The organism is Ruegeria sp. CF2 (assembly GCF_056537385.1).
Genome location: NZ_JBQFRL010000003.1, coordinates 1 through 379,166, shown reverse-complemented (window position 1 = coordinate 379,166; position 379,166 = coordinate 1). Strand labels below are relative to the sequence as shown.

General features: G+C 61.7%; 399 protein-coding genes, 3 tRNA genes and 1 riboswitch. Of the genes, 225 read left to right on the top strand and 177 right to left on the bottom strand.

Annotated features, from left to right (window positions below; genetic code table 11):
* Nucleotides 1–328: 328 nt before the first annotated feature.
* From ACR0IR_RS15650 to ACR0IR_RS15630, 5 genes are all read left to right on the top strand, one after another.
* Nucleotides 329–1,039, top strand: a complete 711-nt coding sequence (locus ACR0IR_RS15650) for a class I SAM-dependent methyltransferase (protein ID WP_170365711.1) — start codon at nt 329–331, stop codon at nt 1,037–1,039.
* 559 nt (nt 1,040–1,598) lie between these two features.
* Complete coding sequence (locus ACR0IR_RS15645; protein WP_170365709.1) at nt 1,599–2,468, top strand: glycosyltransferase family 8 protein; 870 nt, start codon at nt 1,599–1,601, stop codon at nt 2,466–2,468.
* Nucleotides 2,469–2,929: 461 nt separating this feature from the next.
* Complete coding sequence (locus ACR0IR_RS15640) at nt 2,930–3,322, top strand: MAPEG family protein (RefSeq protein WP_170365707.1); 393 nt, start codon at nt 2,930–2,932, stop codon at nt 3,320–3,322.
* 28 nt (nt 3,323–3,350) lie between these two features.
* Nucleotides 3,351–3,710: a YciI family protein gene (locus ACR0IR_RS15635; protein WP_170365705.1), complete on the top strand. Its 360-nt coding sequence runs from the start codon at nt 3,351–3,353 to the stop codon at nt 3,708–3,710.
* A gap of 3 nt (nt 3,711–3,713) precedes the next feature.
* The gene (locus ACR0IR_RS15630) at nt 3,714–4,943 is read left to right on the top strand and encodes an RNA polymerase sigma factor (protein ID WP_170365703.1); all 1,230 of its coding nucleotides are present in this window, start codon (nt 3,714–3,716) and stop codon (nt 4,941–4,943) included.
* A 48-nt stretch (nt 4,944–4,991) separates the two neighbouring features.
* Here ACR0IR_RS15630 and ACR0IR_RS15625 read toward each other — a convergent pair whose 3' ends face one another.
* On the bottom strand, nt 4,992–5,279 hold the full coding sequence (locus tag ACR0IR_RS15625; RefSeq protein ID WP_217357142.1) for a hypothetical protein: 288 nt from the start codon (nt 5,277–5,279) through the stop codon (nt 4,992–4,994).
* Nucleotides 5,280–5,361: 82 nt separating this feature from the next.
* Here ACR0IR_RS15625 and mgtE point away from each other — a divergent pair, with 82 nt between their 5' ends.
* The 4 genes from mgtE to ACR0IR_RS15605 are packed head-to-tail and all read left to right on the top strand — an operon-like array spanning nt 5,362 to nt 9,173.
* The gene (mgtE, locus tag ACR0IR_RS15620) at nt 5,362–6,735 is read left to right on the top strand and encodes a magnesium transporter (RefSeq protein ID WP_170365700.1); all 1,374 of its coding nucleotides are present in this window, start codon (nt 5,362–5,364) and stop codon (nt 6,733–6,735) included.
* A gap of 2 nt (nt 6,736–6,737) precedes the next feature.
* Nucleotides 6,738–7,223 (top strand): ATP-dependent zinc protease family protein, encoded by a 486-nt coding sequence (locus ACR0IR_RS15615; protein WP_170342576.1) that lies wholly within the window; start codon nt 6,738–6,740, stop codon nt 7,221–7,223.
* On the top strand, nt 7,220–8,125 hold the full coding sequence (gene rimK / locus ACR0IR_RS15610) for a 30S ribosomal protein S6--L-glutamate ligase (protein ID WP_170365698.1): 906 nt from the start codon (nt 7,220–7,222) through the stop codon (nt 8,123–8,125). The genes ACR0IR_RS15615 and rimK overlap by 4 nt, the downstream gene beginning before the upstream one ends.
* A 4-nt stretch (nt 8,126–8,129) precedes the next feature.
* Nucleotides 8,130–9,173: a succinylglutamate desuccinylase/aspartoacylase family protein gene (locus ACR0IR_RS15605; protein ID WP_170365696.1), complete on the top strand. Its 1,044-nt coding sequence runs from the start codon at nt 8,130–8,132 to the stop codon at nt 9,171–9,173.
* Between the two features lie 64 nt (nt 9,174–9,237).
* On the opposite strand, the gene ACR0IR_RS15600 is transcribed toward ACR0IR_RS15605, so the two are convergent.
* Genes ACR0IR_RS15600 through ACR0IR_RS15590 form a run of 3 tightly spaced genes read right to left on the bottom strand, consistent with a single transcriptional unit; the run spans nt 9,238 to nt 12,265 of the window.
* Nucleotides 9,238–10,383 (bottom strand): ABC transporter permease, encoded by a 1,146-nt coding sequence (locus ACR0IR_RS15600; protein ID WP_170365695.1) that lies wholly within the window; start codon nt 10,381–10,383, stop codon nt 9,238–9,240.
* On the bottom strand, nt 10,380–11,306 hold the full coding sequence (locus ACR0IR_RS15595) for an ABC transporter ATP-binding protein (RefSeq protein WP_170365693.1): 927 nt from the start codon (nt 11,304–11,306) through the stop codon (nt 10,380–10,382). Before ACR0IR_RS15595 ends, ACR0IR_RS15600 begins: the two co-directional genes overlap by 4 nt.
* Nucleotides 11,303–12,265, bottom strand: coding sequence for an HlyD family secretion protein (locus tag ACR0IR_RS15590; RefSeq protein ID WP_170365691.1), 963 nt, complete (start codon nt 12,263–12,265; stop codon nt 11,303–11,305). The genes ACR0IR_RS15595 and ACR0IR_RS15590 overlap by 4 nt, the downstream gene beginning before the upstream one ends.
* A 300-nt stretch (nt 12,266–12,565) precedes the next feature.
* Between ACR0IR_RS15590 and iolG the strand changes: the two genes are divergently transcribed.
* From iolG to ACR0IR_RS15540, 10 genes are all read left to right on the top strand, one after another.
* The gene (gene iolG, locus ACR0IR_RS15585; protein WP_170365689.1) at nt 12,566–13,579 is read left to right on the top strand and encodes an inositol 2-dehydrogenase; all 1,014 of its coding nucleotides are present in this window, start codon (nt 12,566–12,568) and stop codon (nt 13,577–13,579) included.
* Between the two features lie 122 nt (nt 13,580–13,701).
* Nucleotides 13,702–14,622: a sugar ABC transporter substrate-binding protein gene (locus tag ACR0IR_RS15580; protein WP_093963710.1), complete on the top strand. Its 921-nt coding sequence runs from the start codon at nt 13,702–13,704 to the stop codon at nt 14,620–14,622.
* A 62-nt stretch (nt 14,623–14,684) separates the two neighbouring features.
* Nucleotides 14,685–15,791, top strand: a complete 1,107-nt coding sequence (locus ACR0IR_RS15575) for an ABC transporter permease (RefSeq protein ID WP_170365688.1) — start codon at nt 14,685–14,687, stop codon at nt 15,789–15,791.
* Nucleotide 15,792: 1 nt separating this feature from the next.
* Nucleotides 15,793–16,614, top strand: a complete 822-nt coding sequence (locus ACR0IR_RS15570) for an ATP-binding cassette domain-containing protein (protein ID WP_093963708.1) — start codon at nt 15,793–15,795, stop codon at nt 16,612–16,614.
* A gap of 158 nt (nt 16,615–16,772) precedes the next feature.
* Nucleotides 16,773–18,605, top strand: a complete 1,833-nt coding sequence (gene iolD / locus ACR0IR_RS15565) for a 3D-(3,5/4)-trihydroxycyclohexane-1,2-dione acylhydrolase (decyclizing) (RefSeq protein ID WP_170365686.1) — start codon at nt 16,773–16,775, stop codon at nt 18,603–18,605.
* The gene (gene iolE, locus ACR0IR_RS15560) at nt 18,602–19,501 is read left to right on the top strand and encodes a myo-inosose-2 dehydratase (protein ID WP_170365684.1); all 900 of its coding nucleotides are present in this window, start codon (nt 18,602–18,604) and stop codon (nt 19,499–19,501) included. The genes iolD and iolE overlap by 4 nt, the downstream gene beginning before the upstream one ends.
* Before the next feature lie 42 nt (nt 19,502–19,543).
* Nucleotides 19,544–20,725, top strand: a complete 1,182-nt coding sequence (locus ACR0IR_RS15555; protein WP_170365682.1) for a phytanoyl-CoA dioxygenase family protein — start codon at nt 19,544–19,546, stop codon at nt 20,723–20,725.
* A gap of 43 nt (nt 20,726–20,768) precedes the next feature.
* Nucleotides 20,769–21,575 (top strand): 5-deoxy-glucuronate isomerase, encoded by an 807-nt coding sequence (iolB, locus tag ACR0IR_RS15550; protein WP_170365680.1) that lies wholly within the window; start codon nt 20,769–20,771, stop codon nt 21,573–21,575.
* Complete coding sequence (locus ACR0IR_RS15545; protein ID WP_170365678.1) at nt 21,572–22,330, top strand: SDR family NAD(P)-dependent oxidoreductase; 759 nt, start codon at nt 21,572–21,574, stop codon at nt 22,328–22,330. Before iolB ends, ACR0IR_RS15545 begins: the two co-directional genes overlap by 4 nt.
* Nucleotides 22,331–22,420: 90 nt before the next feature.
* Entirely contained in the window at nt 22,421–22,837 is a 417-nt protein-coding gene (locus ACR0IR_RS15540) for a VOC family protein (protein WP_170365676.1), read from the top strand.
* 42 nt (nt 22,838–22,879) lie between these two features.
* Here ACR0IR_RS15540 and ACR0IR_RS15535 read toward each other — a convergent pair whose 3' ends face one another.
* Genes ACR0IR_RS15535 through ACR0IR_RS15525 form a run of 3 tightly spaced genes read right to left on the bottom strand, consistent with a single transcriptional unit; the run spans nt 22,880 to nt 25,566 of the window.
* Nucleotides 22,880–23,719 carry a class II fructose-bisphosphate aldolase gene (locus ACR0IR_RS15535; RefSeq protein WP_170365674.1) on the bottom strand — a complete coding sequence of 280 codons (840 nt, stop codon included), beginning with the start codon at nt 23,717–23,719 and terminating at the stop codon, nt 22,880–22,882.
* Nucleotides 23,716–24,552 (bottom strand): 5-deoxy-glucuronate isomerase, encoded by an 837-nt coding sequence (locus tag ACR0IR_RS15530; protein ID WP_170365672.1) that lies wholly within the window; start codon nt 24,550–24,552, stop codon nt 23,716–23,718. The genes ACR0IR_RS15535 and ACR0IR_RS15530 overlap by 4 nt, the downstream gene beginning before the upstream one ends.
* Before the next feature lie 9 nt (nt 24,553–24,561).
* The gene (locus tag ACR0IR_RS15525) at nt 24,562–25,566 is read right to left on the bottom strand and encodes a PfkB family carbohydrate kinase (RefSeq protein ID WP_170365671.1); all 1,005 of its coding nucleotides are present in this window, start codon (nt 25,564–25,566) and stop codon (nt 24,562–24,564) included.
* Nucleotides 25,567–25,662: 96 nt separating this feature from the next.
* Between ACR0IR_RS15525 and ACR0IR_RS15520 the strand changes: the two genes are divergently transcribed.
* Both ACR0IR_RS15520 and ACR0IR_RS15515 read left to right on the top strand, forming a co-directional pair.
* Nucleotides 25,663–26,766 (top strand): Gfo/Idh/MocA family protein, encoded by a 1,104-nt coding sequence (locus ACR0IR_RS15520; protein WP_170365669.1) that lies wholly within the window; start codon nt 25,663–25,665, stop codon nt 26,764–26,766.
* A gap of 43 nt (nt 26,767–26,809) precedes the next feature.
* Nucleotides 26,810–27,943 (top strand): Gfo/Idh/MocA family protein, encoded by a 1,134-nt coding sequence (locus tag ACR0IR_RS15515; RefSeq protein WP_170365668.1) that lies wholly within the window; start codon nt 26,810–26,812, stop codon nt 27,941–27,943.
* On the opposite strand, the gene ACR0IR_RS15510 is transcribed toward ACR0IR_RS15515, so the two are convergent.
* Complete coding sequence (locus ACR0IR_RS15510; RefSeq protein ID WP_170365666.1) at nt 27,944–28,942, bottom strand: LacI family DNA-binding transcriptional regulator; 999 nt, start codon at nt 28,940–28,942, stop codon at nt 27,944–27,946.
* A 245-nt stretch (nt 28,943–29,187) separates the two neighbouring features.
* Here ACR0IR_RS15510 and ACR0IR_RS15505 point away from each other — a divergent pair, with 245 nt between their 5' ends.
* Both ACR0IR_RS15505 and amaB read left to right on the top strand, forming a co-directional pair.
* Nucleotides 29,188–30,294 carry a saccharopine dehydrogenase family protein gene (locus tag ACR0IR_RS15505; protein WP_170365665.1) on the top strand — a complete coding sequence of 369 codons (1,107 nt, stop codon included), beginning with the start codon at nt 29,188–29,190 and terminating at the stop codon, nt 30,292–30,294.
* Between the two features lie 17 nt (nt 30,295–30,311).
* Nucleotides 30,312–31,811, top strand: a complete 1,500-nt coding sequence (amaB, locus tag ACR0IR_RS15500) for an L-piperidine-6-carboxylate dehydrogenase (RefSeq protein ID WP_437342616.1) — start codon at nt 30,312–30,314, stop codon at nt 31,809–31,811.
* Between the two features lie 44 nt (nt 31,812–31,855).
* Here amaB and ACR0IR_RS15495 read toward each other — a convergent pair whose 3' ends face one another.
* A complete protein-coding gene (locus ACR0IR_RS15495) occupies nt 31,856–33,433 on the bottom strand; it encodes a DUF5928 domain-containing protein (RefSeq protein ID WP_170365662.1) in 1,578 nt (525 codons plus the stop codon).
* Nucleotides 33,434–33,576: 143 nt separating this feature from the next.
* Between ACR0IR_RS15495 and ACR0IR_RS15490 the strand changes: the two genes are divergently transcribed.
* Complete coding sequence (locus ACR0IR_RS15490) at nt 33,577–34,395, top strand: sulfotransferase family protein (protein WP_170359822.1); 819 nt, start codon at nt 33,577–33,579, stop codon at nt 34,393–34,395.
* A 199-nt stretch (nt 34,396–34,594) separates the two neighbouring features.
* On the opposite strand, the gene ilvD is transcribed toward ACR0IR_RS15490, so the two are convergent.
* Entirely contained in the window at nt 34,595–36,427 is a 1,833-nt protein-coding gene (gene ilvD, locus ACR0IR_RS15485; protein ID WP_170365661.1) for a dihydroxy-acid dehydratase, read from the bottom strand.
* A 105-nt stretch (nt 36,428–36,532) separates the two neighbouring features.
* On the opposite strand from ilvD, the gene ACR0IR_RS15480 reads away from it, so the two are divergent.
* The 4 genes from ACR0IR_RS15480 (at nt 36,533) to ACR0IR_RS15465 (ending at nt 39,507) form a co-directional block, all read left to right on the top strand.
* Nucleotides 36,533–37,096 (top strand): helix-turn-helix domain-containing protein, encoded by a 564-nt coding sequence (locus ACR0IR_RS15480; protein WP_093963693.1) that lies wholly within the window; start codon nt 36,533–36,535, stop codon nt 37,094–37,096.
* Nucleotides 37,097–37,118: 22 nt separating this feature from the next.
* Nucleotides 37,119–37,388 (top strand): CBU_0592 family membrane protein, encoded by a 270-nt coding sequence (locus tag ACR0IR_RS15475; protein WP_170365659.1) that lies wholly within the window; start codon nt 37,119–37,121, stop codon nt 37,386–37,388.
* 80 nt (nt 37,389–37,468) lie between these two features.
* Entirely contained in the window at nt 37,469–38,323 is an 855-nt protein-coding gene (sseA, locus tag ACR0IR_RS15470; protein WP_170365657.1) for a 3-mercaptopyruvate sulfurtransferase, read from the top strand.
* Nucleotides 38,323–39,507, top strand: a complete 1,185-nt coding sequence (locus ACR0IR_RS15465; RefSeq protein ID WP_170365655.1) for an amino acid aminotransferase — start codon at nt 38,323–38,325, stop codon at nt 39,505–39,507. The genes sseA and ACR0IR_RS15465 overlap by 1 nt, the downstream gene beginning before the upstream one ends.
* Before the next feature lie 68 nt (nt 39,508–39,575).
* On the opposite strand, the gene ACR0IR_RS15460 is transcribed toward ACR0IR_RS15465, so the two are convergent.
* Together ACR0IR_RS15460 and ACR0IR_RS15455 are read right to left on the bottom strand one after the other, a co-directional pair.
* Nucleotides 39,576–40,904: an ammonium transporter gene (locus ACR0IR_RS15460; protein WP_170365653.1), complete on the bottom strand. Its 1,329-nt coding sequence runs from the start codon at nt 40,902–40,904 to the stop codon at nt 39,576–39,578.
* A gap of 34 nt (nt 40,905–40,938) precedes the next feature.
* Nucleotides 40,939–41,277, bottom strand: coding sequence for a P-II family nitrogen regulator (locus ACR0IR_RS15455; RefSeq protein ID WP_093963790.1), 339 nt, complete (start codon nt 41,275–41,277; stop codon nt 40,939–40,941).
* A gap of 255 nt (nt 41,278–41,532) precedes the next feature.
* Here ACR0IR_RS15455 and ACR0IR_RS15450 point away from each other — a divergent pair, with 255 nt between their 5' ends.
* On the top strand, nt 41,533–43,719 hold the full coding sequence (locus ACR0IR_RS15450; protein WP_480779139.1) for a transglycosylase domain-containing protein: 2,187 nt from the start codon (nt 41,533–41,535) through the stop codon (nt 43,717–43,719).
* Nucleotides 43,720–43,767: 48 nt separating this feature from the next.
* Here the strand turns inward: ACR0IR_RS15450 and leuB are convergent, their stop codons facing one another.
* Both leuB and ACR0IR_RS15440 read right to left on the bottom strand, forming a co-directional pair.
* Nucleotides 43,768–44,871 (bottom strand): 3-isopropylmalate dehydrogenase, encoded by a 1,104-nt coding sequence (leuB, locus tag ACR0IR_RS15445; protein WP_480779138.1) that lies wholly within the window; start codon nt 44,869–44,871, stop codon nt 43,768–43,770.
* A 143-nt stretch (nt 44,872–45,014) separates the two neighbouring features.
* A complete protein-coding gene (locus ACR0IR_RS15440; RefSeq protein ID WP_480779137.1) occupies nt 45,015–45,908 on the bottom strand; it encodes a LysR family transcriptional regulator in 894 nt (297 codons plus the stop codon).
* A 96-nt stretch (nt 45,909–46,004) separates the two neighbouring features.
* On the opposite strand from ACR0IR_RS15440, the gene ACR0IR_RS15435 reads away from it, so the two are divergent.
* Nucleotides 46,005–46,916, top strand: a complete 912-nt coding sequence (locus tag ACR0IR_RS15435) for a Rossmann-fold NAD(P)-binding domain-containing protein (protein ID WP_170365649.1) — start codon at nt 46,005–46,007, stop codon at nt 46,914–46,916.
* Here ACR0IR_RS15435 and ACR0IR_RS15430 read toward each other — a convergent pair.
* The 5 genes from ACR0IR_RS15430 to leuC form a co-directional block, all read right to left on the bottom strand.
* Nucleotides 46,911–47,957, bottom strand: coding sequence for an endonuclease/exonuclease/phosphatase family protein (locus ACR0IR_RS15430; protein ID WP_170365647.1), 1,047 nt, complete (start codon nt 47,955–47,957; stop codon nt 46,911–46,913). The genes ACR0IR_RS15435 and ACR0IR_RS15430 overlap by 6 nt on opposite strands.
* Nucleotides 47,954–48,784, bottom strand: coding sequence for a hypothetical protein (locus ACR0IR_RS15425; protein WP_093963685.1), 831 nt, complete (start codon nt 48,782–48,784; stop codon nt 47,954–47,956). The genes ACR0IR_RS15430 and ACR0IR_RS15425 overlap by 4 nt, the downstream gene beginning before the upstream one ends.
* Nucleotides 48,785–49,116: 332 nt before the next feature.
* Nucleotides 49,117–49,722: a 3-isopropylmalate dehydratase small subunit gene (gene leuD, locus ACR0IR_RS15420; RefSeq protein WP_170343177.1), complete on the bottom strand. Its 606-nt coding sequence runs from the start codon at nt 49,720–49,722 to the stop codon at nt 49,117–49,119.
* A 43-nt stretch (nt 49,723–49,765) separates the two neighbouring features.
* Entirely contained in the window at nt 49,766–50,320 is a 555-nt protein-coding gene (locus tag ACR0IR_RS15415) for an HdeD family acid-resistance protein (RefSeq protein ID WP_093963682.1), read from the bottom strand.
* Nucleotides 50,321–50,358: 38 nt separating this feature from the next.
* Nucleotides 50,359–51,762 (bottom strand): 3-isopropylmalate dehydratase large subunit, encoded by a 1,404-nt coding sequence (leuC, locus tag ACR0IR_RS15410; protein ID WP_170365645.1) that lies wholly within the window; start codon nt 51,760–51,762, stop codon nt 50,359–50,361.
* Nucleotides 51,763–52,028: 266 nt separating this feature from the next.
* On the opposite strand from leuC, the gene ACR0IR_RS15405 reads away from it, so the two are divergent.
* The 4 genes from ACR0IR_RS15405 (at nt 52,029) to ACR0IR_RS15390 (ending at nt 54,920) form a co-directional block, all read left to right on the top strand.
* The gene (locus tag ACR0IR_RS15405; protein WP_170343174.1) at nt 52,029–53,390 is read left to right on the top strand and encodes a mechanosensitive ion channel family protein; all 1,362 of its coding nucleotides are present in this window, start codon (nt 52,029–52,031) and stop codon (nt 53,388–53,390) included.
* A gap of 164 nt (nt 53,391–53,554) precedes the next feature.
* Nucleotides 53,555–53,914 carry a ribosome silencing factor gene (gene rsfS / locus ACR0IR_RS15400; RefSeq protein WP_093963679.1) on the top strand — a complete coding sequence of 120 codons (360 nt, stop codon included), beginning with the start codon at nt 53,555–53,557 and terminating at the stop codon, nt 53,912–53,914.
* A gap of 44 nt (nt 53,915–53,958) precedes the next feature.
* Complete coding sequence (gene rlmH, locus ACR0IR_RS15395; RefSeq protein WP_170365643.1) at nt 53,959–54,429, top strand: 23S rRNA (pseudouridine(1915)-N(3))-methyltransferase RlmH; 471 nt, start codon at nt 53,959–53,961, stop codon at nt 54,427–54,429.
* Between the two features lie 5 nt (nt 54,430–54,434).
* The gene (locus tag ACR0IR_RS15390; protein WP_170365641.1) at nt 54,435–54,920 is read left to right on the top strand and encodes a flavodoxin family protein; all 486 of its coding nucleotides are present in this window, start codon (nt 54,435–54,437) and stop codon (nt 54,918–54,920) included.
* Between the two features lie 3 nt (nt 54,921–54,923).
* Here ACR0IR_RS15390 and ACR0IR_RS15385 read toward each other — a convergent pair whose 3' ends face one another.
* Both ACR0IR_RS15385 and ACR0IR_RS15380 read right to left on the bottom strand, forming a co-directional pair.
* Nucleotides 54,924–55,271, bottom strand: coding sequence for a hypothetical protein (locus tag ACR0IR_RS15385; protein ID WP_170365640.1), 348 nt, complete (start codon nt 55,269–55,271; stop codon nt 54,924–54,926).
* A 35-nt stretch (nt 55,272–55,306) separates the two neighbouring features.
* Nucleotides 55,307–56,017: a DUF599 domain-containing protein gene (locus tag ACR0IR_RS15380; RefSeq protein WP_170365638.1), complete on the bottom strand. Its 711-nt coding sequence runs from the start codon at nt 56,015–56,017 to the stop codon at nt 55,307–55,309.
* 81 nt (nt 56,018–56,098) lie between these two features.
* Between ACR0IR_RS15380 and ACR0IR_RS15375 the strand changes: the two genes are divergently transcribed.
* The 6 genes from ACR0IR_RS15375 (at nt 56,099) to ACR0IR_RS15350 (ending at nt 62,318) form a co-directional block, all read left to right on the top strand.
* Nucleotides 56,099–57,547, top strand: a complete 1,449-nt coding sequence (locus ACR0IR_RS15375) for an FAD-linked oxidase C-terminal domain-containing protein (protein ID WP_170365636.1) — start codon at nt 56,099–56,101, stop codon at nt 57,545–57,547.
* 25 nt (nt 57,548–57,572) lie between these two features.
* Nucleotides 57,573–58,673: an FAD-binding protein gene (locus tag ACR0IR_RS15370; RefSeq protein WP_170365634.1), complete on the top strand. Its 1,101-nt coding sequence runs from the start codon at nt 57,573–57,575 to the stop codon at nt 58,671–58,673.
* A 4-nt stretch (nt 58,674–58,677) separates the two neighbouring features.
* Nucleotides 58,678–60,000 carry a glycolate oxidase subunit GlcF gene (gene glcF, locus ACR0IR_RS15365; protein WP_170365632.1) on the top strand — a complete coding sequence of 441 codons (1,323 nt, stop codon included), beginning with the start codon at nt 58,678–58,680 and terminating at the stop codon, nt 59,998–60,000.
* 119 nt (nt 60,001–60,119) lie between these two features.
* A complete protein-coding gene (locus ACR0IR_RS15360; protein WP_342355391.1) occupies nt 60,120–60,911 on the top strand; it encodes a trypsin-like serine peptidase in 792 nt (263 codons plus the stop codon).
* The gene (locus tag ACR0IR_RS15355) at nt 60,908–61,726 is read left to right on the top strand and encodes a trypsin-like serine peptidase (RefSeq protein WP_170365630.1); all 819 of its coding nucleotides are present in this window, start codon (nt 60,908–60,910) and stop codon (nt 61,724–61,726) included. The genes ACR0IR_RS15360 and ACR0IR_RS15355 overlap by 4 nt, the downstream gene beginning before the upstream one ends.
* A gap of 124 nt (nt 61,727–61,850) precedes the next feature.
* Nucleotides 61,851–62,318 (top strand): Hsp20 family protein, encoded by a 468-nt coding sequence (locus ACR0IR_RS15350; RefSeq protein ID WP_170342492.1) that lies wholly within the window; start codon nt 61,851–61,853, stop codon nt 62,316–62,318.
* Between the two features lie 142 nt (nt 62,319–62,460).
* Here ACR0IR_RS15350 and ACR0IR_RS15345 read toward each other — a convergent pair whose 3' ends face one another.
* A complete protein-coding gene (locus ACR0IR_RS15345; protein ID WP_170342490.1) occupies nt 62,461–63,936 on the bottom strand; it encodes an NAD-dependent succinate-semialdehyde dehydrogenase in 1,476 nt (491 codons plus the stop codon).
* A 289-nt stretch (nt 63,937–64,225) separates the two neighbouring features.
* On the opposite strand from ACR0IR_RS15345, the gene ACR0IR_RS15340 reads away from it, so the two are divergent.
* The 7 genes from ACR0IR_RS15340 (at nt 64,226) to ACR0IR_RS15310 (ending at nt 71,668) form a co-directional block, all read left to right on the top strand.
* A complete protein-coding gene (locus ACR0IR_RS15340) occupies nt 64,226–65,305 on the top strand; it encodes a coiled-coil domain-containing protein (protein ID WP_170365628.1) in 1,080 nt (359 codons plus the stop codon).
* Between the two features lie 251 nt (nt 65,306–65,556).
* The gene (locus tag ACR0IR_RS15335) at nt 65,557–66,675 is read left to right on the top strand and encodes a hypothetical protein (protein ID WP_170365627.1); all 1,119 of its coding nucleotides are present in this window, start codon (nt 65,557–65,559) and stop codon (nt 66,673–66,675) included.
* 21 nt (nt 66,676–66,696) lie between these two features.
* Nucleotides 66,697–68,628, top strand: a complete 1,932-nt coding sequence (locus ACR0IR_RS15330) for an AAA family ATPase (RefSeq protein ID WP_170365625.1) — start codon at nt 66,697–66,699, stop codon at nt 68,626–68,628.
* Nucleotides 68,629–68,637: 9 nt separating this feature from the next.
* Complete coding sequence (locus tag ACR0IR_RS15325) at nt 68,638–69,411, top strand: hypothetical protein (RefSeq protein WP_170365623.1); 774 nt, start codon at nt 68,638–68,640, stop codon at nt 69,409–69,411.
* Nucleotides 69,408–70,745, top strand: coding sequence for a DUF6638 family protein (locus ACR0IR_RS15320; protein ID WP_170365622.1), 1,338 nt, complete (start codon nt 69,408–69,410; stop codon nt 70,743–70,745). The genes ACR0IR_RS15325 and ACR0IR_RS15320 overlap by 4 nt, the downstream gene beginning before the upstream one ends.
* A 1-nt stretch (nt 70,746) precedes the next feature.
* Nucleotides 70,747–71,013: a hypothetical protein gene (locus tag ACR0IR_RS15315; protein WP_093963662.1), complete on the top strand. Its 267-nt coding sequence runs from the start codon at nt 70,747–70,749 to the stop codon at nt 71,011–71,013.
* Nucleotides 71,014–71,023: 10 nt separating this feature from the next.
* Complete coding sequence (locus ACR0IR_RS15310; protein ID WP_093963661.1) at nt 71,024–71,668, top strand: DUF1523 family protein; 645 nt, start codon at nt 71,024–71,026, stop codon at nt 71,666–71,668.
* Nucleotides 71,669–71,718: 50 nt separating this feature from the next.
* Here ACR0IR_RS15310 and ACR0IR_RS15305 read toward each other — a convergent pair whose 3' ends face one another.
* From ACR0IR_RS15305 to ACR0IR_RS15280, 6 genes are all read right to left on the bottom strand, one after another.
* Complete coding sequence (locus tag ACR0IR_RS15305) at nt 71,719–72,813, bottom strand: flagellar basal body P-ring protein FlgI (protein ID WP_170365620.1); 1,095 nt, start codon at nt 72,811–72,813, stop codon at nt 71,719–71,721.
* The gene (locus ACR0IR_RS15300; RefSeq protein ID WP_170365618.1) at nt 72,810–73,817 is read right to left on the bottom strand and encodes a flagellin; all 1,008 of its coding nucleotides are present in this window, start codon (nt 73,815–73,817) and stop codon (nt 72,810–72,812) included. Before ACR0IR_RS15300 ends, ACR0IR_RS15305 begins: the two co-directional genes overlap by 4 nt.
* A 2-nt stretch (nt 73,818–73,819) precedes the next feature.
* Nucleotides 73,820–75,259: a flagellar hook-associated protein FlgK gene (gene flgK, locus ACR0IR_RS15295; protein ID WP_254441593.1), complete on the bottom strand. Its 1,440-nt coding sequence runs from the start codon at nt 75,257–75,259 to the stop codon at nt 73,820–73,822.
* A 38-nt stretch (nt 75,260–75,297) separates the two neighbouring features.
* Entirely contained in the window at nt 75,298–76,593 is a 1,296-nt protein-coding gene (locus ACR0IR_RS15290; protein ID WP_170343156.1) for a flagellar hook protein FlgE, read from the bottom strand.
* A 97-nt stretch (nt 76,594–76,690) separates the two neighbouring features.
* Nucleotides 76,691–77,530 carry a flagellar motor protein MotB gene (locus ACR0IR_RS15285; protein WP_170365614.1) on the bottom strand — a complete coding sequence of 280 codons (840 nt, stop codon included), beginning with the start codon at nt 77,528–77,530 and terminating at the stop codon, nt 76,691–76,693.
* 93 nt (nt 77,531–77,623) lie between these two features.
* Nucleotides 77,624–78,961, bottom strand: a complete 1,338-nt coding sequence (locus ACR0IR_RS15280; protein WP_170365612.1) for a FliI/YscN family ATPase — start codon at nt 78,959–78,961, stop codon at nt 77,624–77,626.
* 87 nt (nt 78,962–79,048) lie between these two features.
* Here ACR0IR_RS15280 and ACR0IR_RS15275 point away from each other — a divergent pair, with 87 nt between their 5' ends.
* The 9 genes from ACR0IR_RS15275 to ACR0IR_RS15235 are packed head-to-tail and all read left to right on the top strand — an operon-like array spanning nt 79,049 to nt 83,612.
* Complete coding sequence (locus ACR0IR_RS15275; protein ID WP_170365611.1) at nt 79,049–79,438, top strand: FlgB family protein; 390 nt, start codon at nt 79,049–79,051, stop codon at nt 79,436–79,438.
* 10 nt (nt 79,439–79,448) lie between these two features.
* Complete coding sequence (gene flgC, locus ACR0IR_RS15270) at nt 79,449–79,835, top strand: flagellar basal body rod protein FlgC (RefSeq protein WP_170365610.1); 387 nt, start codon at nt 79,449–79,451, stop codon at nt 79,833–79,835.
* Nucleotides 79,836–79,847: 12 nt separating this feature from the next.
* The gene (gene fliE / locus ACR0IR_RS15265; RefSeq protein ID WP_170365607.1) at nt 79,848–80,138 is read left to right on the top strand and encodes a flagellar hook-basal body complex protein FliE; all 291 of its coding nucleotides are present in this window, start codon (nt 79,848–79,850) and stop codon (nt 80,136–80,138) included.
* A 3-nt stretch (nt 80,139–80,141) separates the two neighbouring features.
* On the top strand, nt 80,142–80,414 hold the full coding sequence (locus ACR0IR_RS15260; RefSeq protein ID WP_170365606.1) for a flagellar biosynthetic protein FliQ: 273 nt from the start codon (nt 80,142–80,144) through the stop codon (nt 80,412–80,414).
* Nucleotides 80,414–81,124: a flagellar hook-basal body complex protein gene (locus ACR0IR_RS15255; RefSeq protein WP_170365604.1), complete on the top strand. Its 711-nt coding sequence runs from the start codon at nt 80,414–80,416 to the stop codon at nt 81,122–81,124. The genes ACR0IR_RS15260 and ACR0IR_RS15255 overlap by 1 nt, the downstream gene beginning before the upstream one ends.
* 24 nt (nt 81,125–81,148) lie before the next feature.
* The gene (gene flgG / locus ACR0IR_RS15250) at nt 81,149–81,934 is read left to right on the top strand and encodes a flagellar basal-body rod protein FlgG (RefSeq protein WP_170365602.1); all 786 of its coding nucleotides are present in this window, start codon (nt 81,149–81,151) and stop codon (nt 81,932–81,934) included.
* Nucleotides 81,934–82,350 (top strand): flagellar basal body P-ring formation chaperone FlgA, encoded by a 417-nt coding sequence (gene flgA, locus ACR0IR_RS15245; protein WP_170365600.1) that lies wholly within the window; start codon nt 81,934–81,936, stop codon nt 82,348–82,350. The genes flgG and flgA overlap by 1 nt, the downstream gene beginning before the upstream one ends.
* 2 nt (nt 82,351–82,352) lie before the next feature.
* Entirely contained in the window at nt 82,353–83,081 is a 729-nt protein-coding gene (gene flgH / locus ACR0IR_RS15240) for a flagellar basal body L-ring protein FlgH (protein ID WP_480779136.1), read from the top strand.
* A 12-nt stretch (nt 83,082–83,093) separates the two neighbouring features.
* Complete coding sequence (locus ACR0IR_RS15235) at nt 83,094–83,612, top strand: flagellar basal body-associated FliL family protein (RefSeq protein WP_170360344.1); 519 nt, start codon at nt 83,094–83,096, stop codon at nt 83,610–83,612.
* Between the two features lie 29 nt (nt 83,613–83,641).
* On the opposite strand, the gene ACR0IR_RS15230 is transcribed toward ACR0IR_RS15235, so the two are convergent.
* From ACR0IR_RS15230 to ACR0IR_RS15195, 8 genes are all read right to left on the bottom strand, one after another.
* Nucleotides 83,642–84,028, bottom strand: a complete 387-nt coding sequence (locus ACR0IR_RS15230; RefSeq protein ID WP_174821774.1) for a hypothetical protein — start codon at nt 84,026–84,028, stop codon at nt 83,642–83,644.
* Complete coding sequence (gene flhB / locus ACR0IR_RS15225) at nt 84,025–85,113, bottom strand: flagellar type III secretion system protein FlhB (RefSeq protein WP_480779135.1); 1,089 nt, start codon at nt 85,111–85,113, stop codon at nt 84,025–84,027. The genes ACR0IR_RS15230 and flhB overlap by 4 nt, the downstream gene beginning before the upstream one ends.
* Nucleotides 85,110–85,883 carry a flagellar biosynthetic protein FliR gene (locus ACR0IR_RS15220; RefSeq protein WP_170343148.1) on the bottom strand — a complete coding sequence of 258 codons (774 nt, stop codon included), beginning with the start codon at nt 85,881–85,883 and terminating at the stop codon, nt 85,110–85,112. Before ACR0IR_RS15220 ends, flhB begins: the two co-directional genes overlap by 4 nt.
* Nucleotides 85,880–87,907, bottom strand: a complete 2,028-nt coding sequence (gene flhA / locus ACR0IR_RS15215) for a flagellar biosynthesis protein FlhA (protein WP_174825028.1) — start codon at nt 87,905–87,907, stop codon at nt 85,880–85,882. Before flhA ends, ACR0IR_RS15220 begins: the two co-directional genes overlap by 4 nt.
* Before the next feature lie 63 nt (nt 87,908–87,970).
* Entirely contained in the window at nt 87,971–88,675 is a 705-nt protein-coding gene (locus ACR0IR_RS15210) for a transglycosylase SLT domain-containing protein (protein ID WP_170365589.1), read from the bottom strand.
* Between the two features lie 72 nt (nt 88,676–88,747).
* Nucleotides 88,748–89,176, bottom strand: a complete 429-nt coding sequence (locus ACR0IR_RS15205) for an Lrp/AsnC family transcriptional regulator (RefSeq protein ID WP_093963783.1) — start codon at nt 89,174–89,176, stop codon at nt 88,748–88,750.
* 56 nt (nt 89,177–89,232) lie between these two features.
* Nucleotides 89,233–90,552 carry an MFS transporter gene (locus ACR0IR_RS15200; protein ID WP_170365588.1) on the bottom strand — a complete coding sequence of 440 codons (1,320 nt, stop codon included), beginning with the start codon at nt 90,550–90,552 and terminating at the stop codon, nt 89,233–89,235.
* The gene (locus ACR0IR_RS15195; protein ID WP_170365587.1) at nt 90,552–90,806 is read right to left on the bottom strand and encodes a metal-sensing transcriptional repressor; all 255 of its coding nucleotides are present in this window, start codon (nt 90,804–90,806) and stop codon (nt 90,552–90,554) included. The genes ACR0IR_RS15200 and ACR0IR_RS15195 overlap by 1 nt, the downstream gene beginning before the upstream one ends.
* 131 nt (nt 90,807–90,937) lie before the next feature.
* Here ACR0IR_RS15195 and ACR0IR_RS15190 point away from each other — a divergent pair, with 131 nt between their 5' ends.
* From ACR0IR_RS15190 to ptsN, 7 genes are all read left to right on the top strand, one after another.
* Nucleotides 90,938–91,552, top strand: a complete 615-nt coding sequence (locus ACR0IR_RS15190) for a ribonuclease D (RefSeq protein ID WP_093963642.1) — start codon at nt 90,938–90,940, stop codon at nt 91,550–91,552.
* On the top strand, nt 91,549–92,517 hold the full coding sequence (locus tag ACR0IR_RS15185) for a KpsF/GutQ family sugar-phosphate isomerase (protein ID WP_170365585.1): 969 nt from the start codon (nt 91,549–91,551) through the stop codon (nt 92,515–92,517). Before ACR0IR_RS15190 ends, ACR0IR_RS15185 begins: the two co-directional genes overlap by 4 nt.
* 12 nt (nt 92,518–92,529) lie before the next feature.
* Entirely contained in the window at nt 92,530–93,129 is a 600-nt protein-coding gene (gene lptC / locus ACR0IR_RS15180; RefSeq protein WP_170365584.1) for an LPS export ABC transporter periplasmic protein LptC, read from the top strand.
* 3 nt (nt 93,130–93,132) lie between these two features.
* Entirely contained in the window at nt 93,133–93,624 is a 492-nt protein-coding gene (locus ACR0IR_RS15175) for an LptA/OstA family protein (RefSeq protein WP_170343140.1), read from the top strand.
* Nucleotides 93,624–94,382: an LPS export ABC transporter ATP-binding protein gene (gene lptB / locus ACR0IR_RS15170; protein WP_093963638.1), complete on the top strand. Its 759-nt coding sequence runs from the start codon at nt 93,624–93,626 to the stop codon at nt 94,380–94,382. Before ACR0IR_RS15175 ends, lptB begins: the two co-directional genes overlap by 1 nt.
* A 252-nt stretch (nt 94,383–94,634) precedes the next feature.
* Nucleotides 94,635–95,198, top strand: coding sequence for a ribosome hibernation-promoting factor, HPF/YfiA family (gene hpf, locus ACR0IR_RS15165; RefSeq protein ID WP_170342438.1), 564 nt, complete (start codon nt 94,635–94,637; stop codon nt 95,196–95,198).
* 56 nt (nt 95,199–95,254) lie between these two features.
* On the top strand, nt 95,255–95,719 hold the full coding sequence (gene ptsN, locus ACR0IR_RS15160; RefSeq protein ID WP_170343139.1) for a PTS IIA-like nitrogen regulatory protein PtsN: 465 nt from the start codon (nt 95,255–95,257) through the stop codon (nt 95,717–95,719).
* Nucleotides 95,720–95,779: 60 nt separating this feature from the next.
* On the opposite strand, the gene dalA is transcribed toward ptsN, so the two are convergent.
* Nucleotides 95,780–96,298 carry a divisome-associated lipoprotein DalA gene (gene dalA, locus ACR0IR_RS15155; protein ID WP_093963636.1) on the bottom strand — a complete coding sequence of 173 codons (519 nt, stop codon included), beginning with the start codon at nt 96,296–96,298 and terminating at the stop codon, nt 95,780–95,782.
* Nucleotides 96,299–96,467: 169 nt separating this feature from the next.
* Between dalA and ACR0IR_RS15150 the strand changes: the two genes are divergently transcribed.
* Nucleotides 96,468–97,067, top strand: coding sequence for a L,D-transpeptidase (locus tag ACR0IR_RS15150; RefSeq protein WP_170365582.1), 600 nt, complete (start codon nt 96,468–96,470; stop codon nt 97,065–97,067).
* A 138-nt stretch (nt 97,068–97,205) separates the two neighbouring features.
* Complete coding sequence (locus tag ACR0IR_RS15145; protein ID WP_005979327.1) at nt 97,206–97,388, top strand: hypothetical protein; 183 nt, start codon at nt 97,206–97,208, stop codon at nt 97,386–97,388.
* Between the two features lie 74 nt (nt 97,389–97,462).
* Here the strand turns inward: ACR0IR_RS15145 and hemH are convergent, their stop codons facing one another.
* The gene (gene hemH, locus ACR0IR_RS15140) at nt 97,463–98,512 is read right to left on the bottom strand and encodes a ferrochelatase (RefSeq protein WP_170343137.1); all 1,050 of its coding nucleotides are present in this window, start codon (nt 98,510–98,512) and stop codon (nt 97,463–97,465) included.
* 55 nt (nt 98,513–98,567) lie between these two features.
* Nucleotides 98,568–99,398 (bottom strand): methyltransferase domain-containing protein, encoded by an 831-nt coding sequence (locus ACR0IR_RS15135; protein ID WP_170365581.1) that lies wholly within the window; start codon nt 99,396–99,398, stop codon nt 98,568–98,570.
* 40 nt (nt 99,399–99,438) lie between these two features.
* Between ACR0IR_RS15135 and ACR0IR_RS15130 the strand changes: the two genes are divergently transcribed.
* From ACR0IR_RS15130 to ACR0IR_RS15115, 4 genes are read left to right on the top strand one after another with little or no spacing between them, the layout of a single operon-like run.
* Nucleotides 99,439–100,143 carry a double zinc ribbon domain-containing protein gene (locus tag ACR0IR_RS15130; RefSeq protein ID WP_367647703.1) on the top strand — a complete coding sequence of 235 codons (705 nt, stop codon included), beginning with the start codon at nt 99,439–99,441 and terminating at the stop codon, nt 100,141–100,143.
* A gap of 37 nt (nt 100,144–100,180) precedes the next feature.
* Nucleotides 100,181–100,438, top strand: coding sequence for a glutaredoxin 3 (gene grxC, locus ACR0IR_RS15125; protein ID WP_170365577.1), 258 nt, complete (start codon nt 100,181–100,183; stop codon nt 100,436–100,438).
* Entirely contained in the window at nt 100,438–101,268 is an 831-nt protein-coding gene (locus tag ACR0IR_RS15120) for a carbon-nitrogen hydrolase family protein (RefSeq protein ID WP_170365575.1), read from the top strand. The genes grxC and ACR0IR_RS15120 overlap by 1 nt, the downstream gene beginning before the upstream one ends.
* Before the next feature lie 14 nt (nt 101,269–101,282).
* Nucleotides 101,283–101,723, top strand: a complete 441-nt coding sequence (locus tag ACR0IR_RS15115) for a MarR family winged helix-turn-helix transcriptional regulator (RefSeq protein ID WP_170343133.1) — start codon at nt 101,283–101,285, stop codon at nt 101,721–101,723.
* 3 nt (nt 101,724–101,726) lie between these two features.
* Here ACR0IR_RS15115 and ubiG read toward each other — a convergent pair whose 3' ends face one another.
* The gene (ubiG, locus tag ACR0IR_RS15110; protein WP_170365573.1) at nt 101,727–102,473 is read right to left on the bottom strand and encodes a bifunctional 2-polyprenyl-6-hydroxyphenol methylase/3-demethylubiquinol 3-O-methyltransferase UbiG; all 747 of its coding nucleotides are present in this window, start codon (nt 102,471–102,473) and stop codon (nt 101,727–101,729) included.
* A gap of 48 nt (nt 102,474–102,521) precedes the next feature.
* On the opposite strand from ubiG, the gene pip reads away from it, so the two are divergent.
* The 6 genes from pip (at nt 102,522) to infB (ending at nt 109,844) form a co-directional block, all read left to right on the top strand.
* Nucleotides 102,522–103,499: a prolyl aminopeptidase gene (pip, locus tag ACR0IR_RS15105; protein ID WP_480779134.1), complete on the top strand. Its 978-nt coding sequence runs from the start codon at nt 102,522–102,524 to the stop codon at nt 103,497–103,499.
* The gene (locus ACR0IR_RS15100) at nt 103,496–104,317 is read left to right on the top strand and encodes an ABC transporter substrate-binding protein (protein ID WP_170365569.1); all 822 of its coding nucleotides are present in this window, start codon (nt 103,496–103,498) and stop codon (nt 104,315–104,317) included. The genes pip and ACR0IR_RS15100 overlap by 4 nt, the downstream gene beginning before the upstream one ends.
* A 182-nt stretch (nt 104,318–104,499) precedes the next feature.
* Complete coding sequence (gene rimP, locus ACR0IR_RS15095) at nt 104,500–105,090, top strand: ribosome maturation factor RimP (RefSeq protein WP_170342422.1); 591 nt, start codon at nt 104,500–104,502, stop codon at nt 105,088–105,090.
* Nucleotides 105,090–106,709 (top strand): transcription termination factor NusA, encoded by a 1,620-nt coding sequence (gene nusA, locus ACR0IR_RS15090; RefSeq protein WP_093963624.1) that lies wholly within the window; start codon nt 105,090–105,092, stop codon nt 106,707–106,709. The genes rimP and nusA overlap by 1 nt, the downstream gene beginning before the upstream one ends.
* A 22-nt stretch (nt 106,710–106,731) precedes the next feature.
* The gene (locus ACR0IR_RS15085; RefSeq protein WP_170343128.1) at nt 106,732–107,355 is read left to right on the top strand and encodes an RNA-binding protein; all 624 of its coding nucleotides are present in this window, start codon (nt 106,732–106,734) and stop codon (nt 107,353–107,355) included.
* A gap of 8 nt (nt 107,356–107,363) precedes the next feature.
* Nucleotides 107,364–109,844, top strand: a complete 2,481-nt coding sequence (infB, locus tag ACR0IR_RS15080; protein ID WP_170359920.1) for a translation initiation factor IF-2 — start codon at nt 107,364–107,366, stop codon at nt 109,842–109,844.
* 51 nt (nt 109,845–109,895) lie between these two features.
* Here the strand turns inward: infB and ACR0IR_RS15075 are convergent, their stop codons facing one another.
* The 6 genes from ACR0IR_RS15075 to ACR0IR_RS15050 all read right to left on the bottom strand — a co-directional run bounded on the left by ACR0IR_RS15075 (nt 109,896) and on the right by ACR0IR_RS15050 (nt 115,546).
* On the bottom strand, nt 109,896–110,723 hold the full coding sequence (locus ACR0IR_RS15075; RefSeq protein ID WP_170365567.1) for an alpha/beta hydrolase: 828 nt from the start codon (nt 110,721–110,723) through the stop codon (nt 109,896–109,898).
* 3 nt (nt 110,724–110,726) lie between these two features.
* Complete coding sequence (locus tag ACR0IR_RS15070; protein WP_170365565.1) at nt 110,727–111,614, bottom strand: tryptophan 2,3-dioxygenase; 888 nt, start codon at nt 111,612–111,614, stop codon at nt 110,727–110,729.
* A 64-nt stretch (nt 111,615–111,678) separates the two neighbouring features.
* Nucleotides 111,679–112,707: an L-threonine 3-dehydrogenase gene (gene tdh / locus ACR0IR_RS15065; RefSeq protein WP_170343222.1), complete on the bottom strand. Its 1,029-nt coding sequence runs from the start codon at nt 112,705–112,707 to the stop codon at nt 111,679–111,681.
* A gap of 20 nt (nt 112,708–112,727) precedes the next feature.
* Nucleotides 112,728–113,678 carry a PLP-dependent cysteine synthase family protein gene (locus ACR0IR_RS15060; protein ID WP_170365564.1) on the bottom strand — a complete coding sequence of 317 codons (951 nt, stop codon included), beginning with the start codon at nt 113,676–113,678 and terminating at the stop codon, nt 112,728–112,730.
* On the bottom strand, nt 113,678–114,862 hold the full coding sequence (locus ACR0IR_RS15055; protein WP_170365562.1) for a glycine C-acetyltransferase: 1,185 nt from the start codon (nt 114,860–114,862) through the stop codon (nt 113,678–113,680). The genes ACR0IR_RS15060 and ACR0IR_RS15055 overlap by 1 nt, the downstream gene beginning before the upstream one ends.
* Before the next feature lie 117 nt (nt 114,863–114,979).
* Complete coding sequence (locus ACR0IR_RS15050) at nt 114,980–115,546, bottom strand: helix-turn-helix domain-containing protein (protein WP_005979289.1); 567 nt, start codon at nt 115,544–115,546, stop codon at nt 114,980–114,982.
* Nucleotides 115,547–115,663: 117 nt separating this feature from the next.
* Between ACR0IR_RS15050 and ACR0IR_RS15045 the strand changes: the two genes are divergently transcribed.
* On the top strand, nt 115,664–116,839 hold the full coding sequence (locus ACR0IR_RS15045) for an acetyl-CoA C-acyltransferase family protein (RefSeq protein WP_170365560.1): 1,176 nt from the start codon (nt 115,664–115,666) through the stop codon (nt 116,837–116,839).
* A 94-nt stretch (nt 116,840–116,933) separates the two neighbouring features.
* On the opposite strand, the gene ubiB is transcribed toward ACR0IR_RS15045, so the two are convergent.
* Nucleotides 116,934–118,463 (bottom strand): 2-polyprenylphenol 6-hydroxylase, encoded by a 1,530-nt coding sequence (gene ubiB / locus ACR0IR_RS15040; RefSeq protein WP_170365558.1) that lies wholly within the window; start codon nt 118,461–118,463, stop codon nt 116,934–116,936.
* Between the two features lie 3 nt (nt 118,464–118,466).
* Entirely contained in the window at nt 118,467–119,219 is a 753-nt protein-coding gene (ubiE, locus tag ACR0IR_RS15035) for a bifunctional demethylmenaquinone methyltransferase/2-methoxy-6-polyprenyl-1,4-benzoquinol methylase UbiE (RefSeq protein ID WP_170365556.1), read from the bottom strand.
* Between the two features lie 86 nt (nt 119,220–119,305).
* Between ubiE and mutM the strand changes: the two genes are divergently transcribed.
* The 6 genes from mutM (at nt 119,306) to recF (ending at nt 125,930) form a co-directional block, all read left to right on the top strand.
* Nucleotides 119,306–120,157: a bifunctional DNA-formamidopyrimidine glycosylase/DNA-(apurinic or apyrimidinic site) lyase gene (gene mutM / locus ACR0IR_RS15030; protein ID WP_170365554.1), complete on the top strand. Its 852-nt coding sequence runs from the start codon at nt 119,306–119,308 to the stop codon at nt 120,155–120,157.
* A gap of 66 nt (nt 120,158–120,223) precedes the next feature.
* Nucleotides 120,224–121,000 (top strand): enoyl-CoA hydratase, encoded by a 777-nt coding sequence (locus ACR0IR_RS15025; protein ID WP_073279647.1) that lies wholly within the window; start codon nt 120,224–120,226, stop codon nt 120,998–121,000.
* Between the two features lie 229 nt (nt 121,001–121,229).
* Nucleotides 121,230–121,493, top strand: coding sequence for a 30S ribosomal protein S20 (rpsT, locus tag ACR0IR_RS15020; protein ID WP_005979273.1), 264 nt, complete (start codon nt 121,230–121,232; stop codon nt 121,491–121,493).
* 542 nt (nt 121,494–122,035) lie between these two features.
* Nucleotides 122,036–123,427 (top strand): chromosomal replication initiator protein DnaA, encoded by a 1,392-nt coding sequence (dnaA, locus tag ACR0IR_RS15015; RefSeq protein WP_170365553.1) that lies wholly within the window; start codon nt 122,036–122,038, stop codon nt 123,425–123,427.
* A gap of 221 nt (nt 123,428–123,648) precedes the next feature.
* A complete protein-coding gene (gene dnaN, locus ACR0IR_RS15010; protein ID WP_170365551.1) occupies nt 123,649–124,770 on the top strand; it encodes a DNA polymerase III subunit beta in 1,122 nt (373 codons plus the stop codon).
* Between the two features lie 59 nt (nt 124,771–124,829).
* The gene (gene recF, locus ACR0IR_RS15005; RefSeq protein WP_170365549.1) at nt 124,830–125,930 is read left to right on the top strand and encodes a DNA replication/repair protein RecF; all 1,101 of its coding nucleotides are present in this window, start codon (nt 124,830–124,832) and stop codon (nt 125,928–125,930) included.
* 5 nt (nt 125,931–125,935) lie between these two features.
* Here recF and ACR0IR_RS15000 read toward each other — a convergent pair whose 3' ends face one another.
* Entirely contained in the window at nt 125,936–126,502 is a 567-nt protein-coding gene (locus ACR0IR_RS15000; RefSeq protein WP_170365547.1) for a carboxymuconolactone decarboxylase family protein, read from the bottom strand.
* 97 nt (nt 126,503–126,599) lie between these two features.
* Here ACR0IR_RS15000 and ACR0IR_RS14995 point away from each other — a divergent pair, with 97 nt between their 5' ends.
* Together ACR0IR_RS14995 and gyrB are read left to right on the top strand one after the other, a co-directional pair.
* Entirely contained in the window at nt 126,600–127,172 is a 573-nt protein-coding gene (locus ACR0IR_RS14995; protein WP_170365545.1) for a TetR/AcrR family transcriptional regulator, read from the top strand.
* 125 nt (nt 127,173–127,297) lie between these two features.
* A complete protein-coding gene (gyrB, locus tag ACR0IR_RS14990) occupies nt 127,298–129,715 on the top strand; it encodes a DNA topoisomerase (ATP-hydrolyzing) subunit B (RefSeq protein WP_093963605.1) in 2,418 nt (805 codons plus the stop codon).
* Nucleotides 129,716–129,891: 176 nt separating this feature from the next.
* On the opposite strand, the gene ACR0IR_RS14985 is transcribed toward gyrB, so the two are convergent.
* Nucleotides 129,892–130,806 (bottom strand): SdiA-regulated domain-containing protein, encoded by a 915-nt coding sequence (locus tag ACR0IR_RS14985; protein WP_170365544.1) that lies wholly within the window; start codon nt 130,804–130,806, stop codon nt 129,892–129,894.
* A gap of 231 nt (nt 130,807–131,037) precedes the next feature.
* On the opposite strand from ACR0IR_RS14985, the gene ACR0IR_RS14980 reads away from it, so the two are divergent.
* The gene (locus ACR0IR_RS14980; protein ID WP_170365542.1) at nt 131,038–131,760 is read left to right on the top strand and encodes a DUF4956 domain-containing protein; all 723 of its coding nucleotides are present in this window, start codon (nt 131,038–131,040) and stop codon (nt 131,758–131,760) included.
* Here the strand turns inward: ACR0IR_RS14980 and ACR0IR_RS14975 are convergent, their stop codons facing one another.
* From ACR0IR_RS14975 to ACR0IR_RS14945, 7 genes are all read right to left on the bottom strand, one after another.
* Nucleotides 131,761–132,702: a metallophosphoesterase family protein gene (locus ACR0IR_RS14975; protein WP_170365541.1), complete on the bottom strand. Its 942-nt coding sequence runs from the start codon at nt 132,700–132,702 to the stop codon at nt 131,761–131,763.
* Nucleotides 132,692–134,125: a hypothetical protein gene (locus ACR0IR_RS14970; protein ID WP_170365539.1), complete on the bottom strand. Its 1,434-nt coding sequence runs from the start codon at nt 134,123–134,125 to the stop codon at nt 132,692–132,694. Before ACR0IR_RS14970 ends, ACR0IR_RS14975 begins: the two co-directional genes overlap by 11 nt.
* 782 nt (nt 134,126–134,907) lie before the next feature.
* The gene (locus tag ACR0IR_RS14965; RefSeq protein WP_170343104.1) at nt 134,908–135,081 is read right to left on the bottom strand and encodes a hypothetical protein; all 174 of its coding nucleotides are present in this window, start codon (nt 135,079–135,081) and stop codon (nt 134,908–134,910) included.
* Between the two features lie 42 nt (nt 135,082–135,123).
* Entirely contained in the window at nt 135,124–135,429 is a 306-nt protein-coding gene (locus ACR0IR_RS14960; protein WP_170365536.1) for a hypothetical protein, read from the bottom strand.
* A 52-nt stretch (nt 135,430–135,481) separates the two neighbouring features.
* Entirely contained in the window at nt 135,482–136,096 is a 615-nt protein-coding gene (locus ACR0IR_RS14955; RefSeq protein WP_170365535.1) for a hypothetical protein, read from the bottom strand.
* 55 nt (nt 136,097–136,151) lie between these two features.
* On the bottom strand, nt 136,152–136,451 hold the full coding sequence (locus ACR0IR_RS14950) for a hypothetical protein (RefSeq protein WP_217357139.1): 300 nt from the start codon (nt 136,449–136,451) through the stop codon (nt 136,152–136,154).
* Between the two features lie 363 nt (nt 136,452–136,814).
* Nucleotides 136,815–137,114 carry a hypothetical protein gene (locus ACR0IR_RS14945; RefSeq protein ID WP_170365531.1) on the bottom strand — a complete coding sequence of 100 codons (300 nt, stop codon included), beginning with the start codon at nt 137,112–137,114 and terminating at the stop codon, nt 136,815–136,817.
* A gap of 645 nt (nt 137,115–137,759) precedes the next feature.
* Nucleotides 137,760–137,967, top strand: a riboswitch (cobalamin riboswitch).
* Between the two features lie 103 nt (nt 137,968–138,070).
* Here ACR0IR_RS14945 and ACR0IR_RS14940 point away from each other — a divergent pair.
* Genes ACR0IR_RS14940 through ACR0IR_RS14925 form a run of 4 tightly spaced genes read left to right on the top strand, consistent with a single transcriptional unit; the run spans nt 138,071 to nt 141,251 of the window.
* Nucleotides 138,071–138,469: a DUF1636 family protein gene (locus ACR0IR_RS14940; RefSeq protein WP_170365530.1), complete on the top strand. Its 399-nt coding sequence runs from the start codon at nt 138,071–138,073 to the stop codon at nt 138,467–138,469.
* Nucleotides 138,466–139,272: an ABC transporter ATP-binding protein gene (locus ACR0IR_RS14935; protein ID WP_170365529.1), complete on the top strand. Its 807-nt coding sequence runs from the start codon at nt 138,466–138,468 to the stop codon at nt 139,270–139,272. The genes ACR0IR_RS14940 and ACR0IR_RS14935 overlap by 4 nt, the downstream gene beginning before the upstream one ends.
* Nucleotides 139,269–140,222 carry an ABC transporter substrate-binding protein gene (locus ACR0IR_RS14930; RefSeq protein ID WP_170365527.1) on the top strand — a complete coding sequence of 318 codons (954 nt, stop codon included), beginning with the start codon at nt 139,269–139,271 and terminating at the stop codon, nt 140,220–140,222. The genes ACR0IR_RS14935 and ACR0IR_RS14930 overlap by 4 nt, the downstream gene beginning before the upstream one ends.
* Nucleotides 140,223–141,251, top strand: coding sequence for a FecCD family ABC transporter permease (locus ACR0IR_RS14925; RefSeq protein ID WP_480779133.1), 1,029 nt, complete (start codon nt 140,223–140,225; stop codon nt 141,249–141,251).
* A gap of 131 nt (nt 141,252–141,382) precedes the next feature.
* On the opposite strand, the gene ACR0IR_RS14920 is transcribed toward ACR0IR_RS14925, so the two are convergent.
* Nucleotides 141,383–141,472: transfer RNA gene (locus ACR0IR_RS14920), tRNA-Ser, on the bottom strand.
* Between the two features lie 707 nt (nt 141,473–142,179).
* On the opposite strand from ACR0IR_RS14920, the gene ACR0IR_RS14915 reads away from it, so the two are divergent.
* Nucleotides 142,180–142,965, top strand: coding sequence for a FecR family protein (locus tag ACR0IR_RS14915; protein WP_367647698.1), 786 nt, complete (start codon nt 142,180–142,182; stop codon nt 142,963–142,965).
* A gap of 38 nt (nt 142,966–143,003) precedes the next feature.
* The gene (locus ACR0IR_RS14910) at nt 143,004–145,238 is read left to right on the top strand and encodes a CHASE2 domain-containing protein (protein ID WP_367647697.1); all 2,235 of its coding nucleotides are present in this window, start codon (nt 143,004–143,006) and stop codon (nt 145,236–145,238) included.
* Between the two features lie 233 nt (nt 145,239–145,471).
* On the opposite strand, the gene hemC is transcribed toward ACR0IR_RS14910, so the two are convergent.
* Nucleotides 145,472–146,434, bottom strand: coding sequence for a hydroxymethylbilane synthase (gene hemC, locus ACR0IR_RS14905; protein WP_170365523.1), 963 nt, complete (start codon nt 146,432–146,434; stop codon nt 145,472–145,474).
* Nucleotides 146,435–146,540: 106 nt separating this feature from the next.
* On the opposite strand from hemC, the gene hemE reads away from it, so the two are divergent.
* Nucleotides 146,541–147,575, top strand: coding sequence for a uroporphyrinogen decarboxylase (gene hemE, locus ACR0IR_RS14900; protein ID WP_170365521.1), 1,035 nt, complete (start codon nt 146,541–146,543; stop codon nt 147,573–147,575).
* Between the two features lie 54 nt (nt 147,576–147,629).
* Here the strand turns inward: hemE and ACR0IR_RS14895 are convergent, their stop codons facing one another.
* Nucleotides 147,630–148,724 (bottom strand): CaiB/BaiF CoA transferase family protein, encoded by a 1,095-nt coding sequence (locus ACR0IR_RS14895; protein WP_170365722.1) that lies wholly within the window; start codon nt 148,722–148,724, stop codon nt 147,630–147,632.
* 185 nt (nt 148,725–148,909) lie between these two features.
* Here ACR0IR_RS14895 and ACR0IR_RS14890 point away from each other — a divergent pair, with 185 nt between their 5' ends.
* The 8 genes from ACR0IR_RS14890 (at nt 148,910) to uvrC (ending at nt 157,560) form a co-directional block, all read left to right on the top strand.
* Entirely contained in the window at nt 148,910–150,184 is a 1,275-nt protein-coding gene (locus ACR0IR_RS14890) for a TAXI family TRAP transporter solute-binding subunit (protein ID WP_170365519.1), read from the top strand.
* Nucleotides 150,185–150,268: 84 nt separating this feature from the next.
* Complete coding sequence (locus tag ACR0IR_RS14885; RefSeq protein ID WP_170365518.1) at nt 150,269–150,793, top strand: SRPBCC family protein; 525 nt, start codon at nt 150,269–150,271, stop codon at nt 150,791–150,793.
* A gap of 91 nt (nt 150,794–150,884) precedes the next feature.
* On the top strand, nt 150,885–151,814 hold the full coding sequence (locus ACR0IR_RS14880; protein WP_170343068.1) for an ABC transporter ATP-binding protein: 930 nt from the start codon (nt 150,885–150,887) through the stop codon (nt 151,812–151,814).
* The gene (locus tag ACR0IR_RS14875) at nt 151,811–152,572 is read left to right on the top strand and encodes an ABC transporter permease (RefSeq protein WP_093963579.1); all 762 of its coding nucleotides are present in this window, start codon (nt 151,811–151,813) and stop codon (nt 152,570–152,572) included. Before ACR0IR_RS14880 ends, ACR0IR_RS14875 begins: the two co-directional genes overlap by 4 nt.
* A gap of 104 nt (nt 152,573–152,676) precedes the next feature.
* Nucleotides 152,677–153,474 carry a S49 family peptidase gene (locus ACR0IR_RS14870; RefSeq protein WP_170365516.1) on the top strand — a complete coding sequence of 266 codons (798 nt, stop codon included), beginning with the start codon at nt 152,677–152,679 and terminating at the stop codon, nt 153,472–153,474.
* A gap of 168 nt (nt 153,475–153,642) precedes the next feature.
* Nucleotides 153,643–154,593, top strand: coding sequence for a calcium/sodium antiporter (locus ACR0IR_RS14865; RefSeq protein ID WP_170365514.1), 951 nt, complete (start codon nt 153,643–153,645; stop codon nt 154,591–154,593).
* A 22-nt stretch (nt 154,594–154,615) separates the two neighbouring features.
* Nucleotides 154,616–155,395: an SDR family oxidoreductase gene (locus tag ACR0IR_RS14860; RefSeq protein ID WP_170342348.1), complete on the top strand. Its 780-nt coding sequence runs from the start codon at nt 154,616–154,618 to the stop codon at nt 155,393–155,395.
* A 290-nt stretch (nt 155,396–155,685) separates the two neighbouring features.
* Nucleotides 155,686–157,560 (top strand): excinuclease ABC subunit UvrC, encoded by a 1,875-nt coding sequence (gene uvrC / locus ACR0IR_RS14855; protein ID WP_170365512.1) that lies wholly within the window; start codon nt 155,686–155,688, stop codon nt 157,558–157,560.
* On the opposite strand, the gene ACR0IR_RS14850 is transcribed toward uvrC, so the two are convergent.
* Nucleotides 157,545–158,444, bottom strand: a complete 900-nt coding sequence (locus ACR0IR_RS14850) for a DMT family transporter (RefSeq protein WP_170365510.1) — start codon at nt 158,442–158,444, stop codon at nt 157,545–157,547. The two genes, uvrC and ACR0IR_RS14850, sit on opposite strands and share 16 nt — an antisense overlap.
* A 191-nt stretch (nt 158,445–158,635) precedes the next feature.
* Here ACR0IR_RS14850 and pgsA point away from each other — a divergent pair, with 191 nt between their 5' ends.
* From pgsA to ACR0IR_RS14835, 3 genes are read left to right on the top strand one after another with little or no spacing between them, the layout of a single operon-like run.
* Complete coding sequence (gene pgsA, locus ACR0IR_RS14845; RefSeq protein WP_170342342.1) at nt 158,636–159,304, top strand: CDP-diacylglycerol--glycerol-3-phosphate 3-phosphatidyltransferase; 669 nt, start codon at nt 158,636–158,638, stop codon at nt 159,302–159,304.
* A 3-nt stretch (nt 159,305–159,307) separates the two neighbouring features.
* On the top strand, nt 159,308–159,553 hold the full coding sequence (moaD, locus tag ACR0IR_RS14840) for a molybdopterin converting factor subunit 1 (RefSeq protein WP_170359984.1): 246 nt from the start codon (nt 159,308–159,310) through the stop codon (nt 159,551–159,553).
* A 4-nt stretch (nt 159,554–159,557) separates the two neighbouring features.
* Nucleotides 159,558–160,001, top strand: coding sequence for a molybdenum cofactor biosynthesis protein MoaE (locus tag ACR0IR_RS14835; protein WP_170365508.1), 444 nt, complete (start codon nt 159,558–159,560; stop codon nt 159,999–160,001).
* Nucleotides 160,002–160,005: 4 nt separating this feature from the next.
* Here the strand turns inward: ACR0IR_RS14835 and ACR0IR_RS14830 are convergent, their stop codons facing one another.
* From ACR0IR_RS14830 to ubiA, 3 genes are all read right to left on the bottom strand, one after another.
* Nucleotides 160,006–160,326, bottom strand: a complete 321-nt coding sequence (locus ACR0IR_RS14830; RefSeq protein ID WP_093963571.1) for a hypothetical protein — start codon at nt 160,324–160,326, stop codon at nt 160,006–160,008.
* A 1-nt stretch (nt 160,327) separates the two neighbouring features.
* Nucleotides 160,328–162,247, bottom strand: coding sequence for an OmpA family protein (locus tag ACR0IR_RS14825; RefSeq protein WP_170365506.1), 1,920 nt, complete (start codon nt 162,245–162,247; stop codon nt 160,328–160,330).
* Nucleotides 162,248–162,312: 65 nt separating this feature from the next.
* Complete coding sequence (gene ubiA, locus ACR0IR_RS14820; protein ID WP_170359989.1) at nt 162,313–163,275, bottom strand: 4-hydroxybenzoate octaprenyltransferase; 963 nt, start codon at nt 163,273–163,275, stop codon at nt 162,313–162,315.
* Nucleotides 163,276–163,287: 12 nt separating this feature from the next.
* Here ubiA and ACR0IR_RS14815 point away from each other — a divergent pair, with 12 nt between their 5' ends.
* From ACR0IR_RS14815 to pheT, 7 genes are all read left to right on the top strand, one after another.
* Nucleotides 163,288–164,013 (top strand): 16S rRNA (uracil(1498)-N(3))-methyltransferase, encoded by a 726-nt coding sequence (locus ACR0IR_RS14815; RefSeq protein WP_170365504.1) that lies wholly within the window; start codon nt 163,288–163,290, stop codon nt 164,011–164,013.
* Nucleotides 164,013–164,861, top strand: coding sequence for a GNAT family N-acetyltransferase (locus ACR0IR_RS14810; protein ID WP_170365502.1), 849 nt, complete (start codon nt 164,013–164,015; stop codon nt 164,859–164,861). The genes ACR0IR_RS14815 and ACR0IR_RS14810 overlap by 1 nt, the downstream gene beginning before the upstream one ends.
* The gene (locus ACR0IR_RS14805; RefSeq protein ID WP_170343048.1) at nt 164,858–165,385 is read left to right on the top strand and encodes a hypothetical protein; all 528 of its coding nucleotides are present in this window, start codon (nt 164,858–164,860) and stop codon (nt 165,383–165,385) included. Before ACR0IR_RS14810 ends, ACR0IR_RS14805 begins: the two co-directional genes overlap by 4 nt.
* A gap of 77 nt (nt 165,386–165,462) precedes the next feature.
* A complete protein-coding gene (locus ACR0IR_RS14800) occupies nt 165,463–166,833 on the top strand; it encodes a glutamate--cysteine ligase (protein WP_170343046.1) in 1,371 nt (456 codons plus the stop codon).
* A gap of 112 nt (nt 166,834–166,945) precedes the next feature.
* A complete protein-coding gene (locus tag ACR0IR_RS14795; protein ID WP_170365501.1) occupies nt 166,946–168,013 on the top strand; it encodes a Hint domain-containing protein in 1,068 nt (355 codons plus the stop codon).
* A gap of 73 nt (nt 168,014–168,086) precedes the next feature.
* Nucleotides 168,087–169,160 carry a phenylalanine--tRNA ligase subunit alpha gene (gene pheS, locus ACR0IR_RS14790; RefSeq protein WP_170365499.1) on the top strand — a complete coding sequence of 358 codons (1,074 nt, stop codon included), beginning with the start codon at nt 168,087–168,089 and terminating at the stop codon, nt 169,158–169,160.
* A 74-nt stretch (nt 169,161–169,234) separates the two neighbouring features.
* Nucleotides 169,235–171,631, top strand: coding sequence for a phenylalanine--tRNA ligase subunit beta (pheT, locus tag ACR0IR_RS14785; protein ID WP_170365498.1), 2,397 nt, complete (start codon nt 169,235–169,237; stop codon nt 171,629–171,631).
* Between the two features lie 46 nt (nt 171,632–171,677).
* Here the strand turns inward: pheT and ACR0IR_RS14780 are convergent, their stop codons facing one another.
* The gene (locus tag ACR0IR_RS14780) at nt 171,678–172,562 is read right to left on the bottom strand and encodes a LysR family transcriptional regulator (protein WP_170365496.1); all 885 of its coding nucleotides are present in this window, start codon (nt 172,560–172,562) and stop codon (nt 171,678–171,680) included.
* An 84-nt stretch (nt 172,563–172,646) separates the two neighbouring features.
* On the opposite strand from ACR0IR_RS14780, the gene ACR0IR_RS14775 reads away from it, so the two are divergent.
* A complete protein-coding gene (locus ACR0IR_RS14775; protein ID WP_170365495.1) occupies nt 172,647–173,279 on the top strand; it encodes a class I SAM-dependent methyltransferase in 633 nt (210 codons plus the stop codon).
* 89 nt (nt 173,280–173,368) lie between these two features.
* Entirely contained in the window at nt 173,369–173,818 is a 450-nt protein-coding gene (locus ACR0IR_RS14770) for a YtoQ family protein (RefSeq protein ID WP_170365493.1), read from the top strand.
* Between the two features lie 48 nt (nt 173,819–173,866).
* Here ACR0IR_RS14770 and ACR0IR_RS14765 read toward each other — a convergent pair whose 3' ends face one another.
* Entirely contained in the window at nt 173,867–174,565 is a 699-nt protein-coding gene (locus tag ACR0IR_RS14765) for a glutathione S-transferase family protein (protein WP_170365491.1), read from the bottom strand.
* A 214-nt stretch (nt 174,566–174,779) separates the two neighbouring features.
* On the opposite strand from ACR0IR_RS14765, the gene ACR0IR_RS14760 reads away from it, so the two are divergent.
* Entirely contained in the window at nt 174,780–175,586 is an 807-nt protein-coding gene (locus tag ACR0IR_RS14760; protein ID WP_170343032.1) for a mechanosensitive ion channel family protein, read from the top strand.
* Between the two features lie 88 nt (nt 175,587–175,674).
* Here ACR0IR_RS14760 and ald read toward each other — a convergent pair whose 3' ends face one another.
* Nucleotides 175,675–176,793: an alanine dehydrogenase gene (gene ald / locus ACR0IR_RS14755; RefSeq protein WP_170342313.1), complete on the bottom strand. Its 1,119-nt coding sequence runs from the start codon at nt 176,791–176,793 to the stop codon at nt 175,675–175,677.
* Nucleotides 176,794–176,928: 135 nt separating this feature from the next.
* Between ald and ACR0IR_RS14750 the strand changes: the two genes are divergently transcribed.
* Entirely contained in the window at nt 176,929–177,387 is a 459-nt protein-coding gene (locus tag ACR0IR_RS14750; RefSeq protein WP_093963556.1) for an Lrp/AsnC family transcriptional regulator, read from the top strand.
* 150 nt (nt 177,388–177,537) lie between these two features.
* Complete coding sequence (ppk2, locus tag ACR0IR_RS14745) at nt 177,538–178,455, top strand: polyphosphate kinase 2 (protein WP_170360005.1); 918 nt, start codon at nt 177,538–177,540, stop codon at nt 178,453–178,455.
* Nucleotides 178,456–178,525: 70 nt separating this feature from the next.
* Here ppk2 and rpsU read toward each other — a convergent pair whose 3' ends face one another.
* Nucleotides 178,526–178,732, bottom strand: coding sequence for a 30S ribosomal protein S21 (rpsU, locus tag ACR0IR_RS14740; protein ID WP_005614280.1), 207 nt, complete (start codon nt 178,730–178,732; stop codon nt 178,526–178,528).
* 111 nt (nt 178,733–178,843) lie between these two features.
* On the opposite strand from rpsU, the gene ACR0IR_RS14735 reads away from it, so the two are divergent.
* On the top strand, nt 178,844–179,536 hold the full coding sequence (locus tag ACR0IR_RS14735; protein ID WP_170365489.1) for a COQ9 family protein: 693 nt from the start codon (nt 178,844–178,846) through the stop codon (nt 179,534–179,536).
* 64 nt (nt 179,537–179,600) lie between these two features.
* Nucleotides 179,601–180,587, top strand: a complete 987-nt coding sequence (locus tag ACR0IR_RS14730; protein ID WP_170365487.1) for an NAD(P)H-quinone oxidoreductase — start codon at nt 179,601–179,603, stop codon at nt 180,585–180,587.
* A 33-nt stretch (nt 180,588–180,620) separates the two neighbouring features.
* Here the strand turns inward: ACR0IR_RS14730 and ACR0IR_RS14725 are convergent, their stop codons facing one another.
* Nucleotides 180,621–181,478: a DUF2189 domain-containing protein gene (locus ACR0IR_RS14725; protein ID WP_170365485.1), complete on the bottom strand. Its 858-nt coding sequence runs from the start codon at nt 181,476–181,478 to the stop codon at nt 180,621–180,623.
* Nucleotides 181,479–181,670: 192 nt separating this feature from the next.
* On the opposite strand from ACR0IR_RS14725, the gene ACR0IR_RS14720 reads away from it, so the two are divergent.
* Nucleotides 181,671–182,654, top strand: a complete 984-nt coding sequence (locus ACR0IR_RS14720) for a quinone oxidoreductase family protein (RefSeq protein WP_093963552.1) — start codon at nt 181,671–181,673, stop codon at nt 182,652–182,654.
* A gap of 48 nt (nt 182,655–182,702) precedes the next feature.
* Here ACR0IR_RS14720 and ACR0IR_RS14715 read toward each other — a convergent pair whose 3' ends face one another.
* The 9 genes from ACR0IR_RS14715 to ACR0IR_RS14675 form a co-directional block, all read right to left on the bottom strand.
* Entirely contained in the window at nt 182,703–183,236 is a 534-nt protein-coding gene (locus ACR0IR_RS14715; protein ID WP_093963551.1) for an outer membrane protein, read from the bottom strand.
* 256 nt (nt 183,237–183,492) lie between these two features.
* Nucleotides 183,493–183,966, bottom strand: a complete 474-nt coding sequence (locus ACR0IR_RS14710; RefSeq protein ID WP_093963550.1) for a YHS domain-containing (seleno)protein — start codon at nt 183,964–183,966, stop codon at nt 183,493–183,495.
* Nucleotides 183,967–184,163: 197 nt separating this feature from the next.
* A complete protein-coding gene (locus tag ACR0IR_RS14705; RefSeq protein ID WP_170365483.1) occupies nt 184,164–184,433 on the bottom strand; it encodes a hypothetical protein in 270 nt (89 codons plus the stop codon).
* Complete coding sequence (gene plsY / locus ACR0IR_RS14700; protein WP_170365480.1) at nt 184,430–185,035, bottom strand: glycerol-3-phosphate 1-O-acyltransferase PlsY; 606 nt, start codon at nt 185,033–185,035, stop codon at nt 184,430–184,432. The genes ACR0IR_RS14705 and plsY overlap by 4 nt, the downstream gene beginning before the upstream one ends.
* Nucleotides 185,035–186,315 (bottom strand): dihydroorotase, encoded by a 1,281-nt coding sequence (gene pyrC / locus ACR0IR_RS14695; protein WP_170365479.1) that lies wholly within the window; start codon nt 186,313–186,315, stop codon nt 185,035–185,037. The genes plsY and pyrC overlap by 1 nt, the downstream gene beginning before the upstream one ends.
* On the bottom strand, nt 186,312–186,698 hold the full coding sequence (locus tag ACR0IR_RS14690; protein WP_367646421.1) for a hypothetical protein: 387 nt from the start codon (nt 186,696–186,698) through the stop codon (nt 186,312–186,314). Before ACR0IR_RS14690 ends, pyrC begins: the two co-directional genes overlap by 4 nt.
* On the bottom strand, nt 186,683–187,201 hold the full coding sequence (locus ACR0IR_RS14685) for a hypothetical protein (RefSeq protein WP_170365478.1): 519 nt from the start codon (nt 187,199–187,201) through the stop codon (nt 186,683–186,685). The genes ACR0IR_RS14690 and ACR0IR_RS14685 overlap by 16 nt, the downstream gene beginning before the upstream one ends.
* Nucleotides 187,198–188,133, bottom strand: coding sequence for an aspartate carbamoyltransferase catalytic subunit (locus ACR0IR_RS14680; RefSeq protein ID WP_005979082.1), 936 nt, complete (start codon nt 188,131–188,133; stop codon nt 187,198–187,200). The genes ACR0IR_RS14685 and ACR0IR_RS14680 overlap by 4 nt, the downstream gene beginning before the upstream one ends.
* A 65-nt stretch (nt 188,134–188,198) precedes the next feature.
* The gene (locus ACR0IR_RS14675; protein ID WP_254441585.1) at nt 188,199–188,900 is read right to left on the bottom strand and encodes a scavenger receptor class F, member 2; all 702 of its coding nucleotides are present in this window, start codon (nt 188,898–188,900) and stop codon (nt 188,199–188,201) included.
* On the opposite strand from ACR0IR_RS14675, the gene ACR0IR_RS14670 reads away from it, so the two are divergent.
* The 6 genes from ACR0IR_RS14670 to ACR0IR_RS14645 all read left to right on the top strand — a co-directional run bounded on the left by ACR0IR_RS14670 (nt 188,899) and on the right by ACR0IR_RS14645 (nt 196,397).
* Nucleotides 188,899–189,666 (top strand): uracil-DNA glycosylase, encoded by a 768-nt coding sequence (locus ACR0IR_RS14670; protein ID WP_170365474.1) that lies wholly within the window; start codon nt 188,899–188,901, stop codon nt 189,664–189,666. The genes ACR0IR_RS14675 and ACR0IR_RS14670 overlap by 2 nt on opposite strands.
* Nucleotides 189,663–190,262 carry a metallophosphoesterase family protein gene (locus ACR0IR_RS14665; protein ID WP_170365473.1) on the top strand — a complete coding sequence of 200 codons (600 nt, stop codon included), beginning with the start codon at nt 189,663–189,665 and terminating at the stop codon, nt 190,260–190,262. The genes ACR0IR_RS14670 and ACR0IR_RS14665 overlap by 4 nt, the downstream gene beginning before the upstream one ends.
* A complete protein-coding gene (locus ACR0IR_RS14660; protein WP_170365471.1) occupies nt 190,259–190,879 on the top strand; it encodes a LysE family translocator in 621 nt (206 codons plus the stop codon). The genes ACR0IR_RS14665 and ACR0IR_RS14660 overlap by 4 nt, the downstream gene beginning before the upstream one ends.
* Before the next feature lie 6 nt (nt 190,880–190,885).
* Entirely contained in the window at nt 190,886–191,428 is a 543-nt protein-coding gene (gene moaB, locus ACR0IR_RS14655; RefSeq protein WP_093963541.1) for a molybdenum cofactor biosynthesis protein B, read from the top strand.
* A 107-nt stretch (nt 191,429–191,535) separates the two neighbouring features.
* Entirely contained in the window at nt 191,536–192,990 is a 1,455-nt protein-coding gene (locus tag ACR0IR_RS14650) for an efflux RND transporter periplasmic adaptor subunit (protein ID WP_170365470.1), read from the top strand.
* Nucleotides 192,991–192,995: 5 nt separating this feature from the next.
* Nucleotides 192,996–196,397 (top strand): efflux RND transporter permease subunit, encoded by a 3,402-nt coding sequence (locus ACR0IR_RS14645; protein WP_170365468.1) that lies wholly within the window; start codon nt 192,996–192,998, stop codon nt 196,395–196,397.
* On the opposite strand, the gene ACR0IR_RS14640 is transcribed toward ACR0IR_RS14645, so the two are convergent.
* Nucleotides 196,364–196,795 (bottom strand): NUDIX hydrolase, encoded by a 432-nt coding sequence (locus tag ACR0IR_RS14640; RefSeq protein WP_170365466.1) that lies wholly within the window; start codon nt 196,793–196,795, stop codon nt 196,364–196,366. The genes ACR0IR_RS14645 and ACR0IR_RS14640 overlap by 34 nt on opposite strands.
* A 4-nt stretch (nt 196,796–196,799) precedes the next feature.
* Nucleotides 196,800–197,612, bottom strand: a complete 813-nt coding sequence (locus ACR0IR_RS14635; protein WP_170365464.1) for a protein-disulfide reductase DsbD domain-containing protein — start codon at nt 197,610–197,612, stop codon at nt 196,800–196,802.
* A gap of 141 nt (nt 197,613–197,753) precedes the next feature.
* Here ACR0IR_RS14635 and ACR0IR_RS14630 point away from each other — a divergent pair, with 141 nt between their 5' ends.
* Nucleotides 197,754–198,308 (top strand): YqgE/AlgH family protein, encoded by a 555-nt coding sequence (locus ACR0IR_RS14630; protein WP_093963536.1) that lies wholly within the window; start codon nt 197,754–197,756, stop codon nt 198,306–198,308.
* On the opposite strand, the gene ACR0IR_RS14625 is transcribed toward ACR0IR_RS14630, so the two are convergent.
* Complete coding sequence (locus tag ACR0IR_RS14625; RefSeq protein WP_170365462.1) at nt 198,309–199,259, bottom strand: L-threonylcarbamoyladenylate synthase; 951 nt, start codon at nt 199,257–199,259, stop codon at nt 198,309–198,311.
* A 135-nt stretch (nt 199,260–199,394) separates the two neighbouring features.
* Between ACR0IR_RS14625 and ACR0IR_RS14620 the strand changes: the two genes are divergently transcribed.
* The 7 genes from ACR0IR_RS14620 to ACR0IR_RS14590 all read left to right on the top strand — a co-directional run bounded on the left by ACR0IR_RS14620 (nt 199,395) and on the right by ACR0IR_RS14590 (nt 205,926).
* A complete protein-coding gene (locus tag ACR0IR_RS14620) occupies nt 199,395–201,098 on the top strand; it encodes an acyl-CoA dehydrogenase (RefSeq protein WP_170365460.1) in 1,704 nt (567 codons plus the stop codon).
* Nucleotides 201,098–202,144: an MBL fold metallo-hydrolase gene (locus ACR0IR_RS14615; RefSeq protein WP_170365458.1), complete on the top strand. Its 1,047-nt coding sequence runs from the start codon at nt 201,098–201,100 to the stop codon at nt 202,142–202,144. Before ACR0IR_RS14620 ends, ACR0IR_RS14615 begins: the two co-directional genes overlap by 1 nt.
* A 4-nt stretch (nt 202,145–202,148) precedes the next feature.
* The gene (locus ACR0IR_RS14610) at nt 202,149–202,601 is read left to right on the top strand and encodes a DUF6173 family protein (protein WP_170365457.1); all 453 of its coding nucleotides are present in this window, start codon (nt 202,149–202,151) and stop codon (nt 202,599–202,601) included.
* Between the two features lie 64 nt (nt 202,602–202,665).
* Nucleotides 202,666–204,504 (top strand): glycerophosphodiester phosphodiesterase family protein, encoded by a 1,839-nt coding sequence (locus ACR0IR_RS14605; RefSeq protein ID WP_170365456.1) that lies wholly within the window; start codon nt 202,666–202,668, stop codon nt 204,502–204,504.
* The gene (locus ACR0IR_RS14600; protein WP_170365454.1) at nt 204,491–205,051 is read left to right on the top strand and encodes a hypothetical protein; all 561 of its coding nucleotides are present in this window, start codon (nt 204,491–204,493) and stop codon (nt 205,049–205,051) included. The genes ACR0IR_RS14605 and ACR0IR_RS14600 overlap by 14 nt, the downstream gene beginning before the upstream one ends.
* 91 nt (nt 205,052–205,142) lie before the next feature.
* Nucleotides 205,143–205,277: an aa3-type cytochrome c oxidase subunit IV gene (locus ACR0IR_RS14595; protein WP_093963530.1), complete on the top strand. Its 135-nt coding sequence runs from the start codon at nt 205,143–205,145 to the stop codon at nt 205,275–205,277.
* 16 nt (nt 205,278–205,293) lie between these two features.
* A complete protein-coding gene (locus tag ACR0IR_RS14590) occupies nt 205,294–205,926 on the top strand; it encodes a hypothetical protein (RefSeq protein WP_170365452.1) in 633 nt (210 codons plus the stop codon).
* Here the strand turns inward: ACR0IR_RS14590 and ACR0IR_RS14585 are convergent.
* Both ACR0IR_RS14585 and ACR0IR_RS14580 read right to left on the bottom strand, forming a co-directional pair.
* Nucleotides 205,915–206,247 carry an AzlD domain-containing protein gene (locus tag ACR0IR_RS14585; RefSeq protein ID WP_170342269.1) on the bottom strand — a complete coding sequence of 111 codons (333 nt, stop codon included), beginning with the start codon at nt 206,245–206,247 and terminating at the stop codon, nt 205,915–205,917. The genes ACR0IR_RS14590 and ACR0IR_RS14585 overlap by 12 nt on opposite strands.
* Nucleotides 206,244–206,960, bottom strand: a complete 717-nt coding sequence (locus tag ACR0IR_RS14580) for an AzlC family ABC transporter permease (protein WP_170365451.1) — start codon at nt 206,958–206,960, stop codon at nt 206,244–206,246. The genes ACR0IR_RS14585 and ACR0IR_RS14580 overlap by 4 nt, the downstream gene beginning before the upstream one ends.
* On the opposite strand from ACR0IR_RS14580, the gene ACR0IR_RS14575 reads away from it, so the two are divergent.
* Genes ACR0IR_RS14575 through ACR0IR_RS14555 form a run of 5 tightly spaced genes read left to right on the top strand, consistent with a single transcriptional unit; the run spans nt 206,959 to nt 210,928 of the window.
* Nucleotides 206,959–207,903, top strand: a complete 945-nt coding sequence (locus ACR0IR_RS14575) for a formate dehydrogenase accessory sulfurtransferase FdhD (protein ID WP_254441584.1) — start codon at nt 206,959–206,961, stop codon at nt 207,901–207,903. The two genes, ACR0IR_RS14580 and ACR0IR_RS14575, sit on opposite strands and share 2 nt — an antisense overlap.
* Nucleotides 207,893–208,549: a molybdenum cofactor guanylyltransferase MobA gene (mobA, locus tag ACR0IR_RS14570; RefSeq protein WP_170365449.1), complete on the top strand. Its 657-nt coding sequence runs from the start codon at nt 207,893–207,895 to the stop codon at nt 208,547–208,549. Before ACR0IR_RS14575 ends, mobA begins: the two co-directional genes overlap by 11 nt.
* Nucleotides 208,546–209,073 (top strand): molybdopterin-guanine dinucleotide biosynthesis protein B, encoded by a 528-nt coding sequence (gene mobB, locus ACR0IR_RS14565; protein WP_170365447.1) that lies wholly within the window; start codon nt 208,546–208,548, stop codon nt 209,071–209,073. Before mobA ends, mobB begins: the two co-directional genes overlap by 4 nt.
* A gap of 2 nt (nt 209,074–209,075) precedes the next feature.
* On the top strand, nt 209,076–210,335 hold the full coding sequence (locus ACR0IR_RS14560; RefSeq protein WP_170365445.1) for a molybdopterin-binding protein: 1,260 nt from the start codon (nt 209,076–209,078) through the stop codon (nt 210,333–210,335).
* On the top strand, nt 210,332–210,928 hold the full coding sequence (locus ACR0IR_RS14555; protein WP_367647694.1) for a GNAT family N-acetyltransferase: 597 nt from the start codon (nt 210,332–210,334) through the stop codon (nt 210,926–210,928). The genes ACR0IR_RS14560 and ACR0IR_RS14555 overlap by 4 nt, the downstream gene beginning before the upstream one ends.
* On the opposite strand, the gene ACR0IR_RS14550 is transcribed toward ACR0IR_RS14555, so the two are convergent.
* The 3 genes from ACR0IR_RS14550 to ACR0IR_RS14540 all read right to left on the bottom strand — a co-directional run bounded on the left by ACR0IR_RS14550 (nt 210,925) and on the right by ACR0IR_RS14540 (nt 213,019).
* Nucleotides 210,925–211,917: a hypothetical protein gene (locus ACR0IR_RS14550; protein ID WP_480779132.1), complete on the bottom strand. Its 993-nt coding sequence runs from the start codon at nt 211,915–211,917 to the stop codon at nt 210,925–210,927. The two genes, ACR0IR_RS14555 and ACR0IR_RS14550, sit on opposite strands and share 4 nt — an antisense overlap.
* A gap of 12 nt (nt 211,918–211,929) precedes the next feature.
* Complete coding sequence (gene greA, locus ACR0IR_RS14545; RefSeq protein ID WP_005978981.1) at nt 211,930–212,400, bottom strand: transcription elongation factor GreA; 471 nt, start codon at nt 212,398–212,400, stop codon at nt 211,930–211,932.
* A gap of 238 nt (nt 212,401–212,638) precedes the next feature.
* Nucleotides 212,639–213,019 carry a VOC family protein gene (locus ACR0IR_RS14540; protein ID WP_170406821.1) on the bottom strand — a complete coding sequence of 127 codons (381 nt, stop codon included), beginning with the start codon at nt 213,017–213,019 and terminating at the stop codon, nt 212,639–212,641.
* A gap of 88 nt (nt 213,020–213,107) precedes the next feature.
* On the opposite strand from ACR0IR_RS14540, the gene soxR reads away from it, so the two are divergent.
* The 4 genes from soxR to ACR0IR_RS14520 all read left to right on the top strand — a co-directional run bounded on the left by soxR (nt 213,108) and on the right by ACR0IR_RS14520 (nt 217,975).
* Nucleotides 213,108–213,563, top strand: coding sequence for a redox-sensitive transcriptional activator SoxR (gene soxR / locus ACR0IR_RS14535; RefSeq protein ID WP_480779131.1), 456 nt, complete (start codon nt 213,108–213,110; stop codon nt 213,561–213,563).
* Nucleotides 213,564–213,699: 136 nt separating this feature from the next.
* Complete coding sequence (locus ACR0IR_RS14530; RefSeq protein WP_170367604.1) at nt 213,700–215,346, top strand: electron transfer flavoprotein-ubiquinone oxidoreductase; 1,647 nt, start codon at nt 213,700–213,702, stop codon at nt 215,344–215,346.
* 105 nt (nt 215,347–215,451) lie between these two features.
* Complete coding sequence (locus ACR0IR_RS14525; RefSeq protein WP_170365436.1) at nt 215,452–217,164, top strand: tetratricopeptide repeat protein; 1,713 nt, start codon at nt 215,452–215,454, stop codon at nt 217,162–217,164.
* On the top strand, nt 217,154–217,975 hold the full coding sequence (locus tag ACR0IR_RS14520) for a 4-(cytidine 5'-diphospho)-2-C-methyl-D-erythritol kinase (protein WP_170365434.1): 822 nt from the start codon (nt 217,154–217,156) through the stop codon (nt 217,973–217,975). Before ACR0IR_RS14525 ends, ACR0IR_RS14520 begins: the two co-directional genes overlap by 11 nt.
* Here the strand turns inward: ACR0IR_RS14520 and ACR0IR_RS14515 are convergent.
* Nucleotides 217,968–218,966, bottom strand: a complete 999-nt coding sequence (locus ACR0IR_RS14515) for a polyprenyl synthetase family protein (RefSeq protein WP_170365432.1) — start codon at nt 218,964–218,966, stop codon at nt 217,968–217,970. The genes ACR0IR_RS14520 and ACR0IR_RS14515 overlap by 8 nt on opposite strands.
* 56 nt (nt 218,967–219,022) lie before the next feature.
* Between ACR0IR_RS14515 and ACR0IR_RS14510 the strand changes: the two genes are divergently transcribed.
* From ACR0IR_RS14510 to ACR0IR_RS14500, 3 genes are all read left to right on the top strand, one after another.
* Nucleotides 219,023–219,238: a putative signal transducing protein gene (locus ACR0IR_RS14510; protein WP_093963516.1), complete on the top strand. Its 216-nt coding sequence runs from the start codon at nt 219,023–219,025 to the stop codon at nt 219,236–219,238.
* Nucleotides 219,235–220,008, top strand: a complete 774-nt coding sequence (locus tag ACR0IR_RS14505) for a tRNA1(Val) (adenine(37)-N6)-methyltransferase (RefSeq protein WP_170365431.1) — start codon at nt 219,235–219,237, stop codon at nt 220,006–220,008. Before ACR0IR_RS14510 ends, ACR0IR_RS14505 begins: the two co-directional genes overlap by 4 nt.
* A 120-nt stretch (nt 220,009–220,128) precedes the next feature.
* Nucleotides 220,129–220,293, top strand: coding sequence for a YdcH family protein (locus ACR0IR_RS14500; RefSeq protein WP_093963770.1), 165 nt, complete (start codon nt 220,129–220,131; stop codon nt 220,291–220,293).
* On the opposite strand, the gene yddG is transcribed toward ACR0IR_RS14500, so the two are convergent.
* The 10 genes from yddG to ACR0IR_RS14450 all read right to left on the bottom strand — a co-directional run bounded on the left by yddG (nt 220,290) and on the right by ACR0IR_RS14450 (nt 228,290).
* Complete coding sequence (gene yddG / locus ACR0IR_RS14495) at nt 220,290–221,156, bottom strand: aromatic amino acid exporter YddG (protein ID WP_170365429.1); 867 nt, start codon at nt 221,154–221,156, stop codon at nt 220,290–220,292. The genes ACR0IR_RS14500 and yddG overlap by 4 nt on opposite strands.
* A complete protein-coding gene (locus ACR0IR_RS14490) occupies nt 221,153–222,100 on the bottom strand; it encodes a transcriptional regulator GcvA (protein ID WP_170365428.1) in 948 nt (315 codons plus the stop codon). The genes yddG and ACR0IR_RS14490 overlap by 4 nt, the downstream gene beginning before the upstream one ends.
* A 298-nt stretch (nt 222,101–222,398) precedes the next feature.
* Complete coding sequence (gene phbB, locus ACR0IR_RS14485; RefSeq protein WP_093963512.1) at nt 222,399–223,121, bottom strand: acetoacetyl-CoA reductase; 723 nt, start codon at nt 223,119–223,121, stop codon at nt 222,399–222,401.
* A gap of 186 nt (nt 223,122–223,307) precedes the next feature.
* The gene (locus ACR0IR_RS14480; protein WP_170365426.1) at nt 223,308–224,483 is read right to left on the bottom strand and encodes an acetyl-CoA C-acetyltransferase; all 1,176 of its coding nucleotides are present in this window, start codon (nt 224,481–224,483) and stop codon (nt 223,308–223,310) included.
* Between the two features lie 196 nt (nt 224,484–224,679).
* Nucleotides 224,680–225,513, bottom strand: a complete 834-nt coding sequence (locus ACR0IR_RS14475; RefSeq protein WP_170365424.1) for an EAL domain-containing protein — start codon at nt 225,511–225,513, stop codon at nt 224,680–224,682.
* Between the two features lie 101 nt (nt 225,514–225,614).
* Nucleotides 225,615–225,806 (bottom strand): hypothetical protein, encoded by a 192-nt coding sequence (locus ACR0IR_RS14470; protein ID WP_170360085.1) that lies wholly within the window; start codon nt 225,804–225,806, stop codon nt 225,615–225,617.
* 92 nt (nt 225,807–225,898) lie between these two features.
* Nucleotides 225,899–226,870 carry a sterol desaturase family protein gene (locus tag ACR0IR_RS14465; protein ID WP_170365422.1) on the bottom strand — a complete coding sequence of 324 codons (972 nt, stop codon included), beginning with the start codon at nt 226,868–226,870 and terminating at the stop codon, nt 225,899–225,901.
* A complete protein-coding gene (locus ACR0IR_RS14460) occupies nt 226,867–227,253 on the bottom strand; it encodes a hypothetical protein (protein WP_170365420.1) in 387 nt (128 codons plus the stop codon). The genes ACR0IR_RS14465 and ACR0IR_RS14460 overlap by 4 nt, the downstream gene beginning before the upstream one ends.
* Before the next feature lie 59 nt (nt 227,254–227,312).
* Nucleotides 227,313–227,642 carry a hypothetical protein gene (locus tag ACR0IR_RS14455; RefSeq protein WP_170365418.1) on the bottom strand — a complete coding sequence of 110 codons (330 nt, stop codon included), beginning with the start codon at nt 227,640–227,642 and terminating at the stop codon, nt 227,313–227,315.
* A gap of 81 nt (nt 227,643–227,723) precedes the next feature.
* Entirely contained in the window at nt 227,724–228,290 is a 567-nt protein-coding gene (locus tag ACR0IR_RS14450) for a TlpA disulfide reductase family protein (RefSeq protein ID WP_170365416.1), read from the bottom strand.
* 21 nt (nt 228,291–228,311) lie between these two features.
* Between ACR0IR_RS14450 and argH the strand changes: the two genes are divergently transcribed.
* Both argH and ACR0IR_RS14440 read left to right on the top strand, forming a co-directional pair.
* Complete coding sequence (gene argH, locus ACR0IR_RS14445; protein WP_170365414.1) at nt 228,312–229,703, top strand: argininosuccinate lyase; 1,392 nt, start codon at nt 228,312–228,314, stop codon at nt 229,701–229,703.
* Nucleotides 229,700–229,882 (top strand): hypothetical protein, encoded by a 183-nt coding sequence (locus ACR0IR_RS14440; RefSeq protein WP_170365413.1) that lies wholly within the window; start codon nt 229,700–229,702, stop codon nt 229,880–229,882. Before argH ends, ACR0IR_RS14440 begins: the two co-directional genes overlap by 4 nt.
* A gap of 242 nt (nt 229,883–230,124) precedes the next feature.
* On the opposite strand, the gene ACR0IR_RS14435 is transcribed toward ACR0IR_RS14440, so the two are convergent.
* Nucleotides 230,125–230,511, bottom strand: coding sequence for a glycine zipper family protein (locus tag ACR0IR_RS14435; RefSeq protein WP_170365411.1), 387 nt, complete (start codon nt 230,509–230,511; stop codon nt 230,125–230,127).
* A gap of 93 nt (nt 230,512–230,604) precedes the next feature.
* Nucleotides 230,605–230,958: a DUF8051 family protein gene (locus ACR0IR_RS14430; protein ID WP_170360100.1), complete on the bottom strand. Its 354-nt coding sequence runs from the start codon at nt 230,956–230,958 to the stop codon at nt 230,605–230,607.
* 219 nt (nt 230,959–231,177) lie between these two features.
* Here ACR0IR_RS14430 and ACR0IR_RS14425 point away from each other — a divergent pair, with 219 nt between their 5' ends.
* From ACR0IR_RS14425 to ACR0IR_RS14415, 3 genes are all read left to right on the top strand, one after another.
* Nucleotides 231,178–231,765 (top strand): TetR/AcrR family transcriptional regulator, encoded by a 588-nt coding sequence (locus ACR0IR_RS14425; protein ID WP_170365409.1) that lies wholly within the window; start codon nt 231,178–231,180, stop codon nt 231,763–231,765.
* 98 nt (nt 231,766–231,863) lie between these two features.
* The gene (lysA, locus tag ACR0IR_RS14420) at nt 231,864–233,129 is read left to right on the top strand and encodes a diaminopimelate decarboxylase (RefSeq protein ID WP_170365407.1); all 1,266 of its coding nucleotides are present in this window, start codon (nt 231,864–231,866) and stop codon (nt 233,127–233,129) included.
* Nucleotides 233,130–233,165: 36 nt separating this feature from the next.
* Nucleotides 233,166–235,709 (top strand): TIGR02302 family protein, encoded by a 2,544-nt coding sequence (locus ACR0IR_RS14415; RefSeq protein ID WP_367647693.1) that lies wholly within the window; start codon nt 233,166–233,168, stop codon nt 235,707–235,709.
* Between the two features lie 9 nt (nt 235,710–235,718).
* Here the strand turns inward: ACR0IR_RS14415 and ACR0IR_RS14410 are convergent, their stop codons facing one another.
* Nucleotides 235,719–236,492, bottom strand: coding sequence for a zinc-ribbon domain-containing protein (locus tag ACR0IR_RS14410; RefSeq protein WP_170365406.1), 774 nt, complete (start codon nt 236,490–236,492; stop codon nt 235,719–235,721).
* 181 nt (nt 236,493–236,673) lie between these two features.
* Here ACR0IR_RS14410 and ACR0IR_RS14405 point away from each other — a divergent pair, with 181 nt between their 5' ends.
* From ACR0IR_RS14405 to ACR0IR_RS14390, 4 genes are read left to right on the top strand one after another with little or no spacing between them, the layout of a single operon-like run.
* A complete protein-coding gene (locus ACR0IR_RS14405) occupies nt 236,674–237,351 on the top strand; it encodes a cell division ATP-binding protein FtsE (RefSeq protein ID WP_170342228.1) in 678 nt (225 codons plus the stop codon).
* Entirely contained in the window at nt 237,348–238,247 is a 900-nt protein-coding gene (locus ACR0IR_RS14400; protein WP_170365404.1) for a cell division protein FtsX, read from the top strand. The genes ACR0IR_RS14405 and ACR0IR_RS14400 overlap by 4 nt, the downstream gene beginning before the upstream one ends.
* Nucleotides 238,247–238,990 carry a lysophospholipid acyltransferase family protein gene (locus tag ACR0IR_RS14395; protein ID WP_170365402.1) on the top strand — a complete coding sequence of 248 codons (744 nt, stop codon included), beginning with the start codon at nt 238,247–238,249 and terminating at the stop codon, nt 238,988–238,990. Before ACR0IR_RS14400 ends, ACR0IR_RS14395 begins: the two co-directional genes overlap by 1 nt.
* On the top strand, nt 238,974–239,579 hold the full coding sequence (locus ACR0IR_RS14390; RefSeq protein ID WP_170365401.1) for a pyridoxamine 5'-phosphate oxidase family protein: 606 nt from the start codon (nt 238,974–238,976) through the stop codon (nt 239,577–239,579). Before ACR0IR_RS14395 ends, ACR0IR_RS14390 begins: the two co-directional genes overlap by 17 nt.
* Here ACR0IR_RS14390 and ACR0IR_RS14385 read toward each other — a convergent pair whose 3' ends face one another.
* Nucleotides 239,580–240,173 (bottom strand): NAD(P)H-dependent oxidoreductase, encoded by a 594-nt coding sequence (locus tag ACR0IR_RS14385; RefSeq protein WP_170365399.1) that lies wholly within the window; start codon nt 240,171–240,173, stop codon nt 239,580–239,582.
* Nucleotides 240,174–240,260: 87 nt separating this feature from the next.
* Between ACR0IR_RS14385 and ACR0IR_RS14380 the strand changes: the two genes are divergently transcribed.
* Nucleotides 240,261–240,854: a TetR/AcrR family transcriptional regulator gene (locus ACR0IR_RS14380; protein ID WP_254441583.1), complete on the top strand. Its 594-nt coding sequence runs from the start codon at nt 240,261–240,263 to the stop codon at nt 240,852–240,854.
* Between the two features lie 18 nt (nt 240,855–240,872).
* Here the strand turns inward: ACR0IR_RS14380 and lpdA are convergent, their stop codons facing one another.
* The 7 genes from lpdA to sucC all read right to left on the bottom strand — a co-directional run bounded on the left by lpdA (nt 240,873) and on the right by sucC (nt 249,814).
* Complete coding sequence (lpdA, locus tag ACR0IR_RS14375) at nt 240,873–242,261, bottom strand: dihydrolipoyl dehydrogenase (protein WP_149776964.1); 1,389 nt, start codon at nt 242,259–242,261, stop codon at nt 240,873–240,875.
* A gap of 71 nt (nt 242,262–242,332) precedes the next feature.
* Nucleotides 242,333–242,602 (bottom strand): hypothetical protein, encoded by a 270-nt coding sequence (locus ACR0IR_RS14370; RefSeq protein WP_170342918.1) that lies wholly within the window; start codon nt 242,600–242,602, stop codon nt 242,333–242,335.
* A 2-nt stretch (nt 242,603–242,604) separates the two neighbouring features.
* Nucleotides 242,605–244,107, bottom strand: coding sequence for a 2-oxoglutarate dehydrogenase complex dihydrolipoyllysine-residue succinyltransferase (odhB, locus tag ACR0IR_RS14365; RefSeq protein WP_170365394.1), 1,503 nt, complete (start codon nt 244,105–244,107; stop codon nt 242,605–242,607).
* Nucleotides 244,108–244,113: 6 nt separating this feature from the next.
* Nucleotides 244,114–247,068: a 2-oxoglutarate dehydrogenase E1 component gene (locus ACR0IR_RS14360; RefSeq protein ID WP_093963489.1), complete on the bottom strand. Its 2,955-nt coding sequence runs from the start codon at nt 247,066–247,068 to the stop codon at nt 244,114–244,116.
* The gene (locus ACR0IR_RS14355; RefSeq protein ID WP_170365393.1) at nt 247,065–247,607 is read right to left on the bottom strand and encodes a DUF805 domain-containing protein; all 543 of its coding nucleotides are present in this window, start codon (nt 247,605–247,607) and stop codon (nt 247,065–247,067) included. Before ACR0IR_RS14355 ends, ACR0IR_RS14360 begins: the two co-directional genes overlap by 4 nt.
* 44 nt (nt 247,608–247,651) lie before the next feature.
* Nucleotides 247,652–248,536: a succinate--CoA ligase subunit alpha gene (gene sucD / locus ACR0IR_RS14350; RefSeq protein ID WP_170365391.1), complete on the bottom strand. Its 885-nt coding sequence runs from the start codon at nt 248,534–248,536 to the stop codon at nt 247,652–247,654.
* A gap of 84 nt (nt 248,537–248,620) precedes the next feature.
* On the bottom strand, nt 248,621–249,814 hold the full coding sequence (gene sucC, locus ACR0IR_RS14345; protein WP_170365390.1) for an ADP-forming succinate--CoA ligase subunit beta: 1,194 nt from the start codon (nt 249,812–249,814) through the stop codon (nt 248,621–248,623).
* 372 nt (nt 249,815–250,186) lie between these two features.
* On the opposite strand from sucC, the gene ACR0IR_RS14340 reads away from it, so the two are divergent.
* Nucleotides 250,187–251,179: a zinc transporter ZntB gene (locus ACR0IR_RS14340; RefSeq protein ID WP_170365388.1), complete on the top strand. Its 993-nt coding sequence runs from the start codon at nt 250,187–250,189 to the stop codon at nt 251,177–251,179.
* Between the two features lie 104 nt (nt 251,180–251,283).
* Here ACR0IR_RS14340 and mdh read toward each other — a convergent pair whose 3' ends face one another.
* Nucleotides 251,284–252,246: a malate dehydrogenase gene (mdh, locus tag ACR0IR_RS14335; RefSeq protein WP_170342201.1), complete on the bottom strand. Its 963-nt coding sequence runs from the start codon at nt 252,244–252,246 to the stop codon at nt 251,284–251,286.
* A gap of 160 nt (nt 252,247–252,406) precedes the next feature.
* Here mdh and ACR0IR_RS14330 point away from each other — a divergent pair, with 160 nt between their 5' ends.
* A complete protein-coding gene (locus tag ACR0IR_RS14330; protein WP_170365385.1) occupies nt 252,407–253,162 on the top strand; it encodes a sulfite exporter TauE/SafE family protein in 756 nt (251 codons plus the stop codon).
* A gap of 3 nt (nt 253,163–253,165) precedes the next feature.
* Here the strand turns inward: ACR0IR_RS14330 and ACR0IR_RS14325 are convergent, their stop codons facing one another.
* On the bottom strand, nt 253,166–253,471 hold the full coding sequence (locus tag ACR0IR_RS14325) for a hypothetical protein (RefSeq protein ID WP_170365383.1): 306 nt from the start codon (nt 253,469–253,471) through the stop codon (nt 253,166–253,168).
* Nucleotides 253,472–253,638: 167 nt separating this feature from the next.
* On the opposite strand from ACR0IR_RS14325, the gene ACR0IR_RS14320 reads away from it, so the two are divergent.
* The 11 genes from ACR0IR_RS14320 (at nt 253,639) to ACR0IR_RS14270 (ending at nt 262,068) form a co-directional block, all read left to right on the top strand.
* Nucleotides 253,639–254,496 carry an HpcH/HpaI aldolase/citrate lyase family protein gene (locus tag ACR0IR_RS14320; RefSeq protein ID WP_170365381.1) on the top strand — a complete coding sequence of 286 codons (858 nt, stop codon included), beginning with the start codon at nt 253,639–253,641 and terminating at the stop codon, nt 254,494–254,496.
* A 6-nt stretch (nt 254,497–254,502) separates the two neighbouring features.
* On the top strand, nt 254,503–255,057 hold the full coding sequence (locus ACR0IR_RS14315) for an NnrU family protein (RefSeq protein ID WP_170343328.1): 555 nt from the start codon (nt 254,503–254,505) through the stop codon (nt 255,055–255,057).
* Between the two features lie 12 nt (nt 255,058–255,069).
* Entirely contained in the window at nt 255,070–255,276 is a 207-nt protein-coding gene (locus ACR0IR_RS14310) for a DUF1737 domain-containing protein (RefSeq protein ID WP_170343327.1), read from the top strand.
* The gene (locus ACR0IR_RS14305) at nt 255,276–256,304 is read left to right on the top strand and encodes a MaoC family dehydratase (protein WP_170365380.1); all 1,029 of its coding nucleotides are present in this window, start codon (nt 255,276–255,278) and stop codon (nt 256,302–256,304) included. The genes ACR0IR_RS14310 and ACR0IR_RS14305 overlap by 1 nt, the downstream gene beginning before the upstream one ends.
* 60 nt (nt 256,305–256,364) lie before the next feature.
* Nucleotides 256,365–257,027 (top strand): DUF1194 domain-containing protein, encoded by a 663-nt coding sequence (locus ACR0IR_RS14300; protein ID WP_170365378.1) that lies wholly within the window; start codon nt 256,365–256,367, stop codon nt 257,025–257,027.
* A 215-nt stretch (nt 257,028–257,242) separates the two neighbouring features.
* Nucleotides 257,243–257,629, top strand: coding sequence for a succinate dehydrogenase, cytochrome b556 subunit (gene sdhC / locus ACR0IR_RS14295; RefSeq protein ID WP_093963476.1), 387 nt, complete (start codon nt 257,243–257,245; stop codon nt 257,627–257,629).
* Between the two features lie 11 nt (nt 257,630–257,640).
* The gene (sdhD, locus tag ACR0IR_RS14290) at nt 257,641–258,012 is read left to right on the top strand and encodes a succinate dehydrogenase, hydrophobic membrane anchor protein (protein WP_093963475.1); all 372 of its coding nucleotides are present in this window, start codon (nt 257,641–257,643) and stop codon (nt 258,010–258,012) included.
* 19 nt (nt 258,013–258,031) lie between these two features.
* Nucleotides 258,032–259,837: a succinate dehydrogenase flavoprotein subunit gene (gene sdhA / locus ACR0IR_RS14285; RefSeq protein WP_170365376.1), complete on the top strand. Its 1,806-nt coding sequence runs from the start codon at nt 258,032–258,034 to the stop codon at nt 259,835–259,837.
* A 12-nt stretch (nt 259,838–259,849) separates the two neighbouring features.
* The gene (locus ACR0IR_RS14280; RefSeq protein WP_170365374.1) at nt 259,850–260,629 is read left to right on the top strand and encodes a succinate dehydrogenase iron-sulfur subunit; all 780 of its coding nucleotides are present in this window, start codon (nt 259,850–259,852) and stop codon (nt 260,627–260,629) included.
* 136 nt (nt 260,630–260,765) lie between these two features.
* Nucleotides 260,766–260,906, top strand: a complete 141-nt coding sequence (locus ACR0IR_RS14275) for a hypothetical protein (protein WP_170365372.1) — start codon at nt 260,766–260,768, stop codon at nt 260,904–260,906.
* 316 nt (nt 260,907–261,222) lie between these two features.
* Nucleotides 261,223–262,068, top strand: a complete 846-nt coding sequence (locus tag ACR0IR_RS14270; protein WP_170365371.1) for an urea carboxylase-associated family protein — start codon at nt 261,223–261,225, stop codon at nt 262,066–262,068.
* A 29-nt stretch (nt 262,069–262,097) separates the two neighbouring features.
* On the opposite strand, the gene deoD is transcribed toward ACR0IR_RS14270, so the two are convergent.
* The 3 genes from deoD to ACR0IR_RS14255 form a co-directional block, all read right to left on the bottom strand.
* Nucleotides 262,098–262,808, bottom strand: a complete 711-nt coding sequence (gene deoD, locus ACR0IR_RS14265; RefSeq protein WP_170365369.1) for a purine-nucleoside phosphorylase — start codon at nt 262,806–262,808, stop codon at nt 262,098–262,100.
* Nucleotides 262,809–262,825: 17 nt separating this feature from the next.
* Nucleotides 262,826–263,143, bottom strand: a complete 318-nt coding sequence (locus ACR0IR_RS14260) for an H-NS histone family protein (RefSeq protein ID WP_170342178.1) — start codon at nt 263,141–263,143, stop codon at nt 262,826–262,828.
* Between the two features lie 114 nt (nt 263,144–263,257).
* The gene (locus tag ACR0IR_RS14255; protein WP_480779130.1) at nt 263,258–265,225 is read right to left on the bottom strand and encodes a protein meaA; all 1,968 of its coding nucleotides are present in this window, start codon (nt 265,223–265,225) and stop codon (nt 263,258–263,260) included.
* Nucleotides 265,226–265,371: 146 nt separating this feature from the next.
* Here ACR0IR_RS14255 and ACR0IR_RS14250 point away from each other — a divergent pair, with 146 nt between their 5' ends.
* The 6 genes from ACR0IR_RS14250 to ACR0IR_RS14225 all read left to right on the top strand — a co-directional run bounded on the left by ACR0IR_RS14250 (nt 265,372) and on the right by ACR0IR_RS14225 (nt 272,268).
* Nucleotides 265,372–266,757, top strand: a complete 1,386-nt coding sequence (locus ACR0IR_RS14250) for a 1-acyl-sn-glycerol-3-phosphate acyltransferase (protein WP_170365366.1) — start codon at nt 265,372–265,374, stop codon at nt 266,755–266,757.
* A gap of 112 nt (nt 266,758–266,869) precedes the next feature.
* Entirely contained in the window at nt 266,870–268,156 is a 1,287-nt protein-coding gene (gene ccrA / locus ACR0IR_RS14245) for a crotonyl-CoA carboxylase/reductase (RefSeq protein WP_170343314.1), read from the top strand.
* 362 nt (nt 268,157–268,518) lie between these two features.
* Complete coding sequence (locus ACR0IR_RS14240) at nt 268,519–269,238, top strand: helix-turn-helix transcriptional regulator (RefSeq protein ID WP_170342173.1); 720 nt, start codon at nt 268,519–268,521, stop codon at nt 269,236–269,238.
* An 82-nt stretch (nt 269,239–269,320) separates the two neighbouring features.
* Entirely contained in the window at nt 269,321–269,959 is a 639-nt protein-coding gene (locus ACR0IR_RS14235) for an acyl-homoserine-lactone synthase (protein WP_170360153.1), read from the top strand.
* A 51-nt stretch (nt 269,960–270,010) separates the two neighbouring features.
* The gene (locus ACR0IR_RS14230; protein ID WP_170365364.1) at nt 270,011–271,543 is read left to right on the top strand and encodes an ATP-dependent DNA helicase; all 1,533 of its coding nucleotides are present in this window, start codon (nt 270,011–270,013) and stop codon (nt 271,541–271,543) included.
* Nucleotides 271,540–272,268 (top strand): SDR family oxidoreductase, encoded by a 729-nt coding sequence (locus tag ACR0IR_RS14225; protein WP_170365362.1) that lies wholly within the window; start codon nt 271,540–271,542, stop codon nt 272,266–272,268. The genes ACR0IR_RS14230 and ACR0IR_RS14225 overlap by 4 nt, the downstream gene beginning before the upstream one ends.
* Before the next feature lie 3 nt (nt 272,269–272,271).
* Here the strand turns inward: ACR0IR_RS14225 and ACR0IR_RS14220 are convergent, their stop codons facing one another.
* The 14 genes from ACR0IR_RS14220 to ACR0IR_RS14155 form a co-directional block, all read right to left on the bottom strand.
* Nucleotides 272,272–273,036: a TIGR02186 family protein gene (locus ACR0IR_RS14220; RefSeq protein ID WP_170360158.1), complete on the bottom strand. Its 765-nt coding sequence runs from the start codon at nt 273,034–273,036 to the stop codon at nt 272,272–272,274.
* 1 nt (nt 273,037) lies between these two features.
* Complete coding sequence (locus ACR0IR_RS14215; protein ID WP_170343309.1) at nt 273,038–273,958, bottom strand: sulfite exporter TauE/SafE family protein; 921 nt, start codon at nt 273,956–273,958, stop codon at nt 273,038–273,040.
* 121 nt (nt 273,959–274,079) lie between these two features.
* Nucleotides 274,080–275,003: a sulfite exporter TauE/SafE family protein gene (locus tag ACR0IR_RS14210; protein ID WP_170343308.1), complete on the bottom strand. Its 924-nt coding sequence runs from the start codon at nt 275,001–275,003 to the stop codon at nt 274,080–274,082.
* Nucleotides 275,004–275,093: 90 nt separating this feature from the next.
* Nucleotides 275,094–276,062 carry an ABC transporter permease gene (locus tag ACR0IR_RS14205; protein WP_170365360.1) on the bottom strand — a complete coding sequence of 323 codons (969 nt, stop codon included), beginning with the start codon at nt 276,060–276,062 and terminating at the stop codon, nt 275,094–275,096.
* Nucleotides 276,062–277,156, bottom strand: a complete 1,095-nt coding sequence (locus ACR0IR_RS14200; protein ID WP_170365357.1) for an ABC transporter permease — start codon at nt 277,154–277,156, stop codon at nt 276,062–276,064. The genes ACR0IR_RS14205 and ACR0IR_RS14200 overlap by 1 nt, the downstream gene beginning before the upstream one ends.
* A 1-nt stretch (nt 277,157) precedes the next feature.
* On the bottom strand, nt 277,158–278,687 hold the full coding sequence (locus ACR0IR_RS14195) for an ABC transporter ATP-binding protein (RefSeq protein ID WP_093963455.1): 1,530 nt from the start codon (nt 278,685–278,687) through the stop codon (nt 277,158–277,160).
* Nucleotides 278,688–278,799: 112 nt separating this feature from the next.
* Complete coding sequence (locus ACR0IR_RS14190; protein WP_093963454.1) at nt 278,800–279,798, bottom strand: BMP family lipoprotein; 999 nt, start codon at nt 279,796–279,798, stop codon at nt 278,800–278,802.
* A 159-nt stretch (nt 279,799–279,957) separates the two neighbouring features.
* Nucleotides 279,958–280,371 (bottom strand): ribosomal protein S18-alanine N-acetyltransferase, encoded by a 414-nt coding sequence (rimI, locus tag ACR0IR_RS14185; protein WP_170360164.1) that lies wholly within the window; start codon nt 280,369–280,371, stop codon nt 279,958–279,960.
* Nucleotides 280,368–280,958, bottom strand: a complete 591-nt coding sequence (tsaB, locus tag ACR0IR_RS14180) for a tRNA (adenosine(37)-N6)-threonylcarbamoyltransferase complex dimerization subunit type 1 TsaB (protein WP_170365356.1) — start codon at nt 280,956–280,958, stop codon at nt 280,368–280,370. The genes rimI and tsaB overlap by 4 nt, the downstream gene beginning before the upstream one ends.
* A complete protein-coding gene (locus tag ACR0IR_RS14175; RefSeq protein ID WP_093963451.1) occupies nt 280,948–281,511 on the bottom strand; it encodes a NifU family protein in 564 nt (187 codons plus the stop codon). The genes tsaB and ACR0IR_RS14175 overlap by 11 nt, the downstream gene beginning before the upstream one ends.
* 68 nt (nt 281,512–281,579) lie before the next feature.
* Nucleotides 281,580–282,173, bottom strand: coding sequence for a 2-hydroxychromene-2-carboxylate isomerase (locus tag ACR0IR_RS14170; RefSeq protein ID WP_170365354.1), 594 nt, complete (start codon nt 282,171–282,173; stop codon nt 281,580–281,582).
* Nucleotides 282,173–282,628: a universal stress protein gene (locus ACR0IR_RS14165; protein ID WP_170342153.1), complete on the bottom strand. Its 456-nt coding sequence runs from the start codon at nt 282,626–282,628 to the stop codon at nt 282,173–282,175. The genes ACR0IR_RS14170 and ACR0IR_RS14165 overlap by 1 nt, the downstream gene beginning before the upstream one ends.
* A gap of 75 nt (nt 282,629–282,703) precedes the next feature.
* The gene (locus ACR0IR_RS14160; protein ID WP_170360171.1) at nt 282,704–283,567 is read right to left on the bottom strand and encodes a branched-chain amino acid aminotransferase; all 864 of its coding nucleotides are present in this window, start codon (nt 283,565–283,567) and stop codon (nt 282,704–282,706) included.
* A 58-nt stretch (nt 283,568–283,625) separates the two neighbouring features.
* Nucleotides 283,626–284,087, bottom strand: a complete 462-nt coding sequence (locus ACR0IR_RS14155) for an Lrp/AsnC family transcriptional regulator (RefSeq protein ID WP_170360173.1) — start codon at nt 284,085–284,087, stop codon at nt 283,626–283,628.
* 129 nt (nt 284,088–284,216) lie between these two features.
* Between ACR0IR_RS14155 and ACR0IR_RS14150 the strand changes: the two genes are divergently transcribed.
* Nucleotides 284,217–285,266, top strand: a complete 1,050-nt coding sequence (locus ACR0IR_RS14150; protein ID WP_170365352.1) for a Glu/Leu/Phe/Val family dehydrogenase — start codon at nt 284,217–284,219, stop codon at nt 285,264–285,266.
* Nucleotides 285,267–285,324: 58 nt separating this feature from the next.
* Here the strand turns inward: ACR0IR_RS14150 and trpS are convergent, their stop codons facing one another.
* Nucleotides 285,325–286,353, bottom strand: coding sequence for a tryptophan--tRNA ligase (gene trpS, locus ACR0IR_RS14145; RefSeq protein WP_170365350.1), 1,029 nt, complete (start codon nt 286,351–286,353; stop codon nt 285,325–285,327).
* An 86-nt stretch (nt 286,354–286,439) separates the two neighbouring features.
* On the opposite strand from trpS, the gene ACR0IR_RS14140 reads away from it, so the two are divergent.
* Nucleotides 286,440–287,126: a rhomboid family intramembrane serine protease gene (locus ACR0IR_RS14140; RefSeq protein ID WP_170365348.1), complete on the top strand. Its 687-nt coding sequence runs from the start codon at nt 286,440–286,442 to the stop codon at nt 287,124–287,126.
* A gap of 5 nt (nt 287,127–287,131) precedes the next feature.
* Here ACR0IR_RS14140 and murJ read toward each other — a convergent pair whose 3' ends face one another.
* From murJ to ACR0IR_RS14125, 3 genes are read right to left on the bottom strand one after another with little or no spacing between them, the layout of a single operon-like run.
* Nucleotides 287,132–288,673 carry a murein biosynthesis integral membrane protein MurJ gene (gene murJ, locus ACR0IR_RS14135; protein ID WP_170365346.1) on the bottom strand — a complete coding sequence of 514 codons (1,542 nt, stop codon included), beginning with the start codon at nt 288,671–288,673 and terminating at the stop codon, nt 287,132–287,134.
* A complete protein-coding gene (locus ACR0IR_RS14130) occupies nt 288,670–291,489 on the bottom strand; it encodes a [protein-PII] uridylyltransferase (protein ID WP_254441582.1) in 2,820 nt (939 codons plus the stop codon). The genes murJ and ACR0IR_RS14130 overlap by 4 nt, the downstream gene beginning before the upstream one ends.
* Complete coding sequence (locus ACR0IR_RS14125) at nt 291,449–292,609, bottom strand: penicillin-binding protein activator (protein WP_170365344.1); 1,161 nt, start codon at nt 292,607–292,609, stop codon at nt 291,449–291,451. The genes ACR0IR_RS14130 and ACR0IR_RS14125 overlap by 41 nt, the downstream gene beginning before the upstream one ends.
* Before the next feature lie 88 nt (nt 292,610–292,697).
* Here ACR0IR_RS14125 and rsmI point away from each other — a divergent pair, with 88 nt between their 5' ends.
* From rsmI to gshB, 3 genes are all read left to right on the top strand, one after another.
* Nucleotides 292,698–293,555 (top strand): 16S rRNA (cytidine(1402)-2'-O)-methyltransferase, encoded by an 858-nt coding sequence (gene rsmI / locus ACR0IR_RS14120; RefSeq protein WP_170360185.1) that lies wholly within the window; start codon nt 292,698–292,700, stop codon nt 293,553–293,555.
* 1 nt (nt 293,556) lies between these two features.
* Nucleotides 293,557–293,928 (top strand): YraN family protein, encoded by a 372-nt coding sequence (locus ACR0IR_RS14115; RefSeq protein ID WP_170365342.1) that lies wholly within the window; start codon nt 293,557–293,559, stop codon nt 293,926–293,928.
* 61 nt (nt 293,929–293,989) lie between these two features.
* Nucleotides 293,990–294,922: a glutathione synthase gene (gshB, locus tag ACR0IR_RS14110; protein WP_170360189.1), complete on the top strand. Its 933-nt coding sequence runs from the start codon at nt 293,990–293,992 to the stop codon at nt 294,920–294,922.
* On the opposite strand, the gene ACR0IR_RS14105 is transcribed toward gshB, so the two are convergent.
* From ACR0IR_RS14105 to cobU, 4 genes are all read right to left on the bottom strand, one after another.
* Nucleotides 294,919–296,433: a YifB family Mg chelatase-like AAA ATPase gene (locus ACR0IR_RS14105; protein WP_170365340.1), complete on the bottom strand. Its 1,515-nt coding sequence runs from the start codon at nt 296,431–296,433 to the stop codon at nt 294,919–294,921. The two genes, gshB and ACR0IR_RS14105, sit on opposite strands and share 4 nt — an antisense overlap.
* A gap of 64 nt (nt 296,434–296,497) precedes the next feature.
* A complete protein-coding gene (locus ACR0IR_RS14100) occupies nt 296,498–297,376 on the bottom strand; it encodes a glutathione S-transferase (protein ID WP_170365338.1) in 879 nt (292 codons plus the stop codon).
* A 58-nt stretch (nt 297,377–297,434) separates the two neighbouring features.
* Entirely contained in the window at nt 297,435–298,013 is a 579-nt protein-coding gene (locus tag ACR0IR_RS14095) for a histidine phosphatase family protein (protein ID WP_170365337.1), read from the bottom strand.
* Nucleotides 298,010–298,531, bottom strand: coding sequence for a bifunctional adenosylcobinamide kinase/adenosylcobinamide-phosphate guanylyltransferase (gene cobU / locus ACR0IR_RS14090; protein ID WP_170365335.1), 522 nt, complete (start codon nt 298,529–298,531; stop codon nt 298,010–298,012). The genes ACR0IR_RS14095 and cobU overlap by 4 nt, the downstream gene beginning before the upstream one ends.
* Before the next feature lie 101 nt (nt 298,532–298,632).
* On the opposite strand from cobU, the gene ACR0IR_RS14085 reads away from it, so the two are divergent.
* The 6 genes from ACR0IR_RS14085 to ACR0IR_RS14060 all read left to right on the top strand — a co-directional run bounded on the left by ACR0IR_RS14085 (nt 298,633) and on the right by ACR0IR_RS14060 (nt 305,209).
* Entirely contained in the window at nt 298,633–299,511 is an 879-nt protein-coding gene (locus ACR0IR_RS14085) for an RNA polymerase factor sigma-32 (protein ID WP_093963433.1), read from the top strand.
* The gene (locus ACR0IR_RS14080) at nt 299,508–300,332 is read left to right on the top strand and encodes a ChaN family lipoprotein (protein WP_170365334.1); all 825 of its coding nucleotides are present in this window, start codon (nt 299,508–299,510) and stop codon (nt 300,330–300,332) included. The genes ACR0IR_RS14085 and ACR0IR_RS14080 overlap by 4 nt, the downstream gene beginning before the upstream one ends.
* 64 nt (nt 300,333–300,396) lie before the next feature.
* On the top strand, nt 300,397–301,593 hold the full coding sequence (gene coaBC / locus ACR0IR_RS14075) for a bifunctional phosphopantothenoylcysteine decarboxylase/phosphopantothenate--cysteine ligase CoaBC (RefSeq protein WP_170342599.1): 1,197 nt from the start codon (nt 300,397–300,399) through the stop codon (nt 301,591–301,593).
* A gap of 39 nt (nt 301,594–301,632) precedes the next feature.
* Nucleotides 301,633–302,088 carry a dUTP diphosphatase gene (gene dut / locus ACR0IR_RS14070; RefSeq protein ID WP_170365713.1) on the top strand — a complete coding sequence of 152 codons (456 nt, stop codon included), beginning with the start codon at nt 301,633–301,635 and terminating at the stop codon, nt 302,086–302,088.
* On the top strand, nt 302,088–303,134 hold the full coding sequence (locus ACR0IR_RS14065; RefSeq protein WP_170365332.1) for a HesA/MoeB/ThiF family protein: 1,047 nt from the start codon (nt 302,088–302,090) through the stop codon (nt 303,132–303,134). The genes dut and ACR0IR_RS14065 overlap by 1 nt, the downstream gene beginning before the upstream one ends.
* A 59-nt stretch (nt 303,135–303,193) precedes the next feature.
* Nucleotides 303,194–305,209 (top strand): M3 family metallopeptidase, encoded by a 2,016-nt coding sequence (locus tag ACR0IR_RS14060; RefSeq protein ID WP_170365330.1) that lies wholly within the window; start codon nt 303,194–303,196, stop codon nt 305,207–305,209.
* Between the two features lie 47 nt (nt 305,210–305,256).
* Here ACR0IR_RS14060 and ACR0IR_RS14055 read toward each other — a convergent pair whose 3' ends face one another.
* The 6 genes from ACR0IR_RS14055 to ACR0IR_RS14030 all read right to left on the bottom strand — a co-directional run bounded on the left by ACR0IR_RS14055 (nt 305,257) and on the right by ACR0IR_RS14030 (nt 311,823).
* A complete protein-coding gene (locus ACR0IR_RS14055; RefSeq protein ID WP_170365328.1) occupies nt 305,257–306,189 on the bottom strand; it encodes a 2-hydroxyacid dehydrogenase in 933 nt (310 codons plus the stop codon).
* Nucleotides 306,190–306,204: 15 nt separating this feature from the next.
* Nucleotides 306,205–307,344, bottom strand: coding sequence for a rod shape-determining protein RodA (gene rodA, locus ACR0IR_RS14050; RefSeq protein ID WP_170343283.1), 1,140 nt, complete (start codon nt 307,342–307,344; stop codon nt 306,205–306,207).
* The gene (gene mrdA / locus ACR0IR_RS14045; protein ID WP_170360207.1) at nt 307,341–309,287 is read right to left on the bottom strand and encodes a penicillin-binding protein 2; all 1,947 of its coding nucleotides are present in this window, start codon (nt 309,285–309,287) and stop codon (nt 307,341–307,343) included. Before mrdA ends, rodA begins: the two co-directional genes overlap by 4 nt.
* A complete protein-coding gene (locus ACR0IR_RS14040) occupies nt 309,284–309,820 on the bottom strand; it encodes a rod shape-determining protein MreD (RefSeq protein ID WP_480779129.1) in 537 nt (178 codons plus the stop codon). The genes mrdA and ACR0IR_RS14040 overlap by 4 nt, the downstream gene beginning before the upstream one ends.
* Nucleotides 309,813–310,715: a rod shape-determining protein MreC gene (gene mreC / locus ACR0IR_RS14035; protein ID WP_170365324.1), complete on the bottom strand. Its 903-nt coding sequence runs from the start codon at nt 310,713–310,715 to the stop codon at nt 309,813–309,815. Before mreC ends, ACR0IR_RS14040 begins: the two co-directional genes overlap by 8 nt.
* A 61-nt stretch (nt 310,716–310,776) precedes the next feature.
* Nucleotides 310,777–311,823: a rod shape-determining protein gene (locus ACR0IR_RS14030; RefSeq protein WP_093963423.1), complete on the bottom strand. Its 1,047-nt coding sequence runs from the start codon at nt 311,821–311,823 to the stop codon at nt 310,777–310,779.
* Nucleotides 311,824–311,979: 156 nt separating this feature from the next.
* Here ACR0IR_RS14030 and ACR0IR_RS14025 point away from each other — a divergent pair, with 156 nt between their 5' ends.
* Entirely contained in the window at nt 311,980–312,765 is a 786-nt protein-coding gene (locus ACR0IR_RS14025; protein ID WP_170365322.1) for a 23S rRNA (adenine(2030)-N(6))-methyltransferase RlmJ, read from the top strand.
* A gap of 169 nt (nt 312,766–312,934) precedes the next feature.
* Here the strand turns inward: ACR0IR_RS14025 and ACR0IR_RS14020 are convergent, their stop codons facing one another.
* Entirely contained in the window at nt 312,935–314,506 is a 1,572-nt protein-coding gene (locus ACR0IR_RS14020; RefSeq protein ID WP_170365320.1) for a 2-isopropylmalate synthase, read from the bottom strand.
* Between the two features lie 287 nt (nt 314,507–314,793).
* Here ACR0IR_RS14020 and ACR0IR_RS14015 point away from each other — a divergent pair, with 287 nt between their 5' ends.
* Nucleotides 314,794–315,459 carry an SDR family NAD(P)-dependent oxidoreductase gene (locus ACR0IR_RS14015; RefSeq protein ID WP_170365318.1) on the top strand — a complete coding sequence of 222 codons (666 nt, stop codon included), beginning with the start codon at nt 314,794–314,796 and terminating at the stop codon, nt 315,457–315,459.
* A 4-nt stretch (nt 315,460–315,463) separates the two neighbouring features.
* Here the strand turns inward: ACR0IR_RS14015 and ACR0IR_RS14010 are convergent, their stop codons facing one another.
* A complete protein-coding gene (locus ACR0IR_RS14010) occupies nt 315,464–316,936 on the bottom strand; it encodes an MORN repeat-containing protein (protein WP_170365316.1) in 1,473 nt (490 codons plus the stop codon).
* Nucleotides 316,937–317,092: 156 nt separating this feature from the next.
* On the opposite strand from ACR0IR_RS14010, the gene ACR0IR_RS14005 reads away from it, so the two are divergent.
* The 3 genes from ACR0IR_RS14005 to ACR0IR_RS13995 all read left to right on the top strand — a co-directional run bounded on the left by ACR0IR_RS14005 (nt 317,093) and on the right by ACR0IR_RS13995 (nt 320,802).
* Nucleotides 317,093–318,751: an NAD+ synthase gene (locus ACR0IR_RS14005; RefSeq protein WP_170365314.1), complete on the top strand. Its 1,659-nt coding sequence runs from the start codon at nt 317,093–317,095 to the stop codon at nt 318,749–318,751.
* Between the two features lie 299 nt (nt 318,752–319,050).
* Nucleotides 319,051–319,326, top strand: coding sequence for a hypothetical protein (locus ACR0IR_RS14000; RefSeq protein ID WP_170343276.1), 276 nt, complete (start codon nt 319,051–319,053; stop codon nt 319,324–319,326).
* A 144-nt stretch (nt 319,327–319,470) separates the two neighbouring features.
* The gene (locus ACR0IR_RS13995) at nt 319,471–320,802 is read left to right on the top strand and encodes an NAD(P)/FAD-dependent oxidoreductase (RefSeq protein ID WP_170365312.1); all 1,332 of its coding nucleotides are present in this window, start codon (nt 319,471–319,473) and stop codon (nt 320,800–320,802) included.
* Here ACR0IR_RS13995 and ACR0IR_RS13990 read toward each other — a convergent pair whose 3' ends face one another.
* Nucleotides 320,803–321,735: an MBL fold metallo-hydrolase gene (locus tag ACR0IR_RS13990; RefSeq protein ID WP_170365310.1), complete on the bottom strand. Its 933-nt coding sequence runs from the start codon at nt 321,733–321,735 to the stop codon at nt 320,803–320,805. It abuts the gene before it with no gap.
* 115 nt (nt 321,736–321,850) lie between these two features.
* On the opposite strand from ACR0IR_RS13990, the gene ACR0IR_RS13985 reads away from it, so the two are divergent.
* Both ACR0IR_RS13985 and gltX read left to right on the top strand, forming a co-directional pair.
* Nucleotides 321,851–322,285: a DUF1801 domain-containing protein gene (locus ACR0IR_RS13985; protein WP_170365308.1), complete on the top strand. Its 435-nt coding sequence runs from the start codon at nt 321,851–321,853 to the stop codon at nt 322,283–322,285.
* A 74-nt stretch (nt 322,286–322,359) separates the two neighbouring features.
* On the top strand, nt 322,360–323,685 hold the full coding sequence (gene gltX / locus ACR0IR_RS13980) for a glutamate--tRNA ligase (RefSeq protein WP_170365306.1): 1,326 nt from the start codon (nt 322,360–322,362) through the stop codon (nt 323,683–323,685).
* 71 nt (nt 323,686–323,756) lie between these two features.
* On the opposite strand, the gene ACR0IR_RS13975 is transcribed toward gltX, so the two are convergent.
* A complete protein-coding gene (locus tag ACR0IR_RS13975) occupies nt 323,757–324,326 on the bottom strand; it encodes a gamma-glutamylcyclotransferase family protein (protein WP_170365304.1) in 570 nt (189 codons plus the stop codon).
* A gap of 97 nt (nt 324,327–324,423) precedes the next feature.
* Here ACR0IR_RS13975 and ACR0IR_RS13970 point away from each other — a divergent pair, with 97 nt between their 5' ends.
* A complete protein-coding gene (locus ACR0IR_RS13970) occupies nt 324,424–324,870 on the top strand; it encodes an RrF2 family transcriptional regulator (protein ID WP_170360231.1) in 447 nt (148 codons plus the stop codon).
* Between the two features lie 2 nt (nt 324,871–324,872).
* On the opposite strand, the gene ACR0IR_RS13965 is transcribed toward ACR0IR_RS13970, so the two are convergent.
* Together ACR0IR_RS13965 and ACR0IR_RS13960 are read right to left on the bottom strand one after the other, a co-directional pair.
* Nucleotides 324,873–327,398 (bottom strand): ABC transporter permease, encoded by a 2,526-nt coding sequence (locus ACR0IR_RS13965; RefSeq protein WP_170365302.1) that lies wholly within the window; start codon nt 327,396–327,398, stop codon nt 324,873–324,875.
* Nucleotides 327,395–328,090, bottom strand: coding sequence for an ABC transporter ATP-binding protein (locus tag ACR0IR_RS13960; protein ID WP_170365300.1), 696 nt, complete (start codon nt 328,088–328,090; stop codon nt 327,395–327,397). Before ACR0IR_RS13960 ends, ACR0IR_RS13965 begins: the two co-directional genes overlap by 4 nt.
* Nucleotides 328,091–328,139: 49 nt before the next feature.
* On the opposite strand from ACR0IR_RS13960, the gene ACR0IR_RS13955 reads away from it, so the two are divergent.
* Both ACR0IR_RS13955 and ACR0IR_RS13950 read left to right on the top strand, forming a co-directional pair.
* Nucleotides 328,140–328,781, top strand: a complete 642-nt coding sequence (locus tag ACR0IR_RS13955; protein ID WP_254441581.1) for an arylesterase — start codon at nt 328,140–328,142, stop codon at nt 328,779–328,781.
* A gap of 3 nt (nt 328,782–328,784) precedes the next feature.
* Entirely contained in the window at nt 328,785–329,399 is a 615-nt protein-coding gene (locus ACR0IR_RS13950; RefSeq protein WP_170365296.1) for an SOS response-associated peptidase, read from the top strand.
* Between the two features lie 8 nt (nt 329,400–329,407).
* Here ACR0IR_RS13950 and ACR0IR_RS13945 read toward each other — a convergent pair whose 3' ends face one another.
* The 4 genes from ACR0IR_RS13945 to ettA form a co-directional block, all read right to left on the bottom strand.
* Nucleotides 329,408–329,968, bottom strand: a complete 561-nt coding sequence (locus ACR0IR_RS13945) for a L,D-transpeptidase (protein ID WP_170365294.1) — start codon at nt 329,966–329,968, stop codon at nt 329,408–329,410.
* 190 nt (nt 329,969–330,158) lie between these two features.
* Entirely contained in the window at nt 330,159–330,365 is a 207-nt protein-coding gene (locus ACR0IR_RS13940; RefSeq protein ID WP_093963409.1) for a cold-shock protein, read from the bottom strand.
* Between the two features lie 420 nt (nt 330,366–330,785).
* Entirely contained in the window at nt 330,786–331,151 is a 366-nt protein-coding gene (locus tag ACR0IR_RS13935) for a hypothetical protein (RefSeq protein ID WP_170365292.1), read from the bottom strand.
* A gap of 84 nt (nt 331,152–331,235) precedes the next feature.
* A complete protein-coding gene (ettA, locus tag ACR0IR_RS13930; RefSeq protein WP_170343264.1) occupies nt 331,236–332,903 on the bottom strand; it encodes an energy-dependent translational throttle protein EttA in 1,668 nt (555 codons plus the stop codon).
* Nucleotides 332,904–333,039: 136 nt separating this feature from the next.
* Between ettA and ACR0IR_RS13925 the strand changes: the two genes are divergently transcribed.
* The 3 genes from ACR0IR_RS13925 to dacB all read left to right on the top strand — a co-directional run bounded on the left by ACR0IR_RS13925 (nt 333,040) and on the right by dacB (nt 335,708).
* Nucleotides 333,040–333,510, top strand: a complete 471-nt coding sequence (locus ACR0IR_RS13925; protein ID WP_170365291.1) for an MOSC domain-containing protein — start codon at nt 333,040–333,042, stop codon at nt 333,508–333,510.
* Between the two features lie 32 nt (nt 333,511–333,542).
* Nucleotides 333,543–334,145: a nicotinate-nucleotide adenylyltransferase gene (locus ACR0IR_RS13920; protein ID WP_170365289.1), complete on the top strand. Its 603-nt coding sequence runs from the start codon at nt 333,543–333,545 to the stop codon at nt 334,143–334,145.
* Nucleotides 334,146–334,229: 84 nt separating this feature from the next.
* Entirely contained in the window at nt 334,230–335,708 is a 1,479-nt protein-coding gene (gene dacB / locus ACR0IR_RS13915) for a D-alanyl-D-alanine carboxypeptidase/D-alanyl-D-alanine endopeptidase (RefSeq protein WP_170365288.1), read from the top strand.
* A 6-nt stretch (nt 335,709–335,714) separates the two neighbouring features.
* Here dacB and ACR0IR_RS13910 read toward each other — a convergent pair whose 3' ends face one another.
* Complete coding sequence (locus tag ACR0IR_RS13910; RefSeq protein ID WP_093963405.1) at nt 335,715–336,137, bottom strand: tellurite resistance TerB family protein; 423 nt, start codon at nt 336,135–336,137, stop codon at nt 335,715–335,717.
* Nucleotides 336,138–336,402: 265 nt separating this feature from the next.
* On the opposite strand from ACR0IR_RS13910, the gene ACR0IR_RS13905 reads away from it, so the two are divergent.
* The 3 genes from ACR0IR_RS13905 (at nt 336,403) to ACR0IR_RS13895 (ending at nt 340,855) form a co-directional block, all read left to right on the top strand.
* Entirely contained in the window at nt 336,403–337,977 is a 1,575-nt protein-coding gene (locus ACR0IR_RS13905; RefSeq protein ID WP_170365286.1) for a lysine--tRNA ligase, read from the top strand.
* Nucleotides 337,978–338,025: 48 nt separating this feature from the next.
* Entirely contained in the window at nt 338,026–338,427 is a 402-nt protein-coding gene (locus ACR0IR_RS13900; protein ID WP_170343260.1) for a DUF4864 domain-containing protein, read from the top strand.
* A gap of 142 nt (nt 338,428–338,569) precedes the next feature.
* The gene (locus ACR0IR_RS13895; RefSeq protein WP_170343259.1) at nt 338,570–340,855 is read left to right on the top strand and encodes a glycosyl hydrolase family 28-related protein; all 2,286 of its coding nucleotides are present in this window, start codon (nt 338,570–338,572) and stop codon (nt 340,853–340,855) included.
* A 43-nt stretch (nt 340,856–340,898) separates the two neighbouring features.
* On the opposite strand, the gene ACR0IR_RS13890 is transcribed toward ACR0IR_RS13895, so the two are convergent.
* Nucleotides 340,899–341,564, bottom strand: coding sequence for a hypothetical protein (locus ACR0IR_RS13890; protein WP_170365284.1), 666 nt, complete (start codon nt 341,562–341,564; stop codon nt 340,899–340,901).
* Between the two features lie 139 nt (nt 341,565–341,703).
* Between ACR0IR_RS13890 and ACR0IR_RS13885 the strand changes: the two genes are divergently transcribed.
* Both ACR0IR_RS13885 and ACR0IR_RS13880 read left to right on the top strand, forming a co-directional pair.
* Nucleotides 341,704–342,024: an antibiotic biosynthesis monooxygenase family protein gene (locus tag ACR0IR_RS13885; protein ID WP_093963400.1), complete on the top strand. Its 321-nt coding sequence runs from the start codon at nt 341,704–341,706 to the stop codon at nt 342,022–342,024.
* 72 nt (nt 342,025–342,096) lie between these two features.
* Nucleotides 342,097–342,504 (top strand): universal stress protein, encoded by a 408-nt coding sequence (locus ACR0IR_RS13880; protein WP_093963399.1) that lies wholly within the window; start codon nt 342,097–342,099, stop codon nt 342,502–342,504.
* Here ACR0IR_RS13880 and ACR0IR_RS13875 read toward each other — a convergent pair.
* Nucleotides 342,489–342,998, bottom strand: a complete 510-nt coding sequence (locus ACR0IR_RS13875; protein WP_170365282.1) for a HugZ family pyridoxamine 5'-phosphate oxidase — start codon at nt 342,996–342,998, stop codon at nt 342,489–342,491. The two genes, ACR0IR_RS13880 and ACR0IR_RS13875, sit on opposite strands and share 16 nt — an antisense overlap.
* 71 nt (nt 342,999–343,069) lie before the next feature.
* Here ACR0IR_RS13875 and ACR0IR_RS13870 point away from each other — a divergent pair, with 71 nt between their 5' ends.
* The 4 genes from ACR0IR_RS13870 to ACR0IR_RS13855 all read left to right on the top strand — a co-directional run bounded on the left by ACR0IR_RS13870 (nt 343,070) and on the right by ACR0IR_RS13855 (nt 344,956).
* Nucleotides 343,070–343,510, top strand: a complete 441-nt coding sequence (locus tag ACR0IR_RS13870; protein ID WP_170365280.1) for an excalibur calcium-binding domain-containing protein — start codon at nt 343,070–343,072, stop codon at nt 343,508–343,510.
* Between the two features lie 160 nt (nt 343,511–343,670).
* Complete coding sequence (locus ACR0IR_RS13865) at nt 343,671–343,961, top strand: hypothetical protein (protein WP_170365278.1); 291 nt, start codon at nt 343,671–343,673, stop codon at nt 343,959–343,961.
* A 27-nt stretch (nt 343,962–343,988) separates the two neighbouring features.
* Complete coding sequence (locus tag ACR0IR_RS13860; RefSeq protein WP_170360269.1) at nt 343,989–344,546, top strand: lysozyme; 558 nt, start codon at nt 343,989–343,991, stop codon at nt 344,544–344,546.
* Between the two features lie 56 nt (nt 344,547–344,602).
* Nucleotides 344,603–344,956 carry an MmcQ/YjbR family DNA-binding protein gene (locus ACR0IR_RS13855; protein ID WP_170343255.1) on the top strand — a complete coding sequence of 118 codons (354 nt, stop codon included), beginning with the start codon at nt 344,603–344,605 and terminating at the stop codon, nt 344,954–344,956.
* Here the strand turns inward: ACR0IR_RS13855 and ACR0IR_RS13850 are convergent.
* On the bottom strand, nt 344,953–345,660 hold the full coding sequence (locus ACR0IR_RS13850; RefSeq protein ID WP_170365277.1) for an ORF6N domain-containing protein: 708 nt from the start codon (nt 345,658–345,660) through the stop codon (nt 344,953–344,955). The genes ACR0IR_RS13855 and ACR0IR_RS13850 overlap by 4 nt on opposite strands.
* Nucleotides 345,661–345,842: 182 nt before the next feature.
* Here ACR0IR_RS13850 and ACR0IR_RS13845 point away from each other — a divergent pair, with 182 nt between their 5' ends.
* Nucleotides 345,843–346,574: a hypothetical protein gene (locus tag ACR0IR_RS13845; RefSeq protein WP_170365275.1), complete on the top strand. Its 732-nt coding sequence runs from the start codon at nt 345,843–345,845 to the stop codon at nt 346,572–346,574.
* Between the two features lie 33 nt (nt 346,575–346,607).
* Here the strand turns inward: ACR0IR_RS13845 and uvrB are convergent, their stop codons facing one another.
* Nucleotides 346,608–348,794 carry an excinuclease ABC subunit UvrB gene (gene uvrB / locus ACR0IR_RS13840; RefSeq protein WP_170365273.1) on the bottom strand — a complete coding sequence of 729 codons (2,187 nt, stop codon included), beginning with the start codon at nt 348,792–348,794 and terminating at the stop codon, nt 346,608–346,610.
* A 160-nt stretch (nt 348,795–348,954) separates the two neighbouring features.
* Between uvrB and ACR0IR_RS13835 the strand changes: the two genes are divergently transcribed.
* The 3 genes from ACR0IR_RS13835 to ACR0IR_RS13825 all read left to right on the top strand — a co-directional run bounded on the left by ACR0IR_RS13835 (nt 348,955) and on the right by ACR0IR_RS13825 (nt 349,841).
* Entirely contained in the window at nt 348,955–349,266 is a 312-nt protein-coding gene (locus tag ACR0IR_RS13835; RefSeq protein WP_093963390.1) for an ETC complex I subunit, read from the top strand.
* Complete coding sequence (locus ACR0IR_RS13830; protein ID WP_170365272.1) at nt 349,267–349,743, top strand: GNAT family N-acetyltransferase; 477 nt, start codon at nt 349,267–349,269, stop codon at nt 349,741–349,743.
* Between the two features lie 21 nt (nt 349,744–349,764).
* A tRNA-Arg gene (locus ACR0IR_RS13825) sits at nt 349,765–349,841 on the top strand.
* 392 nt (nt 349,842–350,233) lie between these two features.
* Here the strand turns inward: ACR0IR_RS13825 and ACR0IR_RS13820 are convergent.
* The 4 genes from ACR0IR_RS13820 to ACR0IR_RS13805 all read right to left on the bottom strand — a co-directional run bounded on the left by ACR0IR_RS13820 (nt 350,234) and on the right by ACR0IR_RS13805 (nt 353,141).
* Nucleotides 350,234–350,608: a YidH family protein gene (locus tag ACR0IR_RS13820; protein ID WP_170365270.1), complete on the bottom strand. Its 375-nt coding sequence runs from the start codon at nt 350,606–350,608 to the stop codon at nt 350,234–350,236.
* 124 nt (nt 350,609–350,732) lie between these two features.
* Complete coding sequence (locus tag ACR0IR_RS13815) at nt 350,733–351,233, bottom strand: Dps family protein (protein WP_170360286.1); 501 nt, start codon at nt 351,231–351,233, stop codon at nt 350,733–350,735.
* 69 nt (nt 351,234–351,302) lie between these two features.
* Nucleotides 351,303–352,928 (bottom strand): acetolactate synthase large subunit, encoded by a 1,626-nt coding sequence (locus ACR0IR_RS13810; protein ID WP_170365268.1) that lies wholly within the window; start codon nt 352,926–352,928, stop codon nt 351,303–351,305.
* Nucleotides 352,929–352,979: 51 nt separating this feature from the next.
* Entirely contained in the window at nt 352,980–353,141 is a 162-nt protein-coding gene (locus ACR0IR_RS13805; protein WP_093961673.1) for a DUF1328 domain-containing protein, read from the bottom strand.
* Nucleotides 353,142–353,264: 123 nt separating this feature from the next.
* On the opposite strand from ACR0IR_RS13805, the gene ACR0IR_RS13800 reads away from it, so the two are divergent.
* Complete coding sequence (locus ACR0IR_RS13800) at nt 353,265–353,549, top strand: DUF883 family protein (protein ID WP_170365267.1); 285 nt, start codon at nt 353,265–353,267, stop codon at nt 353,547–353,549.
* 166 nt (nt 353,550–353,715) lie between these two features.
* On the opposite strand, the gene ACR0IR_RS13795 is transcribed toward ACR0IR_RS13800, so the two are convergent.
* The gene (locus tag ACR0IR_RS13795; RefSeq protein WP_170365265.1) at nt 353,716–354,570 is read right to left on the bottom strand and encodes a formate/nitrite transporter family protein; all 855 of its coding nucleotides are present in this window, start codon (nt 354,568–354,570) and stop codon (nt 353,716–353,718) included.
* 187 nt (nt 354,571–354,757) lie between these two features.
* Between ACR0IR_RS13795 and ACR0IR_RS13790 the strand changes: the two genes are divergently transcribed.
* Entirely contained in the window at nt 354,758–354,949 is a 192-nt protein-coding gene (locus ACR0IR_RS13790) for a PLD nuclease N-terminal domain-containing protein (RefSeq protein ID WP_170365264.1), read from the top strand.
* A gap of 95 nt (nt 354,950–355,044) precedes the next feature.
* Here ACR0IR_RS13790 and ACR0IR_RS13785 read toward each other — a convergent pair whose 3' ends face one another.
* Entirely contained in the window at nt 355,045–355,443 is a 399-nt protein-coding gene (locus tag ACR0IR_RS13785; RefSeq protein ID WP_170452354.1) for a hypothetical protein, read from the bottom strand.
* Between the two features lie 63 nt (nt 355,444–355,506).
* On the opposite strand from ACR0IR_RS13785, the gene ACR0IR_RS13780 reads away from it, so the two are divergent.
* Complete coding sequence (locus tag ACR0IR_RS13780) at nt 355,507–356,256, top strand: Crp/Fnr family transcriptional regulator (RefSeq protein ID WP_170365262.1); 750 nt, start codon at nt 355,507–355,509, stop codon at nt 356,254–356,256.
* Nucleotides 356,257–356,342: 86 nt separating this feature from the next.
* Here ACR0IR_RS13780 and ACR0IR_RS13775 read toward each other — a convergent pair whose 3' ends face one another.
* The 3 genes from ACR0IR_RS13775 to ACR0IR_RS13765 all read right to left on the bottom strand — a co-directional run bounded on the left by ACR0IR_RS13775 (nt 356,343) and on the right by ACR0IR_RS13765 (nt 357,979).
* Nucleotides 356,343–356,912: a PRC-barrel domain-containing protein gene (locus tag ACR0IR_RS13775; RefSeq protein ID WP_170365261.1), complete on the bottom strand. Its 570-nt coding sequence runs from the start codon at nt 356,910–356,912 to the stop codon at nt 356,343–356,345.
* 155 nt (nt 356,913–357,067) lie between these two features.
* Nucleotides 357,068–357,688, bottom strand: a complete 621-nt coding sequence (locus ACR0IR_RS13770) for a PRC-barrel domain-containing protein (protein ID WP_170365259.1) — start codon at nt 357,686–357,688, stop codon at nt 357,068–357,070.
* 93 nt (nt 357,689–357,781) lie between these two features.
* Nucleotides 357,782–357,979: a CsbD family protein gene (locus ACR0IR_RS13765; RefSeq protein WP_170365257.1), complete on the bottom strand. Its 198-nt coding sequence runs from the start codon at nt 357,977–357,979 to the stop codon at nt 357,782–357,784.
* Between the two features lie 212 nt (nt 357,980–358,191).
* On the opposite strand from ACR0IR_RS13765, the gene ACR0IR_RS13760 reads away from it, so the two are divergent.
* Genes ACR0IR_RS13760 through ACR0IR_RS13745 form a run of 4 tightly spaced genes read left to right on the top strand, consistent with a single transcriptional unit; the run spans nt 358,192 to nt 360,857 of the window.
* On the top strand, nt 358,192–358,701 hold the full coding sequence (locus ACR0IR_RS13760; protein ID WP_170365255.1) for a hypothetical protein: 510 nt from the start codon (nt 358,192–358,194) through the stop codon (nt 358,699–358,701).
* Complete coding sequence (locus ACR0IR_RS13755; RefSeq protein ID WP_170365253.1) at nt 358,694–359,092, top strand: phage holin family protein; 399 nt, start codon at nt 358,694–358,696, stop codon at nt 359,090–359,092. The genes ACR0IR_RS13760 and ACR0IR_RS13755 overlap by 8 nt, the downstream gene beginning before the upstream one ends.
* Complete coding sequence (locus ACR0IR_RS13750; protein WP_170360304.1) at nt 359,085–359,846, top strand: DUF883 family protein; 762 nt, start codon at nt 359,085–359,087, stop codon at nt 359,844–359,846. Before ACR0IR_RS13755 ends, ACR0IR_RS13750 begins: the two co-directional genes overlap by 8 nt.
* A 9-nt stretch (nt 359,847–359,855) precedes the next feature.
* Nucleotides 359,856–360,857, top strand: coding sequence for an AI-2E family transporter (locus ACR0IR_RS13745; RefSeq protein ID WP_170365252.1), 1,002 nt, complete (start codon nt 359,856–359,858; stop codon nt 360,855–360,857).
* Here the strand turns inward: ACR0IR_RS13745 and ACR0IR_RS13740 are convergent.
* From ACR0IR_RS13740 to ACR0IR_RS13725, 4 genes are read right to left on the bottom strand one after another with little or no spacing between them, the layout of a single operon-like run.
* Nucleotides 360,854–362,350, bottom strand: a complete 1,497-nt coding sequence (locus ACR0IR_RS13740) for a phospholipase D family protein (protein ID WP_170365250.1) — start codon at nt 362,348–362,350, stop codon at nt 360,854–360,856. The genes ACR0IR_RS13745 and ACR0IR_RS13740 overlap by 4 nt on opposite strands.
* A complete protein-coding gene (locus ACR0IR_RS13735) occupies nt 362,328–364,088 on the bottom strand; it encodes a sensor histidine kinase (protein WP_170365248.1) in 1,761 nt (586 codons plus the stop codon). The genes ACR0IR_RS13740 and ACR0IR_RS13735 overlap by 23 nt, the downstream gene beginning before the upstream one ends.
* Before the next feature lie 6 nt (nt 364,089–364,094).
* On the bottom strand, nt 364,095–364,640 hold the full coding sequence (locus ACR0IR_RS13730) for an RNA polymerase sigma factor (RefSeq protein WP_170365247.1): 546 nt from the start codon (nt 364,638–364,640) through the stop codon (nt 364,095–364,097).
* Nucleotides 364,633–364,857 carry a NepR family anti-sigma factor gene (locus ACR0IR_RS13725; RefSeq protein ID WP_254441580.1) on the bottom strand — a complete coding sequence of 75 codons (225 nt, stop codon included), beginning with the start codon at nt 364,855–364,857 and terminating at the stop codon, nt 364,633–364,635. Before ACR0IR_RS13725 ends, ACR0IR_RS13730 begins: the two co-directional genes overlap by 8 nt.
* 56 nt (nt 364,858–364,913) lie before the next feature.
* Here ACR0IR_RS13725 and ACR0IR_RS13720 point away from each other — a divergent pair, with 56 nt between their 5' ends.
* Both ACR0IR_RS13720 and ACR0IR_RS13715 read left to right on the top strand, forming a co-directional pair.
* Nucleotides 364,914–365,729, top strand: coding sequence for a response regulator (locus ACR0IR_RS13720; RefSeq protein WP_170365243.1), 816 nt, complete (start codon nt 364,914–364,916; stop codon nt 365,727–365,729).
* A 58-nt stretch (nt 365,730–365,787) separates the two neighbouring features.
* Entirely contained in the window at nt 365,788–366,723 is a 936-nt protein-coding gene (locus tag ACR0IR_RS13715; RefSeq protein WP_170365242.1) for a mechanosensitive ion channel family protein, read from the top strand.
* A gap of 136 nt (nt 366,724–366,859) precedes the next feature.
* Here the strand turns inward: ACR0IR_RS13715 and ACR0IR_RS13710 are convergent, their stop codons facing one another.
* The 3 genes from ACR0IR_RS13710 to ACR0IR_RS13700 all read right to left on the bottom strand — a co-directional run bounded on the left by ACR0IR_RS13710 (nt 366,860) and on the right by ACR0IR_RS13700 (nt 369,177).
* Nucleotides 366,860–367,612: an outer membrane protein gene (locus ACR0IR_RS13710; protein ID WP_170365240.1), complete on the bottom strand. Its 753-nt coding sequence runs from the start codon at nt 367,610–367,612 to the stop codon at nt 366,860–366,862.
* Between the two features lie 158 nt (nt 367,613–367,770).
* Nucleotides 367,771–367,846 (bottom strand) — tRNA-Val (locus ACR0IR_RS13705).
* 77 nt (nt 367,847–367,923) lie between these two features.
* Nucleotides 367,924–369,177, bottom strand: coding sequence for an aminotransferase class V-fold PLP-dependent enzyme (locus ACR0IR_RS13700; protein ID WP_170365238.1), 1,254 nt, complete (start codon nt 369,175–369,177; stop codon nt 367,924–367,926).
* Between the two features lie 240 nt (nt 369,178–369,417).
* On the opposite strand from ACR0IR_RS13700, the gene modA reads away from it, so the two are divergent.
* From modA to modC, 3 genes are read left to right on the top strand one after another with little or no spacing between them, the layout of a single operon-like run.
* Complete coding sequence (gene modA, locus ACR0IR_RS13695) at nt 369,418–370,194, top strand: molybdate ABC transporter substrate-binding protein (protein ID WP_170365236.1); 777 nt, start codon at nt 369,418–369,420, stop codon at nt 370,192–370,194.
* Between the two features lie 4 nt (nt 370,195–370,198).
* Nucleotides 370,199–370,891: a molybdate ABC transporter permease subunit gene (modB, locus tag ACR0IR_RS13690; protein ID WP_480779128.1), complete on the top strand. Its 693-nt coding sequence runs from the start codon at nt 370,199–370,201 to the stop codon at nt 370,889–370,891.
* Entirely contained in the window at nt 370,888–371,985 is a 1,098-nt protein-coding gene (gene modC, locus ACR0IR_RS13685) for a molybdenum ABC transporter ATP-binding protein (protein ID WP_170365232.1), read from the top strand. The genes modB and modC overlap by 4 nt, the downstream gene beginning before the upstream one ends.
* 9 nt (nt 371,986–371,994) lie before the next feature.
* Here modC and ACR0IR_RS13680 read toward each other — a convergent pair whose 3' ends face one another.
* Nucleotides 371,995–372,507 carry a toxin-activating lysine-acyltransferase gene (locus tag ACR0IR_RS13680; RefSeq protein ID WP_170365230.1) on the bottom strand — a complete coding sequence of 171 codons (513 nt, stop codon included), beginning with the start codon at nt 372,505–372,507 and terminating at the stop codon, nt 371,995–371,997.
* A gap of 192 nt (nt 372,508–372,699) precedes the next feature.
* On the opposite strand from ACR0IR_RS13680, the gene ACR0IR_RS13675 reads away from it, so the two are divergent.
* A complete protein-coding gene (locus tag ACR0IR_RS13675) occupies nt 372,700–373,110 on the top strand; it encodes a hypothetical protein (protein ID WP_170365228.1) in 411 nt (136 codons plus the stop codon).
* Between the two features lie 4 nt (nt 373,111–373,114).
* On the opposite strand, the gene hemF is transcribed toward ACR0IR_RS13675, so the two are convergent.
* The 4 genes from hemF to clpS are packed head-to-tail and all read right to left on the bottom strand — an operon-like array spanning nt 373,115 to nt 376,192.
* Entirely contained in the window at nt 373,115–373,999 is an 885-nt protein-coding gene (gene hemF, locus ACR0IR_RS13670; RefSeq protein WP_170365226.1) for an oxygen-dependent coproporphyrinogen oxidase, read from the bottom strand.
* Between the two features lie 8 nt (nt 374,000–374,007).
* The gene (locus ACR0IR_RS13665; protein ID WP_170365224.1) at nt 374,008–374,808 is read right to left on the bottom strand and encodes an SDR family NAD(P)-dependent oxidoreductase; all 801 of its coding nucleotides are present in this window, start codon (nt 374,806–374,808) and stop codon (nt 374,008–374,010) included.
* 37 nt (nt 374,809–374,845) lie between these two features.
* Nucleotides 374,846–375,811 carry a class I SAM-dependent methyltransferase gene (locus tag ACR0IR_RS13660; RefSeq protein WP_170365222.1) on the bottom strand — a complete coding sequence of 322 codons (966 nt, stop codon included), beginning with the start codon at nt 375,809–375,811 and terminating at the stop codon, nt 374,846–374,848.
* 39 nt (nt 375,812–375,850) lie between these two features.
* Nucleotides 375,851–376,192 (bottom strand): ATP-dependent Clp protease adapter ClpS, encoded by a 342-nt coding sequence (clpS, locus tag ACR0IR_RS13655; RefSeq protein ID WP_093963054.1) that lies wholly within the window; start codon nt 376,190–376,192, stop codon nt 375,851–375,853.
* Nucleotides 376,193–376,284: 92 nt separating this feature from the next.
* Here clpS and ACR0IR_RS13650 point away from each other — a divergent pair, with 92 nt between their 5' ends.
* Both ACR0IR_RS13650 and ACR0IR_RS13645 read left to right on the top strand, forming a co-directional pair.
* Nucleotides 376,285–376,986 carry an HAD family hydrolase gene (locus ACR0IR_RS13650; protein ID WP_170365221.1) on the top strand — a complete coding sequence of 234 codons (702 nt, stop codon included), beginning with the start codon at nt 376,285–376,287 and terminating at the stop codon, nt 376,984–376,986.
* A 306-nt stretch (nt 376,987–377,292) separates the two neighbouring features.
* Nucleotides 377,293–378,666 carry a D-alanyl-D-alanine carboxypeptidase family protein gene (locus ACR0IR_RS13645; RefSeq protein ID WP_170365219.1) on the top strand — a complete coding sequence of 458 codons (1,374 nt, stop codon included), beginning with the start codon at nt 377,293–377,295 and terminating at the stop codon, nt 378,664–378,666.
* Nucleotides 378,667–379,166 lie beyond the last annotated feature (500 nt).

Sequence of the window (379,166 nt, the reverse complement as noted above, 5' to 3'; positions counted from 1 at the left end):
CGGGATGGAGCAGCCCGGTAGCTCGTCAGGCTCATAACCTGAAGGTCGCAGGTTCAAATCCTGCTCCCGCAACCAAATCCACAAAATCAAAATACAGCCCGCTAACACAAAAATTGATCCACTGGATCAATTGCTCAACGTCTTCACCGCGTCAGGCTCAAAACCAGAAGACGCAGATTCAAGCTGCGCAGTTTCACAAAACGCTTACAAGAATTTTCATGCCCTTCGCAATTTAGTGATGTCTCCGTACTGTAAATTAAGTAAGTCTCATCGAATGGTCGTTGCTTAGCCAACACAGAAGCACAGGTCCGCAGTCTAAGGTGATAACATGCTGTCGAGTTTTGGATGGAAGTGGTTAAAGCTTTTGCTAAACCGCCAACAAAAAACTGAAGGCGATGCGCTTCGCGTGTTGTCGGATGATCTTGGCCACTATCGAAGCGTACTTGAGGTGCGCTGCGTAGACGCTGCGGGAGAAGAGATCCCCTGGTACGCATACTCGGCGATTGAATACATCGATTCGTATGATTTGAACGGAGTTCGCGTTCTGGAATATGGCAGTGGGCACTCCTCAGTGTTTTATGCAAAACGTGGCGCGAAGGTCACCGCGATTGAGCATAATCAAGGATGGTATGATGAGGTGTCAAAAACGCTGGCCCGATCAGCAGGGTTTGACATTCATCTCGCCACCGAACCCGAAACATATACCCGGAGACCTGAAGTGGCAGATGCGGATATCGTGGTGATCGATGGAACACATCGCCGTCTTTGCGCAGCGTATGTCTTGGAAGAGGTAAAGGCCGGTCGAACTGTTCCTGCGCTGATTGTCCTCGACAACTCTGAACGCTACCCAAGGGTTCTGGCTTCTCTCGATGCTGCAATGAGGTGGCCTCGTGCTGATTTCACCGATTTTGCCCCTATCAATGCGTATCGGCAGGTCACTTCGATCTATTTTAATCCCGCTCGTCAGATCTCGCGCCGTAGGGCGCCAGTTCCGATCGGCGGTCTGGGAGAGATTGCGTCGGATGACGGACCGCTTTAAGGCAGGTGTATTCGTATTACTGACTGATAAGGGTTTTCATAGGCCGAGCCAATGCGTGCCGGGGCATGGGCGCGGGTCGCGCGTCCAAGGCCGCTGGGTGTGGCGGGTATGCCAGGGCACCCATCTCGCGATCGGCCACAAGATTAAGTAAGCCTCCCGTGGCAATACCAACTAGGGCATGCCTCCGGCCTAGGCTTTGACCCCCGTGTTGGGCAGATTGTCCTGCAGAGAGCCCAGCGCGAAAAAGGTCAGCCTCGGCATAGACAACTTAGCTTTGCGCACCTAATGTTTCTCACTAAGGGTTAGCAGAACATGCTCTCAAATGCGAAGGGTTGTAGTGTTGACAGATCTTTGGGGTGACGCCCAATGTCTCCGTAGTTCTGGTCACAAAAAATCAAACTTGGTTTTCGCAAGCAAATCAACTACTTAAATCAGATGCGAAGCGCGCGCCTTAGAGTGCCACCGCAGACTGCGTTCGTGGAAAAACATGCTTGTTGAGCATGCATATTCAAGTGATCTTGCGTGCAGATGTCAGTGCACTTGTAGAAAGAAGGTTGAGATGAATATTCTTTTCACTTTTGACAGAAATATGATCGCGCCATTGTCGGCGGCGCTCTATTCACTAGCTGCCACAAATGTTCGAAGTGATTTGGAATTGTATCTCGTTCATGGTTTTCCCGTATGTGACGAGCTGCTTAAGCTGCAAACCTTTTGCAACGACATTGAGCTCCGCACCCAGTTCATTGAAATCTCAAACAACGCGTATTCGGAGATTTGGGGCACCTTGCGGGATGAACCGCATATTTCATCGGCAGCGCTCTACCGGTGTTCTTTGGGGAGCATTCTTCCAAAGACTGTTACCCGGGTCTTGTATTTAGATTGCGATACTTTGGTACTCAGTTCTTTGGCGGAACTATATGATCGAGATCTCCGTGGCAGCATAGTTGCGGCATATCAGGTTGGCAACGCACTTCATGAGGATTTGGGCGTGGGTCCGTCACAGTATTTCAGCTCAGGCGTTATGTTGATTGATCTAAACCTCTGGCGGAAACAAAACGTCGAAAGACGTGTGTTTGAAGTTCTTACAACCATGTCCGATCGGCTTGTCTGGCATGACCAATGCGCGCTGAATATCGCACTTGCAGGACAAGTCATGGGATGCGAGCGGAGATACAATTATACATTTTATCCTACACGTTTGATCGGCGATTTCGAGGTGCCGGTTATACTTCATTTTGCGGGTTCCGTTAAGCCGTGGACTGCGCCACTTAAGCACCCTTGGGGCGGCATCTATTGCGAAATGGCCGGGCGCACGCCTTGGGCCGAACAACTGGATTTATCGCCCGATGCTGGAATGTCACCGAAGCGCAGATATCGCCGCCATTTGCTAAGGCGCTTTGGTTTGCACTGGCTCGCCCGTCGGATTTAGCTCACGAGAAACTGTGCTTGGAACCGGCCGCAGAGTACTACTTCATCGATCTTGCCACTCACGCGGCGGATTTGTTGCCTTTCTCTCAGGCGAATTTTTGCAATAGTATCAACCGTCTATCGTGACATAGCAGCGGACCACTTCAGTGGGTGAAGACTGAAATTCTGCCGGGTGTAGTAATTCTATTGTATTGCCAACCGAAAAGGGTCAACTGTCGGCGGTTTCATGCTCCCGCAACCAGCAAAGTCGAACAAAACACCGAACGAGCCGCCCAAGGGCGGCTATGCTCGTTCTCCACCGCACACTTGGCACCAACCCAACAATCGCCGACAAACAAAACGTAATACACGCGCAAAATGCGCAAGAGTTGCAGCGCGCCACCAAAAAATCTCAGCACCTGTCGAAATCTGAGAAAACCCGACGTCCTTGGGGCACGAACCTGAAAACAGGAAGGACGATAGATGGTTTTTTCAACGACACCGATTTATGCGTTGCTAGTGGCGATGATCTGGCTCGTCTTATGGTTTCGTGTCTCGGGGATGCGGTCGGCCACGGGCCAATCCATCGGCGATGGCGGCGACATGGCGCTGATGTTGCGCGTGCGCCAACACGGAAACTGCCAGGACTGGGCGACCTTCATATTGATATTGATGATGCTGGGCGAAGGGGGCGGCACAGCTACACTATACCTAAACGCGGCGGGCATTTTGCTGGTCATCGGACGAGCTGCGCATCCTTTCGGGCTGAAGATTGACAATGCCGGCCACCCGCTCCGCTATGTCGGTAATGGAACCAATGTTCTGGCCGCGCTGATCATGATGATCTGCATCGCAACCCGGATCTTCGGTCTTTGACCCAGAACTTTTGAAAAGGATTATTGCTATGAAATACATGCTGTTGATCTACACAGACCCCGCGCAAGAACCGGCCTATGGCACCCCGGAGTTTGACGAGATGATGAGTGGCTTCTTTGCCGCCAATGAGCGGATGAAAGCGGATGGTGTTCTTTGCGATGGCGAGGGTCTGCAAGGGATCGAAACTGCAACCTCCCTTCGGATCCGCTCCGGAAAAGCTGAAACCATGGACGGGCCCTATGCCGAAACGCGTGAGCATCTGGGCGGATACTATGTGGTTGACGTTGCCGACTTGGATGCGGCGCTGAAATACGCGGCGCTGATCCCGGCCGCCAACTACGGCACCATCGAGGTTCGGCCTCTGATGGACTACAATCCGGCTGGATAATCCATGAAGAACGCCGCCCCCAAGGCCATTGCAGTTGGACATGTCATTGATGATGTGTTGCGGCGGGATCGGGGGCGGCTTTTGGCCGGACTGATCAACCGGTTGGGTGACTTCCAGCTGGCCGAGGACGCACTGCAGGAGGCCGCAATCTCGGCCGTGAAACACTGGAGCCGCAACGGAGTTCCGGACAACCCGACAGCATGGTTGATGCGGGTTGGTCTGAACAAGGGTATCGATCGCATTCGAGCGCAACATAGGGAAGGTCGGAAAACGGCAGCCCTGGCCATAACCCTGCCCGAGTCCGTGGCGGACGACATGCCTGAGCCGATACCGGATGACCGGTTGCGTCTGATCTTCACCTGCTGCCACCCCGCGCTGGACCAGAAGTCACGCATCGCGCTGACTTTGCGCACGGTCTGCAACCTGACCACACGGGAAATCGCTGCGGCATTTTTGGACAACGACCAGACGATGGGCCAGCGCCTGTCCCGAGCCAAGGCCAAGATTCGCGCCAAGGGGATTGGTTACTCCGTTCCCGATCCGGAAATCTGGCCGGAACGTTTGGATACGGTGCTGACGACCCTCTACCTGATCTTCACCACCGGGTACGTGACCGAGGATACAGGGCCGCGGGACCTCTGCCACGAAGGTATCTACCTTGCGCGAGTTCTGCGAGACCTCCGACCGGAAGAGCCCGAAATCGAAGGTGCGCTGGCCCTGATGCTATTGACCGATGCCCGCCGCCCTGCGCGTATCGACGCTGATGGCGCTATGGTACCCGTAGAGGATCAGGACCGAACGCTTTGGCGGCAGGATCAGATACGTCAGGCGCAGCGGCTCCTGCAAGCTGCGGTCGACCAGAGAAAACCGGGACCGTTTCAGCTCAAGGCCGCCATTGCGGATTGCCACATGATGGCGCCGGTCCCGGATTGGCGGCAGATGTCCCTGCTGTATCAGTCCCTATGGGCCTACGAGCCAACCCCGGTGGTTGCCCTGAACTGGGCCGTCGTGATGGCCGAGACAGGTCATGCCCAACTGGCTTTGGACAAGCTGGACAGCCTGCGGCCCGATCTTGACGATTTTCAGCCCTGGCACGCGGCCCGCGCGCATGTTCTGCAGAAGACGGGCCGCTCCGTCGCGGCGGCCGCAGCCTATCGGCAGGCCATAGAGGCGGCACCGAACCTGGCGTCCAGAAAGTTTCTGCAACAAAGGCTGCGGTGGCTCGCGCACTGAGGATCTGACATGATCGGGCGCCATTGCGCCGATTGCCTGGAATGGGACTCAGCTGGTGCCTTCCGTGCGGGCCAGCATTTCCTTGCCGACCCGCCGATAGTTCACGAAGGAATTGGCGCTCATGACGACAAAGAAGCTGTCCATATCAATCATGACATAGCCCATTTCCAGAAGTTCACGGGTTAGAGCCGTGATGTCCTCTTGGTACAGCCTTCTCCGGCCACACAGTTCCCGCAGCAGCTTCTGCGGGATGCGATACCGGCCCGAGGCCTTTCCTCCGAATTCCCTGGTATAGAGTCCGGCTAGGGTTTCGGCGGCATTCGTGATGTCAGACATTCTATATCTCATCCAATTTTGTCTATAGACAAAATTTTATCACCTATATAAAGGAACGACAACCCAATTGAATGGCCAAGGCATGGACGGAAACGTAGACATTCCCTCAACCGACGATGAGCTTTCGCTTCGGATCAAGGAAGCGGTCGAGCAGTCCAATGCGTCCGAGCTTGAGGCGCTTCTGGATTCGCTGACCAGCAGCGAAGCCCTGCGCGAAGTTCTTCAGCTGACACCGGCCGAGCGCGATACCGTTCTGGAGATCGTGCCCGTTGGACTTGCCGCGGAACTGGTCGAAGAAGCGCCAAACGAGATGGCGGTCGAGCTTGTGGAACGCCTCAAGCCCGAGCGTGCTGCCGAGATCATCGAACAGCTGGATTCGGACATTCAGGCCGACGTTATCGGCGAGTTGGATACGCCGGATGCCGAGGCCATCCTGTCCGAAATGGACGCCGAAGAGGCTGCGGATGTCCGCCTGCTCAGCACGTTCGAGGATGACACCGCCGGCGGTCTGATGATGACCGAGGTGTTCAAGTTCCGCGACACGCAGACCGTTGGCAATGTCCTGCGCGAACTTGCTTCGGACGACGAGGATTTTGAAAGGTATCGCGGGCAGCACCCCTATATTGTCGATTCCGAGGGGCGCGCCGTGGGCGTGGTATCGCTGCGCAGCCTGCTGACCGCCAAGCGCAGCGAAAAGCTGACAAGCATCATGGTTCCACCACTGACCGTGACCGTGGATACCCCGTTGGAACAGCTGGAAGACGTGTTCAACGATCATCCTTTCCTGGGGGTGCCGGTGGTTTATGCCGACGGAGTCCTGGCGGGTGTCGTGTCCCGCACGGCGGTGGCAGAAGCCACTCTGGAACGCTCGGAAAGTGAAAGCCTCAAACGTCAGGGTGTGGTTGGCGACGAGTTGCGCTCGATGCCTTTGTCGGTGCGGTCCCGTCGCCGGCTGGCCTGGCTTGCGGCCAACATCGTGCTCAACATCATCGCGGCCAGCGTGATCTCGGCCTACGAAGAAACATTGGCCGCAGTGATTGCGCTGGCCATCTTCCTGCCGATGGTATCGGACATGAGCGGCTGTTCCGGCAACCAGGCCGTTGGCGTCACCATGCGCGAATTGAGCCTTGGATTGGTACGGCCGCAAGATGCCATGCGGGTCTGGATCAAGGAGATTTCGGTCGGGGTCATCAATGGGATCGCGCTGGGTATTCTGATCGGGCTGGTCGCGTGGTTCTGGAAAGGCAATCCGGCCCTGGGTCTGGTAATTGGTACCGCGCTGGCACTCAACACGATGCTGGCGGTATCCATCGGCGGTGTTGTTCCTTTGCTGCTGAAGCGGATCGGACAGGACCCGGCCGCCGCAAGTGGCCCGCTGTTGACCACGATTACGGACATGGCCGGCTTTTTCTTCGTGCTCAGCCTTGCAACCCTTCTGATGCCCTGGCTGGTGTGATCATGGCAAACGTTTCCGACAAGGGTCAGCCGCAGATGCCGAAGGTCATTGGTTGGATGGAATACATCGACCTTCCCGACCTGCCATTGAACGACATCAAGGCCAAGATCGACACTGGCGCCCGCACGTCAGCGCTGCATGCAACCGACATTCGGCGGTTTCAACGGGACGGACATCACTGGGTGTCCTTCCTGACGGAGGTACCGGGCGGAGAAGGCATGATCCGTATCGAGGCTCCGATCAAGGAACGGCGCAATATCAAGAACACCAGCGGAATTCCTGAAAACAGGATCGTCATCCGAACCACCATCCGGTTGGGCGACGAAACCTGGCCGCTGGATCTGTCTCTGACCGATCGCACGAACATGACCTTTCAGATGATCGTGGGCCGGGCGGCGCTGAAGAACCACGCGATCGCCGTTCACACCAAGCGCGCGCATCTGTTGCGCGGCAAACCAAAACACCAGGACAAAGGGGATTTGTCATGAAGATTGCCATGCTGGCGCGCAATGCCAACCTGTACACGCACCGCCGCCTCAAGGAAGCGGCCGAGGAGCGTGGGCATCAGCTCGACATCATCGACACCCTGCGGTGCTACATGAACATCGCAACCCGTCGCCCCGAGATCTATTACAACGGCGAAAAGCTGACGGGGTATGACGCGGTGATTCCGCGGATCGGTGCCTCGGTCACTTTCTACGGAACCGCAGTGCTGCGTCAGTTCGAAATGATGGGTGTCTACCCGTTGAACGAAAGCGTTGCCATCGGTCGGTCGCGCGACAAGCTGCGGTCGATGCAGTTGCTGGCCCGCGACGGTGTCGGTCTGCCCGTCACAACCTTTGCCCACGACCCCAAACAGACCGACGAGGTGCTGAGACTGGCCGGTGGCGCGCCTATCGTCATCAAGCTGCTGGAAGGGACGCAAGGCATCGGTGTGGTTCTGGCCGATACGGACCGGTCCGCCAAATCGGTTGTCGAGGCGTTCCGCGGTGCGGGTGTGAACATCCTGCTGCAGGAGTTCATCAAGGAAGCCGGCGGAACCGACATTCGGGCCATCGTGGTGGGCGGCAAGGTTGTCGCTGCGATGAAACGCACCGGCGCCGAGGGCGATTTCCGCTCGAACCTGCACCGCGGCGGTTCGGCCAAGGTGGTCAAGCTGACCCCGGAAGAGCGTGCAACGGCCGTTCGCGCGGCCAAGTCGATGGGCCTGAATGCCTGCGGCGTCGACATGCTGCGCGCCAACCACGGCGCTGTGGTGATGGAGGTCAATTCCTCGCCGGGTCTGGAGGGTGTGGAAAAAGCCACGGGTCTGGATATTGCCGGAAAGATGATCGAGTTCCTGGAAAAGAACGCAAAAGCCGGGGCCACCAGGACCAAGGGCAAAGGGTAACGGCATGGCAAAGCGGCAGCCAATCACGATCGGCCACGCCACGGTGGCGCCGGGGTCGCGGCTTACCGTGGATCTGCCGGTCAGCGTTCTGTCGGACCATACCCCGGTGACCATGTCCGCGCATGTGGTGCATGGCCGACAGGACGGGCCTACCGTTTTTGTCAGCGGTGGGGTGCATGGTGATGAGGTGATCGGCGTCGAGATCATTCGCCGCCTGTTGCGTGCGCCCAACCTGGCGACCTTGAAAGGCACGCTGATCGCGGTGCCGATCGTGAATGCGTTCGGCTTCATCAACCATTCGCGCTATCTGCCCGACCGTCGCGACCTGAACCGGGTGTTTCCCGGCAGCGAGAACGGGTCGTTGGCCTCGCGGCTGGCGCATCTGTTCATGACCGAAATCGTCGCCCGCTCGGATCTGGGGATCGATCTGCATTCGGCGGCGATACATCGCACGAACTATCCGCAGATCCGGATCTCGCCCGACAACCCTCGGACCAAGGAACTGGCCAGCGTTTTCGGAGCACCGATCGTCATCCAGTCGCCCCTGCGCGATGGATCATTGCGCGGCGCGGCGAAGGCGCAGGGGAAAGATATCCTGTTGTACGAAGCGGGCGAGGGTCTTCGCCTGGACGAACTGTCGATCCGCGCGGGCCTTGCTGGCATTCTGCGGGTGCTGAGGCACATGGGGATGGTTCCCGCCAAGCGGATCTCCAAGCCCAAAGCGGCACCGCAGTTCTGTTCGTCCAGCAAGTGGTTGCGTGCCCCGATGGGCGGAATCCTTCGGATCTACAAAGCGGACGGTGAACTGGTTCGCAAAGATGATCTGCTGGGTGCCGTATCGGACCCGTTCGGCGAAGCCAGCGAGGACATCATCGCTCCGTTCGACGGCTTGATCGTCGGGCGCGCGGTCATGCCTGTGGTGAATGAGGGCGACGCCGTGTTTCACCTGGGGCGGGTCGGGTCCGTGGAAAAGGCCGAAGACTCGATGGAAGATATCAACGCGCAGCTTGAAGATGATCCCATGTTCGACGAGGACGAGATCATCTGAACGGTCCGACACGGATAAGAGACTGGCAATCCAGACACTTGGGGCGGCCTTGGCCGCCCTTCTTTCATCCCAGGCGTTTCTTGAACCTGAGCGTCGCAGCCAGCATCCCAAGGACGGCAAACCCGATCATCCACAGAATGTCACCGCGCAGAGCGTAAAGCGTTGCATCCCGCAGAACCACGCCGCGGATCATGTCCATGAAATGGGTGGCCGGCAGCACTTGGGCGATCACCTGAACCGGTTTGGGCATCCCGTCGAACGGGAACATGAACCCCGACATCAGGATCGAGGGCAGCAGAACGAAAATCGTCATCTGCATGGACTGCAGCTGGTTCTGAGCCAGCGTCGAGATCACAAGGCCAAGCGACAGGCTGGCGATGATGAACAGAAGCGTTACCACCAGCAGCGGGATCATTCCTCCGTTAATGGGGACGTCGAACAGGAAATGTCCCAGCCCGAGGATGATCGCGACCTGCAGCAAGCCCAGGAAGATGTAGGGAATGATCTTGCCGATCATCAGCTCGATGGATTTGACCGGGGTGTTGATCAGCATCTCCATATTCCCCCGCTCGCGCTCTCGGACAATGGCGGCCGAGGTGAACAGGATCATGGTCATGGTCAGGATGACACCCACAAGGCCGGGCACGATGTTCACCGCCGATCGTTGCTCGGGATTGAAATACAGCGTGACCTCGAAGGTCGGGACCTGACGGTTTGGCGGCTGTCGCAGCAATTCGGTCAGTGGCATGCTGCGCAGGGATTTGATGGCGCTGGCCACCATGGTGTCCGACCCGTCCACGATCCAATGAGCCACGGGGCGGCTGGATGTCTGGTTGGTGGCGTTGGGCAGGCCCAATCCGATGGAGGGGCTTCGGGCAAGCCGGTCATCGACGTCGGGCGGAATGATGAACGCGGCGCGCACGGTGGACTCGGTGATCGCCTGCTCGGCCTCTTCCGGGGTCGTGAAGACCTCGGTGATGGTCACGACCTGCGTGGCTTGAACGATCTGAGCCAAGGTCCGGGACAGCGACGAGTCGGCCTGATCCACGATCCCGACCGGTATATGGCGGATGTTTGTGTTGATTGCGTATCCGAACAACAGCAGCTGGATCAGCGGGATCATGACGACCATGGCAAAGGTCATCCGGTCCCGCCGCAGTTGCAGCAGCTCTTTCTTTAGAACGGCGGTGATACGGCGGAGCGATTTCATTGGGCAGGCCCCTTCGTCGCGCTGACGAACACGTCTTCCAGATTGGGGCGCTGCACGGACATCGCCACGTTGGGAAAGTCCGACAGGCGCGACGTGATCATCGCCATCGGATCGGTTTCCGACTTGTCCACCAGAACGCGCAATCGGGCACCCACCTGCGCCGTCGACAGCACCTTGGGCGTGTCGTCCAGAAGGTGTTTGACCTGCCGCAGCCCCTCACCCTCGACCTCGATCACGGTGGCGTTCAAGTCTTCCATCAGTTGCCGGGGCGATCCATCCGCCTTTTTCACCCCATGCTCGAGGATGGCCAGCTTGTGACACCGTTCCGCCTCGTCCATAAAATGCGTGGACACGATCATCGTCGCGCCCTGATCGACCAGGTCGAACAGCTGTTCCCAGAAAGACCGGCGGGTTTCGGGGTCGACGGCCGATGTCGGCTCGTCCAGAAACAACAGCTTGGGCCCGTGCAGCACCGTCGCGGCCAGCGCCAGTTTCTGCCGTTGCCCGCCGCTCATGCTGCCGCTCAGTTGATTGGCGTTTTCGGTCAGGTCGTAGGTTGTTAGCAACTCGTCGATCCGGTCGGCGGATTTGCGGCGCGGCATTCCGTAGATCTCGGCGGCAAAGCGCAGGTTCTCAAGCACCGTCATGTCGCGGTAATACGAAAAGATCTGCGTCATGTACCCGATTTCATTCTTCAGCGGCTCGGCGTATTGCGGCATCGGTCGGCCCAGCACCGAGACGGATCCGCTGCTGGGCGTCAGCAGTCCGGTCAGCATTCGCATCGTCGTTGTCTTGCCGCAGCCGTTCGGGCCCAGAAACCCATAGATCTGACCCTGGCGTATCTCCAGGTCCAGGTTGCTGACGGCTGTCTTTTCCTTGAACCGGCGCGTCAGACCCTGGGTCGAGACCACCAGATCGCTCATGGCATCTTCACCTGAACGGGAATGCCTTCGGGCAGATCTCGGGCGGTTTCCGGCAGGTCGATTTCTGCCAGATAGACCAACCGCGTCCGATCATCCTTGTTCAACCCGTAGTAGGGGGTGAAGGACGGGTCGTCGCTGACCCATCGCACGGTGCCCGTCAGAGGTTGGTCCAGCCCGTCGACCCGAACCTCGAGAGAGTCTCCGGGAGCGATGTCCACCCGGCTGGGTTCGGGGACATAGACGCGGGCGAAAGGGGCCGCGCCGGACACCAACACCGCGACCGGGCTGCCCTGGGCGACCCGTTCCCCCAGGTTCCAGGGCAGGGAATCCAGGATGCCGTCCCGTGTCGCAACAACTGTCAGGTCATCCAGAACGGTCTGCTCGGCGGCAACCGCCGCTTCGGCCGCCCGCACATTGGCCCGGGCCACCGACAGATCTTCAGGGCGGGTTCCGTTTTCCAGTTCTTTCAGGGACTCCCGAGCGCTTTCCAGTGCCGCCCGAGCGGAATCGCGTGCGGCAATATCCTGGTCCAGGCGCGCCTGGCTGACGACCGAGTTGACGACCAGCTGGGAATTCCTCTGATACACGGCCTCTGCGTCCAGCAGACGCGCCTCGGCCCCGGCGACGTTGGCGCGCGCGATCGCAATCTCCTCCTCGCGCGGGCCGACTTCCAATTTCAGCAGCGTGGCCTGCGATTTTTCCAATTCCGCCTGCGCGAGGTTCAGGTTCGCGGTCTGCAGATCCGTGTCGAACCTGACCAACACGTCGCCGACCTTGACCGGAGACCCTTCTGCAACAGGCAGTTCCACGATGATCTCATTGGCCGTCGCCGTCAGCGCGACCCGGTCCCGCGCCAGAACTCCCAGCGCGGTGCCGGTATTCTGGCCCGAACATCGGTCCAGCAACGCAGCAGGGAGAATGGCCATGACCAGCAGCGGAATCGGCAGGGACAAATTCATCAAATCATCGTCTCCTTGATCGGGGCGGTTTGGTATCGGTGTCAATTTCTGCCCCGACTCAAAGGTTTAACAGAGGACGGAGAAATCACAAAAGCAGAACCAAACGGGCCAATACGAAGCCATCCAAGGTCGCCCGGGCTGCAAATTCAAGAGATTGGCACCGCCCACGACTGGCTGAGTTCTATCCTGACCGCGGTGCAATGATGGGCAAGAGCGCGGGCACACACAGGCCGCAAATAATCCTTGCAACCGGTTGCAAAAAAGAACATGCTCCCGCCAGAATTATACCCAGAGGTCACAATGCTCAGAATCGGATTGCTTGGAGCCGGGCGCATCGGAACCGTCCACGCGCAAGCCATTTCGGACCACCCGGACAGCACGCTTGTTGCGGTTTCGGACGCAATGGAAGACGCCGCCGCACGTCTGGCGCAAGCTCATGGAGCCGTGGCGCACACGTCGGAGGACATCATCGCCGACCCGGATATCGACGCGGTGCTGATCGCCACGCCGACGGATACGCATTCGGACCTCATCGAGGCGGCGACCGCCGTGGGCAAGGCCGTTCTGTGCGAAAAGCCGGTCGATCTGGATCTGAACCGCGCCCTTGCCTGCCAGCAAGCCGTGGCAGGTACCGGTCAACCGGTCATGATCGGGTTCAACCGGCGTTTCGATCCGGGCTTCGGCGCATTGAAATCCGCCGTTCAGTCTGGCGAGATCGGAAGCCCCGAATTGCTGTCGATCACCTCGTTTGATCCGGCGCCGCCCCCGATTTCCTATGTCAAAGTATCGGGCGGATTATTTCGGGACATGACGATACATGATTTCGACCTCGCCAATTTCATCATGGGTGACTTACCAGTCACTGTTTCGGCCGTTGGCACATCGACCGTGGACCCGGCCATCGCCGAGGCGGGGGATGTGGACACCGCCGTCGTCACCATGACCTACAAGGACGGTCGGATCGCCGTCATCAAGAATTCTCGCCGGGCCGTATACGGCTATGATCAACGGGTCGAGGTGTTGGGGTCCGGCGGGCTGCTGCAGGCGCGCAACGTGCTCGAGAACAACCTGGTGAAATCCACGTCCGATGGCGTGATCAGTGCCAAGCCGACCTACTTCTTCCTCGAACGCTACATGCCTGCCTATCGGGCGGAATGGGATGCGTTCGTGACTGCGGTCAAGACCGGATCCGCCGTGCCGGTGACGCTGGAAGACGGCGTCGCAGCGCTGGCCCTGGCCGAAGCTGCGACCCAATCGGCCAGGACCGGTATTCCGGTAAAGCTGGAGGAGATTTTGAAACCGGTTGCAAAATGACGTGAAGTATTGAAACTGAAACGGCCCCGATGCGTATCGGTGCGACAGAGATTCGGCCTTGCCGGATGAATGGGTCCAGGACCCGGACAAGACAAAAATCTGTCCTAGTGGGAGGAAACGTAATGAACAAATTTTTCAAAGGTGCTTTGGCCGCCGGCGCGCTGGCGCTGGCCACTCCGGCCTTTGCGCAGGACATCGTCGTGGTATCGCACGGCCAGGCCAATGACGCGTTCTGGAACGTGGTCAAGAACGGGGTCGAGCAGGCCGGCACGGATATGGGCGTGAACGTCGAATACCGCGCGCCCGAAACCTTCGACATGGTTGCCATGTCGCAGCTGATTGACGCCGCCGTGAACCAGGAACCCGACGGGCTGATCGTCTCGATCCCGGACGCCGACGCGCTTGGCCCCTCGATCGAACGCGCGGTTGCCGCGGGTATCCCGGTGATCTCGATGAACTCGGGCTCGGACGTGTCCAAGGAGCTGGGCGCGGCGCTGCATGTCGGCCAGGATGAGTTCGACGCCGGCAAGGCCGCCGGTGAGAAGCTGGCCGAAATGGGCGGCAAGAATGCGATCTGTGTGAACCACGAGGTCGGCAATGTCGCGCTGGACCTGCGCTGCGCGGGCTTTGCTGAAGGCTTTGGCGGCAATGTGACCGTTCTGCCGACGTCCAACGACCCGTCCGAGATCGAGTCGAAAGTGTCGGCGGCTCTGGCTTCGGATGAAAGCGTCGATACCGTGATGGCGCTCGGTGCAAGCTCGGCCGGTGAGCCCACCGTGGCCGCCGTCAAAGGGTCGGGGCGCGACGTGAACGTGGCCTCGTTCGACTTGTCGGCCAACTTCCTGCAGTCGATCGTCGATGGTGACGCGGCCTTTGCGGTGGACCAGCAGCAGTATCTGCAGGGCTATCTGCCGGTCGTGTTCATGGCGCTGAACGCCAAGTACGGCCTTATGCCGGGCGGCAACGTGCCCTCGGGTCCGAACCTGATCACCGCCGACAAGGCCGGTCAGGTGGTCGAGCTGTCCGCTCAGGGCATCCGCTGAGACAGGCGGGCTGAAAATCGGGGCGGCGTCAGGGCGCCGCCCCTGCCAAACGGGAGGAAACCATGACCGAGTCTGCACAAGTGGCGGTGGACGAACGGATCAAGAAGGAGCCGTTCCTGACCAAGCTGATGAAGCGGCCCGAACTGGGGGCCATCGCAGGGGCGATCCTTGTCTTCATCTTCTTCGCCATCACGGCCGATGAATCGATGTTCACGCTTGCCGGCATCATGAACTTCATGACCCCGGCCGCCCAACTGGGTATTCTGGCCATCGGCGCGGCGCTGCTGATGATCGGGGGCGAGTTTGACCTGTCGATCGGCTCCATGGTGGCCTTTGCCGGCCTGTTCTTCGGGGTCTGCGTGGTGACCTGGCAACTGCCCTTGGTGGCCGCGATCCCGATGACTTTTGTCTTCGCCGCCTTTGTCGGGGCAATCAACGGCACCATCGTCATCCGCTCGGGTTTGCCATCCTTCATCGTGACGCTGGCGTTTCTGTTCATTCTGCGCGGCTTGTCCCTGGTGGGGCTCAAGGCGGCAACCGGCGGGTCGACCCAGCTGCGCGGCGTGCGCGATCAGGTCGAAAATGACTGGCTCGCGCCGTTCTTTTCCGGCGAAGCCTTTGCCAGCCTGTTCACCTGGCTGGCCGAAAAGGGCCTGATCGACACGTTCAAAAGCGGCGCGCCCAAAGTGCCGGGTGTCCCGGTTGAAATCCTGTGGTTCGTGGCCTTCGCCATTGCCGCCACCTATGTTCTGCTGCGCACCCCGGCCGGCAACTGGATCTTCGCCTCGGGCGGCGACCGGGTTGCGGCGTCGAACTCGGGCGTACCGGTTAACCGGGTCAAGATTTCACTGTTCATGCTGACTGCCTGTTGTGCCGCGCTGGTGGCGATCATCACCGTGATCGACGCGGGCTCCACCGATGCGCGGCGCGGCTTCCAGAAGGAATTCGAGGCGATCATCGCCGCGGTGATCGGTGGCTGTTTGCTGACCGGAGGGTATGGCTCGGCCATCGGGGCGTTCTTCGGGGCGATCATCTTTGGCATGGTGGTCATCGGCCTGACCTATACCGATTTCGATCAGGACTGGTTCCAGGTGTTCCTGGGGGCGATGCTGCTGATCGCCGTTCTGTTCAACAACGCGATCCGCAAACGCGTAACCGGGGAGCGCTGACATGACCGAAGATACCAAGTTCCACCACGGCGACGCGGTCAAGGACGTGGCCCCGGTCGTCGAAATGAAAGAGATCGAGAAGCATTTCGGCAACATCATTGCGCTGGCGGGCGTCAGTTTCGACGTCAAGCCGGGTGAATGCCACTGCCTGCTGGGTGACAACGGGGCGGGCAAATCGACCTTCATCAAGACGATGTCCGGGGTGCACAAACCCACCAAGGGCGAGATCTATTTCGAAGGCCAGCCGATGTCCTTCGACACGCCCCGCGACGCGATGGAGGCGGGCATCGCCACCGTATTCCAGGACCTGGCGATGATCCCGCTGATGAGCGTCACGCGCAATTTCTTTATGGGGCGCGAGCCGACCAAGGGGAAAGGCCTGTTGAAACGGTTCGACATCGAGCACGCCAACGAGGTCTGCATGGAAGAGATGCGCAAGATGGGCATCAACCTGCGCGGCCCCGATCAGGCGGTGGGCACCCTGTCGGGGGGCGAACGTCAGACCGTGGCGATTGCCCGTGCGGTCTATTTCGGCGCCAAGATCCTGATTCTGGACGAACCGACCTCGGCGTTGGGCGTGCGGCAGACATCGAACGTGCTAGCCACCATCGACAAGGTGCGCCACCAGGGCATCGGCGTGGTCTTCATCAGCCACAATGTCCGGCACGCGTTGGCCGTGGGCGACCGGTTCACGGTTCTGAACCGCGGCAAGACGCTGGGCACCGCCCGGCGCGGCGAGATCTCGCCCGAAGAGCTGCAGGACATGATGGCCGGCGGGCAGGAGATGGCCGAGCTGGAAGGGTCGCTGGGCGGTACCGTCTGAAGGTTTCTCCCCGGTGTCCCGTATCGTGCGGGGCACCAATATCACCAGGGTCCGGCAGGCCGGGCCACCCGGTCTGGGTGGTGGGCGTGTCGGATCCTTTCACGACAGAATGATTGCAACGGATTGCCCATAGCGGCCTCGTTCTGAAAGGGATCATGATGAGCAAGACAATCCGACTGACCGCGGCGCAGGCCTTGGTGCGTTACCTTGGCGCGCAGATGAACGAAGACGGCGAGCCCTTCATCGCCGGTGTCTGGGCGATTTTCGGCCATGGCAACGTGGCCGGTCTGGGCGAGGCGCTGCACGGTGTGCGCGACAGCCTGCCCACCTATCGCGGTCACAATGAACAGACCATGGCCCATTGCGCGATCGCCTATGCCAAGCAGATGCGGCGCAGCCGGGCCATGGCGGTGACCTCGTCGATCGGGCCGGGGGCGACCAACATGGTGACGGCCGCCGCGCTGGCCCATGTGAACCGCCTGCCGGTGCTGCTGTTGCCCGGCGATGTGTTCGCCAGCCGTGGCCCCGACCCGGTGCTGCAACAGACCGAGGATTTCACGGATGGCACCGTCAGCGCCAATGACTGTTTCCGCCCGGTCAGCCGCTATTTCGACCGGATCACCCGGCCCGAACATCTGCTGACCGCTCTGCCGCGCGCCTTCCGCACCATGACCGACCCGGCCGATTGCGGGCCGGTGACCCTGGGCTTTTGCCAGGACGTGCAGGCTGAGGCCTATGACTATCCGCTCAGCTTCTTCGAGCCGTGCATCTGGCACCAACGTCGCATCCGCCCCGACGCAGGCGAGCTGGCCCGCGCGGCCGAGGCCATCCGGTCGGCCAAACGCCCGATCATCGTGGCCGGCGGCGGTGTCCATTATTCCGGCGCGACCGACGCGCTGCAGGCCTTTGCCGAGACCCACAACATTCCTGTTGCCGAGACGCAGGCCGGCAAATCGGCCCTGGCCTGGGATCACCCGCTGAACCTGGGCCCGGTCGGCGTGACCGGGGGCGAACCCGCCAACACCGTGTGCGCCGAGGCAGATCTGATCCTGGGCATCGGCACGCGGTTTCAGGATTTCACCACCGGGTCTTGGGGGCTGTTTTCCAACCCCGAGCGCAAGATGGTCTGCCTGAACACCGCCGCCTATGACGCCACGAAACACGGCGCGATGCCGCTGTTGGCCGATGCGCGGGTCGGGATCGAGGAATTGGGCGCGGCCCTTCAGGGCTATCGCGCCGACCCGGTTCCCGACACGCTCAAGGCCGAGTGGTTTGCCAAGGTCGATGCGCTGACCCATGCGCCGGGTGACGCCAACGCGCTGCCCACCGACATGCAGGTGGTGGGTGCGGTACAGCGCGCGGCACATGACGACACGGTGGTGATGTGCGCCGCCGGCACCATGCCGGGCGAGCTGCACAAGCTGTGGAAGGCGCCGCGTCCGGGGGCCTATCATATGGAATACGGCTTCAGCTGCATGGGCTACGAGATCGCCGGCGCCATGGGCATCAAGATGGCCCAGCCCGACCGCGACGTGATCTGTTTCACCGGGGACGGCACCTACATGATGGCCAACTCGGAAATGGCGACGGCGGCGATGATGGGGGTGTCCTTCACGGTGGTGATCACCGACAACCGGGGCTTTGGCTGCATCAACCGGCTGCAGATGGGCACCGGCGGGGCCGAGTTCAACAACCTGCTGGACCATGCGGTGCACGAGACGCCCTCGGCCATCGACTTTGCGGCCCATGCGGCGGCGATGGGGGCGACCTCGGTCAAGGTCGCCTCGATCGCCGAGCTGGAAGAGGCGCTGGCCAAACGCGGCGAAGTCAAAGGCCCCTATGTGATCGTCATCGAAACCGACCCGTACCCCTCGACCGAATATGGCGGCACGTGGTGGGAAGTGGCAGTGCCCGAGGTCAGTGTCCGCCCTGCAGTGAATGAAAAACGCGCAGCCTACGAGGCTGCCATCAAGGAAAGAAACACCAAATGAGCGTGAAGATCGGCATCTCTCCGATTGCGTGGCAAAATGACGACCTGCCCGACCTGACGGCGGCGTTCACGATGGAACAGGCCCTGAAAGAGGCGCGTCAGATCGGCTATACCGGGGTCGAGCGCGGGCAGCGGATGCCCGCCGATACCGAGGGGCTGCGCGCCTATCTGGAAGAAAATGACCTTGCCCTGTGCGGTGGCTGGTGTTCGGGCAATTCGCTGCTCAATGATTTCGCCGCCGAACGCGACGCGGTGCGCGCGCAGGTCGAACAGTTCGTGGCGTTAAACAGCCCCTGCATCGTCTATGCCGAATGCTCGAACACGGTTCAGGGCCAGATCGGCACCCCGGTCAATGACCGTCCGCAGCTGTCGAAGGATGAGATCAAGGCCTACGGCGCCAAGATCACCGAACTGGCTAAGTGGATGGCCGATCAGGGGATGCCGATGGCCTATCACCATCACATGGGCACGATCATCGAAAGCGAAGATGACGTGAACTGGCTGATGGAGGGGTCGGGACCCGAGGTGAAGCTGTGCTTTGACACCGGGCATCTGCTGTTTGGCGGCGGTGATGTACTGGCAACCCTGAACCGCTGGGGCGATCGGTTGCAAAATGTGCATTTCAAGGACATTCGCCCCGGCATCGTGCGCGACACGCGCGGCAACCGGCGCAGTTTCCTGGATGCGGTGATCGCGGGGGCCTTCACGGTGCCCGGCGATGGCTGCATCGACTTTCAGGAGGTCGCCCATGCGTTGAAAGCCCTGGATTACGAGGGCTGGATCGTGGTCGAGGCCGAGCAGGACCCGGCCAAGGCCCCGCCGTATGAATACTCGAAGATGGGGTATGACCACATCGTCGAGGTCTGCGGTCAGGCCGGCTTGACGATCACGGCCTGATCTTTCGCCCCCCGGGGCGCCGCCATGGGAAAGGAGCGTTTCATGGTCCGTCAGCAACCTGGTTTCGCCGGCTATTTCGGCCCCGAGTCCTGTGATCTGGACGAATTCAAGGTGCTGACCTCGCAGAGTCTGCGGCCCGAGCAGGTGCCCCACGCGGCCGCGGTGGAAAAGAACGTGCCGGTCTATGACATGCGCGCGCTGCGGTCCGCCTTGGAAACCCCCGACACCCGGCGCGCCCTGCTGGCGGAATGGGGCTGGGTTCTGGGTCAGTCAGCCGGGGTGATCGCGCTGAAAGGCGCCTATGCGGATACCGCGGTCATCGACCGGGCGACCGAGGTGTTTCGCCGGATCATCGAAGATGAGCGTCAGGCCGGGGGCGGCGAGGGCGATCACTTTGCGGCCTCGGGCGCGAATGACCGGGTGTGGAACGCGCTGCAAAAGCAATGCCTGCGCGACCCCGAGGGCTTTGCGCTCTATTTCGGCAACACGGCGATTGCCGCCGCCTGCGAGGCCTGGCTGGGCCCCGATTACCAAGTGACCGCGCAGATCAACCAAGTGCGGCCAGGCGGCAAGGCGCAGCAGGCGCATCGCGACTATCACCTGGGGTTCCAGACCGCCGACAAGGCGGCCCAGTTCCCGGCGCATGCCCATATGGTCACCGCCGCGCTGACCCTGCAGGGCGCGGTCGCCCATTGTGACATGCCCATCGAGAGCGGCCCGACCAAACTGTTGCCCTTCTCGCAGCTGTATGGCCCGGGCTATGTCGCCTTTCACGACGACGCGCACAGGGCGCATTTCGAACGGGCCTGCATCCAGCTGCCGCTGGCCAAGGGCGATGCGGTGTTCTTCAACCCGGCGCTGTTCCATGCCGCCGGCGAAAACCGCAGCGCCGGCATCCACCGGATGGCCAACCTGCTGCAGGTCTCGTCGGCCTTCGGGCGCGCGATGGAGGCGGTGGACCGCAAGGCGATGTGTCTGGCCGTATTCCCGGCACTGATGGCGCTGAAACAGCGCGGGGATCTGGATGATGCCCGCATCGGCGCCGCGATCGCGGCCACCGCCGAAGGCTATCCCTTTCCGACCAATCTGGATACCGATCCGCCGGTGGGCGGAAACGCTCCGCCCAGCCAGGCCGACATCCTGCGCCGGGCGGTGTCGGAAAGCTGGACGCAGGCACAGTTGCAACAGGCGCTGGACGCGCGACAGGCGCGGCAGGCGGCATGACGGAACCCGGGCGGCCGGTGCTGCCCCAACACAGGTGAAACCGATGGCAGAACTGCTGAGAAAACCGTTCGGAACCCATGGAAAGGTGCATGACATCACGCCGGCCAACGCTGGCTGGCGCTATGTGGGCTTTGGCCTTTATCACCTGCGGGCCGGCGAGCGCGCCGCCGAGGTCACCGGCGACCGCGAGGTCATTCTGGTGATGGTCGAGGGCAAGGCCCGGATTACCGGCGCCGGGCAGGATTGGGGCGTGTTGGGCGACCGGATGAACGTGTTCGAAAAATCCCCGCCCCATTGCCTGTACCTGCCCAACGGCACCGAGTGGGAGGCAACAGCCGAAACCGATTGCGTGATCGCCGTGTGCTCGGCCCCGGGCAAGGGCGGCCATGCCGCGCGCCGGATCGGGCCCGAGGGCATCACCCTGACCGAGCGCGGCAAGGGAACGAACACGCGCTACATCAACAACATCGCGATGGAGGCCGAGGACTACGCCGACAGCCTGCTGGTGACCGAGGTCTTCACCCCCAGCGGCCATTGGTCATCCTACCCCAGTCACCGGCATGACGAGGATGACTATCCCCGCATCACCTATCTGGAAGAGACCTATTACCACCGCCTGAACCCGGCCAGCGGCTTTGGTATCCAGCGCGTCTATACCGATGACGGTCAGTTGGACGAAACCATGGCCGTGTCCGATGGCGATGTGGTACTGGTGCCGCGCGGGCACCACCCTTGCGGGGCGCCCTACGGGTTCGAGATGTATTACCTGAACGTCATGGCCGGACCGCTGCGCAAATGGCGTTTCGTTCCGGCGCCCGAAGTGGAATGGATCATGGAGCGCGATAAATGACCAAGGGTTTTGCCATCTATCCCTGCCTGAAAGGGCGCACCGTATTCGTGACCGGCGGGGCCTCGGGCATCGGGCGCGAGATCGTGCGCGGCTTTGCCGAGCAGGGGGCCAAGGTCGGCTTTGTCGACATCAACGCCGAGGGCGGCAACGCGCTGCTGGCCGAATTGGACGGACCCCACGCCTTTGCCGCCTGCGACCTGCGCGACATCGCGGCGTTGCGGTCGGCTTTTGACGAGCTGGCGGGCGCGCTGGGCGCGGCGGATGTACTGGTCAACAACGCCGCGCATGACGACCGGCACGACTGGCGCGAGGTCACGCCGGACTATTGGGACGAGCGCATGGCAACCAACCTCCGCCACATGTTCTTCGCCATCCAGTCCGTGGCGCCCGGCATGATCGACAAGGGCGCGGGGTCGATCATCAATATCGGCTCGAATTCCTGGTGGGAGGCTGGCGCGGGCTTTCCCGCCTATGCCACCGCGAAATCCGCAGTGCACGGCCTGACCCGCACCATGGCGCGGGAACTGGGCGATCACCGGATCCGGGTCAACACGGTCGTGCCCGGCTGGATCATGACCCAGCGCCAGAAAGACCTGTGGGTCACCCCCGAAGCGCTGGCCAAACAGATCGACCGCCAATGCCTGCCCGACCCGATCGACCCGGTCTATGTGGCGCGGATGGTGCTGTTTCTGGCCTCGGACGACGCTGCCATGTGCAGTGCCGGAAACTTCATGGTCGAGGGCGGCTCGATCTGACGGCCATTGGGTCGTTCCCGCCCGGAATGGAGATGCGCCGGCGCACTGGGACCGGTTGACGGATCGACACCCGGCAAGGAAAGATGCGGGATGATTTCCTACGTCACGGTCGGCGCGAACGACATCGCGCGTGCAAAACGGTTTTACTGCGCCTTTCTGCCGGACCTCGGCTATGCGCTGGAGGAGGGTCCCGAAGGGCTGAGTTTCGCCCTGCCGGTCCCGCCGGGCCAGCAACCGGTTTTGCCGGAATTTTGTGTCAAACCGCCTTTTGACGGGGCTGCGGCCTCGGCCGGGAATGGTGCGATGGTCGCCTTCGAGGCACGCAGTCAGCAGCAGGTGCGCGACCTGCACGCTGCCGCGCTGCGGGCCGGCGGGTCGGACGAAGGCCAGCCGGGCTTTCGCGCCATGTACGGGCCGCGGTTCTATGTCGGCTATCTGCGGGACCCACAGGGCAACAAGATCGCCCTGTTTTCCAGCAACCCAAACGAACCGGGGCGCGACGACTAGGATCCGCCATCGCGATTTGCAGAACAGCCAAGGCCGGGACGGTTATCGCTGCGGCGGCGCTCCGAAGGCGCGGATCACGGTGCGGGCGGCAGCCATGACCGGATCATGGGTTTCCTTCAGGATCGTCACCCGGTCGAACCGGTCGGGGTCGCGGTTCACGGCCACGCGCAGGGCGGCGCCGAAGGCCATGCGCAGCTCGGTCCCGATGTTGAACTTGCAGATCGCGGTTTCACGCGCCAGCCGCGCGCGCTGTTCGACGGGCACGCCCGATCCGCCATGGATCACCAGCGGCACATTGGTCACGGCCTGAATCCGGCGGATGCGGTCCTCGTCCAGCCCGCCTTCCTTGTTCTGCTGAAGGTGGACGTTTCCGACCGAGATCGCCATCGCGTCCACGCCGGTCTGGGTGGCGAAGGTGGCGGCCTCGTCCGGGTCGGTCCCGGCCGAGCCTTCGCCGCCAGAATAGCCGACGAATCCGATCTCGCCCTCGCACGAGATCCCGGCGGCATGGGCCATTTCGGCGATCGCGGCGGTCTCGTCGATATTCTGCTGCAGCGGCTTGCGCGATCCGTCGAACATCAGCGAGGTGAACCCGCTGTCAAGCGCAATCTTGCAATCCTCGAACGAATAGCCATGGTCTAGATGCGCCACGACCGGAACCGAGGCGTTTTCGGCCAGATACCGGAACATCTTGCCCAGAACCGGCAGCGGCGTGTGTACGCGGCAGCTGGGGCCGGCCTGCAGGATCACCGGGGCGTTCTCGGCCTCGGCCGCGGCGACATAGGCGCGCATGTCCTCCCAGCCCAGCGTCACCAGGCCGCCGACGGCATAGCCCTGTTCAAAGGCGGGTTGCAGGACGTCCTTGAGCGTAACGAGGGTCATTTGAACTTGGCGATCATGTCTTTGATGCCCGGGATCGTCTCGATCTGATAGGCGTGGGTGGGTTGGAAATACTGCACCAGCGATCGTTGGGTCAGCCCGCCGAGGATGGTGAAGTAATACATCTCGTATCCCGGCAGAACGCAGCAGGGGTGATAGCCCTTGTCGATGCAGATCGTCGAGCCATCGACGATGTGATAGGCATCACCCGGTTCGTTGTCCTCGCGCTGCAGCATCTGCAGGCCCGAACCCCAGTTGGGCTTGAAGCGGAAATTGTAGGTTTCGTCATGCCGGGTCTCGTCCGGCAGGCGGTTGGTGTCGTGCTTGTGGCTGGGAAAGCCCGACCAACCGCCCTGACCCACGGTGAACAGCTCGCTCACCAGCAGGCGGCCGACCTTGTCATGCTGCTTCTGGCCCAGGATATGCTTGATCTTGCGATGGGTCTTGGTGTCGTCGCTGCCATACTGCACCAGATCGTGCTCGCGCACGTCGAACGGGTCCAACACCTTGTCATACTTTGCGCCGGCCACGAACACCTCGGTCGTTTCCGACACGCAGACCATCTGCGCCCGGGCCCCCGACGGGACATAGGCCCCCTCGGGCTCGCCATCCCAGACGTTCTCGCCCCGGTTGCCCAGATGGGCAAAGCGCACGCCTTCGACATCCACGTCGACGCTGCCGGTGGCGGGCACGATGCAGGTCTCGTATCCCGGGACCTGGTATTCGAAGGCTTCGCCCCGCTTCAACTTGACGATGTTGAAATAGTTCAGCGGCACGGTCGGGTCATCGACATCGACGATGGGATTGTTCTGGTTGTCGAACGGGGGGATGTGCATCGGGCTCTCCTATCCGGCCGGGGTGGGGCCGGGGTGGGACGCAAGGAAGGCGTCCAGGTCTTCGGTGGTTGGCATGGCGGGCGCGCAGCCCGGTTTGGACACGACGATCGAGGCGCAGGCCGATCCGCGCAACACCGCCTGTTCCAGCGAATGGCCCGCCGCGACCGAGGCCAGCAGCCCGGCCATGAAGCTGTCGCCCGCGCCGTTGGGTTTGACGGCCCTGACCGGGTAGATGCCCGTGTGGATCTCTTGCCCGTCGGTCAGGGTGACGGCGCCCTTTTCGCCCATCTTGTAGACGACGATGCGGCCGGGTTTCTCGGCCAGATCGCAGGCTTTCCGGAAGCCTTTCTCGATCCCGCCGGCCATGAAGCCGAATTCTTCGTCATTGCCGACGATCATGTCGCTGGCCTCGCCCGCGCGCGACAGCACGTCGGCGGCGACCTGCGCCGAGGGCCAGCTGTAGGGCCGGTAGTCGATGTCGAAGATCACCGGCAGACCGGCCTTGCGCGCGTTTTCGAAGGCGCGGAAGGTGGCGCTGCGCGACGGTTCGGCGGCAAACACGGTTCCGGCCGAGATCGCCGCGCTGAAACGACCATAGTCGACCCGGTCCATGTCATCTTCGGTGACCTGAAAATCGACGGCGCCGTTTCGGTAGATGACGTTCTGAAAGTCCTCGATGCAGCTTTCATAGACCGCCAAGGACATGCGGTATTCACCGCCGACGACGCGAATGAAAGAGGTGTCGACACCATAGTGATGCAACTTGTTGAGGCAGAACCGCCCCACCGCGTCATCCGAGACGGAAGTGATCAGCGACGCCTGGCTGCCTAGCTTGACCAGACCTGCGCAGATATTTGCGGACGAGCCGCCCAGATCGGCGCGGAACATGTCGGCATGTTCGCTTTTGACACCGACCGGATCGGCGAACATGTCCATGCCAGCGCGCCCGAAAACGGCAAACCGGTTTCCTTTGATGCCGTCGATCAAGTGACTCAAACTGTACCTCCCAGGCATTTTGATCCCGCCGATCCGATGGACCTTGCATTGGATCGATTCTCACGATACTGATTTTGCAACCGGTTGCAATCAGTATGTTCGGAGCCGCCCAAAATGCCAGAAATCGGAATTGGAATCGTCGGAGGCGGCTATATGGGCAAGGCCCATTCGGTGGCCATGTCCGCCGTGGGCGCCGTGTTCGACACCGCGCTCAGACCGCGGCTCGAGATGATTTGCGCCTCAAGCCTTGACAGTGCCGAACGCTACCGCGCCGCCTACGGGTTCCGCCGTGCCACCGCCGACTGGCAGGCCTTGGTCAAAGATCCGGTGGTCGAGGCCGTCGTGATCGCCTCGCCCCAGTCCACGCACCGGCAGATCGCCGAGGCGGCGCTCGCACTGGGCAAGCCGGTGCTGTGCGAAAAACCGCTGGGCGCGTCGCTCGAGGACAGCCGCGCCATGGTGGCGGCGGCCGAGGCCTCGGGCACCGTCAACATGGTTGGGTTCAACTATATCCGCACCCCGGCCAGCCAGTTTGCACGCCAGTTGATCGCCGACGGCGCGATTGGCGACATCACATGGTTCCGCGGTGAACATACCGAGGATTTCTATGCCGACCCCGAGGCCCCGGCGACCTGGCGCACGACCGGCATGGCCAACGGCACCATCGGCGATCTGGCGCCGCACATGGTCAATGGCGCGCTGGCTCTGGTGGGGCCGATCGCGCAGGTCATGGCCGATGTGGAAACCGTTCACCACACCCGCCCGGGCGGTGCAGTGACCAATGACGACCACGCCCAGATGATGTGTCGGTTTGAAAACGGCGTCATGGGGAACCTATATTTCAGCCGCATCGCGACCGGCCGCAAGATGGGTTATGCCTACGAGATTTCGGGCACCAAGGGCGCGATCCGGTTTGACCAGGAGGATCAGAACGCCCTGTGGCTCTATCGCCGCGAAGGCCCCGAGGCCCAGCGCGGTTTCACCAAGATCCTGACCGGTCCGGAGCATCCCGATTATGAGCCCTTTTGCCAGGGTCCCGGCCACGGCACCGGATATCAGGATCAGATCATCATCGAAGCCAAGGATTTTCTGACCGCCATTCATTCCGGCCGGAGCAACTGGCCCACCTTCCGGGACGGGCACGAGGTCAACCGGGTGCTGGCGGCGGCGCTGGCCTCGGCCGACAGTCGCGGCTGGCAGGACGTCGGCGCGTTCTAGGCCCGGCACGTTTTCCAACATCGTTCGCAGAGAGACCAAGACCATGGCAAAGTTGAAATGGGGCATGATCGGGGGCGGAGAAGGCAGCCAGATCGGACCCGCCCACCGTCTGGGCGCACAGGCCGACGGCCTGTTCGAATTCGCCGCCGGCGCGCTGGACCACCGGCCCGAGGCGGGGCGCACCTATGCGCAGCGGCTGGGTGTGCCCGCCGACCGCGCCTATGGCGACTGGCAGGAAATGCTGGCCGGCGAAAAGGACCGGCCCAACCGGATCGACCTTGTAACCATCGCCACCCCGAACGCCACCCATTTCGAGATCGCCAAGGCGTATCTCGAGGCCGGGTTCAACGTGCTGTGCGAAAAGCCGATGACCATGACCGTGGAAGAGGGCGAAGAGATCGTGCGCGTGGCCCGGGAGTCGGGTAAGATCTGTGCGGTCAACTACTGCTATTCGGCCTATCCGATGGTGCGGCAGGCCCGCGCCATGGTCCGCGCCGGCGAGATCGGCAAGGTGCGCCTGGTCGTCACCAATTTCAGCCACGGCCATCATGGGGACGCCACCGACGCGGACAATCCGCGCGTGCGCTGGCGTTATGATCCGGCCATGGCGGGCGTGTCGGGGCAATTCGCCGATTGCGGCATCCACGCGTTGCACATGGCCAGCTTCATCTGCGATGACGAGGTCGCGACGCTGTCGGCCGACATGGCCTCGACCATTCCCAGCCGCCAGCTGGAAGACGACGCGATGGTCAATTTCCGCATGGAGGGCGGCACCGTGGGCCGGTTGTGGACCTCGTCCGTGGCGATCGGGCGGCAGCACGGGTTCGACATCCAGGTGTTCGGCGAGACCGGCGGGCTGCGCTGGGCGTCCGAACACCCCAACCAGCTGATCTACACCCCGGTCGGTGGACGAACCCAGATCATCGAAAAGGGCGAGGGCGGCCTGCATGAAGACGCGATGCGCCTGTCGCGGGTGGCGATTGCCCATCCCGAGGGCTTTCCGCTGGCCGTAGCCAATATCTATTGCGATCTGGCCGACGCGATCCGGGGCGAGCCGCGCGATGGGCTGCCCGATGCCGCCGATGGCGTCCGCTCGATTGCCGCGGTGCACGCGGCCGTGGCCTCGGCCCGGGCCGAGGGCGCCTGGCAGGACGCGCGCCCGCCGATGTTCCGTTGATCAGGGGCGGGGCCGCAACGTGCCCCGCTCGATCACCCGGCAGGGGAAGATCCGCGCCTCGGGGTAGCGATCGGGCGTTTTCAGCATCTCTTCGACCAGATCGACCGACGCGGTGATGATCTGCTTGATCGGCTGATGGATGGTCGTCAGGTTGATGTATTCCCAGCGCGACATCTCCATGTCGTTCAGGCCGATGATCCCTATGTCGGAACCCGGTTTCAGCCCGTGATCGGCCAGCGCCGACAGCGCCCCGATCGACAGGATGTCGTCGCCGCAGAAATAGGCCTGTGCCGGGTCACCTGCAAGCAGGCGCAGCATCTCGGCCCGGCCGGCCTCGAACGAATAGGCCCCGGCGAAAGAATGGCTGACCGGAATCTGCGGGTGGTTTGCCATTTCCTCGGTAAAGCCCCGTTGCCGGTCCCGCGCCGAGGTCGCATCGATCGGCCCGCCCAGATAGCCCACGCTGGAATAGCCTCGCGCGACTAGCTCGCGCGCGGCCATGCGTCCGCATTCCACATTGTCGATGCCCACCACATGCACCTCGGGCGAGGTCGCCGAGCGCCCGAAGGTGTGCACCACCGGCACGCCGGCATCGTGGAACGCCTTGGCAAAGCTGGGCGGCAAGGTCGACGAGGCGACGATCACCGCATCCACCGAATATTGCCGCAGCATGCGCACGGAATTGGCGGGCTCGGTCTCGTCGGTCAGGTTCACGATCAGGGGGCGCAGCCCGCGTTCCTGCAGGGCGCGGGTGAACTGGTCGAAAACCTCAAGAAAGATGGGGTTGTGGAAGTTGTTCGAGATCAGCCCGATCAGCTTGGTCCGCCCCGTCGTCAACGACGAGGCCAGCGCGTTGGGGCTGTAGCCCAGTTCCTTGGCGGCCTTTTCCACTTTGGCGCGGGTCTTGGCCGAGACCGAGGCGCCCGGCGTGAAGGTGCGCGACACCGCCGACCGCGACACCCCGGCCAAGGCCGCAACTTCCTTAAGCGTAACGCCCACCTGCCTGGTCTCCTCTGTTCGGTCGATCGGGTCTGTTGACTGTCGCATCATTGCAAAACTGGTGCAATCGGTTGCAAGGCATTTCCACCCCTGACGTCAGGTTCCAAAACGCTGCGGCCGTGACCCGACATTGTGATTCATTTATCGTCGTTATGACGGAAAAGTTGCCCGTTTCGTCAACTCGATTGCTGTGCCCGGACGGCGGCGCGGTCATACTGGAAACAGAGCAGAGGAGGAGGCGCGCAATGAGTTGGAATATCTGCGTCGTCGGGGCCGGAAAGATCGGACAGATGATCGCCGCCCTGTTGAAGAAATCGCACAACTATACCGTAACCGTGGCCGACCATGACCTGACGGCACTGTCGGCGTTGAACAGGCAGGGCATCACCACCCGCCAGATCGACGCGGGCGACCAGGCGGGGCTGGCGCAGGGGCTTGCGGGGTTCGATGCGGTGATCTCGGCCGCACCGTTTTTTCTGACGCCTGCCATCGCCAAGGCGGCCAAGGCGGCTGGTGCGCATTATTTCGACCTGACCGAGGACGTCGCCGCCACCAACGCCGTGCGCGAACTGGCCCGCGACAGCGGCACCGCCTTCATGCCGCAATGCGGGTTGGCACCGGGTTTCGTCGGCATCGCGGGGGCCGCACTGGCGGCCGAATTCGACACGCTGGACAGCCTGCACATGCGGGTGGGCGCGCTGCCGCTCTATCCGACCAATGCGCTGAAATACAATCTGACCTGGTCCACCGACGGGCTGATCAACGAATACTGCAACCCCTGCGACGCCATCGTGAATGGCCAACGGGTCAAGACCGCGCCGCTCGAGGATTACGAGATCATCGGCCATGACGGTGTGGAATACGAATGTTTCAACACGTCGGGCGGCCTGGGCACCTTACCCGAGACCTTGGCCGGCAAGGCGCGGGCGGTGTCCTATCGCTCGATCCGCTATCCTGGCCATCGCGACATCCTCAAACTGCTGTTGACCGATCTGGGCCTAGGCCAGCGCCGCGACCTGTTGAAGGACATCTTTGAAACCGCGCTGCCGCGCACCGATCAGGACGTGGTTCTGGTCTATTGCACGGCCAAGGGCATGATCGACGGGGCGCTGCGCGAGAAATCCCTGATCAACAAGTCCTTTGCCCGCACCATCGACGGCCAGGTCTGGAGCGCGATCCAGATCACCACCGCCGCTGGCGTTCTGGGCGTGGTCGACCTGATGCGCACCGGTGCGCTGCCCACCCGGGGTTTCGTCCGGCAAGAGCAGGTCGGGCTGGATGATTTCCTGAACACCGAATTCGGCCAGCTGTACCGCGCTGGCGAAGTGACCCCCCAGAACAAGGCGGCCTGAACATGAAAGACGTAGTCATGACTGCAGAACACACACTCGAAAAACTAGGCCTGACAGCGGCCGAGCTGACCGGCGGGTCGCTGGAGGTCCGCTCGCCCATCGACGGCCGCGTCCTGGCGCGGGTGCATGAAACACCCGTTGCCGACATGGATGCGGTCTTTGCCCGTGCCACGGCGGCCTTCAAGGCCTGGCGCACCGTGCCCGCCCCGCGTCGGGGCGAGCTAATCCGCCTGCTGGGCGAGGAGCTGCGCGCGGCCAAGGAGGACCTGGGCGCGCTGGTCAGCTGGGAGGCCGGCAAGATCACCTCGGAAGGTCTGGGCGAAGTGCAGGAGATGATCGACATCTGCGACTTTGCCGTGGGCCTTTCGCGGCAGCTCTATGGCCTGACCATCGCCTCGGAACGCCCCGGCCACCGGATGATGGAGACCTGGCACCCGGCCGGTCCGGTCGGCGTGATCTCGGCCTTCAACTTCCCGGTCGCGGTCTGGTCGTGGAACGCGGCGCTGGCGCTGGTCTGCGGCGACCCGGTGATCTGGAAACCGTCCGAGAAAACGCCCCTGACCGCGATGGCCTGTCAGAAGATCTTTGAAAAGGCCGTGGCCCGGTTCGGCGACGCGCCCGAGGGGCTGCTGCAACTGCTGATCGGCGGTGCCGATCTGGGCAAGGCGCTTGTGGCCAGCGAGGCGGTGCCGATCATTTCGGCCACCGGTTCGACCCGGATGGGCCGCGCGGTCGCGCCGATCGTGGCGCAGCGGTTCGGCAAATGCATCCTGGAACTAGGCGGCAACAACGCCATGATCGTGGGCCCCTCGGCCGATCTGGAAATGGCGGTGCGGGCCATCGTGTTCTCGGCCGTGGGCACCGCGGGTCAGCGCTGCACCTCGCTGCGGCGGCTGATCGTGCACAACTCGATCCGTGCCGATCTGGTTGCGCGGCTGAAAAAGGCTTATGCCGGCCTGCCCATCGGTGACCCGCTGGCCGAAGGCACGCTGGTCGGGCCGCTGGTGGATGAGGCCTCGGGTCAGGCGATGGAGGCCGCACTGAAGGCGGCAGAGGCCGAGGGCGGCACCGTCTTTGGCGGCAAGCGCGTGACCGACGGCGTGCCCGAGGGCGGTGTCTACATGCAGCCCGCGATCGTCGAAATGCCGGGCCAGACCGAGATCGTGAAGACCGAAACCTTCGCGCCGATCCTCTATGTCATGGGCTATGACGGTTTCGACGAGGCGCTCGAGATGCAGAACGACGTGCCGCAGGGCCTGTCGTCTTGCGTGTTCACGCTGAACATGCGCGAGGCGGAACAGTTCCTGTCGCCCGCCGGGTCCGATTGCGGCATCGCCAACGTGAATATCGGCCCCTCGGGCGCCGAGATCGGTGGCGCGTTCGGCGGTGAGAAGGAAACCGGTGGCGGACGCGAAAGCGGTTCGGATGCCTGGAAGGGCTATATGCGGCGCCAGACGAACACCGTGAACTATTCGGCCGAATTGCCATTGGCGCAGGGCGTGAAGTTCGACATCTGAAAACCCGGCCCGGCGGCATAGTGCGGCCGGGCCAACACTTTCGTTCAGTCCGTGAACAGGTAGTCAAGCTGCATGATTGACTGGGCGGTTTCCTCCGAAACCCCAAGGAATCCTGCGATCGCGGCCACGTTCTCGGCCGGGTCAGCGGTTTCGCGCAATCGGAAGAACCTCTCGATCCCAGCACCGCGCAGCTGTTCGGATTCATAGGCCAGATCGCCGCGTATCGTCGGTAACAGGCGTTCGACGGTTGCGGCTGGGCTGTTTTCTCCGGCCAACCCGACCCTGTGGGCGTGGCCAACAAGATACGCGTCTGAATAAGTGCACTCGATTTCAAGCACATGGGTGCGCGCCTTGTCCGAGCAGAAATCCTGTACGATATCCAGACTGGCCGGATCCAGGCAGATCAGCAACCGGTCGGTGCCGAAGTGATCATACAGCATCCGGGTGACCGCCCTGCGATGCCGGGATCGTTTGACCAGCGTGGTCTCCAAGCCCCCCAGATCGGGCAGCGGGGCGGCCTCCTCGTTGAACAGGTACTCGGTGCAGGGCAGGTTGGTCTCAGAGGCGATCTGGTCGATCAGCCGCTTGGCTACATGCCACTTCTTGCAGACGATCATGTACAGATCGCGATCGGCGCCCAGCGTGTTGGCGGTTTCCCAGAAGCGGGGTGCATACCGGCGTCCCACGCGGCCACGGCCGGTCAGAAATCCGTGCAGATTCCGTCCCTCGTTCGATATCTGGAACGCGACTCCTTCGCTGGCATAGAGCGCACCCAATTTCTGCTTCAGCAACTGCGCCTCGGGGCTGATCTTGCGGGCGAACAGGTAATCTTGCGTCAGCAGCAGGTCGTAGTGATCGTTGTAAAAAGTCACCGGCATCCCGTAGTCCGAGAACATCAGGAAAGTCAGCGTGCGGTTTTCGATCTCGGTTTTGGGGATCAGGTGGCGCACGAGGGTCTGAAAGAACGTCTCGTCCGGAATCCAGGTGGTCGAGAAAAAACGGACCACGTCCCGGCGCTGGCGCAGGAAATCCAGGATCATCTCGATTGTCCGGCGGCGAAGGCACCACCACTGGCTGCCGATCATGATCTGGAGATCCTCAGGGATCTCGCGGGTCAGGCCGAGACGTTTCTGGGCCTCGTAGGCGGCATAGAACAGTTTGCTCTGCGTGCGTTCGTTGAAATAGTGGCGATAGATCAGCCGGTCTTCCTTCATGCCGGTCTTGATCCAGTCGCTTTCGAAAAAGTCGTGGCTTTCGATGAAATCCTTGTCGGTTTCATCCAGAAACCGATGCGCATATTCTGCGGTCTTTATCGCCATGCAGTCGCCCGACAGCATGTAGAAATGGGTCGCTCGCGGGAAGGCCTCGACCGCAGCTTGCACCGCGTTCAGTGTTGCCTGCACCAGCGACCATTCCCCCCAGCCACATTTGATCCGCCTGGCCGCGAAGGTCACATTGGGATTGCTTTTCAGGGCCGTCTGGATCCGGTCAAAGTCCTGTGCGGATGCGCTGGCATCGAAATGGATGGCCATGCAGTCCCCTGCGGCCGTCAGCCGTTCGGCCTGTGCGATAATCGCGTCAGGGTCTTTGTGACACAGCAGAATGTAGGCGATCTTGGCCATTGGCGTTGCATGAAGTCCGTTACTGCCCGGTTCCAACCGTGATACTGAGGATGAGCGATTGAATAAACAGAATATTTTTGCTTCTCTGGCGTCAAAAGCTGGCGCATCACCTTGAGACTCGGCCGGCTAAGGAGGCATGGCAGATGGGATTTCCCGGTACATGGATGACCGAAAGCGAAAGCATGGTCTATCGCGTCGTGCCCAAATGCGCCTGCTCGACCATCGGGCAGATCATGTATTACTCCGATCACGGTCGGTTCTTTGACGGCGATATCCACGACGCCAAAGACGGGATGCACAAATGGGCGTTTGACCACAGCCAGGATGTGATCTCGGCCAATGTGCGCGGGCACAAGTCGTTCGCCTTCACCTGTGTGCGCAACCCCTACACGCGGATCCTCAGTTCGTTCTTCGACAAGATCTGCGGCATTCAGCGCAACGGGAAACGGTACCGGGGCAATCTGGTGCCGACGCTGATCTACAATTACGGGATCGAGGTCGGGGGCGAGGACGGCAAGGGCGAATTCGACCAGATTGCCAGTTTCCGCCGGTTTCTTCTGTTTGCCCGCGACACGATCCGTTGGCGGCGGCCAATGGACCCGGACATTCACTGGTCGGCCATGTCGGGGCATGTGTCGACCTTCATCGTGAATGGCGGACGCTATGACCGGGTTTTCTGGACCGAGAAATTCAACGACGGGATGCAAGGCGTGCTGGACGCGCTGGAAACCCCGCATCCCGTGACCCTGTCCGAAATTCCGCGCTTCAACGAATCCGAGGGCCACGGCCCCAAACGTGCGCACCCGGTCGAGGACTATTTCGACGACCTGTCGATGCATCTGGTCTACGAAATCTACAAACAGGATTTCGAACTGTTCAAATACGATTTCGAGAACCCGGCCAACAAGATGCCGACAGGTGAAATCGACCTGGATGAGATTCATGCCAAGTTGGGTGACTGACCCAGCTTTCCGGAGTGCTCCCGCCCATCGTCGATGTCTCTGGCGAGACATCTCCTCTGGTTGGGCCGGGCGCCGCGCACAGCGCGGCGCCCGGCCCAAGACTGACGGAGGCAGCGGCGCAGCCGATGGGTCCTGTCAGGCGCGGGAGCATTTCGGTTTCAGGTAACGAACCGGCCCGCATGACGCAGGCCGGTAGTGTTCAAACCTGACGCACCGCGCCTTTTGCAGCGCTGGTCGCCAGCTTGGCATAGGCCTTCAGTGCCGTGGACACCTTGCGCTTGCGCGGTGCGGCGGGAACCCAGCCCTTTTCGTCCTGGACTTCCCTGCGGGCTGCCAGCTCTTCGTCGGACACGGCCAGGTGGATCGAGCGGTTTGGGATGTCGATTTCGATCCTGTCCCCGTTCTGCACCAGACCGATCTCACCGCCTTCGGCCGCCTCGGGCGAGACGTGCCCGATCGACAGACCCGAAGTGCCGCCCGAGAAGCGACCGTCGGTCAGCAGTGCGCAGGCTTTGCCCAGACCTTTGGATTTCAGGTACGAGGTCGGGTACAGCATCTCTTGCATACCAGGCCCGCCGCGTGGGCCTTCATACCGGATCACGACCACGTCGCCTTCCTTGACCTTGCCAGTCAGGATGTCGTTCACCGCCTGGTCCTGACTTTCGCAGACATAGGCGGTGCCGGTGAATTTCAGGATGTTCTCATCCACACCTGCGGTCTTCACGATGCAGCCGTCGCGCGCGATGTTGCCGAACAGAACGGCCAGACCGCCATCCTGACTGAACGCATGGTCCTTGGATCGGATCACGCCGTTTGCCCGGTCGGTGTCCAGTTCCTTGTAGCGGTTCGACTGGCTGAACGCCTGGGTCGTGCGCACGCCACCGGGGGCGGCCTTGAACAGATCTTGCGCTTTGGGGTTGTTGGTCACCGTGATGTCCCAGTTGGCGATGGCCTCTGCCATGCTGGCCGAATGCACCGTGCAGCAGTCGTCATGCAGCAGACCGGCGCGGCTCAGCTCGCCCAGGATCGAGAAGATGCCACCCGCGCGATGCACATCCTCCATGTGGACGTTTTCGGTGTTGGGCGCGACCTTGCACAGGCAGGGCACCTTGCGGCTCAGCCGGTCCATGTCGGACATGGTGAAATCCACCCCGCCCTCATGCGCGATGGCCAGCAGGTGCAGCACCGTGTTGGTCGAGCCGCCCATGGCGATGTCCAGGCTCATGGCGTTTTCGAAGGCCTCGAAGGTCGCGATCTCGCGCGGGAGGAAGCCTTTTTCGTTCAGCTCATAGTGACGCTTGGTGATCTCGACGATGCGGCGGCCGGCCTCCAGGAACAGCTCCTTGCGGTCGGCATGGGTGGCCAGGGTCGAGCCATTACCCGGCAGCGCCAGACCCAGCGCCTCGGCCAGGCAGTTCATCGAGTTCGCGGTGAACATGCCCGAGCACGATCCGCAGGTGGGGCAGGCGTTTTCTTCGATATGTTTGACCTGCTCGTCGGTGTACTTGTCATCGGCGGCGGCGACCATGGCGTCGACCAGGTCGATCTTCTTCACATCCAGATCGGCGATGTCGATCTTGCCGGCCTCCATCGGCCCGCCCGAGACGAAGATGGCCGGGATGTTCAGCCGCATCGCTGCCATCAGCATGCCCGGGGTGATCTTGTCGCAGTTCGAGATGCAGACCATCGCATCGGCGCAGTGTGCGTTGACCATGTATTCGACGCTGTCGGCGATGATCTCGCGTGAGGGGAGCGAATACAGCATCCCGTCATGGCCCATGGCGATGCCGTCATCGACGGCGATGGTGTTGAACTCTTTGGCCACGCCACCGGCGGCCTCGACCTCGCGGGCGACCATCTGACCCAGATCCTTGAGGTGGACGTGTCCCGGCACGAATTGCGTGAACGAGTTGACGATGGCGATGATCGGTTTGCCGAAATCGTCGTCGCCCATCCCGGTGGCGCGCCACAGACCGCGGGCACCGGCCATGTTGCGGCCATGGGTCGAAGTTCTGGATCGGTACATTGGCATGATGCTGTTTTCCTTTTGCCCGGTTGCAAAACCAGTGTTGCGTGCGTTATAGCGCACGTAGCACATGTGCGTTATAACGCACAAGGTAAATCGCGGGACTTGGCCATGGAATCGGACGACATCACCCTGAAACTCAGAGACGTCCGTGCGGCATCGGGGCTGAGCCTGGCCAAAGCGGCCGAGTTGACCGGAGTCAGCAAGGCCATGCTGGGCCAGATCGAGCGCGGCGAATCAAGCCCCACCATCGCGACGCTGTGGAAGATCGCAAAGGGGTTCCAGATGCCGCTGAGCGCGCTGATCGGCACCAGCGCCCTGCGCGATCCGGCGGATGCGGCCCGGTTCCGCACCGTGACCTTTCCGGGCAGTCTGAAGGTCAAGATCGTCTTTCCTTTCGACCCGGTTCTGGGGGCCGAGACCTTTCACGTCGAACTGGACCGCAACCAATGCCACGAATCCCCCGCCCATGCCGCCGGCGTGACCGAGGAAGTCTTTGTGCTGAGCGGCGCGCTCGAGGTGCTGCGGAACGGCGAATGGGTGCCGTTGAGCGCGGGCCAGGGGTTGCGCTTTCCGGCCGATCTGCCGCATGGCTATCGCGCCGGGCCCGAGGGCGCGGCGTTTCTGAACATGCATCACTACGGGCACCGGCCCGCGACCGCTGCGGCCGGTTGATACGGCAGAAGGAGATGACCCGATGACGGATTTCCTGAACGGCCTGACGCTGGCCGATGGTATCGGGTCCTTCGGGGCGCTGATCGTGGTTGCGGCCTACTTCGCCACCCAGATGCGGATGATGAATTCCGACGATCTGGCCTTTCCGGTGGTCAACCTGGTGGGGTCGGTTCTGATCGTCTATTCGCTGCTGCAGAATTTCAACCTGGCCTCGATGCTGATCGAAAGTTTCTGGATCGCGATCAGCGTGATCGGCATCATCCAGCATTTCCGCCTGCGACGGGCGCGATAGGGCCGCAGGGACCCGATCCAGCCTTGAACCCGCACCCTTGCGCGTATAGGGAAATCCCTGCGCGTAAAGGGGAGGCTTTGATGCTGGACGATCCAAAAACCCTGGTTTCCACCGAGTGGCTTGCCGCCCACCTCAAGGACCCGGATCTGCGGATCCTCGACGCCTCGTGGTACCTGCCGCAGCAGGGGCGCGACGCCCGCGCCGAATACGAGGCCGGACATATTCCCGGCGCGCGGTTCTTCGACATCGACGAGATCTCGGATCACCGCTCGGACCTGCCGCACATGGCGCCTCCGGTCGAGAAATTCATGTCGCGCCTGCGGGCCATGGGCGTGGGCGACGGCCACCAGGTCGTGGTCTATGACGGCGCGGGCCTGTTTTCGGCCGCACGGGTCTGGTGGCTGTTCCGCCTGATGGGGCAGGAGAACATCGCCGTTCTGGACGGCGGCCTGCCCAAATGGGTCGCCGAGGGGCGCGAAATCGAGGATCTGCCCCCCGTCATCCGCGATCGCCACATGACCGTGCGCGTGCAGAACCACCTGGTCCGCGACGTGACGCAGGTCTCAGCCGCCGCTAAGCTGGCCGATCACGAAATCATCGACGCCCGCGCCGCGGACCGTTTTGCCGGATCGCAGCCCGAACCGCGCGAAGGTTTGAGGGCAGGGCACATCCCCGGCTCGCGCAACGTGCCCTTCGGACAATTGTTAAATGCCGACGGCACCATGAAATCGCCCGAGGACTGCCGTGCGGTGTTCGAAGCCGCAGGCGTCGATCTGTCGAAACCCGCCATCACCACCTGCGGGTCAGGCGTGACCGCCGCGATCCTCAGCCTTGCGCTCGAGCGCATGGGCAAGAAAGACCATTCGCTTTATGACGGCAGCTGGGCCGAATGGGGCGCCTTCCCGACCCTGCCCGTCGCAACCGGAGACTCCTGATGTTTGAAAACCTCAAGCCGCAGCCAGCCGACAAGATCCTGGCCCTGATGCAGATGTATCGCGAGGACCCGCGCGAACAGAAGATTGATCTGGGTGTCGGCGTCTACAAAGACGCCAATGGGGTGACCCCGGTGATGCGGGCGGTCAAGGCCGCCGAGCAGCGGATCTGGGAAGAGCAGGACTCAAAGGCCTATACCGGGCTGGCCGGTGATCCGGTCTATGCCGATGCGATGATCAGCCTGATCCTCGGCACCAGCGTGCCGCGCGCCAACATCGCCGCCGCGGCCACCCCGGGCGGCACCGGTGCCTGTCGGCAAGCGTTCGAGCTGATCCGCATGGCCAACCCCTCGGCCCGGGTGTTCGTGTCGAACCCGACCTGGCCGAACCACATCTCGATCCTGAACTACCTGGGCATCGAAACCGTCGCCTACTGCTATTTCGACGAGGAAACCCGTGGCGTCGATTTCGACGGCATGATCGAGGACCTCAAGACCGCCAAGGCGGGCGACGTGGTGCTGCTGCATGGCTGCTGCCACAACCCGACCGGCGCCAACCTGAACATGGTCCAGTGGCAAGAGGTGGTGAACCTGATCAACGACCGTGGCTTGGTTGCGATGATCGACATCGCCTATCAGGGTTTTGGCGACGGTCTGAACGAGGATGCGCAGGCGACCCGGCTTGTCGCTGCGTCTGTCAAGGAATGCCTGATCGCGGCGTCCTGTTCGAAGAATTTCGGTGTCTACCGTGAGCGGACCGGCCTGCTGATGGCCGTCAGCGCCGATGCGGGCCAGACCGCGCTGAACCAGGGCACGCTGGCGTTTCTGAACCGCCAGAACTATTCGTTCCCGCCGGATCACGGCGCGCGCGTAGTGACCACGATTTTGATGGATGAGGGCCTGCGCGCCGATTGGATGGCCGAACTGGAGGAGGTTCGCCTGTCGATGCTGGGCCTGCGCCGCCAGTTGGCGGACGAGCTACAGCGGCTGAGCGGATCGGACCGGTTCGGCTTCCTGGCCCAGCATCGCGGCATGTTCTCGCGCCTGGGCGCCGCGCCCGAGCTGGTCGAGAAGCTGCGGGTCGAGCACGGCATCTACATGGTCGGCGACAGCCGCATGAACATTGCCGGGTTGAACGAGGCCACCGTGCCGATCCTGGCCAAGGCCATCATCGACGTCGGCGTCTGAGCTCAGGCATTTCAAAAAAAGAAACCCGGGCACGAATGCCCGGGTTTTTTGTTTGGATTGAAGAGAGCTCAGCCCTTCGAGAACTCGGGATAGGCTTCCATGCCCAGTTCGCCCATGTCGAGGCCGTTGATCTCTTCTTCCTCGCCAACCCGCAGGCCGACGGTGGCTTTGAGGATCGAGAACAGGATGTAGCTGACCACGAAGACGAAGATCCCGATGGCTGCAAAGCCGATGATCTGGGTCACGAAGGACGCGTCGCCGTTGGTCCAGGCCACGATGAAGGTGCCCCAGAAGCCCGCGATCAGGTGAACCGGGATGGCGCCGACCACGTCGTCGATCTTCATCTTGTCCAGCAGCGGCACGGTGTAGACCACGATCACGCCACCGATGCCCCCGATGATCAGCGCCTGGAACAGCGACGGTGCCAGCGGTTCGGCGGTGATCGAGACCAGTCCGGCCAGCGCACCGTTCAGCACCATGGTCAGGTCGACCTTGCCGTACATCACCTGGGTGAGGATCAGGGCAGCGACGGCGCCGGCGGCTGCGGCCATGTTGGTGTTGGCGAAGATGCGGCTGATGTCAGCCATGTCGCCGATCGTGCCCATGGCCAGCTGCGAGCCGCCATTGAAGCCGAACCAACCCAGCCACAGGATGAACGTACCCAGGGTGGCAAGCGCCAGGTTCGAGCCGGGGATCGGAACGACCTTGCCGTCCTTGCTGTATTTGCCGATCCGGGGGCCCAGCACGATGGCTCCGGCCAGCGCGGCAAAGCCACCTGCGGCATGCACAAGGGTCGAGCCCGCGAAATCGCTGAAGCCCATTTCGGACAGCCAGCCGCCGCCCCACTGCCACGAGGCTTCGATGGGGTAGATGACACCGGTCAGGACGATCACGAAGATGAAGAAGGGCCACAGCTTGACCCGCTCGGCCATGGTGCCCGACACGATCGAGGCGGTGGTGGCGCAGAACATCAGCTGGAAGAAGAAGTCCGAACCGACCGACGCATAGGACAGATCGGTTTCGACGCCATCAAGGCCGACCGGTTCCAGCGAGGTGGGTGAGAAGGCGCCCAGAATGTTGGTGATGGTCCAGCCGTCGCCCGGATACATCAAGTTGAAGCCGACCAGCCAGTACATGATCGCGGCAAAGGAAAACAAGCCGATGTTCTTAACCAGCTGCATCGCCACGTTCTTGGAGCGCACCAGACCGGCCTCGAGCATTGCAAAGCCCGCGGCCATCCAGAATACCAGGAAGCCGCCCATCAGGAACAGCAGCGAAGTCAGGATGTATTGCGTATGCTGCGCGGTTTCGCCGGTTGCGGCGGCCTCCTGCGCCAGGCCCATCTGCGGCAGCGCGACGATTGCGGCGGCAGGGATGAGTGATTTCATCAGGTTCATGTTCAGTCCTCGAATGATTGTCGGTCGCGGCGCCTTACAGCGCCTCTTCGTTGAGTTCCCCGGTCCGCACGCGAAGGGCCTGCTCGACATCGAGGACAAAAATCTTGCCGTCGCCGATCTTGCCGGTCTTGGCGGTTTTGGTGATGGTCTCGACGATCTGGTCGGTCATCGCGGCGGGCACCACGATTTCCAGCTTGATCTTGGGCACGAAGTTCACCGCGTATTCGGCGCCCCGATAGATTTCGGTGTGACCGGATTGCGAGCCGAAGCCCTTGATTTCGGTCACCATCATGCCGCGCACGCCCGCCTCGGTCAGTGCCTCGCGCACCTCCTCGAGCTTGAACGGCTTGATTGTCGCAATGATCAGTTTCACGTCTTTCCCCTCTTCTGTTCCGGTGGGTCCGGCTTTGCACCTGCAGAAAAAGAGCCCGACATGGCCGCTCAAGGAACGATTTCGGCAAAAAGACGCTGGGGAAGAGGGGCAAAATTGCACATTTTTTGCACAAAAACGGCAAAGTGATTAAAAAATACGCAAGTGTGAGAGGGGAATTCGCGCTATTTCACACCTCTACATGGGCGCGACAGCGCGGTATGGTGCCACAAAAGCAAAAACGGGCAGAGTTTGAGCATGACTGAGTCCAAGCGTCGAAAACCGCTGGTGGCGGACAAACGGTATCCGTCCGGAGGCCGCAAGACCTCGTCCGCCAAGCGGACGGCGAAACCGGCGGGCAAGAAGGCGACGGCGCGCAAGACCACGACCCGAAAGACCAGTCGCAAGCCCCGGGGCAAACGTTCGGGAGGCGGGCAGGGCGGCTTCTTTCGCCGGCTGTTCCGCTGGATAGGGCGCCTGATCTGGGGGCTGACCTGGCGGGTGGGTGCGATAGCCGCTCTGCTGCTGGCGCTTGCCGTTGGGGTTGTCTACTCCACGTTGCCCGAGGTCGATGCCCTGCTGGATGGGCGCGCGCGTGGATCGGTCACGCTGCTGGACCGGGACGGCAAGGTCTTTGCATGGCGCGGGGATCAGTTCGGCGGCGTTATCACCACCGACACCGTGTCGCCGCATCTGAAGAATGCGGTTGTCGCGACCGAGGACAAGCGGTTTTACCGTCACTTCGGCGTAAGCCCGCGCGGCATTGCCAGTGCGGTGAAGATCAACCTGTCCGAGGGGCGTGGCCCACTGTCGGGGCATGGCGGTTCGACCATCACCCAGCAGACGGCCAAGCTGCTGTGTCTGGGCGTCCCGTACGATCCGACCGAGTGGGAATCGGAAGCGGCGTACGAGGCCGACTGCCGCCAGGGGTCGCTGTGGCGCAAGGCCAAGGAAGCGATCTACGCGATGGCGATGGAGGTCAAATACTCCAAGGATGAGATCCTGACCATCTATCTGAACCGGGCATTTCTGGGGGCCGGGGCCCGCGGGTTCGAGGCGGCCAGCCAGCGCTATTTCGGTAAGTCCGCCGCCGAGGTGGACCCGGCCGAGGCAGCGATGCTGGCGGGGCTGCTGGTGGCGCCCACGCGCTATGCGCCCACCAACAACCTGCAACGCTCGCAGGACCGGGCCAAGGTGGTCATCAGCCTGATGGAGGATCAGGGTTACCTGACCACGTCACAGGCAAACGCGGCGCGCAATAACCCGGCCGAGCTGTCCGAGGCCGCCGCCGCGCGCGCTGGCGGGTATTTTGCCGATTGGGTCATGGCCAGCGGCCCCGAGTTCTTTACCCGCAACACCACCGAGGACGTGGTGATCAAGACCACGCTGGATCAGCGAATCCAGCAGGCGGCCGAAGCGGCGCTGAAACAGGTGTTCGACGAAAAGGTCAGTGAAGGCTCAAAAGCGCAGGCCGCGATCGTAGTGATGTCGGCCGATGGTGCGGTCCGGGCCATGGTGGGTGGACGCAAGACCAAGGTGTCGGGTGCGTTCAACCGCGCGACGCAGGCGTTGCGCCAGACCGGGTCTTCGTTCAAGCCCTTCGTCTATGCCACCGCGCTGGAACTGGGTTATTCGCCGCTGGCCACGGTGGTGGACGAGCCCTATTGCATCGACATCCCGGGGTCCGGCCAGTGGTGCCCAAAGAATTACACTAACAAGTTCTACGGTCGCGTGACGCTGGCGGATGCGCTCAAGAACTCGCTGAACATCCCGGCCGTCAAGGTGGCCGAGGTTGCTGGGCTGGACAATGTGCGCACCGTTGCCAGCGGGTTCGGCATCGAAAGCGATCTGGCGGCTGGTCCTGCGCTGGCGCTGGGCGCGTCGGAAAGCACGCTGATCGAAATGACCGGTGCCTACGCCGGTATCCTGAATGGCGGCTCGTCCGTGGAACCGTACGGCCTGACCGAGTTGAAACTGCTGGGTGATGATGCCCCGATGATGGTGACGACGACCGGGATCGGCGAGCGGGTGATCCGAGACGAAGCTGCCAAGCAACTGACCTGGATGATGGAGCGCGTGGTATCCGAGGGAACTGGACAACGCGCCAAGTTGCCGGGATGGCAGGTTGCAGGCAAAACAGGCACAACCCAGGCCGCCCGGGATGCGTGGTTCATCGGCTTTACCGCGGACTATGTGGCCGGTGTCTGGATGGGTTATGACGACAACACGCCGTTGTCGGGCGTTACCGGCGGTGGGCTGCCAGCCGAGATTTGGAAGGAAACCATGGTGCGGGTCACCGAAGGTATGACCCCGACCCCGCTGCCGATGCTGGCTCCGGCCGCTCCGGTCCAGACGACTCAGCAATCCCAGCCACGCCGCAGGCAGCAGGGTGGCTTTGCCAAGGCCGTCGACAGTCTGTTGAAGGATCTTTTTGGCGGCAATTAGACCGCAGATGATCGGGCGGGCGGCGCTGGGCGCCGCCCGGATCGGTCGTTACAGGCTTTCGTCCAGCGTGGCGACGATCGCATCGCCCATTTCGCTGGTCGAAACCGGCTGAACGCCTTCTTCGGCCAGCAGATCAGCCGTGCGGACACCATCGGCCAGAACCTTTTCGACCGCGGCTTCCAGACGATCGGCCTCGGCGCCTTGGTCAAAGCTGTAGCGCAGCGCCATCGCAAAGCTGAGGATACAGGCGATCGGGTTGGCCTTGCCCTGACCGGCGATGTCGGGGGCCGAGCCGTGGACGGGTTCATACAGCGCCTTGGGTCGGCCATTGGCCATCGGCGCGCCCAGCGAGGCCGAGGGCAGCATGCCCAGCGAGCCGGTCAGCATCGCCGCGCAGTCCGACAGGATATCGCCGAACAGGTTGTCGGTCAGGATCACGTCGAACTGCTTGGGTGCGCGCACCAGCTGCATGGCGCCGTTGTCGGCATACATGTGGCTCAGCTCGACCTCGGGATAGTCCTGGCCCACGCGGGTCACCACCTCGCGCCACAGGATGCCCGATTCCATTACGTTGGCCTTTTCCATCGAGCACAGCTTCTTGTTGCGGCGCATCGCCAGTTCAAAGGCCGAGCGCGCGGCGCGTTCGATCTCAGATTCGGTGTAGCGCTGGGTGTTGATGCCCACGCGCTCGTTGCCTTCCTCGAAGATACCGCGCGGCTCGCCGAAATAGACGCCCGAGGTCAGTTCGCGCACGATCATGATATCGAGGCCGGCAACCACGTCCTTTTTGAGCGACGAGAAATCGGCCAGCGCGTCAAAGCACTGGGCCGGGCGCAGGTTCGAGTACAGGTCCATCTCCTTGCGCAGGCGCAGCAGGCCGCGCTCGGGTTTCACGCTGAAATCCAGATCGTCGTATTTCGGGCCGCCCACGGCGCCCAGCAGAACCGCGTCGACCTCTTGCGCCTTGGCCATCGTCTCGTCCGACAGGGGCTTGCCGTGCACGTCATAGGCGGCACCGCCGACCAGATCCTCGCTCACGTCGAATTCAAGGCCGCGCTTGGCGCCGAACCAGCCGATAATCTTGCGCACTTCGGCCATGACTTCGGGGCCAATTCCGTCTCCGGGCAGGATGAGGAGCGAGGGGTTGGACATGAACGGTCTCCTTGCGTTTTTCAGCATCGGGCCTAGCGTTTGCGGTGCATCTGGTCAATGAGGCGTTCTAGTCAAAATGCGCGGATTCAGGGCCGTACAGCGCGAAAAACGCCGCTGAACATGCGCCGGGCACCCGATTTGGGTTACAAGCTGGCTTTCAGCCCTTCTGCAAGCAGGTCCCAGACCCGGCGAATGCGCGGTGTCTGCCGCATGGCCTGCGGCGCAGCCAGCCAGACCGGCAGGACTGGTATGTCCACATCCAACGGCAGAATTTCGACCGCAGGATCAGCCTTGGCCACTTGAACCTGGCTGAAACCGATGCCGCAACCCGCGCGGATCAACTCCCAATAGGCGCTTTGAAGATCGCAACGGGTGGCAAAGTCTTTCTTGCTGGCAGGCCAACCCTTGGCCTGCATTTTCGAGATGATCAGGTCGTTAGAGTCGAAACCCACCAGGTGATGCTGAAACAACTCTTCGGGGGTGGTTGGCCGACCGGCGCGGTCCAGATACGACCGGGCTGCGCAGAAACACAACGGTACGTCGCCCAGATGCCGGGTCACGATATCGACCTGCTCGGGGCGATACATGCGAACTGCGATATCAGCTTCGCGGAACAGCAGGTTTTCGCTGGTGTCGGTGGCGACCAGTTCCAGCTGGATTGAAGGTTCTTGCCTGCGGATGTCCGCCAGAATGGACGGCAGGATATGGTGCGATGCGAAGACCGAGGCGGTGATGCGGACCGTACCGCCCAGCTGTTGCGACTGCCCGGCGGCGGCCAGGCTCAGCTGGCGCATGGCCGTGTGCATCTGTTGCGCCATCGGCAGCAATTGCTGGCCGGCTGCGCTGAGCTTGAGGCCTCGCGCATGGCGATCGAACAGCGACACGCCCAAATCCGTCTCGAGCGCCTGCACCTGGCGACCAAGCGTCGGCTGACTGCGCCCCAGTTCCCGCGCAGCCGCCGACAACGATCCCGTTTCCGCAACTGCCAGAAAGCTCTGCACCAAAGACCAATCAGAAAGTGCCAAGGTTTTATCCATGCGCAGATGAATACATGCTCTGCGTTTTTCGGCAATTCCCAAAGGTGAGTGAATGGATATCTTTTGTTCAACCGCCAGGGCTGACAGGAGGTTGTGATGACGGGAAAGGTGCTGATCCTGGGATCTTCGGGGCGTTTTGGCCGCAATGCCGCAGACGCGTTTCAAACGGCCGGATGGACGGTGCGGGGATTTGACCGCGCGAGGGATGATCTGTCCACCGCAGCCCGGGGTGCGGATGTCATCGTGAATGGCTGGAACCCGCCATACACCGAGTGGGCGCGGCAGGTGCCGGATTTGCACGCTCAGGTCATCGGTGCGGCGAAGGCAACCGGGGCGACCGTGATCGTGCCCGGTAACGTTTATGTTTTTGGGGCCGACACGCCCGGGCCGTGGGCGGCAGATACGCCGCATCTTGCAACCAACCCTCTGGGCCAGATTCGGATCCGTATGGAGGAGGCCTATCGGTCGTCGGGCGTGCGCACCGTGAACCTGCGCGCCGGGGATTTCCTTGACACGCAAGCCTCCGGCAATTGGTTCGACCAGATCATGATCAAGCCCCTGGCCAAAGGGCGTTTCGTCTATCCCGGTGACCCTGACATTGCCCATGCCTGGGCCTACCTGCCGGATCTGGCCCGCGCTGCGGTTCAGTTGGCCGAGATGCGGCATGACTTGCCGCGCTATTGCGACATTCCTTTTGCCGGATACACGTTGACCGGCCGCCAATTGGCACAGGCCTTGTCGGAAGTGACCAGGGCTCCGGTGCGCCTGAAGCAGATGAACTGGTGGCCAATTGTTCTGGCCCAGCCGTTCTGGAAACTGGCCCCGCATCTGCTTGAGATGCGCTATCTGTGGGACACGCCGCACCGCTTGGATGGCTCGTTCTTCGACTCGTTGATCAGCGATTTCGCATCCACGCCGCTGCAAGAGGCATTGAAAACCGCTGTGTCTGACCTGTCGCATGATAGCCCGCGAACCACAGACGTGGATCGAGTTCAGGGCCTGTCATAGGCCCGGCGGCATGTCAGGGTGTGACAAGTCAACCCAAATCAGGCGATGTCGGCTGGCCTTGCTGGCCGCGGCAAGGGGCGCGTCTTTGGCGTCAGTCCAGTGGATGCCGGCGTTTTCAACCACCCAGTCGACCGATGGCAGCAGATAGTCAACACGCCGTTCACCCACCGCCTTCCAGACCACCGTTACAGCCGAGCCTGCGCCATCCACGGGTCGCGGATCCTGCAGGCTGGGGTGCTGTAACAGATCGCGGATGGCTTCATTGCGCCCCTCGCCCAGGTTCGGGTCAAGATTGGCGTCACCGGCAATGATGAAACGACTTTTCGGGGCTGGACCCAGCCCGCCGTCAAGCAACACCGACCACAGCCGGATCTCGTCGCGATTGCGCAATCCGTTGCGATCCTCGGGCCCGTCAAAGACAGGAGGGGTGGCGTGAAAGGTCATCAGGTTCAGGCGGCCTTGAGGCGTCTCCACCGGAACGATCCAATGGGCGGTCGACGACAGGCGCTGAACAGCGTGGGCCTGTTCGGACGGGAAAGGCAACCCGCCACGGGTGGGTAGCGTCGCGCCGGGCAGATCCTTCCACAGCAGCGCCGAGAGGTCACGAACCTCATCCTTTGCGATCGGATAACGGGACAGCACGGCCAGCCCGCCATTTCCGGTGAAACGGCCCCATCCCTGGGCGTCCCCGGATCCGCCCCGTTCCCCGTCCCCGTCCAGATCAAGCGACGTCATCAGCCCCGAGTTGGGCTGGCCAGCGAAGAGATGCGGGTAATCCAGCCCTGCCGCGCGCAACCGATCAGCCAGAGCGGACAGGGCCAGGTTGTCATGGTCCCAGTCGATGCCTTGCAGGGCCAGGACATCGGGGGCAGCGGCGGTCAGAACGTCGATCACCGCCTGCACCTGGGGATCATCACGCCGAATATCACGCAGCAGCAGGCCTGGACCTTTCCGCCCTAGCTCAGCATTGAAGCTGGCAACGCGCACTGGCTCTGCCTGCGCCGCAAACGGCAGCAACAGCAGAACAAGAATACGGATCATGCGGTTTGGGTCGTCTCGGCGGTCGAGTAGGCGCGGCGTTTTTCCACGATCAGCCCGGCAATGCGCAGGGTTGCCATCCCGCGCATGATCATGCTGGCCGGCAAGAAGGCCCACGCGCTCATGGTCCAGATCAACGTCTGCGGATTGGACAACGACAGCGGATCAATGAAATCCGTGAGCAGCTTGATCAGGGCCGGAATCAGGAAAGGCAGCAGAACGCCGACCGAGATGTTCAACCGACCGTCGCGCTGCAGGCGAGTCACCACGTCTCCGCCCTTGGTGGGGTCGAACAGGGGCAGGTTGGTCCAGACATTGAACGCCCCGTTGCCGGTGGGCCATCCACGCAGTTTGACCGCATAGGCGAAGCTGGCGATCGTGACCAAAGCGGCCACATAGGCGACACTTGCCGTTATGCGTACCAACTCGACCAAGGGTTGGCTCGCGTCAGCAGGCAGCATCAACACCACCAGGCGGACAGGCGAATAGGGGAAGTCGACGACATTCGCGACGGCCAGGCCGACCGAATACACGGTACTGGTCAGTTCCGTCGGCGCATAGGCGTTCTTGCAGATCAAGGTCAGGAACGAGATCATCGACATCAGGCCGACAAAGCGCAGTCTGTTCACAGGCGGCGCATCGCGGAATTCGATAAAGCTGGGAAAGGCCGAGTTGTATTCGGCGAAGGTCAGGATGAATGCCAGGATTGCCAGAAAGACAACGATCTCGGTCCCGTTGGACGTTGATGCGGGCAGATACAATGCGGGTGTCAGCACAAGAAGTGCCACCAACAATCCCCGTATCGCAGCCCCTGTTGTGCGAGCAATCACTATCCGAACCCTTTCCAAACCGGACCAGTCGATTCTTTGCCGACTTGGTTCCAACTTGATGCCCGCCAATCTCGATATTTGGCGGATGCCCCTTTAGCGCCATCATTGGCGATAAGCGGCATTTCGCTCAAGCCGAGGTGCAGAAAACACGTGATTTCGGGCAAAAAGATGGCGAAACTGGTGCGGCTTTGCATCATTCACGTCGCAAATTCGACGTGTAATGGAAATGGTTCTCTACATGTTGTGGTTGCTTTGACTTTAACCCCAAGAATGCGAACGGGGCCGCCTTGGCGACCCCGTCTGGTTGAGTATCCACAGGTTCACCCCCAGAATCACACCCAGGGGCGCGCCTGTCCGGCATGGGATTCGAACGTGTCGATGTGGTGATCTTTTTCCATCGTCAGGCCGATATCGTCCAGACCGTTCAGCAGGCAATGCTTGCGGTGCGGGTCGATATCAAACTCGATCACGACGCCGTCCGAGGTGACGATCTGCTGATCTTCCAGATGCACGGTCATACGTGCGTTCTCGCCCTTGTGGGCATCCTCCATCAGAATGACGTGGTGGTGTTCTTCGACGACGATGGGCAGGATGCCGTTCTTGAAGCAGTTGTTGAAGAAGATGTCGGCGAAGCTGGTCGAGATGACCACCTTGATACCAAAATCCTTGATCGCCCAGGGCGCGTGTTCCCGAGATGAGCCGCACCCGAAGTTGTCGCCAGCCACCAGAATCTCGGCGTTGCGATAAGCGGGCTTGTTCAAGACGAACTCTTCGTTCTCGCGTCCGTCATCGTGATAGCGCATCTCGTCGAACAGGACGACGCCGAGGCCGGACCGTTTGATCGTTTTCAGATGCACCTTGGGAATGATCATATCGGTGTCGATATTGATCAGGGGCATGGGGGCTGCCACACCGTGGACTTTTTCAAACTTTTCCATGTTCACACTCCTGCGGGAGAGGTCAGGCCCCATGCCCCGCGTTTCAAGCTTGTTGAGCTTCTGTAGTTTCGTCTTTGGGCGCGTTCTTGACGAAGAACGCCATGAAGACCAACCCGAACCCGTTGAACAGCATCTCGATGCCCAGCAGGATACCCAGAAGGCTCAGCAAAGCGGCAGGTTCGCTGCTTGCATAAGACCAGATGATGCCTGCCAGGATGATCGACAAGATGCCCGAGATCAGGGTTGGCCAGAAAAACGACGTGCCTCGCATCTGAAACGAGAGAATGATCCGTGCGATCCCGCCTGCCATGAACAGGATAAGCACCACCGTTGCCAGCGTCAGAGTGCCCGCCAGCGGATGGTCCAGAAACGACCAGCCCAAGAACAGCATGACCGCACCCATGATGAAGGCAAGGATCTTGTTGCCGGTTCCTTCGACGGTGAAACCGCCGACAACCTGCAGAACGCCGGATACCAGCAAAAGGACGCCGGTGACCACGGTCACTGCTACGGATGCCACGACTGGTGCGCCCAGCACGAAGATGCCGAACACTATCGATAGAAGCCCCATCAGAAGCCATTTGACCCATTCACTCATTTCAGTCTCTCCCTCAAATATCTAGATATGAGGGGAGCTTACATCAATTCGCGCACATCTGTCAGCTTTCCCGTGATTGCCGCAGCGGCAGCCATCGCGGGGCTCAGCAGATGGGTGCGTCCGCCGCGGCCCTGACGGCCCTCGAAATTGCGATTCGAGGTGGCGGCGCAACGCTCGCCCGGGGTCAGCTGGTCGGGGTTCATCGCCAGGCACATCGAACAACCCGCAAGGCGCCATTCGAACCCGGCCTGCTTGAAGATCTCGGCAATGCCTTCCTCTTCGGCCTGCGCGCGCACGAGGCCCGAGCCGGGCACGACCATGGCGCGGATGCCGTCCTTGATCTTCTTGCCCTTCAGGATCTCGGCGGCGGCGCGCAGGTCCTCGATCCGGCCGTTGGTGCAGGAGCCGATGAAGACCGTGTCGATCTCGATGTCGCTCAGTTTCTGGCCCGGCTTGAGCCCCATGTATTCGATAGAACGGCGCGCGGCCTCGACCTTGCCACCCTCGAAATCTTCGGGGTTGGGCACGGTCGCGGTGATCGGCAGAACGTCTTCGGGGCTGGTGCCCCAGGTGACAACGGGGGCGATGTCCTCGCCGCGGATGGTAACGACCTTGTCCCAATGGGCGTCGTCATCGGAATAGAGCGTCTTCCACCAGGTCAGAGCGGTCTCCCACTGCGCGCCCTTGGGAGCGTGCGGGCGGCCTTTGACGTATTCAAAAGTCTTTTCGTCCGGCGCGATCAGGCCGGCGCGGGCGCCGCCCTCGATGGCCATGTTGCAGACGGTCATGCGGCCTTCCATCGACAGGTCGCGGATCGCTTCGCCGCAATATTCGATCACATAGCCGGTGCCGCCGGCGGTGCCAGTTTCGCCGATCACGGCCAGGGTGATGTCCTTGGCGGTCACGCCCGGCTGCAGCTTGCCGGTGATCTCGACCTTCATGTTCTTGGACTTTTTCTGGATCAGCGTCTGGGTGGCCAGAACATGCTCGACCTCGGACGTGCCGATGCCGTGGGCCAGCGCGCCGAAAGCGCCGTGGGTGGCGGTGTGGCTGTCGCCGCAGACCACGGTCATGCCCGGCAGGGTCCAGCCCTGTTCGGGGCCGACGATGTGGACGATGCCCTGACGGATATCATTTACCGGGTAGTAGTGAATGCCGAATTCGCGGGCGTTTTTGTCCAGCGCTTCGACCTGAATGCGCGACTCGGGGTTTTCGATCCCGTTCACGCGGTCGGGCGTGGTGGGCACGTTGTGGTCCGGCACGGCGATGGTCTTTTCCGGCGCGCGCACCTTGCGGCCTGCCATGCGCAGGCCTTCGAACGCCTGCGGGCTGGTGACTTCGTGCACCAGGTGGCGGTCGATATAAAGCAGGCAGGTGCCATCGTCGGCTTCGTGCACGACATGGGCATCCCAGATCTTGTCATAGAGTGTTTTGGGGGACATCGGTCCTCTCCCGTCTGTATTGAGAAATGCTGGCGAGTGGCTGGGCGCCGATTATAGGCGGGCCAGAACCGTGCGGGCGGCCCCGAAGAACCGTTCACGCAGGCGCGCGCGGTCTTGCAGGTTGGGAGCAGGGGCCTGATGGAATCTCATGCGATCCAGATATATCGCGCCCCCTCGTCAATCAAGGCTCAATCCGCGTCCCGCGACAGGTCGGTGGGCCTTGCAAGCCGCCACATTGCTGTTCAATCTGGCGGCAGGAGACGCGCATGGACAATGATTTGATCCCAAGTTCGATTTCAGAGCTGTTCGACAACATGGCCGAGGCCTTTCTGTTGCAGCTTGGGAACCTGGTCGAGCTGATCGTGACTCCGGGGTGGCGGCAGTATCAGATCGCCATCATCCTGGGGCTGGTGGCGCTGTCCTTCCTTTTGACTCTGCTGACAAAAGGCCGGTGGGAAGCCTGGGCGCGGGCGCGCAGCGGATGGCCCAAATGGCGGTTGCGGGTTCTGGTTCAGCTGATGCAGCGGATGACGCTGGTCTACTTTGTCGTGCTGGCCTGGGGCGTTTATCTGGTGATGCAGCAGGTCACCTGGCCATCGCGCAGTTACATCATCGGTGTTCTGGCAACGCTGGCAACCGCGTGGCTGGCGATCGCGCTGATTTCGCGACTGGTCCGCAACCGGACGATTCGGCGCATCTTCCGCTGGTCGATGTGGATCTACGCCACGCTGGTCGCGCTGAGTCTGACCGATGACGTCGCCGAGTTTCTGGACGGCGTGGCGATTTCGATCGGCAGCCTTCACATCTCGGCATTGGGGATTCTCAAGGCCATTCTGCTGATCGGCACGTTGTTGGTGCTGGCGCGGCTTGGTACCCGGGCGGCTGAACGCGGGCTGAAAAGCAATGACGACATCTCGCCCTCGATGCAGGTGCTGCTGGCCAAGGGGATCCAGGTCGCGTTTTACGGGCTGGTCTTTCTGGTCGGGATCCGGACGCTGGGATTCGACCTGACCGGGATCGCGCTGTTGTCCGGTGCGGTTGGCGTCGGTATCGGCTTCGGCCTGCAGAAGGTCGTGTCGAACCTGATCTCGGGGATCATCATCCTGATGGACCGGTCGATCAAGCCGGGCGACGTGATCTCGCTGGGCGACACGTTCGGTTGGATCAACGCGCTGGGCGCCCGCTACGTCTCGGTCGTCACCCGCGACGGGCGCGAATACCTGATCCCGAACGAGGATCTGATTACCGGGCAGGTGGTGAACTGGTCCCATTCCGACGAGTTCGTCCGCCTAGATCTGACCTTCGGCACCAGCTACGGCGACGACCCGCACAAGGTGCGCGAGACCGCCGTGCGAACGGTGAAATCAGTCAAACGCGTTCTGAGCGGCGGCAAGCACGAACCGGTCTGCCATATCACCGGGTTCGGAGACAGCAGCGTCGATTACGTGCTGCGGTTCTGGATCCGGGACCCGACGGCCGGCCTGACCAACATCCGCGGCAATGTCTATCTGGCGCTGTGGGATGCATTCCAGGCCGAGGGCATCTCGATCCCCTTCCCGCAGCGCGAAGTGCGCCTGCTGGGGCAGGGTGCCACCGACACCGCTGTGCCACATCTGGACACGGATTGATCAACCCCGTGCCATCAACGGTTGCCGTTCATTGAAATGTTGCAATTGCCTTGCTACCTTAATAGTACCCCGGCGCCGGGGCTACACGGCGCTTTAGCAAGGAGGACCATGTCCTGTCTCTACACACACAGGCGGGTTTGCCCGCCGATGAAGGGGCCGCTGTGATGGCCCGCTCTCAGTCAATCAGCGACAAGCTGCTTGAACGCATCCTTTCCTCACTTTCCGATGACAAGGCCGAAGATGTTGTGCAGATCAACCTGCAGGGCAAGTCTTCGGTGGCCGACTACATGGTCATCGCTTCGGGCCGGTCGACGCGTCAGGTGTCGGCGATGGCGGAAAAGCTGACGGATCGCATCAAGCAGGAATTCGGTTTCACCTCGAAGGTCGAAGGCAAGGATGCCGGCGACTGGGTGCTGATCGATACGGGCGATGTGATCGTCCATATCTTCCGCCCCGAAGTGCGCGAATTCTACCAGCTGGAAAAGATGTGGCTGCCTCAGGGCGGCAGCGCCTCGGCCAACTGAGGCGCCATCCCGGCTCGTATTGAAGGGCCGGCGGCGAGAGCGACATGCGTATCAGCATTTGTGCGGTCGGGCGATTGCGTGCCGGACCGGAGAAGACCCTGCTTGACGACTATCTGACCCGTTTCAACCGGACCGGCCGCGGCCTGGGCCTGGGGCCTTCGCGCGTGATCGAGGTCGAGGACAAGAAAAACGCCGGTATGGGCGCCGAGGCCGGCTTGCTGCGCAAGGCGCTGCCCAATGGGGCGGTAATTTGCACATTGGACGAGCGGGGAAAGGTGATGTCCTCCCCCGATTTTGCGCGGAAGCTGGCCGGGTGGCGTGACATGGGCCGGCAGGATCTGGCCTTTGTCATCGGCGGCGCCGACGGGATCGACCCGGCGCTGCGGGCCGAGGCCGATTTTTCAATTTCTTTCGGCGCGATGGTCTGGCCGCATATGCTGGTCCGGGTGATGCTGTCGGAACAACTCTATCGCGCCGCGACGATCCTGTCGGGCGGCCCGTATCATCGGGCCTGACCGCTGTGGCCCGTCTGCTGATCGTCTACCATTCACGCACCGGCGGCAGCCGGCAGATGGCCGAGGCGGCCGCTCAGGCGGCCAGCGCCGAGGCCGAGGTCAGCTTGAAACCCGCCGACGAGGCGGGACCCGACGATTTGCTGGCGGCCGACGGATACATCTTTTGCGCGCCCGAGAACCTTGCGGCGCTGTCAGGCGTCATGAAAGACTTCTTCGATCGCTGCTATTACCCGGTTCTGGGCCGGATCGAGGGGCGGCCCTATGCGCAGATGATCTGCGCCGGGTCCGACGGTCAGAACGCGGCGCGGCAACTGGCACGCATCGCCACCGGTTGGCGCCTAAAAGAGGTGCAGCCGCCCCTCATCGTCTGCACCCATGCCCAGACGCCTGAGGCGATATTGGCGGAAAAGACTATCCCCGAGGATGAACTGGTCAAATGCCGCGAGATCGGCGCGGCGCTGGGCGCTGGGCTGTCGCTGGGCGTGTTCTGACGATCAGTCCAGCGTCACAAGGGTGGTGTCCGCGTTCCAGCCATCGACACTGCACCGGGCCTGCACCTGAACCTGACTCGCGCCTTCGGGGATCGCGACCCCGCCCAGGGATCGGGTAAAGGGCTGCTCGGTCTCGTGCGGGTGATGCAGCACCCGCATCCCCAGCTCGGTTCCGTCCATCGCCAGAACTCGCCAGCCATCGGCATAGTGGTCCCACCCGGTATCGGGGTGGCGGATGGTCACGTCGAATCGCCAGGTCTCGCCCGTGCGCGTCGCGGTGACATTTTCGACCGTCGGCGGGTCGGCGAGGGCCGGGACGGCCAGAAACAGGCAGGGGATCAGGTGTCGCATTTCGCCAGTCTAGGGTCTGATCGGGCGGGGTGCGATCACGTCTGCGTGTCCGGCGGCAGGCTCAGCAGGATCGCGCGGGAATGCGAGGCAAACTCGCGCCGATAAAGAACCCCCAATGTCAAAAGCGTGCCGATGATCAAAGTGATCGGGCCCAGTATCCACGCCAGCGACGCCAGCGCGAAATAGGTGGCGCGCAGGGCACGATTGAAGCTGCGCGCGGCGGTCACGCAGATCTCGGCCGCCTGCGCTGCGCGGGGATAGGCCTGCGGATCCTCGGGCTCGTTCGGCACCGCCGCCATCAGCACCGCGCAGTAGCCGAACAACCGATGCGCCCAGACGTATTTCAGAAAGGCATTCGACAAAAACAGCAGCACGGTCAGGATCTTGACCTCCCACACCATGGCCGGCGCGCTGCCGATGGCCAGATCCTTGGCGACACCCGACAGCCGCTCGGTATTGCCCAGAAGGGCCAGCCCGCCCCCGATGGCGATCATCGTGGTCGAGGCAAAAAACGTGCTGCCCTGACGCATCGTGCCCACGACCTGGGCGTCGAACATGCGGGGCTGGCGGGTCACCATTTCGCGCATCCAGCAGCGGCGGAATTCGTCCATCATCACCGCGACCGAGCGCTTGCCCGGCGCGGGGTTCTCGATCCGCCAGCCGATCCATTGCCAGGCGATCAGCAACAGCAGGACGGCGGCGTAGTCCAGGGGCGAAAACAGCAGGGCGCGTTCGGTCAGTGTCATGGCGCGACAGTACGTCCGACGAAGGCAACTTGCCAGATGCAGAAATTGGTAATATTAATTTACCAAACCGGAGGACCCGCCATGGACATGCCACAGCCCAACCCCGACGTTCTGGCCCGCAAGGCCAGCGTGCTTGCCCGTCTGCGGCAGGTCCTGCCCGAAGATGCCATCATCGCCGACCCGGCCGAAACCCGCGCCTATGAGTGCGACGCCCTGACCGCCTACAAATGCGCGCCGATGATCGCGGTTCTGCCGTCCTCGACGCAGGAGGTCTCGGACATTCTGCGCATCTGCCATGACGAAGGCGTGCCGGTCGTGCCGCGCGGGGCCGGGACCTCGCTGGCCGGTGGGGCGCTGCCCACCGCCGATTGCGTGATCCTGGGCGTGGCCCGCATGAACGAGGTGCTTGAGGTCGACTATGACAACCGCTTCATCCGCGTGCAGACCGGCCGCACCAATCTGAGCGTCACCGGCGCGGTCGAAGAGGAGGATTTCTTCTATGCGCCCGATCCGTCGTCGCAGCTGGCCTGCGCCATTGCGGGCAATATCGCGATGAACTCGGGCGGCGCGCATTGCCTGAAATACGGGGTGACCACCAACAACCTGCTGGGCGTGACCATGGTGCTGATGGATGGCCGCGTGGTCGAGATCGGCGGCGCGCATCTGGATTCCGGCGGGCTGGATTTGCTGGGCGTGATCTGCGGCTCAGAAGGGCAACTGGGGGTCGTCACCGAGGCGACGCTGCGCATCCTGCGCAAGCCCGAGGGCGCGCGCCCGGTCCTGATGGGTTTTGATCACAATGCGGTGGCGGGCGAATGCGTCTCGGACATCATCAAATCCGGCATCCTGCCCGTGGCGATCGAGTTCATGGACCGGCTGTGCATCGAGGCCTGCGAGAACTTTGCCCATGCCGGCTATCCGAACTGCGAGGCGCTGCTGATCGTCGAGGTCGAAGGCTCGGACGCCGAGATTGACAGCCAGTTGGCCAAGATCATCGAGATCGCCAAACGCCACAACCCGGTCGAGCTGCGCGAAAGCCAGTCGGCCGAGGAAAGCGCCCGCATCTGGCTGGGCCGGAAATCGGCCTTTGGCGCGATGGGGCAGATCAACGACTATATGTGCCTGGACGGCACGATCCCGGTGTCGGCCCTGCCGGACGTGCTGCGCCGCATCGGTGAACTGAGCAAAGAGTTTGGCCTGCCCGTGGGTAACGTGTTCCACGCCGGCGACGGCAACATGCACCCGCTGATCCTGTTCGATGCGAACAAGCCCGGCGATTTGGAAAAGTGCGAGGCCTTCGGGGCCGAGATCCTGAAACTGTGCGTCGATGCCGGCGGCTGCCTGACCGGCGAGCATGGGGTGGGCATCGAAAAGCGCGACCTGATGCATCATCAATACGCGCCTCGGGACCTTGAGGCGCAGATGGCCGTCAAGGACGTGTTCGACCCGAAATGGCTGCTGAACCCCGCCAAGGTGTTTCCGCTGGACGCCAGTGCGGCCCGGCGCGTCGTGCCGATGGCGGCGGAATGAATCCCAAGACAGAACGGACCCCGCAATGAGACCTGAATCAGAGTCTGAACTGGCCGAAATCGTGGCCGGCCTGAACGATCCGGTACGCGTTGCCGGTGGCGGCACCCGTGGTGTGACCGGCCCCGACCGGATGCTGAGCACCGAGGGGCTGCGCGGTATCACCCTGTACGAGCCGGGGGCGTTGACGCTTGTGGCGCAGGCCGGAACGCCGCTGGCTGAGATCGAGGCCGCGTTGGAGGCCGAAGGCCAGCAACTGGCGTTCGAGCCGATGGACCATCGCACCTTGCTGGGGTCCTCGGGCGCGCCCACGATCGGCGGAGTCGTGGCCGCCAACGTCTCGGGGCCGCGCCGGATCCAGGCCGGGGCCTGCCGCGATTTCCTGCTGGGCGTGCGCTTTGTCGACGGGCAGGGGCAGATCATCAAGAATGGCGGGCGGGTGATGAAGAACGTCACCGGCTATGATCTGGTCAAGCTGATGGCCGGGTCCTGGGGCACGCTGGGCGTGCTGACCGAGGTGTCGCTGAAAGTGCTGCCCAAACCCGAGGCCAGCGCGACGCTGGCCGTACCCGCCAAGGACGCCGCGACTGCGGTTCGCATCCTGTCCGAGGCGCTGAAATCACCCTTTGAGGTCACCGGCGCAGCCTATGACCCGCAGCAGCGGCGCGCCTTGATCCGGATCGAGGGGTTTGCGGAATCGGTCTCGTATCGCACCGGGCGTCTGCAGGAGTTGCTGGGCCAGTTCGGCGCAGTTGATCCGGTCGAGCCATCGGACGCCCTGTGGCAGGCGATCCGCGATGCGGCCGATTTAGCCGACACGCCCGGCGATGTCTGGCGGATTTCGGTCAAACCCGGCGACGCGCCCGAAATCGCCGCGCGGGCCGAGGCCGACAGGACCCTGTTCGACTGGGGCGGCGGGTTGATCTGGGCGCTGGTGCCCGCAGGCACCGACCTGCGCGCGCGCTTCGGCGCGTTTTCCGGCCACGCCACGCTGGTGCGGGCCGGGGCCGATACCCTTGCCCGGCTGGGCCGGTTCCAGCCGGAACCGCAGGGCATTGCGGCTCTGACACAGGGGATTCGACAGAAATTCGACCCGCGCGGCATGTTCAACCCCGGGCTGATGGGATAGGGCGATGCAGACCACATTCACCGAAGACCAGTTGAAAGACCCCGGCACCCGCCGCGCGAACGAGATTTTGCGCAACTGCGTGCATTGCGGGTTCTGCACCGCAACCTGCCCAACCTATCAGGTGCTGGGCGACGAATTGGACAGCCCCCGCGGGCGCATCTACCTGATCAAGGACATGCTGGAAAACGAGCGTGTGCCGGATGAAAAGACCGTCAAGCATATCGACCGCTGCCTGTCCTGCCTGGCCTGCATGACGACCTGCCCGTCGGGCGTGCATTACATGCATCTGGTCGATCACGCGCGTGAATATATTGAAAACCGCTACAAGCGCCCCTTCTCGGACCGGGCGCTGCGGTGGGTTCTGGCACGGATCCTGCCCTATCCGATGCGGTTTCGCTGGGCGCTGATCGGGGCCAAGCTGGGGCGGCCGTTCCGCTTTCTGATGCCCGACGCGCGCCTGCGGGCGATGCTGGACATGGCGCCGAAACACATCCCGCCGGTCAGCCGCAATGACGACCCCCAAAGCTTTGCGCCCAAGGGGCAGGCGATCAAACGCGTGGCTCTGATGACAGGCTGTGCGCAAAAGGCGCTGAACACCGACATTAACGATGCCACGATCCGCCTGCTGACCCGGCTAGGCTGCGAGGTCGTTGTGGCCGAGGGCGCCGGCTGCTGCGGGGCGTTGACCCATCACATGGGCAAGACCAACGAAAGCCATGCCACCGCCGCCGCCAATATCCGCGCCTGGACCCGCGAGATGGACGGCAAGGGGCTGGATGCGATCGTCATCAATACCTCGGGCTGCGGCACCACGGTCAAGGATTACGGGCACATGTTCCGCGACGATCCACTGGCCGAGGACGCGGCGCGGGTGTCGGGCATTGCCATGGATGTCAGCGAGATCCTGATGCAGCTGGACTTGCCACAGGGTGACGACAAGGAGCTGACGGTGGCCTATCACGCGGCCTGCTCGCTGCAACATGGACAGCAGATCAAGACCTATCCCAAGAACCTGCTGAAAAAGGCGGGGTACACGGTGGTCGAACCCGCCGACAGCCATCTGTGCTGTGGCAGCGCGGGCACCTACAACCTGATGCAGCCCGAGATCTCGGCCAAGCTGAAACAGCGCAAGGTGCGTACGCTCGAGGCCAGGAACCCCGATCTGATTGCGGCCGGGAACATCGGCTGCATGATGCAGATCGGGTCGGGCACCCGACTGCCCATCGTGCATACGGTCGAGCTGTTGGATTGGGCCACGGGCGGGCCTCGGCCCCTTGCGCTGGATCGGGCCGGACAGCCTGCGGATACGGTGCCGATCCTGCGGTGATCGGGCCTGATGCGCCGACGCATCAGTCTGGTGCGGATTAGGCCCGGTCCGGCTCTGCCCTATTTTCGCCAAACGCCACGCGTAAGTAGATTGGCCGATACCTCATGCCGGAGAACCGCGTGCGCACATGGATCAGGGCGATAGCGTTATGTGTTCTGCCATTGGCAGCCACGGCGCAGGATACTGGGCTGCAAAGCCTTGAAACCTCGGATTCCGGACGCGAATGGATGGCGGTCGGACGGCTGAACATCAACGGCACCGGCTTCTGCACTGGCGCGTTGATCTCACCCACCCTTGTTCTGACCGCAGCGCATTGCCTGTTCGACCAAGCAACCCGCCAACGAATTGATCCGGGCCAAATCGAGTTTCTGGCGGGGTGGCGACACGGCCGCGCATCGGCATATCGTACGGCGCGCCAGGCGGTCATTCATCCGGAATACGAGTATGACCGCGCCGCATCCGTCAGCCGCGTGCGCCACGACGTCGCGCTGATCGAGTTGTGGCAGCCGATCCGAAATACGACCGTGATCCCGTTTGAAACCGGCTACAGGCCAACACGTGGTGAGGATGTCGGAGTGGTTTCGTACGCCCACAACCGCGCAGAAGCCCCTTCGCTGCAACAGGTCTGCTCGGTCATGGCGCAGCAATCGGGGGTGTTGGTCATGTCCTGTGACGTGGATTTGGGTGCGTCCGGCGCGCCGATCTTCTCGTTCTCAGGGGATCACCCCCGGATCGTATCGGTCGTGTCCGCGAAGGCCGAATTGGAAGGCCGGCGGGTATCGTTGGGAACAGCGCTGGAAGAGTCGCTGGAGGTGCTGCGCACCGAGCTGTCCGCCGGGAATGGTTTTGGTGCCTCCGGCAATACGCTCGAGCCGGGAAAGAACGTCGGTGCAAGGTTCGTCCGGCCATGACCTGCCGTATCGTGACATTGGCCCTGATTTTGGCCGGGATTGCTGCATCGGCGCTGGCCCAGGACAGTGGCAAGCGCCGGCTGACCGATCGGGACGACCTGTATGGTTGGGAGGCGATCGGGCGGCTGGACATCGGAGACCGCTCGTTCTGTACGGGTACGCTGATCGCGCAGGATCTTGTCCTGACCGCAGCCCATTGTGCGACGGACAAGGCCACCGGTCGGACCTACGCACCCGGCGAAGTCACCTTTCGCGCAGGCCTGAGCGATGGACATGCGCTTGCCGAAGGCACGGTCGTGCAGATCGCCGTCCTTCCCGACTATGACCCCCGGGTTGGCCTGTCACCCGAGATGGTTCGGGTTGATGTCGCCCTGATGCGACTGGATCAACCGATCCCGTATACCGTCGCCAACCCATTTGCATTGCACAGTGGCCGGGTCGCCGGGGATGAAATCAGCATCGCTTCGTACGGGCGCGGCCGGTCCGAGGCAATCACGCGCCAGCGGTCCTGCCGGATTCTGGAGCGGCGCCAAGGTCTGATCACCTTCAATTGCGATGTCACGTTCGGATCCTCCGGTTCGGCCATTCTGGCCCGAAACGGGCCGCGTTGGCAGATCCTTTCTGTGGTATCGGCGGTTGGTACCGACGGCCGTCGCAAGGTCGGGTTCGGCATGGAGCTTGAGGGGATCGTCTCGGACCTCAAGGCCATCATGCGGCGGGATGCGCCGCAGCCAAAGGCCAAGATCCGGCGGCTGCAGGTCGGCTCGGGCAAGTCCAGCTCGGGCGCGAAATTCATCAGCTCCGGCGGGTCTTGAACTCAGCCAGATCCTTTCCCATCTCATGTGTGTCGGGCAGCCAAACCGGGGTCCGACAATCGCCAACGCCCGTCCATTCGGAGGGCAAAACTCGTAAATCGCTCTGAACATGAGGATAACGAACATGCGTAGCTTTGATTTTGCACCACTACACCGTGCAACCGTCGGTTTTGACCAGATTGCCGACATCATGGATCGGGTCATGACCAGCGAAGTGTCACAACCCAGCTATCCCCCGTACAACATCGAAAAAACCGATGCCGATGCGTATCGCATTTCGATCGCAGTCGCCGGCTTTGCCGAAGATGACCTAACGATCGAAGTCAAGGAAAACGCGCTGGTCGTGGCCGGCAAGAAAGCCACCGAAGACACCAAGCGCACCTATCTGCATCGCGGCATCGCCACCCGCGCCTTCGAGCGTCGTTTTGCTCTGGCTGACCACGTCCGCGTGACCGGCGCCAGCCTGGAAAACGGCATGCTGCACATCGACCTGAAGCGCGAGGTGCCCGAAGCGCTGAAACCGCGCCGGATCGAGATCACCTCGACCAAGGCGATCGAAAAGGACGTGGTTGACGCCAAGCCCGTGAACTGAGGCTGAGACCGCCCAAGCGGCGATGATCGTCTCCTCCCTCGGTTGTCGCACAACCCCGCGTTCCTCCGGACGCGGGGTTTTTTCATGACGCTTGCAAAGAATAAGGGCGCCCAAAGGCGCCCTGGTCTCATGGTCCGTCCGATCAGACGGCCATGCAGATGTATTTCATCTCGAGATAGTCTTCCATGCCGTGGTGGCTGCCTTCACGGCCAAGGCCGGATTGCTTGACGCCACCAAACGGGCCCAGTTCCGAGCTGATGATGCCGGTGTTGATGCCGACGATGCCGTATTCCAGCGCCTCGGCCACCTTGTACACGCGGCTCAGATCCTTGGCGTAGAAATACGAGGCGAGGCCGAAGATCGTGTCATTGGCCATGGCGATGACCTCGTCCTCGTCCTCGAACTTGAACAGGGGCGCCAGCGGACCAAAGGTCTCTTCCTGCGCGACCTTCATGTCCTGGGTCACGTCGGTGATGATCGTGGGCTGGAAGAAGGTGCCGCCCAGATCGTGCGGCAGGCCTCCGGTCAGGATCGCGCCGCCATTGGCCGTGGCGTCGGCGATGTGCTCCTGCACCTTGGCGACCGCCTCGTCGCTGATGAGCGGACCGGTCGTGGTGCCATCTGACAGGCCGTCGCCGATTTTCAATGCTTCGACCGCGGCCTTGAGCTTGGCGGCAAAGGCATCATAGACACCGGCCTGCACATAGATGCGATTGGCACAGACGCAGGTCTGGCCGTTGTTGCGGAACTTGCACAGCATCGCGCCTTCGACGGCGGCATCCAGATCGGCGTCATCGAACACGATGAACGGCGCGTTGCCGCCCAGCTCCATCGAACATTTCATGACCTGGTCGGCGGCCTGGCGCAGCAGGATCCGGCCCACCTCGGTCGAGCCTGTGAAGGTCAGCTTGCGCACGCCGGGGTTCTCGCAGAACTCCTTGCCGATCTCGCTGGCTTGTGACGAAGGAACCACGTTGAACACGCCCGCCGGAACGCCGGCCTGTTCGGCCAGCAGCGCCAGCACCAGCGCCGACAGGGGCGTTTCGGTGGCCGGGCGCGCGACAAAGGCACAGCCGGCGGCCAGTGCCGGGCCCGCCTTGCGCGTGATCATCGCGTTGGGGAAGTTCCACGGCGTGATCGAGGCCGCCACCCCGATCGGCTGTTTCAGCACCATGATCCGCTTGTCGCGCTGATGGCCGGGGATGGTCTCGCCATAGACCCGCTTGGCCTCTTCGCCGAAGAATTCGATGAAGGAGGCGCCATAGGCGATCTCGCCCACCGCCTCGGCCAGGGGTTTGCCCTGTTCGGCGGTCAGGATCTTGCCCAGATCCTCGGCGTTTTCCATCATCAGGTCGAACCAGCGGCGCAGGATCGCGGCGCGCTCCTTGCCGGTCAGCTTGGCCCATTCCTTCTGTGCCGCCTCGGCCTGCGCGATGGCACCGGCCACCTGGGCGCGGCTGACATCCGCGACCTCGGCGATCACGTCGCCGCGAGCCGGGTTGGTGACGGCAAAGGTGCCGTTGTCACCATCGACCCACTGCCCGCCGATATAGGCCTTGGTGACCAGAAGGTCGGGGTTCTTCAAAAGCGATTTCAGGTCGGTCGTGGTATCCAGCATGGGTCGGCCTCCGGGCAGGGAAAGAATTTGCGCGTACCCAATCAGGTGGCGCAGAACATGTTTAGGGCCACCCGGGGGCGTCAATCAATCCAGATTTGATCAAAAAATCGATCGACGTGCGATGCAAGGGCCGGAAAGCATCAAAAGCCAGCCAGCTGTTGGTTTTGACGCCTATCTTTTTCGATAGGGTTTTGCCAAAGTTCCGGTGATTTGAGAGACCCAAGGGGATGTAAATCGTTATAACATTCCCTATCTTGTTGGGTAGATAAGAAAAAAAAGGATTGGACAGATGTCGAACCAGCAATTCGAAGCATTGATCGAGGAAACTCAGGCCAAGGTGCGCGAAAGCCAGTCGCAGATCGAAGGGCTGACCTCGCGGATCGAGGCGGCGCGCGCCAAGATCGGAACGGCCGAAGCGGATATCGACATCGAAAATGCCACGCTTGAAGACGTGCACGCCCACACCGAGGTGATGAACGCGAACATCGCCGAACTGATCATGGGGCTGGACGACGTCACCAGCGCGTTTTCCAAGGATTTCGACGAAATGCGCTCGAAGACCGGGTGGGAATCGTTCGTGGGCATCTTCTCGAAGGGTAAATCCGAGTCCATGCGCCAAGAACGCATGCGCTCAGCCAATATCGACGACAAACTGCAGGACCTGATCGCGAAGTCAGACGTGATTGTGAAGCTGCTGGAAGGACAACTGGCCGTGCTGGAAGAGCAGCGCGTGAAGGTGGAGAACAACCTGACCGTCACGCTGGGCGACCGCGAGGCGACCGTGGCTGAACTGGAAGCGCTGCGGGCCGAGATTCAGGGCATGGACCCGGCGATCATCACGCTTGAAAACAAGATCAGCGTCGAGCAGGACGCCGCCGCGCGCACCAAGCTCGAAACCGAGCTGGCTGAGCTGAACAAGCAGTACAACGCGAAGGTTCAGGAAGAGCAGGTCAAGCTGGCCAAGTCCCAGACGCTGGAACGCTATATCGAAAAAGGCAAGACCTGGGTCGATTCACTGCAGAACCAGGCGGCGACGCAGATGGTGCTGATCAACAAACTGCAGACAGACACGCAGCAGCGCGTGGTGCTGTATGACGCGCTGACCAAATCGCTGAAAACCGCGCAGCAGCAGGACGTGGCCCACCGCATCAACGAGATCGGTGTGCAGACGGATCAGGAGGCGCAAGCCGCCATGGCCGCCATCGGCACCGCGACCAACCAGAAAATGGCCGACATGCTCGAGGCGCATGAGGACCACATGGTCTTTGCCCGCGACGTGCTGGAGAAAAAGGCCAAGGCGGACGAGCGCTTTGCTCGCCGGTTCGCGTCGATTGTCGAGAAGCATGATAAGAATTTGTATGGGGGGTGAGGACGCGATCCGTTCGCCGCTAAAGATGCTAAGTTCAGCGGTGGGCGTTGCGCTCTTTGGGGCGCTTCTCATCCTGTTCGGGTACCTGACCCAATTGATTCCAGCATACCTTGGTCCCGATCTGAGATTGATGATGTTCTTCGTGCCATTGGTCTTCGCGCTCGGCTCATTTGGAGTTTCAGTCGTGTTCGCAGTCTGGGGCGCACTTTGGTTGGCATTCGAGGTAGCCCTTCTGTTGGTCGATAAGCTAAATGAGTAACCCAACCCAAGACCATGTCGGCCTGACCGACACCTTCGCCTCGCGCCGCTATTTCCGCAAATTCGAGGTGATCACCGTCCACCTCCTGCGCGTGGCCGCGACGATGGAGGCGGAGGGCGCGATCAGCAAGCAAGAGGTGCGGATTATTTCGCGTTACCTCTCGGGGTTGCTCTACACCTTCCGCGCGCTGAGCATGAAATACCTGCTGGTCGGGCGTGATACCGGGCGGTTCTTTGGCAGCCTCGCCATGGACAAGCGCGACAGCGGGTTTCCGGTGGCGGCCGAGTTGCTGACCATGGCCAATGACGCGCAGCAGGCGCAGGTACATCTGGCGAATATGCCCTCGGAAGATGACCTGAAAACCGAGATGGTGCGGACCATCATCAGCGACAGGGAAATCCCCACCAAGCTGCAATTCGCGCTGTCTCAAAGGCTCTATTACAAGGAATTGCTGAAAGGTCAGCTGTTCTGGGCCCGCAATGATCCGGAGTGCCATTGGATCGAGACCGAGGGCGAGCGTAGGAAATTCCTGATTCATTGGGCGGTCTATGACAGCCAGATCAACCTGCCGGTCATCTACCTGATGCAGTTGGAGGACAGCGGCAAAACGGCCCTGCCCAAGGACCAGCGTCGCTGGCCCGAAGTGCAGGCGCATCTGATGGCGCAGTCACTTGGTGGCTTGAAACTGGTGACCATCGCCAAAGGCTTCGACCAGGATTTCGACGACCTGCACCCCAAACATCTGCGCCGCATTCATGTGGGTCCGATGTATTCCTCGGCCTATACCGAGCAGTCCGGCCCCCTGCGGCAGGTGCTGGAAGACGCGCAAGCCCCCGAGGGGCAGGACTGGGCACTGGCCTGGACCACCGAAGAGCTGCAAAGCGAAGAGGTCATCGAAGAACGCGCCGGATGGTTCTCGACCGTCGAGCGCGAGGTCTTTGCGTTGGACCCCTTCGGCGGACAGGGGGCCGAGACCGGGGCCACACGCACCCAGCGCTCGATAATCCTTCCGCAGCGTCCGTTCCAGGTTTTAGCCGAACGCAATCCGCCGGGCTTTGCAGATGTGCGCAAATTCGTGGTCAGCAAGTCTGGGCAGGTTCTGCGATATTGATAATACAAAGGCGATTTTGAAATGAGTTTGACATCAGACCAGATGGAATTGCGCGAAGACGATATTCGCAAGCACTATCCTGCCGCCACCGCATTGTTGAACGGGTTCGAGCATGCGCCGCGTATAGCCAAACTCGCTGAGGCCGCCGTCGAACGGTCACCGGGTGTGTCGACGGGGCGGCGGTTCCGGTCGACCACGCCGGGGTTGGTAACCCGCCGCACTGCGCGGGCCGATGGGGTGCATCTGGTCGAACGGATCGAGGCCGCGGATGACGGCGACGCGCTGGTGTCCCCACAGCAGGCGACCACACAGCAGGCGATCCGCCGGGCGATTGCCATCGCTTTTGCCGTGGCCGAAACCTATGCGGACCAGACCCCGCTGGCCGATCTGAAACGCGCCAATCTGGCTGGAGATCTTGCCGCCGCGCGCAAGACCGAATTCTCGGATCTGCTGACCGCCGAAGCGTTGATCACCTTGCACACCTTCGGCAATGCGTTGGCCTATCTGATGTCCTCGCATCTGGGGGAGACCACGGTCGAAATCGGTGAAATCGAAGAGGTCCTGACAGACAACGGCCAACTCGCCCTGCACGGTGCCCTGTGGGAGCTGGATCAGGTTCTGGCCAAGCACGCGCCCGATGATGCCCATCTGATCGCGGCCACCAGTGCCTATGCAGAGCAACTGATGGAAAAAGCTGCTCTGCGCGCGCAAACGGCTGGCCATCTGGCCCCGTTCCAGAACGCCGCCTGGCATATCGAGGCCGACGATCTGACGATCCGGGGATTTGAGCCCGCGTCGAAGGCCAAATCCACCACGCTCACCATGACGTTCAAGAAACCGAACGAGGTGGTGGGCAATCATATCGCCAAGTATCAGGCCATGAAGCTAGCCAAGATGCTGATGGCTTATGATTTTGACCGCCGCCTGAATCCGTTCGCGGAGCTTGGCGGATTCATCTTTACCTTCATGGGCGACGGCAAGCCGGGCACCGGCAAGACGACCCTGATCCAGATGATGGCCGGGCTGATTAATGACTACTGCCAGAACGCGGGCTATCCATTCCGCTATCAGAACCTGAGCACCGACAATATCGACAGCTATCAGGGAAAATCCGGCCAGAATGCCAAGGCGTTCATCAACACGATCATCGACCCCTCGGTCATCGGTTTTGGCACGATCGACGATATCGATCAGCTGGCGGGCAAACGGGGCGACCGGCAGTCCAGCGCGGGCCAGCTGGAAATCACCGCCGTGCTGATGGAGAGCTTTGCTGGGGCCAACACCGTGGTGCGCGGCAACTGCACCTTTGGCATGTTCTCGAACTACCCCGAGAATGTGGACGACGCCCTGCGCCAGCGGGCGGGTGCGCGGTTCCTGGTGGACGGGCCGCAAACGCGCGAGGATTACATCGACATTCTGCACCTGCTGATGGGCCGCAACCACGACATCCCGCTGGGTGAACACGAAGCCTATGCCGCGCAGGAACTCAAGAAGGCCGTCGCCGCCAGTTTCGAAAGCCACTCGCGCCCGCATGAGGATGCTTTGCTGCAGGTCTATGAGCGTGTTTCTGATGAGATCGGCCAGTTGGACACCATCGCCAAACTGGGCACCTACCTCAAGGCGATCCAGCAGGCGGATGAGCGTTTTACCGGCCGCGCGATCAAGAACATCACCGACGCAGTGAAGGTCCGCGCGATGGATTTCGAACTGCCCGACGAATGGATGGAAAACCCCGACTTGTTCCTGTTCCGCGACTACGACACCAAGAAGGCGATGATCGAAGAACTGCGCCAGCCGATCACCGTCGAGATGGTGATCCAGGAGATCAACCGCTACGCCGACAGCGAGTTCCGATATGCCGACAAGAGCGACGAGGTCGCCATCGAAAACGCCGTCCGCGAGATGGGCCGGATGGAAGAGGCCAAGCGGCGGTATCTGGAGGGGAAGGGATAGGCTCACTCAATGAAGGCAATTGAGAAAATCATTGAACTCCCAATTTATCTGAAAGACCTTGAGGCACTTTCGGTCGATGAAAAGGCATTGTTCGCTTTGGCAAGTTATGCCGCCTCGGAGTCTAATTCGATCAGCAGATTATATCTTTTCTCCACTCACAAAACGACTGGAGATGAAATCGTGGACTCTGCGATTTCGCTCCAAATTATGGTGATGCTTAGGTACTGGTCGGCAAAATTGTTCGAGTTCTATGAGACCATTTCTGATCTCGCGATCTCGAAAGGGACAAAAAACGAAAATGTAATTCGTTTGGCAAAAGAATCCTTCGACGCCTTTTCTGGAATGAAGGAGCAGCCCGGTTACGAAGTTGCTCGAGCAATTAGGCACGAGGCCACAAACCATTACTCTTTCAAGGCCGCAAAAAAGAACCTTGCCCACATTCCCGACAACGCCAACTGCAAGTTTTACCTGCATGAGCAAGACGGAAATTCTTGGTATCCATTTGGAGAAGAAGTAATGTTCGTCGGTCGGTTCAACCGCGCTGGAGCCTCGCTTAATCCTAGAGAAGAAAAAAACCAGCTTTTGAAAGAATGGTTGGACTGGAATCTGGCGGCGACTAAATGGGCCAACAAAGCCTATGAACTGATAGCAACCTCTCTAGTGTTGGATCGCCTACCGGACAGGACAGCTCGCCAGAAGTTACTTTGGTTGGATCCAGAACTGGTTGGTGAGGTAAATGGAAGTAAGACCCCTATCTTTTTAAGAAGTGAGGCCACCGAATGATCCGCCTCATCGAAAAAGGCCTGATGTTTGGCAATCTCGTCCACATCTCCAGCCCGGCTCTGGTCGAGCGGTATAACCGCGCGCTGCAGCATCTGGCGGGCAAGAGCACGGCGCTGACGGATTTCCATGTCGATATCTCGGGCTATTCGCCGGAGGTGGGGATTGAACTGGACGACCCGCTCTACCTCAACCCCAACGGGGTCAACCGGCAATTCATCCTGCTGACGACCGAGCAGAAACGCGCGCCGCTGCTGAACGTCAAATTATCGACCTCGCGCGATATCATGCGTGAATTCATCGAGATGAACGAGGCGCAGTTGTTCGCCCTGACCGCCACCGATGCGGTGGCCGGAGAGTTGGTGAACTCGGTCTTCGAACTCACCACCCCGCGCGACCTGCTGAACCTGCGCAAGATTGAGATCGAGGCCGACACCGTCGGCGGCACCTTGCGCAAGGCCGAGCAGCTGGCGGGCATGGTGGAACAGTTCAAAACCGAAGAAGACGCGTGGTTCGATGATGTGCTGATCGCGAAGATGATCGAAACCGCTAAGGAAACCGGCGACGTCACCCGCAACCCTGTCCGGCTCCGCCACACGGTGTTTGAACAGCGCAACTTCTGGACGGCGCATTTCGGTGGCATGTATCTGTTCCCGGATCTGGATCACCCGGCGGCGATCTGCATGGGTGAAAGGCCAGAGGATTTGCCGATCAAATATGTCTTTGATCCGTCGCAGCGAAACCAGATTGCCAAATTTCTGAATTACAACGATCTGGTCGAGCCGATCGTCAAGGCCCGCGGCGTGGATGCCGCCGCGATCCTGCAACAGAAGATGGACTTTCTGACCGTTGACGCCACTGCGGATGCGGGCATTGATCTGACCGGGCTGGACCGCAGCGACATGCGGCGTTTGGCGCGCAATCACGCGGATCGCTTGCCCGAAGCCTATCATGGCCTCGCGCAATTGTTGCGCTGGGCGACAGATGGCGGGCCTTGGCCGCGTATCACCTCGGATCATCCGGCCTATTTCTATTCGCTGCGCGCCGCTAATACCCCGAACCGCGATCTTGTGAATATGCTGCTGGCCGAGCTTGACCCGCTGGACCCGCGCCAGATGTTCATTTGCCACAAGGAACTGTTCTACCGCACCTATGGTGGCTGGCCAGAGCCGAAAAAGGCCTATGTGGCCGAGTTTCTTGCCCGTGAATATCAAGTGGACAAGGCCGGGGCCCGCGCCGCACTGTTCGGGCATGAACCCGACATGAGCGGCGAGGACCGGGTCAGCGAGGCGGTGATCGCACGGGTCGGCCCCTGGGGCGCGGTAAGGAAAGAGTGATATGTTCGGAGCAATGCGCCTGTTTCTCGGTCTGCTCGTCGTTCAGACGATTGCCTACTTTGCCTTGTCTCTTTACTCGCGTCGGGTCCGGCGACAAAAGCTTGAGACGTGGTGGGAAGAGAAAGGCAAGACCGGCAACAAGGAAGCCTTTGTCGAACGCGGATTGCATGTCTATGACAATTCGTTCCGTCGCAAACTGATCCTGGGTGTTTATATCGTGCCTTGGGTGGCGATCGCCGCGCTGATCTATGTCGTGAACTACATGTGAGGTTTTGGGAATGGTCTACATCAAATGGGCGTTCATCCTGATTTTCTGGATCACGCTGGGTGCGATCCTGCAATACTCGCTGCCGCAACACGACATTGTCCGCATCGTAAACACCTACGAAGAGCGGCAGGATCTGACGGATTGGACCCGCATTTTCTGGTCCGAGCCCGATGATCAGTCGACCAGCCTTTCGAACCGCGATGTGCAGTTCATCCAGGCCGTGCGGGCGAACGGCAAGCCGATCGTCTATCGGAACGAAGATACCAGCTGGGGTTGGCCACCCTATTTCAAGTTCGATACCGCCAACCTTTACACCGAAGCCAACGACGCGATCTCGGACAAGGATGATCCGGATTGGGTTGTCGTGACCCACTACGGCTGGCGCAACGAGTTTCTGTCGATCTTCCCGAATGCCATCTTCATCAAACATGTCGAAGGACCGGACGTCCGCATCATTCCCTGGTTCAACATCATTTTCCTGACCGTTTTTTTTGCCATCGTCTGGGCGCTTTGGGTGCGTTGGCGCAGGTTCCGCGAAGCCCGCATCGACCCCATGCTTGAAAGCGTCGAGGATGGTCTCTACGCCGCTGGGGATGCGATCGACGAACGAAGATCCAGCTTCCGGCGCTGGCTGGACAGCTGGAAGTCAAAATAGACCAGAACCGGGAACCAGTTTGACCATCGGCTACCCGGCTAGGCGTCCCGCTATCTGACGACAAACTCGGCATGAAGGGCCCCGGCGGCTTTGATGGTTTTGAGGATGTCGATCATATCCCGCGGGGACACGCCCAACGCGTTCAGGCCGGCAACCACCTGCGACAGCGTCGTCGCTTCGGGGATTTCTGCCAACCCGGTGCCGGCGTCTTCCTCAATCCCTGCGATGGTTCGCGGCACAACAACGGTCTCCCCTGTGGCAAAGGGATTGGGCTGAACGGCGATCGGAGATTCCTCTACCCGAAGTGTCAGGTTGCCTTGGGAAACCGCGACACGTGAGATTCGGACCTCCTGCCCCATGACGATCGTGCCGGAGCGTTGATCTACAACCACGCGAGCCTTGGTTTCGGGTTCAATCAGGATGTTTTCGATCCGGCCGATCGCATGCGCCGTGGAAGGGGCCCGCGTTTCCGGGATGCTCAATTCCACCGTGCCCGAGTCGCGCATGACCGCAACGGCGCGATTGAACTCGCGGTTGATGGCCGCTTCGATCCGACCGGCGGTCGTAAAGTCCGGCTCGCGCAGGGCCAACCGCAATTGGGAAAGACCTGACAATTCAAAGTCGATCTCCTGCTCGACCCGGGCCCCGGCGGGGATGACACCGGATGTCGGGACTCCTTGAACAACCGATGCAGCGTCGCCCTCGGCGACTGCACCACCTGCCAGAACGGTGCCCTGCGCAACTGCGTAGATCTGCCCATCCGCGGCGTTCAACGGTGTCATGACGAGCGTGCCGCCCAGCAGGCTTTTGGAATCTCCGATCGCCGAAACGGTCACATCGATCTGCCCGCCCACCCTCGCAAAGGGCGGAAGGGTGGCGGTGACAAGAACGGCGGCGACGTTCTTGGGGCGAAAGTCCTCGCCAGTGACGTTTACACCCAACCGTTCCAGTATGTTCGACATGATTTCTTCGGTGAACGGGGAATTGCGCAGCCCGTCACCGGTTCCGTTCAGTCCAACGACAAGGCCATATCCCACGAGGTCATTGCCGCGCACACCGTCAAAATTCACCAGATCCTTGAGCCGGACAGCCCCGGAAACCGCCACCGAAGGCAGCATGATCAGAAGGAAGGCCAGAAGTCTCATCTCAGGAAATTCACCAATGATAGGGTCGAGTTGCGGACAGTGACCGAATAGAGGCTTTCGAGCTGGAACTGCACGGTCTGCAGGTGTGCCGCAGTTTCGTAGGGATCGGCGGCGACAAGTTCGTTGTGCGCGTATTCAAAACTGGTCCTGGCCGCCGCATTTCGTGTTTCGGCCTGTTCGATGCGGGCTTGCACCGCTCCGATCTGAGCGCGCATCGTCACGACGTCATCTTTGGTGTTGGCCAGAGCCACGCCCAGATCGGTAAACAAGGCAGTCTGCAGGTCTGGTGGCCATCCCAGCGCGCCCTCCGTCGCCAAGGCCGCAAGCGCGACATCGCGCAATCCATCCCGAAGTTTCGGATCATTGGCCGTGAACTGCATGTTCACCCGCTCGGTCTCCGAAATCTGCATTGGTGCGAGGGTCGTGTTGGACCCGTTGTACATGACTGCCTCGAATCCGGCAGGGTCATTGAACCAATCGTCGGCCGCCTGGCGAATATCGGTCAGGGTTGTCAGCCCTGCCAATTCGGTTCGCAGAGCAGCCAGTAGCGTGTCCGTCGACTTCAACGGAGAGGTGTCCGTGGCGGTTCCCGCGAACAAGCTGCGGCCACCGACCCGCGTGTTCAGTGAAGAAATCATCGTGTCCAGTTCGTTGCGCGCCTGAGCCGAGGCCTGAGCATGCGAAGTCGCTTGGTTGGACGTCCCAAACGCGAGCAGAGAAGCCGAAACCTCGCCGATCGAGGTCTCAAATGTCTCGAGACTGATCTGAGTGGTATCAGCAAACAGATTTGCCTCGGCGGTCGCCGAAGAGAAGGCGTCCAGCTGTGCAATTTTTCGATCCAGGTCCAGCAGATGCGAGTAATCGCCACTGAGACGCCCAGAAATGTCAGCGGTTTGTCCCGTAGACATCTCATAGGACAGGGTTTCGATCTGCGTTTTGATCTCGGTGCTGCGCGCGCGCAAGGTCAGACCGCGGGCCAGATCACCAATCGAATTCAAGGTCATGGTTACATCCTCAGCAGCAAATCCATCAATTCGTCGACAACAGTGATGATCCGCGCATTGGCGGCATAGGCCTGTTCAATCTGCATCAAGCGCTGCAACTCGGTGTCACTGTCCACGCCCTGCTCGGCCACTAACTGTTCCATTTGGAGTTGCGCATTGGATGCGTAGCTTTGGCGTGATTGAGCGGTATGGGCAGCTGTGCCAGCTTTGGACAAAAGCGACACCGACACTTCACTGGCCCGCAGGGCCCCTGTGCCGAAAGCCGGGGCAGGGCGCGGCGTGGTCAATACGGCGCCAAAAGCCTGCAGCTGGGTTGCCTCACCGGGGTCGTTCGGTCCAACGGCCCCCAACCCCGCGCGCAGTTTCCAACTGTCGCCGCCGGCATCTGGATCGACAATCGGGTTGAGCTCAAGACGGGACGCGAGCCCCGCTGGCGCCGTGGCATCGAAACGGGCGCCGGCATCGGTGAACAAGCCTGGATCAGTCGGCATCGCGGTCGGATCCAGGCCGGCAGTTTCGAACCGTTCGATCAGATCGCGCGCGACTGCATCCAGGTCCTCATGCGCGTCGATGGCCAACACGTCGCGAATGTCAAACTGGGCTGCCAGAGCGCCCCCGCGGATCTGTGCGGAATCACCGGATGTGCGGACTGGCCGTCCATTGAGCTCGAGCCCGGAGAGCAGTCCGTTCCCTACGGTCATGTGCGGTTTGGTATCACCGGTAACCGAGAACGCGAACTCTGCGGCGGATCCTTCCAGCAGTATCAGCCCACCGTCGGAGTACAGTGAGACGCGGTTGTTGTCGCGCGTCACGACATTGACCGGAACCAGTTGGTTGACTTGGTCAATGAGAACCTGACGTTGATCCAGCAACCCATTGATATCGCCGCCCGCGTTTTCAACAGCCGGGATCTTGGCATTCAATGCTTCGATATCTTTCAGGGTTGTATTCAGTGTTTCGACATACGTCCCGATTGTTCGGTCCGCGTCAGAACGCATCTTGCTGAGGCCGTCGGACGCCGTATTCAGATCGGCAACCAGATCCCCAGCTGCGCGCGCCGCGAGATCCAGACGCTCGACCGAGCCGGGATTGCTTGCGGCCGTGATCAAGCTGTTCTCGAATGCGCTCAAAGATACCGCGATCGATCTGCCTTCATTGGGGGTACCGACCAATGCTTCGAATTGCGAGTAAAACTCCGAGATTGCCGAGGCCGCCGCGCCATCCGCCGTTGCCGCGCGCAGGTTCGCCATCAGAACAGGGTCTTGATGGCGGGTGATTCCCACGACCCTGACGCCGTTGCCGGAAATAGAGTTGGTGGTCAGCTCCAACGTCCGCTTGGCGTAGCCGGGCGTCAGCGCATTGGCTATGTTGCCCGAGACGACGGCTGCGCCGCGGCTTGCCGCGCCCAGCCCACCCAGCGCGTTATTCAGGGCCGTTGACATGCTCATGAGGCCGTTCCTTTCCGCTTTGCAGGTTCAGATCAGCGCTTGATGTTGGTTGTTTCCTGCAACATTTCGTCGACTGTCTGGATCACCTTCGCGCTGGACGAATAGGCGCGCTGGGTTTGGATCATCGACGTCAGTTCAGTCGCAACGTCGGTCGTCGATTCTTCGCGCGCGAAGGAAATCAATTCGCCCGTCGGACCTTCGCCGGCATCCCACAGGAAATAAGTTCCACTGTCGCGAGACGGCGCATATGTCTGGCTGTCGAGCGCGGTCAGCCCATTCGGGTTGGGGACGTCCGCCAGCGGTATCTGGTACATCCGACGGGTGACGCCCGTGTCATACAGCGCGTAGACGTATCCGTTTTCATCGACCTGAACGCTGGACATGGTCCCGACTGCGGATCCGTCCCGGGTGATCGAAACCGGCGCAAACGTGTCGGACAGTTGAGTGATTCCATCGCTGTCACCGATCAGACCGATATTGACCTCCATCGGGCCGCCGGCGACGTTGACGACAAAGCTGCCGGTGGTCGGATCATAGGTGCCACCGGACACGGTGGTCACACTGGCAAGGGTACCGCCTGCGGTTCTGCTGTCCGTAAATGTCAGCGTATATTCACCGATCACGGCACCGCCCGAAGCGGAGTCGCGCAAGATCATCGTCCATTCGTTGCTGGACCCGGCGGCCGGCACCGTCGGGACAAGCTCGATATCGACATTCTCGGGTTTGCCCAAATTGTCGAAATATTCGACGGACAAGGGCTGCGTGTCACCAGGTGCGCCGGCATCGGTGGCCGTGGCGGGCAGGTTCATGCGCAGGTTCATTGCGGTGGTCGGCGAGCCGGACAATTGATTGACGCTGAGTTGAACCGGCTGCAACGCTGCGGGTGTGTCGCGCGAAACGTTGGGAATGGACCCATCGGCGTTGGCGGGCCAGCCCAGCAGCACAAGTCCGGACTCGGTAACCAGATACCCTTCCGCATTGGTTCGGAAGGATCCGGTGGTGGTCAGAAGCATTTCGTTTGAATCGGTTCCAATCTGGGAACTTGGGCGAACCGGCAGCATGCCCCGGCCGCGCACGGCCAGGTCGGTTGAGTTGTTGGTGGTAACCAGCGAGCCACGCTGATCGATCAGTCGCTGGCTGGTGGTCCGGACGCCGCCCGCCGAATAGCTTCCGCCCTGGCCCGACGTCACCATCGAATGAAAATCCGTCTCAACCCGCTTGTAACCGTAGGTCGAAGAGTTGGCGATATTGTCCGATATGGTCGCCAACCTGTTCGCGTTGGCCTTCAAGCTGGCCACACCGGCATTCAGCGAAGAGGAAATTGTCATCGGCACGCCCTTCTGTTGCGTAAATCGTTCCCGCAACAGCTAACGCGCTGGGCCTTAACAGCGCGCTAACAAGTAAAATGCCAGATATCCTCCGATCTCAGGGATTGCGTAGAAACACGATCTCGATCCGGTTGTTGCGGGCCGCCATCGGGTTTTTCACCGCCAGCTTGCGATCGGCATGACCCGTGACCCGTTCAAGCCGTTTGGCGCCGACCCCCTTGTCCTGAAGCATCTGCCGTACCACCTGCGCGCGCGAAGTCGACAGATCCCACGACGGATTTCGGGCCAGAACCACCGGAGAGGAATGCACGTGACCCTCGACCGAGATGGAATTCATCACCATGTCCGATGAACGTGCAACCAGCAGTACCAGTGCACGCATCATCTGCGTTGGAGAATCGGAACCTCTCTCGAACAACGGCTCATCTTCGGTATCGAACAGCTCGACGATCAGACCCTCGTCCGTCACCCGAGTGACAATATGCTTCAAGGCCTTTTTGGACACCATGCTTTCGCCTGACCGCCCCAGCAGCCGCGCCTCGAGCGACGAGAAGTCTTCGAACGCGCCGCGCCCGCCGCCATCGGCATCCACACCGGTCGAACCCCGCGCGTGCTTGGCCTCGGTCGGGTTCTTGTTCGTCGCTCCCGAGCCGTCTATCACCATGGTTTTCTCCGAGAACATATTGTCGCCCCCAAAGGCCCCGTCGCCCCCGCCGGAAACGGGATTGATCGGAATTGTCGGAGAGAAGTAGTCCGCCAAACCCTTGCGTTGCTTTTCTGTCGTTGCGTTCAACAGCCACATCAACATGAAGAACGCCATCATGGCCGTCACGAAGTCCGCATACGCGACCTTCCAGGCGCCGCCGTGATGGCCATCGCCACCCGAAACGCGCTTCTTCTTGATGATGATCGGCGCCGCATTTGATTGCGCACCCATCTAAACCACCCTTTTTCACCCACCCATTGGATTAACAGCGCGGGGATTAAGGGCGGCTTAATATCTAAAACTGTTCAGACCTTTGCTGACCCATCATTGGACCATCCCGGCGCTGGCCCGGCGCAGGATGACCGAAAGGCGGTTGAAACTGTTCTGGACTCCGTCCGGATCGAGTTTGCCGAAAAAGCCATCAAGCTCGTCATGGATGCGAACCGCCTGATCCAGGAGCGGGTCCGTGCCCGGCGTGTACAGACCCGCCTTGATCATCACTTCGGACTGCTCGTAGCTTCCGACCAACCGGCGGGCTTCGGTGATCAGCTTGTTTTCCTCGGGTGTCGCCGCAGCCGGTAAAGAGCGCGAGACCGAACGGCTGAGCGCGATGGCTGGAAAGCGCCCTCGCTCGGCGATCTCGCGACTTAGCACGATATGCCCGTCAAGAACGCCGCGCAGGATGTCGGCCACCGGTTCATCCATGTCCGAACCCGCGACCAGAACGCTGAACACGGCGGTGATGTCGCCCTGATCGGCGGTTCCCGGGCCGGCGCGTTCACAAAGGCCGGCGATCATCGGTGTGACCGAAGGCGGAAAACCCCGCAGGGACGGGGCCTCACCCATGGCGACGGCGATCTCGCGATGCGCCTCGGCGAACCGGGTGACAGAGTCGCACAGGAACAGAACGCTCAGACCCTGATCCCGCAAAAACTCGGCCGCTGTCATCGCAGACCAGGCGCAGCGCCGGCGGGCCAGAGCTGATTGGTCGGACGTGGCCGCAACCACGATCGAGCGCCCCATACCTTCGGCGCCCAACGCGGTCTTGACGAATTCATTCACTTCGCGCCCGCGTTCGCCCACCAGTGCGACGACCACTGCATCGGTTTGCATGGATCTGGCCAGCGTTGCCAGCAAACTTGATTTTCCCACACCCGACCCCGCAAAAAGGCCGACACGCTGCCCCTGGACGATCGGAAGCAGGGTATTCAAAATCGCCAACCCGGTGGCCATACGGTCTCCCAGCGGTTTGCGGTCGACGGCCCGGGGGGGCGCGGACATGACATTGCGGGCCTGAGTCCCGGGCAGAAGCGGTTTACCGTCCAGCGGTTTGCCGAACGGATCGACCACGCGACCAAGCCAATGCAAACCGGGTGCAAAAACGGGAGTCGGCTCAAGATAGACCCGGTCCCCCAAGCGCACGCCGTCGGGGGCTGCGCCAGGCAGCATGTGAACAGCCCCGGCCTCGACCTGCAGCACTTCGCCAGCCAACGGTTGGTCGTCGCGTCGCTGCAAAATCAGATGGTCGCCGATGCGCGCGTGTTCCGCCAGCCCTTCGACCTCGATCACCCCACCGGAAACACCCGCGACCAGACCCATGTGCCGCACCGGAGAAAGCCGTTCGAACTGGCACTTCAGAATCGAGGGATCGAGGTCGGACATGGCGTCGGCTCCAATTGGTTTCTGAAAACGGTTTCTAAAGGAATCGGGGTTAAGCCTTGATTGAAATTGATCGAGGGAGAAGCCCCGATGTTCTCGGACCTGAACGTCTTTAAAGTTGCGTACGCCCTGGCAACCCACGCCGGACAACGGCAGGCCGTCATCTCGCGCAACATGGCCAACGCGGATACGCCTGGCTACCGGGCTCGCGATATTGAGCCTTTCGTGGAAGCCTTTGAAAAATCCAGTGCCACCAGCGCAATGAGCGCGACCCGCGACGGTCATTTGAACGGTGTCGGGCCGGGCGGCATGACTTGGGCCGAGCATATGCGCGGCGGGGCCGTCGATCCCAATGGCAATGGTGTTTCGCTCGAAGAAGAAATGCTGAATGCGGTCGAGGTCAAGCGACAGCATGACCGCGCGCTGGCCATCTACAAGTCCTCGATCGGGATCCTGCGCACCGGTCTGGGCAAGGCGTGAGGAAGCCGTCATGAGCGATTTCTCCAGATCCCTGGCCGTCACCGCCAGCGCGCTGCGGGCGGAGGCTGCGCGCCTGCGCCATGTTTCGGAAAACATCTCGAACGCGGATACTCCGGGTTACCGGCGCAAATCGGTCCCTTTCGAGACGGTGCAAAAGGACGGCACTGATCTGGTTCAGGCCGGTCGGGTCAGGCTGGACCGGCGGGCGTTGCCCCGGATCTATGATCCCGGTCACCCGATGGCGGACGCCAGCGGATATTACGCGGGGTCCAATGTCGATCTTATGGTCGAGATCGCCGACGCGCGTGAAGCGCAACGCAGTTACGAAGCAAACCTCAAGATGTTCGACCAGACCCGACAGATGTCGGCCAGCCTCATGGAATTGTTGAGAAAATAAAGGAAAGCCAGAATGGATATCCGATCGATCACCGCGGCTCAGAGCTATACGCATGCCCGCCCGGCCACCCAAGCAGATCCGGGAACAAGTGGCGCGGCACAAGGGCTGCGCGCAACCTTTCAGGACTTTGCGGCAAGCCTGAAACACAGCGAAGAGGTCGCCAATGCGGCCATGATTGGTCAGGCCGACCCACATGCCCTCGTGCAGGCACTGGCCCAGACCGAACTTGCGGTCGAAACAGCGGTTGTCGTGCGCAACAAGGTCGTTGAGGCCTACCAGGAAATTCTGCGGATGCCGGTCTGAACGATGCTCAGCGAAGGTCTGTTCTATGACGTCGTGCGTCAGGCCCTGTGGATTGCCGTGATCACGTCAGTTCCGATTCTGACGGTTGCGCTGGTCACGGGTTTGACCGTGGGCCTGTTCCAGGCCCTGACATCCATCCAGGAGATGACCCTGACCTTCGTTCCCAAGTTGGTGGCCATCGTCATCGTGTTCTGGGTCTCGATGGGCTTCATGACGCAGACGCTGGTCACATTCTTCACCTCAACACTGGTTCCGCTGATCGCAGGAGGCCGCTGATGGACACAGCCTACGTCACCTTGTCCCGTCAAACCGGGCTGATGAACGAAATGCGCTTGGTCGCGAACAATATCGCCAATGCGCACACGACGGGTTACCGCCAGCAGGGTTTGGTGTTTTCCGAGTTTGTGCGGGACCTTCCCGGCAGCCCCTCTCTGTCCATGAGCCGTGCTCAGGCGCGCAACACGTCTTTTGCACAGGGCGTGTTGACGGAAACCGGTGGGCAATTCGATTTTGCAATCGAAGGCAGTGGGTTTTTCTTGGTTGAAACTCTGTCCGGCAACCGTCTGACCCGGGCGGGCAGCTTTTCACCGGACGCCAATGGCGATCTGGTGACGATGGATGGGCACCGCGTGCTGGACAGCAACGGGGCCCCGGTCTTCATCCCACCGGACGCAGCAACCATTGATGTGGGCGGCGACGGAACGCTCAGCGTGAATGGACAGGCTTTGGGGCAGATCGGGGTGGTTCAGCCCGCGGAAGGCACCGAGTTGGTGCGGGAAGGCAGCACCCTGTTCAAACCGGAAGGCGAGGTCGAGCCGGTCGAGCAGCCAGTGGTTCTGAACCGGTTTCTGGAGGGTTCGAACGTCAACGCCATCGGCCAGGTGGCCCGGCTGATCGAAATCCAGCGTGCCTACGAACTGGGTCAGAGCTTTCTTGACGCCGAAGATGAAAGGGTCCGCGGCGCCTTGAAAACCTTTATGCGCTGATCTGAAACTGCAGGAGAAACCGAAATGCGAGCCCTGAAAATTGCCGCGACTGGAATGGCGGCGCAACAAATGCGGGTCGAGACGATCTCGAACAACCTGGCGAACATGTCGACCACGGGCTACAACGCACGACGGGCTGAATTTGCGGATCTGCACTACCAGCAGATGGCTCGGGCCGGCACGGTGAACGCCGCGGACGGGACTGTCCTGCCGACGGGAATACAGCTTGGTCTGGGTGTTCGTCCCGCGGCCGTGACTGTCGAGTTGGCCCAAGGCGCGTTGTCCGCGACGGGCAGTGACCTGGACATCGCGATCGAAGGGCGCGGATATCTCGAGGTGGTTCTGCCAAACGGCCAGTCGGCCTATGCCCGTGACGGCAGTCTGAAGCGATCGGCCGAAGGCCTCATCGTCACTTCGGACGGGTTTGCGGTCGCCCCCGAAATCACCATCCCGGACGACGCGCGGTCGATTTCCATCAACGCGTCCGGCGAGGTCTACGCCTATTTTGACGACACCGCGGAAGGGCAACTGCTGGGGGAGTTCACGCTGGCCAGCTTTTCCAATGCCAAGGGCCTCGAGGCCATCGGCAGCAACCTGTTCAAGGAAACCGAGGCTTCGGGCGCTCCGATCGTGGGCACCCCAGGCGAGGACGGGCTCGGAATGCTGCGTCAAGGCTATTTGGAAGACAGTTCGGTTGATGCGGTACGTGAGGTGACCGATCTGATCGAGGCGCAGCGCGGCTACGAAATGAATGCCAAGGTGATTTCGGCCGTCGACCAGATGATGGGCGCGACGACACAGGTACGCTGATGCGGGTCGTGGCCTTCATATCCCTGTGGCTTCTTCCGGTTGCCGCCTTTGCTGACATAGTCGTGCCGACGAGAACGATCCGGGCCAAGGAGATCATTGAATCCGCTGATCTTCAGGTGAAATCCGGTGAGGCACCCGGCGCGGCAAATGATCCTGCAGACCTGATCGGGCAGGAAGCCAAGACCGCTCTGTATCCCGGTCGGCCAATTCTGAAGGCAAGTGTCGGCCCTCCCGCCCTGGTCGATCGAAACGATCTGGTGACGCTTGTCTTCGTGAAAGGCGGACTGTCCATCGCGGTCGAAGGGCGCGCGCTGGGCCGCGGAGCCGCCGGTGATCGCATCCGAGTCATGAACCTGTCGTCACGAACGACGGTAACCGGAAAAATCCGTTCTGACGGCCAAATCGAGGTATATTGATCATGAAACTGTCCAGATCCCTGTTGCTGGCTATCCTGTCCCTTTCTGCCTGCGGGCGTTTGGACCATCTGGGCAAACCGCCCAGCCTGTCGCCAACTACGGAAACTCCGGAACACGTGGCGATGTTGTGGCCGGGTTTGCCGTTGCACACTCAATCCCAGCGCGCCGTGGACCGGGCGTCTCTGTGGAGTGGGGGTCAGCAGTCTCTGCTGGGCGATCAGCGCGCCATCAAGAAGGGCGATATTCTGACTGTCGTGATCGAGCTGGATGAAAAGGCCGAAATCTCGAACGATACAAACCGGTCGCGCGGCAGCTCGGAAGATCTCGAGGTTCCCGGCCTCTTGGGGTTGCCCCAGCGCGCAGCGAAGCACCTGCCCGATGGTGCGTCACTGGACGAGGCGGTTTCGATCGACTCCGCGTCAGTCAGCAAGGGCAAGGGGTCGGTGAAACGCAAGGAAAAGCTGACACTGCGCGTCGCCGCAACGGTGATCGATGTCCTGCCGAACGGCGTCCTGTCGATTTCCGGAACACAGGAACTGAGGGTGAATTTCGAACTTCGCGAGCTGCTGGTGTCTGGCTATGTGCGTCCGCAGGACATCTCGCGCCAGAACGAGATTACCTACGACAAGATTGCGTCTGCACGGGTGTCCTATGGCGGCCGCGGCCAGATCACGGAGGTTCAGCAGCCACGATACGGGCAACAGGTGCTGGACGCGCTGTTGCCGTTCTAAGGTGTTCAAATGATGAAGAAACTGCTCCCCGTTCTCTTTTTGATTGCAGGTCTCGGGGCCGGCGCTGCGGCTGGGCTATTTTTGACACCGGGACCAGCGGAAACCGTGGCCGATGCCAAAGCACCGGAGCCTCACGCCGAGGAGACCGCCAAGGCAGACAAGGCGAACAAAACCTCCGGCCATAGTGAGACATCGGGCAAGGCTGGTCCCTATGAGTATCTCAAGTTGACCAAACAGTTCGTCGTTCCGGTCGTCGAAGAAAACGAAATCTCTGCTCTGGTGACCATGTCGCTGAGCCTGGAAACCCGGCCGGGCATCTCGGAGGAGTTCTACAAAATCGAACCGAAACTGCGGGACGGGTTTCTTCAAGTGCTGTTTGATCACGCGAATATTGGTGGGTTCGACGGCGAATTCACGCAATCGGACAATCTTGAGGTGCTGCGAAGGTCTCTGTTGGAGGTTGCCCGAAAGGACCTTGGCGATGACGTGTCCCGTGTTTTGATCATGAGCGTGAGCCGCCAGGGCACCTGACGCCAAAAGGGCGGGCTTCAGCTTTCGGTTTACTGGTTCATCAGTTTCCTGGCGCGTGCAATGCGCAGCGCGGTTTCTTGATCGCGCTGCAACGTCTCAACCGCCTGCTTGCGGCCGAATGCTCGGCGAAGGTCCTCCATCATTGCCAGTTTCCGGGATCTGACGCGCGCCAATTCAGTGTTTAGGTCACGCCGGGTTCTGGACTCCCACCCGTGCCACAAGACGTCGGCGCCAGCGATCTGGTACCCAGGGGTTTGCGCGGCGTCCGACGCCGTTTGGGCGACCTGCGCGTTCAGTGCGCTGATCTGTGCCTGAATGCGGCTTTCGGCCTCAAGTATCGGTTTCAGTTTCTGAAACTCTCTTTCGAATGAAGCCGCCGTGACCGCCGCTAGATCCCCTAGTTTCGTGCGTGTCATCCGACCGTTCCCTTCGCGCGTTTTCGCATGGCTTCGGCAAATCGGATGGCGGCAGCGACCGGACGATACAGGTCTTCCGTTATCTCCTTTCCGATTTCGACGGTCGCATGCAGGGCTCGCGCCGTCGGCGGGTCCGAATGAATCGGAACTCCTGACTCCATTGCCGTTCGGCGGATTGTCGCGGCAACTTCGTCAACGCCCTTTGCGACGCAGACGGGTGCGGTTCCACGGGCGCGGGTCCATTTCAATGCCACCGCAAAATGGGTGGGGTTGACGATGACCACGTCGGCCTTTGGAACCTCGGCCATCATCTGGTTGGTCGCAATCTCTTGCGCGCGCTGGCGTCTCTGCTGTTTGACATGCGGATCGCCTTCCGAGTCCTTCGTCTCGTCCTGCAGTTCTTTGCGCGACATTCGATTTTTGCGCATGTGCTCGGAATACTGCCACAGGTAGTCGATGACCCCGATGGTCAACGTGACGGCGACGACGATGAACAGGAACCGAAACAGTAGGTTCATCATCAGCGGGATGGAGGCTCGTGCGGGGCTGGCTGCAGCCGTCAGGATGTCCGCCAGGTTGGATTTCAAAAACACGGCAAGGCAGATGCTGTAGATCACCAGCTTGATGAAGCTTTTGAGGAACTCAAAAAGTCCGGCACGACCGAACTTGTTCTTGGCATTGGATGGGATTGAAATGCGGGACATCGTCGGCGTCAGTTTGCTTGGGGCAAACACAAGGGCGCGCTGTGCCAAGAGGTTCAGCAACACAAACGCCGCTGGAACCGCCAACAGAATTCCCGCGGAAACGGCAACCTTTTCCATCAGCCCGCCGACCGGTTCAGCCGCGCTGCCAGACGTCAACAACCGTGACAGTTCCGGGGCCTGATCAATCAGAACCATCAGGGATGATCCCAAATGTTCGGTCGAAAACTGCCCGACCGCCAAAAAAGCGATTGTCAGGCCGGAATAGGCGGCAACGGCGGAAAGGTCATTTGATTTGACGACCTCACCCTTTTCCCGAGCCTTCTGCAGTTTCTGCGGTGTCGCCTCGAAGGACTTGTCAGTGTCATCGTCCGAGCTGCTCATTCCGGTGCTCCGGTCGGATCAAGCAAGTACTGGAACAGGACGTCAGACCAGACCGCAAGGATGATCGGCGCTCCCGCGAACAGAAGGAACAAACCGGCAAAGGTGATTGCCGGCGCGCCTACAAAGGCGACCATCAGTTGAGGCATGGCCCGGTTGATGACACCCAGGGCCAGGTTGTAGATCAATGATGCAATGACAAACGGCATGGCCAGTCCAAAGGCCAATGCAAAGCTGCCCGATACCTGCGACACCCCCCAACGGGAAAGATCGGTCGCTGTTGGGGCCGTACCCACCGGGAATAGTGAATAGCTGTCGATCAGGAATTGGGTCGCCCGGATGTGAATTCCCATCAGTGTGGCAAGGGCCAACCCGGACAGGGTCAAGAAATGACCCATCGCCGGGGCCGGGTCCGCAGCGGCGCCACCCAGGATCTGCGACAACGACGTGGCTTGCGCGGCCATCGACCCGGCGGTTTGAAGGGCGAGTACCAGTAGCCGAAGTCCGATCCCCAGGGTCAGGCCGATCAGGATTTCGGTCAGTATCAATTGAACCAGCGGCATCAGGCCACTGTCGGGCTCGGCAACGGAAACCGACGGCGCGACGACCAGCGTGAATGCGATTGCGACCCCCAGCTTTACACGGGTTGGAATGCTGCGCTCCCCGAAGGCTGGCAGCAGGGAAACCACCGCTGAAACCCTGAGAAAAACCGCAAACGAGGACCACAGGATGCCCCCCAGCTGAGCCAGCAAATCCGGCGGCAGCCCAATCACGCCGGCACCGTTCCGACCAGCGCCGGCCGCGCTTCGAGCCCAATTTCTTCGAACGACAGGACTGGATTCGAGATTCCCCGCGCGTGCATGATGGTACGCAGCAACCTGCGCCGCCGCGTCGAGGTTACCAACGCCGGGAACACACCCTGATCCGCGCTGCGTGTTATCGTCGTGACGACGCCATCGGCCAGTTTGTTGAACAGATTGGGGGGCAGCGCCACATCCAATACAGCATTCGGAGTGTCGATCTGGTAGGTGGAGAAGGTCTCCTCCCATTCCGGCGCCAACTGGATCAGGGGAATCGAGCCGTCGCCACGCTTCAGGTCCGCCACCAGCTGGAAGCCCAGTCGCTGGCGCACGATCTCACAGATCGCCTCAGGCTGCGTCGTGGTCATCCGCGCTTCGGCGACGCTCTCCAGGATCAGCGCCATGTTGCGGATCGAAACCCGTTCTTCGAGCAGCAGACGCAAAACCGCGTGCAGGGTGTCGATCGGAACCTTGTCGGGGATCAGCTCATCCAGCAGCTTTCGGTTTGCCTCGGCCCGGACCGGGTCGCTGAGGCGGGTCATCTCGGACAGGAACCGACGCAGGGATTTCAGGGTCAGCAGGCGCGGGAAGTTCTGCTTGATGATTTCCAGCAGATGGGTCGCCAGAATCTCGGGCGGGGTGACGATGGTTGCACCGCTCAGCGCGGCGGCCTCTTGATCCTTGGGCAAGATCCATCGGGCGGGCGCGCCGTAGACGGGTTCGGTGACGTCATTGCCTTCCGGCAACAGGTCCAGCCCGTCCTGCACCAGCGCCAGGATCAGGTCGGGGTGAAGCACTCCCCGGGCCTGTTCGACGCCCTGAACACGAATGACGTAAGTGCCCGTCGGCAAGTCGGCCCGGTCGGTCAGCCGGATCTCCGGCAGGATCAATCCAAAGCTCGACGCGACGTAGGTCCGCATGTTGGCGATCCGAGCGTCCAATCCGGTGCCGGGGTTCAACACCATGCTGACCAGATCCGGGGCAAATTCGAGGTGAACGTCGTCGAGGTCAAGGACGTCTCCGATGCCTTGTGAGGCCTTGGGCTCGGCGTCCGAAGCCGGCATCTGCGCCGCCTCTGTGGCAGCCGATTGTTTTTTGTGAACAACAAAGGCCGCATAGCCCAGGATCACGCCGCCGAGAATGAACGGCGGAAAAGGCAACCCGGGCACCAGCGCAAACAGCACCATCAGGATCGCAACGGTTGCCAGCGCAGCCGGATAACGCCCCAGTTGCGAGAACAAGGCGGTGTCGGTTGCACCCTGCGTGCCACCGCGGGCCAGCAACAGGGCGGATGCGATAGAGATGATGACAGCCGGTATCTGCGTGACCAACCCGTCACCAACGGTCAGGATCGCATAGGTTTCAAACGCCGAGGCGACCGGCATACTGTGCACGATCACCCCCATGATCAACCCCATCACCAGGTTGAGCAGGGTAATCAGCAGCCCGGCAATCGCGTCGCCCTTGACGAATTTGGATGCCCCGTCCAGCGACCCGAAAAAGGTGGTTTCTTGTTGCTCAAGCTCGCGCCGTTCCTTGGCTTGCTGATGATCGATGGCGCCGGCAGACATGTCGCTGTCGATGGCAAGCTGTTTGCCCGGCATACCGTCAAGGGCAAAGCGGGCCCCGACCTCGGCCATGCGCGCCGCACCTTTGGTAATCACCATGAAATTCACGATCAGCAGCACGCCGAACACCACGAGGCCCAGGAAGATGCTGCCGCTCATGACGAATTGGGCAAAGCCCTCGATGACGTCACCGGCGGCGTTGGGCCCGGTATGACCCTGCCCGATGATCAGCTTTGTCGACGACACGTTGAGCGACAGGCGCAGCATCAGCGAAGCCAGCAGGATCGTTGGAAAGGACGAGAAATCCAACGGTCGCTCGATGAACAGGGTCAGGGTGAAAATCAGGATGGCTAGCGCGAACGAGGCCGCAAGGCCAATGTCCAGCACCCAGGATGGCATTGGCAGGATCATCATGACGATCACCGTCATCAAGGCCAACGTCAGTAGAACGGTGGGTGAAAACAGGGATCGGGCGTCAAGCTTTGGCACGCGTCACTCCTGATCGAACGCGATGAACGCAGCAGCAGCGGCGGAGGAGGGAACCAATGAGCCCAAGCGGCCCGTCCCGGTTCGGCCACGACCGGGCGGGATCAAAGGCGCGGCCGCCCGGGAAAAAGGATCGCGGCCCGGGTGTCCCGGTTGCGCCAGCCGCACGCCGTCGAGATTGGCGAGGATGGTTTCAAACCGGTCCGTATAAGCCTGTGCGAGGTCCGGCGTGCGCGAGTGATAGGCACCAACCGCATGCCCCCACGAACCATGTTCGGCATGGAGCGTCTTCAGGAACTGCGCGGCGTAGGCTGCGTTCTGATCCGGATCAAACATAGCGTCTATGGACCGGAAAGCTTTGCCATGCCAGCGGTAGTTGATCTGGAAGCAGCCTATATCAAAACTGCGCGCACCCGCTTTGAACACGTCGAAGACAAAGGCCTTGGCCTCGGTCTCGGTGGCGAACCAGTACCCTTTGCCCTCGACATTGACGGTCCAGGGCCAGGGTGTCAGGCGGCCCTTCATCGTGCGCCCGGTCTCGGTTCGGGTAACGGCCAACAGGATATCCTGCGGCACACCTTCGGCTATTGCCGCCCGACGCGCGGCCCGGTCGCAGACGTCAATCGCGTGGCCATCCGACCATGCTAGGGCGGCAGGCGCGGCGGCGGTTAGCCAAACGGCGATCGAGATGAAAAACTTGAGCTCTGGCATTCTGCCGGTCCGGGGATTCTTGTGTCCGGGCCAAGCTAGCCAGTTTTGGGTTTACAGAGGGTTATCGGGACCTCAGCCCCGATCGATGCGGCGGCCGAACACCACGCTGGTGTTGGTCCGCAGCACTCCCGGGATCGCCGCTAGCTCATCAACCAGAATGTCCAGATCCTCGATCCGCGGCGCTTCGGCGGACAGCAATAGATCGAATTCTCCATTGATCGACAGGCACAGCTTGACCTCTGGATAGGCTTCGAGCCGCTTGATGATGCGGGCGGTTTCTTTCTGCTGTACCTCCAGCAGGACAACGACCTGGACCTTGGGCGTGTCCTCGGCCTGACGCAGGATCACTGAATATCCGGCGATCACACCGTTTCTCTCCATCCGGCTGATACGTTCATGCACCGTAGTCCGCGCCACCCCGAGCGTTGCCGCGATATGGGTGGTCGAGGCGCGCGCGTTGTGTTGCAGCGCGGCAATGATGCGGCGATCAAGCTGGTCCATCGATGCTCCGTGTTCCGAAGGGATGGTTCGGGTGTATGCCAGTTTGGCGCCTGCGCTCAAGGCCGATGCGGGTAACGGGGGTGAAGGTCGTCGATGATGATCGGGTGGGCGTGCTCTGCCGATCCCGACAGGTGCGGATGGTCGATCGGCAGGTCCGGATGCTGGTGGATGACCGCTCCCGGCTCGGCGCGAGGCCATGCCAACAGAGCTCCGACCAGACCGCACAGCGACAAAACGGTCAACAAAGCCATTGCTACGGTCGCACCGAACGCTGTCATGACCCATCCGGCCAGCGGGTAGAGAACCAACCAGCAGGCATGCGACAGGGTGAACTGGGCGGCGAATACGGCCGGGCGGTCTTCGGCATGGGCCGAACGGGTCAGCAGGCGCCCCGATGGGGTTAGGGTCGCCGAGTATCCGAAGCCGACCAGTGCCCAGATTGCGGACAGCCCGGCAAGGCTCATGGGTACAGCTGCAGACAGGATCGCAGCAATCGCCATGGCCGCGGTGGCAATCGTCGCACCCGTCAGCATCACTTTGCGGTCCTCGAACCGCCGCAATACCGCCGGCAAGGCAAATGCCGCCAGCATTGACCCACCGCCGAATCCGGCCAGCGCGATGGCCACGGCACTATCGGACAGCCCCAGGCTTGCACGCACGATGACGACGGTATTGACCAAGACCATCGCGCTGAGTGCTGCGGCGCTCCAGCTCAAAGCCAGCAATCCCCGCAGGCGTGGTGTGGCCAGATAGATCCGCAGACCGCGGGTCGTGCGGTCGAAGATCCCGCGCGGCCGGACGGGCGTGGGTGAGGGAAGGGCAACCGACATGACCAACAAGGCCGAGGCGACAAAGCCGAGGCTTGTCCCCAGAAACAGGCTGTCGAAGCTGACGAAGATAAGCAGGAACGCGGCCAGCATCGGGCTCACCAGACTTTCCAGATCATAGGCCAGGCGCGACAGCGACAGCGCCTTGGTATAATCCTGCTGGTCGGTCAGAACGTCTGGTATCGTGGCCTGAAACGCCGGGGTGAACCCGGCTGAGGCAGATTGCAGAACGAAAATCAGAACGTAGACCTGCCAGATGTCGGTCACGAACGGCAGGCACAGCGCCACTGCGGCGCGGATGAGGTCCAGCGTCACAAGCAGTTTTCGCCGGTTTAGCCGTTCCGCAATGGCCGCCGCCACCGGTGCGACCGTAACATAGGCAACCATCTTTATCGTCAGTGCCGTACCCAGAACCAGGGCCGCAGAGCTTCCGGCCAGATCGTAGGCCAGAAGCCCCAGGGCCACCGTGGCAAGACCGGTGCCCGTCAAGGCCACGATTTGCGCCGCAAGCAGGTGACGATAGACCCGGTTTTGCAGAACGCTCAGCATCACAGGTACTTGGTGATGGTCTTGAAGGCGTCGACCGAGTCGGCGTCGCCCGAAGCCAGGCAATGGTCGACATGATCATGGATCAGTGTCCGCTTGGCATTCGTGATCGCCTTTTCCACGGCGAAAAGCTGCTGAGCGATGTCCGGACAGGGCTCCTGGTCGTCCAGCATGGCGATGACCTTGGCCAGATGCCCATGTGCGCGTTTCAGGCGCGCGATGATCTGCGGGTGTGTTGAATGCTTGTGAGGGTTCATGCATTAACCATATCCCCCCATGGGGATGCATCAAGCCTGCCTGAGATCAATCGCGGCATCGGTCCGGATGGCGTTGAGTTTGCAGGCCAAACACCCTATTTCGGGGACGATACCGAACGAAGGAAGCACGTGTGGCGAACCATCTGTACAAGAACGACCTGCCCGATGGGCTGGATCTGGGCCCGATCGTGGCCATTGATTGCGAGACCATGGGTCTCAACCCGCACCGGGATCGCCTGTGCGTGATTCAGATGTCCGGGGGTGACGGCGATTGCCATATCGTGCAGGTCGAAAAGGGGCAAACCTCGGCGCCGAACCTGAGTGCCATGCTGGAAAACCCGGATGTGCTGAAGCTGTTTCATTTCGGGCGGTTCGACATTGCCGCGATGTATCATGCCTTCGGGGCGTTGGCCGCCCCGGTGTATTGCACCAAGATCGCCAGCCGCCTTGTGCGCACCTATACCGATCGTCATGGACTCAAGAACCTGTGTCAGGAGTTGCTGGGCGTCGATATCTCGAAACAGCAACAGATGAGCGACTGGGGTGCCGAGACTCTGACCGAGGCCCAACTGGATTATGCGGCCTCCGACGTCCTGTATCTGCACCGTCTGCGTGATGCCTTGAACGCGCGGCTGGAGCGCGAAGGGCGCACCGAGATGGCGCAGGCCTGTTTTGACTTCCTGCCGATGCGTGCCAGACTGGATCTGGCCGGATGGCCTGAAACGGATATTTTTGCGCACTCATGACAGACAATGAATCCTTTCTGAAGGTTGCCCGTCAGGTAATCACCGACGAAGCCCGGGCGTTGGATGTTTTGGCCGACAGCCTTGACGACCGATTTGCCGAAGCCGTTCAGCTGATCCTGCAGGCCACAGGGCGGATCATCATCAGCGGCATCGGTAAGTCTGGACACATCGGCCACAAGATCGCCGCAACCCTGGCCAGCACCGGCACGCCGGCCTATTTCGTTCATCCGGCCGAGGCCAGTCACGGCGATCTGGGGATGGTGTCGAAAGGAGACGTGGTTCTGGCGATCTCAAATTCGGGCGAAGCACCGGAACTGGCCAATCTACTGGCCTTCACTCGCCGGTTCGGCATTCCGTTGATCGGCCTGTCCAGCAAGCCCGAAAGCTCGTTGATGAAACAGGCGGACGTTCATTTGCTGATCCCCTCTCTTGGCGAGGCCTGCGGTTATGGGATGGTGCCGTCGATTTCGACCACGCTGACACTGGCCATGGGTGATGCGCTGGCGATTGCACTGATGAAATATCGTGACTTCAAGCCAGAAGATTTCCGCGCCTTCCATCCGGGCGGCAAACTGGGCGCGCAGCTGAGCGCCGTACGCGATCTGATGCACAGTGGTCATGCGGTGCCGCTGGTTTCTGCCGATACACCGATGAGCGACGCGTTGATCGAGATCAGCCAGAAAGGCTTTGGCGTGGTCGGGGTGACGGACGCGGATGGCAAACTTGCCGGTATCATCACCGACGGCGACCTGCGGCGCCACATGGAGGGGCTGCTGGACAATACAGCCGCACAGGTCATGACCCGCAATCCGACCACGATCGCACCGGAGTCGCTGGCCGAAGAAGCCGTGGCGATCATGAACGCGCGCAAGATCACCTCGTTGTTCGTGGTCGACCCCGAACAGCCGGGATTGGCGCAGGGCCTTCTGCATATTCACGATTGCCTGCGCGTCGGGCTGGGCTGACAGGAGGCGCAGGTGGACCGCTATTCCCGAATGGTGCAGTTCCTGAAGGTTCTGTTGCCGCTGGCGGCGATCCTGCTGCTGTCCACGGTATTCCTGCTGTCGCGCAGCATCCAAACCAACGTCTCGGGTCCGTTCACCCAGCAGGATATCGACGAACGGCTTGAGGGGCAGCTTGTAACCCGCCCGAACTATCGGGGGACCACCCGCAAGGGCGAAGATGTCCAGGTCGAGGCGGTTCGGGCCAGCCAGGGAACTGCCGACAGCGATCCAAGAGCAACCGAATTCCGTGGCCGGTTCGGCCTGCTGAACGGTGGGGTGATCACGCTGGACTCCAACTCGGGGTCGATCCGACCGGACAAGGCGACGGCCACCTTCACGGGGGACGTGGTGATCACCACCACGGACGGTATCCGGGTGACGACAGACCTGTTGAATACTTCTTTGGACGAGATCCGGGGCGATACGCCAGGTCAGGTGCAGGGAACGGGACCAATCGGCAATTTCTCGGCCGGGCGTATGACATTCGGCGCTGAAAAAGACGGTGGACCGGTCCATATTCTTTTTACAGATGGCGTTAAGCTGTTATATGAGCCGAAAAAAGCCGAAAGATAGACTGTGTTTGATTTTCGTTTCGTCCTCGTTTGTTTCGCCCTGGCCGTGGGTTCGGTGCCAGCGTCCGCGCAGGAAGCGCAGGTGGCCTTTGGGTCGGTGAAGGCCGATCCCAGTCTGCCGGTCGAAGTGACATCCGAGACACTGAACGTCAATCAAGAGGACGGTTCGGCCGAGTTTCTTGGCAACGTCATTGTCGTGCAGGGCGAAATGCGCTTGTCCGCCGGTCGCGTGCTGGTGATCTACAACCAGGATCGGTCGGGGATCGAACGCATGGAGGCGTCGGAAAACGTCGTGCTTGTCAGCCCGCCGGATGCCGCCGAGGGGGACTGGGCGGAATACACCATCGACTCGGGTGTGATCGTGATGAAGGGCAACGTTTTGCTGACGCAGGGGCCCAGCACGATCAGCGGCGACCAGATGATTGCGAACCTGACCAGCGGAACCGCGACCATGTCGGGGCGGGTCAAGACGATCCTTCAGCAGGGCGGCAATTGATGGCGGGCCCGCAACTGTCCGTTGCCGAAGGGTCTCAGGGTCTGAAGATTCAGAAACTGCGCAAATCCTATCGCAAAAAGACCGTGATCCGGGACGTGTCGATGACGCTGGACCGGTCCGAGGTCGTGGCGTTGCTAGGGCCGAACGGCTCGGGCAAGACGACCACGTTCTATTCCGTTGCCGGGCTGGTGTTCCCCGAGGCCGGAACGGTCACTTTGGACGGTCAGAATGTGACCACGCTGCCGATGTATCGCCGGGCGCGCATGGGCATCGGGTATCTGCCGCAGGAAATGTCGATCTTTCGCGGCTTGAGCGTCGAGGACAATATCTCGGCCGTGCTCGACATTGCGGTGAAGCATGTGCACCGCCGCAAGGAACGTCTGGAAGAGCTGCTCTCGGATTTTTCGATCGAGCATTTGCGGCGGGCGCCTGCCCTTGCATTGTCGGGCGGTGAGCGCCGTCGCGTCGAGATAGCCCGCTGTCTGGCCGCCGACCCCAAGTACCTGCTGCTGGACGAGCCATTTGCCGGCGTCGACCCGATCAGCGTGGGCGATATCCGGCATCTGGTGGCGGATCTGAAAAAGCGTGGAATCGGCGTACTGATCACCGACCACAACGTGCGGGAAACGCTGGAAATTGTGGACCGCGCCTATATCCTGCACGACGGGCAGGTGCTGATGTCCGGATCGCCCGACGAGGTGGTGGAAAACGAAAATGTCCGCCGCGTGTATTTGGGTGAAAACTTCAAGATTTCATAGGCTTAGCTGTGATTGCGCCAGGCGCATGACAGAATTCGCGTATATACACTCCTGTTTTGATTGACTCTTCTGCCGCCTCTTGGCTCAATTGGGACATGGCATTTTCGCGGTTCCAGACTGGATCTCGATCTCCCTTCTCCGAAGGGCCCTACCGAGGACAACCGCGAAACATGTCTCTACCCCCCACCCGATAAAAACAAGCATGTCACCTGACGTGACGTCATAATGGGTGTGAATTGTGAAGGAGATCACATGCGTTACCAAATCAGCGGCAAACAGATCGACATTGGTGCAGCCTTGCAGACACACGTGCAGGACGCATTGGGCGAGGTCGTGAGCAAATATGCTCAGCGACCGACGGATGCCAACGTCGTCTTTTCCCGTTCAGCGCATGAGTATGTGTGCGAAACCACCATACATATGTCCACGGGCCTGACAGCCCAGGCCAAGGCACATGCAACCGAAATCTATGCAGCATTCGAGGCGTGCTGCGAAAAGATGGAGAAACAGCTGCGTCGCTACAAGCGTCGCCTCAAGGACCACCATCGTGAACGGGCTCAGCCGGTTGAACTCTTCGGAGCGTCATCTTATATCCTCGCCTCGAACGAATCGGACGTGGCCGACGAACCCGACTCATTGCAGCCCATCATCGTGGCTGAGATGGAAACCAAGATCCCATCGTTGAGTGTCGGCGAAGCTGTCATGCAAATGGAATTGGCCGGCGCCCCGGTGCTGGTGTTCAGGAATGAAAACAAGGACGGATTGAACGTCGTGTATCGCCGAGATGACGGCAATATCGGCTGGATCGATCCGTAACAGGCAAGAATTGGGCGGGGCCCCCGGATTCTGGGGGCGTCGCCGTGGAGCAAAACATGGATTTGTCGAGCATACTGAAGCCCGAAGCGGTGCGCGTGCTATCTGCAGCGTCCAGCAAAAAACGGTTGTTTCAGGAAATCGGTGACGTCGCTGCGGGCGCACTCGGACTTGATCCGCAGACCATCGTAGACTGCCTGCTGGAGCGGGAAAGCCTTGGGCCGACCGGCGTTGGCCATGGTGTTGCCCTGCCACACGCCCGTTTGTCCGAGATCGACTCGGTTGCCGGCGTGTTCGTCATGCTGGAAAAGCCCATCGACTTCGGATCGGTCGACCGTCAGCCCGTGGATCTGGCCTTTGCGCTGTTCGCCCCGGAAGACGCCGGTGTCGAGCACCTCAAGGCCTTGGCGCTGGTATCGCGCACGCTGCGCGACGGCGCGGTCTGCTCGAAGCTTCGGGCCAACCCGGATCCGGTCAAGCTGTATGCGATCCTGACCACAGCCCAGTCCATGCAAGCTGCCTGAGACCTGTTAGAAAGAAAAAAGCCCCCGGTTTTCGGGGGCTTTTTTCGTCTGGGGCCATGCTTAACCGCCGGTTCCCATCTCGAGCGTCCACCAGATCTTCCCGCCGTTTTCCTGGTGCCATGCAAACCCCATCTGGGTTGCTTGCGGGTCCATGATCACCGATCGCGGACCCGGTTCCTGCATCCACGCGGCCAGGGTTTCGGTTTCGGTCTCGTAGGTCTCGGAAATCGCTTCACCCAGGAAACGCCCCGCATAACCGGCACGGGCCACCCGGTCGAGCGGCGAAGATCCGTCCGAGCCGAAATGCCAGGGCCGGTTCTGCCGCGACATGTCCTTGGCGTGCGTCGCCGCCGCTGCGTTCAACTGCGCGTTCAACTGCACCGACTGCAGTCCCGACGCCTGCCGCAGGGCGTTTACGGAATCAAGCATGCGGAACTGCAGTTTTTCGGGATTTCCCCGGATCTTGTAGGCTTTGGGCAGCGGGCGCCCATCCGCACCAAGGGTTGAAGTGCCGCTCACGTCGGTACATGCCGCCAGCGCGACAAGGCAAATCAAGAGCAGGGAAAATATGCGCGTCATGATGAGTCCGGTTTGCTTGTTTCCAATTGGCAATACCCTGCCAGCGGCCCATGAGCAAAGGCTCAAATGCACGAACCCGCATGATTCTGCCGGTTTGATTTGCGACTGAAGCATTCTGGCAATAACATAGAGCGGATTCTTGCACATCTTTCGCAGAGGACCTGTCACCATGGTCAAGAAACGCGTTTTCTCTTCGTCCCGCCGCGGATTCCTCGCAGGCGCATCGTCTTTGCTCGCCAGCCCGGCGATCGCCCAATACATCCCGGGCGACCCACTGCGCCCTGCACCCGAGCCTGAACCGGCCGTTCGCCGCAACGTGTCGGGGTTCAAGGCGCAGCAGTGGCAGCCCTACTTCTCGAACACCCGGAACGGGGCGATTCTGGTCGACACCGTTTCCCGCGCTTTGCACTACTGGTCGGAAGACCAAACCGTCTACAAGCTGTACCCGTCGTCGGTTCCGCTGACCGAAGAACTGACCCGCCGCGGTCGCACAAGTGTCATCCGCAAGGTCGAAGGGCCCAGCTGGTCGCCGACGCCGTCGATGAAGAAAAGAAACCCGGAATGGCCGGATTACATCCCTCCGGGGCCCGATAACCCGCTGGGAACGCACGCGTTGTATCTCAGCTGGAAGTATTACCGGATCCACGGAACCCACGATACGCGGAAAATCGGCCGCCGGTCGTCGAACGGGTGCATCGGGTTGTTCAACGAGAACATCGCAGAGCTGTACGCCATGGCGAAGGTCGGGACGCAAGTGTTGCTAATTTGACGACATTTTCGCGCGCCAACCCGCTTGCACTGCAAGTTGCAATTGCATTCGTTCTGCTTTGCTGATTAGAAAAAACCACGAGGTAAGTCTTAGGTGTGTGGTTCCGCAATTGGGATCGCGCAAACTCTGGAGGTTAATATGAAGAAACTTGTACTCGCTGCTGCACTGACCGCTGCTGCTTCGACCGCATATGCTGGCAACCTGGAAGAGCCGGTTGTTGAGGCACCTGTTGTCGTCGAAGAAACCCAGGGCTCGTCGCAGGGCATCATCCTGCCGCTGATCCTGCTGGTCGTTGTTGCCGCAGCTGTTGCCGCAGGCTAAGTCCAACGGACTACGACAAAAAAGAAAGGCGGTGGATTTCCACCGCCTTTTTTCGTGCTTGTTTCCGGGCCGGTTCAGTCCAGCCAGCCTTTGAGGTTGTCCTCGACAACCTTGCCCAAGGCCGCGATATGCGCGTCCTCGTCGTTGAGGCAGGGAATGTAGGTAAAGCTTTCGCCGCCGGCGTGCTCAAAGCTTTCGCGGATCTCTTCGTTGATCTCTTCCAGCGTTTCAATGCAGTCCGACGAAAATGCCGGGGCGATGACGGCTATGTTCTTTTTGCCCTGCCGAGCCAGTTCCGCGACATGGTCGACAGTGTAGGGCTTCAGCCATTCCTCGGGGCCGAATCGCGATTGGAAAGTGGTCACCAGCTGGTCATCCGCCCAGCCCAGCCGCTCTTTCAGCAGGCGTGACGTCTTGGCGCACTGGCAGTGGTACGGATCACCCTGCATCAGATAGCGTTCCGGCATGCCGTGATAGGAGCACACCAAAACGTCCGGCTTGGTCTCCATCGCTGCATAGGCCGTCTCGACCGACTGCGCGAGGGCGTCGATATAGGCCGGCTCGTCGAAATAGGCGGGCACCGTGCGGCTGGCGGGCTGCCAGGCCTCGTCCATCAGTGCGCGAAAGAACTGGTCGTTCGCGGTGGCGGTCGTAGCGCCGGCATATTGCGGATAGAGCGGGAAGAACAGGATGCGATCGCAGCCCTCGGCCACCATCTGGCGGACCTTCGACTTGGTCGAGGGGTTTCCGTAACGCATGCAGAAATCCACCATGACCTTGTCGCCATACCGGTCCTGCATCGCCGCACGCATCTTGCCGGTCTGGTCCTTGGTGATGGTCATCAGCGGGCTTTCGCCCTTGTCGTGGTTCCAGATCGACTTGTACGCAGCGCCCGAGCTGAAGGGACGTTTGGTCAGGATGATGGCCTGCAGGATCGGCTGCCATTTCCAGGCCGGATAGTCGATCACCCGCCGGTCGGACAGGAACTCGTTCAGATAGCGGCGCATCGGCCAATAGCTGTAGTCGTCCGGGGTGCCGAGATTGGCCAGAAGAACGCCGACGCGGCCCATCTTCACTTTTGGGTGGTCTGCCGGAGCGTGTTCCGGGCGGGTGGCATCGAACATGGTGAGCTTCCTGAATTCTGGTTTAGAGGCTGAAATAATCGGTTCGGTCAGCGGGTCAATCGGACAGTTTGCCTTCTTTCGTGCCAAGGGCGTCGGCCAGTCTCATCTGGGCCGAGCCAGGGCGCAACGGCTTGGGCTGGCTGGCATCCGGCGCCCAGCCCGTCAGGCAGATCAGCTCGAACGTGGCACTCAGCCGGCCTTCGGGAGATGTGAAATGCGCGGCGTAAATCTCTTGGGCCCGGGAAAAGACCGCGCGGCGCGACGGGTGTTTCAACCGCTGGGTCATGGCGTTGGTTTCACCCATCGCGCGCAGGTCCCGCATCAGGTGCCACAGGTCGCGATACGTCGCCGTCAGGGGCACTTTGTCCGCAACAGGCAATGCAAAACCCGCACGCTGCAGCAGCGCGCCAAGATCTCGCAACTCGGCCATCGGCGCGACACGGGGGCTGAGACCGCCGGTTACCTCGACCTCGGCCTGACCCAGCGCGGCCCGCAATTCGTGCAGGGTTTCACCGCCCAGACACACCACCAACAACAACCCGTCCGGCTGCAGCGCGCGGACACATTGGATCAGCTGTCCCACCGGATCGTTGGCCCAATGCAGGGCCATCGCATGGACCACCAGATCATGCGCAGCGGGTTTGAGGTCCAGCACGTCGGCATCGGCCACGACCCGGGCGCCCGGCAGGACCGGCGCCCAAATCTCGGGGTAGGGGGCTACGATCGCTGGCGCAGTAAAGGATTTGTTAACCATGGAAAGGCGATCCTGCACCTCGTCCATGGCGGCGTGGTGCAGAAAAAGGGCTTCGTCGCTGATCCGCGCGCGGTGTGCCGCAAGCGCTTTGCGATCGAACAGCGAGGGTGCATTGGGTGCTGGCAAATCCATAAGCCGCAATTATCGCATATGGCAGCGGATTCAAACCGCGATCGAGGTCGTGTATCCGCCACGCTGCATCGGCTGCGGCGAGATGGCGGCCTCGGATTTCGGCCTGTGCGGGCCGTGCTGGCGCGAGACCCCGTTCATCGGCGGGACGGTCTGCCACAGTTGCGGTGCGCCCGTGCCTGGCAGCGATGATGGTCACCGAATCGACTGCGACGATTGCTTGCGCCGCCCTCAACCGTGGGCCGAGGGGCGCGCGGCATTGCTGTATCAGGGACGGGCGCGGTCACTGGTTCTGGCCCTGAAGCACGGGGATCGTTCCGAACTGGCAAAACCTGCGGCGCGTTGGATGGCGCAGGCCGGTGGTACGCTATTTCGACCGGATACGGTGATCGCACCGGTGCCGCTGCATTGGTCGCGGCTGCTGAAGCGCCGATACAACCAGTCCGCGCTTTTGTCGCTCCAACTGGGAAAGGAGGCGGGCCTGCCGGTCTGTCCGGATCTGTTGATACGCAAGCGGCGCACCCCTCCGCTGGAAGGGAAAACGGCGGCCGAGCGTGCGGATACGCTGCGCGATGCGATCGCCGTGTATCCGCGCCGGGCAGACCGCCTGAAGGGACGCCATGTGCTGCTGGTCGATGACGTGATGACATCGGGTGCAACCCTGGCGGCCTGCACCCATGCCTGCCGAGAGGCCGGTGCGGCTCATATTTCCGTGTTGGTACTGGCGCGCGTTGCCAAGGATGCCTAATTCCCCCTAGATTGCGCGAAATCCAAGGGAACGGACCATGAAACCGGTTGTCATCTATACATCGCCGCTGTGCGGCTTTTGCCACGCGGCCAAACGGCTGTTGAATCAGAAAGGCGTCGCCTATGAGGAGATCGACGTTTTGATGAACCCCAAACGCAAGCCCGAGATGATCCAGCGGGCGGGCGGACGGCGTACGGTGCCGCAGATCTTCATCGGTGACACACATGTCGGTGGCTGCGACGACCTGTACGAACTCGAACAGGACGGCAAGCTGGACCCGCTGTTGGCCGCCTGATGAGAACCGCCCTGCTGCAGATCACCTCGTCGGACGACCCGACCGCGAACCTGGACATGGTGCGCGCCATGATGGCCGAAGCCGCGGGCAAGGGCGCGGGGTTCATCCTGACGCCCGAGGTCACCAACTGCGTCTCGACCAGCGGAACGCGCCAACGCGAGGTGCTGCAGCACGAGGAAGACGACATTACCCTGGCGGGCCTGCGCGAACAGGCGGCGGAATTGGGCGTGTGGCTGCTGATCGGATCGCTGGGGCTGAAGACTCATGACGCCGACGGGCGGTTCGCCAACCGGTCCTTCATGATCGACCCGCAGGGCGGGATCGTGGCGCGCTATGACAAGATCCACATGTTCGACGTGCAGGTCACCGAGACCGAGACCTTTCGCGAATCGGCCAGCTATCGCCCCGGGTCGCGGGCGGTGATTGCCGAGACCGCCTTCGGCAAGGTCGGCATGACCATCTGCTATGACATCCGGTTCCCGCATCTGCACGCCGCGTTGGCACAGGACGGGGCCACGATCCTGACGGTTCCGGCGGCGTTCTCTCCGGTGACCGGCGCGGCCCATTGGGAGCCGCTGCTGCGTGCCCGCGCCATCGAGACCGGCTGTTGGGTCATTGCCCCCGCTCAGACCGGGGAACACCCCAAGACCCGGGGCAAGACGCGCCATACCCACGGGCACAGCATGGTCGTGTCGCCCTGGGGCGAGGTGCTGATCGACGCAGGCACTCAGACCGGCATTCACTTTTTTGATCTGGATGATAGGTCTGTTAGAGAGGCACGGCGGCGCGTGCCGTCCCTGACACATGTTCGCCCGTTCGACGGGCCCTGATCCAGAACCGGGTAATGACTGACGAAACCAACGCCCTGGCGGTCGCGCTGTTTAGCGAGATTCTGACCGCGGACCAATTGCTGCGGAACCGGCTGAGCCGGGTTCTACCCAAGGGCATGGAAATCTCGCATTTCTCGGTGCTGAACCACCTGGTGTTCGTGGGGGGCGAGCGGACGCCTGCCCAACTGGCCAGCACGTTCCACGTGACGCGTGGGGCGATGACCAACACCTTGGCCAAGCTGGAATGGGCCGGATACATCCACATCCGCCCCGATTGGGACGATGCCCGCCGCAAGATGGTGGCGATCAGCCCGGCCGGCCGCCGGGCGCGCGATCAGGCGATCTCGGCCATCGCGCCTCTGATCAACCGGGTCGTGGGCGAGCTGGGCCTTGAGCGTGTGCGCACGACCCTGCCGGTTCTGCGCGACCTGCGCATGAAGCTGGAAGAGGAATAGGCCTCAGCCCGACTTCACGCTGGCGGTGACATAGTTCACGCTCAGATCCCGGTCCGAGATCGACCAGCTCCAGGTGATCGGGTTAAATACGAATCCCTTGCGGTCCACCGGGTCCAGACCGGCCTGGCGCAGCAGGTCGAACAGCTCGTCCGGGGTGATGAACTTGGACCATTCATGCGTGCCGCGCGGCAGCCAGCGCATGACGACCTCTGCCCCGAAAATCGCCATCGCATAGGATTTCGGGTTGCGGTTGATGGTCGAACAGATTTCCAGCCCGCCCGGTTTCAACAGCTGTTGCGTGGCGGTCAGATAGGCCAGCGGGTCGGCCACATGCTCGACTACCTCCATGTTCAGAACCACGTCGAACTGTTCGCCCGCGTCGGCCATCGCCTCGGCGGTGGTGTGGCGATAGTCGATCTGAAGGCCGGATTGCTCGGCATGGATGCGGGCCACGGGCAGGTTGCGCTCGGCCGCGTCGGCGCCTACGACCTCGGCGCCCAGCCGCGCCATCGGCTCGCTCAGCAATCCGCCGCCGCAGCCGATATCCAGAAGGCGCAGGCCCGCGAACGGTTTCGCAGCCGTCAGGTCCCGGTCAAATTCGCCCGCGATCTGCTGTGTGATATAGTCCAGACGGCACGGATTGAGCATGTGCAGAGGTTTGAATTTCCCGTGCGGGTCCCACCATTCGGCGGCCATGGCCTCGAATTTTGCGATCTCGGACGGGTCCACCGTGTTCGGATGCGCTTGCATTCCTGTCTCCGTGTGCTCTTTTACGCTGTAAGACTATATAGGGCCATAATGGACAAGTACCCGGACCAAAAGCGCGCAGTGCAATATCTTTACCCGCCGGTCGATCCGTTCGACCAGCGCGTGGTGGATATGGGCGACGGGCACCGCATCTATGTGGAACAATGCGGCAATCCCGACGGGATTCCCGTGGTGGTTCTGCATGGCGGCCCCGGCGGCGGCTGCAGCCCGGCCATGCGGCGCTATTTCGACCCCGAGGTCTACCGGGTGATTCTGTTCGACCAGCGCGGCTGCGGCCGGTCGCGGCCCACGGCCTCGGTCGAGAACAACACGACCTGGCACCTGGTGGCCGATATCGAGCGTCTGCGGAAACTGTTCGAGATTGACGACTGGATCGTGTTCGGCGGCAGCTGGGGCGCCACGCTGGCGCTGATCTATGCCCAAACCCATCCCGACCGGGTGACCCGTCTGGTTCTGCGCGGCGTGTTTCTGGCCACGCAGGCAGAGCTCGACTGGTTCTATGGCGGCGGGGCCGGCAAGTTCTGGCCCGAGCAATGGGCGCGTTTCACCTCGCTGCTGCGCGACTCGGAACTGTCCGACACCATTGGCGCCTACAACAAGCGGCTGTTTTCGGGCGATCGCGCGACCGAGATCCTGTACGCCCGCGCCTGGTCGCACTGGGAAAACGCGCTGGCCTCGATCCACACGAACGGGGCCGTCGGTGAAAGCCCCGACGAATATGCGCGCACCTTCGCGCGGCTCGAGAATCACTATTTCATCAACAAAGCGTTTCTGGAGTATGACGGCCAGATTCTGGATCAGATGGACCGGATCGCGCATATTCCCGGCCATATCGTGCAGGGCCGTTACGACATGATCTGCCCCCCGCAGGCGGCCTGGAACCTGGCTGAGAAATGGCCCGAGGCCGAGCTGAAGATGGTGCGGCAGGCCGGTCACGCCCTGTCGGAACCGGGGATCAGCGCCGAACTGGTGCGCATCATGGACCGAACCGCGCAGGAGGTGGCATGACCCGCATCGACCGCCGTGCCCTGTTCACCTCGGGTGCCGCTGCAGCTCTGCTGGCCGCGACGGGGGCCTCGCTGGCGGATACACCGAAATCGGGCGGCGTGCTGCGCATCGCCGTGCCGCGCGACGACAGCCTGGACCGGCTGGCTCGGGGTGCGGTGTTCGACACCCTGACCGAGATCGCGCCGGACGGCACTCTGCGCGGCGAGCTTGCGACCGCATGGCAGACCGATTCCGAGGCCCGGGTCTGGACCTTCGACCTGCGTGCGGATGCGGTATTTCACGATGGCGCGGCGCTAACGGCTGGGGATGTTCTGGCGGTCCTGTCCGAAGTCGGGCGCACCGAAGCCCTGGCGCCGGAACGCATCCGGATTGAACTGGCCGAGGCCAACCCCGGCCTGCCTTTCCTGCTGGCCGATACCCGGTTCGTCATTACCCGCGACGGGCAAAGCGTTTCGCCGCTGCAGCAGGCGAACGGCACCGGGTGTTACCGGGTTGAACGGGCCGAAGACGGGCGCCATTTCCGCGGCCGCCGGATCGCGGGCCACTACAAGGATGGCCAGGCCGGCTGGCTGGAGGCAGTCGACATCATCGTGATCCCCGACCCGGCCGTGCGCGCCGAGGCGCTGCGTGACCGCTACGTGGACGTGTCGGTGCTGCCGGCGGCGAAAGGGCTGCGCGGCCTGGGTGGCGTGCGGTTCTTCCCCAACGAATCAGAGATGTCGCTGGCAATCTCGGGCACCGTGGGTCTGCCACGCCGGATCGGGAGAGGCGCGCCGTTGGATGATGGGCGCATCGCGGAACGCTGGTGGATGGCCTGAGACCGGCCTGAAAACCGACGCGGATTGCCCGTTGGTTGACGGCAGGGGTTGCAGACTCGGGGCGTCCTGCGTATATGCAGTTGCAACAGCGGCGCGTCGGACTTCTGGTCTGAGGCTCCACCGGAAAGTTCGACGGGCCGCGCGCCCGTTTTTTTGTGCCCGATTGAAGGGTAGAGCACCATATGACAAACGACCTGATAGCCAAGGCGGCGATCGACCGACGACTGGCCGAGATCATCACTCCGGTGATCGAGGATCTGGGATATGAGTTGGTCCGCATCCGCCTGATGAGCGGCAAGCAGACCACGCTGCAGATCATGGCCGACAAGCCCGATGGCGGCATCGAGGTGGATGATTGCGCCGAGATCTCGAACGCGGTCAGCGCCACGCTGGACGTCGAGGACCCGATCCTTGACGCCTATACGCTGGAAGTGTCCAGCCCTGGCATCGACCGCCCGCTTACGCGGCTGAAGGATTTCGAGATGTTCGAGGGCTACGAGGCCAAGCTGGAAACCACCGAACTGATCGACGGCCGCCGCCGCTTCAAGGGGGAACTGGCCGGTGTCGAAGGGGATGAGGTTCTGATCAACATCCCCAACGGCGAAGAGACCGTGACCATCGGTCTGCAATTCGACTGGCTGAGCGATGCCAAGCTGGTCCTGACCGATGACCTGATCAAGGAAATGCTGCGCCAGCGCAAGGATGCCGGCGCCCTGAACGAAAACGCTTTCGACGAGATTGAGACCGAAGGGTCCGAAGAGGAGACGAACTGATGGCAATCACCTCAGCAAACCAGCTTGAGCTGTTGCAGACCGCCGAGGCCGTGGCCCGCGAAAAGATGATCGACCCCGGTCTGGTCGTCGAAGCGATGGAGGAATCGCTCGCGCGTGCCGCCAAGAGCCGCTACGGCGCGGAAATGGACATCCGCGTGTCCATCGACCGCAAGACCGGCAAGGCGACCTTTACCCGGGTCCGCACCGTTGTCGCGGATGACGAGCTTGAGAACTATCAGGCCGAGATGACCGTCGAGCAGGCCAAGCAATACATGGAATCGCCCGAGATCGGTGATGTCTTCGTGGAAGAGGTCCCGCCGGTGGAAATGGGTCGGATCGCGGCTCAGTCGGCCAAGCAGGTGATCCTGCAGAAGGTTCGTGAGGCCGAGCGTGACCGCCAGTACGAAGACTTCAAGGATCGTGTCGGCACCATCATCAACGGCGCCGTCAAGCGCGAGGAATTCGGCAACGTGATCGTCGACCTGGGCGGGGCCGAGGCTGTTCTGCGCCGCAACGACAAGATCGGCCGCGAAAGCTATCGCCCCAATGACCGGGTGCGCGCCTACATCAAGGAAGTGCGCCGAGAAACGCGTGGTCACCAGATCTTCCTGTCGCGCACGGCGCCCGAGTTCATGGCCGAGCTGTTCAAGATGGAAGTGCCGGAAATCTATGACGGCATCATCGAGGTCAAGGCCGTGGCCCGTGATCCCGGTTCGCGTGCCAAGATCGCGGTCATCTCGTATGACAACTCGATCGACCCTGTCGGCGCCTGCGTTGGTATGCGCGGCAGCCGCGTGCAGGCCGTCGTGAACGAGCTGCAGGGCGAAAAGATCGACATCATCCCGTGGAATGAAGACCAGCCGACCTTCCTGGTGAACGCGCTGCAGCCCGCCGAGGTTTCCAAGGTGGTTCTGGACGAAGAGGCCGGCAAGATCGAAGTCGTCGTGCCCGAGGAACAGCTGTCTCTGGCGATCGGTCGTCGTGGTCAGAACGTGCGTCTGGCCAGCCAGCTGACCGGTCTGGATATCGACATCATGACCGAGGCCGAAGAATCGGCGCGCCGTCAGAAGGAGTTCGAAGCCCGCACGCAGCTGTTCATGGACAGCCTGGACCTGGACGAATTCTTTGCCCAGCTGCTGGTTTCGGAAGGGTTCACCAACCTGGAAGAAGTGGCCTATGTCGAGCTGGACGAACTGCTGGTCATCGATGGCGTCGACGAAGGCACCGCAAACGAGCTGCAGGCCCGTGCGCGCGAATTCCTTGAGGCACAGGCCAAGGCGGCGCTGGACAGCGCCCGCAGCCTGGGTGCTGAGGACAGCCTTATTGAATTTGAGGGCCTGACACCCCAAATGGTTGAGGCGCTTGCCAAGGACGGCGTCAAGACGCTGGAAGACTTTGCAACCTGCGCTGACTGGGAACTGGCCGGAGGCTGGACGACGGTTGATGGCCAGCGAGTCAAGGATGACGGCATTCTCGAACCCTTTGGCGTGACGCTGGAAGAGGCGCAGGATCTGGTGATGACCGCCCGGGTCATGTTGGGCTGGGTTGACCCCGCCGATCTGGAGCAGCCCGAGGCAGACGTCGAGGACGAAGCAGCAGACGAGGAGGCCGAGGCCTGATTCCAGGCCTCGGGTGGCACACATGGGTCGCGGTGGCGTCCATAAGGAACGGTCCGAAGGGCCAGAGCGGAAATGCATCGCCACGGGCGAGGTGCAGCCTCGGTACGGGCTGATCCGCTTTGTAACCGGCCCGGATGGGCAGGTTTTCCCGGATGTCGCGTCCAAGTTGCCGGGTCGGGGCGTTTATGTCTCGGCGGATCGCAAGGCGCTGGACACGGCCGTCGGCAAGAAGCTGTTTGCACGCGGGTTCAAGGCGCAGGTGACTGTACCGCAGGACCTTGTGGACGAGGTGGAGCGTCAATTGTCGCGCCGCGTGATCGAATTGATCAGCCTTGCGCGAAAGTCCGGCGATGCGGTCGCTGGGTATGAAAAGGTCAAGTCCTGGCTTGACCGCGAAGAGGCCTGGGTTCTGATTCAGGCGGTCGATGGTTCCGGGCGCGGCAAGTCCAAGCTGAGCACGCCGCATTTCGGGAAATACATTGGCTGGCTGACCGCAGACGAGCTTGGGGCGGCATTTGGGCGCCAAACGGTGATTCATGCGGCGCTCGCCTCTGGCGGACTCGCCAAACGTGTTGTAGAGGAAGCGCAGCGCCTGCGTGGCTTGCGCGATATGGATGACGGCGGCAAGGGCCGCGCGGAAGGGTAAGAAGCTTTATGAGCGATAGTGACGGCAAAAAGACATTGGGTCTTCGTGGTGGGGCACGCCCCGGGAATGTGAAACAGAGTTTCAGCCACGGACGCACCAAGAATGTCGTGGTGGAAACCAAACGCAAGCGCGTGGTGGTTCCCAAGCCGGGAGCGTCCAAGCCCAGCGGTGGCGCTGCGCCGTCGGGTGATCCTTCGCGCCGGCCGGCCGGGATTTCCGATGCCGAGATGAATCGGCGCCTGAAGGCGTTGCAGGCGGCCAAGGCCCGTGAGGTCGAGGAAGCCGAACGCCGCGAGGCCGAGGAAAAGGCGCGCGCCGAAGAGCGTGAACGCCGCCGCGCCGAACAGGAGGCCAAAGAGCGCGAACAGCGCGAGGCCGAGGAAAAAGCCCGGCAGAAAGCCGAGGAAGAAGAGCGCAAGCAGAAAGAGGCCGAAGAAGCCGCTCAGCGCGCCGCAGCAGAAGCCGCGGCCGCGAAAGAGGCGCCCAAGGCCAAGGCCCCCGCAGCCAGCAAGCCTGCGCCAGCGGAAACACCGCGCAAGGCGGACCGCGAACAGCGTCAGACGCGCGGCAAGGGCCGTGATGATGGCCGCCGTTCGGGCAAGCTGACCCTGAATCAGGCGCTGTCGGGCGGTGAAGGTGGTCGGCAGCGTTCGATGGCATCGATGAAGCGCAAGCAGGAGCGTGCGCGGCAGAAAGCCATGGGCGGCTCGGTCGAACGGGAAAAGGTGATCCGCGAGGTTCAACTGCCCGAGGCGATCGTCGTATCGGAACTGGCCAACCGTATGGCCGAACGCGTCGCCGATGTCGTCAAGTCGCTGATGAACATGGGTATGATGGTCACGCAGAACCAGACCATCGACGCCGACACTGCCGAACTGATCATCGAAGAATTCGGCCACAAGGTCGTGCGGGTTTCGGATGCGGATGTCGAGGATGTCATCTCGGATGTCGAGGACAAGGATGAAGACCTGCAGCCCCGTCCGCCGGTCATTACCATCATGGGTCACGTTGACCACGGCAAGACCTCGCTGTTGGATGCGATCCGCGACGCCAAAGTCGTTGCGGGCGAGGCCGGTGGCATTACCCAGCATATCGGCGCCTATCAGGTGCAGACCAACGACGGCACCACGCTGACCTTCCTGGATACGCCGGGCCACGCGGCCTTTACCTCGATGCGCTCGCGCGGTGCTCAGGTAACGGACATCGTGGTGCTGGTTGTCGCGGCGGATGACGCTGTGATGCCGCAGACGGTCGAGGCAATCAACCACGCCAAGGCCGCCGGTGTTCCGATGATCGTTGCGATCAACAAGGTCGACAAGCCCGAGGCCAACCCGGACAAGGTGCGCACCGACCTGCTTCAGCATGAGGTGATCGTCGAGAAGATGTCCGGCGAGGTTCAGGATGTCGAAGTGTCGGCCATCACCGGCCAGGGTCTGGACGATCTGCTGGAAGCCATCGCGCTGCAGGCCGAGATTCTGGAGCTGAAGGCCAACCCGAACCGTGCCGCGCAAGGTGCCGTGATCGAGGCGCAGCTGGACGTGGGCCGTGGCCCGGTCGCGACCGTTCTGGTCCAGAAAGGTACGCTGCGCCAGGGCGACATCTTCGTCGTGGGTGAGCAGTACGGCAAGGTCCGCGCGCTGATCAACGACAAGGGCGAGCGCGTCCAGGAAGCCGGGCCTTCGGTTCCGGTCGAGGTGCTGGGTCTCAACGGTACGCCCGAGGCCGGTGACGTTCTGAACGTGACCGAGACCGAGGCGCAGGCCCGCGAGATCGCCGAGTACCGCGCCCAGGTTGCCAAGGACAAGCGCGCCGCCGCCGGTGCCGCGACCACGCTGGAACAGCTGATGCAGAAGGCCAAAGAAGACGAGAACGTGGCCGAGCTGCCCATTCTGGTCAAGGCCGACGTGCAGGGTTCGGCCGAGGCCATCGTGCAGGCGATGGAGAAGATCGGCAACGACGAGGTGCGCGTGCGCGTGCTGCACTCGGGCGTCGGCGCCATCACCGAAACCGATATCGGCCTAGCCGAAGCGTCGGGGGCTCCGGTCTTTGGCTTCAACGTGCGGGCCAACGCATCGGCGCGCAACACCGCCAACCAGAAGGGCGTCGAGATCCGCTACTACTCGGTAATCTACGATCTGGTGGATGACGTCAAAGCCGCCGCCTCAGGCTTGCTGAGCGCCGAGATCCGCGAGAAGTTCATCGGCTATGCCGAGATCAAGGAAGTGTTCAAGGTCACCGGCGTCGGCAAGGTTGCCGGCTGTCTGGTAACCGAGGGCGTTGCCCGCCGTTCGGCCGGCGTGCGCCTGCTGCGCGACAACGTGGTGATCCACGAAGGCACGCTGAAGACGCTGAAACGCTTCAAGGACGAAGTCGCCGAGGTTCAGTCGGGTCAGGAATGCGGTATGGCGTTCGAGAACTACGACGATATCCGCCCCGGCGACGTGATCGAGATCTTCGAGCGTGAGGAAGTTACCCGCACGCTGGATTGATCCGGTCGAAATCGAAAGAAACGGCGGTCCCCAGGGCGGCCGTTTTCGCTTTCAGGGGTGGTCGTTCAGAAACGTCCCGTCCTTGAGGATGATGTCGAAATGGTGCGTGCCCGGCTGCAGGTCAAAGCTGACCGCGTGCCCGGTCTTGCGCAACGCTTCGGCATAATCGCGGCTCTGGCGGATGAACTCGCCGGTGTCCCGCTCGCCCACCGTGACCCGATAGCGCGGCCCGGGCGCGGGCAGGTTCAGGGTGGGGGACAGGTCGTGCAGCTCGACCGGGGTCAGCTGCAGGGGATCGTTGACCGGGGTCAGACTGATCGGTTCCAGGTCGTAGACGCCGCTGATCAGGATGACTTCGCGCACCCGCAGGCCGATCCGGGCGAATTGGTCGGCCGAGGTCGCCATGACCATCGCCGCCAGATGCGCGCCGGCGCTGTGCCCGGACAGGGTGACATGCGAGGCGTCGAACCCCAGCGACTTGGCTCGGGTGGCCAGCCACATCAGCGCGGTCCGGCATTCATCGACCATCTGCCCCAGCCGCGCGTCGGGGGCGAGCGTGTAGTTCACCGTCGCAAAGGCCTGCCCGCCTTGGACCAGCGCGGGCGCCATCATCGCCGAGTCGCGCTGGCTGAGCGCCTGCCAATAGCCGCCGTGGATAAACACATGCAGCGGTGCGCCGGGCGCGCGGGCGGGAAAGATATCCAGCACCTGCGCGGGAGTGTCGCCATAGCCGAGGGTCTCTTGCACCGTCAGTTGCGCCCGCGCCTGCGCGCTGAGCGCTGAATAGGCCGCCAGATAGGGCGCAAGGTCGCCGCCGATCATCGAACTTGGCGCGTATTCGCGCTCCAGCTCGGCTTGGGTAAATCCGCGATACAGCATGGCTCAGCCCTGTCCGCCGTACATCAGGTCGGTGCGCACGTCATAAAGGTCGTGGAAGAATCGCAGCTCCAGCGCCTTGCGCAGAAAAGCCACGCCGCTGGAGCCGCCAGTGCCTGGCTGCATGCCGATCACACGTTCCACGGCGGTCGCATGGTCGAACCGCCACCGCTGGAACAGCGATTCCACATCCATCAGCTTTTCGCCCAGCGCATACAGGTCCCAGTACCGGCCCGTGTTCCGGTAGATCTCGGCCCAGATCTTCACGATGCGCGGATCGCCGGAATAGGTCTTTGAATAGTCCCGGTCCAGCAGGTCCTGCGGCACGTCGAACCCCTGCCGCGCCAGCATGTGCAATACCTCGTCATACAGCGACGGTTTGACCAGAGCGGCGGTCAGCATCTCCATCACTTCGGGGTCGTGCTCATGCACCTTCAGCGTGGCGGTGTCCTTGTTGCCCAGGATGAACTCGATCTGGCGATAGCCGTAGCTCTGGAAGCCGGATGAATTGCCCAGCGCCTTGCGGAAGGTCAAATAGTCGGCGGGCGTCATGGTCAGCAGGGTTTCCCACGCGGCGATCAACTGGCGCTGGATCGCCTTGATCCGGTCCAGGTTCTTCATCGCGGGGCCGAACTCATCCTGCTGCAGAAACCGGCGCACCTCGACCAGCTGATGGTGCATCAGTTTCAGCCAAAGCTCGCTGACCTGATGGATGATGATGAACAGCATCTCATCGGGTTGGGCCGGGTCCTGAAAGGTTTTCTGCAAGTTCAGCAGGGTCTTGAGTTGCAGGAAATCGCCATAGCTTTTGCGGTGCGTGTCCGCGAAATCGGTTACCAGCGTGTCTTCGATTCCCCGTTCCAGCGGGCGGTCGCCCTTGGCTTTGTCGGCCATTTCATTTCCTCCCCGGCATGTGTGCGCACCTGTCTAGAAGGTGCGTTTGCAACTATCCAGAGGGTCAGGCCCAGTCCAGCACCACCTTGCCCGATTTTCCCGACTTCATGGCGGCAAAGCCCTGCGCAAAGTCATCGGCGGCAAAGCGATGGGTGATGACCCGGCTGACATCCAGCCCGTTCTGCAGCATCGCGATCATCTTGTACCAGGTCTCGAACATCTCGCGGCCGTAGACGCCCTTGATGGTGATCGCCTTGAACACGATGCGGCTCCAGTCGACGGGCGATTTGCCGGGCGGAATGCCCAGCAAGGCGATCTTGCCGCCCATCACCAGCGCCTCGACCATCTGGTCCAGCGCCGCCTGCGAGCCCGACATTTCCAGCCCCACGTCAAAACCCTGGCTCATGCCCAGGTCGGAAATCACCGATTGCAGCTCTTCCTCGGCCACGTTCACCGCCCGGACCGAGGGTACGACATGCTGCGCCAGCGCCAGCCGATCGGGGTTGATGTCGGTGATCACCACATGCCGGGCGCCTGCGTGGCGGGCCACCGCGGCGGCCATGATCCCGATCGGGCCGGCGCCGGTGATCAACACGTCCTCGCCCAGCAGATCGAAGCTCAGCGCGGTGTGCACTGCATTGCCCAGCGGGTCGAGTATCGCGCCGATCTCGTCCGGGATGTCGTCGGGCAGGGGCACCACGTTGAAGGCCGGCAGCTTGAGATATTGGGCAAAAGCGCCCTGTTCGTTCACCCCGATCCCGCGGGTGCCCGGGTCCAGGTGGAACTTGCCCGCGCGGCTTTGGCGGCTGTCGGTGCCGATCAGGTGACCCTCGCCCGAGCACCGCTGGCCGATCTTCAACCCGGTCACGTTGCGGCCCAGCTCGACGATCTCGCCTGCGAATTCGTGGCCGGTGATCATGGGGACGGGCACCGTGTGGGACGCCCATTCATCCCAGTTCCAGATATGGATGTCGGTGCCGCAGATCCCGGTCTTCTTCACGCGGATCAAAACTTCGTCGGGGCCGATCTCGGGGACCGGGGCCTGAACCATCCACAGTCCTTCTTCGGGCCTGGACTTCTCCAGCGCTTTCATCGTGTTGGGTCGCATCCGGATCACTCCCACAAATCGGTCGACAGGTATTTCAAGCCGCTGTCACACATCACGATGGCGATGCAGCCACCGCGTTCGGGGCCACGCAGCAGGTCGATGGCGGCAGCCAGGTTCGCCCCGGCGGAAAAGCCCGCAAAGATGCCTTCGGTGCGGGCCAACAGGCGGGCGGCGTCGCGCGCTGATGCGCCGGTGACGGACAGATGACCGGCCAATTTCGCTCCGTTCAGATGCGTCAAAACCGACATCGCATAACCACCGCCCTGGATCGGATGATCGGGCGCACGGACGGGTTCACCGGCCAAGGCACGAGCGCCGTCGGGCTCGACCGCATAGCACCGCACCCCAAGGGGTGACAGGTAGTCAGAGACCCCGGCAAGTGTGCCGCCAGAGCCGGCAAAATCACAAAAGGCTGTCACGGCACCTGCTGATTGGGCCCAGATTTCCGGACCCGTCCCGGCGGCATGGGCCTTGGGGTTGCCCGCGTGGCCGAACTGATCGGCGCGGAATGCGTTGCGCTCGGCGGTGATGCGGCGGGCGGCGTCATCCACCAGCGCCAGGTCGGCGCCCGAGACTTCGCCCGGTTTGCCGCCTTCGGCCTGAGGGACGATCACCACCTCGGCGCCCAAGGCGCGCATCATGCGGGCGCGTTCGACCGAGTTCCCTGCGCTCATGACCGCCACGAACGGGTGCCCCAGAATGCCGCAGACAATCGCCAGGCCGGTGCCCATGTTGCCTGAGGTCAGCTCGACCACCGTCTGCCCCGGGATCAGGCTGCCGTCGGCGCGGGCCTGTTCGATGATAGACCGGGCGGCCCGATCCTTTTTCGAAAAGCCCGGCAGCAGATAGTCCAGCTTTGCTAGAATACGGCCGTCCAGATCCAGTATTTGGCAAACCCGGGACAGCTCGATCAGGGGCGTATCGCCGATCGCGTCGATGACCGAGTTCAGAACCATCAGATGACCCCCAACGCCTTTCCGACCTTGCCGAAGGCGGCCAGAGCGCGGTCCAACTCGTCGCGGGTCAGCGCCGCGTTCATCTGGGTGCGGATGCGGGCCTGGCCACGCGGGACCACCGGGAAGAAGAAGCCCGAGACATAGACGCCTTCGTCGAACAGGCGGGCGGCCATGTCCTGCGCCAGCTGCGCCTCGCCCAGCATCACGGGGATGATCGGATGTTCACCCGGCAGCAGGTCGAACCCCAGCTTCTCCAGCCCGGTGCGCCAGTATTTGGCGTTGCCGAACAGTTGCTTGCGCAGCATGTCGCCCTCTTCGACCAGGCGGATCGCCTCGAGCCCGGCGGCGACGATGGAAGGCGGCAGCGAATTCGAGAACAGATAGGGCCGCGCCCGCTGCCGCAGCAGGTCGATCACTGGCTGCGGCCCGGCGATGTAACCGCCGATTGCCCCCCCAAGTGCCTTGCCCAATGTCCCGGTCAGAATGTCCACGTCCACGCCGAAATGATCCGGCGTGCCCGCGCCGCGCGGCCCCATGAAGCCGGTGGCGTGGCAGTCATCGACCATCACCACCGCGTCGTATTTGTCGGCCAGTTCGCGGATCCTGGGCAGGTTGGCCAGGTAGCCATCCATCGAGAACACTCCGTCGGTCGCGATCATGATGTGCCGCGCCCCGTCCTCGCGCGCCTGTTTCAGCCAGGCTTCGAGGTCGTTCATGTCATTGTTCATGTAGCGATAGCGCTTGGCCTTGCACAGCCGGACTCCGTCGATGATCGAGGCATGGTTCAGACTGTCCGAGATGATGGCATCCTCGGGTCCCAGCAGGGGTTCGAACAACCCGCCATTGGCGTCGAAGCACGCTGCGAACAGGATCGAATCGTCCTTGCCCAGAAACTTGGCCAGCCGCTGCTCCAGCTCGCGGTGGATGTCCTGCGTGCCGCAGATGAACCGGACCGAGGCCATGCCGAACCCTTTGGGCTCCATCGCGTTCTTCGCGGCCTCGATCAGCGCCGGATGGTCGGCCAGACCCAGGTAATTGTTGGCGCACAGGTTGATGACCTGACGTCCGCCCACCGTGATCTCGCCGCCCTGGGGCGAGGTGATCATTCGTTCCGTCTTGTACAGGCCTTCCGCCTTGATCTGCGAGAGGGTGTCCGAAACGTGGGACAGGAATGCATCAGCCATGGCGATCTCCTTTTTCTGAGTCGCGTATCTAACATAACGGACGCGCGTCCCAAATAGGAGATTTTCAGTATGGCGGAAAAAAATCCGTGAAGGCGGAAATCGGCCGATCTCCGCGGATCAGGCGTTCTTGACGATCAGGAACACGCGGGCGGGTCCGTCCGGTGCCGCGATGGCGTGGGCCACGTCGGCCGCATAACGGGCCGTGTCGCCCTGCTGCAGTTCCATCGTTGCGGCGCCCGAGGTGACGCGGACGGCCCCTTCCAGCACGGTCAGCTGTTCGCGCGCGCCGCGGGCATGGGGCTGGCTGTTCAGCGCTCCGTTTGCGTCGAACCGGATATCATAGACCTCGTGGCCCCCGGCCTCCTCGGGTGGCGAGAGGATGCGGATCCGGCAGGACTGGCCCATATTGTCGATGCTGGGCACCTCGGCGCTGCGCAGTACTTCGATCTGGTCGGTGGTCTCGGACTCTTCCAGCAGACCGGCGAAATCGACCTGCAGCGCACGGGTCAGGTTCCACAGGGTCGAGATCGTGGGGCTGCTTTCGCCGCGTTCGATCTGGCTGACCATCGACCGGGACACGCCGCTGAGATTGGCCACCGCTTCCAGTGACAGTCCCTTGGCGCGCCGGGCCTCTTTCAGGCGGGCGGGCAGGCGTGTCAGGATATCGTCTGAGTTTTCCGTCATGGCGGAATTTCTTGCGCGTCCAGGCGTGAATTGTCAATTCCGCCGATGACGGAACGTCCCGCGCGACAGGCCCATGCTGCGGGTGCATACTGCGCGCAAATCCAAGAGGAGAGAGACATGACCGACATCGTGATTCTGGACGGTGCCCGCACCGCAATCGGTACGTTCGGAGGGTCGCTGGCCGCGACCCCGCCGATTGATCTGGCCACCGTCGTGACCAAGGCCGCGCTTGAGAAATCCGGCGTCGAAGGCGACCGGATCGGGCATGTGGTGTTCGGACATGTCATCAACACCGAGCCGCGCGACATGTACCTGTCCCGCGTCGCGGCGATGCAGGCGGGCATTCCGAACGGCACCCCGGCGATGAACGTGAACCGGCTGTGCGGGTCGGGCGCGCAGGCCATCGTATCGGCGGTTCAATCGCTGATGCTGGGGGATGCCGAATTTGCCGTGGCCGGCGGCGCCGAGAGCATGTCGCGCAGCCCTTACATCGTTCCGCAGGCGCGTTGGGGCGCCAAGATGGGCGACATCAAGTCGCTGGACATGATGCTGGGCGCGCTGAACTGCCCGTTTGGGACCGGGCATATGGGCGTCACCGCCGAGAACGTTGCCGATGAACACCAGATCACGCGCGAGGAGATGGACGCGTTTGCGCTGGCCAGCCAGCAGCGCGCGGCGGCTGCGATCGAGGCGGGCTATTTCGACAGCCAGATCGCGCCGGTGCAGGTCAAGGTCAAGCGCGACATGGTCGATTTCAAGGTCGACGAGCATCCCAAGGCCACCACGGCCGAAGCCCTGGCCGGGTTGCGCCCGGTGTTCCAGAAGGACGGGCGTGTGACCGCGGGCAACGCCTCGGGCATCAATGACGGCGCGGCGGCGATGGTTCTGGCCACGGCCGATGCCGCCGAGAAAGCCGGCCTGAAACCCAAGGCGCGTATCCTGGGCTATGCCCATGCCGGCGTTCGCCCAGAAGTCATGGGGATCGGCCCGGTTCCGGCCGTGCGCAACCTTTTGGAGCGAACCGGCCTGTCGGCGGGCGATTTCGACGTGATCGAAAGTAACGAGGCCTTTGCCGCCCAGGCGCTGGCGGTGAACAAGGAACTGGAGCTGGATCCGGCCAAGGTGAACCCGAATGGCGGAGCCATCGCCCTGGGTCATCCGGTGGGGGCCACCGGGGCGATCATCACGCTGAAGACTTTGTACGAGTTGGAGCGCATCGGTGGGTCGAAAGGGTTGATCACCATGTGCATCGGTGGCGGGCAGGGGATTGCCATCGCCATCGAACGGCTCTGATCCGAGGCTGGGCCGGGGGGCTGTCTGCCCCCCATCGCGCCGGGGCGCGATTCCCCCCGAGGATATTTTTGGCCAGATAAAGCGGCGGCGTCTGTCAGCCCAGGCCCGCAAGGATCAGGACGGCCACTGCCCCGGCGGCTGCTCCGATCGCGGCGGGAATGGCCTTGGGCCAGAAATCTGACCCGGAGGGATCATCCTTGCGGGTCTGAGCGATCAGGGCATTTTCGACCAGATCAGGCAGGCGGGGCCCGAACCGTGCAAGAACCAGCGCTGTTTTTCCTAAATCACGAAGGGCGGCGCGGGGGCCGATGGACTGCTTGATATAGTCCTCGACCACGGGGCGGGCGACCTCCCAGATGTTCATATGCGGGTCGAGCGAGCGGGCGACGCCTTCGACCACCACCATCGTGCGTTGCAGCAGGATCAGTTCGGTGCGGGTTTCCATGCCGAAGCGTTCGGTCACCTCGAACAGGTAATTCAGCAGGCGGCCCATCGAGATATGGGTGGCATCCATGCCAAAGATCGGCTCGCCGACCGCGCGCAGGGCGCGGGCGAATTCATCGACGTCCTGGTCGGCCGGGACATAGCCGGCCTCGAAATGCACCTCGGCCACGCGCTTGTAGTCGCGGCGAATGAAGCCGAAGAGGATCTCGGCATAGACGCGGCGGGTGTATTCGTCGATATGGCCCATGATGCCGAAGTCATAGGCGATGATGTCGCCGTTCGCGGCGACCTTGAGGTTGCCCTGATGCATGTCGGCGTGGAAGAAGCCATCGCGCAGGGCGTGCAGCAGGAACAGGCGCAGCACGCGCTCGGCCAGATCGCGGCGGTCGTGATTGGCGGCGTCCAGCGCGGCATTGTCGCCCAAGGGGATGCCGTCAGCCCAGCTGAGCGTCATGACCCGGCGCGCGGACAAGGACCAGACCACGGGCGGTAGCCAGAAGCCTTCGTCATTCTGCGTGTTGGCGGCAAATTCTGAGGCCGCCGAGCTTTCGAGCCTGAGATCCAGTTCGCCGCGGACGACGCCGTCGAAATGCTCGATCACTTCCATCGGGCGCAGTCGGCGCGCACCGGGGGCGAAAAGCTGGACGATCCGGGCGGCGAAATAGAACGCATCCACATCCTTGCGGAAGGCGCGTTCGATGCCGGGGCGCAGGACCTTGACGGCCACATCCTCGCCGGTGCTGGCCAATTTCGCCTTGTGGACTTGCGCAATCGAGGCGGCCGCGATCGGTTCGCTGAACTCCGAGAACATCTCGTCCAGAGGTTGTCCCAACTCCTTTTCGACCTCGGCCATGGCCACGTCGCGTGGAAAGGGGGGCAGCTTGTCCTGCAGGACGCGCAGCTGTTCGGCCAGCTCTTCGCCGACGACATCGGGGCGCGTGGACAGGACCTGACCGAACTTGATGTAGGCCGGGCCCAGGGCGGTCAGCGCCCGGGTCGCCGGCGGCATGGACGGGTCGCCCTTGTAGCCCAGCCATTGGAACGGTTTGCCTAAGGTGTGGGCCACGATCCGCAACGCGCGCGGAGCCTCGAACGCGTCCAGCACCACGTTCATGGCGCCGGTGCGCTCCAGCGTGGCGCCTGTGCGGATCAGGCGGATGATGTTGTGGGGGCCGCGCATGCGTCAGATCTTCCAGCCGGAATGCAGGGCGGCGATGCCCATGCTGAGGTTGCGGTATTTCGCGTTCTCGAAACCGGCGGCGCGGACCATGCCCAGAAAGGTATCCTGGTCGGGGAATTTGCGGATCGATTCGACCAGGTATTGATAGCTGTCATAGTCGTTTGCGATCAGCTTGCCCATGCGCGGAATCACGTTGAAGCTGTAGAGGTCATAGAGCTTTTGCAGCCCGTCATTGGGCAGTTGGCTGAACTCCAGCACCATCAGTCGACCGCCGGGTTTGAGCACGCGGTAGGCTTCGTTCAAGGCCTCTTGCGGGCGGGTCACGTTCCGGATGCCGAAGGAAATGGTGTAGACGTCAAAGGTGTTGTCCTCGAACGGCAGCGCCATCGCGTCGCCCGCCACCCAATCCAGGCTCTCGGCCATCTGCGCGGCCTCGGCGCGTTTGCGACCCTCGATCAGCATCGGCTCGGTCAGATCCAGAACGGTGGCATGGCCGTGGCCCGCCCGCTTGAGGAAGCGGAACGAGATGTCACCGGTGCCGCCCGCCACGTCCAGCAGGCGCTGACCGGGGCGTGGGGCCAGCCAGTCCATCATCGCGTCCTTCCAGACCCGGTGGATGCCCATCGACATCACGTCATTCATCACGTCGTATTTCGACGCGACCGAGTTGAATACGCCCTGCACGCGCCCGGCCTTTTCGGCCTCGGGGACGGTTTCGAAACCGAAATGAGTGGTCTTGTCGCTATTGTCGGACATAAGCCTTGCCGTTCGTCGAATTTCGTCTCTGTTATAGGGCCTGGAAACCGGGGCACAATGCGGCCCTTTGGAATAGGAGCCGTCTAATGCCCGAATTGCCCGAGGTCGAGACAGTTAGACGCGGCCTTGCCCCTGCGATGGAAGGCGTGGTGATCGAAAGGGCGGACGTGAACCGCCCCGATCTGCGCTGGCCGTTCCCCGAGCGGATGGCCGAACGGCTGGCCGGCCAGCGGGTCGAACGTCTGCGGCGGCGGTCGAAATACATCCTAGCCGATCTGAGCGGCGGCGAAACCCTGTTAATTCATCTGGGCATGTCGGGCCGCATGACCGTGTCCGGCGATCCGCTGGGCCAGTTCGTGCATCATCACCCGGTGCCGCAGAAGCATGACCACGTGGTGTTCCACATGGCCAACGGCGCGCGCATCACTTTCAATGACCCGCGTCGGTTCGGGGCGATGGACCTGCTGCCCACGGCCACCGCCGAGCAGCACAAGCTGCTGACCGTTCTGGGACCGGAGCCGCTGGGCAACGATTTCAACGAGACCTATCTGATCGACGCCTTCCGCGGCCGGGCCACACCGATCAAGGCGGCGCTGCTGGATCAGAGAATCGTTGCCGGGCTGGGCAACATCTATGTCTGCGAGGCGCTCTACCGCGCCAGAGTGTCGCCACGTCGCAAGGCGGGTCAGATCTCGGCCGGGCGGGTCGAGGCCCTGGTTCCGGTGATCCGGACGGTGCTGGCCGAGGCCATCGAGGCCGGCGGATCCTCGCTGCGCGATTTCCGGCAAGCCGATGGAGAGCTTGGATATTTTCAGCACAGTTTCGACGTCTACGGGCGCGAGGGCCAGCCCTGCCGGACCGAGGGCTGCGGGGCCGAGATCCGCAGAATCACCCAGTCGGGACGCTCAACCTTCTATTGCGCGCAATGCCAAAGATAGCTTGATCCGAGTTTTCCGCGTGGTAAGGAATTGGACCTGAACGGAACAACCGAAAGCTCAGACCTCATGGCTTTTGAGACGATCATCGTCGAAATCGAAGACCACGTCGCCCTAATCAAGCTCAACAGACCCGATGCGTTGAACGCGCTGAACACTCAGCTTCTGGGTGAGCTGTGCGAGGCGCTCGAGGACGCGGACACCAATGACAAGGTGCGCTGCATCGTCATCACCGGATCGGAAAAGGCATTCGCCGCGGGCGCGGACATCAAGGAGATGTCCGAGATGAGCTTTGTCGATGTCTACACCACCAACCTGTTCGCCGACGCCAACGACCGGATCACCGCGATCCGCAAGCCGATCATCGCGGCGGTGGCGGGCTATGCGCTGGGCGGCGGGTGCGAGCTGGCCATGATGTGCGATTTCATCATCGCCGCAGACACCGCCAAGTTCGGCCAGCCGGAAATCAATCTGGGCGTCATCGCCGGGATGGGCGGCAGCCAGCGCCTGACGCGGTTCGTGGGCAAGTCCAAGGCGATGGACATGAACCTGACCGGCCGTTTCATGGATGCCGAAGAGGCCGAGCGCTCGGGCCTCGTGTCGCGCGTGGTGCCGGCCAAGAAGCTGATCGAAGAGGCGACCGGCGCGGCCCAGAAGATTGCCGAGAAATCGCTGCTGACCGCGATGGCCGCGAAAGAGGCTGTCAACCGCAGCTACGAGGTGCCGCTGAGCGAGGGCATGCTGTTCGAGCGGCGCGTGTTCCACTCGATGTTCGCGACCGAAGACCAGAAGGAAGGCATGGCCGCATTCCTTGAAAAGCGCGCGGCCCAGTTCCGCGACAAATAGGCGGTGCCGACAAGACGTTGGATCAGGCGGGCGCTGCCCGCCTTTCTTCATGGCGGACAACAAGGCCGAGAATCGGCTTGGCAAAGTCTGAAAACTTGGCTATTGACCGCGACCATACATGCGCGTGCGGCCCGCTTGGCCCGATTCACACTCGTGATTTCTGATCCGGTGCGGGTAACTCCGTGACGTGCAACCCTAGACAAACGTACCGAACAAAGGTCAGAGACACATGGCAAACTCGCCCCAGGCAAAGAAACGCGCTCGTCAGAACGAGAAGCGTTATGCAATCAACAAAGCTCGTCGTTCGCGCATCCGCACCTTCCTGCGCAAGGTCGAAGAAGCAATCGCATCCGGCGACAAGGAAGCCGCAACCGCAGCCCTGCGCGCGGCCCAGCCCGAGCTGATGCGCGGCGTCACCAAAGGCGTGTTCCACAAGAACACCGCAGCCCGCAAGATGTCGCGCCTGTCGGCGCGCGTCAAAGCGCTGGGTTGACCTAGCGTCAACATTTGCTGGTTCATTCTGGTTTCGAAGGCGTCGCCCGGTGCGGCGCCTTTTGCGTTGTTGCCAGAATGCCGCGCCTTCACGAAACCGAGAGATTCTTTCGCCCAAAGACCCGAGTCAATATCAGAGTTTCGTTGCCCGGCCCCACTGCCTCTTGCTACGACAGTTTCAGCGATTCACTCGCTTGGGGGGACAGGCTGTTCCTGCGATCGGACTGACGGGCATCAGAATGATCCAGGGGCGAATGTCGGCAACCGGTGCCAACCGGTTTGACGATCTGCTGCGGATCTCGGCTGCTCCGATGATCTTGGCCCTGTCGAAAACTGGAACTGCGTGGCGCAAACCGCGGTTTGGGCGGCCGTACTTTTTGGTCGTCGTCAAACAGGCAAGCGTCGTGACCACTGATATTCCCGCCGATTCTTGGGGTTTCGGCGACAGAATATCTGTGCGCGAGTGGACGCAAAAGAACCGGGATACCGGTCACAATCATAAGGCCGATTAGGTCAAAAATATTGGGATGCGTGAGGCGCTGGATGACACAAGAAAAATGGGGACAACTGCGTAACAAATTGCTGAAGGCCGTGGGCCGGAACAATTTTACGACCTGGATTGAACCACTGGAATTTCAGGAATTGAAGGGAGGCGTGGCCGTATTTTCGGTTCCGACCAACTTCATGGGGAACTACGTCAGTCAAAATTTTGCAGACCTCATTCTGTACGAGCTGAACACGGCCGGAGAGTCGGTTCAGCGCCTGGCTTTCCGGGTGGCCGCCAACTCACCAGCGCGTCCCGCCGCCGCGGTCCAGCCGGTCGAAGACCAGCCCGAGCCTGTCAATATCGAGCTGGCACCGGAAGGCAACGGAACCAATGAAGCGCTCGAGTCGCTGCAGGCCGCGCCATTGGATGCACGTTTTACCTTCGACACCTTCGTCGTCGGCAAGCCCAACGAACTGGCCCATGCCGCCGCGCGCCGTGTTTCTGAAGGCGGCCCCGTCACTTTCAACCCGCTGGTTCTGTACGGTGGAGTTGGCCTCGGTAAAACGCACCTGATGCACGCCATCGCGTGGGAGCTGAAGACCAAACGCCCCGAGCTCAACGTGCTGTATCTGTCGGCCGAACAGTTCATGTACCGCTTCGTGCAGGCCCTGCGCGAACGCCGGATGATGGATTTCAAACACCTGTTCCGCTCGGTCGACGTGCTGATGGTCGATGACGTGCAGTTCATCGCCGGCAAGGATTCGACACAGGAGGAATTCTTCCACACCTTCAACGCGCTGGTGGATCAGAACAAACAGATCATCATCTCGGCCGACCGCGCGCCGGGTGAGATCAAGGATCTGGAGGAACGGGTCAAGTCGCGCCTGCAATGTGGACTGGTGGTTGACCTGCACCCGACCGATTACGAGCTACGCCTGGGCATTCTGCAGAACAAGGTACAGCAATACGCCAAGACCTATCCCGACCTGAAGATCGCCGATGGCGTGCTGGAATTCCTGGCCCATCGCATCTCGACCAACGTGCGCGTTCTGGAAGGGGCGCTGACCCGGCTGTTCGCATTTGCCTCGCTGGTCGGCCGCGAGATCGACATGGAGCTGACGCAGGACTGTCTGGCGGACGTGCTGCGCGCCTCGGAACGCAAGATCACCGTCGAAGAGATCCAGCGCAAGGTATCCGACTATTACAACATCCGCCTGTCCGACATCATCGGGCCGAAACGCCTGCGGTCCTATGCCCGCCCGCGTCAGGTGGCGATGTATCTGTGCAAGCAGTTGACCAGCCGGTCGCTGCCCGAGATCGGCCGCCGCTTTGGCGGGCGTGACCACACCACCGTCATGCACGGCGTCAAACGCATCGAAGAGCTGAAGCTGACCGACGGTCAGATCGCCGAAGATGTGGAAATGCTGCGCCGCGCGCTCGAAGCCTGAGCCCCTGCAATTCGAAAAACCGTCCCGGCCCTGCGCGGGGGCGGTTTTTCTGTGCGCATTTTTCCACGATTTCCACGGAACTGGGGCACAGGGCCGCTCGGGACCTTGACGGTTTGCGCGTTCCGACCCAGAAATCGGTAAAAAATCCTTGTGCCTCAGGGCTGAACCGCTAACTTGCCAGTCCCGCCCATGTAAGCACTCAAATCAGAGGAATTGAGGGTATGAAGATCAGCATCGAACGCGGCACGCTGCTCAAGGCCGTTTCGCAGGCCCAGTCCGTTGTGGAGCGCCGCAACACGATTCCAATCCTGGCCAATGTGCTGATCGAGGCCGAGGGCGATCAGGTTCTGTTCCGCGCGACCGATCTGGATATCGAGGTGGTCGACAAGGCCCCCGCGCAGGTGGAAAAGGCGGGGGCAACCACGGTTGCGGCCACGACCCTGCACGAGATCGTGCGCAAGCTGCCCGATGGCGCGCTGGTCACGCTGATCGCCGACAGCGCGGCTGGCCGGCTGACGGTCGAGGCGGGGCGGTCGAACTTCTCGCTGGCGACCCTGCCGAAAGAGGATTTCCCGGTGATGGCGTCCTCGGAATACCAGTCGAACTTCACCGCCTCGGCGGCCCTGCTGCGGCGGCTGTTCGACAAGTCCAAATTCGCCATCTCGACGGAAGAGACCCGGTATTACCTGAACGGCGTCTACATGCACGTGACGGATGGCCCCGAGGGCGGCAAGGTGTTGCGCTGCGTGGCCACGGACGGGCATCGCCTGGCGCGGATCGACGCGGATTGCCCCGACGGCGCCGCCGATATGCCTGGCGTGATCGTTCCGCGCAAAACGGTGGGCGAGTTGCGCAAGCTGCTGGAAGATGACGACATGGACATCGCGGTATCGGTCAGCGAAACCAAGGTGCGCTTTGCCACACCCGACATCACGCTGACCTCGAAGGTGATCGACGGGACCTTCCCCGACTACACCCGCGTGATTCCGCAGAACAACACCCGCAAGATGGAAGTGGACGCGGCCGAGTTCGCCCAGGCCGTCGACCGGGTGGCCACCGTGTCGTCCGAGCGGTCCCGTGCGGTAAAGCTGCAGCTGGACGGCGACAAGCTGGTCCTGTCGGTGAATGCGCCCGACAGCGGCGCCGCCGAGGAGGAGCTGGCCGTGGCCTATGGCGACGAACGGCTGGAAATCGGCTTCAACGCCAAGTACCTGCTGGAAATCGCAAGCCAGGTGGACCGCGAGAACGCGGTGTTCCTGTTCAACTCGGCGGGCGACCCGACCCTGATGCGCGAAGGCAATGACCAGAGCGCGGTCTATGTCGTGATGCCGATGCGCGTCTGATCGCGCGGGCGCGGGATGCGTCCGGCGCGCGTGTTTGTACAAGTATGAAGGGAGGGGTCATGGCTTTGGCCCTGACCGAATTGACGGTCTCGCATTTTCGGTCGCACAAGCTGGCGCGAATGGCGCTGGACGGGCGGCCGGTGGCCTTGTACGGGCCGAATGGGGCCGGCAAGACCAATATTCTCGAGGCGGTATCCCTGTTTTCACCCGGCCGCGGCATGCGCCGGGCCAGCGCCGCCGAGATGACGCGTCGGCCCGAGGCGCTGGGATGGAAGCTGAGCGGTCTGCTGGACGTTCAGGGCCGCCGATCCGAGATCGAAACCTGGTCGGAAGCCGGTGCAGCGCGGCAGGTCCGGATCGACGGAAAGGCAGCCAGCCAGATCGATCTGGGCAAGCTGGCGCGGGTCGTCTGGCTGATGCCCGCGATGGACCGGCTTTGGATCGAAGGCGCCGAAGGCCGGCGGCGGTTTCTGGACCGGGTGACGCTAAGTTTCGACCCAAGTCATGCCGAGGCCGCGTTGACCTATGAAAAGGCCATGCGCGAACGGAACCGCCTGCTGAAAGAGCAGGTGCGCGATGCGCATTGGTATGCCGCGCTCGAAGCCCAGATGGCGGAGACCGGGCATCGCATTCATACTGCGCGGCTGGGTGCTCTGGCGCAGTTGCGCGCGGCGCAGGAACAGGCCGAGACCGCCTTTCCCTCGGCGGAACTGGAACTTGTCCAGTCCGAAGGAGAAATGCCCGAAAGCGCGCAGGATCTGTTGGAGGCGCTGGCCGAAAGCCGGTTCCGCGACCTGTCGGCGGGGCGCACATTGGTAGGGCCGCACCGGTCGGATCTGCACGGGGTCTATACGGCCAAAGGCGTTGCGGCCAGTGAGTGTTCGACCGGAGAGCAGAAGGCGCTGTTGGTGTCGCTGATTCTGTCCAACGCGCGGGCGTTGGCCGCGCAGGTCGGGGCGCCGCCGATCCTGTTGCTGGACGAGGTGGCGGCCCATCTGGATGCGGACCGCCGGGCGGCGCTGTATGATGAAATCTGCGCGCTGGGGGCGCAGGCCTGGATGACCGGAACAGGCCCCGAGCTGTTCGCCGAACTGGGCGACCGGGCGCAGTCTTTCGTGGTCAATGATGCGGGTGACGGCTCGACCGTCACCCCCGCCTGAGTGGATCAGGCCGGCTCGCCAACCTTGCGTTCCCACAGGAAGGGGCGCATCACTTCGTCCACCGGCGTCTGGGCCATGTGGTTGACGTAGTTCGACATGGTTTTCTGCGCCAGGCCCAGGATCACGTCCAGAACGGCGCGGTGCGAATAACCCGCATCGAAAAACGCCTGCAACTGCGCGTCAGTGACGTTGCCGCGCTGGTTCATCACCTGCAGCGTGAACGTCCGCAGTGCTTCGAGCTTGGGCGAGGGCAGCGGGGTTTCATTGCGCAGCGCTTCGGTGATCTCGTCGGACACCTTCATCATCTTGGCGATGCCGGTATGGGCCGGAACGCAATAGTGGCATTCATTTTCGACGTTGATGGTCTGCCAGACGACGGTTTTCTCGTCATTGTCGAAATCGGTCTGCAGGAACAGGTGGTGCAGAACCTGGTAGGCCTCAAGGTGCTGAGGGCTTTCGGCCATGACCTTGTGCAGGCCCGGCAGGCGGCCGAACGCGGCCTGCGATTTCTCGAGCAGGGGTTTCGAGCCTTCAGGGGCGGTGTTCAGGTCATGCGAGGGAAAATCGGCCATTTTGGGTCTCCTTTTCTGGCGGCTGAGTCCGAAATAGGCTTTATTGAGCGATCACTCAAGTATATATTTGAGTAATCGTTCAAGAATTGGTGATCACATGCCCCGCAAACCTGCCTATGACCGTGACGCGCTGATCGCGCAGGCCCGAGACCTGTTCTGGCGTCAGGGCTGGGCAGGCACGTCCCTGAAGGATCTCGAGCGTGCGCTGAAGTTGAAGCCAGGCAGCTTTTACGCCGCCTTCGGGTCCAAGGACGCCTTGTATGCCCTGACGCTGGAACGCTATGCGGATGAAGGTGTCGCGCGGCTTGAGGCCCTGGCCCGGGAGTCGGGGCCGCTGGGTGCGCTCAAGACCCAGCCGCGTTTGGTTGTCGAGGCTGCCAACGCGCCCGCAAAGGCCTGCATGCTGGCCAAGACCTATGCCGAGTTGAGCGCAAAGGACCACGATCTGGCGCAACTGGCTGCAGCCCATCTGTCACGGATGAAAACCTGTTTCGCCGATCTGTTCCGGCAGGCGCAGGCGCGGGGGCAGATCGGTGCCGACCATGATCCCGAACGGCTGGCGGCGCGCTACCAGTCCGACTTGTTGGGGCTGCGCCTGTCGGCCGAGCGCGGCGATGTCGATGCCCGCCAAATCGCCGCTGATATCGCCGCCGATCTGGATAGATTGTGACCGTCTGAGGTTGGCCGAGCCGTTCGGCCCGCGCCCGAAAGAACCGGCACAAAATCTGGGGGGATGACGTGACATTCCCCACCAGAGAACGTATAACTTACCAAAATAATATAGGTACTGACGGCATGTCCGAAGACGCACAGGCAAATCAGGAATACGGCGCAGATTCCATCAAGGTTCTCAAGGGGTTGGAGGCTGTCCGCAAACGCCCCGGAATGTATATCGGCGACACCGACGACGGGTCCGGTCTGCACCACATGGTGTACGAGGTCGTGGACAACGGTATTGACGAGGCTCTGGCCGGTCACGCCGACCATGTGACTGTCAAGATTCACGCAGATTCCAGCGTCTCGGTCAGCGACAATGGCCGCGGGATTCCGGTGGACATCCACCCCGAAGAAGGTGTCTCGGCGGCCGAGGTCATCATGACCCAACTGCACGCCGGCGGGAAATTCGACTCGAACTCGTACAAGGTGTCGGGCGGCCTGCACGGCGTGGGTGTGTCGGTGGTGAACGCCCTGTCCGACTGGCTGGAGCTGCGCATCTGGCGCAACGGCAAAGAGCATTTCGCCCGGTTTGAAGGCGGCGAAACCTCGGAGCATCTGAAAGTGGTCGGCGAATGCGGCGACCGGACCGGAACCGAGGTGCGGTTCCTGGCTTCGACCAATACGTTCTCGAACCTTGAGTATGCGTTTGAGACGCTGGAGAAGCGGTTGCGCGAACTGGCCTTCCTGAACTCGGGCGTGCGGATCATCCTGATTGACGAGCGTCCGGCCGAGCGGCTTGAGACAGAACTGTTCTACGAGGGCGGCGTCAAGGAATTCGTGAAATACCTCGACCGGTCGAAAACTCCGGCCATGCCCGAGCCCATTTATATCAAGGGCGAGCGCGACGATATCGGGGTCGAGATCGCGATGTGGTGGAACGACAGCTATCACGAAACCGTCCTGCCATTTACCAACAACATCCCCCAGCGGGATGGCGGCACGCATGTCGCTGGCTTTCGTGGAGCGCTGACCCGCACGATCAACAACTACGCGCAGTCCAGCGGGATCGCGAAAAGGGAAAAGGTCAGCTTCACCGGCGATGATGCCCGCGAAGGCCTGACCTGCGTGCTGTCGGTCAAGGTCCCTGACCCGAAGTTTTCCAGCCAGACCAAGGACAAGCTGGTCAGCTCGGAAGTGCGACCGGCTGTCGAAGGGTTGATGAACGAGAAGCTGGCCGAGTGGTTCGAGGAGAACCCCAACGAGGCCAAGACCATCGTCGGCAAGATCATCGAGGCCGCCCTGGCGCGCGAAGCGGCGAGGAAAGCCCGCGAACTGACCCGACGCAAGACGGCGATGGACGTCAACTATCTGGCCGGCAAGCTCAAGGATTGCTCTGAGAAGGACCCGGCCAAAAGCGAAGTTTTCCTGGTCGAGGGGGACTCGGCCGGCGGATCAGCGCAGACCGGTCGCGATCGTCTGACGCAGGCGGTTCTGCCCCTGCGCGGCAAGATTCTGAACGTCGAGCGTGCGCGGTTCGACCGAATGCTGTCCAGCCAGGAAATCGGCAACCTTGTGATGGCGCTTGGCACCGGTATCGGCCGGGACGAGTTCGATATCTCGAAGCTGCGCTACCACAAGATCGTCATCATGACCGACGCTGACGTGGACGGTGCACATATCCGGACCCTGCTGCTGACGTTCTTCTACCGTCAGATGCCCGAGTTGATCGAGGGTGGATATCTCTACATCGCGCAGCCGCCGCTGTACAAGGTTTCACGAGGAAAGTCAGAGGTTTACCTGAAGGATCAGGCGGCGCTTGACGACTATCTGATCAACCAGGGTGTCGAGGGCGCCGTGCTCAAGTTGGGCTCGGGTGAAGAGATCGTGGGTCAGGATCTGACCCGTGTGGTGGACGAGGCGCGCCAGCTCAAGCGCGTGTTGGATGCCTTCCCGACGCATTACCCGCGTCACATCCTTGAACAGGCCGCCGTTGCCGGGGCGTTTGTGCCCGGGGCGGTGGATGCCGACCTGCAGGGCGTGGCCGACAAGGTCGCGGCGCGACTGGACCTGATTGCGCTGGAATACGAGCGCGGCTGGCAGGGCCGGATCACTCAGGATCACGGTATCAGACTAGCGCGCATCCTGCGCGGCGTCGAAGAAGTCCGCACGCTGGACGGTCCGATGCTGCGTTCCGGCGAAGCGCGCAAGACAGGCAGCTTTACCCAGAGCCTGCAGGACGTCTACAACCTGCCGGCCACATTGGTCCGCCGCGACCGGTCGCAGGTCATCCACGGCCCGCTGGATCTGCTGCGCGCCATTTTGGAAGAGGGCGAAAAAGGTCTGTCGCTCCAGCGCTACAAGGGCCTGGGTGAGATGAACCCCGATCAGCTGTGGGAAACTACGCTGGATCCGGATGCGCGGACATTGCTGCAGGTGCGTGTCGATGACATGGTCGAGGCCGATGACTTGTTCACCAAGCTTATGGGCGACGTGGTCGAGCCGCGCCGTGAATTCATCCAGAAAAACGCGCTGAGCGTGGAAAACCTGGATTTCTAGTCGCTTCGCAAGACTACTGAACCGGCCCAACTGAAGGCTGCTTTTTTCAGGACCCTCCTACGGCCAAAAAACGCGGCCTGGGAGCGGTTCTGAGTGGCGCGGATCAAGGAAGTTGGACCCAATGCGGGCTTTCTTGGCTAAGTCATCCGTACGGGGTGAGTGCCGTGCAGTAGCGATCAAAACTCAGGGATATTGAAAACGTACAGGCGCGACTTCTCGGCATCGTCCGTGAGGATGTAGAGAAGCCCTTTGGCCTCATCCAAGGCGATCCCTTCGGGGTGCTTCACGACCTTTCGGTCTCCATTTTTCATATACGTCAGTTCGATCGTATCTGCTGTTTTCGTCTCTGGATCGTACAAAACGATCTGGCGTCCCTTGTCGCTGAGAATCCACAGCACACCCGACACGGACCAAGCCAAACCGCTCACATCCAGTTCATCGTCATTCACGCGATCCGAAACAAAACCAGATCCACGATCCAAAGGGATGACTTCCTGAATTTCAGTCAGGTCCGGTGACACGACCAGCAACAGACGCGGTTGTCCTTCAATGACAACGAATACTCGCCCAGTGTCCGGGTCGACGGTGATGCCCTCAGGCCCCTTGTTCAGCGGGTTGCCGACAAGCAGTTCGGCAGCGGCCGGGTACGCCTTGAGGGAGGCAAGTGGGACCCTTGTCAGTTGGATAGGGTCGGTTGGTTGAACGACCAATATCGATCGATCGGTTTCCTGAAGGAGCAAAACCGACCCATCTTTTCGCGACGCGACGCCCTCCAAATCTGATCCGGCCAAAGGCGGCAACTGGAAGGAGTTTCCCAATACTCCGTCGACTCCAAGCAGGTGCAGTTTCGGCTCAGCGTCGCTTACAGACCAAAGAAAGCCTTCAGCGTTGGACAGCGACAAACCGGAAGGTTCGGAAAATCCCTTTGATTTGTCCGCCACCTTGAATCTATCGACCAGAACCAGATCAGCATTTTTTGCAAAGGCAGAGCCAGACCAAGGCAAAAACGCTGCCGCTAAGAAGCTGGCCGCAAGAGCAGGTCTTCCAAATTTGCACAAGCGCCGTGAAACTTCAGGTTTTGACGGATACACGTGCTTTCTGCCCTTCGGTTTTCTCGTGTGTGGAACACACTTCTTTATCGCATTCGTATCACAACTTGTCTGCGATGTCGGAAGAATGCGCTTTGAACTCTTTACCTGATCCTCCTTGTTGGGATTGACTTGTAAGGGGCGCGATTTGCGCGTGATGACGTGTACTGTCTGGGCACAAGCAGGAAGGACGATGAGTTGAATACGATTTTCCCGTTTGTGACTGTGTTGTTGATGCTGCTGTTGCCCGCTGCGGCGATGTCGCAAATCGACCCGGCAACGATGCTTGCCGGGGCATCGGAATCGGAAATTCTGATCGAACGCAGATGGATCCAGTTTCGCGGCAAACAGGAACTGTATTTCTTTTCTCTTGATGTGCTGGTCACGATCATTCTGGCCGGCTTGATCGTCTTTCATCCGGTGCGGCGCAAAGCCCGTAGAAGTGTCGGCGACATAGTAATGCCCAGGCTCTTCTTCCTGTATGCGCTGATCGGCATGGCGGTGGGGTTCCTTGTCGTCCAGCACGGGTCCATGATCGGGTTCGTTATCTTCGGCATCGGCGCATTGCTCAGATTTCGCTCCAATTTGGATGATCCGATAGACACTGTCGAATTGATCGTCGTAACCGTTCTTGGGCTTGCGGTCGGATTGGGCCTGCCGCTGATGGCCACACTGGTGGCGGTTGTCTGTTGGTGTTTCATTTGGCTCGGAGGGCGAAACAAGGGCGTTGAAATATCGCTTAAGGCTTCGGACGAGGTGCACTCATTGAACGTCAGCAGCGCCATTGAAGCCATGGCCGCCGACGCCGGCTGGAAGCTGATCAGAAAACACCATGTTCCCGGCAAATCCCGAATTTCATTGCTTTTCATTACCTCGGGTGGACTTTCCGAAGCCCGTATCGAAGAGATGATAAACGATTTGGTCCCCGAAAAAGTTGAGTTGAAACTCAGCTTCTAGTCATTGCACAAGGTCTAAACGTTTCAACACCGCATTCGGGGATCTGATCTCTGTCGGGAGCGACTTGAAGTCGACAGACCTTTCGAAATCCGGCCCTCGATATACTGCTATCCCAAACTCTCCGTTCGGCTGGAAGGTGACATGCGTGAAACTGTGAGGTGACCTGGCGCGATCACCGATTAGCCGCCGCGGGCCACCGCCCAAGCAAGCTTGCGAGACATAGGCCACGCCGTCTTTCCAGCCAGGGTAAAAAGCATGATGGTGTCCAGACAGGTGCAGAACGACGCCGCTTTGCAGATAGATTCTTTCAAGCGTCGGGTCACCGATGATTTCGCGTTCGCGCTGGATCGCAAACGGCCACAGCGGGAGGTGGCTGAACGTGACAATCGGGTCTCCACCTGCCCCAAGTTGCACAAGTTGGTCCGGCTGATCGCCGGATAGTGGCCCAAGGGTCGTGGCATCCAGAGACGCAAAGGTTATCCCCTGCATTTCAAACGCGTAGAAGAACGGATAGTCATCCGACATCAGGAAGTTGACGTTTGGTTTTCTCGGGCCCCATTCCTCGGCGTATATTTTTCTCTCGCGCTCGAACCCGCGATAGGCCGACGCATCATGGTTTCCCGGCGTGACCGCAAATGGAATTCCGGCAGCCTCCAGCGGGTCGGATACCGCCTTGTGAAACGCCTTCCACATCTCTCTGACCTGCTTGTCTGAAAGGTTTGGGATGCGTTGCCCGGCGACCATGTCGCCCGTCGAAATCACCAGATCGGGATCAATCTCGATTATCCGCTTGATCGCCTTTTCGATGCGCGCATCGTATCTGACCGAGCCATAGCTGCCGTTCAGATCCGAGATAACGATTACGTCCAAAGCGGCCGCTTTGCAGGCGAGCACGACCGTCCAAACGAACGCCGCGACAGTGATCGAACGCTTACGGATCATTGCAGTCCAGGCCCTCCGCCTCGGTATTTTTGTTCAAAAAGAATGTGACAGGGTCCAAGTCGAACACCAGATCGCCTTTGGCACAATTGCTCTTGAGGATGGATGTTGCCAGCGCAGTGTTTTTGACGACCTGCGCAATCTGACGGTCCGACAACCCAAAGCTTTGTGACAACCAGCCGTAAACCGGGCCTTGCGTTTGAAGGTCACTGTTCAACGCAACCAGCCGCCGGTATGTGTTTGGAGAGAAATGCCGCATTTTCTCCAGCATCTGAGTGGATTTCGCGAAGTTGGCATATTCGACCCGCCCACCGGCATCGTTGTCGTTCAGATTGCTGCGACGGATCAATATTGCATCGGCGGGAACGTCTCCATCATTCGGCTGATGGTGCTTCGTTTTCTGGTTCTTCAGTTTTCCGTCTTCGACCCAATACCAGTAGGGCGTGAAATCAATATTTCCCACACGGTCCTGCTGGCTGAAGATGAAGTCGAGCAGAACAATCTCGGTAAGCTCCTGCATCCAGAATGCCATCTGCCGGTCGCTGACATCGGGCCCAAGGTCCTTGTTGATCTGCCGATCCTTTCGGCCTTCCCTGACACCCTCTGCAATGGCCTCGGGCAAGCGTTTTGACGACCGCAAGGCCAGGAAAGCGGGTGTTTCCTGAAAATCGCGATTTTGGCCTTTGCCCCAACCGGACTTGCGGGTGCCGTTGATTTCCGAGCCGTAGCGATGACCGGGGCTATCAAGCAGGACACCGTATATCTGCGTTCGATCCGCGGTGAACAGATCATCCGTCGGTTGGTACGAGTTCGGGTCGGCATCCGCAGCCACGAAAACCCGCCAGCCTTCATGGTTCATGCGCCCGCCATGAGATCCGCCGGAAATCGCAAGGCCGGGCTCTGCAACCTCGGTAAGATGCGCCTTAGCGTCCATGCTGCGCCAGACCGCCACCGGAACTTTCACCGTCGCGTCGAAATACCTTGAGAAATGGTAGTAGAGCAGCGACGAGGTGGAAAACGTTCCGCTTGTACCCTTCTGGTTCATGGTGGATTTGAATTTGGCCGCTCTGCCCTTGGCCAGTTCTTTTGCCGACTTGCCCTCCTTGCAAGCGTTTCTCTCGAACTCAGAGCGGTTCCCCACGTAGGGTCCTTCCGAAATATCGTAGACGGCCATCCCTGGGCTGGTGCTCCAGGTTTTTGGGCAAATGGCGATTTCGGGCGCATAGAAATCGATCTCGCAATAGGCAGTTTCTTCCTCAAGATCGCTGTTCTTGTACTCGCCCGTTGGGACTTTTTCGATCCGAATGCAGCGTTCCGTAACACCATTGGGACTATCAAATGTCGTGGCTTCTCCGCGAACATCGTCGCTCGCCCACAAGGCTGTGGGTGCAATGAAAGCCAGTGACCCCAGAAGATTGAACCTCATTTGGATAGTCCTCCCGATGTCATTTGGGGCAAATCGCGGCCTGTTGTTCGGCGGAGATCTTCAAACTGGGGTCGAAACTGAAGTTTGAGAATTTCGAGTCAATCCACTGGTCACACCCGCCCGAACATGGGGCCCCGTTTCGGGCATCATTCCAATATTTCTTGGCCCTGTCTTCCGTCCAGCCGCAAAACTGAACAAGCGCCATTGCCGACAAGGCGCCTGAGGAATGAACGCCCCACATGCAGTGCACCAGGACAGGACCCTTTCCAGGGTCCTCAATCACCTGGTGTATGGCGGCCATGACACTGCCGGGGCGGGACGATCTGGCGCTCTGATAGTCAAAGGCTCCGTTTCCACAGCTGGTGCGGCCGTATTCGGTGTTCTTGCCGAAGTCCGCATAAAACCCGGCCGAAAACCCTTCATCGCACAGTGTTTCGCGCTGAGCGTTGCTCAAGCCCGTTCGACCCTTGTCGCCGCCCTTGAAGCCAGAGCGGTACAAAACGCCGCTTAGGACTGGGCGAAAGAAAGCGACGCCGTCGACGCCTCCGTCGCTGCCCCTAGAGAGCATCTGGCTGTTGCTTGGGCCACCGTTTCGACTGGTCACGTCAGAATTCGCCGCAGTTGCCAGAACACCGATGAATATGAGGGACGTCAAAAACCGCATGCGTATTCCTTTCTGTTTTCAGCCAGCGATGCTCACGCTTTTCCTGCCGGCAGTCCCGCCGAGAGGCGCGTTCACGGTAACCAGGTCAGATCGGCGGTTGGCTTGCCGCCCTGAAGCCTTAGATCGGCCACACCAGATTGATGATAAATATGACCACGAAGTAGGCCAGAAAAACTTTCCAGTTCCATTGGTGTTTGTTTTCTTCGTTGATCACGCCGGCCGATTTCAAGGCCAGGTTGGTGATGATCAAGGCGACAACGATAACTGCCGCATGTGCCAGATCGAAATGCAAGTTGAAGCTCCTTTTTGCAGAATTGGGATTGATGAATGCGTGTCAGCAGTCACCTGACGGCAGCATCGCTACGTCCGAGTATCTTCCCTCAGATGTCGTGATCCGAGCACAAGCACCGGTCTCCTTGTTGAACCAGTACGAGGTCAGCCCTTCGCTTCGGATGAGTTCAAACCCGAGACTTTGAATGCCCATTTCAGCCTGACCCGCTCTTGCGCCTTCAAATGACGACAGATCGCTGGAACTGCCCACAATCGGTGCACTTGCTTCCACTGATCCGCCACTTTCGTCGCATCCTGCAAGCACAGAGACACTGACCGCGCCGATCGCCACTAGAGTCTTGGATTTCATCTGTTCTTCCTGATTGTTTTGGAAATGCGGTTCAGGGTTTCAGGTCGATCACCTACTCAATTCCAAAAATGACGTTGTAGTCGACGGTAGAGCTGCCGCGGTTGATGACTTCGACAACATGATCGCCGGATTGCCACAGCTGTCCGCGATACTCCTTGTCCGCAGACATCAATCCTAACAATTCAGACCCATCGGGGTTGCGAATGACGTAGTCCAAAGAGCCATTTCGCGGAGCAACGCGGACGTAAAGAAACTGTTCGTTCTTCGCGCCAAGAACGTATTGCTGCGATTCCCCTGGCGCGAGTTGACCGACGAGCTCGGCGCCGGTGGAACCGGCATCGAATTTGACGCGCTGGCTACCTGTAGACCCGGCGGCGCCGTCCATGGCTCCGCCACCATCATCCATCGCCTCGACAACCGACATCTCGCCAATGCTTCCGTCCTTGTACGCAATGCAGCGCCAAAGTGTTCCGCCGGCGTCACGCAGCATGACGAGCGTGCCGGCTTCCGAGAACTGTGAGCTTTCGATCGTGCCGGATTGACCGTCCGGACCACCGACCTGCCGCAGATGGTCGATGCACGCGTCATCGGCGTCTGACATGGCCAGCGCGGCTGTTCCGCTGATCGCAAGGGCGGGAGTTAAAAGGTTCAAAAAACTGCGTTTCATGAGCAGGTCCTCTGTTGGTCTATCCTAAGTGTTGTGTTTCCGGTGAGCAGAAACCTCACTTCGCTTCCCGCAACTGTGCCAGAAACTCGTCGCATGCCTGTGCGCTGCCGACGATCTCGTCCGTCGTTTCAATTCCTTGCAATGATGCCATCTCGGAGTTCACGCGATTGAGGATCTGATCTGCTTGTTCGGCGGTGATCAGGTTCTCGGCCTGAGCTCCCTTCAATGTGGTGCACACACCGGCGGACAAGCCTGTCGCGACACCGACACCCATCGCGGCCCCGCCGCCCAAGGTCATCGCTCCAACCACGCCGAGGATGAGCCCGATCACAAGCCCCAAGATCACTTTTCCCATGTTTTCCTCCCATTTTGCGGGAAAGAGTTCCGCCTTCATTCCTGGCGCAAACCACGTACCCATCTGCATATCAAAACCAGTGCCAACAGGTTGAGCACCGGTGCAATCGCCGCGAGCCACGGTTTGGCCGACTCTGAGAAAAGGTCCACCGCAAGGACCCAAGGCAGACCCAGCGGCAAAAGGAATACGCCGGACAATGGGTCTCGTTCCTGTCCAAACCAGCCAAAAGTGCCCGTCACAAACGCAAACAACGCCAACAGGTAAAGGGTCGCGAACGCGATGATGGTTATTCTGCAGACCAAGCCGGACCTCAGCGTATCAAGCCAGTGCTGCGCAGCTGATTTCGGCTACGCATCAAACCGGTCACAACGCGCCTTCGTCGCCGAGGAACTCGATACCAGCTGTCGCGCCATCACTGTAGGCAATACAATTCCACGGAGCCCGATCCTCTCCAACCCCAACGGTAACTTGTGTTCCAGCCTCGCTGAACGCGGATGAGAGCACGACCACTTGCGAATTGTTTGTTGTTTTGGCCACGTCTCGCAGACACGCCTGTTGGGCGGGGGTCAGTTCGGCGGATGCACTTGACGTGCTCGTATCGTCACAGGCCGCTAGTAGTGCGAAACACGTCGCGCCTGAAATCATCATGGCTTTGTTAATCACTTTCTTCTCCTCTTGGATTTGTTGATGCTTGTAGAATAGCTGGTCCTTTTTTGCGCGCTCACGTCTATGCGGTCCCCGGTTTTGCCGCCAATGACATGGTTGGCAGACAGATATTCTGCCGATCCCCGGGACCGTGAACAAAGCGTGCTGACGTGATGAAATCATGGGCAAAAGCCGGTGCGAACTTTCGAGCAAGGGATCGTACATTAAGTCCGGGCACCGCGTCCTCCCAACGCTGATCTTCGTAAAATGCCTTCCGACCGCCAGCACTCACTCCAGCAGTCGGAAGGGCCCGACGAAACGGGCGACAGCGACAACAACGGAGGTAAAGCTAAAGTTGTGTCGAATTCGTATGTTTGAATCAATCACAGGATAAATCAATGATTTTTCCGCGCGTAAATTTTGTACGCTTGCCAACGATAGGCTTCTGCATTCAAAGAGAAAAGGCGAGGCCGCTCACGGAGGCTTGGCAGTCAGCCCGCTTGCACCGCCGTGTTTCGGGACCTTCCGGGCCATCTTAAGCCAGTTGGTCAGAACGACGTAATTCACCGCCCGGTCTGTCGCTCAGGTGGTGCCGAAGGGTCGCCGGGACACCTCCATTGTGCAGCCGCCCAGAACGTCGTTGACAGTGCAATCGGTTTCATGGATGAGATTGGCGCTGATGGTTCCCGATCGTTTCGGCGGTCGGGTAAAAGGGAATACGGTGCGGCGCCGTTCTGACGCCAACTCCGTGACTGCCCCCGCAACTGTAGGCGGTGTGCGACCCCCGGATGCCACTGGGCCGATAGGTCTGGGAAGGCGGGGCAAGCCATACACCGCGAGTCAGGAGACCTGCCATCATCAAACGCAACTCAACCCGGGCGGGGTGTTCCGGAAGGAGGCCAAGATGGCATTTTCGGCTTACGCCGCTGACATGACTGGTTCCCTTTCCGCCCCGCGATTTCGCGGAGGGCGAAATGAACCGACAATCAACACATCACATCACGGTTTGCCTATCTTGCCGACCCAAGGGCGCAGCCGCACGCCCCGGGCCTGACCTGATCGGACGATTGCGCGCCGCGCTGGCCGAAGACGACGGTTTGGCAGGTTTTGACGTTTCCGGTGCCGCCTGCATGGCCGGGTGCACCCGACCCTGTACCGTCGCCTATCACGGGCCGGGCAAGGCATCTTACCGGGTTGGCGGTATTACGTCTGAAGAGACCGGGGCATTGGTGGAATTCGCCCGGCTGTACCAGCAGTTGCGCGATGGATGGTGCAGCTCGGTCGACCGCCCGGCCGGGCTTCGCCACGCAACACTGGCCCGCATTCCAGCCGCGATGGCTGCGTCTTCGGAAAATGCGGATTGCGCCTCATGAGTGCGCCTTTGCTGTCGGTGGATGCCGTCACCTGGGCGCCGCGAAAACGAGCGCCGTTGGTGCTGCACGAGACCAGTTTTGAGCTGATGCGCGGGCAGGTCATGGGGGTTGTGGGGCCGAACGGTGCCGGCAAGACAACCCTTCTGCGGATGATCTACGGCTATCACCGTCCGTCCTCGGGCGACATTCTGGTGGACGGCGGATCCGTCAAAAGAATGGCCCCCCGGGCGCTGGCGCGTCAGGTTGCCGCCGTGCTGCAGGAGCAGCCCTCGGATTTCGCGCTGACCGTGTGCGACGTCGTGGCGTTGGGACGTGTGCCGCACCGGTTAGGCCTGTCCACGCCCGGCAGTCGTGACCACCAGATCATCGAGTCCGCGCTTCACCGAATGGATCTGCACGGGTTTGCCGACCGTGGGCTGGCCACTCTGTCCGGCGGCGAGCGTCAGCGTGTGATGGTCGCCCGCGCCCTTGCCCAAGAGCCCCGGATTCTTGTGCTGGACGAGCCTACCAACCACCTGGACATCCGCAACCAGCTAGAGGTGTTGCGGCTGATCCGGGACCTCGACCTGACGATCGTCACCTCGCTGCACGATCTGAACCTGGCCGCCGATGTCTGCGACCGTGTTCTGATTCTGAAGAACGGTCGACCCTGCGGCTTTGGCCCAACCCAGACAGTGCTGAGTGACAGGCTGGTCTCTGACACGTTCGATGTCACCGCCCGGCAAGAGCAACTCAGCCTCAGTCACAAACCTCACCTGACCTATCAACTCCCCAATCCCCAACCAGAAGGAAGCTTGGAATGAAACCGACCACCCTGGCCCTGGGCCTTGCTTTGGCCGCCAACACCGCGACCGCGGAAACCACCGTGCAAAGTTGCAATCGAACCGTCACCTTTGACGAACCGCCCAAGGCGGCGATCTCGAACGACGTGAACCTGACGGAAATGATGCTGGTGCTGGGCCTGGCCGACCGGATGGTTGGATATACCGGCATTTCCGGCTGGAAGACGTTGGATGAAGACATGCGCGCCGGAGTGCAGCAGCTGCCCGAGCTGTCGGCCAAGTATCCCAGCAAAGAGGTGCTGGTCGGCGCAGATGCCGATTTCTATTTCGCAGGCTGGAACTACGGGATGAAAGTGGGTGGCGAGGTGACGCCGGAGACGCTCGAACCCTTCGGGATCAAAGTCTACGAACTGACTGAAAGCTGCATCCATATCGGCGACAAGCCCAAAGCCAGCATGGAAGACATGTACAACGATCTGCTGAATCTCGGTCGTATCTTCGGTGTCGAAGACAGGGCGCAAAAGCTGGTTCAGGGGTACAAGGCCGAACTTGCTGAGATCACCTCTGGCCTGAATCCTTCTGACGAACCGCTGCGTGTCTTTGTCTATGACAGCGGCGAGGATACGCCGTTCACAGCCGGCCGCTATGCCATGCCGACCGCTCTGATCGAGGCCGCAGGCGGCGTCAACATCATGGATGATTTCGAGAAAAGCTGGGCGACCGTCACCTGGGAGGAAGTCGTCGATCGCAACCCCGAAGTCATTGTGATCGTCAATTATGGCGACGTCACCGCCGAGCAGAAGCGGGACTTCATGGTCAATAATCCTGCATTTGCAGATCTGGACGCGGTCAAGAACGATCGCTTCGTGGTTCTGGAATATGTCGAGGCCACACCCGGACCGCGCAACATCAAGGCGGTTCGGAAGCTCGCCCATGGCTTTTGGGGCCCGGCTGCCTCGGTTGGCAACTAAATGCGCGTAGTGCAGGCGCGCCGGGTACTACCGCTCTGGGCAGCGATGCTGGTCGGGCTGGTCGTGTTGGTCGTGTCCTTGTCCTTTGCGATCTCGGTGGGGGCCATTTCGGTGCCCACCAAGACCGTCTGGGGAGTGTTGCTGCACGAAGCCGGCCTATCCTCGGGCGAGCCGGCATGGTCAAAGGGCCGCGCCGCGATTATCTGGGAAATCCGTTTTCCGCGCGCCTTGATTGCCGTCATGGTCGGGGCCGGATTGGCGATTGTCGGGGCCACCCTCCAGGCGGTCACAAGAAACCCGCTGGCCGATCCGCACCTGCTGGGCATTTCGGCCGGCGGCGCGTTTGGAGCCATTCTTGCCTTGATGCATACCGGCTTGTTTCTGGGGCTTCTGACCGTGCCGGTCATGGCGTTTCTGGGTGCCCTGGCGGCCACGCTGACGGTCCTGAGCGTTGCCCGCTGGGCCGGCGCCACAAGCGCGGACCGCCTGGTCCTGACCGGTGTGGCGGTGTCTTTCGTCATCATGGCTGGCGCCAACATTCTGATTTTCTTCGGCGATCCCAAGGCGGCTCATACGGTCGTGTTCTGGATGTTGGGCGGGTTGGGGTTGGCTCAATGGTCGTACCTGATCTACCCGCTGGCGATCCTGCTGCCATGCGGCACCTGGTTATGGCTTCAGGCCGCCAGGCTGAACGCGATGACCATCGGGGATGAGACTGCAAGTTCGCTGGGTATTGCGGTGGCGCGGTTTCGGCTTGGTGTCTTTGCAGCTGGCGCGCTGATCACCGGGGTCATGGTGGCCTTCTCGGGCATGATCGGCTTTGTCGGTCTTATGGTTCCGCATATCGTGCGGTTCCTGGTTGGCGGAGACTACCGACGCGTCGTTCCTCTGTCGGCAATTCTGGGTGGTTTGTTTCTGCTCTGGGCGGATGTGGTCGCCAGAACCGCAATGGCCCCCGAGGACATTCCCGTTGGCGTCGTCACGGGTCTTTTGGGAGGGATCTTCTTTATTCTGTTGTTGAAACGCTGAGTGTTCGAGGCCCGTTGGCGGATCATCTGCCAAACGGTGCTTGAAACTGGCGGAGCATCGGCGAAAGCGCGCAGCAAAAGTGTAGAACTTGAAAGCAAGCCCTTCACTATTTTAGTCATATCAATGGGTAATGGCGGAGACGAAGGGATTCGAACCCTCGAGACGGTTTCCCGCCTACTCCCTTAGCAGGGGAGCGCCTTCGACCACTCGGCCACGTCTCCGCCGACGGGTATAGCCGTGCAAGCGACGGAAATACAAGGCCAATTCCTGCGCCACCGGAAATTTTTGCCGGATTGGGCGAAGCCCTTGAAAACGCTTGGAATCGCTTAGGTCTGCACCCGCTTGGACCAAGGCGTGGTCACCATGTCTTGCTGTTGGATTTCCAAGAACTATGCGTGGATTCGCGTTCTGCTTCGATTTGGTTTCGCTATCCCAACGTCGGTTGGCCTGAGAATTTACGCGCGGCCAGAGTACGTAATCGGACACATAATTATGGCGAGCCAGGTGCGGTGGGGAACTGCATCTGCAAAATGATGGGTGTCGCGAACGGCTGAACCAATTGGAGAGGTTGCCTGCCTTTGGCGTTGGAACGCGCTCTGCTGGATCACCAGTGTTAGGTGGTTTGACCTGCAGAAACGGCCGTTTCTTTTGACTAAACTCGGCGGCTCAGCTTCTCCGCTGAACAGGCATAAGAACAGAAAACTTGCCAATTACATGCCAATGGATGCATATTTGCTAAGATTTTAGTCATTTTGATTGATCCAAAAAACAGTTTCAGAGGCTGGCCGGGCAGTGAGCGCATCCGCGCTCGACAGTAACCTTTGGGGGAAGGGCTGGCATTTTGGCTTGGTTGAAGATTGTTCTGGTTGGTTTTTTCGTTCTTTGCGTTCCTGCCCTCAGTTGGGCAAATATCGGAACCGTAATCAGCGTGAAACAGGGGGCGGACGTGACCCGTGGCGGCAAAACGCTGCCCCTGCGTAATGGGATGGAGGTGTTGTCCGGCGACTCGATCGTCACGGATGCGAATGGCGTGGTTCAGCTTGTCTTTGTGGATGACACGAAGATCGCGGTTGGTCCCAATGCACGGATGGTTCTGGACGTGAAGATGTTGCGCGGCAACCGCAAGGCCAAGAGCTTTGCGGTCGAGGCGCTGGGCGGAAGCTTCCGGTTCATCTCAGGCAAAAGCAGGAAACGCGCCTACTCCATCAAGACGCCGACGGCCACCATGGCGGTGCGGGGCACGGTATTTGACATGTGGATCGCGCCGGGAAACCAAAGCGCGATGCTCGTGCTGCACGGCACGGTTCAGATGTGTGGCCTCGGCGGCTCTTGCCGATCGACCGGCCGGATTTGCAGCTTGTATGCAACCAGCCAGCGCGGTGCGGTCGGGCGACCGGTCGATCAGGCGATGTATGACAAGGCCGTGGTCAGCGGTTTTCCTTTCATTCAGTCGCAGAAAGACCTCAAACCGCCTTTGCAGGTGGATGTCGAAGGTTGCTCGGGTGAATCCCAACCTGCGCCGCGCGCAAAATCGGACGCGCCCGAACCGCGCCGGTCCGCACCACCGCAGAGGCAGGTCAAGGCAGCGGTTGCCGCGCCGCCCGAACAACCGGATCCGGTTGGGCAGTTCGACAGGCCGGGCGACCGGCCCGAAACTGTCGATGATCGGCGGGATGCTGACGGCGGTGTCTTTGGGTCCGGCGGCGATGGCTAGAGCGTTGTCCATGTCGTTGCCGGCGAGCAGAGGTTGACGTGAGCGTCAGGCAGCACGAGAAAGCCGGACGGCGCCGTGCTTTTCGGCTGGTGGGCCTGGGTCTGATCCTGTTTGGTTGTCTGCTGCGGGTACTGGACCCTTATCCGGTCCGCATGTCCCGGCTGATCTATTTCGACGTGTTGCAGCGGTTGTCCCCGCGCGCTTTCGATCCCGATTTGCCGGTCCGGGTCGTCGATATCGACGAAACGTCGCTCGAGAATTGGGGCCAATGGCCCTGGCCGCGGACCCTGTTGACGCAGATGGTCGAGCGTTTGGGCGAGTATGGCGCCGCTTCAATCGCTTTTGACATGTTGTTCGCCGAGCCCGATCGGTATTCACCGTCGCGGCTGCTGAGTGATCCGGCCCTGGCTGACATTCTCAGCGCCAAAGAGGAGGCCGCCCAGCTGGACAATGACATCTTGTTCGGGGCCGAGGTTTCGAACTGGCCCGTGGTGATGGGTGTGGCGGCGCGGTTGACCGGAGGGTATCAGGACATTGCCCCGAAGGCCGGGATCGTGGAGATCGGCGAAAACCCCGCCGCCGGGCTGGTGTCCGTGCCCCACTGGACTCCGCTGGCGCCACCGCTGGACCAGGATGCAACCGGGATCGGCGGTGTGAATGTTTCACCTTTGGGCGGCACGGGCGTGGTGCGTCGGGTTCCGGTCTTGTGGCAGGGGCCAAGCGGTGTTCTGCCCGGACTTGGGCTGGAGGCCCTGAGGGTCGCGACGGGCGAGCCGGTGATCTTCATCGAAGGGGCTCAGGGCGAGGCCGGCATCGTGCTGTCGGTCGAACTGGCGGGTTTGGTCCTGCCCACAACGGAAAACGGAGAGGTCTGGGTCAGGTACAGACCGGATGATCCCGGACTCTACCTGTCGGCCAATGACATACTGCAATCCGCGGATGATCCGGTTCTGCGCAGCCAGATCGAAGGCCGGATCGTATTGATCGGAACGTCGGCGGCAGGTCTGTTCGACATGCATCAGACTGCGTTGGGAGAGTCCGTTCCCGGCGTCTCCATCCATGCCCAAGTCATCGAGCAGGCGCTGCTGGGCGACATGCTGACCCGGTCGGATGTCACCGCCGCCCTCGAACTTCTGGCTTTCATCATCCTTGGAGTCGTCGTCACGGTCGTCATGTCCAGTTTCGGGGCCGTTGCCTCGTTCATGGCCGGCGGCATCGCGGCGGCCGTGGTTGTCGGGGTCAGTTGGTTGGCATTTCAGAACCAGTCCGTGCTGTTCGATGCAACCTTCCCGCTTGCCGGCGGGATGGCCAATTTCGGGCTGTTGTCCGGTTATCTGTTCATATCGACCGAGCGGGAAAAGCGGGTGATCCGGCGGATCTTCTCGCACTATGTCGCGCCCGAGATCTTGGACGAGATGGATGCAACCGGACACCAACTGCAACTGGGCGGTGAAACGCAGGAAATCACGGTCATGTTCTCGGACATTCGCGGGTTTACACCGTTGTCCGAGCGGGTGTCGGCCACAGACCTGGTCGCGCTGCTCAATGAACTGTTCTCGGTTATCGGAGACCGGATCCTGCACGAAAAAGGCACCATCGACAAATTCATCGGGGATGCGGTCATGGCGTTCTGGAACGCGCCGGTTCCGGTGGAGCGGCACCCGCTTCTGGCGGCACAGGCTGCGTTGCAGATGCGGCGAGCTCTGGCCGAGTTCAACGCATCGGACACGATGCGCGGGCATCCTCCGATCGCATTGGCGACAGGATGCGCCACGGGAATGGCCTGTGTCGGCAACATCGGCTCGCGGCGGCGATTCAACTACACGGTGATCGGAGATGTGGTCAACGTCGCCGCTCGAATCGAGCAGAGTTGCCGCCAGGTCGAATATGACATCCTGATCTCAAGCTCAGTCTCACAGGCCGCTGGCGTCGATCTCGCGATGCTTGAAGCCGGGCTTGTTCATCTGAAAGGCAAGACCGAACTGGAGCCGATATTTGCTTTGGTTGGTGACAGCGCGTTGGCCCATAGCGCGGATTTCCGGAAGCTGCAGGAGATGCATCAGGATCTGATCACTGCGATACGTGCACGGCGGTCTCACGACGAAATACAGCGCTTGAGCGAAGCCTGCAGCATCCAAGCTGGCTTGGTCGAGCCGGGCCTGCGCGCGTTCTATGCGGCCTTGCCGGGACGGTCGGCTGATTTCCGGTTCGACATCCGCTCGGGCCAGGCGATGTTCAGTCATCATGGCAACGTGCACCGGTTTCCCGGATGACAGGGACCCATTGCGAGCCGCAGAGTCAAAACGGGCCGCGCCTTTTTTCAAAGGCACGACCCGTTTCGATCGGACAGGGTTCTCAGTCTCGCCCCCTCGAATACTATCTACAAAATCACGAACTAAAACTTCGATACATTCGAGACTGATCCACATTCCCAATCGGGATGACACATTGATGCCCGATTTCAACCGGGGCGACAGTGAAGCAGTTCACATTCGCAGAAACTTTTTTACAAATTTCTCCACTCGAAGAATCCGGGCCCGGCACGGTGCAGCAGTTCTGCCGCCATGGCCCGGCCCATTTCCGCTGCGTCCTCCGTCGAACCGGTCTGGCTCTCACTGATGGCATCCGATCCATCCGGGCGCAGCACTTCGCCGCGTAGGCGCAACTGCCCATCGGCAAGTTCGGCCAGACCGGCAATCGGAGTTTCGCAGGACCCGTCCAGCGCGGCCAGCAACGTGCGCTCGGCCGCCAAACGACAGGCCGTTTCAGAGTGATGAATGGCCTCCAGCATCTCGGCGGCCCGATGGTCGTCCGCGCGACGTTCGATGCCGATCGTACCTTGCGCGATGGCCGGCAGCATGTCGTCGGGCGAGATCGCAGTGGCAGGTACGTCCTGCATGTTCAGGCGGCGGATGCCGGCCATGGCCAGAAACGTGCATTCGGCCACACCATCGGCCAGCTTCTTCAGGCGGGTCTGTACGTTGCCCCGGAACTCGACCACGTTCAGATCAGGTCGGCGGTGCAGCAACTGGGCCCGCCGCCGCAGCGACGAGGTGCCGACGACCGCGCCTTCGGGCAGGTCATGGATCGAGTTGAGGCGGGGCGAGATGAAGGCATCGCGCACGTCCTCGCGCGGCAGGAACGTGTCCAGCACCAGCCCCTGCGGCTGTTCGACGGGCATGTCCTTGGTCGAGTGCACGGCGATGTCGATATCGCCAGCCAGCATCGCCTCTTCGATTTCCTTGGTGAACAGACCCTTGTTGCCGATCTCTTTCAACGGGCGGTCCGCGTCGATCATGGCGCGGTTGTCGCCGGTGGTCTTGATCACCACGATCTCGAACGCCTGTTCCGGCAGATCGAAGGCATCGCACAGCCGCTGACGGGTTTCATGGGCCTGGGCCAGCGCCAGCGGCGAACCACGGGTGCCGATCTTCAGCGGCGATGCGGGGGTGGGCAGGGTCAAAGTCATGGGCACAGCTTTAGTCGCGTCACATTGCCCTGACAATGGGGGCCACGCTTGACATTTTGCCGCTGAAGGCGGACCCGTTGCGCAAACCGGAATAGTGGGGGCTGACATGGCCGAGAACAAGAAACTGCTGCGGGCGCTGGCGGGCGAGGTACTGGACACGCCGCCGATCTGGATGATGCGACAGGCCGGACGCTATCTGCCGGAATACCGCGCGACGCGGGAACAGGCGGGCGATTTCCTGTCGCTGTGCTACACCCCCGATCTGGCGGCCGAGGTGACGCTGCAGCCGATCCGCCGCTATGGGTTCGATGCCGCGATCCTGTTTGCCGACATCCTGCTGGTGCCGCAGGCGCTGGGCGCCGACCTTTGGTTCGTCACCGGCGAAGGGCCGCGCCTGTCGACGATCACGCAGCAACCGGATTTCGATGCGTTGAAGCCGGTTGATGCGATTCACGAGACCTTGTCGCCCGTCTATGAAACCGTGCGCATCCTGTCGCGCGAGTTGCCGTTCGAAACGACCCTGATCGGCTTTGCCGGCGCTCCGTGGACCGTTGCCACCTATATGATCGCCGGGCGTGGCACCCCTGATCAGGGTCCCGCCCACGCCCTGCGCGAGGAAAACACCGCGCTGTTCGAGGCGTTGCTGGACCGGATCACGGCGGCCACGATCGAATATCTGTCGGCTCAGATCGAAGCGGGGGCCGAGGTGGTCAAGATTTTCGACAGCTGGGCCGGGTCGCTGAAAGGCGAGGCTTTCACCAAATACGCGGTCCAGCCGTGCCGGACCATCACCCAGGCGCTCAAGGAACGCCACCCGGGCATTCCCGTCATCGGTTTCCCGCGTGAGGCGGGCGAGGGTTATGTCGGTTTCGCGAAGGCCACTGGGGTCGATTGCGTGGCGCTGGACAACTCGGTTGCGCCGGAATGGGCGGCCGAACATGTGCAGGTGGATGGCTGCGTGCAAGGCAACCTGGCCTCGTCGCACATGGTCACCGGCGGGCAGGCGCTGGTGGATGAGACCCGCCGCATCCTGCGCGCCTTTTCCAAGGGGCCGCATATTTTCAATCTGGGTCACGGGATCACGCCGGATGCCGACCCGGAGAATGTGCAGTTGATGATTGACACGGTCCGCGGCGGGTAGGCTGCGCGGGAGGGGGCCAGCGCCCTCTTGGCCGTTGGCCAGATGAAGGATTTGTCAGGTCTTTTTGAGAGCCTGAAGTTCGTTCCGAATTTCGGTCGTGTGTTGGCCGCGGGCCGGGCTGGGTTTCGGCTGCCATTGGTGGGTGGAGAAGCGCGGGGCGGCGGCGGCCTGCAGGGTGCCGTCTGTTTCTCGCCAGGTTCGGCGGGCGGTGTTCATCGGATGGGTTGCGGCCTCGTCGGGGCTGAGCACCGGGGCGACGCAGGCGTCTGAGCCTTCGAACAGTTTGGCCCAATGGTCGCGCGGTTTGGTTGCGAAGATTTCCGCCAGGCGCCGGGTCAGGTCTGGCCAGTGCGTGCTGTTGTATTGTCGCTGGAACGCCGAGTCTTGGGACAGGCCCAGGATTTCCAGGAATTGGGCGTAGAATTTCGGCTCGAGACATTGGACCGAAACAAAGCCGCCATCCGCGCAGGCGTAGGTACGGCTCCAATGCGGGCCGTCCAGCAGGCTCTGGCCGCGCGTGTCGGACAGGTTGCCGGTTTGGCGCAGGCTCATCAGCAGGTTCATCATATGCGCGGACCCGTCGTAGATGGCGGCGTCGACCACCGTGCCTGTGCCCGTTGTGCGCGCGTTCAGCAGCCCGGCCAGTATGCCGGTGACCAGATACATCGCGCCGCCGCCGATATCGCCGACCAGCGTGGCCGGGGTCATCGGTTCGCTGCCGGGTGGTGAGCCGTACCAGAGTGCCCCCGACAGCGCGATGTAGTTCAGATCATGTCCTGCGGTGTCGGCAAGCGGGCTGTCCTGGCCCCAGCCGGTCATGCGGCCATAGACCAGCGCCGGGTTCAGGGCGTGGCAGGTATCGGGCCCCAGGCCCAGCTTCTCCATCACGCCGGGGCGGAAGCCCTCGATCAAAGCATCGGCGGTTGCGATCAGGCGCCCGGCGGTTTCTAGGTCGCCGGGGTTCTTGAGGTCGAGCGCGATCGACCGCTTGCCCCGATCCAGCACGGATCGGTCCGGCATGCCGGGTGTGACGGCGCCCCCCTTGCGGTGGATGGTCACGACATCGGCCCCCAGATCCGCCAGCAGCATGGCGGCGAACGGGCCGGGGCCGAGCCCCTCGATTTCGACAACACGGATTCCGTTCAGCATGAGCAGCACTCCCTCGCGGCGATGCTGGCCGGGGCCCAGCAGGAATGCAAGACCGACCGGCAGCGACGCGGCGTCTGGCATCGGTCTGATCCGGAACGGGAAAAACCAGCAAACACATCGGAATACTTGCCAGCTTGGGGCCAGCGGCGTAGCGTGCTGTCCGGGGTGGATCAGCGAGGGGTAGGATGCGTCTTTGGATCACGATCAGTGTCGCCATGGTCTTGGCGGTTCTGGTGGCAATCATCCTTCTGCTGCACCCGCCCGGCGACCTGCGCATGGCAGCCGGACCGGCGGGTGGTGCCTATATCGAAGTGGCGCAGGACTATTCCGATATCCTTGCCGAGGACGACATTCGGCTCAAGATCGTCGAAACCGCAGGATCGGTCGAAAATGCGCGTATCCTGGAAGACGGGGCTGTGGATGTGGCCTTCTTGCAGGGCGGCATCGAAGTTGACCCGGATCGGGCGCAGGCCATCGGGACCGTGTTTTTCGAGCCGATGATTTTCATGGCGCGCGAGGATGCGTGGATTCCGCCCAATCCCGCGTTGTGGCGTGGGTTGAGCATCAACAGCGGTGCGCCCGGGTCCGGCACCGCAGACGCATTCCGCGACTTCGAGCGCGCGGTCGGGCTGGCCCAAGAGGATAACGTGCATGTTGCACTGCCCTATGACCAGGCGGCGGACGCCTTGTTGGACGGAACGTTGGACATCGCCGTCTTTGTCGCCCCGATCGAAGCTCCCTACCTGCTGGCCGCGTACGAGGTGCCGGGACTGAAGGTTCTGAACCTTGAACATGTCGAGGCGATTTCGCGTCGTTTGTCCTATGCCACTGTGGTGACCGTACCGACCGGAGGCATGTCGCTGAACCCGGTTCTACCGCCGCGCCCGGTTGATCTGATCGCTCTCGAGGCGCGACTGATCGTGCGGCCGGGACTGCATCCGGCGTTGGTCAACCGGCTGACGATGGCGGCGATCGCCCTGCACGAGGCTCAGGGCATCATCAATGACCCCGGAGCCTTTCCGGGGATCGAAGGGACCGCATTGCCCCTCAACAACACCGCACGGCAGTTGATACTTGAAGGGCCGTCCACTTGGCATGACTGGTTGCCTTATTGGGTGGCGGCGCAGGTCAATCGGGTTTTTCTTCTGTTCCTACCGTTCTTTTTCATCGTCCTTCCGCTGGTCCGGTTGTTGCCGCGCATCTACGCCTATTTCCAACGATGGCGTGTCTGGCAGCACTACCCGGAAATTCGTCTGATCGAACAGGACCTGGCCGACAACCCTTCCGCGGAAGACCTCGTGCGGATGCAAGGCCAGTTGCAGGTGCTGGACGAAAAGCTGGCGGACCTAAGGCTGCCAGCGGCCTACCGGCAAGGGCAGTATGATGCCCGTCTGCATCTGGAACTGGTGCAGAAACGGATTGCCGACATGCGGGCTCAGGATGCCGGGGGCGGCGGATAATGTGTGGAACACGGTTGCCGCAACGGCAGTTCGTGGATAGGTCTTTGGTCGAATACCAGGCAATTCAAAAAGGGGGGTGGTCCCATGCAAATGAGTGACACGCGTGAAATTCAGGCGGCGCCGTCCGATGTCTATGCGGCCCTGCTGGACCCCGAGGTGCTGAAAGCCTGTGTACCCGGTGCGCAAGAGGTCTCGGGCAATCCTACGGACGGTTACGAGGCGACCGTGGTGCAGAAGGTCGGGCCGGTAAAGGCCACGTTCAAAGGCACCGTCACGATGTCCGACATGGTTGAGGGTCAAAACCTGACCATCGCCGGTGAGGGCAAAGGCGGGGCTGCGGGTTTTGCAAAGGGCAGCGCCAGTGTCACGTTCAGCGCCAGTGACAGCGGTGGAACGGTTTTGGCCTATGACGTGGATGCCAAGGTTGGCGGCAAGCTCGCGCAGCTAGGCAGCCGTTTGATCGACGGCTTTGCCAAAAAGATGGCTGACCAGTTCTTCTCGAACCTTCAACAGCATTTCGAAGGCCCTGCGGCGCCGGAAGAGGGCGGCGAAGACACCCCCGAGGGTGAAAAGAAAGGCTGGCTGGGTCGCCTGACCGGCCGCGAGTGAAACCTGCGTTTGCGCGCAGAGGACTGTGCGAATTTGGTCTGTTCGGCAATCCTCTGGCGCGATACTGTCCCGGCCAGAACTGGGAAAACGCATGACGACAATTCTTTCGATCAAGGATCTGCGCAAAACCTATGCCGGCGGGTTCGAAGCGCTGAAAGGCGTATCGCTGGACATCGAAGAGGGCGAGATCCTGGCCCTGCTCGGCCCGAACGGGGCGGGAAAGACAACCCTGATCTCGACGGTTTGCGGGATTACCACGCCCACGTCTGGGACCGTCACAGTAGGGGGGCACGACATCCTCACGGACTTTCGTGCAGCCCGGCGCATGATCGGCCTCGTGCCGCAGGAAATTGCGCTGGAGCCGTTCGAGAAGGTCTGGAACACCGTACGGTTTTCGCGCGGTCTGTTCGGCTATGGGCAGGACAGCGCGCGGATCGAGGAGATCCTGCGCAAGCTGTCGCTGTGGGACAAGCGCAAGAACGCGATCAAGGAACTGTCGGGCGGCATGAAGCGGCGGGTGCTAATCGCCAAGGCGCTGGCGCACGAGCCGCGGGTGCTGTTTCTGGATGAACCCACCGCCGGTGTGGATGTCGAACTGCGCAAGGACATGTGGGCCATCGTCGACGAGTTGAAGGCTGCCGGTGTCACCATCATCCTGACCACCCACTACATCGAAGAGGCCGAAGCCATCGCCGACCGGATCGGTGTGATCGACAAGGGCGAACTGATGCTGGTGCAGGACAAAAACACCTTGATGGCGCAGATGGGCAAGAAGCAGATCGAGGTCATGCTGACCCGCACGATCTCGGACATTCCCGGCAGTCTGGCCCACCACAATCTGGTGCTGAACGGGCAGGGCGATGCGCTGATCTATACCTATGACACCAATGCCGATCGCACTGGCATCACCACTTTGCTGAATGACGTGGCCGAGGCGGGGCTGGTGTTGCGTGACGTTCAGACCCGGCAATCGAGCCTGGAAGAGATTTTCGTCAACCTCGTGTCCGGAGATGCCGCATGAACTGGTCCGCCATCGCCGCCATCTACCGGTTCGAAATGGCCCGGTTCTTCCGCACCCTCGCGCAGAGCTTTCTGTCACCGGTTCTGTCGACCTCGCTGTACTTCGTGGTGTTTGGCACTGCCATCGGCAGTCGCATCCAGGAGGTCGAGGGCGTCTCCTACGGCGCCTTCATCGTGCCGGGGCTGATCATGCTGTCGGTGGTGATGCTGTCGATCTCGAACGCGTCCTTTGGCATCTATTTCCCCAAGTTCCTGGGCACGATCTACGAACTGCTCTCGGCTCCGGTGAATTTCATCGAGATCGTGATCGGCTATGTGGGCGCCGCCGCGACCAAGGCGTTGTTCGTGGGATTGGTGATCCTGACCACCGCCACGTTCTTCGTGGACATCCGCATCGAGCACCCCTTCGCGATGGCCGCCTTTCTGATCCTGTCCTGCCTCAGCTTTTCCCTGCTGGGCTTCATCATCGGGATCTGGGCCAGCAATTTCGAACAGATGTCGTTGGTACCGCAGCTGGTTGTGACGCCTCTGATCTTTCTGGGCGGCACGTTCTACTCGATTTCGATGCTGCCGCCGGTGTGGCAGACGATCTCGTTGTTCAACCCGGTGGTCTATTTGATCTCGGGCTTTCGCTGGTCGTTTTACGGGCTTTCGGACGTGCCCATTCTGCTTAGCCTTCTGGCGATCCTGGCCTTTACCGGCTTTTGCCTGGCGGTCATCGGTTGGATCTTCAAAACCGGGTGGCGCATCCGGAGCTAGGGCGTTGCATTTTTGCCGTGGCTGAACAGGATTTTGGTTCACGTCACGTTCATGGCAGGTGGGGTCCCTTGTTTAAGGGGCGGACGCACTCTACATCGGCACCCATGAAACTCAGCCTGCCGTTTCTCAACAAGCAGCCAACCGTGGCTGTCGTTCGCCTGTCCGGAGCCATTGGAATGGCTGGCCGAGCCTCGCTGAACGATGCCTCTTTGGCGCCGGTTCTGGAAAAAGCCTTCCGCAAGGGAAAACCTGCCGCCGTCGCGCTCGAGATTAATTCGCCGGGCGGATCGCCGGTGCAAAGCTCGCTGATCGGTGCGCGGATCCGGCGGTTGGCCGACGAGTTCAAGGTGCCAGTCCATGCTTTTGTCGAGGATGTGGCGGCGTCGGGTGGTTATTGGCTTGCGGCTTCGGCGGACGAGATCTGGGCCGATGACAGCTCGGTTCTGGGGTCGATCGGGGTCATCTCTTCGGGGTTCGGAGCCCATGTGTTTCTGGCCCGGCAAGGGATCGAGCGGCGCGTGCACACCGCCGGGAAATCCAAATCGATGCTGGACCCGTTCTCTCCGGAGAAAGAAGAGGATGTCGCGCGTCTCAAGGGGCTGTTGGAGGACATCCACCAGAATTTCATTGCCTATGTGAAAGCTCGGCGCGGCAGTCGTCTGGACGAGGCCGCCGATCTGTTTACCGGTGAAATCTGGCTGGCGCGGCGTGCGCATGAACTTGGGCTGATCGACGGCATCGCGCATCTCAAGCCAAAGATGCAGGAAGTGTTTGGCGACAAGGTCAAATTCCGGCGCTACGGGTTGCGCCGACCGATCTGGTCGCGGTTCGGAACGGACATGGCGCAGGATGCCATTTCCCTGCTTGAGGAGCGCGCGGCCTACGCGCGCTTTGGTATGTGACGTGATCGTCAAGGTCGTCATTCTGTTTCTGGTTGCCATGGGGGTCCTGGCGATGTTCGGAAAGCTGCGCTTTCCCGGTCAACAGCGATTGAATTCCGCGAAATGTCCGCGCTGCGGTCGGTTCCGGATCGGCAAGGGCCCCTGCACATGTGAGCAAGGAGGGCGTCGATGACGGCCTGGCTGCTTTCCGGTCTTGGCTTGTTGATCCTGCTGTTGGCCGGTGACGCGCTGGTGCGGGGTGCGGTGAATCTCAGCCTGCGTCTGGGTGTTCCTGCCTTGATCGTCAGCCTGACGATCGTGGCCTTCGGCACCTCGGCGCCTGAGCTTCTGATTGCCATCAAGGCCATCGAGGAAAATGCGCCCGGTATCGCGCTGGGCAATGTCGTCGGTTCGAACACGGCCAACATCCTTCTGGTCTTGGGTTTGCCGGCCTTGCTGGCAACGATCCACAGCAGCGAATGCAACACGCGCAGAAACTACATCTTCATGTTGCTGGCCTCGGTTCTGTTCATCGGTTTGGCCTTTTGCGGGGAATTCAACCTGTTCAGCGGGGCAATCCTGCTGGCGGGATTGGCTCTGATCCTGCTCAACGCCTTCCGAGAAGCGCACGCGCATCGCAACTCCTGCTCGGAAGAGCAGGACCTGGAAGCGCTGGAAGAGGCCGACCCGGACATGCCGTACTGGAAGGTGTCGCTGTATCTGGTGCTGGGGCTGATTGGCCTGCCGATGGGCGCGCATCTGCTGGTCGACAACGCGACCATCATTGCGCGGACCTACGGGGTCAGTGAAACGGTGATCGGGCTGACGCTGGTCGCGGTCGGAACCTCGCTTCCCGAACTGGCGACCACCGTCATGGCCGCGTTGCGCCGGCAGGCCGATGTTGCTCTGGGCAACGTCATCGGTTCGAACATGTTCAACCTTCTGGGCATTGTCGGTATCGCCACGCTGTTCGGGCGCATCCCCGTGGACCCCGAATTCCTGCAATTCGATCTTTGGGTCATGCTGGGCTCGTCCCTGCTGCTGATCCCGTTTGTTTTCTTCAAGCAAGACATCACCCGGGTCTGGGGGTTCATCTTGACGCTGCTTTACGTCACATACGTCGTGATCCTGTTGGCCTGATCTGACTGAAAGGAGCCCCTACATGACCCGAGCACTGGTGACCGGCGCCGGCATTCGACTGGGGCGGGCCATGGCGTTGTACCTGGCGAAACGTGGCATGGATGTTGCCGTACACCACGCAACCTCGGGCGCAGCCGCCGCCGAGACCGTGTCCGAGATCCAGTCGATGGGCCGCAATGCCGTGGCGCTGCAGGCCGATCTGCTGGACGAGGATCAGGTGCAGACCCTTTTGCCGCGCGCGGCCGAGGCGCTGGGCGGTCCGATCACCTGTCTGGTCAACAATGCGTCGATCTTCGAATACGACAACATCCGCACTGCCACCCGGCAAAGCTGGGATCGCCACATGGACAGCAACCTGCGCGCGCCCTTCGTGCTGACGCAGGCCATGGCAAGTCAGGGTCTGGAACCCGAGATGGATGAGAATGACGAACCCGTCGCGACCGGCTTGATCGTGAATATGGTCGATATGCGGGTGCGCAAACTGACGCCTGAGTTCATGTCCTACACCATCGCCAAGATGGGGCTATGGGCATTGACCCGGACGGCGGCCCAGGCACTGACGCCGGCCATTCGCGTCAATGCCATTGGGCCGGGTCCAACCCTGCAGGGACATCGGCAAAGTCCCCAGCACTTCAAGACCCAACGCGAAAACACGGTCTTGGAACGCGGTGCAAACCCGTCGGATATCAACGCGGCCCTTGGGTATTTTCTGGACGCGCATGCGGTCACGGGCCAGCTTTTGTGCGTTGATGGCGGCCAGCATCTGGGCTGGCAAACGCCTGATGTAGTGGGCCTTGAATAGGTATTGCCCCTGCAAGTTTTGCACCGCTCTCGATCCTGTTACAGGTTCGTTACAAAAATGTCTTTTTTTTCATATACTTGTAAAACGAGAATAAAAATATCGTTTAGAATCAGTATTTTAAAATTGTGCCTATTTATTGTGCAACGCAGTGAAAACACAAGGATTCAAGGAAAAATCACGGTGCAGGGAAAGTTGTCCGCACAGTTATCCACAATAATCGTGGATTTGTTTTCTCTTGATCTGAGGCGCGCAAGATTGCAGCCACGGTCAGAGAATCGTATCTCTCTCTCATGACCGCCGACAGCGCCCCTCAATCCCAGCCTCAGCCGACCGGCTATGCCTGCATCCAGAAATACGTGAAGACGCTGGACAGTTCGCCGGGTGTCTATCGGATGCTGGATGCGGACAGCCGGGTTCTGTATGTCGGCAAGGCGCGCAACCTGCGGGCCCGGGTGTCGAACTACACCCGTCCGGGACATTCCGGCCGGATCGAGCGGATGATCGCCTCGACCGCGTCGATGATGTTCCTGACCACTCGGACCGAGACCGAGGCGCTGCTGCTGGAGCAGAACCTGATCAAGCAGCTCAAGCCCAAGTACAACGTGCTGCTGCGCGACGACAAAAGCTTTCCCAACATTCTGGTGGCCAAGGACCATCCATTTCCGCAGATCAAGAAGCATCGTGGGGCCAAGAAAGACAAAGGTGCCTATTTCGGCCCCTTCGCCAGTGCGGGCGCGGTGAACCGCACGCTGAACCAGCTGCAGAAGGCGTTTCTGCTGCGTAACTGCTCGGATTCGATGTTCGACAGCCGCACCCGGCCCTGCCTGCTCTACCAGATCAAGCGCTGCTCGGGTCCGTGCGTGGGTATGATTTCGCAGGCCGACTATGCCGAAAGCGTGCGCGATGCCGAGCGGTTCCTGTCCGGCCGCTCGACCCGAATCCAGGAGGAACTGGCCGCGCAAATGCAGGAAGCCTCGGACGCGATGGAGTTCGAGCGCGCCGCCGCCCTGCGCGACCGGATCCGCGCGCTGACGCAGGTGCAGACGGCGCAGGGCATCAACCCGCGCGGGGTGGCCGAAGCGGATGTGATCGGCCTCTACATGGACAGCGGTCAGGCCTGCGTTCAGGTGTTCTTCATCCGCGCCAACCAGAACTGGGGCAACCGCGATTTCTATCCGCGGGTCGGGCCCGACGTCTCGCCGGCCGAGGTGATGGAGGCCTTTCTGGGCCAGTTCTATGACAACAAGGAACCGCCGCGCCAACTGATCCTGTCGGACGCGATCGAGAACGCCGACCTGATGCAGCAAGCCCTGTCGGAAAAGGTCGGCCGCAAGGTCGAGATATTGGTGCCGCAGCGGGGCGAAAAGCTCGAGCTGGTCTCGGGCGCGCTGCGCAACGCGCGCGAGGCGCTGGCGCGCCGCATGTCGGAAAGCGCGACGCAGGCCAAGCTGCTGCGCGGCCTGGCCGAGGCCTTCGATCTGGACGCGCCGCCGAACCGGATCGAGGTCTATGACAACTCGCATATCCAGGGCACCAACGCGGTTGGCGCGATGATCGTGGCCGGGCCCGAAGGGTTCATGAAGAACGCCTATCGCAAGTTCAACATCCGGGGAGACGACCTGACGCCGGGCGACGATTTCGGCATGATGAAAGAGGTGCTGACCCGACGCTTTACCCGCCTTCTGAAAGAGGACCCCGACCGCGACAAGGGTCTGTGGCCCGACCTGTTGCTGATCGATGGGGGTGCGGGGCAGGTGAGCGCCGTGCACGAGATCATGCAGGCGCACGGGGTCGAGGACGTCCCGATGGTCGGTGTCGCCAAGGGCGTCGATCGGGACCACGGCAAGGAAGAGTTCCACCGCATCGGCCAGCGCCCCTTTGCCCTGAAGCGCAACGACCCGGTGCTGTATTTCATTCAGCGGCTACGGGACGAGGCGCACCGCTTTGCCATCGGTACCCACCGCGCCAAACGCGCCAAGGCGATGGGGGCGACGCCGCTCGATGAAATCCCCGGCGTGGGCGCGGCCCGCAAACGGGCGCTATTGGCGCATTTCGGCAGCGCCAAGGCGGTCAGCCGCGCCAATCTGGCGGATCTGAAGGCCGTGGACGGGATCTCGGCCGGTCTGGCGCAGAAGGTCTATGATTTCTTTCACGAAAAGGGCTGAGGCCGCTGGCGCCCGCGCCACAGGATGTAAAGCCCCGAGGCCACGATCAGCGCGCTGCCCAGCCACATGGTCTGGTCCAGATGCTCGTCGAATATCAGTACGCCCAGCCCGATGCCGAACAGAAGGCGGGTATAGCGAAACGGAGTTACGGCCGACACTTCACCCGTCCGCATGGCCAGCATCAGCGAGGCATAGGCCACCGCGCCCATCACCACGGCTCCGGCCAGATGCAGGGCGGTGCGGGTGTCCACCGGCACCGCGGCGGCGCCCTCGTAAGCCCGGTACAGACCACCTGCGACGACAATTGACAGAAAGCCATAATACCCAAGTACGGTGGTGCCCAGCGTGGCCGGTGCGGCGCGGCTGGCCAGATCGCGGCCGGCAAAGCCCAGCATTCCCAGCACCGCAAGAATGGACAGGGCCGAGAAACTGTCTCCGGTCGGCTGGATGATGATCACCACTCCGATCAGTCCGACCAGAATGGCACTCCAGCGCCGCCAGCCGACGGTTTCCCCGAAAAACAGCGCGGCACCCGCCACCACGACCAGCGGCGTGGCCTGCAGGATCACTGTGGCCGAGGACAGCGGCGTCAGGGCGATGGCCAGCACATAGAACAGGCGGCCGAAGACTTCGAACAGCACTCGGATCTTCATCGGCTTGGACAGGACATCGGGGTGCAGCAACCGCCGCCCCTGAATCAACGCGACCCCGGCGAAAATCAACGCCCCGCCCAGTCCGAACAGCACCAGAACCTGCCAGATGGGCAGCACCTTGGCGGCACTTTTCAACAGCGCGTCCTCCAGGGCGAACCCGGCCATGGCCGCGATCATCCAGGCGCTGCCGATCAGATTGGCGCGCGCATCGGTTCTGATATGTGAGGTCACGGGGCGGATCTTTCCTGATGTGCCGATACCCGCGCAACCTGACCCGTTCTTCGCGCCGCGCCAAGGGGGAAACGGTCGTCGATCCTCCGCCTGCGACGGTCTGACCTGTCGTGGTCCAAACACCTGTGTTCTTGGCAGTTTTTTATTGTGCCGTCTTTTCTGTTCCCGGCCATGGTTGTAGGGTCCAGCGCATGAAGTGGAACCTGCCGAATATTCTGACTTTGCTGCGCCTACTGGCCGCGCCCGGCCTGGCGGTGATGTTTCTGTATTTCACACGGCCCTACGCGGATTGGTTCGCGCTGATCCTGTTCCTGTCGGCGGCCATAACTGATTGGTTCGACGGCTATCTGGCGCGCGCGTGGAAGCAGGAAACCAAGATGGGTGCAATGCTGGACCCGATCGCCGACAAGGCGATGGTGGTGATCGCGCTGATGATCCTGGTCGGCTATTCGACTGAGCACTGGACGCCCTGGCTGGTGCTGCCCGCCACCGTGATCCTGTTCCGCGAGGTTTTCGTCTCGGGCCTGCGCGAGTATCTGGGCGACGTGGCCGGAACGCTAAAGGTTACCAAGTTGGCCAAATGGAAGACGACCGCGCAGATGGTGGCGATCGCCGTGCTGTTTTCGCAGGGCATATTCGAGCACTATTTCGTCATGTCCACCTTCGGCATGGATGCCGCGCTGATCGACCAGATCCTGTCGGGCCAGGTCGAGGACATCTCGGGCCTGCAATGGAAGCTGGATGGCATGTTCTGGTCGGGCCGCATCGGCTTGTGGCTGCTGTGGATTGCGGCGACGCTGACATTGATCACCGGCTACGACTACCTACGTAAAGCTATGCCCCATCTGAAGGAGGGCTGACGCATGGATGTCCTGTATTTCGCCTGGGTCCGCGAGCGGATCGGCGTGCCGAAGGAAAAGGTCGAAACCACTGCGGCCACGGTCTCCGATCTGGTGGCGGAACTCAGCGCCCGCGAAGACCGCTATGCCGCGGCCTTTGCCGACATCTCCGCCCTGCGGGTCGCGCTGGATCAGGAGCTGTCGGATTTCGACGCGCCGCTGGCCGGCGTCCGCGAAGTGGCCTTTTTCCCGCCCATGACCGGCGGATAAGGCAATGCGGATCTCCGTCCAGCAAGAGCCGTTCGATCTTGGGGCCGAGGCCAATGCCTTTGCCGCAGGTGACACGGCCAATGGCGCCATCGTCACCTTTACCGGTGTCGTGCGAGATCTGGAGCAGACCGATCTGGCCTGCATGGAGATCGAGCATTATCCCGGCATGACCGAACGCGCCATCGCCAAGATCGCCGAGGAAGCCAAAAACCGTTGGTCTCTGGGCGATGTTCTGGTGATCCATCGCCATGGGCGGCTGGCCCCAGGTGACCGGATCATGATGGTCGCAACGGCGGCCCCGCACCGCAAAGATGCGTTCGAGGCCGCTGAATACCTGATGGATTACCTGAAATCCCGCGCCCCGTTCTGGAAAAAGGAAATCACAGGTTCGGGCGCGGAGTGGGTTGCCGCCAAGGACGAGGATGAGGACGCGCTGTCGCGCTGGTAGGCGCTCAGTCGGCGTTGTTGATCCGGCCGCGCAATTCCTCGGCTTCCTGGCGGGCGGCGCGCAGCCCGTCCATGGCCGCGGCCAGCTCGGCCTCGGTTTGGGTCAGCTGGTTGGTCAGCTCGGCCTCGCGCTGCTGCAGATAGGTGATCGCCTGATCACGGGTTTCCTCGGCCTCGTGCAGCTCCTGGCTCATGCGGTCCAGATCAGCCACGTCGGATTGGCGCACGCGCGACAGGCGGTGCACCAGCCAGTTGGCGAACCAGCCCATGCAGAAGGCGGCGAACAGGATGACGGCGGTGGCGATGATGAATTCGGTTCTGTTCAACTTACTGGTCCCCTGCATCCGTTTCGGATGCTTCTTCTTCTGTTGGCGCAGGTTCGGTTGCGCTTGTCTGGGTCTCCAATGCTTCCAGACCGGTTTCCTGATTGGCGACCGCCTCGGGCCGGATCAGCCGGAATTCGATGCGCCGGTTTTTCTCGCGCCCGTCTTCGGTGTCATTGTCTGCAATCGGCTGCGTCTCACCATATCCTGCGGCCGAGTAGCTTTTGGTCGGCACCCGACGGGCGCGCAATTCGTTCAGGATGGACTGGGCGCGTGACTGGCTCAGTTGCTGGTTCATCTCTTCACGGCCCTGGCTGTCGGTATGACCCTGGATTTCAATCCGGATCGGTCCACATTCGCGCAGGATCTCGGCAATCTGGTTCAGACTGTCGCGGGACTCTGATGAAACCGTAGCCGACCCGGGCTCGAACGTGATTTTGCGGGTTTCCTGAACCTCGGCGATGCGACTTTCGCACTGCTCGGGGTCTGGCAGCGCGTCTTCGGGTTCGGGCGGGGGCTGATAGGTGATCGACAGGTCAAAGTCCTGCGCATCGCCCAGCTTGTCGGACAGCAGGCCCGCGATCTGTGCCTTGGCGTCCTCATCGTGGCTGACGCCTGTCAACTCGACCTTGTCAGGCGTTACGGTCAGCACGCCGTTGTTCAGCCAGGACAGGGATTCCAGCCCCGCCAGAACGCGCACGGGCCAGTCCTGCGGCATCTGGTCGACTACGCGGGCGGCACTGTGAACCTGATCGGATCCGAAGGCAGCCCGGGCATAGCTGTCGATCATGTCGCGCTGCAAATCGTCGCCCAGACGGCCGCGCAGTTGTACCAGACCTTCCGGGCTGCGGGTGGCGGTGAATTCCACAGGTCCGGCTTGTTCGTTGTTTTCTGGTTCGGGCAGAACCGCGTGCAGGGCGAACACTTCGGGCAGCGCATTTTCCAACTCGCCCACGACCTTGTCGAAGGTGGCCGGGCTGGTGTTCGGTTCAGCAATCAGCGTGATGTCGGCATCCGACATCGTGACCGACCCTTGCCCGATCTCGGACAGAGCCCGGATACTCAGTTCAGCGGCCTGCGCCCATCGGGGCGATGGCACACCCAAGCCGATCGTGCAGGTATAGGGCCCTGAAAGCCCGGCATCCTGCGCGGCGGCAACAATGGTGTCGCGCGCCTTTTCATCCTGTGCCGAACAGGCGTCGAACTGGCCGCCTTCCTCCGAAATCAGGTAGCGCAGGGTGAACGGAGTGATCACCGGGCGCGGTGCCGAAATCGCCAGACCGATGCGCAAGCTGGGCGGCGCGGCGCGTGTCAGCTCTTGTTCCAGCCGTTCTTTTTCCTGCTGGCTGTCGGCGATGGCAGTGATCTTGACCAGGTCGGGGCTGGCGGAAATCTTGGCTCGCGGCAGCTTGGACAGGGCAAGGATGGCATAGGAAATCGCGTCGTCCCAGCCTTTGGGTTTCTTGTAGTCTGCGGTTTCCAGCAGGTCCGACACCCGCGCCTGCGGGTCCAGCTTCTGCAGCCGGTCCATCAGAGCGTCGCGATCCACGCTGGCGGGAACCAACCCGATCACGGAAATGCCGCTGTCGTTCCGAAGAATTTCAGCCGAGAATTTGGGCGGAGTCAGGTCAGCCGTCGGGGCAATGTCCATCTCATCGATCACCCGAGAGGTGTCGACCTGTGTACCGGCCGCGGTCAGCGCATTGAATCGCGTGGCCTCGTCCGGGGCAGTACCGGTCAGCACAACACGCAGCCCATCCGCCTGCACTTCGGCCCACTCATGGCCCTGCATGCTCAGTGCATTTCGAACGGCAGTTTCCGAGGTTTCTTCGATCTTGGTCACCGCGAATCCGGCGGCCAGCAGACAGACCCCCGCCGACACGACAAAGATCAGGGCTGATGTCAGGAAATACGGCAAGCGCATGAGCGGTTTCTTATCTCCTCGGGCCATTGGGCGGGACTCTTACAGGCACCGGTGCCGAGGTGCAATCAGAGGAGCAATGCGACGCAAAGGAAGATGAGCGGAATAAGGCCGGTGTCCCGGTTGGCGCGAAACAGCTGCAGCAGTTTCGCGTTGTCTTCGATGTCCAGCCCGCGCAGTTGCCACGCCATGTGCCACCCCATTGCCCAAGGTCCACCGATGGCCACGACCAGCGCCAGCACGCTGGAATTGGGCAGCGCGGCCTCGACGATGGCAAGCCCCATCAGCGCCACGGTCGCCACAAGGAAATACTTCAGCCATTTCGCGGTGTCGGTCCCGAACAGACGCGCGGTGGACTTGATGCCGATCAGCTCGTCATCCTCGGCGTCCTGGTGGGCATAGATAGTGTCGTAGAACAGCGTCCAGGCGATGCCGGACAGGTACAGCAGGATCGCGGGCCATTCGACCGTGCCGCGATGCGCCGCCCAGGCCAGCAGGGCGCCCCAGTTGAAGGCCAGCCCCAGAAACACCTGCGGCCACCAGGTGAAGCGCTTGGCATAGGGATAGATCGTCACCGGCAGCAGCGACAGGACGCCCATCGCGATGGCCGCCTGGTTGAAGGTCAGCAGGATCGCCAGCGCCAGAAGGCACTGTAGGCCCATCCAGATCACCGCCTGCCGAACGCTGACCTGACCCGAGGGGATGGGCCGCGAGCGCGTACGGGCGACCTGCGCGTCGAACTTGCGGTCGGTGATGTCATTCCAGGTGCAACCAGCGCCACGCATCAGAAAGGCCCCGGCCGCGCACCCAACGGCAATCCACAGATCGCCCCAGCGCGGCTGACCGTCATGCAGGATCGCCAGCGCCAGGCCCCACCAGCACGGAATCAGCAGCAGCCACGTCCCGATCGGCCGGTCCGCGCGCGACAGCCGCAGATAGGGGCGGGCAAAGGCCGGGGCGCGGGTATCGACCCAGTTGCCGGTAACGGCGTCGGCGACCTGACCGTCTGGTGTTGGGGCATTGCCTTGCATATGTAGGGTCTCATGAGTGCGAAGATCAGGCTGTATGTAGATCACCCTTTGGGTGCGGGGCAATCGGTTCCTTTGACGCGCGAGCAGGCCCATTACCTGTTCGGCGTGATGCGTCTGGCCGTGGGCGGGCAGGTGGCCCTGTTCAACGGCCGCGATGGCGAGTGGCTGGCGGAGGTGGCCGAGTGGGGCAAGCGAGGCGGTGTTCTGAGCTGTCTTGAACAGACCCGGCCACTGCAACTGCCGCCGGACCTGTGGCTGCTATTTGCTCCGATCAAGAAGGCGCGGACCGATTTCATCGTCGAAAAGGCGGCCGAGATGGGGGCCGCCAAGATCATACCGGTGCAGACTGCCTTCACCAATTCCGAACGCATCCGCCAGGACCGGCTGCAGGCCCATGCGGTCGAGGCGGCCGAGCAATGCGGCGGCACCTTCGTGCCCGAGGTCTGCGACCTGCAGCGGCTGGACAAGCTGTTGGACAACTGGCCCGACGACCGCCAGCTGATGTTCTGCGACGAGGCCGAGGCCGGATCGGCCCTGCGCCTGGCCGCGCAGGACAAGGGCCTGCCGTGGGCCATCCTTATCGGCCCCGAGGGCGGGTTCTCCGATACCGAGCGCCAGCGGCTGAAAGATCTGCTGTTCACGCATGTGGTCAGCCTGGGGCCGCGCATCCTGCGAGCCGATACGGCGGCGGTCGCCGCGATGACCCTGTGGCAACAGGCGCTGGGGGATTGGTCCTGATGTGGCGGTTGGCGCAGCAACAGGACGTTCCGGCGATCGAACGGTTTCTTCTGGACCATGTGCAAAGCTCGATGTTCGCGCTGGCCAACCTGCGAGTGTTCGGCCTGAACGCACCTGCACCGCGCGGGATGAGCATGTGGATGCTGGGCGACCCGCTGCGCGACGTGTTCGGCATCACCAACGAAGGCATGATCCTGCCGCAATGCCCGGATCTGCCCGAGGCCGGCCTGGCCGAGGCATCGGACCTGATCCGGGGCCGCACGGTCATAGGATTGGCGGGCGAGGCTACGCAAGCCCGCCGGTTTCTGCGACAGGCCGGATGGCAGGACCGCGCAGCGCATCTGAATCGGGATGAGCCCTCCTTTGCTCTGGACCTGCGCGACCTGATCGTTCCGCAAGCGGATGGCGCAAGGCTGGTGCCGCTGTCGGATGGCGACCGGAGCCTGTTGATCCGCTGGCGCGAGGCCTATCACCTGGAATCTTTGGGCACCGACCCGGGCATGGCCCGCGCGGCTGCGCAGAAGGACATCGACGGATATATTCAGCGCGACTCGCACCGGCTGCTGATGGTCGACGACCAGCCCGTCAGCATGACGGGCTTCAATGCCACGCTGCCCGAGATCGTCCAGATCGGCGGCGTGTTCACCCCGCCTGCGCTGCGTGGTCGGGCCTATGCCCGCACCGCCGTCGCCCTGCATCTGGCCGAGGCGCGGGCCGCCGGAGTGCGCAAGGCCGTTCTGTTCGCGGCTTCAAACGCCGCCGTGCGTGCTTATGTTGCTATTGGGTTTGCCCCTGCCGGGACCTTTTCACTGGTCCTGTTCAGCGATCAGATGGAGGCCGCGTCATGAGTTTCATCCGACCCGAAGCCAAACTGGCCCTGTGGCGCTGGCGCGAGGTGCTGGCCGCCGGGTTCGTTCTGATCCTTGGCCTCAGCTGGATCGGCGGCCCGGGCGGGTTGCTGGGCTGGCTGGGCTGGGTGCTTGTGCTGGTCTCGGTCGCGCTGGCCGTGATCGGCGTACAGCGCGCGCGGTTCCGGCTGGGCGCGGGCGGGCCGGGCGTGGTGTCGGTGGATGAGGGGCAGATCGCCTACCTGGGGCCGCTGGACGGCGGCATCGTCGCCACCCGCGAAATCGAGAGCCTGACTCTGGACCCTACCGCCAGCCCCGCGCATTGGGTGCTGCAGCAGCCCGGCCAGCCGCCGCTTCACATTCCCGTGAATGCCGAGGGTGCCGAGGCGCTGTTCGACGTGTTCTCGGCCCTGCCGGGGCTGCGGACCGAGCGGATGCTGTCGGAACTCAAGGGCGGGGCGTCGCATCCGGTGGTCATCTGGGAACGCCATCCCTCGCGCCCGGCACACATCCGGTTGAACTGACGGTGCATTGACACCGGGGGAGATTGCGACCACCACTGACCCCCACGACTCGACACTTCAGGATCGGAGCACGGTTCATGTCCATTCCTCAGTCCGGCGGCGGGCCGATCGAACGCCACGAACAACTGGCCGAATACCTGGCCGATGGCTGCAAACCCAAAAGCGAATGGCGCATCGGGACCGAGCACGAGAAATTCGGCTATTGCAAGGACACGCTGAAGCCGCTGCCCTATGAAGGCGAACGCTCGATCCTGGCGGTACTGCAGGGGCTGCGCGACGGGCATGGCTGGACCCCCGTGGAAGAGGCGGGCAAGCTGATCGGGCTGGAAAAGGACGGGGCCAACGTCTCACTGGAACCGGGCGGGCAGCTGGAGCTGTCAGGCGCGCCACTGGAGACCATCCACGAGACCTGCGACGAGGTGAACGCGCATCTGCGCGACGTGAAGGACATTGCCGACAAGATCGGCGTAGGCTTCATCGGGCTGGGCGCCGCGCCGATCTGGAAGCACGAGGACATGCCGCTGATGCCCAAGGGCCGGTATGTCCTGATGAACGACTACATGGAAAAGGTCGGCGACATGGGCCGCGCCATGATGCGCCGGACCTGCACGGTGCAGGTCAACATTGATTTCGGGTCCGAGGCGGACATGGTGCAGAAGCTGCGCGTGGCGCTGGCCCTGCAACCGGTGGCGACCGCGCTGTTTGCCAACTCGCCCTTCTTCGAGGGCAAGCCCAATGGCCACAAAAGCTGGCGCAGCTACATCTGGCGGCATCTGGATGACGCGCGCACCGGCATGCTGCCCTTCGTGTTCGAGGACGGCTTCGGGTTCGAGCGCTACGTGGAATATGCCTTGGATGTGCCGATGTACTTCGTCTATCGCGACGGCAAATATATCGATGCGCTGGGCATGTCGTTCCGCGATTTTCTGCAGGGCAAGCTGCCCGCGCTGCCGGGCGAGACGCCGACGCTTTCGGATTGGGCCGATCACCTGACCACCGCTTTCCCCGAGGCGCGGATCAAGAAATTCATGGAAATGCGCGGGGCCGACGGCGGCCCGTGGCGCCGTCTGTGCGCGCTGCCCGCCTTCTGGGTGGGGCTGACCTATGACCAGTCCGCGCTGGATGCCGCATGGGATCTGGTCAAAGGCTGGGACGCCGAAACCCGCGAGGGGCTGCGCGTCGCCGCGGCCCGGGACGGGCTGCAGGCGCAGGTCGGCGGCATCAACATGCACGATCTGGCGCGCGAGGTGGTGGCCATCGCCGATTCCGGCCTGAAGGCGCGGGCGCGGCCGGGTGCGGGTGGTCTCGTCCCGGACGAGACGCATTTCCTGAACGCGCTTAAGGAAAGCATCCAGTCCGGCAAGGTGCCGGCCGATGAACTGCTCGAGCATTATCACGGCGACTGGCAGGGCGATCTGACGCGGATCTACCCCGAATACAGCTACTGACCGCGACCTGTTGCAATTAGGGGCCTGTTAGCCACATTCCCGGATCGCGCCTTGTTCGGCGGCGGCGTTTGCGCGATACATTCGGGTCAGGTTTTCCGGTCGTGGTGCTTTCATGGCGCGTATCAGTGAGTTGCATTATTCCAATGCCTATGCCGCGAATTCGGGCGTGTCCGAATTCCTGGAGGTGTCCCTTCGCCCCGGCGAAGACCCGGCGGATTTCACCGTGTCCTTCTATCAGGCGAACGGGCAGGTCGGGATCGAGATCCCACTCAACGATCCCTCCGTTCAGGTCACCGTCGACCCCGACAACAACGAGATCGTCTATGTCATCTCGGCCGATGATTTCCCGATCTTCCTGACCGATCCGGATGGTGGCGGCCCAACCAATTACGAAGCCTATGCGCTGACCAACACCGCCACGGGTGAGGTAATAGATTTCTACGACATCGGTGGCGGCACGCAGAACATCGTCGCGGTCGATGGGTTGGCGGCCGGGGAAACCTCGGTCAACCTGCCGGTGCTGGTCGGGCCGAACCAGACCACGACGACCCTGCAGTTCAATCAACCCGATCCTGACACGCTGACCTATGGCCCCTTGTCGCCCGGGGATACCGGGGCCGCCTGTTTCACGGCCGGAACCCTGGTGGATACCCCCGAGGGGCCGCGCCGGATCGAGACGCTGCAGCCCGGCGATACGGTCCTGACCGTCGATGACGGCCCCTGCCGGGTGCGCTGGATCGGCGGCCGCACGGTGCGCGGCGTGGGTCGTTTCGCGCCGGTGCGCATCCGCGCGGGTGTTCTGGGCGCCAAGACAGACATTCTGGTCTCGCCCCAGCACCGCATTCTGGTCGGAGGCTGGCAAGCCCAGCTTCTGTTCGGCGAGGATGAGGTTCTGGTCCCCGCCAAATCGCTGGTCAACGGCAATACCGTCACCGTGCAGCCCTGTGACATTGTCCGCTATGTCCACCTGTTCTTCGACCGGCACCAGCTGGTCACCACTTCAGGTCTTGTGTCCGAGAGCTTCTTTCCGGGGCAGGAGGCGCTCTCGGGGCTGGAGCAGGAGGCCGCGCGCGAACTGTTTGCGCTGTTCCCCGAACTGCAGACCCATCCGCAGGGCTATGGCCCCACGATCCGCCCGGTTCGGTGTGATCGACAGGCAGCGGTTCTGCGCGCGACCTGATCGCGCGGCCCGGCCCTCTTGCTTTCGCGCGCTGCTGTGATAGCAGGACAGCAACAGAATTCAGGGGACCGTCATGGACGATCTTAAGGCAAAATACCTGGGTCAGATCGCTGACGCAGGCGACGAAAGCACGCTGGAAGCGATCCGCGTGGCCGCGGTGGGCAAAAAGGGCGAAGTGGCGCTGAAGATGCGCGAACTGGGCAAGATGACGCCCGAGGAACGCCAGGTCGCCGGCCCCGCGCTGAACGCGCTGAAGGACGAGATCAATTCGGCGCTGGCCGCCAAGAAGGCCGCATTGGCCGATGCCGCGCTGGACGAACGTCTGCGGACCGAGTGGCTGGACGTGACCCTGCCCGCGCGCCCGCGCCGCCAAGGCTCGATCCACCCGGTCAGCCAGGCGACCGAGGAACTGACCGCGATCTTTGCCGAACTGGGCTTTTCCGTCGCCGAAGGTCCGCGGATCGAGACAGATTGGTACAATTTCGACGCGCTGAACATCCCCGGCCACCATCCCGCGCGGGCCGAGATGGACACGTTCTACATGCACCGCGCGCCGGGCGACAATCGCCCGCCGCATGTGCTGCGCACCCATACCTCGCCGGTTCAGATCCGCTCGATGGAAAAGCAGGGCGCGCCGATCCGCGTGATCTGCCCGGGCGGCGTCTATCGCGCCGACTATGACCAGACCCACACGCCGATGTTCCACCAGGTCGAAGGCTTGGCCATCGACGAGGACATCTCGATGGCGAACCTGAAATGGGTTCTGGAGGAATTCGTCAAGGCGTTCTTCGAGGTCGACGACGTCGAACTGCGCTTCCGCGCCTCACACTTCCCGTTCACGGAACCCTCGGCCGAGGTCGATATCCGCTGCTCCTGGGAAGGCGGCCAGCTGAAGATCGGCGAGGGCGACGACTGGATGGAGATTCTGGGCTCCGGCATGGTCCACCCCAAGGTGATCGCCGCCGGCGGGATCGACCCCGAGGTCTATCAGGGCTTTGCCTTCGGCATCGGTATCGACCGTCTGGCGATGCTGAAATACGGCATTCCGGACCTTAGGGCGTTCTTTGATTCCGACTTGCGCTGGCTGCGCCACTATGGGTTTGCGGCGCTGGACATGCCCAACCTGCATGGTGGCTTGTCACGATGAAATAGCGTGGGGCTTGCCCTGCTGCCCAAGAGAATTCGGCGGGCTGGCCCGCCTTACCGGACAGGAAAACAGAAATGAAATTCACCCTCTCCTGGCTGAAAGACCACCTGGACACCGACGCCTCGGTTGATGAGATCGCCGAGGCGCTGACCGATCTCGGGCTCGAGGTCGAAGAGGTCATCAACCCGGCCGACAAGCTCAAGGATTTTACCCTTGGCTATGTGAAACATGCCGAGAAACACCCCGATGCAGACAAGCTGCGCGTCTGCAAAGTGGACACCGACGAGGGCGAGCTGCAGATCATCTGCGGCGCCCCCAACGCGCGCGAGGGCATCACCGTCGTGGTCTGCAAGCCGGGCATGTATATCCCCGGTCTGGATCTGACGATCAGCGTTGGCAAGATCCGCGGCGTCGAAAGCTTTGGCATGATGGCGTCCGAGCGCGAGCTGGAACTGTCGGACGAACATGACGGCATCATCGAGCTGCCCTCGGGCGAGGTGGGCCAGCGGTTCGTCGACTGGCTGGCCGAGAACGACCCTGCCAAGATCGACCCGGTGATCGAGATCGCCATCACCCCCAACCGCCCCGATGCGCTGGGCGTTGCGGGCATCGCGCGCGATCTGGCGGCGCGGGGTCTGGGCACGCTGAAGCAGCGCGACTATGCCCCGGTGCCGGGGGATTTCGAAAGCCCGATCAAGGTGACGATCGACGATGACACGCTGGATGGTTGCCCGCATTTCACCGGCCGCCTGATCCGCGGCGTCAAGAACGGCCCCAGCCCGCAATGGCTGCAGGATCAGCTGAAGGCGATCGGTCTGCGTCCGATTTCGGCCCTGGTGGATATCACCAACTATATGACCTTCGACAGCAACCGCCCGCTGCACGTCTTTGACGCCGACAAGGTCAAGGGCAACCTGCGGGTACACCGCGCCAAGGGCGGTGAGAAGCTGGTGGCGCTGGATGAAAAGGAATACACCCTGCAGCCCGGCATGATGGTGATTTCCGACGACAACGGCCCGGAATCCATCGCCGGCATCATGGGCGGGCAAGAGACCGGCTGTACCGAGGGCACGGTGAACGTGTTCCTGGAAAGCGCCTTCTGGGACCACGTTCAGATCGCGCTGGCGGGGCGCGCGCTCAAGATCAACTCGGATGCGCGCTACCGGTTCGAGCGTGGAGTCGATCCGGCATACACGCTGGAAGGGCTGGAGCACGCGACCCAGATGATTCTGGATATCTGCGGCGGCGAGGTTTCGAAGGTCGTCGAGGCCGGCAAGGCGCCGGACCATTCGCGCGCCTATCGGCTGGATGCGGCGCGGGTGCAGTCGCTGGTGGGCATGGACATCCCCGAAAGCGAGCAGCGCCAGACCCTGACCCGGCTGGGCTTCCGGCTGGAAGGCGACATGGCCCATGTGCCCAGCTGGCGCCCCGACATCCAGGGCGAGGCCGATCTGGTCGAGGAGGTCGCCCGCATCGCATCGCTGACCAAGCTGCAGGGCAAGCCGCTGCCGCGTGTCACGGATGGTATACCCAAGCCGGTCATGACTCCGGCCCAGCGGCGTCAGTCGATGGCGCGGCGCACCTGCGCGGCGCTGGGGTACAGTGAATGCGTCAGCTATACTTTCATCGATCAGGCTTCGGCCGCGCTGTTCGGTGGCGGCGATGACGCGACGATGCTGGAAAACCCGATCTCGTCCGAGATGAGCCACATGCGCCCCGACCTGCTGCCCGGCCTGCTGCAGGCCGCGGCCCGCAACCAGGCGCGCGGCTTTGCCGATCTGGCCTTGTTCGAGGTCGGCCCGGTCTTTCATGACGGGGAACCCGGCGAGCAACGCACCCAGATCGCAGGCCTTCTGGTCGGGCGGACCGGACCCAAGGATGTGCATGGCGCCGCCCGCACGGTCGATTTGTTCGACGCCAAGGCCGATGCCGAGGCTGTGCTGGCCGCCATCGGGGCCCCGGCCAAGGTGCAGATCCTGCGCGACGGCGACGCCTGGTGGCATCCGGGCCGTCACGGCAAGATCTGCCTTGGCCCCAAAAAGGTGCTGGGCGTGTTCGGTGAACTGCATCCGCGCGTGCTGCAGCAGTTGGACATCAAGGGCCCGGCCGTGGCCTTCACCATCTGGCCGGACGAGGTGCCGCTGCCGCGCAAATCCGGCACCACCCGCTCGGCGCTGGAACTGCGCGACCTGCAGGCGGTCGAGCGTGACTTTGCCTTTGTCGTCGATGCCGATGTCGAGGCGCTGACGCTGGTGAATGCCGCCGCCGGAGCCGACAAGGCGCTGATCGAAGAGGTGCGCGTATTCGACGAATTCATCGGCGGCAGCCTGGGTGAGGGCAAGAAATCTCTGGCCATCACCGTGCGTCTGCAGCCGACCGACAGCACGCTGAAGGAAAAAGACATCGAGGCGGTGGCGGAAAAGATCATCGCCAAGGTCACCAAGGCAACCGGCGGCGTTCTGCGCGGTTGAAGCGGCTCTAACCCGAAGAGACACGCGCGCCGATGGTGCGCGTGTTTCATTTTGCGAAGAACTCTGCCAGCAGGTCAAAGACTAGCCGAATGCGCCGGCTGGTATGCAGCTCGCGGTGGGTGGTCAGCCAGATCGGGAACCGCAGCGGCTCCATGTCGGGAAGGACGCGCTCCATACCCGGTGTGGCATCGCCCACCGGCTCGGACATGGGCGCGATGCCAAAGCCCTGCCGGGCAAACTCCCATGAGACGATGCCGTTCTGCGACCCTAGCCGGAAGTTTTCTTCGGTCAGATGCAGGCCGATCGGTTCGAAATAGGCGATCATCTGCGCGGTGTCGCCGAAACTGATGAACTCGTGCCGGGACAGGTCCGACAGTGACTTGGGGCGTCCAGCCCGGTTCAGGTAGGCGGTGGCGGCATAGAAATGCCCGTCAGCCTCCTGCACCAGTTTTGCGATCAGGTCGGGCTGGTCGGGGCGGACATGTCGGATGGCGATATCCGCCTCGCGCCGCATCAGATCGCGAATGTCGTTCGCGGCGATCACGTCGATCCGCAGTTTCGGAGCTTGCGCGCGAATCTCGCGAAGCAGATCCGGTAGGATATAGGCCGACATCACGTCGCTTGCGGTGATCCGCACCTGCCCTTCGATCGACTGCGCCTGACCGGACGCGGCCAGCGCAATGCGATCTGCGGCGGCGCCCATGGTCCGGGTGTGCTCCAACAGCTCGATCCCGGCGGTGGTGATCTGAAGTGATCGGCCGACCCGTTCGAACAGCATCACGCCCAGGTCGAATTCAAGCGCGGCGATCTGGCGGCTGAGGGTCGGTTGCGTCTGGTCCAATCGCCGTGCCGCCGCCGAAAGCGAGCCGGTCTCGGCCGTGGCCAGAAAGGCGCGGATATGGTTCCAGTCGAATTTGCGCGGATCATCCATGCATGAATGTATAAGGATTCTGCGAATTTCGGCAATTCACCTTTGAAACGCGTATCACTACCTTGCGCTCAAAGGAGAGCCTACATGACCGCCACAGCCAAATTCTGGGACGGAATCGCCGAGAAATACGCGAAATCCCCGATCCGGGACATGGAGTCCTACGAGCACACGTTGCAACGCACGGTGTCCTATCTGAAGCCGACCGATCAGGTGCTGGAACTGGGCTGCGGAACCGGGCGCACCGCGCTGCGTCTGTCCGGCCATGCGGATACGATCACGGCGAGCGATGTCTCTCCGGGCATGTTGGCCGTGGGCCGCAGGCTGGCGCAAGAGGAGCAGATCGAAAACGTCGTCTTTGTCGAGGCCGACGCGAACCGCCCCCCGAATTGGGCCTATGATGTGGTGATGGCGTTCAATCTGCTGCACCTGATCCGGGATCTGGAGGCGACGCTGGCCGGGGTTCATGAGGTGTTGAAACCCGGCGGTCTGTTCATTTCAAAAACGCCCTGCCTTGCCCAGGGTGGATTGGGGTTCAAGTTCGGCTTGCTGAAGCTGCTGCTGCCGATCATGCAGCTTTTGGGCAAGGCGCCATTCGTTAGTCAATTCGACATCAAGACGCTGGAAACGACCATTGAAAAGGCCGGGTTCGAGATTATCGAAAGCGGGAACTTCCCGGCGAAACCGCCCTCGCGCTATCTGGTGGCCCGCAAACTGTGACGCCAGCGCCGCATCGGCAGGCAACTTCCGCATTGGGCTTTGCGGGTTTGGACAGTAAACAGGGCCAGAAGCAAAATGCGGAGGCTGCAATGGGTTTGAATGTCTACCTGTCGGGCGAGATCCACACGGATTGGCGCGAACAGATCATCGAAGGCGCGCAGGGGCTGGATGTCACGTTCAACGGCCCGGTGACCGATCATGCGGCCAGCGACGATTGCGGGGTCGCCATTCTGGGGGCCGAGCCGAACAAATACTGGCACGACCACAAAGGCGCGATGGTCAACGCGATCCGTACCCGCAAGGGGATCGCCGATGCCGACGTCGTCGTGGTGCGGTTCGGCGACAAGTACAAGCAGTGGAACGCGGCCTTTGACGCGGGCTATGCTGCGGCCCTGGGCAAGTCGATCATCGTGTTGCACGGCCCCGACCATCAACATGCGCTGAAAGAGGTCGATGCCGCCGCGTTGGCGGTGGCCGAGGAGCCCCGTCAGGTGGTCGAGATTCTGCGCTATGTGCTGACCGGGAAACTGCCTGGTTGATGGCACGGAATGCCGACGCCGCTTGCAAGGCGGCGACGGCGTGATCCCTTACCCGCGCGGAGGCGTGACCAGACCCTTTTGAACCGCGGGCCGGTCCAGGAACCGGTTCAGATAGGCGATGGTGTTGCGATGATCGTCCCAGCCGACCAATTTTTTGGCGCCGTAGAAATCAAGGCCGCGCAGCCACGGGGCCAAAGCGATATCGGCAATTGAGTACTCACCGGCGATCCAGTCCTGCCCGTGCAACTGGGTCTCGATGACATTCAGCAGCCGTTTGGCCTCGTTGATATACCGCTCGCGCGGGCGCGGGTCTTCGATCGCGCTGCCGGCGAACTTGTGGAAGTAACCCAGTTGCCCGAACATCGGGCCCACGCCGCCCATCTGAAACATCAGCCATTGCGTGATCCGATACTTGTCGGCCGTGTTCTGGCCGAGGAACTTGCCGGTTTTCTCGGCCAGGTACAGCAGGATCGCACCACTTTCGAACAGCGCCAAGGGCTGTCCGTCCGGGCCGTCAGGATCGATGATCGCCGGAATCTTGTTGTTTGGGTTCAGCGAAAGAAACTCGGGGCTTTTGACGTCGGCGTCTGACAGGGTGACCCTGTGCGCCTCGTAAGGCAGGCCGGTTTCTTCGAGCATGATGGACACCTTCACGCCGTTCGGCGTCGGGAAGGAATAGAGTTGGATCTGCTCTGGCGAATGCGGGGGCCATTTGGTCATGATCGGGAAGGTGGCGGTGTCCAGCATGGCAAGCTCCTTGTTCGGGTACTATTGCAAGCTAGGCTTTCGGGGGCGAATTGTTAGATGGCGGTCTGTGCAATCCCGGGCAGCGACTGTTTGCTGAAGCACAGCGGGGAAATCCGGGACATTTCAAACCTAGACCTGTGCGGTTTTATCGCCCAATGTTGCGGAAACCCCGCGCAAAAGTCGCGGGTTTGTTGCTGTTGGAAAGGAGACGCCCGTGGATGAGGTCGTGACGCAGGTAGGGGCATTTGCCCCATTGATCATGAGCGCGGTCAAAGCCCTGATCGTTCTTGTTGTCGGCTGGATAGCCGCTGGCATGATCGCAGGGATCGTTCGCCGCCGAATTAATTCGACCCCGCAAATCGATCCGACTTTGGGGAATTTCGTTGCCAGCACGGTCAAATGGGTGATCCTGGCCATTGTTCTGGTTGCTGTGCTTGGCATCTTCGGGATCGAAGCGACGAGTATCGTTGCCATTCTGGGTGCCGCTTCGCTGGCCATCGGCCTTGCGCTGCAGGGCACGCTCAGCGATCTAGCCGCAGGTGTGATGCTGGTGGTCTTCCGGCCATACAAGCTGGGTCAATTCGTGGATATCGGTGGGACAGCTGGCACGGTGAAGGACCTGAACCTGTTCACGACCGAACTGGTCACGCCCGACAATGTGCAGATCATCGTTCCCAACGGTCAGGCCTGGGGGTCGATCATCACCAACTACTCGGCCCACGACACGCGGCGTGTCGATCTGGTGTTCGGGATCGACTATGGCGACAGTGCGGATGCGGCCATGAAGATCATTCTGGATGTGGCCAAGTCGGACAAGCGCATACACTCGGACCCCGAGCCCTGGGTGCGTGTGACCAACTTGGGAGACAGCTCGGTAGATCTGACCGCGCGGTTGTGGTGCGCGGCCGCCGACTATTGGGACGTCAAGTTTGATCTGACCAAGGCCGTCAAGGAGGCCTTTGACAGCAAGGGCATTTCGATTCCCTACCCGCACTCGGTGGAAATCCACAAAGAGGGCTGAATGCTCCCGCCCGTCCGTCGGGCATTGGAAATGCCCTTCTCCGGTTGGGCCAAGCGCCGCGCAGATGCGCGGCGCTGTTGCGTTTCGATCAGGCCTTGACGACCATTGCGGGCGAAACCACGTCGATCCCCAGTGCCTTGCCTACGGCATAGTAGGTCAACTGGCCGGCATGCACGTTGAGGCCCGCCAGAAGGTGGGGATCGTCCTGACATGCCTGTTTCCAGCCCTTGTCGGCCAGCGCCAGCATGAACGGCATTGTTGCGTTCCCCAGCGCGATGGTCGAGGTCCGTGCCACCGCACCCGGCATATTGGCCACGCAGTAGTGCATGATGCCATCGACCTCATAGATCGGATCGGCGTGTGTCGTTGCCTTGGAGGTTTCGAAACAGCCGCCCTGGTCGATGGCAACGTCGACAAGCACAGCGCCCGGCTTCATGGTCGACAATTGCTCGCGGGTGATCAGTTTCGGGGCGGCCGCGCCCGGGATCAGAACGGCCCCGATCACCATATCCGCCGACTGGATCAGCTCGGCCGTAGCACCGGCGGTCGAGTACTGGTTCTTGAACCGGCCACCGAAGACGTCGTCCAGATAACGAAGGCGCGGCAGCGAACGGTCCAGAACGGTCACATCAGCGCCCATGCCCGCCGCCACCTGAGCCGCATGCGTGCCGACGACGCCGCCACCGATCACGACAACCTTGGCCGGGCCCACACCGGGGACGCCGCCCATCAGAACGCCGCGCCCGCCATTGGCTTTTTGCAGGGTCCACGAACCCACTTGCGGGGCCAGACGACCTGCGACTTCGGACATCGGGGCAAGCAGCGGCAGACCACCGTTGGAATCCGTCACCGTTTCATAGGCGATCGCCGTGCAGCCCGAGGCCAGCAAATCGTGGGTTTGCTCAGGGTCGGGCGCAAGGTGCAGGTAGGTGAACAGCAGCTGGCCTTCGCGCAGCATCTTGCGCTCGACCGCTTGCGGTTCCTTGACCTTGACGATCATGTCGGCGGTCGCGAACACCTCTTCCGCGGTGTCCACGATGCGCGCGCCTGCGGCGACGTAGGCGTCGTTGTCAAAGCCTGAACCCAGCCCGGCGCCGGTTTCGATGATGACCTCGTGACCACGGGCAACCGCTTCCTGCGCGGCGTTGGGGGTCATGCCGACGCGGAATTCCTGCGGTTTGATTTCCTTTGGGCAACCGATTTTCATGGGGCTCTCCATTCATAAACTGCACAAATTATGTGCAGAAAGCGGCGCAATTTCTGTGAAACTCGGTGCGCAGATGCGCTAATATCTGGGAAATTTTTCGATGAAATGAGAAAATCATGCAACGGATGTGCGTGAATGTCACTTGATGCGACTGACCGAAAGATTCTGGCGGCCCTTCAGCGCAAGGGGCGAATGTCGAACGCGGAACTGTCCGAGCAGGTCAACCTTTCACCGTCGGCCTGCCATCGCCGGGTCCAGCGGCTTGAGGCGGAAGGCTATATCCGGGATTATGTCGCGCTGTTGAATGCGCGCAAACTGGGGGTGCCGACAACCGTATTCGTCGAAATCACATTGCAGGGTCAGGCCGAGGAGGTGCTCGAGGCCTTCGAGCGGGCGGTCCGGCGCATTCCGGACGTTCTGGAGTGTCACCTGATGGCCGGGTCGGCGGATTATGTTCTGAAGGTGGTCGCCGAAAACACCGAGGATTTTGCGCGCATCCACCGCCAGTATCTGTCGCGCCTGCCCGGAGTTGCGCAAATGCAAAGCTCGTTCGCCCTGCGGACCGTTTTCAAGACGACCGCACTGCCTGTTTGACCCTGGTGCGGCAGTCTTGCCGATGCGGTTGTATCTGCCGTTGAGCCGGTTCAATATTGGCCTTCGGGGCGGGAAACAGGTCGGCATGACATTGGCCGGTTACACGTACCCGATATGGTCCGAGACTGTTGAAAGATAAGGAGCAGGCCCTTGGCTGAAGACTATGAGAACACAGTCGACGATTGGCTGGAAGCCGAGTTGCAGGACACACTGGACGAGGATTTTGAGATCGAGTTCAGTGAACCCATGCTGTCGATGGAGGTTCGCAAGATCTATCGCGAACAGCATCCTGAAATGCTGGATCGCAAGGTCTATTTCCGCAACCTGTTGCGCCTGCAGGCCGAGCTGATCAAGGTTCAGGACTGGGTGCAGCATACCGGCGCCAAGGTTTGCATCCTGTTCGAAGGGCGCGACAGCGCTGGAAAGGGCGGGGTAATCAAGCGGATCACCCAACGGCTGGACCCGCGGGTTGCACGTGTCGTTGCTTTGCCTGCCCCCAGCCGGCGCGAGCAGAGCCAATGGTATTTTCAACGCTATGTGCCGCATTTGCCGGCGGCGGGTGAGATCGTTCTGTTCGACCGGTCGTGGTACAACCGGGCGGGCGTCGAACGGGTGATGGGCTTCGCCACCGAGGCCCAGGTCGAGCAGTTCTTTCAGGATGTTCCTGAATTCGAGCGCATGTTGGTTCGGTCGGGGATCATTTTGCTGAAATACTGGTTCTCGATCACGGACGAAGAACAGCAACTGCGCTTTCTGATGCGAATCCACGATCCGATGAAGCAGTGGAAACTGTCACCGATGGACTTGGAATCGCGGATCCGCTGGGAAGACTATACCAAGGCCAAGGAAGACATGCTGTTCCGAACCAACATTCCCGAGGCCCCCTGGTACATTGTCGAAGGCAACGACAAAAAGCGGGAAAGGTTGAACTGCATGGAGCATATTCTGACCAAGATTCCGTACGAAGAGGTACCCCACGAAAAGGTCACTCTGCCGGATCGGAAATACAATCCCGAGTATGAACGGCGGGTTCTGCCGGACGAATTGTACGTGCCCAAGATTTATTGAAACGACAAACCCCCGGGCGATGCCTCGGGGGTCGTCAAATAGTGTCATCCAAAGCTGGCCGAGGAAGATCTTAGAGCAGACCTTCGCGCTGGGCTTTCTTGCGTGCCAGTTTACGGGCACGGCGGATCGCTTCAGCTTTCTCGCGCGCTTTTTTCTCGGACGGTTTCTCGAAATGTTGCTTCAGCTTCATTTCACGGAACACGCCTTCGCGCTGCAGCTTTTTCTTCAGGGCACGAAGCGCCTGATCGACATTGTTGTCGCGAACACTAACCTGCATGTGGTTGTCACCACCTTTCTAGATAGAGTTGCAAGGAAATTGCAGGAGTTGGCCGTATAGCAAAGCGGACCTAACTTGTCTAGTACTGGGCCCAACAGTCGGAGGACCGCCATGACCGTGACCTATGAAGATGCAAAACAGCAATTGCTGGACGCAATTCTGACCCATATTCCTTTTGATGGTTGGTCCGAAGAGAGCTTTCGCGCGGCCATTGCCGACTGCGATCTGGACGAAGGTCTGGCCCGGATCATCTGCCCGCGGGGCGCCGTGGATCTGGCGCTCGCATTTCACGCCCGCGGGGACGCCGAGATGCTTGAACGGCTGAAGTCAGAGGACCTGAGCGACCTGAAGTTCCGCGACAGGATTGCCGCCGCGGTGCGCTTCCGCCTGCAGGCGGTCCCCGACAGGGAGGCGGTGCGCCGAGGTGTGGCTTTGTTTTCGTTGCCGTCATATGCAGCAGATGGCGCCAAAGCGGTCTGGGGCACCTGTGACCTGATCTGGGATGCGCTGGGCGACACTTCGGATGATGTCAATTGGTACACCAAACGCGCGACACTGTCGGGTGTGTATTCCTCGACCCTGTTGTTCTGGTTGGGCGATGACAGCCCGGACCACCAGCGCACATGGGAATTCCTGGATCGCCGCATTGCGGATGTGATGCAGTTCGAGAAGCTCAAGGCGCAGGTGAACAACAATCCGCTGTTCAAACCTTTTCTTGCGGTTCCCAACTGGCTGGCAGGTCAGGTCCGGGCGCCAGTTAGGATGCGGGCCGATCTGCCGGGTCTTCTGAACCCGCGCAAGTAACCGCCTCTTGCTGCTGGGCCTTTTCCGATTCGCCTGATACCCATTGCGCAAAGGAGTTTTGCCAATGCCCCAGATGATGCGCGCCATTGAGATCACCACGCCCGGAGGTCCGGACGTTCTCAAGTTGACGGAACGCCCCATGCCCGAGCCGGGTCACGGTCAGGTGGTTCTGAAAGTGGCCTATGCCGGCGTCAACCGCCCGGACGCTCTGCAGCGGGCCGGGGCCTATGATCCGCCGCCGGGGGCCAGCGACCTTCCCGGGCTTGAGGCTTCGGGCGAGGTGGTGGCCATCGGGTCCGGCGTCTCGGGGTTGGCACTGGGGGATCAGGTCTGTGCGTTGTTGCCTGGCGGCGGGTATGCCGAGTACGTGGCGACACCGGCGGCACACTGCCTGCCTGTGCCCTCGGGCCTGAGCCTGAAACAGGCCGCCTGCCTGCCCGAAACCTTTTTTACGGTCTGGTCAAACGTGTTCACTCGCGGCGGGCTGAAGGCTGGCGAACGGTTCCTTGTACATGGTGGATCGAGCGGGATCGGCACCACGGCCATTCAGCTGGCCAACGCTTTCGGAGCCCGGGTCTTCGTGACGGCCGGTTCGGACGAGAAATGCCAGGCCTGTCTGGACCTGGAGGCCGAGAGGGCGATCAACTACAAGTCCGAGGATTTTGTTGCTGCCATGCGGGCCGAAGGTGGGGCGGATCTGATTCTCGACATGGTTGGCGGCGATTACATCCCTCGCAACGTCAAGGCGTTGGCCGAAGATGGCAGGCTGGTTCAGATCGCGTTTCTGCAAGGACCCGTCGTCGAGTTGAACTTTGCGCTGATGATGGTCAAACGCCTGACCCTGACTGGCAGTACGCTGCGGCCACAGAGCGATCTGGCCAAAGCACGCATCGCGCAGGATCTCCATGAGGCGGTCTGGCCGCTGCTTGAGGCTGGAAAAGTTGCCCCGGTCATGGACAGCGAATTTGATCTGGCCGATGCCGCCGCTGCACATGCCCGCATGGAAAGCTCCGGCCACATTGGCAAGATCGTCTTGAAAGTATCAGGCTAGGCATGTCAGCGCGGGGGTTGCCCCGCGCTTTGCTCAGGCGATGGCGCGTCTATAGAGGTGCCATGTCGCGTGCCCCAAGACAGGCATCACTACGATCAGGCCCAAAAGCAGCGGGATCGCACCAAGAACCAGCAGCGCGGCGACGATGAAACCCCAGGTCAGGATCACGGTCGGATTGTGCCGCAGGACCCGGACCGAGGTGACAACGGCCACGGGCAGGCCGACCTTGCGGTCAAGCAGCAACGGGAAGCTGACAACGCTGACGGCCAAGGCCACCAGAGCAAACAGGAACCCAACCGCCGATCCGACGATGATCATGGTCCAGCCGGGGCCGGTGGTCAGAGCCTGTGTCAGAAATTGGCCCAGCGTCTCTGGCGGCTGCGGACCCAGTGTTTCGACATAGATGCCGTGTGCCACCATCAGCCAGACCAGCAATAGCATGACAAGATAAAAGGCCAGTGCCACTATGGCGCCGAACGAGGGGGATCGGAAAACACCCAGCGCGTCCAGCCAGTGAACCTCGTGCCCCTGTTCCCGCCTGCGGCTGATCTCGTACAAGCCCAGTGCAGCGACCGGACCGATCAGCGCAAACCCGGCCACCAGAGGAGCCAGAAGTGGCACCATGTTGGCTTGCATGGCGAATCCGAACATCAAAAGCCCCGCGATCGGGTAGATCAGAACGATGAAAATGGCATCGGCCCGTATCGCCAGAAAGTCCTCGTATCCGGCGCGCAGGCTTTCTCGCAAGTCTTGCAGCGTCAGCGTTTGTACCGTCGGCAGATGCTGGGTGTCAGCGCTGCCGATGCCCGTTACGTTTTCAGCGATGTGATCGCTGGTCGCGCCGAGTTGCTGCGCGGTCCAACTGATCGGGTTTCCGATTGTCTTTGCCATTGTCATCCCTTTCCTTGGCGCAGGTGCGCCGCAGGATGCATCCGGCGAAAAGTTGCCCGTGGCCGGATGACCCGGCAACGCCTGACCCTAGTGTACCACAGTTTTTTCCAATCCTGGTTCACCCTTGCGAGATCGCCGGATTGCCCTGCGGCGCCGAAGTGATAGCTTGGATCCAGGCAAAAGGAGGTCAGCATGCAGAAAACGGCGCGTACCGTAGTCATTCACGAAACCGGCGGCCCCGAGGTGCTGAAGATCGAGGATAGACCGTTGGGTGACCCGGGACCGGGTGAAGTTCGGATCCGCCATCACGCCTGCGGTCTGAATTTTATTGATGTCTACCAGCGGACCGGTCTGTATCCGATGGAACTGCCGCACGCGCTGGGAATGGAAGCCGCCGGGGTGATCGAGGCGGTCGGCGAAGGCGTGACGCATCTGAAACCGGGCCAGCGGGCGGCCTATGCAGCGGTGCCGGCCGGTGCCTATTGCGAAGCGCGGGTGATGCCCGCGTCGCAGGTGTGTCCCTTGCCCGGCGGAATCTCATTCGAGACCGCGGCGGCCATGATGCTCAAGGGCTTGACGGTTGAATACTTGTTTCACCGCACCACGCCGCTGAAACGTGGTGATACGGTTCTGTTCCATGCCGCCGCCGGGGGTGTCGGCCTGATCGCGTGCCAGTGGGCCAAATCCGAAGGCATCAAGCTGATCGGCACGGCCGGGACCGATGACAAGTGCCGTCTGGCCCAGTTCAACGGTGCCACACACTGCATCAACTACCGGACCGAGGATTTTGCGTCCCGCGTGGCCGAGATTACCGGCGGAAAAGGGGTCGATGCGGTCATGGACTCTGTCGGTGCCGATACGTTCGAAGGGTCGCTGGACTGCCTCAAGCCATTGGGGATGATGATTTCCTTCGGCAATGCGTCTGGACCCGTGCCACCATTCAACATCGGCATTCTTGGGCAGAAAGGGTCGTTGAAGATCACCCGGCCGACGCTGTTCACCCATATCGCGGACCATTCCGTGTGTCAGGCCATGGCCCGGCGCCTGTTCGGCAAGGTGGCGGGCGCCGAGGTCAAGATTCACATCGATCAACGCTTTGAACTGGATCAGGTTGCCGAGGCGCACCGCGCATTGGAGGCGCGGCAGACAACCGGAAGCACGATCCTGGTGCCATGAAAAAGGCCCGGCACGCTGTGCCGGGCCCGTTCGATTCTGCGCAAGAGATCAGAAGCGGTATGCCGCCCGGATCTGAAACGTGGTTGCATCCACGTCGACACCGGTCGAGTTGAAATTGTCGAACTCGTGGTACAGCAGCTCGCCCGCGATGCTGACGTTCGGCGCGACGATCTGTTCATAACCGGCGCCGATGAACCATCCATCGTCGCTGCCCAGCGTGTCGGTTCCCGCATCTGCGTAACCGGCGACACCATACAACAGCCCCTGCGGGTTGACCTTGTAGCCGGCGCGGGCTTTCAGCCGCCAGACGTCTTCGACCGTTGCGGCACCCGAAAGGTCGACATCAGACCAGTCATAGTCAAAGCCGCCACCCACGACCCAGTCGCCCAGATCATAGTCGTAACCAAGGATGAGACCGCCGATGGCCCCGTCTCCGTCCACACCGGACAGGCTGGTGCCGATATCCGCGTAGCCGACCTGCGCACCCGCATAGAACCCGGTCCAATCGCCCGAGGACTGCGCCATGGCGGTGCCGGCTGCAAAAGTTGCAACGGTGGTCAAAAGTGCCAGTTTGCTCGTCATCTTGCTATCCTTTCGTTGGAAGTTATCTGCCTCGGCCCTTGGTTGGCCTGAAGGTTTGTATTGATCATTACGTTCCGGTCGGTGGGCCGGATCATTGGTTTTTCGCTGTGATTCCGACCCGGATTTCCGCAAGGTCGGCGTCTGGCCGCCCTATTGGAGTGTTGTTCTGATCAGATAGGTTCGGGGTCGTGGGGCTTCAAATCACGATCGGCGGCAGAAGCATTCTGCCGCCGATCCTTACCGCCAATTCAGCAGATTATTGCTGCAGTTCGGCCGGATCCTTGTCGGCGATCGTTTCCCAGTTGACGCTGGCTTTCTCGATGAAGCCGGGGATGTCGCCTTCCCAACGCTGCTGGATGTCTTCCGACAGGTTCAGGTACAACTTGTTGTCCACGATCTTCCAGTAGGTCGGATCGCCGTCAAACTTGAACCCCATGGCCGCTCCGAAGGCGCAGTAGCCGCCGTAGGCCGGCAGGTAGGCCTCGGGATTGGCTTCGAACGCGGCCTTGTTCTCTTCGGTGGCAAAACGGTACAGCGCATCGTTGTGCAACGCAGTGATCTTGTAGCTGCCTTTGGTCGGCTCGCCTTCAGTGAAATACGCCACCGGGTCGTAACCCTGCATCGCCAAACCGGTCGACGAGGCGTTGATTTCTACCCCGGCCGCCAGGGCCGAGCTTGCGATTGCCACAGACAGCGCAACGCCGCCCAACAGGGATTTGATCTTGTTCATGGTTCCACCTTTCGTGATCGGGCTGCCCGGCATGTCCAAGCGCGGGCGTTTCAGCACCGAAATTGCGTTTCGTGCACCCGGTAATTGAGCGTCACGAAAACTCAGGTGGGAAAGGCGTCGATCACGTTCAAAGCAATCAAACGTGAATGTGCAGAAATACCAGGCGGTCTGTTCGCAAGCGCAGATCGGTCCGCGGTTCAGCTGTCGGGTACCAGGGCCAGAACAAAGCGTACGACCTTGGCGGCAGGCATCTCGCAGGGGCGCAGCAAAGCGCCGCTTTGATCAGTCAGGTACAGGTTCATACTGATGTAGTCCGCACCACCCCGTTCATGGGCGACCAGCTTGTGCGATTTGCCGCCGGCCATCGCCAGCCGCGTGACCGAATAGCTTCGACCGTTTGCGGTTCCGGTGAACGAACCCGCCGGCAAGGCAAAGAATGCGTCCAAAAAGTCGGCCGGCGCGGTCACGATTTCCCGATCTTGGGCTCTGTTCCTGCCTTGATGCGGGCCAGGTTTTCGCGGTGGCGCCAGTAAATCAGCAGCGTCAGAACGACGCCCAGCAAAAAGGTCGACCCGTCCGTCAGGATCATAACCCATGTTGTCGACAGCGCTGCCGCGGCCAGCGCGCCGAGGGACGAGATCCGCCAGATCGCAGCAGCGACCAGCCATGTCAGACAACACGCAACGCCCACCCGCCAGTCCAGTGCCAGCCACAGGCCCAGGAACGTTGCCACGCCCTTGCCGCCCTTGAAGCTCAGCCAGACTGGATAGCAATGGCCGACAAAGGCCGCCAGCGCCGCGACCTGGGCGGCATCGTCGCCGGCCAGTGCCCGGGCCAGCAGGACCGCGACCGCGCCTTTGCCGGCGTCGAACAGAAGAGTCAGTGCCGCCGCCGCCTTGCTGCCGGTGCGCAACACGTTGGTGGCACCAATATTGCCGGAACCGATCTGGCGCAGGTTGCCCAGCCCCATCACCCGCGCAACGATCATGCCATAAGGCACCGACCCCATCAGGTATCCGATCGCGGCCCAGATAATCAGTTGGGTCGTCGAGCTGTCGAAAACGGGCATCAGGATCTCCGGAAAATTTCTTTGCCTGCAACGTAGGTTGCGGTGACCTTACCCTGCATCCGCTGTCCGTCAAACGGGGTGTTCTGCGATTTCGATTTCAGCGTGAACCGGTCCAGCACGAAGGGCACATCCGGGTCGAACAGAACCAGATCGGCCGGGGCGCCCGCGCTCAGGCGGCCGCAGTCCAGCCCCAGTCGTTTCGCCGGATTCAGTGTCATGGCCCGGAACAGGGTCGGCAGGTCCAGTTGATCGGCATGATAAAGGCGCAGCGCGGCCGGCAGCAGGGTTTCCAACGCCACCGCGCCCGAGGCCGCCTCTTCGAACGGGAGGCGTTTGCTTTCCTCGTCCTGCGGCGTGTGCATCGAGCTGATCGTGTCGATCAGGCCGGACCGCACGGCCTCGATCACCGCCTGCCGGTCATCCTCGGAGCGCAGCGGCGGCTTGACCTTGAAGAAGGTGCGATAGTCCGCCACGTCCAGCTCGTTCAGCGTCAGGTGATGGATCGAGGTGCCGGCGGTGATGTCCAGCCCGTTGCGTTTGGCCCGTTCCAGTGCGGGCAGGGCGCGGGCCGTGGTGATCTGATCGGCGTGATAGGCCGCGCCGGTCATTTCAAGCAAGGCGATGTCGCGGTCCAGCCCCATGCGCTCGGCCATGGGCGAAACGGCGGGCAGACCGCGCAGGGCGGCGAACTTGCCGCTGGTGGCCGCGGCGCCATGGCTCAGGCCCGGGTCCTGTGGGTGGGCGATGACAAGCGCGCCGCAGGCCCGGGCATAGGTCAGCGCGCGGGAAAATACCTTGGTGTCCGTCACCACATGGTCGCAGTCTGTAAAAGCCACCGCGCCCGCATCCATCAGAAACCCGATCTCGGTCATCTCGCGCCCGTCGCGGCCCTTGGTCAGAGCGGCCATGGTCAGCACGTTGACGGGCGTGTCGGCCTGCGCGCGTCGGGTGACGAATTCGAGCGTTTCCGGCGTGTCGATCGCAGGCAGGGTGTCGGGGCGGGTGACCATTGTGGTCACGCCTCCGGCCGCGGCGGCAAGACCCGCGGATTTGTAGCTTTCCTTGTGCCGCTCGCCCGGCTCGCAGACCTTGACGCCGATATCGACGATGCCGGGGGCCAGACACTGACCGCCGCAATCGATCACCTGCGCGTCCGTCTCGGGCGCCGGACCGTCGCCGCTGGCCACGATGCGCCCGTCGGCCACATGCAGCCAGCCCAGCGCGTCGGTTCCGGCTTCGGGGTCGATCAGGCGGGCGTTGGTGAAGATCAGGTTGGTCATGCCATTGCCCTTTCAATCGCGGCTTTGGTGGCGGCCGGGTCGGCCTGGTACTTGATCAGGTGCTTGTCGCCGCCTTTGGTGACGATCTGCACGAAGCTGCCCATGATATTCACGGCCGCGATCTGGTTCAGCGGCACGCTGCGCCCGCCGGGTCCGGTCAGGGTGGTGTCGGTCATCTGCCAGTTGGCCACCAGTTCCTCCGAGGCCAGGTACCACGCCCGGACGCCCACCGCCGCCAGACCGGCCGGGGCGCCGGTCCAGACATAGGGATTTCCGATCAGCCACAGCACGAGCATCGCCCCCGCCATCGCGCCGGCGGCCAGCCACGCGTTGGTGCGGACATAGGCGCCCTTGTCCGGTGCAAAGGTCACAGGATCAGCCACAGGGCACCTCCGATGACCAGCAGGATGATTAGGGCAAGCACGGCCGATCCCGTCCGGCGGGGTTGCTCGCTCGAAACCGGGTTCGGCGCGGCCGAGTATGGCCGTGCGCTTTCGGTTTCGATGGTGCCGCCGCTCCAGTTCGTGGCCTCTTCGGTGTAAAGGCCGATCAGGCGCAGGCGCGGGTCGGGGTTCAATGTGGCCGCGCGCCCAGCCAAAGCGGCGCTGCGCAGCACCAGAACCCAGCCGTCGACCGACTCCAGCCTGGCCCTGTCCAACTGGTCCTCGGACACGCCGCAGCCCTCGCTGAGATAGCCGTAGAGGCCCAGATCCTCGAGGTCGGAAACCGGAAACACGTCGATCTGCTGGGGGTCCAGCCCCGAGACGCCCAGAACCTGATCCACCGCGCCGGGTTCGCGCAGGAACTTCGCCTCTTCGGGGCGCATGTCTAGCGCGAACAGGCGGATCACGCCGCGCTCACCAGCGGAAAGGGTCAGATCGCTCATGCTGCCTCCTTCAGGTTGCGGGCCAGCAACTCCATCGCGGCCATGCGCACGGCGACGCCCATCTCGACCTGTTCCTGGATGACCGAGCGGTTGATGTCATCGGCCAGCGTCCCGTCGATCTCGACCCCGCGGTTCATCGGGCCGGGATGCATCACGATGGCGTCCGGCTTGGCCAGCGCCAGCTTGGCGGCGTCCAGACCATAGCGGTGATAGTATTCCCGTTCCGAAGGGATGAACCCGCCATCCATCCGCTCTTTCTGAAGGCGCAGCATCATCACCACGTCCACGTCGCGCAGGCCCTCGGTCATGTCGTCATAGATCTCGGCCCCGAATTCGGCGAATTGCGCGGGCACTAGCGTCGGCGGGCCGATCAGGCGGATGCGGTTTTCCATCTTGCCCAGCAGGATCAGGTTCGACCGAGCCACACGGGAATGGGCGACATCCCCGCAGATCGCAACGTTCAACCGGTGCAGCCGCCCCTTCGCCCGGCGGATGGTCAGCGCATCCAGCAGCGCCTGCGTGGGGTGCTCGTGCCGCCCGTCGCCGGCATTCAGAACCGCGCAGTTGACCTTCTGCGCCAGCAGGTCCACCGCGCCCGAATGCGGATGCCGTACCACCAGCAGGTCGGGATGCATAGCATTCAGTGTCATCGCCGTGTCGATCAAGGTCTCGCCCTTCTTGATCGAGCTGGCCTGCATCGCCATGTTCATCACATCCGCACCCAGCCGCTTGCCCGCCAGTTCGAAACTGGCCTGCGTGCGGGTCGAGTTCTCGAAGAACATGTTGATCTGGGTCAGCCCCGCCAGAACGTCCGAGTGCTTGGCCGATTGCCGGTTCAGATCGACGTATTTTTCGGCCAGGTCCAGAATGGCGGTGATGTCGGATTGGGACAGATGCTCGATGCCAAGTAGGTGACGATGGGCGAAACGCATGGGCCGGGCTCCTGTCTGACAGTCGCGCCGCTTATAGAAAGCGCAGCGCGTCGGGGCAACTGGAGTCAGTCCCCGTCGGGCAGTTTCTCGCATCCGCCTTCGGGCAGGCACCGCTCGCCGGGTCTGCACCACTTGCCGTATCCGCAATCGACGGCCTTTCTGGGCACGCAGCCCTGATTGGCCGAGCACTTGAACCCGGTGCGGCATTGCGATCCGGTCTCTTCGCACAGGTACCAACCGGGGCGGGTGCAGCCGCCGCCCGGCAGGCAGGTCGAGCCTGCTGCGCAGGTCCGCCCGTCGTCGCAGGGCGTTGCAGGTTGCGGAGAGGGGTCGAAGTCGGGCGAACTGCGCTCGCATTCGCCGCGCGCGTTGCAGAAGGTCCCGCTGGGGCAATCCAGCCGCGAGGCGCATTTGTTCGCGCCCGCGGGCGCACATCGGGTGCCCCCGGCCACGCATTTCTCGAACGGCCCGCAGGACCGCCCGCCGCCGCAATAGGTGCCCCCGGCCTGAATGCAGAACCCGTCATAGCTGCAGCGTTGGCCGGCCGAGCAGCATTTCAGACCGCACTGAAACTGGCCTCCACGGCATTGGCCTTGATTGTTGAGAAACGACTGTGCCTCCGACCCGCCGGGCAGCAGGGCGAACAGAGTGATCAGCAGAAGGCCCAGGGTTCGCGTCATGACGGGGACCATCGTCGGCCCGGCAATGCGCCAAGGCAAGGCCAATTTGCTTTCCCTTCCCGCAAAGCTGAGTAGATTGATGGTCATGGAATCGGCCCTTGACCCCTACACCGCGCGTGCCCTGCTGGAATGGCAGGTTGAGCTGGGCGTAACCGACGCGATCGTCGACGCACCGGTTGACCGCTATGCATTGCCGGATACCGCGCCAAAGGTCAAAAAACCCGCCGCAGCGCAGCCCGCAGTGCAGAAGCCCGCCAAGGCCGATCCGGTGGTCGAGGCAAAAAAGGCTGCGTCTGCGGCATCGTCTCTGGATCAGCTGCGCGCCGCTCTGGAGGCGTTCGAACACTGCGATCTGAAGCGTGGCGCGCGACAATTGGTCTTTGCTGATGGGACACCCGGTGCGCGGGTCATGATCGTCGGCGAGGCCCCGGGCCGTGAAGAAGACCGCGCTGGAAAGCCGTTCGTTGGCCGCGCTGGGCAGTTGCTGGATCGGATGCTGGCCGCGATCGATTTGGACCGCGCCAAGAACGTCTACATCACCAATGTTCTGCCGTGGCGTCCGCCGCAGAACCGGGACCCGCGGCCGGACGAGATCGCGATGATGCAGCCGTTTTTGGAACGGCACGTGGCCCTCTCCAAGCCAAAGGTCCTGGTGGTGATGGGCAACATCGGCTGCCAGGCGGTTCTGAACAAGCGCGGCATTACGCGTCTGCGCGGGCAGTGGGATCAGGCGCTGAATCTGCCGGTTCTGCCCATGCTGCACCCCGCCTATCTGCTGCGCCAGCCCCATGCCAAGCGCCAGGCCTGGGCCGATCTGTTGGATCTGCGCGCATATCTGGAGAACAAGGGATGAAGGTTCTGGCCTTTTCCGACCTGCACATGGCCCGCAATCGGGCTGCGGAACTGGTGGCAGCCAGCGTCGAAGCTGACCTGGTGATCGGCGCGGGTGATTACTGCAACATGCGTCAGGGGCTGGACGAGGCGATGGATATGCTTTCCGGCATATCCGCGCCGATGGTTCTGGTTCCCGGCAACGCCGAAAGCGCCGAGGAACTGGCGGCGGCCGTGCCGGACGGCGTGCATGTTCTGCACGGAACAGGCATGACCGTGGACGGGCTGCGCCTGTTCGGACTTGGCTATGGCGTACCGGTCACGCCATTTGGTGACTGGTCTTGCGACCTGACCGAAGCCGAGGCCGCAGAGCTGCTCAATCGCTGCGCGTCGGCCGACATCCTGATCACGCATGCCCCGCCCAAGGGCAAAGGCGACCGGACCTCGCAGGGGCAGTCGATCGGATCGAGCGCGGTGCGCGACGCGGTGGAACGGATTCAACCTGACTTTGCTCTGTGCGGTCATATCCACGACAGCTGGGGTTATCGCGGCGAGATCGGTCGCACCCGGATCGCGAATCTGGGGCCCAAGGTGAATTGGTTCGAGGTCGATCCATGATCGAATACGCAACGCTGTTGACCTTCATCCCAGCCGCCATAGCGCTGAACATGACGCCGGGGGCTGACATGATGTTCTGTTTCGGGCTTGGGCTGCGGTCCGGTGCCCGATCGGCCATCGTGGCCAGCGCAGGTGTTTCGACCGGTCTGATGGTTCATGTTCTGCTGGCTGGGCTGGGACTTGGCGCGGCGGTCGCGGCTATGCCCTGGCTGTTCGACGTCATTCGCTGGCTGGGCGTGGCCTACCTGCTGTATCTGGCCTGGGGCACCATCCGGAACGGTGCGGTCCGGACTGACGCTCCAATGCAGCCTTCGGGCCATGCCTTTCGCGAGGGGATGCTGGTCAACATGACGAATCCCAAGATCATTCTGTTTGTTCTGGCTTTCATCCCGCAATTCGTATCGCCGGCCAACGGATCGGTTCTGGCTCAGTTTCTGCTGCTGGGCGCGATCATCGCTGTGGGCGGGTTCGTCGTGAATGCCCTGGTGGGGTCATTTGCCGGCGGCGCCGGGCGAGCGCTGATTTCAAGCCCGCGGGCTTCGCGAATTCTCGGCTGGGTCAGCGGCGGCGTGTTCGTTGCTCTGGCGGCCCGGCTGGCCATTATGGAAAGAGCCTGACACGACATGTCCCGAATTGATGAGACTATGGAATTCATCCCCATCCGCATCGCTGTTCTGACCGTATCGGACACGCGGTCACTGGCCGAAGATCGTTCGGGCCAAACCTTGGTCGACCGGATCGAGCGTGCGGGGCACACCGTGGCCGACCGCAAGATCATTCAGGACGAGCGCGCCCAGATCGCCGAGCAGTTGCGGGCGTGGGTCGCCGACCCCGAGATTGACGTGGTGATCTCGACCGGCGGCACCGGCTTGACCGGGCGCGATGTCACGGTCGAGGCGCATCGCGATGTCTACGAAAAGGAAATCGAGGCTTTTGGCACCGTCTTCACCCTGATTTCGATGGAGAAGATCGGAACCTCGGCAGTACAGTCGCGGGCCACAGGTGGCGTCGCCGGCGGAACCTATCTGTTTGCCCTGCCGGGCAGCCCGGGGGCCTGCAAGGATGCCTGGGACGGCATTTTGGAAAAACAGCTGGATTATCGCCACCGGCCCTGCAATTTCGTGGAAATCATGCCCAGATTGGACGAACATCTGCGACGGAAGTAGACTGGTCGTACGTTTAACGGCTCATAACCGCCTTGTGGGTTGGTATTTTTTCCGGCCCGGCTACCTATTTATAGACGGCGTCCCGTTGCAACCGGAGTGAAAGATCTATGCGATTTCTGCGGCAGAGCCTCATCGGTGTCTTTCTGGCATCCCTGATGCTTGCGCTGTTGATTGTCGCGGCGCAGATGATCACCGGCGCCGTGCAAGAGGTCATGACCCGCGACAACAAACCCCCGCAGGCGCGCGAACGCGTGTTCGCCGTCACGGTTCAGAGGGCCGAGCCACAAACCGCCACCCCCTATCTGGAAGCATTTGGCGAAGTTCAAAGCCGCAGGCGTCTGGAGTTGCGGGCGGCGCTGGGCGGCCGCGTCATCGGGCTGGCGGAAAACTTCGAGGATGGAGGGGTTGTGCGCGCAGGCGAAGTTCTGGTCGAGCTGGACCCGGCCGATGCGCAGGCGGCGCTGGACCGGGCGCGGTCGGACCTGCTGGATGCCCAGTTTGAAGAACGCGATGCCGAACGCGCCCTGCTTTTGGCACAGGATGAATTGAAGGCCGCCGAGTCCCAATCGGATCTGCGGGAACGGGCCCTGCAGCGTCAGAAGGATTTGCTGGACCGTGGCGTGGGCGCGACAGCCAGCGTTGAAGAGGCCGAATTGGCCGCGGCCTCGGCCCGGCAAACCGTGTTGTCGCGCCGTATAGCTTTGGCGCAGGCCGAGTCCCGCGTCGATCAGGCAACGACGTTGCTGGCGCGGGCCCGTATCGCTTTGGAATCGGCGGAACGCGATCTGGAAGACATGACCATCCGCGCCCGGTTCGACGGGACGCTGACTGGTGTCACGCTGGTTGAAGGGCGCCTGGTCACGGCAAATGAAAAGCTGGCCGAACTGGTCGACCCGTTCGCGCTGGAGGTCGCGTTCCGTGTTTCGACCGCGCAATACGTGCGGTTGCTGGACGATCAGGGCAAGCTGATCCCGGCACCGGTGACCATCTCGCTTGAGGTGACGGGCACGGACCTGAGCGCCACCGGTCGGATCAGCCGCGACAGCGGGTCGGCCGGCGAGGGCCAGACCGGCCGGTTGCTCTATGCCCGGCTTGATGACGCGCCGGGGTTCAAGCCCGGCGATTTCGTGACCGTTTCGGTCGAGGAACAGCCGCTGGATAATGTCGTGCGTCTCCCGTCTTCGGTTCTGGATGCGCAAGGCACCGTGCTGGTGCTGGGCGACGACGACCGGCTGGAAACGCTCCCGGTCGAGCTGGTACGCCGGCAAGGGGACGAAGTTCTGCTGCGCGGCGCCGGGCTGGAAGGGCGCGAAGTCGTGGTGGGTCGGACCCCGCTGCTGGGGTCGGGGGTCCGCGTGCGCCCGGTTCGCATCGAAGACAGCGCCGCGGTCGAGCCGGACATGGTCGAGCTGACGGACGAGCACCGCGCGCGGCTGGTGGCGCAGGTCGAGGCCAGCGACCGCATGTCCCAGGACGCCAAGACCCGAGTTCTTGCTCAGTTGAGCGAGGCAAAGGTGCCGTCGTCTCTGTTGCGGCGGCTTGAAAACCGGGCCGGGGGATAGGCGCCATGATGCGCGAGATCCCGGGCGCGGCCAGCGGCATCCTCAGCTATTTCACGCGTCACCGGACCATTGCCAACCTTCTGCTGGTGGTCATGCTGGTCCTTGGCGCGGCTTCGGCACCGAACATGCGGGCGCAGTTCTTCCCGGACGTGATCCTGGAACGGGTCAATGTCAACGTCGAATGGGATGGTGCGGGGCCCGAGGATGTGGACAACGGGATTGTTCAGATCCTTGAGCCTGCATTGCTGGCTGTCGAAGGCGTTGCCAGCACCGAGTCGACCTCGCGCGAAGGATCGGCCCGCATCGCGCTGGAATTTGAACCCAACTGGGACATGAGCCGCGCCGTCGAAGAAGTGCGCACTGCGGTCGACAGTGTGACCAACCTGCCTGAGGACGCCGAAGAACCGTCCATTCGGCGGGCCGCGTGGCGAGACCGGGTGACGGATGTTGTCCTCACCGGCCCGATCGAGACCGGGCAGCTGGCCAAATTCACGGATGAGTTGATCAATCGGCTGTTCGCTGCCGGTGTGACGCGGACCACGATCCGCGGCCTTGCCGCCCCACGCATCGTGGTCGAGGTTCCCACCGCGCAGTTGATCGCCAACGACATCACCCTGTCCGAGATCGCCTCGGCGGTCGCGGCCGAGGTCACGGCAAATCCGGCCGGGGACGTGACCGGCGCAAACGCCCGGATCCGCACCGGTGTCGAAAAGCGCACCCCGGAAGAGATCGAGCGCATCGCATTGCGCACCTATCCGGACGGGTCCAAGCTGGTGGTCGGCGATGTCGCGCAGATCCGGGTCGAGGGCGTTACCCGCAATCGCAGCTATTTCGTAGGCGAAAATCCGGCCATGTCCGTCCGGGTGGACCGGTCGAACCTGGGTGACGCGATCGACATTCAGCACACGGTCGAGGATGTGGTCGCCGAGATGCAGGCGAGCCTGCCGGATGGTATCTCGGTCGAGCTGATCCGTACCCGGGCGCAGGCCATCACCGACCGGTTGGACATTCTGATCGACAACGGGCTGGTCGGGCTGGGCTTGGTGGTGTGCCTGCTGTTCCTCTTCTTGAATGCGCGCATCGCATTCTGGGTCGCGGCCGGTATCCCGGTGGCCATGTCGGCGGCCATCGCCTTCATGTATATCGGCGGGCTGTCGATCAACATGGTCTCGTTGTTCGGACTTATCATCACGCTGGGTATCGTGGTGGATGATGCGATCGTGGTGGGGGAACACGCCGATTTCCGGGCCCGCCGGCTGGGCGAGCCACCGGTCGTTGCCGCCGAGCGCGCCGCCCGGCGCATGGCGATGCCGGTTTTTGCGGCCACGGTCACGACCGTGATCGCCTTTTTTGGTCTGACCGCCATTGGCGGACGGTTCGGAGAGCTGATCCGCGACATTCCCTTTACGGTGATCGCTGTACTGATCGCCTCGTTGATCGAGTGTTTTCTAATCCTGCCGAACCACATGGCGCATGCCATCGCACATTCGGCCAAGGAACACTGGTATGACTGGCCCAACCGGGTTGTGAACCGGGGTTTTCGCTGGGTGCGCGACACTCTTTTCCGACCTTTGGTGGCGTGGGCAATCTGGGCGCGATACGTGGTCGTGGCCCTGATGATCGCCATTCTGGCCAGCCAGATAGCGCTGTTCATCAAGGGCGACGTCAATTGGCGGTTTTTCAACGCGCCCGAGCGGGGCTCGGTCACCGGCAATTTCATCATGGCCGAAGGCGCTACCCGTGCCGATACCATCGAAATGATGCACATTCTGCAGCGCGCCACCGAAGAGCTGGGCCAGATCTACGAAGAACGCCACGGTCGCAACCCGATCGACTATGTTCTGGCCGAGATCGGGGGCAGCGCCGGCTATGGCCTTTCCGCCGCCGATGGCAAGGATGGCGATTTGCTGGGCGGTATCTCGATCGAGCTGATCGATGCCGACCTGCGACCTTATTCCAGCTTTGAATTCGTGGGGGAGTTGCAGGAATTCGTGCCGCGCCATCCCAAGGTCGAATTGCTGACTTTCCGCGGCTGGCGCTCGGGTCCGGGTGGTGATGCCATCGACGTGCAGCTTTTCGGCGCGGACGTGAACACACTGAAATCCGCGTCCGAGGCCCTGCAGGCGGAACTGTCGAAATACCCCGAGGTTTCAGCGCTGGAAGACAATCTGGCCTATGACAAGGAAGAGTACATTCTGGATCTGACGGCACAGGGCGAGGCGCTGGGCTTCCGCATCGAAACATTGGGCCGGGTTCTGCGTCACCGTCTGAACGGGATCGAGGCGGCGACATTCCCTGACGGTCCTCGCAGCGCCGAGATCCGGGTCGAACTGCCCGAAAGCGAGCTGACCGCCGATTTCTTGGAACACACGTTGATGCGTTCACCGGACGGGGTTTATGTCCCGCTGGCTGACATCGTCTCGGTCAAGCGCGAGTCTGGGTTCTCGACGGTGCGCCGGGAAAATGGCCTGCGTGTGATCGCAGTGAACGGGGACATTTCCGAGGATGACCCGGCCCAGGCGGCGGAAATCACCCGCGCCATGCGCGAGGAAATCCTGCCTGATATCGCCGCCGAGTATCAGGTCGAGTGGCGCATGGCCGGTCTGAGCGAACAGGAGGACGAGTTCCTGACCGAGGCGCGTACCGGTCTGATCCTGTGTCTGACCGGAATCTACCTTGTTCTGGCGTGGATCTTCGCCAGTTGGACAAGGCCGCTGGTGGTGATGGCGATCATTCCCTTTGGTCTGGTCGGCACCATCTGGGGGCATTACATCTGGGGCGTTCCCCTTAGCATGTTCACGGTCGTCGGCTTGTTGGGCATGACCGGGATCATCATCAATGACTCGATCGTTTTGATAACGACCATTGATGGGTATCAGCAGGATCGCGGGCTGGTGCCCTCGATCATAGAAGGCACCGCTGACCGGTTGCGGCCGGTGATGCTGACCACGCTGACGACGGTGATGGGGCTGGCCCCGTTGCTGTACGAAGGGTCGCAGCAGGCGCAATTCCTCAAACCCACGGTGATCACGCTGGTCTACGGGCTCGGGTTCGGCATGGTGCTGGTGCTGCTCCTGGTTCCCGCGTTGCTGGCGATCCTGAGTGATATTTCTCGCCCGATGACGGCGATGCGCCGCGCCTTGCGGGCGCCAGACAAGGTGGTCCGGGTCGCGGCCGCGGGGACGGGCGGGGCGATGTTCCTCTGGCTGCTGGTCACGATGGTCTGGCCGGTTATGGCCGGCGCGCCGCTGGGTGTGCTGTCCGGGCTGTACGGCGGCGAGGACGGTCTGGCGTTGCTGAGAATGGGGCTGGGAGCGTTCGCGGCCGGTGCGGTTGCCATTCTGGCCGTCAGCCTGATCGTGTCCGGGGCGCTTTATGTCAGGCTTTCATCCCGGGCCAGTGCCTGAGACAGAAGGTCGGGCACCCGGGCGCTCATGGCAAGGCCGCGGTCCAGAACCTGCCGGATTGGAAACCAACGCGCATCCTGCGCATCATCCGCTGCGACCGGAGTGCCGGATCCGAAGCGGCAGGACACGCCGACCAGCAAATAGTGGGCGGTGATCTGTCCGGCCGAATCCCGGACCAGCAGATCAAGGTTGCCCAGATATGCCTGCGGGGTTGCTTCGATACCGGTTTCTTCCATCAACTCGCGCGCGGCGGCCTGCAAGACGGTTTCGCCCCACTCCACATGGCCGCCCGGAAATCCCCAGAGACCGGCATCGGGGGCCTTGCTGCGTTGCACCAGCAGGACATGGCCCTGATCTACGACAACCGCCAGTGCGCCGATCCGGGGAACCTGCTGCATCCGCTCAGCCCGCGCTGCAGCCCAGAATGTCGACCGCGTGTTTGGTCCCCAGAACCGTGATCCGCACGGCGGACCGGTCCAGCGCAAAGGGCTGACCGTCTGGGCTGATCACTTCGGACGTGGCGGTCAGCCGGTTGCCTTGCCGCTTGGTTTCAGTCTGCGAGGCCCACAGGGCCGGATTCCCCGGCTCGATCACCGCAAGTTCGGCACCACCGGCCGAGGGCATGTCGATCTGTACCTGAACCTGCAAACCGTCCGCGGTCGGGCTCAGGCGACAGGCCGCGCTGGTAACGCCAGCTTCGCGCGCAGAGAAGGGCCTTTGCGCAAGCGCAGCCGCGATCGCCGGATTTCTTGCTGCGCCGGCGTCCAGTTCGTGGTCAAATTTCAAAGATGCGGGAATGCAGACATCCTTGCACACTCCCAGATCGACCTCGCCGCGCAACCGGACCGGTTTGGATGCGTCCTTGGGCGTAATCCGAACCGGCAACACAAGCTGTTTTTCGTAGCCGATGGACTTCAGGCCGTTCTGGTCAAAGACATGCGGTGTGGGCCAGGTGATCGCAACCGCGCCGACATTGCCGGAGCGGCGCCAGTCGAATTCAGGCGGAATGCCGGCGTCACCGGGGGCCCGCCAATAGGTCTTCCATCCGGGTTCCAGATCCAACCGGATCGCGGTGAGATAGGTTCCATCCTCGGATTGGCCGCCATCGATCACGTCCAGCCGGACGATCGAGTCGATCGATTGCCCCTGCGCAGGCGCGGCCAGGGCCAGACAAGCTGAAACAACGGTCAGGACGGGTTTGAACAGCGATCTCATGATCCATACATGCGACTTGCGGGCAGGTTTGCCAAGTCACGTTCTGGTCACCGGCAGAAATCGCGGGATTTCAGGCGTGATCCCTTGCCAATCCGGCTTCCGCAAGGTCATTGTAAGGGAATAAGCCGCACGAGTTTTTTGATGGATCTGACTGGAAAACTGTTGATTGCGATGCCCGGCATGGGCGATCCGCGCTTTGATCATTCAGTGGTGTACCTGTGCAGCCACGGCGATGACGGCGCGATGGGTCTGATCGTGAACAAACCGTCGGATTTGCGGATCAAGACGCTGCTTGAACAGTTGAACATCGCATGCCGCATCCCGGTTGTCGGAGAACGCCTTGTGCATTTTGGTGGTCCCGTCGAATTGTCCCGGGGGTTTGTCCTGCACAGCGCGGACTACGACGCAAATCTGCATTCGCTGCACGTGGCCGGCGATTTCAGCATGACGGCGACGCTGGACGTGCTCGAAGATATCGCTTCTGGCAAGGGGCCGCTGAACTCGATGCTGATGCTGGGTTATTCGGGATGGGGGCCTGGACAGCTGGAAGATGAGATCGCGGCCAATGGCTGGTTGACGACCGATGCCACATCGAAACTGGTCTTTGACGTTGCCGACGACGAAAAGTGGGAGGCCGCTTTGGCCACGCTGGGTGTCGATCCGCTGACGTTGTCGGCCAGCGCCGGTCGGGCCTGATCAGGAATTGCGCGGCGCCGCGGCCCGGCGCAGGCGGTCGTTGATGGCCGCCCCCACGCCCTCGGAAGGGATCGGGCTGACGGCAATCGGCCGCCCCGTACCGTCTAGGTCGTGCAGATACGCAAACAGGTTTGCCGCCGCTTCGATCAGGTCACCCTTGGCAGATAGATTGCGGTCGCAATCGACACTGCCAAATCCCAGCAACAGCTCGTCCCCGCGCCGCTCGGTGGCGTTCAGCCGCACCGGTGCATCCGGAGCATAATGTGACAGCAACTGCCCCGGAGCGGTCAGCAGATCTCCGGGCTTGTGGCGGGTCAGGCGCGTGCCCAGAACCGTTTCGATCTGTTCCAGTGCCACACCGCCGGGCCGCAGCAAAGCGGGGGTGCCGGCCAAGCCCACGATGGTCGATTCCAACCCGACTGAACAGGGTCCGTCATCCAGTACGGCGGCGATCCGACCGTCCAGACCTGCGCGCACATGCGCCGCAGTGGTCGGGCTGATCCGACCGGAAGGGTTTGCCGATGGGGCAGCGACGGGTCCGTCAACTGCGCTCAGCAATGCGCGCGCGGTTGGGTGGGCTGGCACCCGCACGGCCAGCGTCTCCAGCCCTGCCGTCACCAGCGAGGACACGCCATGCCCTGCGCGCAGCGGCAGCACCAGCGTCAGCGGACCGGGCCAGAACGCAGCTGCCAGTTTTTCGGCATTGTCCGACCACTCGACATAGCGTTTGGCGGCCTCGACCGAGGCGACATGCGCGATAAGCGGGTTGAAACTGGGTCGCCCTTTGGCGGCGTAGATCGCGGCGACGGCTTCGCCGTTGCGGGCGTCGCCGCCCAGCCCGTAGACGGTCTCGGTCGGGAAGGCGACCAACAGTCCCTGACGCAGCAGGTCGGCCGCGGCTGCAATCCCGGCGGGATCAGCATCCAGATATTGCGTGCTGTTGGGGATCATGGGTGGTGACGCGGCGTTTTGGTTGCTTGCAACAGGGGGACGGATAGGTAATCGAACAAGCTTAGATGAATACCGGCGCGGGCCATGGATTCCAAGCCCGCCATTGCGACCGACACACGATTTCCGGGGGAAACCATGCCATATCGCGCTCCTGTCACTGATTACGAGTTCCTGATGGACAAGGTGGTGGGGTTCAAGGACGTCGCCGCGACCGAGAAATTCGCCGAGGCCACCCCGGACGTGGTCAGCGCCATCCTGACCGAGGCCGGCAAGATGTGCGAAGAGGTAATGGCCCCCCTGCAGCGCCCCGGCGATCTTGAGCCGGCGCGACTGGAAAACGGGGTTTTGCGGACCTCGCCCGGCTATGCCGATGGCTGGAAGGCGATCGCCGAGGGTGGCTGGATCGGCATGAGCGGTGACCCCGAATACGGCGGCATGGGCCTGCCCATGACCGTGACCACCGCCGTCAACGAGATGATGAGCGCCGCCTGCCTGTCACTGCAGCTGGCCCCGTTGATGAGCCAGGGTCAGATCGAGGCGCTGGAACACCACGCCAGCGAAGAGCTCAAGGCGCTGTACCTGCCCAAGCTGATGTCGGGCGAATGGTCGGGCACGATGAACCTGACCGAACCGCAGGCCGGGTCGGACGTGGGCGCGCTGATGTCCAAGGCCGAACCCAACGGCGATGGCACCTATTCTGTGACCGGGCAGAAGATCTACATCTCTTGGGGCGACAATGACTTCTGCGAGAATGTCTGCCACCTGGTTCTGGCCCGTCTGCCCGATGGCGCGCCGGGGACCAAGGGGATTTCCCTGTTCCTGGTGCCCAAGTTCATCCCCGATGAAAACGGTAATCCGGGCGTGGCGAATGACCTGAAGGTGGTGTCGTTGGAACACAAGATGGGACTGCATGGCTCGCCCACCTGCGTGATGCAGTATGACGGCGCCAAGGGCTGGCTGGTGGGCCAGGAACACAAGGGCATGGCCGCCATGTTCACGATGATGAACAACGCGCGCCTCGGCGTCGGCGGGCAGGGCGTGGGCGCGGCCGAGGGCTCCTATCAGCACGCGTTGGCCTATGCTCTGGAACGCAAGCAGGGCAAGACGCCTTCGGGCACGATCATCGATCATGCCGATGTGCGCCGGATGCTGATGGACATGCGGGCCGACCTGTTCGCCGCCCGTGCGATCATGCTGGCCAATGCCGCGGCCATCGACATGGCCAAGGCCACCGACAACGCCGACTGGGCCGCGCGGGCGGCCCTGCTGACCCCGATCTGCAAGGCTTTCGGCACCCAGACCGGCATGCGCGTGGCCGAGACCGGCCTGCAGGTGCATGGCGGCATGGGGTATGTCGAGGAAACCGGCGCAGCGCAGTATTACCGCGATGTTCGCGTCACCGCGATCTACGAGGGGACCAACGGCATTCAGGCCATGGACCTTGTCGGCCGCAAGATGATGGACGGGGGCGAAGCCGCCGCCCGCCTGCTGGACGAGATCGAAGATCATGCCGAGCGCGCCCGCGCCACCGTGCCCGAGCTGGCCGGCCCGGTATGGGAGGCGACTGAATCCCTGCGCGAGGCGACCGAGTGGCTGGTGGCGCAAGAGGACATGAACAATCGCTTTGCCGGGGCCGTGGCCTATCTGAACGCCTTTGCCCGCGTGCTGGGTGCGCATTACCACCTGATCGCCGCTTTGGCCGATCCGGATGGTCCGCGCGCCAAGCTGGCGCGGTACTACATCACCGCGCGCCTGCCGGAATACGCGGGCCTGCTGGATCAGGCGCAGATCGGGGCCAAAGACCTGTTCGCGCTCAGCGCCGACGAACTGGCCGCGTGATGGACGGCGCGCGGCCTCCGGCGTTTCGCCATCCCTGGCCCGAGCCGCCCGCGCCCGGACAAGCCACCGAGATCGCCGAGGGCGTGCTTTGGATGCGCCTGCCGCTGCCGATGGCGCTGGACCACGTCAATGTCTACGCGCTGGATGACGGCGATGGCTGGACGGTGATCGACACCGGGATTTCATCGAAAAAGACGCGCGGCCTGTGGTCCGACCTGATGGCCGGGCCGCTTGCGGGCAAGCCGGTGACCCGGGTGGTGGTTACGCATCACCACCCCGACCACGTCGGAAATGCCGGGTTGTTCCAGTCGGAGCACGGCGCCGATCTGGTTTCGAGCCGTACCGCATGGCTGTTTGCGCGAATGCTGACCCTGGACGTGCAGGAGAGCTGGCCGGAAGAGACGCTGGAATTCTACCGCAGCGCCGGCATGGCCCCCGAGATCCTGGCCAAGCGCATGTCCGAGCGGCCCTTCAATTTTGCCGACACGGTCTATCCGATGCCTCTGGGCTTTGTCCGCATCAAGCAGGGCGACGTGATCCGTATGGGCGGGCGGGACTGGGACGTGCATATGGGCAATGGCCATGCCCCCGAACACGCCACGTTCTGGAGCCGCGACGACAACCTAGTGATCTCGGGCGACCAGATCCTCAGTTCGATCAGCCCGAACCTGGGCGTCTATGCCACCGAGCCGATGGCTGACCCGGTGTCCGACTGGCTGGAGGCCTGCGAGCGCCTGCAACAGCTGGCGCGGCCCGATCAGGTGGTGTTGCCAGGGCACAAACTGCCCTTCATCGGCCTGCCGATCCGCATGAAGCAACTGATCGAGAACCATCACGGCGCTCTTGCACGCCTGCTGGACGATCTGGACGCGCCCAAGGCGGCGTCAGATTGTTTCGTGACCCTGTTCAAACGTCCCATCCGCGACGGCGAATACGGTCTTGCGCTGGTCGAGGCGGTTGCGCATCTGAACCATCTTTATCACACTGGAGCCGTGACCCGGGCGCGCCGTGAAGACGGCGCATGGGTGTATCAGCGCAAAGGTTGAGACGATGCAGGACAAGATCGAAACCTCGGCCGAGGCCGCCGAAGCGGCGGCTCTGCCCCGGTGCTATGAGGTGCATGCCGACCCGGACAGCACGTCGGGCACCAAGGATCTGCCCGAACCCCTGCGCCGTCCGGTCGACAGCAAAAGCCCCGCCCAGTGGGCGTATGAACGGCTGATCCTGTACATCCAGAACTTCGAGCAGACCCTCGATGCCGATCACGAGGTCGCCATGGGCTTTACCGGTGGTGACGCCGGGGTGATGCGGATCGAGGGGATGGGATATTTTGACCCCGACGTGATCACCTTCTACGGCTCGGACGGTTCGGGCGCACGCACCCAGCTGGTTCAGCATGTCAGCCAGCTGAACGTCATGCTGCGCGCGCTGCCCAAAACGGTCGAGGACAAGCCCGCCAACCGGATCGGCTTCCGCCTCGCGGCCAAGCTTGAGGAAAGCTGAGCGTCACGCTTGCAATTCACATCTGCGCGGCCTTGAATGAATTCAGCATTCAAAGGGGGCCGGCGTGTCACATTTCTCAACCGTAACAGATGCCTATCGCGGGGCCTGGGCCCGACGCCGGACCTTTGTTCCCATCTATATGGCGGTGCGTCTGCTACTGATCGCGCTGATCGCACCCGGCGTGGCCTTCACCGTGAACCTCGCGGTGATGCTGTCCGACCAAACCGCGCTGACCGATCAGGACATCGCCATGTTCATCCTGTCGCCGGTTGGTTTCGTGGCGGCGGTGGTCATTCTGGGCCTGTTCTTGTTGGCCGAGGTGTTCGTCTTTTCGGTCATGGCCGGATCGCTCAGGATGGGCGAGAGCGACCCGTGGGGGGCCGGCGGGTCGGCGCTGCGATTGATCCTGTCGCGCCTGCCGACGCTGTTTTCCTTCGCGGTGCGCTTCATTCTGCGGGTGCTTGTTCTGGCGGTGCCCTTCGTAGCGGTCGCGGGCCTGATCGCGTGGTGGACGCTGACCGAATACGACATCAACTATTATCTGACCTTCCATCCGCCCGCGTTCCAGGTGGCCGTCGCACTGATCGGGTTGGTGGTGCTGGCCTTGGCCTGGGTGCTGATCCGCCGCCTGTCGGCCTGGGCGCTCGCCCTGCATCTGGTGCTGTTCGAGGGAATTGCGCCCTCGGACGCCTTCGCCGAAAGCGCCCGCCGAATGGAGGGCAAACGCGGCCGGTTGAAGATCGAACTGGCACTGTGGCTGGCCATACGTCTGGCGATTGCTGCGCTGATTGCCGCCGTGGCCAGCCTGTTGTTCCACCTTGTACCTCTCGAACAAGGCACGAACCTGCGGTTTGCCCTGACGCTCAGCCTGCTGGTGGCCGGGCTGTGGTCTCTGGCCGGATTGGTGCTGGCGGCTGTGGCGCTCGGCGCACTGGCGGTTCTGCTGGATGGGTTTTTTGAACCTCGCGCGGCAGAGCTTCCCCATCCCGAAGCCGGAAATCTGCGCGCCCCGGTTCTGGTGACCGTTGCCGCGGCAATCGTGGCCCTGCTGGCCGGTATCTGGTTCAGCCAGGACGTGCTGGACCAGATATCGGCACCGGATCATGCCGACGTGATCGGCCACCGGGGCGCGGCGGCGCTGCGGCCGGAAAACACGATGGCTGCGGTGCTGAAGGCCATCGAAGACGGGGCCGACTGGGTCGAGATCGACGTTCAGGAAAGCGCCGACGGCGAGGTGATCGTGGCCCATGACAGCGACTTCATGAAGCTGGGCGGGGTCAATATGAAGGTCTGGGATGCCACGATGGAGGATGTGGCGCAGATCGATATCGGCAGCTGGTTCGACCCCGAATATGCCGATCAGCGCACTCCGACCCTGCGCGAGGTCCTGAAGGCCGCGAAGGGTAAATCCAAGGTCATCATCGAACTGAAATACTATGGCCATGACGTGGATCTGGAAAACCGCGTGGCCACCATCGTCGAAGAATTCGGGATGGAGCAGGACATCGCCACGATGTCGCTCAAATACCCGGCGGTGCAGAAGATGAAAGCGTTGCGCCCGGACTGGCGCGCCGGCGTTCTGGCTGCCACGGCGGTGGGCGATCTGACCGGGCTGGAGGGCGATTTCGTCGCGGTGAATGCCGGGATGGTCACGCCCGGGCTGATCCGCTCGGTCCATGATGCAGGCAAGGATATCTATGTCTGGACGGTGAATGACCCGCTGCAGATGTCGTCGATGGCCTCGATGGGTGTCGACGGTCTGATCACCGACCGCCCCGCCATGGCGCGTGAAGTGCTGCGTGTCCGCGCCGAGATGGAGCCGGGCGAGCGCTTGCTGCTGTGGCTGGCCACGACCTTCGGCCTGTCGGTCGATACCGAGGCGATGCGCGATGAAAGCCCCTAGCTTCGGTCTTTTGCTCGCCTGCCTTGCCGGGTCGGCTTCGGCGCAGGATCTGATGCGCGGCGTCGAGATGCCCGCGCATCGGGCTTTGATCGGGCAATCGGTTGGGCAACCATTGAGCGCGTTTGAAACCGATGGCTGCTCGGGGGGCATGTCGTCCAGCTGGCGGCTGGTGGCAGAGACCTTTCCCAGATTTCGCGCCGTTTACGAAAGCCACCCGCCGTGGGAATCCTGCTGCGTGACTCATGATCGCGCGTATCACACCGCCGGGGGCGCCACGTCCGCCGACGCCAGTTTTGACGCCCGGCTGGAGGCTGACCGCGCCCTGCGCGCGTGCGTCAAGGAATTCGGAGCCGTGCATGCGCAGGACTATGCCACGCAGTACGACATGACGCCCGAGCAGGTGACGTCGGCCATGTCGATAACCGCCGAGGCGATGTTCATGGCCGTCCGATTCGGAGGTGGCCCCTGTACCGGCCTGCCGTGGCGGTGGGGCTTCGGGTATCCCGGCTGCTCGGTTTTTGCCACCGATGAGGCTGCGGGCGACTGAACTCGGGCACCTGCGCGCGATTGACGTCGTGACAGGCCGGAAAATTTGATTTATCCAAACCGGCAAACACGCGAATTGGGAATCTTTCGAAATGGCTGAACACAAGCACGGCGAGATGGACATCACCGTCCAGACTAAAACCTTCAACGGGTTCATCAAATTCACCACCTACAGCGTCGTGGTGATCTGCTTCATTGCCCTGTTTCTTGCGATCTTCGGGGCATAAGCCGGACTGACGGGTCATGTTTCGCATCTTGATTGCCTGCCTGCTGGCAGTAACCGTCGCAGGCTGTGCCACGTCGCAGCGCCCTCAGGCCGACCAGTCCGAGATCGTTGCGCGATCCTACCGTGACCCGGGGCCCTCAACGCTGACCCTGTACACGATGATCAACACGCGTACGGGGTCTGGCGCGCATACCTCGCTGATGATCAGCGCCAGCGAGCGGGTAATTTTCGACCCGGCCGGGTCGTTCCGCGCCGACGTGGTGCCGATCAAGGATGACGTGCTGTATGGCATCACCCCCGCGGTCGAGCGTGCCTATCGCAGCTCGCACGCACGCGAAACGCATTATGCGCGCATCCAGACCATCCAGGTGACACCCCAACAGGCCGAGATCGCCTATCAGCTGGCCAAGCAGTCCGGACCGGTTGCGGGCGCCTACTGCGCCAACTCGACCGCTAGGCTGCTGCAGCAGGTTCCCGGTTTCGAGCAGATCCAGACCACCTTCTACCCGGTCAAGTTGTCCGATCAGTTCGGGCAGCTTCCGGGGGTCGTCACGACCGAATATCGTGAAAACGACAGCGCCGATCTGCAGGCGGGTCTGGCCGCCAACAACGCCGCGCTCAACCAGCTGGAAGCGGCTTCAACCAACTAGGTACAGCAGACCATACAGCGTGCCGGCCCCGGCAAAGATGGCGGCCAGCACGTTCTTGGTGATCAACCCGACGCTTAGCGCAACCACGGCCGAGGCCATGCGCGGCAGGTCCGGCTGGCCCTCGGTGGCCGTGGGCCACATGACCAGAGGGGCAATCAGGGCCGGCAGGATGGCCACCGCCGTATAGCGTAGATGCCGCAGCAACCATGGCGGCAACGGACGGTCTCCGACAAAGCCTATGAACACGAAGCGCAGGGCATAGCTGCCGATCGCCAGCCCGACGATGATCGTCCAGACCGTTGTCTGATCGGGGGTGGTCATGACGCTACCTTTCTGCGTTCCAGCATCACTTCGGCCTGCGCACCGGCCATCATGCCCGCGCAGCCCGCGATCAACAGGCCAAGATTGTAGGGGATTGCCACGCAAAGCAGCGACACGACGATGGCGACCAGAGCCGCGACCACATGGGCCGGAGTGCGCATCATCGGGCCGATCATGGCCAGAAAGGTGATCGGCAGCGCGAAATCCAGTGCCCAGCTATCGGGGATCTGCGTTCCCAGGTAGGCGCCAATAAAGGTTGCCAGTACCCACATGGGCACCAGCGGCGAAACCGACCCCATGAAATAGGTCATGCGCTGCGGAACCGACATGTCCGGTTCCTTTTCGAACTGGACGATCGAGCAGGCATAGGATTGGTCGACCGTAAGATAGGCGGCAAAGGCCCGTTGCCACAGGGGCGCCGCGCCCAGATAAGGCGTCAAAGACGCTGAATACATGGCCATCCGCAGGTTCACGGCCAGTGCCGAAACTAGAATGATGGCCGTGGGTGTGCCGTCCTGCAGCAGCTGCAGCGATGCAAACTGCGCGGCCCCCGCAAATACGGCTGCGGTGAACACCATGGTCTGAAGAATGCTCAGGCCCGCCTCGGTCGCGAAGACGCCGAACAGGGTACCGAATGGCACCGCCACGAAGATGAACGGGGTCCCGTCGCGAAAACCCTGCCAATAGTATGACTTGGATGTGGAGGTTGCCATGGCTAGATCCTATGGTGGTCTTCGCAGCAGTAGCGGGTCAGAGAGAGGGTTGCAATTGGCCACCGAAGTCGATCTGTCGGAATACATCATCGCCCCCGATCCCGGCGCGGCGCGGCTGACCCGCGCGGTCGAGGGGGTGGACCAGAACGGCGAGGTCAGCCGCATCTCGGTGGTCGAGGAGCGCCCGCTGACGATCTTCCTCAATTCGCAAGAGATCGTGACGGCGATGACCATCGGCGACTACCCCGAATATCTGGCGCTGGGGTTTTTGCGCAACCAGGGCATGTTGCGTCCCGATGACGAGATCACGCGCGTCGAGTACGATGACGATCTGGAAACCGTGGTGGTGCGCACGGCCCGCGAAACGTCCTATGAGGACAAGCTGAAGAAAAAGACCCGCACCAGCGGCTGCGCGGTGGGCACGGTGTTCGGCGACATGATGGAGGGGCTGGAGGGCGTGCGCCTGCCGCAGGTTCAGGTGCGCACCTCGTGGCTGTATGGTCTGGCGGCCAAGATCAACCGCACGCCGTCGCTGTACCTGCAGGCTGGGGCGATCCACGGCACGGTTCTGTGCCGCGAAAGTCGCCCGCTGGTCTATATGGAGGACGTGGGCCGCCACAACGCGGTGGACAAGATCGCCGGCTGGATGTTGTCCGAAGGCGAGGCGGCCGGCGACAAGATCCTGTACACCACCGGGCGGCTGACCTCGGAAATGGTGATCAAGACGGCGATGATGGGCATTCCGGTGCTGGCGTCTCGATCCGGTTTTACCGCCTGGGGCGTCGAAATCGCGCGCGAGGTCGGCCTGACCCTGATCGGCCGGATGCGCGGCCAACGTTTCGTCTGCCTGTCGGGCGAGGACCGGCTGCTGCGCGACGTGGACCCGGCCTCCGTACCGGTCGAGGACAAGAAGCATCGAAGGAAAAGCGCCGATGGGAGGTGAAACATCACGCCCCCTCGGCGTCATACTGGCCGGAGGTTTGGCCACGCGGATGGGCGGCGGTGACAAGGGGTTGCTGCAACTGGGCGGGCAAAGCCTGTTGGGGCATGTGATCGACCGGCTGGCGCCGCAGGTGGCCGGGCTGGCGCTGAACGCCAATGGCGATCCGGCGCGCTTTGCCGATCTTGGCCTGCCGGTCCTGCCGGACAGCATCGCGGGTTACGCCGGGCCGTTGGCGGGCGTTCTGGCCGGGTTGGATTGGGCGGCGGGGCAGGGCGCTGATTGCATCGTCACCGCTGCCGCCGACACGCCGTTCTTCCCGCGCGATCTGGTAGACCGGCTGATTCTGGCGGCGCAGGGGCAGGCTCATCCGCTGGTTCTGGCCACCACGCCGCGCACCGGTGACGAGGCGCTGAAATCGGGCGGCGGCAGGCGGGTCAACCGGCACCCGACCTTTGGCCTTTGGCCCGTGGCGCTGCGCGATGACCTGCGGGCGGCGCTGAACGACGGGCTTCGCAAGGTGGTCCTGTGGACCGACCGCCATGACGGGCGCGAGGCGCTGTTTCCGGCCGACCCGTTCGATCCGTTCTTCAACGTCAACACGCCCGAAGATCTGATCCAGGCGCAGAAACTGTTGGAGCAGGCATGAAGGTCTACGGCGTTACCGGCTGGAAAAATACGGGCAAGACCGGGTTGGTCGAACGGCTGGTGGCCGAGATCACCGGGCGCGGGTTCAGTGTCTCGACCGTCAAACACGCCCACCACGCGGTTGACGTGGACCAACCGGGCACCGACAGCCACCGCCACCGAACCGCAGGGGCGTCCGAGGTTCTGCTGGCGTCCAGCCGCCGCATCGCCGTGATGCAAGAGCTGCGCGGCGCGCCCGAGCCGCCGTTGACCGACCTTCTGGCGCGTCTGTCCCCGGTCGATCTGGTGTTGGTCGAAGGGTACAAGCGCGCGCGCCACCCCAAGGTCGAGGCTTTTCGCGCCCAGCCCGGAAACCCGCTGATTGCCGCCGACGATCCGACGATCCGCGCGGTGGCCAGCGACACGCCGCTGGATCTGGACCGTCCGGTTTTTGATCTGAACGACACGCCTGCCATTGCCGATTTCATCCTGTCCCAGGTCGGCCTGGGGCCGCGGCCCAGCCCCTTACCATGCCCGAGGACCTGACCATGCCGAAGATTGCGCCTCCACCGCTGAAAAACGACTGTTTCGCCCTGCCGCCGGGGGTCGAATGGACTCCGGTCGCCGACGCGCTGGCCCTGTTGCGCGACCGGTTGCACCCGGTGGCCGGCGCCGAGACCCTGCCCGTTGGTCAAGCCTGCGGGCGCGTTCTGGCGCGGGAGGTGATCGCGCAACGGTCGAATCCGCCGCTGCCCAACACGGCGGTGGACGGGTACGGCTTTGCCGGTGGTCGACCCGAGGGCCCGCATGTCCTGCCGCTGGCCGAGGGACGCGCGGCGGCGGGCGTGCCGTTTGCGGGGGCCGTGCCGGAGGGGCAGGCGTTGCGCGTTCTGACCGGCGCGCCGCTGCCCGAGGGGATGGATACCGTCATTCTGGAAGAGGACGTGACCGTGCAGGACGGCCATATCGCCTTCAACGGCCCTTTGAAGGCCGGCGCCAATACGCGCAAGGCGGGCGAAGACGTGCAGGCCGGCGCCTTGGCTTTGCCTGCCGGGCGACGCCTGACACCCGCCGATCTGGCGCTGCTGTCGGCGGTGGGCGTGGCCGAGGTCCCGGTCCGCAGCCCCTTGCGCGTGGGGGTTCTGTCCACCGGCGATGAATTGCGTGATCCGGGTCAGGCCGCGGGGCCGGGTCAGATCTATGATGCAAACCGCCCGATGCTGCTGTCGATGCTGCAACGGATGGGCTTTGTGCCGGTCGATCTGGGCCGCGTGGGCGACGACCGGGCCGCGCTGCGGGACCGGCTGGACCAGGCCGCGCAACAGACCGACGCGATCCTGACCAGCGGCGGCGCTTCGGCGGGGGACGAGGATCATGTCTCGGCCCTGCTTCGCGCGACGGGGGCCTTGCAGGAATGGCGCATCGCGCTGAAACCGGGCCGCCCGCTGGCGCTGGGCCTGTGGCAGGGCACGCCTGTGTTTGGCCTGCCGGGCAATCCGGTGGCGGCGATGGTCTGCACTCTGATCTTTGCCCGGCCCGCGCTGGGCCTGATGGCGGGCGAGGGGTGGCAGCAGCCGCAGGGCTTTGACCTGCCCGCCGGGTTCGCCAAGCGCAAGAAATCGGGCCGCCGCGAATACCTGCGCGCCCGGGTCCGCGACGGCCGGGTCGAGGTGTTCCACTCGGAAGGGTCGGGTCGCATCAGCGGGCTCAGCTGGGCCGAAGGGCTGGTCGAACTGCCGGACGGCCCGCTGGACATCCAGCCCGGAGACCCGGTTCGCCTCATACCCTATGGCAGTTTCGGCCTGTGACGGTTTCGGTCTCGCGCGGGTTTTCCCCCGATGAGCGCGCGCGGGCAGCAGAGCTGTTCTGGCAGGCGTTCTCGAGCAAACTATCGCGCGTGATGGGTCCGGACGCGCGCGGGCTGGCCTTTTTCGAACGGGTGCTGAACCCAGAATTCGCCCTGGTGGCTCGGGATGCGGATGGGCGGATGCTGGGGCTGGCCGGGTACAAGACCCGCGACGGTGGGCTGACGCAGGGCGGGCTGGCGGATCTGGCCCGGGTCTATGGCTGGTTCGGCGCCCTATGGCGGGGCCTGATCCTGAGCGTTCTGGAGCGCGACCTGAAGCCGGGCGTGTTTCAGATGGACGGCATATGCGTGGCGACCGAAGCGCGCGGGCAGGGTGTCGGGACCCTGTTGCTGGGGGCGATCAAGGACGAAGCGCAGAGGCTGGGCATGCACGAGGTGCACCTGGACGTGATCAACACCAACCCGCGCGCGCGGACCCTGTACGAGCGCGAAGGGTTTCAGGCGATCGGGCAGGATTATACCGGCCCGTTCAAGCATCTGTTCGGATTCAGTTCGGCCACGAAAATGCGCTGGGTCGTGCCGGACGGTGGCTAGTCGAAGGTCCCGGCCACCCGGCCCAGCAGCATGAAGGCGCGCGCCGTGCGCGTGTCGCCCAAGGCGGTCAGGTCGGCGTCGCTGGCCAAAGGTTCGAACTCGACGATCATGGTGTCGAAGCGGCGCAGGAAGTGATGCACCGCATCGCGAAAGATCGGGTCTTGCTTCATCCGCGCCGAGGTCAGCGCCAGGCACGACCGGTCGCGGATGCCGCCCAAAGCAGCGACCGCACGCCCGCGTTCGCCCTTGGCGAACTGGCGCCAGACCTCGGGGCGGGCCATGTCCGGGCGCAGGTCGTCCATGTAGATGCCTTCCTGGCTGAGCAGGGTCAGCACGTCCTCGGCGGCCTGTACCAGTTGCGCGGTCTTGCGGTCCTTCATCGCGCGGCGCAGGGCGTTGAAGCCCTCGGTATCCTCGGCGGTTTCGGGAAAGTTCAGCGCGCGGATGAAAATGTCGGTGGGCAAAGGGGTCGTGATCTCTTCGGCCGGGGTGCCCAGTTCCAACGAGGTCTGGCCCGAGGGTGCCGCAGGTCTTGCCAGCGGCGTAAGATCCCGCCGCTTGCTGGAGAACGTGGCGAGCGTGCTTTGGGTGTGCCGGGCGGCTGCGGCGATTTCATCCAGTTTCCGGGCCACCGCGGGTTCGTAGGTGCTGGCCGACCGCTGTTGTTGCGATACATAGGCCTGCCGGATCGCGTCGATCGCGGTCTGCAGCCGGGCGCTTTCTTCGCGCATGATGCGGCTGGCGCGCATGGCCAGCGCCGCGACCCAGATCATCGCGACCGGCATGAACACCGCCAGCAGCATCACGATGAAACTGCCGGCCTGCGTCTGCTCGGGCAGCACAAGAAAGACCACGGCCACCACCAGCCAGATCAGGCTGAGGGCCGCGGCCGCAATCTCGATCCCGGTGACGCTGGGGCGGCCCGGACGGTCATAGATGCCCAGCCAGGTGGGGCGTTTGCTGTCCGGATCAGGGTCTTGGCCCGACATGACGCGCTCCGATCAGGCGTAGTGGATACTCAGCACTTCGTACGAGCGCACGCCGCCGGGGGTGCGCACCTCGACACTGTCGCCTTCTTCCTTGCCGATCAGGGCGCGGGCGATGGGCGATTTGATGTTCAGCAGGCCCTTTTCGATATTGGCCTCATGCTCGCCCACGATCTGCCAGGTCTTTTCCTCGTCGGTGTCCTCGTCCACCAAGGTGACCTTGGCGCCGAACTTGATCGCGCCGGACAGTTTGGTCGGATCGATCACCTCGGCCAGCGACAGAACGCCTTCCAGTTCCTTGATGCGGCCTTCGATGAAGCCCTGCTTTTCGCGGGCCGAGTGGTATTCGGCGTTTTCCTTCAGATCGCCCAGTTCGCGCGCCGAGGCGATGGCCTCGATGATGGCGGGGCGTTCAACGGACTTGAGTTGCTTGAGCTCTGCCTCGAGCGCGGCAAAGCCCGCGGGCGTCATGGGGATCTTTTCCATATCTTCTTTTTTCCACGCACAAATTGAGTCGCCCCGCCGCATGAGACCAGCGTCGGGGCGAAAGATGGGTTGGCAATTACCTGACCCAAATATGGCGTGAAATGCAAGAGGCCAAGGGGTTTGGCCCCTGCAATCCGCAACTTAACGCCGTCGGGGCGGTGGGGGTTTCCGATTGTGCCGATGCCCCAGCAGATCACCGCGTTTCCAGCGATGCGCCTCGGCGCCGAACCAGAGCATTTCAATCATATTGAACGACCTCGAACTCGATACCGTTGTCATCGTCGAAATAGAACCGGTGGCCGGGTTCATAGTCGGCGTGGTTGTGGGGCTCGAAGCCCGCGGCGCGAACCTTGGCCTCGGTCGCGTCGATGTCCTCGACCAGCACGCCCACATGGTTCAGCCCGCCGACGATGTCATAGCTGCTTTCGCCCGACGGTTTGGGGTCGGCCGGGGCGTAAAGCGCCAGATAGGTATGCGCGCTGCCCACATGCACGGTATAGCCGCCCGCGATGGCGGGGCCTTCCCAGCGGGTTTTCCATCCGAATACGTCCTGCATCCAGGCGGCAGTTGCCTGCGGGTTGCGGACGGTGAAGTTCGTGTGTTCCAGCGTCGCCATCATGGGTTTTCCTTTCATGTTCAGGCTTGTTTCGACTCACCGTAATTCCTAAACCTAACTTTAGCTCAAGAAATTTTTTGGGGAGGAGATCATGCCCGTATCCGAAGGCCTTTCCATAGGTGCGCTGGCGCGCCGCACGGGGTTGGCAGTGTCCGCCATCCGCTACTACGAGGCGCAGGGGCTGATTTCCCCCTGGCGCAATCCGGGCGGTCAGCGGCGGTATCAGCGGGCCGACATCCGTCGGCTGAGTTTCGTGATGATCGCCCAGCAGTTCGGCCTGACCCTGCCCGAAATCCGCGAGGTTCTGGCCGGGCTGCCCGACAACCGCACGCCCACGCCGGCGGATTGGAAAAAGATCAGCGTCGGCCTGCGCGCGCATCTGGACCAGCGAATCGATACTCTGCTGCGTCTGCGCGACAATCTGGACGGCTGCATCGGGTGCGGTTGCCTGAGCCTGCCGAAATGCGCGCTCTACAACCCCGACGATCGGGCCAAGGCCCATGGTAGCGGTCCCAGGTACCTGATGGGTGACGCGCCCGAGGGCTGATCTGCCGCATTGCAGCAATGTTACGCCGTGTTTTGATTGACCAAGGTCTTTTCCAGCAGGTAATCAGCCGGGAAACAAAATTTCGCCGAGCCCGCGCCCCAGGCGCCAATTCGGAGAGTTAGCGGAGGAGCCCACGATGGCCGAAATTGAACGCGAAGCGATGGAATACGACGTGGTGATCGTGGGCGCAGGCCCGGCGGGCCTGTCGGCGGCCATTCGTCTGAAACAGCTGGACGCCGACCTGAACGTGGTCGTGCTGGAAAAGGGCTCGGAAGTGGGCGCGCATATCCTGTCGGGCGCGGTGTTGGACCCGTGCGGTCTGGATGCGCTGATCCCCGACTGGAAGGAAAAGGGCGCGCCGCTGAATGTGCCGGTGCGCGAAGACAACTTCTATATGCTGGGCGAGGCCGGCAAGCTGCGCATCCCCAACTGGCCGATGCCGCCGCTGATGAACAACCACGGCAACTACATCGTCTCGATGGGCAATGTCTGCCGCTGGATGGCCGAACAGGCCGAGGAACTGGGCGTCGAGATCTTCCCCGGCATGGCCTGTTCCGAACTGGTCTATGGCGACAATGGCGAGGTCAAGGGTGTCGTGGCAGGTGTCTTCGGGCTGGAACCCGACGGGTCCTATGGCCCCAACACCGAGCCGGGCATGGAACTGCACGGCAAATACGTCTTCCTGTCGGAAGGGGTGCGCGGGTCGTTGTCCAAGGAAGTGATCGCGAAATACGACCTGTCCGCCGGGAAAGAGCCGCAGAAATACGGCATCGGCATGAAGGAAATCTGGGAGATCGACCCCGCCAAGCACAAGGAAGGCAGCGTCACCCACACGATGGGCTGGCCACTGGGCGGCAATGCCGGGGGCGGGTCGTTCATCTATCACCTGGAAAACAACCAGGTCTATGTCGGCTTCGTGGTTCACCTGAACTACAAGAACCCGCACCTGTTTCCTTACATGGAATTCCAGCGGTTCAAGCACCACCCGGTGGTGGCCGACCTGCTGAAAGGCGGCAAGCGCGTGGCCTATGGCGCCCGCGCGATCACCGAGGGCGGATATCAGTCGATGCCGAAGCTGGTGGCGCCGGGTGTCGCGCTGCTGGGCTGTTCGGCGGGCATGGTCAACGTGCCGCGCATCAAGGGCAACCACAACGCGATGCTGTCGGGCAAGGCAGCGGCCGAGGCCGCGTTCGAGGCCCTCAAGGCCGACCGGTCTGGCGACGAGCTGTACGCCTATGAAGACGAGGTGCGCAACGGTACGATCGGCCGCGACCTCAAGAAGGTTCGCAACGTCAAGCCGCTGTGGTCGAAATACGGCCTGACCGCTTCGCTGGTGCTGGGTGGCATGGACATGTGGACCAACACGCTGGGCTTCTCGCTGCTGGGGACGCTGGGCCATGGCAAGAACGACGCCGAGGCGACCGAGGATGCCAGCAAGCACCCCCCCATCGACTATCCGAAGCCCGATGGCACGCTGTCTTTCGATCGTCTGACCAACGTGGCTTTTTCGTTCACCAACCACGAAGAAAGCCAACCCTGTCACCTGAAGCTGACCGACCCCGAGATTCCGGTGAAGGTCAACCTGCCCAAGTTTGACGAACCGGCGCAGCGGTATTGCCCGGCGGGCGTGTACGAAGTGGTGAAGGACGAGGCCGAGCCGCGATTCGTGATCAACTTCCAGAACTGCGTCCACTGCAAGACCTGTGACATCAAGGATCCCAGCCAGAACATCACGTGGACCACGCCGCAGGGTGGGGACGGACCGAACTACCCCAACATGTAGGCAAAAACCCGGGCAATGGCGGGGCCGTGAACGCTCGGCCATTGCCTCTGGCGGGCCAAGGCCCTAGCTTATCCTGCAATCGTAGGCAGACAAGGCAGGTATTAGGTGGTTTCACTGGTTCGTCGCACGGCGCTGGCCGTGTTTCTTGCGACAGCAGCTGTCGTTCCGGTTCACGCGGATTCCGGCGCGGGATCCTATCTGGCTGGACGCCAAGCCATCTATGAAAGCGACTACAAGGCTGCCGAGGAGTACTACTCCAAGGCCCTGATTTTCGATCCGGGCAACACCAAGCTCAAGGAAAGCGTGCTACTTGCGCGTGTGGCGCTTGGCGATGTGGAACGCGCACTGCCCATCGCCGAGGACATGGAGGCAAACGAGCAACCCAACCAGGCCGCGCGCATGGTTGTTTCCGCCAAACTGGTATCTGACGGAAAGTTCGACGAATTGCTGGCCCGTGACCCGGAAAACCAGGGCGTTGGCCCGCTGGTCGATGGGTTGATGACGGCCTGGGCGCATCTGGGCAAGGGCGAAATGACCAAGGCGATGGCGCAGTTCGATGAGGTCGCCCAGCAGGACGGTCTGCGGGAATTCGCGCTGTATCACAAGGCGTTGGCGCTGGCGTCGGTCGGTGATTTCGAGGGGGCCGAGGCGATCTTTGCGGCCGACGACAGTATCGTTGCGCGATTCTCGCGACGTGCAGCGCTGGCGCGGGTCGAAGTCTTGTCGCAGCTCAACCGCAACGACGAAGCCCTGCAATTCCTGGAAAACGTCTTTGCGGCTGGCAGCGACCCGTCGATCGAGTCCTACGTGGACACGCTCAGCGCCGGTGGCACCTTGCCATTCACCCATGTCGGATCGGCCACCGAAGGCGTGGCCGAGGTCTTTTTCTCGGTCGGGGCGGCGTTGAACACCGAGGCCGCACATGACTATGTGCTTCTCTATGCGCGGATCGCGACTTACCTCCGGCCCGATCACATCGATGCGATCCTACTGAGCGCGGAACTGCTTGAGCAGTTGAGCCAGTACGACCTGGCCGCCGAAGCCTATCGAAAGGTTCCCACGGATAGCAGTGATTTCCACGCAGCCGAGCTGGGGCGTGCCGAAATCCTGGCTCAGTCGGGGAAACCGGATGCGGCGATCGAAGTGCTGGAAAATCTGGCGGCCCGGCAGCCCAATCTGCCCAGTGTCCATGTCGCCTTGGCCGACCTGCAGCGGCGTCAGGAAAACTACGCCGCAGCTGTAACCTCGTATGACCGAGCCATCGAACTGACCGAAACCGGTTCGGGTGGCAACTGGTTCCTGCACTACGCCCGCGGCATCTGCCACGAACGTCTCAAGGCCTGGGACAAGGCCGAGGCGGATTTCAGGCGTGCCCTGGAGTTGAATCCGGATCAGCCGCAGGTTTTGAACTATCTCGGGTACTCGCTGGTCGAGCGGCAGGAAAAACTGGAAGAGGCGCTGGACATGATCGAGCGCGCCGTCGCGATCCAGCCTGACAGCGGCTATATCGTCGACAGTTTGGGCTGGGTCCTGTTTCGCTTGGGCCGGTACGACGAGGCGGTCGAGCATATGGAGCGCGCCGTTGAACTGATGGCCGTGGACCCGGTGGTCAACGACCACTTGGGCGACGTCTACTGGGCCGTCGGGCGCACCCGTGAGGCCGATTTCCAATGGCGGCGCGCGTTGTCCTTCATCGATCCCGAAGATACCGATGGCGAGGCCGACCCCGACCGGATCCGTCGCAAACTCGAGGTCGGGCTGGACGCGGTGCTGGCCGAGGAAGGCGCGGCCCCCCTGAAGGTCGCCAATGGCGACTGAGGCCTTTGCGCCCGCGAAGATCAACCTTTCCCTGCATGTGACCGGACGGCGGGCCGACGGATACCATCTGCTGGACTCGCTGGTCGCCTTTGCCGACGTGGGAGACACGTTGATTCTGTCACCCGGGCCCGAGATTCGCCTGACTGTGACCGGACCCCATTCCGCCGGGGTGCCGACCGACGACCCCAACCTCGTCTGGCGGGCTGCTCGGGCAATGGGATGGAGCGGGCAAATCCAGTTGGACAAGGTTCTGCCGCATGGCGGGGGAATCGGCGGCGGCTCATCGGATGCGGCTGCGACTTTGCGGGCCATCGCAGGGGAAGACGCGGAAGTTCCGCTGGAAACGGCTTTGGACTTGGGCGCGGATGTTCCTGTTTGTGTACTGGGCAGCGCTGCACGAATGCAGGGCATTGGTGACCGTGTCGCCCCGGTTGCATTGCCCGCTTTGCCCGCGCTGCTGGTCAATCCGGGTGTGCCGGTTCCGACGGGGCCGGTGTTCAATGCGCTGGATTCGCGCGACAATCCGGGGATGCCGGATGAGATCCCGGCATTCGAAACGCCCAAGGCCTGCGCTGACTGGCTGGCCCGGCAACGTAATGATTTACAGGAAGCGGCAATAAGCTTGGCGCCCCAGATTTCAGACGTGTTGCAGGCGCTGGGTGAAACGCGGGACGTTCTGCTGGTGCGCATGTCGGGGTCGGGTTCGACCTGCTTTGCGCTGTACCCGTCCATGAAGGCCGCACATTTTGCGGCCTACGAGATTGGTGTTTCCCAGCCGGACTGGTGGTGTTGCGCCAGCGTACTCAGCTGAGGCGGGACACGACGTAATCGGCCAGATCACCGAGCAGGTCGCGCAACTCGTGATCGGGCAGCGCGGTCAGAGCGGTTTTGGCCTTGGCAGCCCAGGCCAGAGCGTCCTTCCGTGTCTCCTCCAGGGTGCCGTATTTGCGCATGAGGTTCAGGGCCAGGTCCAGGTCTCCATCCTGTTGCCGGCCTTTCTCGATCGTGCGCTCCCAGAACGCACGCTCGTCGGGTGTGGCCTGGGCCACGGCCTTGATGACGGGCAGGGTCAGTTTGCGCTCGCGGAAGTCGTCGCCCACGTTCTTGCCGGTGGCCTTGCTGTCGCCCTGATAGTCCAGCAGGTCGTCAGCGATCTGGAAGGCGATGCCCAACGCGTCGCCATAGGCGAACAGTGCCCGGACCTGCTCCTCGGACGCACCGGCGATCACGCCGCCCACCTCGGTTGCCGCGGAGAACAGCGCGGCGGTCTTGCCGCGCACCACCTGCAGGTAGACGGCCTCATCCGTGCGCAGGTCGGTGGCCGCGGTCATCTGCAGCACCTCGCCTTCGGCAATGGTGGCCGAGGCATTGGCCAGAATGTCCAGAACCCGCAAAGATCCGGTTTCCACCATCAACTGGAAGCTGCGCGAAAACAGATAGTCGCCCACCAGCACGCTGGACTTGTTGTCCCACAGCAGGTTGGCAGTTGGCCGGCCCCGCCGCTGCGCGCTTTCGTCCACGACGTCGTCATGCAAAAGCGTGGCGGTGTGGATGAATTCGACCGTGGCGGCCAAACGGATGTGATGATCGCCGCCATAGCCGAACAGCCGCGCGGCGGCCAGTGTCAGCATCGGGCGCAGGCGTTTGCCGCCGGCTTCGACCAGATGCGCGGTGACTTCGGGGATGCGGGGCGCGTGTTCCGAGGCCATGCGGGTGCGGATCAGAGTGTTTACCGCCTCCATTTCACCGGCCAAAATCTCGGCCAGTCGCTCATGCGGTTTCGAGATCGTGCTGATCGTCATCACACTCCTGATACAAGGCTCGACTTTCGTCCTGCCTTGCCCTTACATCCATCCCCATGAAAGAACTTCTGCGCAGCACCGATCCGACCATCATCGCCTTTGCATCCGCTCTTCTTGAGGGCGAGGATATAGACTGCTTTGAGATGGACGTAAATATGAGCGTCCTCGAGGGAGGCATCGGAATCTTTCCGCGCCGCCTCATGGTTCGGACCGATGACCTCGAGCGGGCAGAGCGGGTGATGCGTGACAATGACATTCCGCTGGGAAGATGACCGGGTTTCCTGACAGCGCGCTGACTTGCAACGACTTTCTGGGTGGCCGCCTAAAGCTGTGGCAGCCGCGAGACGGTTATCGCGCCGGTGTCGATCCGGTGCTGCTTGCTGCCGCAGTTCCGGCCAAAGCCGGGCAGTCGGTGCTGGAGCTGGGCTGCGGGGCGGGTGCTGCGGTTCTTTGTCTCGCGACCCGCGCACCCGGTCTGCGGCCGACTGGGGTCGAGCTTCAGGCCGACTATGCCGATCTGGCCGCAAGAAACGCGCAATGCAACGAGATCGATTTGTCCGTCCACGTGGCCGACCTGTCCAATATGCCGACTGATCTGCGTCAACAGCACTTCGACCACGTGATCGCAAACCCCCCCTATTATCGGCCTGGTGCACATAGCGCGGCCGTCGATGCTGGTCGGCGAACGGCGCTGAGCGAGCAGACGCCGCTGTCCGACTGGTTTGACGCGGCGGCGCGCAGGCTGGCACCGCGCGGGTACCTGCACATGGTCCAGCGCGCGGAACGCTTGCCGGACATGCTGTCGGCCTGCGCGGGTCGGTTGGGCTCGGTAGAAGTTCTGCCCATAGCGCCGCGCATGGGGCGCGGGGCCGAGTTGCTGATCCTGCGGGCGCGCAAGGGCGGGCGCGCGGATTTTCAGTTGCATGCGCCGCTGATTCTCCACAGCAGTGACCGCCATGAAAGGGACGGCGACAGCTATACCGACACGGTATCCGGCATCCTGCGCGAGGGCCGACCAATGCCCTGGCCGGACGCCCGATAGGCAATGACCAGCCGAAATTGTCGGATTTGAACAAGAATCCGAGCGTCTGCGGCGTGACAGGCTGGGAATGATGTGATCAACTTCCCATGTGATATTCAGAAACAGAGAAGGAGGATCGCCATGAGCGTAAGCGCACATCTGACGGAACTGAAGAAGAAGCACGAAACCCTCAGTCTCGAAGTGGAACAAGCCCAGCGCTCGCCCGGTATCGACGATCTCCACATTGCTCAACTCAAAAAGAAGAAGCTGAAGCTGAAGGAAGAGATTGAACGCCTGTCGGCTTAATGTCGCAGGCTGGCGCGTGCCGCGATTGCAGCGCCGCCGGTAACAAGCAATGCCGCGATCGCCAGCGTCCAGGACGGCGTGGCGATCCCGGCGACCACAAGCACCAGAGTTGATAGCAGGGGTGCCGCGTACGAGCTGGTGCCCAACATCTGGATGTCACCGTGCTTGACCCCGATATCCCAGACATAGAACGCCAGCCCAACGGGCCCCAACCCCAGGGCTACGGTCGACATCCAGGCCAGTGCGTCGGGCGGCCAGACTGTCTGCTCAAGGCTGAAATGCAGGATCCACGAGGCGATGGCGGTCAGCACGCAGAACACTGCTACCGAGCTGGTCGGCGTTTGACCCAGCCTGCGCGATAATACGGAATACCCCGACCACGTAAGGGCGCACAAAAGGGCTAGCGCATAGCCCGGCAGATGTTCGGCCTGAAACCCTGCGGTTCCGCCACCGGTGATGATCAGCGCGGCCCCGGAGAAGCCCAGACATGCCCCGAGCAGATGGCCGAGACGCAGGGTTTCACCCGGAAGCAACCCTGAGAAAAGAACGATCAGCAAGGGCCAGAGGTAGGCGATCAATCCGGCCTCGGCCGCAGGTGCCATGCGCAGGGCCGAAAAATACAGGGCGTGGTATCCGAACAAGCCAACTGTGCCGAACGCGAATACCTTCCAACTGACCTGTTTCAGTTGCGCAAGCCCACCGCTGCGCCATGTCCAGATCAAGCCAAGGGTTCCGCCGATCGTAAAGCAGATGGCGTTCAGCAAAAGCGGCGGGGTCGGCGCCGAGCCAACCGTGAACAGCGCCAGCAGTGCCCACAAAAGGACGGCGACAAAGCCGATGGCGGTGGCGCGGTTCTTTGTCATGCGGGGGGGATATCCTCGACGGGTATGATTTCAAGACCGTCGGATATGTGCGCGGTTTTTTCGATCTCTGCAAGGAACCAATCCCGGAAGGCGGCAATCTGAGGGCGCGTCTCTTCTCCCGAACGGCACAGGAACCGGAAGCGGGCCTTGGTTTCGATGGCGGTTTTGAAGGGCATGACCAGCCGGCCTTCGATCACATCCTTGATGATCATCGGGCGCCGTCCCAACGCGACGCCGACACCCGCCACCGCGGCATCAATGGCGTGATCCGCGTTCGAGAAATGCGCGCCATGGGTCGGCGTGAAGTCCACCCCCACCGCACGAAACCAGGCGGGCCAGTCACAGGGCGGATTCAGGAAGTTGATTGAGTCATCGTAGATCAGCGGCGCTTTGGTCAGATCCTGCGGCGTCGGAAACCGGGCCGCAAGCTCGGGTGTCATGACCGGTGTTAGCCACTCTTGCCGCACGGGAACTGAATACAGCCCGTCATCCTGCCCGTACCCGAACCGGATCGCGACATCCACGTCGTCGCGCTCGAAATCGAGATTACGCAGCGTGGCTGAAAACCTCAGGTCGATCTCGGGATGGGCGCGGGCGAACTCGTAAAGGCGGGGGGCCAGCCATTTGGCTGTCAGGGCCGGCCCAGCGGTAACTGTCAGTGTCGTGTTGTCCTGCAAGCGGCGGGTGGCCGACCAGGCTGCTTGCAGTGCTGCAAACCCTTTTTCCGTGCCCGGGGCAAGGGTTCGTCCGGCCTCGGTCAGCTCGACCGCACGGTTCAATCGGCGGAACAGCGGCTGGCCAAGATGCTCTTCCAGAGACTTGATCTGAAACGACAGCGCCGCTGGTGTCACGTTCAACTCGTCCGCGGCCTTGGCAAAGGACATATGGCGGGCGGCGGCGTCAAAGGCCCTTAGGGCGGTGAGTGGGGGAAGTCGGTCGCTCATCTTCACGTAATATTTTCTAAACTGAATGCGGAAAAACTCTCGTTTGTACCTATTGAAAACAACAGGCATGTTGAATGCAAGTCAAGTTCACCTTTAGCAGAAGGGAAAAGCCATGATCGAGATGACGACCAATCCTGCCGCACAAAAGGCAATTCTGCGCGCTCATCAAGAGCGCGGCAAGGCGATCCGGAGTTTCTGGAAGTGGGTTCTGGGTTCCCGCTGAACGCTGCGCGCGCGTTCTTACGGGATCAAAGAAGGGCCGACCCGTTGGGTCGGCCCGTTTTCATTTGAGCCGCGATCAGACGAAAAACTGCGCGCCGTTGGCCGAAATCGTCGACCCGTTGATGAACTGCGAATCTTCCGAGGCCAGGAACGCGACGCAGCGGGCAATTTCCTCGGGTTCGCCCAAACGGCCTGCGGGGATCTGGCCGATGATGGCTTCACGCACCTTTTCCGGAACGGCCATGACCATCTCGGTCGCGATGTATCCGGGGCAGATGGCGTTTGCGGTGATGCCGGCGCGCGCGCCTTCCTGAGCCAGGGATTTGACGATGCCCAGATCACCGGCCTTGGTGGCGGCATAGTTCACCTGAGCGAACTGGCCCTTTTGCCCGTTGATCGAGCTGATGACGATCACCCGACCGAACTTGCGCTCGCGCATCCCGGGCCAGACGGGGTGTACGGTGTTGAACACCCCGGTCAGGTTGGTGTCGATCACCTGGTGCCATTGTTCCGGTGTCATCTTGTGGAACGGCGCGTCGCGGGTGATGCCGGCATTGGCGACAACGATGTCGATTGGGCCGAGCTCGGCCTCGACCTTTTCGATGCCCGCCTTGGACTCGTCATAGTCGGCCACGTTCCATTTGTAGGTCGCAATGCCGGTTTCCTCGGTGAACTTGGCCGCGGCTTCGTCATTCCCCGCATACGAGGCGGCTACATTGTATCCTTCGGCCTTGAGCGCTTTGGAAATTGCTGCGCCGATGCCGCGGGTGCCGCCGGTTACGAGTGCTGTACGTGCCATTTAGGACTCCTCCAAATTTAATCGTGCTGGTAATTCTGTTACTCTGAGAGATTTTGTTGCGCAATATCGTTTCGTTTCGAGCTGGCTCTTTCCGTTTGGTGATATTGTCGCATCCTAGGGATATTCTCGGAGTGTAACAAAAAAGGGCGCCCATTGGACGCCCTTATTCGTGACTTGTCAAAGCACTTAGACGCGCTCCACGCACAGGGCGACGCCCATGCCGCCTCCGATGCAGAGGGTTGCCAGACCCTTTTTCGCGTTCCGACGCTTCATTTCGAACAGCAGCGTGTTCAGAACCCGGCAGCCGGATGCCCCGATCGGGTGACCGATGGCGATGGCGCCGCCGTTCACGTTCACGATCGAGGGATCCCAACCCATGTCCTTGTTCACGGCGCAGGCCTGTGCCGCGAAGGCTTCGTTGGCTTCGACCAGATCCAGATCGTCAACCGACCAGCCGGCCTTTTCCAGCGCCTTGCGCGAGGCATAGATCGGTCCGACACCCATGATCGACGGGTCCAGCCCGGCGGTCGCATAAGACGCGATGCGGGCCAGCGGTTCGATCCCGCGCTTTTCGGCGTTGTCGGCCGACATCAGCAGGGTTGCTGCCGCGCCGTCATTCAGACCCGAGGCGTTGGCCGCAGTCACCGAGCCATCCTTCGTGAAGGCTGGACGCAGCTTGGCCATCGCCTCCATGGTCGCGCCGTGACGGATGTACTCGTCACTATCCATCACGATGTCGCCCTTGCGGGTCTTGATGGTGAAGGGGACGATCTCGTCCTGGAACTTGCCGGCCTTCTGCGCGGCCTCAGCCTTGTTCTGGCTGGCCACCGCGAACTCGTCCTGCATATCGCGGCTGATCTGCCACTTCTCGGCCACGTTCTCGGCGGTCTGGCCCATGTGGTAGCCGTTGAACGCATCCCACAGGCCGTCGCGGATCATGGTGTCGATGTATTTCATGTCGCCCATCTTGTGGCCCGCGCGCAGCGATGCGGCGTGGGGCGACAGGGTCATGTTCTCCTGACCGCCCGCGCAGACGATCTCGGCATCGCCCAACTGGATGTGCTGAGCGCCCAGGGCAACGGCGCGCAGGCCGGAACCACAGACCTGGTTGATGCCCCAGGCCGCGCTTTCCTGCGGCAGGCCGGCGTTGATATGCGCCTGGCGTGCGGGGTTCTGGCCTTGGGCGGCCGTCAGAACCTGACCCATGATGGTTTCGCTCACCTCGGACTTGTCGATCCCGGCGCGTTCCACGACGGCTTCGAGGACGGCAGCGCCCAGATCATGTGCGGGGGTGTTCGCAAAGGAACCGCCAAAGCTGCCGACGCCCGTGCGTGCGGCGGATGCGATTACTACGTTGGTCATACAGTCAATCCTTTACCGTCAAGGTCCTGTGGGAAATCTGACGGCGCAGGTCGCACAGAGCCTCTCTGGCGATGCAAGAGCGCCTCGTGATCCCCCGCTCCAGCACTTTCTGCCATAGCGCAATGCTGCACGTGCAGCAACGGACAGCTTGTCTCATTAGAAAGCCTCGGCTGGATTGCGCCCAAGAGAATTGGGTTCAACTTCCTGTTTTGGCTTCTTTTTCCGGTTGCCATGGGGCTTTCACCGTCGGAGCGCCGAATAGGTAGCCTTGCAGGCAGTCCACACCGCTGGCCACCAGAAACTCGGCATCTTCACGAGTTTCGACCGATTCGGCGATGACCAGAATCTCGAACTCACGGGCGACGGCGATCAGCGCGCGCACCAGCGCCTGATTGTCCGGATTGGTGCTGACACCCCGTACGAACTGCCCGTCGATCTTCGCCGCGTCAAAGAAGAACTCGCGAAAATATCTGAAGCTGAAGTTGCTGGCACCGAAGTCATCCAGCGCAAAAGCGATCCCGCGGTCCTGAAGCCGGTCCATGAAATCGACCACCAGTTCGGGAACCTGCATGGCCGAGCTTTCGGAGATTTCGAGGATAAGCCGCTCGCCCAGCGTTTTGTCCCGCTTGAGAAACCGGTCCAGGATCCGCGACCAGCGCGCGTATCCGATCGAGCGTGCGGACATGTTGACAGAAAGCCGGATTTCCGGATTGCGCGACAGGGCGCGCAATCCTTTTTCCAATGCTATGCAGTCCAATTCCCGGCCGATTGGTGTGTTTTCCACCTGCGGCATGAACTCCCGCGCGGGGATCACACGGCCGGTTTCGTCCAGCACGCGGATGAATGCCTCATAGAAGGCAACGCCGTGCGGGTCTCGTGCTTGCATGACGGGCTGGAACGCCAGGCGGCATTGCTGATGCTTGACAGCCTCGGTCGCCATTTGAACGGTCGAAGTATCTCGCGCGGCGACGGCCGAATTCAACGGGCTGTCCCCACCCTCTGGCAGATCTGCAAAGTCCTTTTTCCGCATCGACGCCGAATCCCCGTACGTTTCCGAAACCGGTCAGCACGTAGTTTCGGATCGTACCCGTGAATTTGCGGTTAATGCGCGTCGGGAATCAGTCGGTGGGATCAGCGGCTCGTCTGGGCTGCGTGGCGCAATTCGACTACGGCGCCAATCACGGCGCCCAGGAAGCCTGTGCCCACCATAGCAACTCCAAGCATCATCACCGCCGGCGCAGGCTGCTGGCCAAGGGCGCTGAGCATCGCGATTACCAGGCCCAACAGGCCGGTTGCGGTGAAGATGGCTGTAACGCGGGACATGGTGGAACTCCGACCGAACAAACTTGTCACTTGTCCGGATATGGAGCACGCGCGCCGGAATTCAAGCGCCCGCCCGGCAGACGCCGCCAGTCTCAGGCCTGTTTTGCCTGTTGGTTGGGCAGGTTTTCGTCGAATTGCTCGAAACCGGGCGTTCCGAGATCTTCGGGATGGCGGGCCAGGTGCTTGGACTTGATCTGCTCGGAGCTGTCGCGGCTGCCGTCATGGCTGTAGCCCGGCGGGGCAAAGCAATAGGCCAGCCGCTGTTGCAAGGTCAGGCCCGGCTGGGTCGCGTCGTGCCAAATGGCCACCCATTCGTGAAAGGCCACCCGCAGTGGGTTGAAGGTGCCGATATTGTGCACCAGGCCATAGTCGACCCGGTCGTGCTCCTGCTCGGGCACGAAGGTGCCGAACAGCTTGTCCCAGATGATGAGCACCCCGGCATAATTGCAATCCAGATAGCGCGCGTTGCGGCCGTGGTGGGCGCGGTGGTGGCTGGGCGTGTTCATGACCGCCTCGATCCAGCGGGGCATCTTGCTGATGGCCTCGGTGTGAATCCAGAACTGGTAGATCAGGTTCAGGCCGCCGCAGAACAAAACCATCGCCGGGTGGAACCCCAGCAGGATCAGCGGCGCGCGCACGACCATCATGAAGGTGAAGGTATATGTCCAGGTCTGCCGCAGGGCGGTTGTCAGGTTGTAGTGCTGCGAGCTGTGGTGGTTCACATGGCTGGCCCAGACCCAGCGGATGCGATGCCCGAACCGGTGCACCCAGTAATATCGCAAGTCATCCAGCACAAAGCACAGGATGATCACCGGGATCGACGTGCCCAGATCCAGCGGCGTAATCTTCCACAGCCACATGAAGAACCCGTAGGCGATAAAGCCCAGCAGGAACCCGGACGCGATGTTGCCCGCTCCCATGATCAGTGAGGTCACGGCGTCGCGGGTCTCATACCGACCGCCACGGCCCTTCACGGCAATCCACAGGAATTCGGCCAGGATGGCGGCGATGAAGAACGGCACGGCCCATTGGACGACATCGGGAAAGCTGATCTGGTCGGTCATGCGGGCTCCAGCAGGTGGCGCCAGTGGCGGCGCTCGGTTTCGTCAAGGCGGACGGTGACGCCGGGGGTGGCGAAGTCGTGGAATTGGACCTCGATGCCCTCGGGGTGGTCGATCCAGTCGAAATCGCGCAGGTGGCGGGCCACCGTGTCGGCGCCAAAGGACCACAACAGGCCCGGCCCGGTCTCGGTGCGCAGCAATGCGGCATGTCCGTCATGGGTCAGGGTAACGTCGATGATGGTGTCGTCGGGAAAGTGGCGCACCCATTCGGCGCGCGCGGTATCGGCGCTCAGCACGCGCTGACGCGATCTGCCCGTCAGATGCAGCAGTGCGGTGATGCCGGCAATGCCTCCGACCACCAGAACCAGCAGGATTTCCAGCGGCATGATGTCCTCCCGCGGACAGAGTGCAAACGGGGTCAGGCCCTGTCAAAGGTGGCGTTGCGTCAGGGGCCGTCGTGTGGCTCCAGCAGCTCGTGCCGGACAACGCGCTCGACGAAGGGCACCAGCCCCTCGGGTCCCGAGGCGCGATCCTTGAGGTGAATGCAGATATCCGGCCGCCGCGCCGCGATGATGCCCACCAGTTCGCCGCGCACCTTGTCATCGAGGCCCGCGCCCATAATCGCGCAGGCGATGCGCGGTTCGGCGTCCAGTTGCCGCCGCACCTCGTCGGGATCATGCGCGCCCAGCCACCGGATCGGAAGATGCTCCAGTTGCCGCGCCACGTCGCCGATCACGTTGGGCAGCCGGCCGATCATTAAAACCACCGGTTTCATCTCAGCCTCCTGTCTGTTGCCAATGAAAAACCGGCCCTGTTCAGGCCGGTTCCAGTCTAGCACAAAAGGCCCGTCAGGTGGTCAGCTTTCGGGGTTCAGCAGGGCCGCGATGATCGCCTTGGCACTGTCCGAGTTCCATTCGGCGTCGCCGATCAGCCGCGCGATTTCCTGGCCGTCGGGGTCGATGATTATGGTGATCGGCAGGCCGACGATGCCCATCTCACGCGCGACGGCCTGTTTCGGGTCCTGGTGGCGGGGCAGGTTGGTGATGCCGTTTTCGTCAAAGAACTTCTTGATCCCCGCGGGCGAGTTGCGCCCGGTGGCCAGCGTCAGAACCTCGAACTGGTCTCCGCCGAATTCCTCCTGCAACTCGGCGATCTGGGGCATCTCCTTGCGGCAGGGCGCGCACCAGGTGGCCCAGAAGTTCAGCAGAACGTATTTGCCGCGATAATCCGCCAGCGTGGCGGTGCCGCCGTCATCTTCCAGCTGGAATTCCGCGTCCGAGACCGGTTTCGGCTCGGAATGCAGGATCAGGCGTTTCAGGCTGCCCTCGCGCAGGTCGGCCAGGGCCTGCGTGTCGGCGGCCAAAGCGGCATTTGCACCCAGCGCAAGGGCCATATAAAGGGGGATCAGACGAAACAGGCGCATATCAACTCCGGGTTTTCCAGCATGACCGAACAATCCTCGAACCAGATGTGGGGCGGCCGCTTTGCCGCCGGACCAGACGCGATCATGGAGGCGATCAATGCCTCGATCGGGTTCGACCGACGGATGGCGGCCCAGGACATCGCGGGCTCGCGTGCCCATGCCGCCATGCTGGCCGCCATGGGCGTCATAAGTGATAGTGATGCCGAGGCCATTCGGGAAGGGCTGCTCACCGTTTTGTCAGAGATCGAACGCGGTGAGTTCCAGTTCTCGACCGCGCTGGAAGACATCCACATGAATGTCGAGGCGCGGCTGAAAGAGGTCATCGGCGAACCCGCGGGCCGTCTGCACACGGGCCGCAGCCGCAATGACCAAGTAGCGACCGATTTCAAACTGTGGGTCCGCGATCAGCTGGACGCCGCCGAATCCGGCCTGCTGGCCCTGATCCGCGCGCTTTTGGCGCAGGCCGAGGCCGGGGCCGATTGGGTCATGCCCGGATTCACCCACCTGCAGACCGCGCAGCCGGTGACCTGGGGCCATCACATGATGGCCTATGTCGAGATGTTCGGCCGCGACCTCAGCCGCGTGCGCGACGCGCGGGCGCGGATGAACGAATGCCCGCTGGGCGCGGCGGCGCTGGCCGGCACCTCTTTCCCGATCGACCGGCACATGACGGCGCAGGCGCTGGGCTTTGACCGGCCCGCCGCCAACTCGCTGGATGCGGTCTCCGATCGCGATTTCGCGCTGGAATTTTTGTCGGTGGCCTCGATCTGCGCGGTGCATCTGTCGCGCTTTGCCGAAGAACTGGTGATCTGGTCCTCGGCCCAGTTCCGCTTTGTCACCCTGTCCGACCGGTTCTCGACCGGATCGTCGATCATGCCGCAGAAAAAGAACCCCGACGCCGCCGAGCTGATCCGCGCCAAGGTGGGTCGGATCTTTGGCGCCAACACGGCGCTGATGATGGTGATGAAGGGGCTACCGCTGGCCTATTCCAAGGACATGCAGGAAGACAAGGAACAGGTCTTTGACGCCGCTGACAACTGGATGCTGGCACTGGCTGCGATGGAAGGCATGGTCAAGGACATGACCGCCAACCGCGACAGCCTGGCCGCCGCGGCTGGTTCCGGCTTTTCCACCGCGACCGATCTGGCAGACTGGCTGGTGCGGGTTCTGGGCCTGCCCTTCCGTGATGCGCACCACGTCACAGGATCGCTGGTCGCCATGGCCGAAAAGAAGGGCTGCGATCTGCCCGATCTGACGCTCGAGGACATGCAATCGGTCCACGCGGGCATCACGCAGGATGTCTATTCTGTCCTTGGCGTGGAGAATTCGGTAAACTCGCGACAGTCCTATGGCGGTACGGCCCCGGACCAGGTCCGGGCGCAGATCGCCCGCTGGAAGGAGATGCTGGAATGACAACCTTGCGCGTGATTGTCCTGATCGGGGCCGCCTTGACCTTGGCGGCCTGCGGCGCTGACGGAGAACCCGTCCAGCCGACCCTGAACGCCAATGTGGGCGTTTCGACCAGTGGCACATATGTGAGCGGGGGCGTCGGCCTGCACCGAGGCCCTCTCAGCGTGTTTCTGGGGATCTGAACGCTCTGCGGTTGAAAGCGACGTGCCAGTCGCCATTTAGCAAGTGATCCAACAAATGAAGGCAGCGAAATGAAACCACTCGGCCTTATCCTGTCGCTTGCCATACTGGCGGCGTGTGAGACCACGAATCCGCCGCGTTCTCAGCCAGTAGAAGAGCCCGCGCGCTCGGGGGCTGGGGTGTCTGTATCCGGATACGCGCGGGCCGGGGTGTCGACGAATTTCTGAATGAGCCGTTGATGCGCTCAGCCAGCCACAGGGTGCCCGCGCTGCCGCAGACACTCGATCAGAATGTCACGCCGGGTGTTGCGCATCTCGGCGGCTCCGGCGACCGCACCTGCCGCTGATCCCACAGCTGCGCCGGCTATGGCGCCTTCTGCGTTTCCAACCGTGTCGTCCGAAATACCTGCCAGTGCGCCGATCCCGGTGCCTATCAGGGCCTGTGACCGGGTTTCCGGGTTCCACAGGTCCTGAGACTTGGCCAATGCGCGGCACTGATCCAGATCAGCGGCGTAGGCCGGGCCCGGCTCGGCAGACAGGACGGGTTGGTGTTGGGCACCGGTGCCGCTGCATGCGGCTGTGACCAGGGCCAGCGGCAAGATGGTCAATGTGAATCGTTCCTTGAACAGCATGAGTTGTCTTTCTTTGTAGGTATTCCGGCGGAACCCGGAGCCACTTCCTGTTGCTGTGGCTTCGGGCCCTATACGAGGGCGCGCCGGGCGGGTTCAGATGTGGCCAAGGCCACGATGAGCCAAGGCCACGATGTAGAAAGCCAGGATGAAATCCAGAATCTCAATCAGTCCAAGCATCAGCGGAATTGAGTCGGGTGATGTGGGGAAGACGTGACCCAGGTCCAACAGGACCACGAAGATGTATCCCCAGGCCGCCACGATGGCGCCCCAGCTTGCCGTTGCCGAACCGCGCAGCATGGCCACCGCCGACCCCACGGCCAGCAGGGCAAGCGCGATCAGAAAGGCGTTGAAACCCCAGAATACCGTTCCGCCCAGTCCGGAAAAGTCGCGGGTCTCGATCGGGCCGCCGGGGACCAGCGTGACAAAGCTGGCAACGAGGACAAGCATGAGTTTGGCGCCTGTCGCCGTGGGTTGCGACGCCATAGGCCGTGTTGGGCCGGCGTTGATTTGTGACGAATGCGCCATGACAGAATCCTTTTAATGACTTGCGGGTCATAAATGGAGATGGCGTTAATGACCGTCAAGTCATTAAAAGATTGAATTTGCGTGACGCCGCGTCCAATCTGCGTCAATAGAGGCGCGCCGGAAGAAAATCGGGGGGGCAAGATGCCGAAGATCGTCGATCGCGAAGAGATGCAGGGGCGGATATTGGATGCCGCCATGGCCTGCTTTCTGGATCAGGGCTATCACGCCACCAAGATGCAGGACGTGGCCCATCAAGCCGGGATGGCCAAGGGCACGTTGTATCTGTACTTCCAAAGCAAGGAGGCTTTGCTTCTGGCGTTGCTGCAGCGGTATTTCGAGGATATCCGCGCCCGCATCAGCTACATCCCGGCCCCGCAGACGCTGGACCAGTTCATGACCGGGCTGCGTCAGTCTATGCCTGCCGACCGTCTGGCGGCGACGCGGCTGTTCTTTGATGTGCTGGGCCCCGGATTTCAGGACCCGCGCGCGGCCGAGATCATCGGCGGGTTCTTCGCCTGGCTTGCCGATCACTATGCGGCTCAATTCGCTCCTTTGATCCGTGCGAGGGAAATCCGCGGCGATCTCAGTGCGCAGGCCGCCGCGCAGGCGGTGACGGCGATGCTGGATGGATTGGTGATCCATCTGGCGATCTACGGGGGCGATGAAAGCGACTTTGAAGCGCGTCGCGACGCGACCCTTTCGTTGCTTGAGGCCGGCCTGCGCGGATAAGCCGTTGCGCCCGACTTCTGTGCGGTTCGCACCGGATTGCGTGCCCACGTCGCAAATCCCGTTGATCCACAGGCCTGTTTTGGTCTAAGCGCGCAGATATGGATCACTTTCTTTACCGCGATGGCGTGTTGTGCGCCGAGGACGTCCCGGTCGCCGAGATCGCTGCGGCGGTCGGCACGCCGTTCTATGTCTATTCCACGGCCACGCTGCTGCGGCATTACAACCTGTTCGACGAGGCGTTGGCAGGTACCGACCACGTGGTCTGTTATGCAATGAAGGCCGCCAGCAACCAGGCCATTCTGAAAACGCTGGCGCAGGCGGGCGCGGGGATGGACGTGGTTTCGGGCGGCGAGTACCTGCGGGCCAAGGCAGCGGGTGTGCCGGGCGAAAAGATCGTGTTCTCGGGCGTCGGCAAAACGGCCGAGGAAATCCGCATCGCGCTAACCGGCGGGATTCGTCAGTTCAACGTCGAATCCGAGCCCGAGATGGAGGTGATCAACGCCGTTGCGCAGGAACTGGGCGTGATCGCGCCGATCACCGTTCGGGTGAACCCGGACGTCGACGCCAAGACCCACGCCAAGATCGCCACAGGAAAATCCGAGAACAAATTCGGCATCCCGATCGCCCGCGCGCCGCAGGTCTATGCCCATGCCGCCAGCCTGCCCGGCCTGAAGGTGGTGGGCATCGACGTGCATATCGGCTCGCAACTGACCGATCTGGAGCCGTTCCGCCTGGCTTACTCCAAAGTCGCCGAGCTGACCGAACAGCTGCGTGCGCAAGGCCACGACATTCACCGTCTGGACTTGGGCGGTGGGCTGGGTATCCCCTATGCCCGGTCGAACGAAGCACCGCCGCTGCCGTTGGAATACGGTGCGATGATCAAGGAAACGCTGGGCCATCTGGGCTGCGAGATCGAGATCGAGCCGGGCCGTCTGATCGCGGGCAACGCGGGGCTGATGGTGTCAAAGGTGATCTATGTGAAGTCGGGCGAAGGGCGCGATTTCCTGATCCTCGACGGGGCGATGAACGATCTGATCCGCCCGGCCATGTACGACGCCTATCATGACATCGTTCCCGTCATCGAGCCCGCGCCGGGGGTCGAACAACGCCCCTATGACATTGTCGGGCCGGTCTGCGAGACCGGGGATACCTTTGCGAAACAAAGGGCGATGCCACCGCTGAACCCGGGGGATCTGGTCGCATTTCGCAGTGCCGGCGCCTATGGCGCGGTTATGTCCAGTGAATACAACACCCGGCCCCTGATCCCCGAGGTTCTGGTTCATGGCGATCAATTCGCGGTTATTCGTGAACGGCCAACCTTTGACGAAATCATAAACCGCGATACCATACCTGAGTGGCTGTGACGCGATAACCGCGCGGGCCCGACCCGGAGGCCTGACGTGACCGACACTCGCAACCTGCCGATCCCCGGACTGTCCCTGTTGCTGACGCGCACGGGGATGCTGGCCGAGCAGGTGATGCGCGCCTTTTGGCCGTTCCTGTCGATTGCGGCCCTGATCATGGCGGCCTTGCTGCTGGGTCTCCACGACCTCGTCGGCGTTGAAACCGTCTGGATCATCGGGGCCGCAGCCATTCTGGCGTTGACGGTTGCATTGGTCTGGGGCGCGCGGAGGTTCCGGTTCCCCAGCCGCACGCAGGCGCTTGTCCGACTGGACGAGACACTGCCGGGCCGTCCCATTCAGGCGTTGCTGGACGATCAGGCCATCGGGGCGATGGACGAAGATTCGCGCGCTTTGTGGCAGGCCCATCAGGCGCGCATGGCCGCCCGCGCCGCGCAGGCCGGACCGGTCAAGCCTGACCTGAACCTTGCCGCTCGTGACCCCTACGCGCTGCGCTATGCGGCGCTTTTGGCGCTGGTGGTCGGATTGCTGTTCGGGTCGTTCTGGAAAGTTGGATCGGTCGCCCAGATGACACCCGGCACGGCCGTAGCCGGCCAGGGCCCCAGCTGGGAAGGCTGGGTCGAGCCGCCTCGCTATACCGGCCTGCCGACGCTGTATCTGGCCGATCAATCCGGTCCAACGCTGACAGTGCCACAAGGCAGCCGCGTCACTTTGCGCTTCTATGGCGAGGTCGGCGCGCACAGCTTGACCGAAACCAGTTCCTCCGCGTCCACCACGACAGCAACCGATCCGGATCAGGAGTTTGTCGTCGAGCGTTCGGGCCGATTGTCGATCGAGGGCCCTGCAGGACGTGACTGGGGTGTCGAGGTCATTGCGGACGCGCCGCCGGTAATCGCCGTGGCCGAACCCGCCACCGCCGAGGCTGGTGGCCAGATGAAACTGCCGTTCTCGGCGCGTGACGATTATGGCATCCTGTCAGGCACCGCGTTGATCGAGTTGGACCTGTCTGCGGTCGATCGTCGCCACGGTCTGGCCGTTGCGCCCGAACCTCGCGACGCGGTCACCGTCGACCTGCCCATGCCGATCGCTGGTGACCGGAGCGATTTCACGGAAGATCTGATCGAGGACTTTTCGGAACACCCTTGGGCGCACCTGCCGGTCAAGATTACCCTTTCGGCCGTCGATGCCGCTGATCAGGTGTCGGAGTCGGATGTCTACCGGACCGACCTTCCCGCCCGCCGGTTCTTTGATCCGCTGGCTGCAGCGGTGATTGAACAGCGCCGCGATCTGCTGTGGTCGCGCGACAATGCCAAAAGGGTGGCTCAGCTGTTGCGGGCGGTTTCGCACCGGCCCGAAGATGTCTTCCGTTCGGAAACCGCATATCTGCGACTGCGCTACATTCTGCGCCGGTTGGAAACCTTTACTGAATTCGGCCTGGGCCCCGAACAGCAGACCGAGATCGCGCAAGCCCTGTGGGATCTGGCGATCCTGATCGAAGAAGGTACGCTCGCCGACGCGCTGGAGCGGATGCGCCGCGCTCAGGAGCGTCTGACCGAAGCGATGCAGAACGGTGCCAGCGATGAGGAAATCGCCGAGTTGATGCAGGAACTGCGTGAAGCAACCGACGAGTATCTTCGTCAGCTGCAGCGACTGGCGCAGGAAAACCCGGACGGCCAGCAGGGCCAGCAGAACCAATCCGGTGAATCCATGCAGATGACGCAGGATGACCTGCAGCGGATGATGGACCGGATCCAGGAACTGATGGAGCAGGGCCGCATGGCCGAGGCCCAGCAGGCGCTGGAGGAGTTCCAGCAGATGATGGAAAACATGCGGGTGACCCAGGGCCAGGGACAGGGGCAACAATCCGAAGGCCAGCAGGCCATGGAAGGATTGGCCGAAACCTTGCGTGAGCAGCAGGGCCTGAGCGACGAGGCCTTCCGTGACTTGCAGGAGCAATTCAACCCCGGCGCGCAAGCCGGTGAAAGCCAGGGCAATGAAGGCCGCTCGGGCGGTCGGGGACGCGGCCAGAGCCATGAGGGTCAGGGCGGTCAGGGCCAAGGATCGGATCAGGCGGGCGAAGGCCAGCAAGGACAGGGGACTCTGGCCGACCGCCAACAGGCGCTGCGGGATGAACTGAACCGCCAGCAGCAGAACCTGCCGGGCGCAGGAACACCCGAAGGTGACGCCGCACGCGAGTCGCTGGGGCGTGCAGGTCGTGCCATGGATGAGGCCGAAGATGCCCTGCGGAACGACGACCTTGCCGAAGCGATCGACCGCCAGTCCGAAGCAATGGAAGCGTTGCGCGAAGGGATGCGCGAGCTGGGTGAGGCTATGGCCCAGAACCAGCAGAACCAGCCCGGTCAGGGTACGCAGGAAGGCGACATGCAGGCCAACAACCGCGATCCTCTGGGTCGAAATCCGGGCGCTGCGGGCTCGATCTCGACCGAGGAGAACCTGCTGCAAGGAGATGATGTGTACCGCCGTGCCCGCGAGTTGCTGGATGAAATCCGTCGCCGCACGGGCGAAACCGACAGGCCCAGAATCGAACTGGAATACCTCAAAAGGTTGCTCGAGCGGTTCTGACCGGCAGAGTTACTCGGTCGCGGAGCCAGCCTGCGATTCCAGCCAAACCCGGGCCTGATCGACCATCGAGACATACGACTGCAACACAGGCTCGGCTTGGGGAACCGCCTCGCTGATCTGGCGGGCGTTGCCATAGATCAGGAACAGGATGACCCCGATGATCAGGATCAGCGCAAAGCCGCGCAGGAACCCGCCCGATTTCCGCGGCGGGGCCTCGGCGGGCTCTGCCTCGGCGGGTGCGTCGTCGCTGCGCAAAGTCGAATTGATGCTGTCCACATCCGGCAGCGCCTCTTTCTGACCGGTTCCTGAGGCGGTTTCGGTCGCCGCAGGAGGTGTCGGCTTGTGGGCCGGTTCCGGCTGCTGATCCAGGCCCAGATCCGGCTGACTTTCCAGGCCGGACCCTTCCTTGGCGCGCAGTTCGGCCTCACGCGCGGCTTCCTCTCTCAGGATTGTCGCAACGGCCGGATCGACGTTGCCGGTCGGAGCGGCTGGCCGGGCTTCGTCCTCGGGTTCGGGATCGGGCTGTTCGGCTTCGACCTGTTCGTCTTCTGCCTGCTCCGGCTCCGGCGCAGCAGCTTCGGCGGCTGGCGGCTCAGACGCATCCGAGGGCGCGCTCTCGGCCGGTCCGTCATCGGTTTCGGCCGTGACAAGCTCAGCCTCCGGGTGTTTGGGTTGGAACCAGGTCTGCTCGCAGCTCGAGCATTGCACGTCTCGGCCTTCTTCCGGAATGACCTCATCCGGAACCTCGTACTGGGCATTACAGTTCGGGCATGTTAGTCGCATACTGCCTCCCCGGCCGCCAGCGGCCTGTCGTCGTTTTTCCAAGAATGATAATCCGTTAAGGCGAAACAGCAAAGCGCGTTTTCGGCCCGGTGGATCAAGTGTCGCCAAATGGACTCGGTGCAGGCATTGAAACCGTGGTCGTGCTCGGGCAAGAAGGGCGCAAGCAATATTGAGGGCAGGCGTGATCGAGCTTGAAAATGTCAGCTACAGCTATGGCGGCGGCGAACTGCTGAGCAATGTCTCGGTCCAGTTGCAGCCGGGGTCGTTCCATTTCCTGACCGGCCCGTCCGGAGCGGGCAAAACGACCCTGTTGAAACTCTGCTATGGCGCGCTGCTGGCCAGTTCGGGGCGGATCAGCGCTTTTGATCAGGACATTGCCCGACTGGACCGGGACCAGATGGCCCTGCTGCGCCGTCGCATCGGTGTCGTGCATCAGGACTGCCGGTTTCTGGACCACATGACTCTGGCAGAGAATGTCGCCCTGCCACTGATGGTGTCGGGACGCTCTGTCGAGTCCGAGCAGGAAGATCTGACCGAACTCCTGTCCTGGGTCGGTCTTGGTGGCCGCCTGGACGCACTTCCGCCGGAGCTTTCGGGCGGCGAGCGGCAACGGGCCGCACTGGCGCGGGCGGTCATCCTGTCACCGGACGTGGTGTTGGCCGACGAACCCACCGGCAACGTCGACTGGGAGATGTCCCAGCGTCTTCTGCGTCTGCTGATCGAGCTGAACCACATGGGAAAGACCGTGGTGATCGCCACCCATGATCTGAGCTTGATCCGGGCGGCCAAAAGCCAGGTGCAGGCCCGGGTTCTTCGGATCTCACAGCGGCGGCTGCAACTGGCGGGGGCGGATCTATGATTGCCGATGACATTCGCGCCCTGCTGCGCCGGGACGCCCGGGCCGATCGCGTCGTGCCGCCAACGGGATTCACGGCGCACCTGACCCTTTTCGTGTCTGGTGCGATGGCCTTTTTGACAGTATTCGCGCTTGCGCTGTCGCTGGCCTCGGGCCGGTTGGCCGATCGCTGGGCCTCGGAGCTGGCCGGAGCAGCCACTCTGCGGATCAATGCGCCTGCTGAACAGCGTGCCGCGCAGACCGAGGCCGCTCTGGAGGTTCTGAAACAGACTTCGGGCGTGGCCTCGGCCCGCGCGCTCAGCGCCGAAGAACAGGCCGCCTTGCTGGCCCCCTGGTTCGGCCCCGATCTGCCGCTGGACACCCTGCCGGTGCCTCAGCTCATCGAAATCATCGAGGGCGAGCCGGGGCTGGACACGATGGGCCTGCGCCTGCGGCTGGCGGCCGAGGTGCCAGGCGCGGTTCTGGATGACCATTCCCGCTGGCGCGAGCCGCTGGTCGATGCAGCCACCTCGCTGCGGCGGTTGGGCTGGATCTCGATCCTGCTGATCGGCGGGGCCACGGCGGCGATGATCACGCTTGCTGCCAATGCATCGCTTGCGGCCAACGCCCAGATCATCGAGGTGCTGCGTCAGGTCGGCGCGCGCGACCGCTTCATCGCCGGTGCCTTCGTGCGTCGGTTCACCTGGCGTGCGTTTTTCGGTGCCGTAGTGGGGACGGTTCTGGGCCTGACCGGGGTGCTGCTGCTGCCCGAGGCCTCGGATGCGGGTGGTTTCCTGACGGGCCTTGGATTCCAGAGCGCCGACTGGTTGTTGCCCGCTGTGATCCCCGTTTTGGGCGCAGCCGTGGCCTTTGCCGCCACATGGTCGGCGGCCCGTCGCAAATTGAAGGAGCTTTCGTGATGGCAATGGCGGTCCAATGGGTGCGCTCGCTGATCTTCATGGTCACGATCTACGCCTGGATGGCGGTTCTGGGCCTGGTCTTCGCGCCCTATGCGCTGTTCTCCAAGGGCGGGGCGCTGCGCGCCTGCAAGACCTATGCGCGCACGACCATATGGCTGGCGCGCTGGATGGTGGGCATTCGCGGCGAGGTGCGCGGCAACGTGCCCACGGGTGAGGTGGTCATCGCCGCCAAGCACCAATCCTTCTTCGACATCATTCTGATCTTCGACGCGATCCCCCATGGCAAGTTCATCATGAAGCGCGAACTGCTGTGGACCCCGATCATCGGCATGTATGCCCGTCGACTGGGTTGTATTCCGGTCAATCGCGGCAAGCGTGGCGCGGCAGTGGCCAAGATGGTCAAGGACGTTTCCAAAGAGTTCACCGAGCCCGGGCAACTGGTGATCTATCCGCAGGGCACCCGCGTGGCGCCGGGGGTCTACAAGCCCTACAAGGTCGGCACCGCCGTACTGTACGAGGGGCTGGGCTTCCCCTGCGTGCCGGCGGCCACCAATGTCGGTGTCTTCTGGCCTCGGTCGGGAATTCTGCGCAAACCCGGCCATGCGATCGTCGAGTTCCTCGACCCGATCGAACCGGGCGTCGATCGCGAAACCTTTCTGGCCCGGCTGGAAGAGGTGATTGAGACGCGCTCGAACGAATTGATGCGCGAAGTGGGGTTTGATCCGGATGCAGTTCATCGATGACATCACCGCGCTCGAGACGTTGTACGGCACCCCCGGTGCCGCCTCGTTGCGCAAGGTCGCGCGGCAGTTGACGCCGCTCTACCGCAAATGGATCATGGCGTCGCGGCTGTGCGTGCTGTCCTCGGTGGGGCCCGAAGGGGTGGATGGCAGCCCCCGGGGCGATGACGGCCCGGTGGTGATGGAGCTGGACCCCGGCACCCTTGCCTTGCCCGACTGGCGCGGCAACAACCGCCTGGACAGCCTGCGCAACATCGTGCGCGATCCGCGTGTGGCGTTGATGTTCATGGTGCCCGGCTCGAACAACGTGGTGCGGGTGAACGGTACCGCCCGGTTGACGGCCGATTCCGACCTGCGTGCCCGGTTCGAGAAAAAGGGCAAGCAACCGGCCACGGTGATCGTTATCGAAATCGGGGAAATCTACACGCAATGCGCCCGCGCGCTGATGCGGGCCGAAACCTGGACCGGCGGCGATCTCAGCGCCGGGTTGCCGACGGTGGGCGAGATTCTGGCCGAGGTGTCGCAGGGTGAGGAAGGCGGCGCACGCTATGATCGGGAATGGGGCGCGCGCGCCGCAAAGACGATGTGGTGATCACGCTGCCGCCGCGCCCAGCCGGGTGACCCGCGCGATCCATTTCTGAACGCTGTCCTGCTTGGGGTAGCTGGCACCGGAAAACCAGGTGAACCGCGTCGGCTTGAACCCGACGAACCCCAGAACCTGACCGCGCATCTGGTGAATCAGCGCCCGGCGGTAAACCAACCGCATGAACCAGCCCGGCGTGTCCGAGGTGATGATGACGCGCGCCGTTCGGCCGTCGAGCATCGGTGCCGGGAATCCTAGTTTGTTGGGATTGCGGGTATCAAACGTACGGCCCGGGATGAACATCCGGTCGATCAGCCCCTTGAGCTTGGCGGGCAGGCCGCCCCACCACATCGGCGTCGTCAGAACCAGGTGATCGCTCCATTCGAAATCCTGCAGAACCTGTTCCAGAACCGGCTCCAGCGGTTTGAAGTCATGATAGTTGCCCTGACCGAAATCGAAATCGAACTCCAGTTCGCTGAGGTGAACGGTCTTCACGTCATGACCCTCGGCGCGGGCGGCTTCGGCATAGGTGTTGGCAAAGGTGCGCGACAGGCTGCTTTCGGCGGGGTGACCGTCGAGGATGAGGATTTTCTTGGGCTGCATCGGGGTTCTCCTAAAATTGACCACGGTCATTTTATAGAATCAAAAAGTGACCACGGTCAATAATAAATTTGACCACGGTCAAAAAACATGCAAACAAGCCGTATGCAGAAGACGATTCAGAAACGCACCCTGAAGACCCGCGCCAAGCTGCTGCAGGCGGCGGCGGACGTGGTGCAAAAGAACGGATACCAGGCGTTGCGCGTGGAAGAGGTGGTGCAGGCCGCCGGTGTGGCCAAGGGCACCTTCTTTGCCCATTTCCACGACAAGGACGCGCTGATGGAGATCCTGATCGGCGAAAAACTGGACGCCTGTCTGGATCAGGCGCAGGCGGCGGAACCGCCGAAAACCGTGCCACAGATCATCGAGGCCCTGGCCCCGGTGCATGAGTTCATGATGTCGGAACGCTATGTGTTCGACCTGCTGATCCGCTATTCCGGCGCCGCCGCGATCTCTGAAATCGGGCCGATCGCCTATTGCTTCGAGAAATACTTCCGGATCGTGATGATGTGGCTGGATCAGGCCGAAGTTAGACAGGACGTGTCGACTGACCTGCTGGCCGAGGGCGTGCAGGCCTTTGCCATCCAGGCCATGTCACTGAAATTCTGCGCCCTGCATTCGGCGACCACATTCACCGACCGGCTGGAAACCTATCTGCGGGCGTGGCTGACTCCGGCGGCCTGACCGCCGGAGCCGAACTCATCAGGCGTGGATCGGACCATCGCCGCAGGCCAGCGCCGCTTCGCGCACGGCCTCGGAATAGGTCGGGTGCGCGTGGCAGGTCAGCGCCAGATCCTCGGCCGAGGCGCCGAACTCCATCGCCACGCAGACCTCGTGGATCAGGTCGCCCGCACCGGGGCCGATGATGTGGCAGCCCAGGATGCGGTCGGTCTCCTTGTCGGCCAGGATCTTGACGAACCCGTCGGCGGCAAAATTCGCCTTGGCGCGGCCATTGCCCATGAAGCTGAACTTGCCGACCTTGTAGGCGCGGCCTTGCTCTTTGAGCGTGGCCTCGGTCTCGCCGACATTGGCGACCTCGGGCCAGGTGTAGATCACGCCCGGAATGACGCCATAGTTCACGTGCCCATGCTTGCCCGCGACCACTTCGGCGGCGGCCATGCCTTCGTCCTCGGCCTTGTGGGCCAACATCGGGCCTTCGATCACGTCACCGATGGCGTAGATGCCCGGCACGTTGGTCTGCCAGTCCTTGCCGACCTTGATCTGGCCGCGCGGGGTCAGCTCGACCCCCAGCGCATCCAGACCCAGCCCGTCATGGAACGGCTTGCGCCCGGTGGCGACCAGAACGGTATCGGCTTCGATCACGTGCTCGCTGTCATCCTTGCGCAGCTTGTAGGTCACCTTGGCCTTGGTCTTGGTGGCCTCGGTCTTTTGCACCGCGGCGCCCATGACGAAGTTCAGGCCCTGTTTCTTGAGGATCCGCTGGAAGGTCTTCTGCACTTCGGGGTCCATGCCCGGGGTGATGACGTCCAGATATTCGATCACCGTCACCTCGGCGCCCAGACGCTGATAGACCGAGCCCAGTTCCAGCCCGATCACGCCTGCACCGATCACCACCAGCTTTTTCGGGATCTTGCCCAGTTCCAGCGCGCCGGTCGAGGTCACGACGACCTTCTCGTCCACCTCGACGCCGGGCAGCGAGGCCGCCTCGGAGCCGGAGGCGATGATGATGTTCTTGGCCTCGTGCACCTCATCACCGACCTTGACCTTGCCCGCCGCCGGGATCGAGCCCCAACCCTTGAGCCAGTCGATCTTGTTCTTCTTGAACAGGAACTCGACGCCCTTGGTGTTGGTGTCGATCACGTCCTGCTTGTAGGCCAGCATCTGTTTCCAGTCGACCGAGGGGCTTTTGCCCTTGAGGCCCATCTTGGCAAAGTTGTGCTCGGCCTCGTGCAGCTGATGACTGGCATGCAGCAACGCCTTGGACGGAATGCAGCCCACGTTCAGACAGGTGCCGCCCAGCGTCTCGCGCCCTTCGACGACGGCGGTTTTCAGGCCCAGCTGCGCGCAGCGGATGGCGCAGACATAGCCGCCAGGACCGGCGCCGATTACGATGACGTCATAGTTAGCCATTTTGTTCTCCCAAATCCGCGGAGTGTTCTTTTGAAAAGGCGACCCACGGGGTGGATCGCCTGGGTGCCTGTTCAGACGGGTGTCAGAACCTTCACCTGAATATGCGCGACGCCGCCACGTTCATGGTGCATGGCCAGCTCTTCCGATTCGATGAAGCTCTGGGCCCGGTCCAGATCGGAAATCTCGAACAGGGCAACCGCATGATCGCGCTGTTCGGGGTCTTTCCAGACGTGCAGATCGACAATCCCGGCCGCCTTGCGCATCGGCTTGTCCTCGCGGAACACCTTCAGCCAGGCGTCGAAATCGGCCACGTCGGCCTGCCAGAGTACATGCGTTGCCATGATCACAGATCCATCAGCAGACGGCGCGGGTCTTCCAGCGCCTCTTTCACGCGCACCAGGAAGGTGACCGCGCCCTTGCCGTCGACGATGCGGTGGTCATAGGACAGCGCCAGATACATCATCGGACGGATCTTGATCTCGCCATTGATGACCATCGGACGTTCCTGAATCTTGTGCATGCCAAGAATGCCCGACTGCGGGGGGTTCAGGATCGGCGAGGACATCAGCGAGCCATAGACGCCGCCATTCGAGATGGTGAAGGTGCCGCCCTGCATTTCGGCCATGCTCAGCTTGCCGTCACGGGCGCGTTTGCCCTTCTCGGCGATGGCTTTCTCGATCTCGGCGAACGACATGCGGTCCGCATCACGGATCACCGGAACCACCAAGCCCTGCGGAGTGCCGGCGGCGACGCCCATGTGGACGTAGTTCTTGTAGACGATGTCATTGCCGTCGATCTCGGCATTGACCTCGGGCACCTCTTTCAGCGCGTGGCAGCAGGCCTTGGTGAAGAAGGACATAAAGCCCAAGCGGACGCCGTGCTTCTTCTCGAACTGGTCCTTGTATTGGTTGCGGAGGGCCATCACCTCGGTCATGTCCACCTCGTTGTAGGTGGTCAGGATCGCGGCGGTGTTCTGCGCGTCCTTCAGACGCTTGGCGATGGTCTGGCGCAGGCGCGTCATGCGCACGCGTTCCTCGCGGGCGGCGTCCTCGGCGGCGACGGGCGCGCGCGGGGCTGCGGCCGGTGCCGGGGCGGCCGCGGCCGGGGCAGCGGCGGTTGCGACGGCGCGGGCCACGTCTTCCTTCATGATGCGACCATCGCGGCCGGTACCGGTGACCTGATCGGCCGACAGACCGGCTTCGGCCATGGCTTTTTCGGCCGAGGGCGCATTGGCCACGTCCTTGCCGGTGGCGGCTGCTGCGGGGGCAGGGGCTGCCGCGGCTGGCGCAGCCGGTGCGGTGCCTGCCTCAGCGCCCGAAATCACGGCAAGCTTGGCGGTCGCGTCGACGGTCGCGCCCTCGGGGGCCACGATCTCCGCGAGTACACCCGCAGCCGGAGCCGGGACCTCAACCGAGACCTTGTCGGTCTCCAATTCGCACAGCATTTCGTCCTGTGCGACGGTATCGCCGACCTTCTTGAACCAGGTCGATACGGTCGCTTCGGTGACGGACTCACCCAGTGTCGGAACCATCACGTCGACGCTGCCGCCCGAGGCCGCAGGGGCCGCTGCCGGAGCGGCTTCAGCTTTTGGAGCGGGGGCCGCACCCTCACCGGCCTGGATCGTTGCCAACAGAGCATCAACGCCGACCGTCTCACCTTCGGCGGCTACGATCTCGCCCATCACGCCGGCTGCGGGCGACGGAACCTCGACGGTGACCTTGTCCGTCTCAAGCTCGCACAGCATCTCATCCACGGCGACGGCATCGCCGGGTTTCTTGAACCAGGTTGCGACCGTGGCTTCGGTGACGGACTCGCCCAGCGTGGGAACACGAACTTCAATCGTCATCGTTAATTATCCTTCAATGGTCAGCGCTTCGTTCACCAGCGCTTCTTGTTGGGCTTTGTGTTGGCTGGCCAGACCCGTTGCGGGCGAGGCCGAAGTGGCGCGGCCGGCATAGATCGGCCGGGTATGCTTGGCGCCGATGCGGGACAGGACCCATTCGATATTGGGTTCGATGAACCCCCAGGCGCCCTGGTTCTTGGGCTCTTCCTGGCACCAGACCATCTCGGCCTGTTTGAACCGCTCAAGCTCGTTGATCAGCGAATGGGCCGGGAACGGATAGTATTGCTCGATCCGCAGCAGATAGACGTCGTCGATCCCGCGCGCATCGCGTTCTTCAAGCAGGTCGTAGTAGACCTTGCCCGAACACATCACCACGCGCTTGATCTTGTCGTCGGGCACCAGCTGTGTGTCCGAGTTGCCTTTTTGCGCGTCGTCCCACAGCACCCGGTGGAAGCTGGACCCGGTGGTGAAGTCCTCGGCATTGCTGATCGCCAGCTTGTGGCGCAGCAATGATTTGGGCGTCATCAGGATCAGCGGCTTGCGGAAAGTGCGGTGCAGCTGACGGCGCAGGATGTGGAAATAGTTCGCAGGCGTGGTGCAGTTGGCGACGATCCAGTTGTCCTGGCCGCACATCTGCAGGAACCGCTCCAGTCGCGCCGACGAGTGCTCGGGGCCTTGCCCCTCGAACCCGTGCGGCAGCAGGCAGACCAGACCGGACATGCGCAACCATTTGCTTTCGCCCGAGCTGATGAACTGGTCGAACATGATCTGCGCGCCGTTGGCGAAATCGCCGAACTGGGCCTCCCACAGAACCAGCGCGTTGGGCTCGGCCAGCGAATAGCCGTATTCGAAGCCCAGCACCGCGTATTCCGACAGCATCGAGTCGATCACTTCGTACTGCGACTGTCCGGCGCGGATGTGGTTCAGGGGATAGTAGCGCTCCTCGGTCTCCTGGTTGATGAAGCCCGAGTGGCGTTGGCTGAAAGTGCCGCGGGTGGCGTCCTGCCCCGACAGGCGTACCGGATAGCCCTCGGTCAGCAGCGACCCGAAGGCCAGCGCCTCGCCGGTGGCCCAGTCAAAGCCCTGACCGGTTTCGAACATCTGTTTCTTGTGTTCAAGAAGGCGGCCCACCGTCTTGTGCAGTGCAAAGCCTTCGGGCACCGTCACCAGCGCCTTGCCGACCTCGGCCAAGGTGTCCGGCGTAATTGCGGTGTCACCGCGGACATATTCTTCCTTGTTTTTGTCCAGATGCGACCACCGGCCATCCAGCCAGTCGGCCTTGTTGGGTTTGTAGTCCTTGCCGGCCTCGAACTCGTCGTTCAGATGCGCCTGGAAGGCGGCCTTCATGTCCTCGATCTCGCCCTCGGGGATCAGACCGTCCTTGACCAGCCGCTCGGTGTACAGCGACAGCGTGGTTTTGTGGGTCTTGATCTTCTTGTACATGATCGGGTTGGTGAACATGGGCTCATCGCCCTCGTTGTGACCGAACCGGCGGTAGCAGAAGATGTCGATGACCACATCCTTGTGGAACTTCTGGCGGAACTCGGTCGCGACCTTGGCCGCGTGCACCACCGCCTCGGGGTCGTCGCCGTTCACGTGGAAGATCGGCGCCTCGACCATCAGCGCGATATCGGTCGGGTACGGGCTCGACCGCGAGAAATGCGGCGCGGTGGTAAAGCCGATCTGATTGTTCACGACGATATGCATGGTGCCGCCGGTCTTGTGACCGCGCAGACCGGACAGGCCAAAACCTTCGGCCACGACACCCTGGCCGGCAAAAGCCGCGTCGCCGTGGAGAAGAATGCCCATGACCTTGCTGCGATCGGTGTCGCCAAGCTGGTCCTGCTTGGCGCGGACCTTGCCAAGAACAACCGGGTTCACGGCTTCGAGGTGGGACGGGTTCGCCGTCAGCGACAGGTGCACGGTGTTGCCGTCGAACTCACGGTCGCTGGACGCACCGAGGTGATATTTCACGTCGCCCGACCCATCCACGTCCTCGGGCTTGAAGCTACCGCCCTGGAACTCGTTAAAAATGGCGCGGTAGGGTTTGCCCATCACGTTGGCCAGGATGTTCAGACGTCCGCGGTGCGGCATGCCGATCACGATATCGCTCAGGCCCAGGGCGCCGCCACGCTTGATGATCTGTTCCATCGCCGGGATCAGCGCCTCGCCCCCGTCCAGACCGAACCGCTTGGTGCCCATGTATTTCACATGCAGGAACTTCTCAAAGCCCTCGGCCTCGACCATCTTGTTCAGGATCGCTTTGCGGCCTTCCCGCGTGAACGAGATTTCCTTGCCATAACCTTCGATCCGCTCTTTCAGCCAGGCGGCCTCCTCGGGGTTCGAGATGTGCATGTACTGCAGCGCGAAAGTGCCGCAATAGGTGCGCTTCACGATCTCGACGATCTGGCGCATGCTGGCCATCTGCAGACCCAGCACGTTGTCGATAAAGATCGGCCGGTCCATGTCGGCATCGGTAAAGCCATAGGTCTTGGGGTCCAACTCGGGATGGTTGGTCGCGGCGCGCATGCCCAGCGGGTCCAGATCAGCGGCCAGGTGACCCCGGATCCGATAGGCCCGGATCAGCATCAGCGCGCGGATCGAATCCAGCACCGCGCGCTTGATCTGTTCGTCGCTGACATCAACCCCTGCCTTGGCAGCCTTTTCCTTGATCTTGTTGCCCGCTGCCTTGGCGTCGACCTCGATCCACTCGCCGGTCAGGGCGCCGGTCAGGTCATCATTCGGCATCGGTGGCCAGTCGGTGCGCGCCCACGAAGGCCCTTCGGCCTCTTTCTGGACGTCCGGTGCCGCGTCTCCCATCTGCCGGAAAAACTCGGCCCAGGCCGCATCGATTGCGCCGGGGTCCTTGGTGTACTGGGCGTATAGCTGCTCCAGGTACTCGGCATTGTGCCCCTGCATGAAGCTCGAGGCATGGAAGGCAGAATTGGGCGAGTGTTCGGTCATTGGGTTACCTCATATGGGTTGGGACCGTATTTGTTGGTGCCTGGCTGGCTGGGGCGGGACAGCCACCACAGAACCAGGAGGGGCGACACCAGAAGAACAAGCAGTGTCGGAATGACGATCAGCAGCGTGGCGCGCGTGAACAGGATGTCGAGGCTTCCGCCATGCTGGAAGCTTGAGGCGAGGCCGATGCCGAAGACCAGAACGGCAAAAGCCCCAAGGATCAAAAGGATCGGCAGCAGCGCGTAGAGACCGTTGCGCCCGGTGTCATGCATGCGCCGCCACGCCACGGCCAGATGCGGAATGAACACGATCAGGGACACGATGCTCTGCACCGGCTGGCTGGATGTTGCGGTCACCTCGACTGAGCCTTCGGATTGCACGGTCGTGACCTGCCCGAAGAAATGCCAGTCGATCACCGTGGCGATTGCACTCCAGACCAGAATGAACAGGAAAAAATACCAATACTCGGGGCGAGAGGCCCGCCCCGAGAATGTGAAGTATTTGGAGAAACACGTTTTGACGGCTTCGTTGAAGGTCATGTGTTTCGCTCCGCTGAGGCCAGCCCACGCAAGGGGCCGGCGGTTTACTTGCCGATTGCTTCCAGCACAGCCTCGCCCAGCTGCGCCGGGCTTTCGGCCACGACGATGCCGGCGCTGCGCATGGCTTCGATCTTGTCCTCGGCACCGCCCTTGCCGCCGGCGACGATCGCGCCCGCGTGGCCCATGCGGCGGCCCGGAGGCGCCGTGCGGCCGGCGATGAAACCGGCAACTGGCTTTTTGCGGCCCTTCTTGGCCTCATCCGCCAGGAACTGCGCGGCTTCTTCCTCGGCCGAGCCGCCGATCTCGCCGATCATGATGATCGACTCGGTCTCTTCATCGGCCAGGAACCATTCCAGCACGTCGATATGCTCGGTGCCTTTGATCGGGTCGCCGCCTATGCCCACGCAGGTGGACTGGCCCAGACCCACATCGGTGGTCTGCTTGACCGCCTCATAGGTCAGGGTGCCGGAACGCGACACGACGCCGACCGAGCCACGCTTGTGGATGTGGCCGGGCATGATGCCGATTTTGCAGGCGTCGGGCGTGATGACGCCGGGACAGTTCGGGCCGATCAGGCGCGATTTGCTGCCTTCCAGCGCGCGCTTCACCTTCATCATGTCCAGAACCGGGATGCCTTCGGTGATGCAGACGATCACTTCCATCTCGGCGTCGATGGCTTCGAGGATCGAATCCGCGGCAAACGGAGGCGGCACATAGATCACGGTGGCGTTGGCTTCGGTCACGTGCTTGGCTTCGTGGACCGAGTTGAACACGGGCAGGCCCAGATGCTCCATCCCGCCTTTGCCCGGGGTCACGCCGCCGACCATCTTGGTGCCATAGGCGATGGCCTGTTCAGAGTGGAATGTGCCCTGCGAGCCGGTAAAGCCCTGACAGATCACTTTGGTATTTTCGTCGATGAGGACTGCCATTTGGCGTTCTCCTGTTTTCGGCGGGATCTGACCCGCCAGCATTCATCGGAATGGCGGGCCGCGACCCGCCCTGATTTATCGGGTTCAGCCTTTGACTGCCTTCACGATCTTCTCGGCACCGTCTTTCAGGTTGTCCGCCGCGATCACGTCCAGGCCAGAGGTGTTGATGATCTCTTTGCCTTTTTCGACATTCGTGCCTTCCAGACGCACGACCAGCGGAACCTGCAGGCCGACCTCTTTCACCGCGGCGACCACGCCCTCGGCGATGACGTCACAGCGCATGATGCCGCCGAAGATGTTGACGAGGATGCCTTTGACGTTGGGATCAGACGTGATGATCTTGAACGCCTCGGTCACTTTCTCTTTGGTGGCGCCGCCGCCGACGTCGAGGAAGTTGGCAGGCTCCGCACCGTAAAGCTTGATGATGTCCATCGTCGCCATCGCCAGACCCGCACCGTTGACCATGCAGCCGATCTCGCCGTCCAGCGCGATGTAGTTCAGGTCGTATTTGCTGGCTTCCAGTTCCTTGGGGTCTTCCTCGGTGGTGTCGCGCAGTTCGGCGATGTCGGGGTGGCGGTAGACCGCGTTGCCGTCAAAGCTCAGCTTGGCGTCCAGCACCTTGAGGTCGCCGCCTTCGGCCACGATCAGCGGGTTGATCTCCAGCATCTCCATGTCCTTCTCGACGAAGGCCTTGTACAGGATGCCCATCAGGCGCACGCATTGCTTGATCTGCGCGCCTTGCAGACCCAGCGAGAAGGCGATGCGCCGGCCGTGATACGGCTGGTACCCAGTGGCCGGGTCAACCGAGAAGGACAGGATTTTCTCGGGTGTCGCTGCGGCTACTTCTTCAATGTCCATACCGCCTTCGGTCGAGCACACGAACGAGATGCGGCTGGTCTGGCGATCCACCAGCAGGGCCAGGTACAGCTCGCGCTCGATGCCCGAACCGGCCTCGATGTAAACGCGGTTGACCTGCTTGCCTACGGGGCCGGTCTGGTGGGTGACCAGCGTGCGGCCCAGCATCTTCTTGGCTTCTTCGGCGGCTTCTTCCACCGATTTGGTCAGACGGACACCGCCTTTTTCACCGGCATCGGACTCTTTGAAGTGACCTTTGCCGCGGCCGCCCGCGTGGATCTGTGCCTTGACCACCCAAAGGGGGCCATCCAGTTCACCGGCGGCTGTTTTGGCTTCCTCGGCGCGCAGAACTGCACGTCCGTCGGAGACCGGAGCGCCATAGCTGCGAAGAAGAGCCTTGGCCTGATATTCGTGAATGTTCATCGAAACTGTCCCGTCTGACTGCGATTAGATCGTTATAGGGGTGTCTAGCGGTAAAAATTAAAGGGTTTTCTGTCTGGATCGGGTTATTTGCCGAAGATTTTCAGCATTTGTGATCACACATTTTCGGGGTGTGATCACAAATAAACCGGTGCCGAAAAATGATTCGAGCGAGTCAGAATAGGCTTTGAAAACATATTCGAAGACCGTGTCCGCACCCCGTTTGCGCCAACATTTCCGGTCGCGTTCGAAGCGGCGGGACCGGACCTGCCAGACCTTCGGGGCTTGGCGCATTCTCGCAGGCTGGCTAATCTGACCGCGCCTGTGTGGGTCCGGTTGGGTCGGGCAGGTCAAACATGAACAAGCTCCGAGCAGATGACAGTGTCGAACCCAGATTTCCCCGATGTCATGACCTGGATCTTCGACGGATCCGGCAAAGCTGTGTCACTGGACGCCGATGAATTTGCCAGCTGGAAACCGGCTGGACCGGAGGGGCAGTTCGCTTGGCAACACCTGAGGCTGGAAGCGCAAGGCACGGTTCCGCTTCTACGCGCCGGCGGGCTTGATGAGTTCGTGATCGACGCTCTGACGGCGGACGAGACCCGGCCCCGCTGTACCGTCCATGGCGATGGAGTAATCCTGAACCTGCGCGGAGTGAACCTGCAAGAAGGGCAACCGCCCGAAGACATGATCTCGGTCAGGCTGTGGTTGACGGAGAACAAGATCATCGGTGTCTGGCGCCGCCCCTTGGATGCGGTTGCGGACATGCTGGCGGCAATCGACCGCGGGCAGGCACCGAAATCGCCGGGTGACTTCGTCGCGGGCTTGGCCTTGCGGCTGGCAGATAGGGCCGAGCCTGCGATCACTGATCTGAACGAACGTGTGGATGACCTCGAGGAGGCGCTTCTTGAGGCGAATGCCGAGATTTCCCGGGCCGAGCTGGCGGCGATCCGCAGGTCCTCCATCGTTCTGCGCCGGTATCTGGTCCCCCAGCGCGACGCGCTGACGACGCTCGAGATCGAAGACGTGCCGTGGCTGCAGGCTCACGACCGGTCGCGGTTGCGCGAAGCCTCGGAGCGCATCTACCGGATCGGCGAGGATTTGGCGGCAGTACGGGAACGGGTTCAGATCATACACGATCAGCTGATGGATGAACGGGCCGAACGTATGAACAACCGTATGCTCGTGCTGTCAGTGGTCAGCGCTGTCTTTCTGCCGCTGGGCCTGGTGGCGGGTGTTCTGGGGATCAATGTCGGTGGCATTCCCGGCGCCGAAAGTCCGCATGCGTTCTGGGTCGTTTGCGCCTTGCTGGTCGCACTTTGCGGGTTGCTTCTGGGAGTAGCCAGGTGGCTTGGGATGTTCCGGTAGAACTCGAAGGATCAAAAGAAATGCCCCGCCGGCTGGAGCCAGCGGGGCAGGGTGTCATGTTTTTGGCCGGATCTTTGGTGGGGTCCAAAGATCCGATCAATGTATCAGGCCAATGAGCTGTCGATGCCCTTGCAGGCCTCGATCAGACCTTTCACGGCGTTGACCGAATTGTCGAAACCGGCCTGCTCTTCTTCATTGAGCTGGATGTTGACGACCTTTTCGATGCCGCCGGCGCCGATCACGGTCGGGACGCCAACATACATGCCCTTCACGCCCAACTCGCCATCGCAATAGGCGGCGCAGGGCAGAACGCGCTTCTGATCCTTCAGATAGGCTTCGGCCATTTCGATCGCCGAGGTTGCAGGCGCGTAGTAGGCCGATCCGGTCTTCAGCAGGCCGACGATCTCGGCGCCGCCGTCACGGGTGCGCTGTACGATGGCGTCCAGCTTCTCCTGCGTGGTCCAGCCCATCTTGACCAGGTCGGGCAGCGGGATGCCCGCAACGGTCGAATAACGAACCGACGGTACCATCGTGTCGCCATGGCCGCCCAGAACGAAGGCGGTGACGTCTTTCATCGACACGTCGAACTCTTCGGCCAGGAAGTGGCGGAAACGGGCCGAGTCCAGCACGCCGGCCATGCCGCAGACCTTGTTGTGGGGCAGGCCCGAGAATTCGCGCAGCGCCCAGACCATCGCGTCCAGCGGGTTGGTGATGCAGATGACGAAAGCGTCGGGTGCATTGGCGGCGATGCCTTCACCGACCGACTTCATGACCTTCAGGTTGATGCCCAGCAGGTCGTCGCGGCTCATGCCCGGTTTGCGCGGCACACCGGCGGTCACGATGCAGACATCGGCACCGGCGATGTCCTCGTAGGACTGGGTGCCTTTCAGCTTGGCGTCAAAGCCCTCGGACGGGCCGGATTCGGCGATGTCCAGCGCCTTGCCTTCCGGGATGCCCTCGGCGATGTCGAACAGAACGACATCCCCCAGTTCCTTCATTGCTGCGAGGTGGGCAAGCGTGCCCCCGATCTGACCTGCGCCAATCAGCGCGATCTTGGGTCTGGCCATTTGGATTGTCTCCGGTCGGTTTTGAAATCGCGGTTTTGCTAGTCGCTAAAACGCCGTTGCGCAAGGGTTCTGCGGCGCGGCATGCGACCGCATACCGTTTGCCTGCCCCCTGCCGGTTGCGCTAAACCACCCACAGGACAAGCCGTTTCGGGGCCGCCGCATGGTTGAATTGAACCTGATGTTTTTTGCCGTGGCGATCCCGGCCGTGATCTTTGCGGGCATTTCCAAGGGCGGCTTCGGCTCGGGCGTGGCGTTTGCGTCGTCGTCGATTCTGGCGCTGATCCTCGATCCGGGGCGGGCGCTGGCGCTGATGTTGCCGATCCTGATGGTGATCGACCTGGCCACCCTGCGCCCCTACTGGAAACGGTGGAACTGGCCCGACGCGCGTCTGCTGATGCTGGGGGCGGTGCCGGGCGTGGCGCTGGGCGCGCTGCTGTACCGGGCGACCGACGAAGACCTACTGCGCCTGCTGATCGGCGGCATCTCGGTGGGCTTCGCGGTCTGGCATATCGCCCAATCCCGCGGCTGGGTGCGCGGTTTCGCCAACCGCCTGCCGCCCCCGGCCGGGCTGTTCGCGGGGCTGGTCGCCGGGTTCACCAGCTTCGTCAGCCACGCCGGCGGCCCGCCCGCCGCCGTCTACCTGCTGTCGCAACGCCTGACGAAGACCGAGTTCCAGGCCACCACCGTGCTGGTCTTCTGGGTCATCAACATCGCCAAGTTCGTCCCCTACGCCTATCTGGGCATGTTCACCCTGCAGACCGCCTGGGCCGATCTGCTGCTGACCCCGTTCGCCATCCTCGGCGCCTGGCTGGGCGTGCGTGCCCATTGGATGATGTCCGAGCGGCTGTTTTTCGGCATCGCCTATGTGCTGCTGACCCTGACCGGGTCAAAGCTGATCTGGGATGCGTTGACCTGACTGTCAGGCGTTGGGCGGCAGCGCCTCGGCCAGAACCTCATAGGCCTCGCCGGCCGCGATCAGGCAGGTCAGCCCGTTGGGCAGGGTCACGGTGATCGTCCAGGTGCCGGTTTCGTCCGAGGCGAAGACCTCCATCACCGTACCCTGCCGCGCCATGCCGATGCCGCGCCGGGTCTCGCCATAGGTCTCGGCCAACCGCTGCAACACGTCCGGCCGCGGCGCACAGTTCGGCGTTTGCGCCTGCACCTGCTGCGCCGCCAGCACCATGAGGCCCAGCCCCATCGTCATTTGAAACAAACGCTTATCCATTTCCGGCCCCTTTGCCTGTTGACCGGATCAAGGCTGCCGGAACCCTCTGCAATTGCGGTAAAACCACCGCGCGTTGCGTCACATGCTGCAATGCGGCGATTTGGGTCTTGAAGTTTCCGGCAAAAAATGCCCCATTCTGCGCAACTTTATTTCAACGAGAGGTTCCCATGGACCCGCGCCAGCGCCCCTACCGATCCGTTCTCTACATTCCCGGCTCCAAGGAACGGGCGCTCGACAAGGCGCGCACGCTGCCGGTCGATGCCATTATCTTCGACCTGGAAGACGCGGTTGCCGCCGATGAAAAAGAGAACGCACGCGAAACGCTCAAGGCCGCGCTGGCGACGGGCGGATACGGCCCACGCGTCAAGATCGTTCGAATCAACGGTCTGGACACCGACTGGGGCCGTGCCGATGCCGAGGCCGTGCGCGAGATGGATGCCGACGTGGTGCTGCTGCCCAAGGTCAACTCGGCCGCCGACGTGGATGCGCTGGCCGCGATCACCGGCGACCTGCCGATCTGGGCGATGATGGAAACCCCGCGCGGGATGCTGAACGCGGCCGAGATCGCGGCGCATCCGCTGATGGCGGGTTTTGTCTTGGGCACCAATGATCTGGCGAAAGAATTGCAGACCCGCTTCCGCCCTGACCGCCTGCCGCTGATGACCTCGCTTGGCCTGTGCCTGCTGGCCGCCAAGGCCGAGGGGCTGGTGATCGTCGATGGCGTCTACAACGCCTTCAAGGATACCGAAGGTCTGGCCGCCGAATGCGCGCAGGGCCGCGACATGGGCTTTGACGGCAAGACCCTGATCCACCCCGCGCAGGTCGAGACCGCCAATACCGCCTTCGCCCCCTCCGAGGCCGAGATCGACTTGGCCCGCCGCCAGATCGTCGCTTTCGAAGAGGTCGAGACCAAAGGACAGGGCGTTGCCGTGGTCGACGGCAAGATCGTGGAAAACCTGCACGTTGTAACTGCCCGCGAAATTCTGGCAAAAGCAGAGGCGATATCAGCTTTGCAAGCGGGGTAAGCCAGCATGGGCTTCGTTCTTCTCATTCTCGGCGTGGCGCTTTGGTGGGCCGCGCATCTGTTCAAACGCCTGATGCCCGCGCGCCGCGCGGCCATGGGCGATGCCGGAAAGGGCGCCGTCGCAGGTGCGCTGGTCGTGTCGATCCTGTTGATGATCTTCGGCTATCGCATGACCGATTTCATCCATGTCTGGGCGCCGCCCAGCTTCATGATCCACATCAACAACCTGCTGGTGCTGATCGCGATCTGGATGATGAGCCCGGCCGGAACCAAGGGCCGACTGCTGAACAAGGTGCGTCATCCGATGCTGGGCGGGTTCAAGCTCTGGGCCTTTGCGCATCTGCTGGTCAATGGTGATCTGGCGTCGATCATCTTGTTCGGCGGCCTGTTGGCCTGGGCCGTGGTCGAAGTGATCGTCATCAATAAATCCGAGCCCGACTGGACCCCGGGCGAGCCGGGGACGCTGGGCAAGGACGCGATGTTCTTCGTGGCCTCGATCGTGCTGCTGGGCATCATCGGCTACATTCATGGGCTGGTCGGCCCGTCTCCGTTCCCGGGCTAGGCAGGTGATGTGATGGCAAAACTTTATCGACTGCTGACTGAAGAGGACACCTCGGACTTCTGCCACAAGGTGTCCGAGGCGCTGGCCAAAGGGTGGGAGCTGCACGGCTCTCCGGCCTATGCGTTCGATCCGTCCACCAGCAAGATGCGCTGTGCGCAGGCCGTGACCAAGGAGGTCGCGGCCGACTATTCCCCTGACATGAAACTGGGACAGCAATAATGGCAAAGACCAATCCGGGCCGCTTTTTCGAGGATTACTCCATCGGGCAGGTGCTGCACCACGCGGTGCCGCGCACCGTGACGGTGGGCGAGCGCGCGCTCTATCATGCGCTCTATCCCGCCCGCCACGCGCTCTATTCCTCGGACGAGTTCGCCCGGAGCTGCGGCCTGCCGCAAAGCCCGATCGACGATCTGGCCGCGTTCCATGTGGTGTTCGGAAAGACGGTCCCGGATGTGTCGCTGAACGCGGTCGCGAACCTGGGCTATGCCGAGGGTCGCTGGCTGCAGCCGGTCTATCCCGGTGACACCTTGCGATCGGAAACCGAGGTGATCGGCCTGAAACAGAACTCGAACGGCAAGACCGGCGTGGTCTGGGTGCGCACGCGCGGCCTGAATCAGCGCGACGAAGTGGTGATCGAATATGTGCGCTGGGTGATGGTGCGGAAATCGAACCTGGATGCGCCGGCACCCGAAACCGTGGTGCCGGACCTGAAAAAGGCGCTGGAGCCCGGCGACCTCGTGGTGCCGAACGGGCTGGATTTCAGCAAATACGACTTTGCTCTGGCCGGAGAACCGCACCGCTGGGGAGACTACCAGATCGGGGAAACCATCGACCATGTCGACGGCGTGACCGTGGAAGAGGCCGAGCACATGCTGGCCACCCGCCTGTGGCAGAACACCGCCAAAGTGCATTTCGACCTGACTTTCCGCCCCGACGGTCGGCTGATCTATGGCGGCCATGTGATTTCGATGGCGCGGGCCCTGTCCTTCAACGGACTGGCCAACGCGCAGATGATCGTAGGTCTGAACGGCGGAGCCCACGCCAACCCCTGTTTCGCGGGCGACACCATCAAGGCGTGGTCCGAAGTGGTGGACAAGGCCGAAACCGGGGTTCCCGGCGTGGGTGCGATCCGGTTGCGACTGGTGGCGACCAAGGGTGGCGAGCCCTTTGCCCTGCGCGGCCCGGATGGAAAATACAGCCCCGACGTCCTGCTGGATCTGGACTATTGGGCGCTGATGCCGATCTGAACGGGCTGACCCCCACAGTCTTGTGATCCCGACCGGGCCGAACCGTGCTAGGTTCGGCTCATGTCTTATCTGCGTATCCTTGCTGCTGCGCTCTGCCTTGCCCGCCCGGCGTCGGCCTGCGATCTGGCGCTGGCGCTGGCCGTGGATGTGTCCGGATCGGTCGACAGTTCGGAATACCGCATCCAGATGGATGGCCTGGCGGCCGGACTGCGCGACCCGGTCGTGTCCGAGGCGCTGGTGCGCGGCAAGGCCCGTTTGATGCTGGTGCAATGGACCGGGACCTCGCGGCAGCGGATCACAATCCCCTGGACCAAAATTGACGGGTTCGACGCACTGGATACGTTTGCCGCAAAAGTGTCTGCCGATCCGCGTGTCTGGCGGAACTTTTCGACCGCGATCGGTGAGGCGCTGGAAATGACCGTGAACAGCTTTCTCGAGGTGCCTGAGTGTAAGCGTCATCTGATCGACATCTCCGGGGACGGCGTCTCGAACGAAGGGGTCGAGCCGACCGAGATCCGAGACCTTTTGCGCCGTCAGGGGATCACGGTGAACGCAATTGCGATCGAGGAGAGCGAACCAGACCTGACGGCCTATTTCTTTGAAAACGTCATAGTCGGCGAAGGAGCCTTCGTCGTATCGGCTGCCGGTTTCAAGGACTATCCCGAACGGATCCGAAAAAAACTTCTGCGTGAAGTCACGCGGCAGACTGCAGATATGCGCTGAGCGCGGAAAGATTCGTGATCACATTGCTTGACCCTTGAAAACGCTAACATTGGGGGGTTGGAATGCTTTTTGTGATCACGAGAATATTTTGTGTGATCACGTTTCTGAATTATCGGCTGAATTGCGGGTGATTTGATCTTTTTTGCGCGCGCAGCGCGTGACAGGGTCGCAAAATGGAGTAAAAACTTCGGTAGCCAACCTCAAAAGGAGCCGCCATGGCCGATGTCAATCGGGGGAACCGCCCGCTATCGCCGCATCTGTCGATCTATCGTCCGCAGTTGACCTCTGTCACTTCCATCCTGACCCGGATCACCGGCAACGCCATGTTGTTGGCCGCGCTGTTGATCGTCTGGTGGTTCCTGGCCGCAGCCACGTCGCCCGAAGCCTTTGATCGCGCCAATGGTGTGATCACGTCGCTCCTCGGGGACTTGGTCATGGCACTGTCGCTTTGGGGTCTTTGGTACCACACGCTGGCCGGCATCCGGCACCTGATCTGGGACAACGCGATCGGACTGGATATCCCGACAGCCTACAAGCTGGGCTGGGCGGTTGTGATCGGCTCTTTCGTGCTGACTTTCCTGACACTGTTGATCGTTGCCTGAGGGAGGCTGACATGCGTTATCTTACCGACCGCAAACGCGCCGTAGGCCTGGGATCGGCCAAGTCGGGCACCGAACATTTTTGGGCGATGAAGGTCAGCTCGGTTGCGCTGCTGATCCTTGTCCCGCTTTTTGTCTTCACATTCGGCCCCACGCTGGGACAGCCCTTTGACGTGGTGCTGGACTATTACTCGCGGCCATTCCCGGCAATCGTGGCGGCCCTGACGCTGGCCGTCGGGTTCAAGCATTTCGCTGATGGTGCCCAGGTGATGATCGAGGACTATGTGCACGGCACAATGGAAAAGGTTCTGATCATTCTCGTCAAGTGTCTCTCATATGGCGCCGCGGCGGCAGGTATCTTCGCCGTCGCCCGCATTGCCCTCTAACACCCCGGAGCTGAATGAAATGGCTGCTTACGAATACGAAACGCACGAATATGACGTGGTCGTGGTCGGCGCCGGTGGGGCCGGTCTGCGTGCCACGCTGGGCATGGCCGAACAAGGTCTGCGCACCGCTTGCGTAACCAAGGTTTTTCCGACCCGCTCGCACACCGTTGCGGCGCAGGGTGGCATTGCGGCGTCGCTGTCGAACATGGGCCCCGACCATTGGCAGTGGCACATGTATGACACCGTCAAGGGCTCGGACTGGCTGGGTGACACCGACGCGATGGAATACCTGGCGCGCGAAGCACCCAAGGCCGTCTATGAGTTGGAGCATTACGGTGTGCCGTTCTCGCGCACAGAAGAAGGCAAGATCTACCAACGTCCCTTTGGTGGCCACACGACCGAATTCGGTGAAGGCCCTGCAGTTCAACGTACCTGTGCCGCTGCCGACCGGACCGGTCACGCGATCCTGCACACGCTGTACGGGCAGTCACTGAAGAACAACGCGGAATTTTACATCGAATATTTCGCCATCGACCTGATCATGTCCGAAGACGGGCAGTGCCAAGGCGTTGTCTGCTGGAAGCTGGACGACGGTACCATGCACGTCTTCAATGCCAAGATGGTGGTGTTGGCCACTGGTGGTTACGGCCGCGCTTATTTCAGCGCAACCTCGGCCCACACCTGCACCGGCGACGGCGGCGGCATGGTGGCCCGTGCCGGCCTGGCCTTGCAGGACATGGAGTTCGTGCAGTTTCACCCGACCGGCATCTACGGCTCGGGCTGCCTGATCACCGAAGGTGCCCGCGGCGAAGGCGGATATCTGACCAACTCGGAAGGTGAACGGTTCATGGAGCGCTACGCGCCCCAATACAAGGACCTCGCACCGCGCGACTATGTCTCGCGTTCGATGACCATGGAAATCCGCGAAGGGCGCGGCGTCGGTCCCGAAGGCGACCATATTCACCTGAACCTGAGCCATCTTCCGGCCGAAGCCCTGCACGAGCGTTTGCCGGGCATCTCGGAAAGCGCAAAGATCTTCGCCGGCGTGGATGTCACCAAGGAACCGATCCCGGTTCTTCCGACGGTGCACTACAACATGGGCGGTATTCCGACCAACTATTGGGGCGAGGTGTTGAACCCAACCGCCGACGATCCGAACGCTGTCGTGCCCGGCCTGATGGCCGTGGGCGAAGCTGGTTGCGCTTCGGTTCACGGAGCGAACCGGTTGGGGTCGAACTCGTTGATCGACCTCGTGGTCTTTGGCCGCGCCGCGGCGATCCGGGCGGGCAAGGTCGTCGACCCCGAAACGCCCAACCCGGTCCTGAACCAGGCCTCGGTCGACAAGGCGTTTGATCGGTTCGATGCGGTGCGCAATGCCAGCGGTGCAATCCCGACGGCCGATCTGCGGCTTGAGATGCAGAAAACCATGCAGGCGGATGCTGCGGTGTTCCGGACGGCCAAGACCCTGGCCGAAGGGGTCGAGAAGATGACCGCAATCGCGGCCAAGATGGAGGACATCAAGGTCACGGATCGCAGCTTGATCTGGAACAGCGACCTGATGGAGACGCTGGAACTGACCAACCTGATGCCCAACGCGCTTGCCACAATCGTCGGCGCCGAAGCGCGGAAGGAATCCCGCGGCGCTCATGCACACGAAGACTTCACCGAGCGCGATGACGAAAACTGGCGTGTTCACACCGTGTCCCGGGTTGACGGGAACAAGGCCGAACTCAGCTATCGCCCGGTCATCGTCGATCCGCTGAGCACCGAGGCTGAAGGCGGTATCAGCCTTGAAAAGATCGCGCCCAAGGCGCGGACATTCTGAGGAGAGGAACACATGGTCCAACTGACCCTCCCTACGAATTCCCGGATTACGACGGGCAAGACCTGGCCGAAACCGGAAGGCGCGAGCAACGTGCGTAAGTTCCAGATCTACCGCTGGAATCCGGATGACGGGCAGAACCCTCGGGTCGACACCTATTTCGTCGACATGGACGATTGCGGGCCGATGGTTCTGGATGCGCTGATCTACATCAAGAACAAGATCGACCCAACCCTGACCTTCCGCCGGTCGTGCCGCGAGGGGATCTGCGGTTCCTGCGCGATGAACATCGACGGGATCAACACGTTGGCCTGCATCTACGGCATGGACGAGATCAAGGGCGACGTGAAGATCTACCCGCTGCCGCACATGCCGGTGGTCAAGGACCTGATCCCGGATCTGACACATTTCTATGCGCAGCACGCTTCGATCATGCCGTGGCTGGAGACCAAGACCAACCGCCCTGCAAAAGAATGGAAGCAGTCGATCGAAGACCGAAAAAAACTGGATGGTCTTTACGAATGCGTCATGTGCGCCAGCTGCTCGACCTCGTGCCCCAGCTATTGGTGGAATGGCGACCGGTACCTTGGCCCCGCCGCGCTGCTGCATGCCTATCGCTGGATTATCGACAGCCGCGACGAGGCCACGGGCGAGCGTCTGGATCAGCTTGAGGATCCGTTCAAGCTGTATCGGTGCCATACGATCATGAACTGCGCAAAGACCTGCCCCAAGGGTCTGAACCCGGCCAAGGCGATTGCCGAGATCAAGAAGATGATGGTCGAACGCGCAGTTTGAACGATGACAACCAACGTGCTTGCCGCGTTGCGGCAAGTGCATGGCCCACATGCGAAATCATTGGATGTGGGCCGCCCCGGCCAAGACTATGTTCGGTATCGGGGAGGAGTGACGGATTGGAAACAGGATCACTCCGATGAAGAACGAATCCAAAAAAACAGACGCAGCCAAAGCCTTCGAATATCTTGAGCAAGCCTGGGCCTACTACGAGCCCGAGCCGGTCAAGCCTGCAAAAGATGCAGAGCCGGAGCTGTTTGAATACGCCAACGCGGCTTGAGTTTACCAAGCCAAGTCTTGAGTCCCGGCGCATATTGCGCGAAGCAGGGGAATGCCTGTTCTTCTGCTTTTGCTCGGCGCCGGCGTGTTCGCCTATTTCGTCTGGCGTTCACGCACGTCTTCTTTGACCCGGGACTGCCGGTGGCGGCAGCACAGGCAAGCCGGCACGTGGAGTTGTGCGTATTGCGGGGCGGTTTCCGTCTCCGAGACGCAGCCCACGCGATGCGAACGGAAATAAGCCTCTTTACCTGAGGGAAACGGGGTTTTCCCAAAGGTCATTCTGGGTCAATCTGCGCAAAACAGCGGAAAGATGCAGAATGCCAAATCCTCCTTCGGATGCCGCCACCCGCCGTGGGATCGCTCCGGTCATTTGCTACCCAAATGACACCCTGCCCAGCGTTGACCTTGACCTGCTGCTGGACGCCCGAAAGAGCGCGCGAAAGACAGCCGAAGTTCTGGTGCCGCCACGTGATGCCCGTTGCTTTGAGGTGCCGACCGGACACTTCTTTCGGATCACCTCAGTCGAAGGCCCGCAGGTCGGCGACCTGAACCTGTGGAACCTGCACGACCTGAACGAACGTTTCTATTCGGGCAAGACGCGTGCATTGCATGGCACCCATGTCACGACCGGCGAGCGACTATGGTCCAGCTTTCCCTTTCTGCGCCCGATGGCCACGATCGTTGCGGACACCTTGGACTGGTACGGAATCGATCAATACGGCGGGTCGGTGCATGACGTGATCGGAACGCGTTGCGATCCCTATACCGGAAACCTGCTGTCGGGCACTCAATACCATCATTGCTGTCACTCCAACCTGACCCGGGCGCTGGCTGACCATTCTGGTCTGGAAATTCCGGCAGCCGAGCGTTTGGTGCACGACGTGTTGAACGTATTCATGTGCACCGGCTTTACCCGCGATACGGGGCAGTATTTCATGAAGGCTTCACCGGTTCGACCGGGTGACTATTTGGAGTTCTTCGCGGAAATCGACCTTCTGGGTGACCTCAGCGCCTGTCCGGGTGGGGATTGTTCGTCCGAGCATTCGTCGGATACGGCCGCCTGTCACCCGCTGTTGGTCGAGATTTTGGAACCTGCCGAAGGCACGCTGAGCGGATGGCAAAGTCCGGCGCCCAATGGCTATGACCGTACGCATGGGCGCTGAGGCCCGGGGGTGACCCGGGCCGGTTCGTGTCAGGCGTTCGGGAACGCGGCCTGCAGTGCGATTTCCACCATGTCACCAAAGCTGCTCTGGCGCTCGGACGAGGGCAGAGCCTCGCCGGTCAGAAGGTGATCGGACACGGTCAGAACTGCCAACGCCCGGCATTTGTGCCGCGCGGCCAGGATGTACAGCTCGGCGGCCTCCATTTCGACACCCAGGATTCCGTGACGCACCATCTGTTCGTTCAGGTCGGGGCGTTCGTCATAGAAAACGTCAGACGAGTAGATGCCGCCGATATGGGTTGCCGTGCCCTTGGCCTCGGCTGCCTTGGCGGCGGCCTGCAGCAGGCCCCAATCTGCACAAGGCGCAAAGTTGAGCTCTTTCATGATGCCCCGGGACGGGGTGCTGAGTGTCGTTGACGTCATGGCCAGGATAACATCCCGGACCTTCACGTTTTCCTGCATGCCGCCGCAAGACCCGATGCGGATCAGGGTTTTTGCACCGTAGTCCCGGATCAGTTCATTTACGTAAATGGACATCGACGGCATTCCCATTCCGCTGCCCTGAATGGTGACCGGGTTTCCTTTCCATTCGCCGGTGAAACCCAGCATCCCGCGGACATCGTTGATTTGCCGCACATTGCTCAGAAAAGTTTCGGCGGCCCATTTCGCACGATACGGATCACCCGGCAAAAGCACGGTCTCGGCGATTTCGCCTTTTTCGGCGCCAATGTGAATTGTCATTTTGATACTTTTCCCGCTCAGATTTCCAGATCGGAAATATCTGCCCCGGCTTTCAGCGCTTCGTGGACCCATTTCGGCTTACGCCCACGCCCCGTCCAGGTTTGCGCCGGATCGGCCGGATTGCGATATTTTGCTTTGGCTTTCGATCCCTTGCCGGACCGCGTGGGCTGAGATGCCAAGTCGGACAAGGAAAACCCGTAAGCGGCAGCTGCTTTTTCAGCGGCCATCAATGCTTCCTGACGTTCTCTGGCCTCAGCGTTTTCCAGCGCCTTGTCGACCTGATCGCGCAATTCAAGCAATTCCTTACGCGACAGCTTGTCCAGATTTATGCCCATTGTCGTTCTCCGTACCCACCTGATTCATTTTTTACTCATCAGGCAACGTTACGGAGAATCCCAATCAATGGCCATTCTTTAAACGAAATGGGCAATGGAATTAATTTTGGGCGATTATTCCGCGGCCAGCGTTTTTGGATCGGCCAGCAAAACGATATCCCCCATTATGGCATTCAGCTCGAAATTCTTGGGCGTATAGACCTTGGCAACACCCATTGATCTGAGACGATCCGCGTCTTCGTCCGGGATGATGCCTCCGACGACAACCGGAATATCACCCAGACCCGCTTCTCGCAGGCGTGTCATCACTTCCTGAACCAGCGGCAGATGGCTGCCGGATAGGATCGACAGGCCGATCACATGGGCTTGCTGCTCGATGGCCGAAGCCACGATTTCCTCGGGGGTCAGCCGTATGCCGTCATATGTGATGTCCATGCCGCAATCGCGGGCGCGGAAGGCGATCTGCTCGGCGCCGTTGGAATGGCCGTCCAGCCCCGGCTTGCCGACCAGGAATTTCAGACGACGCCCCAGGCGGTCGCTGACAGCATCCACCGCCGCGCGCAGGTCGTCCAAGCCTTCGGTCTTGTTCGACACAGAGCCCGAAACGCCCGTCGGGCCACGATAGGTGCCAAAGACGCGGCGCATCTCTTCGGCCCATTCGCCGGTGGTGACACCGGCCTTGGCCGCGGCGATCGAGGGCTCCATGATGTTGGCACCCGATTGCGCCGCGGCGCGCAGATCGGACAGAGCCGCGGCCACGGCGGCCTCATCGCGGGCGGTACGCCAGTCGTTCAGGCGGTCGATCTGTTCCTGTTCGACCGCAGGGTCGACGACCATGATCCCGCCATCCTCGGTCTGCAGCGGCGAAGGCTCACCCTCGGTCCAGCGGTTCACGCCGACGACGATGGTCTCGTTGCGCTCGATCCGGTTGAGACGTTCGGCGTTGGAATCCACCAGCCGCGATTTCATGTAGTCGATCGCCGCAACGGCACCGCCCATCGACTCCAGATTGGCCAGTTCAGCCCGGGCGCCCTGCTTCAGCTCCTCGACCTTGGCATCGACCACCGGGTTGCCGTCGAACAGGTCGTCATATTCCAACAGGTCGGTCTCATATGCCAGGATCTGCTGCATCCGCATCGACCATTGCTGGTCCCACGGGCGCGGCAGGCCTAAAGCCTCGTTCCAGGCGGGCAACTGCACCGCCCGGGCGCGTGCCTTTTTCGACAGGGTCACGGCCAGCATCTCGATCAGGATGCGATAGACGTTGTTCTCGGGCTGCTGCTCGGTCAGGCCCAGCGAGTTGACCTGAACACCATAGCGGAATCGGCGGAACTTGGGGTCTTCCACGCCATAGCGCTGTTGAAGGATTTCGTCCCAAAGGTCGACGAAGGCCCGCATTTTGCACATTTCGGTGACAAACCGGATGCCCGCATTCACGAAAAACGAGATGCGGCCGCACAGCGCCGGAAAGTCCTCGGCCGGAACGCGGGGGCGCAGCTCGTCCAGTACCGCGATGGCGGTGGCCAGCGCATAGGCCAGCTCCTGCTCGGGCGTCGCGCCGGCCTCTTGCAGGTGGTAGGAACACACGTTCATCGGGTTCCATTTCGGTACGTTCGAATAACAATACTCGGCCACGTCCGCGATCATCTTCAGTGAAGGTTTGGGCGGGCAGACATAGGTGCCGCGGCTCAGGTATTCCTTGATCAGGTCGTTCTGCACCGTGCCCTGTAGCTTGGACACATCGGCGCCCTGTTCCTCGGCCACCGCGATATACAGCGCCAGCAGCCAGGGGGCCGTGGCGTTGATCGTCATCGAGGTGTTCATCTGCTCCAGCGGGATCTGGTCGAACAGCACCCGCATGTCGCCCAGGTGGCAGACGGGCACCCCGACCTTGCCGACCTCGCCCCGGGCCAGGGTGTGATCGCTGTCATATCCGGTTTGCGTCGGCAGATCGAAGGCCACCGACAGACCGGTCTGCCCTTTGGCCAGGTTGGATCTGTAAAGCGCGTTCGAGGCTTTGGCCGTGGAATGACCGGCATAGGTTCGGATGAGCCAGGGGCGGTCTTTCTGCGTCTGCGTCATGGTCAGAGCCTCATGCGTCGATGGGTAACAATATTTCTCTCATGGGTTCTAAAGCGCAATTTTCAGCACATGTCAATTCGCTGCGTTGCGGCATGTACGGCGTGCTGCCGATTGTGACAGCGGCGGTTTGATGGCACTGTGCGGGCATGACGCAGACCGTTGAGTTACCGATTTGGCTGTTTGTTCTGATCGTGGTGTTTGCCGCGGTCACCTTCGCCTCGCATTTCCTGTTCCCGTCGGTGCGCTGGTTCTTTCGCCGCCGGCTTGAACGGGCTGTTGAACGGTTGAACCAGCGCCTGCAACGGCCGATCCAGCCGTTCAAACTGGCCGAGCGTCATGACATGATCCAACGCCTGATCTATGACCCGCAGGTTGGTCAGGCTGTTCAGCACCACGCCGAAGAACATGGCATCCCCGAAGCGGTCGCGTTCGAGCAGGCCCGGCGCTACGCCCGGGAAATCGTCCCTTCGTTTTCGGCCTTCATGTACTTCAGCTTTGCCATTCGGTTGGCTCGATGGTTGAGCAACGCGTTCTACAATGTCCGCCTCAGCCACGAGGACGAGGCCGCATTGAAGGAGATCGATCCCAAAGCAACCGTGGTCTTTGTGATGAATCACCGGAGCAACATGGATTATGTTCTGGTGACCTATTTGGCCGCGCAACAGTCGGCGCTGTCCTATGCGGTGGGCGAGTGGGCACGGGTCTGGCCGCTCAGCCGGTTGATCCGCGCGATGGGGGCCTATTTCATCCGGCGCAAGTCCGGCAGCGAACTCTACCGGCAGGTTCTGGCCAGCTATGTGCGCCTGGCCACCAATGCCGGTGTGACTCAGGCGATGTTCCCCGAGGGCGGTCTGAGCCTCACCGGGTCTTTGGGACGACCCAAACTGGGACTGCTGAAATACATCATCGACGGCACCAGTCCCGATGGTCGCGACGTCGTGTTCGTACCGGTTGCGCTGAACTATGACCGGGTGCTGGAGGATACGATTCTGACCACCGCCGCCTTGGGCAGCGAACGGCGGTTCCGCGCGCGGATCGGCGTGATCACAAGGTGGAGCCTGAAACAGATATGGCGCCGTATCATCGGGCGTTACAAACGGTTCGGTCTTGCCTCGGTCCGATACGGCCTGCCCATTTCGCTGCAGGAGTTTCGCGAACAAGCCGGCCCGGACCTGATGACGGATCTGGCTCGAGAGTTGATGCGCCGGATTGGTCGGGCGATTCCTTTGGTCCCAGCGCCCGCCGCGTGCTGGCTCGTTCGCGAAAACGGCACCATCTCCGAGTCTGACGTTCAGTCACGGATCGTCGAGCTGATGCGGCGCGAGGGCGCCACTGACGAAGACCTGAAGGCCATCCCGCCAGCGATCGAACAACTGGTCGAACGGCGAATACTGAGCAGAAACAACGGTATGCTGTCGCCATCGGTCGATCGGCTGGATCTGATGAAGTATTATGCGGCCTCAGCGCCCATCAGCGAAGACCCGGATGGTTCTGCGACTGCAAAAGAAATTTCTGCGGCTGCTGGGTCATAAAATTTCAATAATGATCCGAAATGGGTTGCAAAATTACTCATGGGCCAATATTCCAGCCTATGAAGCGCGCGATTCTGCGTCGCGGCGAACACGTTTGACAGAGGAGGCCACAATGGCTTTGGACACCGACGGCGGCATCGCGTCCTACGAGGCACCGGAAAAAGACCTCTATGAGATGGGTGAAATCCCTCCGATGGGATATGTGCCAAAACAGATGTATGCATGGGCCATCCGCAAAGAGCGCCACGGCGAGCCCGACACTGCGATGCAGTTGGAAGTGGTCGATGTTCCCAAGCTGGACAGCCACGAAGTGCTGGTTCTGGTGATGGCGGCGGGCGTCAACTACAACGGTGTTTGGGCCTCGCTCGGCAAACCGATCAGCCCCTTTGATGGCCACAAGGCCCCGTATCACATCGCGGGCTCAGATGCGTCGGGCATCGTCTGGGCGGTGGGCGACAAGGTGAAACGCTGGAAGGTCGGCGACGAGGTCGTGATCCACTGCAACCAGGACGACGGCGACGACGAAGAGTGCAACGGCGGTGACCCGATGTATTCACCCAGCCAGCGGATCTGGGGCTATGAAACGCCCGATGGGTCATTTGCGCAATTCACCAACGTGCAGGCGCAACAGCTGATGCCGCGCCCCAAGCACCTGACCTGGGAAGAAAGTGCCTGCTATACGCTTACGCTGGCCACTGCCTATCGGATGCTGTTCGGACACGAGCCGCATGATCTGAAGCCGGGCCAAAACGTTCTGGTCTGGGGCGCGTCGGGGGGTCTGGGCTCCTATGCGATCCAGCTGATCAATACAGCCGGAGCCAACGCGATCGGCGTGATCTCGGACGAAAGCAAGCGCGACTTCGTCATGGGGTTGGGCGCCAAGGGCGTCATCAACCGCAAGGACTTCAACTGCTGGGGCCAGTTGCCCACGGTCAACACGCCGGAATATGCCGAGTGGTTCAAGGAAGCCCGCAAGTTCGGTAAGGCGATCTGGGACATCACGGGCAAGGGCGTGAACGTCGACATGGTGTTCGAACACCCCGGCGAGAGCACCTTCCCGGTCTCGACCTTTGTCGTCAAAAAAGGCGGCATGGTCGTGATCTGCGCCGGGACCACCGGCTACAACCTGACCTTTGACGTTCGGTACATGTGGATGCACCAGAAGCGTCTGCAGGGTTCGCATTTCGCGCATCTCAAGCAGGCGTCTGCTGCAAACCGGCTGATGCTGGAGCGGCGTCTCGATCCCTGCATGTCCGAAGTGTTCACTTGGAAAGAACTGCCCGAGGCGCACATGAAAATGATGCGGAACGAGCACAAGCCGGGCAACATGTCTGTCTTGGTTCAGGCCCCGCGTACGGGCATGCGGACCTTGGAAGAGGTTCTGGACGCCCGCGGTTGATCACCGCGCTTTGAAAGCAAGCGCCCGCGAATCGTTCAGACGGTTCGCGGGCGTTTTGCGTTCAGAAGATGGGATATTGTTTTTCAATGCCATGCAAATTCGGGACCCGCTGTTTTTGGGGAGTAGAAAGCAGTGAATAGGCAAGAAAACAGCGTACATGTTATGGTTGTGTTAACCCTTCGTTAACTGTTTCGGAGAGACCATGATGGCGCGAAATGAGTGGATACTGGACGTATTGTCGGACCTCAACGCCTTCGCCGTTGCGAATGGGTTGACCGCGCTGGCCGAGCAGCTTGACGACACCAGGCTGATCGCCGCGGCCGAAATTGCGTCCCTGAACGATGAGGCAAATGCGCCGTCGAATGGGAACACAGTTCGATTTGAGCCAGGTCTTGGAGGATTTGGAAAACACCAGCACGCTTGACGAGCTGGGTGCGGTTGCTGTCCGCATCAGGGACAAACTGAAGGTCGATCACATCGTCTATCACTGGGTCGATGGCGCCGGCGATCAATATGGCTACACCACCTATCCGGATGCCTGGGCCGACCGATACCGTGAACGCAACTATCACCGAATAGATCCCGTAATCCTGGGCTGCTTCCAGCGGTTTCATCCGGTCAATTGGAAATCTCTGAACTGGTCCGGCAAGGTCGCAAAAGCCTTTCTGCAGGATGCTTTGGATCATGGTGTCGGCAATCAGGGCTATTCGATCCCAATTCGTGGGCCGAATGGCCAGTTCGCGCTTTTTACGGTCAATCACAGTTGCAGCGACGAGGCTTGGGGTGCCTTCATCGTGACCTACAGCCGCGAGTTGATACTGCTCGCCCACTACTTCAACCGCAAAGCTTTGGATTTCGAGCAGGACCGCAGACCTGAATCCGCGCGCGGTCTCTCTCCGCGCGAGATCGACGCGATGACGCTACTGGCCTTGGGCTACAGCCGGGCGCAGGTCGCGCACTCCCTGTCTATTTCCGAGCACACATTGCGTGTCTATATCGAAAGCGCCCGGTCCAAGCTGGGTGCTCTGAATACAACCCATGCCATCGCCACTGCCCTCAGCAGAGGATTAATAGTGGTTTAAGGCCCGCGCGAGGGCCACACGGTAAATTAACCACGACTTTGTACCCCCTTCGTTCCAGTACTGGGCGACAAGGGGAAAAGTCATGCTGCGTTATGTTTACGCTGACGAGCTTCATAAATTTCCAAAATTGGCCGAGGGGATGTTTCGCGACCGCGCAGATCAATTCAAAACCCGCCTCGGATGGGATGTTCATGTCAATTCCAAAGGAGAGGAACGGGATCAGTATGATGATCTGAACCCGCTGTATGTCATCTGGGAAGAGCCGGACGGCAGTCACGGCGGATCGATGCGGGTATTGCCCACGACTGGCCCTGTCATGGTAAATGAGGTGTTCGGGCATCTGACCGGCGGCAGCCCAATCCGCAGCCCGCTGATCTGGGAAGTGACGCGGTTCTGCCTGTCCCGCACCGCTCATCCACACACGGCCGGGGCAATCATGCTGAGCGGGGGGGAGATCATGGAAGGCTTCGGTCTGACCCACATCGCCGGGGTCTTTGATGCAAGGATGATCCGCATCTATCGGCTAATCGGTTCCTCGCCGGTGGTCTTGGGCTCGGAGGGGGCGGGCCGTGACCAGATTTCGGTCGGTCTTTGGCCCTATTCCGCTGACGATTGCAACCGCGTGGCCGAGCGGGCGGGCATCCCGCGCGAGCTGTCGCGATTGTGGTTCAAGACGGCGTTCGGGTCCGCCGCGCGGCATCGGTTCGCACTGTCTGCCTGACGTTGAATTCCGCATCTGGCGCAGGTTGGCGCGGCCCTGTAGGGTCGCGCCATGTCTCTGCCCAAGGTTACTTTTTCCGAAGATCAGGCCGCCGCGTTCGACAGCATTGCCCAGATGCTGAAAACCGCAGGCGTGGACCTGGAAGATGATGCGCTGCTCAAGCTGCCCGGCCAGGGCGAATCGGGGGTCATGGCGGTGATCGGCAAGGCCGGGTCGGGCAAGACCCTGCTGTTGGCCGAACTCTTCAAGGCACTGGCCGAGACCGGAGTTCAGATCGTCTCGGGCGACTATGAAAGCCGCAAATCGAAAGACAAGCGCAGCCTTGCCATTTTGGCCCCGACCAACAAGGCCGCCAGCGTGTTGCGATTGCGCGGTGTTCCGGCCACCACCATTCACCGCATTCTGTACACGCCGGTCTATGATCCGGAATACGAACGGATCGCCGAGTGGCTGGCGGGCAATGACGACCGCCCTGAGATCGAAGGCCTGACCGACGAGGCGTTGGACCGCGCGGCCGCGTTCTATGCCAACAACAAGTCCATCCCGGGTGCCCTGGCCGCCGCCGGCCTGCGCGGGTCGGATTTCATAACCGGATGGAAACGTCGCGACGAGCCGCTGGATATCGGGTTCGTCGATGAAGCCTCGATGCTGGACGACCGCCAGTTCGAGGATCTCAAAGAAATTTTTCCTACCTTGTTGCTGTTCGGCGATCCGGCACAGTTGGCACCGGTGAATCAGTCCGGGTCGATGGTGTTCGATGCTTTGCCCGAACCGCGCAAGCTGATCCTGCACCGGGTGCACCGGCAAGAGGCCGACAACCCCATTCTGGACCTGGCCCATGCGCTGGCCGATCCTGCCATGGGGTTCGAGGATTTTGAACGTCTTGTCGAGCAGACCGCCCGCACGGATGACCGTGTGGTCTGGGGCCAGCGGGTCGAGGTCGACCTGATGGCCCGCAGCCCGGTTCTGGTCTGGCGGAACGCGACGCGTATCCGGCTGATCCAGGCCTTCCGTCAGGTGCATGGCGCCCCCGAGACCGAGCTGTTGGAAGGCGAACCGTTGATCTGCGACGGGATCGAGCTGCCGCTGAAGCACCGCAAGAAACGGCTCGACCTCGAGGCGCGCGGGCTGATCAAGGGCGCGCAGGTGATCTATCTGGGGCCGGGGCGCAAGCCGGGGTTCTCGCGGCTGCATGTCATGGGGGCCGAAGACCCGCAGGTCAGCGCCGCGTCGATCGTGCAGATCGAAAAACCGGACGAGGAAGAGCCCTTCATCCCCTTTGCCGCGCGCATGGGGGCCACGTTTCTGCATGGGGCCGCCGTGACGATCCACAAGGCGCAGGGCTCGCAATGGGACACGGTGCAGGTCTTTGCCCCTGACCTTTACGCCGCCGCCCGCATGGGCCGGACCGAGGCCGGGCAACCCCTGTGGAAACGGCTGGCCTATGTGGCCATCACCCGGGCGCAAGAGCGGCTGATCTGGGTGGTGCGCAACCGGCTGTCCAAACCAAGCCACCCGCTGCGGGTTGACGACCTGCGTGCGGTCCCGGCCGCAAAACTGACGCTGGAGGCGGAGGAGACGTGAAGACGATCATTGTAACCGGGGCAAGTTCGGGCATCGGGCGGGCGACGGCCGAGCTGTTTCTGGACCAGGGCTGGAAGGTCGGCCTGTTGGCACGCAGTGCGGACAAGCTGAGCCAGATGGCCGCGACGCGCGAAAACGCCATTCCCCTGGTGGCCGACGTAACCGACCCCCAAGCGGTGTCGGCGGCGTTCGATGAATTTAAGGCGCAGGCCGGACGGTTGGATGTTCTGTTCAACAACGCGGGTATTTTCGCGCCCGCAGGCACGATCGACGAAATCGCGCTGGACGACTGGTATCAGAGCGTCAACGTGAACCTGAACGGGATGTTTCTGTGTGCCCGTGCCGCCTTTGGCGCGATGCGGCGGCAGAACCCGCAAGGTGGACGCATCATCAACAACGGCTCGATCGCGGCGCATGTGCCGCGTCCGAACTCCGTGCACTACACCGCCACCAAACACGCGATTACCGGGCTGACACGAAGCCTGTCGCTTGACGGCCGCGCCCATGGGATCGCCTGTGGGCAGATCGACATCGGAAATGCCAGAACCCAGATGGTGCAGAACCTGGTCGATACGGCGGTTGCTGAAGGGCGAGAGCCTGATCCGACGATGGCGGTCGAAGATGCCGCGCGCTCGGTCCTGCACATGGCCATCCTGCCGCCCGAAGCCAACGTCCAGTTCATGACCGTGATGGCAACGACGATGCCGTATATAGGGCGCGGGTAGCGGTCAGTTTTCGCGCAACAGTCGGAAAGCCGTCGAAGCGCCCCAGCCTGCGGCGATGGCAATGACAAGGGACATCAACCCGTACCAGACCGGCTGTTGACGCGACATGTTGTAGAGAAACCGCTCGAGCCCGACTTTCCGAACGTCGATAACCGTCTCGAACTGCGAAATGACTTCGCCGTTTCGCATCAGGAAGATGCGGGTCAGGTAGTCGCCTTCGGTCAGGTCGGCCGGCATCTCGATGGAGGTGCGGAATAGCGTTTGCTCATCCACGGCAACCGTGTTCTCCCGGATCGAGTACAGGCCCTCATCCTCTCGGATCCTGACGACAGCCCGGGCGAAATCCTGAGCCTCCCGAATATGCATGGCTGCCCCGACGGACCGGATCGCGCGCCGGATCGAGATGCGATAGCGCAGATCTTCGGTGTCGGTGATGATGTCCGTGAACGGTGCGCTTGTAGCGACTGCGTAGAAGCTGGGTGCGGAATCGACCAGAACGCTGTCGGTATTCACCCAGATGCCGAATTTCTTTTCCTTACGCCGCACCATCACCGGCTCGGACGGGCCCGCGACTGCCACGATCACCTCCAGCGGAGGGCCGGGCGGGATCGGCGCCTCGCGCTTGACGGCGCCAAAGATCAGAATCTCGGATCCGTCGAAATCGGCGGTAATGGCTACGCGATCCTGGCTGAGGCCAAGAACGACCTGCTCATCCGCGGCGTGGACGGGGAGGGTCAGGAACACAAGGGCGATGAACCAGCGCAACACGTCAATGCCCCCCATCGGTGCCAAGCGAGTAGAGCTCGGCCGGTTGCAACAACAGATCCAGGGCCAGCTTGCCGCAAACCGCCAAGACAAGAGCGGCCAGCAGAACGCGCAGCTGCTCGGCCGGGATGCGTGCCCCCAGCACGGTCCCGATCTGAGCCCCGATCACCCCGCCAACCAACAGTAGGACAGCCAGCACGATATCGACCGTAAAGTTGGTCGTGGCGTGCAGCATGGTGGTGAAGCCAGTGACGAAAATAATCTGGAAAAGGGATGTCCCCACAACCACTTTGGTTGGCATTCCCAGCAGATAGATCATGGCGGGCACCATGATGAATCCGCCGCCCACGCCCATGATCGCCGACAACACGCCGACGAACAGGCCGACAAGCACCGGCGGAATGACCGAGATATACAGCCCCGAGGTCCGGAACCGCATCTTGAACGGCAGGGCGTGGATCCACCCCCTCTGGCGCCGTTTGACAGGGACCCCACCTGCCTTGCGGGACCTGCGCAGCGCATTGAGGCTTTCAAAGAACATCAGCCCGCCAATGACGCCCAGAAAGACGACATAGCAGAGCTTGACCAGCAGATCGACCTGACCCAGGCTTTTGAGATAGTTGAAGAAGACAACGCCCACGGCGGCGCCGATCAGACCACCCACAAGAAGGACCGTGCCCATCTTCAGGTCGACCGTCTTTCTGCGGAAATGCGCCAGCACCCCCGAGAATGACGAGGCAACGATCTGGTTCGCCTCGGTTGCCACAGCAACGGCGGGTGGGATGCCGATAAAAAACAGCAGCGGGGTCATCAAAAAGCCGCCACCGACACCGAACATACCGGACAGGATCCCCACCATGCCGCCGAGGCCAAGCAGCAGAAAGGCGTTTACGGAAACTTCGGCGATAGGCAGGTAGATATGCATGTGGTCTAGCCGATCCGTACTGCGGTGGACTGGTTAATGCGAGCAAAGGCAGGCGCGCTGCGTTGGGCGAAGAAACGGACTGGCGGGTACATGGCGGTTTCGAAGGATAAACTGGTCACGATCAAACCCCCGCCAATTCAGAAAGCGAATAGAATTCTGTCGGAGCCACGATCAGTTCCAGCCCGACTTTTCCGGCCACGATCATGACCAGTACCGCCAGCAAAACCCGCAGCTGCTCAGCCTTCAACCGAGCGCCGACCATGCTGCCGAACTGGGCCCCAACGACCCCCCCGATCAACAGGAACAAGGCCAGCACGATATCCACGCTGAAGTTGGTCGAAGCGTGGATCATCGTCGTGAACCCGGCCACGAAAATGATTTGAAACAGCGAGGTTCCGATCACCACCTTTGTTGGCATTCCGAGGATATAGATCATTGCCGGAACCATGATGAACCCGCCGCCAACGCCCATGATGGCCGACAGGATTCCGACGCCAAAGCCGACCAGGATGGGTGGAATGACCGAGATGTACAGGTTTGACTCGCGGAACCGCATTTTGAACGGCAGTGCATGAACCCAGGTGCGTTGGCGGCGTGCGGTCGGTGCGGTGCCGCCCGCCGCTCGTGACCGGCGGATTGCACGCAGGCTCTCAATGAACATCAAGGTGCCGATGAGGCCAAGAAACACGACGTAACACAGCTGGACCGCCAGATCGACCTGTCCCAAATGCTTGAGATAGTTGAAGACGAGCATCCCCAGCGTCGCGCCGAGCAGGCCGCCGCCCAACAGAACCGATCCCATCTTCAGGTCTACGGTCCTGCGCTTGAGATGGGCCATCAGCCCCGAAAATGAGGATGCCACCACCTGATTGGCCGATGTCGCCACGGCGACTGCAGGTGGAATACCGATCAGAAACAGCAATGGCGTGATCAGAAAACCGCCTCCCACTCCGAACATGCCGGACAGAACGCCCACGGAAACACCAATCGCCAGCAGGACAAACGGGCTAACGGATACTTCGGCTATGGGAAGGTAGACGTGCATACCCTCTTAGAGCGCTTGCGGCATGCAAAATCAACTCTGCATGCCGCTTTGCAGCAAACAGGACTGAAAAGCAGTCCTGAACTGGCCTTATCAGCGCTCTTTCACATAAGGCTCGCCACCGGCCCTTGGCGGGACCGCTTTGCCGACGAAACCTGCCAGGATCACCACGGTCAGGATATAGGGCAGCGCGTCCATGACCTGAACGGGGATAATGATGCCGCCCAGGTCGATATTCTGGAACCGCAGAGCGACAGCCTGCAGCAGCCCGAACAGCAAACACGCCCACATGGCGTGCCACGGCCGCCACTTGGCAAAGATCAGTGCAGCCAGTGCGATGAAGCCCCGGCCGGCTGTCATGTCTTTGACGAACCCTGCCTGCAACGCAGTAGCCAAATAGGCCCCGGCGATGCCACACAGCACGCCACAGATGGCGACGGCCGCGTAGCGAAGCCCCACCACCGAGACGCCCGCGGTGTCCACTGCCGCCGGGTTTTCACCCACGGCGCGCAGGCGCAGGCCAAAGCGGGTGCGGAACAGCACCCACCAGGTGGCGGGCACCATCAGGAACGCCACGTAGACAAGAATCGAGTGGCCTGAGAGCAGTTCGGCGTAGATGGGACCGATGATCGGCACACCGCTCAGAGCCTCGGCGAAGGGGAAGTTGATCGGCTCGAACCGGCCGCCCCCGAACAGCGACGGCGTGCGACCGCCTTGCTGGAACCAGTCCTGGGCCACCAGCACGGTCATGCCGGCAGCCAGGAAGTTGATGGCGACACCGGAAATCAGCTGGTTGCCCCGGAACGTGATCGAGGCAAGCCCGTGCAGGCCAGACAGCACCAAGGACGATGCAATGCCGGCCAGCAGGCCCAGCCATACCGACCCGGTGACGGCGGCAACGGCGGCCGAGAAGAATGCGGCCATCAGCATCTTGCCTTCCAGGCCGATGTCGAAAATGCCAGCGCGTTCCGAATACAAGCCGGCCAGACAGGCCAGAAGCAGCGGCGTGGCCAGGCGAATGGTCGAGTCCAGAACCTGGACGATCGTCAGGAACAACTCCATCAGTTCGCCTCCTTCCGCAGGGCCAGGAACAGCTTTTCAAGCGGCATGCGCACCATGTTGTCCAGCGCTCCGGTGAACAGGATCACCAGCGCCTGGATCACCACGATCAGCTCGCGCGGGATCGACGTCCACAGGGCCAGTTCCGCACCCCCCTGATAGAGGAAACCAAACAGGATGGCCGCCAGGAACACGCCGAATGGGTGCGAGCGGCCCATCAGGGCCACCGCGATGCCGATGAAGCCCGCGCCCTCGGTCGAGTTCAGAACCAGCCGCTCGGCCTCACCCATGACGTTGTTGATTGCCATCAGGCCCGCCAGAGCGCCCGAAATCAGCATCGCCACGATGGTGATGCGCACCGGTGAGATACCGGCATAGACCGCACCGGTTTCCGAATGCCCATAAGCCCGAATTTCATAGCCCAGGCGAGTGCGCCAGATCAGCGCCCAGACTACGATGCAGGCGATGACCGCGATGATCAGCGAGATGTTGGCCGGAGCCGCCTTGGAGAAGGTGATCCCGATCGGGGCCAGCATCTCGTGCAGGGTGGGCAGATGTACCGCCTCGGCAAAGCGGGCGGTCGCCGGGTCCTGCGAGCCGGCCGGTCGCATCACGTTGACCAGCATGTAGTTCAGCAGCGCCGCAGCGATGAAGTTGAACATGATCGTGGTGATCACGATATGGCTGCCGCGCTTGGCCTGCAGATAGGCCGGTATCGCAGCCCAAGCCGCGCCGAACAGCATGCCGGCGGCCATCGCAGCCAGCAGAGCGATGCTCCAATGCGGCCACGGTACATAGAGGCACACCATGGCTACGCCCAGTCCGCCCAACATGGCCTGACCCTCGCCACCGATGTTGAACAGACGCGCGTGAAAGGCCACTGCAACCGCAAGGCCGGTGAACATGAAGTTGGTGGCATAATACAGGGTATAACCCCAGCCATAGGTCGACCCCAGCGCGCCGGTGACCATCAGGTTCACCGCCTCGACCGGGTTTTCGCCAATGGCCAGAATGACCAGTGTCGACAGGATTGCGGCCAGGATCAGACTGATGAGCGGGATCAGAATGACGTCGGCCCATTTGGGCATCTTATCCATGTTACGCGGCCTCCCCCGCAACACCGGCCATCAACAGGCCCAGTTCTTTTTCATCCGTTTCATGGGGCAGGCGCTCGCCCATGATATGTCCGTCGAACATCACTGCAATCCGGTCGGACAGAGAGAAGATCTCTTCCAACTCGACCGAGACCAGCAGGATCGCCTTGCCCTGATCGCGCAGGGCGACGATCTGCTTGTGAATGAACTCGATCGCGCCGATGTCCACGCCGCGGGTCGGCTGGCCCACCAAAAGCAAATCGGGGTTCCGCTCGATTTCGCGTGCAACCACGATCTTCTGCTGGTTTCCACCCGAAAAGTTCTTGGCAGACAGCCAGCCATTAGGCGGACGCACGTCGAATTTCTCGATCTTGCGTTCTGTGTCGGCGCGCAGTGCGGCGTTGTTCATGAAAATCCCGCGCTGATAGGCGGGGTCGCGGTGATAGCCGAAGGCCACGTTTTCCCAGGCGTGGAAGTCCATGATCAGACCTTCGCGTTGCCGGTCTTCGGGCACATGGGCGATGCCTTGGGCGCGCCGGGCCTGACCGTCGGCCTCGGGTCCGCTGAGCGCCAGAGGCGTACCATTCAGTTTGATCACGCCTGATCCCGGGCGCATCCCGCCCAACACTTCGAGCAGCTCGGACTGCCCGTTGCCGGCGACGCCTGCGATGCCCACGATCTCGCCCGCGCGGACGGTCAGGTCGATACCTTTGACGCGCTCGACGCCCGCCGAATCCGTCACCCGCAGGTTCTCGATTTCCAGAATCGGCTTGCCGGGTTTGGCCGGCACCTTGTCGACGCGCAGCAGAACCTTGCGCCCGACCATCAGCTCGGCCAGTTCCTCGGGGTTGGTCTCGGCGGTCTTGACCGTGGCGGTCATCTGTCCGCGGCGCATCACCGACACTGTGTCGGTGGCTTCCATGATCTCGCGCAGCTTGTGGGTGATCAGGATGATGGTCTTCCCTTCGGCGCGCAGCCGGTCGAGGATGCGGAACAGCTGGTCGGCCTCGGCCGGGGTCAGCACCCCGGTGGGTTCGTCCAAAATCAGGATCTCCGCCTTGCGATACAGCGCCTTGAGGATTTCGACCCGCTGCTGCATTCCCACGCCGATCTCGTCGATGCGCTTGTCGGGGTCCACGAACAGCTCGTATTCTTCCTCGAGCTCTTTCAGCTCTTTCCGGGCCTTGGCCAGCGAGGGGGCCAGCAGCCCGCCATCTTCCGCGCCCAGAACGATGTTTTCCAGAACGGTGAAATTCTCGACCAACTTGAAATGCTGAAAGACCATGCCGATGCCCGCGGCGATCGCGGCCTGGCTATCGGGGATGTCGGTCTTTTTACCGTTGATCCAGATTTCACCTTTGTCGGCCTTGTAGAAGCCGTACAGAATGCTCATCAGCGTGGACTTGCCCGCACCGTTTTCACCGATGATCCCGTGGATCGTGCCGGGGGCGACGCTGATCGAGATGTCCTTGTTCGCTTGGACTGGCCCAAAGGCTTTGGAAATCCCTTTGAGCTCGATGGCGGGGACTGTCATGTCTTGTCCTCGATTGCCGTAGAAGCTGCGCTGATTTCGCTATCATTCGGTCGTGGCGAAACAGCGGCATGAGTGGATGCGGGACGGGAGGTTTCCCCCGCCCCGCGCGATATCAGAACTGCAGTGCCGGGCAGCTGTCGTTCTCGTAGTAGCTGACGACGGTGACATTGCCGTCGATGATGTCGCGGCGCGCCTTTTCGACGGCGGCTTTCATCTCGTCGCTTACCAGCGAGGCGTTGTTTTCATCCATGGCAACGCCGACACCGTCCTGTGCCAGACCCATGGTGAACTTGCCGGTCTCGACATCTTCGCCTGCTTTCATGGCGTCATAAACGGCCACATCCACGCGCTTGAGCATCGAGGTCAGGACCTTGCCCGGGTGCAGGTGGTTCTGGTTGCTGTCCACGCCGATCGACAGGATGCCTTCGTCGGCCGCGGTCTGCAGAACACCGACGCCGGTACCGCCTGCGGCGGCGTAGATCACGTCAGCGCCTTGGCTGATCTGAGCTTTGGTCAGCTCAGAGCCCTTCACCGGGTCGTTCCATGCGGCCGGGGTGGTGCCGGTCATGTTGGCGACGACGTTGATGTCAGGGTTTACGGCCTTTGCGCCCTGGGCGTAGCCGCAACCAAAGTGCCGGATCAGCGGAATGTCCATGCCGCCGATGAAGCCGACGGTACCCGACTTGGATGCCATCGCGGCCATCATGCCGACCAGGTACGAGCCTTCATGCTCGGCGAACGAGACCTGGCGGATGTTCGGCGCGTCCAGCCAGCTGACGTCGACGGCGACGAACTTGGTGTCGGGATAGTCAGGTGCGACGGCGGCCAGCGGATCAGCCATGGCAAAGCCCATGGTGATGATCGGGTTTGCACCGGCTTCAGCGAAACGACGCAGGGCTTGTTCGCGCTGCGCTTCCGACTGCAGCTCGATTTCGCGATAAGACTTGCCGGTCTGGTCGGCCCAGCGCTTGGCGCCGTTATGGGCTGCTTCGTTGAACGATTTGTCGAACTTGCCGCCCAGATCGAAGATGATCGCCGGTTCGGCCAGCGCCGCACCTGCGGTCAGTGCAAACGCGGCGGCCGCGCCCATCAAGGATTTCATCAGGGTCATCATATACTCCCGTTGTTTTTTTTGGCTTCGGGGCAGGGGCTTTTGCCCAGCCCCGCTCAGAGCGAGCAGAACTGCTGTGATAGCGGCAATTAAGGCCGTCTGAAACAGCCATGGTCAACCGCTTTTTGACCATTTGGTCTCAGAAATGCCCGGCTTTCGTCAGGGTAGCGCGCGCTCCATCAAGATTGCATCTACTTTGTCAGCCTTGCCGCGCCGGTAATATCCCGGCCGAAGACCGCAGCGCGCATAGCCGCAACTTTGGTAGAGTGCAATGGCGGCCGCGTTGTCCGATGCCACCTCAAGAAACGCCCGGCGCGCACCCAGATCGTGAGCCTTGTCATGCCAAGCCTGCATGCAGGCGCGGCCCAGACCCTGCCGCTGATGATCGGGATGCGTCGCGATGGTCAGCAGCTCGGCCTCGTCGCCGATGACCTGGATCAGGGCAAATGCTGTTTTGTTTCCAACGACATGGGTGAAGCGGCTGGCAAGCAGATCAGCGAATTCATCATTAGTCCAGGGGCGGGACTGGGTGAAAGCCGCGCCGTGGGTCTCGGCCATTTCCTGTGGGGTCATGGGTCCAGCAAAGGCGGCGGCGTATCGCGCGACGGGGCGGCGTCTGCGGCACGAACGTACAGTGGGGCAGGGGGACCTGACACAAGGTCAACACGTTCGGATGCAATCCGGGCGATGGCCCGGACGACTGCATTCGCATCGTCGCACAAAAACAGGGCGCCAAGTGATTCTGCCTGTTCCTGCGTCATCAGCTGCGGCGTCCCGTCGGGCGCTTGCACATAAACTTGGTCGCGGGGGGCGGGAATGGCTGGGATCCGCCCTTCGGGCGCCAAGGCCGCCAAGGCTTCAAGGCCCGAAACGCCGATTGCCGGCTTGTTCAATCCAAGCGCCAGCCCTCGGGCGGCAGAGACCGAGATGCGAATTCCGGTAAAGTTGCCCGGACCCGTCCCGACACCGATCGCGTCAATATCCGCCCAAGAAACCCCACCTTCTGCAATGACGTCTTGAAGCAGAGGCATCAGGCGTTCTGCCTGGCCGCGGCTCATGGTTTCGGCGCGGCTCACGACGATGTCTGGCCCGCGCAGCAAAGCGGCCGCGCAATGCGCGGCCGATGTGTCAAATGCCAGAATTGTCTGATCAGACGGCAACAGGGCGAACCTCGGTCACCTCGGGGATGTAATGGCGGAGCAGGTTCTCGATCCCCATTTTCAGGGTCAGCGTCGAGGACGGGCAGCCTGCGCAGGCCCCTTGCATATGCAGGTAGACGACGCCGCGGTCAAAGCCGTGGAAGGTGATGTCACCGCCGTCCTGCGCCACGGCGGGGCGTACGCGGCTGTCCAGCAATTCCTTGATCTGGTTGACGATTTCCGAGTCCTCACCCGAATGTTCAGCATGGCCGGACGCGGTTTCCACACCGGCCCCCATCACCGGCTGGCCGGACTGGTAGTGCTCCATCACGGCGCCCAGGATGGCGGGTTTGATGTGGTCCCACTGCACGCCGTCGTCTTTGGTGACGGTTACGAAATCATTGCCGAAGAAAACTCCGGTCACACCGCTGACCGCAAAGATGCGCTGCGCCAGCGGCGAGTTCTGCGCGGCTTCGGCGGTCGGGAAATCCGCTGTACCGGCCTCGAGCACGGTCTGACCGGGCAGGAATTTCAGCGTGGCCGGGTTGGGTGTGGATTCGGTCTGGATGAACATGGCGCGCTCCGTATCAGTTGGCTCTGATATGCGCGTCAGCGGCCGGGAAGTCAAGATTTGGAACGGTTCTAAATCGCTGCAGCCTGTCGGATGGCCATGTCCAGTCGGTCATCGCCCCAGTAAAGCTCCTCATCCACGACAAAACTGGGGGCGCCGAAGATCCCCAGCGATTTGGCGCGGGCAACCTGGTCAAACAGAGCACTCTTGATGTCAGAGTCTGCGGTTCGGTCGATCATGTCCTCGGGGAGGCCGGCGGCGGACAGGGCGCTGCGCAGGACTGGCTCTACCGAAATGTTCAGGCCTTGGCCAAACTGCGCGGCAAAAACGGCGCAGGAGAATGCAGCGCGCGCTTCACGTTGAGGGATGGCGAGCGCAAGGCGTGCGGCCTTCAGGCTGTTTTGCGGAAACTCGGCAGGTCGGGTCAGGGGCAGGCCATGCTGCCGGCAAAGCCGTTCCATGTCGCGCCACATGTACCGCCCCTTGGCCGGATAGATGTTGAACGGTGAGGTTTTCCACCCCTGCTCGGCAAAAATGGGACCCAGAAGGAATGGCTGCCAGTCCGCCTGGACGCCGCAGGCTGCCGCGTCCCGTTCGACCCGCATGGCGCTGAGGTAGGAATAGGTCGAGGCGAAATCGAACCAGAAGTGCAGAGTGGCGGGCATCAGGTGATCTCTTCGAGCTTCTCCTTGCTCAGGTCGCCCGGAACGATGGTGATCGGAATCGGCAAGCTGCCGGAATTCCGCGTCAACTGAGTGACCAGTGGACCGGGGCCCTTCTTGTCAGTACCTGCACCCAGAACAAGGACGCCGATTTCGGGATCCGAGCGCACATGCTCAATGATCTGCGGAACGGGTTCACCCTCGCGGATCGCCAGTTCAGGCTCGATCCCCTGCTTGTCGCGCATCCATTTGGCAAACACCTCGAAATGCGCATGGATACGTTCGCGGGCTTCTTCCCGCATCACTTCGGCCACGCCGATCCAGTGGTTGAACTCGTCCGGAGGAATGACCGAGAGGATGGTCACACCCCCGCCGGTATGCGCAGCACGCATCGCGGCGAAACGCATGGCGTTCAGGCACTCGCGGCTATCGTCAAGAACTACAAGGAACTTGCGCATGAATGTCCTCTTCGGTTTTCGGGATCATGCCCGAGCATTCGGTGTCTGGCAACTCGGGCCGCGACGGACCGTTGCTTATTGGTTGCTGGCCGCCCAGTCCCAGTAGAGCGCGCGCGTGCGGCGCGTGATAGGGCCAATCTGATATTGCGTGTCGTCCAGTGCGGTCACGGGCGTGACCTTGTTCATGTTGCCGGACATGAACACTTCGTCCGCGTCGTGGAAATCGTCGAAGGTCAGAACAGTTTCGTGAACCGTCACCCCGTCGCGACGCAGGTTGTCGATGTGCCGCGCGCGCGTGATGCCTGCAAGGAAGGTTCCGTTCGGTGCCGGAGTAAACACCTCTCCATCCTTGGCCATGAAGATGTTGGCCGTTGCGGTTTCTGCCACGTTGCCCATGGCGTCGGTCACCAATGCGTTTGAAAACCCCTTGGATCGCGCTTCCGCCAGCATTCGGGCGTTATTTGGATACAGGCACCCGGCCTTGGCGTTGACGACCGCGCTTTCCAGAACCGGGCGGCGGAAGCGGGTGGTCGTCAGAGTGACCGAGGCCGCCTCGGGTGCCATTGGGATCTCTTCGAGGCAGATGGCGAAACCTGTGCTGTCACCCTGCGGTACGATCGCGGTCGCGTCGCCGTCGATCCCCCAGTACATCGGGCGAATGTAGACGGCGGCCTCGGTCGGGTATGCTTCCAGACCTTCGCGGATCAGTTCGACCATTTGTTCGGTGGTCACGGTCGGAGTGAGCATCAGCGCCTCGGCCGAGCGGTTCACCCGGTCGCAATGCGCGGCCAGATCAGGGGTCATGCCATCAAATCGGCGGGCCCCGTCAAACACCGACGAACCCAACCAGGCCCCGTGGTCCGCAGCCCGCATGATCGGGGCATCGCCATCGTGCCATTTGCCATCGAAATAAGTGCGGATATTCTTGCCGACTGCCATTGTGCCCTCCGTCAATTCCGCCGAACCGTAGGAGCGCGCGCGCCCAAGGTCCAGCAGATTATCCGGCCGACGATGGTAACACGTCGCGCTTGACCATCGCGCGCAGGGCGAAGTTGGAGCGCAGGTTGCGGATGCCCGGAATCTGCATCAGCCGGTTTTCCAGAAACGCATCAAAGGCGGTCAGGTCACGCGCCACGACGCGCAGCAGGATGTCGCGCGAGCCTGTCATGAGGTAACACTCCATAACCTCATCGCAGCGCAGGATGGCGCGTTCGAAGGCGTCGATGGCGTGGCGGTCCTGTTTCTCCAGTTCGACCGACACGAAAATCGTGACGCCAAAGCCCAGCTTCTCAGGGTCGACCTGGGCCGAATATCCGGTGATCACCCCGTCGCGGCGCAGGCGGTCCAGCCGCCGCGCGCAGGGTGTGGGCGACAGGCCCACCTTTTCGGCCAGGTCCAGAACGGTCATGCGCCCGTCCTGCTGCAGCGCGCGCACGATTTTGCGGTCGATCTGATCCATGGCGAAAATCCCTAATATGATCGGATCAGATTACTATTATCTCCAAGATAGATAATTTGACCAGCATGTATTGGCGAAAATCGCTCGGTCGGATGTGGCAGAATCCATCTGTCTTTCCGGAGGAGCAAAATGGAAATAACCACGATTGACGCGCCAGATCACGAGCGTGTGGTCGAATTCAAAGACGCCGCCAGCGGGCTTTCGGGCTTTGTGGCGATCCACTCCACGCAATTGGGGCCTGCAGCGGGTGGCGTGCGGATGCGCACCTATGGCCACCCGTCCGAGGCGCTGGACGATGCGCTGCGCCTGTCGCGGGGCATGACCTACAAGAACGCCGCGGCCGATCTGCCGCTGGGCGGGGGCAAGGCCGTGATCATCGGCGACCCGAGCGCGGACAAGACGCCCCGGTTGCTGCAGGCCTTCGGCCGCGTGGTCCAAAGCCTCGGCGGCCAATACTGGACGGCCGAGGACATGGGGATGACCCCGGCCGACATGGCCCAGATCGGCACCGAAACCGAATATGTCGCCGGTCTGCCCGATGGCCCGTTCGCCAGCGGCGACCCGTCGCCCATCACCGCCCGCGGGATCTTCAACGCCATCCGCGTGACTGCGCGGCATCGGTTCGGGTCCGCGGACCTGAGCGGCAAGACCGTCTCGGTGCAGGGGCTGGGCCATGTGGGCGAACATCTGTGCGCGCTGCTGAATGATGCCGGGGCGAAACTGGTGATCACCGACATCGATACGGGCCAGACCGCCCGGTTGGCGGACCGGTTCGCGGCGCAGGCCGTCGCGCCCGATGCGATCTATGCGGCCGAGGCGGATATTTTCGCGCCCTGCGCGATCGGCGGCATTCTGAACGAAACCAGCATTCCGTTGCTGAAGGTCGGCGCGGTGGCCGGAGGGGCCAACAACCAGCTGGCGACTGATGCCGACGCGCAGCGCCTGCATGACCGCGGCATCATCTACGCCCCGGATTTCGTGGCTAATGGCGGCGGGATCGTGAACGTCGCGACCGAGATCCTGAAGATCAAGGACCGCGAAGCCTGGGTCGGTCAGCGGCTCGAGGCGCTGGAGCGGACGATGGACCGCATCCTGACCCGCGCCAAGGTCGATGGCGTCAGCCCCCATGCGGTGGCCGAATCCATCGTCGAGGAAAAACTGCACCCGCAAGCCGCCTGACCTGCAAAGAAAAACGCCGCCCCGGATAAGGGGCGGCGCTGCAGTTTTTGTCTGGTGCTCAGGCGCGGTCAGCGCCCACCATCCCCACGATCTCGTAGGTGCGGCTGAGGATCGGAGCCGCGATTTCCCGCGCCCGTTCCGCGCCACGGTCCAGGATCCTGTCGATCTCGGCCTGATCGCCCATTAGCCGCGCCATTTCGGTCGAGATCGGCGACAGCCTTGCGACCGCCAGATCGGCCAGCATCGGCTTGAAGTCACCGAACTGCTTGCCCCCGACCTCGGCCAGAACCTGCTCGACCGTCTGATCGCTGAGCGCGGCATAGATGTTGACCAGGTTGCGCGCCTCGGGGCGGCCTTCCAGCCCGTCCACCTCCGAGGGTAGGGCATCGGGGTCGGTCTTGGCCTTGCGGATCTTCTTGGCGATGGTGTCGGCATCGTCGGTCATGTTGATCCGGCTCATGTCGGACGGGTCCGACTTGGACATCTTCTTGGCCCCGTCGCGCAGGCTCATCACGCGCGTCGCCGCGCCCTCGATCACCGGCTCGGTGATCGGGAAGAAATCGACGCCATAGTCGTGGTTGAACTTGATGGCGATGTCGCGTGTCAGCTCGAGATGCTGTTTCTGATCGTCGCCCACCGGCACATGGGTCGCGTGATAGACCAGAATGTCGGCGGCCATCAGCGAGGGATAGGCGAACAGGCCCAGCGAGGCGTTCTGCTGGTTCTTGCCGGCCTTGTCCTTCCACTGGGTCATGCGCTGCATCCAGCCCATGCGCGCAACACAGTTGAAGATCCAGGCCATTTGCGCGTGCTCGGGCACCTGCGACTGGTTGAACAGGATCGACTGTTCCGGGTCGATGCCGGCAGCAATAAAGCCTGCGCACAGCTCGCGCGTGGAATGCGCCAGTTCCTTGGGGTCCTGCCAGACGGTGATCGCGTGAAGATCGACCATGCAGTACACGGTCTCCATCTCCGGCCCCTGCATATCCACAAAACGCTTGAGCGCACCAAGGTAGTTGCCAAGATGCAGGTTTCCCGAGGGCTGAATGCCGGAAAACACGCGCGGCGTGAACTTGGTCTCGGTCATGGAAGGGAACTCCCGTCTGGAAAAATAAGCCTCCGTCGCTTACCCATGAGGCAAAGGGACGTCAACAGCCGCGAAAGGCCCGCCCAATGAGCAGCGAGAATTACACACCCCCCGTGAACCCCCTGCCACCCGTGGTGGTGGCGCTGGTCTTGTTCATCATGGGGATCGAACTGGCCTTCACCCTTGGCACGCGCGGCCTGGTCGGCGGACCGGGCGCGGTGGGCTGGCGGCTGGAGGCGATTCAGCGCTATTCCTTCTCGGCCGACATCTTCGACTGGATGGTGATGAACGGGCGTTGGCCGGTCGAGCATGTGATCCGGTTCTTCACCTACCCCTTCGTGTCAGGCAGCTTTACCCAGGCGCTTTTTGTCTGCGTCTTCGTTTTGGCGATGGGCAAGATGGTGGGCGAGGTCTTTGGCGGTTTTGCGATGCTGGTGATCTTCGTGCTGTCCGGCGTGGGCGGAGCGCTGGCCTATGCGGTGCTGCTGGACCCGCGCTATCCGCTGGTCGGGGGCTTTCCGCCGGTATACGGCCTGATCGGCGCATTCACCTGGTTGCTGTGGCGCAGGCTGTCGCTGGTCGGAGAGAACCAGGCGCGGGCGTTCCAGTTGATCGCGGTGCTGATGGGCATTCAACTGCTGTTCGGGCTGATCTTCGGCGGAACCTCGGATTGGGTGGCCGACCTGGGTGGCTTCGCGACCGGATTCGGGTTGTCGTTTTTCGTGGCGCCGGGCGGATGGGCGCGGCTGGTGGGCCGTATCCGGCGGGATTGAGGCGGTCAGGACCTTCGCAGGGCGGACCGGAACTCGGACAGACGGAACGCGCCAAGCAGGTGGCCGAGAAGGAAGTAAGACAGTGCCGCGACCACGATCAGGCCCAGCAAGGCCAGATAGCGCCAGCCCGGAACCTCGAACGTCCAACCGAACAGCTGCATCGCCGCGATCAGCACCACACCCATTCCGATTGAGGCGGCCAATATCCTGGGTGCGCGGCGCTTGAACCGGTCGTCGAAACGGGCCTCCTCGCCCATGCGCCGGGCGCCCAGTGCCAACAGCGCCACCATGCCCCACCCGGCGGCCGAGGCCGCGATGGCCGGGGCGATCCAGCCGACGATCGGGTACAGCCCAAAGGCCAGCACGGCGTTGATGACCATCGCCACAACGGCATACCGGAAGGGCGAGCGGGTATCCTCGCGCGCGAAGAACAGCGGTTGCAGCAGTTTTTGCAGCATGAAGGCCGGCAGGCCGATGCCATAAACCGCCACGGCCAGCGCAGTGGCAGCCGTGTCTTCGGGGCTGAACTGTCCACGTTCGAACAGGACCGAGACCAGCGGCACCGGGATGAGCACGAAAGCCACGGTTGCCGGAATAGTCAGCAACAGGGTGAACTCTCCGGCGCGGGAAAAGGCGTTGCGCGCGCCATCGCCGTCCCCTGCGCGCAGGCGGCGCGACAGGTCGGGCAACAATACGATGCCCACGGCTATGCCGACCACGCCCAGCGGCAGCTGATACAGCCGGTCGGCGGCAAAGAGCCAGCTGATGGCCTTTTCGGTCTTTGACGCGACCAGCTGCCCAACAACGAGATTGACCTGCGTCACCCCCATGGCAAGTGCCGCCGGTACCGCGATCCGAACCATGTTGCTCATTTCAGGGCTGAGCTTCGGCCGGCCGAACCGGATGCGAATTCCCGCGCGTTCTGTGGCGACCCAAACCAGCGCCAGTTGAGCGACCCCGGCAATGGGTATGACGGCGATGAGCCAACGGATGACCTCGCCACCGGTTGCCGCGCCGACGATCAGTGCCGTGCAGGCGAAGATGTTCAGCAGGACCGGCGCCGCCGCCGCGGCGGCAAAGCGCCCTGTGGCATTGAGAACCCCGGAAAACAGCGCGGCCAGAGACATGAACAGGATGTAGGGAAAGACGACATATCCGTACCCGACCGCCAGATCGAAACGTTCGTCGCCATAAAACCCCTCAGCCGTCAGCCAGACTAGCCCCGGCATGAACACCATGGCCAGCCCGACCAGCGCCAGAACGGCCGCCGCCAGCAGGTTGAACGCATCCTGCGCAAACCCCTGCGCGTCTTCGCCCCCTTCCAGCCGTTTCGAGAACATCGGAACGAAGGCTGCGTTGAAAGCGCCCTCGGCGAAGAACCGGCGGAACATGTTGGGTAGGCGGAAGGCTGCGACGAAAGCATCCATGACCGGCCCCGGCCCGATATAGGCTGTCAGCAGGATTTCCCGCAGAAAGCCCAGAATACGGCTGGCAAGTGTCCAGAACCCAACCGTGAACAGGCCCGAGAACAGGCGGATCTGCTTCATGAGGCCGCCCGCTCGGCGCCTTCGGTGATCGCGGTGCGCAGCTTGGCTTCCAGCGTCCTCTGCTTGGCTTCCGAGTGGTATTTGAGCCCGAACATGTCTTTGACGTAGAACGTATCCACTACCTGCTCGCCATAGGTCGCGATCACGGCATTGGCGATATAGACATTGGCGGCGGCAAGGGTCCGGGCCAGATCGTAGAGCAGGCCCGGCCGGTCGCGGGTGTCGACTTCGATGATCGTGTAGATCTCGGACCCCTCATTGTCGAAGGTGATGTGCGTCGGGACGTTGAACGCCTTTTCCCGCTTCTTGATCTTGTCGCGGGACTTGAGCGCCTCGCGGGCCACCACCTCGCCCTTGAGGGTGCGGTGGATCATCTGGGTCAGGCGCGGCAGACGCGACAGCTCGAATGGATGGCCGTCAGCGTCCTGAATCCAGAACGCGTCAGTCACGTAGCCGTCCTTGGTGGTATAGCTGCGGGCATCGACTACGTTTGCGCCCACAAGTGCCAGTGCACCCGCAATCCGGGAAAAGATGCCGGGATGGTCGGCCATGGCAAAACAGGCCCGGGTCGCATCCCGGTCTTCGTCCGGGTGTAGCCGGATTTCCATCGCCGCCGGATCCGCGCTTTTTTCAAGGGCGCGCAGCATTTCGGCGAACTCGACATGGGTCGAGAGGTTGAGCCCCTGCCAATACGGATCGTAGTGCCGCCCGGTTTCCGTCTTGAGGTCGGCCTTGGACCAGGCTGACAACGCGTCACGCAGCGCTTTCTTGGCCTCGGCGCCGCGATTGGCACGGTTGAGGTCCTCCATGCCGGTTTCCAGCGCGCGCTTGGTTTCCGCGTGCAAGGCCCGTAGCAGGGTAGCCTTCCAGTTGTTCCAGGTGTTCGGCCCAACGCCGCGGATGTCGCAGACTGTCAGAACCGTCAGCAGATCCAGCCGTTTGACGGTCTGAACCGCCTTGGCAAAGTCGCGCACCGTGCGCGGGTCCGAGATGTCACGCTTCTGCGCCATGTCCGACATCAGCAGGTGATACCGCACCAGCCATTCGACGGTTTCGCAGTCTTTCTTGTTCAGCCCCAGCCGAGGCGCGACCGTCCGTGCGATCTTGGCCCCCAGGATCGAGTGATCCTCGGGGCGGCCCTTGGCGATGTCGTGCAACAGCAGAGCGACGTAAAGCACACGCCGGTTCACTCCACCCTCGAGGATCGACGAGGCCAGCGGCAGCGCTTCGACAAGTTCGCCCCGCTCGATCTGCGCCAGGTTGATGATGCACTGGATCGTGTGCTCGTCCACCGTGTAGCTGTGGTACATATTGAACTGCATCATCGCCACGATGGGCTCGAACTCGGGGATGAAGGCCGACAGAACGCCCAGCTCGTTCATGCGGCGCAGCGCGCGTTCGGGATTGCCGTGTTTCAACATCAGATCCAGAAAGATGCGCCTCGCCTCTTTGTCGTTGCGCATTTCGTCATCGATCAGGTGCAGGTTGGCCGTGACCAGCCGCATCGCATCGGGATGGATCAGCATACCCGTGCGCAGACCTTCTTCGAACAGACGCAGTAGATTCAGCTTGTCGGACAAAAAGCTTTTGGGGTCGGCCACATCCAGCCGGCCATGAACAACCCTATAGCCCTGCTTGACCCGTGGCTTGCGGCTGAAGATGCGTTCCAGCAACGGCGCGTTCTTCATATGTGCCGCTTCAAGCTTGGTCAGGAAGATCCGTGTCAACTCTCCAACCTTCGTGGCTTCTCGGAAATACCGCTGCATGAAGACTTCGACGGCCTGGCGGCCCGCTCGGTCTTCGTAACCCATGCGGTCGGCCACCTCGACCTGCAGATCAAAGGTCAGCTGTTCGGTTGCGCGCCGTGTCACCAGATGAAGATGCGAACGTACGGCCCAAAGGAAGTCTTCGGCCTGCACGAACGTGTTGAATTCGTCTTGGGTGAACAGCCCCAGTGGGACAAGTTCAGCCACGTCGTGAACGCCGTAGATGTATTTGGCGATCCAATACAGCGACTGCAGGTCACGAAGGCCGCCTTTGCCTTCTTTCACGTTCGGTTCGACCATGTAACGCTCGCCCTGCTTGTGGTGGCGTTCGTCGCGTTCATGCAGTTTGGCTTCGATGAATTCGCGCTCGGTTCCTTTGAACAGCTCGGATTTCAGCCGGCTTTCCAGCTCATCGGCCAGGTCCCGATCACCGGCCAGATAGCGCTGTTCCAGCATCGCTGTCCGGATCGTGAAATCCTCGTCTCCAAGACGCAGGCAATCACGGATCGTGCGCGAGGAATGCCCGACTTTCAGCCGTAGATCCCACAGGATGTACAGCATCGACTCGATCACGCTCTCGGCCCAGGCGGTGATCTTGTAGGGAGTCAGAAACAGCAGATCGACATCCGAAAACGGCGCCATCTCGCCGCGCCCATAGCCGCCCACGGCCAAAACCGCCATCTTCTCGCCCTGGGTCGGGTTGGCCAATGGATGCAGATGCTGTCCGGCCACAGTCATCGCGGCGCAGACCAGCCCATCGGTCAGATAGGTGTAGGATCGCGTCAAAGGCCGGGCGTCGAAGGGCCGGGCGGCGAATGCCTCTTCGATGGCCTGACGCCCGGATTTCTGAGCGTCCCGCAGGATCCGGACGGCCTCGTTTCGGGCTGCGGCCGTTTCCGGAATGTCTTTCAGGGCCTTCGACAGCAGCGCGTTGACCTTTTCGCCATCGAAGATTTCGCTGGCGTCGCAGATCATTGCGCCAGCCGGCGCGGGGATCGTCACAAGCTGATCAGAAACCGGCGCCAGAGAAGCTTTGCGGGGCAGGGTCAATCACAACTACCTGTTTGTTCTGGATCGTGGCCACGGCCAGACCTCGTTCATTCGTACCGTTCGGGCGCAGACGGAAAATACCGCCAACACCCTGGAACCCGGCATTCTGGGTCAGGGCCGCGGCGGAGAGGGCATTGGACTTCCCTTGGCTGGCCAGAGCGCCGATGGCGGCGATGCCGTCATAGGCCAGGCCGCTGATCGGATGCGGGGCCTCGCCATAGGTCGCGTTATAGCGTACGCGATAGGCCTGGGCCTTGGCAGGGTCAGGCAAGGCAAACCATCCGCCCTGCACGCCCGGCAGTTCCAGCGTCTGGGCCGGAATGTCCCAGCGTGTCAGGCCAATATATTGCACGGTTGCCGGTGAGACACCGGCCTCGGGCAGCAACTGGCTGAAAAGCGGCAGCGCGCCGGCGGTCGTGGCGGTCAAAAAGAGCGAATCCGCCCCCGTCGAGTCCACAGTTGCCTTGATCGCAGGAATGGCGTCGATCACGCCCTGCTGAGATCGATCAAAACCGACCACACCCGCATTCGCCACACGGCTGTTGCCAAGTGCGTTCGAGATTGCCGCCTGGCCCAATTGGCCTGCCGCATCGTTGCTGTGCACGATGACGGTGCTTTTCTTTCCCTGTTTGCCGGCGTAGCTGACAAGCCGGTTGGCCGTGTTGTCGAAGGTCGGGCCAAGGACAAACACGTTTCCGCCGGCAATGCTGGTATTGTTCGAGAAGGACAGAACGTTCACGTTCTTGCTCAGAACCGCAAGGCCGGCAGCATTTGCAGCCTGCGCGTAGACCGGCCCCAGAATGACCTTTGCGCCGTCGGCAACGGCCTGTTGTGCAACTGCGGCTGCCGTGTTCGGATTGCCGGCAGTGTCATAGACGCGAAGATCGATCTTGACGTTGTTCAGATCGGCCATGGCCAGCCGTGCAGCGTTCTCAAGGCTTTGCGCCAACGCGGCGTCGCCCGATTTGGGCACCAGCAGGGCAACGGGGATCGGCTCTGACGTGTCTATCGACGGTCCGCGCCCGGTGGCGCCGGGTTCGCAGGCGGCCAAAAATGCCGCCGTGGCCAGGCCGATGGCGAATTTCGCCAGTTTGCGAACGGGCTTGCAAACGGTAAACATCTAAATGAAAACTCCCTGATCCGGCGGCAAAGAACGCTGCTGTTCTATCACGCCGCGATAATAAACGTCACGCTGCGAGGGTCCAGCTTTGAATTTCCAAAAGGTAAGATTGGCTGGGGGGCTGTATTTTGTTGCCACTCCGATCGGAACGGCGCGCGACATTACGCTCAGGGCGCTGGACGTTCTGGCCTCGGCTGATGTGATCGCGGCGGAAGATACACGCAGCCTGCGCAGATTGATGGAGATTCACGGTGTACCCCTCGAAGGGCGGCGCATCCTGGCCTATCACGACCACAGCGGCACGGCTGCGCGTGAAAAACTGATTGCCGAACTGTCCCAAGGCAAGTCCGTGGCCTACGCGTCCGAGGCCGGCATGCCCCTGATCGCCGACCCGGGTTATGATCTGGGCAAGAAGGCGGCCGAGGCCGGGTTCAGCGTGACCTGCGCCCCTGGAGCGTCAGCCGTCGTTACGGCGCTGACCCTGGCAGGCTTGCCGACGGACGCCTTCTTTTTCGCCGGATTCCTGCCGAATGCGTCCGGCGCCCGCCGAACACGGATCGAGGCGTTGCGGGATGTTCCCGGGACGCTGGTGTTCTACGAATCTCCCAAGCGTTTGGGGGCGTGCCTGTCGGATCTGGCGCAGGTTCTGGGTGGCGAGCGTCAGGCCGCGGTCTGTCGTGAACTGACCAAGAAGTTCGAAGAAATCCGGCGGGCTAGCCTTGCAGAGCTGTCCGAACAGTATCGAGATGCCACCGTGAAGGGCGAGATCGTCTTGCTGGTGGACCGTGCCCATTCACAAGCCGTTAACGATTCGGATGTAGAAGAGGCGCTGCGACAGGCTCTGGAAACGCACTCGGTGCGGGATGCGGCGGATCTGGTGTCCAGGATGTATGATTTACCACGGCGGCCGATCTACCAGAAGGCCCTGAAGATAGGAAAGGGATGATATGGCGCGACGGTCGGTCCAGGGCTCGGTTTCCTATCACTCCGGGCAGGCGGCCGAGAACAGCGTCGCTGCCGATTACGAGAGCCGAGGGTTCAAGGTCTGTCACAGGCGTTGGCGCGGCGCGGGTGGCGAGATCGACCTGATCGTCCGGGATGCACAGGGCCTTGTGTTCGTCGAGGTCAAGAAAAGCCAAACCTTTGACAGCGCCGCCGCCCGGATCAGCAAGCGGCAGATCGACCGGATATGCGCCTCGGCGGCGCAGTATTTGGCGCAGGAACCGGGCGGGCAGCTGACCAATGTCCGGTTCGACGCGGCTCTGGTGGATGCAACGGGCGCAGTACAAATCGTCGAAAACGCCTTTGGTCAGGGCTGATCGCCATTGAACACCCGTCCCCGCTGGGCCATGTATCTGGCGTGACTACGAGGGACAAGCCATGAAAATCGCCTTTCAGATGGACCCGATCGGGGCCGTGGACATCAATGCAGACAGCTCGTTCCGGCTGGCCGAAGAAGCCCAGGCCCGTGGGCACCAACTGTTTTACTACGGACCCGATCAGCTGGCCTATCAAGAGGGGCGCATCACCGCCCGCGGTCACGACATGACGGTGCAGCGGGTTGCGGACCAGCCGGCGGTTCTGGGGCCTGAGCGCGAGGTTGATCTGGCGGATTTCGATGTCGTCTGGCTGCGGCAGGACCCGCCGTTCGACATGCACTATATCACGTCCACCCATCTGCTGGATCGGTTGCGTGGGCAGGCTCTTGTGGTGAATGATCCGTTCTGGGTGCGCAACTATCCGGAAAAACTGCTGGTTCTGGATTTTCCCGACCTGACTCCGCCCACCACGATCGCCCGCGATCTGCAGACGATCAAGGCGTTCAAGGAAAAGCACGGCGACATCATCCTCAAGCCGCTCTATGGCAATGGCGGGGCCGGCGTGTTCCGGCTGGATGCCGATGACCGCAACCTGACTTCGTTGCATGAGTTGTTCACCGGTTTCTCGCGCGAGCCGCTGATCGTTCAGAAATTCCTGCCGGATGTGCGCAACGGCGACAAGCGGGTGATCCTGGTCGATGGCGAACCGGTCGGCGCGATCAACCGCGTTCCGGCCGAGGGTGAGACCCGGTCGAACATGCATGTGGGTGGCCGTCCCGAAAAGATCGGGCTGACCGACCGCGATCTTGAGATCTGCGCGGCCATCGGTCCGCTGCTGAAGGAAAAGGGCCAGATCTTTGTAGGTATCGACGTTATCGGCGACTATCTGACCGAAATCAACGTGACCTCGCCCACCGGAATCCAGGAATTGGAGCGGTTCAACGGAACCAATATCGCCGAAAAGATCTGGCAGGCGATCGAGGCCAAGGTCTAGGCCGCAACCCGGGCGCTGATCCTATAGCTCAGCGCCTCGGCCACGTGGGGGCGACGCACATCGGGCGCGCCCTCCAGATCGGCAATGGTGCGGGCCACGCGCAGAATGCGGTGGTAGGCCCGTGCCGACAGGCCGAACCGCTCGGCCGCCTTGACCAGCAGGTCCTTGCCCTCGGCGTCAGGTGCGGCGACCTCTTCCAGCAGATTGCCCTCGATATCGGCGTTCTGGCGAATCCCGGGCGTGTCCTGAAAGCGCCGGGCCTGAACAACGCGCGCCTGTTGCACCCGCGCGGCGACGGTGGCCGAGCTGTCTCCGGATGGCGGCAGGTCGAGGTCGGTAAAGCCTACGGGCGGCACCTCGATCCGTAGATCGAACCGGTCCATCAACGGCCCCGATATGCGGCCCAGATAGTCCTCGCCGCAGATCGGCGCGCGCGAGCAGGCGCGGGACGGATCGCTGAGATATCCGCACTTGCAGGGGTTCGCCGCCGCCACCAGCATGAACCGGCAGGGGTATTTCACATGGGCGTTGGCGCGGGCGACCATGACCTCGCCGGTCTCGATTGGCTGGCGCAGGGTTTCCAGAACCGTTCGCGGAAACTCGGGGAATTCGTCCATGAACAGCACGCCGTTGTGGGCCAGGGAAATCTCGCCAGGTTTCGCGCCCTTTCCGCCGCCCACGATCGCCGCCATCGACGCCGTGTGATGCGGTTCGCGGAACGGGCGGGTCCGGCTGAGGCCGCCTTCGTCCAGCATGCCGCACAGCGATTGGATCATCGAGGTCTCGAGGGCCTCGGTGGGCGTCAACGGCGGCAATATGCCGGGCAGGCGGGCGGCGAGCATGGATTTGCCTGACCCCGGCGTGCCGATCATGATCATGTGGTGACGGCCGGCCGCTGCGATTTCCAGCGCGCGTTTTGCCCGTTCCTGCCCTTTGACGTCGCGCAGATCGCGGGTCGAGGGCTCCAACCTGACCTCGCCGGGCTGGGCGACCGGCAGGGGCGACTGGCCGGTGAAATGGCGCACGACGTCGGCCAGGGACGCGGCCCCGATCACCTGGGTCGCGTCGACCCAGGCCGCCTCGGCACCAGACGCGCGCGGACACAGCAGCGTGCGGCCCTCAGCCGCCGCGGTCATCGCGGCGGGCAGAGCGCCGGCCACGGGCACCAATGAGCCGTCCAGCGAAAGCTCGCCCAGAGCCATGGTGCCTTCCACGGCGTCGGCGGGCAGGATGTCGATGGCACAGAGCAGGGCCAGCGCGATCGGCAGGTCGAAATGGCTGCCTTCCTTGGGCAGGTCGGCGGGCGACAGGTTGATCGTGATGCGTTTGGAGGGCAGCGCAATGGCCATCGCGCCAAGCGCGCTGCGCACGCGTTCGCGGGCCTCGGACACGGCCTTGTCCGGCAGGCCGACGATCGAAAAGGCGGGCAGCCCGGGGGAAACGGCGCATTGCACCTCGACCGGGCGGGCCTCGACCCCCTGAAAGGCAACGGTATGAGCGCGGGCGACCATGGCGATCCTGTTCTTGGTTAACAGGACCTTGCTGCCATGGCGCCGGTTTAGGAATGGTTAACGGTCACACTGCCTGCCGGATCATTTGCGTGAATTTCGGCCATGCGCCGGGGTCGGCCACGGTTTTGTCGCGGCAGAAGGTGTTGCAGAAGCCCCATCGATTTCCATCCAGCTCTAGAAATGCGGTCACCGGCTTGCCGGAATAAGGGCAGAGGTCATTGACCGATGACGCCGCCTCAACTGCGCGGGCCGTCGAGGCTCCTCCGATCGGCCAGGGCTCGGCGTCGAGCGGCTGGTCATAGGGGAACGGGTCGTAGTCGACCGTCAGCCCCATCGCGCGCCATTGCCGAACCGCCGGGTCTGACAACAATTCCATGCAATAGTCGTGGTTCTGCACGGACACGGGCAGACCGTAGCCGATGATCCGGGCTGCGACCGGCGTATAGAACACATCGGCCAGGGAATAGCTGCCGAACAATGGGCCGGTCTCCGTGCCTGAGATTTTGCGCGCATGCGCCCACAGGGTCTCGATCCGGGTCAAATCGGCGCGGGTTTCGCCGGACGGCTCGAACCCTTTCCAGCGGTGTTTGAGTTGCATGGGGCAGGCCGACCGCAGCGCGTGGAACCCGGCGACCATCTCGGCACACAGCCAACGGGCGGTTGCGCGGGCGGCAGCGTCTTGCGGCCACAGCCCGGCATCGGGGTGGCGTTCGGCGAGCGTCTCGGCCATGGCGAGGCTTTCACCGACCACCGTGCCGTCGGGCAGGCGCAGCGCTGGGACCAGACGGGCCGGGGCCAGCGGCTGCATGTCCTGGGCCATCGTGCCCGAATACAGGCCAATCATGTGGGTCGTGTAGGGCAGGCCGAATTTTTCCAGCATCAGCCAGCCGCGCATGGACCAACTGGAAAACAGGCGGTCCCCGATGAAAAGGTCATAGGTCATGGCCCGAGGATGGCCGAACGCCCGATATCAGTAAAACGCTGAATTGTGCGCCCCGTGTTCACGGAAGATGATTGATCCGGCCGGCCGACCAGGTTTTGCCGTCAAAGGCCAGTTCGGTCACCGAGAGGTTGTCGATGCGATGGGCAAAGGTCTGTTGCGCATCCAGGTCAAGGGCGCGCTGTACCTGGGTCAGGATCACGCCGAAATGGGCCACGATGACCAGATCGGCGCCGGTATGCATACCGATCAACCTGTCGATCGCCGCGTCGACCCGCGCGCGGACCGCGTTCCAGCTTTCGCCGTTGGGCGGGCGCACGTCGCCGGGGCTGTCCCAATAGGCAAAGGCCAATTCGGGGTCTTCGGCCTCGATCTCGGCGAATGCGCGCATCTCCCACGTGCCGAAATGGATCTCGCGCAGGTCGGGATGGTGCGGCAGCCGACGGCGCGTGCCCTGAATGGCCGTGGCCGTGTCCGCGGCGCGCGACAGGTCCGACGAAATGACCAGCGCATCCTGCGGCAGGTGGTCATGCAGGCGCGCGAGGGCGGCGTGGTCGCTCAGGTCGGCGGGAATGTCGGACCAGCCCACCATTGTCTTGGCATGGGTCGGGCCATGGCGGACAAGATGCAACCGGGTCACGGCAACTGGCCTTTCAAAACCTGCGGCAGACCCGCGATGACCTGAACCACAAGGTCGGCTTGGGCGGCGAGGGCGATGTTCAACCGCCCCTGCGCCTCGCGGAATTTGCGGGCCAGCGCATTGTCGGGAACGATACCGTGCCCCACTTCGTTCGAGACGATAACGACCTGCGCGGGGCAGGTCCGTAGCGCGGCCAGAAGGGCGGCCTGTTCCTGTTCAAGATCGCTGTCGGCAAGCAAGTGATTGCTGAGCCACATCGTGGCGCAATCGATAAGACAGACCTGATCCCGGCTCAGCCCCGCCAGCGCCGGGCGCAGGTCCATCGGGGCTTCGATCGTGTACCAGCTGTCGCCTCTTTGATCCACATGGCGCCTGATTTTTAGGCGCATCTCATCATCAAACACTTGTGATGTTGCTAGATAGACGCGGGTTTTTCCTGTTGAAACAACGAGTTGCTCGGCAAATGCAGATTTTCCCGATGCCGCGCCACCCAGCACAAAGGTTAAATCGGGATGCATTTTTTACTACCTTTACAGTGATCCACCCGGTGCGCCCTTGCGTATCGACCATACGTCGGCAAGGCAAGACCGGCGGCGCCTACGACAGATGGGAGAGCTGCATGGCACTGGATAACCCGAACGACTTCTCGATGTCCCGGCAGGCTATGAAAGCCGAATTGCTGGATGCGGAAACCGAATTGCGCCTGGCTTATGCCTGGCGAGACGAGCGCGACGAGCAGGCCCTTCACCGGTTGATAACGGCCTATATGCGTCTGGCAATTTCAATGGCGGCCAAGTTCAAACGCTATGGCGCGCCGATGAATGACCTGATCCAAGAGGCCGGGCTGGGCCTGATGAAGGCCGCTGACAAATTCGACCCGGATCGCGGGGTCCGGTTTTCGACCTATGCGGTGTGGTGGATCAAGGCCAGCATTCAGGATTACGTGATGCGCAACTGGTCGATGGTTCGGACAGGTTCTACATCGTCCCAGAAATCCCTTTTCTTCAACATGCGTCGCGTGCAGGCCCGGCTGGAGCGCGAAGCTGCGACCGATGGCGTCGAATTGGACCGCCATCAGCTGCACCAGATGATTGCGGCCGAGATCGGTGTACCGCTGCGCGATGTGGAAATGATGCACGGCCGGCTGGCCGGCTCAGACTTTTCCCTGAACGCCGTTCAATCGGCTGACGAGGATGGTCGCGAGTGGATCGACGCGTTGGAGGATGATCGTGAGCAGGCTGCGGAAACTGTCGAGAACAGCCACGACACCCGCCAACTGCGGGAATGGCTGATCACGGCGATGCAGGCGCTGAACGATCGGGAACGCTTCATCGTGCGTGAGCGTAAGCTGCGTGAGCCGGCGCGCACATTGGAAAGCCTGGGTCAGGAACTGGGTTTGTCCAAGGAACGGGTGCGACAGCTTGAGGCAGCGGCGTTCGTGAAGATGCGCAAGAACCTTGAAGCTCAATCGCGCGAGGTGCAACACTTCTTCGCATGAGACATCTTGCGATTCTGACGGCGGCCGTGCTGTCGCTGACACTTTTGACCCGGCCAGTTCTGGCCGGGGACCTTATTCCCGACGATATATTGGCACAGATGAGGGACGCCGATGTCGTGATACTTGGCGAAGTTCACGACAATCCGCTGCATCACCTGGTCCAGACCGAAGCGATTGCGGATATCGATCCGTCTGCAATGGTCTGGGAAATGGTGACCGAGGAAGGGGCTCAGAGACTGGCGCAGACTGCCGCCTCGAACCCCGAGGAGCTGTCACGCATCCTGAGATGGGCCGAAACGGGATGGCCGCCGCTCAGCATGTATTACCCTGTTTTCCAAGCATCAGAGGCCCCGGTATACGGAGCGATGGTGCCGCGCGCGGCTGCGCGTGCGGCGATGGAACGCGGTGCCGCAACGACTTTGGGCGCGGATGCGGCGCGATATGGGTTGAACATTCCCTTGGCACCCGAGGATCAGGCGGCGCGCGAGGCCGAGCAATTGGCAGCGCATTGCAACGCACTTCCGGCCGAGGCTTTGCCGCAACTGGTGGCGATCCAGCGTCTGCGCGATGCTGTTCTGACCCGGGCCATTCTGCGTGCAATTGATGAAACTGGCGGTCCGGTGGCGGTGATTACCGGAAACGGGCACGCGCGCAAGGATCAGGGCATTCCGACCTTTCTGTCGCGCCTGCGTCCGGGCCTTAAGGTCTTTGTTCTTGGGCAGGCCGAAGACGGTGTCGTGACCGGTGAATTTGACGCGGTGATTGACAGCCCCGCGGCCGAACGCGAAGACCCCTGCAAGGCCTTCGAGTCTCAGAATTAAGCGCTGGAACTCGGGGCATGGGTTGCATAGTGTCGAGGCCGAGCACGACCGGGAAGGGCTGAACATGCTGGCATCCAAACGGATCCTCCTGATCCTTGGCGGTGGGATCGCGGCCTACAAATCGCTGGATCTGATCCGAAGGTTGAAGGAGCGCGGGGCGGCGGTGACCCCGGTCCTGACCCGCGCCGCCGAGGAATTCGTGACCCCCTTATCCGTGTCTGCACTTGCCGGTGAAAAAGCTTATCGTGATCTGTTCGACCTGACGGACGAGGCCGAGATGGGACATATCCAGCTGTCACGTTCGGCTGATCTGATCGTCGTGGCCCCGGCGACTGCGGATTTGATGGGAAAGATGGCCGGGGGTCTGGCCAATGATCTGGCATCGACCCTGTTGATGGCCACGGATACCCCTGTTTTATGTGCGCCGGCGATGAACGTGCGGATGTGGAACCATCCGGCAACTCGCCGGAACCACAAGCAGTTGATCGCGGACGGCGTCCGGTTTGTCGGACCCAATGACGGTGACATGGCTTGTGGCGAGTTCGGCCCCGGCCGCATGTCAGAACCTCTCGAAATCGTGGCGGCGGTCGAGTCTGCCTTGTCGGATGGCCCACTGAAGGGTAAGCGGATTCTCGTGACGTCGGGGCCGACGCATGAGCCGATTGATCCGGTTCGGTACATCGCAAACCGATCCTCGGGGGCGCAGGGGACGGCGATTGCCAACGCTTTGGCGGCCCTGGGGGCCGAAGTCGTTTTCGTAACCGGCCCCGCGGATGTGCCACCACCCCAGGGCGTCCAGGTTGTGCAGGTTGAGACTGCGCAACAAATGTCGGATGCGGTGGACGCGGCTCTGCCGGTGGATGCGGGCGTGTTTGCCGCAGCCGTGGCCGATTGGCGGGTAGACGGGGCATCAGACCGCAAGTTGAAGAAAAGCCGCGACGGAATGCCTGCACTGCAATTTGCCGAAAACCCGGACATCCTCAAACGGATTTCGCATCTGGAGACCGGCCGACCTAGCTTGGTCGTGGGTTTCGCCGCCGAGACGGATGATGTGATCGCCCACGCAACCGCCAAGCGGGCGCGCAAAGGGTGCGATTGGATTCTGGCCAATGATGTCAGTCCGGTGACCGGCATCATGGGTGGGGCCGAAAATGCGGTCGTGCTGATATCGGATGCGGGTGCCGAGGAGTGGCCGCGCATGGGCAAGGACGCAGTGGCCGTACGGCTGGCGGAAAAGATCGCGGCCGCGCTGGCGCTGTGATGCGGTTGTTTGACAGAAGATGAAGGTTGGGATGCGCTGATGGTGGCAATCCGGGTGATCCGAGAAGACGGGGCCGATCCGGCCATTGCATTGCCGTCCTATGAAACGGCCGGGGCAGCCGGCGCGGATGTGCGGGCCAACCTGCCTGATCGAGGATCGATCACCCTTCAACCCGGTGAGCGCGCCTTGGTTCCGACCGGCCTGCGGGTAGAGATTCCGGATGGATATGAGATCCAGGTGCGTCCGCGCTCGGGACTTGCGTTGAAACACGGGATCACGCTGCCGAACGCACCGGGCACGATCGACAGCGACTATCGCGGTCCCTTGGGGGTGATCGTGCTGAATGCGGGTCAGGAAGCCTTTGAAATCGGACATGGCGACAGAATTGCGCAGTTGGTCGTAGCCCCGGTGATCCAGGCGCGGTTCGAGATGGCGGACAGCCTGCAGGAATCGCAGCGGAGTTCCGGTGGGTTCGGATCCACGGGGCGCGCCTGATGGTTCTGGTACTGGCACTGGCAGCGGGGCTGTGGGGGCTTGGCTACCTCGCTGGTGCCTCGCGTACTGCCCGTTGGGTGTCGGTTCTGGTTTTGCTGGCAGGGGTGGTTCTGTCTCATCTGGTTTTGCCCGACGGGAACCCACTGCGCGAGGCCACAGGCGGCTCGGCCGCGATGTGGCTGATCCTGGGTGGTTTCGTTTTGCTGGCCATGGGTTATGGCGCTGTGGTGAAAGCCCTGAGGCGCCGGGCCAATCCATCGTCGGATGTTCGTCCGAACAGCCCATCTGACCAGTTCAGCGAAGCCGAACTGGAGCGCTATGCCCGTCACATCGTCCTGCGCGAGCTTGGTGGACCCGGGCAAAAACGGATGAAGACCGCTCGTGTATTGGTGATCGGGGCAGGTGGATTGGGCGCACCGGCGCTGCAGTACCTTGCAGCCGCCGGCGTGGGCACGATTGGCGTCATTGACGATGATGTCGTCGAGAATGCCAATCTGCAGCGGCAGGTCATCCATCGGGATGCAGACATCGGTATGCCCAAAGTCTTTTCTGCGCAGCAAGCAATGGAGGCGCAGAACCCCAATGTCATCGTTCGCCCCTATCACCGCCGCCTGACGGACGACATCGCGGCCGACCTGTTCGCGGATTATGACCTGATCCTCGACGGTACCGACAATTTCGAAACCCGGTATCTGGCCAACCGCACCGCGGTGGCTTTGGGCAAGCCCCTTATCTCAGGCGCGCTGTCGCAATGGGAAGGCCAACTGAGCGTGTTTGACCCCGCCAGGAACGCGCCCTGCTACCAATGCATTTTTCCCGAAGCGCCTGCTCCGGGTCTGGCGCCCTCCTGTGCCGAGGCTGGGGTGGTCGGGCCACTGCCAGGCGTGGTGGGGGCGATGATGGCGGTTGAGGCGGTCAAGGTAGTCACGGGTGCAGGTCAGACCTTGCGTGGCGAGATGCTGATCTATGACGCGCTTTATGGCGAAAGCCGCAAGATCACCCTGACCCGGCGGGACGATTGCCCTGTTTGTGGGCAACCCGTTTGATCGCGGCCACTGGACGATCTTGCCCGGCATTCCTAGCTTGACGCTTAAAGGAGACCCCAATGACCAATCCGATCCTGTCCGACTGGACGACCCCGTTCGAAATCGCGCCCTTTGCCGAAATCTCGGATGACGATTTTGCCCCGGCACTGGAAGCTGCTCTGCAGGCCCATGCCGACGAGATCGACACCATCGCGACGAATACCCAGCCCGCGAGTTTTGCCAACACGATCGAAGCGCTGGAAGCGGCGGGCGAGGCCTTGAACAAGGTTCTGTCGGTTTTCTTCACGGTCGCTGGCGCAGACAGCAACCCGGAGCGCGAAGCGTTGCAACGGGAGTTTTCGCCCAAGCTTGCAGCCCATTTCGCCGCGATTTCCTCGAACAAGGCGCTGTTCCAGCGTGTGGATGACCTTTGGACGAAACGAGATACGCTGGAGCTGACCGAGGAACAGGATCGGGTTTTGATGCTTACCCATCGCGGGTTCGTCCGCTCGGGTGCGGCGCTGCACGGGGCGGAAGATGCCCGGATGCAGGAGATCAAGGCGCGTCTGGCGTCATTGGGCACCGCGTTCACGCAAAACCTGCTGGCGGACGAGCGTGGCTGGTTCATGGAACTGACCGAAGATGACCTGGCGGGACTGCCGGGTTTCGTTGTCGATGCGGCATACGCGGCCGGTCGGGAAAAAGGGGCCAAGGGGCCGGTTGTCACGCTGTCGCGGTCTCTGATCGTGCCGTTCCTGCAGTTCTCGCCACGTCGCGACTTGCGCGAAAAGGCTTACCGCGCCTGGGCGTCACGCGGGGCAAACGGAGGCGAGACCGACAACCGCGCGATTGCCGCCGAAATCCTTCAGCTTCGCGAGGAACGGGCCAAACTGCTGGGTTATGACTGCTTTGCGGCCTTCAAGCTCGAGACCGAGATGGCCCGAACCCCCGAACGGGTGCGCGACTTGCTGATGCAGGTCTGGGCACCCGCCAAGGCCCGGGCCGAGGCCGACGCGGAGATCCTGACGCGGATGATGCAGGAGGATGGCGTCAACGGTCCGCTCGAACCCTGGGACTGGCGGTACTATGCCGCAAAACGGCGCAAGGCCGAGCATGATCTGGATGAGGCAGAACTCAAACCCTACCTGCAGCTGGAGCGCATGATCGAGGCTGCCTTTACCTGCGCCAACCGCTTGTTCGGGTTGGAGTTCGCGCCGTTGGACGTGCCGCTGTACCATCCGGATTGCCGAGCTTGGGAGGTGACCCGGCGTGGCGAACATGTTGCCGTATTCATCGGAGACTATTTTGCGCGTGGCTCGAAACGGTCGGGTGCGTGGTGCAGCGCGATGCGGGCGCAGGCCAAGTTTCCCAAGGTCCAGACGCCAATCGTCATCAATGTTTGCAACTTCGCCAAGGGCGATCCGGCCCTGCTGTCATATGACGACGCACGGACCCTGTTTCATGAATTCGGGCACGCGCTGCACCAGATGCTGTCGGATGTGACCTATGACAGTATCTCGGGGACCAGCGTTGCGCGGGATTTCGTGGAATTGCCCAGCCAACTGTATGAGCATTGGCTGGAAGTACCGGAGGTTCTGGCCGAGTTCGCAACTCATGCCGAAACCGGCGCTCCGATGCCACCGCAACTGCTGGACAAAGTTCTGGGTGCCGCCAATTTTGATCAGGGTTTTCAGACGGTCGAATACGTCGCCTCGGCGCTGGTCGACTTGGCCTTCCACGACGGTCCGGCCCCGGCGGACCCCATGGCGAAGCAGGCTGAAGTTCTGGCCGAGATCGGGATGCCGCATGCCATCGGTATGCGCCACGCGACGCCGCATTTCGCTCATGTATTTGCGGGTGATGGTTACAGCTCGGGTTACTACAGCTACATGTGGTCCGAAGTGATGGATGCCGACGCATTTGCTGCCTTCGAAGAGGCAGGAGGCGCGTTTGATCCCGAGCGGGCGCAGGCTCTGGAGGACAACATTCTGTCCAAAGGAGGCTCGAAGGAGGCCGAAGATCTGTATCTGGCGTTCCGGGGCCGGTTGCCGGGTGTCGAAGCCCTGCTGAAAGGTCGGGGACTGGTGGACGCGTAGCGGTCGAATAGCGCTCGGCAAGACGGGGGCGGCAGCCCCCGATGGCCCTAGTACCCGAGTGAGCGGTCGACGAGATGCAGCAGCGGCCGTCCGGATTCGCTGCGTTGGATGTTTTCGCAGATCACCTGCGCGGCCGTTTCGGGCCGGGTTTCCGACGCGATATGCGGCGTGACGGTCACATTTGGATGCGCCCAGTACGGATGATCGTGGGGCAGCGGCTCGGTGCGGAACACATCCAGCGTGGCATGCCCCACTTGGCCGGTGTTCAGCGCCTGCAGCAGCGCTTCGTCGTCAATCAGCGGGCCTCGGCCGGGGTTCAGAATGCGCGCACCTTTTGGCAGAAGTGCCAGAGTGTCCGCGTTCAGGGTGTTCTCCGTGGCTGCCGTTTCAGGCAGCAGCAGGACGAGTAACTCAGCCTGGCTCAAGGCCACGCGCAGCCCGTCCGGTCCGTGCAGGCACGTGACACCAGACACGTCCTTGGCCGAACGGCTCCACCCTGTCACGTTGAAGTTTAGCGCCGCCAGCGCCTGTGCCGCAGCCTGACCCAGGGCGCCAAGCCCCAAAACGCAGACCGATCGCTGTGTGGCGAGCGGAGGCGGATCCGAGGCCCAAACCCCATCCTGGACCGCGATGTGTCGATCCATGCCCAGATGGTAGCGCAGAACGTGTCCAACGACCCATTCGGTCATGCCCTGGGTAAGACCGTGATCGACCATCCGGGCCAACGGCACGGTCAGCGTGTCGTTCGAGGCTATCTTCTCGACACCGGCCCATAGGCTGAGCACGGCCTTTGCGCGCGTGTAGGACGTGAAATTAAGCAGCCCGCCATTGGGTGCATAGACGATGTAATCCACCTGATCGGGCGGCAGGTCGGTGGCGATAGTGGCTTTGATCCCCGCATCGGCCAGCCCGGTGTTCAGCAAGGGCTCGTAAACCGGCCAAAGTGCCGGGCGGGCGGAAAACAGGACGTTCACGGACATGGTCGGCCTTTCGGATCAACGAGGACGGTGAATATGCGCGCTCTGCACGATGCCGAAGGCAGCCATCAGAACCAACATGGCCGAGCCCCCATAGCTGACCATCGGCAACGGAACACCGACCACCGGCGCCAGCCCCATGACCATCGACATGTTGACGGCGAAGAACAGAAAGAAGTTCAGCGAAATGCCCAGTGTCACCAATGACGAGTACCTGTCCTTGGTCGACAGCGCCGTGACGAGGCAGAAGATCAGGATCAGTCCGTAAAGCAGCAACAAGGTTGTGCCCCCGACAAAACCGAACTCTTCGGCCAGTGTCGTGAAGATGAAGTCGGTGTGCTTTTCGGGCAGGAAGTTCAGGCGCGACTGGGTGCCTTGCATGAAGCCTCGACCGTTCCAGCCGCCGGAGCCCAGGGCAATCTTGGACTGGGTGATGTGATACCCCGCGCCCAACGGATCGGTCGAGGGGTCAAGGAATGTGTCGATGCGCCGGAACTGATAGTCCTTGAGCAACTGCCAATCGGTGCCACGGCTTTTGAACACCGTTGAAACCAAGCCGACACCCGCCGCGATGACCGCTGCGAAATAGGCCCAATGCACGCCCGCCAGAAACATCAGGCCTCCTCCGGCCGCCAACAGCAGGATTGCGGTTCCCAGATCGGGCTGGCGCAGCACCATGAAGGTCGGGATCAGGATCAGGACAACCGGGATCAAGACCCAAAGCGGGCGCGAGGTTTTGTAGGAGGGAAGCCAATCGTAGTAGGCCGCCAGCAACATGACCAAAGTCACCTTTGCCAGTTCGGAGGGCTGCAGGCGCATGAACCCCAGGTCGATCCAGCGTTGCGCGCCCATGCCGATGGTGCCGAACAGTTCGACGAACAGCAGAAGCCCCAAAGAAACAAGATAGGCGACGACGGACATGTTGCGCCAGAACCAGATCGGAACCAATGCGACGATGAACATGACCGTCAGGCCCAGGCCAAACCGTTCCATCTGTGGTTCCGCCCACGGCGACCACGAGCCGCCGGCCACAGAATACAGCATCAGAAAACCGGCACTTGCGACGCTGATCAGCAAAAGCGTCAGCGGCCAGTTCATGTACAGAACCTTGCGGATCCCCGTCGGCGTGGTCTTGACCGCATATTCAAGATAGCTCATGCGCGGTCCTTTTCGTCAGGGCGCGCTTTCGGGCGGCGATCGCCTTCCAGACGTTTCTGCTGTTCCTTGATGCGGTCGCGGTCGGCCACGGGATATGCTTCCAGCGGCGGGGTGCCGTTGTACAGAGCCTGCAGCATCACGTCCCGGGCCACGGGGGCTGCAGCCTTCGAACCGCCGCCGCCATGTTCGACCACGACGGCCACCGCATATTTCGGATTGTCGTAAGGGGCAAAGCTGACATACAGCGCGTGGTCCCGCCGTTCCCAGGGCAGGTCTTCGTTGCGGATGACCCCGGCGGCCCGTTCGGCCTTGGTGATGTTGCGCACCTGGCTGGTGCCCGTCTTGCCGGCCATGCGGAATTCGTCTGCGATGATCCGGCTGCGATAAGCGGTGCCGCGACGGTCGTTCGAGACCTTGTACATCGCGTTGCGCACCTGTTCCAAGTTGGCCGGATTGACGTCCAGCGGCTCGCCCGCGCCCGTAGGCTGTTCGACCCCGTCGACACTGCGGATCAGACGCGGTGTCACCGATCGGCCGGTCGCGATGCGTGCAGTCATGACGGCCAGTTGCATCGGCGAGGCCAACATGAAGCCCTGCCCAATCGAGGCATTTGCCGTGTCGCCGACCAGCCAGTCCTGTCCGTGGGTGGTCTGTTTCCATTCCTGGTTCGGCGCAAGGCCAGCCGCCACGGCGGACATCGGCAGGTCGTGTTTGATGCCGAGGCCGAATTTGCGCGCCATGTCCGAAATCTTGTCGATCCCGACCCGCAGGGCGACGTCGTAATAGTAGACGTCGCAACTGCGCTTCAACGAGGTCTCCAGATCGACCATCCCGTGTCCGCCGCGCTTCCAGCAGTGGAATCGACGGCTGCCCACCTTCAGGTAGCCGGGACAATAGACGGTGTTGCCCGGACCGACGACGCCGGCCTCGAGCGCGGCCAGCGCGGTGATCATCTTGAAGGTCGAACCGGGCGGGTAGGTGCCCTGAACCGTCTTGTTAGCCAGCGGGCGGTGGTTGTCCTGGGTCAGAGCCTGGTAATCCGCGACCGATATCCCTCGCACGAACAGATTGGGGTCGAAGCTGGGGGTCGAGCTGATGGCCCGCAGATCGCCCGTCTCACAGTCGATCACGACCACGGCGGCGCTTTCTCCGGCCAGCCGGGCCTGTGCGTATTCCTGCAGGTCGGCGTCGATGGTCAATTGCAGGTCGGCGCCGGGCTGGCCCTCGCGGCGGTCAAGTTCCCGCATCACCCGGCCGGTCGCGTTGACCTCGACGCGCTTGGCGCCCGCCTTGCCGCGCAGCAGGTCTTCCTTCTTGGCCTCAAGCCCGACCTTGCCGATCTGAAAGCGCGGGATCATCAGAACCGGCTCGGGGTCTTCCATCTTGCTCAGGTCATAGTCGCTGACAGGTCCGACATACCCGACCACATGGGCGAAATCCTCGTAGCGGGGATATTGGCGGGTCAGTCCGACTTCGGGCGTGACGCCGGGAAGGGCGGGGGCATTGATCGCCACCTTCGAGATATCTTCCCAGGTGACCTGGTCGGCCAGCGTAACCGGCAGAAACGGCGCTGTACGTTTCATCTCGGCTTTGGCCCGCTCGATCTCGTCTTCGTTCAGCGGAATCAGTTGTGACAGTTTGGCAATGACCTTGTCGACGTCGCCCGCATCCTCGCGCACGATCACGATGCGGTAGGACGGCGCATTCTGCCCGATGATCTGACCATTGCGGTCATAAATGCGCCCTCGGGTCGGCGGAATGAGCCGGATGTTGATGCGGTTTTCTTCGGCCAACAGGCGATATTGGTCGGCCTGATCGACCTGCATGTAACGCATGCGGGCCGCCAGACCGCCGACGAATGCGAATTGCATGCCACCCAGCACCAGCGCGCGCCGGGTCAGCCTTTTGTATGCGGCACCTTGTGTTTTGGGTGTGCGTTTCATGAGCGTGTTCCCACAGTGGCAACATCTACCGCAGATGGCCTGCGGACGCCAAATATGGTTTGGCTGAATGCAACGACAAGCGGGTAGGCGAGGACCGTGAAGACCACTTGGACAAATACCGGGCCAATGCTGGCCTGACTGACGGACAGCAGGGCCAGAACCGTCCGATTGAAGGTAAAGATCGCCGCGATGACGACGCCCACCGTCGTCCACTCGCCCACGAATCCAACGTCGCGCATTCCGGGGCCTGCCGATCGCAGATAGGCAGAACCGATGACGACGGATGCCGCCTGCAGTCCCGGCGGCCGTTGCAGCAGCAGGTCGGCCATCAGCATGACCGCCGCGATGCTGAGTGTCGGTACATATTCCGGCCGCCTGAGGACCCATGCAAAGGTCAGGCAGATCAGGAAGTCAGGAAAGGGCAGACGACCCGGTTGCGTGTTCAGAGGCAACAGGTGAAAGAACATCACCGTCAGAGCGAGGAACAGGTACAGGCCCCGCATCAGCCATAGACGTGACGCGGCGCTATCCATCGGCGGCCTCCTCGGTCGGGAGAAGAGCCTCGGGGCGCGGAGGTCCGACGATGCCGCCCGGGTCTCGGATCGGGGCGGCCGAGTGGTAGCGCAGGACGCGCAGGAATTCCAAACGCTCGAAATCCGCGGACAGTCGGACGCGCAGACGCCCCCCTGGATCGGCGGCGATCTGGCCGATCAGAAGGCCCGCAGGAAATACGCCGCCGTCGCCTGAGGTCACCACACGGTCGCCGGGTCGCACCAGTTCACGGCTTTCAAGAAACTCGACGGCTGGGGCAGGGGTATTGTCACCGGTAATCAGCGCGGTCTGGCCCGAGGGCTGGATCGTGGCGGGAATCGCGCTCGAGGCGTCGGTCAACAGGATGACCCGCGCGGTATCCGGGCCAACGCCAGAAATCCGGCCCACCAGCCCGATGCCGTCCATTGCGGCCCAGCCGTCGACGATCCCGTCACGCTCGCCGACGTTCAGCAAGACAGATTGCCGAAATGGCGAGCCGCTGTCGGCCATGACGACCCCGGTAATATAAGTCAGACGCGGATCCAGTCGAACGTTGTTCAGGTCCAGAAGCCGCGCGTTTTCCTGCTCCAGCTGCAGGGCCGCCTCTTTCCAGGCGCGCATGCGGCGCAGTTCACTGCGCAGTTCCTGGTTCTGCTCGCTCAGCCTTTGGTAGCTTTGGAAATCCCGTACGAGGTTAATCGCGGCCGTGACCGGAACCATCGCCCATTCCATCGAGGGCACAACGGCATCCACCACTTGGGCCCGGAACCTTTCGACCCGCGGGCTGTCGATGCGCCAAATCAGGAATATGCCCAGCAGACACAGAACAAGGATCCCCATGAACAAGCGGCGCAAGGGGGTGGTGTAGTCGTCGCGCTGTGCTCGGTCTTTTGCCACAGGACTCCTTCCCGTGCTGCTCGTGCCCGATCTTGAACCCTCAGATCAGAGGGTGCGCGCCTTAGCTTTCGTAGTCAATCGCGTGGCGCAGCTGTTTTTCGTATTCCAGTGCCTTGCCGGTGCCCAAAGCCACACAATTCAGGCTTTCGTCGGCAATCGACACGGCCAATCCGGTCTGTTCGCGCAGGGCCAGGTCCAGATCACCCAGCAGCGCGCCGCCACCGGTCAGCATCACGCCACGGTCCACGATGTCCGCGGCCAGATCCGGCGGGGTGGTTTCCAGCGCGGTCATCACCGCTTCGCAGATCTGCTGGACGGGTTCCGACAGAGCCTCGGCCACCTGGGCCTGGCTGATCTCGATTTCTTTGGGAACACCGTTCAGAAGGTCGCGTCCCCGGATGTGCATCGACTGCCCGCGCCCGTCATCGGGCATGCGGGCGGTGCCGATGGTGGTCTTGATCCGCTCGGCGGTGGATTCGCCCACCAGCAGGTTCTGCTGACGGCGCAGGTACGAGATGATCGCCTCATCCATCCGGTCGCCACCAACGCGAACCGAGCGCGCATACACGATGTCGCCCAGCGACAGGACAGCCACTTCGGTGGTGCCGCCGCCGATATCCACGACCATGTTGCCGGTGGGATCGGTGATCGGCATCCCGGCTCCGATGGCGGCGGCGATCGGCTCGGCGATCAGACCCGCGCGCCGCGCGCCTGCTGACAGAACCGACTGACGGATCGCGCGTTTTTCAACCGGCGTTGCCCCATGGGGAACGCAGACGATGATCTTGGGCTTCGAGAAGGTCGACCGCTTGTGCACCTTGCGGATGAAATGCTTGATCATTTCCTCCGCGGTGTCGAAATCGGCGATCACCCCTTCGCGCATGGGGCGGATGGCCTCGATCGAGCCGGGGGTGCGGCCCAGCATCAGCTTGGCGTCTTCGCCCACGGCCAGAACCTTCTTGACGCCGTCCTTGACATGGTAGGCGACAACCGAGGGTTCAGACAGGATCACGCCACGCCCCTTGACGTAGACCAGCGTGTTGGCCGTCCCGAGGTCGATGGCCATATCCGCTGTGAACAGGCCGCCCAAACTGTCAAAGATCCCCATATTCCCCTGATCCTGTCTGTCAGATGTTTTCTACTGCCCGCGACTCGACGGTTCCGGGACGGATGACTTATAGGGTGCCATGACGCCCGGTTAAAGGCCTGATTCCGCGTAAGTCAGCACCTTTCCGCCTCTTTGACAGGGACTTTAGAAGGCAACATGCTCTCATATCAACACATTTACCACGCGGGAAATCTGGCGGACGTGCAAAAGCACGCTTTGTTGGCATGGATGCTGGACTACATGACCCGCAAGGACAAGCCGATCAGCTATCTCGAGACCCATTCGGGGCGTGGTCTGTACCACCTCGATGCGGCCGAGGCCGTACAGACCGGAGAGGCGGCGGCAGGGATCGGGCGCGCGCTGAGCAACGGGTGGTTTTCCGACGATCACCCGCTGGTATGCGCGTTGCGCTCGGTGCAGGCGCAGTTTGGCGAAACGGCCTACCCGGGCTCGCCGATGATTACGGCAAGCCTGCTGCGTCCGCAGGATAGTCTGCATTTCGCCGAGCTTCATCCGCAGGAATACGCAGCGTTGAAAAATGCGCTGACCGGGCGCGGTGCCAAGACCTACAGACAGGACGGGTTCGAGCTGGCTCAGTCGGTTCTGCCGCCCACGCCTCGGCGCGGGATGATGCTGATTGACCCCAGCTACGAGGTAAAGGCGGACTATGGCCGCCTGCCGGGGTTGATCGCCAAGTTGCACCGCAAGTGGAACGTGGGTCTCATTGCCCTGTGGTACCCGATCCTGACGGACGATCGCCAAGTTCCGATGGTGTCGGCACTGAAGGGCTTGGATCTTCCCAAGACGTTCGTGCACGAAGTTCGGTTTCCGCCTGCGCGGGAGGGTCACCGGATGATCGGTTCGGGCATGTTCGTGGTCAACGCACCCTTCGGGATCGAAGACGAAGCGGCGCGTCTTTCCGACCTGTTCGCAAAGATCTGACGGCGCTTCAGGGGGCGAAGGCCTCCCGCCCCGTTTGACAGCATCAAACATGCCGCAAAACGTGTTGGGCCCGGCACCGCGCCTTGGCGCGGTGCCGGGCCCAAAGCCGTCAGGCTGCGCGGCGAAGCCGGGCTGCCGCGGGCGCGGGAGCCTTGCCTGCCAATTCAGATCAGGTCAGATCCTTGTAGCTGATCTCGCGCGCATCCGCGCCGGGGCCGGCCTTTTCGCGGCGCATGATCAAGCGGTTCAGCGCGCTGATATAGGCCTTGGCCGACGCTACCACGGTATCCGTATTCGCGGATTGGCCCGTGGCGATCATGCCGTCTTCCTCGAGGCGGACAGAAACCGTGGCCTGTGCGTCGGTGCCTTCGGTCACGGCATGCACCTGGTAGAGCTGCAGATGCGCCTTGTTCGGGCAGATCGCACGGATCGCCTTGAAGGTGGCGTCGACCGGCCCGTCGCCGTGCTCGGTGGCGATGACATCCTTGCCGTCCACCTCCAGTTCGACCGTCGCTTCGGCCTGACCGCCTGTGCCGCAGGTGACTTTCATCGAGACCAGCTGCAGGTGATCGTTGGCCTCATCATCTGCACTCATCAGCGCGATCAGGTCGTCGTCGAACACCTCTTTCTTGCGGTCGGCCAGATCCTTGAACCGCACGAAGATGTCCTTGAGCTGGTTGTCCCCGATCTCGTAGCCGAGTGTCTCCAGCTTGTCGCGCAGCGCGGCCCGGCCGGAATGCTTGCCCAACGGAAGCGAGGTGCCCGAAAGGCCGATATCCTCGGGGCGCATGATCTCGAAATTCTCGCGGTTCTTCAGCATGCCATCCTGATGGATGCCGCTTTCATGCGCGAAGGCGTTCTTGCCGACGATCGCCTTGTTGAACTGCACCGGAAAGCCCGAAACCGTCGCCACCCGACGCGAGATGTGCATGATCTTGGTGGTGTCGATGCCCGTCTTCCACGGCATGATATCGTTGCGGGTGCGCAGGGCCATCACGACCTCTTCCAGCGCGGTATTGCCCGCGCGTTCGCCCAGGCCGTTGATCGTGCATTCGATCTGCCGGGCCCCGCCTGCAACGGCGGCCAGAGAGTTGGCAGTCGCCATTCCAAGGTCGTTGTGGCAATGGGTGGCCAAAACCACTTCGCCCGCGCCCGGAACGGTTTCGATCAGGCGTTTGATCAGGTCCGCGCTTTCAATCGGGGCAGTATAGCCCACCGTGTCGGGAATGTTGATCGTGGTCGCGCCGGCCTTGATGGCAATCTCGATCACGCGGCACAGATAGTCCCATTCGGTCCGGGTCGCATCCATCGGCGACCATTGCACGTCTTCGCACAGATTGCGGGCGTGGCTGACGGTCTCGTGGATCTTTTCGGCCATCTCGTCCTGCGTCAGGTTCGGAATGGCGCGGTGCAGCGGCGAGGTGCCGATGAAGGTGTGGATCCGGTTCTTTTCGGCGTGTTTCACCGCCTCCCAGCAGCGGTCGATATCGGCGAAATTGGCGCGCGCCAGGCCGCAGATGCGGGCGTTCTTGGATCGCTGCGCGATTTCCGACACCGCCTTGAAATCACCCTCGGAGGCGATCGGAAAGCCGGCCTCGATGATGTCGACGCCCATGTCGTCCAGAAGCTCGGCGATTTCCAGCTTTTCGTTATGGGTCATGGTGGCGCCGGGGCTTTGTTCGCCGTCGCGCAAAGTGGTGTCAAAGATCAAGACGCGGTCTTGGTCGGTCACGTTGGTCATGGGAGTCACTTTCTTGTCTGTCCTAAAGCCATTGGCGCGCAGGCGTCCTCCTCTGAGCGGGCGCGCCGGATGGCACGCTCAGAGGCGGATTAGGATCAGTAGGCCACGCAGAGCAGCGCCGGCGGAAGCGGCGAAAGCAAAAGGGATATCTGCGCGGTTGATCATGGGTTCGAGGTTATACACCCCGAACCGGGAATGAAAAGAAGGAAAATGCGCGGCCGCCCGATTTCGCGAAAGGATTGGAAACGGGGATTGATTGCGTGGGCAACTCCGCTAGCTGGAGGGCGATGAGAAATGCTTTGGTCATAGGTGCAAGTGGCGGGATCGGCCGGGCCGTCTGCAATGAACTGCTGTCGCGGTCGGTCCATGTGGTCGGCCTGTCGCGGTCAGAAAACGGGCTGGATCTGATGCAGCCGGACCTGGCCGACGAGATGCTGGGCCGGATCGAGGGGCCGTTCGACCTTGTTCTGGTCGCGTCCGGTGCGCTCGAGATCGACGGGGCGGAACCGGAAAAGACCATTCGAGCGGTCTCGGCCAAGGCCATGATGGACCAGTTCGCCCTGAACGCAGTTGGGCCGGCGCTGGTGCTGAAGCATGCGCATCGCCTGTTGCCGCGCAATGGCCGGGCGGTGTTTGCGGTACTGTCGGCGCGCGTGGGCTCGATCGGGGACAACCGTCTGGGCGGCTGGGTCAGCTATCGCGCGGCCAAAGCGGCGGCGAACCAGATCGTGCACACGGCCGCAATTGAACTGGCCCGAACCCACAAAGATGCGATCTGCGTCGCCCTGCACCCCGGAACGGTCAAGACCCCGTTCACGCAGAAATACCTGGGCCGCCATCCCGCGGTCGAGCCGAGTGACGCCGCCCAAAATCTTCTGCGGGTTGTGGATGGTCTGACGGCTGATCACACCGGCCAGTTTTTCGACTGGGCCGGCCAACCGGTTCCCTGGTAGCGGGCTATCCGTCCGATGGGGTGACTTCCGGGTCCTGTTCGGCCTCCGGCGCCTGCGGCTCGTTGCCCGATGGTTGCGCCGCGCCCGCTTCCGACAGGGCGCCGTTTTCCCAGGTGCCGCTTTCCTCTTCGCCATTTGCATAGCGCATTGTTCCAGAGCCCTGGCGTTTGCCGTTCACGAAGTTGCCTTCATAGACATCGCCATTTGCATATGTCGCGACACCTGCGCCGGTAATTTTGCCCTCGGTCCACTGGCCGGAATACTTGAAGCCATTCGCCATCACGACCTCGCCCTGGCCATGGCGCTGACCGTTCCGGAACTCACCCGTGTAGACCGTTCCATCCGCGTAGGTGGCGGTGCCCTTGCCTTGACGCACGCCGTCTACCCATTCGCCATCGTAGCGAGAGCCGTCGGCCCGGGTCAGAACGCCGGTGCCATGCGTTCGGGCATTCTTGAACTGTCCTTTGTAGATCGTGCCGTTCGTGTAGGTCGCGGTGCCCTGACCTTCGATCACCCCCGCAACCCAGTCGCCGTCATAGGACGAGCCGTCGGGATAGGTGATCCGGCCTTTGCCATCGGCGAGGTCCGCCTTGAAGTCACCGACATAGACCGAGCCGTCGGGATAGGTCAGTTCGCCCAACCCTTCGATTTGACCGTTTTTCCAGTCTCCGGTGTAGACATAGCCGTCGGTGCCAGTGAACGTACCCTTGCCGTGTCGGCGGTCGTCGACGAAATCGCCTTCGTAGGTATCGCCGTTCGCGTAGGTCGCCTTTCCCTTGCCCTGCCGGCGCCCGTCCACCAAGGCGCCTTCGTAAACGTCACCGTTGGCCTGTTTCAGTACGCCGGTTCCGGTGATCCGGTCCTCGGTCCATTCGCCGGAATAGATCATGCCGTCGGGCAAGGTCAGCGATCCGTTGCCCTGACGCTGGCCGGCAACGATATCGCCTTCGTAAACCGCGCCGTCCGCATATGTGATCTTGGCCTTGCCCTGGCGAACGCCGTCCACCCAGTCGCCATCATAGACATAGCCGCCGGGGTCGGTCATGACGCCTTTGCCGTCATGCTGGGCGTTCTTGAAGCCACCTTCGTAACGCATTCCGTTTGCGTATTGCGCGATGCCGGTTCCGTTTATCGCACCGTCGGTCCAGTCGCCCTCGTAGGTGCCGCCGTCGGCAAAGGTGATCTTGCCCTTGCCGTGCGGGCGACCTTTGACGAAATCGCCCTCGTAGACCGATCCATTGGCGTAACGTGCCACGCCCTTGCCCTGAATTTCTCCTTCGACCCACTCACCGGTGTATTCAAAGCCGTCGGGTAGGCGATAGGTGCCGGTTCCGTGACGCAGCCCGTTTTCAAAGGTGCCTTCGTAGACCCCGCCCACATCGTCATCCGCGGTGATGATCTGGCCCTGCTGCGCGGACGCGGTCTGTATGGCGATGCCCATTGCGGCAACGGCAATCGTTGTACGAAAAGCGTTCATGGTAGTCCCTGCCTGCCCGATTGTCCCGTGGTGCATTGGTTCGTGCAAAACTATGACACTGATGAAGGTCGGGCAACGGGTTTTGCCGCATTGGCCTTTCACTTGCGGCCTGATCTGCTAAATGCCTTTTCAGGTGACGAGGGCAAGAGGGCAAAGATGGCCGACCATTTCCGCATCACGCTGGCGCAGCTGAACCCGACGGTGGGCGACATTGCAGGCAACGTCAAAAAAGCCCGTTCCGCATGGGAGCAGGGCCGCGCTGCGGGGGCCGATCTGGTGGCTCTGCCAGAGATGTTCGTCACCGGTTACAACACTCAGGACCTGGTTCTGAAGCCGTCGTTTCACAAGGCTGCCATGGCGGCTGTGCAGCAGTTGGCGGAATCCTGCGCGGATGGTCCGGCGATGGCCATCGGTGGGCCTTGGGTCGAAGGTGGCAATCTCTACAACGCCTATCTGATCCTCAGCCGGGGGCGGATCGTCAGCAAGGTGTTGAAACACCATTTGCCCAACGAGACTGTGTTCGACGAGGTTCGGTTGTTCGACGCCGGGCCGTTGGGTGGTCCCTTTGCGGTGGGCAACACCCGCATCGGCAGTCCGATCTGCGAGGATGGCTGGCACGAGGATGTTGCCGAGACGCTGCAGGAGACGGGCGCCGAGTTTCTTCTGATCCCCAACGGATCACCCTATTTTCGCGACAAGCACGATGTGCGCCTGAACCAGATGGTGGCCCGTGTGGTCGAAACCGGGCTGCCGGTGATCTACCTCAACATGGTGGGCGGGCAGGATGATCAGGTTTTCGATGGTGGGACATTTGGCCTGAATCCCGGCGGCGAACTGGCCTTTCGAATGCCAGTCTTCGACGAGGCGGTGATGCAGATCGATCTGCGACGCGATGATGAAGGATGGGCTATCGTCCCCGCCGAAATCGCCGAGCAGCCTGACGCGTGGGAGCAGGACTATCGCGCCATGGTGCAGGCGCTGCGCGACTATATGGGCAAGACCGGGTTTTCCAAAGCATTGCTGGGACTGTCCGGAGGGGTTGATTCCGCGCTTGTTGCCGCCATCGCGGTTGACGCTCTCGGAGCAGACAATGTGCGTTGTGTGATGCTGCCGTCGGAATACACCAGCGCCGAGTCGCTGGAGGATGCCGAAGCCGTCGCCAAAGCGCTGGGTGTGCGATACGATTATGTGCCGATCAGCCAGTCCCGCGCCGCCGTCACCGAGACACTGGCGCCGCTGTTTGACGGTCTTAAGGCTGATATTACCGAGGAGAACATCCAGTCCCGTCTGCGAGGTCTGCTGTTGATGGCAATGTCCAACAAGTTTGGCGAGATGCTGCTGACCACCGGCAACAAATCCGAAGTGGCGGTCGGATATGCCACGATCTATGGCGACATGAATGGCGGCTACAATCCGATCAAGGATCTGTACAAGACCCGGGTGTTCGAAACCTGCCGCTGGCGCAATGCCAATCACCGCGACTGGATGAAAGGACCCGCCGGCGAGGTCATTCGCCCCTCGGTCATCGACAAACCGCCCAGTGCCGAGCTGCGCGAGGATCAGAAGGACAGCGACAGCCTGCCGGATTACCCGGTGTTGGACGGTATTCTCGACATCCTGGTTGATCAGGATGGCTCGATCGCGGATTGTGTGGCAGCCGGGTACGACGAGGCTGATGCCCGACGTGTCGAGCATCTGATCTATATCAGCGAATACAAACGCTTCCAGTCCGCGCCGGGCACGCGCCTGACACCTCGGGCCTTCTGGTTGGACCGGCGCTATCCGATCGTGAATCGCTGGCGCGATCCGAACTGACGGAAACTGCGGCTGAGCGCCCTGTGCCCGGGTCCGGGTGTTTGTTTGCAAATCGGCAGCAATGAGGGGACTCCACCCTGACTGTTCTGCAGGTGGGGCGGTATCGATGACAGCACTTGGCCGCGCCCTTGTTTTTTGGACATTTTTTTGCCATAGTTTAGGACCGATCTTGCCACATATTTTGAAAGATCGGCGCGCGGGGGCCGGGCATTGATCTGTCGGCCGAAGCGCAGTTGAAGACCAAGTTTTCTGGTGACGCATCCATGGTGGGGTGCCGGTTATAAGGTTTAGGTGGTCCGATGGTTGATGGATATGACAAACCGCTGCATGCGCCGTTGAGGTACAAGACAATGGAGACACCGGCGCGCGAATTGGATGAGGCGCGTCTGGAAGCGGCAATCGCCGGTGTGTTGGCCGAGGCTGATGCAGAGAGCGAGGAGCCGTCCGAGGAGTTTTCAGCCAAACACCCGGAATTGCCCGAGCTTCAACCCGAAGAGACCGAGACAGAGACCCAAAACTCGGGTGTCGCAGCTTTGTTGCGTCAGAAATGGGCCGAGTTCTCGGGCGCGGCCTGAACCGGGTGCCGGTCTAATTGCATTGTGGCGTTTGCATCGACGCCACACAGCCGAACAAAGTGATGCTTTTTCCGTTATTCAGGATTGCCGGGTGACGTTTGCCAAGGCTCGATGAAGCTCGTGTCTGACTAACAAGATCCGTTGATGCCCGGCCCCAAGCCCAACCCTGTTGAATCCGATCTTTGCCTGCCCAAATCCGTTGACGTCGTGATCGTCGGCGGAGGGATTATCGGTGTCTCAACTGCGCTGGAACTGGCGGAACATGGCAATTCCGTCCTCTTGTGTGAAAAGGGCCAGATCGGCGCTGAACAGAGTTCCAGGAACTGGGGCTGGGTTCGCCTGGGGCTGCGCGACCCGCGCGAAATACCGTTGATGACCGAGTCGCTCAGGATCTGGCAATCGCTTGATGAGCGGATCGGGCGCAAAACCGGCTATGTGCAATCCGGCATTCTGTTCGGTGCGCGGACCGACCGGTCCGCAGCTGAAATGGAACGCTGGTTGCGAAACCTCGAGGGCTACCAGACCGGAGCGCGCATGGTTTCCGGATCCGAGTTGGAACAGCACATGCCTGGCCTCAAGACCAAGCTGAAGGCCGCGCTTTTCACGCCGCAGGACGGACGGGCTGAGCCACAATGGGTTGCTCCGGCGTTGGCCGAGGCGGCGCGTGACCAAGGCGCGGTCATCATGACAAATTGCGCGGTACGCTGTCTCGACCTGAAAGCTGGTTGTGTTGCCGGGGTTTACACGGAACGGGGGCGGGTCGCTTGCGATCAAGTGGTTCTGGCCGGGGGGGCTTGGTCTCGGTTGTTTGCCGGTAACGAAGGAATCGCCCTGCCACAGCTGAAGGTGCTGAACACGGTTCTGCGGACCTCGCCTGTGGAGCCGGGTCCGGAAACAGCTCTGTGGTCGGATGATTTTGCCATTCGCAAACGCGCCGACGGCGGGTACACGATCGCCTCGGGCCATGAAAACACGGTGGATATCGTTCCTGACAGTTTTCGGTTGGCCGCGAAATTCCTGCCGGCATTCGCGCAGGAATGGAAATCGCTAAGATTCCGCCTGTCGCACCGCTGGACCATTGAGGCGCGTCAGCGCCGGTCATGGGCGCCCACCGACGTAACCCCGTTCGAACTCTGTCGGATACTGGACCCCGAGCCGTCGCAAAGGGCGCTCCGCAAGTCATGGGCCAAGGCCCGTCAGGCGCTTCCGGCACTGGTTGGTGCCGAAATCGTGCAGAGCTGGGCAGGGATGATCGATGTGACCCCGGATGCAATCCCGGTCATCTCAAACGTGCAGGAAATCCCGGGACTGGTGATCGCAACCGGATTTTCGGGACATGGATTTGGCATAGGGCCCGGGGCCGGCCGCCTGGTGGCCGATCTGGTGACGAACACAGCGCCTTGTGTGGACCCGGCCGCCTTTCGACTGTCGCGGTTTTCGGACGGTACGAAAGTACGGCCGGACCCGGGGTATTGATCAGCCCATCATCTGATAGCTGACGGGTACAAAGCGGAAGCCTTCGCCGCGCGGCTCGACATAGCCGGCGGCCGGGAAAGGCATGTGGTAGCCGATCATCGGGACCTTGTCGGCGGCCAGCATACCCAACACGTTCCGACGCGATGCGGTGGCCGCTGCCTTGTCCATGTCAAACCGGACTTCCCATTCCGGATGCGCGAAGGACCAGACATAGTGATTGGCAAGATCGGCGGTCAGGATCAGCCGCTGACCGTTGCTTTCGAGATGATAGATCATATGGCCAGGCGTATGCCCGAAGGCCGCCATGGCGGTCACGCCGGATGCGACCTCGCCACCGTCCTCGATGAACGACATCTTTTCAGCCATCGGGGTGACCTTGGCTGCCACAAGGTCGCCGACGCGGTTGCCGGCCTCCTGTGCTGACCAGAAATCATACTCGGCCGCGGCGGTCACATATCGTGCGTTCGGAAAGGTCGCGGCATCGTTGGTCGTCATGCCGCCAATGTGGTCGGGGTGCATGTGGGTCAGGACGACAACGTTGATCGCCTCGGGGCCAACGCCCGCATCGGCCAGAGCCTTCTGGATACCGCCTTGGCCCAATCCCGTGTCAAACAGGATCAGTTCGGATCCGGTATTGACGAGCGTTGGCGTGAAGAAGAACTGGGCAATGTCGGGCGAGATGAAATTGTCGGCCGATACCTTGGCGAACTCCTCGTCTGACGCGCCACCGCCGAAAATCTCTTGGGCGCCGTCTCTCGGCAGGCTGCCATCCAACAGGGTCGTGACCGTGAAATCGCCCAGTTGAAAGCTGCGGGCGACTGTCGAGTTGGCCTTGGTTTCGGCCCCGGCAGCGAGTGACTGTGTCGCGATAGATGCAAAAGGTAACGCAGCGGCGGTGCCCAAAGCGGCCCGGCGGGTCAGTTTCATGGTCATTTCAAAGTCTCCCTGTCAGATTACGTGCGACGAATTAGAACGCTTTCGGATAATTGCCACTTTCCACTCTACCATATGGGCTGCGCGCTGGCCGAACGCATGTTAAATCTTGTTCATGTCCCGCTCAGGAAACAAAACCGTTCCGACCGATCAAAGCGTCCAGGAATTTTTGGCGGCGATCCTGCCAGCCGCGCGCGCTGTGGAGGCGCAGAGGCTGAACACCCTGTTTGAAACCGTCACCGGGTTTCGGCCAGTCATGTGGGGGCCATCCATCGTTGGATACGGGCGGTATGACTACCGCTACAAGTCCGGGCGGGAAGGCACGTTTCTGGCCACCGGGTTCTCCCCACGCAAGGGCGCGTTTTCGATCTATATCATGCCGGGCTACTCCGATTTCGGCAGTATTCTGGCGCGCCTGGGCAAGCACAAGACCGGCAAATCATGTCTGTACGTGAACAAGCTGTCGGACATTGACGAGGACGTGTTGGCCGAATTGATCCGCGCAGGGTTGGATGATCTGTCATCACGTTGGCCCATCAAGTCCGAGTAAACGGCAAGCATTCGCACCGCCTTCTGGACAAAAACGCGCTCATGTGACATGAGCCGCGCCAACAGGAGACATCCATGACAACCACCCGTTTTGCCCCTTCGCCCACCGGTTATATTCATGTGGGCAACCTGCGCACCGCGCTGATGAACTATCTGATCGCCCGCAAGGCCGGCGGCACGTTCATCCTGCGTATCGACGACACCGACCCCGAGCGGTCGAAGAAAGAATATGTTGATGCGATCAAGCAGGATCTCGAGTGGCTGGGTCTGCACTGGGATCGGGTCGAACGGCAGTCGGACCGGCTGGACCGCTATGCGGAAGCCGCCGACAAGCTGCGCGAGATCGGCCGGTTCTACGAAGCCTTTGAGACCCCGACCGAGCTGGACCTCAAGCGCAAGAAGCAGCTGAACATGGGCAAGCCGCCGGTCTATGACCGCGCCGCCCTGAACCTGTCGGAGGCTGAGAAAGAGGCGCTGCGGTCTGAACGCGGCAACGGCGTGTGGCGGTTTAAGCTGGATCATGAGCGCATCGAGTGGACGGACGGCATTCTGGGTGACGTGTCGATCGACGCGGCCTCGGTGTCGGATCCGGTGCTGATCCGCGGCGACGGGCAGGTGCTGTACACGCTGGCCTCGGTGGTGGACGACACCGAGATGGGCGTGACCGACGTGGTGCGCGGCGCCGACCACGTGACCAACACAGCGACCCAGATTCAGATCATCAAGGCGCTGGGCGGAACCGTCCCGCGTTTTGCCCATCACTCGTTGCTGACCGGCCCGCAGGGTGAGGCGCTGTCCAAGCGTCTTGGAACGCTGGCGCTGCGCGATCTCCGCGAACAAGGCGTGGAGCCGATGGCGCTGCTGAGCTTGATGGCGCGGTTGGGGTCTTCGGATCCGGTGGAGCTGCGCAGTGACATGGCCGGGTTGATCGAAGGTTTCGACGTGACCCGGTTCGGGTCGGCGCCGACCAAGTTCGACGTTCAGGACCTGTTTCCGCTGACGGCCCGATATCTGCAGACGCTGCCGCTCGAGAAGGTTGCCGACGCGGTGGCCGCGGCCGGTGTACCCGATGAACTGGCCGAGCCGTTCTGGATGATGGCGCGCGAGAACATCACGACGCTGAAAGACCTGAAAGGCTGGTGGGAGCTGTGCCGCGACGGGGCCGAGCCGCTGATCGACGACGAAGACCGCGAATTCGTCGCGCAGGCGATGGAACTGCTGCCCGAGGGGCCGTTTGACGGCGAGACTTGGGGCAAGTGGACCGCGGCAGTGAAAGAGGCGACTGGCCGCAAGGGCAAGGGCCTGTTCATGCCGTTGCGCAAGGCGCTGACCGGAATGGAGCGTGGCCCCGAGATGGCGACCTTTCTGCCGTTGCTGCAGGTCGTGCGGGCGCGAAAATAAGACACCGCGGAGCGGTGTCGCCTTCGATCTGAACAAGAACCAGAGGCGGGTGCTGCAGGCGCCCGCCTTTTTCACGCGGTCTGAACGATCCGGGCCGAGACCCGGGACAGGTGCTCATCGACCAAGGCTGTTTCGTCGGGGTGAAGCTGTTGGTGGCGCGGATAACGCGGCGCGTTCCGGTCATTCAGGATCGGCGCGTCCCACCCGTCGGTCGTGGCGAAGAAACGCTCGACACCCGGCAAGCCGAATGCGCGCAAATACCCCTGCACCACAACGTCCACATAGCTGAGCAAAACGGGGTGGCTGTGCGTCGGGTCCTTGCGGTGCTGTTCCGGAACCGCATAGACCGCAATCTCGACCTCTGTCTTCAGAGAATGAGTTATGGCGTGGGTGGCGGGGATCCGATCATAGGCCCACTCCCGTTCATCCAGTGCCGCCCAGTCGTTTTTGGGGACATGTGCGATCATGCCGTCGATCTCGCAGTCGGGATCCGGCACTGCGGTCAAGAAGGCGACCGGACGCAGATCGGTATGCCGCCACGCCCGGCGCCAGCCTCTGAGTCCCGCCGGTCGCGGGTCGGGAAAGTCATGCGTGGCAAGGTTTACGAGGCTGCCATAGCCAAAGAAATAGGGCTCTGCCATGTCGCGTGCTGTCCTTCTTGACGATTGATGTATGTCAAACCGTTTTTTTGCGGCCTGTGCAATAAGGCTGCATCTTGAAATTCGGGGGGAGGATCTGATGCGGATCACCAAACGAACAAATATCGCCGTGCGGCTGTTGATGTATTGCGCTGCACATCCGGACCGGCTCGTTACGAAATCCGAGATTGCGGATGTCTGCAACATCTCGGAAAACCACCTGGCCCAAGTCATCAACCAGCTGGGTCAGCTGGGGTACCTGAGCACGCAGCGCGGTCGCAACGGCGGCATGACTCTGGGTCGGCCGGCGGACCAGATCCGGATCGGATCCGTCTTTCGCCATGTCGAGGGCAGTTTGCCGATCGCCGAGTGTTTTGCGGATGCCGACAACACCTGTCCGTTGACCGATGCCTGCCGCCTGCGTCTGGCGCTGCAGGACGCGGCCGAGGTCTTCTTTGCGTCGCTGGATGAAATATCGTTGGATGCTTTGGTTTGTGACAACGATCCGCTGCTGAAAATTCTGCAACCCGTTACCTGCGTGCGTTGAATTCAATCGCTGGCCCGCAGGACGCGGGCTGGGCTGACGGATAGGGGGCGGAGGGCGAAGAACAGCCCTGCCAGCAGCGTGACGGCCAGCCCGGCAGCGACGATACCCAATGCCGAAGGCCATATCACCGCAAAGCTGGTATCGAAAATGAATGTCGCCACCGCCCAGCCGCCAAGGATGCCGGCCAGCAGCGCCACGCAGCCCGCAGCCGCACCCAGAAGCGCCGAGCGCAAGCCAAAACTGAGAAGTATCCGTCGGCGATCTGCGCCGATCGTCTTGAGGATTGCGGCCTCGTAGCGACGTGCGGGCTCTCCCGCGGCCGCTGCGCCGATCAGGACCAGAAAACCGGTCAGCAAAGAGACACCGGCGCCGTAGGAGGTGGCCGAGGCCAAACCGGCAAGCAGGCCCGAGACACGGTCGATCGCGTCCCGAACCCGGATCGCGGTGATGTTGGGGAACTGGGTCGCAAGGTCTTGAAGGATGGCTGCCTCGGCCTCTTCCTCGGCATAAACCGTTGCAATGAAGCTATGAGGCGCGCCGGCCAGTGCGGACGGATTCATAGACATGATGAATCCCATGCCCGCGTTCGAGAAATCCACCTCGCGCAGCGATGTTATGGTCGCGGTGATATCACGCCCGAGAATGTTCACAGTCAGTTCGTCACCAAGCTTGAGACCCATTTCCTCGGCCTCTTCCGCGGCGAAGCTGATCTGAGGCGGGCCTGAATAGTCCTCTGGCCACCATTCCCCGGCGGTGATGCGGGCGTTTTGTGGCGCGTTGTCCGAATAGGTCATGCCGCGATCGCCTTCCAGAACCCAATGATCGCCCGCAACCTGATGTGCTGGCTGGCCGTTGATCTGCGAGATGATTCCGCGCAGCATTGGTGCGCTTTCTACACGTGTGACACCGGGGTCGTTTTCAAGCCGGCTGCTGAAGCCGGGCATCTGGTCTTTTTGAATGTCCACGAAAAAGTACGACGGCGCCACGTCCGGCAGGTTCCCGGATATCGCATTGCGCAGAGTGCCGTCGATCTGTCCGACCGCAGCCAGAACCGACAGGCCCAATCCCAGAGACAGGACCACCGATGCGGCACCTTCACGGGGGTCGGAAATTGCGGCAAGTGCCCAACGCAACGCCGGGCGGCCACGGGCGCGTGTGGCGGCCCTTTTTGCCACATAGCGGATGCCTTGGGCCGACAGCGCCAACAGCACCAATGCGCCGACAAATCCACCTCCGGTCCAGAGGGTCAGCCAGGGGGATCCGCTGAACCAAGCGGCGGTGGCGATCAGTGTCGCCAGGGCAAGGCCCGTCGCCAACAGGTAAGCGGCGCGGGGCAACCTGCGGGCACTGCTCAGCGCATCGCGGAACAGGGTCGCTGCCCGGACGTCCTCCGCCCGGGCAAGGGGCCACAGGGTGAAAAGCAAGGCGGTCAGCAGGCCATACAATGCCGCCTCGAACAGCGGTTGCGGATAGACAGAGAAAACGGCCGGTACGGGAAGCCGGCTTTCAATCAGGGGTGCCAGGAGAATCGGGGCCAGCCCGCCAAGGGCTACACCAGCGGCGATCCCGACAACCGAAAGAACGCCGATCTGGATCAGATAGGTCTGAAAGATCGTGGCGCGGTCAGCGCCCAGCGTACGCAATGTGGCGATGGTTTCGGTCTTTCGCGCGAGATAGGCGCGTACGGCCGCGGACACGCCGATGCCGCCCACAGCCAGACCGGAGAGACCCACCAGCACCAGGAACGCGCCGAGGCGCGAGACGAATTCGGCAATTCCGGGTGCGCCGTTGCGCGCATCGGTCCAGCGCAGCCCCGAGCCTTGCAGAACGCTCTCGGCCTGTTGCGAGAGTTCTGCGAGGTCGGCTCCGACCGGCAGGTCCATACGGTATTTGGTCGAAAACAGCGTGCCGGGCTGCAATAGGCCCGAGTCTTTCAGATCGGCTGTGCGAACCAATGTGCGCGGGCCCAAGGTGAACCCATCTCCGGCCGCGTCGGGTTCGGATATCAGGGCGGCGGACAGCACAAAGTCCTGCGTGCCCAGTGCAAGACTGTCGCCGATGTCCAGCCCCAGACGCTCGATCAGAACCGGGTCCATCACTGCCCCGGGAAGAGTGGCATTTCCGTCCAACGCCTCGGACAGCGAGATTTCGGGGTCCAGTTGGACGGTGCCGATCAGAGGATAGGCGTCATCGATGGCCTTGACCTGAGTAAGTCCGCGTTGCGGTGCGTCGCTGCGGGTCACGGCCATCGAGCGGAAATCGACGACTTCGGACACGCGATCGGCGTTCTGCTCCATCCATGCGGTTTCTGCTTCGTTTGCGAAGCGGTAGGTCAGCTCGATCTGGGCATCGCCGCCCAGCAAGGCTGCGCCCTCTTGCGCAAGGCCAGTCATGATTGCTTGCCGCACCGATCCAACCGCAGCAATGGCGGCAACCCCCAGGGTCAGACAGGCCAGAAAAACCCGAAAGCCGCGTAAGCCGCCCCTGAGTTCACGTCGGGCCAGGCGCGTCGCCAGGCGCAAGCTCATTCCGCTGCCTCTTGGCTGGCCTCTTCGGTGATGCGGCCGTCGCGCAATCGGACGACCCGGTCGCATCTGCGGGCCAGCGAGTGGCTGTGTGTGACCAGAACCAGCGTTGCCCCGTGCCGGTCACGCAGGCCGAACAGCAAATCTACGATGGCCGCTCCATTCGCCTCATCCAGATTGCCGGTCGGTTCGTCCGCCAACAGGATCCGAGGCCGCGGGGCCGAAGCGCGGGCCAGCGCGACCCGCTGTTGTTCGCCGCCCGACAGTTGCGCCGGGTAGTGATCACGCCGATGCGAAAGCCCCACCGCCGCCAATTCGGCCTCGGCCCGATCGAAGGCATCGCGGTGACCGGCCAGTTCCAGCGGGGTGGCCACGTTTTCAAGCGCCGTCATCGTTGGGATCAGATGGAAATTCTGGAAAACGACGCCCATCGCATCACGACGAAAGCGGGCAAGCGCGTCCTCACTCATCAAGGTCAGGTCCTGCCCCAGTGCGGTGATGCGACCCGCGGTCGTCTGCTCCAGCCCACCCATGAGCATCAACAGCGAGGATTTGCCCGAACCGGATGGGCCGACGAGGCCCAGCGTCTCTCCCTCTTTGACGGTCAGATTGATGTCCCGCAAGATTTCAACGGGTCCGGCATTGCCATCCAGCGACAAAGCGGCATTTTGGAGTGTCAGAACGGGTTCAGTCATAAGTCTTTCCGAAAGGGGCAGTCATTTGGGATATGGAGCGGTCAGGAATTTGCGCAAGGCTCTGGCGGCGGGGCTGTTGTCGCTCTGCGGCATTGCTGCCACAGCCGAGCCGGTGGTCCTGGCCGCTCTCGGAGACTCGCTGACTCAAGGCTACGGCCTTGTTGAGAAGGATGGGTTCGTCCCTCAACTGAACCGGTGGCTGGATGCGCAAGGCGTCGAGGTGAAGATAATCAACGCCGGTGTTTCCGGGGACACAACGGCCGGCGGTGCGGCGCGTGTGGGCTGGACCCTGACACCAGAGGTGGACGGGATGATCGTGGCGCTGGGCGGAAACGACGTTCTTCGTGGGATCGATCCGGCGGTCTCGAAGTCGAATCTGGAAAAAATTCTGACCGAGGCGCAAACGGCCAAGGTTCCGGTTCTGCTGATCGGCATGCAGGCCCCGGGCAATTATGGCGCGGACTACAAACAGGCGTTTGACGCGATGTATCCGGATCTGGCCACCCAGTTCGGCACGCTCTATGCCCCCAGCTTTTTTTCCGGGTTGCAGGCGGATGGCGACCCCGGAGCCGTGCAGACCTACATGCAACCTGACGGGATCCACCCCAATGCGCGCGGCGTTGTGTTGATCGTGGATGAATTGGGACCAGCTGTCCTTGATCTGATCGCCGCCGCAAAACAGCGGCAGTAAACCGTGCCCGGGCGGTTCTTTCTGACGCGGCCGTTTTCCCAGATTTCCGAATTCCTGGGTCGAGAAACTGCTTGGCCGGATGAACAGCCGCGCCAGAACATACAACCCGGTCATGAAGTGATCGTTCTGACTGCTGAAGGCGTCGGGCCCATGCGGTGGGGCATGATCCCCGTAGGGCGCGTCAATGCCCGGGGGCGACCGGTCATGGAAACGATCATCAATGCGCGGTCGGAAACGGTTTTTGACAAATCTGCTTTTCTAGGTGTCGGTCGCGCGGTTGTTCCGGTTGATGGCTGGTACGAGTGGACCGGCGAAAAGCGCCGCAAAACCGCGTGGCGGATTGAATCCGCCGACGGAATCCCCTTGTTGTTTGCCGCGATTACGGACAGATGGATCGCGCCCGGTGGTCAGCATGTCGATCAGTTCGCCGCAGTGACCTGCGAGCCGAACGATGATCTGCGGCCGATCCACCACCGCATGGGTGTCCTGTTGCGGCCCGAAGACGTCCGGACCTGGCTGAACGGATCGGACAGGCAAGCGGCAAGCCTTTGTGTCCCGTGGCCAAACGGAAGACTGAAGATTGAAAAAGCCGAAGGGGTGGATTGGTCGGGGCCTTGACCGCTGCCTTAGACGACGGTGACGACCGTTCCGATCGGGACGCGGTTGTACAGGTCGATCACGTGCTCATTCAGCATTCTGATGCACCCGTTCGACACGGCTCGTCCGATGGTCTGCGGCTGGGTCGTTCCATGGATGCGGAAATACGTGTCGACGCCGTTCTGAAACAGATACAAGGCACGGGCGCCCAGCGGGTTGTCTCCTCCACCGGGCTGGACATAGTCATTGTCCTTGAATTTGGCATAGGCAACGGGGTCCCGCTCGATCATCTCTTCGGTCGGGCGCCAGGTGGGCCATTCCTTTTTCACGTCGATCGTCGCAGTTCCGGTAAATTCCAGCCCGGCCTTGCCGACGCCACAGCCATAACGGATGGCTTTGCGGGGCTCGGTCACGAAATACAGGTAGAACGAACGTGGCGCGACCAACAATTGCCCGGGCAAAAACTGCTTCTTGATCCGAACGATTTGCGGGGTCGGGTCGTATTCGACCGGCTTCTTCTTCGCGTGGGCCGTGCCTGGCACGGCGCTGAGAGCAGCGGCGGAGATCAGAAAATTGCGGCGTGAGAACATGGCAATACTCGGCTAATCAACAAAGAAAACAGGGTAGCAGTCTGTTCAGAATAGCCGATCCGGTCAATTCCCGCGCGGGTTTCACCGGAAAGTGATGTGGTTTTCCTGCCCCACCGGGGCTGGAAAGCGCGATCGGAAACCGCGCAAAAAAATGGGGGCGACGGCCATCCGTCGCCCCCAGAGACCTGATTTAGGCCAGTTCGATGTTGTCGGCGCTTTCGCGACCGTCGCGACCAGCGCGCAGTTCATAGGTGACTTTCTGGTTGTCGGCCAGACCAGTCAAGCCCGAACGTTCGACGGACGAAATGTGCACGAACACGTCTTTGCCGCCCTCTTCGGGTGCGATGAAGCCGAAACCTTTGGTGGTGTTGAACCATTTTACGGTGCCTGCGGGCATATCCGTATCTCCTGTAATAGTGCTGCCCACGGAATTGCGGCAGCCCGGCGTCGTTGTCTGGATCGATAGACTGAACGCCGAAAACGGAGACAGTAGGTCGAAGTAGAATAACGTAAGCTCTTTGCATATGGCACTGAGAGGGCCATATGGCAAGGGTCAGTTGGGCAGAATGTGTTGTGCTTTCAGGGGCCAGCGGGCGTTTTGAACATAAATCCGCCGAACTGAATTCGAATCCGCTACGGACTTTTCGGTGTCAGATTATCGCGTCCCATCCGGGCAGAACGGACACGAATCCATTAGCGGATCGGCCAAGAAATAGGATCGGTCACCTGTCTGATAGTCGACTCCAGTCAATGGCATTCGGACGCCCGAGAGCCCGTATGGGCACAAGCAATCAGCCAGATGCCGGGATGTCGTTTTCTAGATTCGTGCCGAGATGATGTTGAACATCGCGAATGCAGCGATCCACAGGAACACGGTAAAAATCAAGGTCGCAAGTGCCAGGAGAAGCATGCGAAAAAGGTTGCGATTTGGAGTGGTTTTGAGTGCACCCGGTGCAGGTGAATCGTGCCCCCAATCTATCTTAAAGAAATAGCTGTTAGCCCCGTAAACCGTCAGAAGCAGACGAAGACGGGTGGGCGGTGCGCCGCTTACCCTCAATAGATACTCGGTATACTCTTTCTTGAAGTTGAAGAATGGAAACACAGACGCCAAGATCAGCGAAGACACCCACGCCGAAATGCTTGCGAGCACAAAGAAGCCAAGCAACAGTAGCGCTTCCGCCATACCGTTTTCCAACTGTCCATCATCCCGGTGATAGTATGGGCTGATTTCTGCCCACACTATCCATCCGGAGATGTATCAGGGGTGCTACCGCGCAAATTTCTTGTGCTTTAAGCGCTTGGGCTCCAGCGCGTCCGGTCCAAGGCGGCGCTTCTTGTCTTCTTCGTAGTCCTCGAAGTTGCCCTCGAACCATTCCACATGCGCATCGCCCTCGAAGGCCAGGATGTGCGTACAGATCCGGTCGAGGAAGAAACGGTCGTGCGAGATGACCACGGCGCAGCCGGCGAAATCGACCAGCGCGTCTTCCAGCGCGCGCAGGGTTTCTACGTCCAGGTCGTTGGTCGGTTCGTCCAGCAGCAGGACGTTGCCGCCCTCTTTCAGCAGGCGGGCCATGTGGACGCGGTTGCGCTCACCTCCTGACAGCAGCGAGACCTTTTTCTGCTGGTCGCCGCCCTTGAAGTTGAAGGACGAGCAATAGGCGCGGGAATTGACCTGCGCGTCACCCAGTTGGATGATCTCGGCGCCGCCGGTGATCGCCTCCCACACGGTGTCGTTGTCGTTGAGGTCGTCGCGCGACTGATCGACATAGGACAGTTGTACCGTGTCGCCGTATTCAATGGTGCCGGCATCGGGCTTTTCCTGGCCGGTGAGCATCTTGAACAGGGTCGACTTACCGGCGCCGTTGGGGCCGATCACACCGACGATGCCGCCCGGGGGCAGGCTGAAGGACAGGTTCTCGATCAGTTGCTTGTCGCCCATATGCTTGGCCAGCCCGTTGACCTCGATCACCTTGCTGCCCAGGCGCGGGCCGTTGGGGATGACGATCTGTGCGCGGGTCAGCTTTTCGCGCTCGGACTGTTCCGCCAACTCGTTGTAGGCGTTGATCCGGGCCTTGGATTTGGCCTGACGGGCCTTTTGACCCTGACGCATCCATTCCAGTTCGCGTTGCAGGGTCTTCTGCTTGGATTTGTCCTCGCGGGCTTCCTGCTCAAGCCGCTTGGCTTTCTGCTCCAGCCACGAGGAATAGTTGCCCTCGTACGGGATGCCACGGCCGCGGTCCAACTCGAGGATCCAGCCGGTGATGTCATCCAGGAAGTAGCGGTCGTGCGTGACGATCAGGATCGTGCCCTTGTAGTCGATCAGGTGCTGTTGCAGCCAGGCGATGGTCTCGGCGTCCAGGTGGTTGGTCGGTTCGTCCAAGAGCAGCATGTCGGGCGCTTCCAGCAGCAGCTTGCAGAGCGCTACGCGGCGTTTCTCACCGCCCGAGAGGTTGGCGATGTTGGCATCGTCCGGCGGGCAGCGCAGCGCCTCCATCGAAACGTCGATCTGGCTGTCGAGGTCCCACAGGTTTTCCGCGTCGATCGCGTCCTGCAGGGCGGTCATCTCTTCCATCAACTCGTCCGAGTAGTTCTCGGCAATCTCCATCGCGATCTCGTTGAAACGGTCGACCTTGGCCTTTTTCTCGGCCACGCCCAGCATGACGTTTTCACGGACGGTCAGGGATTCGTCCAACTGAGGTTCCTGTGGCAGATAGCCGACCTTTGCGCCCTCGGCGGCCCACGCCTCGCCTGTGAAATCGGTATCGAGGCCGGCCATGATCTTCATCAGGGTCGACTTACCGGCGCCGTTCACGCCGACGACACCGATCTTTACGCCGGGCAGAAAGCTCAGGTGAATGTTTTCAAAGCACTTCTTGCCACCGGGATAGGTCTTTGAGACACCCTGCATGTGGTAGACATATTGATAGGCGGCCATGTCGCGTCCTCTGGGTCGGGGAATTCAGGTTGACCCGCTTGATAGCCAAGCGGGACGGGCGGGGCAAGCTGGTGCTTTGGCGAATTTCTGGCTGGCCTTATGCGCCGGCCTGACCGGACTGGGAAGGATGCTGGGAATGCCGGAACTTGCGCAATTGGTATCAGGTTGGGCCAAGGCCGGGCGGATCGAATGGATCGGCGTCAGACCGGGGCGACGATTGGATATGATCGCACTGGGTCAGGCCATGATCCGGGAAGACGGGGTTGAGGGCGATCGCGGTCGCTCGGGGAAGCGTGCGGTGACCCTGGTTCAGCACGAGCATCTTGCCGCGATCGGCAGCTATTTGGGGCAAGGTCCGGTCGCACCGGACGTGCTGCGGCGCAATCTGGTGGTTTCCGGCATCAATCTGGGCGCTCTCAAAGGGCGCGAGGTTCAAGTCGGCACAGCCATTTTGCGGATCACGGTTATCTGCGCGCCTTGCAGCAGGATGGAAGAGGCGTTGGGCAACGGGGGGTACTCTGCCGTGCGTGGGCATGGCGGCTGGTGTGCCGAAGTGGTGCGATCCGGGGCGGTCGGTTTGGGCGACGCTGTGCAACCTGTTGATTGACAAGGCCGCCGAGTTCTGGACTACAGCAGGGGATGTTAAGAAGCGCGATACCATATGCGCGGCCCGGTCAGGTCGTGGGACTGTTCGGGGGATCGTTCGATCCGCCGCATCAGGGGCATGTGCACGTTACACTGGAGGCGATGAAGGCCTTTGGATTGGATCGGGTCTGGTGGTTGGTGTCGCCGGGGAACCCGCTGAAGTCTCGCGGCCCGGCTCCGATCGATCAGCGAGTTGAGGCTGCACGGTCCATCATGCAGCATCCCAAGGTTGAGGTGACTGACATAGAGGATCTGACCGGCACCCGCGCCACGGCTGACACACTTGCTGCCGTGCGGCGGCTCTATCCGCAGGTTCGGTTCGTTTGGCTGATGGGGGCTGACAACCTGGCCCAGTTTCACAAATGGAAGGACTGGCGGTTGATCATGGACACCGTTCCTGTAGGCGTGGTGGCGCGCCCCGGAGATCGGATTTCGGCGCGCATGTCACCGGCGGCGCGTGTTTATTCCAAATACCGTATTGATGGAACGGCGCGGCATCTTTTGGGGCGGGCCGACGCGCCGGCCTGGTGTTTCGTGAACGTGCCGATGGTCGATGTCAGCTCGACTCAGATACGCTCCAAAGGCGGCTGGACCTGACAGGTGTTGCCTGAACAGCCCCGATGGGCACATAATTCAGTTGCATGGTTGTTTGCCTGTGATCTCTGGGATTTTATTTGACCCATGACTGATCGTATTTCGAGACGTTTCTTTCTGGCCGGCGCCGGTTCGCTTCTGATCCCCACAGCGGGTCTTGCCGGGGCGCCAACGGTCTCGTTGCGGCCTGTTGCCCGTGGCGCCGAGTTGAGCGGTGCCGAACGCATCATTCAGGCGGCGCGATTAAAGGGCGAAGTGGTCTTCGCCGTGGCCGACGTGAAAACCGGCGCGCAACTGGAGGAATTCGGCGGGGCCCGCGGCTTGCCGCCGGCCAGTGTCGCCAAAGCCCTTACCGCGCTATACGCGCTGGACGTTCTGGGGCCGGACCATCGGTTCGAAACAGAGCTGATCGCAGATGGTCCGATTGAAAACGGGATCCTCAAGGGTGATCTTATACTGGTCGGAGGCGGCGATCCGGTATTGGATACCGATGCTCTGGCCACGATGGCCGCCAACCTGCGCAAGGCCGGACTGACCGAGGTTCGTGGGGCGTTCAAAGTGTACAGCGGCGCATTGCCCTATGTATTCAGCATAGACCCCGGTCAGCCAGATCATGTGGGCTATAGCCCTGCGATCAGTGGAATTTCGCTGAACTTCAACCGTGTGCATTTCGAGTGGAAACGCCAAGGGTCCAGCTATGACGTGACCATGGACGCACGCAGTGCCAGTTATACGCCGTCGGTGGACATGGCCGCGATGCGGATCGAAAATCGCAACCTTCCGGTCTACAGCTATCAACCCAGCGCGCGGCAGGACCGCTGGACAGTTGCCAAGGGCGCGCTGGGTAATGGTGGCGCCAGGTGGTTGCCCGTGCGCAAACCGGGCTTGTACGCCGGGGATGTGTTCCGCACTCTAGCCCGGGTGAACGGCATCGTCCTGGGGCGGGTTCAAGTCACACGCGAGGCCCCCAGCGGCACCGTTCTGGTCACGCATCAGAGCGATGAACTGACCAGCATAGTGAAAGGGATGCTGAAATATTCAACCAACCTCACGGCCGAGATGGTGGGGCTGGCTGCGACCGTCGCGCGGGGTAGGCGGCCGCAAACACTGGTAGAGTCCGCGGATGAGATGAATCGCTGGTCGGCTCAGACCTATGGCGCGTCCGGTATTGCAATGGTGGATCATTCGGGGTTGGGCGATGCTTCGCGAATGGTACCGTCTGGTCTGGTCAAAGTTCTGGTGGCCGCTCAGCAGCATGAAACGCTGCGACATCTGTTGAAGCCGTTTACCCTGACCGACGCCAAAGGCCAGCGGATCCAAGGGCACCCGATCAAGGTGGACGCCAAGACCGGGACCTTGAACTTTGTATCTGGCCTGGGCGGGTATCTGACCACCGCCGGAGGATCCGAGTTGGCCTTTGCGATATTCACTGCCGATCTTCCGCATCGGGCGACCATCGCGCGTGAAAGCCGCGAACGCCCTGAAGGCGCGCGCAGCTGGAATCGCAGGTCTCGCAAACTGCAGCAGGCCCTCATCGAGCGCTGGGGCGCGCTTTATGGCAGCTGAATCCGATCAGACGGTGTGACGCGCCCGTGCGCCGCGCTCGATCGCTGCGGCGTGCAGCCGATCGATCTCCAACTCATACCGGATCTCTTCCAGCAGTCGCAGTTCGGTCTCGGCGAGCGAGCCATCGGCAGCGGCGACATCGCAGGCCAGAGCATAGGCCGTTTCGTTCAACCGCTCAGGCAGGTTGTCCCGGATCAGACCAAACAGTGCGTCAAGACCGTCTTCCTGCTCGAACAGGTCAAACACGATCTGCGAAACCCGGCGCATACGGTCGATATCGTAGTCGGCAAACACAGGCAGCATATTCACGGCTGTCTCGATCTTGACCAGTTCGACGGTGCGGATGTTCTCGTCCGAGGCTGAAACGGCCACCATGATGGCCACAAGGCAATCCTGCGGCGACATCGGGTGGGAAACGGGTTGGGTCATGGGGACGTCCTGCGATTGGTATCGTGCCGCACGTTATTGAGGTGTGGCAAAGGGTTCAATATCTTGTTTTCCAATACATACCGATGTCTGCTTGTCTCCTGATCAGAATTTGCCGTGTTTCAGGTCACGAGCAACCGTCTGAAATCGTAGCAGGGGCGGCGTTTCTCGCCTGCGGTCATTGACTCACGCTGCATCTGCACAATAGGAGATGCCGGTCGGTCGCATTGAGCGACCGTCGCTGATTTCCCGATGGAGAACGAACGAAATGTCTGAACTGCGTGAAACCGCCATGACGTCAAAGGCCTGGCCTTTCGAAGAGGCGCGCCGGTTGCTCAAACGCTATCAGAAGTCTCCACCGGAGAAGGGCTTCGTTCTGTTCGAAACGGGATATGGCCCGTCGGGCCTGCCGCATATCGGCACTTTCGGTGAGGTGGCGCGGACCACGATGGTCAAGCGCGCCTTCGAGGCCCTGTCGGACATTCCCACCAAGCTGATCTGCTTTTCGGATGATCTGGACGGGATGCGCAAGGTTCCCAGCAACGTGCCGAACCCCGAGGCCCTTGAAGCCTATCTGCAGCAGCCGCTGACTTCGGTCCCTGACCCGTTCGGCGAGTATCCTAGCTTTGGTGAACACAACAACGCCATGCTGCGTCGTTTTCTGGATACGTTCGGGTTTGAGTACGAGTTCTATTCGGCGCGCGATTTTTATCGTTCGGGTCAGTTCGACGAGATCCTGAAGCGTGCAGTCGAACGATATGACGACATCATGGCCATCATGCTGAAAAGCCTGCGGGAAGAGCGACAGCAGACCTATTCGATCTTCCTGCCGATCCATCCGGAAACGGGCCGGGTCCTCTATGTCCCGATGAAGAAGGTGTGCGCCGAGACCTATACCGTCACCTTCGATGATGAAGATGGCAAGGAGTGGACGCTGCCCGTGACCAGCGGCAATGTGAAGTTGCAGTGGAAGCCGGATTTCGGAGCGCGCTGGGCGGCGTTGGGCGTCGACTTCGAGATGTATGGCAAGGAACATGCGACCAACGAAAAGATCTATGACGCGATCTGCCGGGCGCTGGGCGGCCGTGCCCCCGAGCATTTCTCGTATGAGCTGTTCCTCGATGAAAACGGGCAGAAAATCTCGAAGTCGTCCGGAAACGGAGTGTCGATCGACGAGTGGCTGACCTATGCGCCGACCGAGAGTCTGGCCTATTTCATGTATCAAAAGCCGAAGACGGCAAAGCGGATGCATTTTGACGTCATCCCGAAGGCATATGATGAATACCATCAGCAGTTGCGTGCCTACCCCGGGCAGGATCTGAAGGCTCAGTTGAACAATCCGGTCTGGCACATTCACGGCGGTGACGTGCCGGAATCGACTTTGATCGTACCCTTTGCAATGCTGTTGAACCTCGCGTCGGTTTCAGGTGCCGAGGACAAGGAGACTCTGTGGGGCTTCATCCGCCGCTATGCGCCCGAAGCCACGGCCGAAAGCCACCCGGACCTCGACAAAGCCGCCGGTTTTGCAGTGCGCTACTTCAACGACTTCGTGAAACCGACCCGCAAGCATCGGGCGCCGACGGAGCAAGAGCGCGAGGCGCTTGAAGCCCTGAAGTTCGCGCTTGAAGCCTATGACGGTCCGGTCGAGGACGAAGCTCTGCAATCTGTGGTGTATTCCATCGGCCGCGAGCGCTTTGACCCGATGCGCGGCTGGTTCACAGCCCTTTACGAGGTGTTGTTGGGCGCCAGCCAAGGTCCTCGGTTCGGCGGGTTCATCGCCCTTTATGGCGTCCCCGAAACGATTGCACTGATCGACAAGGCCCTGGCCGGAGACCTGGCCTGATTTGACCACATACTGCATGGGGCTACTTTTCCGGCAGGAGGTGGCCCAATGCGTCGACTTTTGCTTGCAGTTTCCCTGAGTGCCGGTCTGGCAACAGCCGCAGTTGCCCAAAGTGGCGACATCGAAGCCAATATCGCGGCACAGATTGAAGCCTTCAAGGCCGATGACTTCGCCACGGCCTTCACCTTCGCCAGCCCCAACATCCAGACAATGTTCCGCACGCCCGAGAATTTTGGCGCGATGGTGCGCAACGGCTATCCAATGGTCTGGCGCCCGGCTGAGATCCGATTTCTGGAATTGCGGCAGATCTCAGGGTTCTGGTGGCAGAAAGTGATGGTGGTGGATGCGAACGGCCGGGTTCACATCCTGGACTATCAGATGGTCCAGCTGGAAAACGGCTGGAAGATCAACGGGGTGCAGCTGCTTGGCAATTCCGACCCGTCGGCCTGATGCAACACCCACCGTCACGATGATATGAGCGACGGTTAATCCCTTTTCGATACTCAGACCAGCGTGTCCGGGCGGCTTCCGGATCCGGAATTTGGCATGCGCCATAGCCTGAAGAGTGGGCGCGTTTGGGAAAGGGTATTCAATGAACAAGGCAATCACCGACGGCATCGTTTTCACGCCGCCGCAATTCGCGAATGGTCTGGATGTTTGGTCCAGCGGCGATGGCACTCCGGGCTCACCGACCTATGACGGGTCTGGAACGGGAGTGTTCGTGCCTGCAGATGCGGAGTTTGGCGGTTGTCTTGAGATACTGAAGGTCAACGCCACGCAGCAACTGCGGTACATGGGGCAGACGCCGCTTCTGCCGGGCTGCTATTTGCAGATCAAGGCGCGGGTCAAAGCGATCAGCGGGCCATTGCCGCAGGTCCGGATCGCTGGATGGGCCGGAGGGGCCGGCGACGTGCACCTTTCCGGACTGACCGAACAGGGCCCGGCCATCCAGCTGTCGGGCTATGGCGTGGTGCACGAGGTCACCGCCATCGTCGGGATTGGGCAGCGGCCGGGCGTGGACATGCCTTGGGGCATTTCGGCGCTATACGGGCATTTCGGCCTCGATATCGAGGGGGCAAACGGCGCGCTCGTTCGGATCGATGATATCGAAATTACCGATGTCACCGGGGTCTTCTTGCGCGACATGATCAGCCTTGTGGACGTGCGGGACTATGGCGCGTTGGGAGATGGTGTGACCGACGACTCGGCCGCGTTCGAGGCGGCAGACCAAGCCGCGAGAGGTCGCCGCATCTATGTGCCGCAGGGAACCTACCACCTGGCACAGGATGTTGGGCTGGACGCAGAGGTCGACTTTGAGGGCACGGTCACGATGCCTGATGACAAGATGCTTCTTCTGACCAAGAATTTCGATCTGCCGACTTACATCTCCGCCTTCGGCGATGAAGCCCTGGCCTTCAAAAAGGCGTTTCAGGCGCTGTTGAACAACTCGGATCATGAATCGCTGGACCTGGGCGGCCGCAAGATCTCGGTGTCCGAGCCGATCGACATGCAGGCCGCCGTACCCAATCGCGGCAGCTACTCCACTCGCCGCGTGATCCGCAACGGGCAGTTCGACGTCAAGAGCAGCGCCTCATGGGACACCGAGACCTTTACCTCTGTCGCAACATACGATCTGGCGGATCCTTACAAGTTGTCCGGTGTGGCCAACGTGGCCAATATCCCGCTCGGGTCGTTGGTTCAGGGCAGCGGCGTTGGACGTGAGATCTATGTTCGGTCCAAGGATGAAGGTGCCGGTGAGATCACCTTGAACGCACCTATCTATGATGCGGCTGGCACGCAGACATTCACGTTCGTTGCTTTCAAGTACCTGTTGGATTTCTCGGGCTTCAGTGCGCTCCAGAAATTCGCCATGGAAGACATCGAGTTTCAATGCAACGGGCGCTGCAGCGCGATCCGCCTGTCGCCGGGCGGGAACACGTTCGTTTTGAAGAACTGCTTTGTCAGCCGTCCGTTGGATCGCGGCATCACTTCAATCGGGGTGGGGTGCCAGGGCATGTTGATCGACGGTTGCCAGTTCCTGTCCAGTGAAGAGTCTCTGGACGTGCCCGACCGCAGTTCGATTGCCATCAACGCCAATGCCAACGACGTCAAGCTGCGCCACAACCGCGCCGTTCGTTTCCACCACTTCGCGGTTCTGGGCGGAGACAACAACCTGGTTCTGGGCAACCACTTCTTTCAGGGCGACAGCGTGCCGAACGGTGTGCGCAATGCGGGTTTGGTGATGATCGGGGCCTACAACAGTTCTTCGATCGCCGACAATTATATCGACAACTGTTTCATCGAGTGGAGCAATGAGCGCGATGCCGAACCCGACTACACCTCGGGCTATTCCTTCAGCGCCATGAGCATCACCGACAACATCTTCTATTCAAGTGACGTTGCCCCGTGGTTCGCCTATATCGTCGTGCGCCCGCATGGCGTCGGGCATTTTTTGAACGGAATGACGGTCACGGGCAACAAGTTCCGAACGGCGAACGGGTCAATCGACCGCGTGGACAAGGTTGATACAACTTTTGCCGATCTGAATCCTGATCGGCATGTGAATGTCACGTTCGCAGACAACACGTATCACAACGTGACACTCAAGACCGCGAACCCGCTGCGGGTCCGACACGAACAGAATACGGCGGCCTCTGCCTGGACGGTGGACTCGGATGGTGCATTCCCCTTTAGTGGGCAGGCCCGCAGCTGTGACAGCGTCGTCGTGCTGGACGGGCTGAGAACCGCCTTTGGAACTCTGCGCTATACGGCCCCCTATGTTCAGTTGCAGCAAGGGACGAACCAGGACCAGATCAAGTTGCGTTGGTCCGAGGCCTTGAGTGGTGAAGTTTCGGTGATCATGCGGATCGAGGTCTGATCCGTGTCGGCCGGTCGCTTTTGGGGCGGCCGGCGCGCAGCATTCAGAACTCGCGCCACAGCGCGAATCTCAGGCCTGGCCTGTCCCGGGTGGCGTTGCGCTCGACCCCGATTATCCAGGTGTTGGGGCCGCTTTCGGATCGAAACATCGCCGAGGGTCGCGCGCTCCAATAGAGCGGGCGGCCAGGTACATAGGACGTTTCGATCTGGAGCAGGGGATTGACCCGACGGTGCGACGACAAACCCACTGTCAGGTCCAGTTTTCGGATCAGAGCGTCATGGCTTCGGTACTCCAGCGCGGCATCAGCCGCCAGCCAGCCACTGCCATATCGGGCCTGAAATCCTTTGCCCCAAGACAGGGTTGCCTTGTACATCGCCCATGCGCGGGTTTCACGGTGATGCGCGCCGACACCCAACTCGGCCGCCAGACGCCCACCGTTGGAAAATTCGGCAACCGGTAGGCGCGCAAACACCACGGCGTGACCGTAGAGTTCTTGATGCTCTTCCGCGTCCAAACCCAGCGTCAGATTTGGGCGCATTCCCCATTCCCCATAGAGCGAGGACTTGAAGCGGATGCCCTTCCCGGGCTCGGAAAACGCCGTCAGGGCCAACGATGTGAACGAGGCGCCTTCTTCACGAAGCCATGCCCCGGCCAAGGCCGGAGTTGAAAACACAAGGCTTGCACACAGGAAGGCGATCAGGCGGGCCATTGGCGCAGGATCATCAACCTTGGTTAACGGAAGGTTAGCGCTCGGTTCATTTTTCGGAAACTTTTTCGCGCCAGCTCAACGAAAGGCAGGACGTTTGAATAACCTGTGCTAGGCTTGGGTCAGACAAGGGAGATGACCGATGCCGAAGATATCAAAAGACGCCAGTGTTCAGACCGTTATCACCACTTTCGAAATGACCCCCGGAACCTGCCAGGACCTGCTGGAAGCGTTGACCGACGCCTATGCGAACTTCATTTCCAAGCAGCCCGGTTTTGTCGCGGCCGGACTGCATGTCAACGATGCCCAAACCCGCATCGCGAACTATTCGCAGTGGGAGCGGCGGGAGGACTTTCTGGCCATGCTGCGAACGCCTGAAATGCGCGAGCGCAACCGCAAGATCAACGAATTGTGCAAAAGCTTCGAGCCGGTGATGTACGACGTGGCCGAAACATTTGACTGATCCTGACCTGAATCAAGGTCAGAAGACTTTGGCTACTGCTATCTGAACGCGAAACTCAAGGAGACGCCAGCCATGTATCACAATATTCTTGTCCCGATTTCCTTCGATGCCGAGCGTGACACGTCGGGGCCGCTGAAACTGGCCAAACTATTGGCGACGCCAGATGCGAAAGTGACCCTGTTGCATGTTGTCGAGCATATCCCGGACTACGCAATCTCTTACATGCCGGCCGAATACCTGACCGAAGCGCGGCGCGCGATCCAGGATGAGCTGAACATTCTGGCCGCCAAGCTACCGAACGCCAAGGGCGTTGTGGTCGAGGGCCATTCGGGGCGCACGATTCTGGATTGGGCGGAAACCAACAAACCTGACCTGATCATTATGGCGTCGCACCGACCGGGGATGCAGGATCTGTTGCTCGGCTCGACCGCGACACATGTGGTGCGCCACGCCAGTTGCGCAGTTCACGTCGTTCGCTGATTTGATGGCGGGCAAAGGTCTTCGCGTGTCATCTTCCACGCTTTGCCGAACCCGCCATTGAGAAGCCCATCGACAATCTCGAAACGCACAAAACGGAAATCTGCGAAGTCGATATATAGTCCGGCCTTCGGACGCTGTGACAAGTAGCGTGCCCGAAGCGCGGTATGCTCCTCGGTCGCCCGTGGGATCGGGCGCGCCGTGCAGTGCAGGGTCAGCCGGGGATGGGTCAGTGGATCACCTTTGTCAGCGGGCTCGCCGATTAGCAACGCGCAGGCCGGATTTGCCTCCAAAGCGCGTGAGTGCTCCGCCAGATCCGAGATCAGGGTGAGCGGCCATCCAGCACTGTCGGTGGCCAGTGCGATGCGGCTGATCGACGGCAGTCCGTTGTCCGGATGTACCACGGCAAGCGCAGCAAAACGGGCCTGCGTGATAAGATCAAGGGCCAGTTCCCGCGCAGTCTCGTCGACCGGTTGAAATGGGTTTCGCGTGTTCACGTGGCGCCCTCGCTGGATTGCGTCATTCCGATGCCTCGGCTTTGCCACATAGTTGGTGTATCGCCAAGCTTATGAAGCTGAAGACAACCGTATACAACGAACCCGCACCAGATCCGCGCTCGGCACGTCGACAGCGCAAGGCTGATGCCCTGCGCCGACATGCGCTGTCCCCGCTGCGCATTCTGCTGATGGTGCTGGCCCTGCCGCTGACGACGGGGATGATCGCGCTGGGTGTATATCTCCGGACCTCAGACCTGGAGCGGACCGAAGCCGTGATGCACCTTGTGGCGCTGGCTGGTTGCGACGCGGCACGCTCTGTTGGTCTTGGACCGATGCGCGAGGGACAGCTTGGGTACCACAAACGCAACGACCCTGATGGCGACGGGATCGCATGCGAGTCCAGTGTCCGGGCCGCGACGCGGTCGGCTGTGCCGGTCCAGGCTCCTGCGTCCACGCAAAGCGCGGGACCCAAACCGCGGGCTGTCGGAAACGCCAAATTTGTCCGCCCCTGACGGTCCTTGAAGACTCCTATCTTCATGGTTGAACCTTTTCACGCACATGATCGCGTTGCCTGTGTCCCTGCGTGATTTGGGCAGGACGTGGTAGGATCATAACGTCCGCTGGCAGTTTGCCGCGGTTCGGGGTCTGGACCCCATGCGAGGGAGGACAACCATGTTTGCACGCGTTACCCAGTTCAAGATGAAGCCCGGCACCCGCGAGGCCGCCACGGCCCGAATGAACGATCTGAAGGATCAGATCATGGGCATGCCCGGTATGCACTGCTTTACGAATGTGATGAACGAGGACGGCAGCGGCTATGTGATCTCGGTCGTCGAAAGCGAGGCGACATCAAACGCAAACGCCCCCAAGGTTGCCGAGTTGTGGGGCCAGTTTGCCGAGTATCTTGAAGGACCTCCGACGCCGATGGGGTATGATGTCATCGCCCATTGGGAAAAGGGGTGACATCGGCCGCCACCCGGGGATGGCCTGATGCCGTACAAGATCACACCGCGTATTGCCGCTGAGCTTATCTCGCACGAAGCGATCGTGCGCGAGGCCTATCTGGATTCCGTTGATGTCTGGACCTGGAGCGTGGGGATCACGTCGGCCTCGGGCCACACGGTCTGGCCGCGTTATCTGGACAACCCCCAGACCTTGCGGCGCTGTTTTGAAGTGTATGAGTGGGCCATCCGCACCAACTATCTGCCTGCGGTGGAAACGGCCTTTGCCGGCCACGCCCTGACCGAGGCGCAGTTGGGCGCGGCCTTGTCCTTTCACTACAACACCGGGGCCATAGACCGGGCCGTTTGGGTGGGCAGATGGAAGGCCGGGGATGTGGCCGGCGCTCGACGCGCGATCATGTATTGGCGGCGGCCGCCTGAAATACGCCCGCGGCGGCGCAAGGAGCGCGCTCTGTTCTTCGATGGCGTCTGGTCGGGCACGGGCACCGGAACCGAGTACCAGGTGCGAAAACCGTCCTATCGGCCAGACTGGTCCAGCGCGGCGACGGTTCAAATCGGCGACGTTCTGCAAGACCTGTTCGGTTAGGCCCGACAGGTCATGCTTGCTTGCGAAATCCTTGCCGGCCCGTCAGGATCGGCGTCATGACCCGAGACGAATTCAACACCTTCTGCGCCTCTCTCAAGGCCACAAGCCACGTCGTGCAGTGGGGCAACGCGGATGTGTGGAAGGTGGGCGGCAAGGTGTTCGCGATCTGCGGCTGGAACGACGGCACGGACGCCTTTACCTTCAAGGCCACCGACCTGGCCTATGAGGTGCTGCAGGATCAGCCCGGCATCCGGCCCGCGCCCTATCTGGCCTCGCGCGGCATGAAATGGCTGCAGGTTTATGACGAACGCGGGATGAGCGACGCGTCCCTGCGCGACCACATCGTGACGTCCTACGAGATGGTCGTGGCCAAGCTGACGAAAAAGATGCGGGCCGAGCTGGGGCTTTAGCCCTTCATCGCCTGCAGTAGTTCAATCAGCCGCTTGCGGTCATCGTCATCGGCATAGTCGCCTGCGGCCAGCCGTTCGGCGATGCGCAGGCGCAGACGCTCGTGCTGGGTGCGCACCTCTTCGCCTGCGGTTTCGGCCAGCGTTTTCATGATCACCGCCACCGCCTGCTGGCGCTTGGTGGTGGGGTTGGCGATGTAGTCGACCAGGCTCTGCTGCCCGGAATCGAGGATGTTTTCCGCCAGCGCCCGCAACTGCTCGCCATTGGGCAGCAGCGGGGCGGGGGTGCCTTCGGGCGGCAGGATCTCGGGCGCGCTGCGCGGGGTTTCAGCCAGGGCGTTGGCACCGTCGACGAAGGCCTCGGTGATCATCCGGGTGATCTTGATCGCGCGCGGGTCCTTGAACAGGGTCGAGGCGATGGCCACGCCGTAATCGGTATAGACCCACGGGTTGACCCGCCGCCCGCCGCGGCCCTTGGGCTTTGAAATCACATTCCGTGATGTCAAATCGGCCACCTCGGCATCGGTCAGCTGAAAGCGGTAGCCCTCGAACAGGTCGGTGTTGCGCGAGACGGCCTGATTGAAGGCGCTGACGGTTTTTCCGTAGAACCGGGCCAGATCCTCGGCCAGCACCACGCGGGTACCACGCACCCGGTGAATGGCGCTTTGGACCTCATGCGTGGAGGGCAGGTTTTTGGCGTTCGTCATGGCACCCGTTTGGAATCACAATTTGTGATTTCAAACGTGGAGGAGGGAGGGGTCGGGTGGCAAGGGTGGAATATGAACAGGTATAACGCGACTGTGGCGGTATGGTGATTTCATCAGACGTACGATTTCCCTTGAGTTCTAGATCTATCTATGATTTCTAGAACCTAGATTGGAGGTTCTAGATGAAAGAAATTAAAGTATCAACCGACGTCTTTGCTTTGATCTGGTCGTTGCGAATTCGCGGCGAAGAAAACGAAGACGATATTCTTAGAAGGGTTTTGAGCCGGGAGGATAAAAAATCACCAGAGGCAACGCAGCAAAAGTCCAATGATAGACTCGGTTTGGTTGATCGTCGATTTGGAGTGCAATTCAGCGAAGGCTTCCAGATACACAGAACGTATCTAGGAAAAGAGTACCAAGCAATCGTAGTTGGCGGGCAGTGGCAGATTTCTGGATTAAGTGGCAGATATTCAACGTTAAATGAGTTAAGCCGCGCGATCGGAACAAAAACTGAAAACGCATGGGCCAATTGGTTCTTTATTGATGCAGCCGGTCGACGCAAACCCGTTTCTGTTCTTCGAGATCCAAATACTGTCACCACTAGAAACCAAAAAAAAGCGGCCACTCAAAGGAGTAGTGATGACATGATGGCGCCCGATGCAAGATGGTGTGACGATGTTAGGTCAGCCTTAGATGAATTGGGTGGCAGGGCGCACCTGTCGAAGATTTACGATAAAGTGGAAGAAATCAGACAAAGTGCAGGTAGATCTACGCCTAAGAGTCTAGAGGAAGTGGTTCGGAAAGAACTTGAAATGCGATCATCTGACTCGGAAGTTTTTGACGCAGCGCGAGGAGAGGATTGGTTTTGTTTGCCCGAGGGCAAAGGAGCGGGAATTTGGGCCTTAAGAAACTAGCTCCCAGTCACTGGTAGCTTTCAGCCGTCTGAGTTATCGCTTCCTTCTCTTCACATTCCCACCCCGCTGCCCGGGCCGCCCAGCCGTTGACCGTCCCTGCGAGCGAATTGCGTCTTCCGAGGCTTTCTCGACTGCCCATTGCCGCGCCATGGGGTCGTCGGCGACGGCCAGATCGACAGCTTCCAGACGCTTGATTTCGTCGCGGATGCGGGCGGCCTCTTCGAATTCCAGGTTCTCGGCCGCCTTGCGCATCTGCTCGCGCAACCCGTCCAGATGGGCCTCGAGATTGGCGCCGTGCATCGGTTTGTCGATGGTGGCGGTGACGCGGTTCATGTCCACGTCGCCCTGATAGAGACCGGCCAGAACGTCCTCGACATTCTTCTTCACCGTCTCGGGCGTGATGCCGTGCTCCTCGTTATAGGCGATCTGCTTGGCGCGGCGGCGGTTGGTTTCTTCCAGCGCGCGCTCCATGCTGCCGGTGATGCGGTCGGCATACATGATGACGCGGCCCTCGGCGTTGCGCGCGGCGCGGCCGATGGTCTGGATCAGCGAGGTTTCCGAGCGCAGGAAGCCCTCTTTGTCGGCGTCCAGAATGGCGACCAGACCGCATTCGGGAATGTCGAGCCCCTCGCGCAGCAGGTTGATGCCCACCAGCACGTCGAAGGCCCCCAGCCGCAGGTCGCGCAGGATCTCGATCCGCTCGATCGTGTCGATGTCGGAATGCATGTAGCGGACCTTGATGCCCTGTTCGTGCATGTATTCGGTCAGGTCTTCGGCCATGCGTTTGGTCAGCGTGGTGACCAGCGTGCGGAACCCCTTGGCCGAGACCTTGCGCACCTCGTCCAACAGGTCGTCGACCTGCATCTCGACGGGGCGGATTTCAACCTCGGGGTCCAAAAGGCCCGTGGGCCGGATCACCTGTTCAGTGAAAACGCCGCCGGTCTGCTCCAGTTCCCACTTGGCCGGCGTGGCGCTGACGAATACCGACTGCGGGCGCATGGCGTCCCATTCCTCGAACTTCAGCGGGCGGTTGTCCATGCAGGAGGGCAGGCGGAACCCGTGTTCGGCCAGCGTGAACTTGCGCCGGTAGTCGCCGCGATACATGCCGCCGATCTGCGGCACCGAGACGTGGCTTTCGTCGGCAAAGACGATGGCGTTGTCGGGGATGAATTCGAACAGGGTCGGCGGCGGCTCGCCCGGGGCGCGGCCGGTCAGATAGCGCGAGTAGTTCTCGATCCCGTTGCAGACGCCGGTGGCTTCGAGCATTTCTAGGTCGAAATTGGTGCGCTGTTCCAGCCGCTGCGCTTCCAGCAGCTTACCCTCGCCCACCAGCTGATCCAGCCGCTGGCGCAGCTCCTTTTTGATGCCGAGGATCGCCTGCTGCATCGTCGGTTTCGGTGTCACGTAGTGCGAGTTGGCGTAGACCCGGATCTGCTCCATCGTGTCGGTGCGCTCGCCGGTCAGGGGGTCGAACTCGGTAATCGCCTCCAGTTCCTCGCCGAAGAACGAGAGTTTCCACGCGCGGTCTTCCAGGTGGGCAGGCCAGATTTCCAGGGAATCGCCCCGCACCCGGAAGCTGCCGCGCTGGAAGGCCTGATCGTTGCGGCGGTATTGCTGGGCCACCAGATCGGCCATCACCTGCCGCTGGTCGTATTCGTTCCCGACCTTCAGATCCTGCGTCATCGCCCCGTAGGTCTCGACCGATCCAATGCCGTATATGCACGACACCGAGGCCACGATGATCACGTCGTCGCGTTCCAGCAGCGCCCGGGTGGCCGAGTGGCGCATCCGGTCGATCTGTTCGTTGATCTGCGATTCCTTCTCGATATAGGTATCGCTGCGCGGCACATAGGCTTCGGGCTGGTAGTAGTCGTAGTACGACACGAAATACTCGACCGCGTTGTCCGGGAAAAAGCCCTTAAACTCGCCGTAAAGCTGGGCAGCCAGCGTTTTGTTGGGGGCGAGGATGATGGCGGGGCGCTGGGTTTCCTCGATCACCTTGGCCATGGTGAAGGTCTTGCCGGTGCCGGTGGCGCCCAGCAGCACCTGATCGCGCTCGCCGTCCAGGACACCGGCGGCGAGTTCCTTGATGGCCGTTGGCTGGTCACCCGCCGGTGCAAACTCCGTATGCATGACGAACCGCTTGCCGCCCTCGAGCTTCAGGCGGGCGCGGACATCGTCGACTGTCAGCTGGGTTTTGTCAGAATGTGCATAGGGCATCGGCAGGCTCCGCTTGGGCTTCTTACATTTGTTCTTATTTTGTCCGCATGCAACCCCTGCAGCGCCGGTCATTTGCGTGGCCCTGCGGCATTTGCAATCTTGTCCCCGCCCGCACTCTGACGCATAAACGGTCGCGACCAACCGAGTATGGAGAGGCGACATGCGCGCACGGATTTACCAGCCTGCAAGAAATGCGATGACGTCGGGTATGGCCAAGACCCGCAAATGGGTTTTGGAATTCGCGCCTGCGTCGGCGCGCGAGGTTGATCCGCTGATGGGCTGGACATCGTCTTCTGACACGCAATCCCAGGTTCGCCTGAAGTTCGACACCAAGGAAGAAGCGTTGGACTATGCCAAGGATCATGGCATCGAAGTTCTGGTCAGCGAACCGCACAAGCGCAAACCCAACCTGCGCCAGCGCGGGTATGGCGAGAATTTTGCAACAGACCGCCGCGGTCCCTGGACCCACTGAATGATTGACATCCGCGAAGCGGATCCGACTTCGGCTGCCCTGCGGCCGGTGGTCGAGGCGCATTTCGCGCACAGCGAAACCGCGGGACCCGCCGAAAGCAATCACACAATGGATGCCGAGGCGCTCTCTGGGCCGGATATTCGGTTCTGGGCCCTGTTTGACGACGACGAGCCTGTGGGGTGCGGCGCATTGAAGGCTTTGCCGGACGGGACGGCCGAGGTGAAGTCGGTCCATATCCTGGCCAAAGCACGTGGGCGCGGTTTGGCGCGGACGATGATGAACCACCTGGCCGAATGCGCACGCGCCGACGGAATCTCTGCTCTGGTTCTGGAAACCGGCGCTGCCCATCTGGCCGAGTACGACGCCGCACGCAAACTCTATGAAGCGTTGGGATACAGCTATTGCGGTCCGATCTTTGGGTATCGGGACGATCCCAACAGCGCGTTCATGCGCTTGGCTCTTGAACCCCGGCCCTAAACCGATCAAGAAGGGCCCAGCGGTCCCGTAGCTCAACTGGATAGAGCAGCTGACTTCTAATCAGCAGGTTGAGGGTTCGAGTCCTTCCGGGATCGCCAGTTCCTGATCATAGTGACGTTCGACATCCAAAGTCCGTTTTTGCGACAAAAAACGGCTTTTTTGAATTGCACTCGAACCTGCTTTGCCTTTAGCGCTGATCTTTCAACGGCTTATTCGCGATGCGGCGGTTCATTCAATCTGACCGGGTCCGATAGCACAGCCGCAAGCCGTTGCCTGATCATCTGGACCGGTATGCCGAAGTTTTGTCCCCAGGCGGGGACTGCACCCGCTGCGGCGGCAAAGCAAGCCGAAACCCTGATCGTGCAATGGCGTCTCCACTACACTACCGTCAGGCCACACAGCGCATTGGCTAACGTCCGCCTGCACCAGAAAGCATCGCCCGATGGACCGAAGGCCCGCGATGATCTTAAAATCGAACGGGCCACCTCAATTAGACAAGCCACAACACGAGACAACATGCGATTGATCCGAGGGACAGGCTCCCAACAACCAATTGCAAGTGGAAGCGAGATGCCGGTTGGGCGCTGTGCGCTTCCAATCGGGAATATACGCGGCGGGCGTTCATCCAGGCTCCCCAATAGATCAGCAGCGAGATCAACACAAAAAGAGTGGCTGCGGCTTTTGCCAGCCACTCGGGCTCGACGGCGGAAAATACGGCCTTGAGGCCAAGGGCGATGGCCACGCAGGCCATTCCGGTTCTCATCCAACCCGCAAACGTGCGCTCATTTGCCAAAATGGTGCGGTCTTCGGCCCAGTCGGTCCGCTCCTCGGCCAAGTTTTGGCTTTTCGTGTTTTTTTTAGACATTGCCGCCCTTTGGACTGGTCACCAGATCAGAATGTGCAGGCTTGCCGGTTTTTCGGCAAGCCTGCACAAGACTTTAAACGCGCGCCGTCGGGTCGCAAAAAGACACACGCGCCCGCTCACCGCGTCAGCTTGATTTCGAGATCGCCCGCAGCATCCAAGCTGCCTGCTCATGAAATGCCGAACGTTCGGTCGCCAGATCTTCGGTCACGACGTCTTTGCGGCTTCCTGCAAGCTCGGTCAGGGCGTGCAGGCGGTGCGCCACCCGCTCGTGATCGGCGGCCAGATCTTCGATCATGTCGGCGGCGGACAGGTCCCCTTCGCGATCCTTGATGGCCGAGAAATCGAGGATGTCGGACATGCGCGAGGGTGCCAGATGACCCAGCGCGCGGATGCGTTCCGCGATCTCATCAGCGGCGGCGAACATGTTTTCGTACTGTTCTTCGGTCAGCTTGTGAATCGAATAGAACAGCGGGCCTTCCACGTTCCAGTGATACGCATGTGTCTTGAAGGTCAGCCGGTAGGTATCGGCCAGAACATCAGCCAGACCCTTGGCCAAGGGCGCGGTGTCGCGCACGCCAGTGGAAACGGGGTTTTCGTTCGGGACAACGTTCAATGCGTCGGTCATGACAACTCCTTTTTTCTACTGGGGAAGAAACGCCCAAAGGCGGATTTGGTTCCACTTTCGGCGGAAAAATCAGGTGACGGTGGGCATCCCGCCATCAGCCGAATAGTCGACCGGCACCCGCAGCAAGGTCGGAACGGCGACGTCAGCCGCCGCCTGCAGCGCAGGAGCAAGTTTGCTGTGACTTTCGATATCGTGGTAGACCCAGCCAAAGGATCGGGCCAGTGACTCCCAATCGGGGTTGCCGAAGGAAAACTCGCGCGCACCTGGCTGTTTTTCGTCGATCAGACCATAGCCGTTGTCTTCCCAGACCAGAACAGTCACGGGCACGCACAACCGGGCCGCCGTCTCCATCTCCTGAACGTTCATCAGGAAGTCCCCATCACCACAAACGGCGATCACCCGACCCTCGTCCAACAGACGGGCAGCCTCGATCGCTCCGGGCAGCGCAAGGCCCATACCGGCCAGGCCGTTCGGAATGATGATTTGCCCCGCCCGGCGCGCTTGAACCTTGCTGGCGACCCAAAGTTTGTGCAGGCCAACGCCAGACAACAGAACGTCGCTTTCGCGAAGCGTTTCGGAAATCGCCTGACATATGTCCGACGGCGCGACACAAGCGGCATCGGAAGGTGTTGGCCCACCTTCCAGCGAGGCGTCAATCCTCCGCTGAAGATCTTTGAACCAGCTTTGCGGGGGACGTTCGGCCGTGGCCTTTGCCAGAACGTCGATGCAGTGCGGAAGGTCGCCTGTCAGAGCGGCCTTTACCGACCAGTCCACATCAACAGTCGAGGCCACATCCGAGATCTCGAGAACCGGCTTCTTACCGCCGATCGAGATGTTCGAGGGTGGATATTCAACCGGGTCAAACCCGATGGCAATGATCAGGTCGCACAGGTCGAAGGCTTCTGATGCCAATTCTTTGCCCGGCTGACCGATCGAATGCAGCGAGAGCGGGTGTCCCGGAGGCAGAACGCCTTTGGCCATGAACGTCGTGACGACCGGGGCCGACAGGCTTTCCGCAAGTTCCCGAACGTCGCTTGCGGTGCCGGATCGGATCACCCCGTGTCCCGCTAGGATCAAGGGCTTTTTCGCCTCGGCCAGCAGGCGCGCGGAACGGATGACCGCATCGGCCGCCGGTCGTACCTCCGCTGGCGGTGGCGCCACGAAAGGTTCGGCCAGAATCGGAACCTCGGCCAGATCCTCGGGCAGGGAAAGATGGACGGCTCCGGGTTTGTCGAGCTTGCTCAACCGCACGGCCTCGGCCACGACTTGGGGAATTTCATCCGCGACCATCAGCGTTCGGCTCGACTTGGTGACTGGCGCGAAGAGCGCTTCGAGATCTATGATCTGATGGCTTTCGCGGCCCAGCCGGGACCGCGCACCCTGTCCCGTGAGGGCGATCAGCGGCACGTGGTCAAGCGTGGCGTCAGCCACACCGGTGACAAGGTTGGTCGCCCCAGGCCCAAGTGTCGAGAGGCATACCGCCGGGTTCCCCGTCAATCGACCGTGAACCGATGCCATGAACGCCGCCGATTGCTCGTGCCGGCACAGGACGAAGTCGATGCTCGACTGGTCGATTGCGGCGATCAGATCGGTCGTTTCCTCACCCGGAACACCGAATGCACAGGTCACGCCGTTGGCCTCGAGGCAGGCAATCAGCAATTCGGCGGCGGTTTGGGTATGGACGGCATCTTTCATGGGGCTTTGAACCTCGGGGTACTGTTTCAGGGAGTGCGGATGCGCCGGAGTTTACCCACGGATCAGCCGCAAGATCAGCGAACCGATGAACAGGACCAGAAAGATCACGAAAAGGATCTGCGCGATACCGGCCGAGGCCGACGCGATGCCGCCAAACCCGAAGATGCCAGCAACGATAGCAAGTGCGAAAAAGATCAGCGCCCAGGACAACATGGGATTTCCTTTCATTTTTGTGACTACTGACGGGTCAACGCTTGGAACCCCAGATTGGTTCCGGATCATTTTGGTGGAACCTTTGGCGACCGCCCGCGTTGGGTCGATGAAAGGAGATCTGACATGACACAGAAAACGGCGAAGAAGGCCCCTCAGGACACTCCGCATGTGGAGATGGCGGCGCGGATCGACGAAGTGGCCAAGGAGGCCAAATCAGCGTTGGAAGATGGCGTAACCGCAACGCGTGACACGTTGAAGACGGCGCGCGACGAGGCGCAAAAACAGCTGACACAGACATCCGAGAAAAGTGTCGCATTCGTGCGTGAGAACCCGGGTCTGGCAATGGTCGGAGCGTTGGGCGTGGGTGTCCTGCTGGGCCTCGCGCTGCGCAAGGCGGACCGCAGTTAGAACACGCGGTACACTGCGACCGATATGGGCATCGAATACGTATTGCCGGCCATGCTCGGCTTGGGTTTGGCCGGTCTACTGATCTGGTTTTTCATCAGGAATCGCTGACAGCGCTATTCGTCACTGCCACGCCAACCAACCCGCCATCCCAAAGACCCAAAGCGCCTCAGCCGCGCTTTGGGTCTTCTTCTATTTCGGGTTTGATCTGGGCGTAGGCCAGCATCGTGAAGACAGCGGTTCCTCCGATGATGTTGCCGGCCAGTACGGGCAGGAAAAAGCTGAAAACGGCTGCGCCTACTGGCAACTGCCCCTGAAGCATCAGAACCGCCATTTCCACCGAACCGGCAACGACGTGGGTAAAGTCACCGGCCGCAATCATCCAAGTGAAGATCACGATGACCAGGACCTCGTTGTTCTGTGCCGAAGGCAGCATCCAAACGATCGCCGCAATCAGGATCCCCGCCGGTATTCCGCGCAGAAAGCCAACCCAGGCGCCCATGCCGGTGGCGTGGTGGCTCAGGTCGTTGATGACCGAGACGAGTTCGAGTGACAACACCGGCGTATGGATCAGGAAGGCAGATATCGCAAACGCCCCCAGCACATTGGCACCCAGTACGATTGCCCAAAGCCTCGCGGTTTTGGTGAAGCAGGCAACGGACGGATTTATCATGGCTGGAACGACAGTCGTAATCGTGTTTTCGGTGAACAGCTGCATCCGCCCCAAAATGACTAGGACAAAGCCGAGGGAATAGCCCAGGTTCTCGATCAGAAAGCGCCCGCTGGTTTCGGGCAGATGTGCTCGCAAGATCGCTTCGCCCAGCACCGAAAAGCTGATCAGCACGCCTGCGGCAATCCCGGACCAGAACAACGCTTTGGTCGGGCGGTCCAGTTCCTCCTCGCCGTTTTGGCGGATGGTCTCGAATATCAGGCGCGGAGAGAGGCCGGACGCTTCTTCGACCGCTTCGCGCTCGCTCTCTTTCTCGACAAGATCTTTTCGCGGCGCTTTGTTTTTATCGGACATTTTGACCCCATGTATCGACCTTCAAACCCAACGTTCTGCCGGTCGTTTTGGTTCCGTCAGGCACAAAGTTCCTCAAGCCACTTACCAGAACTGGGGTCACACCCAGATCTTTGTCGGGAACTTTCGGCCACCTATCGCGTTGTTTCCTCGTAGGAACAACGACACGTAATTCGAAAGGAACTTCGGTATGGTGGAAGTATATGGCATTGGCGGTCTGATCGTCCTGGTTTTGTCGATCTGGGCCATAATCTCGATCATCGGTTCGTCTGCGACGACCGGTGCGAAAATCCTGTGGGTCCTTTTCGTTCTGTTGCTTCCGGTCATCGGATTCATCTGCTGGCTGGTCTTTGGCCCGAAGGCCGCGCGCAGCGCGATCTGATCAGTTCGGAAATTGTCAGTACAAAAACAAAGCGCGGCATCGGCCGCGCTTTTTTCGTTCAAGGATATTGGGGGCACAATGCGCCCTGCGCCGACTCACCCAGGATCTGAACCGACCTTCAAGCCGTTCCCACTGAAATCGATGGATGCGATCTTGCGTGCAAGATCTGCGGCCGTGAAAGGCCGTATCAGAGCCGCGCATTCAAATTGCGCTTGCACCTCGGGGGACGGGTCCAGCAGCAACAGTGCACTGCCGCGTTCAACCAACAGCCGCGCGACGGCGTCAAATGACGTCTCACTTCTGCGATAGCTCAGAACGCTCAGGGCCGGGGCGAATTCGGGGTCCTGCCAGAAATGCCCGCCCGCGTGCAGCTCGCGGATATGGACAATGCGATCGGGCGAAACTCCGGGGATGGCGTCACTGATGTCCGCTGCTTCGATAAAGTTTTCCGTAACAATTAAAACATCTGCTACGCTGCGGGAAGAGGCTTCCATAAATACCATCCTGAAATCTGTTCGATGCCACCGTAGGGCAATCCCGCAGCGCCGCAATAAACTATGACACAGCAACGAAAAATTTCTCTGATCGCATGTGCGGACTGTCCGCTGAGGCAGATGGATGTCTTCCTGCCGTTCTCGGGAGACGACCTGCGGTTCATGCAGGGGTTCAAAACCGGCGAGATGCAGGCCGAACCCGGAACACAGCTGTTCATCGAGGGTGCGAAATCCGCGCATCTGTTCACGGTTCTGAGCGGGATGGGCGTTCGTTACAAAACGCTGGAAAACGGTCGCAGGCAGGTCATCGGCTTTGTGCTTCCAGGCGATCTGGTCGGGTTGCAGGCTGGGGTCATGGGCGAGATGCGGCACTCGGTCGAAGCGACAACCGCGATGCGGCTGTGCGTTTTCAATCGCTCTCGGCTGTTCGAGTTATATCAGAACCAGCCTGATCGGGCCTTTGACCTTACATTCCTGGCAGCCGTCGAAGAGCATTTCCTGGGCGACGCCCTGACAACCGTTGGCCAGCGCGGCGCGATCGAGAAGATCGCGTGGAGCCTGCACCGCTTCTACACAAGGTCGCAGGCCGTCGGATTGGCAAAAGGCTTGCGGTGTCCGCTGCCCTACCGGCAGCAGGATCTTGCGGATGCGTTGGGCTTGTCGCTGGTTCACACGAACAAGACCCTGCGCCGGCTGAAGGATCTGGGCCTGGCCGAGTGGTCCAACAATGTGCTGCAGATCAACGATCTCGAGGGTCTGGCCGAGCTTGGCTTGGTCGAAATCACCGAAGCCGTTCCGCGCCCGCTGATCTGATCGCGGCGGATGGACAGAAATTGAAAACCGCCGACCGAAAAATCGGCCGGCGGCTTGATCACATGCTTTGCGACTGAGGAGCCGTTTTACGACCCTTCGTAGGCCGGCATGTCCTTCAGCATCTCCTTGTCAGCGTGAACGAAGGCATAGGTGGTATCACCATCGACTTCACGCATCAGCGACACGCGCGAGAAATCGATCAGAACATCCTTTTCCCCCAAGCCGAGGAACCCGCCGACGCCGATCACGGCCCCATCGACCGATCCATCCATGTCAACGACGACCTCTTCGATCTCGCCGATCCACTCTTGCGAGACGTCATAGACGCGCATGCCGGTCAAGTCTTCGGCCGGGATAGCGCCTTGGGCAACGGGGACATAACCCTCGATGTCGATGGTGGTTGGATCAACCGCATCAGCCATCTGTCCGGCTTTTTCGCTGATGTACTCACCGGTTGCTTCGGCTGCCTGGTCGACGTCTTCCGCCGTGTTCTGCGCAGCGTTCTTGATATCCTGCGCGGTATTGGACAGCGCATCACCGGCTGCCTCGGCTGCCTCTTCCAGGTTCTTGCCGACTTCTTCGACATTCGAGCTTTCTGCATAGGCCGATGCCGACATCACCAGAACGATCGAAGTTGTGGTCAGAAAACGTTTCATAGCTCACTCCTTTGGTCTGTTCTGACCGCGTTTCCCGCGGTCTTGTTGAACAAACGAATGACGCCGCGACTTGTTCCCAGAAAAATGCAAAAATATCTGTTTTGAAAAGAAAAAAACCGCGCATCTGCGCGGTTTGATAAGCCGTGTCCAGATACTCAGACCGGGTGCAGCGGGTCGGAGGACCTGGACAGTACCAAATAGTGTTCGTCGTCGGGAATATTGCGTAACTCGGCGAACGGAAAACTCAGGATATCTGGTCGCCCGTCGATCAGAAGAAACCGCAGTGCCTTGGTGTCAGGGTCGAACTCAATATCCTTGAATCTGCCCAACTCACCAGTCGAGTCAAACACGGGGTTGCCCTGCAACTTCGTAAACCATCGGAAGTTGCTACCGGGTGGCGTGGGTTGGGGGCGTTGGCGGAGGGCGTCATTCAGGACCGCCCCCATCACAACCGGTGCAATCGCGTTGCCGAACGGCCCTATGACCAGGGGCGGCAGGCCTTCGATGGCCACTGCAAGGGGATCTTCGTCGTCTTTGCGCTGATGAAGGTGATCCAATTGTTGTTGGGAGAACGCGCACTCTATCTCGCTTGCGCCAAGATCGAGCGTATCGGCCGTGAACGCCACCGGGTCATTCCCCCCGGTCATGCTCAGATTGACCAAGACGTACTCCAACTCGGTCTGCCCAGCGCGGATGGCGATATCGGAAACGCGACCAATTGCGTGGTCGGTTCCAGCTGAGACAACGGGCGTGTTGATGAGGTCAGACAGCTTCATGCGCTCGTGATTACCTTTGGGGTCGGTCTTGGGAGTGTGTGGGGCGCCGTTGGTTTGACGCCACCCCACGCGATATGTGCATCCAACTTTGCGCTACATGTCCTTCATCAGGCGATCCACGATTTCCCGAACGTCCTCTTTCGAGTCTCCGTATTTCTTCTGGATGATGCCTTCCAGTTGTTCGCGATCGCCGCGCGCTTGTTCGATTTCGTCATCAGTCAGCTCGCCGAAACGCTCGATCAGCTTGCCTTTGAATTCGGTCCAGCGTCCAAGAATTTGGTCCCAGTTCATCGTAACTTCCTTTCGATTGCTTCGTCGCTGTCAGTGAAACGCGCCAAACGCGAGCTGGTTCCGGGCGGCGGCGTTTTTTCTGCAACTGACAACGTGCAAGGGCGATCTGACGGTATCCGAACTGCGTCAACCGTGGCGTTCGAACCGGACTTGGGAACAATCTCGCCGGCCATGCGTTGGGGGACCGAGACCTCAACACAGGAGATCGAACTATGCCACGTCGAACCGAGACCACGGAGAAAGCGAAAGCCCATGCCCAGGATCTGGCCGGCAAGGTCAAGGACACCGTGACCGCAGAGGCTTCGGCCCGAGCCGAAGCCTTGAAAGACAGCGCAGCGCAGGAGGCTGAGAGTGCCGCTCATGCAGCTGACGCAGCTGCCGATGCATTTCCTGACCAATCATTGCAGCATCAGGTCCTGTCGAGGATTGCCGACAACATGGAGGCCGTGGCTGGGCAAGTGCGCTCTGCCGATTTGGCCAGTATGAGCCGAAAGGTCTCTGATTTCGCCCGGCAAAACCCGCTGTTGTTCGTCGGATCGGCTGCCCTAGCCGGGTTTGCCGCAGCCCGTTTTCTGAGCGCGCGCAATACGGGCGCGGCTCAATCCGCATCCTTTGGGGCCGATCCTTGGGATATTGATCCGTCGCCGCTGCATGGGACCTCGGTCGATACGTCGGGCCATACCAGCGCGCTGGCGCGGATGAATGGTGGCCGCGATGCATAACCCCAACGATCTGCGATCGGCACCGGGGCTATTGGCAAACGCGCTCAAACATCTGTCGAGTTTGCTTCAGGCTGAGGCGAAGCTTGCCAAGGAGGAGTTGTCCCGAAACCTGACGCGAGCGGGCGTAGGGCTGGCCTGCCTTGGCATTGCTCTGATCCTGTTGATGATCGCGCTGAACCTCATGGCCACAGCCTTGGTCGCGTATATCGCCGCCAATGGATTGTCGGTGGGTATGGCCTCGTTGCTCGTTGGCGCGGGCTTGGGACTGATTGCTGGGTGCCTGGCGCTTTTTGGCCGGTCCCGCATGTCCGCCACCGCCTTGGTTCCCGAGCAAGCCATGAAAAACCTGCAGCGCGACATCGAAGCGATGAAGGAGTCGACCCATGTCTGACCTGACACCCCTTGAGACGCAGATCGCATATGAACGCAGCGCCCTTGCGCGCTCGCTGAACGCTCTGTCGGATACGCTGGCGCCGCAGCGCCTGGCAGACGAGGCGAAATCGTCGCTTGAAGCCTATGGTGGGCAGATCGGTGCGCAGCTCTGGTCCGCGGCTCGAAAAAACCCGGCCGCCTTCGCTCTGTTCGGTGCAGGGGCAGCCCTTTTGGTTGCGGGCCCCGGGTCCGGCGCAAAAAGCACCCAATCTCCGCCCCAGGCCGTACCTCCGCAGCAGGCCTTCAACGGGTTTGATCAGCGTGTCGCCGACGCCGACAGCCGCATGAAACAGGAGATGACCGGAATGACTGAACACAGCCAATCTGCCAGCGTGCTGTCCGCCGCCTTGGACCGTGGTCTGGACAAGCTGTCCCCCCAATCCCGTGCCCGGGTGATCGAGGCGCGCAAGGCCGCAATCAGTGCGCAGCAAGCGGTCGAGAAGCGTGCGCGGAAGGCGGCGAAGGCCTCGCAAACCTTCGTTCATGATCAGCCGCTGGCGGCCGGAGCATTAGCGCTGGGCGTAGGTATTCTGGCTGGCGCTCTGCTGCCCAACACCCGCAAAGAGGACGAGTTGCTGGGCCATCGGCGCGATCAGCTGATGCGACAGGCCCAACGGGTTTTGAACGAAGAACTGGACAAACTGCATGCCGCGGCCAACGCACGGCTGGATGAGGCCGCTGATCGGGCCTCTGACGCTTTGCGCAGTCAGTGAAGCGCACCCATGCAAACTGCTTTCAGCTCTCCATCGGCCCTGCGTGCGATGCTGGCGATCCTGACCGGGATCGCCGTCATCACCGCTTTGTACCTGGCCCGGTCGATCGTCGCGCCGATCACCTTTGCGTTGGTTTTGGGGGTCGTGGTCGCCCCGCTTGCGGACAAGCTTGAGAAGGTCGGTTGCCCGCGAGTGATATCCGCCTCGGCACTGTTGTTCGTGACCAGCACCGTCATAGTCGCGGCTTTCCTTCTGCTCGAGCCATTGCTGTCCACGCTGGTCGAACAGTTGCCTGCGATCAAACGCGAGTTGCGCTCTTGGGTCGCCGCGATGTCCGAGTTCATTCGGGGTATCGAAACGCTTGGACGCGAGATCGAAGAAACCGTCGGCGCCGATGGGGCAGCGGAAACGGAGTCCGCCCTTCCGTCAGTGATGGATGCCTTATGGCTGGCGCCCAATTTCGGGTCAAAGATCCTGATTTTCATCGGCACGCTGTTCTTTTTCGTTTTGACCCGACCCGAGCTCTATGCCGCAGCCGGCCCGTTGACGGAGCGGCTGTATCTGGCCGACCGCGCGGTCTATCGCTATTTCGCTGCCGTGACGTTGGTCAATATCGGCCTCGGGACGGTAACGGCTGTGGCCTTGGGACTGATCGGCATCAATGACGCCGTGATCTGGGGGGTGGCCGCCGGCCTTCTGAATTTTGTGCTGTATCTCGGCCCGCTGATGATCCTGACCGGCCTTCTGATCGCCGGCTTAACCCAGTTCGGCGGAGCCGCGGCTCTGTTGCCCCCCCTGATTTTCCTGGCCATCAATCTGTCCGAGGCACAATTCGTAACACCCGCCTTCGTCGGCCAACGTCTGCAGGTGAACCCGCTGGTCGTATTCATCGCCATCATCTTTGGGCTTTGGCTGTGGGGACCGGTCGGCGCCATCGTCGCACTTCCGATCCTGCTTTGGTTCGGCGTATTGATGCACCCCAAGGTCATGAGCCCGGTCTCGACCACCTAGACGATGTTTTCAGTTACCCCTGGCAGCGGTTGCCGCATGTCGCGCGCAACGTCGGCGTCATGCGGGACCAGAAAGCCGCTGCGCGCTTCGGGGCGCCGCACGCCGTTGGCCTGAACCTCTCGCCGCCACCACGCAAACATGGCATCGGGCTCGATCTGTTTGCGCAGATCATCCGAGAACCACCAATGGTCCACCAGGGCCTGCCGCATGACCGCGACCCGCTGCCGATCTGTGATCCGAAGGGCGACTTCTGTGTCCCACCGCAAAGACCGTCCGTTCAAGTTGGCGGACCCGACCAAGGCATGGCTGTCATCCACCACCAGAACTTTGTTGTGAACGTGAATGATCGGAGACCCGCTCAGAACTTCAGAGCTGGCATCGGCCCCACTGGCCGAAATCGGTTGGACCGGGGTCGACACCGAAACCCGGTCTTGGAACCCCTGCTGGATGATTTCCAGACATTTGGCCTGCAGGTCCAAACCGTATTGCGCGTCCAGTCCGTCATGCCCGCCAAAGGCCACTTCCTCGGGCAAGGCTGGTAGAACAAGCACCAGTTTCAGATCCTGCTTGGAATGGCCCGCCTCAGCCAAGGCGTCGGCCAGCCGGGTTGATCTGAAATACTGGGTCTCGATGTGCAGAAGTTGCCGCGCCGCTTGAAAGGCAGCGATGTGCTCATCCTCGATCTCATGCGCGATGGTCTTTGGCGAGAGCCGCCAGAACGCAAACCGGCGTGGGCTGGACAGGGTGCGGCGCAGGTGGGTTGCCTTTGGGTCCGGTTTTCCGGTTGCGATTTCATGTTCGAACCGGTCGATATGGCGCGCGGCCTCGGCGGCCTCGGGTCCGCGGACCAGCAATTGAACGTCTGACCAGGTGTTCTTGGCCAGACGGTCGTGATCCGGCGTGTCAAAGCGCCTTTCGTTCAAGTCCAATCCGCCGAGGTAGCAGACCTCATTGTCGATCACGGCGACTTTCTGATGGTGCGACACGGTGTGAAGCCGGGGCAGCGTGTCCGACCCCAGCCGCACCGCCTGCCGTTCGCGTCGTTCGCGGGACAGTTCCTGCATCCGCTGCGCCTTTTTTCGCAAAACCGCGGGTAACAGCGTGGCCCAAGGCAATGCGCCGGCCTGCGCGGGATGCATGGACACGCGAACGCTCAAGCGCGCGGCCAGTTCTAGGCCAAGGATTTCCCCAAGCGCAACTGCCTGCCGTTTGGTGCGCCAGCTCAGTTCGTGTAACTCGGTCGCAAAGATCGGATCGAAATCGCTGATGACCAAATGAAACGAGACACCCTTGCGGATGACATGCTCGATCAGGTCAAACCAGGTATCGCCGATCCGGCGCGCCTCATCGCTGCGCAGCCGTGTCATGAAATCGAATATCCGAAAACTTGCCTTGATCTGGTGCCGGGCCTCCAGAACCGCTTTTTCCAAGGCGGGCCAGGCTTGCTCGGCCGTGATCAGGACCTCAAAGTCATTCTGCTGCGGCACGGGCATCACCGCCTCTCTCATCCGCAATGGTCTGTGGTTCGCTATCGCCCTCTACTTCAGCGATTTCGAACGTCACCTCATATACATAATGCGATGATGTCTCGGTTATGGTCTCGGAACCGTCCAATTGGCGAAGGAAGGCCTGCATCAGCCGTTGACCGATCCCGCCGCTGTGGAACAGATCCGCACCGTCGTCTGTCTGCCCGCGCGTGTTGGAGATTTTCAGATGCAGGGTGCTCTCCTCGGGGCGGGTCAATTCCACCGAAATTTTAGGCGGTCCGTCCTGCGGAACGCCTACGTATTTGACCGCGTTCGTCAGCGCCTCGGCCACCAGCATCGACAGCGTGACGGCCTGATCCTGCCCCAGTTCAACCGGCGCGATCCGGCAGTCGACCTCGACCACCTGACCCAGAATTGGCGGTCGATGCGCCAGTTCGGCCACTAAATGCCCGATCAGAGCCTCGGTGTTGATCGTCGTCATCTGCGAGTTCTGGTTCAAGGTCTGGTGCACCATGGCCAGGCCGCGAACCCGACGCTGCAACTGTTCCAGCAAGCGCCGGGCCTCGGGGGTTTCGGCCTTGCGCAAGTGCATGTTCATGATCGAAGCGATCAGTTGCAGGTTGTTTTTGACGCGATGGTGCACCTCGCGCAACAACAGCGTTTTTTCGACAAGATCCCGTTCGTGCTGCGCCTCAGCCTCGCGGATCAACAAGACCATGCGGTTGAATGCAGTCTGGATTTGCTGAAACTCCTGCGGCGCGCCTGCAAGGCTTTCAATCGGGTCGCGCTCGCCCAACGCAAAGCGACGCACGGCCGAACGCAAGCTGTCGAGATGCCGGATCACCAATCGATGCAGGCCCCACAGGGCAACTCCCAGGCCGGTCACCCACATCAGGATGGGAAAAGCAATGGTCAGGGCCGTACTGCCTGCACCGACAGAGGCAAGCGCCGCCTCGCGCGGCCAACTGCCGATCACGGCAACCTCGCCCGGAATGATGGTGGCAACTGCAAAAACCCGATCCTCGCCGCCGACCGTCTTGGCGGAAAAGGTCTTGCCGGAACTTGACAGAACCAACAGATTTTCCTGCGCGGGCGGCAGGAATTGCTGGACCGCGTCCAAGCCCACATTTGACGACAGAACTTCTCCGGTCGCGTCGAACAGGGCGATGACAACGTCGCTCCCGATGTTGCCAACATCCAAGGGCGTCCGTGCCAGCGCATGAGGTATCGATATGGAAACGAACCCCACAAGCTCGGTCCTGTTCAGGACCGGCTGGGTCACGATGATCACCGATTGCCCGGTCGCCGCGCCGGCACGATTGACAGAGAACGTAAGTTGCGGATTTTCCGAGATCTGCCCGAAACCGGGCGCGTCCGACAAATCGATGGCCCGTTCGACGGTCGAGCAGGCCATGACCCCATTTGGCTGGATGAATCCGGCAAATACGAACTCGGGCTGACGTTCGACGAACCGGCGCATGAGGTCCGAACAAGCAGCATTGTCCAAGCCTCCCTCGGCAAGCGCTGCTGTGAGTCCCGAACTTGCACCAACGGCTTTTTGCAAAAGCTCCCGTTCCCGGCTGGCCGCCTCAATCGTGCGCGCCAGCACCGAGGCCCGCGATCTTTCGTCGGCCTCGGTAATAACAGCGCGTGTCTGCAATACCGCAATCAGCCCCAAAGGCAGAAGTGCCAGAGTGACCAGCGCTGCAAGATAAACGGTCAGGCTGCGCGGCTTCGCATCCATCGATCGTCAGGCCGCCGGTTGCGTCTGAACGATTGCCGCCGTAACCGCATCGGTCAATTCGATGGGTTCGTCATCTTCCAAATCCATCAGTTCGGCCAGTTGCGCGCGGGCCCGGTTCACCCGGCTTTTGATCGTTCCAAGGGCGACGCCGCACATCTCGGCCGCTTCCTCATAGGAAAACCCTTGTGCACCGACCAGCACCAACGCTTCGCGCTGCTCATCCGTCAACTGATCAAAAGCAACCGCAAAATCTTTCAAGGCCAAACGTCCGTCATGGTCGGGCTTCTGCGACAGGCTCTCGGCCATGACACCATCGACATCCTCGACCTCGCGCTTGCGTTTGCGGTGCAGGGAAAAATAGGTGTTCCGGACGATGGTGAACAGCCAGGCCCGCATGTTGGTGCCTTCCTGGAACGAGTCGATATTGCTCCATGCCTTGATCAATGCGTCCTGCACGATGTCATCGGCCGTGGCCCCGTTTCGGCACAGGCTGATCGCAAAGGCACGCATCGCGCCAATATGTTCGACAAGCTCTTCTCGCGGATCAACCATACGAGCCTCCCGTGTCACCGCTTTTGGAGACACTGGTCTGATTGCGCAGTTTTTCAAGAAGATCGACGAACCGATCCGGAACCGGTTCGTTGGCTACTTCATCGAAAGCTCGCTTGAGGTTTTCGTCGATCCGCTTTTCTATTTCTTGCCGATGTTCTCGGCTGGGCTGTGGTTTTGTCATGGCATCATCAAAAATTTTTACTTTTGCTGGAACCATAACGCCCCAGTATGCGTTTGGTTCCCTAGTTTAGAGAAAAAATGAGGAAAACATAGATGACCGAGCTGACCGGAGTTTCCGTCGCAGATCAAATTGGCCCGCTCTTGCCGTTTCTGCGCCGTTATGCCCGTGCCCTCACCGGCTCACAGGACAGTGGCGACGCCTACGCCGCTGCATCGCTTGAGGCGATCCTTGCAGATCCCGCCCAGTTCGATGCCGATCTCGCGCCGCGGGTCGCGCTGTTTCGTGTGTTTCACAGCATCTGGTCAACATCGGGAATGCCTGTTGACGCAGATGGCCACAGCTCTGACATCCAAACGCGCGCTCACGCCCAGTTGGCACGCCTGACGCCGAACACGCGCGAGGCCTTGCTGCTGCGCACGGTCGAAGAGTTCTCGGTCAGCGATATCGCCGCAATCATGCAGATAGAACCCGCCGAGGCTCAGAAGCTGATCGCAATCGCCTACGAGGAAATGGCCCGCCACACTTCTGGCCGCATTTTGATCATCGAAGACGAAGCAATCATCGCGATGGATCTTGAAACGATGGTGACCGACCTGGGCCACCGAGTCACTGGGGTCGCACGCACCGAGACGGCCGCCATTGACCTGGCCGAGCGCGAGCCGTTCGACTTGATCTTGTCGGACATCCAACTGGCGGACAAATCCAGCGGAATCGATGCGGTGAACCGCATCATTGCCCAGCACGGCGATTGCCCCGTCATTTTCATTACCGCTTTCCCCGAGCGCCTTCTGACGGGCAAAGGCCCCGAACCCGCCTTTTTGATTTCCAAACCATACACCGAAGAACAGGTCAAATCGGCCGTCAGCCAGGCCATGTTCTTTGCCTCTAGCGCCGTGATCGAGGTCTGACGCGGCAGGGCCGCGCTGCAAGACACCCAAACTCAGGCGATGAAATTCGAGGAACACCATGGAAAACGAGATTGCACAGACCGCAGAGACCGTGACGAACACCGTTTGGGCCGAACTGTCGCAAGTTCTGAATACCGAGCTGTATGACGGGAAATCGCTGAGCGACCTGCTGACGCTCGAGGCCCTTCTGGGCCTCGTCGCTAACACGATCGCCGCGCTGATCCTGTTGGTGCTTGGGCTTTTGATTTCAAGATATGTCAGCCGGAAGATCCGGGGCGTCGGTGAAAAATCGGAACGTCTTGACGACACGCTTTTCAACTTTCTCGGCAATCTAGCGCGCTACACGATCCTGGCGTTTACAGGGCTGTTCATTCTGAACACGTTCGGGGTGCAGACGACGTCGATCATCGCGCTGATCGGTGCCGCGGGTTTGGCCATTGGTCTTGCCCTGCAAGGCACATTGTCCAACGTCGCAGCCGGCGTGATGATCATCCTGTTCCGGCCGCTCAAGATCGGCGATTTCGTCGACGTGAATGGGGTGCTCGGAACCGTAAAAGATATCACCCTGAACTACACCGAAATTGCGGATATGGGGAACGTCAAGGTTATCGTTCCCAACGCCGAGGTGTGGGGAAACACCATCAAGAACTATTCCGTCTATGAAACACGTCGTGCCGAATGGACGTTTGGCGTTGGATACGGCGTCAACCTGGCGGAGGCCGAGCGTGTCATTCGCGATACGATCATGTCGGACGCCCGTTCGCAGGCAGATCCTGAACCGTTCATCCAGGTGAACAACCTTGGCAGCAGCAGCGTCGATTTTCTTGTCCGCGTTTGGTGCAAGTCTTCGGAGTACTTCCAGTACCAGGCAGACATGAAGCGCAAAGTCAAAGAAGCGCTGGACGAAGCCGATATCAATATCCCGTTTCCGACCCGCACGCTGCTGATCGAAGACGTCGAGAGACGGCAAGAGAAGGCGATCGCGGCAGAGTAACCTTGACTGTTGATCTTAGGGGGTCTGAAGCCGGAACTCCAAAAAAGCGAACGTCATCGGGGTGCCGAAAGACAGTATTTATGCGTCGCAGGACGGGCTTTGCATGTCGAGCGTCACCTAGTGGGTGGCAAATGCCCTAGAATCGGTAGGTTGCGCCAATGACCGGACCGGATTGGTGGAAGCTGAAGTCATTGCCATTGATGTCGTGATCAAAGGAAATGTAGCGGTACCCGCCGCGTAGCAGCCAGCGGTCGTTGATCGCATAGTCCGCGGTCAGCAGGACCTGCCAGGTTTCGCTGTCGCTGCGGAACCCGCCATAGTCCAGGAACCCGGTTCCCGACCATTTGTCCGAAAACGCGACCCGGGCACGGACGCCGATCACCGGATCAGTCCAACTGCTGTCGACCGACGTCTGATTGCCGGGCGCTGTTCCGGGCAACAGGTTGAACTTTGTTTCAGTGCTGAACCATCTGAACCCGCCAGCCAGATCGACGCTGGCTGTCGGTGTTTCGAGGACACGGTAGCCGACATAGCCACTCAGGAACTGGGTTTTGAACGACGTGTCCAGACCCGAACTTGCCGGTCCCGGAGTCTCGTTCGAGAAGGACAGGTTCGTATAGTTGTAGTCCGCAAGGAACGACCAACGGCCGTTCGACGCGGTAAACGTGCCCATGAAAGCAAGGTCTAGGTTTTCCAGCGCGTCAGAGAAGCTGAGTGTGCCATCCAAGGTTCCCGCCGGTGTGTCCAACGACACTTCGGTTTCAGGGGTGAACAGGTAGATCGTGGCCGAATAGGACCAGTCGGACTGCTGAGATAGTGCCGAGGTCGCTGCTGAAATCGCCAGCGACAGGCCAAGCATCAGGGGTTTCGCGATCCGTACCGTCTTCATGATGTCCCTCCGGTGAGCCCATTTTGGCTTTGACCCACAGTAAAGGAGGCTGCCGGCAAACCAAAATAGTATTTTGATTTGTGCATGGGTCGGGGCGACGCGCCAGGAATTGGCAGGTCACATCCGCGCAAATACTGAAGACGGAGAAGAGGTTGGGATGGTGGGTGATGAGAGACTCGAACTCCCGACATCTTCGGTGTAAACGAAGCGCTCTACCAACTGAGCTAATCACCCGTGAGGGGGGATTTAGCCAAGCTGGTGGGCCGGCGCAAGAGGGTCTTTCAGAATTTCTGCGCCGGTGGCCGTGTGTCTCAGGGATTCATGTCTTTCAATGCCGTCAGCAGCTGCGCAACTTCGTGCTCGGTGTTGTAGTGGCACAACGAAATCCGGATACAATCGGACAAGCCCAACGGGTTCAGCACGTTCCCGCTGTAATGGTCGGCCTTGCGGGTGTGGGTTCGGATACCCTGCGCGTTCAGGCGCGAGACTACGTCGACCGAGGGCATGTCGCGGACCACGATCGACACCAGTCCTTCGCGGGCGGGGTTGTCTGCTCCGGCCAGAATTGTGACGTGATCCATATCGTGCAGGCCGGGCAGGTTGCCGACGCCGTTGATCATCGCGTTGGTCAGATGGGTCTCATAGGCATGAATCGCCTGGCCGGCGGCCTCGATTCTGGTGCGTTGGTCAGCGGCGTCCGACACCTGACCGCCCAGCCAGTCGAAATAGGCAACCACGTCGGACATCGTGGCGTAGGCGCCGGTATCGCGCGTGCCGAATTCCCAACCATCAGCGGGCGCGTCAATCAGTTGGTCATGGGGCAGGGCGGTCAGCCGGTCGGAGATCCAGGCAATGCCGTAGCCATGCCGGGAAAACACTTTGTAGGGTGAAATCGCATATCCATCGACTCCGTAGCTGTCGATATCCAACTGTCCGTGTGCTGCGTGCTGGATGCCATCGACGATGATGAAACATTCCGGTGACACCGCCCGGATCGCGCGCGAGATTTCAGCCACATCCATCCCCATTCCCGTAACCGGTGAAGCGTGCAGGATCGTGGCGACCGCCACGTCCGGTGTCATGTGGGCCGCGTAATCTGCGGCGGTAACCAGACCTGTCGCGTCGTTATGCGGCACGTTCACATAGTCCAATCCGGCAAGGCCCGCCCAGCGGCGCGCGGCGCTGCGGCTGGCGGGATGTTCGATCGAGCTGCCGATCACCTTTGCGCCTTTGGGCGCATTCACGCAGGCCGTGCGGATCATGCGGAACAGCAGCTCTGTTCCGCTTTCACCCACGAAGAACTGCCCCGAAGGCGCATTCATAAACACGGCAAGATCTGCCTTGGCACGGCTGATGATGTCGACCAACGCGTGACTGGCGGGATTGTCCCGCCCTTGGTTGTCCGGGATGGCCGCAAAACGGGCCGAGGTTTCGACCACCGAGTTCAAGGTCAGCGCGCCGCCGGCATTCTCGAAAAAGATGCGGGGACCCTGAAAGGGGCAGCTGTCCACATGGGTAAACCGCGCGCGAACGTTGTCGATCAATCCCGGGGTTTGGTGCAGCATGGTGTACGTCCTGTTTGGTTCATGCCCAGACTCGTCTTGCGAGCGCGCGGCATCAATTTCGTTTGCGACAGATTGCGGGTTTGGGATGCCGCCTTTTTCTCCGGGCTTACTCTTTCGACGCCGGAAAGACCAATTGATTCCGGACTCTGCATGGCACGCCGGCGGGAATACACCTTGCCTGCGGCCCGCTGCCTCCGATATGCCAAAAGCAGTGCGACCGTCCGAACAGGAGAGCCGGGGATGCAGTTCAACACATGCCGCCGTCTTGTTGCGGTTGCCGCCGTTTGCGGTGCCTTGGTTGCCCCGGTTCGGGTTGCGGCGGCTGAGGTCCTGGTGTTCGCAGCGGCCAGCCTCAAGACTGCGCTGGACCAGATCGCTCCGGAATTCGAGGCCGCCACAGGTCAACAGGTTACGGTTTCCTTCGCAGCCTCTTCCGTTTTGGCCCGGCAGATTCAGTTGGGCGCGCCGGCCGATCTGTTTATTTCGGCCAATACCGCCTGGATGGATGTTCTTGAGAGGAACGGAGATATCGACCCGGCGTCGCGGGTCGATCTTGTGGGCAACGGGCTGGTACTGATTGCGCGCGCAGGGCAGCCCAGCGAACAGACGCTTACGCCGGACTTCGATCTGAGCGGCCAATTGAAAGGCGGCTATTTGGCGATGGCCCTCGTTGATGCGGTTCCGGCCGGAATCTACGGCAAGGCCGCGTTGACTGCCCTGGGCCTGTGGGACGGTGTTCAGGATCAGGTGGCTCAGGCCGACAACGTGCGCGCGGCGTTGGCGCTTGTCGCAAGCGGCGCGGCACCAATGGGTGTTGTCTACCGATCTGACGCGCAGGCCGAGGCTCGGGTGGATGTGGTCGGAGTTTTCCCTGAAGGCACGCACCCGGTGATCGTCTATCCCGCGGCCCTGACCGCGACTGCACGGCCTGAGGCCCAGGTCTTCCTCGACTACCTGCAGAGCGAACCGGCGACCGGCATGTTCAAGGCGCAGGGTTTCACCCTGCCGCACGGATAGAGCCATGGGTTGGCTGGGCCCCGCCGAGATCGAAGCGTTGCGACTGTCGCTGCGCGTCTCTTTCTGGGCGACGGTCGTTTCGCTGCCACTCGGGATATTCGTGGCCTACGCACTGGCCCGCTGGAGGTTTCCTGGCCGCCAAGTGCTGAACGGCCTGGTGCACCTGCCGCTTATCCTGCCACCGGTCGTGACCGGTTATTTGTTGTTGCTGACCTTCAACGTACAAGCCCCGGTTGGTCGGGTGCTGGCTGATCTGGGCGTCGTTGTGGCTTTCCGCTGGACCGGAGCCGCACTGGCCGCCGGGATCATGGCATTTCCGCTGATGGTTCGGGCAATCCGCCTGTCGATCGAGGCGGTTGATCCAAAACTGGAACAGGCCGGAGCGACGCTTGGGGCATCGCAACCTTTTGTCTTTGTCACCGTGACTTTGCCTATGATTTTGCCGGGGATCATCGCAGGGGCAATCCTTGCCTTCGCAAAGGCGATGGGCGAGTTCGGAGCCACGATCACCTTCGTGTCGAACATTCCCGGCCAGACCCAGACCCTGCCGTTGGCTGTTTATGCCTTCCTTCAGGTGCCGGGCGGCGAGAGCGCCGCGATGCGGCTGGTCATCATCTCGATCGTCATCGCCATGGGGGCGCTGCTTCTGTCGGAATATGTTGGGCGTCGCGCAGCGGCCCGGGTGGCCGGAACATGAGCCTGTCCGTGCAGATAAGACACCGCCTGCCGGGCATTGACCTAGACATCCTGTTCCAGGCGCCGCGGGGTGTGACAGTTCTGTTCGGACGATCGGGGTCGGGCAAAACCACCATTGTGGATGCCGTGGCCGGTTTGCTGCGCCCTCAAGCCGGGCGGGTCGCGGTGGATGATTGGGTGCTGTTCGATACCGAGCAAGGCCATTGGTTGCCGCCGAATCGCCGCCGGCTGGGGTATATCTTCCAGGAAGGCCGCTTGTTCCCGCACCTGACCGTGCGCCAGAACCTGTCTTATGGCCGGTGGTTTGCTCCCCGGGACGCGCGCCGTGAAAACCCCGATCGCGTGATCGAGATGCTGGGCATCGGCCACCTGCTGGACCGTCGCCCCGCCCACCTGTCGGGCGGTGAAAAGCAGCGTGTCTCCATTGGCCGTGCTCTGCTGGCAAGTCCGCGGTTGATCCTGGCCGATGAACCTCTCGCTGCGCTGGACGAAGCCCGAAAGGCCGAGATCCTGCCCTATTTCGAGCGATTGAGGGACGAGGTCTCGGTGCCGATCCTCTATGTCACGCATTCTGCGGCCGAAGTGGCCCGCCTTGCCACGTCAGTCGTAGCGTTGCAGGACGGCAAGGTGCTGCGGCAGGGACCGGCCTCCGAAGTGCTGGCGGATCCCTCGGTTGCGCCGACAGGTGTGCGGGCTGTGGGTGCGGTGCTTGAGGTCAGTGTGGCCGCGCATCACGAAGACGGCCTGACGGAACTGACCGCAAACGGTGTCCGACTGTTCCTGCCGCACATCCCGCATTCGGTTGGCGATGCGCTTCGGATCCGCATCCCCGCCCAGGAAGTCATACTGTCGGACCGAAAGCCCGAGGGTCTGTCGGCGCTGAACATCCTGCAGGGCACCGTCGAGTCCGTGCGCGCGGGCGAAGGGCCAGGGGCGATCGTTTCGGTCCGAACACCGGCGGGCACCCTACTGGCCCGTGTGACGCGCCGGTCGGTCGATGCCCTGGCGTTGCAGCCCGGCAAACCGTGCCATGCGGTCGTCAAGACCGTAGCGCTGGCACCGCAGGATGTCGGCGGGCGGGTCGCCAAATCTTAGGTGGCAGGGTCAGCCACCCTGTTCTTTCAGAATCTGTGAGAACTCTTTTTTTCGGTACAGTTTCATGTGGACCTTGCCGGCCTCATCCCGGGTCCATTCGACGATCCGGTTTCGGGTCATGTCGCTGTCCATGCGGTTCGTGCGCACCCTCGGGTGCGGAATCTCGCGTTTCAGAATTTCGACCATCTGGTTGGTCTGTCCGAAAGGTGCGACCAAGTCGACGATCCAGAAAGATGAGCCGCTGGTGAAGTCGGTATCCATCAGCGGCTTTTCCTGCACCGCATATCGGTATTCCGCTTCAGGGCTGAGCCCGGCAAAGGTCACGAAACCGCGCGGGAATCCGTTTTGGCGAAAGATGTGATACTGCCCCAGCCGCAAAGGCGTTTCGAATGCGTACAGAACCTGGGCGAGGCTGCGCTGCTGGTGGGTTTTGGTCAGCCCGGCAAGGTAGAAGAACGCGCCGAAATCGGCGTATTTCTCGGGAGAGATATCAAACCAGTCCTTTGGAAATTTTCTGCTCAAACCTGACCTCAACCCCTTGGGACATCGGCAGTATATCGGGCAAAGTCTTGAAATGGTATTTGTTTTCTGTCGCCTCCGAAGCTGAGAGGGCGTGTGGGCGCGGCCTGTTTCCAAAGGTAACCGGGTTTGGCTTTACTCAATGGACATGCAGCCTATGATTGGAGCAACCCGGTTTTTTGGCGGATAATTTTGATGAAGCATTTGATTTCAGCCCTGGTTCTGTCTGCAACTCTGTTGGCTCCGATCGCCGCACAAGCTGTCGGGTTCGGCATCGGCGTCCGCCCGACCTACCGCACCGAGATAAGATCCGTCGGAGACGGTGTGTACGAGGTCAAGGCAATCGGGTCGTCAGCACCGGTCAACTACTGGTGCGGGATCGGCGATTTCGCCATTCGGCAGTTGGGTGTCCCCGGTTCGCAACGGATCTACATCTGGCGGGCTTACGAGCCGGGTGTCCGAACCGTGCAATTCTCGTTGAAGCCGCCGCCGGGCGTGGATACCACCCCCGGCTATTCAATTACCGTCAAGCGGGTAGGCGAGAACATGTCAGCGTCCTCGGCGCAGAACTACTGCTACGACAACTTCATGGATTTCGGGTTCTGACGTCTCAGGCCCACTTGGCCAGTGGCGGCAGGCTCATCAGCACGGCGTCGGGGTCATGCCCGGTTTCCAGGCCGAATTTCGTGCCCCGGTCATAGACCAGATTGTATTCGGCATAGAGCCCGCGGTGCACCAGCTGGGTGTCTTTGTCCGTTTCGGTAAAGGGCTGCACGCGCCGCTTTTCGACGAGCGGCAGAAAGGCCGGCAGGAAAGCGCGGCCAATGTCCTGAGTCAGCGCGAAATCGGCCTGCCAGTCGCCGGTGCAGTAGTCGTCCATGAAAATGCCGCCGACGCCCCGCGCGCGCTTGCGATGCGGGATGTAGAAATACTCGTCGGCCCACTCCTTGAGGCGCGGATAGTGCCCCGGCCCGTGCGGGTCCAGATGCGCTTTTTGCGTGGCGTGGAAATGCGCCGTGTCCTCGGAGTATTCGATGCAGGGGTTCAGGTCGGATCCGCCGCCGAACCACCAGGCATGCGGCGTCCAGAACATGCGGGTGTTCATGTGAACGGCCGGGACATGCGGGTTTTGCATATGCGCCACAAGGCTGATGCCCGACGCCCAGAACCGCGGGTCGTCGGCCATGCCGGGGATGCCCTTGCGCGCGGCCATCGCCTGTTGTGCCCGCTCGCCCAGCGTGCCGTATACCGTCGAGACATTGACGCCGACCTTCTCGAACACGCGGCCACCGCGCATGACCGACATCAGCCCACCACCCGCGTCCGATCCGTCCTCGGACTGGCGTCGGGTTTCCTTGACTTCGAACCGCCCGGCGGCGGCATCGGAAAACGGCCCCACGTGGTGGCTGTCTTCCAAAGCCTCAAAGGCCGCGACGATTTCGTCGCGCAACTGGCGAAACCAGGCCGAGGCGGTGGATTTTTCCGTTTCAAACATCGTCAGGCTCAATGCGCGGGAGCGGCAACCGGGTCCAGAAGGGTCCGTCCACCGTCAATTGTCAGGACTTGCCCGGTAATGAACGCAGCCGCGTCCGAGGCAAGGTATTGCGCCGTTTCGGCCAGCTCGGCCGGGGCGGCAATGCGGGCCAGTGGGGTATGATCCTCAATGTCCCGCCGATAGTCCCGATTGTCTTTCAGGGTGGCCTGCAGTGATGCGCTCATGACCGACCCCAACGCAATCGAGTTCACGCGGATCCGATGAGGCGCAAGCGCCACTGCTAGGGACCGGGTCAACTGGTCCTGCGCGGCGCTGGAAACCGAATAGGCCAAAAGGCCAGGATGCGCGCGCTGACCGGCGATCGAGGACAGGTTGATGATCGAACCATTCGGCCCGTCTTCCTGATCCTCGGATTGTTTGATCATCCGCTTGGCAACAAGCTGGCTCAGCCGCAGAGCGGGCATCAGGTTCTGGTTCAGAAGGGTGCGAACCGAGTCGTCTTCCAGGTCCAGCGGATCTGTCGGGATGACCTGTCTGGCCCCGTTGACCAGAATATCGACCTGATCGAATGCATCCAGAGTGGCCGAAAGAAGGTTGGCGATCGTCAGCTTCTCGCGCAGATCACCGGCGAAGTAGCGGACGTTGCTGTCATCGGCCTGTTCGCCCAGTTCTTCGGCCAGACGTTTCTCGTCCATGTCGGCGAACATCACGTTGGCGCCCGCATCGGCAAAGTGACGGCCGATGGCAAGGCCGATACCGTTGGCGCCTCCGGTAACGATGGCGGTCTTGCCGGCTATGGAAAAGGACATGTGTTTCCTCCTGAGTCGCGGCGCAGGTTAATCGGCTTCACCGCCGAGGGCGAGAGGCGTGGAACACCTTGAACCGGTTGTCGCCTGCAATTTCCTCGACCCGCGCGAAAGCGTCAGTCAAAGTCGGTTCATAGGGGAGATGGCGATTGGCGACCATCCACAAGTGGCCCGAGCGGGACAGGTTGCGCGCGGCGGCGGTGATGAACCCACGCCCCAGGTCGGGATCGGCGCTGCGCGACGTGTGAAACGGCGGGTTCATGACAACGGCGTCCACGGGTTCTGGCGCAGACCACGTCACCGCATCTGCCCAGTGGAACTGTGCCCTTGGGTCGGGCACGTTGATCCGGGCGCATGTCAGGGCAGTATGGTCGGCTTCGACGAGATGCAGCGTGCGCACAGTGTCATCCTGCAGCAGCCCGGCGGTCAAATAGCCCCACCCGGCACCCAGATCGGCGACCCGAGGTCCAAGCTTTGGTGGAAGGGTCTGGCGCAACAGTGCCGAAGCAGGATCGACCCCGTCGGCCGAAAACACCCCGGGCGCGGTTTGGAAGCCATCCGCCATTTGTCCTGTGGGCGGGGCCCAGTCTGCAAATGCGTTGGGATCGGCCTTGAACCAGAAGATCTTGCCATGCGCCTTGGCGATGGGGCCCTCGATCTCGACCCGCTTGCGAACGTCCTTCAGCAAGCTGTCCACGCCATCTGTCTTGGCACCATCAACGACAACCGTTCCCGAGGCCCGGCTGCACGCATGATGGATCATGGCGCGTGCCTGCGCTTTGGCGCGGGGCAGAAACAGAACCACGTCTTCGCAGGCGCTGTCGGTTTCGGGCACAGCTGCAAAGCCGCGGTCCCGGAAATGGTCGTGGAATGGTTTGAAAGGCTGAACAACCTCGACACCGTTGGGCAGCGCCGACAGGTCATGATCCGGCGTCGGTCCAATGACCGATATCGGTTCCGACAGGGTCAGGCCCGAGTCGAGGGCGAGAGACAATCGTGAGGACATCAGAGCGGGTTGAAGGGGGCAGAGGCGCGCGTCGCGGCCCTACTCCTCTCTCTCCATGGTGCATTGAAGCGGGTGTTGGTGCCGACGAGCGAAATCCATCACCTGCCCAACCTTGGTCTCGGCAATCTCGTGGCTGAATACGCCGACCACGGCCACGCCTTTCTTGTGCACGGTCAACATGATCTCGAAGGCCTGCGCATGGGACATCCCGAAGAACCGCTCGAGCACATGCACCACGAATTCCATGGGCGTGTAGTCGTCATTCAACAGCAGCACCTTGTACAAGGGCGGTCGTTTGGTCTTGGGCTTGGTCTGAACAAGGATTGACGTGTCGCCATCGTCTTCCGATTTGCCAGCCATCATCCAACGGGCTTCAATCATGTCGCGAGATTTTCCGATTCACACTTCGGGTCGTTTCAGGGCTTATATAACGTCGACCCACCCAGAGGAAAGAGCAACCGGGCGGATTCGAAATGGATGAAAACCTGACTATCGTCGCTTTCGACGCTGACGATACCCTGTGGCACAACGAGCGTTTCTTTCAGCTGACCCAAGCGCATTTTGCTTCGCTACTGGCGGATCATGCGGACCGTGACCATCTGATGGAGCGGTTGTTGGCGGCCGAGAAGCGCAACATCCGCCACTATGGGTACGGCATCAAGGGTTTCGTCCTGTCGATGATCGAAACAGCAATCGAGGTAACGGAAGACAGGGTGCCGGCCAGGGTCATCCGCGAATTGATCGAAGCCGGGCAGGAGATGCTGTCTCACCCGATCGAGCTGTTGCCTCACGCGCGGGAGACGGTTGAGGCAATCGCAGAAACCCATCGCATTGTTCTGATCACCAAGGGTGATCTCATTGATCAAGAGCGCAAACTGGCCCAATCGGGATTGGGTGAACTGTTCGACGCGGTCGAAATCGTGTCGGAAAAGACGCCCGATACCTACCGCGAAGTCTTTCGGCGGATGGGGCAGTCTCCTGCCGATGCCATGATGGTCGGCAATTCGATGCGGTCGGATGTGGTCGCGCCGATCCAGGCGGGGTGCTGGGGCGTGCACGTCCCGCACGGTCTGGTGTGGGAGATCGAGCAGGCCGAGATCCCGACAAGCCATCCCCGTTTCCGGGAGATCCGCGATTTGGGAGATCTGCCTGACCTGGTCCGGCAGATTTCCTGACCTGTGACAGATTGGCCCCACTTTCAAATTTTCACGACGAAGCCGCGCCAACTTTCTGACATCTTCGCCGTTTTGGTGGTGGCCATCCGTTGGGCCGCAACATCTAGACGCCACCGAGCAGAGCCGCTGCCGCGGATTTTTCAGCTTTCGGTTTATTTCAGCAGTGCTGTGTGTTAGCCTCGACCAAATAATCAAAAAGGCTGACCGGGAAAACTCGGCGGCGCGAGGCAGACAGAGGCAAAGATCGTGCAGATTCGGCGGATAGTTCCGGCGCGGGCGGGCTTGCTCGTAGTCACAGTGGTATGGATGGCGCTTGTCCTGGCGACCCAGGCGCTTGCGGCTCCTTATGCGGCAATGGTCATCGACGCCAGAACCGGAGAGGTTCTGCATTCCCGCAACGCCGATACCAGGCTGCACCCTGCTTCTCTCACCAAGATGATGACCCTCTATATCGCCTTCGAAGCGGTGCGGAACGGTGAGATCACGCTGGACACCCAGGTGCGGATCACCAAGGCCGCGGCGGCCGAGCCACCCTCCAAGCTGGGCCTGCGGGCGGGCCAGACCATCGCATTCCGTTATCTCATCCGCGCGGCCGCTGTGAAATCGGCCAATGACGCCGCGACCGCGATCGGCATCGCTCTCAGCGGATCCGAGGCCGCCTTTGCGCGCCGTATGACCCGCACGGCCAAGGCCATGGGCATGAGCCGCACAACCTTCAAGAACGCACACGGGCTGACCGAAGCGGGCCATCTTTCAACGGCGCGTGACATGACCACGCTGGGTCGTCACCTGCTTTATGACTATCCTGAGTATTACAACCTGTTTTCACGCCAATCGACACATGCGGGGATCAAGACTGTTCCGAACACCAACCGGCGGCTGCTGGCAGCCTACCGGGGCGCGGACGGCATCAAAACCGGGTACACGCGCGCTGCGGGCTTCAACCTTGTTGCTTCGGCCAAGCGTGGGGACAAACGGATCATCGCAACCGTGTTCGGCGGCAAATCCAGCACCTCGCGCAACGCCAAGGTGGCCGAGCTGCTGGATATGGGATTCCGGCGCGCCCCGTCGCGCGCTCCGATCCGCAAACCTGCCCGTCCGGCATATGCCGGGAATACTGGGCTGGGTGGCGCCACCCAATTGGCCAGTGCGGTCCGCGCACCACAGCGCAGCCTTCGACCTGTGATGCGACCTGGGGCAGGGGTTGCCATTCAGGTTGCCGGCGCCGTGGCTGAAACCGCCGCCAAGAACGGTACACGTATTCAAGACGGCATCGCCGCAGCGATCGCCGCAGCGGATATCGCGCCGACGGCGCCTCCGGTCGAGAATGCCGACACGCGTCCGGCCCTGCGCCCCGAGAACCTTGTGCTTGCATCGACCGAGCCCGCAGAAGTCGTGGCCGAGCCCGAGCAGGAAGTCGTTACCCGTCTGTCCACGTCGGGCGGGCATCTTTGGGGCGTCAATGTCGGGCGCTACACCACCCGCTACGAGGCCGAGAAGGTTTTGCTGAAAACGGCTCTGTCGGAAATGACGACGCTGGAGGGTACTTTGCGCAAAGTGAACCAGAGTTCACGCGGGTTCGACGCGACCTTCCAGGGCATGACCCGCGAGCAAGCGGATCTGGCCTGCCGCCGCCTGAAGGCGCGCAATGTCACCTGTTTCATGATCGGGCCATCATAAGGTCCGACATTCTCTCCTGGATCGTTGCTGGCCGCGAATGGATTTCGCGGCCTTTTTTTTGCGCCTTGAATGCGGCGGTCCATCGGTCCGGTCGGAGGCCAATTGCCCAGTGGACGCCAAAAGCATGGGAGAGGCGCAAAACGCCGTGTTCGGCGCTTCAACGCTTGTGCGTTCCGAGCCGCAAATCGGGCACAGAGTGAGTCGACTCACGGGGCGCGAGTCGAGTGTTCTTGTGGTGGTGTCAGGGCGCTTTCGCTATATATAGTGGTCTCGTGGGGTCGGACTTTGAATCCAGCGGGTCGGGCTTGATCTCCGAGGGTGAAATTCCCAACGGTGGAGCTAGGTGATCGTTATCTAAGTTGCTGACAAATATTGATAAAAATAAAATCAGCAAAAAAGTTTGGCAGTTTGTCATTTTCTGCTTGCGGTGATTTGTAGTTATCCTTAGAACGCCCTTCACCGGCGCTGCTGAGGCGGTGTTGGTTGGTCGGAGTGACGGC

What these genes read in the sequence shown, in the direction of transcription:
- argH (WP_170365414.1), top strand. Translation starts at nt 228,312, where the DNA reads ATGACCGAACAATCCTCGAACCAGATGTGGGGCGGCCGCTTTGCCGCC.
- nusA (WP_093963624.1), top strand. Translation starts at nt 105,090, where the DNA reads ATGGCAATCACCTCAGCAAACCAGCTTGAGCTGTTGCAGACCGCCGAG.
- ACR0IR_RS14465 (WP_170365422.1), bottom strand. Translation starts at nt 226,870, where the DNA reads ATGACCGACCAGATCAGCTTTCCCGATGTCGTCCAATGGGCCGTGCCG.
- ACR0IR_RS14735 (WP_170365489.1), top strand. Translation starts at nt 178,844, where the DNA reads ATGACCGTGACCTATGAAGATGCAAAACAGCAATTGCTGGACGCAATT.
- ACR0IR_RS14795 (WP_170365501.1), top strand. Translation starts at nt 166,946, where the DNA reads ATGGCGCGTATCAGTGAGTTGCATTATTCCAATGCCTATGCCGCGAAT.
- ACR0IR_RS13995 (WP_170365312.1), top strand. Translation starts at nt 319,471, where the DNA reads ATGCCCGGCCCCAAGCCCAACCCTGTTGAATCCGATCTTTGCCTGCCC.
- ACR0IR_RS14470 (WP_170360085.1), bottom strand. Translation starts at nt 225,806, where the DNA reads ATGTCCCGCGTTACAGCCATCTTCACCGCAACCGGCCTGTTGGGCCTG.
- fliE (WP_170365607.1), top strand. Translation starts at nt 79,848, where the DNA reads ATGGATATCCGATCGATCACCGCGGCTCAGAGCTATACGCATGCCCGC.
- ubiE (WP_170365556.1), bottom strand. Translation starts at nt 119,219, where the DNA reads ATGTCCGACAATAGCGACAAGACCACTCATTTCGGTTTCGAAACCGTC.
- ACR0IR_RS14320 (WP_170365381.1), top strand. Translation starts at nt 253,639, where the DNA reads ATGGACCCGCGCCAGCGCCCCTACCGATCCGTTCTCTACATTCCCGGC.
- ACR0IR_RS13745 (WP_170365252.1), top strand. Translation starts at nt 359,856, where the DNA reads ATGCAAACTGCTTTCAGCTCTCCATCGGCCCTGCGTGCGATGCTGGCG.
- ACR0IR_RS13715 (WP_170365242.1), top strand. Translation starts at nt 365,788, where the DNA reads ATGGAAAACGAGATTGCACAGACCGCAGAGACCGTGACGAACACCGTT.
- ACR0IR_RS14980 (WP_170365542.1), top strand. Translation starts at nt 131,038, where the DNA reads ATGCTGCTGTTGCCCGCTGCGGCGATGTCGCAAATCGACCCGGCAACG.
- ACR0IR_RS14390 (WP_170365401.1), top strand. Translation starts at nt 238,974, where the DNA reads ATGCAGTTCATCGATGACATCACCGCGCTCGAGACGTTGTACGGCACC.
- ACR0IR_RS14115 (WP_170365342.1), top strand. Translation starts at nt 293,557, where the DNA reads ATGGCGCGACGGTCGGTCCAGGGCTCGGTTTCCTATCACTCCGGGCAG.
- ACR0IR_RS15600 (WP_170365695.1), bottom strand. Translation starts at nt 10,383, where the DNA reads ATGAAATCGCTCCGCCGTATCACCGCCGTTCTAAAGAAAGAGCTGCTG.
- ubiA (WP_170359989.1), bottom strand. Translation starts at nt 163,275, where the DNA reads ATGCAAGGCAATGCCCCAACACCAGACGGTCAGGTCGCCGACGCCGTT.
- ACR0IR_RS14475 (WP_170365424.1), bottom strand. Translation starts at nt 225,513, where the DNA reads ATGCGGAAAAAGGACTTTGCAGATCTGCCAGAGGGTGGGGACAGCCCG.
- ACR0IR_RS15535 (WP_170365674.1), bottom strand. Translation starts at nt 23,719, where the DNA reads ATGACCCTCGTTACGCTCAAGGACGTCCTGCAACCCGCCTTTGAACAG.
- ACR0IR_RS13935 (WP_170365292.1), bottom strand. Translation starts at nt 331,151, where the DNA reads ATGGCGGAAGCGCTACTGTTGCTTGGCTTCTTTGTGCTCGCAAGCATT.
- sucC (WP_170365390.1), bottom strand. Translation starts at nt 249,814, where the DNA reads ATGAACATTCACGAATATCAGGCCAAGGCTCTTCTTCGCAGCTATGGC.
- ACR0IR_RS15335 (WP_170365627.1), top strand. Translation starts at nt 65,557, where the DNA reads ATGAGTAACCCAACCCAAGACCATGTCGGCCTGACCGACACCTTCGCC.
- ACR0IR_RS14520 (WP_170365434.1), top strand. Translation starts at nt 217,154, where the DNA reads ATGGCGACTGAGGCCTTTGCGCCCGCGAAGATCAACCTTTCCCTGCAT.
- ACR0IR_RS15490 (WP_170359822.1), top strand. Translation starts at nt 33,577, where the DNA reads ATGGGATTTCCCGGTACATGGATGACCGAAAGCGAAAGCATGGTCTAT.
- ACR0IR_RS14280 (WP_170365374.1), top strand. Translation starts at nt 259,850, where the DNA reads ATGGTCCAACTGACCCTCCCTACGAATTCCCGGATTACGACGGGCAAG.
- ACR0IR_RS15340 (WP_170365628.1), top strand. Translation starts at nt 64,226, where the DNA reads ATGTCGAACCAGCAATTCGAAGCATTGATCGAGGAAACTCAGGCCAAG.
- dacB (WP_170365288.1), top strand. Translation starts at nt 334,230, where the DNA reads ATGACTGATCGTATTTCGAGACGTTTCTTTCTGGCCGGCGCCGGTTCG.
- ACR0IR_RS15230 (WP_174821774.1), bottom strand. Translation starts at nt 84,028, where the DNA reads ATGACACGCACGAAACTAGGGGATCTAGCGGCGGTCACGGCGGCTTCA.
- plsY (WP_170365480.1), bottom strand. Translation starts at nt 185,035, where the DNA reads ATGCCCGTTTTCGACAGCTCGACGACCCAACTGATTATCTGGGCCGCG.
- ACR0IR_RS13710 (WP_170365240.1), bottom strand. Translation starts at nt 367,612, where the DNA reads ATGAAGACGGTACGGATCGCGAAACCCCTGATGCTTGGCCTGTCGCTG.
- ACR0IR_RS14590 (WP_170365452.1), top strand. Translation starts at nt 205,294, where the DNA reads ATGTTTCGCATCTTGATTGCCTGCCTGCTGGCAGTAACCGTCGCAGGC.
- ACR0IR_RS15495 (WP_170365662.1), bottom strand. Translation starts at nt 33,433, where the DNA reads ATGGCCAAGATCGCCTACATTCTGCTGTGTCACAAAGACCCTGACGCG.
- ACR0IR_RS15370 (WP_170365634.1), top strand. Translation starts at nt 57,573, where the DNA reads ATGAGACCTGAATCAGAGTCTGAACTGGCCGAAATCGTGGCCGGCCTG.
- ettA (WP_170343264.1), bottom strand. Translation starts at nt 332,903, where the DNA reads ATGGCCGCCTATCAATATGTCTACCACATGCAGGGTGTCTCAAAGACC.
- ACR0IR_RS15375 (WP_170365636.1), top strand. Translation starts at nt 56,099, where the DNA reads ATGGACATGCCACAGCCCAACCCCGACGTTCTGGCCCGCAAGGCCAGC.
- ACR0IR_RS14260 (WP_170342178.1), bottom strand. Translation starts at nt 263,143, where the DNA reads ATGGGCATAAATCTGGACAAGCTGTCGCGTAAGGAATTGCTTGAATTG.
- ACR0IR_RS13860 (WP_170360269.1), top strand. Translation starts at nt 343,989, where the DNA reads ATGCCGTACAAGATCACACCGCGTATTGCCGCTGAGCTTATCTCGCAC.
- ACR0IR_RS15060 (WP_170365564.1), bottom strand. Translation starts at nt 113,678, where the DNA reads ATGGTTCTGAACTCGGTCATCGACGCGATCGGCGATACGCCCCTGATC.
- flgK (WP_254441593.1), bottom strand. Translation starts at nt 75,259, where the DNA reads ATGTCAACGGCCCTGAATAACGCGCTGGGTGGGCTGGGCGCGGCAAGC.
- ACR0IR_RS15520 (WP_170365669.1), top strand. Translation starts at nt 25,663, where the DNA reads ATGCCAGAAATCGGAATTGGAATCGTCGGAGGCGGCTATATGGGCAAG.
- ACR0IR_RS14640 (WP_170365466.1), bottom strand. Translation starts at nt 196,795, where the DNA reads ATGCAGCAGGTTCCCCGGATCGGCGCACTGGCGGTTGTCGTAGATCAG.
- ACR0IR_RS13795 (WP_170365265.1), bottom strand. Translation starts at nt 354,570, where the DNA reads ATGTCCGATAAAAACAAAGCGCCGCGAAAAGATCTTGTCGAGAAAGAG.
- ACR0IR_RS14380 (WP_254441583.1), top strand. Translation starts at nt 240,261, where the DNA reads ATGCAAACAAGCCGTATGCAGAAGACGATTCAGAAACGCACCCTGAAG.
- ACR0IR_RS14440 (WP_170365413.1), top strand. Translation starts at nt 229,700, where the DNA reads ATGACAACCTTGCGCGTGATTGTCCTGATCGGGGCCGCCTTGACCTTG.
- mgtE (WP_170365700.1), top strand. Translation starts at nt 5,362, where the DNA reads ATGGACGGAAACGTAGACATTCCCTCAACCGACGATGAGCTTTCGCTT.
- ACR0IR_RS14340 (WP_170365388.1), top strand. Translation starts at nt 250,187, where the DNA reads ATGACAGTGTCGAACCCAGATTTCCCCGATGTCATGACCTGGATCTTC.
- ACR0IR_RS14680 (WP_005979082.1), bottom strand. Translation starts at nt 188,133, where the DNA reads ATGCGTTTCGCCCATCGTCACCTACTTGGCATCGAGCATCTGTCCCAA.
- ACR0IR_RS14865 (WP_170365514.1), top strand. Translation starts at nt 153,643, where the DNA reads ATGACGGCCTGGCTGCTTTCCGGTCTTGGCTTGTTGATCCTGCTGTTG.
- ACR0IR_RS14775 (WP_170365495.1), top strand. Translation starts at nt 172,647, where the DNA reads ATGACCGCCACAGCCAAATTCTGGGACGGAATCGCCGAGAAATACGCG.
- ACR0IR_RS15640 (WP_170365707.1), top strand. Translation starts at nt 2,930, where the DNA reads ATGGTTTTTTCAACGACACCGATTTATGCGTTGCTAGTGGCGATGATC.
- ACR0IR_RS15120 (WP_170365575.1), top strand. Translation starts at nt 100,438, where the DNA reads ATGAGAACCGCCCTGCTGCAGATCACCTCGTCGGACGACCCGACCGCG.
- ACR0IR_RS15575 (WP_170365688.1), top strand. Translation starts at nt 14,685, where the DNA reads ATGACCGAGTCTGCACAAGTGGCGGTGGACGAACGGATCAAGAAGGAG.
- ilvD (WP_170365661.1), bottom strand. Translation starts at nt 36,427, where the DNA reads ATGCCAATGTACCGATCCAGAACTTCGACCCATGGCCGCAACATGGCC.
- ACR0IR_RS14890 (WP_170365519.1), top strand. Translation starts at nt 148,910, where the DNA reads ATGCGTCTTTGGATCACGATCAGTGTCGCCATGGTCTTGGCGGTTCTG.
- trpS (WP_170365350.1), bottom strand. Translation starts at nt 286,353, where the DNA reads ATGACCGAGACCAAGTTCACGCCGCGCGTGTTTTCCGGCATTCAGCCC.
- ACR0IR_RS14750 (WP_093963556.1), top strand. Translation starts at nt 176,929, where the DNA reads ATGTCACTTGATGCGACTGACCGAAAGATTCTGGCGGCCCTTCAGCGC.
- modA (WP_170365236.1), top strand. Translation starts at nt 369,418, where the DNA reads ATGCAGTTCAACACATGCCGCCGTCTTGTTGCGGTTGCCGCCGTTTGC.
- ACR0IR_RS13895 (WP_170343259.1), top strand. Translation starts at nt 338,570, where the DNA reads ATGAACAAGGCAATCACCGACGGCATCGTTTTCACGCCGCCGCAATTC.
- ACR0IR_RS14165 (WP_170342153.1), bottom strand. Translation starts at nt 282,628, where the DNA reads ATGCGCAAGTTCCTTGTAGTTCTTGACGATAGCCGCGAGTGCCTGAAC.
- ACR0IR_RS14720 (WP_093963552.1), top strand. Translation starts at nt 181,671, where the DNA reads ATGCAGAAAACGGCGCGTACCGTAGTCATTCACGAAACCGGCGGCCCC.
- ACR0IR_RS14195 (WP_093963455.1), bottom strand. Translation starts at nt 278,687, where the DNA reads ATGACAGTCCCCGCCATCGAGCTCAAAGGGATTTCCAAAGCCTTTGGG.
- ACR0IR_RS13865 (WP_170365278.1), top strand. Translation starts at nt 343,671, where the DNA reads ATGTTTGCACGCGTTACCCAGTTCAAGATGAAGCCCGGCACCCGCGAG.
- flgC (WP_170365610.1), top strand. Translation starts at nt 79,449, where the DNA reads ATGAGCGATTTCTCCAGATCCCTGGCCGTCACCGCCAGCGCGCTGCGG.
- ACR0IR_RS14630 (WP_093963536.1), top strand. Translation starts at nt 197,754, where the DNA reads ATGGATCTGACTGGAAAACTGTTGATTGCGATGCCCGGCATGGGCGAT.
- ACR0IR_RS13870 (WP_170365280.1), top strand. Translation starts at nt 343,070, where the DNA reads ATGAAGCTGAAGACAACCGTATACAACGAACCCGCACCAGATCCGCGC.
- ACR0IR_RS15325 (WP_170365623.1), top strand. Translation starts at nt 68,638, where the DNA reads ATGAAGGCAATTGAGAAAATCATTGAACTCCCAATTTATCTGAAAGAC.
- ACR0IR_RS13815 (WP_170360286.1), bottom strand. Translation starts at nt 351,233, where the DNA reads ATGACCGACGCATTGAACGTTGTCCCGAACGAAAACCCCGTTTCCACT.
- ACR0IR_RS13835 (WP_093963390.1), top strand. Translation starts at nt 348,955, where the DNA reads ATGCGCGCACGGATTTACCAGCCTGCAAGAAATGCGATGACGTCGGGT.
- ACR0IR_RS14550 (WP_480779132.1), bottom strand. Translation starts at nt 211,917, where the DNA reads ATGTCGGGCCAAGACCCTGATCCGGACAGCAAACGCCCCACCTGGCTG.
- dnaA (WP_170365553.1), top strand. Translation starts at nt 122,036, where the DNA reads ATGACACAAGAAAAATGGGGACAACTGCGTAACAAATTGCTGAAGGCC.
- ACR0IR_RS14455 (WP_170365418.1), bottom strand. Translation starts at nt 227,642, where the DNA reads ATGAAACCGGTGGTTTTAATGATCGGCCGGCTGCCCAACGTGATCGGC.
- ACR0IR_RS14615 (WP_170365458.1), top strand. Translation starts at nt 201,098, where the DNA reads ATGGACGGCGCGCGGCCTCCGGCGTTTCGCCATCCCTGGCCCGAGCCG.
- hemH (WP_170343137.1), bottom strand. Translation starts at nt 98,512, where the DNA reads ATGTTCGATGCCACCCGCCCGGAACACGCTCCGGCAGACCACCCAAAA.
- ACR0IR_RS14540 (WP_170406821.1), bottom strand. Translation starts at nt 213,019, where the DNA reads ATGATGGCGACGCTGGAACACACGAACTTCACCGTCCGCAACCCGCAG.
- ACR0IR_RS15460 (WP_170365653.1), bottom strand. Translation starts at nt 40,904, where the DNA reads ATGAACCTGATGAAATCACTCATCCCTGCCGCCGCAATCGTCGCGCTG.
- ACR0IR_RS14270 (WP_170365371.1), top strand. Translation starts at nt 261,223, where the DNA reads ATGCCAAATCCTCCTTCGGATGCCGCCACCCGCCGTGGGATCGCTCCG.
- ACR0IR_RS15545 (WP_170365678.1), top strand. Translation starts at nt 21,572, where the DNA reads ATGACCAAGGGTTTTGCCATCTATCCCTGCCTGAAAGGGCGCACCGTA.
- ACR0IR_RS14815 (WP_170365504.1), top strand. Translation starts at nt 163,288, where the DNA reads ATGAGTGCGAAGATCAGGCTGTATGTAGATCACCCTTTGGGTGCGGGG.
- ACR0IR_RS14585 (WP_170342269.1), bottom strand. Translation starts at nt 206,247, where the DNA reads ATGACCACCCCCGATCAGACAACGGTCTGGACGATCATCGTCGGGCTG.
- ACR0IR_RS15185 (WP_170365585.1), top strand. Translation starts at nt 91,549, where the DNA reads ATGACAGACAATGAATCCTTTCTGAAGGTTGCCCGTCAGGTAATCACC.
- ACR0IR_RS15515 (WP_170365668.1), top strand. Translation starts at nt 26,810, where the DNA reads ATGGCAAAGTTGAAATGGGGCATGATCGGGGGCGGAGAAGGCAGCCAG.
- ACR0IR_RS14450 (WP_170365416.1), bottom strand. Translation starts at nt 228,290, where the DNA reads ATGCGCCTGTTTCGTCTGATCCCCCTTTATATGGCCCTTGCGCTGGGT.
- modC (WP_170365232.1), top strand. Translation starts at nt 370,888, where the DNA reads ATGAGCCTGTCCGTGCAGATAAGACACCGCCTGCCGGGCATTGACCTA.
- ACR0IR_RS14935 (WP_170365529.1), top strand. Translation starts at nt 138,466, where the DNA reads ATGAGTGCGCCTTTGCTGTCGGTGGATGCCGTCACCTGGGCGCCGCGA.
- dalA (WP_093963636.1), bottom strand. Translation starts at nt 96,298, where the DNA reads ATGACGCGCATATTTTCCCTGCTCTTGATTTGCCTTGTCGCGCTGGCG.
- ACR0IR_RS14150 (WP_170365352.1), top strand. Translation starts at nt 284,217, where the DNA reads ATGGAAATAACCACGATTGACGCGCCAGATCACGAGCGTGTGGTCGAA.
- ACR0IR_RS14800 (WP_170343046.1), top strand. Translation starts at nt 165,463, where the DNA reads ATGTCCATTCCTCAGTCCGGCGGCGGGCCGATCGAACGCCACGAACAA.
- ACR0IR_RS15235 (WP_170360344.1), top strand. Translation starts at nt 83,094, where the DNA reads ATGAAGAAACTGCTCCCCGTTCTCTTTTTGATTGCAGGTCTCGGGGCC.
- ccrA (WP_170343314.1), top strand. Translation starts at nt 266,870, where the DNA reads ATGGCTTTGGACACCGACGGCGGCATCGCGTCCTACGAGGCACCGGAA.
- ACR0IR_RS14685 (WP_170365478.1), bottom strand. Translation starts at nt 187,201, where the DNA reads ATGAGCGATCTGACCCTTTCCGCTGGTGAGCGCGGCGTGATCCGCCTG.
- ACR0IR_RS15605 (WP_170365696.1), top strand. Translation starts at nt 8,130, where the DNA reads ATGGCAAAGCGGCAGCCAATCACGATCGGCCACGCCACGGTGGCGCCG.
- ACR0IR_RS13665 (WP_170365224.1), bottom strand. Translation starts at nt 374,808, where the DNA reads ATGTCCTTTTCCATAGCCGGCAAGACCGCCATCGTTACCGGAGGCGCC.
- ACR0IR_RS15450 (WP_480779139.1), top strand. Translation starts at nt 41,533, where the DNA reads ATGACTGAGTCCAAGCGTCGAAAACCGCTGGTGGCGGACAAACGGTAT.
- ACR0IR_RS14650 (WP_170365470.1), top strand. Translation starts at nt 191,536, where the DNA reads ATGCGATTTCTGCGGCAGAGCCTCATCGGTGTCTTTCTGGCATCCCTG.
- ACR0IR_RS15355 (WP_170365630.1), top strand. Translation starts at nt 60,908, where the DNA reads ATGACCTGCCGTATCGTGACATTGGCCCTGATTTTGGCCGGGATTGCT.
- iolB (WP_170365680.1), top strand. Translation starts at nt 20,769, where the DNA reads ATGGCAGAACTGCTGAGAAAACCGTTCGGAACCCATGGAAAGGTGCAT.
- soxR (WP_480779131.1), top strand. Translation starts at nt 213,108, where the DNA reads ATGCCCGTATCCGAAGGCCTTTCCATAGGTGCGCTGGCGCGCCGCACG.
- recF (WP_170365549.1), top strand. Translation starts at nt 124,830, where the DNA reads ATGGCTTTGGCCCTGACCGAATTGACGGTCTCGCATTTTCGGTCGCAC.
- ACR0IR_RS13675 (WP_170365228.1), top strand. Translation starts at nt 372,700, where the DNA reads ATGAAGCATTTGATTTCAGCCCTGGTTCTGTCTGCAACTCTGTTGGCT.
- ACR0IR_RS14355 (WP_170365393.1), bottom strand. Translation starts at nt 247,607, where the DNA reads ATGACCTTCAACGAAGCCGTCAAAACGTGTTTCTCCAAATACTTCACA.
- flhB (WP_480779135.1), bottom strand. Translation starts at nt 85,113, where the DNA reads ATGAGCAGCTCGGACGATGACACTGACAAGTCCTTCGAGGCGACACCG.
- moaD (WP_170359984.1), top strand. Translation starts at nt 159,308, where the DNA reads ATGGATGTCCTGTATTTCGCCTGGGTCCGCGAGCGGATCGGCGTGCCG.
- ACR0IR_RS14875 (WP_093963579.1), top strand. Translation starts at nt 151,811, where the DNA reads ATGAACTGGTCCGCCATCGCCGCCATCTACCGGTTCGAAATGGCCCGG.
- ACR0IR_RS13725 (WP_254441580.1), bottom strand. Translation starts at nt 364,857, where the DNA reads ATGGTTCCAGCAAAAGTAAAAATTTTTGATGATGCCATGACAAAACCA.
- ACR0IR_RS15210 (WP_170365589.1), bottom strand. Translation starts at nt 88,675, where the DNA reads ATGCCAGAGCTCAAGTTTTTCATCTCGATCGCCGTTTGGCTAACCGCC.
- ACR0IR_RS14710 (WP_093963550.1), bottom strand. Translation starts at nt 183,966, where the DNA reads ATGAACAAGATCAAATCCCTGTTGGGCGGCGTTGCGCTGTCTGTGGCA.
- ACR0IR_RS14460 (WP_170365420.1), bottom strand. Translation starts at nt 227,253, where the DNA reads ATGCCGCTGGAAATCCTGCTGGTTCTGGTGGTCGGAGGCATTGCCGGC.
- ACR0IR_RS13940 (WP_093963409.1), bottom strand. Translation starts at nt 330,365, where the DNA reads ATGCCCGCAGGCACCGTAAAATGGTTCAACACCACCAAAGGTTTCGGC.
- dut (WP_170365713.1), top strand. Translation starts at nt 301,633, where the DNA reads ATGGTGGCAATCCGGGTGATCCGAGAAGACGGGGCCGATCCGGCCATT.
- cobU (WP_170365335.1), bottom strand. Translation starts at nt 298,531, where the DNA reads ATGCATCCCGATTTAACCTTTGTGCTGGGTGGCGCGGCATCGGGAAAA.
- ACR0IR_RS14505 (WP_170365431.1), top strand. Translation starts at nt 219,235, where the DNA reads ATGACCGGGTTTCCTGACAGCGCGCTGACTTGCAACGACTTTCTGGGT.
- ACR0IR_RS13775 (WP_170365261.1), bottom strand. Translation starts at nt 356,912, where the DNA reads ATGAAACGTTTTCTGACCACAACTTCGATCGTTCTGGTGATGTCGGCA.
- ACR0IR_RS15595 (WP_170365693.1), bottom strand. Translation starts at nt 11,306, where the DNA reads ATGAGCGATCTGGTGGTCTCGACCCAGGGTCTGACGCGCCGGTTCAAG.
- leuD (WP_170343177.1), bottom strand. Translation starts at nt 49,722, where the DNA reads ATGGAAAAGTTTGAAAAAGTCCACGGTGTGGCAGCCCCCATGCCCCTG.
- ptsN (WP_170343139.1), top strand. Translation starts at nt 95,255, where the DNA reads ATGGATTTGTCGAGCATACTGAAGCCCGAAGCGGTGCGCGTGCTATCT.
- ACR0IR_RS15555 (WP_170365682.1), top strand. Translation starts at nt 19,544, where the DNA reads ATGGTCCGTCAGCAACCTGGTTTCGCCGGCTATTTCGGCCCCGAGTCC.
- ACR0IR_RS14500 (WP_093963770.1), top strand. Translation starts at nt 220,129, where the DNA reads ATGAGCGTAAGCGCACATCTGACGGAACTGAAGAAGAAGCACGAAACC.
- ACR0IR_RS15085 (WP_170343128.1), top strand. Translation starts at nt 106,732, where the DNA reads ATGGGTCGCGGTGGCGTCCATAAGGAACGGTCCGAAGGGCCAGAGCGG.
- ACR0IR_RS15430 (WP_170365647.1), bottom strand. Translation starts at nt 47,957, where the DNA reads ATGATCCGTATTCTTGTTCTGCTGTTGCTGCCGTTTGCGGCGCAGGCA.
- ACR0IR_RS13850 (WP_170365277.1), bottom strand. Translation starts at nt 345,660, where the DNA reads ATGACGAACGCCAAAAACCTGCCCTCCACGCATGAGGTCCAAAGCGCC.
- gltX (WP_170365306.1), top strand. Translation starts at nt 322,360, where the DNA reads ATGACAACCACCCGTTTTGCCCCTTCGCCCACCGGTTATATTCATGTG.
- ACR0IR_RS14230 (WP_170365364.1), top strand. Translation starts at nt 270,011, where the DNA reads ATGTCTCTGCCCAAGGTTACTTTTTCCGAAGATCAGGCCGCCGCGTTC.
- ACR0IR_RS14425 (WP_170365409.1), top strand. Translation starts at nt 231,178, where the DNA reads ATGCCGAAGATCGTCGATCGCGAAGAGATGCAGGGGCGGATATTGGAT.
- ACR0IR_RS14560 (WP_170365445.1), top strand. Translation starts at nt 209,076, where the DNA reads ATGCCGAAGATTGCGCCTCCACCGCTGAAAAACGACTGTTTCGCCCTG.
- ACR0IR_RS14490 (WP_170365428.1), bottom strand. Translation starts at nt 222,100, where the DNA reads ATGAGCGACCGACTTCCCCCACTCACCGCCCTAAGGGCCTTTGACGCC.
- ACR0IR_RS15440 (WP_480779137.1), bottom strand. Translation starts at nt 45,908, where the DNA reads ATGGATAAAACCTTGGCACTTTCTGATTGGTCTTTGGTGCAGAGCTTT.
- ACR0IR_RS13780 (WP_170365262.1), top strand. Translation starts at nt 355,507, where the DNA reads ATGACACAGCAACGAAAAATTTCTCTGATCGCATGTGCGGACTGTCCG.
- lptB (WP_093963638.1), top strand. Translation starts at nt 93,624, where the DNA reads ATGGCGGGCCCGCAACTGTCCGTTGCCGAAGGGTCTCAGGGTCTGAAG.
- ACR0IR_RS13650 (WP_170365221.1), top strand. Translation starts at nt 376,285, where the DNA reads ATGGATGAAAACCTGACTATCGTCGCTTTCGACGCTGACGATACCCTG.
- ACR0IR_RS14595 (WP_093963530.1), top strand. Translation starts at nt 205,143, where the DNA reads ATGGCTGAACACAAGCACGGCGAGATGGACATCACCGTCCAGACTAAA.
- ACR0IR_RS13900 (WP_170343260.1), top strand. Translation starts at nt 338,026, where the DNA reads ATGCGTCGACTTTTGCTTGCAGTTTCCCTGAGTGCCGGTCTGGCAACA.
- ACR0IR_RS15435 (WP_170365649.1), top strand. Translation starts at nt 46,005, where the DNA reads ATGACGGGAAAGGTGCTGATCCTGGGATCTTCGGGGCGTTTTGGCCGC.
- ACR0IR_RS15385 (WP_170365640.1), bottom strand. Translation starts at nt 55,271, where the DNA reads ATGCGACACCTGATCCCCTGCCTGTTTCTGGCCGTCCCGGCCCTCGCC.
- ACR0IR_RS14140 (WP_170365348.1), top strand. Translation starts at nt 286,440, where the DNA reads ATGAGCAGCGAGAATTACACACCCCCCGTGAACCCCCTGCCACCCGTG.
- ACR0IR_RS14665 (WP_170365473.1), top strand. Translation starts at nt 189,663, where the DNA reads ATGAAGGTTCTGGCCTTTTCCGACCTGCACATGGCCCGCAATCGGGCT.
- ACR0IR_RS15255 (WP_170365604.1), top strand. Translation starts at nt 80,414, where the DNA reads ATGGACACAGCCTACGTCACCTTGTCCCGTCAAACCGGGCTGATGAAC.
- ACR0IR_RS14005 (WP_170365314.1), top strand. Translation starts at nt 317,093, where the DNA reads ATGGCCGACCATTTCCGCATCACGCTGGCGCAGCTGAACCCGACGGTG.
- ACR0IR_RS14950 (WP_217357139.1), bottom strand. Translation starts at nt 136,451, where the DNA reads ATGGGAAAAGTGATCTTGGGGCTTGTGATCGGGCTCATCCTCGGCGTG.
- ACR0IR_RS13820 (WP_170365270.1), bottom strand. Translation starts at nt 350,608, where the DNA reads ATGTCTAAAAAAAACACGAAAAGCCAAAACTTGGCCGAGGAGCGGACC.
- ACR0IR_RS13960 (WP_170365300.1), bottom strand. Translation starts at nt 328,090, where the DNA reads ATGACTGAACCCGTTCTGACACTCCAAAATGCCGCTTTGTCGCTGGAT.
- ACR0IR_RS14015 (WP_170365318.1), top strand. Translation starts at nt 314,794, where the DNA reads ATGAGAAATGCTTTGGTCATAGGTGCAAGTGGCGGGATCGGCCGGGCC.
- ACR0IR_RS14925 (WP_480779133.1), top strand. Translation starts at nt 140,223, where the DNA reads ATGCGCGTAGTGCAGGCGCGCCGGGTACTACCGCTCTGGGCAGCGATG.
- ACR0IR_RS14955 (WP_170365535.1), bottom strand. Translation starts at nt 136,096, where the DNA reads ATGAAACGCAGTTTTTTGAACCTTTTAACTCCCGCCCTTGCGATCAGC.
- ACR0IR_RS15055 (WP_170365562.1), bottom strand. Translation starts at nt 114,862, where the DNA reads ATGGCTGATGCATTCCTGTCCCACGTTTCGGACACCCTCTCGCAGATC.
- iolE (WP_170365684.1), top strand. Translation starts at nt 18,602, where the DNA reads ATGAGCGTGAAGATCGGCATCTCTCCGATTGCGTGGCAAAATGACGAC.
- ACR0IR_RS15310 (WP_093963661.1), top strand. Translation starts at nt 71,024, where the DNA reads ATGGTCTACATCAAATGGGCGTTCATCCTGATTTTCTGGATCACGCTG.
- lysA (WP_170365407.1), top strand. Translation starts at nt 231,864, where the DNA reads ATGGATCACTTTCTTTACCGCGATGGCGTGTTGTGCGCCGAGGACGTC.
- ACR0IR_RS13750 (WP_170360304.1), top strand. Translation starts at nt 359,085, where the DNA reads ATGTCTGACCTGACACCCCTTGAGACGCAGATCGCATATGAACGCAGC.
- ACR0IR_RS15345 (WP_170342490.1), bottom strand. Translation starts at nt 63,936, where the DNA reads ATGCTGGATACCACGACCGACCTGAAATCGCTTTTGAAGAACCCCGAC.
- ACR0IR_RS14435 (WP_170365411.1), bottom strand. Translation starts at nt 230,511, where the DNA reads ATGCTGTTCAAGGAACGATTCACATTGACCATCTTGCCGCTGGCCCTG.
- sucD (WP_170365391.1), bottom strand. Translation starts at nt 248,536, where the DNA reads ATGGCAGTCCTCATCGACGAAAATACCAAAGTGATCTGTCAGGGCTTT.
- ACR0IR_RS14600 (WP_170365454.1), top strand. Translation starts at nt 204,491, where the DNA reads ATGAAAGCCCCTAGCTTCGGTCTTTTGCTCGCCTGCCTTGCCGGGTCG.
- ACR0IR_RS13945 (WP_170365294.1), bottom strand. Translation starts at nt 329,968, where the DNA reads ATGTTCTCACGCCGCAATTTTCTGATCTCCGCCGCTGCTCTCAGCGCC.
- murJ (WP_170365346.1), bottom strand. Translation starts at nt 288,673, where the DNA reads ATGAAGCAGATCCGCCTGTTCTCGGGCCTGTTCACGGTTGGGTTCTGG.
- ACR0IR_RS14885 (WP_170365518.1), top strand. Translation starts at nt 150,269, where the DNA reads ATGCAAATGAGTGACACGCGTGAAATTCAGGCGGCGCCGTCCGATGTC.
- ACR0IR_RS15145 (WP_005979327.1), top strand. Translation starts at nt 97,206, where the DNA reads ATGAAGAAACTTGTACTCGCTGCTGCACTGACCGCTGCTGCTTCGACC.
- ACR0IR_RS13660 (WP_170365222.1), bottom strand. Translation starts at nt 375,811, where the DNA reads ATGTCCTCACGATTGTCTCTCGCCCTCGACTCGGGCCTGACCCTGTCG.
- rodA (WP_170343283.1), bottom strand. Translation starts at nt 307,344, where the DNA reads ATGAGCTATCTTGAATATGCGGTCAAGACCACGCCGACGGGGATCCGC.
- leuB (WP_480779138.1), bottom strand. Translation starts at nt 44,871, where the DNA reads ATGTCCAACCCCTCGCTCCTCATCCTGCCCGGAGACGGAATTGGCCCC.
- ACR0IR_RS14330 (WP_170365385.1), top strand. Translation starts at nt 252,407, where the DNA reads ATGGTTGAATTGAACCTGATGTTTTTTGCCGTGGCGATCCCGGCCGTG.
- ACR0IR_RS13770 (WP_170365259.1), bottom strand. Translation starts at nt 357,688, where the DNA reads ATGAAGCTGTCTGACCTCATCAACACGCCCGTTGTCTCAGCTGGAACC.
- ACR0IR_RS14895 (WP_170365722.1), bottom strand. Translation starts at nt 148,724, where the DNA reads ATGCTGAACGGAATCCGTGTTGTCGAAATCGAGGGGCTCGGCCCCGGC.
- yddG (WP_170365429.1), bottom strand. Translation starts at nt 221,156, where the DNA reads ATGACAAAGAACCGCGCCACCGCCATCGGCTTTGTCGCCGTCCTTTTG.
- ACR0IR_RS14040 (WP_480779129.1), bottom strand. Translation starts at nt 309,820, where the DNA reads ATGGATAGCGCCGCGTCACGTCTATGGCTGATGCGGGGCCTGTACCTG.
- ACR0IR_RS14310 (WP_170343327.1), top strand. Translation starts at nt 255,070, where the DNA reads ATGGCAAAACTTTATCGACTGCTGACTGAAGAGGACACCTCGGACTTC.
- ACR0IR_RS15260 (WP_170365606.1), top strand. Translation starts at nt 80,142, where the DNA reads ATGCTCAGCGAAGGTCTGTTCTATGACGTCGTGCGTCAGGCCCTGTGG.
- ACR0IR_RS13740 (WP_170365250.1), bottom strand. Translation starts at nt 362,350, where the DNA reads ATGCCCGTGCCGCAGCAGAATGACTTTGAGGTCCTGATCACGGCCGAG.
- ACR0IR_RS15465 (WP_170365655.1), top strand. Translation starts at nt 38,323, where the DNA reads ATGTTTGAAAACCTCAAGCCGCAGCCAGCCGACAAGATCCTGGCCCTG.
- ACR0IR_RS14995 (WP_170365545.1), top strand. Translation starts at nt 126,600, where the DNA reads ATGCCCCGCAAACCTGCCTATGACCGTGACGCGCTGATCGCGCAGGCC.
- ACR0IR_RS15630 (WP_170365703.1), top strand. Translation starts at nt 3,714, where the DNA reads ATGAAGAACGCCGCCCCCAAGGCCATTGCAGTTGGACATGTCATTGAT.
- ACR0IR_RS15505 (WP_170365665.1), top strand. Translation starts at nt 29,188, where the DNA reads ATGAGTTGGAATATCTGCGTCGTCGGGGCCGGAAAGATCGGACAGATG.
- mobB (WP_170365447.1), top strand. Translation starts at nt 208,546, where the DNA reads ATGAAGGTCTACGGCGTTACCGGCTGGAAAAATACGGGCAAGACCGGG.
- ACR0IR_RS15525 (WP_170365671.1), bottom strand. Translation starts at nt 25,566, where the DNA reads ATGCCTGGGAGGTACAGTTTGAGTCACTTGATCGACGGCATCAAAGGA.
- ACR0IR_RS14715 (WP_093963551.1), bottom strand. Translation starts at nt 183,236, where the DNA reads ATGACGAGCAAACTGGCACTTTTGACCACCGTTGCAACTTTTGCAGCC.
- ACR0IR_RS14305 (WP_170365380.1), top strand. Translation starts at nt 255,276, where the DNA reads ATGGCAAAGACCAATCCGGGCCGCTTTTTCGAGGATTACTCCATCGGG.
- ACR0IR_RS14065 (WP_170365332.1), top strand. Translation starts at nt 302,088, where the DNA reads ATGGTTCTGGTACTGGCACTGGCAGCGGGGCTGTGGGGGCTTGGCTAC.
- ACR0IR_RS15290 (WP_170343156.1), bottom strand. Translation starts at nt 76,593, where the DNA reads ATGACAATTTCCTCTTCGCTGAATGCCGGTGTGGCCAGCTTGAAGGCC.
- ACR0IR_RS13805 (WP_093961673.1), bottom strand. Translation starts at nt 353,141, where the DNA reads ATGTTGTCCTGGGCGCTGATCTTTTTCGCACTTGCTATCGTTGCTGGC.
- coaBC (WP_170342599.1), top strand. Translation starts at nt 300,397, where the DNA reads ATGCTGGCATCCAAACGGATCCTCCTGATCCTTGGCGGTGGGATCGCG.
- ACR0IR_RS13890 (WP_170365284.1), bottom strand. Translation starts at nt 341,564, where the DNA reads ATGGCCCGCCTGATCGCCTTCCTGTGTGCAAGCCTTGTGTTTTCAACT.
- ACR0IR_RS14205 (WP_170365360.1), bottom strand. Translation starts at nt 276,062, where the DNA reads ATGGAGTTGTTCCTGACGATCGTCCAGGTTCTGGACTCGACCATTCGC.
- amaB (WP_437342616.1), top strand. Translation starts at nt 30,312, where the DNA reads ATGACTGCAGAACACACACTCGAAAAACTAGGCCTGACAGCGGCCGAG.
- ACR0IR_RS15540 (WP_170365676.1), top strand. Translation starts at nt 22,421, where the DNA reads ATGATTTCCTACGTCACGGTCGGCGCGAACGACATCGCGCGTGCAAAA.
- ACR0IR_RS14200 (WP_170365357.1), bottom strand. Translation starts at nt 277,156, where the DNA reads ATGGATAAGATGCCCAAATGGGCCGACGTCATTCTGATCCCGCTCATC.
- ACR0IR_RS15380 (WP_170365638.1), bottom strand. Translation starts at nt 56,017, where the DNA reads ATGACACTGACCGAACGCGCCCTGCTGTTTTCGCCCCTGGACTACGCC.
- ACR0IR_RS13925 (WP_170365291.1), top strand. Translation starts at nt 333,040, where the DNA reads ATGCCGGAACTTGCGCAATTGGTATCAGGTTGGGCCAAGGCCGGGCGG.
- ACR0IR_RS14810 (WP_170365502.1), top strand. Translation starts at nt 164,013, where the DNA reads ATGTGGCGGTTGGCGCAGCAACAGGACGTTCCGGCGATCGAACGGTTT.
- ACR0IR_RS14930 (WP_170365527.1), top strand. Translation starts at nt 139,269, where the DNA reads ATGAAACCGACCACCCTGGCCCTGGGCCTTGCTTTGGCCGCCAACACC.
- ACR0IR_RS15300 (WP_170365618.1), bottom strand. Translation starts at nt 73,817, where the DNA reads ATGACCTTGAATTCGATTGGTGATCTGGCCCGCGGTCTGACCTTGCGC.
- ACR0IR_RS14085 (WP_093963433.1), top strand. Translation starts at nt 298,633, where the DNA reads ATGGCACTGGATAACCCGAACGACTTCTCGATGTCCCGGCAGGCTATG.
- ACR0IR_RS15330 (WP_170365625.1), top strand. Translation starts at nt 66,697, where the DNA reads ATGAGTTTGACATCAGACCAGATGGAATTGCGCGAAGACGATATTCGC.
- ACR0IR_RS14400 (WP_170365404.1), top strand. Translation starts at nt 237,348, where the DNA reads ATGATTGCCGATGACATTCGCGCCCTGCTGCGCCGGGACGCCCGGGCC.
- ACR0IR_RS15000 (WP_170365547.1), bottom strand. Translation starts at nt 126,502, where the DNA reads ATGGCCGATTTTCCCTCGCATGACCTGAACACCGCCCCTGAAGGCTCG.
- sdhD (WP_093963475.1), top strand. Translation starts at nt 257,641, where the DNA reads ATGCGTTATCTTACCGACCGCAAACGCGCCGTAGGCCTGGGATCGGCC.
- mutM (WP_170365554.1), top strand. Translation starts at nt 119,306, where the DNA reads ATGCCCGAATTGCCCGAGGTCGAGACAGTTAGACGCGGCCTTGCCCCT.
- hemF (WP_170365226.1), bottom strand. Translation starts at nt 373,999, where the DNA reads ATGTTTGAAACGGAAAAATCCACCGCCTCGGCCTGGTTTCGCCAGTTG.
- dnaN (WP_170365551.1), top strand. Translation starts at nt 123,649, where the DNA reads ATGAAGATCAGCATCGAACGCGGCACGCTGCTCAAGGCCGTTTCGCAG.
- ubiG (WP_170365573.1), bottom strand. Translation starts at nt 102,473, where the DNA reads ATGCAAGCGCATCCGAACACGGTGGACCCGTCCGAGATCGCAAAATTC.
- ACR0IR_RS14370 (WP_170342918.1), bottom strand. Translation starts at nt 242,602, where the DNA reads ATGGCAACGCATGTACTCTGGCAGGCCGACGTGGCCGATTTCGACGCC.
- ACR0IR_RS14325 (WP_170365383.1), bottom strand. Translation starts at nt 253,471, where the DNA reads ATGGATAAGCGTTTGTTTCAAATGACGATGGGGCTGGGCCTCATGGTG.
- clpS (WP_093963054.1), bottom strand. Translation starts at nt 376,192, where the DNA reads ATGATTGAAGCCCGTTGGATGATGGCTGGCAAATCGGAAGACGATGGC.
- ACR0IR_RS14030 (WP_093963423.1), bottom strand. Translation starts at nt 311,823, where the DNA reads ATGGGGATCTTTGACAGTTTGGGCGGCCTGTTCACAGCGGATATGGCC.
- ACR0IR_RS14395 (WP_170365402.1), top strand. Translation starts at nt 238,247, where the DNA reads ATGGCAATGGCGGTCCAATGGGTGCGCTCGCTGATCTTCATGGTCACG.
- ACR0IR_RS14975 (WP_170365541.1), bottom strand. Translation starts at nt 132,702, where the DNA reads ATGATCCGTAAGCGTTCGATCACTGTCGCGGCGTTCGTTTGGACGGTC.
- ACR0IR_RS15200 (WP_170365588.1), bottom strand. Translation starts at nt 90,552, where the DNA reads ATGCTGAGCGTTCTGCAAAACCGGGTCTATCGTCACCTGCTTGCGGCG.
- ACR0IR_RS14080 (WP_170365334.1), top strand. Translation starts at nt 299,508, where the DNA reads ATGAGACATCTTGCGATTCTGACGGCGGCCGTGCTGTCGCTGACACTT.
- ACR0IR_RS15135 (WP_170365581.1), bottom strand. Translation starts at nt 99,398, where the DNA reads ATGGATTTGCCAGCACCCAATGCACCCTCGCTGTTCGATCGCAAAGCG.
- ACR0IR_RS15415 (WP_093963682.1), bottom strand. Translation starts at nt 50,320, where the DNA reads ATGAGTGAATGGGTCAAATGGCTTCTGATGGGGCTTCTATCGATAGTG.
- ACR0IR_RS14770 (WP_170365493.1), top strand. Translation starts at nt 173,369, where the DNA reads ATGGGTTTGAATGTCTACCTGTCGGGCGAGATCCACACGGATTGGCGC.
- ACR0IR_RS14670 (WP_170365474.1), top strand. Translation starts at nt 188,899, where the DNA reads ATGGAATCGGCCCTTGACCCCTACACCGCGCGTGCCCTGCTGGAATGG.
- ACR0IR_RS15650 (WP_170365711.1), top strand. Translation starts at nt 329, where the DNA reads ATGCTGTCGAGTTTTGGATGGAAGTGGTTAAAGCTTTTGCTAAACCGC.
- ACR0IR_RS14805 (WP_170343048.1), top strand. Translation starts at nt 164,858, where the DNA reads ATGAGTTTCATCCGACCCGAAGCCAAACTGGCCCTGTGGCGCTGGCGC.
- ACR0IR_RS14430 (WP_170360100.1), bottom strand. Translation starts at nt 230,958, where the DNA reads ATGCTTGTCCTCGTTGCCAGCTTTGTCACGCTGGTCCCCGGCGGCCCG.
- pheT (WP_170365498.1), top strand. Translation starts at nt 169,235, where the DNA reads ATGAAATTCACCCTCTCCTGGCTGAAAGACCACCTGGACACCGACGCC.
- flgH (WP_480779136.1), top strand. Translation starts at nt 82,353, where the DNA reads ATGAAACTGTCCAGATCCCTGTTGCTGGCTATCCTGTCCCTTTCTGCC.
- ACR0IR_RS15635 (WP_170365705.1), top strand. Translation starts at nt 3,351, where the DNA reads ATGAAATACATGCTGTTGATCTACACAGACCCCGCGCAAGAACCGGCC.
- ACR0IR_RS15205 (WP_093963783.1), bottom strand. Translation starts at nt 89,176, where the DNA reads ATGGACCAGCTTGATCGCCGCATCATTGCCGCGCTGCAACACAACGCG.
- ACR0IR_RS14255 (WP_480779130.1), bottom strand. Translation starts at nt 265,225, where the DNA reads ATGACGCAGACGCAGAAAGACCGCCCCTGGCTCATCCGAACCTATGCC.
- ACR0IR_RS14190 (WP_093963454.1), bottom strand. Translation starts at nt 279,798, where the DNA reads ATGACCCTGATGAAATCCTTGATGGGCGCGGCCGCCGCGTTTGCACTG.
- ACR0IR_RS15025 (WP_073279647.1), top strand. Translation starts at nt 120,224, where the DNA reads ATGGCTTTTGAGACGATCATCGTCGAAATCGAAGACCACGTCGCCCTA.
- flgA (WP_170365600.1), top strand. Translation starts at nt 81,934, where the DNA reads ATGCGGGTCGTGGCCTTCATATCCCTGTGGCTTCTTCCGGTTGCCGCC.
- ACR0IR_RS13845 (WP_170365275.1), top strand. Translation starts at nt 345,843, where the DNA reads ATGAAAGAAATTAAAGTATCAACCGACGTCTTTGCTTTGATCTGGTCG.
- uvrB (WP_170365273.1), bottom strand. Translation starts at nt 348,794, where the DNA reads ATGCCCTATGCACATTCTGACAAAACCCAGCTGACAGTCGACGATGTC.
- pip (WP_480779134.1), top strand. Translation starts at nt 102,522, where the DNA reads ATGGACAAGTACCCGGACCAAAAGCGCGCAGTGCAATATCTTTACCCG.
- ACR0IR_RS14105 (WP_170365340.1), bottom strand. Translation starts at nt 296,433, where the DNA reads ATGGTCGCCCGCGCTCATACCGTTGCCTTTCAGGGGGTCGAGGCCCGC.
- ACR0IR_RS15315 (WP_093963662.1), top strand. Translation starts at nt 70,747, where the DNA reads ATGTTCGGAGCAATGCGCCTGTTTCTCGGTCTGCTCGTCGTTCAGACG.
- ACR0IR_RS13910 (WP_093963405.1), bottom strand. Translation starts at nt 336,137, where the DNA reads ATGACCCAACCCGTTTCCCACCCGATGTCGCCGCAGGATTGCCTTGTG.
- grxC (WP_170365577.1), top strand. Translation starts at nt 100,181, where the DNA reads ATGAAACCGGTTGTCATCTATACATCGCCGCTGTGCGGCTTTTGCCAC.
- rlmH (WP_170365643.1), top strand. Translation starts at nt 53,959, where the DNA reads ATGCGTATCAGCATTTGTGCGGTCGGGCGATTGCGTGCCGGACCGGAG.
- ACR0IR_RS14060 (WP_170365330.1), top strand. Translation starts at nt 303,194, where the DNA reads ATGACCAATCCGATCCTGTCCGACTGGACGACCCCGTTCGAAATCGCG.
- ACR0IR_RS15625 (WP_217357142.1), bottom strand. Translation starts at nt 5,279, where the DNA reads ATGTCTGACATCACGAATGCCGCCGAAACCCTAGCCGGACTCTATACC.
- sdhA (WP_170365376.1), top strand. Translation starts at nt 258,032, where the DNA reads ATGGCTGCTTACGAATACGAAACGCACGAATATGACGTGGTCGTGGTC.
- ACR0IR_RS13790 (WP_170365264.1), top strand. Translation starts at nt 354,758, where the DNA reads ATGGTGGAAGTATATGGCATTGGCGGTCTGATCGTCCTGGTTTTGTCG.
- ald (WP_170342313.1), bottom strand. Translation starts at nt 176,793, where the DNA reads ATGAAAATCGGTTGCCCAAAGGAAATCAAACCGCAGGAATTCCGCGTC.
- flhA (WP_174825028.1), bottom strand. Translation starts at nt 87,907, where the DNA reads ATGACGGTGATCGTCATGATGATCCTGCCAATGCCATCCTGGGTGCTG.
- rimP (WP_170342422.1), top strand. Translation starts at nt 104,500, where the DNA reads ATGACAAACGACCTGATAGCCAAGGCGGCGATCGACCGACGACTGGCC.
- ACR0IR_RS13885 (WP_093963400.1), top strand. Translation starts at nt 341,704, where the DNA reads ATGCCGAAGATATCAAAAGACGCCAGTGTTCAGACCGTTATCACCACT.
- ACR0IR_RS15590 (WP_170365691.1), bottom strand. Translation starts at nt 12,265, where the DNA reads ATGAATTTGTCCCTGCCGATTCCGCTGCTGGTCATGGCCATTCTCCCT.
- rsfS (WP_093963679.1), top strand. Translation starts at nt 53,555, where the DNA reads ATGGCCCGCTCTCAGTCAATCAGCGACAAGCTGCTTGAACGCATCCTT.
- ACR0IR_RS13645 (WP_170365219.1), top strand. Translation starts at nt 377,293, where the DNA reads ATGGCGCTTGTCCTGGCGACCCAGGCGCTTGCGGCTCCTTATGCGGCA.
- hemC (WP_170365523.1), bottom strand. Translation starts at nt 146,434, where the DNA reads ATGACTTTGACCCTGCCCACCCCCGCATCGCCGCTGAAGATCGGCACC.
- ACR0IR_RS13720 (WP_170365243.1), top strand. Translation starts at nt 364,914, where the DNA reads ATGACCGAGCTGACCGGAGTTTCCGTCGCAGATCAAATTGGCCCGCTC.
- ACR0IR_RS14725 (WP_170365485.1), bottom strand. Translation starts at nt 181,478, where the DNA reads ATGGCAAAGACAATCGGAAACCCGATCAGTTGGACCGCGCAGCAACTC.
- ACR0IR_RS15305 (WP_170365620.1), bottom strand. Translation starts at nt 72,813, where the DNA reads ATGAGACTTCTGGCCTTCCTTCTGATCATGCTGCCTTCGGTGGCGGTT.
- ACR0IR_RS15075 (WP_170365567.1), bottom strand. Translation starts at nt 110,723, where the DNA reads ATGCTGTATCGCGGATTTACCCAAGCCGAGCTGGAGCGCGAATACGCG.
- sseA (WP_170365657.1), top strand. Translation starts at nt 37,469, where the DNA reads ATGCTGGACGATCCAAAAACCCTGGTTTCCACCGAGTGGCTTGCCGCC.
- ACR0IR_RS13785 (WP_170452354.1), bottom strand. Translation starts at nt 355,443, where the DNA reads ATGGAAGCCTCTTCCCGCAGCGTAGCAGATGTTTTAATTGTTACGGAA.
- ACR0IR_RS13810 (WP_170365268.1), bottom strand. Translation starts at nt 352,928, where the DNA reads ATGAAAGATGCCGTCCATACCCAAACCGCCGCCGAATTGCTGATTGCC.
- pheS (WP_170365499.1), top strand. Translation starts at nt 168,087, where the DNA reads ATGGACGATCTTAAGGCAAAATACCTGGGTCAGATCGCTGACGCAGGC.
- ACR0IR_RS13760 (WP_170365255.1), top strand. Translation starts at nt 358,192, where the DNA reads ATGCCACGTCGAACCGAGACCACGGAGAAAGCGAAAGCCCATGCCCAG.
- ACR0IR_RS14055 (WP_170365328.1), bottom strand. Translation starts at nt 306,189, where the DNA reads ATGTCCGTGAACGTCCTGTTTTCCGCCCGCCCGGCACTTTGGCCGGTT.
- ACR0IR_RS14125 (WP_170365344.1), bottom strand. Translation starts at nt 292,609, where the DNA reads ATGTTTACCGTTTGCAAGCCCGTTCGCAAACTGGCGAAATTCGCCATC.
- ACR0IR_RS14385 (WP_170365399.1), bottom strand. Translation starts at nt 240,173, where the DNA reads ATGCAGCCCAAGAAAATCCTCATCCTCGACGGTCACCCCGCCGAAAGC.
- ACR0IR_RS15320 (WP_170365622.1), top strand. Translation starts at nt 69,408, where the DNA reads ATGATCCGCCTCATCGAAAAAGGCCTGATGTTTGGCAATCTCGTCCAC.
- infB (WP_170359920.1), top strand. Translation starts at nt 107,364, where the DNA reads ATGAGCGATAGTGACGGCAAAAAGACATTGGGTCTTCGTGGTGGGGCA.
- ACR0IR_RS14215 (WP_170343309.1), bottom strand. Translation starts at nt 273,958, where the DNA reads ATGCATATCTACCTGCCTATCGCCGAAGTTTCCGTAAACGCCTTTCTG.
- ACR0IR_RS14610 (WP_170365457.1), top strand. Translation starts at nt 202,149, where the DNA reads ATGCAGGACAAGATCGAAACCTCGGCCGAGGCCGCCGAAGCGGCGGCT.
- sdhC (WP_093963476.1), top strand. Translation starts at nt 257,243, where the DNA reads ATGGCCGATGTCAATCGGGGGAACCGCCCGCTATCGCCGCATCTGTCG.
- ACR0IR_RS14480 (WP_170365426.1), bottom strand. Translation starts at nt 224,483, where the DNA reads ATGACCAACGTAGTAATCGCATCCGCCGCACGCACGGGCGTCGGCAGC.
- ACR0IR_RS15480 (WP_093963693.1), top strand. Translation starts at nt 36,533, where the DNA reads ATGGAATCGGACGACATCACCCTGAAACTCAGAGACGTCCGTGCGGCA.
- mobA (WP_170365449.1), top strand. Translation starts at nt 207,893, where the DNA reads ATGGGAGGTGAAACATCACGCCCCCTCGGCGTCATACTGGCCGGAGGT.
- ACR0IR_RS14940 (WP_170365530.1), top strand. Translation starts at nt 138,071, where the DNA reads ATGAACCGACAATCAACACATCACATCACGGTTTGCCTATCTTGCCGA.
- mrdA (WP_170360207.1), bottom strand. Translation starts at nt 309,287, where the DNA reads ATGAAACGCACACCCAAAACACAAGGTGCCGCATACAAAAGGCTGACC.
- ACR0IR_RS14825 (WP_170365506.1), bottom strand. Translation starts at nt 162,247, where the DNA reads ATGCGCTTGCCGTATTTCCTGACATCAGCCCTGATCTTTGTCGTGTCG.
- gyrB (WP_093963605.1), top strand. Translation starts at nt 127,298, where the DNA reads ATGTCCGAAGACGCACAGGCAAATCAGGAATACGGCGCAGATTCCATC.
- ACR0IR_RS14645 (WP_170365468.1), top strand. Translation starts at nt 192,996, where the DNA reads ATGATGCGCGAGATCCCGGGCGCGGCCAGCGGCATCCTCAGCTATTTC.
- ACR0IR_RS15350 (WP_170342492.1), top strand. Translation starts at nt 61,851, where the DNA reads ATGCGTAGCTTTGATTTTGCACCACTACACCGTGCAACCGTCGGTTTT.
- ACR0IR_RS14575 (WP_254441584.1), top strand. Translation starts at nt 206,959, where the DNA reads ATGGCTAGATCCTATGGTGGTCTTCGCAGCAGTAGCGGGTCAGAGAGA.
- ACR0IR_RS15070 (WP_170365565.1), bottom strand. Translation starts at nt 111,614, where the DNA reads ATGGCCGACAAAGCCAAGGGCGACCGCCCGCTGGAACGGGGAATCGAA.
- ACR0IR_RS14765 (WP_170365491.1), bottom strand. Translation starts at nt 174,565, where the DNA reads ATGCTGGACACCGCCACCTTCCCGATCATGACCAAATGGCCCCCGCAT.
- ACR0IR_RS14530 (WP_170367604.1), top strand. Translation starts at nt 213,700, where the DNA reads ATGGCCGAAATTGAACGCGAAGCGATGGAATACGACGTGGTGATCGTG.
- glcF (WP_170365632.1), top strand. Translation starts at nt 58,678, where the DNA reads ATGCAGACCACATTCACCGAAGACCAGTTGAAAGACCCCGGCACCCGC.
- ACR0IR_RS14675 (WP_254441585.1), bottom strand. Translation starts at nt 188,900, where the DNA reads ATGACCATCAATCTACTCAGCTTTGCGGGAAGGGAAAGCAAATTGGCC.
- ACR0IR_RS14100 (WP_170365338.1), bottom strand. Translation starts at nt 297,376, where the DNA reads ATGACCTATGACCTTTTCATCGGGGACCGCCTGTTTTCCAGTTGGTCC.
- ACR0IR_RS14970 (WP_170365539.1), bottom strand. Translation starts at nt 134,125, where the DNA reads ATGAGGTTCAATCTTCTGGGGTCACTGGCTTTCATTGCACCCACAGCC.
- iolG (WP_170365689.1), top strand. Translation starts at nt 12,566, where the DNA reads ATGCTCAGAATCGGATTGCTTGGAGCCGGGCGCATCGGAACCGTCCAC.
- ACR0IR_RS13765 (WP_170365257.1), bottom strand. Translation starts at nt 357,979, where the DNA reads ATGAACTGGGACCAAATTCTTGGACGCTGGACCGAATTCAAAGGCAAG.
- ACR0IR_RS14780 (WP_170365496.1), bottom strand. Translation starts at nt 172,562, where the DNA reads ATGGATGATCCGCGCAAATTCGACTGGAACCATATCCGCGCCTTTCTG.
- flgG (WP_170365602.1), top strand. Translation starts at nt 81,149, where the DNA reads ATGCGAGCCCTGAAAATTGCCGCGACTGGAATGGCGGCGCAACAAATG.
- odhB (WP_170365394.1), bottom strand. Translation starts at nt 244,107, where the DNA reads ATGACGATTGAAGTTCGTGTTCCCACGCTGGGCGAGTCCGTCACCGAA.
- gshB (WP_170360189.1), top strand. Translation starts at nt 293,990, where the DNA reads ATGAAAATCGCCTTTCAGATGGACCCGATCGGGGCCGTGGACATCAAT.
- ACR0IR_RS13985 (WP_170365308.1), top strand. Translation starts at nt 321,851, where the DNA reads ATGTCCCGCTCAGGAAACAAAACCGTTCCGACCGATCAAAGCGTCCAG.
- ACR0IR_RS14870 (WP_170365516.1), top strand. Translation starts at nt 152,677, where the DNA reads ATGAAACTCAGCCTGCCGTTTCTCAACAAGCAGCCAACCGTGGCTGTC.
- ACR0IR_RS14510 (WP_093963516.1), top strand. Translation starts at nt 219,023, where the DNA reads ATGAAAGAACTTCTGCGCAGCACCGATCCGACCATCATCGCCTTTGCA.
- ACR0IR_RS15530 (WP_170365672.1), bottom strand. Translation starts at nt 24,552, where the DNA reads ATGCACATCCCCCCGTTCGACAACCAGAACAATCCCATCGTCGATGTC.
- ACR0IR_RS13970 (WP_170360231.1), top strand. Translation starts at nt 324,424, where the DNA reads ATGCGGATCACCAAACGAACAAATATCGCCGTGCGGCTGTTGATGTAT.
- ACR0IR_RS13965 (WP_170365302.1), bottom strand. Translation starts at nt 327,398, where the DNA reads ATGAGCTTGCGCCTGGCGACGCGCCTGGCCCGACGTGAACTCAGGGGC.
- hpf (WP_170342438.1), top strand. Translation starts at nt 94,635, where the DNA reads ATGCGTTACCAAATCAGCGGCAAACAGATCGACATTGGTGCAGCCTTG.
- deoD (WP_170365369.1), bottom strand. Translation starts at nt 262,808, where the DNA reads ATGACAATTCACATTGGCGCCGAAAAAGGCGAAATCGCCGAGACCGTG.
- tdh (WP_170343222.1), bottom strand. Translation starts at nt 112,707, where the DNA reads ATGAAAGCGCTGGAGAAGTCCAGGCCCGAAGAAGGACTGTGGATGGTT.
- rimI (WP_170360164.1), bottom strand. Translation starts at nt 280,371, where the DNA reads ATGACCCCACAGGAAATGGCCGAGACCCACGGCGCGGCTTTCACCCAG.
- ACR0IR_RS14835 (WP_170365508.1), top strand. Translation starts at nt 159,558, where the DNA reads ATGCGGATCTCCGTCCAGCAAGAGCCGTTCGATCTTGGGGCCGAGGCC.
- ACR0IR_RS13975 (WP_170365304.1), bottom strand. Translation starts at nt 324,326, where the DNA reads ATGGCAGAGCCCTATTTCTTTGGCTATGGCAGCCTCGTAAACCTTGCC.
- ACR0IR_RS13920 (WP_170365289.1), top strand. Translation starts at nt 333,543, where the DNA reads ATGTTAAGAAGCGCGATACCATATGCGCGGCCCGGTCAGGTCGTGGGA.
- ACR0IR_RS14360 (WP_093963489.1), bottom strand. Translation starts at nt 247,068, where the DNA reads ATGACCGAACACTCGCCCAATTCTGCCTTCCATGCCTCGAGCTTCATG.
- ACR0IR_RS15570 (WP_093963708.1), top strand. Translation starts at nt 15,793, where the DNA reads ATGACCGAAGATACCAAGTTCCACCACGGCGACGCGGTCAAGGACGTG.
- ACR0IR_RS14515 (WP_170365432.1), bottom strand. Translation starts at nt 218,966, where the DNA reads ATGACGATCAGCACGATCTCGAAACCGCATGAGCGACTGGCCGAGATT.
- ACR0IR_RS13730 (WP_170365247.1), bottom strand. Translation starts at nt 364,640, where the DNA reads ATGGTTGATCCGCGAGAAGAGCTTGTCGAACATATTGGCGCGATGCGT.
- ACR0IR_RS14880 (WP_170343068.1), top strand. Translation starts at nt 150,885, where the DNA reads ATGACGACAATTCTTTCGATCAAGGATCTGCGCAAAACCTATGCCGGC.
- ACR0IR_RS15615 (WP_170342576.1), top strand. Translation starts at nt 6,738, where the DNA reads ATGGCAAACGTTTCCGACAAGGGTCAGCCGCAGATGCCGAAGGTCATT.
- ACR0IR_RS13800 (WP_170365267.1), top strand. Translation starts at nt 353,265, where the DNA reads ATGACACAGAAAACGGCGAAGAAGGCCCCTCAGGACACTCCGCATGTG.
- ACR0IR_RS14160 (WP_170360171.1), bottom strand. Translation starts at nt 283,567, where the DNA reads ATGGCAGTCGGCAAGAATATCCGCACTTATTTCGATGGCAAATGGCAC.
- ACR0IR_RS13755 (WP_170365253.1), top strand. Translation starts at nt 358,694, where the DNA reads ATGCATAACCCCAACGATCTGCGATCGGCACCGGGGCTATTGGCAAAC.
- ACR0IR_RS14240 (WP_170342173.1), top strand. Translation starts at nt 268,519, where the DNA reads ATGGGAACACAGTTCGATTTGAGCCAGGTCTTGGAGGATTTGGAAAAC.
- ACR0IR_RS15115 (WP_170343133.1), top strand. Translation starts at nt 101,283, where the DNA reads ATGACTGACGAAACCAACGCCCTGGCGGTCGCGCTGTTTAGCGAGATT.
- rpsT (WP_005979273.1), top strand. Translation starts at nt 121,230, where the DNA reads ATGGCAAACTCGCCCCAGGCAAAGAAACGCGCTCGTCAGAACGAGAAG.
- ACR0IR_RS15275 (WP_170365611.1), top strand. Translation starts at nt 79,049, where the DNA reads ATGTTCTCGGACCTGAACGTCTTTAAAGTTGCGTACGCCCTGGCAACC.
- ACR0IR_RS14625 (WP_170365462.1), bottom strand. Translation starts at nt 199,259, where the DNA reads ATGATCCCCAACAGCACGCAATATCTGGATGCTGATCCCGCCGGGATT.
- ACR0IR_RS14410 (WP_170365406.1), bottom strand. Translation starts at nt 236,492, where the DNA reads ATGCGACTAACATGCCCGAACTGTAATGCCCAGTACGAGGTTCCGGAT.
- ACR0IR_RS13905 (WP_170365286.1), top strand. Translation starts at nt 336,403, where the DNA reads ATGTCTGAACTGCGTGAAACCGCCATGACGTCAAAGGCCTGGCCTTTC.
- mdh (WP_170342201.1), bottom strand. Translation starts at nt 252,246, where the DNA reads ATGGCCAGACCCAAGATCGCGCTGATTGGCGCAGGTCAGATCGGGGGC.
- ACR0IR_RS14155 (WP_170360173.1), bottom strand. Translation starts at nt 284,087, where the DNA reads ATGGATCAGATCGACCGCAAAATCGTGCGCGCGCTGCAGCAGGACGGG.
- ACR0IR_RS14635 (WP_170365464.1), bottom strand. Translation starts at nt 197,612, where the DNA reads ATGAGATCGCTGTTCAAACCCGTCCTGACCGTTGTTTCAGCTTGTCTG.
- pyrC (WP_170365479.1), bottom strand. Translation starts at nt 186,315, where the DNA reads ATGACCAACCTGATCTTCACCAACGCCCGCCTGATCGACCCCGAAGCC.
- ACR0IR_RS14275 (WP_170365372.1), top strand. Translation starts at nt 260,766, where the DNA reads ATGAAGAACGAATCCAAAAAAACAGACGCAGCCAAAGCCTTCGAATAT.
- ACR0IR_RS14025 (WP_170365322.1), top strand. Translation starts at nt 311,980, where the DNA reads ATGCTCTCATATCAACACATTTACCACGCGGGAAATCTGGCGGACGTG.
- pgsA (WP_170342342.1), top strand. Translation starts at nt 158,636, where the DNA reads ATGAAGTGGAACCTGCCGAATATTCTGACTTTGCTGCGCCTACTGGCC.
- ACR0IR_RS13735 (WP_170365248.1), bottom strand. Translation starts at nt 364,088, where the DNA reads ATGGATGCGAAGCCGCGCAGCCTGACCGTTTATCTTGCAGCGCTGGTC.
- ACR0IR_RS15405 (WP_170343174.1), top strand. Translation starts at nt 52,029, where the DNA reads ATGGACAATGATTTGATCCCAAGTTCGATTTCAGAGCTGTTCGACAAC.
- ACR0IR_RS14010 (WP_170365316.1), bottom strand. Translation starts at nt 316,936, where the DNA reads ATGAACGCTTTTCGTACAACGATTGCCGTTGCCGCAATGGGCATCGCC.
- ACR0IR_RS14170 (WP_170365354.1), bottom strand. Translation starts at nt 282,173, where the DNA reads ATGCCCGCCACTCTGCACTTCTGGTTCGATTTCGCCTCGACCTATTCC.
- ACR0IR_RS13855 (WP_170343255.1), top strand. Translation starts at nt 344,603, where the DNA reads ATGACCCGAGACGAATTCAACACCTTCTGCGCCTCTCTCAAGGCCACA.
- ACR0IR_RS14860 (WP_170342348.1), top strand. Translation starts at nt 154,616, where the DNA reads ATGACCCGAGCACTGGTGACCGGCGCCGGCATTCGACTGGGGCGGGCC.
- greA (WP_005978981.1), bottom strand. Translation starts at nt 212,400, where the DNA reads ATGGAAAAGATCCCCATGACGCCCGCGGGCTTTGCCGCGCTCGAGGCA.
- ACR0IR_RS15195 (WP_170365587.1), bottom strand. Translation starts at nt 90,806, where the DNA reads ATGAACCCTCACAAGCATTCAACACACCCGCAGATCATCGCGCGCCTG.
- moaB (WP_093963541.1), top strand. Translation starts at nt 190,886, where the DNA reads ATGTCCCGAATTGATGAGACTATGGAATTCATCCCCATCCGCATCGCT.
- ACR0IR_RS15645 (WP_170365709.1), top strand. Translation starts at nt 1,599, where the DNA reads ATGAATATTCTTTTCACTTTTGACAGAAATATGATCGCGCCATTGTCG.
- uvrC (WP_170365512.1), top strand. Translation starts at nt 155,686, where the DNA reads ATGACCGCCGACAGCGCCCCTCAATCCCAGCCTCAGCCGACCGGCTAT.
- ACR0IR_RS15280 (WP_170365612.1), bottom strand. Translation starts at nt 78,961, where the DNA reads ATGTCCGACCTCGATCCCTCGATTCTGAAGTGCCAGTTCGAACGGCTT.
- ACR0IR_RS13990 (WP_170365310.1), bottom strand. Translation starts at nt 321,735, where the DNA reads ATGACCATGAAACTGACCCGCCGGGCCGCTTTGGGCACCGCCGCTGCG.
- ACR0IR_RS15580 (WP_093963710.1), top strand. Translation starts at nt 13,702, where the DNA reads ATGAACAAATTTTTCAAAGGTGCTTTGGCCGCCGGCGCGCTGGCGCTG.
- ACR0IR_RS14660 (WP_170365471.1), top strand. Translation starts at nt 190,259, where the DNA reads ATGATCGAATACGCAACGCTGTTGACCTTCATCCCAGCCGCCATAGCG.
- ubiB (WP_170365558.1), bottom strand. Translation starts at nt 118,463, where the DNA reads ATGCGCGGCCCCCACAACATCATCCGCCTGATCCGCACAGGCGCCACG.
- ACR0IR_RS14620 (WP_170365460.1), top strand. Translation starts at nt 199,395, where the DNA reads ATGCCATATCGCGCTCCTGTCACTGATTACGAGTTCCTGATGGACAAG.
- hemE (WP_170365521.1), top strand. Translation starts at nt 146,541, where the DNA reads ATGGCCGAGAACAAGAAACTGCTGCGGGCGCTGGCGGGCGAGGTACTG.
- ACR0IR_RS14235 (WP_170360153.1), top strand. Translation starts at nt 269,321, where the DNA reads ATGCTGCGTTATGTTTACGCTGACGAGCTTCATAAATTTCCAAAATTG.
- ACR0IR_RS14300 (WP_170365378.1), top strand. Translation starts at nt 256,365, where the DNA reads ATGTCTTATCTGCGTATCCTTGCTGCTGCGCTCTGCCTTGCCCGCCCG.
- ACR0IR_RS13880 (WP_093963399.1), top strand. Translation starts at nt 342,097, where the DNA reads ATGTATCACAATATTCTTGTCCCGATTTCCTTCGATGCCGAGCGTGAC.
- rpsU (WP_005614280.1), bottom strand. Translation starts at nt 178,732, where the DNA reads ATGCAGGTTAGTGTTCGCGACAACAATGTCGATCAGGCGCTTCGTGCC.
- lpdA (WP_149776964.1), bottom strand. Translation starts at nt 242,261, where the DNA reads ATGGCTAACTATGACGTCATCGTAATCGGCGCCGGTCCTGGCGGCTAT.
- ACR0IR_RS14315 (WP_170343328.1), top strand. Translation starts at nt 254,503, where the DNA reads ATGGGCTTCGTTCTTCTCATTCTCGGCGTGGCGCTTTGGTGGGCCGCG.
- ACR0IR_RS14580 (WP_170365451.1), bottom strand. Translation starts at nt 206,960, where the DNA reads ATGGCAACCTCCACATCCAAGTCATACTATTGGCAGGGTTTTCGCGAC.
- ACR0IR_RS14960 (WP_170365536.1), bottom strand. Translation starts at nt 135,429, where the DNA reads ATGAAATCCAAGACTCTAGTGGCGATCGGCGCGGTCAGTGTCTCTGTG.
- ACR0IR_RS15150 (WP_170365582.1), top strand. Translation starts at nt 96,468, where the DNA reads ATGGTCAAGAAACGCGTTTTCTCTTCGTCCCGCCGCGGATTCCTCGCA.
- modB (WP_480779128.1), top strand. Translation starts at nt 370,199, where the DNA reads ATGGGTTGGCTGGGCCCCGCCGAGATCGAAGCGTTGCGACTGTCGCTG.
- ACR0IR_RS13700 (WP_170365238.1), bottom strand. Translation starts at nt 369,177, where the DNA reads ATGCTGCACCAAACCCCGGGATTGATCGACAACGTTCGCGCGCGGTTT.
- ACR0IR_RS14210 (WP_170343308.1), bottom strand. Translation starts at nt 275,003, where the DNA reads ATGCACGTCTACCTTCCCATAGCCGAAGTATCCGTTAGCCCGTTTGTC.
- rimK (WP_170365698.1), top strand. Translation starts at nt 7,220, where the DNA reads ATGAAGATTGCCATGCTGGCGCGCAATGCCAACCTGTACACGCACCGC.
- phbB (WP_093963512.1), bottom strand. Translation starts at nt 223,121, where the DNA reads ATGGCACGTACAGCACTCGTAACCGGCGGCACCCGCGGCATCGGCGCA.
- iolD (WP_170365686.1), top strand. Translation starts at nt 16,773, where the DNA reads ATGAGCAAGACAATCCGACTGACCGCGGCGCAGGCCTTGGTGCGTTAC.
- ACR0IR_RS15285 (WP_170365614.1), bottom strand. Translation starts at nt 77,530, where the DNA reads ATGGGTGCGCAATCAAATGCGGCGCCGATCATCATCAAGAAGAAGCGC.
- ACR0IR_RS15050 (WP_005979289.1), bottom strand. Translation starts at nt 115,546, where the DNA reads ATGACGGAAAACTCAGACGATATCCTGACACGCCTGCCCGCCCGCCTG.
- ACR0IR_RS15045 (WP_170365560.1), top strand. Translation starts at nt 115,664, where the DNA reads ATGACCGACATCGTGATTCTGGACGGTGCCCGCACCGCAATCGGTACG.
- ACR0IR_RS14730 (WP_170365487.1), top strand. Translation starts at nt 179,601, where the DNA reads ATGCCCCAGATGATGCGCGCCATTGAGATCACCACGCCCGGAGGTCCG.
- ACR0IR_RS15100 (WP_170365569.1), top strand. Translation starts at nt 103,496, where the DNA reads ATGACCCGCATCGACCGCCGTGCCCTGTTCACCTCGGGTGCCGCTGCA.
- leuC (WP_170365645.1), bottom strand. Translation starts at nt 51,762, where the DNA reads ATGTCCCCCAAAACACTCTATGACAAGATCTGGGATGCCCATGTCGTG.
- ACR0IR_RS14000 (WP_170343276.1), top strand. Translation starts at nt 319,051, where the DNA reads ATGGTTGATGGATATGACAAACCGCTGCATGCGCCGTTGAGGTACAAG.
- ACR0IR_RS13830 (WP_170365272.1), top strand. Translation starts at nt 349,267, where the DNA reads ATGATTGACATCCGCGAAGCGGATCCGACTTCGGCTGCCCTGCGGCCG.
- ACR0IR_RS14020 (WP_170365320.1), bottom strand. Translation starts at nt 314,506, where the DNA reads ATGACCAACGTGACCGACCAAGACCGCGTCTTGATCTTTGACACCACT.
- ACR0IR_RS14250 (WP_170365366.1), top strand. Translation starts at nt 265,372, where the DNA reads ATGACGCAGACCGTTGAGTTACCGATTTGGCTGTTTGTTCTGATCGTG.
- ACR0IR_RS14175 (WP_093963451.1), bottom strand. Translation starts at nt 281,511, where the DNA reads ATGTTCATCCAGACCGAATCCACACCCAACCCGGCCACGCTGAAATTC.
- ACR0IR_RS15475 (WP_170365659.1), top strand. Translation starts at nt 37,119, where the DNA reads ATGACGGATTTCCTGAACGGCCTGACGCTGGCCGATGGTATCGGGTCC.